The following is a 461373-nucleotide window of genomic DNA, read 5'->3' as shown; positions in this document are numbered from 1 at the left end:
TCCAGGTTTTATAGACTACAACTATTTGGTGAAAGAAAGTGGCGTATCTTTAGCTGATCCTGATTGGTCGAATCCGGCAGAAGTAGAACAGAATATTTATCAGAAAAAAGATTTAAATAGCGAAGACACACTTACAACTAAAATGGCATTACGCTGGATGCCCAATGAAAACCTTGATGCCACCTTGTCTTATTTTTACCAGAAACAAGAGTTTGGTGCTCGTTCGATCGTGCATAATGATGCGTTAGCTGTTAATAACCCATTGTCTGAGCTAGTTGGGGAATATGAATCAGCTTATCGTTATGAAGAACCTAGAGAGGTAGAAGATTCTCTATTAAGTCTTGAAATAAAAGCCGATCTTGGCTTTGCAGATTTGGTGTCTGCCACCGGAAAATCTGAACATGAAGGAGACGGTAGCAGAGATCAATCCGACTTACTGATAGGCTTAGGTTTTGGATATGAAGAATTCCCTGCTTTTTCATCTTATTCTCGCGATACAGAACAAGCGGATATATTCACCCAAGAAGTACGCTTAGTATCAACAAATGATTCTGCCCTGTCTTGGATTGCAGGTGCTTATTATTACAAAGTGGATTCATCAGAAATTAGTGAAGAATTTACCCCCGGATTTGATGAATTTGCCTTGAATGATTGGCAAACTGGTGGAAACTTAAGACCTGATTCCCTTGAGTATTATTCAGTGACTTATATTCAATCTACTGAAAAAGCGTTATTTGGTGAATTGAGTTACCAATTTTCTGCTAAATTTGATGTGACATTAGGTGTCCGCTTTTATCAGTATGATGTGGCGGTGCAATCAGCTGTTGATTTTCCATTATTGTATACCTCTATTGATATAGAAGATGGCGCGGATGATTTTCGTAGTGGTGATGAGATCCTGTTTGATCTGGTCGATGTGGCTGATGAAGATGAGGGTAGCTTATTAAAATTAAATGCTAGTTATCAGTTTTCAGATGATGTATTAGCCTATGCCACCATAAGTGAAGGCTTTAGAATAGGTGGAGCCAATAGTGTCGGAGCATGTGATCCCAATGCAGCTAATGATGCTCAACAAGTCTGTGCTTTACCCTTTGAACAAACCTATGCCGCTGATACAACCGTTAACTACGAGCTAGGTTTTAAAAGTGCTTGGTTGAGAAATAAATTTCATTTTAATGGGGCTTTATTTAACGTCGATTGGAAAGATGCCCAAGTGGCGGGTTCAACCCAAAACGGTTTACAACCTATTACCAGAAATGCTGGAACAGCAAATGCCAAAGGAATTGAAATATCAACTCGGGCAATCATGACTGATGCGTTAACGGCTTATGCAACCTATGCTTTTACACAAGCTGAATTAACTAAAGACGTATTAGGTTTGTTTGGTAATGGTGATGGCGACGGTGCAGCTGATAATGATGGCGATATTGATGCTTTAAGTGGCGACCGTTTACCTGGTTCAGCAGAACATCAACTATCTTTTGGTATAAAATACAGCACAGAAGTGTGGGATGGAAAATCACTTGATATAGTGTACGGTTTAACTTCGCAAAGTGATGTGATTACCCAAATTGGTAATCGTGAAAGTGGTGAATCATTAGGTGGATATAGCTTGAGTAACATCAGTGCTTCTATTGCCGAAAATAGCTGGACAGCCACTTTTTATGTGAGTAATTTATTCGACAAATATGCCTACACATCGGCAAGGACTAACAAGGGTAATATAGGTTTAGCTACTGCTCCTGATGTGAATACAAATGGCTTTGAGATATCGCGAAGTTACGGGCATTACTTAGCAACCCCTCGTAAAGTGGGTGTTAAATTTAGTTATGATTTTGAATTATAAATCTACACTAGGGGCACATTGAGTGCCCTTTTTAATTTGCAGAATATGAATCAAATTGCACAACTACATAGACTGGCTCAGCAGGCGGTCAATAACAGGGATTTTGTTAAAGGTCACAGCTATTGTGTAGAGATCATCAAGCAAAACCCGCAACACGCTGATAGTTACTTTTTATTAGCTATGATCAATGTTGCAGTTGGGCAAATAACAAAAGCTATTAAACTGATACATAAAGCTTTAGAAATTGATACTACTGCTGAATATATGGCCCACCTTTGTAAATGTTATGCCTTGCAAGGTAAGATTGCTGAAGTATGTAAATATGCTGAGTTGGCACCAGTGAAAAACATCGAAAATCCGCTGACTTTAGATACCTTGGGTGTGGCCTTAAGCCATATCGGTTTGCATCAAAAAGCTTTGTTGTATTTTGCCAAAGCATTAACTCTTAACACTAAACGCCCTGAGTTTTATTACAACTTTGCTGTATCGAGTAAATTTGTAGGGCATTTTGCACAGGCTCGTGAGGCTTTTGAAGCCGCCATTCGTCTCAAAGCTGAATATTTTCAAGCGCACTTTGCTTTAGCTGATTTAGGAGGCATAGATAAAGATAACAATCATATTAAAAGGTTAGAGTCGCTTTTTAATCAGTCAATACACCCTAATAATTTATTGCATATCGGCCATGCTTTAGCCAAAGAATATGAGGCTTTAGGTGAGTATGACAAGTCTTTCGAGGCATTACACCAAGCTAAACAAGCAAAATTGGCTATTAGCCATTATCAATTTAGTCATGATAAAGAGCTTTTTGAACACCTGCAAAAAACGCAAGATTTAACTCGCTCAAATAATCAAGGTTATGACTCAGAACGGCCCATTTTTGTCTTGGGCATGCCTCGCTCTGGCACTACCTTAGTTGAGCGAATTCTGAGTAATCATACCGATGTGACATCTTGTGGTGAATTACAAGATTTTGCTTTGGCGGTGAAACAGGTGACGGCTACTGCTAGCCAAACTGTATTAGATCTTGAAACCTTAGAAGCCGCACAAAATGTTGACTATGCAGAGATTGGACGTCGTTATATACAAAGTACAGCTGAGGTATCAGGTAGCAGCAAATATTTTATCGATAAATTACCTTTTAACTTTTTTTACATAGACTTAATTAGAAAAGCCTTGCCTAAAGCCAAAATCATTTGTTTATTACGCAACCCAATGGATACCTGTATAGGCAATTTTAGGCAGCTATTTTCGAATACCAGTCCTTATTATCAGTACACTTATGATTTATCAACAATCGGTCATTTTTATGCAGAATTTTATCAACTAGCGCATCGCTGGGCTAAGTTAAAACCAGATAATTTTATGCTGCTCAAATACGAAGACTTAGTTATGCAGCCACAAACACATATCCAACAACTACTAGCATTTTGCCAACTGCCTTGGCAAGAAAAGTGTTTACATGTAGAGCAGAACCAAGCGCCAGTAGCCACGGCTAGTAAAGTTCAAGTACGTCAGCCTATTAACACTCATTCTATAGGTAGTTGGAAAAAATTCAGTCGGCATACACAAGATTTAGAGAATATTTTACGAGATGCCAATATTCCAGTTGAATAGCTCTTATCTTGAGTTGCAAGGCTAATCATTAACATGCACAATTAACTGGTCTAACCAGGAGTGTCTATGTCTCAATCAAGTCAGCAAAATAAGTATAAATCCAATCCTTTTCGTACTTTTGTCGATTTTGCCAATCGCAGGCCAGTTTGGTTCAGCTCTTGGTTAATTACCAAAGTGTTTCGATTTAAGGTTAAATTGGCTGGTACTACTGGCATCGAGATGTTGCATACAGATGGCAAAACAGTCACCTATAGGCAAAAAAACTATCGTAAAGCGCAAAACCACATTGGCAGCGTACATGCTGCTGCAACAGCTTTGTTGGCAGAATCATGCACAGGTTTTATTGTTGGGATTAATTTACCGGGAGATAAGCTACCCTTGATCAAACGCATGGACCTGCAATATATCAAAAGAGCAACGGGAGATATGACAGCGGTTGCTACTTTAACTGATGAACAAATTGACTTGATGCAAACTCTGGAAAAGGGCGAAATAAAGGTGGCAGTTAAAGTGACTGACGCAATGGGTATCGAACCTGTGATCTGTGAAATGATCTGGGCTTGGGTCCCCCAAAACAGATAACATAATAAAAAATTCATACAAATAATATTGACAGTTCTCAGTTATAAATTATAAAGCAAGGTAGAACTCAGCCCTGTGCAGAGTCAAGCTACCTTATGTTGTAAATTTTATTTTATGAGAATTGTTATGGCAAAAATTAAAAGAGACTCGTTAGTTGGCCGCTTGTTTGCAGATCCAAAAAATTATCCTTATGGTTTTTCTCGTTCAGGGGATTTTTCGATTAACGAAAGTAAAGCATTGGCTGAATATGGTTGTCTTATTGCTGCCTTAGTTGATGGTCATATTGCTCCCGAGACAGACGAAGACCAAGAATTGTTGGCCGCAGCATTTGCTAAAAAAGCCCCGCAAAGTTTTGCAGAGAAAGCTTGGGTGAAATATCAAAAGCGGATTAATCGTCCTAAACTTGCTGGAATATATGGTAGTCATCGTATATCTAACGACGATGAAGAAGCAAGTATAGGACAGGAAGACGAAATTCAAATTGAAATTGATGATGAATAAATAACGACTAGGTATTTCATTTAAAAATCTCTGTTTGTGCAGACGATGCAAAACATCCTAATTATACTAGTTGATACTGTAATTGTTAGGATGTTCATCCTATTATTTCCCGTTACAAGGATAAAAATCTCACTTATTGCCACTTAACTGTTTATTCTTCCTAATCCGTCAAGTATAGTGCCGTCATTAAACTAAACTCAGCAATTTTCTGGAGAATATCTAATGGAAATGATGTCAGGCGCCGCAATGGTTGTAAGGGCGCTAAAAGATGCAGGCGTAAAACATGTATTTGGATACCCTGGTGGTTCAGTACTGGATATTTACGATGCGCTATATGTCCAGGATGATGTTGAACACATACTTGTAAGACATGAACAAGCCGCAGCTCATATGGCAGATGGTTATGCTCGCTCAACAGGTAAAACAGGGACAGTGTTAGTGACTTCTGGTCCTGGTGCAACAAATACTATTACGGGTATTGCTACCGCATATATGGATTCAATTCCTATGGTAGTTTTATCTGGACAAGTCCCAACTATGCATATTGGCGAAGACGCTTTCCAAGAAACAGATATGATCGGTTGTTCACGTCCTATCGTGAAACACAGCTTTTTAGTTAAACGTGCAGTGGATATTCCTGGCGCTATCGCTAAGGCTTATCATATTGCGAATACAGGTCGTCCAGGCCCAGTAGTTATTGATTTACCTAAAGATATCGTTAACCCGTTAGAAGAACATCCTTATGTTTTTCCGGAAACAGTAGAAATGCGTTCGTATAACCCAACGCTGAAAGGTCACAATAAACAAATTAAGAAAGCCATTGATACAATTAAAGCAGCTAAACAGCCTGTTCTTTATATCGGTGGTGGTGTGATTATGAGTGAATCTAGCGCCAAAGTGACTGAATTTGCTGAATTATTAGGATGCCCTGTTACTTCAACCCTTATGGGATTAGGTGCAGTATCGGGTACTCATGAACAATTTGTTGGTATGTTAGGTATGCATGGCACATTTGAAGCGAATAAAACGATGCATAATGCTGATTGTATTATTGCTTTAGGTGCTCGTTTTGATGATCGTGTGACAAATAATGTGGCCAAGTTTTGTCCTAATGCAACCATAGTACATGTTGATATTGATCCTACTTCTATTTCTAAAACTGTTGCCGCACACATACCTGTAGTGGGATCTATCGAAACCGTTTTAGAGCAGTTTTTTGAAAAATTAGATGGTTTTGATGTTGCTGCACATAAAGAAAGTTTGTCTGCTTGGTGGGAACAAATTAACCAATGGCGTGGGCAAAAATGTTTAGAGTTTAAATTTGATAACGAGCAAATTAAGCCACAGCAAGTTGTACAATCTTTGTATAAACATACACAAGGTGATGCGTTTATTACCTCTGATGTAGGTCAACACCAAATGTTTGCTGCTCTTTATTACCCATTTGCCAAACCAAGACGTTGGATTAATTCTGGTGGCGCAGGAACCATGGGCTTTGGTTTTCCTGCCGCTATGGGTGTTCAAGTGGCACATCCTGATGCAGTTGTTGCTTGTGTTACAGGTGACGGTAGTATTCAAATGAATATCCAAGAATTGGCGACATGTTTGCAATACAACATTCCAGTTAAGATTATCTCTATTAATAACCGTGCGTTAGGCATGGTACGCCAATGGCAGGATATGATTTATAAAGGGCGTCATTCACATTCGTATATGGATTCTTTACCTGACTTTGTTAAATTAGCAGAGGCTTATGGCCATATTGGAATTAGAGTGGATAAACCTGAAGAGTTAGATGATGCTATGGCTCGCTGCTTTGCAGAAAAAGACCGCCTAGTATTTATGGATATTCGAGTAGATCAAAACGAACACGTATACCCAATGCAGATTAAATATGGTGCGATGGACGATATGCGATTGAGTAAGACGGAGCGTACCTAATGAGAAGAATCTTATCTGTTTTAATGGAAAATGAACCAGGCTCATTATCGCGTTTGGTAGGGGTTTTCTCACAACGTGGTTATAACGTTGATTCTTTGAGCGTGGCACCTACTGATGACAAAAGCCTTTCTAGATTAACCATAGTTACTGAGGCTGATGACAAAGTGATTGAACAAATCACTAAGCAAGTTAATAAATTGATTGACGTGCTTAAGGTGTCAGATTTATCAGACGGTGTACACGTTGAACGTGAACTTATGCTGATAAAAGTGGCGACTCGTTCTGAATCAGTTCGCGCTGAAGTGAAACGTAATGTGGATATTTTCAGAGCGCAAATTGTTGATGTCGATACGGCTAACTACACTATTCAAGTAACAGGTACTAGCGATAAACTAGACGCATTTGCCCATGCAATTGGTCAGAGTACTGAAATTATTGAAGTATCAAGATCGGGGGTTTGTGGTTTAGCCAGAGGTGAAAAAGCACTGCGTTTGTAAATAATCCTAACTAAAAAAAGCCCTACGGGGCTTTTTTTATGCCTAATATTTGCAGTGATTTTAATTTAGCTTGCTGTTTGGCAATGTAAAATTTTACTGTTTTGTGACATCTAGCTTACTGCAATTGCATGTTTTATGATGTTTTTCCAAAGATATAGTCGTTTTGTAATTTAATTACATTATTTTTGATATCGTTATTCAATATAGATATTTCTAAATGATATAGTTGTTGTTTTTTAATCCTTTAAAAACAACAGTTTGCTGGTTTGTTGGTTATTGAATATTATAATTTACAATTGGTCGATTTATTGCAACAGAAATAAAACAACATAATTCTGTAATTTAATTACACTGTTTTCATCGAGTTGAGAAATTAGCTCTACAAATTATTATTTTAATCTATCGAGGTGTTGTTATGAAAACGTTGTTAATATCAGTTGTTGTTGCTTGTACGGCTTCTATATCTCTTACTGCAAATGCAGCCATGAAGTTTGTTGGTGAAACTCAATATGCTTCTTTATGTGAAGCTGCTGCTACCAATAATACCCAAATGATGAAGCAGAGTGTTAAGCAACACGCTTCTGAATTTGGTTTTACAGATAAGCAAATGCTAAGAGTTATTGCCCAAGCAAATAACTTTAAATGCTCTGGGAAAGGGTTGGTTGAATTTTCAGAAATGAAAGGCTCTGTTGAAGTTGCTAATTACTTAACCTCTAATGGTCGTCAATCTACACCAGAAGTTGAACAGGCTTCTAGTAAGTATAAATTTGTAGGCGATCAAAACTTTGCTAGTTTCTGTAAGTCAGCAATCAACAATGACCTTAGTCAATTTAAGCGTGCTATAAGTCGCCAAGTGGGTAACATTGCTTCTTCTAGACAAAGAGTATTAGATATCGCACTTGAAGGAAATAATATTTCTTGCGGTGGTGTTAGCTTAAGTGAATTTGTTGAGCAAAATAACGCAACAAATGTTTTAGAGTATATTACTCAGTAAGACTTTGCTTATCTTTTACAAAAATAACATTTACAAACAGCCTCAGGGCTGTTTGTTTTGTCTACCAAACTAAGTCTTTAAAGTGTTTTCTGCACATAGATTCGTACCTATCATTGCCACCTACTTCTACTTGTTCACCTTCTTTTACGGCATGGCCATTTTCATCAATTCTTACCACAAAAGTGGCTTTTCTTCCGCAATGACAAATAGTTTTGAGCTCAATTAATTTATCAGCCCAAGCTAATAAATAACGGCTACCTTCAAAGGTTTCTGCTAAAAAATCAGTACGTAGACCATAAGCGAGCACAGGGATATCAAGATCATCTACTACATCGACAAGCTGTTGTACTTGCTGTTTAGTTAAAAATTGTGCCTCGTCAATAAACAAACAATCTAAGTTTTTTTCTTCTGCCATTGTTTTAATAGTTGTTAATAGATCCGTTTGCGGGTTGAACAAGTGTGCGTTCGCTTCGAGACCAATACGTGAGGCGACTTTGCCTTGGCCATATCGATTGTCTAAAGCAGCAGTAAATATTTCTGCGCGCATACCACGCTCAGCATAGTTGTAGGCGGATTGTAATAATGCAGTGGATTTTCCAGCATTCATCGCTGAATAATAAAAATAAAGCTGAGCCATTAAATATACTCGTTAGGAAATTTTGTCGATGAAGTGCTCTTTGGTGCAGATTTTTGCCAGAGAATTAAATCTTCAGTTTTCATAGGTTTTGCAAAATTATACCCTTGCAGGTAATCAATTCCCATAGCAAATAACAAATCTGCTTGTTTGTCGGTTTCTACTCCTTCTGCGATGGTTTTATAATTAAGTGCTTGGGCAATATATTGGGTGGCTCTGATAATAGCTTCCCCTTTACCTTCGATATTATCTACAAAGGTTTTATCAATTTTTACGTAATTAACTGGCAGTGTTTGTAATTGTGATAGGGATGAATATCCGGTACCAAAATCATCAATTGACAGATTAATTTGTCGCTCTTGTATATGCTTAAGTTGCTGAAGCACTTTGTTTTGGTTTTCAACAAATGTTGATTCGGTTATTTCTAGGTGCAGACGATGAGGCGGTAAACCAGTACTTTTTAGACAATTGTCTAATAAGCGCATAAAGCCATCATCCATAAGTTGTATAACCGATACATTGACTGATACAGCCGTATCCGTGCAATATTGCCAATGCTTGGCATCCATACAAGCTCGGTTTAATACCCAAGCGCCAATTTCTTTGATTAATCCTGATTTTTCTGCAAGGGGAATAAATTGATCAGGACCAATAAAGGTGCCGTTAAAATCCCATCTTAGTAAGGCCTCAAAAGCCCGAGGTGATTTATCATTGGCAGATACAATAGGTTGATAACACAGGTATAATTGTTTCCGTTGAATAGCGTGTTGTAGCCCATCTAAAATTCGTTGTGATGCCTCTATTTTTTCCTTTAAATCGACCGAAAATAATCTAGCCGCAGCTACCGAGGTTTTTTTCTGTTGGCACATAGTTAAATCAGCTAACTGGATAAGCTCAGTGGCCGATGATGTATGAGTAGGGGAGGTAGCAATACCAATTGAAGCTGTTAGATGTAGTTCATTACCATCCACAAAAATAATTTGCTCGATACTAGTAATTATTGCTTTGGCTATGGATTTGGCTGCTTCTTCATCGCTATAGGATAAGGCTACTAAAAACTGATCTCCACCCCATCGCCCCACAGGATTTGATTCAGAAAATGCACTAATGCGTTGAGCGACTTGAATTAACACACTATCCCCAACTTTATGTCCCATAGTATCGTTAATTTTTTTAAAGCCATTGAGATCAATAAACAATAATGCCAAATGAGCGTTATTACTTTTTGCTTTTTCGATTAAGCTTGTTAAATTTGTCGTAAATGCCTTACGATTCACCAGTTTTGTCAAAGGGTCAAGATTATTCAAATTGACTATTTGTGCCGTCCTTGTTTTAACTTCATCTTCAAGATGAATATTGATTTCAGCTATTTTTTGTGACGCCTGTTTTAATTCATTATTCGCCATTTTTACTCTATTTCTTTCTTGTTTCATTTCTAGAGATAGCTTTTCATTTTCATATTTTTGTTGAATTGCGTTGGCCGTAGACCTTGATGTTTTAATACCCAAAGTTATGAGTAATATGCTTAATGGAATGGCAATATAACCGAGAGCTTGTTGATACTGATGTTCTGAAAATAGTGTAATAATAGCTAAAGGAAATACGAGAATTAAACCGTAAGAAAATGAAATATAGCGACTTGCAGATAATACTGGGACTGCTCCGCCAGCAAATGCAGTCAAAATAATGAAGTTAAAACAAAACCCGTCAAAATCCATAGCAGGTAAAAAGATCAGGGTATGCATAGACCAAAGTGCGGCGGTTAATAATACACCAAATGCAAATCTATTTATCGCGCTAGTTCCTTCGGATACTATAAACTGGCTACGCCATTTCCATTCTGCTAAATCGACGATTCTGAATAATAATAGACAACTCATAATTAACCACCAGATAAATTTTTCTTTATCTATGGACCCTTGAGCATATAAAAATACTGAGATTGTACTGGCTATGAAACTAAACATTATTCCTATAAAAGCAGCATCGTAGAGTAATGAAGCCTTATGGTGATTGCTTAGCTGTTTGTGTGAGGTATTAGCAGTAATAAAGATACACCTTAGTGAATTGTTTTACTCTAACTTACATCTATCTATATAAAGGGATTGATAATAGTAAGATGAATTATTTATCAGTAAAACAAGTGTTATCATTTTGTTCGCGCAAGATGCTTAGATTAACCAAAAAATATTAGTATAACTAGTGAAAATGTTGTTTGATGACGTTATTACCCTGCTTAGTTATGAATATTATTAGCCTATCTACTCAGTAAATTGATATTTATTTATATCAAAGATACTGATTGGTTTAGCTTCAATGAAATCTAGCTTACAATACCTAAAATATTATAGAGAGGGTTTGCTTTGCAACAAAAAAAGGTTGAGGCGCCAAGGTTTGAATTGGCGTTTTTGTTACCCAAATATTGGTTAACTTGGATCAGTATTGTTATCTTGTACAGTATTTCTTGGTTACCTTATAAGGTGCAACTTTCTTTGGGTAAACTTTTAGGAAAATTACTCAAAGTTGTGGCTAAAAAAAGATGTTTAGTAGCGAAACGAAATTTAGAATTATGTTTTCCTGATTATACTGAACAGCAGCGTCAAGCTATTTTAGATGCCAATATTGAAAATGCAGGTATGGCAATTCTAGAGACTGGCATGGGCTGGTGGTGGCCGAATTGGCGGGTTAATAGAAAAGCTGAATTTGAGGGTTATGAACATATTGAAGCCATATTAGCCAAAGGAAAAGGGGTACTTGGTTACGCTATTCATAATTTAAATTTAGAATTCTCTTGTCGTGTACTAGGTGCAACTCAACCTTCAGTTGTTTTTTATCGCAAACACAATAATCCACTGATGGAATACATGCAGTATTTTGGTCGAAGTCGTGCCAATAAATACATGGTGCATAAAAGGAATGTAAAAGGTTTGATAAAAGCATTAGATGACGGCGAACTTTGTATGTATTTACCTGACCAAGATTATGGTCGAAATAAGTGTGAATTTACCCCCTTTTTTGCGGTGCCAGAAACCGCCTCTACTACTGGTTCTTTGTTGTTTGCCAAGAGTGCAAATTGTGAAACTGTGTTTCTTGCTTCAATACGAACAAAAACTGGCTATAAAGTTATAGTGCTTCCAGGACTGGAGAATTTCCCTTCAGGTGACGATAACTATGATGTAGCACGAATAAATCAGACTATTGAAAAGTTGATAGCTTTGGCTCCTGAGCAGTATTTGTGGATGCACAAACGTTTTAAAACTAGGCCTTCAGCGGATGAACCTTCTTTGTATGAATAACACAGTTTACGTTAGGTAAATCTATTTATGGTTAATAAAAAAAAATCGGCAGATTCAATCTTTTGGTTAAAACATACTTTACTTGGCATCTTAATTTTATTGATAGCTGGCATTGTTTTGTATTTACACGATAGCAGTACCGCTAATCAACGTCCAGATGGTGAAGGCCCAAGAACCATAGAAGAGAATATGAGCAATTTTTACTCTGACTATAAACTGACGTCTCGCAACCCCAGAGAAGAAGGGTTAGGGGATTTTGTGTTGCCAGTTAAAAAGTCTGAAGAGCCGTTAAATGAGCGTCTTAAAAAAATGGAAAGTTTACAAAAACCTGAGTCTGGTCGTTGGGAAGGTGAACATAAACATAGATCATTTAAGTCGGGAAGTACTTTGCGAAGTGCTATCACTGATTATGCGGAATCTGAAGGCATGCAGGTTATTTGGGAATTAGACCAGGACTTTATTATTAAACATACCTTTCAGTTAGATGATTCTATTTTGGGCAGTCTTAGTATGATCGCTAAGGCCATTGATGCCAATTTTGATGGTGAAGTGAAAGCTTATATGTGCCCACGACAACGGTCATTAGTGATAACCGTAAAAGAAACCGATTATCTTAATAAGCATTGTACGCGGGCCCGGAATTGATATTTTAGTACAGGTATTTCCCCCAGACTGCAGTGACATTTTTTTGATGGCTTAATAATTGTTCGTTGGATCTAGCTAATTGACCATTTTGTAGTGCTAACCTGTGAGAATGATTACGATAGGTTAAGTAAGCTTGAGTTAATAGCTGAGCTTCTACTTCTGTGATACAACCGAATTTAGCTAACGAGCCTAAAATACGTACATTATCAGTCCATTTAGCCAATAATTCATGGTCTTTGGTGTAAGCTAAAAGCATAAATTGCACAATAAACTCAATGTCAGCAATACCGCCTTTGTCTTGTTTTAAATCAATATATTCGTCATTTCCTTTGGCTAAGTGACTGCGCATTTTTTCGCGCATATCCACTACTTCCTGTTTGAGTTCAGCCAGTGCTCTGGGCATCGACAATACACTTAAGCGCAAGGCCATAAATGTTTGCTCCAACCTAGGGCAGCCAGAGATAAATCTTGCGCGTGATAAAGCTTGATGTTCCCAGGTCCAAGCATTGTTAGTTTGATACTCAGTAAAACCATTAATATGACAGACCAATAAACCTGCATTACCCGAAGGTCTGAGGCGCATGTCTACTTCGTATAAGATACCTAAGCCTGTTTTTATGGTGAAAATATGTAAAATTCGTTGTGCTAATTTTAAATAAAAACTTTTAGATTCAATGGCTTTTTTGCCATCAGTGTTTTCATTCCCATGACAGTCGTGTAAAAAAACTAAATCTAAGTCTGAGCCATAACCTAATTCCCAGCCCCCCATTTTGCCATAACCTAATATGGCAAACCCTTTGTCTGAAATACTTTTGGCTCCGGTATTTTGACAAACTGGTGCGCCATAGCGAACCACCATTTGTTGCCAAGCAATATCCACTACTTGATTGATAATGGCTTCAGCCAAATAGGTTAAATTATCACTCACTTGCATCACAGGTAACACATTAGAGATATCAGCTGCGGCAATTTTTAATTGTTGGCTCAATTTAAAAGAACGTAGTGTTTCTATTTGTAGTTCTAGGTCATCGGGTTCAATGCGTAAAAATGTTTGACGTAGCTCATCACTAAATTGGCGTTTGTCTACCGGTTGATAAAGAGCAACAGGATTTAACAACTCATCTAATAATAACGGGAAGCGGGCAATTTGTTCTGTCACCCAAGGGCTGGCATCACAAAGGGTGATTAATTGCACTAACGCCCCCTGATTTTCCCATAACAGTTGCAAGTAGGCGGTGCGACCTAAAATAGACTGCAGTACATTTAAAATTCTATTCTGTAATTTAATTGGGTTGTGTGATTCTGAAGACCAAATTAGCTTTAACACCAGTGGCATTAAGAGATTTAAAATACTCAAGCCTCTTTGCCCAATCCCTCGCTTCTGTAGGTTATCTTTAAAGGTGATAAAGTTTTGATAGAAATCAGCAAGGTCTTCGGCAGAAAACAGTAATAGAGGTTCTTTACCAAGTTGAATAAACAAAGCTTCTATTTCGTCGGCTTCCAGTTCTAAGTGCCATAGATCATAAGCCACTTGATCGTGCAAAGAGTTTGGTTTTGAGTCGTGTTCTGAATCATCCCTGACCAATAATAAAAATTGCTGGTGAATAGTGTCATGCTGGCTTTGTAATGCAGCCATGAAATCATCGGTATGAGTAAAACCTAACACATGGTTAAGGCGTGTTTGATCGATTGGATCTTGAGGTAATACTTGGGTTTGTTTATCAGCAAACTGTTGTAAACAATGTTCCACTTTTCGTAACCACATATAGCTTTCTAATATGTGTACCGCACTTGCTTCAGGCAATATATCTAAATGTTGTAATTCAATTAACGCTGCCTGCAAACTTTGAATTTGTAAACTGGGCTCTCTGCCGCCGTTGATTAACTGTAAACTTTGCACCACAAACTCTGCTTCACGAATACCACCTTGGCCTAACTTTATATTGTTCACTAAGCCTCTGCGCCTAACTTCTTGTTGGATCATGGTTTTCATGGTGCGCAGTGACTCAATGGCACTAAAATCTAGATAACGTCGATAGATAAAAGGTCGTAATATCTTTGTCAGTTCTTGAGTATATGCACTCGGCTTATTGAGGATGCGAGCTTTCAGCATGGCATAGCGCTCCCAATCTCTGCCTTGCTCTTGATAATAATCTTCCATGGCATCGAAATGCATGACTAAGGGGCCGCTATCACCAAATGGACGTAAACGCATATCTACTCGGTAAACTTGGCCATCAGCTGTGATTTGGTTTAAAGCACTAATCAGTTTTTGCGCCAATTTAATGAAAAACTGTTGATGTTCGATAGATTTTTTACCGCCTTGAGTGTCACCTTGAGCAGAATAGGTAAAGATTAAATCTATGTCGGAAGAGAAGTTAAGTTCATTCCCGCCCAATTTACCCATGCCCAAAATAAGCATAGTTTGTGGACCATGCTGGCCTTCGGGTGTACCAAACCTGGTTCGTAAAGACTCATATAACCAGTCGTTTGTTTGATTAATCAACTGTATTGCGAGTTTCGATACTTGAGCTAAAGAGCTTTCAATTGACTGCAAATTTAATAAATCGCGCCAAGCTATTCTTAACATATGAAAATTACGAAATTGGCGTAAAACCTGTTGCAAATCTAACTCGTCTTTAACTTTTGATAGGTTTACTGCTAATTGCTCGGAATAATCAATTTCTGTGGTAAAAAGTTGCTTTTCATTAATCAGTGGGTGTAACCATTCAGGTCTGTTGTTGATATGTTCAAATATAAAGTCGCTTAAAGCAAAAGCCTGTTTTATTGCTTCTTGGTGAGCATTCCATGCAAAGTCAAAATGAGTATGTGCAGATAATTGTAGCCATCGTGTTTGCCCTAGAGTTGCTAATTCTGCAGGTAATTGTGGCAATGATAATTCCATTATAATGACTCCTGAATAGCTTGCATGTTCTGGATTGGTGAATCGTTTAATTGGTTCTGTACTAATTTAATTTTGTTGCTTTTAGTTAGTTTTTTTATCCAGATCTCGGTTTTTAATGCGCATGAATGATCTGACACCATACAACTAAATATTAAGCTTAGCGGACCTTTGCCTTTTAATGCTTTTGCGCACTTAGGCCCACTCGTTTGATGTTCTTTAAAGCGCCTATCTAGGTCGGTACAAATGCCAGTGTAATAATGGCCTAATCGATTTTCAATCATATATACGTACCAGTTTATTGTGACTGGTTCGTCAGATTTTGGCGTATCTTTGACTAACTTGATAAATGTTCTCTTGGTAGGTTTGCTGCTTATAAATAGAAGCTTAAAGTTTACTTGTGATAAGTCAATTACCTTGAATTAAGTACTGGGATATAAATAAGTTTTATCATCTAGAACAAATAAACAAGATGCAGTCCTAGCCAGGTTTGATGCCTTTTTTCGGTTTCTTGTTTTACATGTTCAGCAGATATGTTGTGCTCAAATGTCAGGTTAAATGATACATCCCGAGAGGCCAAAAATGCCGTGACTATTCCTACTGCTGTATGGTTGTAACCCTCTTTTATGTCACTGGCATAACCATAATCTAGTCCTGCTTTAGCATAGGGAGCTAAGGAGATATAAGTATTTATTTGGGCCAAATAAGATACGCTAAATTCAATAAATCCACCTTCAGCTTCGCGACTGTAAACCGAGTCTAAAGCTATTGTTATAGGCTCAGTTACAGCATAAGAAGCGCCAAAGCCTAGTTCAGTGTCATTAAGATTATCCCGCATAAACTCTAAATGGGTCAGGCTGAAATAATAGTTCATCTCAGCATAGGAATTTGAATAGAGCACGCTAAGGTTTAGTTCGTTGTAATCACTCGCTTCGCCGTATAAGCCAATTACAGAAATAGATTGGGATAATTGGTGGCTCAATTGCAGCCAGCCAATACCTCCTTTTTGAAGATTGTGTCTACCTTCTGAAATATATTTACTGTCAAAACCAAAGTCGAGCTCTTGGGCGTGAACAACAAATGTTAGTTGTGCATTAACAAAAAAAAGATATAAACATACAATTATCGATTTGTGAGACAAATTTATTTCTTATATTTGTCACGGAATTAATCCGTGAGTGACCCATTTCGTAACATTAGATGGGTTGTTGAAATAATGCAATTACTCTAAAACGACTAGGTAATAATTGATTAATCATTCATAGTAGAGTGATAAATTATCATTGAGTTATCCGTTATGAACATTCAGCCGATCTCAGGCTTACTGACAGACTTATTACAAAGTATTGATCAGGCTATGAGGGATCCCAGCACCTATATACAATTATGTGTACTTGCCGCAATTTATGGCCTGTCATTTGTTATCGCATATAAAATTAGACATAGCATAGGCATCACCCATAACGAGCCAGAAGATAGCGCTCATCCAGTACGAAAACTGGTTTTTAGGATAGGGGGCATATTGTTTCCATTACTAGCAATTATGTTTTTACAAGTTTCTACTAAAGCAGGGCAGAGTTTAGAATATACCCCTTGGTTAATTGAGACTGCGTTAGCTATTGCTGTGTTGTTATTTTTTAATTCTTTAATCCGCGCTTTTGTACAGCACCATTTTGCTGCTTCTTTATTTAGATGGGTAGGTTTACCTATCTTGTTATTACATTTATTGAACCTTTTACCCACAGTCATCAGTGCCCTTGAAGAGATTTCACTAACTGTAGGGAATGTTAGTGTGTCTGCCTATGGCGTATTTAGAGTGCTCATTTTTGGTAGTTTTTTATTTTGGTTAGGCCGTGTATCTAATAATTTTGGTAAGGCAGTGATCAGAAAACAAGCATCATTAGATGTGCCTACCAAAGAAGTATTTTCTAAACTGTTTGAAGTTGGGCTTTTCTGTATTGTTATCTTGCTATTACTTAATGTAATGGGAGTCAATCTAACTACACTCGCTGTATTTGGCGGCGCAGTGGGGGTTGGACTTGGTTTAGGTTTGCAGTCCATTGCTTCAAATTTTATCTCTGGAATTATTATTTTACTTGATCGTTCTCTTACCGTTGGCGACTTTGTTGAATTAGACGATGGGCAAAAGGGCTTTGTTCGAGAGTTTAGAATGCGTTATGCGGTATTAGAAACTTACGATGGCAAAGACATTTTAGTACCGAATGAAAAATTCATTTCTTCTTTAATGATTAACTGGACACATAAAGATCCTAAACAACGTTACCGGATTGATTTTTCTGTGCCTTATGCCACCGATATCCGCACTATGGTTGAATTTATTAAAGAAGCGGTAGCAGAACATCCAATGGTTATTAGTGGTTTAGATGTACCTTTTGAAGAGCGTCCAGATTGTGAAATAGATAGTTTTGGTGACTCTGGGGTGAATATGTTTGTGGAGTTTTGGATGATAGGTATAGATGACGGTAAAAACAGAGTGGGTGGTGATCTGTTATTAATTGTTTTTGAAACATTAAGAGCTCATGGTATTGAAATACCCTTTCCTCAACGTGAAGTTAGAATACTTAACCCTGAGGAACAAGAGGTTAATACCAAGCCGAATAAGTAAGATCAATAAGGCCAAATTTGCATTAAGTAAGTTTGGCCTGAATCAATTCGTTACAGCAAATGCCGGCTGGCAGAGTTATCAACCTTTGCCTTGAGTGCGAGTGTGATTAGGCTTCGCATTTTTTTCAATAAACTGATAAATCAAACCTGCTACGTCTTTTTCGGTGGCTCTTTCTATACCTTCCAAACCTGGAGAAGAGTTCACTTCCATTACCACAGGCCCACGTTCAGCCCTTAATAAATCAACACCACAGACGTTCAGGCCCATAACATTTGCTGCTGCGACAGCCGTCGCTCGTTCTTCTTTGGTTAGTTTAATTAATACAGCTGAACCACCTCTATGTAAGTTAGATCTAAACTCACCTTCTGCCCCTTGTCTTTTCATTGCTGCGACTACTCGATCGCCAACCACAAAACAGCGGATATCAGCCCCACCTGCTTCTTTGATAAATTCTTGGATCAAAATATTAGCTTCTAAACCCATAAAGGCTTCAACTATGGCTTCTGCCGTTTTTGATGTTTCGGCTAGTACAACGCCTATGCCTTGTGTTCCTTCAAGTAATTTAATAACACAGGGAGCACCACCAACATTTTTAATTAGATCTTTAATATTATCGGGGCGGTTAGCAAAGCCTGTTCTAGGTAAGCCAATTCCTTTACGTGACAGTAGTTGCATCGAACGTAATTTATCCCGTGAGCGACTAATGGCTACTGATTCATTCACACAAAAGCTACCTGTCATTTCAAACTGTCTTACGACGGCTGTGCCGTAGAATGAAATTGACGCGCCTATACGTGGAATAATGGCATCATACTGAGGTAATTCATTCCCTTTATATCGTACTAAAGGTTTACTGCTCGTTATGTCCATATAACAATGCAAGGTATCTATGATATCAACGTCGTGGCCTCTCGCGATACCAACCTCTTTTAGTCGACGGGTGGAATATAAATTTTTATTACGTGACAGAATACCAATTTTCATCTTTATCTCACTTAGTAGTTTTAGCAAAGCTATTGTTAGCCAGATACTAGGTATATACCATTAAAGATTGAAACAAAACTTAAAATAGAGATATAAATAGCAATGAATTGTGTAGCTATAAATGGCTTAATCTGTGCTAGCCTCTGCAAATACGTTCAGCAAAGATTAGCAACCCTATAGTCTTTCATTCAATAATGAATGTTGTGGTTACAAAAAAAATGCCTATACAGCTTAAATTAGCTTGTTGTTGGCGACATTAAACTTTTTAAATTATGTGTGGCTTCAATGACTTATGACATCTTTATATGGATTGGTATTGCTTTTTGTGTGACTCAATCTGCTATTTTTTCTGGGCTAAACCTAGCTTTTTTTAGCCTCAGCCGTTTACAGCTTGAAGTTGAAGCAAAACAAGGTCGAACAAGTGCCAAGACTATTCTGGCGATGCGTGAAGATTCGAACTTTTTGTTGTCGACTATTCTTTGGGGAAATGTATCGATAAACGTTTTGCTAACCTTGTTATCAGATTCAGTTTTAGCGGGTATGTATTCGTTTATGTTTTCTACCATAGTGATCACCTTTTTAGGTGAGATCTTTCCTCAAGCTTATTTTTCTCGTAATGCTCTGACGGTAGCTTCTAAGCTAACGCCTATTATTAAGTTTTATCAAATATTGCTCTTTCCAGTGGCAAAATTAACCGCCTTGATATTAGACGGCTGGTTAGGCCGAGAAGGTATTACTTACTTTCGTGAAAAAGAACTAACAGCCATTATCAATGCTCATATTGAATCAGAAGAAACAGATATGGAGCAGGTGCAAGGTCTTGGGGCTCTTAATTTTCTGCAAGTAGACAAAATTACTGTTAGTCAAGAAGGTGAACCTCTTGACCCGAATAGTGTAATAAAGCTACCAAGTAAACTCGATTTACCTATATTGCCTGAAGTGGGGAGCGATGATTATGCTGCTTTTACGCAAGAAGTGAATCGTTCTGGTCATAAGTGGGTTCTACTCACAGACGAGCAAAATACCCCTTTATTAATGTTAGACGCAGACGGCTTTATTCGTGCGACTATCACTGAAGATGGTAATAAAGACCCCTATGCATATTGCCACCGACCATTAATTATCGAAGATGATCAGTGCTCTTTAGGCGAGGCAATGAAAAATCTTAAGTTGGCTCATGATTTAGCCCCCCAATCAGATGAAGTATTACACGCCGATGTCATCTTGATTTGGTCAGAGAAACAACCAAGAGTGATAACAGGCGCAGATATATTAGGTCGTTTACTGAAAGGTATTGGCAGTGTTGAGAGCAAAGAAACTAAAGAAAACAAACAAACTAAAACCGATTAATCTGTTTTAGTTTGTTGTATATGCTCAAAGTGCACATTTTTGAGGTGGTCGCCATTCACCTCAATGATGTATCATCTAGCTACTTTTTATGTTCCAAGTTGTAGAAAATTGTCTTCAATAGCACAACCTTATTCGAATACAGAAGAGTGGCTAAACGCCACGAGTCATGCTTTAGGCTTTATTGCTGCATTTATTGGTTTAGTATTTTTATTATTGCGGGTTGATGGTTGGTATCCTCAACTGGTTTGCAGCGTATTTGGCGTATCTATGATGGCGATGTTTTTATCTTCTGCTGCATACCACGGCGTGAGCCAACCTCGACTCAAAGCCAAGTTGAAAATAATAGATCACAGCGCTATATATATTTTAATTGCCGGTACCTACACTCCACTTTTGTTGTTATCAATGGGGGATCCATTATCGATAGCGGCTACGGTATTAATCTGGTTGATTGCTGCTTTAGGTGTGGGGTTTAAATGTTTTTTTCATAATAGGTTTCCTAAGTTGTCCCTCGCCACTTATTTATTAATGGGGTGGTTGGCGATCGCTTTTATTTATCCTCTATATAACGCATTAACCTTACAGGGATTTTGGTTACTGCTAGCGGGAGGCGTTTGTTATACAGTGGGAGTGCTATTTTATGTGGCTAAAAAAGTCCCCTTTACTCACGCTATCTGGCACCTTTTTGTAGGCGCAGGCTGTGCTTGCCATTACTTTGCTATCTATCAAAATGTTTAGGCGTATAGATTTACACAGCTAAGATTGTAGCAGCATAACTATTAATGTTTGCTATGCCAGTCCCATATCGCTTAAGCTTACACATTCAATAAATGTTATTTTTATCTTCGGATCGGGCGATTCACTACTATGTACGAAACTTATTACGGACTTAATTCAAAGCCTTTCCAATTAACTCCAGACCCAAGCTTTTTCTATGGCAGTAAATGGCATAAACGTGCCATGTCATATTTACAATATGGTCTATCTCAAGCTGAGGGCTTTATTGTCATTACAGGTGATATTGGTACAGGTAAAACCACCATAGCCAATAGTTTGCTAGATCAAATGCAACAAGACATAGTTGCCGCACAAATAGTGTCGCCAAAACTAACACCTGACGAATTAGTTAAAATGGTTGCAAATAAGTTTAATGTACCGGCAAAAGGTAGCACTAAAGCCGATATTTTAAATGATTTAGAAGCTTATTTAATGAGTTTACATAATCAAGGAAAGCGAGCCTTATTAATAGTAGATGAAGCACAAAACCTCCCTTTAGAGACAATTGAAGAGTTACGTATGTTGTCTAACTTCCAAGCTGGTGGCAAACCCTTATTACAAAGCTTTTTATTGGGCCAAGAAGAGTTACAACCCATACTTAGGGCGCCTAATATGGAACAGTTTAGACAAAGAATTGTTGCTAGTTGTCACTTAGCTCCGCTGACAGAAATTGAATGTAAAGCTTATATAGAATATCGCATGACCCACGCAGGATGGGATGGTAAAGAATTATTTTCTCAGCAAGCGTTTGATAAAATCTACCAATTTACCCATGGGGTACCTAGAAGGATCAACACCCTAATGGATAGGATCTTATTATACGGATTCCTAGAAGAGTTAACTGCCTTAGATGGCGAAGCAATCGACAATGTGATTAAAGAAGTATCTGAAGAGATGTTTCGCCCAGAAACAGCCGCTCAAACTGAAACGCCTGCTCACACTCAAACTGAAACACAAAGCTCAGCTTCTTTAGATCCACCCAAACAGGTAACAGGCATTTTGGACTTACCTGTTGCTGAAGGGCAAATAAAAGATGTGGAATATTACAAAACCATGTTAACTGAGCTAGTAGACGCTTTAGATAATGCTTTGAGTCAAAAAATTAAATTAACCCGATACATTGATAAGTTATTGCAGAAAAAATATAAAACCTATGTTCGCTTAAAATCAGACGATTAAAATATAAGCGATTAAAACAAGATTACCCCTAAAAACGACTTAAAATGGAAAATAGTTAATTATTTGTTAAAAAAACATGTTTTTATTTGAACTTTTTGGATATTATTCTATCCCAAGGTCATAGGATATTTAAAAATACTTATAATTGATCACAAAGTCTGTTTTTTGAGGGGGTGTTATGAAACACAATTCAGATGAGAACGGGTATAGTTCAGGAACTTTTCCTGAAAGCCTGTTTTTCAAGGAACGACGCAAAGCCTACTATCATGGAAAGTATCATAAAAGAATGTGTTCACTGTTACTGTTAGTAACAGGTGTTGCTGTAGTTATTGCAAGACAAGGTGTGTAGCTTCACCTCTGTATTCTTTAAAAAACGCCAGTTGTTTACAACTGGCGTTTTTTTATGGCTAGGATTTTTATGCTTGTAATTTAGAGCGAATAAATTCAGCTAGTTTGGCACAGGCTTGAGGATGAGGTGTGTTACCTGTGAATAAACAAATTTTGATGGTGCCTAAAGACGGTAAATGTTTGTGTTTAATAATATCTAGTTGTTCGGGCACACTACTTTTTGCTAATGCGCTTATACCTAAACCTTGTTTGATAGCTGCTGTAATACCGGTCAGATCGGCATTGGTGTAACTGATCCTCCATTGCTGTGTTTGTTGTTTTAAAGTATTAATCACTCGGGTTCGATACATACAGCCTTCTGGGGCCAAGACCAAGGCGATTTGCTCTAGATTAGCAGGCACTGAGTTATCACCCACCCAGACCAAATCATCATGTAACAACAATTGCCCTTCGACTTCGGCCTGTGGATCAATCAAAGCCATAACCAAATCAAACTGATTGTTATTTTCTGCCGACAACAGGTTTTTACTTAAAGCCGAAGTCACTTCTAGTGATACTTCAGGATATAACTTACCAAATTGACCTACTATGCTAGGTAAAAGGGTAGTGGCAAATTCGCTGGGTATGCCTAATCGAATCCGACCTTTTAAGCCTGATGGCTGAAATTGGGCGAATATCCCGTCATTTAGCGCCAACATTTCCCTAGCTGTTTTATACAATTTAAGGCCGTCGTTATTCACTACATGCCTTTGACCTTGTTTGCTAAACAGAGGAGCGGCCAGTTGTTGTTCAATCCGTTTTATTTGTAAACTAATGGCAGGTTGAGAGCGACCTAATATATCGCCGGCTTTGGCATAACCTCCTAAATCGACCACAGTGACAAAGGTACGTAAGTTATCTAACGAGAGCTGTTTCAATGGGAATCCTGATAGTTTAAAGAAAGGGTTGTGATAAAAAATAAATAATATATTTAAATGATTATTGTGATATTCATAAGAAAAGTAAATGTATAGATTAAATATTTCAATTTGTTGTTCAGTTATTGGCTATTTATACTGCTGCCATTCATTTGCTAAGAGTCTCGATTTAGATGCCAAATAAAACAGTTTTACATGCTAAACACCTAGAAGCGGGTGCCAAAATGGTAGATTTTCATGGTTGGGAAATGCCCATTAATTACGGCTCGCAAATAGAAGAACATCACGCTGTACGCAAAGATGCTGGTATGTTTGATGTATCCCACATGACGATTGTTGATGTAACCGGAAGCGAAGCACAAAACTACTTACGATTTTTATTGGCCAATGACGTAGCAAAATTAAAAGACAAAGGTAAAGCCCTATACAGTGGCATGTTGAATCAAGCGGGTGGGGTGGTAGACGACCTTATCGTTTATTATTTTGACCTGACTAACTATCGTTTGGTGGTGAATTCAGCCACCCGTGAAAAAGATATGGCTTGGTTACAGCAACATGCTGAAGGTTTTGATGTGCTGATCACCGAACGTCCAGAATTTGCCATGATTGCGGTACAAGGGCCAAATGCTAAAAGTAAAACGGCTGAGTTATTTTCTGCTGCACAAAAAGAAGCGGTTGCCGGCATGAAGCCATTTTATGGGGTACAAGCCGAAGACTTATTTATTGCCACCACAGGTTATACCGGTGAAGCGGGTTACGAAATTATGGTGCCTAGCGAAGACGCTGCTGATTATTGGCAAAAATTATTAGATGTGGGTGTTAAGCCTTGTGGATTAGGTGCACGAGATACATTGCGCCTCGAGGCCGGAATGAACTTATACGGCCTAGACATGGACGAGACTATTTCGCCTCTAGCCGCTAACATGGCTTGGACTATAACTTGGCAACCAGAAGACCGTGACTTTGTTGGACGTAAAGCCCTTGAACAACAAAAATCTCAAGGCACCGACATACTAGTTGGTTTAGTGATGACCGACAAAGGGGTATTACGTGCTGGACAAAAAGTGAAAGTAGCTGGTGGTGAAGGGGTGATAACTTCAGGTACCTTTTCTCCGACTTTAGGACATAGTATTGCCATGGCACGTATTCCAGCTTGTGAAGATCAAAGTGCAGAGGTGGAAATACGTAAAAAGTGGGTTACAGTAAAGCTAGTTAAACCTAGTTTTGTCCGAAATGGCAAAAGTGTCTTATAACCGTCATAGCAATTTGGTATTAAACAATTTAGTTGATATTTATTAGGAGCAACAATGAGCAATATTCCAACCGATTTACGATACGCCTCTACTCATGAATGGGTTCGTCCTGATGGTGATGGCATCTTTACTGTAGGCATCAGCGAACACGCCCAAGAACTATTAGGTGACATGGTATTTGTTGAATTACCTGAAGAGGGCAGTGAAGTGGCCACAGGTGACGATGTTGCCGTAGTTGAGTCAGTTAAAGCGGCATCGGACGTTTATGCACCTATCACAGGTGAAGTCTTAGCTATTAACCAAGAATTAGAAGATGCCCCTGAATTGGTTAACTCAGACCCATACGGTGATGGTTGGTTATTCAAAATAAAAGCTGAAGATCCCGCGGAAGTAGAAGCTTTATTAGACGCCGAAGGTTACGAAGCCAGCATCGCAGACGAATAATCGTCTATCAAACATTAAATTATTCGTTCGTTGTAATAGTAAAAGGTTTGCCCTTGTGGGTGAGCCTTTTATTTTCCCTCATTTTTAGTTTGGAAATCATATTTAGTTATGTCATTAACTCATTTTTCATTATCAGAGCTTGAACAAAAGCAAGATTTTATCCGTCGCCATATTGGTCCTAGTGAAGCCGAAATGGCAGACATGTTATCGACTATTGGTGCCAGCTCGTTAGATGATTTAATGCAGCAAACTGTGCCAGAAAATATTCGCTTAGCACAACCTATTAAAGTAGGCGAAGCCCAAACTGAAACTCAAGCGCTAGTGTATTTAAAAAATGTAGCGGCCAAGAACAAAATTAATCGCTCGTTTATTGGTATGGGTTACCACGGCACGTTTACGCCCAATGTTATCTTGCGTAACGTCCTAGAAAATCCAGGTTGGTATACCGCTTATACACCTTACCAACCGGAAATTGCCCAAGGTCGTTTAGAAGCCCTACTGAATTTCCAACAAGCGACTATTGACCTAACAGGTATGGAATTAGCGTCGGCGTCTTTACTCGACGAAGCCACCGCCGCCGCTGAAGCTATGGGCTTAGCTAAACGGGTATCGAAAAATCGCAAAGCGAATAGCTTTTTTGTTGCTGATGATGTGCATCCTCAAACCTTAGATGTAGTGCAAAACCGAGCAGAAATGTTCGGTTTTGAGCTAGTGGTAGGTAAAGCTGAAGAGGCCAGCCAGCACGACTTATTTGGTGCCTTGTTACAATACCCGGGTACCACAGGTGCTGTGAATGATATTGAAGATATTATTCAAGGCTTACAAGCCAATAAAGCAGTGGTAGCCGTGGCTGCCGACTTACTCAGTTTAGTGTTGTTAAAATCACCGGGCGAATTAGGTGCCGATGTAGTACTGGGCAGTGCCCAACGTTTTGGTGTACCTATGGGCTACGGTGGCCCCCATGCCGCATTTTTTGCCACTCGTGACAGCTACAAACGTTCGTTACCTGGGCGTATTATTGGTGTGTCGAAAGACACCCGTGGTAAACCTGCATTACGTATGGCATTACAAACTCGCGAACAACATATTCGCCGTGAAAAAGCCAACTCAAACATTTGTACCGCTCAAGTATTGTTAGCCAATATGGCCTCGTTTTATGCGGTCTATCATGGCCCTGACGGCCTTAAAACTATCGCTTCACGCATTCACAGGTTTACCGATATATTAGCCGCTGGTTTAAAACAAGCAGGATTCGAACTAGTGAATAATACTTGGTTTGATACACTTAGCGTGAAAGTAAGTGCTAACAAAGATAGGATAGTCGCAGCAGCATTAGGCAATAACCTCAACCTACGTACCGACCTAGATGGCGTATTAGGCATCAGCTTAGACGAGACTACCAGTCGTGAAGATCTACAGGCACTTTACCAAGCCTTTGTGGGGGCTAATGTCGAGCTAGATATCAGCGCCTTCGACCAAAATATTGTCGACAACGGCAGCCAATCTATCCCTGCACAACTACAACGTACTAGTGAGTTTTTAACCCATAAAGTATTTAACAGCTATCACAGTGAAACCGAAATGTTGCGTTACATTAAATCACTGGAAGATAAAGACTTAGCGCTGAATCACTCAATGATTTCTCTTGGTTCTTGCACCATGAAGCTTAACGCCACAGCCGAAATGCTGCCCGTTACTTGGCCTGAATTTGGCCAACTTCACCCCTTTGCACCACTTGAGCAAGCTCAAGGTTATAAACAAATGATCGACGAGTTGAGCGAGTGGCTAATTGAAATCACCGGTTACGATGCTTTGTCTATGCAACCCAACTCGGGTGCCCAAGGCGAATATGCCGGTTTGATCACCATTCAAAAATATCATGAGAGCAAAGGAGAAGGGCACAGAAATATCTGTCTGATCCCAAGCTCTGCTCACGGTACTAACCCAGCATCGGCACAAATGGTCAGCCTAAAAGTGGTGGTAGTAAGCTGCGACAAACACGGCAACGTGGATTTAGCCGACTTACGCAAGAAAGCCGAAGAAGCAGGGGATAACCTATCTTGTGCCATGATCACTTACCCTTCTACCCATGGTGTATACGAAGAAACTATCAAAGAAATGTGCGATATAGTCCATGAGTTTGGTGGTCAGGTGTATATGGATGGCGCCAACATGAATGCCCAAGTAGGAGTCACTTCACCGGGTTCAATTGGTTCAGATGTATCGCACTTAAACTTACACAAAACCTTTTGTATTCCCCACGGTGGTGGTGGCCCTGGTATGGGACCAATAGGCGTAAAAGCCCATCTAGCGCCATTTTTACCTAATCACCAAGTGGTAGGGGTAGAAAATGCAGGAGATAGCCAAGTACGTCAGCATGGAGCGGTTTCGGCTGCACCATGGGGCAGTGCCTCTATATTGCCAATCAGCTATATGTACATCAAAATGATGGGTGGGGCAGGGCTTAAAAAAGCCACAGAAGTAGCCATACTAAACGCCAACTACGTGGCCAATAAACTCAGTAACCACTATCCAGTTTTATATCGAGGCCGCAACGACCGTGTAGCTCACGAATGTATTATTGACCTTCGCCCGCTTAAAGAAGCCAGTGGTATTTCTGAAATGGATATCGCTAAACGCCTTAACGACTACGGTTTTCACGCGCCGACTATGAGTTTTCCAGTTGCCGGAACACTGATGATTGAACCCACAGAGTCAGAAGCTAAAGCCGAACTCGACAGGTTTATCGAAGCTATGGTGTCAATTCATGGTGAAATAGCCAAAGTCACATCTGGTGAATGGGACGCCATCGACAACCCATTACACAATGCCCCACATACGTTGGAAGATATTTGCGACAGTGAATGGAATCGCAGTTACGACCGTAAGTTGGCTGCTTACCCAGTCGTAGCAGTGGCACGTAATAAGTTTTGGCCATCGGTGAATAGGATTGATGATGTCTGGGGGGATAGGAACCTACAATGTTCATGTGCTCCGATAGATTCGTATATTGACGAGAAAAATTAGATTTTTTGCAAGGTATTGCAGACTTTCTAGATAAAAAAGGGTGAAGCATGGGCTTCGCCCTTTTTTATGCGCTTCGCTTACAAGGCATTCACTTCGTTCACCTGCATCCATGCAGTTTTTAACTCGAATCCCTTCGAGCCAGAGACTCTTTCTTCAACAGCCAAGAAAGAGTAACCAGACAAAATGGTCGGGAACCATTTTGAACATCTGCAAGATTGCCCGTAGGGCAAAGTACAGGACGTACTTTGTAAAATGCCGCGCTCCAGCCAAGTTCTAAAACCTGCGCGACTTGCCTAATAGAGGTCGCAAAGAAGTGTTCCCGATACACTTTGCTAAAATGACATCCCTGTCATTTCCCCTCTATTAGTCTGCGTTGCTCGGCGAACTTGTAGTCGCGGGTAAATCAAAAGCATGGCTTCGCCACTTGGTATGTTCTTAGCGCATAAATACACCCTTATGATGGCTGTCCAGATAAGGTTGGTCATGGCTGTCCAGATAAGGTTGGTCCAGATAAGGTTGCTGTCCAGATAAGGTTATTATGATGGCTGTCCAGATAAGGTTATGTGCTCAAGTACACCCTTATGATGGCTGTCCAGATAAGGTTATGTGCTCAAGAGACAGGGTTCTCTAAACGTCATTCCTGCGTGCTTTTTAGCCGGGATCGGTTTTTAAATGATTCATGATGGCGGCAAAATGTAAGACCTGGCCCGTGCTCAAAGTGGGTTTCGAAGAATGTGTAGGTTATCCTTTAGGCTATAGATTTCTGGAGCTATTTTTAGATAGCTCAGTGGTAACTTTTACTTGATATCTTTACATTTTATTAAAAGTAAAGACGTGTTATTCTTTACTTAAGCCGATAAAGTAAAGGAATTCTATATGAAAGTTAGTTCGAAAAGACAGATTACACTACCAATAGATCAGTGTGTTGTTGCTCATATTAACCAAGGTGATGAAGTTGAGAGCTTTGTCGATAGACAGGGTATTATTTCTATCGTTAAAAAATCAATGGGAGCAGCTAGTGGTATTTTAAGTGGTATAGCAGTGAATGTTGATATCACAGAAGAAGAGTCATTGCAGAGTTCTGTTCGTTGATGATTGCTATAGATACTAATGTATTGCTTCGTTATTTAATAAATGATGACCAAGAGCAAGCAGAAAAATCACAAAAGCTTATTAATGGTAACCAAAAAGTATTAATTACCGATGTAGTGATCACCGAAACAATATGGGTCTTAACGGGCAAGCGTTACCAGTTACCTAAAGATAAAATTGTTGATGTTATTCATGCCTTGTTCGCAGAGAAAAACATTCAGTTTGAAGATCCTCAAGCGGTTTGGTGTGCATTAAAAGATTTTGTTAATGCACCACCCATAAAAGTCAAAGGTAAAACCAAGCAAGCCGATTTTCCAGATGCATTAATTATCAACAAAGCAAAGCGTTATGGCCAAATAAACAAAATAAAGGTGGAACCTATTTATACCTTTGATAAAGCAGCACAAGAAATAGAGGGGACTAAAGAACCGTAGACCTTAACTCGCTTTTGATGGCTTCGCCATTTATGTGCTACGCGCACTAAGATTGTTCACTGCGTTCACTTCGCTTATTTTATTCGCTGCGCTCACCTGCATCTCGATAACTGCGTCCTGCGTTATTCAACCTTCCGCCATCCATGGCGGTCGCATGCAGTTTTTAACTCGAATCCCTTCGAGCTAGAGACTCTTTCTTCAACAGCCAAGAAAGAGTAACCAGACAAAATGGTCGGGAACCATTTTGAACATCTGCAAGATTGCCCGTAGGGCAAAGTACAGGACGTACTTTGTAAAATGCCGCGCTCCAAACAAATTCTTTTTCCATAAAATAGTTGGCTTTTTTGTCGAAACGGCAATCTAAGAAAAATTTGACTTGATAAATCACACATCCTTGATGATCGGCACCCAATCTCAACATTCCTGTTGAGCTGCTCAAGCTGGCGGAGCTTCGCTCCTAAATAATCAGCTTTCACCCGAACGTCCTTGTTCGGACATTCGACAAGCCAAGTATCTGATGGGGAATTTGTAGTCGCGGGTAAATCAAAAGCATGGCTGCGCCACTTAAAGCTGAATAAAGCAAGAGTGGGCAGACTAAGCAGCGTAAAGCAGTGGCTAGTTGCTAGATTGTAGTGAGAGCAAAAAAACAGCATTGAAGTTTGCCACTACTGTTGCAAATGCTTATTTCGGACGTATTTCCCAAACGTCATTCCGGTGTGCTTTTTAGCCGGAATCCATATCTTTTTTTCTAATGACTGCTTACCAATCTTTGGAGCCACTACTTTTGCAAAATTATGCCTGTTCTTTTAATACGCCGACTAAGAAAATTAGATTGTATCGTTATTTTGCTAAGTGATAATCAGAAATAAGGCTTTCTAAGGGTATTTTCAGCTGGTGGTGTAAGTTGCGGATCATTGAAATGCTGAGTTTTCTTTTTTTGTTTAATACTTCAGATACTCGGCTTCTTTGCCCTAATAGCGGGACCAAATCTGCGTCACTTAGGCCTTGTTGCTCCATCCTAAACTTTATGGCTGCCACAGGGTCGGGGGCTTCAATTTTAAATTGTTGTTTTTCGTATGACTCAACTAATGTCGCTAATATGTCTAGTTCATCTGCCTCCGCTGAACCGGGTGGTGCATCCCAAAGCTTTTCAATAGTTACCATAGCAAGTTCATAGTCTTGCTGGTTTTTAATCGGTTTTATGTTCATAAAGTGACTCCTAAATACTAGACGCGTCTATGTCGTCATATTGCTTGTGTGTGCCGATAAATTTGATAAACACGATGCTGATGTCATACCTAACCGCAACTATCAGTCGATATTTATTGCCATGAATATTGAATACCACCCTGTTATTGGCGATAAAGCTAGCGTTACGATATTTATTTTTAATATCTTGCGTAGACTTCCACACCTCATTTTTTACCTCGTCGAACCAAGCTTTTAAAGGTTGCTCAGCATCAGAGTATTTTGGATTCAACCAGAAATTTCGTAATCTTGCCCTTGCAATTATTCTCATACCCTTAACCCCATTTCCCATTATGGGAACGCAAGTCCATATTGTCAATAAATTTCCCTATATGGGAAATCAGAATGTGTTGGTTAACAATATTTATAGTAAATAAACGAGAGAAAAAGAAAACTGAAACGGTTAGATACTGAGATGAGTAAATAGAGGTAAATAACGAAAGTGAATAAAACTAACTGATTTCATTAGTCTGGAGTTGCTTTGCAATGAATTAACATGGATGTTTTGATAATTGCTGTTAATTCGGGGGATTGATATACGATGCATATCAGTCGTGAATCAGATAGAATATATGTGTTATAAGATAGATAAATAACATGTTTTAGTTAGTGTCATTTATGGAAAAGTGACTAGGGGTGAATTATGGCTAGTGGAAAATTATTAAGATTACTTGTTCAATCCGGCGCTTCCGGTGACCCTACTGCGTTTAGAAGTGCTACAGAGCAATTAATAAAAGAAGAAAGGCAAAAGCAGCATAATTTATTAGCCAATGATCTAGAGCGTATCCTATACGGTGATCGCTCCAGTCCAAGTGCTACAGCACACAATATTTTGCCTGAAGCTCCCTGTGATAAAGAAAGCGGTGTTGCATTAATAGATATTAAGCAAGCAAATCGCTCTATTGATGAACTTGTTTTGGCGCAAAATACTTTAGAAGTAATCGAAAACGTACTCGAAGAGTACCGACGTGAAGATATTTTAAGAAGCTATGGCATGATGCCCGCTGAAAAAGTTCTTTTTTTTGGCCCTCCTGGTTGTGGTAAAACACTTTCTGCAGAAGCTATTGCTTATGAATTAAATCGCCCACTTGCTATTGTTAGGTTGGATTCCTTAGTGTCATCATTCCTAGGAGAAACAGCCGCGAACCTCAGAAAGATATTTGATTTTATTACAAAACACAGGCTAGTTGTGCTTTTTGATGAATTCGATGCATTAGGAAAAGAGCGAGATGATGGCTCTGAACACGGTGAACTTAGACGAGTTGTAAATGCTGTTCTTCAAATGATGGATTCATATGATGGTAAAAGCATAATTATTGCTGCGACTAACCACGAACAGATTCTTGATAGTGCCATTTGGCGTCGTTTTGATGAATTAGTGGAATTTCCTTTACTCAATAAAGATCAGCTCCAAAACTTACTACAACTTAAGCTACGCGGTGTAAGAAGAGAATTTGATTTGGATAGCCCTGAGCTTCATTCAATATTTGATGACAAATCACCGGCAATAATTGAACGTATAATCAGACGTGCTGTTAAGCGGATGATTCTAAAACAAAAAGAGTTTTTAACTGTGAAAATGTTAAAGCATGCTTTTGAATTGGAAAACAGAGTTAGCTAATTTTAATAAACAAAGGAATGTAATATGGCGGGAGTATATCCTCATCTTTCTTTTTCAAAGGAAGTACCATTAACCCCTAGAAGATCTCGTAACGGATTCGGTTCAAAAATCAAATGTGATAACCCAAAAGAACACGGTCGAAACTTACAAAAACAAGTAGTGTCTTTTCAGGAAAGCATTTCATCGCAAGTTGGTGGGAATGCATCTCGCAACATTATTCAAATCAAACTGTCTGAAAAAATGAGCTTCGAAGATATCACTAAACATGGTATTTCGATCATTGGTCAGCAAGATGAAACCGTATATCTTGCATTTGCTGATGAACAACAGCTAAATGAGTTTAATAGTCGACTATCCAGATTGGTTGACGGCGAACATGTAACTTATGCAAACTTACTATTTGCAATTGATAAAATAGATGCTTGGGGTGCTGAAGAAAGAAAGAGCTGGGGATTACAACAATTTGGCTACCCAAAAGAAGAAATTTTTAGATTAGATGTTGAACTATGGCCAATTGGTGATGCTGGCAGCGTAGAAAGAAATAACTTAATTGTAGATTTTGAAGCGTGGTTAAATTCTTCAGCAATACAAAAACTTGATAAAGTTAATCGCGATAGCCTTGTGATGTTTCGTGTAACTGTCAATATAGAGAAAGCTGAAAGCCTTCTAAATCATAAAGATATTAGGCAGGTAGACCTACCTCCAAGAACTGGTGTTGAGTTCTCTCAGTTAAATATCGATGTTAATGTATTGCCTCCTAAATTAAATGAATTAACTGACGCCGCAAGCAAAATTTGTATATTAGATAGTGGTATAAACGCCAATCATATATTATTACAAGGCGCTGTAGGTGATGCGCAAAGCTTTATTGATGGTGAAGATGCTACGGACACAGTAGGTCACGGCACAGCAGTAGCTGGGGTGGCATTATTTGGTGATTTAGAAGAAAGGATAGAGGCGAACGAATGGACTCGTGAATTATGGCTGTTGAGTGGAAAAGTATTAACTCAAGATGAGCATGGCGAGCCAGTATTTGATGAAAAAACGATAGAAACAACTCTGGTTAATGCTATCACCTATTTCCATGATGAATATGACTGTCGCATTTATAATTTGTCTTTAGGAAACTTAAATGCGCCTTATAAGCATAACCATATATCAGGTATTGCTGTTACTTTAGATGAGCTTGCTAGAAAATTAGATATTTTAATCGTTGTATCATCTGGTAACTATAATGGTTCAGACATAATTAACAATTGGCGGGATGATTACCCATCTTATCTGCTATCTGAGGATGCAGCTTTAATTGATCCTGCTCCAGCGGCAAACGTTTTAACTGTTGGCTCTATTGCAAAGCATACAATGACCTATGCAGAGCGTAGATATCAGCTACAGGGTGAAATTAATGATCTGCACGTAGCGAATGAAGGACAAATATCTCCATTTTCAAGAAGTAGTCAAAGTAATAAGTCTGCATTAAAACCTGATTTGCTAGCTCATGGTGGAAACTTTGCTATACCTGCAAGAAGAGAGGGACAAAGTTGGAATCAAATATCCAAACACCTTGGCGTTGTAACACTGAATCATAACCCGCAAGGTAATACCTTGCTTAGCGAGTTCAGTGGAACTAGCTTTTCTGCTCCATACATAGCTCATTTAGCTGGTAGGCTACTGAATAATTATCCTCAAGCTTCTGCGAATCTACTTCGAGCATTATTAGCTAATCAAGCTTATGTAACACAAGAGATAGCGTCAACTTTTGAAAATAAAGAGCATACTCGACGAGTAGCAGGTTATGGCGTTGTAGATGAAGATAGTTTATTCAAATCTTCTGAAGAGCATGTTGTTTTAATAACTGAAGAAAAAATTGAAAATGATAAACATCAATTTTTTGAAATTCCTATACCCGATGATTACTTTCGTAAAGGTAAAGCGATTAGAACAATTACCGCCAGCCTCGCATACAGTCCATCTGTTCGTACTACTAGGTTAGAGTACCTTGCGACTAAGATGAAATTTCATTTAGTAAACGGAGATTCATTAGATTCGGTCGCCAAAGCTTTTAATAATGAAAATAAAACACAAATAAATTCTATTAGTGAAAGTGACGGATCTAAACGAGATATAACACAAGACGATAGAAGCAGAGGAACACTTCAATCGAGTACATGGACGTATAATCAATTTGGAAAACCAAGAAAGCTTTTTTTAGTTATTACTCGACAAGATCAGCCTTGGGCTCAGAATCAAGTAAACGATGAAGAAAGTTATGCTTTAGCGATATCAATCACGGATCGAGAAAATGAAGAGGCCAGATTGTACCAACAAATATCTGAAAAACTTCAAGCTCGTGAGCAAGTGAAACAAAGAGCTAAAATTAGCTAACAGTTATCAGCAGGAACTTATCTGGACAGCCATCATAGGACGCGTTTGTATAATATCGAATTTCCTTAATACATATCTTTTGTGGCGAAGCCATGCTTTTGATTTTATCGCGACTCAAAGCTCGCTATTTTTTGTTAAAAACTCAATAGGACAATTGGCATGGATAGCCAATTGAGTGGTGTTTTGTCGGGAACAAATCAGCACGGCCTTTTGAGTTTATAAAAAATAGGATAAGAGCTTTGTTGGAGGCCGGCTTCTTTTGCTTACTTTTCTTAGCTGTTGAAGAAAAGTCAGTCGTCCAGCAGGGATGTTGGGTGAAAAACGTCATGGATGACGGTGAACGAAGTGAATGCTTTTGTAAGCGAAGCGAATAATCTTGGTGCGCGCAGCCTCTGTGCCCTCTGTGGTAAATAGCTTTTAGTCTTTTAAGGCTTTCCTGTCGATTTGTTGATGCTGGCTATAATCTATAATCTTAACTGCAGCAGCGCTACTGCTCACGACACTATTGAGTGCATGACCAAAAACGATCATCATTCTTGGCCATTTTTTAAGAAGTATAATTCAGTAAACCCCATTTTTATAAATTCGGCATCTCTAAAATTTCTTACGGTAGCTTTGTCTTTACTGATTGAGGCTACTTGCTGCTCAGTTTGCAAAAACTGGGTTAGGTCTAGTCCTTCAGCATCGGCCACTGCCTCATGCATATTTTGATAGCGGCTGTAAGAAAAGCTTATTTCTTTTGCCACACCATTAAACTTATAACGTACTTTATGGGCCATTTTTTACTCACCTGGGTCGCTCAATTGCGCAAACTATTTGACCGCCATTATAAACTCAAATAGCGGTGCTTATTCAATAATCTTAACAATCAGAGCTAACAAGCCAGCCATTTTAAATGTCGGGTGAATTGTATTTTTTGCTTTCTGCTGCTCTAAAGCCCTTAAAAGCCTTGGATTCCGGCTTAAAAGCACACCGGAATGACGATAGTGGCAGCAACCGGAATGACGATAGTGGCAGCAACCGGAATGACGATAGTGGAAGCAACCGTAATGACGATAGTTAGACTGTCGGAATGACGATAGTAGCGATTACCAGAATGAAGTGATGTGGGGGTTGCCTTAACACCCATTCCTCTGTGCCCTCTGTGGTTCAAATTCTTCTCTTCTTTTGTAGGTCGTCCATTTATGGCGTCTATTTTTTACATTGACGGGCTAAAGCCACGACCTACATCGCTCTTATCTTTACCTGCTTCACCCTGCTTTTATGGATTCCGGCTCATACGTCATTCCCCTATGTTGTTAACAGGAACTAACGGAATACGTCTTTGGAGCTGGAAATATCGCAGGCATTTCGACTCCGATATTTTTCAGTAGGTTATATTTCAACGGCCTATACTGTCTTGAATTTTACGGTATTTTACGACTTATATTGTCTATAAATACATGTGTTCTACACAATTAAATAGCCATGAATAAAATACAATTATATCTTCGTTCCATAGCGTTAATATGCATGATGAGTGCGTGTAGTTCAAATGAAGTATCCAAGAGTAGAGAGTTGAAGCCAACGGTTGCCAAACCAATAAATTTTTCCTATCAAAAAACTACTGGCATTGGCTTCGACCCTGCCTTCAACAGGCGAGATAATAGTGATGTTGTTAAAGTAGGCAATAAATACTACATCTGGTATACCAGAATGAATAGTCCGGTAACGTCTGGTTATTGGGGGACTATTTGGTATGCAACATCAGAAGATGAGGGCTTTACCTGGCAGGAGCAGGGTATGGCACTTGGGCTCGGAGATGAGGGGAAGTTTGATAGCCATTCAGTTTTCACTCCCAATATTTTAGCCCATAATGGAAAGTACTATATGTACTACACGGGGGTGCAGCCCACTCCAGGTAACGTGAAAAAGAAATTTGAAAACAATACGGTAAATGATATTACCGGAATAGGTCTTGCTGTCGCAGATAGTCCTGATGGTCCTTTTGTGAGAGTGGAGAACAATCCCGTTTTAGAAATATCGACCGTCGCCGAAGATTTTGATAGTTATCGAATAGATGATGCCAGCTTATTGGTCGTAGATGACAAAATTTGGCTCTACTATAAAGGAAGATCTTTTAGTCATGGTAAAAGAGGGCCAAGTTTAACGCAAATGGGAGTTGCTTATGCTAATAGTCCTATAGGACCATTTATCAAACATCCTGAGCCTCTTTTAAAGAAGAGTCATGAGGTTCTTATTTGGAAACGGGACGGCGGCATTGCATCACTAGCTTCTATTAGTAAAACGGTGAATTTCGCCAAGGATGGAATTCATTTTTCGACATTGCAACAAAACCTGACTGATATTCCTAAAGCGCCTGGGCTATATCGTCCCCATTTAGAAGATGGGAATGCTGCCAATGAAGTACCTGGGTGGGGGATTGCTATGGTTGTAAAGCGCGGTGTTTCCTATTTGGTCCGGTTTGAAATGTAGCATCTGACTATCGATATTTTTTGATAGAGGAAGTGGCAAAATTAGAAATTTTGGAACAAAGGGCATTTAATATGCCCGCGAAATAGCAGGGTCAGAATAAGCTTAAATAAACCATAGACGATACTCAAAATTTGCTTAACTCACAGATAAGGAAATCTTTTGAGTCGTTTAGCTCGTATCTGCCTCATAGGCATTGCACAGCATGTAAAACATTCCAAAGATAAGTATCTAGTTTATCTATTTTTAAATTTTGATTGTATAAGTTTACTATTTGCGTTGCTTACGCCATATCTTTTCGCAAGTTCAGTCCAATCATCTAAGCTAGATTGAATTTTCTTTAATATAACTTCAGCTTTTTGTCTTTTGCTATTCCCTAAAATCTACTTCCTAGTGACTGCTTTAGGTCTAACCCTGAAATTGATTGTTACTTTTCTATTCGATTCGATTCACCTGAAGGACTGAGCTGGCTACTCTGCCGCCATCGTCTGGGTAAACTAGGCTAACTTTACTGTTTTTACTTAGTTGTTCCATAGGTACTTCTACTTCGACCATACCGTAAAACATGGGGCGACCTTTTTGGTCATCACCTGCCCAGTTGCTTGGTATTTCTAATGGCTTACCATTAATGCTAATAGATGAGGGTAGGGCTTGCTGACCCTGTTCGCGAGCTGGAGACAGGCGAAGGGTTGCCGTGCCTTTTCCCTCTGGTACATTGTTGAAGGTAAAGTTCATTTCTTTATTACCTTGGATTTCTTGAAGGTAATCTGTGGCATAGATGCGATGCTCCTTTACCGTTTTTTGAGTTTTAGGGGGCGTCTTTAGATTCATTTGAATCATCACCACATCACCAGCAAACATGTTTAACCACAAAGGGGCTTTTTCTGCTGGGTGCTCTCCAAGAATTGGGCGAACACCGTTGGTTGTGAGCGTGCGTATTGATACCGATTCTGTTTCTAGATCTTGTAACCCATCTAATGACACTTTTTTGGCGGCATCATCTAAATTCATAAGAATGACGTTTAATTTATTGCCGTCAGCAAGCAAATGCACACGGACATCGGGATTGTTACTCTTGCTGAGTCGCCATTCGCCTGCTACCCCTTTCCAAAAGTAGTAAAATTTCATAAGGTCGGTTTCAACATAGGTTTCACCGTCAGCCAAGCGACGCCAAAGCAGATAAGGATTTGCCTCACCGGGAACATAGTTGTTATTCATGCCATAGGTCCACGCTGCCTTGCCAAGGAAAAAAGGCACGGTACGCAATAGGCGATCGGGATGATCCATGTAGGTGATAAGTTGCCCCATCGCCGAATATAACATCCCAGCAGAGCGTTCTTCACTGTACTGCAAGGTATTCATGCTGCCTTGTGGGATTTTTCCGTATTCGGTAATCATGATGGGTTTGGCTACACCAAATTTAATGTGGCTATAAGTATCTACTATATCCATTATTGCTTCGGAGTTACTGCCAGTGCGTGACCGTGGAGTGCCCATCACATTTACCCCGTCATAGATATGATAAGACCAGAAATCCATATTCTTGCCAGCAATATCCATGAATTTTTTCTGCCAATTTGTCCAATTATTAAAATCAGAATGTTCAAATTCAACCCATGCTGCAGAGTAACCACCGACCATTACGTCAGGGTTGAGTTCTTTCACACGTTTTGCTACTACGTTATGTTGTTCACTCATGGCTTCTATTGAGGTAGGAATTTTTTTCGATTTCACAAAAGGCTCATTATAAACCTCAAGAAACCTAGGGCGCTCTTCGTCGGTGAATCCATGTTTTAACAAATGTGCGGTATATTCAGCTGTTGCCTCTGCACTCTTTGGGCCCCATGGGGTCGATGTGTTATTTGCATGCCCGTGCATGATTTCAGGGTGAGTACATAAAATCACATTCCTCATGTTGCTAGGATTTATTCGACGACCTTCATAATTGTCGCTAAATTTGTCATTGAATAAGGCGCTGATCTTCGATACATCGGGCATGTCTGGATTGCTGGGATCTGCTGGCAGACTTTTTGCCATCCACGAAATAAATCCACCATCACGGCCATACTCAGCTTCAAGTACCTCTTCTAAATAGCGAAGGTTATCGTCGTTTAAATCTGTCGAACCAAAGCTCTCGTGAACCGTAATAAATTGGTTGCGATTGAATTGTGTGACGCCACCAATATTACGAATGGTGCTTGGATCTAGCTGAACACTGACTTCTTCTAGTTTTGCATGGGAAATAAAAGGGATAAACAATGATGCGGTGATAGCCATCGAGAGGATGTTTAGCTTTATATATTTTAGGTTGGTCATGCAAATCTTCCAAATGTGATGTTATATGAGGTAAAGTTGCCTCGATAATTGCGGTTAAGTACCTACCTCAAGCTAGCAGGAAAGTAATTGACGTACTTTATCTTTAGCAAAACCACTGATTTCATTGTTAACAATCTTAATCTAATTATTTAACATTTAACATTAGTGGAACTGATATTTATTTGTGTAAAATTGATATTGATTAGGGCTGAAATAAAAAATTAGAGTTGACTTTGTTTTGTAAGCTACTGTTTTAAGTGTAAATTTTTTTTAGGTTTTAACGAGCAGAAATTAACGGGCCAACCTTAATAATTTAATTTTGGATAAAATAATAAAAGGCTCAGTGTTAAATTAAGTATACTTGTCGTTTTATTAACCGCAATAACACCTGTGCTGGTTAATGATTTGATCTTAGCCTCTCGCTATTCACTAAAACCTATCTCCTAGCTACAGCTTTGCCTACTTTAATTTGCTGTTAATTTAGATTGGATATTTTGCAGTTCTTTAACCAGGGTGTTGTATTGATCAATCCAATCATTATTTTGTGCCTCCATGCGTTCAATTTTATCGACTTCTTCTCTTTGCTCTTCTTTACAAGAGGCTTCTTGTTCATAAAACCAATTTTGTTTTTCAACTTCGGCATTTGTACATTTGGATAAACAACTATAATTAGGCTCATATTTATATCTATTAAATATGACATCCCATTTACGCACATCTGGACATCGCTGGTTACAGGAGTAGTCTACATCGGTGATTGAGCAAGGTTCTATGTTATTCGCTCGTCTTTTTATCTGCTTAATTATATTTTCGATCTTGGGTTTGAGATCATCCAACTTTGTGGTTATTGCCTGATACCTTTGAGTCAGCATCTCTTGTTGATTTTGTTGTCGGATCAATAAAGGTTCCATTTTCAGCTTGAACTGGTTACCTAACTTAATACTCGTTTGAATTTTTTTATTGGCTAATTGCCATTCTCTTTGACTCACTAAATCATTGGCCTGATCCAGTGCCGTCAGAAATTCCTCTTCGTCAACTAAGACATTTTGTTTATCTTGGTCGGAAATTTTTGAGATGTTAGATCTAAGTCGGTAGGTCAAATCAGATAATTCTTCCATATCAATGCAAACCTGAATCGCGTCTTTTGTAGACTCCTCAAATGAAGCGTAGTAACGACGTTCAAATGCTAGAAAGTCGGCACCTGAAAAGGTTTTACTATTAATCATACTAAAATAAGATTCATCAACTGCCACTACTTGCGCTGGTATTTCTGGGCGTAGTCGAAGACGATATTGGCATGCTTCAAAACGAGAACTAATAAGATCTGTTTCGGATTTTACCGTACTTGCCATATCAAAGTCGGCAATGTTCTGGCGAATGTCTTTTATAAAAGCTAATAACTTCTCTTCTGATGGTGGCTGAGTATTTTTAAGGGAGTGGTACTGGTTACTGATTCGCTCCGGGATAGGTAGAGGATTTCTGTCCTCGGTGACTAACAACGCGTATTTGTTTTCAAGTGTTGCCATCTCTTTCGCAAGAGAATCAAGTAAATTCTCAGTGGCAAAAGAGCGACTAGATATCAACGTGATTATAGTAAAAAAGCAAAAGGTTAGGGTTCCTTTCATTGTTACTCCTAAGTGAAAATAAGACTCTCAAATTTTGATGCTACTAATATGAAAAATTTTTAAATTAACCTTACTGCAAATTTATATGCACTGAATTTTCACTATAAAACATTTTAGATTATAGTGGAAGTAATTGAAATATATAGGGTTAAAGTCCACTGATGAACTCTCGAACGGTTTATGATGAATTTACTTCATCTAGGATGGATCCCTCAGGGGGAGGGGCCAATTAAATTTCGAGATTGGTTTATTAACCACTGCAATGCCAGTGTAGGCTAATGATTTGTCCTAGATTTAACCTTCTCTAGATAATTTTTTTTGATCTAGGTAAGTTGTTTTTGGCTATTCCATAGTCCCAGTTACTAACTACCTCATTTTGCCGTATTCAGCTTAGTCTGCTCCATTCTGCAATATACTGCTCTTCTATGCCTTTATAATCTATGCCTTTATAATCTCTGCCTGTAGCCATTCTTGTAAACTTGCATAACGGGATGAGGCTAATGAAAAATCGTGATTTTGGGAATGCGGGGTAGGTATGGCAACACAGGGTATGCCTGCAGAAATCGCCGCTTGCATACCGTGTTGCGTGTCTTCAATTGCTACACATTGCTGTGGGGTTTTGCCAAGGTGTTGCGCTGCTTTTAAGTAACAATCTGGTGCGGGTTTGCTATTTTGCACATCTTCTACCGCAACAATACACGAAATATAAGGTGTTAATTGGTAGGTTTCTAAGGTTTTATATACCGAGGTTTTGCTGCCTGCCGTGACTATCCCTAAGGTAAATCCAGCGTTGAACGCCGCTATTATCGCTTCTTTTGCATAGGGCATTAATGGAAAAGCTTGCTGTTGTAAGTAGTTGATAACAGAATCGAGCTTTTGTTTTTCTAGCACGCTAGGCGATACCGATAAATTAAAATGAGACACCACATCTAGAGCATTTTGTTTGGTGGGAACCCCCGCCATCACATCGCTATAAAACTCTTCATCGATCGTGACTCCATAAAAGTTTGCCACCTTTTGCCACAATTCATAATGCACACGTTCAGAATTAACCAGTGTGCCATCGTGGTCAAATAATAAGGTGTTGGTGTCTTGATTTACCGCAACTTGATGCATCAATAGGTCTCCCGATTACACTGCCATGATAAGCCTAACATTTGCTCTCCTCCTAAGCTAAATGAGAATAATTAGTTAATATTACTAAATATTTTAGGTTTGATGAAACAGTCTGGCTTTTGATGACGATAATAAGTGTTGATGTTAATAAATTGTAATTGAATAACTTGATGAGTACTTATCTAAATATAACTGAGGCAGTTGCTAATAATATGAAACGAATACTGAATTGTGTATGTTCTATTCTGGTTTTGAGCGTAACGGGGAACCTTTACGCAAATGAGCAAATGGCGCAGCCTTTGGCGAGTCTTACTAAACCGAATATCGTCTTTGTGATTACCGATGATCAAGGCTACGGAGATATGGCGAATCGAGGAAATCCAATCATCAAAACACCGCAGTTAGATCGTATTCATGATGAATCTGTGCGTTTTACCAATTACCATGTTTCTACTACCTGCGCTCCGAGTCGTGCTTCTTTGATGACAGGCCGACACAGTAATCGTGTCAATGCTTTTCATACAATTAGCGGTCGCTCTATACTGTGGGAAGATGAACGCTTGCTGCCTCAAGTGTTAGCTGAGAATGGCTACACCAATGGTCTTTTCGGTAAATGGCATCTAGGTGATAATTACCCTTTTCGCCCTGAAGATCGTGGTTTTCACGAGGTGGTACGGCATGCTGCTGGTGGTATAACTCAAGGCCCAGATTATTGGCGTAATGATTACTTCGACGATACCTATTGGCATAACGGAGAATTGCAAAGCTACAAAGGTTATGCCACTGATGTTTTTTTCGATGAGGCTATAGCGTTTATCGAACACAATAAAGACAACCCCTTCTTTGCCTACATTTCTACTAATGCCCCACACGCGCCTTACAATGTTCCAGAAGAATATTACAACCTCTACAAAGATGTACCTAATCTAGCAGATCGTTTCAAACGTTTTTACGGAATGATCACCAATATCGACGACAATGTGAAACGCTTAGAGGATAAATTAAAAAGCTTAGGTTTGCGCGACAATACCATTTTCATTTTCACCACCGACAATGGTACAGCGGGTGGTAACAAAGTCTTCGACGGCGGACTGCGTGGCAGTAAAGGTAGTCAATACGAAGGTGGCCACCGCGTACCATTTTTTGTGCGCTGGCCTGCAGGCGCTATCAATGGAGGTGTAGATGTCGATCGTTTAGTGTCACATTATGATATTTTGCCAACCTTTGTTGATCTTTTGGGCTTAAAGTTTACCCCCACTAAGCCTCTGGACGGTATTAGCTTTGCACCGCTACTTAACGACAAGGATGGCAAATGGCCAAATCGTATTCTGTTTATGGATACGCAACGGGGTCAAAACTTAGTTAAGTACCAAAAGTATGCCGTTATGGATCAAGATTGGCGTCTAGTCGATGGTGTTGAGTTATATAATGTCACTAAAGATTTAGCGCAGACAGAAAATGTGATTTCTGAGCATCCCGAAGTGGCTGCACGTTTAGCCGAAGGTTATGAACGCTGGTGGCAGTCTATTAAAAATGACCACCCGAATGAGCGTTATGCTTATATCAAGGTGGGTTCTGCTTATGAGAATCCCAGCCGTATTTCTTCTCATGATATGCTGACTGGTAAACATTTGCATGTTTGGCACCAGTATGGAGCCGCCAATGCGTCTCAGGGCACGGGCCGCTGGAAAATTGAGTTTCTTGAGGATGCTCAATACAAAATCAGTCTCCGACGATTTCCGCCCGAAAGCGGTTTGGCAATTAATGCTACGTTTCCTCAGCAAGAAAGGCGAATCGAGTTAGACAGAGTGTTCCCGGCGAGTGTAAAGGACGATTTTACTTCTGCTTACCTTTACGTTGCTGGGATCAATGGCAGTCAAAGGATAGCCGCTGGACAAGAGCAGGTAGACTTCACCAGTTTCGTTCCTGCAGGGCGTTACGATATGGAAGCTCAGTTGATCGACAAAGATGGACGAGTGTATCCAGCGTATTACGTCTATATTGAAAAACTGTAACATAACTGAAAAGAGGCAAGTTAGTTGGAATGAGACTGGTACTGGAACTGTTAAATTTAGTCCCAACTTCACGCTACTAATACCTGCCTCATTCTGTTTTGTAGTCTTTACTCGTAGCTAGAATCTCGAAACTAGCAGCTATTTACTGCACCTATCTCCTAGCTACTTTTTTAGTTTGCTTTTATTGAAAAGTGATTGGGATTGTAAAACTTATCTGTTCTCCCGCCTCATCTCCACTACCAGGGCCTGGATCGTTATGGATGATCAGCATTCCATTTACACTATCTTTCGCATTAAATATTAATTCGGTAGAAAATAGCACGGGTTTACTTGTCATCCAATCTGCTTGAGTCGTTAAAAAACCGCGTGCTAATTCAGTGCCCTTTTCATCAATAAGCTTTACAAAACCTAGTGAACCTTCACTGGCAAACCATATGCCTTGAGAGTTTACTTCAACTTTTGTTGGAGAAACCAATTTGTCATTTTTTTGAATATTCACAGTAGGTAGTTTGGCACCATGCATTGAGCTAATTGAATTGTAATTACAGGCTAGGCATATGAATATCAGAGAAAAAATAATTGTCATTACTTTTGAATTGGGCATGTTAAAGGTCATGATTTTAATTTTTTACCGTCTCTTTTGTTTGCGATGGTCAATTTTATTATTCTTTGCATTTTTAGCCAATGGATTCCTGCTAACAATATACAGGAATGAGGGGCTTTGAAGTCGGCCGATAATTTCGGTTATCGGCCAAGTTGAGGATCTAACAGATTCACATCTCAGCTTTTAACTGTTTTTTCTAACAACTATCTCCTATCTATTACTTAGCCTTTTCCTATGTGGTGAATTGCTTTTAGCGCTTTGCTGTCATCTTTATTCTCGTAGCTAGAATCTCGTATCTGCTTTTATGGCTGTTATCGCTGCCCAGCAACTAAAGCTGTTGGCCAATGATTACTTTGTGCCATCACATTTTGTTTTATGGTGGTTGATGATGTACGAGGGTTATACAGTACTTTTTCTATTTGTTTTCCTGCTAATTTTAGATATGACTCTACTGCTAAATTATGTGGTTGGTTACCCCAGTCTTCGCCAATAACGAAAATATCAGCATTGAGTTCTATACAGCCAGATACATACTCAAGCTCATCGTAAGGACGAACAATATCCACACAACTTAAGGCTTTTAGCATTTCCATTCTTTGCTCTAAAGGAATGACTGGCACATTGGGTTTGTAAGAATTCACTACACGATCAGAAGCTACGCCTACAGCGAGAGAGTTGCCAAGTGATCTACAGTACTCCAGTAAAGCAAGATGCCCTACATGAAGTAAATCAAAAGTACCTACAGTATATACAAGCATGTGTTATTGAACCCCTTTGAAATAATTATTAATGTCATGTGTTACAGCTTTTAGTTATGCAAGTTTCCATGCGTAAATTGCTGTAATTCCTAGGGTATAAAACGCTAGTAAATAAACGTTTCGTGGATTGCCAGAAAGTTTGGGTGTCTTGATCTGTGACACATTTAGAGCGGCCAGAGTCAATGCACTGACACAAAGAATGATTGAAAATGTTTCAATTGGAATGAAAGCTTCTAACAGGAAGATAAAGACTAATATCAGGCTGTTATTATCCAGTGCTAAGCCTGTGTATTTCGATGAGTCAGATAAACCGAATGTACTAAAATAACTTAAACGTATTGCACTGGCTGCGATCATTACGAAAGCTACAGGTAGTAATAATGGGTTAAATTCGGCAAAACTTAACAATAGAATAGCGGGAGCTACACCATAACTAACAATGTCTATTAATAAATCGAGTTGGCCACCAAAAATTCGGTCACTGCCTGTTCGTCCTTTCATTTTTCTTGCCACTAAACCATCGGCCCAATCAAAGGCAACAGCCCAGACCATGCCTATCATTGCGGCATAATAAACGCCGGTAATACTAAAATAGATGGCTAGAATAGTGCAGAATAATCCACTAAGAGAGCAAATATTAGGAAGATCTTTAACGTAAGATATAATCGATGGGGGTAACGCTTGAACTGTTTCATTGCTGGTGGTCATGTAGCTCCTAAAAGGAATAAGTAAAAATTAAAGACACACCTAAACTACGCAAAAAAATATCGCGTGCTTTTCATCGCTTCACTCAAAAGAGTAAAGTTAGGTTAAAAGTCAGATTGTTCTCAAAAAGAGTGAGGAACGCAAATAGTAGGTGCTGTAAATCTATCTTATTTACGCTAAGCAAATAAGAACGCAATAAGGAGGATAGAGGCGTGTGGCCAGTAGGCTCAATACATGGAAAGACCGGCGCACTATACGCTTTATTTAGTCTAGGGCACAGACCTTTAATTTTTATTTCTAGAGCAATGGGTATAACTACAGTGAACTGCAGCCTTGCAGTTGCGATTTGCAGCACTGTAACAAGCTGTGATTTTTGTCTTTAATCTCGCAGCTATTTACTGCTTCACACTTTTTATTCAGAACTCAGGTTATTTATGTTTACGGAGCTGGTTTAATAAAAAAGCTCTAGATGCACCCTTACCATTTTGAAAGGTATTAAGTGTTAAATAACTTGTATTCTTAGGTAAAACGAGTGTAATGGTTACCTGTGAAGCAATGTCTGGTTTAAGTTTCCATTGTGCACGTTGCTCTGCATGTAAAAATTTTGCCCCATCAATAGGCTTAAAGCTTACTCTAGCATCTTTAGTTTTAGCCCCTTCAAAACGTAAAGTCATGATGACTTGATCAGGTGAGTTGCCTGCCTTTAATTGATAATAAGTATCAATCATTGATACGCGCTTATTAAGAGCTGGTGCACCACCAAGCCATAAACCTTTTCGTTCACTAGACACTGTGGGGGCAAAATCAATGGCTTTACTTTTCACTTGTTTAGTCAGTGTCTCGCCTGATGACGAAGACTCCGATTTAACAGCTATTTGCAGAGCATCTTTGTCTGGATTTTCACATCCAAACAAAAATGCTGTTGAAAATATAGTCAAAAGAGCAATAGCACCACGACAATAGGTGTAAGCACACCTATTTTTATTGGTCTTTAAATGTGCTGACTGAGTCTGCATTTGCTAGTCTGCAGCCTTTGCCAATTGAACTTTATAGCCACACTGACTGCCATTAAGTACCATTTCAGGGTTACTAACATTTAGATTCAATGAATACTTAGTACCTGATTTAACATCAGCACCACCAAAGTATTCATCAGAATTTTCTCCGTTATATCCCCAAATTCTTACCTTGCTACCCGTTTCGTCTCGCATTTCAAAACCGATATTTTGGTCACTTATGGTTTCGCCGTACTTATCAATGCTTTGCAACAAAAGATTACCCGTATAGTTTGACGTAAAAGTAAATCGCTTACTCATACCCAGCCCATTTGAGCCATTTGCGCCTTGTAGATTTCTATTTAAACAAAAAGTAGGCGCGCTAGTCGTCAACAGTGGTGGTGTTTCATCGAATGTTGGCGTATCAATCGACTCAAGCTCCAGCTCAATATATAAGCGTTCTAAATCATCAGCACCAACAGCAGCGGTTTTCTTATTGTTTGCTGCGCTAATTGCTGGGTCTGCGGCTGTTCCTTCAGGCAACACACCATAGGGATCGCTTGATTTAATGTTAGCATCAGCCATCAAAGCTTGTACTTCACTAGTCACATCTGGGTTTGCTTTTAAATAATGGTGTAAGAAAGAAAATATAGTCGCTGAATGTATACTTGTTTTCATTTCGGTAAATGCATTAAAGAACTCGGTTAACCCTTTTCCGGGTAGCTTACCAATTCCATACATAAGGGTGATTATACTGGCTTCTGAATAGAATCCATTAACATACCCAGCTTCGTTTTTATCGGTTAAGTCGGTACAAAAGCCATCTAATTGGTTTTCACCTGATACGTCGCAATAGTATTGACTACCAGATAAAAGGCCACCAATTGCAGTACCATAACCTTCACCGTAAGCCAAACTTGCATCTTTATATTCGAGGTCGCCATGAGAATCCCCAGGGCTATCAGAATACGATAGCTGGTCTTGCAAATAATGACCAAATTCATGCCCTATAACACCTTGGTCGAATTCATCTGTATCTGAATCGGCTTTACCCAAAATGTATAAACCTGGCGCTAAACCTTGGCCAGAATAATGAGAAGTTCCAATTTGACCCGAAGCTTTATCTCCATCTGTACCAATATTTTTAGGTGACCAATAAATAACTAATGGTGGCATGTTGATATTAGGATTGATTTGCTCTAAGGCATCAGCCCCTGATTTCATCGCTCTTAAAATAGCAAAAGGTGCCGATTCTCTTTGCTCATCACTCAATGCTTGGCCGTTACTATCAAAGCCAATTTTAGCCACTAAATTATGCTCGTTATCTGAACCAGCTTCAGCATATGTTGTAAAGTAAGGCGTCGCTATTTGGTACATGGCTCTAGGCGAGCTAGTGCTAGTATTATCACGCACACTAAAATTATAATCAGGGCCAGTGTCATCCGTTTTTACTTTCTTTATTTCTGCCTTTGCTACCACTTTTAAACTCGTTGATTCGGGTACATTACCAAACTCATAGTAGCCATCAGGATAAGTGGTCGTAGATGCTATGACAGAATCAGACTCGTCAACCAGCTCTACGGTTACACCAGATATATTAAATATAGCTAAACTATCGCTGTAATAGTCATGGGCTGGGCTTGTACTTGGATCTATGGCAGGCGCTTCGCCTTTAATGGTTCCAAACACCCAACTTGAACCTGTTACTGCTTTTTGTTCGACACTGTAAGTACTCATTTTAGCGTCGGGAAATTTTTTGTATTGCTCTAATGCATAGTCCCAAGTACCAGGGTCAACTACCGTCATGGTGACTGTATTCTCTACCCTGTCATTGTCCATAACGACCAAATCAGATTCACCAATGGCTTGTTCAGGACATTCTGCATACATCAGTGTGTATTTAGAATCAGTATTAGTATCACTTAAGGTCTGTAGGTCGTAGGTTTTACATGCCTCTCCACCTAAGGTGACGCCGAGTTTTAAAGACATGTGAGTACCAACAAGCTCAAAAACAGAGGGAGAAAATGCGTCGATTGTGCTTAATGCCTGAAGATTATTACTGTCAGGATGGCTGGCATCGATATACTCTACCTGAGAGACTAAAGGTGCTTGTACAACATCATGAAAGAACTTATCTAAATCTTCATCACTGCCTAAATATGGGTCAATTCTTGGGTTGAAAAACATATTTTCTAGAGCATAAAAATACACGTCACGTATTTCATCATTGGTAAATAAACCGTTATTTGCCATGCCAACGAACAACTCTTGTATCACCTCTTCAGCGCTGTCAGCTTCAACATCAAGTTGGTACTGAGATAGCGCCGCTAGTACCAATCCATAGTTACCATTTTCAGAACCATCCATATAGTAAACATTTAAGTCTAGAGGCACCACTGTGGCCAAATCAACATCTTTTAGGCCAAAAGAAAAAGCAACATTTTCTAGTACATCAAAGTAAGTCTCTGGCGCTAATTGGTAATATTCAACTAATCGTGCGGCAAGTTCAGTCAATGGAGATACAGTGACGGTAAATTCAGAAGAGGTAATATCGACATACGAGCGCAAGAAATCAGCCGTTAATTCTTCACCCGTTGCTTCGTCAATGTAAGTACCGCCAGAACATTCAACTACTACCAATCCTGTATCGGCCGGCACGTCTTCAAAAATACCAACGCCTTCAGATGTAATGGCCGTATCAGCCACTTGAGTAAAATTGCTATTTGGGTCGAATAGCGCACATGAGCCTCCATCCACGGAAGCAAGTACATAGTTTACAGTTGCTTCTGTAGGATTTGAGCTATTATCACAAGCACTTAGAATTCCGGTTAAAATCAAAGTTGCTAAACACTTATATTTAAAAGTGCCTATCTTTGATCGATTAATATTTAGTTTATTGCGCATAACCAACTCCTTTGGTGAAAAATATTTAATGTAACTAGAAGTAAAAGATTATTACCCAATAAACATCTTTTTCACAAGTTAATTTTATTTTGGATTTATAATACAAAAGTCTAATAGCCAGTTTACAAGTGCAATAGAAAAAAACGGATAAAAATAACAAGGTCGACTGAATACTTTGTGAGGCATCTTGATGAAAAATTTCGTAACTGTTTTCTATGTATTCGCCTTTATGTTGTTCTTAGGATATCGGTTGGTGCAAATTGAGATTTAGACTAACATAATGAAAATTTATAATACTTATCGATTTGGCTCGATATTGTTGGTAAATGCTATTTTAGAGTTGGGGATATTAGTTGAAAATTCTTGTTGTAGACGATCACACCCTATTTCGCGAAGGCTTAGTTTACGTGTTTGATAAGCTTGAAGATGACACAACTGTTTTAGAGGCTAGTAGCTATGAAAATGCGGTGTCTTTGCTAAATGAAGATCCTGATATAGATTTAGTTTTATTAGATTTATGTATGCCTGATAAAGATGGTTTTAGTCTTTTAAGTTATTGTAGAAAACACTTTCCTCTTGTTACGGCTGTGGTGTTATCTGCATCGAAGCAACAAAGTGATTTAAATCGAGCGCTCGAAGGTGGCGCTTCAGGTTTTATTCCAAAAGATAGCTCTAGTAAAGAGATGTTAAATGCGCTGCGTTTAATTATGTTAGGTGAAATATACGTCCCTGCATCGATAGTTAAAGATTCAGTTCAGGATCAAGATACATCTGAGTCACTCACGCCAAGACAATATGAAGTGGTTGAAATGATGATGAAAGGATTATCGAACAAAAAAATAGCACTAGAAATGGGCATTGCCGAAGCCACCATTAAAATGCATATCACTGCTATTTTTAAGCGACTGGGTGTCAGTAATCGAACTGAAGCGGCAATTGCTGCACAAAAACTAGGGGCTTTTAAATAAGCAGTTATCGATTATTCGATACTTCTTAAAAATGATCTGAGTTTCATTGGCGGTACCGGTTTAAAAAGCACTTGGAAGTTGCTCTTTTTTATATCGATTAAGCGATCTTGCATCATGTCGCCGGTAATCAAAAGGGCAGGGATCTCTGCCTTAAAGTGTTGATGCAAGGCTTTAATCGCGTCCACCCCAGTCTTATTTTCTTTTAATCGATAGTCTGAAATGATCACATCTGGTTTTTGCCCCTGCGCTTCAAGCTGTTTCATTGCATCGTCAAGATCGAGTGCTGTGATTACCTGATATTTCCAAAGTGTTAGAATAGAGCTTAGTCCTTCGCGGATACTTTCTTCATCATCAATAATCAGTACAAGTTTATTTGTGGCTTGAATTTGTGGCTTTGTATTCTTTAATTTAATGACATCGTCATGTTTATTCAGCATCATTTCAGCTTGTGTGACAGCAATTGAAAATGTTGAGCCTTTGCCTACTGTGGAAGTGACCAAAATTTGATGCTCAAGTAAATCGGCGGTTCTTTTTACGATAGACAAACCCAGACCTAAACCTTTTTGTCGATCTCGTTCTGGATTATTGACTTGATAAAATTCTTCATAAATTTTTTCAAGAGTTTCTTGGTTCATGCCAATACCAGAGTCTTTTACTTGAATATACACGAGTCCTTCTTGCGCTTCGCAAGAAACCTCAACACGGCCATTTGAGGTGTATTTAAGGGCATTGGATAAATAGTTTCTGAGTATGCGTTCTAATAAATCGGGCTCACTATAAACCGCTGGATAAAATGTTGGCCAACTTAGTTTGATATCTTTTTCTTGTGCTTCTCTGGAGTATTCTTTAGACAATTTGTCAAAAATATCACTTAACACAAAGTTTCGTTTTTTCACTGTCACCACACCAGCATCAAGCTGAGAGATATCCAGTAATTTGTCAAAAAGGTTGGTCAGTGCGTCTACTGATGCGTTAATTTGTTCAACTACACGTTTCACCTTAGGGTACTTAATGGTTTCATCTAATACCGAAGTAAATAAGCCTAAGGCATACAGGGGTTGACGAAGATCGTGGCTAGCTGCCGCTAAAAACATAGATTTTGCTTTATTCGCCCGTTCGGCTTCTTCTTTTTGGGCTTTAAGCTGCTCTATCAAATTTAAGTTTTGAAAACGTAATGCCAAGCTTTCCTTAAAATTCTTATTAATTTTAAGGTTGAATAAGGTCAACACAAGTAAATACACCAGTGATACAAAGCCTAAAGTATTATGATATTTATCGCCAATTAAAAAATATTGCAGGGTGATCGACAGCATTATGGTGGGTACATAAGCAAAATATCCTGGCATGTAAATGCTAAAAGTAAATGCCGAGCCACCAGTCATAGCCATTAAAGCCATTAGTAGAAAAAGTTGATAATTTTGATCATCTACTGGGAAATATAAAAAACTGATAGTACCCCAAGTAATACCGGCAAATGCGCTACCTAATATTAGTGATAGTTGATAAGGCCGCAAATTATTCGGCTCAAAATTGTTTCTATACTTCAGATAAAATGCGCTTCGAATTGTCACCATCACCAGCAATAAAGACAAACAGGTATAAATCGAAGCGGCAGGTATCACATCCGAAAAGCCATATGAAAGCGCGCAACCCACCATTAAATTGATAAATAAAAGCACCGGAATAGAACCATGCATGATTTTAATTTGTTCAATGTGAATTTTGTCTTTGATGGATTGATCTTGAGTGAGAGGCAATTGAGTGACTTAAACAAGGAAGGATTAACCAAGCATATAAAAATAAATCTAATAGCACCACAGATAAAAAATACTTCATGGCGTAAATTTTTATTAGCGCTATGAATAACAAACGAGTACAGACTTATATCCTTGTTAGCATAAGCACATAAAATCAATGTGCTTATAAATTCTATATCAGCCCTCACTTTAGCACTCAGAAACACAAATATGACTAGTGTTATAGCATTCTAGTTAAATGGCTGGTCTTCAGCTGAACAGCAATGGGACAAAATTTTTGGTCGCTCAACTCGTGCACTACTAGGTGTTGGGGCGATAATTGACGAATGTGTATTAGGCATTTGTGTAAAAGCAGGGCTAGAGTTTGAATGCCCTATTTAAAAGCCGACCCTAATTGGATCGGCTAAACAGTATTAAATTTTTGTCAGGGCAACTGAGGTCACCCTTAATTTTGTGATTCTCCTTTTTTACGTAAACGCACTACAGCTAATAAACCTAGAGCAAGTAAGCCAAAAGTGGGTGGTACAGGTACGTCTTTGACAGCATCAATGACATTGACGTCGAATGAAATGTTAATGTCATCTACAGCTAAGAGGCTAAATAAACCACCGAAATTGGTATCATTCCCAAGTAAAGAAATGGTATCAGTGCCTACTGCATCAGCTGAAAAGGTCAAACTCGCCAGTTGTAGATTCCCTGTCACCACATCAAAAATGTCAAATAAACTGCCGTCTACATCGTTTATATTGTCAGGCACAAATGCAGGGTGAACGGTAGAGCTCAAAAATGAGACATTATTGGTTAGGCTTGTCAGGTCAAAACCAAAAGAAAATAGCTCATCTCCAGTTAAGTCTGCAAAGACATTGACTGTGAAGTTATCACCAACTGTCACTGTATTAGTGTAATCAAAGGTAATAACTGCAGCTGAAGCCGAAGAAAGCTGCAATAACAAGCCTAAGCTAGCAACGGCAATAGATAGTTTTTTGTAGAATTTTTTCATTTTGTATTTCTCATATTTTATGTAACAGATTTAGGCGCTGAATCAACAGCGCCTAGTAGTGTTGATTATTGATTTCGGTATGCGATTGCTAATAATCTGTAATCGTTTCGAGTCACCACACCGTCGTTATCCATATCAGCGGCAGGATTAAAGTTGGCGTCACCTTGTGAACTGCCTAAGGCTGCTCTAAAGAGTGATATATCACCTTGATTTAATATGCCATCTCCATCTAAGTCGCCTGGTATAACTTCTACAGCTTGTCCTGTGTTTGCGTCAGTCACTAGTAGATTAATCAGTGAAAGCTCGCCATTTACACTGACTGAACTTTTAAGGATGATTTCTAATGAGTTACCTGAAACATCTGGGATAGATATTGAGGCAGGAGCAAATGGCCAAGTATTACGTTCTAGTAAAACAGTGGCACCATCAACTTTAAAGTAAATATCGAACCGTACACCATCAGCTAATGATGCATCACCTTGAGCTGCAGCTGTGATATTCACTTTATCTGCACATGAAATATCAATAGCGCCTGTTGTCCAACGTCCGCCAATTAAGGTGATTAACGGGTTGTTGTATAATACGCCGCAGTTAGTTTCACCACCGCCAGTTTCCCCACCGCCAGTTGCGCCACCAGTATCTTCAGTGACAACTATGGTTGCTTGGTCTTTGAAAAAACCTTCAGCAGAAACCGCTTCAATAGTGGCTGTTCCCGCACCTACCGCAGTCACTACACCACTGCTATTTACCGTAGCAACAGAAGCGTCACTAGTGGTAAACCAAAGGCTTTTATTTTCGGCTGTGGCTGGTATAACTGCACCAGATACATATTTCACTTCACCGACTTTAGCGGTCATGCTTTTTGGTGTGATAGTGATACCTGTGACAGCAGTATCATCGCCGCCACCTGTTTCGCCACCGCCCGTTTCCCCTTGACTGCTGTCGCTAATCACGACGTCAGTGAAGGCCATTAAGCCAGCAATGTTTCTTGCTTTAATAATCACTTTCAGGCTGTCACCGACTACGTTGTCAAACTTAATCGCTTGAGGCGTAATTGGCGTTTTAAGGACTTTAGAGCCAATGCGGACGCCATCGACATCAAAATAGATCTCTAGAGACTCGTCAGCAGGTAGTGAAGCATCAGCGAAAGGTGTGTAGCTAATGTTTACCGATTCAGCACACGTTAGATCGTGAACTTGTTCGGTACGTGCAGTGGTTAAGGTTAACTTAGTATTTTCATACAAGATCCCACAACCTGATGTACCACCACCTGTATCTGCAGTAACAACTATTGTCGCTTGGTCTTTGAATAATCCTTCAGCAGACACTGCTTCAATAGTCGCAGTACCCGCACCGACTGTAGTGATAACTCCACCGCTAGTGACAGTTGCCACCGAAGTATCGCTACTGGTAAACCAAAGGCCTTTATTTTCGGCTGTGGCTGGTACTACTGCACCAGAAACATATTTTGTTTCACCGACTTTAGCTGTCATGCTTTTTGGTGTGATAGTAATGCCTGTTACAGCAGTATCATCGCCGCCACCTGTGCCACCACCGGTTTCACCATCTTTTGCTTGATAGTAACGAACGTAGTCAATTTTCATGCTTTTTCCGTCAAGCTCGTCGGTAACTGCACCAGCGATTCCCCATTTCAAAATGGCTTGGCTCAACAATATATTAGTTTCAGCATGGTTAAGGCTATGCTCTTCAACCCTGATTAATTGACCGTCTAAATAGAACTCATGTTTGTCTTCAGTCCATAAAAGTCCAAACGTGTGGTATTCAGTTGAAAAGTCATATTCTGGGAATTGACGTGGTTGCGGATTATTTGGATGTGTTACCTTGCCGTTAGCATCAGTATAGATATCAGTCCAATTATGAATGTTGGTATTGATTTCATTTGGATAATGACCTTCGTTAATGTCTAACTCAAAGCCTTTTTCACCCGCCGCTACGCCATTTTTTGGCCATAACCAGAATGAGTTATTACTACCAGTCGCACCTGTATATTTATATTTAGCTTCGAAGTAACCATATTTAAAGGTTTCTTTAGTCCAAACATTACCACAGGTCCAATCTTGGCCGCCTTTCGTTTCTTTACGAGCTGTTAGTTCCAAAATACCATCGTGAACGACAGCATTGTCACGCCAGCGACTACACAGAACAAAACCGTCAGCAGCTGTAGCACCGTTTTCTGAAACCCATTTTTCTTCTAATTGGCTATCTGGATAATCAAACTCGTCATTCCATACTAGGTCAAAGTCACTTAAATTAATTTCTTTGTCATAGACAGGGAAATTAGTATCTTCAACTACTATGGTTGCTTCGTCTGTGAAAAATCCTTCAGCAGATACCGCTTTAATAGTTGCGGTACCAGCGCCAACAGCAGAGATAATGCCACCACTAGTAACAGTGGCAACTGAGGCATCACTAGTGGTAAACCAAAGACCTTTATTAGCAGCAGTTGATGGTACGACTGCACCCGTCACATACTTGTCTTCACCTACTTTCGCGGTAATGTTTTTTGGTGTAATAGTAATGCCAGTAACCGCATCATCATTGGCGCCACCTGTGCCGCCAGTTCCTGCACCTGCGTCAGCAATAGACACATCGGTGAAGGCCATTAAGCCAGCAATGTTTTCAGCTTTAATGATAACTTTAAGGCTATCACCTACCACATTGTCAAACTTAATCGCGTTAGGAGCAATGGGGGTAGTCAGTTGTTCATAACCAATACGTTCGCCATCGACATCAAAATAGATCTCTAGGAAGGTACCATCTGGTAATCCGCTATCAGCAAACGGGGTGTAACTAATATTCACTGAATTTGCGCAAGTCAGGTCGTGAACTTGTTCAGTACGAGCATCGGTTAATCTAAGATCTGCATTTTCATACAGGATACCGCAATCAGTTCCGCCGCCAGTCTCGCCGCCTGTTCCTGTACCAGAGCCTGTAATAGACACATCGGTAAAGGCCATCATGCCAGCAGTGTTTTCAGCTTTAATGATCACTTTAAGGCTATCACCTGCTACATTGTCAAACTTAATTGCGTTAGGTGCAATGGGGGTAGTCAGTTGTTCATAACCAATACGTTCGCCATCGACATCAAAATAGATCTCTAGGAAGGTACCATCTGGTAATCCGCTATCAGCAAAAGGTGTGTAGCTAATGTTGACTGAATCAGCACAAGTTAGGTCGTGTATTTGTTCAGTACGAGCATCGGTTAATCTAAGATCTGCATTTTGGTAAACAATATCACAGCTAGCTCCGCCGCCTGTTTCACCGCCTGTTCCTGTACCAGAGCCTGTAATAGACACATCGGTAAAGGCCATCATGCCAGCAGTGTTTTCAGCTTTAATGATCACTTTAAGGCTATCACCTACCACATTGTTAAACTTAATCGCGTTAGGAGCAATGGGGGTAGTCAGTTGTTCATAACCAATACGTTCGCCATCGACATCAAAATAGATCTCTAGGAAGGTACCATCTGGTAATCCGCTATCAGCAAAAGGTGTGTAGCTAATGTTGACTGAATCAGCACAAGTTAGGTCATGAACCTGTTCAGTACGAGCATCGGTTAATCTAAGATCTGCATTTTCATACAAAATACCACAGCTAGTTCCGCCGCCTGTTTCACCGCCGCCAGTCTCGCCGCCACCAGTTTCGCCGCCACCAGTTTCGCCGCCACCAGTTTCGCCGCCACCAGTTTCGCCGCCACCAGTTTCGCCGCCGCCAGTTTCGCCACCGCCAGTTTCGCCGCCGCCAGTTTCACCGCCGCCGGTTTCACCACCACCAGTTTCGCCGCCTGTTTCACCATCTTTTGCTTGATAGTAACGAACGTAGTCAATTTTCATGCTTTTTCCGTCAAGCTCGTCGGTAACTGCACCAGCGATTCCCCATTTTAAAATGGCTTGGCTCAACAATATATTAGTTTCAGCATGGTTAAGGCTATGCTCTTCAACCCTGATTAATTGACCGTCTAAATAGAACTCATGTTTGTCTTCAGTCCATAAAAGTCCAAACGTGTGGTATTCAGTTGAAAAGTCATATTCTGGGAATTGACGAGGTTGTGGATTATTTGGATGTGTTACCTTGCCGTTAGCATCAGTATAGGTATCAGTCCAATTATGAATATTGGTATTGATTTCATTTGGATAATGACCTTCGTTAATGTCTAACTCAAAGCCTTTTTCACCCGCCGCTACGCCATTTTTTGGCCATAACCAGAATGAGTTATTACTACCAGTCGCACCTGTATATTTATATTTAGCTTCAAAGTAACCATATTTAAAGGTTTCTTTAGTCCAAACATTACCACAGGTCCAGTCTTGGCCATCACGTGTTTCTTTTATTGCAGTTAATTCTAAAATACCATTATGAACGAAAGCATTGTCTCTCCAGCGACTACATAAAACAAACTCATTGCCCGTAGCACCATTTTGTGACACCCATTTCTCTTCTAATTGGCTATCTGGATAGTCAAACTCATCTTGCCAAACCAAATTATAGTTTTCTAAGTCTATGGTTTTATCGTATACAGGAAAGTCTGCTGCAGTTACGATTAAAGTAGCTTCATCTTTGAATTGTCCTTCAGCTGTTACAACAGAAATGATTACTGTACCTGGTGCTATTGTTGTAATAACACCACCACTGGTTACTGTTGCAACAGATGTATCACTTGAAGTAAACCAAACACCTTTGTTTGCAGAGTTTAACGGCAACACGCCACCGGTAACGTATTTGTCTTCACCTACTTTTGCAGAAATGTTTTTAGGTGTAATCGTAGCGCCTGTAACGTTAGCATCTTGAGGGCCACCAGTACCAACTACTAAAGAGGCATCATCAGTAAAAAAGCCTTCTGCAGTCACTACTGAAATAGTAACCGTACCATCAGAAACACCAGTAACTTCGCCATTAGATTTAACGGTTGCAATATTAGTATCGCTTGATGTAAACCAAACACCTTTGTTCATTGCATTACTGGGTAATGCCTTGCCAGTTACATTGGTTATTGCACCTACCGCTAAGTTTATATCTTTAGGCGTGATTGACGCGCCTGTTACTGCAGCGTCTTGGGGACCGCCAGTGCCAACAGTCAAGGTTGCATCATCAGTAAAAAAGCCTTCTGCAGTCACTACTGAAATAGTAACCGTACCATCATAAACACCAGTAACTTCGCCATTAGATTTAACGGTTGCAATATTAGTATCGCTTGATGTAAACCATAACCCTTTATTGTCAGCATTACTTGGTAATACACTACCAGTAACAAAGATTTTCCCGCCAACGGCCACATTTATATTTTTGGGTGTAATAGCAGCCCCTGTTACAGCACCTAGTTCAGGTGTATTATCGGGCTCATTTTCACCTGCAATAATATTGATTGGCGTTACACCAGCAATTTTATGTATGATGCTATCTGTAGATTCAAACGTTGCATACAAGAAGTAAAAATTACCCTCTGGTAAATCCTCTGTGGGTGTAACCCCTGCCAAAGAAATACTGCCTGTTGCAGTACCAAATTGACTGCCAATAACACTAGAGTCTTCAGTAACAGTATCTTTAGCTACCGCAGCCCAGCCAGCTGTCATTTCACGTAAATAAAAACGAACACCACCATATGTATTGGTAACTGTTTGACCGGTGCCAGCGTCGTAATCAGCTGTTATATCGATAGAGCCATCAGTAGTATAAATTTGAGAATAAATACTGACATCATCAAGTGTTAATGATGCGTCAGCGGTTTGTGCGTATAGGCTGGTTGCTGGTATTAGCAATAACCAAACAATAGCTGTCGCTATATTTCTATGATTTATTATTTTCATTACATTTTGAACCTCAAAGTAAAATAAAAGATTTCGATATTTGAATTGCCATTATTAATTTTTTGAAAAGCAATCCTTGTAAACTCCGTGTGGATATTTTGTAAACAATTAACATCTTCCGGCTAAACTACAGTAAATAAAAATTGAAGTGAATCTGATAAATAGATAAAGATAATATTGAAAACTTAGCTGATATGTATATTCGAAATATAAGAATTAACATAACGTTAACTTTTTAAAGTCATTTAAAAACAATGGGTTATTTTTTTTGTGTTCATGAAATTATAATTATAAATTCATTTTTAATGATTTACTGTTCATGCTTTTTTATCTTTTTGTTCATGAATTTCGAAGTGAATTTTGCTGTTTTTCTGATAATTAAATATGTATCTGCAAAGTGTGTTTTTAATGTTTTTTAGAATGAAGTGGGAGGTTATGACAATTGCATGTCATTCTTATTTTTAGAAATTTAAATGATCTGAGTTGATGAAACGATAAAACTTAACCTGTAGACTTAACTTGTTTACATTTTCAATTTACAAAATAAGTGGTTGTATACATGATTTCAATCCCATTAGACACGATTCTGTATCATATAGTGCCTATGATAACTGGGCAGTTGTTATTACTGATATTGTTATATTTCACAGTGGTCAGACGGAAAATGATCGCTGAGTTCCCGTTACACGCCTGTTTTATTTTAAGTTTTGTTATTTATTTGTTAGCGGGCCCTCTGCAGTATTATAGTTATCACGATACAGCGTCTATTATTATCTATTTTCGATTTGCCATCTTATTTTCTATTGGTATTCCGTCCATGCTGATTGCTAATTTACTTCGTTGTCGCATTGCTATGAGTCGATTGAGTTATGTTTTGCCCTATTTGATTGGTTTTTTGGGGGCTGTGCTTTATGTGGTGGTTCGCGATGGTGCTACAGATCAAATATTGTTTAGTAAAAAGTATGGTGAAATCTTACCCACCATAATAAGTGATGCATCCTTCAGAGACGTGTTGATCTTAGTAACAGCAGTATTATTGGTACTACCCAGTATTTACCTGATTGCTAGACAACTTAAAAATAAAGTCAGATCTAAAACCACTTTATTATTTTTGTTTAGTTCATTGGCCTTAGGTTTGGCATTTATTGTGGGTGAGATCACCAATCAGTTTTGGCTACTGAATGCCGGTTCTTTTATTACTGCATTGTGCTGGTGTTGGGCTGTCTATCAAGATATCAAAGCCATGCAAGTGCAGGCCGGTAGTTTAAAGGAAGAGTTACAGCAGCTGATTGATAGTGATGAGCAGAATCTTCAGCCCGATGTGATGAAACTCATAGATAAGCTAGAAGTGAATGCAGAGTGTGATATTGACGACTATAAAGGCAAAATTAAAGACATTTTAATTTTATTAACCCACTCGACTATTGAGCATGGAGGCGACAGCGAGCAGTTGTTGCGTAATAGTTCTGACAAGTTAAATGTCATTCAATTGAGTGATAATAGCCAAGATATTAAACAACTTGCTAAAGATGAAGCGATAGAGTTGTCGAAACTTTTAGCCAATCGGCCAACAAAAGGTAATAAAGAGCTGGTGGCTAATGCCATTGATTATATTACTCGACATTATAGTAGTGATATAGAACTGACAGATATTGCTCATAGCTGTAATGTCAGTGAGTCATATTTAAGTCGTACTTTCAAAAAAGTAAAAAATGAAACCCCCAACCACTTCATTACTAATTACCGTATTCAGCAGGCTAAACTTATATTAAAGCAGTATTCAGTGAATGAAACATCTACTGCTGTTGGTTTTAAAAATCCGAGTTATTTTAGTACGGTATTTAAGAAAGTAACGGGCTTAAGTCCACTGCAATATCAAAAACAGTTTATGAAAATTAAAGCCGAGAATGGGTGTTAATTAATTACATGTTAATTTATATATGTGGGCAAAAGAGTGCTAGCTAGTATCTGTTTTCTCAGAACCGTTCTTGTCAACGCTTTAGCTTTGTAGTCTTTTCTGTTGCATTCCATACTGCTTCACTCAGTCTCTGGTTAGAGTATTCTGCCTTTTAACGATGTGAAACTTTTCCATTCTAGCAGTAAGTTTTGTAAGTCGATTAAGCCGCAGCCTGTGATTTGTTGATCTGATATTTGTTCGCTAAATTCGCTGCTACTGACATCACTGTTATTGAGGATTAATTCGACTTCGTCGCTTTCGAAAACTAGATGATAAATTTTGCCTATGAATGTGTACTGGATAAGTTTTTTATTTAGCAACTGGTCTATTTTTTCTAATAATTCGTCTATTTGACCTTGGTCGACACTTAAATCATGACTTAACCAATCGCCAAAAGCCTCACATTCTATATCGCATTTAGCTATGGGTAGGCCGGTAATATCGGTTTGAAATTGAAAATCCATTATCGTTTGCCCTCATCATTCGGAGTTAAAAAGACGTAACCTTTGTTATCTAGCTCAGTTAAGTATACGCGCACATCAAACTCTATTTGGTGGTAATCAGGCTGCATATGTTGGCATAACTGGTAAAAAGCTTTGTTGTGTTGCTTTTCTTTTAAGTGGGCCAATTCGTGCACCACTATCATATTCAAGAAAGCTTCAGGTGTATTTTTAAATAAAGTACTGACTCGTAATTCATTTTTACTTTTAAGTTTGCCACCTTGCACTCTTGATACATATGAATGTAGACCTAAAGCATGATTAACGATATGTATTTTATTGTCGTAGATCACTTTACTTAGAGGTTGAGTTTTTTTCATGTATTGATTTTTCAATGACATAGCGTAATCACGCAAATCATTGTCGTTACTGACTTTATGTATATTTGGGTAACGTGAACGTAACCAATCACCTAAAGTGTTGGTATCTTGTAATTGCTGGATTTGTTGCTGTAAATGCTCTGGGTAGTGAGCCAAATAAGTTAATTGTTTGGGCATTGATCTATTTGAGTCAACAAAATTGGTTTTACATTATACGCGATTTAACAGGAAAGCAGAATACGGCATGCTAAGTAGAGTGGGGCAGACTAAGTAGAGTGGGGCAGACTAAGTAGAAAAAACAGTAGATAGGAAAAGATAAAAGCAGTGACGAGCTACTAGATTCGAGATGCGCGGGATAGTTATCAATATGAAGACAAGCCTCACCTGTCGTCATTCCGGTAGTTCCTGTTAATAACATGCAGAAATGACGGGCTTTAACGTTGGGCGATAATTTTGAGTTTACCATACAGTGTGGTGTTGCTGCTTATTTACGAAATAACGACAACTTAAAACTTCGTCATTCCGGTGAGCTTTTAGGCCGGAATCCATAAAAGCAGACTGAGCAGGGTGAAGCAGGTAAAGATAAGAGCGATGTAGGTCGTGGCTTTAGCCCGTCAATGTAAAAAATAGACGCCATAAATGGACGACCTACAAAAGAAGAGAAAAATTTGAACCACAGAGGGAATGGGTGTTAAGGCAAACCCCACATCACTTCATTCTGGTAATCGCTACTATCGTTATTCCGGTGTGCTTTTAAGCCGGAATCCAGGGCTTTTAAGAGCTTTAGAGCAGTAGATAGGAAATAGTGAATAGTAGATGGTTAAGATCAAAAGCAAAACCAAAGCCAAAGCCAAAGAATGGATTCCTGCTAACTACATGCAGGAATAAAGTATGGACCCACCCACTTTATAACGGCTTCGCAATGAGCCATGACGTATAAGCCGGAATCCATAAAACAGACTGAGCAGGGTGAAGCAGGTAAAGATAAGAGCGATGTAGGTCGTGGCTTTAGCCCGTCAATGTAAAAAATAGACGCCATAAATGGACGACCTACAAAAGAAGAGAAGAATTTGAATCACAGAGGGCACAGAGGGAATGGGTGTCCTCCTATATCCCCTAGAATCTACTTTTTTGGCCTAAGCTGTTTCTGCTTCTTTTTCTTTCCAGTTTAAAATCGCATCGTCCTCTACGCGATGCAGTGGGGAGTATACGGCTTCGTTATCTTTAAACGGTTTGTTGCTTTCAGCGTTGAAGGCCATGATGATGGTCCAACGTGGATCGGCTGAACGGTTTTGGTTCGACTTATGTAATAAATTACAGTGGAAGAACAAAGTATCACCAGGCTCAAGCTCAACGTTTACTAACTCTAGGTGTTTTAAAGCTTCTTCGACCATTATTGGATCGGCACCTTTTTGATCGCCAGTTTTATTATGATTCAAACGACCCAAATGGTGTGAACCTTTTAACACTTGTAAACAGCCATTTTCGATAGTGGCTTTATTGATGGCAATCATGCAGCTTACTAGTTTAGGGTAAAGCATGACGTTGTCATTGTGCCAATAGCCATAATCCTGATGCCATTCCCATGCACCACCAACAAAGGGTTCTTTCATCATTATTTTGGTGCTGGTGTGATAAACCGGCTCACCTAAAATTAAATCTACAGAATCAGATAAACGACGTCCACGAGAGAACATGCTATACAAGCCATCGTCTAGCTCTTGCCATAAACATACTTTACTGACAGTTCCAGAGGCGTCTTTTTTGTCCCAAGCACGTTCATATAAGGAATCATCATTAAAGGCTTTGTCTTGCAAGCGTTTGATTTCGGCATCGTTATAAAAACCACGGGCGATGACATAACCGTCACGATGAAAGTCACTAATTTGTGCAGGTGTAAGAATATTTTTAGTCATAAAACAGCTCCTCAATAATAATTTGTTATACGTATTTGAATGTTGTATTTGTATATGAATCGATAATAGTGTCTTTTTATAAATTGTCAACAATATTATTTATTTGCTATCAATTAGCTTGCTGGTAACCTAAGCGCAGCAAATTAAGTATGGAATAATGAGTTAATGACAGACGTGGTAAAAAATAAATATGCGGTGCCAGCATTAGATAAGGCATTGGATGTATTGGAATATTTAGTCGAGCAAGAAATTGCAAAATCGCAAACTGAAATTGCTCAAGCTTTAGGTCGTGGTACCAATGAAATATATCGAGTTTTAGTCAATCTAGAAGGGCGTGGGTATTTAGTCCGTGATCCACTTTCAGGTCATTATCGTGCTTCTTTGAAAATGTATAATTTATCTAGGCGTATTTCTCCAATTGATCAATTACGTCAATGTGCGCTACCGCATATGGAAGATTTAGCGGTAAAAATTGGCCACTCCTGTTATTTAACTATGTTGTATCAAAGCCAAACTATGGTTGTGGTACAGGCAAGAAGTCAGGTACCAATATCAGTGAATATTACTGAAGGGTCGTTATTTTCTACTTTATCTACTACTTCTGGCAAAGTGTTGTTAGCCAATAGTAATGATGAAGTAAGGGAGATGATTTTACAGCGCAGCGATCGTTATCAGACATTTGATGACGAAAAGAAGAGATTACTGAATGAAGAATTAGCCGTTACCAGAGAGAAGGGCAGTTTAATTTCGAAGAACTTCTTTATTGAAGGGGTTTCGGATTACGCCGTATTGGTTGGGCAAACTGATGGCAAAGTGATTGCATGTTTAGTGGTATCAACCTTAAGTATGCATACGGTCGATGAGGGAGAAACTGACAAACCTAGGATTGATATCATTCAAGAAGTTGCAAAAACTGCAGAAAAAATCACTCAACAATTGGGCTGTTAAATCGACTCTGAAGCATCCGCTTTGTCGCAAGACATAGGTATTTGGAAGTATTTAAATACCTATGCCTTATAAAAAACGTTGCAGTTTATTATCTCCTCGCTATTTAAAACCTATTACTTAATTGCCAAACCAGTTTTAGGGTGGCAAAGAACCCCGTCACTTGAATTGAATCTTTCAGTTTAGTCTTTAATAATTGTTTAGCGTGTACCGCTAACTTTTGGCCCACTGTCGCTTGATAATCTTGTTGGCATTTTCTGAGTAAAGGTGTGATGACATCTAATTTACTTTCGAAACTATCTTGCCCCAATGCCAAAGCTACTTGTAAGGTCGAGTAGACATATTTTTCGTTTTCAATTAACTCTTCATAATCAATTACGTCAAGGTCTGCATAATCTAAAGTTTGTCCCGTGCGATATAAATCGTAGGCATACCACAACCGCATATTATGTAAGGTGTTATCTGGTTTAAGTGTTAATCCTTGCTGTATAACTGGCGAAGCTTGATCCCATTTATCAGCCATTTGTAAGGCAGTACGATAATGATAAAAACAAAATGCAGCTAAGCGCTGTGGATCTTTTATCTTTGCAAACAAATCAATGACCTGCTGAAAAAGACCTTTATTCACATAGGCATTACATAACTGTTCAACCAGAGCTGGGGTCTCAACAATATAATCTAAATGTTTGGCAATTAATTTCTCTGGCGGAACTATTTCTTTGTCACACCAATATTCAAGTAATGAAATCAACATGCCCACCCACGCCGGACTGTGGGCGATTTTTTCTAAACGTTGCATTACTTTTTTCGCCCCATCCTTAGGGAATTGTTGCATATACACTTCAGACCAAAAGTAGGCTTGTAAACGCGTTAATGATTCAAAGTTTTGCTCAAATATTGCAATCAATTTTTCGAAACTGAATGACTTTGATAAGGCGTTGTAAGCCTTATTCAAACACCAATAATTTTCTATTTTATCGGCAATCATTTGGCTAAATAGACTTAATGCTGGATCTATTTCACCCAGCTTAGTTAATACCTCAACTCGTCTTGCGTTAACGTATTCATCTTCATAATATTCGGTGTACAAATTAAGGACGTTTAAGGCAGCTTGTGGTTGCTCGATTGCCACTAATCTATCCGCATAAGTGAGAACTATATATTGATCATTTGGTGATAGCTCATAAGCTCGTTTTAGGTATTCATCGGCTTTCTCTTGGTCTATTGCAGTACCATGCTGCAATAAGTTTTCACCCACAAAACACAAGGCCTCTGCCTCATGGGGGTTAGTACTGACTTGCTGATAACAACAAGCTATGTATCTGTCTTTATCGCCTATTTTTTCTAGCCACTTATATAACTTAGTCCAAAGATAAGCATAACCTTCACGGCTAAATAATATTTTTTCCATTCTGCTAGCTGCATCTTGGTATTGTCCTATTTCGGCAAACAATTCAGCTTTTAATATGCCTAGTTCAAAAGGCAAATCATCTAGCCAAGGAGTATTCGATAATACTGCTATGGCCGTTTTATAATCGCCTTGATCGATGTACATTTGTGCTAGATCTTTAAAGGCAGGAACAAAATGCCGGTCACAACTTAATGCTTTGTCGAGTAAGCTTTTCTTTTTTAGGTGCTCTTCTGTGAGGTAAGCTACATCACGCCATACGTGAGCTTTATAGGGTTTTAGCTGGGCAAGTTTAAGCGCCTGCTGTTGCGGAAATTCGGCTTTGTCTAATTGCTCGCAAACCGTGACTAAGTTATTCCAAGCCCAGCGATAATCTTGGCTATGTTCTACCGATTTAATCAGGCTCTGCAAAGCTTTTTCTGGCTGCTCTTGCTTTATCTCAATGTTGGCTAGATAACCATACAACACACCATCATCCACAACATGTTTAACAATTTTTCTCAGCACATTAGCTGCAGCAACCAGATCATTTTCTCTTTCGTATAAATCAGCTAAACGCTTAGCCACCTCTGTCCAAGCAGGGTTGATCTCTAAAGCGCTATTAAATGCCAGAATGGCCTGTTGTGTATCACCCTGCAATTCGTATAACTGTGCCAAATCGAAATGCACTCTAGGGGTTAATGGGAACTTATCACGCCCTTTTATCAATTCGTTTTGGGCGGCATCAAGATCTCCAAAATGTTGATGATAACTACCGGCTAAACTATAGGCATACCATAAATGGCTATAGTGCTTGAGCATATACTCAATAAAGGCTTTAAGGGACGCTTGACCTAAGCTGACTTTGGCTGCAAACCAATAGTTCCAAGCTGAGTCACCAAAGATTGTTTGTGTTTGTATTTGTTCAAAGATAAAGTTTAGCGCCTGTTGTTTTTCTTCATCAGAAACGCAGGCTTTTAATAACACATCAAAAGCTAAATTATTGTCGACGTCGATTGAAAGTACTTTTCTGGCTTGTTCTTTAGCTTTGATAAAGTCGCCATTTTTCAGGTAACTCTTGGCTAAATAACTCATGTTAGTCATGTCGCCTTTGACCAAAGCACATGTCTGTTGAGTTAATTCAACAGCTTGTTGAAACAAACCTAGACCGATTTTTACATCTATTAGTTGGCGCCTTGCATAACTGTAGCTGGGCCGCCCCTCTATCCATTCGCTTATAATTTTGTCTTTAAACAGTAAATCATTATGCCAATCAGCAATGTATTCAAAAATTAAAGAGTTATTCGGATGAGTTTGATACAGCTCAGAAAGTACATCGTTTAAACCTTCTACATCGCCAGTTTGGAATAACAGTTGAAAATAACTGTGGGCTATATTGGACACAAATGGGGTTTCGGCAAAACTATTTTTATAAAAATCGATGGCGCGATCAATATCACCTACTTTTATCGCCTTTTTAGCCAGCAACTCCTGATAATCAGTGCTATTTAGACTGCTTTCTATATCACCAACTATAGAATCAAATTTTTCAAATAAGCCGTTATCAATTAACTTCTCGGCCACGTATCGAAATAAATTACCGTCAGTATTATGAATACTTAATGCTTCAAATAAATAATCGACGCCTAGATGTTCAAGGTTCAAAAACTCATAGGCATTGAACAATGACATAACAGGCACTGCCGAACGATATTTGTATTTTTCAAACCTGTTGAGCAAAAACTGTAACGCCAGATCTTGCTGTTTTAAAAAACGCGCAGCTTTGAAATAACTTTCAATATAAAAATTGTTAGTTTCGTCTAAACAATGCGCCAGCAAATAATGCTCCGTGGCTTTGGTATAGTCTTTATGTGACCAAAGATAACTGGCTATCGACCAATGTGAGGGCGAATGATAGCTGCCATATAATTTCAGTTTGAATAGCAATTCTTTGGCTAATGCTTGATGTTCATTTGACTTGCCTATCTCGTCAAACAAAGTGCCTAACAAATCAAGATTGTTGTTATCTTTTAGATAATCAATCAGCAGATTTAAGGCGTCTTCTTTTTGGCCTAAATCGCGCAGACAAAAATATTTTGAATTGAGTAAAACTGTCTCATCGGGGAAACGGGCTAATAACTTATTGTTCAACTCTAGTATGGCGAATAGATCATTATTCCAGGCTGCGTAACGTCTTTGCATAATCAAAGTTAATCGATGTTCTGGTGCGACAGTAATCAAGCTGTTTAATGCTAACTTCGCAGTTTTAATATCATTATTTTCAATGGCTAAACTGATTTCATCACAGATGGGATAAAGTTCGCTGGCCGCAAAGGAAAAAGCGTCTAACAGGGCTGATTTGGCCTTGGGCACAAATGCCAAACATCGTGCACCACTAAAAGCTTCGGAGATAATGGTTTCTTTAATCAACATCTCTTGCATCACAGAACTTGATGGATCCATGATATAAATAGTGCCTACTTGTTTGTTATAACCAATCACTGCTTGAATATGGGAGGTAAAACCGTTTGTTGTGACCAAGGCAAAAGGAATGTCATGGTCAATCAATGAATAAGCCAGATCGGCTTCTAGCTCAAACTCAGCAAAAGCAAAGTCATTATCTCGCAACCACTGCCTTTCTTTGGTGTCAGGTGTACCGTCAAAACAAATCTGATCTGCAATTTTTTTGGAGTCGAAATCTATGCCCCAAAATTTTGCAATCGCCGCCAAAGTCGTTGGCGCACAAGTCATATGTTGTTGTCGTAAAAACGGCACATCCAAGCGTTTTTGTTGTAACTGCCCGTTAGACTTAGCTAGGTTCTCTACTACGATTTTCCAATAGCCACTTTTTAAGCCAGACAATAATTCTTTGGCTAAGGGTAAATCTTGATAATGAATCGCAATTTGGCCTTGCAGAGCACGAATTAAGGTTTCGTCATCTTTATCCTTGGCTATACGTAGCTTTTGTTGTTGCTCAATGGCTTTTTCACACTCAGGCCATTGATAAGCATTGCCCAGCAAGCGAGCATATTCTAACCAAACAAAGGCGGACTGAAACTTAGTGGCATGTTCAGCATATAATTTGATGGATGCATCGAGCCCTGAGGATTTAGTGACAATATTTGACAGCACCCGTAAATGATAAGGCGAGCCTAATGTATTGAACAGCAATTCAGCTTGGGTTTGCGCTTCATTTACTAAATCTTGGGCAAACAAAAGTTGAATTTTTTGCGATTTGATAAAACCATCTTCTGGATCAATCTCAATGGCTTGATTTAGACATTTTTCAGCATCATAATAATTTTTGTAATTACGGTGAATAATCGCTTTAAAGGTTAATAAGTCCCCTTGAAAGGGATTATCGGCAGCAAAATATTTTTCATGCTCTGCGACAAACTCTGCGGCCAAAATGGGCCCGAATTTATTGATTTTGTAAAACATCATTTTGCTGATCAGTTCCGGATCAGTTTTATTTTGGCGCCAAAGCTTTAGCATGATGGCATCTGATTTTCTATCTGCCCCTAAATTCATATATAGGCGGATAGCCAGCAATAACTGCTGCTTCTCTGACCAAGACACAATGGGTCCCCATTCACTCTCTGCCACATTTAATGCGTCAATATAAAGCCCTTTACTACATAACTTTTTAGCCGCTTTAATTAAAACTTGGTCTTTTGTAAGTGTTACGTTTGAGGATGTCACTGGCGGTTAATTCCTTTTATTGAACAATATTCTGCATATAGTCTTGCCGCAGTATCAAAAAAATTGGTCGGTTAGAGTCCACAATTTTCAAACTAATTACAAGACGGAAAATATATTTTTATTAGGTTCTTACCACTCGATTATTAGAACTTGATAAGCTAAGACCTGATTTGAGATTACCAACTGAGAACCTATGCGCCAAAGCCTAATATATTGTTTACTGAGTTTACCCATTTTCGTAATGCTGGCTTGGTTTTACCTAGATAAGCGCAAAATAAAAAAGCGAGAATTAAAACGTAAACAATTAAGGGCCGAGCCGTTATCTGCCGAGTATTTACATATTTTACAAACAGGCTTTCCCTTGTACTCCCGCTTACCGCAGGAACTGCAAAATAAACTCGGAGGACACATCCAAGTGTTTTTAGATGAGAAAGATATTATTGGTTGCAATGGCTTAGAAATAACCGATCAAATCAGAGTGTTAATTGCCGCTCAAGCTTGTTTGTTGATAATCAACAGGCCTGGTAATTATTATCCCGGTTTTCGTAGTATTTTGGTTTATCCCGAAACCTATATTGCCAGTAGCTCACATTTAGATGGCATGTTACAGGTTAACGCAACGAGCAGAAGAGCTGGAGAGTCATGGCATCGAGGCCCTGTTATATTGGCTTGGGATCACGTATTACAGGGAGCAAGAGATAGTCGCGATGGACACAATGTAGTGATGCACGAATTTGCGCACAAATTAGATGAAGAAAATGCCGCTATGGATGGGTTGCCTTTATTACCCACAGTAGAGCAATATCAACAGTGGTCACAAGTATTAAATGCCGAGTTCAAGGTACAACAAAAAAAATGGGCTGATGGCGTTGATGATGTAATTGATAGCTATGGTGCCACTTCTCCTGCTGAGTTTTTTGCGGTAGTCACTGAGACTTTCTTTGAGAAACCTCATCCACTAGAAAATCACCATCCTCATTTATACCAGCAGTTTAAACAATGTTATTTGCTTGACCCTAAGCAGTGGTCTAAAGACAAGGAGTGATTTAATACTAATTCCATTAAATTCTCGCTAAGCGACCAATTATTAAACTAGATTGGTATTATTTATTGGAGTTGGTATAAGTTCTTGCTAGTTTAATTTTTGTCTATTGTGGCTGTTTTTTAAGAATTTTAACAGCAGCGTAAATTCTTACTAAAGATCGACAGCCCTTTAAATAGCAGTTATCCTCCTTGCTATCATACATCTCAAACCATGTAGTTCCTGTGTATCAACTTATATATGTTAGTGACAAAACCCATACATTTGTCCCCAGTGATGTGGATTCTATTCTGTTCAGTGCCCGTAAAAACAATGAAAAATTTGGCATAACAGGTTTGTTAGTTGAACTGCCTGAGCACTTCATTCAGATTATTGAAGGTGAAAAAGAAAAAGTTGAACATGTTTTTCAGCTTATTGCTAAAGACGAAAGACATGAGAATTTACGAGTACTTTTAGCGATGAAAACGCTAAGTAGAGAAATGGCAGCTTGGGCAATGGGATTTTCTGAAAAGTTAAGCGAATCGCAGCTAAGAGATGCGTTACATATACTTAACAGTTTTAGCAAAAAACAAAATTTTAGTGACATTCACGGTAAAAGTATAAAGCTATTATTGAAAAGTCTTAGTCCAGAATAATGCTTAGATTTTTTCAAGCTGGCGGTTGTTTGTCATTTTACTCAAAACCACTTACTGCAGCGTGACTTGATATTTATTGAGTAGGGCTTTTTCTTGTTCGAGCGGCATTGATAAGCGGCCTTGATCCCAGATATTTATCAATTTTTGTCTTTTAGCTCTGGGGATTTTTCTGGAGAAAATAGGAATTTCTACTAAAGGCTTTTCTAGACCAGGGCGAATAATGCTTAACTCATCATTTAGCTTGAGGCGATTTAATACATATTGTAAAACCAGTTCGTTGTCTGCGTATAGGTCTACTCGATTTTCTTTGAGCATACGTAATATACGTTCAATTACGTCATCGTAACCTGCGATAACTTCAATGAAGTCGGTATTTTGGGGATCATCCAAATACTTTTGATAAGGGTCACTCATTGAGCTGTAATCCCAGCCTGGCCCTGTGGCAATGCGTTTACCTTTTATTGATTGAATGCCTTGGTAACGCCATGGATCATTCTTTCGAACCACAAAAGCGGATGGATAAACAAAGCTGGCTTGCTTAGCAAATTCGAAGTCTTGTTCTGCGCTTTCTGAATGTAAATATTCAGGCAACATATCGCAAAGTCCTTCTGCTACCATGTTTAGCCCTCTGGCTAATGGCACTTCATAATATTCTAACTGGTATCCCTTAGCTGAGTATATTTGCTCTAACATGTCGATAACCACACCTCGATCAGTCGCAGTGTCACTGGGAAAAATAGTCATAGGTGGCCATTGGTCGTAGCAAACTTTTAAAGTGTTTGCTTGGCTTAGGTTGCTGACGCTCGCGCCTGTGATTAATATTACAATAGATACTAGGCGCTGCAGCTGAATACCCAAACGTTTATTTTTCAACACGGTCACGGCCCTTACCTTTGGCGCCATATAGTTTTATATCGGCACGCTTATATAATTCGTCTATGGATTGATCTTTTGGAACAGATGATTCGACACCTAGGCTTACTGTATAAGAAATAGTTTTTCTATCAACTTCAATAGATGTGTTCGCTATGGTTTTACGTAGTTTATCCGCCAGTTGAAAAGCGTCATTCAAATTAGTATCGCTAAGAAAAATAGCAAATTCTTCGCCGCCAAGTCTACCAACCAGATCGGACTTTCTTAATAAGGATTGTATGGTTTGACTGAAATGGATTAGAACTTGGTCGCCGCTAAAATGGCCGTAGGTATCGTTGATATTTTTAAATAAATCTAGGTCCATCAAAATTAATGAGGCTGATGATTTTTGTCTTTGACTGAGGATTAATAAATGTTGCGCGGATTCAAAAAAACTTCCGCGATTTAACACCCCAGTTAAGGAATCAATAGTGGCGAGTTTTTTTAATTTTTCATTTAAAATTTGTAATTCTGCTGTGCGTTTATTTACTGCGTCTTCTAACCAGTTTCGCTTGTTTTCTTCGTCTTCTATTAAGCGTTGTCGGTCGTTTTGCATAGCAGAAAGCATATTGTTCATATGATTTTGTAATTGTTTAAGTTCATTATTTTCAATAATCGAAAGATTGATGCGCTGATTGATATCTGAGCTTAGCTGTATAGTGTCGACTTGTGACATTAATTCTTTTAAGGGGCGGGCTAAATAACGATCGAAGGCCCAAATAAATAACCAAAATAGCAGAGATAACTTTATGATGGCGGTTATGGCAATTAACGAAAAACCGAACAAAACCCTGTCTAACACAACTTCTGATGAGGAATATAATACTAGGGTGCCAAGAAAAACATTTTCTTGATTAAGTTGCCAATTCAATTCTGAGCGTGTTTCGAAAATTGACATAGGCACTGAGGTGGGAGAGTAAAACTGTTTAGAAATTAAGGTTTGGCCATTTTTATCAAACACATCGACACCTGCGATAATAGGCATTTTTATCAGACCAGTGATCAGCGAATTTAATTGAGTCTGGTTGTATTGCCATAAACTGGTAGCTATAGAATCACTTACCGTTTCTTCTAATAACTTTAATTCATTTGAGATTGAATCCTGAGTTTTTAAATATTCGCTGGCAAATTGTATGCAGGTGATTAAGCAAGTGACGAGTAAATACAGTGAGAAAATCACACGTAGCATTTTTTGCGAAAGGTTATTAGGACGAAGAAAACTGACAAACATTAACAACTAGACATCCTAATATACTTTTATATGAGTGGTCAACTTAATTGACTGTCGCTAGTAATGGAATTTATTTCGTTATAAGGAAATGATTAGTGTAGTTATTTAAATATATAAATATCAATAACATAGAGGTCTTATTTTTTACCGCTTATAAACAGCTGCTAGGCAGACTTTTAATCGCCCCCCTAATGTGATGTGACTGGCTGCATTAATGCAAAAAAGACGATTGATAGGATTATCAATCGTCTTTTTAACGTTTAGATTGCAGTTAACCTCAACTTGTTTTTCTGCTTCTTACTAACATAAGCAACATAGACATAGCCAATATTCCTACTGTGGCGGGTGCTGACACGGCTACTTGCTCTGTTACTGATATTTGTGAACGGGCAGTGGTATCCACGGTTAATTCAGACTGAAATAAAGAATCTGCAAATACGCTGTCAGCCAACGAAAAACCAATGTCACCTATATCTGTAGCGGTTAGAGAAAAGCTGGCTAATAAGAAGTCTCCTCCCGCAAAAGCCATAGGCTCAAAAAAGCTGAAGGCCATGCCATTAGCAGCATCGTTCACTTCAAAAATTAAAGGCAGTGTGTCAGCCACATCACTTACCAAGGTTGTGGGGTCGTAACTAAAAGTCGATGTATCGAATTCTAAATCAAAATCAAATGTATCAAACATTTCAAAACCCGTGGCAAGCAGGCTCACTTGTACTGTTTCACCAAGGTTGATATCAGTGTCACTGAGTTGAATTGAAATAGTGTTGGCATTGGCACTTAAACCAATAAGCAAAGTTAAAGCTGCGATAAATTTTTTCATTTTGTTATTCCTATTATTCTGCTGCGCAACGAGTGCGAGTACAAATTGCCGACATACCACGCGCATCTAAAATGCTTACTGTGCCGTCGTTATTAAAGTCAAAGCTCATATCAATCTCTTCACTTTGTTGTATGGCTCTGACCATAGCGCGCATATCATTTACATCAACGTCACCATCATTATCCCAATCTCCCGTTACTTGGCCGTTAAGGCCTAATAACTGAATGTCATCGAGTACGATATTTGACTCAGCTGAGGTATTGATTTGCACTGTGTCTAATAGTTGGCCACCAGTGCTGCTGGTATCTAAAAACTCTGTTCCTTCTAACCACAACATTCTATTGCGGTAGATGTTGTAGGCTATGTTGGTTTGATTATCAGCTACTTTGTTTAAGGTCACTGTTACATCATAGGGAAGACCAACTAATTGTTCGCCAGCAGGCACCAGATCAATAGCACGTGTACCGTCAAGTCCTGTAATCACTAACTGTAAACTTGCTTGGCTAACATCGCTATTCAGTACTAATTGAAATCCGCTGGTGTTATCAGCACTTTGTAAACCAATACTAGTATTGGTGTTGCCATCTGTTGACTCTGACAGTGCGGAAAAAATAGCTTTTAGTTTGAAGGTGACAGAAGGTGTCAGATCCATGTCTATTGGCTGATTTAACGTGCTACTGATTTCAGCTTTGTCTAGTTGATCAGCATGACTCGCTGCCGTCAATACTTGCTGCTCAAAATAGCTGCTGGCTGGATTGACGGTTACTTTGCTTTGCGAACTGTCTACAGCAAATTGCCATTCATTGTCTGCCACTAGTGTGTTAGTGCCATTTAAAGTAGTGCTGGCAGCAGTGTTCCAAGATTCATTGAATAGATTATCTTGAGGGGTAATATCAAAGGTAAGCATAGTCATAGACTGACTAGATAAATCTACTGAAAAACCATTATCAGCTAAGCTGGTGGCTATACCGCTAATGCTGGTTTCATTACCATCGGCCCATTGTTCGAAGCTTACTTCTGAACTGATTTCACCTGTGTTTAACTTAAAGCTGTAGTCATCATGGCTATTCCCATTAATATTTAACACGAAGACCACCATTTTATTACCTTTGCGATAAGCTCGCGTATGCAAATTGCCGTCTTTGAAAATATCGATGCCGTCATGATCTGTCATTACTATCGGCGTATAACCTAATAAGTGAGTGGTAAGTGCTCCCATGGTTGCACCACGGAATCCATTTAAACCATAACCCCACCACATTAGACCGTTAAAGCCGCGGTCAGTCATATCTAGTAAACTACCAAAACCATCTTCAATTTCTAATATGTCGTCAATATCAGATTTAGCGTTCCAGTGCAGTTCACTATGCCAACGGGGTAAATCACTAGCATAAGAAATATCAGATTCAAGGCGCCCTACCATAGTGGCATTACGGTTTTCTGGATAATAATGGGTACCATAAATATCTAAACGGTTGGTCCAATTATTGTCTGCTAGATTTTTCATCCAATTATTGCGGCCCGGTACGTAGTCTTCATGACCAATAATTGTTGGCATAGGGAAACCACGTTCTAGGGCTAGAATTTCTAATAAGTCGACTACTTGTTTGAACTTTTCAGGGGTGACATTGCCTTCGTTAAATACTCGTTCGTTATCTAGTCCTAGGATATCTATAGGTATACCTTCAGAGGCCATATATTCGATATAGTCAGCCAATAAAATAACGTATAACTCAGGGATCACGCCGTCATCATCTAAGACCCAATCAGGAAAACTATATTTGCCGTTTAGTTTTTTGCTGGCAAAAACAATTAGCTCAGGATTACGGGCCATAGCTTGCTTAATGATGGTGACATCTTTGGCATACAAACTTTCGACTACCACACCAGGCTCTGGATGTGCGTATCGTCCATTCGCTGTATCTGGTTTATCTCGGGTGCCCCAAATATTGGTTCTGACACCATTAAAACCGTCTTCGATAAATAATTTATCTGCGGTCGTCTCGGGCATTTTTGCGTTGAAAAAGCTTTTTATGTCATAAAAAACATATTCAACAGTTTGATTGCCTGTGTCTGGATAAATCACCGCGTCTGTAGTTAACAGGTCCGTTTTTGTGGCCTGTACCACAGAAATAGCTAAATCGTTGACCATCACATTGGCGCTTCTAGCTAGGTTTGTGGCATTTTCTGCCACGGTTAGCACTAGGCTAGCATTACCGGCACCAGAGGTGATATTGGCCGTTAACCAATTAGGTAAATTAGATAAGGTCCATGGGGTATTGGTCACAATATCTATGGTTAATTCGGTATTTTGAGGTTGTAGCGAAAACCTATCTTGGGACAACTCAAGAATATCTTCACCGTTAACTAAACTTTCTACGCCCACCGCAATTTGCTCAGTCGTAAGCGCTGCATCCCAAATGCGAATATTATCAAATACTGCTTCGACTGAGCCTAAATGATTATTCGAACCACCAGTGCCTAAATAGCCATCTTCACCGTCTATATTCTGGATTGAATTATCCTGAAATCTTGCGCCTATGGTGATGTCTGAATTGGCCAAACTCCAATCAGCAAAAGAAGTGTTAAAGTCTTGATAATAAGCATACACACCATCCACATACCAAGTTAGACGATTGTTGTCGAACACCAATACATATTCGTGCCATGTTTGACTGTTAAAGTCGGGGATCTGTTCAGGAACACCCTTTATTTGTGCGCCATTTTTACTAAACCCAGTGATGGCGCTAGTCCAATAATCATTGCCTAAATTTCGAAAGCCATGTGACCAACCATAACCATTACTTAGGTCACGTACCGCAAAACTATGAGCGTGCCAAGCGGTGCCGCCTCCCGGGTTAGAACTAATATGGTTGTAATCATATTTGACAGTGAATTTACCATTGCTGGCGGCTACAACATCTAATGGGATACGTAGATAACGTAAAAAGTCTACTTTAAAACCATTGCCGTCTTTGGCTATTTCACTGGAAAACTCTATATTCCCACTGGTATCTAGCCCTGTATCGTAATCGTTTTTATTGGTAATTAAATCAACCACCTGTGCTTGATTAAAATCGATAGAGGTGACCAGTTCTTGGGCTGAAACAGATTGACTAGCAACTAGTAAACTACAGCATAAGGCTATAGTTTTATGGGGGATTAAACTAGCCAAGCTGACTATTTTATTGCCAGCTAAACTAGCATGAATTGCATGATTGATAGGGTGTGTTTTCATATTGTTATCGTGTTTGTTAACGGTAGAATTAATAACAAACTATGAACAGTTTACCGTAAATATAATGTAAATTTAATGTTTAATGTTTGGTGTCTTTAATCTTGGAATGTTATTGCAGCCATTAATAGCGCTGAAGTTGATGAGCATAAATATTATTTTGTGTTGTTACTTTTTTACGAGTTTTGCTAGAAGCTTTGTTTCATTAAAAGTTGTTGATTTTTCTTCTTTAAGTGACAGCCTTAGCTGAATGAAAACCTAAGGTTTAATTATGGGGGGAACATCCGTCGTTTAACATTATCTAGCTTATTATAGAGACTTATTGTGTATTCTAATTTAAAAACAAAATTACAAGCCATCGCGATTGTGACTGCGGTTGGATTAATTTCAGGCTGTAGCCATCAAGCAACTAAATCAGCGATCACCGACAGCTCTAAGTTACCCAATATAGTGTTTATTATTGCTGACGATCAGGGGTATGCAGATTTAGGATATAAACAATTAGTTGCCGATGTAGACACCCCTAATATCGATAAAATCGCCCAGAAAGGTATTGATTTTACACAAGCTTATGTGTCCTCTCCAATTTGTAGTACTTCACGTACATCTCTTATTACTGGCTCTTATGCACAAAGAATGGGGATGTTTTGGTATGGTGGTAAAGGATTAGAAAATCCCACTTTTACCACCTTGCCGGAAATGCTTAAAACGGCCAATTACACCACAGGTTACGTAGGTAAATTCCATTATGGCAATAGTAAATTAGTCCCCAATAGAAACTTTCCTTTAAATCATGGGGTTGACTACTTTTATGGTTTTGAGGGAGGTCGAAAACATTACCTGATTCATGATAATGAACAAAAAAAATCATTTGTCGATAAACAGAAAAAAAGTAAACAGGGTGGAGAATCCTTAGAAATGGGATCGGTTTGGATCAATGATAAAAAGGTCAAACAAACTGGTTTTTCTACCGAGCTAATTGAACAACACGCGACACAATTTATCGATAATAATAAAAATAAGCCTTTTTATTTACAGGTCGCTTTTAATGCCTTGCATAACTTTACCCACCAGTTGCCAGAGGAATATTTAAAACAACATAATTTACCTAAAATGGCCGACTGGGATCCCACTACTGAGAGTTTTAGAGATTGGTATGTGGCCGGGCGAGTACCGAACAATGATTATGGACGAGACTATTATTTAGGGCAACTGCATTATTTGGATAAAGCGGTAGGGAGTATTTTAACTAGCTTAGAAACAAACAATTTAGCGGACAACACTATCGTTATCTATATCAGTGATAATGGTGGTTCAACACCTATTTATGCTAATAACGGTATTTATCGTGGTAGTAAATACACTTTATACGAAGGTGGTATTCGAGTGCCTATGGTCATTTATATGCCCGATGCTTTGCGTAAAGGCCTTAAAAATGGTCAATCAATTGATAACGTAGTGAGCATCATGGATATTTACCCCACGATCCTTCAAGCCGCAGGCATAGATATACCTGCACACATAGATGGCATGCCATTAAATAATATGTTGCTTGAAAATAAACCTCTGGTTCGTGATGCTTTAGTTTGGGACACAGGCCATGAAATTGCGGTAAGAAAAGGTAAATGGAAATACCATGCTGTGTACGATGACTTTTATGCAGTAAAACAAATGGTTGAACTGACAAAAGGGGAGTTTTTATACGATATAGATGCTGATCCTACTGAATCAAAAAATCTCATAGATCAGTATCCAGAGATAGTGGAGTCATTAAGACAAGTTCATTTACAGTGGGCTAGCCATAATGACCAGCAACCCAAGCGTATTATAAAACGAAAGTAAGGTGCAAAATACTGTCCTATCTAAGCCTGCATATGCCGCGAGAATGTCTTGATTTTACGGGTTTGGCTAGACAATCTTGTTATTATCCATTGATGATATTTTTCCGTGTAAACGGTTTTATGAGTAGAGATTAAAGAGATACATACAATGAAAACAAAAAAGTACAATTTAAAAGGCTTCCTTGCCGGTATGGTGGCTTTGCCATCTATTTGTTTTGCACAACCAGAGCCCGCTGATTTTGATTATGAATATGTGGGGGTAGCAGTTCAGCGCGAAGGCATGCATGTTTGGGGATCTTCGCCTGTCATTGGGCCAAAAGGTAAAGTTCATCTGTATGTAGCTCAGTGGCCAATGGGTACTCGATCTAATTTTAGTGGCTGGTTTAAAGACTGTGAAATTGCTCACTATGTTGGCGACACGCCAGAAGGACCGTTTGAATTTGTCCGAGTAGCGGTTCCTGATCAAGACGGAATGTTCAATTCGCCCCACAACCCGACCATCAAAGAAATTGATGGTCGTTATGTACTAAGTTTTATCGTTAACGAAAATAACAATTTAAAAACTCAGCGAATTGTGATGTATGTGGCTGATGACTTAAATGATACATGGCGTCCAGTAAGTGGTGGTGAGGCCGATGGCACAATCTTACGTAAGTCTGAAAAATCAACTGACTGGAGCTACACAGCACAGTTGGGAGTATCCAATCCAACTTTGATCAAGAAAGATGATAAATACTATTTGTATAATAAATCTGTGATCAAGAAAAATCCAAAAGCTAAACGTGGCAACTATACCTATGGTGTAGCTATAGCAGATAAACTGGAAGGCCCATACATTCATCAACCCACTCAAGTTACCGAAATTGGTATGGGCATAGAAGATTCTTATGCCTTTAGTTTGAATGATACTGTTTATATGCTGAGTCGTGATTTTGGTAGTAAAAAAGGTTCACATGGTGGTGGTTTATTATGGAAATCTAAAGACGGTTTGCATTTTCCAACGAAAGACATCACTCGCTCTTTTGAACATCTAACTCATTACATAGGTGATGAGGCGTTGAGCAAAGCTAAGGTGCACAGAGGCGATAAAACCGGACGCTTAGAACGTCCACAGATATTATTTGTTGATGACAAACCTGCTTACCTTTATATGGCTACTGGTACTAATGCGACGCCTGGTTATGGAAGTTTGTCTCATGTTTTTCGAATGAAACCAAACAAATAAAAAGTCAGAAGTAGTTTAGGTGTGAACAATATCATTTTTCGATATTTTTACTCTGGACTCCTTTGTTTACTCTGTATTCAAGCTGCATGGGCTTTTGAACAAGGTGTCGGTGTGCAGGAATGGTTGTTCCCTTTCAAATACCGAGAACGTAGGGCAAAAGCTGCTGAGGCATTCCTTTTAGGCGAGTTTTAAATGAACTTACTCTGCGTTGTTTGAACTCAAAAGAGCACTGGCTCTTTTTTAATAAAAAGATTCATTCAAGCGCCTTGATTAAGTTCATTTAAACTCTCACTGAGTGCACACTTATCAATGCGGATTGGTATTATTTATTGGAGTTGGCATTACAATAGTAAGCACTTAATAGCAGAACTATTAAGTGCTTACTATTGACTCAAAAACTAGTTTGCAGGCGCTTGTGATGGGCTTAAGGTTAATTGACTAAAAGTCACTTGAGTATAATCACCATTCTTTTTATCTGTAGGCCAATCCCCGGTACCTAAACAGCCTGCGTACCATAAGCCGCCTGCCTCGTCTTTAGTACTACATTGATTATATGCCCCAGCTTTAAAGTAATGGAAGTCAGCCAGATAACCCATACGATGATCTTTATCATCCACTTTGCCATATGCATCCACATTGTTAGCTAAGTTAATCGAATAGTTAACCTCTTTTTTGCCTGCTGCACTAAAAGTAAGGTGCATGATATTTTCATGTACATTGATGGTGTAACTAAACTCTTCACCTAAACTTATGCCTGCATCTCCTGGTTCATTTCGGTTTTCCCATGTATTGCCCCATACTGGATAAGCAATATCGGTACGGTTAGGATCTGTTTTAGGTAGATTACGTTCGTAGTTCCAAAAAACCGAACCTTTCTCGTGATTTGGCCATTTTTTGTAATATATTTTAATGGGTTCGTTACCCCAACCAAAACCTAAGTTTTTGGCAATCAATGCTTCGTCTTTAAGTGCATGTATTTGCCCTACAACCACTGAAAATGCTGCCGGAGTATTAGGGTTTTTGGCACGTAAAGCGACATGATCTACTTTTAGGGTGGCGTCTAGTTTACCACCAATCGCCCCAAATCTTTCTGCTAAAGGGTGAGCTGCTAAGGCAAAGTTATTACCTGCGTATTTAGTTTTTATTTTGGTGTTAGAACCACGGATCATTTGGCGTAATTCGCTACGTGTATTGGAAGACGATGCCGTAGTAATTGCTTTATTAGGAGCAGCAAACACCATACCACCATTGTTATCAAGATAGAAAAAATCAGGGTGAGCATAATTTTGTATGTCTTTGACACTTATTTCATCAATTTTGCCATTATTATCTAAATCGACGGGGACGGTAATTTTCCAATGAGATAGATCAAATTTTGTCGCGGGTACGTTAGCTTGGTTGGTCATTACACTGGGTTGGCTATTTGCTGAGTCAGTCCCTGAGCAAGCCATGATGAGTGAGCCGGTTAACGGCAGTAAAGCACTGTATAGTACTATTTTTTTTATATGGGCAATTTTCATTCTTATCTCTTTATCGAATTAATACCTTTTCGCCAATATATCATACCAATTAAAGATATAAAACATACCAATTTCAGGGGTGTGGTATACCAATTAGTGTGGAGGGATTTATAGAAATAAGTTTAGTAAGCTTTGTTGGGGTGATCTCATTAGGCAATACTGTGATTGCCTAATGAGGGTGTTATTCAAAGCCAAGCTAATGGTTTAGTCGTTACCTCTAATTTGTTTAAGCTCAGTCATTAATTGATTAACTACAACTGGGTACTTGTTTACTAGATTAGTCGTTTCTGCAGGATCATCTTTTAGGTTGTATAACTGCATTGAGTTACCGTCAGGTTTAATACGTGTGAAACCACCACTACCGGCACCATCAATGAGTTTCCAATCGCCTTTACGGATAGCAAACATGCCTTGAAATGAATGATGGATAACCGCACCTCTGTCATGCTCGCTGTTTGCTTGAGACAATAACTGGGTAGAAAAATCAACACTGTCTAAGCCACTAACTTGTTGGATACTGGTATTGGTAATAGCGGCTAGCGTTGCCATTAAATCATTCAGTACCAAGAGTGATGAATTCATTTTGCCTTTTGCGACTTTACCAGGCCAGTTGATGATGAGTGGCACTCTGTGACCGCCTTCATGAATATCTGCTTTTTGGCCACGAAGTTTGCCATTTGCTAGGTGCCCATATTTCTTTTTATCCGACTCACCCCAATGAGCACCATTATCTGACGAGTAAATAACAATAGTGTTATCAGCTATATTCAATTCTTTAAGCTTGTTATTAACTTGGCCTACTAAATTATCTACATCAACCACAAAATCGCCATAATAACCTGCGCCTGTTTGACCTTTAGACGCTTTGCTAGGTAACCAAGGAGTATGAGGAGCTGGCAGAGCATAATATAAAAAGAAGGGTTTTTTCTCAGGATCTTGAGTGGCTAATTCGATTTGATCCATGGCTTTGTTGGTTAAAGTGGATAAAACATCCTGATGTTCAAAACCTTCACCCACTAACCCTTTACGCCAAAACCCTTCACCATCTTGTCTTCTATGCCGACTGGCTTCTATTATTTTGCCCGTCAAGGGGGTAGCCAGAGATTCATTTTCAATATACACATAGGGCTCCATATCAAGCGACGCTGGGATCCCAAAAAAATAGTCAAAACCCACCGAATTAGGCCCTTGTTTTATTTTACCCCAGTAGTCTGTTTCAGCTTGACCAATACCTATATGCCATTTTCCTACGGCTATAGTGTTGTAACCTTGCGACTGCAACATTGACGCTATGGTGGTTCTGCTAGGTTCGATAAGTGCGGGGGAATGACCTCTGAGCACGCCACGTTTTAAATGAGTACGCCAAGCATAGCGGCCTGTTAAAATCGAATACCTAGAAGGGGTACATACAGCAGAAGAAGTATGAGCATCAGTAAAAGCCATACCGTCGGCAGCCATTTTATTAAGATTTGGAGTTGGAATTTTACTGTCTGGATTGTAAGCCTCTATATCTCCGTAGCCCATATCATCAGCAAAAAGAATGACAATGTTCGGTTGGACATTTGGGCTTGATTCTTTTGCTGACACTAGGCTACTCGCTGCGCCAAACAATAATAAGGCGGTGAGTGAGAGCGATTGAATTTTTGTTCTTTTTGAATACATAACTTTGTTACTCGCTAATGTTTTGTTTTATCTACTGTGTTATTGACGCCTGTTAGCTTTTGGCTTAAGGCTGAGTATCGATAAATCCAATACTGTTTAAAAACTGATGGCTTTTAATTAGGGTATCGCTGAAATATTTAGCTGACTTATTTCTGTTAAAAAAGTCATGTTTTTGTTCAGGGTATAAATGTAAGTCAGCTCGACTGCCTTGGTCTTTTATAGCCTGTTGGTATAGTTGGCCGGTTGCGACTGGAATTAATCTGTCATTAGTGCCCAAAAAAATAATGGTGGCAGGATGGCCTTTTTTAATATTATGCAGCGGTGAAAATGCCTGCCAGTAAGGTTTAACACGTTTGTAACCATAACCTTTAGGGCCATTATCAATAACCGGATTAAACAGTAAAAGAGCGGCGGGAACAGTACTAATACTGACATCATCTCTATGGTCATTAAAACCATCAACAGAGGCTAATGCAGCAGCCAGATGGCCACCTGCAGAGCGGCCACCAGCGGCAATTCGGTTGCTATCTATGTTTAACCGCTGAGCATTTTTACGCACCCAGCGAAACGCCGACTTAGCATCACTAACTGCCACCAAAGGCGGTGTGGCGTGTTTGTTTTGTATTCTGTATTCCACTGAAATAACCAACACACCTTGCTGCGAAAAGTAGTCAGCTTGGTCGTACATAACAGCAGGCGTACCAGCTACCCAACCACCACCATGAAAGAATACAATGGCGGGGGTCTTATCATTATTTTGCAGATTTTTGGCTTTAAAAATATGTAAGGTAAGTTCACTATCCGCCACTTTTTTATAGCTAATAATTTCGTCTGGCTGCACTTCTGGATCGATCCAAGTAGAGCCCACTAAAAATGGCTCTGTTGAATGCTTTTTCTGCTCCATTTTTACAGCAGACAGGGCCATAAATGAGCTGAAGAAAAAACTCATGGTGATTAGGGCTAAGGTAAATCGACCACAAAGTACCATATTAGTTACCTGTTAATTGGTTATAGATTAAGGTTGAACAGCAGCCGTATGAAACTATCGTACTGCTGCGTCTTTTGGTTTGATGCTAATCGCCTGTCCGCCACCAGCAGCCAAACGCATGTCTAACACAGTTTTTTGATTAACTTCTTGACTAAAAATTTCATAACTTTCCCGTTGGTTTTTAAAGTGACTATCTTTGGCATCAGCGTATATAGTGGCGATATAAGTTTGTTCACTTTGCAGAAAATCTAACGGTAATTTGAGCTCACGTTGCTGTTCATTATTAGCTGCACCTAAGTACCAATTATCCCCATTCCTGCGAGCCATAACGATATATTGCGCTAATTTATCTTCCAGTACTTTAGAGTCATCCCAAGTAGAAGGTAGCTGTTTAATGAATTCGAATAATGGCGCTTTGGCTGAATAAGCTTCTGGCGAGTCAGGTAGAATAGTTAATCCCGAAAAAGTAATTAGAGTTCGAGCAGTTTCCCCTGCTACTGTTGTAAATATTTCTTCTCTGACATATTTTCTACTTTCTACGAGTTTGTCCAGTTTATAAAATCCGTTACTCATGTCTAAAGGGCCTGCAAGCATGTTTAAATTCATCATGGCAAGATAACCGCTAGGAGTAAAAGCATGGCCGCCATCGGTTTGTCCGTGCACGTATTCTCGGGTTAACCAGTTAGGGTAAGTTCTTCTTAAACCGGTAGGCGCAATGGGACTATCATGAAAATTAATTAATAATTGATGTTTGGCAGCTAACTCGACAATTTTAATTGTTTTACGGACTTTTTCTTGGCCTGACGACTTCATAAAACCATATTTTATACCTGCTGCGCCCCAAGCTGAATAAGTCGCAAATAAGTGATCTAAATCGTGATGATAGCTAGCTTTATCATTCACATAGAGAATAAAGCCTACACCTTTTTGTTGGGCATAGTTCAGTAGTTCTCTCATGTGTAGGCCAGGTTTTTCAGTGTAGGGGTTACTTTTTTCGTTATGTTCTTCACCGTACCAATTGGCATCGATCATTACATACTCAATACCTTTTTCAGCAGCCGCTTCAATAAAATGTTTGAGTGAATCAAAATCTATGTCATAAATTTTGCCATTGCCGTATTTATCACCGCGGACACGCCAATCCCAAAAAGATTTGCCGGTTTTGATCCAACTTGTGTCTTTTATTTTTGAGTCAGGAGACAGGTTCACTAGCAAAGTATTAGTTAAAAACTCACCTGGTTTATCAGCAAGGAACAACACACGCCATGCGGTTTTATGTTGTTCAATAAAGTATTCCGCATGATTTTTTATGACTTCAAGACCATTAGTATGGTGTTGGCTACCTTGAATAGACATAGGAGATCCGTCTAGCAATGCAGCTTCGTGTAAAGCAATATGCGGTCCATTGTTTGGAGTTAAACGCACCGGCATTTTTAACTTTTTACCTGCAATAATATGTTTGCTCGTTATAGGGGCTTTCTCTCCACCATAACTATTCACAGCATAAGAATGAAGTAAGTTGAATTGGGTTTTTTCTGCGCTTAAGACATCTGCTTGTTTGCTGTTTAGGTCAATTTCATACTGAATGGCTAAGCCTTGATCATATAAACGAAAATGAATAGCTAATTGTTTATTTGTACGGCTTTTATCTACAAGGTTTAGCGTCAAAGCATTATAAATATCATCTATGTTTGAGAACTGGCCCCACAATGGTTGCCAACTCTGACTGCTTGAAAATCTCTTAACATCAATGAAGTTAGTCGCTGCGAATAAACCAGACTCTAAGGTGATCCCCAGAGCTGAATCAGCAACTAGGGGCAGAGAGTCATAACTAACTTGATATCGAATTGGCTGTTGATTTGTCCAGACCTTAATCTGAATGCGTTTGTTAGGTGATTCAAGAGTTAACGGCTGTTCAGTCTTTTGTGGATTAACAGCGAATGCCGATTGCAGACATACGCTGAAATAGGTAATAACAACCAGTACCCATTTAATTTTATTGATCATTATTACCTTTCCTAAAATTGAGTTGAACATAGGGGCCTATAGTTAATAAGCTAGTTTGCTAACTTGGGTAACCAAGGTGTTTTGCCGTCTTTTTCTAGTAAAAAGGTAGCATCTACATCTGTGTACCATTTGTGTAACATGGCGGTTAACTGCTTAACTTTTTCTGGGTTAGTTGCGGCTAAGTCATTCAACTCACCAGGATCATTGGCTAGGTTGTATAAATTTTGAACGCCATCTTCAAACCGTTCAATTAATTTCCAGTCACCTAAACGAACCGCACTGCCAGGAAAACCACCTTGGTTAGAATAATGAGGATAATGGAAAAATAATGGTCTAGTTAAGTTCGCGGCTTTGTCATTACCCGCCAGTAAAGAGGTTAAAGAAATACCATCGATAGCTGATGCACTGCCTTGTTTAATGCCAGCAAGTTCGGTCAAAGTTGGGTAGAAATCAGTAGAAAATACTGGGGTATTGACTTCAATGCCTGTGCTCTTTGTATTAGGCACCTTGATTATATAAGGCACTTTAATTCCGCCTTCATATAGCCAGCCTTTACCGCCGCGTAAAGGTAAATTAGAAGTAGGAGAACCTTCTGAAGTGGATAAGCCGCCATTGTCTGAGGTAAATACGATTATGGTGTCTTTGTCTAAACCTGTTTGTTTTAGTTTTTGTAATAAACGGCCAACATTGCTGTCCATTTCTTCAACCATAGCCGCATACTTAGTATGATTTTGTACACTTCTCACTTTACGTGGTTTAGTCACAGGCCAAACTTGTTCTTCTAGTTTGAAATCATCTGCTTTGCTGGTGAGTCCAAGCTGTTTAGCTTTGTTTTTATATTTATTGATAGTTTTTTCAGGGGCACCTAGAGGCGTATGTACTGTGTAATAAGCTAAGTACATAAAAAAGGGATTATCTTTTTTAGCATAACCATCTAACAAATTAATCGCTTCGTTAGTGAGGCGTTCTGTTAAGTATTCGCCTTCTTCACCATCACTTAAACGTGGGTTTTTATGCGGGGAAAAATAGCCACTAGGGCTGCCTTTAGAATGGCCACCAATATTGACATCAAAACCATTATTTTCTGGCCAGTATTTTTCTTCGCCCCCTAAATGCCATTTACCTAAAAATGCAGTTGAATAACCATTTTCTTTGAAGGTTTCTGCCATTGTTTGCTCTTCTAATGCTAAATGGTTTTTCACTGGAGCGGGCACAAAGTAGCCAGAACGACGTTCACGCTTATCATGCCTGAAAAAGTCAGTGCTATTGACTCTTGATGGATGGCGTCCTGTTAATAAGGCATAGCGTGACGGACTGCAGACTGGATTAGCAGCATAACCATTATTAAATTTTGTGCCCGTTAAGGCTAACTGATCAATGTTAGGGGTTTCGTAAAAAGAATTTTGATTGTAAGCCTTAATATCTGAATAGCCAAGATCATCAACTAATATAAATACTACATTGTTGCGTTTTTTTTCTACAAGCAGTTTGCTGGGGTTATCATTATTTTGCGAAGTTACGCTAGGCTTTTCTGTTTGAACACAGCCCATAAGTAAATAGCTGGCAAAGATCGAGACGATTATTTTTTTCATGTGGAATCCTTATACTTGGCAAATATGCTGCACTGTTGATATCGATTATTTTGACTATATTTATCCTTAATTTTTAATTAAGACATTTTCTAACTAAATGTTCATCGATACAGGCATTTCTTGGTTATTATAAACAAACCAAGCTAAGCAAACCGTAAAAGTATATATAAAAAGCAGAGTGCAAACACAAATAAAATAATTTGAAGGTTAGTTTTTGCATAGAATTTTTATTTTACTCAGCTAAATTATGCTTACTTGCAAATATTGTTAGATTAGTGCCGTTAATATTGCGGGTTTTTTGATTATTTTTGTCTCCTTTTTAATATGATTAAATAAACGAGTTTTTGAGTTTAAAATGCAAAATAAAATAAAACATTGTGTGACACTACTTTTGTTTATCATCAGCAGTGTAATTCACCTTGCACCTGCCAATGCTGAGCGTTTAAATATTAATTTTAATCAGGATTGGAAGTTTAAATTAGACGAGCAGCATAATGCTTACTTGCCTAGTTTTGACGATTCTGATTGGCGTACACTGAATGTGCCTCATGATTGGTCGTTCGAAAATGGTATCTCAGAAGATGGCAGTCAAGCCGCTAACGGTGGCTATTTTGATAGTGGCTTAGCTTGGTATCGTAAGTCTTTTCAGATGCCAAAAGACTGGCTGGGTAAACGTATTAACATCGAGTTTGATGGTGTTTATATGAATAGCGAAGTCTGGGTTAATGGTCAGTATTTGGGGAAAACGGCTTATGGTTATATTTCTTTTCGCCACGATTTAAGCAAGCTGTTAAAACCAGGTGATAATGTTATCGCTCTTCGAGTGGACAATATAAAAGATCCCTCAGCTCGCTGGTATCACCCTAGTGGGATTTATGCTCCTGTTGCATTAGAAGTGACTCATCCTACTCATATTCAGCCGAATGGTGTTTATGTTACAACCCCTAAGATTACAGATGATATAGCAGAAGTAAGCATTCGCACCGATATGATTAATACTGCAGGTCTAAGCGGTGATTTATATCTGCAATCTTCAGTATTTGATGCCAAGGGTAAACTGGTAGCTGAGACTACACAGCCTATCTCTAACTGTGATAAAAGTGCTAAAGAATGTGTCATAAACAGCCAACTTCAGTTAGATAATCCTAAACTATGGAGTCCAGCTTCTGCCCACTTATATAAGTTAGTGAGCCGAATTAACCATCAAGGTAAAACTATCGATCAACTAGAAACAAAATTTGGTGTGCGTACTATTGAGTGGCATGCAGAAACGGGCTTTTGGTTAAATGGTGAAGTCACTAAATTATTAGGCGTCAGTGAACACTATGAAGGTGGCCCAGTTGGCGGCGCTTGGACCAAACCACTATTAAAATGGAAGTTATCTTTATTAAAAGAAATGGGCGTCAATGCAATACGTACTGCCCATAACCCATACCCACCTATGTTCTACGAGTTATGTGATGAACTGGGCATTATGGTAATGGATGAAATTTTTGATGGTTGGATGAAAAAAGCAGAATTCGACTATGGTTTTCAGGCTTTTGATGAGTCTTGGCAGCAAGATTTAACTGAATGGGTGAAACGTAATCGTAACCATCCTTCTATTATTATTTATAGTATGGGTAATGAAACTCGGGGGGATGCTATTGCCAAAGAGTTAGTGCAATTAACTCATCAATTAGATCCCACACGCCCTGTCACCTCAGGTCATAGTGCTTCAGAACAAATGGATGTTTTTGGGGTAAATGGTGGGAGTGAGAAATATCAATTCTTTGAAAAACCACGTCCTAATAAACCTTTCGTAGCAACTGAAGCACCACATACATGGCAAACCCGAGGTTATTACCGTTCAAAAACTTGGTTTAGAGACGGTAACCGCAATGCAAAACAAGGTATTTTTCCCTTACCTGACTTAACCGAAAAAGAAATATTTAACTATGAATGGGCTGCCCCCAGCGAATGGAAAAACAAAAAACAGCATTTTAACTCATCTTACGATAATGCCACTGTACGTATTTCAGCCCGTAAAAACTGGGAGTTAATGCGTGATTTACCTTGGTTCAGTGGGCATTTTCGCTGGACAGGTTTTGACTATTACGGTGAAGCTGGTTATGTACATGGTGGCTGGCCTTTTAGACTGTTTATGGGAGGCGCATTAGATGTAGCCGGTTTTGAAAAAGACTTGTTTTATTTTTATAAAAGTCAATGGACAGACGAACCTATGGTTCACTTATTACCGCATTGGACCCACCCTAATATGCCAATCGGCACTAAAGTACCAGTTTGGGCTTATTCAAACTGTCAGCAGGTTGAGTTATTCCATAATGGTAAGTCTTTAGGTAAAGATATTCCAGGCAGCAAATGGGATGAGATGCAGGCCGAATGGTTAGTACCATGGCAGCCTGGCAGCATAAAAGCAGATTGTTATATTGATGGCAAAGTGGTGACTTCAACAGAGCAAACAACTTCTGGCGCACCTGCCGCTCTAAGTCTTAAAGCTGAGAATGAATTTGTCTCTGCAGCTAGAGATAATAACGCAGTGATCACTGCTGAACTGAAAGATGACAACGGTGTATTTTATCCTTATGGTGAAAATAAGGTGTATTTTCATTTAGCGGGTCCTGCACGCATCATCTCTTTAGAAAGTGGTGATCCGGTTGATACCAATAAAAACTATGGTGTCGATCATCGTAAAGCCTTTATGGGCGCAACCCGTGCTTTTATTCAGATTGAAGACAATAAAGCTGACATTAGCTTAACCAGTGCCGCTATTATTGGTGATAAACAACTGACTTTGTCTAATAACATCTCTATTGATGTACAGCAGTTGAATATTCTAGGAAGCGTTAAACAGCAGAAATTTAAGGTGTATTACACCTTAGATGGTAGTCAACCGACTCAACAAAGCAAAATGTACACAACACCATTTTCTGTAAGCGCAGGAACACAAGTCAAAGCCATAGTGGTACAAGGCAAGCAGGTTATTTTTAACATGCAAGAATCCTTTGCCGATGGTTCTGGTTTGTATTGGGGCGACGCACAAACAGAGACTACAAGCTCTGCTGCAAACCAATCAGGTATGTTAGCCATAGATGCAAAATATACTGGCGCGGTGAAAAGTGCAGATCATATCGACTTTAACGGTCGAGAAGGTTCAATTAAGTGGTATCAAGAAAATGATGGGGAAGCCGGTCTTTTTACTCTGAAATTACGTTATGCTTCCAAAGACAAAAAGTCTCTACGTTCAATGGATTTATACGTAAACAATAAAAAGATTGGCCAAGTTAAATTTAGTCATACTGGTGGTTGGAAAGCTTGGCAAGCAGTCGAAATTTCTGCGCCACTATTTGCCGGTGCCAATAATATTGAGTTTAGAACAACAGGCCAAAGTGGTCCTAATCTGCAATCATTGACTGTTGAATATGGCACTGACTAAAGGCTTAATAAATATAAAATACTAGAATCTAGTGAATGGACATAGATTTAAGCAGTTAGTAGATGCTTAAATCTTTGTCGAAATTACCAGCTAGAATCTATTTTCTTTTGCTGTACTCTATTTCATCTGCCCTCTGTTTTATTATTTATAAAAACACAAAAATCGTCATTTAATTTACGGCTTTTAAAAGCTGTATTGTTTGATATCTAAATGAGACCAACTTTTGTTATGTTTTTGTGGAATGTCACTAAATATTACCCATTGGTTGAGTCGAGAAAAAGTACATAAGAACATAGGAAATCACACTCATGATCCACAAAAAAAACTTTACGCCAACCCTTCTGGCACTATCCATGGCAACAGCTTTAAGTTCTGTCTCAGCACAAGAGATTGAAGTAGCACCTGTTGCCAACTCTACTGCTGCAGCTGCAACACAGGCAGCCCCAAATACTGAAATGGAAGTCATTGAAGTTTCAGGCTTAAGAGGCAGTATTGTAAGATCAACATTACTTAAGCAGATGTCTAACAATTTAATTGATGTTATATCGGCAGAAGATGTGGGTAATTTCCCTGATACTAACGTTATCGAGTCAATGCAGCGGATCACCGGAGTACAAATTAGTCGCTCTGAGTCAGGTGATGCAACAGGTTTTACTATTCGTGGGATTAGTCAAAACCGAGTTGAACTTAACGGCCGTTCGGTGGCAGCTGGTGAAGGTGAAGGCAGAAACACCAACTTAGGTGATATTCCATCATCACTTATCGATAGTTTAGAAGTTATCAAATCACCAACTGCAGATTTAAAAGAAGGTTCTTTAGGTGCAACGGTTAACCTAAAAACTAAACGACCACTTGCTATGAAAGATGGTTTGATCAACGTTAATGCAAAAGCACTTTATGGCGATAACATTAAGAAAGTTTATCCTAATTTAAGCGCTATCTACGCTACAAAATTAACCGACACTAAATATGGTGATTTTGGTCTATTGTTTAATGGTTCATATAACAATAATGAAGTCAGTGGCGATATTCTTAAAGTTAATAACTGGGGCAATACATGTGATGCCTTTGTAAAAGGAGGCGATGGTTTAATTGATAGAGCCAGTTTCGCTACATGTGGTGACAATCTTTATCATGTACCCGCTAGTTTTACACAGCTGCAATATGAGAACGAGCAACTTCGTGAGTCTTTAGTAACGACGCTGCAGTGGCGACCAAATGACGATAGTGAATATTTGTTTGAAGCAACTTATAATCACAAGCGCAATCAACAAACTCGTGACACCTTAACCATAGCAAATCGTGTTAATAATAATTATTTTGATGTTGATACTTTTGATGAGCTTGCTGGCGAAGATGGTATTTACTATGCTTTTGATAATGTAGTGTATACGGGTACAGAACGAATTCTTTATGATGCCTTAGGTGAGGTAACTAACACTGTTTATCCGGTTGCCAGTTTTGATACCAATGCCGCATATTTAAATAGCTCTAACGGTCAAGGTAATCAGGCAGAAACCACAGTATTTAGCCTGGCATTACAGGGAAAATGGTTATTTGACAATATGCAAATTGAATCTGAAGCGACTTATTCATCATCAGAATATCAGCATCACTATATTAATCATGCTCTTAATTTTTTTAGTGGCAACCCACTTACTCAGCAAAATCAAACTCTACGAGTAGATGAAGGTGAAGGTGCACTTGCAATTGGCGAGCTTCTTCGTATAGATCTAACTGACGGTAACGAGGTTGCGTTAGATTGGCAAGGTAAGTCAACTCTTGACCCGACTAACTTTAAACTTAATGCCGCGCAAGATGACGGCTACACGCACAGCCCTACCACAGCTTCTTTCAAGGTTGATGTAGATTACGACCTAGATTACGGAGACCTTAGTACCATAGAATTTGGTATGAGATTTGATCGTAATACTATGGAACGCACACACAGGTTTGTGCATAAATGTAACCGAAATAACGCCTACGGTGCTAATGGTCCAAATGGAAACTCTTTTGAAGAAGGCGATCCTTCTTGTACTGACCCTTCAGTTTCATTAACTGATTTAATGGCTGCATACCCAGACGCAGTTAAAACAGTTGATGGTTTTTACACCGACCCAGGTGTATCAAGTATTGACTCTTGGATACAAATTTCTCAAGATTTTTGGTTTAATAATCAAGAAGATTGGCGTGAAGTTTTTGGCTACAATGATTTTGGTGGTTACATAGACAGACCTGAAGAAGATTATAAGCTAACTGAAGATCATGCCGCAGCATACGTCAAAATAAATGCCCGAGGCGAATTAGGAAATGGTTTTGAATACCGAGGCAACATGGGTATTCGTGGTGTTTACACAAGTATAGATTCAGTTACTACGCCTGGGAACATCGATGCCAATGGTAACTTAGTAGAAACCACTGATAATAAAGACTATACCGAATGGTTACCAAGTTTAAACTTAGCAGTCGTTCACGATTTAGGCATAATTCGCCTTGCCGCAGCTAAAGTAATGGTAAGACCAACCTTTGGGCAATTAAAACCAACGGGTACATTCAATACATTCAATGGTTGTAACGTTTATGATTCAAGTGACCCATTTAACAACTTCGGTTATGAAGTGCCTAATCCTAACCTGACGGCAGCAGAACAAGAACGCCAACAAGCACAGGAACACCTTCTTAGTAGTGGTGGATACGACGGCACAAGTCCTTGTCCGGGTATCCGTGGTGCAGGAACTGTTGTAGGGAGTATTCAACTTGACCCTTACACGTCTAATAACTACGATTTAAGCTTTGAAAAATACTGGGGTAAAGGCAACTCAGCCAGTGTTGCATTGTTCTACCGCCAAGTTAATGCAGATATAGAAAGAGAGCGTTTTATCGCAGTAGTTGGAGTTGACCCTGATGCGCAATATGTAGGTGAAGAAGGTAGTGGTTTCTTAGAAGGCCAAAATATTTCATCGGTAGAAGGTGCTGAACTTTGGCGTGCTAAAAGATGGATTAATGGCACACAAACAACCAGACAAGGCATAGAGCTATCTTATACACAGTTCTTTGATTTCTTACCAAATGGCTGGGATGGATTTGGTTTTACTGCCAACTATACTTTGTCTAAAGGCACACGACCTGATGCTAAATTTGCTAATGATGACGGTGAAGAGCTTGACTTTGGATTATTTGGTTACGCAGGTTTAGAGACATTTGAAGAAAAATTAGTCGCAGCTAAAGAACTTAAAGAACAAGGTTCAATAGCAAATGTAGAATTGGTAGACCCTAATGCCTTCTTGCCAGTACAAGGTTTAGCCCGTCATTCTGGTAACTTCTCGTTGTTCTATGACAAAGCGGGAATTAATACTCGAGTTTCTTACAATTATAAAAGTAAATTCTTGAGTGGTGAAAGCGCGGTATCTCCAATCTATACAGCAGCTAGAGGGCAAATAGATTTTGCAGCTAACTATAAGATAAACTCAAGATATACGGTTAGGTTTAATATCACTAACTTAACTAAAACAATATCAAAACGTTACACACGATACGAAGAAATTCTTGAACGTTCTTTCTATAACGATCGAGTCTTTAGTGTTGGTGTTAACGCAAAATTTTAAGATATTGATTAATACTTTTTAGTATTCATTAAAAGCAAAAGTGAGGTGCCAAGCACCTCACTTTTTTTTGCCTGTAATTTAAGGTTCACTTCATACTGTTTTAGTCTTTTTCTCTGTGTCGTACCATTACACCTTCAGTCATGCGCCCTACCTAAGCCTGTTAAATTCTCACTGAGCGACCAATTATTTAACTAACCTGAGTTCTTGATAAGAAGTATCGTCTAATCTGAATTTATCATTACAGTTCAATAGCTTAATAATATTCACCCAAATCACCTCACCTGGATGCTTACTCGGTGATGAAATTTTTGTGTATAGCAAGGCGGATTGTCGTACGTAATAACGTGTTATTGCTAGACAATCCAACGCCGCTAGGCACAAAAAGAGCGTTATCGAGGGGGGCGGCTTATCCAGTATTCAGGTTAACTAGATTGGTATAGCTTTGTGACACGCTTTGGCGTTCCTGCTTTTACTATTCAGTTAGCCCCATTCTGCTATTTCTGCAGTATTCTACTTTTTTCCTCATGGAATAAAAAAACCTCCAATATCAATGGATATTGGAGGTTTTATAACAAGCTTAAGTTTGCTAGCTAGAATAAAGTCCTTAATTAAAAGCTGGCTGAAATAGACAGCTTATAACTTTTACCAAACACGGCATTAGTACGCAGTGCTTCTGGAACCGCATTATAGGTACGTAATTGACTGTTAAGTAAATTAGATGCTTCAAAACCGAGAGTCACTTCTTCGCTAATATTGTATCTAGCGGTAAACGATAAATCTTTGTAGTCGTCATTGAATACACCTGTATTACCGGCACCAATAGAATTCAAATATTCATCACGCCAGTTGTAAGCCATACGCATATTAAAGTCCTCATTTTCATAATACACAACAGCGTTAATATTGTTTTCAGATAGCCCAGGGAAACTTAAGGTTCTACCAGAATCGTCTTTGATAGGGGTTTCGCCGTCGATAAATGAATAGGTCAAAATGGTACCTACGCCAGGTAAAAAGGAGAGGGATTGTTGATAAGAAATTTCTAAGCCTTTTACTTTAGCGCCTTCACCATTGGTATCTCTTAAAACGCGATATTGATTGCCCCCTATGGTTTCTAATTGCGTTTCTGCAACAATAAATGTGTCGATATCTTTGTAAAATAATGCCCCAGAAAGTAGGGAGTCTGCATTAAAGTACCATTCTAAAGACATATCTAATTGTGTGGCTTTAAATGGATCTAAGTTTGGTGAACCACCTGTTCCTGTGCCAATATCTGAATCATTATCTACAAATAAACGAACCCCATTGTTTAGCGATGTAGTGTCGGGAAATGAGATCACTTGAGCAGCCCCAAATCTGGCAATCAGCCCATCATCTAATTCCATTCTGAGCGCTAAAGACGGTAACACTTCAGTATCTGAACGAGGGAAGGTAACAGCTTCAATATTATCGCCGACTTGTTGATTACCTATAGATGCTAAATCTCTATTAAGCATGCGTAAGCCAAAGTTTCCTGAAACAGGAAGGTTAGCCCAATCGGTGGCGAAATTTGCCTTTATGTATGCTGCGGTAAACTGCTCTTCAATTCTAAATGAGTTGAGTGCTGCAGAACCACTTGTTCCGTCAGCACAACTTTGGCTTTCTTCTGCAGAGTAGAATTGAGCCAGGGTTTCACAGCCGGCTATGCCACCACCATTCATCGCACTCTCTTTAAAGGTTAAATAAGAGCGTGGTACCCCAACAAATTCCCCAGGCAGAAAATCATCGTTTGTGAATACTTCTAATAAACCGGCATCTAATAAGTCTGAAGCGGTATTGACTCCAGATATATTACGAATATCAACGTTTAAGTGAGATTTAGTGGTGGTTAAATCTTGGTGACGCATACCAAATTCTAAGGTATGAAATGCGCCAAAATCTATATTCCAATCAAAATCTACACGTCCAGTGGTATCTTTTGTTTCATCCACAAATTCTTGGAAAAAAGTAATCGGGAAATTTAATGTTGAAGCGTCGGTAAAGTCATTTTGGAATTGGAATTGACCAAAATCACCATTAGTCAGATCAAAATTGACGTTATCATTGGCTAAAGTTTGTAAACGCATATATTGCTGATCATAAGTGCCTTCACCTTTAGTGTAAGAAAGTTCAGCAAAAACTTGTAGGTCATCAGTGGCGTCCCACTCAGCTTGCAAGGCGGTTGATTGCACTTTTGATTTAATATCTGCAAATTCGACATTGGTATGAGTTGGACGAGTAACCGTTCCCGCAACTATTACTTCGTTTTCTGAAAATACTACATTATTGTAGTCACCAAAACCTGCATAAAGTCCCAGCCATCGTCTATCTCGGTCAGATTCTAATTGAGTAAAATAGTGATCTAAAGTGAACTCTAAATTATTAGTGGGTAAATACTGCATCACCACATTCACCCCTGTTCTTTCACGATCTTCTTCTATTTGCCAAGGGCGAGGGTCGACATGGATAAGAGCGGAAACACCGTCACCATTTGGATCGGTTGAAACTAGGTTACCATTGTTGTCATAAGTCCGATCGGCTAAACCTTCATTGTCGGCTAAGCTATACCCAGAAAATGTACCTAAAGCATGTTCATTATTGGTACTGTCAGAACGTACAAAACTGACTAAGAATCCTAATCTATCATCAGCATAAGTGTTTGAATACATACCGAAAAATTCGTTGCTACCACCGCCTAGTTCGGCATCAGAATAACTAAATGAACCTGCAATATGTTCGCCATTTTCATCAAAAGGTTTACGAGATACGATATTAACTACGCCGCCTAAGGCACCATCTATTTGATCAGAGGCTGATAGTTTTTCAACTTGTAATTGTGAAATTAATGCAGCAGGTACAGTGCCTAATAAGCCGTAGGTAGAGGTGCCTAGTTGATCTGGACCATTTGAACCACGGCCTGCAGAATCCCAGATTTGTCGACCATTATATAAAATCACATTTTGACGTAAGCCACGTATAGAAATATCACTACCTTGACCTATACCCCTGTCTATTTGTACTCCTGAAATACGGCCTAAAGATTCTGCTACCGTGGTGTCTGGCATTTTACCGATGTCATCGGACACTATGGCATCAACAAACTGGGCATTGTCTTGTTTTAAGTCTCGAGCCATATTAAGGCTCTTTTTAATCCCTCTGACTACTATGGTTTCTACTTCTTGCTCACTATCAGCGACAGTTTTATCTTGCGCTGAAGAAATAGCACTATGTCCAGCAGCCATGCTACCGGCTAAAACTAAACCTGCTAAACGCATGCTGTTGTATATTTGATTGTGATTGGTTTTAAGAGTGCGAACTAGACTGAACATGTTTGAAATCCTCTTCAAGTGTTGCTTGTTATAATGTATCTATTATTGATACATTTTTTAACTCTACAACCAAACTATGTCAACATAAAATTAACACTTGTTTATCACTAATGGACTTTTATTTACATGGTGTTCTATTTTTTATATTAAAAACAGGTGTTTAATATATATTGTTGAAATGTAAAAAAGTATGTGAAAAAAATTTATGATAGAGACCAATTCGGATGTGTTGCAGAAAAAGCAGCAAAAAACAGATTGAGCAGAGAAGGGTAGTTAAAGGTAAAAACGTCTCACAAAGGTAAAGATAAGTAGCCAATAGCTACGAGGTTCGAGCTTTTTTTTTCTGCTTCACGCTGCAGTATTCTGCTTTTCAATAATGGATTCCTGCTAACGACATGCAGGAATGACCGGCTTTGGGGGGCGGCTGATAATCTGAGCCTGTTACTAATTTTGTGTAACTATTTACTACCTCCTATTTACTAGGATCTGCTGTTGTCTTTTCTCTGTGTAGCGCAGCCGCTGTGATCGGCTTTTGTTTTTAATAATGTTATGGCTTTTCTCGGTGTAACTCTGTGAAATGCTTTGGCTTTTAGCTCTTTGCTGTTATCTTTTTCTCGAATCTGCTAACTCGCGACTACTTTAATAGACTAGACAATGCACTAAGGGAATATACTGTGTTACCTTGTATATGCTATTAAACAATAGTTTTATTATTTTATGCTTTTTATTGATATAGGATTTGCTATGAAAATCGAAGTCAAATTGCTGGAAGGTCAAAAGTTACAGGCAAGTTTTGGGAAACATCAGATTATCAGTGATCAAAGTGTCAGCGTGGGTGGTAATGAGTCGCAGCCCGAACCTTTTGATTATTTTTTGGCAAGTATGCCATTATGTGCCGCGTTTTATATTCGTAAGTTTTGTGAGCAACGAGATATCAGTACCGAAGGTATTTCACTTACTCAAGACAACAATAATATAGGTGAAGACAAGTATCACAAACGTTTTAATATAGTGGTAACTTTGCCAGATAGCTTCCCACAAAAATATAGAAAAGCGTTATTGGCTGCAGCTAATACCTGCACAGTGAAAAAAGTGATTCAAGCCATGCCAGAGTTTGAGATTGCCATAGCTGAATAAGTTGCTTTGTTCGTGACCAAAGGTGGCTGCTGTTGCGCAGCACTCACCTACTTTCAAGCTTTTAACTATTTTTTGTTTAAAGTAACTTTGTTATTATCTAACTTGGCTTTTAACCTTGTTCTAAGCCAGCAAATTCAATACTTGAATAAACCGATGAGTGCAACTCATACACTCATGGATACAGCCCTAACAAGAGACATACCTAGCCATGCTCATCTTTTTTATCTGCCTCACTATTTTGATTATTGGTTATAAGTTTTATAGCCCTTTTGTTGAAAAACAAGCTGGCATAGATTCGACCATAGCGACACCCCAATCTCGTTTTAGTGAAGGGGTTGATTATGTGCCCATTCACCCTGTTCGTGCTTTTTTAATTCAATTTTTAAATATTGCTGGAGTAGGACCTATTTTTGGGCCTATTCTTGGCGCACTTTACGGGCCAGTTGCCTTGGTTTGGATTGTGATCGGTAATGTCTTAGGTGGTGCGGTTCACGATTATTTTTCTGGTGTGATGAGCATTAAAGAAGATGGTAAAAGTTTACCTGAAATAGCGGGACATTATTACAACATAGTGTTTAAAGGTTTTATGTTGCTGTTTACCGCTATGTTGTTGTTCTTTGTGGGTGTAGTTTTTATCATGAGCCCAGCTGGATTATTAAGTAACCTCGAGGCTTTCGAAGATACGTTCTTGGCAAATAATACCTTTTGGGTGTTAGTTATTTTGGCTTACTACTTTTTGGCTACCTTGTTGCCTATCGATAAAATCATCACTAAGTTTTACCCTGTGTTTGGTTTATTAATGATAGTAATGACATCCATGATCGCTATTGCATTATTAATCGATGCGCCACATTTACCTATTGCTGGTGATTTTTTTGCGTATTTTGAAACGGATCATGCTCACGATTTTTTAGCACCTAACCCTGATGGTTTACCCACTTGGCCGCTATTGTTTATTACGATTACCTGTGGTGCTATTAGTGGTTTTCATTCGACCCAAGCGCCGATCATTGCTCGCTGTTTAACCAATGAAAAATACGTTCGTCCTGTTTATTACGGGGCTATGGTTTGTGAAGGTGTAGTCGCGTGTGTTTGGGCATTAGCTGGTATTGCTGCTTTTCCAGAAGGGTATGCAGGTCTTAAAGCTATGTTAGATACTGGTGGCCCTGGTTTGGTGGTTAACCATATCGCCAATAGTTATTTGGGGGTATTTGGCGGCATTATGGCCATTGTTGCTGTAGCGGTTTTTCCTATTACCTCTGGTGATACCGCTTTTCGCTCGTTACGCCTGACATTGGTTGACGCCTTTAATATTCCGCAAAGTATTCGTAATCGCTTGTTGCTGGCTGTGCCTATTTTAACCATAGCGTATTTTATGACTAAATTAGACTTCACTGTGATTTGGCGTTATTTTGCTTTTTCTAATATGTTGCTGTCGACCAGCGTATTGTGGCTTGCCACTAAGTATTTATTTGATCGAGGTACTTTCCACTGGATTGCTAGTATCCCAGCGGTCATCACAACAGGCATTACCGTTTCCTACATTATGACAGCGGCCATTGGTTTTAATTTGGCTGCTGATCTAGGTAAGCCTATTGGTGTGGTTGTGGTAGTAATAGGTTTGTCGCTCTTGGTGGTTGTGCATAAAAAACGGCAAAAAGCATACTAAGCAGAATGAAACAGACCTGTCAGTGTAAAGCAGTGAAAAGCTAAAGAATTTGAACCACAGAGAACACAGAGGTAAAGATGTTTAAGATTTGCCTCAACGGTAGGTCGTGGCTTTAGCCCGTCAATGTTGAAAAATAGTCGCCATAAATGGATGACTTACAAAAGAAGAAAAGAATTTGAACCACAGAGAACACAGAGGTAAAGATGGTTAAGATTTGCCTCAACTTTAGGTCGAGGCTTTAGCCCGTCAATGTAAAAATAGACGCCATAAATGGACGACCTACAAAAGAAGAAAAGAATTGGAGCCACAGAGAACACAGAGGTAAAGGTGGTTAAGATTTGCCTTAACGGGTAGGTCGTGGCTTTAGCCCGTCAATGTTGAAATAGTCGCCATAAATGGATGACTTACAAAAGAAGAGAAGAATTTGAACCACAGAGGTAAAGACAACAATAATTCAGTTTTTTTCTTTTCTCTGTGTAGCGCAGCTTCTGTGATCGGCTTTTGTTTTTAGTAATGTTATGGCTTTTCTCGGTGTAACTCTTTGAAATTATTTGGCTTTTAGCACTTTGCTGTTATCTTTTTCTTGAATCTCGCCACTGCTTAGCCTGCTTCAAGCTGCCGTACTCTGCATTATTCAGCATTAGTGTCATTTTTCATTTGACTTTAATCTGCGCTATACGTATCTTCAGCGCCGCTATTCTAGGTGCCTATCGGTAACAAATTTGTTATCTGGATAGGGTAAACGGGAAGTGTGGTCAATCAGGTTGTTTTTATATTTGATTCAATTCCACCGCTGCCCCCGCAACGGTAAATACTTATTTATAAGTATCTAGCCCGACACCGGCCTAAAAATAGTTTCTGTACGTATGGAGCGGCGGGCTTCATTAGAATGTTGACACATTGCCGTTTTAATTGGCAATGGCAAAATACCTTTGGGTATTTTGAGCTGATTAACTTTAATTAGCGCAAGCATCCTCTGTTATCCCCCTCTCAATCGTTTACTTTTTTAGATTGAGGATTTTATGAAACACACATCTTTAGCTACTGCTATTACTCTGGCATTAACTGCCACATCCGCCTTTGCTGAACCTGCTCAAAGTGACGAAAAATCCATTGAAAAAATTGTTGTGGTATCAAGTCGTGTAGCCATGCCTTTACGAGAAGTGGCGACATCTGTTTCTCTAGTCACCCAAGCTGATATTGAAGCTAGAGGTTATGCTAACCTAGCTGAAGTACTTAAAACTCAACCTGCTATCAGTATGACAAGTAGTGGTGGCGCAGGTTCTAGTACGTCACTTCGAGTGCGTGGTGAAGAAGGATATCGCACTTTAGTACGAATCGATGGCGTTGATATTTCTGATCCGACAGGTACCCAAGTAGAACCCAAATTAGGTCATATGCAAGCATCCAATATTTCTCGGGTTGAAATATTGCGGGGCTCTCAAGGCCTTGCTTATGGCGCCGACGCAGGTGGTGTCATCAATGTACATAGCGCAGAATATACTGAACAGTTAGCTGGTAGAGTGTCTGCTGAAGCGGGACGTTATGACAGCACTAATTTGGTCGGTGACATAGGTGGCAGAACAGATAAATTTTCTTATTACATTGCAGGCTCAAGTTTTCAAACTGATGGCTTTGATGCACGTACAGATGACGCCTCAGGTGACTTGGATGGGTATGAAAACAACACCATTCACACTCGTTTAGGTTATCAGGTTTCCGAACAACTAAGCTTGAAACTGGTGGCCAGAAATACTCAAGGTGAAGGCGAGTTTGATCATTGTGGTTTTGGTGCGACAGCCAGTGATGACTGTCAGAGTGAGTTTGCACAAACTAATTTACGCACTAGCGTAAACTATGTGACTGGCTCTTCAGAACATGAATTTTCATACGCCAAAACATTAATTGAACGTGAAAATTTCAATCAAAATGTTTCTAGCTATCTAGCTAAAGGTGCGACTGAAAAAGTTGAATATTTAGCTCATAGTGAGCTAAACGATACTCACACTCTGGTATATGGTGCCGATTGGGAAAAAGAAGCCATTACCTCTGCCCAGCAATATCGTCACAACCGCGGTGCTTTTGTTGAATACCAAAGTGAATTAGTCAGTAATTTGTTTGTCACTGCTGGTTTACGTTATGACGATAACGATGATTTTGGTGAACATACTACATATCGTGTAAGTAGTGCTTATATTTGGGCTATCGATAGTAATGAGCTTAAATTACGTGGGGCCTACGGTACTGGATTTAGAGCGCCAAGTTTGTTTGAAGTAAACTACAATCGTCGCCCTGAAGCATTACCTAGTGCGGCTAATACGCCATTAAAAGAAGAGCAAACTCAAGGCTATGAAATCGGCATTGAGTTTCTAACTGAAACGGATTCGCGCTTTGAAGTAGTCTATTTTGACCAAGAAATTGAAGACAGCATTACTTATACCTTCGATTCAGTGACTTATGCAGACGGTTACATTCAAGACATAGGACAGTCTGAATCTAAAGGTGTAGAACTGATTGCTGAAATTAAGCTTGGCAAAGGTTGGAGTGTTGATGCTAATTATACTTACAACGAAGCAGAAGATACCGCAGGGAATCAACGTCGCCGTCGTCCGCGTAATATTGCTAATCTTGGGGCTAATTATCAATTAGATAAGTTAACCTTTACTGCCAATATACGTGTTATTAAAGATGCAGTGGATGCTGGAGTACCACTTGAGAATTACGAAATACTTGATATAAGTGCTAAGTATCAAGTTAATCCACAGCTATCTGTTTATGCTCGAGTTGAAAACTTGTTTGATGCACATTACCAAGACATATCCGACTACAATACATCAGGCGAATCGCCGTATCTAGGTTTAAGGTATCAATTTTAGAGTTTGAATCGATCAAGTCGAAAAGTGAAATATAAATAGAGGTTAATAAATTTAAAATTTATTAACCCCTTTCTTCATTCTGGTTCGTTACTGATAGGAAACCAATGGAGAAATACATAATGCAAACAACACTAGACTTGCCACAAACATCTATACCGTTCAAAAGCCTAATCACTATTTCTATTTTTGCTGGACTAATTACTTTTGCTTTATTTGTCGGCATGAACAAACTCATTTCAAACAAACAAATCGCCCGCCAAGAAGTTAAAGTAGGGCCCATTATCGATTTACATTATAACTTCGAAGATTCTGCCATTATTGAGAAAAAAACGTTAAAGCCCAAACCCAAACCGATTCCTCAACCTAAATCAGTGCCTAAAATTGCAAAAACGAAACAAAGTAAAACTTGGGATAATAATATATTAAGCAATACTTTCGCCGGTCCGGTAATAGAAAAAGCCTCCACTGCTAGTTTTGTTTTAGCGGGGGGAGAAGCCAGGCCGATTGTCAGAATTGAGCCTAAGTATCCGGTATCCGCAGCACGAGATGGCGTGGAGGGCTGGGTAAGACTGATGTTTTCAGTTTCTGCTACGGGAGAAGTAGAAAATATTCAGGTAATTGATGCTCAGCCAAAACGTATTTTTAACCAATCGGCCAAACGAGCATTAGCAAGATGGAAATATAAACCCAACATTGTGGCTGGTAAACCACAATCACAAGATGGCATGATGGTAATGTTAGATTTTAAATTAGCTAGTTAATCATTAGCAGATTAATGAGAGTGAGCCAGTTGCCAGAGTGTTTTAAATTAAATCGCTAACTGGCTCACATGGATCCAAATTAGGGAGCGTCTATGAGTATTGCGTTAACCTTAAAATCTTATATTTTTGATAAACATAGCAACGAAAATATCATGCGGCGCTATGTTATTACGGGTGACCAAACATTACTTAGCAAATTGTATGATGCTAATGGTAATGATCTCTATCATTTTATTATGACCTTATCAGATGCAACTTTGGCTAAAGACATTTGTCAGAAAACTTGGTTAAAGGTCATAGAAAAGAAACACTTGTATCAAAATACAGGGCAATTTAAAGCTTGGTTATTTACTATCGCAAGAAATCAATTGATGGATGATTTCCGAGCTTTTCAGAACACCATTAATGACACTGAATGTTTAGTCGAATCACTAGGTAAGACTCACAACAAAGAAGATAGGCAACATTTAAACGACTGTTTTGATCAAGCATTATTAGCAATAGCATTTGAACAAAGAGAAGCATTTTGTTTACAGCAAGAGGGCTTTAGTTTAGAAGACATTGCTAAGATTACTCACACAGGTCAAGAAACGGTAAAAAGTAGACTTAGATACGCTAGAGATGGTTTACGCAAACGGCTAGAAAAGTTCCATGAGGACCAGTTCCCAGAGGATAATTATGACTGATCACAATAAACAATCTGAGCAATCATTGGAGCAGCTTTACGCTAAACGTAAATCACAAAATTTAGCACCACTTTCCATCAAAAAAAATCTATTGCTTAAACAATTAGAAAGTAAAAAGACTAAGCCTATTTTACAAAGATTGGTTTATGTGGCTGTGGCGGCTTCTACACTTTTGTTATTTGGAATTTTTTCTATCCAAAAAATGCATTTTGCAACACCCGTGAGTCACAGCAATATTTTGCATATACATTCGTTAACGCCGGAGCCCAAGCATATTAATAGCATGCGAGATGATATTAATAATCGTTATGCTAAACGCTATCAAGAATATTTGAGTCAACAACAAACATTTGCCTTTCACCATAAAATATTAGCCAAGTTAGAGCTAGTAGCTAGTGGATGGCAACTTAAAACCTGCGACAACCAAGTCATGTTGATTTCAAATGAATTGATTGCCGCGCTTGGACAAATTAATCAATTGGACCTCAACTTAGTCTCGGGTGACATAGTCAATATTGCCTTCGATAGCACGGGTATTATATTGGCAATTGAACAGAGTAAAGATCAATTAATATGCACCTGAGTTAAAATTATAACTTTGATATATTTATCAATAGCCTAATTTGCTGTTATTTACCTATACGGCCAAATTTAGATTTATTGCAGCCTGCAAAAAAGTTACACTTTGGCTTCTTCATTGGCAATTACTGTAGGGGCAATCATGGACAAAAAACTCGAGTCAAAAAATAACGTTAGTCATCGTAATACCAGTCAAAAAGCTCTACGTATGAATTTAGATGAGAAAAAATATGGCACTATCGTTGAGATAGGCGCAGGCCAAGAAGTGGCTCGTCAGTTTTTTCTTGCGGGCGCAGCTGCTGGCACCATAGCTAAAACCATGTCGGCTTATGATATGAAATTTTCAGATGCTATTTATGGTGTACAAGAAGATAGACGTTATGTGAGTAAAAATCGTGTACGTGCCATGATGGAACAAGAGTTTGATTTGGTGGTTGATCGTGTAGGTGAAACACGCTCTAAATCTTCACGCTATTTTGCTTATGCTGCCACGGTAGCCGCGAAAAGTTTTAATCGCGACAATGAATGCCATGCTTGGTGTGGTATTCGAGTGCAAATGTATCCAGGCGCCGAACCTTCGAACATAGTGGTTCATGTGCGTATGTTAGACGACAACGCTGAGGCACAGCAACAAGCCTTAGGCGTGTTAGGTGTTAACCTGATTTATGCCGCTTATTACTATTACGAAAATCCTAAACAAATTATCGATTCTTTAACCGATAATATGAAAAATAACCGCTTAGAAATTGATTCTATCGATTTCCAAGGACCTTATTTCGAAGATATCGACAACCGCGCCATTAACTTACATTTAATTCGTGGTTGGAAAACTCGTGCGGTTATGTTTAGACCTGACGGCAGTGTGGCTGTACCTGCTGAAATACTTTACAAGAAAAATGTTTTGACCATCCGTGGTTCGTTTAGGCCGGTTACTAATTTAAATATCGACATGATAGAACAGGGCAAAAAATCTTTTTATGCAATGAATCATATCGACGACTCAAATACGGTAGCGATTGCTGAAATTTCTCTAAATGATGCGAAAGGTCAAGATAATAACGTGCCCGAAGCTGATATAGTACAGCGCATTCAAATATTGAATTCTCTAGGCTATAACGTGATGATTTCGGATTATACTCGTTACTTCTCATTGAGAGCTTATTTCCGCCAATATACTAAATTACAAATTGGTATTGTTGTGGGAATGATTAACGTTAAGCAAATATTTGACGAAGATTCCTATCGTGGTGTTGAAGGTGGAATATTGGAAGGTTTTGGTAAGTTATTCCCAGATAACACGCGTTTATTTGTTTATCCTGAGTTAGATGAGAATGGTGAAATTAGCGAGTTTACTGATGTTAAAGTACAAGATCATTTACGCTTTTTGTATCGTCACTTGTTAGAAAATGGTTTTATTTCGGGAATTGAGTGTAGTGATAAAGCTTTATTCAAAATATATTCTCGAGAAGTATTAAAACAACTTTCAAAAGGCAGAGGTGATTGGGAGTCCTCTGTACCAGAACAAGTAGCCGAAACCATAATTGAACATAAATTATTCGGTTTTAGAGGATAAGCAGACTGAGCAGCACAAGTAGTAGATAGTAAATCGATACTGGTAAAAGATAAAAATAAAAACAGTGGTGAGATACTAGATTCGAGTCTAGAGGAAAAGACAAAAGAATTTGAACCCCAGAGGGCACAGAGATCACAGAGAAAAGCAGGTACTAGAATCTAGTATTTATCATCTAGGATCTAATGTTGTTTTCTCTGTGAGCGAAGCGCTCTGTGGCCTCTGTGGTGAATTGTTTTTAACCCTTTGCTGTTATCCTTTCCTCGTAGCTAGAATCTGCTGTTACTGCCTTATTCAGCTTAGTCGGCACTATGCTGCTTCACTCTGCAGTGAGCTGCTGTAAAATAATGGATTAACAAATTAAATGTTTGATAAGTTAAGATTTGAATATGGTTTAAAAGTCTTTAACGAACATAAGTTTACCTTTATTTATGTTGTGTTTTTGATGCTATGTGAAACGGCAGTGAGTTTAAGTGTGCCTTTTTTTGCAGGCAAATATTCTGAATATTTTATTGCTAATCAAGCTGATATCGATTTAAACCATGGTTATATTTTGGCCTTATGGTGTTTGTTATTTGCTGTACATGGCTTACTGCGCTTTTTATCTACCTACAATGTATCCCTTATTGGTGCGCGTTTAATGGCCGAATTTAGCTGCCGGCTATACGATCATATTCAAGTTTTACCGGTACAGTTTTTTAAAGAAACTAAACGGGGTGACGTACTTTCTATGTTAAGTACTGATCTAGCTGTGATTAGCTTTTTTGCTTCTAGTGTTTTAACCAATTTAGTACCAAATGTATTAGTCTTAATTGGCGCGTCTGTGTTGATGTTCATGATAGAACCGAGCATTGCCATACTGATTATTGTCATTATTCCCCTTATATTTATCGTTTTAAAAATTGTAGGCAAAGGTGTACAGCCTATTTCTCGAGCATTAATGCAAAGACAAGCTGACTCTTTGTCATTAGCCAGTGAAAATATCGGCGCTATTTCTTTGATCAAAGCTTTTAATCAAGAAAATTCAGAGTCCAATAAGTTTAAACACCGTACAGCCGAAATTTTAGAACTAAGAAGAAAACAATTAAAACTCCAAGCTATCATGTCACCTTTAGTACAATTTTTGGCTTCAATCGGTGTTTTAACTATTGTTGTTTTTTGTTTCATGCGTTTTCAAGACGGTACTATGCATATTCCTGATTTAATCAGTTTAATGTTATACGGACTTATCTTCACCAGACCACTCTCTTCACTGGCCAGCTTATATGGTCAAGTGCAACATGTGATGGGGTCTTCAGAGCGGGTACTTAAATTTTACCATTTAGAATCGGAAGCCAATTCTGGCAGTAATAAAACGTTTAATATTAAATCGGCCGATATTCGATTTGAAGATGTTAGTTTTGCTTACAAAAATAAACCCGCTGTATTTAAAAACTTATCGTTTGCCTTGCCAGCTAAAAAAACAATGTTGTTATATGGTGAAAATGGTGGCGGTAAAACGACTTTAATTCACTTACTCATGAAGTTTAACGAGCCCAGTACAGGTAAAATTTTTATTGGTGGTATTGATATTGCGCAGGTTAATAATTCTTCGGTTAGAGGAAAAATTGGCCTAGTGTCGCAAGATGTGCTTTTGTGTAATGGGAGCATTATGCAAAACATCACTTATGGTGTAGTGAACCCGAGTAGTCAAAAACTAGTAGAGGCATGTAAAGTGTCTGGGGCAGATAGATTTATTCAAAAGCTATCCCAAGGTTACCAAACTCAAGTCGGAGAAGGTGGCGTTTTATTGTCGGGTGGGCAGAAGCAGCGAATATCTTTGGCTAGAGCATTATTACTCGAACCTGAAATTTTATTGTTAGACGAACCCACTTCTATGTTAGATGAGTTGTCTAGGCACTCTTTTAAACAGGAGTTTGAGGGTATTTTTAGCCAGTTCACTGTGATATTAATATCCCATGATCCATCCCTTAGTGATGTGGCTGACGTGACTTACAAACTCGATCAGAAACAATTAAAAGTAGTAAAGCAGTAAAGTAGTAGATAGGAAATAGTAGCTAGCAGATAGTTAAGAGCAAAAGATAAAAGCAGTGGCGAGATACTTGATTCGAGTCGCGAGCAATAGAAAAGCTGGATTCCTGCTAACGACATGCAGGAATGCCGAGCTTTGGAATGGGGCGATAATGTTACAGTTTAATCTCAATTTTATTGGGTGCAAAAACTATCTCCTATTTACTAAGATCTGCTGTTACTTTTCTCTGTGACAGGCTTTAGCTTTTAGGTTTTAAGAGGTAAGACAGAAACTAGAAAAAGCCAAAGAAATTGAACCACAGTGGTAAAGACTAAAGAGCAGTTATTAGATACTAGTGAAGAGTAAAAAAACAAAGCTAAAAATAACTTTTAACAATTTAGAGGTAAAAAATTATGCATATTAAATTAAATCAAGGTTTACTTATTCAAAAGGTAGTCGATGAAATTGTTATCCTTGAGCCAGAGTCGGGAGATTATTATACTCTGAATGAAACTGGCGCAATGATGCTTGAAGGCCTGCAAGAAGGAAAAGCAATGAGTGAAATCACAGGTATGATTAGTGCCAAATTTAATATTGCCACCAAAGATGTTGAAAATGATCTAATTCAATTGTTAATTGACTTAGAAAGAAATGGTTTAGCTCAGACAGTTGATGCTTAAATTTCTGCAACAATTTTGGCAGATGCCGGCTAAACATAAACTGATTGTTTTTAAAGCTTGGTATTTGTTTATATTTTGGGATCTGTTGATTTCTTATTTGCCTTATAAATGGTGGAAAACTTCATTATTTAAAAGCCAGCATACCTTTTCTGATGTTGCTTTAGCAGAAATAACCCTGATCACTCGACTTATCGAAAAGGTGGCTAGAAAGCACTTTGTTAGAATAAATTGTTTACGCCGCTGTGCGGTACAAAAGCATATTTTATATAAGTTGGGTTATCAAACCGAGTTAGTATTTGGCGTAAAAAAACAACAAGAAAACCTCGAAGCACATTGTTGGTTGACGTTTAAAGGGCAAATTATTAACGACTCAATAGAAGAAACAAGCACATATGTAGCACTGGTCGATCAACATTCAAATCAAAAAAATGTGTTAAAAAATCTAAAATAAATTAGCTTACTATAACTACCATTTTATATTCAAAGTCTGCTCACTATTATAAAACTCACTGTATCACCCCTATAATTCGTGATAGTTTTTTACCTCCCATTTAATTGGTAATACCAATTTCAGGGTGTAACGACTAAGTTATCACTTTTTAACAACTCACTCGCTATTTCATATCATGCATATTTCATGTGGTTTTTTCATCTTATTGTTATATAAGGTTTTTTAAGTTCTCATTAAAATTGGTAATACCAATTTGTGAGTTATTTGTGTGTTTTATGTTAATATAATGTGTTTATTGGTAATAAACTTTGTTATTGTGCTTGTCTCCCAGATTTAGCTTCTAGCACTTAGGCCTAAATCTCTATGTTGATTTATCAATACCACAGACAAGGAATAGATATTATGAATAAAAACTTATTGGCTTTATCTGTTATTGCCGCGCTAACCGGTTGTGGCAGTAGCGATGATGATCCTGTGGAAAATACAGCTGCTGTATTTTCTGGTTCTAGTTCAGGTTCAATCTCAGCTGGTGGCACCGATATGTCAGGTACCTTGACGGTTACAGATCCGGATGACGGTGAGAATGCTGTTATCGCACAATCCGCTTATGCTACTACTTATGGAAATTTTAGTCTGAATGCTAGTGGTTTGTGGACCTATACAGTTGATTCTGCCAATAGTGCGATTATTGCTTTGGGCAGTGGTGACAGTGTGCTCGATACCACAACAGTGAAATCTGTGGATGGCACAAGTCATAATATTAGTATCACAATTAATGGCGTAAATGAGGCTGCAGAATTTGGTTCTGGTGAAGGGATTGATAGTGCTTCAATTAATAATGCACTTACTGCTGCTATCAATGGCACCTTAAGTATTAGTGATCTTGATTCAGGTGAAGAGGTTTTTGTTGTGCAAAATGCAGTGGCCACCACTTACGGTGATTTTTCTATCGCTGAAAATGGTACTTGGAGCTATACACTCGATCCTAATAATTCATCTGTGTCTGGACTCGTTGGCGAAGCAGATACATTAGTTGATGAAGTGCAGGTAAGCTCCGCCGATGGAAGTACTACAAGTATTATGATTACCATTGCAGGCGTTGCCAATACAGTTGAGGCGTTAACCAAAGGTTCTATTGGCGATAATGATACTGTGCCAGAAATTAATTGTACTACCACGGTTAACACAACTAGTGAGTTAGAGGATGCAGTCAGTTTTGATATGACACCAGGTGAGACTGTTTGTTTAGCAGGCGGTACATTCAGCGAATTTGAATTGAAATTTGGTGGTATGGGGACTGCAGAATTACCTATTACTGTGGCCGCGGCCGTACCTGGAGAAGTCATTATTAATGGTGATTCTTCTATCGGTATGACAGGTGAATATGTTGTATTCCAAGGTTTTATTTTCAAAGATGGCAATATGGATAGTAGTTTGTTGCAAACTCGCGCCAACAGTAACACTGCCTGTAACAATTGCCGTATAACCGATAATGCCTTTATCAATATGGATCAAGGTCAAGACAACAGCACTAAATGGTTCCAAATTTATGGTAGTGGTAACCGTTTTGATCATAACTGGGTATCGGGTAAAACAACGCGCGGAGCCTTGTTTATTGTAGAACGAGGAGAGCCAGGCATTGAAGATCGTACTCAAATTGATCATAACTATTTTGGCGACCGTCCACCCATAGGTGGGGGAGCCTACGCAGATAATAGCGACAATGAATATGAAGGCATTCGTATAGGCACAAGTTCTAGTCACACTAGTGACTCCTTTGCAGTGGTAGAACATAACTATTTCGAAAGAATAGATGGCGAAGCTGAAGTTATTTCAATTAAAGCGGGTGGGGTAACGGTTGCTCATAATACTATTCGTAATAGTCGAGGCTCTATAGTCAACCGTCATGGCGAAGGCTCTACTATTGATAACAATTTTATTATGGGTGACGGCAATCCATTTTCTGGTGGGATAAGAATAGTCGACGCGAATCACGTGGTAACCAATAATTACATTCAAGGTGCTCGTAACCAAAGTTCTAATTTCTACGGTGGTATTTTGATCAGCGCATCTGACGGCTCAACCTCTAACGGTTACCAATATGTAGAAAATGTTTTAGTGGCAAATAACACCATAGTTGACAGTGTGAACAGTATTAATTTATTTGCCGGTAACGAGGATGATGAACCAGATAGTCTCTATTTTGTGAATAATATTGTGGCCGATGCTATTGGTCCAGTAATGAAAAATGCAGATAACTTACCCAGCAACTCTGTGTATGCAGGCAACTATGTTTATGGCCAGTCTCTTAGTGATGACGAAAATGTGACGAGCATTAACGGCATGAACTTTGTTGATCCTAAATTGACTGCCGACAGTGCAGGGTTATATCGACCTACAACTGATAGTGCTGGCTTAGCCGCTGACTTAAGTGCCAATCTTGGTAGCTATACATTACCGAGTAAAGATATGGATGGACAAACACGCTCAGCCAGTACCTTGGCCGGTGCCGATGAAATGTTGACGGATACGTTAGCTGCAACAGAAATGCGTGGCCTTTTGAATCCAGCCTTGGTTGGGCCCTTAAGTTTTACCCCTCCTGCTGCTACACCTTACATTGCTCAAGTTAATATTGCTAATGATGACTTTGATAGTCAGAGCCTTGCGGATTGGACGAGTGTTGATGTTGAAGTGACCACTGCTCCTAGTGAAGTATTTTCTCGTGGTAGTAGTGTGAAAATCGATAATTCTGCTGACAGGTTAAGCCAAACGGTCACGGTGACGGCAAACACTAACTACACCTTATCTGCTTACGTAAAAGGTAGCGGAAAATTAACTGCCACTGTGGACGGCCAGACTTATTCAGTAGACGAAAACGCCTCTGATTATCGATTTACCTCTATTAGTTTTAATTCTGGTGATGGCACTAGCTTAGAAATATCTGCCACTTTGGATGATTTTGTTTTAGGTTTTGTAGATATTGAAAATCCTAACTTTGATGATGGCCAAGACGGCTGGGTGGTGAATGAAGGAAGTGGTATCGGCCAAGTGCAAGATTCAGATAATTCAGCATCTGGAGCCAATGGCTCAATCAAATTTAAACATAACGATGATGATAGTGGTACGCCTTATCAACCTTATATTGCACAAACTGTGACTGTGCAAGCTAACACAGAATATACTTTACGCATGTATAACCTGCTGAAAAGCAGCGATGAGCAAGATGCCACTGTATTATTTGGTGTGCATAATGGCGCAGCTGTTGAAGGCGGCGTTTTTGACAGCGCGAATGTGATTGCATCCAAAGATTCTGTTTTTGCTAACTTATCTGAAGATGAAGAAGGGGATGATAGTTTTAGACCTGATAGTTTAGTGTTTAATTCTGGTGATAACACTAGTTTGACTATCTTTGCTCAATATCAATCAACCTTAGGTGATGATATACGTATAGATGATTTCAGCCTATCTGCTGAAGGAGCACCTGCAAGTGATGCTAAAGTTTACTTTGATAGTTTCCGTTTAGTTTCTCACCCATCTTTGTAAAGCAGACTAAGCAGAACAAGCGGGGATTGCTCTCCTGTTTGTTCTGTTTTTTGCTTTTCCTAGAAGACTTTTAATTAAAGTAATCTGATTCTCTGAATAACGCTCTGTTTGTGCCTGACTGCGTTGGGTTTTCTAACAATAGCCAGCTTATTGCGCAAGAAAATCCGTCTTGCTGTCCATGACAAGTTTCGGCACAGAGTAAGCGTTGATGTAAACCATAATGAATGTATATTTGTAACCTGCTGAAAATTAAATTAAGGCGACACTTCTTAACCCTAATTCGGGTTAAGTAAAGTTTAATAAAGTCCTGTTATTAATTACTATAGGTTTCTATCGCAATACTCCATATCAGGCGTTATGGTTGTTGTGGAGAATATTGTTGTCGTTAAAATGGGAAGGCTTGTGGGATCTGAATTTTCAAGTAGTGAAGATGAAAAGTTAGCGCTGGAGCATCAAGCTGCAAAACTATTTATGCATTGGTATGAGCGAGAAACAGGCAAACCGATACGACACATTTGGCATAACAGGCCAGCAAAACCAGATGTATCCTGTCGACTTGAAGGTGAAAGATTAGACTTAGAAGTGGCTCATTTATATGGCAGCGAACAAGAAGCTATGCAAATATTGCATCGAGAGTTAAGCGACAACACCCGCCAAGAACTAAAGGACTTAGAAAAAAACACTGAGCCTGATGCGCGCTTGTTAACCGCACTAAATCGTATTCTGTTTAATAAATCATTTAAGACTTATAAAACTAAACGTGCTTGGTTGATAATCCGTAATGCCCATCCTGCTTGGAGTAAACAACAAATCCAAGATTTACAAGATTGTATAAAAGTCCCATCGACTCATCCCTTTGAACAAATTTGGATTGTTGGAGATTGGCAGGGAAAAAGCGGTATTGTCAGACTTTTTCCTAAGACAAAATAACAGTAGCCAAGTTTGAATCCAGAGATACGAGCCGCGAGGAAAAGGCAAAGCAGGAGATAGGAAATAGTAGCTAGTAGATAGTTAAGTGCAAAAGATAAAAACAGTGGCGAGATACTAGATTCGAGCCACGAGCAAAAGATAAAGATGAAAGATTAAAAGCTGTTCACAGAGTGGCACAGAGTAAAAACGTGTTAAGACAAGCCCCACATCACGTCATTCCGGTGTGCTTCCACTTTCGTCATTCCGGTGTGCTTTTAAGCCGGAATCCAGGGCTTTTAAATGCAGAATAAAACAGACTAAGCAGAGTGGGGCAGACTTAGCAGAATGAAGCAGTGAAAAGCCAAGAACAAAAGATAAAAGTTTGTCACAGAGGTACACAGAGTTTTGAAATGCATTGGCTTTTGGCTCTTTGCTGTTATCTTTTGCTCGAATCTCGTCAATCGCGCCTGTTTTTATCCCATTATTTAAGCATAATGACTGCCCGTGTTTGATCTATTTTAAAATCAAATTCTCGTAAGAAATTCATACCTAATAAACCGTTGGCATTTTGTAAATTGCTCATCGGTAATACCATTACAGATATATTTTCTACTGAAACATGATTAATGGTCAGTTCTCTAAATTTATACATAGGTGCTCGAACTGAGCCGTTAGCCGTATTCACACTAAATCGACCAATACGATTTGTTTTATATCTATTACTCAAATTATCGAAATAGTGTTTCGATATAACTGTGATAGATGCGCCGGTATCAATCAATAAATCGATCTCGTTGTCGGATAGTTTTGCCTTAACTACATATTGATCGCCATATTGTTTTAAGGAAATTGAACGACCTAGTTCAGTAAAAGGTGAGGGGGAATTATCATCCTCTATGGCGCTAAGTTCTGCATCCTCGATAGCGACTATTTTTCTAATAGCTTGGGCTGATGGGTCTTCAAAAGGTAGGCTAGCTAGGATGTTTTCCATTAGCAGTTCTTGATATTGCTCTGCGTATGCTCTGGCTAGAGATAATATATAGAGTCTGTTTTCTGGATCAATTTGTATTAATGGTTCGACAAATTTAGCTAATACATCCCAAGAGTAAGTATTTTTTAATTGGTTGATAGTATTGTTACTGAGTTGCAGAATTATCTCTTCAACCTCTGATTGTTGAACTGTGGTCATAGGATGACGTAATAACGAATAATAATGAGCTATAGCGTCACTAAGTAAACTGGTTTCTATTTTCAATTTGGCTTCAATTAATAACATTTCCATATCTTGAGGATGTTGCTTTAAGTAGCTCTGTAAAAAGTTTGTCAAATCGGCATAGTTTTCTTGTTTTAACCATTGATAAGCTTGTTTTAATGCTTGTTCTCTAGTCATGGGAGGTTGATCTTCATTTTCTACCAAGTATGAATTATTAGCCGTTTTTAAGGTTTGATATGTCTCGGGTGAGTTCGTCTCTGTTGTTGTAACTTGGTTATCAACCTTTATTTTTGCAGGCGAGCTAACAGCAGACTGATTAGTATATTTTGCTACTGTGAGTTTATTATTTTCATTTAGTAATTGCAGGTTTAGAGCAACAGATGTAGCCAACAATAATAATAAAATAGCGAGCCATTTATTCATTATTGTTTATCTCAATACAGGCTTGGCCATAGACGTCTGCAAACAAGCTTGGCATACGTTTAGGTTTTCCGCTTGATAAGGCTATACAAACAAATTCGGTGCGGGCAGTCAGTACCGTTTTTGTATCTGCATGACGAATGAACTGAAATTGTCTAGTTAATTTTAGTTTTTTGTCGCAGTCCACTATCCAAGTGGCGCAATCAATTAAGTCTCCTGCATGGGCTGCAGATAAATAATTGATTTCGTGGCGACTAATTGCCATGCCTCTATCAATGTTTTGATATTGTTCAATGGTAAGCCCTAATTGGTTAGAATGAGCCCAAGACGTGGTTTCTAATTGTTTAACATAGGCAACATTATTGACGTGTTGGTAATGGTCTATGTGTTCAGAACCGATACGCCAAGTTTTTATGAAGGGGTTAGGGCGGAGCCATTGCATCGATTGATAACCTACACTTTTAATTTGCTAGCCGCAGGATCTAAATATTCAGGCATCAGTTCTGATTCTTTAGCTACAATAGCATGAAAAAATTCTTCGCAACTAGAGACTTGGTTAAAGGCATGAAAGATTAATTCGATAAATTCATGTAAGGGAGTTAAAGCAAAGTATTTAGCGGGATACCGATATAAGTTCAGTAAACTAGCTATGCCCCAATATAAATTCAAGTTAGCTAAATTATCACCTAACTGTTTAAGGCTAGATAATTGTTTTTGCCTTAAAGGTATGTTGTAGGAGGCTAGGTAAGCATGAGTGTATATATCTTGATTAATAGAGGTTGTTTTGGTTATTTGTGCCAATTCAAAATCTAGTTCTAAGCAAACCAGATTAAGCTGCAGAGCCGATGCCAGAGTGCTTAAAAGTTCTTTGGGTAAAAATTTACAAGCTTTGGCGATAAGTTCGGAATTGTCTATGTCCTTTGCTATAAGTTCTTGTCGAGAAAATATTTTATAAACTAATACTTCTAAGGCTTTTTTTGAGTTTATATCTTGATGCAAAGTTTTGTGGCTGATTAAAAACCTTTGATTTTGCCAGCCTTGTAATGCATCAATAGATTCTGTTACTCCAGCATTTTTAGCAATTTCTTGAATGGTTTGTATGCCATATAAGTGTCTATTTATTTGCTTTATGTTGTAACTTTCCAATTTAGATATTTTCCATCTTTATTATACAATCGCTCTATTATTAATTTTTGCTTATGCTAAATGACTTTATAGGCAGGTTAAACATAATCTGTTGCCCAGATTAGCTGATGTAATGGTATTATTCTATAAAAGACATAATTTGATCTAGTTCGTATTAAATCTATTTTGTCATGAGTACCTTTATTTTTGAGTAGTAAGATGACACAAGCCCACAAGTATCAAGACTTGATTTTTTTATTTAACCAAACCTTCGCCTCCACCGAAAACACCATACTTGTAAAAGGCGCAGATGAACCTATTTATATTCCGGCTAAAACACCTCAAGATAAACACCAGATTATTTTTGCTCATGGCTATTTTGCTAGTGCATTACATGAAATTTCTCATTGGTGTATTGCTGGCCAAGCAAGGCGTTTGTTAGAAGATTATGGTTACTGGTATTGCCCTGATGGACGCAATAAAGTGGAACAAGCAGAGTTTGAAAAAGTCGAAGTTAAACCCCAAGCAATTGAATGGGCATTCTGTGTTGCGGCGAAAAAATCATTTCGTGTCAGTACTGATAATTTAAATGGAGCACCTGTTGATCAAAACGCTTTTCAAGGCAAGGTGCAGCAACAAGCGTTAAAATATTTGCAAAATGGCTTTCCACCACGGGTTGATATTTTTATTCAGGTTTTAAGCCAATTTTATCAGAGTCAAAGCTTAACTCAGGCGCACTTCGCATTGGACGAAGAGGTAAAAGAGTTGGCTGATGTTTAAACTTGGTTTAATTATTAACCCTTATGCAGGCATCGGTGGGGCTTTGGCTCTTAAAGGCAGTGATGGTAATGCTATTCGCCAACAAGCCTTAGCTCTAGGGGCTGAAAAAAAAGCCAATGACAAAACTCGTTTGGCATTAGAACTGATATTAGCCATTAAACATAAAGTACATTTTTATCTAGCATCCGGTGAAATGGGTGAAGACTTAATTAAAGAAATGGGTTTTGCTTATTCACTGGTTTATCAAATTGAAGAAACACAAACTGAAAGTATTGACACCGAAGCAACAGCTCAAGCTTTGTTACAACAGCAAGTTGATCTGATTTTGTTTGTTGGTGGTGACGGAACTGCCAGAAATGTATGTAATTTGATTGCTGAATCGATCCCTGTTTTAGGTATCCCCGCAGGCTGTAAGATCCACTCCGGTGTTTTTGCTGTCACACCTCAAGCTGCAGGACGTGTATTAGACAAAGTTATTAAGGGTGAAATAGTCAGTGTTAGTCAGGCTGAGGTAATGGATATAGATGAAGACTTGTTCCGCCAAGGAAAAGTCAATGCAAAACATTTTGGTGAAATGCAGGTGCCCACTGAGCTGGAATATATTCAAGCGGTGAAAATGGGCGGTAAAGAGTCGGACGAAATGGTACTTGCTGATATCTCTGCTCATGTTATCGAGTTGATGGAAGAGTATCCGCGACACATATTTGTCATGGGCTCAGGCTCAACAGTCGACTACATAATGCAAGACTTGCAACTTACCAACACCTTATTGGGAGTTGACCTTTTACAAGGCCAAAAATTGATTGCTAGTGATGTGACCAGCAGACAATTATTACAAGCGATACAAGGGAAAAATTGTAAATTGGTAATCACTTTAATCGGTGGCCAAGGACATATTATCGGACGGGGTAATCAGCAGTTAAGTCCAGAATTCTTAACTTTATTGGGTAAAGAAAATATTTTGTTGGTGGCCACAAAAACTAAGTTATTAGGTTTGCAAGGCCGGCCACTGATTGTGGACTCTGGTGATCGTTTAGTGAACCATAATTTGGCGGGGTTGATTACAGTGACCACAGGTTACCGCGATCAAGTGTTATACCCAGTAACAGATTTTAATTAAATGTAAGGTTTTATACCTAGTTAGGAGATATTTTGACGGTAGATACAAATCAGTCTGAGTTGGCGTTGTTTATTGCCAAAGTAGAAAAAAAATTAGATGGCGTAGTGGAACATGGGACTGATCAAGAACTGTTTATTTCTAGTTATTTACAAGGTCACTTTGCGGTTATGGCAGGCCAAAGCCAAGTACAAGGTATGATTCAAATCAGTCAACTGGATGAACTTATGAAATCCAGTTTGTCACAAGCATTTAGCAATAATGAATTAGCTGTTGATGATCAAAAACAAGTACTGGATTTATGGGATAGCTATATAAAGCAGTAGATAGCAGGTAGAGGCTAGTGAATAGCAAAACAGCCTAGTTTATTATTTATGTCCATGGACAGTACCGTTATCACGGTAGAATGCATTGACGAAATCGGTGCGTTATCGAGAGGTTGGGCTTATCCAGCATTCAGGTTAACTTAGTTAGCGTGTTGAAAAAAGCCGACTGGAAGTTAGCCATTGCCTCTGGTGGTTTTACTTATTTTGCTGATTATTTAGCCGAACAGTTAGATGTCACGGTGGCTAATCAATTAGAAATAGTCGACGGGACTCTCACAGGGCAAGTGAAAGGGCGCGAGCGGCGTCTTTTTGATATGTCTCTGGATTGGTATTAATCAATTCAATGCTACTTTGAATTACATTTTTGCTGTCCCAAAAAATGTGACGAATAAGGTAGAAATTATATTGTTATTAGCTATATTAGGCCTATGACGCTTCAGCTTAATTTATTCATTTTCTGTTTAATCTTTATGATCTCTCATTTTTGCCGGGCGAATGATAAGGTCGTGTCAATTGGTATTTCTCACTTCCCACCCTATAGCTCTCTGATTAATGGTGTTGCATCTGGTGCTGAAGTTGAAATTGTCGAACAAAGCTTTTCGATGATGAATTACCAAGTTAAATTTGTTAACTATCCTTTTGGTCGGCTGCCAAGCGTATTAAGTAGTGAAAAAGTCGATGGTATAATTGTCACACTAAAAACTATTCCGCAGAAAATCATCTTTTACTCAGAGATTGTTTTACCCGAGTATCAAACGGTAGCAATTCACTTAAAAAAAAATAACTTATCAATATCAGCCATGAAAGACTTAGCGGGTAAATCGATATTGGCTCATCAACAAGCAAGTCAGTTTTATGGTGATGAATATAGAGGTATTGCTGACGCTGGTAGCGAGAACTTAGAATATTCTGAAACAGTAAGGCAGGGCTCACAAGTGTTAATGTTACTGAAAGATCGGGTTGATGTAATCGTTTTGGCACTAGAGATTTATCACTACTATCAGTCTGGTTTAGAATCCAAATATACAGAAAATGAAGTGGTTGTATCTAAAATATTTGGTGGTAAATTTGGTTTTCATAACGCTTTTTTGGATAAAAAAGTTCGAGATGATTTTGAGCAAGGATTAGCCAGAATTAAGGAAAATGGTCAATACTCAAAAATTTTAGAAAAGTACCTTAAATATTATCAACCTATTGCCAATTAATCTTTTTTTACAATAAGTTATCTAGAGTTTTCAAGCAGAGCAATTTTTACTTTTATCAATATATTTTAGCGACGTAGCCATGCTGTTGTTTATTTACTTTCACTGTGTTTTTATTAATTCAACAATTCAACAATTCAACAATTCAACAATTCAACAATTCAACAATTCAACAATTTTACTCTCCATTGCCTGTGCCCATACTTGATATTGCTTTGGCGCTAAGTGTAAAAAATCAGGCATGACTGTGTCTAATACTATACCGTCACTGGTTAAGAATTCTTGACCTATGTCTAACCAAAATATGTGTTTGTTATCGGCAAAATGTTGCACTAACGCATTGGTTGCGTTTACTCTTTTGCGCATAGGGGCGTTTAAGCTTTTACTGCGAGGGAAGGTCGCCAGTACTAAAATTTTGCTGTTAGGCAAGCGATGACGCAGCTCTTGGATAATTACTTTCACTCCAGCCGCTGTGTCTTCATGCGCTTCGACTCTATGGCCTGCGTTGTTGGTGCCAATAAGTAACACTATCAACTTGGGCGACAAATCGTCTATCTCGCCATTTTGTACACGCCACAATAAGTGTTCGGTACGATCACCAGAATAACCTAAGTTGAGCGCTTTTAAATGGGCATAGTGTTTTTGCCAAGTGGCTAGGCCAGTGTCTTCCCAAGAATGGGTGATAGAGTCGCCTAAAAATACCAAATCAATATCATTGTTTAAGGCTCGTTTCTCAGCTAGTTTTTGCTGGTGGCGTTGTTGCCACCAGTCTTCGTTACGTTCAGTTGCTGTTACTGATAGTGGTGTTTTACTGTTTGTCATTTTTTCTCAAATTATAGTTATTAATGCTGCTATCGTTATTTTTGTTGGGTAATTCAATCGTTCATGATGTCTTTTAAGGCCGCCATCGGTAACGACCCTTAGCCAATAACTGTGTCGTGAAAGCTAGGTATAGAAAATTTATTTCCTAGCTCTTTTTCTGCTTTATGACGTAATTGACGAATTTTAATTTCGCCCATTTTGTACGATAAAGCTTGGCCGGGCCATGAAATATAGGGGGGTATTTAACATTCAACTTACTTAGCAGTGCGCGCAGCTAGGAAGTCAATGGCCTGTTGACTACTCCAGCCAAGGCGTGAATGCCTGTACCAACCACTAAGCGAACTGCGTGCCACATGTCATAACCTAATCGACCAAATCAGAATAAAGGTCTTGGTAAACTTTTAGCTGTTTTCTAGTACCTATCTCCCATCTACTGCTTTTATCTGCTGTTAAATTTCTCTGCGGATCAGGCCCCTTATCAAGAATCTGTTTGGGTTAAGTGCGTTTAACAAGTTATTTGCTAACGGTAGGGCTTGGCCGCTGATTTGACTGGCTAATATTTCGGCGCATAAAGGTGCTGTGCTTAATCCTCTAGAGCCTAAGCCGACCAACATAAATAAATTTTGATGGTCAGTCGGTTGTGGGTAACGTTTTGCTGGTAAGGCCTTGTAGAGATCTTGATATTCGATTTTTTGTTGTTGTATGTTGGGTACCGCACCTACCATAGGTAAGTGATCTGGTGTGCTGGCTCTAATGGCCGCACGACCTGAGTTATTGGTTTGGATATCTTGTACCCATTCGCAGTTAGCTAAAGCTTTTTGGTGCATAGCTAAATTAGTGCTTCGTTCTTCCTGACGATAATCGCAATTTCTATCGCCTTTAATATAGGTCGATCCTAAAGCGTGTGTTTGTTGCCAAGCTGGAGTTAAGTAACCTTTATGACAAAGAACAGTCTTTAATTGACTTAGCGGCGCATTACTGGGAATTGCTTCTACTTGTCCACGCACTAATCTATGTGGCAAGTCAGCTAAATAAGCATTATCTACACTGTCGCTACCTGTGGCTAATATAACAATATCAGTTTCTGTTTGACTGCCATCAGACCAAGATAATTGCCATACCTTGTCTTGTCTATTTAGGCTTAGTAGTGATTTGTTCACATAGACATCAGCCTCAGCCGCATTCACCAGAGCTTGGATAACGCCAGCGGGATTGAGCCAGCCAGCACTTGGCACAAATAACCCAGCATAAGGTAAAGGAATATTGGCGATTTGTGATGCTTGTTTTTCATCAACCCAATGTATCAGATCTTCTGGCCATGTTTTGTTATCAACTAACTTTTGATAGCGGCTGCTTACTTTTTCGTTAAACGCTACCAGTAAAGTGCCGCACCACTGATGAGGGTATGGATGCCCGTCATTTAATATTTTTTTGTACACTCGAGCTGCATAGTTAAACCCAGCGACTTGAATCTGACTGGATACCCCAGCTTCTGCATTGAGTTGCGGATAAAAGCCGCCTTGCGGGTTACCTGATGCCCCTTGCGCTAAGGCATTTTCTTTACAATAGATGCTGGCTGTTAAGCCTTTATTGGCTAATGCATAAGCACAGTTTGCTCCGGCTAAGCCGCCGCCAATTATGGCTATGCGAGGTGTTTTATTTGGCCTGGTGGTTTCCGACGTGTCCACATAACTAGAGCGAATATAATAAGGGTAGGGTGCCGAGTTATTTTCTGTTTTATTAATTTGTCCTGCCAACATTTCACGTTTACGGCCATGTCCTGGTCGTTTCTTCGCGTCAAATCCGGCTTCAATTAAGCCTCTGCGTACATGCCCTGCTGCGGTAAAAGTGGCAAAGGTGCAATTGTCTTTGGCTAATCTGGCCATCTGATTAAATAAACTTTGAGTCCACATGTCGGGATTTTTACTTGGCGCAAAACCATCGAGAAACCAAGCGTCTATTAAGCCTTGAGGTTTGTTTTCTATTTGTGGTAAAACTTGATGTACGTCACCTAGCCATAAATCTAAAGTTACTCGACCCTGTAAAAAAAACAGTCGATGACAGCCTGCTATCGGAAGAGGATACTGAGCAAGTAGTTCGTCAGAGTAATTTTTTAAGGCGGGGTAAACAGTTAATGCTTGTTGTAAGTCAGCTAGACTAATTGGGTATTTTTCAATTGAGATAAAGTGTAAGGCTAACCGACTACTAGGTTGTTGCTCGAAAAACTGCTCAAGACATTTGAGGGTAATCAAAAAATTAAGTCCAGTACCAAATCCTGTTTCGGCAATAGTGAAATACTTGCCTTGGAATGTTTGCCAACGATCGGGTAATCCATTGTTTAATAAAAATACGTGTTGGGTTTCTTCAAAGGCTCCTGCATCAGAAAAATAAATATCGCCAAATTCAGTGGCTAAAGGTGCTCCATTTTCATTAAATTCAATATTTGCGTTAGTGATGCTCAATGCTTACCCTTAAATATGGTAGAAATTACCTATCTTATCAAAATTGGTATAGTTTAAGATACGAAATGATGTATAAGAGGCATACTTGTTACTGGCTTTTTTTTAATTTTCATTTAAGCTAACACTTGTACGCTCAAAGCAGACCACTTGTCTGTTGAAAATCATTAAAATGTGCGCAAATTTTTCCTGAAGGGTTAATCATGAGAAGAGCAGTAATTACTGGATTAGGTATAGTATCTAGCATTGGTAACAATAAAAATGAAGTGACAGAATCCTTAAGGGAAGGTCGCTCGGGGATCACTTTTTCTGAAGAATTCGAGCAAGCTGGCATGCGTAGCCAAGTTTGGGGAAAAGTTGATTTAGATATTAAAGATCACATAGATCGTAAAATTTTACGTTTTATGGGTGAAGCAGCAGGTTATGCATATATTGCTATGCAGCAAGCCATTGAAGATTCAGGTTTGACAGAAGATATGGTGTCTAACGTCAGAACTGGCATTATTGCTGGTTCAGGCGGAGCATCTTCAAAGAACCAAGTTGAGGCTATCGATATTTTACGTGAAAAAGGCGTAAAACGTATTGGGCCATATATGGTGACACGTTGTATGGGTAGCACAGTGTCTGCCTGTTTAGCCACACCATTTAAAATTAAAGGTGTGAACTATTCAATCAGTTCTGCATGTTCAACCAGTGCTCACTGTATTGGTAATGCCTTAGAGCAAATTCAATTAGGCAAGCAAGATATTATTTTTGCTGGTGGTGGTGAAGAGCTACATTACACCTTGTCTGCTGAATTTGATGCTATGGGTGCAATGTCTACTAAGTATAACGATGATCCAACTAAAGCCTCTCGTACTTATGATGCTAATCGAGATGGATTTGTTGGTGCTGGTGGTGGTGGTATGGTGGTAGTTGAAGAACTAGAACATGCCCTTGCTCGTGGCGCTAAAATTTATGGTGAGATTGTTGGTTATGGCGCTACATCTGATGGTGCTGACATGGTGGCTCCTTCTGGTGAAGGTGCTGTTCGTTGTATGCAACAAGCGATGCAAGGTGTAGATAAACCAATCGATTATATTAATACTCATGGAACGTCTACCCCTGTTGGTGATGTGAAAGAACTATGGGCTATCAGACAAGTATTTGGTGAAAAGACTCCTGCTTTCAGTGCGACTAAGTCAATGACTGGTCATGCTCTTGGTGCTGCTGGAGTAAATGAAGCTATCTACTCTATCTTGATGATGGAAAATGACTTTATTGCCCCTTCTATTAATATCGAAACTTTAGATGAAGAAGCAAAAGGTATGGATGTTGTAACTGAAACTCGCCAAGCTGAATTGACAACTGTTATGTCAAATAGTTTTGGTTTTGGTGGTACTAACTGTACGCTTGTTATGCAGAAGTATCAGGCATAACCTTTATCCAAGTTTAAAAAAGCCGACGAAAGTCGGCTTTTTTGTATCTGAAAATGGTCAACGATAAAATGACTTAGTCTAATCTTGCATCCCATACACGGCCGGATGCGGTACCATCTGCTGGTGGATTAAATACCTCCACCGCCATGACTTGATATGTTGGGTCATCACTGGCATTGAAGTTATTCATGTTGGGGAGTGCCCAACCGCTGTCTGCCCAGGCTTTAACATGGTCAGCAAAAATTATTTGTCGCTCTTTGCCAAGTGGGAGAGGTTGTTTAGGTTTACTCCAATATTGGTAAAATGTTGAAGTACTATTAATTGATGGTTTTTCTTCACGTAAGGTTCGGTAGGTAGAATATTCAATACCGTTACTGATAAAGGTTTTGCCAAAAGTACCATTTTGGCTTGGCTCGTAGGCGTCAGTCCATCTTTGTAAGATATAATATTCAACTAAGTGTGCCGGATCATCAGCAGGCATAGTGTTGTCATAACCCCATCCGTAAACAGTAATAAAATTAGCCCCACTATCAGTATCAAATCGGTAGCCAATCACTCTATTTTTGTCACCATAATGCCAGCCTGGGCCGCCTACATAATTGTAGCCACCACCTTGCCAGCTGACATTAAACTCGCCGTTGGTTTTCATGGTTAAGGATGTGGAGCCGCCATCTTTCCAATGAGTAAAGAAAAAGTCACCAATATGACCCGTGGCATGATTTTGTTTAAGGGTAGTGGTGTCATTGAATTTTTGGGTGTAAGCCACAAATTTCTCTATCTTTATGATTGGGCTTGACGATATAGATTTGTCGCTAGAAAGTGATGTTTTCTGTTCTGAAGAACAACTTACTAGCGTCCCACACGCAACAAGTAGGGCTACCATATTTTTTGTTAAATAACGTTTCACTCAGCTCTCCTTCGAAATGACTTTTTATTAAAGATTTCCGTTAGCACTAAAAGACAGAAAATTCCTAAAAGTAAATGATTTTAATTGTGTGTCAGAAGACTACATGGGTAAGTTATAAGGCTTCAATTACCTTTGGACGTTTCGCTGTTACAGATATTTATTTCAATATACAAATGGCAGCTTTAAGTTCTGGGTATATTTTAAACGAATATAGCGATATGATGACTTTATGTCTTTATAACGAGTAAACTTTATGCAAAGCTCCCCAAAAAAAGCGTCATGGTGGCAAGTATTTAAAAGTGTTGCGGCAAGTGTCCTAGGTGTGCAAAGTAGCGAAAATTATAAAAATGATTTTGAGCAACCGACTATAGTACCTTTTGCAATTGTTGGAGTGTTATTTGTTTTAGGTTTGATTGGTATATTATTATTGTTGGTTAATCTAAGTGTGTAGTTTTTAACCTTCTCTTTTTTTAATCACATATTATTTGTGTCTACTTTCTTTTCAAGCCAATTATTAAATAATCCGTAGTCTTCCCATATACAGCTGCTGTGGCATAATGCCGCCCATAATTTTTCTACTTTTCCAATCAATATGAAAATATATTACGAAGACAGTATGCCTTATGCGGCTGAGTTTTTCTCTGATTTGGGTGAAAGCATTGTCTTTTCACACAAAACTATTAATCCCGAAATGATTGCCGATGCTGATGTTTTGTTAGTGCGTTCAACGACTAAAGTGAATCATGAATTATTACATTCTACTGATAAGCTCAAATTTGTAGGTACGGCTACTGCTGGCACAGATCATGTGGACCAAGCTTATCTGCAAACACGTAATATTCCTTTTGTATCTGCCGGTGGCTGTAATGCCGTGGCTGTAGCTGAGTATGTGTTGAGTACTTTGTTTGTTATGGCTAACAAGCTAGATTGGCAAGTGGCTGAAAAAACTATCGGTATTATTGGTGCTGGCCATGTAGGTACCGCTTTAGCTAAACATTTGTCGGCCTTGGGCATTCAGTACAAACTATGTGATCCACCTTTACAAGATACTGGTGATCCAAGAGATTTTGTTGCTATGCAAGATATTATGCAATGTGACGTGATCAGCGTACATGTGCCTTGGATTAAAGAAGGGCGGTACAGAACTGAAAATATGTTCGATAAAAACCGTTTATCTCAACTAACAGAAAACCAAGTGTTGATTAATGCCTGTCGCGGCGAAGTGTTAGATAATCAAGGGGCGGTGGAGTTATTTGCAGCCGGTCATAAATTAAATTTGGTTTTAGATGTGTGGGAAAGTGAACCCAATATTAATTTACAACTTATCGACCATGTGGCCTTAGCCACTGCACATATAGCGGGTCATACTATTGAAGGTAAAGCCAGAGGCACAGAAATGCTTTACCTAGCCTTATGCCAACAATTGAATATTCAGCCTAATAAAAAGTTAAGTGACTATTTACCTGTGGCTGAACCTAGTGAAATAGCAATAAACAATAAAGATGAATATTGGCATGTTATTCGAGATTTAGTACTCAATGTCTATAATATTGAACAAGATGATAGCCAATTTCGGCAGTTAGTGGATAGTGGAGAACAATTTAGATATATCCGAAAACACTATCCTATAAGAAGAGAGTTTTCAGCAATTAAGGTTAATGCTGGAAATTTTCCTCATTCGAAGGCAATCTACGGCCTAGGATTCTTGGGGTAAACCCTAGAGAATAAAAATAGTAGTAAAAAACCATATAATTTAATTTTTTAGGAGTAATGTAAACATGTCTCGGGCCTTTGATGTCGCTGTGTTGGGTGCTACTGGATTAGTAGGACAACATATGATCGAAATTCTTGAAGAGAGAGGATTTCCGGTCAATAAACTTTATCCATTAGCGAGTGCACGTTCTGCCGGTGGTAAGGTGACCTTCAAGGGAAAGGAAATTACAGTTTTGAATGCTGATGAGTTTGATTGGAGTCAGGTTCAAATTGGTTTCTTTTCTGCCGGTGGTGATGTTTCTGCTAAATTTGCCCCTATGGCGGCAGAAGCGGGTTGTGTGGTTATTGATAATACCTCACATTATCGCTACGAACCTGATATCCCTTTAGTTGTGCCAGAAGTTAATCCTGAAGCATTAGCCGATTTCCGTAATCGTAATATTATTGCTAATCCTAATTGCTCAACTATTCAGATGATGGTTGCCTTGAAACCCATTCAAGATGCTGTTGGTATTGATCGTATTAACGTATCAACTTACCAAGGTGTATCTGGAGCAGGTAAAACTGCAATGGATGAATTAGCCAATCAAACAGCAGCGTTATTAAGTGGCAAAGAAGTGAAAGTCGACGCTTTTAGTCGCCAAATCGCTTTTAATGTTATCCCACAAATTGATGTATTTACTGACAATGACTACACCAAAGAAGAAATGAAAATGGTGTGGGAAACTAAGAAAATACTAGGTGATGAAAGCATTTTAGTTAATGCTACCGCTGTGCGTGTTCCAGTATTTTTTGGTCACGGTGAAGCGATTCATTTGGAAACGCGTTCACCTATCGATGCTGAAGCGGTTAAAGCCCTGTTAGCTGATGCCCCTGGTATCGAGCTTAGAGCAAATAGAGAAGAATTCCCCACCCAAGTGGGTGATGCTAGCGGTAAAGACGCTGTATTTGTGGGTCGTGTTAGAAATGATATTTCTCACCCAAATGGTATTAATATGTGGGTTGTTTCTGACAACGTACGTAAAGGTGCAGCACTAAATAGTGTACAGATAGCTGAAGTACTTATACGCGATTATATGTAACGATTAGTTGTTCTTAAAACATTAGTATCTTAAACCGGAAATCTTTGATTTCCGGTTTTTTTATGTGCCTATTAATAATACCAATCCGCATTGATAAGTGTGCACTCAGCGAGAATTTAAATGAGCTTAATTAAGGCGCTTGAATGAAGGAATAGTGGTGCTCTTTTGAGTTCGAGCAACACAGAGTAAGCTCATTTAAAACTCGCCTGAAAGGAATGCCCCAGCGGCTTTTGCCCTGCGTTCTCGGTATTTGAAAGGGAACAACCATTCCTGCAAACCGACGCCTTGTTCAAAAACCGCTGGATGCATTCTGAGAGATCACTTATCAATATGGATTGGTATAATATTCTAGCTGAGCGATTAATTATTTGTTGGAGTTGGTATTATATCTGAAATGAAAAATAGCTAGAGAATTTGTGACAAATTGTTAATGAATTTAGGGTGTATGTTTATTGGTACACTTTATGGTGCGCTGCTCTATAATGGGGCGTTGGGAGGTGTTTTTGAAGCTGAGATAGCTTTTTAGTCGTGTTTTAGCTAATTAATTTGTAAAAAAGTGTATCTTTTTAATAACAGCTGATAATCTCTAAATCTTGCCTTGATGAATGTATGTACATTATCAAAAAATGCAAATGGATTAAGGGATTAGAATGTTGAATAGTTTCAAATTAGTATTTTTATTTGTCTGTGTTATCAATATTAGTTTCTCAGTTGCTGCTCGTGATATTGAGGTTAAAGGTCTTGGCGCCATCATAGATAATAATGTTGCTGATGCCCGTAAAAATGCTATAGAAGACGCTAAACGGATCGCTGTAGAACAACTATTGGGTAGTTATATTAGTGCCAGAACAGAAACTAATAACTTCATGCTTGCCTCAGAGAAAATATACTCCACAGCCAAAGGTCAGCTCGATCGCTATACAATTATTAACGAAAAAAAAATAGATGAAGATACTTATCAAGTTAATATTAAAGCGTTTATTGATGAGCAAAAAGCGACAACTAGCGTTAATCAACAACTTAAAAAATATAAATGGTATAAACAACCTTCTATTGCAATTGCTCTGGCCAGTAATCAGGGGGAGCATGCTCTAACAAGTTACTCTTTTTTTGTCACTGAGTTAACAAAAAACCTGCAAAAAATTGGTTTTACTGTTATCGATACTGCTATTAACTCTTCTGTTTCACCTACATTTATTATTCGTTCTAACATTTCTGCTATCGTTGCAAAAAGCCAATTTCAAGGAATGGAACTGAGTTCTAATCAGCTTTCTATTTCTAGTCAATTACTCAATGCACAAACGGGAATTGCTCTTTCTAGTTCGGCTGAGTCTGCTAAATCAGCGGGTTCTAATAGTTTGAGCGCATTTCGAAAAATGGCTGTCGATCTATCCTATAGAGTGGCCCAACGAATCAATCTAGATACTAAAGTGGTGTGGTTAAATGACACTTCACAAACAGTCATGATTCATTTGTTAGCAAATAATACTGATCAATTGCAAGCTATGGAATCATCACTAAAAAACTTAGTAGTAGGACTTAATGGCTTAAAAATTCAAAATAAAGAAGCGTCTAAAACTAGTTTTTTTGCGCAATATCAAGGGTGGCCAGAACAACTATATGAGCAATTAAAACAGCTCAGTGGTGATGGCAATGTACCCTTCGAAGTTAGTGTTTTTAAAGGTTCAGAAATTTCAATTAGTGCAAAGAATTAGGAAAACCCAATGAAAAAAGCTCTTATCACTTCAGCTATCTTAATTGCTCTTAGTGGCTGTGGTTCTACAACGTCAGGAACGAAGGAGTTTGATACAGCAATTCAATTAGCGAGTGTCAATCAATTCGATGAGGCGATTGCTTATCTGAAACAAGCTGTTGGCCAAGATCCAGATAATGAAAAATATGTGGCCAAATTAGCCGATGTAAAAGCACGATATATACAAGTGAACCTAAAAAAAGTTAACCAATTACTAACAGGAGACGCGACTAAAGCTAAGCTGGACGAGGCTGAATCTTTAATTAAAGATCTTGAAAAAGTGGGCATTAAAAATAATAGTATGGTCCAAGCTACGGACTTAATAAATACTAAAAGAAGTGATTTATATAGCCAGTTAAGTGAAGTGTATGAAAAGGCCAAAATGGCAATGGACACTAAAAACTGGGGCCAAGCTCATAGCTTGCTAAGTGATATTGCTAGCCGTTTTGAAAATTATGAAGATGTACAAAGCCGTCTAAAAACCAGTGTTACCGAGGCAAATAAATATTATTTGGGACAGGCTAATACGGCAATAAAAAATGATCAATTTGCTTTGGCCAGACAACACCTGTCTGATTTATTAAATGTCATCCCGAATAATCCAATTGCACTTAGTCTGTTAAAGAAAGTTGAGCGCAATGACAATCAAGAATATTTTTTAGCTAAGGTTAAAATCGCCCAACAAACTAGTGATTGGAGTGAGGTGATTAAAAACTGCGAGATGGCTCTCAGTTACAGAACGGGTAACAACCAATGTCGAGATTTATTAGTAACTGCAAAACAAAAACAAGCACAGTTTATTGCGAATTCAATTCTTGAATCAATGACTGAAGGTCGTTTGATTGAAGCAAAATCTTTGTATTTAGAGTTGAAAAATTTAAATGCATTAGATACTAGCAAACTTGAAAACCTACGTGACTCTTTATCTCAACAAGCAGAGTACACAGCTGATACATATAAGCAAAATGGCCGATATGCTATCGCGTTAGTATTGTTAAAAACTATCAATGAGATTAACCCCGCATATCCTGATTTGTTCACTAAAATACGCACAGTTGAAGATAATATTTACGGTCGAGCCCGTCGCTCTATTGCTGTTTTTGATTTTAATAGCCCTTCAAGTAGTGATGATGCCGGGGTTATAGTGGCAAATAACTTAATTTCACGACTTTTCAATAACGCCAGTAGTGATATTAAAATATTAGAAAGAGAAAATTTAAAATCTATTCTTGAAGAGATGAAGCTTGGACAAATTGGCGTGGTCTCCGAAACAACTGCCAAGGAAATGGGGCGAATATATGGTATCGATTACGCGATTATGGGGTCGGTATTGCTATATAAAGTTGATGAAAATACAGCTTCAAGCACTAAAACAATTCGTTACGAAATAGGTAAAAAAATTGAAGACAATATTGAATACTTAAACTGGAAAGCGGTGAATCCTGACCCCTCGAAAAAGGAGCTAAGAGCCGCTCCCTTAGCTAAAATCATGGTTCCAGAGTATGGTGAAAAAGAATACGATGTTACTCAAACTAAAAAAGTAGGTTTTTTACAACTGTCATTTCGTATTGTCAATGTTCTGACTGGCGAGAATACGCGGGTCGATACCATTGAACGAAAAATTCAAATTGAAGATACATCGAATGCAGGAGTACAGGATGCAGGCATTAAGTTTGACCCTATGGAAGTACCTACAGACACTGAAATAATGCAGCAATTAACCGAACAAATTGTAGAGCATATGGCCGGTGAAGTATTACGACCTTTGCAACAACTTGAAACTTATTATTTCAACGAAGGACAAGATCGTGAACGTAGAGCTGAATTAGATATTGCTGTTGAATATTATACTTACGCAATTTATAACGAAAAATTGAAGTCTGTATCGGCTTCTCCAACCACTATTGAAGCTAAAAACAGGATAAATAATATTTTAGCTCGCTATCGTTTTAATACTAATTAATTTGATTGATTAATTGTGAAACTTGCGTTAATCAAAAATAAAATTCTGAGTGTTTCCTCACTCATATATTTTATATTGCTTACCTTAGGGGCGATGAATGTCGCCACTGCAAAGCAGCAAAATATAGCGATATTTCAATTCACTGCCACCAGTATGGATGTGGTAGGGATCGAAAATGATGTTGTATATGCTGTGCGTAATGAATTACGTAAAAAGGCTAATTTAAGTTTGTTGAATCAACGTGAAATGGAAGCCACTTTGATGCGTAATAGAATTGTTCAAAGCTTTGAGCTTGAACAGGCTATCAATGCTGGCGTTGCGCTTGATGTTAACTTTGTAGTGATAGGCACAGTATCTCGGCAGAAGGGCTCTATCGTCAGTGATATTGCTTTAGTGGCGACAGATTCACAGCAACAAATAGCTAACTGGTCTTTTAGTTTTATTAATCAACAAGATGTGTTAAATCGCGGTACTGAAATTGGTGTCGCGATTGATACCGCTATTCAGTCTTACCTGACTATTTCATCACAAGGCAGTGAAAATCAAGATGAAGCTAATTGGTTAGCAAATATGACAGCATCTGTGATAAATGGGCAGGTGAAGTTAAGTTGGCAACTTGAGACTTTTGCGCCTGAAAGTCTAGGTTTTAATGTGTTTCGAGCAAGCGAAAAGCAGGGGCCTTTTAGCTATCTGACTAGTGTTATAGATACTGAATACTATGATCCAATACAAGATCTTAATGGTAATGTTTACTACCAAATATCATTGCTCAATGAAGCAGGTGAAGAGTTTAGAAGTAAAACAATTACTCAGGTTGCAGTGGCAGTTGAGGAAGTGTCAGACTTAGCTCCCCCCGCAGTATTGTCTGTTACGCAGTTGATTAAAGGGATTGAAATAGAGTTTTTACCATCAGCTCAAAATGCAGAAAAGAATATCACTCATTATCAATTGATTAGACGTGAAAAAGGCCAAGCTTGGATTGTGGTGAATACAATCGAAGGGCCAATACCTGATGCCAAATCAGCTGATATGCAAAGTAGCAGTATTAAACAGTACAAAATTGTCGATTTACAATCAGAGGCAATAAACGGTCCGGTTGAATATGCTGTTAGAGCCGTTAATCTGGATGGTCTTGGTAATGTTTCAAGTATTTATGATCATAGCCCTGTCATCCCAACTGAATTAATTAATACTGGGTATTTTGGCGTCCGTCAGGTATTACTCAAATGGAAAGCGGCATCATCAGGAGCAGGGTATCATCTGTATCGGCGCGACCATCAAGGTGCCACTGAATGGCGACGTATAAAAACAATTCAAGGTATAACTCAGACTGAATATATTGATTCTGAATTTACAGCAGACGGCCAACGTTTTCAGTACGCCTTAAGTGTTTTTGATCGCTACTCTTCCTCTTCAATGAGTACTGCCATTACCTTGAGTAGCAGAGGCCCTTTACCGGCTCCTTTGCAGGTTAAAGTTAAAAGTGGATTAGCCAGAAAAGTACAAATTAGTTGGCAGCCATATGACGATGCGGCATTAAAAGGTTATGCAATTTTTCGCGCTGATTATACCGATCAAGCCGATATACGTTTATATAAGTTAGATGAAGTGATTGATACAAAAGCAAATAGCTATGTTGATACTTCATTAGATGCAGACAATAAAGATTATTATTATGCGGTTGCCGCTATCAATTTGCAGGGTAGCTCTGGAGAGTTAAGTCCTGTTTTGAGAGCAAGTACCAAACCTGCGCCCAAAGCAGTATTAGCAGTAAATACTCAAATCGGTTCCGAGCAGGTGAGAGTGAGCTGGACTGCAAATGCTCAGCAGCGCGCCTCTAGTTATTTTCTGGAAAGGCGTTGGCAGCATTTTCAATGGCAAGCTTTGGCCACTATTGACGGACAATCACTTTATTATCTTGATAGCCAATTATTACCTAAAGGGACAGTCGAATATAGAGTGACGGTTATCGACCAAGACAATTTGCAAAGTGTTGCCGTTCAGTCAGAGCCAGTGATGACCCAAAACTCAGTGGACTTTATTCCTCAACCAGATGGTATTCTTAGACAAGTTAATCTAGCTTGGCCAGCTATTTCTGTGGCTGATAGCTTACAGTTATGGAGGCGAGAAAAAGGGCAGCCTTGGTCTTTAATTACTGAATTTGAGGGCCAAACTACATCCTATACTGATAAGTTAGGTTTACTTGACGACTTGGTATACGAATATAAATTATCAATTATATATCAAGGCCAAGTTGTTTCTGAATCCAATTTAATATCTATGAAAACAAAGGATATACCTGCTCCAGAATCGCTTATTGCTAAAAGTGGTGAGGCAGGAAAATTGACTTTAACATGGGCTGCTACAAATGACCCCGATTTGAAAAGTTATTTGCTGTATAGAGCAAGCCAGCTTGATAATTTTACTTCTTATAACCTAATTGCAGAAATCCCAGTAGTAGAAGCCAGCACTTATATCGACTCGGTGGATACCGGGGGCATTAGCCATGGCCAGATATACCGATATGCTATTGCAAGTCGAAATATTTACGATGAAGTTGGACCTATCGGCCCATCAATTGAAGCTCATTCAAAAGCATTGCCCAATAGAGCTACTGATTTAACGGTACAAACTAAAGAACACCAAGTTTTATTGAATTGGAAAACGGGGGCAGAAACAGACCTAAAAAATGCGCTTATCTATAGGCGTTGGAAGCATGAAGTTGATTGGTCTTTAATTGCTGAAATTGATGCCAAGTTGACCCAATATGTTGATCTGGAATTATTGCCTTTTGCTTCATTTGAATACAAAGTTAATTTATTAGACAAGGATTTATTAAGTAGCGAAGATTCAGATGTAGAAACAGGTTTTAGTCCTTTGGATATAAAGCTTACCGTCAGTAAACAAGATTTGTTACGACAAAATTCAATCAACTGGACAAACAACAAACAAGTAGAATCTTATCTGATCCAAAGATCTGAGAACAATATTACTTGGCAAAATATAGAAACCACGAATCAGAGTCATTATTTAGATAATAAAAATTTATTGGATGAAAAGCGCTATTTCTATCAGGTGACTGCGTTTCATAAACAACAAAAACTCGGCACATCAAATATAATTGAAGTGCGAACTAAAGCACTGCCACGGGCACCGCAACACTTTTTAGCAGTTAGTCAACAAGTGAAAAAAGTCAGTTTAAGTTGGACTCCTCTTAATGACCCCGATGTTGCAGGTTATAAGGTATACCGGTTAGAAAAAGATGGAGAGCTCGAAGAATTGAGTACGCTCAAAGTTAACGAAAACAGTTATGTTGATGAAGGTGGATTTTTTTCTAAGTTAGAGCATGGCTCCTTATATCAGTATCGTATTTCGGCCTTCAACAGCTTTAAAGTTGAAGGTCCTAAAAGCTCTATCATTGCAGCGACTACTAAAGCTATCCCGAGCAAGGTCGGCGGGGTTTCTGTTGTTCAAGAAAATGCCATTGCCGCGTTAAATTGGCAAGCTAACTTAGAGCCTGACATCAAACATTATGATATTTATCGCGGTAAAACATGTGGTAGAGAGCGTAAACTGGCAACAGTAAATAGCCCAGTATTAAGTTACATTGACAAAAATATAGAAGCTGACAAAAGTTACTGTTATTACATCATTGCGGTGGATACGGACTTACTTGAAAGCTCGCCTTCCGACCAAGTCAATATCTTGGTAGAAGATAAATAGGAATACTTCATGAAATTAAATTGTTTGATTATTATGCTTTTTTACTCAGCATCTACATGGGCTGAAAATCAAAGTCAGACATCACAGCCTTTAAATAGCCAAGAGTTGCAGCAAATTAAAAAGAAGTATGAAACTTGTGTTTTTGAAAATGGCAGAGTGATTTTAGCCAACACTAGCTTTAGAGATGCTATGGAATACGCCCCATTAGCTTGCAGAAAAGAATTATTACAAGCCAAAAAATACTTATTAGCCAGTGCATTTAAAGTAGATGTTATTGATCAATTAGTGAGTTCAATTGAGGAAGGCGTGCGTATTGATTTAGCCGGTCAATTAGTGACTCAGTTGAAAGCAGCAAAAAAAGGAAATTAATATGCGAATCTTTTTAATTATGCTGTTATTGAGTTCTCCTTTTGCTTATGCAGAAAAAGGATTAATTACTGCCAGTGGTTTTGGTACAGTGGATTTGAGTGTCTTTAAAATTAAGGCTCAGGCCAAAATGATGGCTAAACGGGCGGCAACAGTCGACGCACAAAGAAATTTAGCTGAACAACTGAAAGGGGTACGTTTAACCGGCGGTACCACTATGGAAGAGTATGAAATAAGTAGTGATATAGTTGCCACTAGAGTTAAGTCGCTTTTGAATGGTGCATTTGAAAAAAATCACACTGTGACAGCTGATGAGCAGAGCATATCAGTTGAAGTAGTGATGGCAATTTGTGTAACGAAAGAAGCAGAGCCTTGTTTACAACGCTCTACAGTAGCTGAATTGGAGTCTTTTATACAGCAACAAAAAACGGCTAATAAATGAATAGATATCAACAATTCGGCAAATTTGTTGGATTGGTTGCCTTGCTCAGTCAAGGTTGCATTAATTTCACCCAAGCTCAAAGTATTGATGATTTAGATAATGAATTTGATGCCTTGGATGCCCAATTAGAGCAACATTTTGAGCAACAAGATAAAGTTCTTGAAACACGTTTTATACAAGTCAAAAATGCAGTAGATAGAGCTTATAAAGGCCTGACTCAGAAGATATCTGTTAATTGGCACGAAGATATTATTTTACCTGCAGCACAAAGTTGGACAACTTATGATGAGTCGTTTTCTACTCGAGCCACTTTTGATTTCAAAGGTGGCGTGTATCAAGTTGAAACTATTGTCGACGGTGATATTGCAAAAAGTTTACTTCAATTACAGTCTTTTGCAGCGAAGATAGCAAAAAGTGACAAATCGCAATTACAACAAGTTGATGTTTTTCAACAAAGCTTACAACAAGAGTTAAAACAGACCGATTTGGCTCAACTCAGCCTTATTCAACCGCAAATAAAAAGTGAACCCTATGTTGACGTTGAACAAATATTAGCGGCTGATACAGCTAAAATAATTGAAAACCTATCTGTAGATAATATTTCTCAGTCTGCGGAGGATGCTGAACTAGCGCAATCATCTTTTCGCAATCATAATTCTAAACCAGCAGCAGTTAATTTAGACATTCAAAACAGCAAATTTTTAAAAGCAAAAAATATAATCGAACCCAGTCTTATTCTTCAGTCTACAGACTTAGCTGCCAAAGAAATATTAGATAATCCAGCCGTGAATATAACTGAGAATATCAAAACGGATATTACTAAATCTATTAATGTTTCTGCACAAAATGCCTTGGTTATAAATGCTCCAACATTAGTGTTACAAACTAAGCAATCTGTTAAGCGTTTAGTATTAACTATTCCCTATTTAAACAATTATCAGAAAAACCTTATTGAAGGTAAATTAGATACAGTCAGTTCATTAGCCAACAAGTATCAATTGGATGTATCACTGATTTTGGCCTTAATTGAAACTGAATCGAGTTTTAATCCAATGGCGATGTCACCAGTGCCGGCTTTTGGCTTAATGCAGTTGGTGCCCAATACTGCTGGAGTAGACGCTTACGAGTTTTTGTATGGTAAAAAACAAATCGTTAGCCCTGCCTATTTGTTTGATCAAAATAATAATTTATTACTTGGCACAACTTATTTACATCTTTTATCTAAACGTTATCTGCGTGGGATCAAAAATCAACAAAGCAAATTGTATTGTATGTTGGCAAGTTACAACACAGGTGTAGGCAATTTGGCTAAAACATTTACTGGTAAAAAAAGTATCAATTTAGCCGTACAAAAAATCAATAACTTGCAAGCTCAACAAACATACGAGCAGTTAATGGCAAACTTACCTGCCGAAGAAACTAAAAATTATTTACGCAAAATTCTTGCTAGAAAACAGCAATATACCCATTTTGATTAGAGTTTGAATTGAGAAATTATGCCTATATCTAGAAATCTGTTAAATCTAAGTTTCATTGTTTTATGTACCGTGTTTATCGTCAGTTGCGGCAGTGTGAATCAAGTTGAGCCTTTAGCTGTTAGTAATAAAACGAATGAAATAAATTCAGTTCTAGAGGATAAAGAGCTACCAGAAATTGAAGAAGTCACTGTTGTCGCTGAAGTACTTGAAGCCGAAATTAAACCTTCATTACCTCAATCGATTGCCATCTTACCTTTTAAAAATAGTACAAGTGAACAAGAAGCATCACAAACTTTGCGTAGCACCCTATATGGACATTTAGCTAGTTCAAATTATAGATTTTCACATATCAAAGATATCGATAATCGATTAGCGATACTTTCGAATGAGCAAGAATTGACACCTAAAAATGCAGAGTTATTGACCAATTTATTGGATGTGGATGGCTTATTATTTGTTGAGGTGCTGGATTACGATAAATTATATGTCGGAATTTATGCGCAGATCACTTTTGCTGTAAAAATTACCTTAGTTAATGTTAAGGGAGAGGCAATCTGGTCGAAGGAATTTGAAGAGATTTCCAGAGAGGGGGGAGTATCAGTCAATGCTCTCGGCTTGTTATACAATATTGCGGTTACCGCTTGGCATCTTAATGATGAAAATTTATTAGCTGTGGCAGATAAGTTGGGTCGAAAAATAGCTAATGAATTTCCACAACCCACCAAGTTTCAAGAAGTTAACTATTCCTACATCGAGACTGTGTTACATGATGGTATTGAGCAAGTATTAAAATATGGTGATGTGCTTCGAGTGGGAATTAAAGGTGAAGCTAACAAACTTGCAAGTGTAACGATTGAAGGTATTAATCAAGTTTTTCCTTTAATAGAGCAACAACCTGGGATCTATACCACAAGTATTTCTGTTGATCACAGTTGGAATGCTTCTGAGCGAATGTTAACTGGAATATTGCGTGATAGTTCTGGCATGACTAGCAAGTATATTAGCTCAGTTGGTTTACTAAGTTTTGATAATGAAGCACCTAAACCAGTGACTTTACTACAGGACAAAGTTAGCCCAGATAGAGTGACGTTAACTTGGCAAAATAGTGAGCCGAATTTACTTTATCAAGTCATTTTGATTGAAGGGCAAATTCGTAGACAGTTATTTGAAACTTATCAGACTGAGTTTGTTTGGGAGCATACTTTAAAAGCGTTTGCCCCGATAAAACTAAGTATTGTCGCCATAGACAAGGCTGGAAATCAAAGTGAAGAAACACTCATAAATAAAGTTGTTTATCCTTTAGCAAGTATGTACAGCGCCACAGTTATAAAAAAATCTAGATTACCTAGCACTATAGACGGCCAGTTTATTTTACTAAAAAGTGAAGGTCCATATATTGTCGATAAAAAAGTCACCCAAGTAGCAGGCAGTGGCTTGTATATAGAGCCGGGTACTGAATTTCAATTTACCAATGCGGGAAACTTGCACATTCAAGGTAGTTTATTCACTTTTGCCGGTTTACCTATTCAACTTCAGCCTTTATCGAAAATTATCACTGCCCCTACTTTTATAAGCCTAGATAGCAACGAGCATGTTGAATTAAATAGCGTTAATATTGAAAACGCTGGTATAGGTATTGAAGTCATAAAAGGAAGCCCTGCAATTGTTGATTGTTCTATTACTAATAGCCAGTATTCAGCAATAACTGTGGCTAATATGGCTCAAGTACATATTAGAAATTGTTTTTTAAGTGGCAGTAACACTAGTGGATTGATAATAACCGATCAAGCTAGAGTGAATATAGAAGGTAGCCAATTTACAGAAAACTTTCCGTTTCATATTCAGAGTTCGTCAATTTATCAAGTGGAAGCCAGCGATAATAATTGGCTGCCCGCAGCTTCTCCAATGAGTGTTTTAGGTAAGGTAAGGTATTAAAAATGAAAGGATATATTTTAATTTTAGCGTTGTTTTTTAGCTCATCCATATTTGCTCAACAAGCTGGTATTTATACTGAATGGCTGACGACAACTAGCAATATGAATTGGAGTTCGGGTATGGTCACCGCCGAGGGATTTGGTGTGGCTCCTGAAGGGAAGCGCATAGAGGTAGGGCGTTTATTGGCCTGTCGAGCTGCGGTAACTGATGCTCAGCGTAATTTAATTGAAGCCACAAATGGAGTTAGAGTAACGGTTTCTACCAGTGTTTCTCACCATGCTGCAGAATATGATATTGTCAAAAGTGCTGTTGAAGGCGTCATAAAAGGGGCTCGTATTCTCAGCCGAGATATGGGGGAAGATAATACCTGCAAGGTCACTATGGGGGTCTTTGTTTCAGGTCAGTTATCAAATAGTATCTATCAAAATGAAGTACAGACTGAACATTCAGTGTCTTTGTTTATTAATAGGTTTTTCAATAGCATCATTTCCACTGCCTATGCGGAACAAAATGAGCTAACAACTAGTTTACCTTGGAGCCCAGATTTACAGCGTTTAGATCAGCGAGTGAGTAAATTGGAGGAGAGCGTATTATTAGAAAATTCAGCCTTAACCAATGCTCGAACAGAACCTCAACCCACCGGGTTAATTATTGATGTAAGAGGGCATCGATTTTTGCCATCCTTAGCGCCAAATATTCAGCATCCTGACGGCGCAACTATTTATCCTGCAAGTAAAGACAAAAATAGCATAGTGAAATCTGGAAAGTTACTTTCACTTTTTTCCCGTAGTTTAGAGTTTGCTCTAAATCACCCAATTGTGGGTGACAACCCGCTTTTAATTAAAGGTGCGAGCCAAGTTGATAATGCCACTGCTATTATTCTCAATAAACAAAACGGAGACCGTTTATTAGATCTGGCTTCTCATCATTTTTTTGCTAAACCCGCAGTTATAATAGTACTCGACTGATAAATGCTTGATGTTGATTTAAAGAGCTCATTTTAGCGCCTTGATTATGCGCTTTTAAATTCTCGCTGAGTGTACATTTATTTAATGGAGTTAGTATAAGTATTCTAGATCAAATAGCCCATCTAGTTTATAGTTTCAAAAGAATTTACTCCAGCAGTCAATTTGGAATACGAATTGCTACGTTATGGCAAATAGTCAATTTTCTGACAATTTATTGTTTATGATAATGAGAACTTAGCTGAGAATTATTAGTGGCGCCTCCCAAGTACTGCTACTCATGAATTAATAGCCAAAACAGCAATTTAAATATTTTGAATACAAGGAACTCTATGAATTTGCGAAAAATAGCGGTGAGGCTGGTTGCGATATTAACCTTCTTCGCTTTTACCGTTTATGCCGCTGATTTTCAAAATGTTAGGATTAAAGGTCCGAAAGGTACTGGTACTCAATTTTCTGGGATGACCTATGGTCCAATTGAGTCCTCGGATACTTTATGGCAGATATCCCAACGTTATCGAGAAAACCAATCCTTATCAATCTATCAGGTTATGCAAGCCATTTTTGAGCTTAACCCGGATGCATTTGAAGAGAATAATCTTAATCTGCTAAAAGACGGAGCTATTCTGAGATTACCCTCTGAGAGTTATATACAAAGGGTTAATAAACAACAAGCTTTTAAACGAGCGGACTCTGACGCTCAAAATTGGCAATCAAATCAATCAGGTAAACCAGCCGACAAAACAGCTGCAGCTATCGAAGTTGCTGCGGCTAGTCAAACAGAACTGACTGAAACTAAGGAATTACTCGAACAGAAATTAGGTGATATTAATGAGGCACAAAATCGCCAATTTATGGCCATCAGGAAACAATTTGCCGAATCGATTAGTAGCGTTCAGTCAATCCTTGATGAGAATAAAAAGTTATTTGAACGTTTAGCGAAGGTAGATGCAGATCTTACCAATATGCGTACTCAGGGGGAAAAAAGTAGTGAGAAAGTTGAACAAATTGACAAAAGTGTTGAAGAATTATTAGCTCAGGCACGATTACAACAATCTGAAAAAGAAACGCAAATTAAACAACAAGAAACCTCTTGGTTAGATGATCCCCTTAATCTAATTCTGCTATCTATGTTACCCGTTATATTTTTACTCGCAGGTTTTGCATATTGGTTAGTGAAAAGAAAGTCAGCCAATATTGATGTGGAATCTGAAGAAGATTTTGAGCATGACATCACATTAGATAAACATACAGCAGAAATGGATGATCTATCAGATGCATTGAGTGCCGAATTATCTGATGAGCTTGAAGAAGACGAACTAGATGATGATAATTTATTTGGTGAAGATGATGTTTTGGATGATGTACTAGCTGATGAACTAGAAGAGGCATTAGATGAAGACCAAATCGATGAGTTGCTGAGTGAAGATGCAGAAGTATTTGATGAATTAGACGATGCTTTATTGGATGAAGATAATGCCGGTGTTATAGAACAAGACGTGTTGGATGACTTGTTTGGTGAAGATGAAGACGATGATCTGTTAACAGAATTGACCGATGATAATGCTGTTGACGAACAAATAACTGCTGAAGAAGATGTTGTCACCGAAGAAAGTGTAGACATGCTGATTCATGATGTGGATGAAATGGATCCTACAGAAGGTGATTCGTTGGCATCAGGCGATGATAGTAATGATTTAGCAATTAAGCAGGTTGAAGATGAAAACGAACAACCTGAAATTAGCATTGATGAATTACTTGAGGGTTCTAAAGAAATTGACTTACCTGAAAATCCTTTAGTGGATGACTCAGAAGAAATCAATGAAGACGCACTACAAAAATTAGATGAAGAAATTTCTGCGACAAATGAAGAGTTAGACAAAGTTACTGGTAACTTAATTGATGAGTTAGAACAAGTTGAACAAATGCGCTCTATGCTGCCGGACGATGATGAAGACGAAGATGTCGCGCCCGAAGATGTACAACACGGAATTCAGCAGTTAGATGATTTGGCTGATGAAGTGGATGATGATTTATTAAATGAAGTATTGGACGAGCTTTCTGAGCCATTCGTCGAAGAAGAGCCTTCAGCCCAAGAAGAATCTGAGATCGAAGAAGAGCCTTCAGCCCAAGAAGAGTCAGCAGTTGAAGCTGAGCCAGCAGTTGAAGCTGAGCCAACAGTTGAAGTTGAGCCAGCAGTCGAAGCAGAGCCTTCAGCTGATCAAGAGCCAGTAGTTGAAGATGAACCGGTAGTCGAGAATGAGCCTTCAGCGGAACAAGACCCAGAGGTCGAAGAAGAGCCTTCAGCCCAAAAAGAACCAGAAGTCGAAGAAGAGCCTTCAGCCCAAGAAGAGTCAGCAGTTGAAGCTGAGCCTTCAGCCCAAGAAGAGCCTTCAGCCCAAGAAGAACCAGAGGTCGAAGAAGAGCCTTCAGCCCAAGAAGAGTCAACAGTTGAAGCTGAGCCTTCAGCTCAAGAAGAACCAGAGGTCAAAGAAGAGCCTTCAGCCCAAGAAGAACCAGAAGTCGAAGAAGAGCCTTCAGCCCAAGAAGAGCCAGAGGTCGAAGAAGAGCCTTCAGCCCAAGAAGAACCAGAAGTCGAAGAAGAGCCTTCAGCCCAAGAAGAGTCAGAGGTCGAAGAAGAGCCTTCAGCCCAAGAAGAACCAGAAGTCGAAGAAGAGCCTTCAGCCCAAGAAGAGCCAGAGGTCGAAGAAGAGCCTTCAGCCCAAGAAGAGCCAGAAGTCGAAGAAGAGCCTTCAGCTCAAGAAGAGTCAGAGGTCGAAGAGGAGCCTTCAGCCCAAGAAGAACCAGAAGTCGAAGAAGAGCCTTCAGCCCAAGAAGAGTCTTCAGCTCAAGAGGAACCAGGTGTTGAAGATCAGCCAACAGTTGAAGCTGAGCCAGCAGTTGAAGAGGAATCAGAAGGCAGGGCAGAAGCCGATGACCTTGATCCCGATGACTTTGAGCTTGATCCCGCTGAGCTTAATGAACTTGAATCAGTTGAAAGCGCTTTAGATGAAGATCAGCTCGAAAAAGCCTTAGAAGACTTTGAAAAAGAAGAATTAGATGAGGTATTAGAAGATCTAACGTCAAATGAGAGTCATTCTATAGGTTCGTTAGATGATTTAGAGTTTGGTGCTGCCGCAAGTGACTTTTTCTCAGAAGAAAAAAGTGAAGCTAAAAAACAGCCTGAAAAAGCCAATGATATTGCTGATATATCCAATTTTGATGACCTTGCCCTTGATGAAGCTTTAGGGCAATTTGATAAAGAGCCTTCAGAAAATAATATATATCCCGTTGATGAGTTGGATGATTTGCCAGGTCTAGGAGACTGGTTAGACGACAGTAAAGCAGAAACTGAAGACGATAATGATTCAGAATTATTACATGAATTAGAAGAGTCTAGCTTTGATGAAATGTTGGAATCTATCGATAATACGGTTGACCGAGACGAGGATGAGTTCGATACGGGTATCGATATTACTTCTTTGTTGGATGATTCCCCTCAAGAAGTACCAGAAATAAGTGAGCTTGAGTCTAATGACTTCCTTGATGTTGAGGCGTTATTGAACGAAAGTATGTCTGGTGAGCAAGATGAAGAACAAGCACTTGATTTAGATATGCCATTAGAACCCTTTGTGAGTGTAGATGATGACTTACAAATGATAGACGTCGATGCTGATGAAGGTCTTGGCGCTAAATTAGATTTAGCTCATGCTTATATCGAAATAGGTGAAGAAAGTTCTGCTAAAGAACTACTCGATGAAATTATCCAAAAAGGGACTCAAGAACAAAAAGATGCAGCAAATAAAGTGCTTAACCAACTGAAAGAGTAAAAGCTGTTTTGTTTAAACGGCATTGGCATTTAAAATGCTGAATATTGTTTTTAATTGAATGATTAATCTTAGATCGACTGTCTATTAAACGGAGTATCGCTGATTCTGAGTGAATGCTTTATATTGTTCATAATAAAATATGAATAGACGTATATATTTTTCAAATTGGAACATTATGCTTAAAGTCTTATTGGGTCTGTTTTTGGTACTTTTTAGTGTTAATAATTACGCTAAAGAAATTATTGTTAATGTGATTAATCAACTTGGTAAAGGTGTTCCTAATGTAGTTGTATATATGGAGCCAAGTATAAAAAAGCAGGTTGTGCCACCCTCCGATATTGCAATAATGGATCAAATTGACACACAATTTTCCCCCCACATATTAGCGATACAAAAAGATACACAAGTAAAATTTCCTAATTCTGATTCTATCAAACATCACGTTTATTCTTTTTCTGCAGCTAAAACTTTTGAATTACAACTTTACAAGGACCTACAAGCTGATCCTTTGTTATTTTCGAAAAGCGGTGTAGTAGAGTTGGGTTGTAATGTACATGATTGGATGCTTGGCTACATTTTTATAGTCGATACTGAATATTTTTCGAAATCAGATAGAAACGGTAAGGTGAAGTTTGATCTGCCACTTGGGGAATATACTATAAAGATATGGAGTCCATTAATCCAAGAAGATATCGAGGCTTTAGCGACTAAAGTGTTAGTTGATGATAAAAAATCAAAACATAACATTATTTTAAATAAAGCTTTATTACCCAACTTGCTGGAGTATGAAAATTTAGACGAGTTTGGGGACTATAAATAAATTGAAGCAATCAACTACTTCATTGCAAAAACGTATAGCGCTATTTTTTTTATTAGTGTTAAGCATAATAGTAGTTGTGACCTTAACCATTGTCTGGCAAACCACATATAATCACCTTACTGCACAATTAGACTCTCAATTTAGCACCGCCAGAGAAGTAGTCGTCGAACGTATTCAAAACAGAGCTAAGGCATTAGAAGCTGATTTAGAACCTGTGGCTAAGGATTTTACCACCAAAAAATTGATAGCTTCGGCAGTTCAAGATCCTTCTTCATTACGCTCTGCTATGGATAATTTTCAGAAAAATAGATGGAAAACAGATATTTATTGGGTGCTCAATCCTAATTCCGAAATTTTAGCTAGTTCTAATCAATCAGGCCAACTTGCTGCTGATGTCGCCAAAATGTTGTCTACCGACGGAATACATTGGTATAGGCATGATGGAATATTTTATTTAATGAAAGCTATGCCTGTTAGATTTGTTGAATTATCGGGCAAAATCAATGGTTGGATAGTGACAGGAGTAAAAGCTGAAACCTTATTTGGCGACCGGCTAGTTGAACTCACTAACATGCACGTCGCTGTGTTTGATTTTGCCGATAAATTAAATATTGCGACTACCTTTTTGGGCGAAGCTTTGGAACCCTTAAGTGAACAGGAAAACATAGGTAAACAAACCTTAGCGAGTGAAACTTATCTTTACACTACGTCGGAATTGGGAGAATGGTTAAAAACACCTGTATATTTGATTTTGGCTAAAAATGAAGCTGATGCTTATTTGTCTAATCAAACATTAAGAAATGAGCTGTTTTTAGTTTTGATTTTAGCCGCACTTCTCGCATGGTTAGCTGCTGTTCTTGTCTCTCGTGGTATTACTCGTCCTTTAGAAGAGCTAAGTCGTGTGGCTACAAATATAAGTAAGGGACAATATAGCGATACGTTTCCTACTTCTAATGCCCGCGAAGTGGAGTCTCTTTCAAAAGCCATTAGTGATATGCAAGATGGTATTTTTGACAGGGAAAAAGAAATTAATGCATTAGCATTTTTTGACGAATTAACAGGTTTGCCAAATAGGTTACAGTTCAATCAACATCTAGCTAATCTGATTAATAAACAAGTTGATAATCATTTTATTGTATTAACTTTAGATGTGGATAGATTTAAAGAAATTAATGATACAGTTGGCCATGAAACAGGGGATACCTTGTTACAACTAATCTCTCAGCGTTTAGCTTTATATACAGCGCATAATCCTTTTTTTGCCAGATTAAGTGGTGATGAGTTTGCAGTGGTACTAGATAATCAAAGTGCAAAATATGCTGAAAAAGCGGCCATTGATTTAGTTGCGCTTTTTGAACAATCTTTTAGGCTCGGTGAATTGGTTTTAGATATTGATTGCAGTATTGGTGCAGCCGTTTACCCAGACGATGCCACTACGTATCAAGGTATATTGCAATGTGCTGATATTGCTATGTACAGCTGCAAAGAGCAGCATTATCGATATGCAGTCTATACAGATTCCTTAAACAAATATTCTGTAATGCGTCTTAACTTAATGTCTGAACTGAAAGGAGCATTAAAAGAGGGACAATTGCAATTATATTATCAACCTAAGTTATCATTTGATGGTAATGCAATTAACACTGTTGAATGTTTGATCCGTTGGATACATCCTGAGCATGGATTTGTTTCACCCGATGAATTTATTCCTTTGGCAGAGCAAACAGGTGCGATTAGAAATGTGACTAATTGGGCGCTAGATGTGGCGTGTCGAGAGGTAAGTATTTGGCAATCACAGGGGATGAATTTAGGTGTGGCCGTGAATATTTCTGCTATGGATTTAGTGGATATGTGTTTGCCAACATACATTGCAGAACTATTGACCCGTTATAATTTAACTGCTGATTTGTTAACACTTGAAGTGACAGAAAGTGCTGTAATGAGTAACCCCGAGAATGCATTTAAAGCGTTGAATGTATTAAAAACTATGGGGATTACTTTGTCTATCGATGACTTTGGTACAGGCTATTCATCTATGGCACAACTGAAAAAAATGCCGGTTCATGAATTAAAAATCGATAAAGCATTTGTCTTAGATCTGGCAGCAAATAAAGACGATCAGGTTATGGTAAAAACAATTATTTCTCTAGCAAAAAATTTAGGTTTAAAAACAGTGGCTGAAGGTGTTGAAGATCTTGATACACTGAATTTATTAGAAATATTTGGTTGTACTAAAGCTCAAGGGTTTTATTTGAGTAAAGCCTTACCAGTTGCCCAGTTTAATCAGTGGTATGTAAACTTTGTACAAAATAGAGTTTCAGGTTAATCGTATTATGAGATTGTGTCACACTAGCATTTATTTATGTTTGGCTTGCCTTGGTTTTAAAAGTTATGCCGTGGAAATAACGGGTTTAGTCCAAGTCAATTATGTTTTAGCTGATGAACAAAAATCTTGGTTAGAAGAAGACACTGGGATTTTAGCTTATTCTGAAAATGGTCTGAATGTACAACAAGCTTTAATTAAATTTTCTGATACATACTCCAATGGACTGAGTTACAACTTAGTCGCAAATTATTATCAATTAGGTGAGCAAAATTTTGGGATTTCCCAAGCTGAAGTAATCTATAAACCTTTGAGTCGGAGTGAAATTCGTTGGCGAGCTCGTGGCGGATATTTTTATCCAAAAATGTCTCTAGAAAATGTTGATACAGGTTGGTTATCTCCTTTTACCTATACTCAGTCAGCGATTAATAGTTGGATAGGAGAGGAGTTACGTACTCCCGGCCTAGAATTTACTTTGTATAGCCCTGGACGCGCTAGAAAAAGCGCTTTTTCATGGGAGTTACATAGTGCGGCTTATCAAGGGAATGATCCTTTAGGAACTGTCATTAGTTGGCGAGGTTTTGCTTTGCATGACAGGCAAAGCTTAAATAATGATAAGGTCCCATTTGCTGCATATCCAAGTGTTGTCGATGAAGATCAAGTCTTTCATCCAAATTATGTTGAACCTTCACACGAGTTAGATGGTCATGTAGGTTTTTATATTGGTGCTCATCTAGATTATTATAATCAAACGAGCTTACGTTATTATTACTATGATAATCAGGCCGATCCATTAGCGGTGAGTGATGAACGACTGTACGGTTGGAGGACTAAATTCCACTCTTTAGCGCTGCAACATAAGCTGTCTAGGGACACTCGTTTAATTGCTCAGTGGTTGTCAGGGTCTACATCTATGGGGCCTAGGGTAGTGTATGTTAATTTTGATTCCAGTTATCTAATGCTAAGCCATAAAATTGCTCAACATCGGCTAAGTCTACGAGCTGAATATTTTAAAGTGCGAGAGGATGATTCGACCCCTTGGGATCCTAATAATAGTGATGGCAAAGCTGTGACTTTGGCTTGGCGATATAATGTAGATAAAAACTGGCAAATTGGTTTAGAGCAGCATATTAATCAGAATAGTGCTGAAAATCGTAGATCACTCAATCAACAACTAGAAATAAATCAACAACAAAGTTTAGCGGTTGTGCAATTTCGTTGGTAATTTTTTAGCCTGAATAGGCTGATACAAGGGTAAAGTTGGTGAGAAAAATTGGCAGTGAAAATCACTGCCAATAAGATACAAATTAGTGCTTAGAAAAAAGTGTAAACAAGTGTCACAGCTGTTTGTGTATCAAGATTCTTTTTAGTATCAGCAACATCTGAGTTGTGATCTAATACCAAAGATACTTTAAGTGAAAAACCATCACTTATTTTAGCTGATATCGAAGATTCAGACTTCGATTTAGTATTATCACTACCTACTTCTGTACTGATTAATTGTTTAAAGTTAGCTGTTTTAGATAACTTTAATTCATAGTTCACTACGCCCCTAACAATAACACCGTTCTCACTAGTGCCATCTTGACGTTTTGCAAAAGAATAACCAGGACCGATACTGTAATCGAATTTACTGCTGTCATCTTGCCATAATTTTTGTGACCAACCGCCAGCAATGGTTGATTGGTAATCGAAGCTGCTGAATCTATCATCTTCATACGATGCGAAGCCAAATACTCGATGGTCAGGGTTAGTTAATTTATAGTTGCCTTGAGCTGATAAAAAGTACTTTTGCGCAGTCGTTTGTGAAACATCATTCACTTCATCTTTTTTATATAGGCTTTCAAACTTATAATCATTACTCCACATTTCAAGTTCTTGGTGAGCTGATAGTTTACCTTTCATAGATGTGGTTTCTGTATTACCGGAGGTGGCAATAAATCCAAACTCCCCGTCCATAGAGAAAGGCTTTTCTTCAGCCGCTAGAGCCTGACCTGAAGCTACTAAGCCGATTAATAATAACGATGCTTTCATTTATATTTCCTTATTAAACATGTGTGTTTAAATTTTATGATTGAATTCAATTTGCCGCATTTTACCTAAGTATAAAAATTATTTCTTCTACTCTTTAGTCTTATACTAACTATTAGTAATAAGTGTGCGTCGGGGGTATTCCTAATGATTTTTTAAAAGAATTGATACATCAAGGTGACGGCTGTTTGCGTATCTAAGTCTTTACGACTGCCGCTAGCGCCTGTGTCATGGTTCATCACTAAGCTAAGTTTCATTGCTAAAGCGCCATTAATTTTTGTAGATAAAGACGTTTCAGATTTGGTTTTGGTGAAGTTATTTGCTATTTCAGTACTAATGAACTGTAAAAAGGTCGCTTGATGGGTAAACTTTCGTTTATATTCCATTGCAGCCCTAGCTATGATGCCTTCTTGTAAATCTTGGCTACTATTTTCTTTTAATTTAGATGTCGCATATCCAGGCCCTACACTATATTTAAGTTCGCTAGTTTTTGTATGCCACAACCTAGATGACCAGCCTGCAGCTATAGCTGTTTGATAGCGAAAACCACTAAAACGCTTTTTTTCATACTCTGCATACATGAAAATACGGTTATCGGGATCGAGTAATTTGTAATCTGCTTGAGTAGAGATGAACAGGTTGTGTGCTGAAGTCGCGGTAACTTTTTCTCCATTCACTGTTTTTTGGCTTTGTTTATATAATGTATCCGCAATAACTTGGTAACTCCAGGCTTCTAGTTCTTGGCTGGCATTGATTTTAGCTTTTAATGTAGACGCATTAGTATTACCGCTTGCGACAATAATGCCTAGTTCGCCTACCATAGATAATTCATCATCTGCTTTATAATTGCGTTTATCCGCCATGTACAAAGAGCGCATAAAGTTAGGTTTTGCGCTAGCACATAAAGGCAGACATAAGCAGATTAGGAAAAATATTGTTTTCATATCAAGAAGCAAGACTGAACTGTCAAAAAAAATTAATTATACAGCGTTTAAAGCTGAATGTTGATAGTAAATTATAATCTATGGCTTATGAAAAGTTGGTTTCATCACAGCGAGTACACTTTTCGCTTCCATCAGAGCGTATTTTATCGCATCTTCCAAGCCTTCTTGGTCCAGTTGTAGTTGATTTGTCACAGTAGGGGGGATTAGCTCATTGATTGAATAGAGATGGTCATTAGACATGGCAATGCCGGCTCTTACTGCGATAAATACAATCGCGGCTTCTCTACTTTCTATGGCTTTATTTTCATTATGTGCATATTCAACAGGTAAATATACCTGGGTCGGAAGATTCCAATATTTTAGTAAGTTTGAGCTACAGTTCGTATAGTTAAACCCTAAGACTTGATGTTGTAATTTCCATGGGGTGATTTGTTTATTGTATTGATTGCACTGGATGGCTAAATCAGGTGAATTTATTGCGACTAATAATTCTCCTAAATTGTGTAATAGTCCTAATAAGAAAAAACGTTCACTGCCTCTAATCTTAACGATTTTAGCTAAATGTTTGGCTACTAATGCGGCATAAATACTTTGTAACCAAAAACGCTTTAGATCGATAACATCAGAACTGAAATGTTTAAAAGCTGAACTGGCCGTTTCAATCATTAATAAGTTATATAGAGCTTCACCGCCGATAATATTAATCGCTTTACTTAGTGAATCTATTTGTGATTCAAATCTAAATAAAGGGCTATTGGCTAATTTTAGTAACTTTGATGATAGCGAGGGGTCTAATGCAATTAAGTTGCTGATGTCATCAAGATCTGATTTCTTGTCGTCTAACATGGCACGTATACGAGTGCATATATCAGGTAATGCAAAAGAATGACTGGCAACTTTGGCAATATTTTTGGGATCTATTGAAGGCATGGCAACCAATGTTAGTGATGATAAGGATTTAGTATAAACATCTGTTACATAAATAGAGAGCCTTTTATTAAAAACGCTCAGGCTTTATTACTTTTAAGTCAATTTAATCAAATATATCAAACTGTTGTGTATTATCTGGCGTTTTCTTTTTATTAGTTTTTTGTTGTTTCGCTCGTTTTTTCCTTAATCCACAAGCTTTAATTATTTTACTTTGCACATCTTGTTCTAATGAATTCCAGTGTAATCGTTCCTCCCTTGAACGGAAACAGCCCAAACAGAACCCTTTGGGACCTGACTGACAAACACCTATGCAGGGGCTGTTGATTTCAAAGATTTCAATTTGCTTCAAAGGGTAATCTCAATGCAAAAATGTGATTGACCATGAAAGTATAATACAAAAAAGGCCACTTTTAGCGGCCTTCAGAGTAAAATATCAGTATTATCCAATCTCACCAAAATTTTTGATACTCCCTATATGTTTCCCCATCATTCGGTTACTTGTAATGATGAGGCTTTCAATATTGAGCCGTTGATATCTGACCAATTTGCCAATGTATTATTCTGGGCATTGACGAATATAGGCTTGGCTGCCCTCATCACTGGTTAATAATATGGCGCTTTCATCTTTAATAATACATCTACCATCTGCTGCTTTAGCTGTAATGTGAGTGCCGTTATACTCAAATGCTTTTAATTGGCATTGCTCAAAACTTAATGGCTCTGTAACAGTTTGGGTGCTATGACTCCAATTGGAAAACAAAGTATTCCCTTCGTTCCAAAAAGTATTTTGTTGTTGTGGTGTAATGCTACAAGCTCGGTATTTCAAAGCATATATCGAACCAGTGCCACCGGCACCACCTCCCATATTAATTGTTATAGACCCGTCATCGCTATAGTCTCGCACAATTGACATTGAGCGGCTAAAACGTTCATCTGTGTCTAAAGGTAATATAAAACCTCCTTCTGTTTCATTTAGGCGGGTAAATGTTTTAATGGTTTTATCTGCATTTAAATAAAGAATATAGCCTACGCCATTATTATGTTGGTTAGCACCTGTTACTAAATCAGGTATACCATCACCGTTTAAATCTCCAGCGGCTACCATTGCATGGCCAAAATGCCCTCCAGTCGTTCCATTCGGATTTGAATTAATGGCTATAGTTTCGTTAAAACCTGCCAGCCCTGGTGCTATTTTTAGTTTGTCTACAACATGGTGGGTTTCATTATCTAAAGATAAAATCCAAATTGCTCCAAGGCCGTTATCAGATTGAAATGCCCCAACAGCTAATTCTTGGGTGCCATCATTATCTAAGTCCCCTAATAAGGCAGACTCTCTGCCGCCAAAAGTATCATTGTTATTTAAGCCATTGTTAAAACCAGCCATGTTTTCACCTATAGTCACAATATCATCAACTATGAGCTTAGAGTCTTGATTGAAAAATAATAAGTGGATGACACCACCATTTTTGGCATTCGGCTCCGCAGCAACCAAATCAATTCGACCATCTTGATTTAGGTCGCCCACGGCACTTAGGCCTTGGGCAATAATATCGGTGTTTTTCACCATAGATTTAACGTGGCCACTGCGCTCAAGGTGGAGAATATAAATAGCAGGCACCACACCTGAAGGTGCTGAAACCGCAATATCGGGAATATCATCACCGTTATAGTCTCCAATTCCAGCAACGCCATAACCAAAAAAGCTTCCTGCTACTAATATTTCTGAAAAGCTTCCCTCTAGCATAGAGATTTTTTGATTTGAATGAACACTGCCATCCTCATTCATAAACAAAATGTAAACAGCGCCGGCATCAGTTGCACCATCGTCATCAGAACGTGCGCCCACAACTAAATCAGGTATACCATCACCATTTATGTCTCCAGCTCGGTCGTGATCTCTACCAAATCGATCGCCGCTATCTAAATCAGCATTGAGGCCGCTTTCGCCGCTAACAATATGAACATACTCAATAGGTTCAAATGCCTGAAATTGGTCTTCGGATAGTTCAGGTGTTATTGGTTCTGGGGGGCTAACAACAGGTGGTATTGATGGTGCTGAAGATTCGGGGAGTACAGGGGTATCTGAACCACCACAAGCTTGTAATCCTATCCCTATAGCAAGAATGGGTAAAAAAAGTATTTTAGTAAGCATAATTTTCTTATTTTTGGTTAAGTTTTAAAGTTGAGTCGCAGCAAATATTTTTAAAAATAAACTTTTCATAATATGTTCAATGGATATTTTGATAATACTTAATAAAAACAGACGCAACGTAAACATAAGGTAAAGGAGTGTAAAGTTCAGGAAAGACGTTGCCTTAGTTCGCGATTTTATATGAATCTTTTTTGCTGCTGAAAAATAGCGAGATAGGAAGATATGGGTATATTCGAAAAAAGTGATGGATGGCTAAGTGTGAACCCTATTCAGTGAAAAATAATTTAATAAAAAAAGGGCCTTTCGGCCCTTTTAGATTTATTTTTCCAGAAAAAGAGTGATTACTTTTTCTTTTTGACAGCTTTTGCATTCGGTAAATCAGTGATTGAACCTTCGAATATTTCAGCGGCTAAACCAATTGATTCGTTAAGCGTTGGGTGAGCATGGATAGTTAAACCCACATCTTCAGCATCAGCGCCCATTTCAACGGCCAAACAAACTTCACCTAACATTTCACCCGCGTTGATACCAACAATGGCACCACCCAGTACACGGCCAGTTTCTTTGTCGAAGATCATTTTGGTTTTACCTTCAGTACGGGCAGAAGCAATGGCACGACCAGAAGCAGCCCAAGGGAAGTTAGACACTTCAATTTTTAAACCTTGCTCTTTTGCTTCACGTTCAGTTATACCTACCCAAGCCATTTCTGGATCGGTATAAGCAATTGAAGGAATACAACGTGGGTCGAATACGTGTTTTTTACCAGAAATTACTTCAGCCGCACAATGTGCTTCGTGAACTGCTTTGTGAGCAAGCATAGGTTGACCAACTACATCACCGATAGCAAATATGTGGTTAACATTAGTACGTAATTCGTTGGTTACGTTAATAAAACCACGCTCATCAACCGCAACGCCTGCTTTTTCAGCGTCGATTAGTTTACCGTTTGGTTTACGACCGACAGCCACCAAGATCTTGTCATAACGTACTTGACCTTCTGGGGCGTTTTTACCTTCAAAAGTAACGTATAAACCATCATCTTTAGCTTCTACTGCAACAACTTTAGTAGACAACATAATGTTGAATTTTTTCTTGTTGTAGTTAGTGTAAATTTTAACGATATCAGCATCTGCTGCTGGCACTAGTTGGTCAGCAAATTCAACTACAGAAACGTTAGAACCTAAGGCTTTATAGACGGTGCCCATTTCTAGGCCGATAATACCGCCACCTAGTACTAACATTTCTTCTGGTACATCTTTAAGTTCTAAAGCGCCAGTAGAGTCGATAACACGAGGGTCGTCATTTGGGATGAAAGGTAAATCAACAACAGAAGAACCCGCAGCGATAATAGCGTTATCAAAAGTAATAATAGAAGTGCTACCGTCATTACCTTTTACTTCAACCGTTTTGTCTGAAGTGAATTTTCCGTAGCCAAAAACAGTTGTTACTTTACGTGCTTTAGACATGCCACCTAAACCACCGGTTAACTGGCTAATTACGCTTTCTTTCCAACCACGAATTTTATCTAAATCGATTTGTGGCTTACCAAACGTTACACCATGAGAAGCCATGGCTTCTGCATCGTCAATCACTTTAGCTACGTGTAATAATGCTTTAGAAGGAATACATCCTACATTTAAACACACACCACCAAGCGTTTCGCGGCTTTCGACCAATACTACATCTAAACCTAAATCTGCTGCACGGAACGCTGCTGAGTAACCACCAGGGCCGCCGCCTAATACTACTACTTGAGTTTTAATATCGCTCATGTGAACCTCAATTCTGTTATTTGAACCAGTAAGTTAATGAAATAAGTTACTGTGTAAATTCTGTTTATTCTAAAAATGAGAGGTAATAACTGTGTTATTACCTCTCAACAATTAAAGTACTAATCTACGTAAATCAGTTAAGTTATTAGCAACCTCAGTTGAGAAAGCTGCACCTTCAGCGCCATCAATCACTCTATGGTCGTAAGATAAACTTAACGGTACCATTAAGCGTGGTTCGAATTCAGTACCGTTCCACTTAGGTTTCATATCTGATTTAGAAACACCTAAAATTCCCACTTCTGGCGCATTTACGATTGGCGTAAATGCTGTACCACCAATACCACCTAAGCTAGAAATAGTAAATGTACCGCCTTGCATGTCGGTCGCTTTAAGCTTGCCGTCACGGGCTTTACCAGAAATAACAATTAACTCTTGAGAAAGTTCTTCAATGCCTTTTTTGTTAACGTCTTTGATAACTGGAACAACCAAGCCACCAGGTGTCGCTACCGCGATACCAATATTGATGTATTTCTTAAGGATCAAGCTAGCGCCATCTTCAGACAATGAAGAGTTCATGCTAGGGAATTTCTCTAACGCACGAGCTACCGCTTTCATTACAAATACAAGCGGCGTAATTTTTAAGCCAGTCTTTTTCTTTGCATGATAAGCATTTTGCTCTTTACGGAAGTCCTCAATATCTGTGATATCCGCTTCATCAAACTGGGTAACATGTGGAATCGTTGCCCAGTTGCGATGTAAGAATGGTCCAGAAATCTTTTGAATTCGACCTAATGGTTTTTCTTCAATTTCACCAAATTTACTAAAATCAATTGGTTTAACAGTGGCAATTTGTAAAACATTGTCGCCAACCACGGCATTACCGCTAGCGGCTGCTTTTGGTGCGGCTAACGCAGCTTTAACATATGCTTGTACATCTTCTTTTAAGATACGGCCTTTACGCCCCGTACCTTTTACTAAGCTAAGATCTACTCCAAACTCACGGCCTAAACGACGAATAGCAGGAGAAGTGTAAACTTTACCAGATGCTTTAAAGTCACTTGCTAATGGTGCCACTGGTGCTGCTTTCGCTGTTGGCGTCGGAGCGGGGGCTGCTGCCGGAGCAGGTGCTTCAGTTTGAGCAACAGGTGCTGCAATTGCTTCACCAGCTTTGGTCTGAAGTTTAATAACAAGTGTCCCTTGTTTAACTTTATCACCAGTGGAGATAAATACCTCTTTCACTGTACCAGCATGAGTAGACGGAACGTCCATAGTCGCTTTATCAGTTTCTAAAGTAATTAACCCGTCTTCGGCTTCAATTTCATCACCTACCGCAACCAATACGTCGATTACGTCAACTTCACCATCTTCACCAATATCAGGAACCGCTACTTCAATTAACTCGCTTGGCGTTGCTACTGAAGCAGGCGCTGCAGTTTGAGCGACAGGAGCAGCTTCTGCAGTTGGAGCCGGAGCTTCAGCAACAGGTGCCGCAGATGCACTTGGTGCACTGCCAGCCACTTCAAGTTTAATAACAAGTGTCCCTTGTTTAACTTTGTCCCCGTTTTTGATAAAGACTTCTTTCACAGTACCTGCGTGAGTTGAAGGCACGTCCATAGTGGCTTTGTCAGTTTCTAATGTAATCAGACCATCTTCTTGTTCGATCACATCACCAACTGCAACTAGGACATCGATTACATCAACTTCGCCGTCTTCACCAATATCTGGCACGGCTACCTCTATTACTTCGCTGCCACCAGTTGCTGCTGGAGCCGCCACTGTTGGAGCTTCTGCAACTGGAGCCGGGGCTGCAGTTACTGCAGGTTCTTCTGCTGGTTCTTCAGCCGTAGGCGCTGCTGAGCCTGCAGCCATGATCTCACCAATCACGTCACCTTCTTTTATTTTGTCACCAACGGCAACAGAAAGGCTGGTTAATTCGCCGGCAAATGGTGCAGGTATATCCATTGATGCTTTATCAGTTTCAACAGTGATAATACCTTCATCCGCTTCTAATGTGTCGCCTACGGCAACACAAATTTCAATGATCTCAACTTCTTCGCCACCTACATCAGGGACTAGAATTTTTTGAATATCAGACATGTATAAGATTCCTTATCTAGCCACTATTATGCGTAAAGTGGATTAAGTTTCTCAGTATTGATGTCAAAGCGTTTAATCGCTTCAGCTACAACACTCTTCTCAATTTCGCCACGCTTAGCTAGCTCATATAATGAGGCAACTACCACATATTCAGCATTAACTTCAAAGTGAGTACGAAGATTGGCACGGCTATCACTACGACCAAAACCGTCAGTACCTAAACAACGATATTCAGTATCGATGAAAGCACGAACTTGGTCAGAGTAACCTTTAACATAATCAGTTGCCGCAATAGCTGGACCTGCGTCTTTAGTAATAACTTGGCTAATGTATGCAGTTTGTTCTTTGGCTTCTGGGTTTAACATGTTCCAACGAACAACGTCTTGGCCTTCACGGGCTAATTCATTGAATGAAGTCACAGAGTAAACATCGGAAGATACATTGTAATCAGCACTCAATATTTGAGCTGCTTTACGTACTTCATTTAAGATAGTACCTGAGCCCATTAATTGAACGTTAGATTTAGATTTTTTCGCTTCTACACGTTCTAACTTGTAGATACCTTTAATGATTTGCTCAGCAATATCATCACCTTCTGGCATTGCAGGGTGTTGATAGTTTTCGTTCATCAATGTTAAGTAGTAAAAAACATTTTCGTTTTCGCCGTACATACGACGTAAACCGTCTTGCACGATAACCGCTACTTCGTATCCGTAAGTTGGGTCATAAGTGACACAGTTAGGGATTAAGTTAGCTTGCACATGTGAGTGACCATCTTGGTGTTGTAAGCCTTCACCATTTAGGGTGGTACGGCCGGCAGTTGCACCTAATAAGAAACCACGTGCTTGGCTGTCGCCTGCTGCCCATGCTAAATCGCCTACACGTTGGAAACCAAACATTGAGTAGTAGATATAGAAAGGAATAGTGGTCGCGTTACACGTTGAGTAAGACGTACCAGAAGCAACCCAAGAAGCCATTGCACCTAGTTCATTAATACCTTCTTGTAATACTTGTCCTTTTTTATCTTCACGATAATAAGCCACTTGGTCAGCATCTTGAGGAACGTATTTTTGTCCTTCACTGGCGTATATACCGACTTGGCGGAATAAACCTTCCATACCAAATGTACGTGCTTCATCTGGAATGATTGGCACGATACGTTTACCGATTTTCTTATCTTTTAATAAGCTATTAAGTACACGAACAAAAGTCATAGTAGAAGAAACTTGACGATCGCCTGAGCCTTTTAAAATAGCATCAAAAATTGATAACTCAGGCATTTCAAGTTGTTCTTCAGCTTGCATGCGTCTTTGTGGTAATGAACCACCTAAGGCTTCACGACGCTCTTTCATGTATTTGTATTCAACTGAATCTTCAGCAAACTTAAAGTAAGGTAAGTTTGGAATATCAGCATCAGCAACAGGAATACTGAAACGGTCACGGAATTGTTTAATTGAATCAACGTCCATTTTCTTAACGTTGTGTGCAATGTTTAATGCTTCACCAGAAGCGCCTAAACCAAATCCTTTAACAGTTTTTGCTAAGATAACAGTTGGACGACCTTTAGTGTCCATGGCTTTTTGATAAGCAGCAAAGACTTTAATCGGATCATGACCACCACGATTTAAGCGGTAGATGTCTGCATCAGACATATTTGCTACTAGTGCAGCAGTTTCTGGATATTTGTTAAAGAAGTTTTCGCGGGTATATTTTCCGCCTTTAGCTTTACAGTTTTGGTATTCACCATCGACTGTTTCGCTCATCAACTGTAAAAGTTTACCTGATGTATCACGGGCGATTAATGCATCCCAGTAACTACCCCAAATAACTTTACATACTTCCCAGCCAGCGCCGCGGAATGTACCTTCAAGCTCTTGAATGATTTTGCCGTTACCACGTACCGGACCATCTAAGCGCTGTAAGTTACAGTTAATAACAAAACATAAATTATCTAAACCTTCACGTGAAGCTAAACCAATAGCGCCTAATGATTCTGGCTCATCTGTTTCACCATCACCTAAGTAACAATAAACACGTTGGCCTGAACAATCTTTAATACCACGGTCGGTCAAATATTTTAAGAAACGAGCAGTGTAAATAGCCTGTAATGGACCCAAGCCCATAGATACAGTTGGGAACTGCCAATAGTCTTTCATCAAATGAGGATGCGGGTAAGAAGGTAAACCTTCGCCATCACATTCTTGACGGAAGTTATTAAGTTGATCTTCAGATAAATTACCTTCAACAAAAGAACGGGCATAAATACCAGGCGATATATGACCTTGTGAGAAAATAAAGTCACCGCTATTTTCTGCATTAGGCGCTTTAAAGAAATGGTTAAAACCTACATCGTACAACATAGCTGATGAGGCAAAACTACCAATATGACCACCAAGATCTAAATCTTTCTTAGAGGCACGTAATACTATCATCAGTGCATTCCAACGAATGGCACCACGAATACGTGATTCCACTGCTCTGTCACCGGGCATTTTCGGCTCTTGTGACGTTGGGATAGTATTTACATAAGCTGTTTTTGCGTCGAAGGGTAGGTGAGTACCACTTCTTCTAGCTTGATCAATTAACTTCTCTAAAAGGAAATGGGCACGTTCTGGACCTTCATTTTCCAAAACCGCTTCCAATGATTCCAACCACTCTTGGGTTTCTGACGAATCAATATCAATGTTAGGGAGCTCAGACATAATATTTATTTAGTCTCCAATGTTGTTATTTATAAATAGTTAAATGACCAAAAAGTTAACACTAGTCATCGTGTTTTTTACTGTTAAATAAGTGATAAAACTTATTGATGTCGCTGCATTCGACCAATCAAACGCTGCATAGAATTTTGTTCCTGTGTCAGTAACAATAATTCTTCTTCAATTAATGTGAGGTAATTATGGCTTTCGCTCCACGCTTTTTGTGGTTTTCCAGCTAAAATTGCCTGTAATAATTTTTTTCGATAATCGCGCATCTTATGGAACATATCGGGGCGTTTAGCCAATATTGTTATATTCTGCTCTACATTACTTGTAAATATACTTGCCATACTTCTGACTATATGCAATATAACTGAGTTGTGGCAGGCATGACAGATAGACATTAAAAAATCATAAATAGCTTCAGCTTCGAGACTGAAATTATTTTCTATTTGTGCCAAACCCACAGCATCGAATTTAGTTTGTACTTCTTTTAATTCGCTGGGAGTTCCGCGCATCGCTGCGTAATAAGCAGCCATACCCTCTATGCCTAAACGAAACTCTAATAGATCAAATTGGCTATCTAGATTTTTTGACATCAAATCAAATAAAGGATCTGATAATCCAGCCAGAATACTGTCACAAACAAATGTGCCGCCACCTTGTTTACGATTAACTAAACCTTTGGCTTCAAGTTTTTGGATTGCTTCTCTTACAGAGGGTCTGGAGACTGCAAATTGTTCGGCTAATGAGCGTTCAGGAGGGAGTTTTTGCCCAGATGCTAATCTACCGTCTAACATCATGGATTCTAATTGCTCCATAATGTCGTCAGATAGTTTTCTAGATTGCACTTGGCGCATTTAATATTCCCGTCATATCAAGCATGTATAATTGTCACTTGGTAAATTGGTAAGACCATTTAGCCCGATAGCTTAGTAGACATTTTCTCTCGGGTAAATATTAAAATTGTAAAAGTCCTATTTTATTTTTAATCGGTTTTTATCAGGCCCTGGTTATAAAGGCCTTCAGAGAAAATTCCTTGAGGTCATACCACTTAGTTAATCCAGCCTGAAAGTGTCAAAATAGCAATGGCAACTAACAAAAACATCACATTTCGTTTAGCCAAACGAACTAAAGTGCAAGGTTCTTCGGTGCAGTCATTTTCATCTGGTTCTATTTCTTCGGCCTTTTTTGATACTTCTAATAACAGCGTTTTTGCAGGTACTGCAGGGTCGGGTAAATAGCCTAACCAAGTAGAAAATGCATTGGAAAAATGACCAATAACTAAAAAGCCAAAAGCGGTGATCCTAACGGGTAACCAATCTAAAATGTTCAACATCAGTTGCGCTTGAGGCGCAGCGGCAGTGTTTTGTTTGCTAAAGTGGGATTCTAGATCGCGAACCAGTACATAAAGAATCGCACCCGCAGCACCGAATACTGCAAACCATAAAATCACAGCAGTATAATGACGATAATTTTGCCAAACGAGGTTCTGTCCAAAAGAGGTTTGGTCTTGTGCACCATTTTTGATTTGTTCTTCATACATGCTACAAGCTTGTAAGTCACCACGGTTTGCAGCCTCTAAAAAACATTTGTACGTGGCTCTAACATTTGGGCAACCCACGCATATCATAAGCACGGCAGTACTCAGGACTAACTCGACTAAGCCTCCTGTAAATTCTTGGATCACAAAATAACTAATTAAAACAGGCAGCAAAATAAATATAATAAGTGCCCAAGATTTAGATGAGGAATTTAGCCATTTACTCGATTCTATGGTGGTCGCGTATTTAGTAGAATAAAACTCGGCTTGCCAATATCTAGATTTAGTGGTGACTCGCTCCACTAGCAGAACTAGTAATAAGCTGATCAAAGTCATGGTGGTTTCTCTTGTTAAATTAATAGTTAATTTTAGGGGCGTTGTAGATTATATCATTAGCTGTGATTAAGTTAATAGTACTCTATATCTTGGCCAGTCAAAGGCCACACCAGGATCGGTTTTACGTCCGGGGGCGATATCGTTATGGCCGACAATTCTAGCAATATTAATAGCAGGATAAGTTTGCATTAATGCCAAGGTCACTTGTTGTAAACTATGGTATTGGTCATCGGTGTAAGGAATATGATCAGTACCTTCCATTTCAATTCCGATAGAAAAATCATTACATCTATTCACGCCTTGAAAACTGGAAAAGCCAGCATGCCAAGCCCTTTTGTCAAAAGGCACAAATTGAATCACTGTACCATCACGCTTGATTAAACAATGAGCTGAAACACGTAATTGATAAATTTCTTGGAAATAAGGATGTAATTGGGGATCTAATTTTCCAGTGAAAAAGTACTTGATATAGTCTCCGCCAAATTCATTTGGTGGTAAAGATATATTATGGATCACTAAGAGAGATATAACTGAATCAATAGGTCGTTCATCCCAATGAGAAGTTGGGTAATATTCAGCATGTGTTAAAATAAATTTTTTTATCACAAGTTCAATAAGTTAGTAGGTAATCGCTGTATCATAACAAAGTGGTCTAAATTTCACAGAGTAAACTTACTTGGCGTTAACTTTGTTGTCTTGAATAATAAAAGCAGCCATCAATAATATAGAAGAGATAATTGTGTATAAATTGACAATCATTGTTTTGGTCTTTCTTCTTGGGCAATTTCCGGCTAGTGGAAATGCCGGCGATGCGGAAACGTTAAGACAATTGTTTAAACACTTTTTTAGCCCTATCCAATTGTTAAATAATGATAATCCGCAAAATCAAGCTCAAGTCTTATTGGGAAAAACATTATTTTACGACCCTCGCTTATCTCAAAGTAAAGAATATTCCTGTAATGGCTGTCATGACTTAAATAAGTACGGCACTAATGGCGACTATTTTTTACAATTAAAAGCAGAAAATAAAGCCAGTAGAGATGTGCCGAGTATATATAATAGAGCGGGATTAGAGATTTTTGGTTGGACTGGGCAATACCAGTCACTTGCTGCGTATATTAATCATGCTTTGCTCAATTCCAAAGAAATGGCTAACAGTAACCTGACACAGATTGTTGACCGAATTAACAATATCAAAGGCTATCAGCCTTTAATTAAAAATGCATTTGATACTTCATTACTGACAGAGCCTCAAATTAGTCAGGCCTTAGAAGCATTCTTGATCGGACTGGTTACCCCAGCGCCGATAGATAAATTTATGCAGGGTGACGATAGTGCTTTAACCAGTGAGCAATTAACAGGAGGTTTATTGTTTGATAGGCAATATTGTCATTCTTGCCATACTGGTACTAACTTTGGTGGTAGGATGATCCAGAAAATGGGGGTCAAAGAAAGATGGCCAAATCAGCAAGATTTAGGTTTATATCACGACACTAAACAAAGCAGTCATAAAATGTTTTTTCGTGTTTCTACCCTGCGTAATGTTGAAAAAACAGCTCCCTATTTTCATGATGGTTCATCAAAACGAATGTGGGATGCAGCGAAAAAGATGTCACGGTATGAGTTAGGTATAGATATGCCAATCAATGACGCTTTAGCTATCCATACTTTTTTTCAAGCGCTTACTGGCGACATACCAGTCACTTATATTGAAAAACCCTCTATGCCTAATTAATCGGAAAATAATGAATGCAGCAAAATAAAATGGGTAAAGGCATGTTGATCATGGCTTGGTTGATAGGTTTGGCCTTATTAACTTTTATATTCGATGAGCAATTAGCTAAACAGTTTAACCCTAATTCAGAGCCGCTTAGTTCTAGCGTTTCGGGTGTGACAGAAGTACGGCTAGAACAAAATCGTGCTGGGCATTATGTCAGTGGTGGAGCTATAAATGGCCAGCCAGTGGTGTTTTTATTGGACACAGGTGCAACACAAGTATCTGTGCCTATGCATTTAGCTGAACAATTAGCCTTAGAACAAGGCCGCGCATCTTGGGTGCAAACGGCTAATGGCCGAGTGCAAGTCGCGCAGACCAATATTCAACGTTTATCTATAGGTGATATTCAGCTTAATAATGTTGCCGCTCACTTAAACCCAGGTATGCAAAGTGATCAAATATTGTTAGGTATGAGTGCCCTTAAACAATTAGAATTTAGCCAAAAGGGTGATTGGTTAGTATTACGTAACCTATAAACCTAATGTCTGCAGCTACTTTTAACTTACAACCAATTATTCAAGAGTCAACATGTTAGAAAATCATATTAAACAAGCGGTACAAATAGCCCTGTCTGAAGATTTAGCCGGTAAACACCCTGATGAGGGGGATATTACCGCTAACTTGATCGACAAAGAGCATAAGATCACGGCAGAAATAATTACTCGAGAAGATTGTGTGCTGGCGGGATCTGCTTGGGTCACAGAAACGTTTGCCCAATTAAACCCAAATATTCAATTACAATGGTTAGTTAAAGATGGGCAACAGTTAAAAGCCAATCAAAGTATAGTGACTATAAGTGGTAATGCCCGACAAATCTTGACGGGCGAGCGTACTGCTCTTAATTTTTTACAGACCTTGTCTGGTACAGCTACTGTTGTGGCAGATTGTGTAAAAGAATTAGTCGGCACTAAAACAAAATTATTAGACACCCGAAAAACTATTCCTGGTATGCGCTTAGCACAGAAGTATGCTGTGACTTGTGGTGGTGGACAAAATCATAGAGTTGGACTGTTTGACGCCTACTTAATTAAAGAGAATCACATTATGGCTTGTGGTTCGATTCAGGCGGCAGTAGATAAAGCTCGGACAAATCACAGTGAATTACCCGTAGAGGTAGAAGTGGAATCACTGACTGAATTACAACAAGCTATTCAAGCAAAAGCCGATATTGTGATGTTAGATAACTTTAGTTTAGCTATGGTTGAGGAAGCGGTTGCCATCAATAACGGTCAATGTAAATTGGAAGTGTCAGGCAATATTACCAAAGAAAGACTGCAAGAGTTGTCCGCTTTAGGTGTTGACTTTATTTCATCAGGCGCCTTAACCAAACATGTGCAAGCTATTGATTTATCATTACTATTAATAAAATAAAGTTAAAACCTCGCAAATAAAACAGTGATATCTAAAGGCATTATAAAAATGATGTCTTTAGCGCCTTAGACTTAGGTATACCCCCGCATACTTGTCAGATGCTCATCTCCTTCTATACTGATTAGGAATTCAAAAACAACGTCTTAATTGTTAGACAAATAGTAACAAACTAATTTACACAAACGTGTTGGAGATATACCCATGAACATGACTCAAATGAAACAAGTAAAAAAACAAGGTGGCTTCACTTTAATCGAATTAATGATTGTTGTGGCTATTATCGGTATTTTGGCAATGATTGCTTTACCTGCTTATCAATCTTATACAGAAAAAGCGCGTTTTACTGAAGTGACGAATGCCACTTCTGCTGCAAAAACAGCGGTAGAGATTTGTGTACAAATGGGCAATGATTTAGCTGATTGTGATGCGGAAGCTAATGGTGTTCCAAAAGATATTACCGCTGCTGCTGGTATAGTGGGTCTTGCTACTGAAAATGGCATAATTAAAGCTACAGCACCAACAGATTCAGCAATCGATGGTCCTGATGCCACGACTCCTGCTAGTTTCACTTTAACTCCTACAGTATCTGGTAGTGGTAACCTAACTTGGGGTGCGACTTGTGACCCAACTACCCTATGTTAATAGGTTAACTAGTTAATAAATATAAGGCTCGGTATATCCGGGCCTTTTTGATTCTAACTTACGATAGTGTGACATATTATGGCTGCGACTACTCCCACAACCTATACCTACCAAGGCTCCAATAAACGGGGGCAGGCGGTAAAAGGTGAAATTTCTGCTATGTCAGTGCTGGAAGCTAAAAACCAGCTTAGACGGCAGGGGATTTCTGCTAAAAGAGTGAAAAAGTTAGCTAAACCTTTGTTTGGTAAAGGTGGTGAAAAAATTAAACCAGCAGATATTGCTGTGTTATCTCGGCAAATGGCCACTATGTTAAGCGCTGGTGTTACTTTAATTCAAACCATAGATATGATTGCCGGTGGCCATTCTAATGTGAATATGCGTAAGCTATTAGGCGAGATTGGTTCTGAAGTCAAAGCAGGTAATCCACTTTCTACTACTCTTCGTAAACACTCAGATTATTTCGATGATTTATATTGTGACTTAGTCGAAACGGGGGAGCAATCAGGTGCCCTCGAAACTATATATGATCGTATTGCCTTATATAAAGAAAAAGCCGAAGCCCTTAAATCAAAAATTAAAAAAGCCATGTTTTACCCCATAGCGGTCATCGTTGTGGCGTTTATTGTGACCACTATTCTGTTAATTTTTGTGGTTCCTCAATTTGAAGAAATTTTTGCCAGTTTTGGCGCAGAGTTACCAGCCTTTACCCAATTTGTTTTATCTATCTCTCGATTTATGCAGGATTACGGTTTGTTTGTTGGGGCAGGGTTGTTTATCGGAGGCACTTTATTTGCACGAGCCCATAAAAAGTCTATTAAGTTACGGGATTCGGTAGATAAAAAAATATTAAAAATACCGGTTATTGGGGAAATATTAAAAAAAGCATCAGTGGCACGTTTTACTCGTACTTTATCAACAACTTTTGCTGCAGGTGTACCCTTAATTGGCGCGCTAGACTCAGCTGCGGGAGCAGCAGGTAATGCAGTATTTAGAGATGCTATTTTATTTGTGAAAAAAGAAGTAGCAGGTGGAGTGCAAATGAATGTCGCGATGCGCTCTACTGGGACTTTTCCCGAGATGGTGGTGCAAATGATCGCCATAGGAGAAGAAGCTGGAGCAGTAGATGAGATGTTAAGTAAAATTGCCACCATATACGAAGCTGAAGTGGATGACATGGTTGATGGTTTAACCAGTTTGTTAGAACCCATGATTATGGCTGTATTAGGTGTAGTGATTGGTGGTTTGATTGTGGCTATGTATTTACCCATATTTGAAATGGGTAATGTTATTTAAATACGAGATACTCGTGACTTTGTTGTAATTTGCTCGGAGCTAGAGACTCGCAGCTTGCCGTTTAGTGACTCTTCTGGTCTTTTCTGGCAAGCTACACTTCTTTCATTATTGTTTTTTTAATAAGTTGAACTATGTCCGAAATGTTGCAATTAATGGCTGATTCTCCCACCTTTTTTATCGGTTTTGTGTTTGTCTTAAGTCTACTTGTGGGGAGTTTCCTTAACGTCGTGATTTATCGCTTACCTGTGATGATGGAACGAGCATGGCAAAGTGAGTGTGATCAATATTTAGCACAAAAAAATTCAACTCAGCTTGCTGAGCCTACTAGCAATGATCAAGTCTTCAATTTAGTTAAACCTGATTCAACATGTCCTAAGTGCCAACACAAAATTAGAGCATGGGAAAATATTCCTGTGATTAGCTGGTTGTTTTTAAAAGGTAAGTGCAGCCAATGTAAAAATCCAATCTCTATTCGTTATCCTATGGTGGAGTTAGCAACGGGATTATTATCCGCTCTAGCTGCTTGGCATTTTGGTTTTGGTTTAGCTGGATTTGCCGCTGTCTTGGCCACTTGGTTGCTAATAGCGATGACTTTTATTGACTTAGATACTATGTTGTTACCGGATCAATTAACCTTGTCTTTATTATGGATAGGTCTATTAATTAGTATCGAAAGCCCCTTTGTTTCTACTCAAGATGCAATTATTGGTGCCGCTTTGGGTTATCTCTGTTTGTGGAGTATATATTGGGCCTTTAAATTAATAACCGGTAAAGAAGGCATGGGCTACGGGGACTTTAAGTTATTAGCTGCTTTAGGTGCTTGGGTGGGCTGGCAGCATTTAGCTGTGGTGATTTTATTATCTTCTTTTGTGGGGGCTATTATCGGTATAAGTTTATTGTCGTTGCAAGGCAAAGACAAAAGCCAACCGATTCCTTTTGGTCCCTATTTGGCTATAGCGGGTTGGTTAACTTTATTATATGGCGACTGGTTTGTTGATCTCTATTGGCAATGGTTATTACTTTAGGTCATTTAGTATGAGTCGTTTTATTGTTGGAGTAAGTGGTGGTATTGGTAGTGGTAAAACTACTGTTACTGATTTATTCGCCGCAAAAGGAATACAAGTCATAGATGCTGATCTGGTGGCGAGGCAAGTGGTTGAGCCTGGTTCAAAGGCATTGCAACAGATTGTTGATAAATTTGGTGTAACAATTTTAGATGCCGAAAATACTCTAGATCGCGCGAAACTTAGAAATATTATATTTGCAGCTCCTGAGTTGAAAACTTGGTTAAATAATTTGTTACATCCTATTATTCGCCAAACCATGAAAGCTCAAACTGAACAAGCCACATCCATTTATTGTTTATTAAGTGCGCCTCTTTTGGTAGAAAATAATTTGCATACACAAGTTGACCGCGTGTTAATTGTTGATGTGGATGAAGCCCTGCAATTGTCTAGAGCGGTGTTGCGTGACAAAAGTAACGAACAACAAATCAAAGCCATTATGGCAGCACAAGTCAGTCGCAAAAAACGCCTTTCTGTGGCCGATGATGTGATTGATAATAACCTAGGATTAGACGCATTAAGCCCCCAAGTTGAGCGATTGCATCAACAATATTTATTGCTTGCTGAAAAAGCTTAAGTCATTGCCCCTATGATTTAACTAAAAATTCTTTACAATACCTGTATTGATAATCCAAACCGCAGTTTGTGGTTGACCCGTAACACAGAGTAATTGTTTTTATGTCTCAAGCTATTTACGAATTTCCACTCAATGAAAAGGTGCGTACCTACCTTAGACTTGAGCAGTTATTTATGCAGCTAGAGCAAGCCAAACAGGCGACTGAAGACTGGCAGTACATTAATTTTCTAGATTGTTTATTCACCTTGCTCGATCTGTTAGAGCGCATAGACTTGCGCAATGATGTGCTGAAAGATATTGAGTTACATGAAAAAAACTTAGTGATTTGGTCACAACATCCAAATATTGATAACGATGCCCTACAGGCGGCGTTGCAAAAGATATTACGCTTGAGAGAAGCTCTTAAAGGTAATAAAAAAATTGGCTCCGAACTTAAAGAAGACAAATTTTTATCTTCAATTCGTCAACGATTTTCCATACCAGGTGGTACTTGTAGTTTTGATTTACCTAATTTGTATTATTGGCTCAAGCAACCTTTAAATTTTAAACAGCAAACAGTATGTACTTGGTTACAAGAATTGGTACCTGTGCAACAAGCGATGGAAATGACTTTATCTTTTTTACGGGAAAGAGGGCGCTTTACTTCTATTACTGCTGAGAAAGGTTTTCATCAAGGTATCGCTGAAGATAAAAATGAGTTAATCCGCGTGTTAAGTGATACCGATGGTGGTTATTACCCTATGTTGTCGGGTAATAAATATCGTTATGCCATAAGATTTACTCTATTTACCCCCACTGTTGAAGGCAGTACAGGTGTCGAATCAACAGTACAATTTAAATTAGCCAGTTGTTAGAGAGTTTGTATGTTAGTTAACTGCCCAAATTGTAAAAAAGAGGTGGAATGGTGTGAAACTAGCGAACATCGTCCATTTTGTAGTAAAACTTGTCAGCTAATTGATCTTGGTGAATGGGCTGATGAACAAAAATCAATTCCAAGTGGCGCCAATAAAGATCAAGAAATGACTGATTTACCAGACATAGAAGATATTGAAGCTATGCTCAGTGCTCAATCAGAAGACTTTTTCAAAGAATAAAATCTTAATCGTAAAAATCGATTTAAAGAATCTGTTTTAATCGTTTTTGTTTCTGCGAATTTAAGCCTATTCTTTCCTCACTGAAAACAAACAACCAACTAATTGGAGAAAAGAAAATATGTCTAATCCTAATTTTACAGACAAGTCAGGCCAAGCAGTACCACAAGTTACTTTTGCTACTCGTGCCAACGATGAATGGGTAAGTCGTACTACAGATGAATTATTTAAAGGTAAAACTGTTGTAGTATTCTCTTTACCAGGTGCATTTACCCCAACTTGTTCATCTACTCATTTACCAAGATATAACGAACTGGCTAAAACATTTAAAGCAAACGGTGTTGACGACATTATTTGTATGTCTGTAAACGATACCTTTGTTATGAACGCTTGGGCTGAAGATCAAGAATCTGATAACGTGACACTTATTCCTGATGGTAATGGTGAATTCACCGAAGGTATGGGTTTATTAGTTGATAAGTCTGAAATCGGTTTTGGAAAACGTAGCTGGCGTTATTCTATGTTGGTAAAAGATGGTGTGGTAGACAAAATGTTTATCGAACCTGATTTACCAGGCGACCCCTTTGAAGTGTCTGACGCTGATACTATGTTGGCTTATGTTGCACCGGAAGCAAAACCTAGTGAAGCAACCGTTATTTTAACTAAACCAGGTTGCCCATTCTGTGCCAAAGCCAAAGCATTGTTAGCTGATAAAGGTTTTGAGTATGAAGAATTAGTGATGGGTAAAGAAGTATCATTTACTACACTAAAAGCTTTATCTGGTAATGAGTCTTGGCCTCAAGTATTTATCGGTGGCAAGTTGATTGGTGGGTCTGACGACTTAGCCGCTTACTTTGCTTAATTAATTGTTTTTTTAAAGATGGCGCTTCGGCGCCATTTTTTATATCTGTGAATCGGGATGATTTATATTTATAATTATCAAAATAGTTTAGGCTTGGTATTCATAGCCTTTGTTTTACTTTATTTCAATAAGTGTTGAATATGAAAGCCTTACGGATAACTTTTTTTGTTTTAGTTATATTTTCTAATTTTGTTGTCGCGCAATCCATTGAGCCTCAACTAGATAAATTCGATAAAATATATCAACAAGAGTTAGGTTCAACTCAGGGCTGTCAACAACCAGAATTAAACGTTTTTAGAGTTTGTTCGGCTGTGTTACGTAATGACGGTAATGCACCTTTTATTATGCATCACAATAAAGTGACACCTAAAGTGGTGGTGTTATTTCATGGCTTAAGTGACTCTCCTTTTTATCTGAAATCTATTGCCAAAGGCTTGTATAAACAAGGTTACAATGTCGTGGTAGCCTTATTGCCTGGGCATGGTAAAAAAGATGCTAATTTAGATATGCAAGACTATGAATTAGCTAATCGTTGGCGACAACATGTGTCAGATATCATGCAAATGTCTAAACCTCTTGGCCAACAAGTCGTTATAGGCGGCTTTTCCACAGGGGGCGCCTTGGCCACTGAGTATGCATTACAAAACCCAGATTCATTAGGGGCACTATTGTTGTTTTCAGGTGCCTTAGCATTAACTGAAGAGGTAGAATTTCTAACTAAAATTTGGGGTATTCAGTGGTGGTTGAAATTTTATGACGGTAACTATATAAGTAACGGACCGAATCAATTTAAATATCCTCGTGTGGCCAGGTTTGCCGTGGTTGAGTTGATGGAAGTCATTTTATCGACCAGAAAGTTAATAGAAAAAAAGCCATTTAATCTCGCTATTTTTGCTGCTCATTCTACCTATGATTTCACTACTCCAATAAAGGGAATAAAAAATATTTTAGCTAAAAATCAAGGTGTCAGCATTTTATATGGCATAGACAAAAAATTTAATGTCTGCCATGGAAACTTGGTTTTGGATCAGGCTCAGTATCAAGAAGTTAACTATAACTATGGCTCCAACGGCAACAAATTATCTTGTCATGAACCCGCTGCGAACCCTCAACATGCTGATATGTTAAAAAAATTAATAACATTTTTGGCTAACAACGAATGAATACTTGGCTAGTATTGTTCAGAGCCATAAATGTTGGAGGTAATAATATTATCCCAATGCAAGCATTAAAAGAAAGCTTGATTAAAATAGGCTGTAGTCAAATTCAAAGCTACATTCAAAGTGGTAATCTGTTAGTACAACATGCTGAGAATAATCTGCAGGTTTTGTCACAACAAATGGTCGAACAAGTAAAACAGGACTTTAATTGTTCACCAAAAATATTATTGTTAGATCAGCAAACATTTAAACAAGCGGTGCAGAATAACCCTTTTCCAGAAGCTGAATTAAAAACCATTCATTGGTTTTTTTTAAGTGAGCCAACAAAAAATGCTGATTTATCAATTTTACAGGCAGTAAAAAAGGATAGTGAATCTTACCTGTTAACCGATAATGTTTTTTATTTACATGCCCCAGAAGGAATTGGACGTTCTAAACTGGTGACAAAAGTGGAAAAAAGTTTAGGCGTGACCTGTACCGCACGTAATGGCAATACAGTACATAAGCTGTTGTCATGGTTTGAATAAATCGACATTGAGTGGCACTTTGGTCATATTAAAAATATAACAAAATAGATTTCCTCGTAAAATGAATATAAAAAAATTTGTCAAAGGCCTAACAGAATATTGTGTGGTAGCCATAGTGGTTGCCCTATGTTTAATGGCAGGTCGTTTGATACATCAGCCTTTACCTTTATTACCCCCTTCTTTGTATGGCATGTTGTTATTTGCCATTGTATTAACAGTTGGCAATAACACCGGGCTGTTGCCGGAAAAAGTCTTTCACCAGCCTATGGCTGTTATTTTACGCTTTATGTCTTTTGTGTTTATACCTGTATCAGTAGGAGTAATGCAATATGGGGATTTGATCTTGAGCAGCGGTGGAAAAATTTTGCTAGTGGGACTGAGCTGTACTTTTTTTATGATTGCTCTTGTTGGATTTTTGAGTAAAAAATTACTAGCTAGTCGTCACTATGATTGAAATTATTGCTACTTGTGGTGTTTCTTTGCTGATATTTTTAGGCTGTTTTTTTCTGCAGCGCAGGTATCAAAGCCCTTTACTTAACCCTTTATTGTTATCTGTTATTGTGATTATTAGCTTGTTAATGTCCTTAGGGCTAAGTTATCAAGATTATATGCAAGGTGCAGAGTATATAAACTACCTGCTTGAACCAGCAGTAGTACTTTTGGGTTATCCTTTGTATAAGCAACGGTATTTGTTGCAAGCACAATGGCCGAAGATTTTATGCATTTGTTTTTGTGCGTCATTTAGTGTGCTTACTCTTATCCCTTTATTTGCTCAACTTTTAGGTTTAGAACAGTGGTTGATCGGCTCTATGATCGCGATGAATATAACCACTGCAGTTGCTATGTCTACTAGTATTGAACTAGGTGGTACTGCTTCTATATCCGCAGTCATGGTGTTAGTCGCGGGTGTGTCGGGTAGTATATTTGGGGTCTATTGGTTACGTTTATTGGGATTCATAGATTTAAAAATCAATCATCAAGAAATGGACATAAACCATGATGAGCAACAAAAAATCATTGGCATGGCAATTGGTAGTGCATCACATGCGTTAGGGACTGCCAGCTTAGCTAAACCATTCCCTATTGCCGCGGCTTATGCTTCAACTGCTTTGATTTTATGCGCAATTATCACTGCGGTAATTGCGCCTATTTATGTGCCTTTTTTATTGGGGTATTAAATTACTCTTACTACAAAACACTTAATACATCATAACAAGCACCCATAGTGTGGTAATCAGTTTTACCTATTGGGCTTTTGGAATCTTCAAGTTTTTGGTTGTCTCTAGACAGAATTCTAAACCAAGCACCATATTCATGATCAACCATGTGTTGCCAAGCATATTGCCAAGTTTTGTTGTACCACTGCCAATACTTTTCATCACCGGTGGCATCCGCTAACAATGCTGCGCAGGCAAAGGTTTCTGCTTGTACCCAAAAATATTTATCATCATCACAAATAGTTAAATCTGGGGCAAAACCATAATAGAAACCACCATGGGTTTCATCCCAAGCGACAGCTGTGGCGGTATCAAATAAAAATATTGCCTGTTCCACTAGCCATGACGTCGGCCGGTATTGATTGATCATCAGCAATAGCTTAGCCCACTCTGTATGATGACCGGGTTGAAATCCCCAAGGTCTAAATAGGTTTTTCGGATCGTCTAAGTTGTAATCCCAATCTATTTGCCATTCTAGAGTGTAATGTTCCCAAATTTTTCCATCAGCTAATTTGGCCTGACGATTTATCATATTGTCGGCCAACAAGTATGCGCGATCGAGAAACTTACTATCTTGGGTGGCTTTGTAAGCTGCAATAAGTGCTTCGCAGCTATGCATGTTGGCATTCTGGCCACGATATGTGGAAACCACAGAGAAATCGCCGTTAGCTTCGTCTTTGTATAATCCAGCTTCAGCATCCCAAAAATGTTGTTCCATCAATTGCCATGTATCTTGTATATATTCAGCAGCTTCTGAAACACCTGCACGATAAGCCCAGCTGTAAGCCAACAAAACAAAAGCTAAGCCATAACAATGGTTATGGTCGTCTAATACTGTTGACTGTTTGTGTTGCACGTTCAACAACCAATAATAACCGCCAGTCTTGGGATTTAAGTGTTTGCTGCGGATAAAGTCGATTCCCGACTTTACTCGTTCAAGATCTTTTTGTTGATCAAATTGTAAATAGGCTCGTGCATAATTAAACACAAAACGACTTGAGCTGACTAAGTGCCGGGTCTCTTTATCGTATACTTGACCATCGTCTTTGAAGTTTTGATAAAAACCGCCATTGGGATCATCCACATTGGGGGCGTAAAACGCTAAAGTATCTTGAATATGTTTGACTAAAAACTGTTTGCTTTTAAAGTTAGGTGTGTTCATTATTTTTCCTCTTTAAAATAATTTTGTATCGATTGTTTGTCTGGCAAAGAAGGAAATGCACCAGCATGGGCGGCGGCATAGGCTCCACAACGACTGGCAAACTGTAATGCTAAATTTACTTTGTTTGCATCAGCTACCCATTGCTTAAAACTTTGTCGATTATTCAGTACTTCACTGAGTTGATAAATAATGCCACCCACAAAGGCATCGCCAGCAGCGGTAGAATCAACCGGTGTAACTTTGACTGGGGTTAAGTTTTGCTGAGTAAAATGACTATACCAAGTTAAGGTTTTTGGACCGTCTGTGACTATCACCAGTTGGCAGCCGGTAGCCAATATATTGTCGATAGTTGTTTTATGATCTTCACCATTGGCAATAAAGTCCAATTCTTCAATCGCGACTTTTATCACATCAGCCTGGGGAATAAACTGTTTGATCCTTTGTCTTGGATCGACGTTTTCGGCCCATAAATTGGTCCGTAAATTTACATCAAAACTAATCAGCCAGTTATTTTCTCGCGCCATTGAAATACCAGTTTGAGTGGTTTTCGCGATATTGTCTTCCGTTAAGCTGTTTGAGCAAAAATGGAATATACCAAAATCGCTAAACCAATCAGCTGAGAAATGCTCTGGGGTGAAACATAAATCAGCTGCAGGTGGACGATAAAACTCAAAGCTTCGGTCTCCTAAATCATCCAAAGAAACAAAGGCTAAACCTGTTTTCGCTTGTTTGGTGAAGAAGGTATAGTCGGTTTTCACACCTTCTTTTTTTAAGGTGTTTAAGATAAACCGACCAAACATATCTTCGCCTAACATGCCGGCAAAGTAGGCATGACCACCCAATTTGGCTAATGCCACACTAACATTTGCCGGCGCGCCGCCAGCGTATTTGGTAAAACTTTCATGCTCGTCAGTTTGACCTTTTATTTTGTTAGATAAAAGGTCAATCAGGGCTTCACCAAAACAGATAACTTTTTGCATATTATTTCCTAAAATATATGACGTATAAAATATTTATCGCCGAATCCGTTACTTTGTTACTGCTGGGTTATCCAGTAACCAGTAAAGTGCAATGGCAGCTGTCCAAGAAAATGCACCACCACCACATCCTGCACCAGAGTCAGCATGAAAGTATTCGTAATAGCCTGTTTTTTCGATTAGATGTTTTGCATCATTTTTTAACATGTCGGCTAATTCAATGTCATCATAATCAGCAAAACCTTCGGCTATCATCCAGTTGATGTGTAACCAAATTGGTCCGCGCCAATATCTTTGAGGTTCGTATTTATCACTCTTCGGATGAGTGGAGGCCATGCTATAGGTAGATGCTGTTGCCCACGATTTAGCCAAAGGTTTAAGTACTGCAGCTTGAGAGGGCGAGACTAACCCTGCATACAAGGTTAATAACCCAGCATTAGTTTTTACTTTACAAAGCGTGTCGGTTAACGCATTACGACTATAAAAATACTGTTCTTCTGCATACCACAAAGTATTAATTGAAGATTCAGTCAATTTTACATTATCGACTAATGTTTGTAGTTCTGGATGTGCATAATTAGCTAGCTTACAGAGCTCAATTAAGTCTTTAGTCGCTTTATGTAAAATCGCGATGATACCTATATCATTCACTTTATAAGGGCAATGCTGATAAATGTAGTTACTATCAAAATTATGATTTTTGAAAAACTCCACTAAATATAAAAACCTATCGTATTCTTCTTTATGTGGGCGCTCTGATGCGTTGATGTGAGTGGTATCACATCTTGTATATTGCCAAGTAACGGGGGGAACTGCGGCTAATGCATCGTCCCAAGCTGGACTGTTATCCATACCTGATTCCCATGGGTGATAACTTACTACTAGGCCAGTTTGTTCAGGATCTCGCTCTCTATACCACCAAAGGTGATACTCAACTAACTTAGGCATAAACTCAGCCATTTTTTGATCAACTAAGGCTCTGTCTTGACAGCTGTCAAACATGATTTTCATCACACTAGCTAAGACAGGTGGTTGAGATATAGATGTGCTTTTTACTTTTTTGTCAGAACCCCATACATCAGGACCAGGGAAGTAGGTATCTGATTCTTTGTGAAAAAGCACGTGAGGGATCATGCCATTGTCCCATTGGCCGCTGAACAGGAGTTCAAGTTCTTGCCATGCTCGAGCTTCATCAAACTTCATCCAACCTAGTGCAGTGATGGCCGAATCCCAATTCCATTGAAAAGGATATAGGCCATGAGTTGGCACGGTATAACCACCTAGATCATTCTTAATAAGTGTTTGTTTTGCTATTTCAATTAAATCTGTTTGATTATTCATATTTCCACCAGTTGTTAAATAATTATTAAAGCCATTTTGGGTGTTGTTGATCTATAAATCAAGTTAAAAGTTAAAATTAAAACCCAAAATGGGTTGATTGGTTTGAATTCATGTGCTTAACTAATAATCAAACTGATGTACACAATCTTTTAACAACTGATTGTTGATTTGTTTTTAATAAACACATACACGTACTGGAGAGATATTATGAAAAAGACCCCAATTGCATGCATTTTGTCATTGGTTTTTACTGCTTCCGCTTATGCTCAAGAAGAAAAGTCTACTGACGAATATATAGAACAGATTGTTGTGACTGGTTCGAGTGTTGCTCGTACAGAAGCAAATACTCCTGCTAAAACAACTTTGATCAGTAAAGAAGAGATAGCAAATACTGGCTTCTCTAGCCAAGCCGATATCTTAATGTCTGTGCCAGGCATTAAAGTAGAAGGTGGCGGCGGTGAAGTGGCAACCAATGCTTTTGTTCGTGGTTTGCCTTCTGGTGGTCAATTTCAATTTACCCCATTAAATTATGACGGCATGCCTGCATTTCAATCAGGTATGACATCTTCAGCCCAAGATGTTTATTTTCGCCCTGATATCGGTATTGAAAGAGTGGAATATGTGGGTGGTGGTGTATCTAACCTATTTGGTCCTGGCTCAGTAGCAGGTATTATTAACTACATTTCACGTACCGGCAGTGATGATCCTGAAAGTACTGTGCAATTAGAAATTGCTGAAGATGGTCGTGTCAGAACTGACTTCTTTAATAGTGGAGCATTATCTAGCGCTGATAACTTATATTACGCAATATCAGGTTTTTATCGTTATGACGATGGCCCTCTAGATACTGGTTTACCTACCAAAGGTTATCAATTAAGAGGTAATATCCGTAAAGAGTTCGATGATGGATTTATCTCTTTCCACGGACAATTAATTAACGATAAAGTACAGTTTTTTCTTCCTTTACCTTTAGATGGCGCCAGTCGTGACAGATTAACAGGGAACGATGGCGAGACAGTTTATGTTGCGCAAACGGTAGCTGCAGCTGAGTTAAGTTACCCCACAGCTAACGGTACATACGAATCACCCATTCGAAATGGTGTGGCTACAGAAGGTGGGTCGTTTGGTATTAATTTTGAGAAAGAATTATCAGATACTTGGATGTTAAGCGGTAAAGCTAAAGCCGCCGATTATGATCACCAGTTTAATTTATTCTTGGACGGCGATGGTTTAAGTTCTGGCAACATTCCTGAAACCCAAGATGAGTACATTACCAATATAGGTAGAATGGAAAACGGTGGTTTGTTAAGTGATTTAGGTACAGCTAATTTTACTTGGTCAGAAACCGGTAATGCGGTACCAAGTGATTATTTGTTGTTTGGTAACCGTGTATTAGACCGTCAACGAGATGGTGACTTTTTTAGTACTGAATTTAACCTTACTGGTTCGTTATCTTCTGGTGATTTTGATCATACAGTGAACATAGGTACTTTCTTTATTCACGCTCAGCAAATGGATTACAACATCATTTCTAGTTATTTAGCTGACTTCAGTGATGGCAAAAATGCGCGTTTAGTTGACCTTTCATTTACCGCTCAAGATGGCAGTATGGTTTATTATTCTAAAAATGGTATTACTGGGCCGGGTACAAGTTACACCAATAAAAACTTAACCAGCAAAAGAACCGCTTTCTATATTACAGACCAAATTGAAAATGATAAGTGGGCTTTCGATTTAGGTATGCGTGTTGAACGTGCTGAAGGTACTTCAAAAGCCGAAGGAAGTGAAACTGTGATGGTTTCTGATGATTCAACGTTAGCTTCTAATCTACAGGTTAATGTTGCTGGGAATGGACGTTTTACATATGGTGAAGTGGCTACCACAGAAACTGCTTTTTCTGCAGCTATGTTGTACAAAATGGACAACGAAGATTTAAACTTTTATGCGAATGCGTCAAAAGGGTATTTCTTCCCACAAATAAGAAGCATAAGATTTAACGACAATGGCGAGCCACAAAGTTACGAAGGTGAAGACATTACACTTGCTGCTTTAGGTTTGAAATTTTTCCCGAAAGATTTGTATGTTGATGCTTCATTATTTATGGCTAACTTAGACAATAGACGTCAAGTCGATTTTACCAACGATGGTACAGGCGGTTTGATTGAAACAATCACAGAACAATCAACCGAAACTGTAGGTGCAGAAATTATTACTCGTTGGAATGTATCTGATGAAGTGGTATTAGAAGGTAATGTTACCTATCAAGATGCAGAGTTTAGTGATGGCCCCAACACAGGCAATGAACCTGCTAGACAACCAGAATTTACTGGAAATGTAGCGGTTTCGTACAATGATGGGTATGTCGATGCTCGTTTAGCTGTGAATTATTATGGTGAAGCTTTTGCTAACGATAGCAACAGCGCGACGTTAGATAGTCATACAGTGGCTGTGTTAAGTTCTGGTTATACATGGGCATTTCAAAATGACCAATCATTAAGATTAGGTCTAAGTGTGTGGAACTTGTTTGATAGTGAAGGGATCACAGAAGGTTCACCTCGTCTAGGTAATAGTCAGGTGTCTGAAGGTGCCTTTTTCACTGGACGCCCGGTTTTACCTAGACGTATCAGCTTAACAGCTAGATATGATTTCTAAACTTAACCAATAGAAGTTAACTACGGGTCACAGGATGTGACTCGTTTTTAAATAAGCATTAAATGATAGATGAGCAATTTAGTGCTTATTTAAGAACCATTCAATATTAATAAAATAACATTAAGTGATTACACGCCATGAATATTTTTGATTACAGCATAGTCGTTATATATCTAGTTTTGTTAGTGGGTATGGGGTTTAGTTTTAGACAACAAAACACTAAAGATGATTATTTTCTTGGGGGGCGTAACTTAGGTTGGAAGGCATTAACCCTTTCCGTTATGGCGACTCAACTTTCAGCTATTAGTTTTGTCTCGGCCCCAGCCTTTGTCGGTTTACGAGAAGGTGGTGGCTTACATTGGTTGTCTTACGAACTGGGTGTGCCTTTGGCCATGCTATTGTTGTTAAGTACAATTTTACCTGTGTTATATCGCTCGGGTTTTGTCAGTATTTATGATTATTTAGAACAAAGATTCGGTCGTTCTACTCGTATATTAATTAGTTTGGTTTTTCAGTTTAGCCGCGCTTTTGCAACAGGCATAATGATTTTTGCTGTGTCACTCATTTTGCAAGGCACTATGGGCATTGAAGCTTGGCAAGCCATAGCGGTAACAGGTGTGATCACTGTGCTGTATTCACTGCAAGGTGGCATGAAAGCAGTGGTTTACGGCGATGCTATTCAAATGATTATTATCGTATTGGGAACGATTGCTTGTATTGGCTTTGGTTTATATCACTTGGGTGGTGTCGACGAATTTATCAGTAAAGTTGATCCCAGTCGATTACAGGCTATTAAACCAGATTCTTTAGGATTTGATGGTGATGGATTTGGTTTGTTACCTATGATATTTGGTGGTTTTGTACTGTATGCTTCTTATTATGGTTGTGATCAAACTCAAGCTCAGCGTGCGTTAGCAGCAAAAAACACTAAAGACCTAAAATATATGATGTTGGCCAATGCCACTGTGCGTTTTCCCATTACATTATTATATTGTTTCTCTGGATTAATAGTGGGTACTTTGGCTATGACAGAGACTAGTTTCATGCAACAAATACCCACAGAAAATCCAGATTGGATGATGCCAATATTCATTTTGAATTATTTACCTCATGGCGTAATTGGTATTTTGGTTGTGGCCATTTTAGCCGCTGCTATGTCATCACTTAGTTCAGCTATCAACTCATTAGCAGCGGTTACCGTTGAAGATTATTGCCGTCTTACTGGCAAGCAGTATTCTCCTGAAGATTATCTTAAAAAGGCTAAATACGTGGGCCTTACTTGGGGGGCAATCACATTAGTCTTGTCTTTCTACGCAGGGGATATCGCGCCAACCGTTATCGAAGCTATTAATAAAGTCGGCTCAGTCTTTTATGGTCCTATTTTAGCTGTGTTTTTGTTAGGGGTTATCAATAAAGGTGTTCAAGCGAAACATATTAATATTGGCCTGATTGCTGGTGTGAGTTTCAATATATTTATCTGGTTAACACAACCTAACATCTTCTGGTTCTGGTGGAACTTTATCGGTTTTGTTAGCACAGCTGCTGTGGCTTACGCTTTAAGTACGTTTTCTAAAGGAGAGGTTAAAATGCAGCCTAAACAATCAATTGAAAAGAATGAATCAATATTAACCAAAAAAGATATCATCATTCTTTTGAGTGCATTCTGCATTATGCTAGTTATTTGTATCTTACTTCCATTACTATTTTTATAAACAGGTGTTAACAGTGAATTCAGAAAAAGCATTTTTATTAGACCTGTATAAACAGGGAGTAACTAGTTGTTTACCTAGTGTCTGTTTACCTGACTATTTTGATGAGGTAGATGTGAGCCAAGGTGTTTGTATTATAGGTGCGGGTAAAGCGGCTGCAGACATGGCTGCTGCGGCCTATAAAAAATATGGCGATGCTTGTTTTGGTAAAGTTGTCACTCGATATGGTTATGGTACTGAATTACCTACAGGTAATATTGAAGTCTTATATGCGGCTCACCCAGTACCCGATGAAAAAAGTTTAGAGGCCGGCCAGGCGTTGTTAGAACTAGCTAAAAATAACCCAGCCAACATTCCGATTATATTTTTGATTTCTGGTGGTGGTTCGGCACTTATGTGTCTGCCTGTAGAAGGTATTTCATTTGCGGATAAATTATCAGTGCATAAATTCTTGTTACGCAGTGGTGCCTCAATTGATGAAATGAATGTGGTACGTAAACAATTATCTCAAGTTAAAGGCGGAGGCTTAGCCTTAGTCGCAAAAAGTGAAGTGTATACCTATGTGATTTCTGATGTGGTAGGGGATGATCCTAGTATTATTGCCTCAGGGCCTACGGTGATCGACCATAGTACTGCTAAACAGGCTTTAGATATTTTAAACAAATATAATTGGCCTTTTAATGCCGCCATCGACAAGGTCTTAAAGTCTGCTGTTGACTTGCCAATTAAACAAAATTTAACAAGTGAATATGCTGTGGTAGCTAATGCTAATACCGCTATTGATAGCGCTATTCAATTAGCACAGCAGCAGGGCTGGCAAACCCAAGTGTTAAATTATGAACAGCAAGGAGAAGCTGCTGATGTAGCGAAGCAACATGCCAAAATTGCTAAATCATTATTAGCTGAAGGAAAACAATTATTATTATTTTCTGGTGGTGAGCTCACAGTTACGGTAAAAGATGCTTGTGGAGAGGGCGGACCTAATCAAGAGTATGCTTTGGCTATGGCGATTGCACTGGAAGGACAAGCAGGCATTAGTGTATTGTCTTGTGATACCGATGGTGTGGATGGCAGTAAAGATGTGGCTGGCGCATTTGTACATGAGGCTAGTTTGAGTAATGCGAAAAAATTAGGTCTAGCTCCTCAAGAATATTTAGATAATCACGACAGTTACCACTTTTTTGAAGCATTGGAAGATTTAATCATCACTGGGCCCACACAAACTAATGTCAATGATTTCAGGGTTATCATGATTCATGGCAATTAAATTTGTCACAATCATAACAATAAATTTAGGAAGTTAAATTAGTATGCTGTCTTCAAACAATAATCGGATTATGCTCTCGTCAGACAGTGATAGTTTATTACGAGCTGGATTTGAATTAGGCAAAGGACAAAAACTGTTTCAAGACGCCGAACGAGAAATTCTTCGGCTAGTCTTTTGGACTGACAATGTTACTCAAAGTCGAATTGTTGACGTAACTGGGATCCCTCAACAAACAGTGTCGCGCAGTGTTAAGTCTCTAATTGAACGTGGCGTGTTACAACAATCAGAACGGACATCTGCAAACGCCAGAGGTAAGCCAGGTTTTGAATTAGAACCTAATCCAAGCTTTGCCTTCACATTAGGCGTGTCAATTTTATTTGACGCTTTGTCTTTAGTTCTGATGGATTTTAAAGGGCAGGTTATTACTTCGCTGTTACAACCTATGTCTAACATGAAAATTCCTCATGTATTAGATAAGTTAGATGAATTAGTAAAACAAGTGACTGACCAACATGATATCTCACAAGATAAAATATTAGGTATGGGAGTGGGAATTTCAGGTTTTTTCAGTTCATCAGATGGAAAAATGAATACCCACCATATGTTAGAAGAATGGGCTGAAGTCGATATTGCGCAAATTATTTCATCTCGCGTTTCTTTGCCTACTTGGGTAGTAAACGATGCTTCTGCTGCCGCCGCAGGTGAGGGCATTGCCGGAGTTGGGCGCACCTATAAAAACTTTGTTTATCTGTTTATTTCTACTGGTTTTGGCGGCGGTTTAATCTCAAACAATGAAATGTTGGTGGGAACCTTTGGTAACGCTGGTGAGTTGGGAGATATGTTGCCACAAAAGCATTATGTGCATCCAAATTTAGAATTACTTAAACGTATTTTGATTAATAATGGCGTAGAAATTGAGTCTATTTATCAGCTGCGCACTAAGTTTGATATGAACTGGCCGGGTATCGATGAATGGATATTTAAAGTGCAAGACTCGTTAGATTTAGTGGCCACTTCATGTTCTGCTTTGTTAGATACTCAAGCCATTGTTATAGGGGGCCATATTCCCACCGCTTTGGCAGAAAAAATCATTCCTAGAATCGAAGTACACGCACAATTTAGACGAGGAGCGCACAGGCCATTACCTGAAATAGTTGCAGCGCAAGTTGATAAAAACCCTGTTGCTGTAGGCGCGGCAAGTTTACCCATTCGAGAGCTCTGCTTATAAGCGAACAATTGCTTTTTTGATTGCGTCGAACTTACTATCTTAAAAGTAATTAGTTTATTATCTATCTTCTAGTTTAATACCTTCCTGTAAAACAACTGTAGGGATTTTTATGTTTATTGCGCAGTTAGCCAGTCGATGGTTTACCTTTATTATATTCGCCATTTTCACAGGTAAAGCTTTTACTGCTGAAAATAAAACGTTGATCGACAGTGATTTAATTGCCATACATAACTCAGGTATAAATTTAGCCAATAAGCAGACACCTAAAGCTGCTGTGTTAATGATCCATGGTTGGGCCAGCCAAATGAACGAAGTAGGAGATATGTACTTACGTTTGGCGCAACAATTGGCCGAACAAGGATATGCTTCTTTACGTATTAATATCCGAGGTGAAAGCGAAAGAGAAAAAACGAATTTTCGTATGGATAGTACGTTTCAATCCCGTGTGGCTGATGCTCAAGTCGGGCTGAATTTCTTACGTCAGCATTACCCCAATATACCCATTGCGGTTGTGGGGTTTAGTTTAGGTGGTGCTACCGCTCTGGCTTTGGCTGGTAACAATCCAGATAAAATTAATAGTTTGGTCTTGTGGTCAAGTGCCGGTGACCCAGCTGAAATTATTCGTTCAATACCCGCTGAGGTAGTACAAGATGTGTTAAATAAAGGTGAGGCTAAATTACAACAATGGGTCGAATTAACTATTACCCGACAGCATTTGTTAGGAATGTTGGGCCATGATGTTTTTAGTCCGCTAGAAAAGTATCATGGTGCTTTATTATCTATTCGCGGTTCAGACGATTATGTTAGCCCCCAAGAGGCGAAAATATTTGCCAGCGCAAATGCTTCACCTGAAGAGTCGTATGTAATTAGCGGAGCGGACCATATTTACCATTCATTAGCGACCGACAGTCCTTATGTGGAAAGAGTTGTTAGGCATACTGTCAGGTGGTTTAACGACACATTAGTACCTATAAAAACCATTGAATGACAATTTATACATAACTCTATGTTTGCTATTTATGGATCTAATTTTTTTATTTTTTATATATAACATGAGCTCGGCTTATCCCGATCTCAGATTAGTTAGTTGATGTTGTGGTTGTTTTTGTTCTCAACAAATCTGAAGCTAATTTTAAAATACTCAAAGGGAATGAAGTGAAAATTAGGATTAGAAAACTACTGAGTGTTTTACTGTTAGCTTTTTTGCTGGTCATAGGTTCACTGTTCGCCTATTTGTTTATTGATCTTGATAAGCCACATTATGCCCCTGATATTCAATCAAATATTATAAATGATATTACTCAGTTAAACCCGATTGAGGTAACCCGCGTTATTGCCCCCACTAAGTTAGCGACCATAGTAAAGGGCATTAAAGATAGCTCTGGGCGTATTTCAATAGGCGGAGGTCGATTTAGCCAAGGTGGGCAAGTAGCAATAGAAAATAGTATTCATTTTGATATGCGGACTTTTAATCGAGTACTTGAGCTGGATATCACAAATAAACAAGTAACAGTGCAAAGTGGTATCACATGGAGAGATCTATTAGCTGTCATTGACCCTCATAACTTGTCGGTAAAAATCATGCAGACCTATGCAAACTTCACTGTTGGTGGTTCATTAAGCGTCAATGTACATGGTCGATATATAGGCGAAGGGCCGATCATTCGCTCAGTTGATTCCATTAAACTAGTACTTGCTGATGGTCGTGTTGTTTTAGCATCTGCCTCACAGAATGCTGCATTATTTTATGCCGCTATTGGTGGTTATGGTGGTATTGGGGTGATTGCTGAAGTCACCTTAAATTTGGCTGACAATATAAAAGTAAAACGTTTTACAGAAACCATGGATGTGAATGCGTATGGGCGTTTTTTCAAAGAGAGCATTAGCAGCGATGAATCTATTATTTTTCACAATGCTGATATCTATCCTCCGAAATTTTCAGAGCTTAGAAGTGTTAGCTGGAAAATGTCAGAGGATGAGTTAACACAAAAGCAAAAATTAATTGCTAAAAATAAGTCCTATAAATGGCAGCCTAAAGTTGCTGAATTTGTCGCAGATTCAGATTTCGGCAAATGGACCAGACAACACATTCTAGAACCCATCCTATATAGTTTTTCTGCGGTACAGTGGCGAAACTATGAAGCAAGTTACGATGTGTACGAATTAGAACCTAAAAGTAGGGTGAAACAGACTTATGCGTTAAGAGAATATTTTGTGCCTATCGATAAGTTTGATAATTTTCTGCTACAAATGACAGATATTTTTAAAAAACATCAAGTAAATGTGATTAATGTATCAGTGCGTCATGCCTTACCGGATAGTGGTTCTTTGTTAGCCTGGGCCAAAACAGAGGTGTTTGCCTTTGTTATATATTACAGGCAAGAAAATAGTACTGAAGCACAAGATAAAGTTGAATTGTGGAGCAGAGAAATAGTGGATGCTGTTATTGAACAAGGTGGTACGTATTATTTACCCTATCAATTACATGCTACAACCGCACAATTTCTAAAAGCTTATCCCAATGCGGATGAGTTTTTTCAAGTGAAAAAGTCAGTTGATCCCGATAATCGTTTTATGAATAAACTTTGGGCACAACATTTTCACTAAATCTTGAGTTGGGCTGTAAAATAATACAAAGTTCGCAGATAAAAAAATTAGTTTTATCGTCAATCGAATTTGGCGTTTATATTTATTCGAATCGTTTATTTCTGGAGTAATCAAAATCTTATGAATCTGTTAATTGCGCTGGCTATAGTGGCAGCCACTTTTATTGCCACTCGTTTGTCTACTTCGGCGATTCATCGTTTTGGCGCGGCTCGTGATGTCAGCCAATTTAGAATGCAGTACATCATCAAAACGGTCAATATGGCATTGGGGGCTTTTTGTTTTATCTTGTTAATCCCATTTATGGGAGTTGAATATTCCCAAGTATCAATCTTTTTATCTTCGGTGTTTGCGGTATTAGGTGTCGCATTATTTGCCCAGTGGTCGATTTTAAGCAATATTACCGCTAGTTTAGTCATCTTTTTTGGTTTCCCCTACCGAGTGGGCGATCATATAAGGATTATGGATAAAGACGATGATATTACTGGCATAATTGTAGATATCGCCTTATTTTATGTATTAATAAGGCGAGGAGATGAACTGATTACGTATCCTAATTCTTTGATATTACAGAAAGGGGTTGTGAAAAATCCAAAACCTAAAATATCAGTGAGTGAAGAAACTAAAATTAATATCCCACCTGAAACTGTCTCTACAAACAAAGAGATATAAGGAAATTTTTAATGCTTAAAATTGGATTGAAATTATTAGTATCTGTTGTTGCTGTTGTAAATTTTACCGCATAAGCTGAATCACAGACACAGAGGAAACGTTATTTAATTAGCTATACCGACAAAATTCCTTTTACTAAGGTCGCGTAATATTGTGCTGCTCAAGGGGCAAAACCTCATTAGGTTCACAACCCAACAATGTGATGAAAAACGGGGAAGATGAAGAGCGCAATAGCGTAGATAGTTGAGACGGCCTTTGGTTTGACATAGGCTGTACCAAACGTATTGCTTTCCCAATTTGTGAAAAGTGAAGTGGGCTAAGTCTTGATTTTCAGTACGAAGGGTTCATGTATATGCACTTTTAGAGCATCTTGAAGGCCTTACTATCCTTCAGTTATATGTTTACTTTAATGGATATCAAAAGTGGGGGTGAAATATATTTCTCCCATTTTTTAAAAAATAGAATTTACAGCGGTAAAAAAGTAGACCCGTATTTAAAAAATATTTAAGCATCTGATTTTATTAGTTATTTCCTGTCAAAAAACTGTCAAAAAAAAGTAATTTCATAGTCATATTTGCTCTTTAGGATACGCGCTTCTTTGCAACCTACCTAATTAGTGGATCATCATGAAAATTCGTAATTTGGCAAGTATTTCTATTCTTGCGTTAGCTGTTAATACTGCATTAGCTCAAGAAATCCCAGTGTCTAACGATATCGAAAGCATCACAGTTAAAGGGCAAAAGTTGTCCCGTATTAAATCTTTAGACATGAAACGTGAGTCGCCTATGCTGATGGATGCGTTATCAGCGGATAACTTGGGGCGTTTACCTGATAAAAATGCTGCTGAATCTTTAAATAGATTGCCTGGTGTGTCTATTTTGATTGAAAAAGGCGAAGGTCGATTTGCTTCTATTCGTGGTATTCGTCCAGATTGGAACCGAGTCACTATAAATGGTTTTGAGACCGCGTCTCCAGAAAAAGATGGCAGTGGTCGCGCCATGCCACTTGATGTTCTTGGAGGAGAACTATTACAAACTGTAGAGGTTTACAAAGCTAAAACTGCAGATATGGACGGGGAAGGCATTGGTGGAACCGTTAACATCACTACTAAAAGACCACTAAATAACGAGGAATTGGCAGTTACGGCTAATCTTAGATACGGGTTTGAAAGTGCTGATCAGGCTAACCCCTATTACGAAGAAGAGAGTCCTTATAATGCAGATATTTCGGCTTCTGGTAAATTAAGTGAAAATATAGGTTGGAACATTGGCTTGTCGACCTCTAGTCGTCAGTATTTAGCGCAAGGTATTTATCAAGATGATTGGGCTGAAGTCAATGGCATCGCATTCCCTGAGCAAAGCAAAAATAATTATTATGTGGTTGGCCGTGAACGTAATACTGCTATAGCTGGTTTAGAGTTTAAAGCGACAGATACAACCAATATTTTAGTCCAAGGTTTTTATAGCAAATTTGAAGAATTCCAACATAGAAACCGTTTTCGTCAAGGTGTTGAGCAAGATGCAGATTTAATCGATAGTGTTGTTGGCGATACGGTTAATGTACTGCAAGGTGGCACTTTTATCCGCGCTGATTTACGCCGCGAAGATATTGATAAAGAAGTCTTAAATTTAAATTTAAGTGCCGAGACAACATTAGATAATTGGCTATTTAGCTATGGTATGAATATTAGCCAAAGTGAACTTGACGAGCCAAACTCTGTTTGGGATTTCCGTCAAGATACCGCGCAAGATCTAGGGCCAGACAGTTTTACGCTTAACAACAATGGTGTAATTGAATTTACAGAAGGGGGCTTACAACATAACTTGCCTGCAAATTTGCGCTTTAATGAAGTGTCTTACCAAAATGATCACGCGGAGCAGGATATATTCTCGGCCAAATTTGATGGAAGCTATTTTTATCAGTTAGCGGGTTACTCAGCGTCACTAAAATTTGGTTTGAAATATTCAAATAATGAAAAAACCTTTGATTTCACCAATAATGAATATGACGTAGTACGTAATAACCTGTCAGGTTTTAATGTTACTGACGGTGGCTTTTCTAACGATGTGAATGGTCAACCAAGAGCCAATGTGTGGTTTGATTTAACGGCTTTAAACTCTCTGTTTAATACATCTCCTGAATTATTCTCAGCTAATGAAAATAACGCTTTGTTTGCTGCTCAATCTGACAGAAAAGTTGAAGAAACCAACACAGCTGTTTATGTAATGAACACTATCGAATTGGATGATTTACAGATTATTGCAGGTCTTCGTTTTGAACAAACAGATGTGACTTCTGTTGCTAATCAGCTTACAGATGCCGGCTTTAATCAAGTTAGTATTTCGGGTGATAACAATGTGTTATTACCTTCACTTATTGCTAATTATCATTTTGCTGACAACTTGATTGGTCGTGCTTCTTACACAACTAATTTAGGTCGTCCAAATTACAGTGATATTAGTGCATCGTCGTCATTTGGTATGGATGCAGAAGGTGATGCCATCCTGAATATTGGTAACCCAGATTTAGAGCCCTATACTGCTGATAATTATGATTTAGCCATTGAATGGTACCCCTTTGAAGACAGTATTGTTTCTGCTGCATGGTTCAATAAAAAGATTGATAACATCATTATTAATGATGAACAAACAGTGGCGGGGGGAGTTTATCAAGGTATCGATTATGATGTGGATGAGCTAATTGTTCGTACCAAACGTAACGCTGATACGGCAGATGTAACTGGCCTTGAATTTAATGTACAACATCAATTTTCTAGTTTACCTAAACCATTTGACGGCTTGGGGGCAACCTATTCTTATACCAGCATCGATGCCGAGTTTTTTGATAGCGAAATAGGCGATTCACGTAAGTTAGAAGATCAGCCAGAAGAAATTCAAAGTTTTACACTTTTCTTTGAAAATACAGCTTTATATCTTGGTTTAACTTACAACTATAATGCTTCGTTCTTGACTGATACTAATGACTTAAGTGATTTGAGTGATGACGCAGACCAAGGTGAATTTGGCCGTTGGGATTTCCGCGCATCGTATAATGTAAATGACAATTTCACAGTCTATTTTGATGCCAATAACATTAATGATGAACCCACTACTGAATTCCAAGGTGGTAACCAAGCTTGGAACACAGAATACGAATACGTAGGTAAAACTTATTACATAGGTTGTTACCTATCAAATGTAATATTTAGTTTTATATTGCTGGAGCCCTTGTTTTACGCAAGGGCTTTTTATTTTTAATAAGGAGAACTGCATGATAATTAGGTTTGTTTCACTCATTTTTATTTCTAGTATTTATTCTGCAAATGCAGCTAATGCTCAAAATACATTGCTCGCAGAAACTCTACAAAGCATACAAACGTTCGATGCTAGGCAAGGTGTCGCTGTTGATGAAATCACTTCTACGCTGTGAATAGTTTTAGGATCACAAAACATCAAAAATCCGATGGTAAGGCTATATTGCAGTGGGATGGGGGGTCTGATGAGACGGGGCCGCTTATACATTTAGACAGTGGCATGGTTTGGCAGGGAAAATTGTATGCTTCGCATTCAAATTATCCTAATTGGCCAATGACAAGTTCAGTGGAAGTATGGGATACCCAAACCCTAGAACATATTGATTCTCACAGTTTTGGTAGCGAATTGGGCTCATTTACTTGGTTAGACAGATACGATGGTTATTGGTGGGGTGGTTTTGCCAATTACGATAAGGTTCAAAAAGGTCAGGCACAAGCTTATGGTTTAACTATGAATACTCAAGTGGTGAAAATGGATGATAATTTTCAAATTTTGAGTAAGTGGACCATTCCTACTGCTGTGCTTAAGCGTTTTTCACCTATGAGTAACTCAGGTGGAAGCTTGGGCCCAGATGGATACTTTTATTTAACGGGTCATGATTTACCAGAAATTTATGTGATGGCCTTACCTGAATTTGGCAGTGAATTAACTTGGATTGATACTATTGAAGCTCCTGAAATTCATGGCCAAGGCATTGCCTGGGATCGTTCAGAGCAAGGGCGGATTTTATGGGGGATCCGTAAGAAAGACCGCATAGTTTTTAAAATGGGGGTACCAAATATCTCAACTGTAGATACACGCCAAGAGCAAGGCTTGCTTAGAATCTCTGATTTTAATAAACAGTAATAAAATTTGATTAGCTATAAGCGTTGAAATAAAAATTAAACATATATTAAAATAGTGCTGTTATAGGTCAAATGGAATAATTGGCAATAACATTCAAAGGGAATAAATGCATATTCATTTGGGGTTAAATCGTCATCTTACTAGATGACGAAATTTTTATGGATAGAAAGGCTGATTTTCGTACGTAATAGCTGGCTATTGTTAGACTTTCTAACGCAGTTAGGCGCAAAAAGAGCGTTATTGAGAGGTTCGGTTTATCCTAGGCTCAGGTTCAATAGTTACGAAAACATTGCTAAACTTCAGCAATTCGTTAATACAGAGTCAATTACGGGTTTGGTATTTTGAGCCACAGACTGGCGATAGCGTAAATAACATTGTTGAACGTTTCCTGCATCTTCATTAATACTGCCATGCCAATAAACCCATGCGCCTGAATAAGTGCTTTCGCGACTGTGCCATTCTTTGTCACGCACTCCGTTAGCCCAATCACCTTCGTCAAAGTTTATCGCAGCACTAATGCCATTCTGATTCGCGGCGGGGTAACCATAAACCACTTCAATTTTTTCTCCACTGATTGTGATTTCAGCAGATGCTAGTTTTTCCACCCCTTCTATTACTGACTTGCTGTATATCAGACTAGAAGTCGTCTCGATTACACCTTTCAAACTTGTAGAAGAAGCAATGATTGCTTCGGAACGAAAATCTATAAATTTGGGAGCTGCAACCACAGCTAAAATACCTAGAATGACAATCACAATGATCAGTTCTATCAGGGTAAAACCATTTTTATTATTCTGAAACATTGATAAAAATCCTTAATTTCTTTAACTACAGGTGTTATTTTAATTATTGTTATTAACCTGCACAAATAGCCAAGATAAAAAAGGCAAAAGGTGCACTTAAATATACGATTGCATTTTTAACATATTTTTTAACTTATTGTAAAATATAATATATTTTGGCAATTAATTGAATTATTTGATAAACATCAAATTAGGGAGGTATTTATACCGATGAAGTTGTTAAGGGGATTAGATTGATAATTAGCCGTTTAGGCAAAACTCTTCCGCTCATTACTATTTATGGACCTAGAGAGCTTGATTTTAATCTACTAATTTCTTGTTGAGCTTGTTTTAGTTCATTTTCCATCTCTTGTCGGGCGTCTATCATTTCGTTGGCTATCATGGCTAAATATTTAAACTCGGCAAAACCTTGTTTTCTTTCATCTATGTGCCTGTATTCACGTTTACATCGATAGAAAAACATCACAAAAGTAGCGAAGGCTTTTTGTAAAGTAATAAAACTTTTGACCAACAATATGATTAAAGCGGTGAGAGTGGCGGCCATAATGACAAAGCTAGTTCGTTCAATTTTATGTTCTTCCTCGGCGATCATATTGGTAATGTTTGTATCTATTAGGTTGATCTTCGTTTCGATAGAATGAGCTTGATGACGAAATTCACCTTGTAAGCCTGAGTTGTGGTCTAAACCTATGGTTTGTTGGATTTTTACCAGTTGTAGGAATTTTTGTTGATAATTATCTAAAAGTTTTTGTTGTGTTTGAGTGCTTTTATTAGCATTTTTTAATGCTGCGCTTATTGCCTGATAAACGTCTATTTCTTGTTGCACGTAACGCATATCTTTCCGTAACAAAAAGTCTTTTTCGTGACGCCTGAGTTGCAGTAATAATAAATGTAGATAGGTTTGATTATCGACTCTTAAGTATTCTTCTAATTGATGTGTACTTTGTCGAAACTCACCTTGATAACCACTGTTTTCATCTAGTCCTATATCTTTGTGTAAATAGACTAACTCTTTGAATAAACGTGTGTAGTTGGAAAATTTTTGTTGTGCATCAATAAACATTGCAGTGTTTTTCTGCGAGTAGTCAAAAAAAGTTTGTAGTTGGCTGGCTGCTTGTTTGAACTGCTCAGCTGTTTGACTAAATTTATCGAGATATTGACTATCTTTACGCAATAAAAAATCTTTTTCGTGACGTCTAAGTTGTAATAGATGATTGTTTAATTGTAAAAGTAAGCGGCTATGGTTATTTAATTGTATTAAGCGATGGGTGTTATATATCTGATTCGCAGCCAAGATTGACATGCCAAAAATACACACCAGCATAATCACAATCAGCCGAGTTTTAATAGAACCTTTATTTTTCATGCAAATAGCCTAGAAATATACATCACACTTTAGCTTGCCATACTTATATGAATATTTTGTGACCATAGGGCTTGGAATACTTGCAATGTATTAGTATCTAGGCAGAATCAGTGCTGGTTATGTTTTTGGAATATTATTGATGTCTTACAGGCTACTTTTATGCTGTTTTTTTATGCCCAGTTTAGTGTTGGCTCAACAAGATGCAGCTCCAACTGAATCAGAAAAAAGTAATATTGATGCCTGTTTATTGGTAGCAGTGATGAATGCTCGTCCCGATCAAACTGTGGGAGAGTTAAAAGAAAAGTGTGCAGGTAAGAAAACCAATAGGGTGAAAAAACGTCATGTGTTAGAACAAGAGGCTGCACAAAACCCTTTTGCTATCTTGCCCCATAGGCCGAATTATTTATTGCCTTTGACATTGTCAAGCATTAGGCGAGAACCTTATGCGGGGGTTTCTGTTGGCCCTGAGTTAGATAATTTAGAAGCGAAATTTCAGGTTTCACTAAAATACTTGGCTTGGGAAAATTTTATTTTTAACGATTTGGATATGTCATTTGCCTTTACTGCTACCAGTTGGTGGCAATCTTATAATAATGATATTTCGGCTCCCTTTCGTGAAACTAATTACGAACCAGAGTTACTCTTTACTTACAATCATTCTTGGTCTTTGTTGAGCTTACCTGTTGAGCAAACCTCTTTGTCTTTTAATCATCAATCGAATGGCCAAACAGGTTTGTTATCTAGGAGTTGGAATCGAATTATCGCTAGTGTGATTTTTGCCCATACCAATAATGTGACATGGGGAATAAGGGGCTGGTATCGAATACCTGAAGAGGAAAAACTCGACCCTATGGCACCAGAAGGTGACGATAATCCCTTTATCGAAAGGTATTTAGGTTACGGTGAATTGGGTGGGTTGTGGAGCATTTCAGATAAACATTCTTTAGAGTTTATGTTTCGCAATAATCTACGCAATGATAACAGAGGGGCCGTGCAACTTGGCTGGTCTTTCCCAATCAACGGCAAGTTACAAGGTTACGTAGAATATTTTAATGGTTATGGTGAAAGTTTGATTTACTTTGATCAACATACCCAAAGTATTGGTTTAGGCTTTAAATTAACTAACTGGTTATAACCATTTTTTCCATACCATGATGACAGTCGCGATTAATGCGACTGCTATCATGCCTCCCACTAAATTGATAAATGAACTGGGCTCTTCTGTGCCAGGAAGTCCAGCGACATTCATTCCAAATACCCCGGTTAAAAATGACAGGGGTAAAAATATTGCGGTCACTAAAGACAGCACGTACATTCGCATGCCTTGTAATTCAGCAATTCTATTTCGCAGTTCGTCTTGTAGAACCATAGCCCGTTCTCTTGCTAAGTCGAGCTCTTCAACATAGCGACTCATTCTGTCGGTTTGGTCTCGTAAATCAAAGGCTTGCTCTTGACTAAGAGATTTATGAAAACGATAAATCGCGTCTAGTGCATCTCTTTGCGGGGCTAGGTAACGTCGTAGCGAGGCTGATTTTCTGCGTACTAATGATAGTTTCATCCTGTCTTGTTGCTCAATGCCTTCGTCAGACTCAAAACTGGTTAACTCTTCATCTAATTCGTCGACGGTTTCACTGATCCTGTTAGCAATTTTGGTGATGATATCTACCACCAGATCCATAGGACTTTGCGGAATAATATTTTGTGCTATTTCATCTTTTACATCTTGTACAGAAAGTAATCTACGGTCTTTTCTTCGGGCTGAAATGAGCCTATTTTTGGTCACCCACAATCGTAATGACACCATATCTTCTGGATCAGTATTGGGGTTGCGATTAATGCCCCTAAGGTAAATCAACATACCTTCGCCAAACTGTAAGGCTTTAGGACGAGTTTCAGTGGTACACAGGGCATCAATGATTTCATTTTGTACGCCTAGCTGCGATAAACAATCTTCGGCATCGTGGGCGTCCGCTTGGACATGCACCCAACTAAAATTTTCTTCCTTGCTTATGTTGAGTAAACTTTGCATATCTAGCTGTTTGGCGGGGTCATTAGAGCTAAGGTTTAATGCCCATAACAAGGCTTCATGCTGGGGATTATTCATATTTATTCAGCCTCTTTAATTTGATTTTGAGGTGTCTTGATGAGTTGTAATTTGCCGTCAATATGTATATCTCTTTGTGGGTAGGCAATGACAATATTATGTTGGTTAAATAACTCATCAATTCTAAAACGAATATTACTTTTGACTAAACGTATGTCGCCTTCAACATGTGCGTTCAGCCAAAAATAACTGACAAACATCAAGGAATTGTCGCCAAAATCGTCAAAAATGACTTTAGGTGACGGAGTAGACATGACTTCAGGTTGTTCATTAATACTTTGTGCGATTAATTTTTCAACTAATCGAACCGGTGATCCATAAGCTACGCCAACGGATAATGTAGAACGTGTTTTAGTGTCAATCAAGGTCCAGTTAATCACAGTGTTTTCTAATAATTTGCTGTTTGGAATTAACATATGTACACCGTCGGTACGCCTGACACGGGTAGAACGAGTGTTGATTTCTTCTACTATACCTTTAGCACTTTCTACTTCTAAAAAGTCGCCAATTTTAATGGGTCGCTCCCATATCAAAATCCAACCACTAATAAAGTTATTAATGATGTTTTGTGCGCCGAAACCAAAACCAATAGCAATCGCCCCAGACAAAAAGGCAAATGCTGTGATCGGCACATTAAGAAAATCTAAAATGGTAATAGACATCAATATAATGACTAATACAGACGCGACTCGTTTGACTAAATGCACTAGGTCAGGGTTGGCGCCATTTTTGATTAATTTTTTAACTATGATGCGAGTGATTTTTTTGGTCAGCCAGATGCCCAAAAAAATCAAAATAGGTGAAATTAATAATTCACCTAAAGTGAAATCATGCTCTAAAAGAGTAAATAGCTTAAAGTTGAGTAAATCGGTAATTTGTTGCATTTAGTAATAGTAACCATACAGCTAATCGAATTTTCTCATCATGCCTTCTAATAGAGCCTTTGCCAATTTTATTTAATTGGCTGTAGATACTGCTTAGATAGACTCAAGGTATCCAGGGCTCGCTGTCTGGTTGTTTTTAAGTCAGCTATAGGTCGAGGATAGGTTGTGCCTAAACTGACATTGGCTTGGCGTAATATATCTACACTGGCGTCCCAAGGATTATGGATATACTTATTCGGTAGTTGGGACAGTTCAGGACAAAACTGGCGCACATATTCTCCCTCGGTATCGAATTTCTGCCCTTGGGTGACAGGGTTGAAAATTCGGAAGTAGGGCGCAGCATCTGCACCTGTGCCTGCGACCCACTGCCAACTGGCACTGTTAGCGGCTAAATCTGCATCTAATAAACAATCCCAAAACCATTTGGCACCTTGACGCCAATCTACTAATAAATTTTTAACCAAAAACGACGCCACCAACATACGCACTCGATTATGCATAGTGCCGGTTTGCCATAACTCGCGCATACCTGCATCTATGATAGGAATACCAGTTTGTCCTTGTTGCCAAGCTTTTAATGCTGGTGGATCGGTGCGCCATTGAAAATATTCAAACTTTTTGCTGAAGTTTTGTTCTGGTAGTGTGGGGAAGTGATAAAGCAAATAATAAGAAAATTCACGCCAGCCTAGTTCGCTTAAATAACAATCTAAGCCAATATTCTCAGTATTGCCATTTAACGCATGAATACCTGCATACCAAATCTGGTTGGGGGATATCTCACCAAAATGTAAGTGCGCAGATAATTGAGAAGTCCCTGTCACACTGGGCATATCTCTTTTGGCCTTATAATGATGAGCTCCATCAGGCAAAAAGGTTTTCAATTTTTCTGACGCGCCTTGTTCCCCAGGTTGCCACATTTTTTGAATTTGCAGATCCCAAGGTATATCAGGTAATAAATTTAATGTCTCTATGCCAATATCATCTGCTTTATTATATTTAATGTTTAAACTGGCAGGGGCAGCAATAGGCATTCTTGGGTTCGGCTGTGATAAACAACCATTACGGTAGTAAGGGGTAAATACCTTGTAAGGTGTTTGGTCTTTTTTGAGAACTTGCCAAGGTTCCCAAAGCAAAGATGCATTAAAACTTTTTACTGCAACGCCTAAGTCTACTAAGGCTTGCTTAATCGCTGTGTCGCGTTTTATTTGCCAAGGTTCGTAACAACGATTCCATACCACAGAGGTAATATTGTGCTTTTTCACCCAAGCTAAAATAATCTGCTGAGCATCACCAGACTGGCAGTGCAGTTGATTATCAAGTGAATGATTTAGTGAAGTTAATGAATGATGTAACCACCATTTCGACGCGCCACCTAACTGATATGCTGCAGGGCAAGTTTTATCATCAATATATAAAGGCAGCACACTGCCTTGTTCGGCCGCGTAATTGAGGGCTGGATTGTCTCGTAAACGTAAATCTTGTCTAAACCAAACCAATGTCGTGTAGCTGATAATGAGAGTCCTTATGCTAAATTCAGGTTAATTAGTGACATAAACATGAGCTCAAAACATAATGAATCATCACTAAAGAAACTAATACGTAACACATAGGGTAAACGATCAGTTTTTGACAGCTTTAACTAAGTGATAAAACTCATTTAAGTTAGTTAGCTTATTTTATTGTAATTTCCACTCGATTACGGCCTGTATTTTTTGCTTTATATAGCGCTCGGTCTGCTACATTTAACTCAAATTCTAAATTGCTATTTGCATTTGCTTTAGACACACTTGCGCCAATACTTACGGTGATTTGAAAACTAGCTTCGGGTGCTACATCAAATACTAAATCAGCGATGCTAGTTCTTAAACGTTGGCAAATATCCATAGCTTGTTTGTTGTCTTGCAGTAAAATACAGAACGTAAATTCTTCTCCACCATAGCGACTGTAACAGTCTTCTTGTCTGAAAAAAACAGAGAAACACTCCGCTACTTTTATCAGAACCTTATCGCCTGTTTCATGTCCATAAGTATCATTAATTTGTTTAAAATTATCTATGTCCAATAAACCTGTCAATATCGTTTGTTGTGCGCGAACTGCTCGACTAATTTGTTGTTCGGCCTGTTCTAAAAAGCTTCTTCTATTAGGAAGTTTGGTTAATACGTCTTGATAGGCAAAACGATAAAGTTGCTTGTTGGCGTCATGTAATTCTTGGGTTCTGACTCGTACTAATTCTTCTAAATTAGACTTCAGCTCCTTTAGGTTTTGGTTATGTGTCTCGAGTTGTTGTGCGCTGTATATTTCATTAGTTACATCACGTTCGATAGCGGCAAAGTGCGTGACTTCACCGTACTTGTTTTTAAGGGGGAAGATATTTAAACTAAGCCAATAAGGATGCCCCGTTTTTGTATAATTGCGTAAGGTAGACGAGATACTTTGTCGGTTTTGTAGTGCTAAACTAATACGTTTTAATTCATCCTTGTCGGTCTCTTTTCCCTGTAAAATTCTTGGGGTTTCACCAATTGCTTCTTCTCGGCTAAAGCCTGTTAGTTTTTCAAAAGCATCATTAACATAAATAATACGTGGGCCTAGAGGTGTTGTTATATCATCCGCCTCGGTGACAATAATAATATCTTCGGCATTGTCGGCAATTGATTGAAAAGAAAAGGAGCTCTTTTTGTCAGTAATATCGTTAAAGGTCACCACAATAAAATTATTTTTGTCGTCTTCAGCTAATTCAGGGTAGGCATTAACCATAAGCCAAGAGGGTTTTTCTTGCTTACCGTCTATAACCCCTAAAACCACATTGTGTATTGGGTTTTTAAAACGTTTAACTTGAGATACTGGAAATTGTTCATTTATTAATGGACGATTGGCTTCGTCAAGAAACCGCCATTGTGGATCATAAGCGTCGCGGCCGATAATTTGTTCATAGGTAAGTCTTAAGAGCTGTAGTGCCGTTGGATTGGCATATACTACAGTCGTATCCCATTTATGAATAACCACACCAATATTGGCGTTTTCGAGCAAGTTTTTTAAGGTTAGCTTGTTAAAGTTACCCATAACCAATATACCTTTTATTAAAGTCTCAACTTAAGATTACATCATAAATTGCCATATTGGGACTTTATCAAAATTTATGTCACTTACAGATAACTTAATTTATTTTGAATGTTAGGTGATACTATGCAAATAATTAAGTGGATCAATTGGTTAACTATATATATGAGTATAAATATTGCTATTGCTGGAGCCGGAATTGGTGGTTTGTGCAGCGCTCTTGCTTTTGCTAAACAAGGTTATACAGTTGCAGTTTATGAACGAAATAGTAATTTAGGTGAAGTAGGTGCTGGTTTGCAGCTTAGTCCAAATGCCATGCATGTTTTGTCGGCTTTAGGTGTAGTAGACAAAATCAAAGCAATAGCATTTGCTCCACAATCGGCTGTGATGCGGCACTTCAAAAGCGGTGCTGAATATTTTTCTGTACCTTTGGCTGATACCTGTGAGGATCAATACGCAGCTGAATATCTGCATATTCACCGCGCCGATTTACATTTTATTTTACATCAGGCTTGTTTGGAGTTTGGTGTGAATGCACATCTTGGACAGGGCGTCAAAGGTTACCAGCAGACAGTTCAAGGCGTTTCCATAGAATTTAACGACGGTACAAGTCAACAAGCTGATATATTGATTGGTGCTGACGGTATTCGTTCTAACGTGCAAGCCTGTATGTTAGGTGAGAAAAAACCATATTTCACTGGCCAAGTGGCTTGGCGTGGCACAGTGGCAACTAGCGATTTACCTAAAGGTTTAATTAAGCCTAATGCTAATTTGTGGGTCGGGCCAGATAAACATTTTGTTAGTTACTATTTACGTGGTGGTGATTTAGTGAATTTTGTTGCGGTGCAAGAACGCGACGATTGGCGTAATGAGTCTTGGAATGAGCCTGGAGATATCAGTCAGTTACGGCAAACGTTTAGTGGTTGGCATCCTGAGGTGACAGAGTTATTAGCGGCCACTCAGAGTTGTTTTTTATGGGCCTTATTTGATCGTAAACCTTTAACTCAATGGGTAGACAAAAATGTGGCTTTGTTGGGAGATGCATGTCATCCGATGTTGCCATTTTTAGCCCAAGGTGCGGCTATGGCTATCGAAGATGCATACACTTTAGCGGCTTGTTTAAGTATAAATGCCGACAGTCAAGCAGCGTTGCTGCAATATCAAAATTTAAGAATTAAACGTACCAGTGACATTCAAATTGCTGCTCGTGCCAATGCCAATTTGTATCATATGTCGACCCCAGTTGAACGAGCTAAATTGGCAGTGTTAAAAGGCTTATCTAAAGTGGGCTTGAGTGAAAGCCTAGCCAGTAAAAAACTTGAATCTATCTATGGGCATAATGTAGTGAAACAGCTAAGTTAAGCCCTTTAGTTTACCGGCAAACAATTCAATTATTGCGGATCAGCTGCGAGTTTTTTAGGATCTAATAAGGTAATTAACTCTGCTTCATCTATATTGGTTAGCTGTTTGGCCACATCTAATACAGTTCTGTTTTCTTGGTAGGCTTGTATCGCTATCTGTGCACTTTTTTCGTAACCAATTAAAGGCGCGAGAGCGGTTGCCAAAATGGGGTTTCGTGCCACACTTTGCTTGATATGCGCATGATTAACTTGCATGTCTTTAATCACTTTATCGGCCAGTGCGGTACTCGATGTGGTTAATAGTTGAATACTTTGAATTAACGAATGGCCAATGAGCGGCAACATAGTGTTTAGTTGAAAATTACCTGATTGACCGGCCAGGGTAATAGTTGTGTCATTGCCCATTACCTGAGTACAGGCCATGAGTATGGCTTCAGGGATCACTGGATTGACTTTGCCGGGCATAATACTGCTGCCTTTTTGCCGTTCTGGTAATTGGATTTCATTAAGACCATTGAGCGGGCCGCTACTGAGCCAACGAATATCATTACTAATTTTGCTCAAACTCACCGCGGCAGTTTTCAGAATACCACTGATATTCACTGCTGTGTCTTGGCTGCTAATTGCTCGAAAATAATTGCCTGCTGGCGTAAAAGCTAAGGTGGTTTTTTCTGCAATATTTTTGCAAACCATTTCGCCAAATTCAACATGTGTATTTACTCCAGTACCTATAGCAGTGCCACCAATGGCAAGGTGACACAAATTGGTTAAACTAAGGTTGAGTTGTTCATGCACATAATCAATTTGTGCAGACCAGCCGCTAATCTCTTGGGCAAAACTAAGAGGCATGGCATCCATTAAATGGGTTCTGCCGGTTTTGATGGTATTGTGATGTGCCTGTGCTTTTTCATTTATGGTACGGGTTAAATGTTGTAATGCCGGTAATAACTCATGATTGATTAGCATGGCGGCACTTAAATGAATACAGGATGGAATAATGTCGTTTGAGCTTTGCCCCAAATTGACATGATCGTTGGGGTGAACGCTTAGCTTGTTGTTACTGCGTAAACTGACCAGCGTACTAATCACTTCATTAGCATTCATATTGGTACTAGTGCCAGATCCCGTTTGAAATACATCTACCGGAAATTGTTTATCATGAAAACCGTTGGCCACTTCTTCTGCAGCTAGGATTATCGCCTGAGCCTTTTCTTTATCCAGTAATTTCAGGGTTAAATTCGCTTCGGCACAGGCCCCTTTTAACGTGCCTAACGCCCATAAAAATGCTCTAGGCATGGTTAATTGACTGATTGTGAAATTACTTAATGCTTTTGCGGTTTCATTGCCATAAAGCACATCAGATGTGGAGTGTTCATATGCTGAACTGTCTGAGTTATCTGTTTGCATGGGTCGACCTTTAACTTTCCTCGAAAACTAATTTTATGGCCCCCATACTAAAAAAAGAATAGGGGGCCGTTATCATTTAAGCATTAACTTGGAGCTTATTTCGCACTTGTTGTAAGTACTCAGGATCATTTAATTTTTCTGCTTGGTATTCTGGACAAGCTTTGATTTGTGCCAAATTAATATTGCAGCTGACAGTTTTGCTGCCCCAATTAACCTTTTCAAATTGATCTGGCGAAATCAGTACTTTTTTACCGCCAGGTAACCAGTCTCGGGTGTCGACCACTAGATAGCGTAATGACCAAGTATGGGTGTCCCAAATAAAATCTTTTACATAGCCTTTTTTGCCATCTAAGGCGGCAATACTGTAATGGTTCACTTCATTGGCCGAGCGTAAATGATTACTGCTTTCGATGTGCTGTTGTTGAATATTTTCTATCGGTAATACTGCTGAATCATATAATGCAGTAGGGTAGGCATATTGGCCCCATGCGCCGTCTCCATACCAGTAATAACCATAACCAAAATAATCAAAATAGGTTTTTTCGAACTCCCGAGACACGGTTTCATGTTCTTCGATTTTAGGGCTATCTTTTACTGCATCCCTAGTCATCGACACTTTTAGGCTATGATCTTTTGAGGTAAAATTATCTATTGCAATAGGGCTGATTAAAACCTTGTCACTGAATGGCATCCATGGATGGGTATCCATCACCAAGAAGCGTATAGTCCAAAATCTATCATCAAAGTAGATGTCTTCTACTTCGCCCACATCTCCATCTTCAGCACTAACAGTAATTCCGCTTAATTCTTTTAAACTAACTAACATAATGTCCTCCTCAATGGCGAATTTCATGTAATTGTTGCCTTAATCAAAGCAACAATAATACTTATCACTGTGTCAACATATCTACAAACAATTGAGCTACCAAAATGTATTGTTGCTCTTGTTTAGTGTAGACCAAATATCCACTATTTACTTAGTGTTCAAATTATATATATGGTTCATTTTTTTGTATTTAAGTGTTTATTCGCGTTTTTATTGGTTTTTGCAAACATATCACATAATAATGATTAGAGTACTAATTGAATTTGATGTGTTACATTAATTTACTAAAGAAAGATAAAGTGTAAAGTTGGGCTATGGAAAAAATGCCTTCAAAGGAAACAATGAAAAAAAAACTGGCAGAAACGAGTCGAATACATGCTCCATTGGAACGGAGCTTTTTAAAGCTATCTTCTCCTATCGAATCATTTATCAATAGCCAAGCTCTGACAGGCATGGCTTTGCTTATTGCGGCTCTAATAGCAATTCTCATGGTCAATCTGGGTTGGCAACAAAACTATCAAGCAATCAATTCTCTAATGTTAACGATTTCCCTAGGTGAATGGCAGTTTGGTCACACAGTGCATTATTGGATTAATGACGGGTTAATGGTGTTGTTTTTCTTTATTTTAGGCTTAGAAATTAAATATGAGTGCTTAGTTGGCGCTTTGAGTAACATCAAAGATGCATCTTTAGTGGTACTTATGGCAATAGGTGGAATGTTACTGCCAGCACTATTTTATTTAGTCACTGTTTGGTTTGGCGATGTTGATTCGTTTCAAGGTTGGGGGATCCCCATGGCGACAGATACAGCATTTGCTATTGCTATTTTAACTTTGTTAGGCAGCAGAGTTCCCCGTTCGGCTGCGGTTGTACTGACAGGTTTAGCCATAGTTGATGATATGGGAGCCGTAGCGGTAATTGGTCTTTTTTATACGGAACAGATCGATAGTCTCTCTCTTGTTTGGGCAGGCCTGACTTTGTTAGGGTTGTTGTTAATCAATATGTTGGGCATGCGAAGACCGGTCTTCTATTTAGCGGGTGGTGTGCTCTTGTGGTGGTTTATTTTACAATCGGGTGTACACGCCACAACTGCAGGGATCTTGGCTGCTATGATGGTGCCTACTCGCCCATATGCCAAAAAAACGTGGTTTCGGCACAAAATGCTTAAATTAGTCAAAACGTACCAAGAAATGGATAACCCCAACACCCCAATTATTGAAGATAAAAAGCGACACGCATTGGCGATCCAAGCTGAAGATATTGCTAAGCGCACTACCACCCCGATAATTCGCTGGGGTAATTCTCTCGATAAACCTGTCAGTCTGATTATTTTACCTTTATTCGCATTTTTAAATGCTGGGGTCTTGCTACCCTCTGTAATGCCAGAAGCTAAAGACCTGGTCATTACACTAGGGATTGTCTTAGGTTTAGTGTTTGGTAAAGGACTTGGTATTAGTTTGTTTGCTTGGTTAGCAGTGAAAAGCGGTATAGCTAGGTTGCCTGCTAATTTACGTTTTTATCACGTGATTGGTATAAGTTTTTTAGCTGGTATAGGTTTTACTATGTCGTTATTTATCTCAGCATTAGCCTTTGAAGGTCAGCCTCTTTTGATTGAACAAGCTAAATTAGGTATTTTATTTGGTTCGCTGATAGCAGGAATATTGGGGACATGTATATTAATTCTGGTCCCTAAAAAACAGACTGAAATTTAGATTATAGACTCCATAATTTATCGGAGAACAAGCGTTTGCTAATATCAAATATTGGGCATATTCTAGCAATACTCCCTCATTTTGTCGTTTTGTGGAGATAAACGATAGATTTCCGTTGGCTTGATATTTTCAACAATAGTTCACCATGTTGAAGCGCTGTATTTACCCAGTCTACGTATTTTTTATCATTAAGGACCTCGCTCTATATGAGCGGCTTTCTAATGTTTTGGTACTTTATCTAAGTACAAGTTTCATTGTTACTGAGTAAAGGCCATAGCTTGATTGAGTACAACAAGGAACGCAGACATGCAAAACTACAAAACAACTTTCAGTATAAAACGTTTATGGATAATACTGATTGTTGGCATGGTATTTATGTTCAGCATTTTACTGTTATTGGGTGCGCAAATTTATCAGCAAGCCCCGCCAATGCCAAATTTGGTCAAATCTGAATCTGGTGAAGTCTTGTTTACCGGCGATGAGATCGAAACCGGCCAGAATGTTTGGCAATCTATCGGCGGTATGGAGCAAGGTTCAATCTGGGGACATGGGAGTTATCTTGCGCCCGATTGGAGTGCCGATTGGTTGCATCGTGAAGCAGAAAGTTTACTGGCTTTGTTGATGAAAACCGCACATAGCGGTTTATCGAAAGCACAAAATAATGCATTAAGTCGAGCCAGTTTACAGACCGAAATGCGTAAAAACACCTATCAAGCTGATACTGATACCATCACTGTTAGTGACGATCGGGCTTTAGCCATTCAACAAGTGCAAACTCATTACATCAGCCTGTATACAGGTGATACCCCTGAATCTCTTGCCTTGCGTCGTGATTATGCGTTTCCTGTGCATGGTTTATTAACGGATGAAGAGGCTAAACAACTTTCGGCTTTTTATTTTTGGACTGCCTGGGGGGCAACGACAAATCGCCCAGGGCAAGAGATTACTTACACCAGTAATTGGCCTCATGAACCATTAGTCGGCAATAAACCCACAACTGAAGTACTGATGTGGAGCATCGCCTCTATTGTTTTATTATTGGCTGCGGCAGGGGCCTTGGTTGCCTATTACGCTAAACAATTTGATAGTTGGCAAGACGAAGTTGAACCCGAAGAAGGTATCGCCAAAACAGATATTTTTGAGCAGGTTGTTGTGACTCCATCCATGCGCGCAACGGCAAAATATTTCTGGGTAGTGTGTGCTATGTTTTTGGCCCAAGTGTTATTGGGTATAGTAACCGCTCACTATGCAGTAGAAGGACAAGGTTTGTATGGCTTACCTTTTGCTGAATATTTTCCTTACTCTGTGACTCGCACTTGGCATACCCAACTTGCAGTGCTTTGGATTGCTACCGCCTGGTTGGCAACAGGTTTATACGTTGCGCCTATGTTGAGTGGCAAAGATCCCAAATTTCAGTTATTTGGCGTTAATTTTTTGTTTATCAGTTTACTGATCATTGTCATCGGTTCTTTTGCTGGCCAATGGGCGGCAGTGCACCGTTTCTTTGATGATTTGACGATGAATTTCTGGTTTGGCCATCAAGGATATGAATATGTGGATCTAGGCCGTTTTTGGCAGATATACCTGACCATAGGTTTGTTTCTTTGGGTGGGATTAGTGGTTCGAGGTTTATGGCCTGTATTACAACAAAAAGGCGGCAAGTCACTGATCTATTTAGTTTTGGTGTCTGCTGTGGCGATTGGTTTACTGTATGCCGCAGGTTTAATGTGGGGCCAACACACACATATTTCGGTAATGGAATATTGGCGTTGGTGGGTGGTGCATTTATGGGTAGAAGGAATATTTGAAGTATTCGCTACCGCTATTATTTCATTGTTGTTTGTTCGTATGGGTATTTTGCGCACATCAACCGCCACTGTGATGGTGTTATTGGCGACAATTATTTTCTTATTTGGTGGCGTGTTAGGCACATTCCATCACCTTTACTTTAGTGGTACACCCACTTCAGTGATTGCGGTAGGGGCGATGATCTCAGCTCTTGAAGTAGTACCTTTGCTGGTGGTGGGCTTTGAAGCTTATACCCGACATAAGGTAGAAACCAGAACCCAGTGGCAACTTAATTATCACTGGCCTTTTATGTTTTTTGCTGCGGTATTGTTCTGGAACTTAGTAGGGGCAGGGGTGTTTGGTTTTATGATTAATCCACCCATTGCCCTTTATTATATGCAAGGGTTAAACACCACAGCCAATCACGGTCATGCTGCACTCTTTGGGGTGTATGGCATGCTTGGCTTAGGCTTAACACTGTACTGTATGCGTGGCCTAACTAATATTAAATTGTGGAATGAAAAACTACTAAAAATATCCTTTTGGACGCTGAATATAGGCTTGGCCATGATGACTTTTTTGTCTTTGTTACCGCAAGGTGTATTACAGACCTATATGAGCATTGAATATGGTTATTCCTTTGCTCGTTCAGCCGAGTTTATCCAAAGCCCTATCATGCAAGCGTTAGTCTGGCTCAGAGTGCCGGGCGATATAGTCTTTAGTGTAGGCGTAGTATGTTTTGTTTGGTTTGTGTTCAGAGCATTTGTGCCTAAAAAACAGCTAACTTAAACTTGTCACAACAGAAAACCTAATCAGTTTTTTAACATGCCTCTCAAAAAGGGGCATGTTATCCGCCACTTTATTACTTAACTAAGATCTAGTTAGCCATTTATTTCGTAAGTAATATTAATTAAACAACAAGTGAGTATTAATTAATGAAACCCATCCTAGTGTTAATAGTTCTAGCCTTAGGTTTAACCGGCTGCGCGAGTTATGAATATCCAGCTGAGGTTAACTTAGGCGACAAAATGATTAGTGTCTCAGGTGAATCACTTGAGGGTAAAACGATAAATATTCCCGCAGACTTTAACGGCAATAAAACCCTATTGTTGTTAGGTTATGTACAAGACTCTCAATTTGATATTGACCGTTGGTTAATTGGCCTAGATATGACACAGACCAAAGTTGATGTGTATGAGATCCCAACCATTCAAGGCATGTTACCTAGAATGTTTAGTACCTTTATCGACAATGGTATGCGTAAAGGTATCCCCAAAGAAATGTGGCAAGGTGTGGTCACTGTTTATGCTGACGGCGATGCAGTACAAAGGTTTACTGGTAATCAAAACCCTAACAACGCTCGGGTCATGTTATTAGACGAAAGTGGTGGCGTGATTTATTTTTACGACCGAGGATTTTCGGTCGAGGCATTAAACGCTGTACGCGCAGCTCTTTAGTATGTTGCTAACTAACCTTGGGGTAAAGGATGGATCGGCGGAATGATGGAAGAATTTATCAATAACCGACCATAAACTACGCCACGTAAAGTGATCATCTTGTTAGCTATCATGTTGAGTTTGTCGGCTGGCCCCTGTACTAAAATAATAGACAATGTATTGGTGTGGGTAAGATTTACGTTCAGGCTCGAAATTACCTCGTCGATAAACTCAAACTGTAAATCGTGTAGTTTCTTTTGTAAGCCAGTGGTGGAATGTTTGTACACTAGATTGACAGTACCAGTCATGATCTCATGACCTTGTTGCGCTTTATGCTCATTGAGTTGTAAGTTGATCATGTCGCAGATCGCTTGAGAACGGCTTTCAAATCCTCGCTCTTTGACCATTTTATCTAAGCCATTTAGTAAATCTTCTGGGATCGACATGCTAATACGGCTGAGTTTTTCTTTGCTTATCTTGTCTTCGCTCATCACAAATTCTTTTGTTTATACTTATCTGAATAATCGCCTGAATATATCATATTACTGGGTATTGGTGCCTAGCTCTGTAGGCACCTTTATTCCTTAAGTTTTTGCTACTTTAGCGTTTTCTAAAATAAATTAGTGTAACGCTCAATCTCCCATTTGCTCACATCAAGATGGTATTCGTTCCATTCTTGTTGCTTGTATGTCATAAACTCAGCTTTTAGCTCTTTACCCAAGACTTGCTCTACAAAGGGGTCTGCATCAAACGCTTGTAAGGCTTCTTGTAAAGTACGAGGTAAAAAGTCTATGCCTTTTTCTTGTAGTTCAGCTTCGGTAAATTCATATAAATTACGCTCTTGTGGTTTACCTGGTTCAAGACCTTCACGAATCCCCTCTAAACCTGCAGCTAAGGCTAAAGCCGCAGCTAAATATGGATTCACAGCACCATCGGCGTTACGTGACTCACATCGTCCACCGCCCATAGGCACGCGAACCGAGTTAGTGCGGTTATTCGAGCCAAAAGAGTTAAATACAGGCGCCCATGTAAAGTAAGGCATATCACCTTGGCGAACTAAACGTTTATACGAGTTTACCGTTGGGGCAAAGGCCGCACATAGAGCAGGACCATGTTTTAAAATACCCGCAATAAATTGGTAACCTAATTTAGTTAAACCTAAGCCATTTGGATCTTCTTCTTTGGTACATTGAAACAAGTTATTACCCGTTTCTTTGTCGAATAATGACATATTAAAATGTGCACCATTACCGGTTTTATTGGCGAAAGGTTTAGGCATAAAGGTAGCCATCAACCCCTCTTGTTGTGCGTATTCTTTGGCCATTAATTTAAGAAAGGTAAAACGGTCGCAGGTAGTTAATGCATCGGCATAATCAAAATCAAATTCAAACTGACCATTTGCATCTTCATGATCTAATGAATATAAACCCCAGCCTAAATCGTTAATACTGGTGGCCATCTTATCGACCCATTTATAGTTACTAAGAAAAGCACGAGTGTCGTAGCAAGACTTTTTCAGTTTATCTTCTGGATCAGGCACAGTTAAACTGCCGTCTTCATTTTTCTTCAGTAAGAAAATTTCTGGTTCAATACCCAAGTTCATGCCGTAGCCCATTTCTTCAGCTTGCTTTAATACTTTTTTCAGTAGTACTCGGGTGTTTAATTCATAAGGTTTGCCGTACAAAGTATTGTCGGCCGGCATCCATGCAATTTCTGGCTGCCAAGGTAATTGGATAATGTGGTTAAGATCTGGAACCGATGCAATTTCGTCATCGTTTGGCGCTTGGCCAAGGCCATCTACCGCATAACCGGTATAAAGCTCAGAGCCATTTGCCATTTGACGTAAATGATCTAACGGCACAATTTTACCTTTAGGTATGCCGTGAATATCAACAAATGTGCCCATACAATATTTTACGCCCTTGGCTTGAAGGTCGGCTTGAATGGCTGCGATTTCTGAGTCTGTTTTGGTCTCAATCATGTTGTTTTCCTATTTTTCAATGATATTGACCCGGCTGAGCCGTTAGGGCGGCTAGCCGAAAAATCATCAAGCAAAATTTGTTTTTTAATCAATTTAAAAATCAATTTCTGCTCATATTTTCGCCGGGAGCTAATGACGTGCTGAAATATAATCAATCCCTAAGGATTGGTATCACCAAACAGCACACTTTGGTGATAACTTTGGTTAATAGGTGCTTCTTCTATCGCTGCTTTGTGCAGCAATTCAGTTAAGTCCGCTAACATCCAGCTATACAGTTGCTGGCCTTTGTTTTTGTTAGCTTCTGAAGGTTTGCCTGTAACGCCATTGGTACTGGTTCGATTTACCGGATGGCTAAATACGCATGTCTCTGTTCTATCTGGGTCATCGGCTTCAGTTAGTTTGTCTTCTCTGACCATTTCTGGATGTAAAGCCATCATCAGCGCAGTTTCTGCATCATTTGCATGCCAATCATCAGCGTCATCAAAGTGGGCTTTTTTCACCCGTACAGATAATTGTGCTGTGTTTGCCACGGCAACCATAAAGCCATCATGCTTGGCTCGCAGCATTTCAAGTCCACAACGCAAGGGGGCTTCGTTTGTCACGTGTCCATTGACTAAAACTAAACGACGAATACCTGCAGACTGCACCCAGTCACCAATGTCGCAAATTACATCAATTAGTGTTTTAGGGCTTAAAGCCATAGTGCCAGGCCAGCGTTTTGAATGCCCAATTGAGCATCCATAAGGTAGGGTAGGTAGCAAAATAACCGGTGATTGTGCGGCGGCATCATGGCAAAGAGTATGGGCAATCGATGTATCCATACCACAACCAAGATGAGGTCCATGTTGCTCGGTTGCACCTACTGGCAAAACCGCTGTTTGAATACCCGACTCCACGGCTTTAGCGACTTCTTGCCAAGTCATATGGTGTAAGTCATACATTAAAAAACACTCCCTACATCAGATTTTACGTTGACCATAGGAACTAAATTCATCGGCGCGTTTTCATCGTCTTCTGAAGGCGGATGAATAAGTTGTTCGATATGTTGCTTAGTGGCTAAAAATTCAGGGGACAAAAGCTGATCAACATGACGGGGTTGTGGTACCGGTACTTCAATCAATTCTTCTATTTCACCTGGATTGGCTTTAAGTACTAAAATACGATCAGCTAAAAATACCGCTTCATCTAAGTCATGGGTGATGAAAAATACGGTTATGTCGATGTTCTTCCAAATTTCCATTAAGTAAGCTTGCATTTTGGCCCGAGTTTGCGCATCAAGTGCACCAAAGGGTTCGTCCATTAATAATATTTTAGGTTGGTTGGCCAGAGCCCGAGCAATCGCCACGCGCTGTTTCATGCCGCCAGATAACTGATTTGGGTAATGGTTTTCAAACTTAGATAAGCCTATTAAGTCTGCCCATTGTCGAGCTTCAGATTCAGCGGTATTTTTATTGTTGCCACTCTCAATCAAGCCAAACATAATATTTTCTTTGACAGTTAACCAAGGGAACAAGGTATAACCCTGAAAAACCATGCCTCGCTCAGGACCAGGCTTAGTAACTTTTTTGCCATCTAATAAGACCTCGCCTGAGGTGGCCGTTTCAAGCCCGGCCAAAATACGAATAAGAGTTGATTTACCACAACCCGATGGGCCTATTACACAAACAAATTCACGTTTATGTATGCTTAAGTTGATATCTTTAAGGGCAGTGACCTTGCCATTAGCAGTATTAAATTCTTTGCTTAAGCCTTTTACTTCCATGGTAATTGGGCGTTGTTTTAAACGCTCAAAACGATCTTTTACACTGTCGCTCTGTTGCTGGTAATTAGGTAAATTTAAATCAGACATGTTCTACTCCTATTGATTTTTCTGCCAACGAAACAAGCCTTTACCTAACCATGCTAATAGCAGGTCTAGAGCCAAGCCTAAAATTCCGATCATGATGATGGCGGCGAATACGTTATCAAAGTTTTTGTAGCGAGCTTGTTGTGTAATAAACCAAGTAATACCTGAACTGGTGCCAATTAATTCAGCCACAATCAGGTAGGTCCAAGCCCATCCGAGTAGTATTCGAGTGTCTCTGTAAAGGTCAGGTAAAATACCTGGGATGACAATTCTGAACAGCATAGAGCGATTGGTTGCGCCTAATGTTTGGCCTGCCTCTAATAAAGCAGGATCGAGTTTTCGTGTGGTGTTAGCCACCACCAATACTTGTTGAAAAAAGGTGCCGATAAATATAATCGCAATTTTAGGCTCTTGGTAAATCCCCAGAATAGCGACTGCCAACGCACCAAAAGCTGGGGCTGGTAGGTAACGAAAAAAGCCAATAAAAGGTTCGACTAAACGAGAGAAAAAGTCATAGGTACCGGCTAATATTCCCAATGGAATACCAAATAAGGATGAAATAATAAAGCCCCAAAATATCACCTGCAGACTACTCCACAGACTTTCATGTAGCCACTCTTCGCTACGACGTTGGGGTTCGGTGGTAAAAGCGGTATAAAATGCTTTAGCTACTTCATGGGGGGCAGGCAGATATACTGGGTTAGCAGGGATCCCTTGTGGTAACTCTTTACCCGCTTCTAATGCTTTTATTGCTTCACTTTCGAAAATATCATTGTCGACAAGGGTACCCACTCTTAAATAACTAACCGAACCTGAATCGGTGATCTCGGTTTGTGGATGCCACAAAAATGGTAAATAACTGACTGCACACCAAAGGGCTATAGGCAACAAAAAGCTCAGTATTGCCATGGAAGAGCGAGGACCTGGTGGCAATTTTTTATTAATCGTAAAAAGCGACATAATCTATTTCCTGAGCATCTATTGACTATATTTGTGGTACTGATTTTTATATTTATTGCTCCCTTGATAATCTAAAGTCTGGAAAATCAAGGGAGTACAGCCGGATAAAAACTATCCAACACAAGGTTTTTCTAACTGTTTATTTAACTTCTTCCATCAATGTCACATCAATGTAAGCTTCAATAGGTTGAGCTTTTTTGTAGACTTTGTTGTCAACATTAAAGTCATCAGCAATTTGGGTTGAACCATAGATTGATTTAAAGCCTTCAGCTTTTTTAGCAAACTCCATAGACTCAGCCACGCTCATTATTTTGGTGCCAGCGATAAAACCTTTATATTCAGTGGGTGATAAACCCACACGAGCAGCCATAATTGAGATAGCTTCGTCACGTGTTTTTTCATCTTTTAAGTAAGCAACAACTCTATTCCATACTTTCAACACTTTAAGCCATTCATCCCGACGTTGAGCTAGGCTTGATGGTGAAACCGCTAATACATCGTAAATAAGACCTGGTTCATCAGCAGATGAATAAATGCGACTTGATCCTGCAACCATGCTTAGCGCTTGTCCTGAATTAGGTTGCCAAGCAACAATGGCATCCACTTGCCCTGAAGCTAGTACTTGTGGCGTTTCATTGGTGGGTACATTAACTAACTCAACATCTTCTTCACTCATACCATGTTTTTCTAAGGCATTAAGCAGCAATAAGTGACCGACAAAACCAATTTCAACTCCTACTTTTTTACCTTTTAATGCTTTAATTGAAGTAATACCCGGCGCGCCCACAATCATGTCATTACCGTTGGAGTAATCACTGAGCAAAATCATCACATTTTGTGCTCCTGTGGCACCTGTTACTAATGCATCACCATTGGTCATAGTAACCGCATCAAGTTGACCCGCTGCAAAGGCGTCCATACTGGCAACGTAATCGAACCATTCAAATTTTACTTCGACCCCTTCTTCTTTAAACATGTCTTTTTCGATGGCAATTTCCCAAGCGACCCATCCAGGCCAGTCGCTATAACCAATTTTAAGAGGTTCAGCTACAGCAGATGAAGCCAAAAGAAGACTAGTAAAAACAGTCGTTATCAGTCGTTTAATCATTAGATACTCCGTTGTTATATTGACGTTAAGTTAAATGTGTTAAGTATTACGATTTTTTAATTTAGTAATAATTGCGAAGCAGGTAATGTGCCAGTTGAATAAATAAGCAGTGACAACAGAAACATTTGGTTAGCGGGCTTGAGTAAAAATATTATCTCAACCAAGATTGTATTTAAATATGCTAATAATCTGGCAAAGGTAGTTGCGACAAGGCCTTAGTTGGTTAAAATGAAGCCAAATTTATTGAAAAATAAATTGTATTTAATGAACAGGATATTTTAGTAGATTTAGTCATGTAGAGATAAGTGGGTATCAAAAGGATATATATATTTTCGGCTGACTGCTCTATGGCTGTGCAAAGTGCAAAGATAAAAGTATCGCCTTGGGGCAGTGATAAATTTAACTAAACAGTATTTAGTAAATAAGCTGATAACCTCGGCATCGCTTAAGAAGCGATAAAAACTAACTATTTTTTGGTTTCTGTTACTTTCTATTTAATTCTACCTAAACGGTAGGAACCTATAATTATGAGAATTTACTTGATAAAGACCGCCAGATTTAAAAATCTAACAGACTAGCCAATCAATACCTGGCTAGTCTCATTCTGGTAGTTGTTTTGTTTGTTATCACAATTCAGATCTCGAAATATTTATAGACCCTGTGACACAAACTCACGCAACTTGGGTAGCGATATTGCACCCACCGAAGACGCAACAACTTTACCTTGATTGAATAGTAATAAAGTAGGAATGCTACGCACACCAAACTTAACCATAATATCTTGCGCCTCATCGGCATCCACTTTGACAACCTTTACCGCTTCATATTCAGTGGCTATTTCTTCGATAAGCGGCGATATCACTTTACAAGGTGCACACCAGTGGGCAAAAAAGTCTACTAGCACTGGGCCCTGTTGAGCTTCCACTTCTGTGGCAAAATCATTGCCGACTATCTCTGTTACATTTTTCATTTGTTTTCCTTATGGGTTATTTGAGTGGGGAGTATAGCGAGCTTGATCTTTGTTGATTAGATGGGTTAAATAGAAAACATTGTTGCAAAAATGGAATAGTCTTGATGAAAACACGTTTAGATGACTTATCAATGTTCGTGTCACTGGTTGAAGCAGGGTCGTTTACCCTGGCGGCTGAACAGCTGAATATCCCCAAATCAAAATTAAGTCGTCATTTAGTGCAGCTCGAACAAACCATTGGCAGCCAATTATTAATTCGCACTACCAGAAAACAACAATTAACCGAAAGTGGACATTTATTATATCAAGCCAGCAAGAGCCATATTGAAGCACTACGAGAGGTTGAAGAGGAGATAGGTTCGTTTATTAATGAGCCGAAAGGGCAATTAAACATTCTTTTACCCCTTGAGTTTTTCAACATTATTATTAGCGAATTATTAACCAAGTTTGCTAAACGTTATCCGCAAATAAAACTTAACTGCAATCACTATTCAGGCTTGCTGCCAGAAAATAATTATCGTTATGATTTAACCTTTGTGCTTCATGAAACGGATTTACCCTCATCAAATTGGATCGCTAAAACCCTATTAAGTTTTCCTCAATCACTGTTTGTGGGTAGCGAATTTGAGAATAATAAAGAGCTGCAGCCAAGTGCATTAAATGACTTGCCTTGTATCCTGAGCGAGCAACAAGAACAATGGTTATTTCGTGATGGTGCTAACTTGCGGTCCGTGTCTTTGCAAGGGCGAGCGAGTTTTTCTAGCCCCAGTATGCGTTTAGAAGCAGCCATGCAAAACTTAGGCGTGGTTAAACTCCCCGATTATACCTGTCAGAAAGAGTCTAATTTGCAGCGGCTAAAGTTAGTTTATCCACCTGTGGCATTACAGCTTAGTGTGCTTTACCAAAGCAGAGATATACCGATTAAAACCCGGGTTTTCTTAGACTTTTTTCAAGACCACCTCGGACGGTTAAGTTAAGTAGAGCTTAAAAGTACAAGCAGTGCCGATTACCCATATCTTTTTACTAAAGGTGTCACTCATATCTGTGGTTAAATGGCCCTTATTATTTGCAATCTAACGGAACCCCAATGCACACAATTGAATTAACCAAAGCCCCAGCCGAACTGGCTAAAGTTCTTAAATTTGAAGGAATAGTAGAAAGCGGCGGCCAAGCCAAATTAGCCATAACGGCGGGCCAAGTATTAGTGAATGGAGAGGTAGAAACCCGCAAAGGCCGTAAAATCAATAATGGCGACACTATCACATTCGGCGCAGAAACCTGGCTGGTGGAGTGTGTAGGGGAGGTGGAATAGAGCAGAAAAACAGTGGCGAGATACGAGCAAAATAAAGCAGACTAAGCAGAATAAGCAGAATAAAGCAGATAAAGGCAAAGCCAAAGCTGATCACAGAGGCTGCGCTACACAGAGAAAAGACTAAAAGCCAGAATGAATCAGAGAAAAAACAGTAGCTAGGAGATAGGAGGTAGGGAATAGTTTAACGGATCAAACAAAGCCAAAGCTTGTCACAGAGAATACAATGTCCTGCTCTAGCATAAGTTGACGGTTTTTAAGCCAGCATTTTTGCTGGCTTTTTATGGTTTTATTAATAAAAAATTAAATGCCTTCAATCATATATTCAATGGCGGCTTTTAATTCATCGTCAGAGCAATCTACACAGGCTCCTTTCAGAGGCATTGCTCCTAAACCATCGATCGCATTTTGCCACACTGCATCAAAACCTTTTTCAAGGCGCGGCGACCAATCAGCGGCATTTTGAAGCTTCGGTGCATTCAATACACCTATAGAGTGACATGCTACACAGTTATTGTTGTAAATATACACGCCCGTTTGAGCGACACCCGAAGCGGTAATAGTCACACTATCTAAGATACTATTTTCTATGCCATTATTTACCACTAAATTTATTACATAATTCCCTGGTATATCTGCAGTAAAATTAGGGGTTTTTATTGTCCCGTCATCCAATAAAGCATAACTACTTGCTGGTTTAGAGACAATCGACCATGTATACAATAACTTGTCACCATTGGTATCGGTACTGCCACTACCATCAAGAAATACTGTATTACTAACGATTACATTTTGATCACTACCGGCGTTGGCAATAGGTTTTGGATCCAACTTAAACTCCAAAACTACCGTTAAGCCAAAGACTTTTAATGGAGCGCCGTCTACAATTTTAGGCTTATACTTCCATTTTCCTAGGGCGCTACGGGCTTCTCGGTCAAACACCCGTTTAGGGGTTGCACTAATAACATCGACATCTTCGACACCGCCGACTTCATTAATCGTAAAACTAAGTTCAACCCATCCCTCTGTTCCATCCATAAATGCTTGGGTTGGATATTTTGGCTCAATACGTACAATGGGTGTGAATATATCCGATGCACTCAGTTCAAACTCAGCAGAAAATGTATCGCCTGTCTCAAGAATATCGAAACTAAAACTAAAACTAAGCTTAAGGCTGGTGTTAGTAATTAATGGGGTAACTAGGCTAAAAATTAACTCGTCATTTTGGTTGATTTCATCGTTCTCTGCCAAGTTTGTAAAATATGGAATGACCAAGCCATTTAATTCGCTTGCCTGTAAGTTTGTGATAGTCAGATCTGAACTTGGTGCCACAAGTTTATAAGTGGCTAAGGTATACAGATTATTAGAGGCTGAGGCGACTGCTACAGTATTGTTTGAGCTAAAAGCGACTTCATTAAATGTGCCGCCATTGTTTTCTAAAAACAATTGAGCCAATCCTTCTGCGACGTTAATAGTCACATTGTCGGCCTGACTGTCTAACAAGCCATCATTAACCGTTAAAGACAAAATATAACTGCCATCAACATCAGCAGTAAAAGTGGGATTGACTGAGCTTGTACTGTCTAAAGTCGCAGTACTTGCCGCTGGCTTTGAAACAAATGCCCAAGTGTAAAAAAGAGCATCGCCATTGGCGTCAGAGCTTGCACTTGCATCGAGTTGGACCAATGAATTTGACTTAACATTTTGATAACTACCTGCATTAGCAACGGGTGCGGCATTAGTATAAGTGACTGTAATCATTACAGAGTCAGCCACACTCTCTTCGGTTCCATCTGTCACAATTAATTGCGCAACATAGGTGCCTTCAGTATCAGCGGTAAAGCTGGGAGAAACTGTTTTATCATCATCAAATACCGCACTACTACCTGAAGGTAATGAACTAAATGACCATCTATAACTTAACGTATCGCCGTCAAAATCACTGCTTGCTGCGCCATTGAGATTAACCAGCGAGTTTAAGGTAACATTTTGGTCACTACCGGCGTTGGCTATGGGTTTGGCATTGGCATTGGATGCAGTTGCATTAATCAATACTAAATCTGTATTGCTGTCGGTAGTGCCATCATTAACAATTAAATTGATTGCATACTGACCCGTTCCGCTAGCGGTAAAGGTTGGCGAAACGGATGTTGGGTTATTAATTATTAGCTTGTTACCGGTTTTACCCCCTTTTTTACCCACAACAAGCGACCAGCTATAAGTTAAACTGTCACCATCAGCATCTGAACTCATAGAGCCGTCTAATCTTACCAGAGAGCCAGTAATAACATTTTGATCGTTGCCGGCATTAGCAACTGGTGCAGAATTTCCTTGATTAATTGTCACCGTCATTGAATCAGCGGCGCTGTCAGCTAAACCGTCATTGACTACTAGTTGTAATACATAATTACCCGTCACATCTGCCACAAAAGAGGGAGACACCAAAGTGTTATCATTGAGAACGGCATTACTGCCACTTGGTAAGCTAGTAAATGCCCACTGATAACTTAAGGTATCGCCATCATCATCTGAACTTACCGTACCATTTAAGTTTACCGTTGAGCCGGTGGTGACATTTTGATCGTTACCTGAATTGGCAATAGGTACAGTATTTACTGACGACGCGGTAATGGTTATTGAAGCTGTATTGCTGCTTATTGTGCCGTCATTCACAACCAGTTGCAGTACATAAGTACCGCTTATATCTGCAGTGAAACTAGGGGCAACTGAGTTTGTATTATCTAAAGCGGCATTGCTATTTGTGGGTAAAGATGAAAATGACCATTGATAACTTAAGGTATCGCCATCAGCATCTGAACTTGCCGCACCATTTAAATTAACCGTTGAGCCAGTCGTGACATTCTGGTCGTTACCTGAATTTGCCTCGGGGGCTGTGTTTTGTGACGAAGCGACAATGGTTATTGAAGTTGTGTTACTGTTTATCGTGCCGTCATTCACAACCAGTTGCAGTACATAAGCACCGCTTATATCTGCAGTGAAACTAGGGGCAACCGAGTTTGTATTATCTAAAGCGGCATTGCTATTTGTAGGTAAAGATGAAAATGACCACTGATAACTTAATGTATCACCATCAGCATCTGAACTTGTGTTGCCATTTAAACTAACCACTGAATTGGTATTGACAGTTTGATCTGTGCCTGGACGACTTATTGGCTTGCTATTTTGAGGGGAAATTTCACCACCACTGCCATCATCTTCTCCACCGCCACCACAACTTGTTAATAGGGTTATTAGAGAAATAAGGAAGAGTGAAAATAATGATTTTGTTAATTTCGTCTTTAAAACATTATGGCTTAGTTTTTTATGTCGGTACATGCAAAGTCCCTTTCATTATTTAAAAATCCTTGAGCTGTTGTATTCAGCACTGTAAGTTGAATTTTACCTTATTTTGAATGTAATTTATACAGCATGAATATTTCAATTTGTTGACGTGTATATATTTTAACTTTTCAATATTGACAGGCTAAAGCCACGAGCTACAGGTGATGCAAATGTTTATCTTCAACACGTGTTAATTCTCGGTGTACCTCTGTGACAATTTCTTTTAATCTTTTGTAGGTCGTCCATTTATGGCGTCTATTTTTCAACATTGACGGGCTAAAGCCCCGACCTACAGGTGGTGTAAATGTTTATCTTCAACACGTGCTAACTCTCTGTGTACCTCTGTGACTAGCGTTTAATCTTTTGTAGGTCGTTCATTTATGGCGTCTATTTTTAAACCTTGACGGGCTAAAGCCGCGACCTACAGGTGGTAATGGAGGAAGCATCTTCTCAATGATTTTCTTTTTTGAGAAGAGGTGATGAGCTGCGCTCACTGTGATTAAAAACGCCCCCTTTTATTCTTTTTTAACTGCTTCAACACCTTTTTCGTTTGTATTGAAGTTAAAAATTAACCATAGTGAATTCACTTTATAATAGATAGAATATTATTATATTCACTTGTCCCAATTACACTTTTAAGCCTCCTAAGGTCTTTATTATGACGACTAATATCATGCCCTCTATGACGATTTCAGAAATTATCGCTGCTTTATCTGATTATCAAGAAGGGGAATTACCCAGAGACGCCTTACATAATGCACATCAGCAATGGGCTAATTGTTGGCCAGAACTAAAAGCCGTCATGCAAGAGTTTATTAACAATCCTTCATTGCTTAGCGAAGCACAAAGTAACCTCCTTTTTATGGGCGTTTTCTTAGCTGTGCAGCAGCAAGAATACCAGGCCTACCCTTTACTAGTGGCGATATGTGATCGCAACGATGAATACGATAGTAAGTTAGAGTATATATTTGGCGATGCGTTAACTGAGTTGTTTCCTAGCTTTTTATATATTCTGAGTCAGGATGATATCGAATTACTGAATCAACTTATTATCAGTCAAAATTCAGGTGGTAATATTAAGTCTGCTACCATGTATGCGATATTTGCCAAATATGAAAGTAATCAAATAACGCGCAATAAACTGGCTCAATTAGTACGAGCCTGGCTTGATTTATTTAGAACGGATGAAAGTGAGGCCAGTGCGCTCTTTTTAGCGTCTTTAGCTGAAAGCTGTATTGATCATGATTTACAAGAATTTAAGCTGGAATTAGTCCGTTTGGCGACGGACTTTAGAATAGACCCAGACTATATTAGCCCAATGGAAATCGACGATTGGTTACCAATGGGACATAGTACAATTGAATACGGTTTTATTAAAACGCAGTTCAATGTTATTGAAGAGTTAAGTAATTGGGCTGCCTATTGCACGCCTGAAGAAAATAAAATTAGAGAAGCAGAACTACTCGAAAAACTGACCGAATTACGGCAAAACTCCTCTGAACTTTTCAATAATATGGACAATTTACAAGATGATTGGGACTACGATATCCCGTCACTGCCTTATGTAGCTCCTGCCAAGATTGGCCGAAATGATCCCTGCCCTTGCGGTAGTGGTAAGAAATATAAAAAGTGCTGTATGGAATAAACTATTTTATCGGATATTTTTTTAGGAGCTGTTCCTTATTTATCCTCCTTTATACATTTGAATGATCATTGGCGCAAAATTTATTATGGAAGTAATTGGTCTATGAATAATGAGTCCATAACCTAAGCACTTTTATTGATTGTTGTTGCTCTAATACTTGGTAGACAAGTCTGTGTTGAATGTTGATCCTACGTGAGTACGCGCCCGTTAAGTCACCAACAAGTTTTTCGAACGGTGGGGGATTTTGATAAGGATTATTTTTAATAATATTCAACACTTCTTGGGCTTTAGCTTTCAAACCAGACAAAGCTAACTTTTTGGCGTCTTTTTGCGCTTGCTTGGTGTAATAAAGCGTCCAGCTCACCAATCAAGTTCCTTTTCGCAATCCGTTAATTCTTCTTCCAAACCTTCTTGAATAGACTCACGCATGCCGGGTATGGAGACAAGATGCAAAGTTTCATTAATAGCATTCCAATCGTCTTCAGACAAAAGTACCGCATTGCCTCTTTTCCCCGTAATGACTATGGGTTGGTGACTTGCCGATGTTTCATCAATAAGGGCATAAAGTTTAGAACGAGCTTCTGTAGCATTAAGTGTTGTCATAGAATTTCTCCTCACAAATAAGCGTACGACTAAACGTACGCAATGTCAATTCTATGGAAAAACAGACTCATCACCCAAACAACTCCCGCGGTTGTTGGTCATGCCACTATTATGGCTGTCCCGATAAAAACTAAAGCCAAAGCCAAAGCGTGTCACAGAGTTACACAGAGAAAAGCAATAGAATGTTAAAATCAAAAGCTGATCACAGAGGCTTCGCCCACAGAGAAGAAATATTTATTGTTAAGAAAAACGACTTGTTCTTATCTTTTAACTATTCCCTATCCACTGCTCTGTGTACTTTTGTGACTAGCTTTTAATCTTTTGTAGGTCGTCCATTTATGGCGTCAACTTTTCAACGAAACTGCACCCACAGTTTTTTTGAATGTGTAACTAATCAAATATGAATATTCTTGCATCAATGGTATTTTAGGTGTAATTTTAATGTAAGTATAAAACTTACATGAGGTTTTTATGGCGCGTACTATTACATTTCAGCCCAGCAGTGAGCTAGGCACTTTTATCGAGGACTTGATCGCGGCGGGTGAATATAACAACCAAAGTGAAGTTGTGCGTGAAGCTTTGCGCTTGCTTCAAGAGCAGAAAGCACAATCTAGCCTAGCGGTTTTGCGTGGGTTGTTAGATGAGGGTTTTAACAGCGGTATAAGCCCCCGAAGTGCTGAGGATATTATGCAAGACGTATTGAGCAAGAAAAGCATACAGTGATGTACGTTTTTACAGAGAAAGCAGATGAAGATCTTAGTGTAATATTAAGTACAGGAATTGAAGAATATGGCGTTAACGCGGCCATAATTTACTATGAATCTATTATTGAAAAATGCCAAAAGGCGGCTGAAAATCCTTTTCAGTATGCCGCCATTGATGGCATTTATCCCAATTGCCGCCGTGTAATTTCTGGCGCTCACTCCATTTATTATCGAATCGAATCATCCAACATCATTATAGGCCGCGTGCTTCGTACTGAAATGGATTTCACTCGACATATCTAATTTAATGTTTAATGGTTGTCTTGTTAATTGTCAAAAGCAAGCGCTTTGGCCCAAAGCATACTCAGTAAATACTTGAATAAAAAATGCCCTAAAAATAACTGCTTTGCTTTTTATGGTAAAAATAGAAATCTCGATTGTTCAATAAAAACAACTGTTTACGTTCGATGGATATGAATATTTATGGCAAGTGATTTGGAATATTTACAGTTAATACACCTTGCGTTTAATAGGGTGAGGGTATTGTTCCGGCTAAAAAGCACGCCGGAATGACGAGCTTAAATGCGCACCGCAATGTTGGAGTGAATACTTTGTGTGTCAGAGCCGTTTTATTCAACTAAATTGACTACCTCCTTTTATCTTCGAGTTCTTTTATTTTATGAAATACATCCATGTATTTCATAAAAAGAAGCCGTAGGTTTCATTGGAAACCATCCCTAAAATAGTGTATTAATAAATAATACACTTCTTTTTATAAAGGATATTGCCATGCCTAGAAATACTAGCGTCACGCTCGGCAAACATTTTGATGGCTTCATAGAAAGCAAAGTTCAAGAAGGCCGCTACGGCTCCACAAGCGAAGCGATACGCGCTGGGTTGCGCCTACTTGAAGAGCAAGAAACAAAGCTGGATAGATTAAAAGCTGTTTTGGCCGTAGGAGAAGCGGAACTCGACCAAGGACAAGGTATTGATGGCGATGCATTTATGAAAGAATTAATTGATGGCTAAATTTGTTCTTTCACCACAAGCACAAAAAAGCCTTAAACAAATCCAGCGCTATACCTTCGAAAACTACGGTAAACAGCCAACAAGTTTATATTTAAATGGGTTGCGCAAAAGAATGCAGCAATTAGCTAAGTTCCCCTTAGATGGTAAGCCCAGAAGCGAAATTAAGACGGGCTATTACAGCTACTACGAAGGCAGGCACACAATCTATTACCGCATCAGAGATATGCATATTGATATCATCGATATCTTGCATCAAAGCATGGAGCCAGATAGGTATTTATAACAATTACTTAGGTATCTAAGGCTGACTTTGTTGATTTTCATGAGGTGTAAAATATTTGCCACTACACGTCGGAATTTATTCTTTTTTAGTCACACTTTTTTATTCAAAAATGGCAATTCAGTGAAAAACTTATTTTATTGTTAGTGGAGGTGAAAATATGTCTAAAGCTTTGAAGTCTGTGCTCGAAAATATAGAACATATGACATCCAGTGAAAAAGCATTAGCCGCACATTGCTTATTGTCTTCACTTGAAGAAAAACCAAATGATGATGTTGATTCAGCTTGGTTAGCCCTATCGCAGGCGCGAAGCAAAGAGCTGGTTGCAGGTGAAGTGAAAGCGGTAAGTTGGGAGCAGATAAAAAGTCAGATTGTAAAATAATATGTTCACGCTGTCCTTTCATCCCGACATTAAACATGATACGCAATCATCATACGATTGGTACCCACTTCAAGCACAAGGGTTGGGTAATGATTTTATCGCAGAGTTAGAATCTGCGTTCGAGACGATAGCATCGCTCCCTCAAACTTAGCCTAAGTTTGGGGCAAACCACCACCGATTTTTGCTTTCACGATTTCCTTTCTCTGTTATTTATCAAATCCAATCAAAACATATTTAACCTGAACTCGGGATAATGTGTGTCGTTATGAATTGAATTTTAAAAACAATTCAAACACTTACAAATATGTTCCAGTTCTGTTTGGGCTAAGGTTTACTCGATGACGAAATTTTTCGTGTATAGCAAGGCGGTTTTTCGTATGTAATAGCTGGCTATTTCTAGAAAATCCAACGCAGCTAGGCGCAAAAAGAGCGTTAACGAGAGGCTCGGCTTATCCTGAGCTCAGGTTATTTATATTGTCGCGATTATGCACAATAGCAAACGACCAGGATATTGGCTGAAGCGAAAGTAGCAAACTTCACCTTATCGCACTGAAAGCCTTAATTTTGAGAGGTTATGATGAGGTCTGCTCCTAGTATCAAAAACGCCCTAAAAATAACTACTTTGCTTTTCTTGGTAAAAATAGTAATCTCGGTTGTATAAAATAAAGACTAAAAACAACTGTTTACGTTCGATGGATATGAAGTTTTATGGCAAGTGATTTGGAGTTAGTACACCTTGCGTTTAATCGGGTGAGGGAATTGACTAATGTGTCAGAGCCGTTTTATTCAACTAAATTGACTACCCCCCTTTGATTGTAGACCAAAACAGTCACGACCATGCCGCCAACAGGCGCAATTCTTTTCTTAAGTTCTTTAACTCATTTTCGAAATTTAAATAAACCAAGTTTATGTGGAAATTGTATGTCTTTATTTACTGAATGGAATTCAATATTACTCGAAGAGTACTTTTCACCGGCCAACGCTGGTCAAGATGTTTGGATTTCTACAAATAGGCTTGAACTTGAAGGTATTGGAGTTCATTTAGGTGGAGTAAGTGGTTTAATTGAAGCCGTTAAACAAGGACCAGCTTGGATATATGGCAACGATAATATAGCTATTAAAGCTAATATGTTAGTCAGCCAACGAGCATGGCCTAGCAAACGCCCTACCGGATATAATGATCCAGGCAATAAATTAGAGATATACAAAGATAAAAAATCCCCAACCTATCTACCATATATTGCATTATGGGTGCTAGCCCGATCTGAAGTTGAAAAAGGTTTCTATGCAAGAGTTAGTGAATTGATTTCAGAACCATTTCCTAACAATCTAGGGAATAAAATGGGAGAAGTATGGACTGATTTAGCACGTTGGTCTACTCGTCAAGAAGGAGAGTTTGGATACTTTAGAGTTAATGTACTTGGACAAAATAGATTTGTCGGAATGGCTTATGCTCAAATTATGGTCACTCATAAAGATATGGATGGTATAAGTCGATTATTCGGCAGTTGCAGATTACATTCCGGACAAATTTTGGATGACAATCACTTTGACCAATTACTCGAGCACGGTCAAAATTCACACTACTTAAGCACGGGTCTCAAGGATGCAATGGGATCGAAGGATTATAGGCTTCATCTAAAGCAATTATTAAGTACTCATCTTGAATTTTGGGATGGGCGTGTGCCAAAACATACGACCCCTAGTAGTGACGTTCAAGATGAACTACTTGATGTTCAACAAGAAGATAGGGGCGAACTTTCTATTATTCTAAAGTTGAATAATAATGATGACACTCCTTGTTGGGATATAGGCTGGCGCCTTCCTGTCACTGTTACTGGTCATAATTATGCAATTAAAGTAAATAATGATGAGGAAGTTAAGGCAAGATTAGAGTTGGTAGGAACCCACTTACATTGTATCCCTTCTACTAGTCAAGAAAATGCAAGAAGCGCATTAAATCAATCAGCTTTAGAAGAAGTTACGTCAATGCTTTCATATACGGAAAGTGATGGCGAGAGAAAAGAAAGAAATATTTACCTAAGACGAGACAAAATTAGAGTCTTAATATGGGATAGCCCAGATGCTTCATTGAATGACTCACTTCTTGAGCGTGAATTTCCAATAAGAGGAACAGCATTCCTGCTCTACTCATCTATCAAATATTCGAATTTAGAATCACTACTAAAAAATGAAAATATAAGTTATACGAAAGTAGTTGAAGTAGGTGGATTACCGGAACAATGGGGCCTTATTTGTATTGAAAATACAGAAAATCTAACTCCTGAACAGCGAGCAGTAATTGTGGATGAAGAAATATCTGCACCTACAAAGGCACGTATTAGACTTGTTGGAGGCAAGCCTATCCTTGGTTCTGGCAGTAAAAAATATGCATACTACGACTTGCCTATTATTGAATTGGAAGCACCAACTGGTGTTGAACTAATTGCCTCAGGATTGACTTTTGAAGAGCTAGACAAAAATCAGAATCTTTCGATTAAACGTTTTAAGTTTACCCAAAATCAGGGGAGTGGTTACGTTTTTAAGATTAAAGCAACATTGGGCGGTGAAGTACTGTGTACTGCCGGCTTGCAGGTTTTAGCTGCTGGTGGTTTAGCAACGACACAGAGGTCTCATTTTTCTGTTGATAAATACGGGAGAATATTAGCCGACGGAAGTGGTCTTCTAGGAGCTATTATTGGTGAAGTACCTACAAGTGATCTAGATATTAGTTCCTTTCAAGTTGATGCGGTAACTCTGGCTAATGAGGCTGTAATAAATGTTTTTGAATGCATGGAGTCTAATGTTTCGTCTCTATTTATGGACTCAGTTGCAACGGCTGATAAAGGTTCAATGAGCTATGGAGTGGCTCGTGACCAAATTAGACGTCTTGCAAGTAATATTGGTATGGATGATATAGAACCAGCTTTTTTGATACGTGAACTTAGGCGCAGAGGGCATGTTGAAGTTGAAACAAATGTAACAGGGCACATGGTTCGTGTTTGTTCTGTGCCGCCATCCCTTTATAGCCTTCCCATTACCAATAGTGAGCAACGTCAGTTGTATGGAGTTTGCGGAAGTCTAAGACTGCAGCAATGGAAAGAACTCGAAGAGGTTTCCGATTGCCGAGTCTTTATTGATAAAACTACATCAAACAAATTACCTGCTATTCGTATTTCTTCTGATGGATTCTTAGGGATCACTGAGATCGCACAGTTGTGTAATTTTCAGGTGGTTGATTTACCCGCTCAAAAATTATCTCAATGGTTGGGTTCTATTCAGGAAACAATAGAAAACCTAGCGTGGTATCCAGAACATGGTTTCTGTCCTAATTACTTAGAGAGATTGAATCCAGGTCGAGGTGTATTTAATGAAACAGAAAATATATTGGTTGATAAAAGTCGTAAATTTGAGCTGTTTAAGTATGAAGATCCGAAAATACAAGGCATGCGTGTATATAAACTAGGTGAAAATCTTGGAGATGGTGTTTCAAAATATAGTTTTATTCATGATTCAAGGTGGGGAGTTTGGATAGCTATTAGGGCATTTGCCGAATTTATTAAAAATCCTCCTTACAGCATACTTGACGCTAGCCCTTGGCCAATCCCTTATGACAAGGTAACGGGATGTTTATGGCTGCCGGCAAGAATGGAACCCCCTTTTGTTATAGAGCGTGCTTTAACATTGTCTGCTGGAGACGGACCTATTGTAATGCAAATTACAAGTAAGATGGATGGTGAATCTATCTTGCTTTTTGACACAAATCAGCGAGTGATTGGCAAAGTAAGCTGTGTGTTCAGTGAAATGGCTAATGGTAAATGGCTCTGTTATCGCTGGGTACCAGAAGTAGTCGCGAGAAATATAGCAAGTTTACTTGGTGGTGAACTTAGGGAAATGCGATGCAATACAATATCGAGAAGGATAGAGGATAAAAAATGTCAGTTCGTATAGATAACGACCCAATTGGCGCTTGGGAAAATATTCAAGATCATTTAAAAAAATATGTTAAGTCCGCATTTGGTACAAACTCCAAGTCATTTGAGGAAGATCGTCAGAGTTTGTTAGATTCTCCGGGTGTTTTTTTCCAAGAACCTTATGTTGAAGTGTTACCTGTTTATAAATCCGGAAAAAAATTAGAAGAGTTAAATACAAAAGATTTACCAGCTTTATCACTAGAGACTATTAGTTCTTTTGTTCAGGTCGCAAGTGCATCTCTTATACCGAAAAATATAAATTTATATCAACATCAACAAGTAATGTTACAAAAAGCATTGGCTCAAGAACGAAAACATTGCGTGGTTGTTACTGGAACGGGCTCTGGTAAGACTGAAGCTTTCCTGCTGCCAGTATTGGCATCCATTATTAAAGAAGCTAAAGGAAGCTGGAAACCTCCACAAGATCCAAATAAAACCTGGGGAAATAGCATTAAATGGGATAGTAGTAGGAAGTTGCTACGAAAAGAGACACGAACCCCAGCAGTTCGTGCGTTATTGCTCTATCCAATGAATGCTTTAGTTGAAGATCAAATTTCAAGGTTGAGATCAGCTTTGGATGCTAAAGAGTCACTCAATGCTATGGATGATGCTTTAGAGGGGAACCGAATTCGATTTGGTCGATACAACGGCTCAACTCCAGTATCAGGGCATCCTTGCAAAGAGGATGGGAAAGCCAATACAGCTAAAAGATCAGAACTTACTAAAAAAATTACGCAGGCACATAGTGAATATGAAGAATACAAAGAGCAGTTAAAGAATGCTAATAATGAACTAGAAAAGGCTAAGCAAGAAGGCAATAAGGAAAAAATAAAAACAAAAGAAAAAGAGCTAGTTACCTTACAAGATCAGCAAGATTTTATTCCGAGAATGGAAGTGGACTCCTGCGAAATGTTCCATCGTTGGGAAATGCAAGACACACCACCTGATTTACTCATTACCAATGTAAGTATGTTATCTATTATGCTAATGCGTCATGAAGATAAAACTATAGCTAATGATCGAGCCGATTCTCAAATTTTTGAAGCGACTAAGAAGTGGTTGGAAGAGGATAGAGAAAATCATGTCTTCCAACTAGTTGTAGATGAATTGCATCTATATCGTGGTTCGTCGGGCACAGAAGTAGGTTATCTACTCAGATTATTGATGGATAGGCTTGGCTTGTCTGCAGATAGCAAGCAACTCCAGATTTTAGCGTCTAGTGCTTCCTTAGGAGAAGATGAAGAGTCATATAATTTCCTAGGTGGAATGTTTGGTTTGACGCCAATCGAGGCAAAACAACGCTTTCATATTGAAAGTGGTGAGTCTATGTATCCAGCAGATGGACAAGCACATGACTTTTCAGAAAATGTCGATATGGCTTCAATAAATTTAGGAGAGACAGTTGAAAGTGGAAATGAAGTTGAAAGTGAACGTGTAAAAGAGCTTATAAATGAACTTATCACTACTAAAAATATGGAAGCTATTGCTTATAGTTTTTTTAGTAAAAAGAGTAATAGGTTCACCTCTATAACTCTGAAGAAGCTAAAGTCTATTTGCTTCCGTAACATCTCGTATAAAGAGCAAAGCGTTGCAATAAGGGGACTGTTTTATGCTTTAGGACAGGCCACAACCCTTCAAAATAAAGGACAGGGTTTTACAAACTTTATTTTACCTAGACTGCGTTTTCATTGGATGACTAAGAACATTGATGGACTTTGGGCTACTGCTGATATTAAAGACCAAAAAGATAGCAAACGTAGAGTTGGTAAGCTATTACCCGAATCAAGATTAGTTTTTGAAGGTAAACGAGTATTAGAAGTTCTTTATTGCGAATGTTGCGGCACTCAATTATTAGCTGGTTATAAAATGCATGCTGGCGGGGTGAAGGGGACTAAATATGAACTTGCAACTCTACCTTCAACCATTGAAGGCATACCAGAAGCTGCACCGCAAGGTCGCACTGATGCACAAAGTTATAAGAATTTAGGTGTTGTTTATTTAGTACCAGATGAATATCCAAATGTGGATGGCTTGACTTGGGATCAGGGTTCTGTCGAGCGAACAGGTCTAGAGGGACGTGTTGGTAAGCCAGTTAAAGCTGCACCCGCTGCATGGGAAAAAGCTTCAATTGACCCGTATACAGGAATTGTCGAGGTGGGAGTTGATAACCCGAAACAAACTAAATGCCTATGGTTTAGTGTTGATGATCATGATCCTCATTGGGAAAATGAATTTCAATTACCTGCAATGCCACAGATGTGCCCGTCTTGCTATACAAGCTATTCTGAAAGGAAGGGGGGGAAGCCATCTCCTATTAGGGCATTTGCAACAGGTTTAGATCAAATGTCTTTATTACTTGCAAAGCATTTGATGTCTGTACTCCCTAATGATTTTAGAAAGCTCGTTGCCTTTTCTGATAGCCGACAAGCCGCCGCTAAATTAGCTCATGGAGTTGAATCTGGTCAATGGGATAGCTTGTTACAGTATTTCATTCTTGATGAAATACGTCATCGCTCTGTTGGCTTTGTAGAAGAAATCAAGAAAGAAATTTTAGAGTGCGTTATAGAAGGTAAAGACGAGGAAATTGACCGACTTCTTGAAAATAACATTGATATTGAAGATGAGTTGCTCTCCTTTTTAAGTGATGCTGAATTAGTCATCAAAAAACCTAATCGCGCTACATTAGATGCTAAATCTAATGTAGAAATAATCCTTAACTATAAATCTGGTTATGTTCGGTTAGATTCATTCTTGCACCCTGTAAGTCAGGATAAACTGGATGTTCCTATAATTTGGCAAAGAATGCTCGAACTTGGTGTTAATCCTGCTGGTTCGGGTGTTGATGTAAAGTACTTCCAATCAAGGCATGGACAGTCTTTTGGTTGGGTAGATCTTATTGATTTTGATAAGGCTTTACTAGCTAATAATCTGACCGAGGAAAAAAAGAATTTCTTGATTAATAAAATGGATTCCACACTAAGGAAAAAGGCTTGGAAGGCGATCTCTGGTCGCCTGCTTTATAACTTAGAGTCTAAAGGTTTCGGTCACCTTGCTCTTTCATCCAAGTTCAATAAAGCTGGCCCCGCAGGTATACCATCAGATGTTTTCAGAAATATTGCTGAGAGTGTTTTACGTATTCTCACGGAAGAGTACTTTACGGTTCCATATGAGTATGACCAAAATGGACCTAGAACTGAATGGAAAATAGATCAGCCGAATGATAAGTCACGACAGATTGTCCAAAAGCGAGTCAAAAGGTACTTAGAGATATGTGCACAGCATAATGGTACAAACTATGAATCGCTAAGAGTTGCTGTGTGTGATGCTCACATCAGCGAAGGCCATCATTGGGGAATTGTTAGACTCGACCAGTTATGGGTGCGAAATGTTAAGCCAAATAATAAACCGTGGATTTGTGATAACTGTACTCAAATTCATTGGCACTCATCCGGTGGTGTTTGTGCCAGATGTTCATCAATTCTACCCAATGAACCAAATGGTATTAAAACTGCTGAACAAATAGAAATAGGGCATTATCATGCAAATTTATCTGTAAATTCTTCATCTGCATTTCGCATTCATTCGGAGGAATTAACAGGTCAAACTGATAATCAAGCGCAAAGGCAGCGACATTTCAGAGATATCTTTTTTAAAGATGAGCAGCTAGATGATGTCGTGTCCCGTAATATAAACCGCAAAGTCGACAGTATTGATTTACTATCGGTAACTACTACGATGGAAGTCGGTGTTGATATAGGATCTTTACTATCTGTTTTTCAGGCTAATATGCCACCTGAACGTTTTAATTATCAGCAACGAGCGGGTCGCGCAGGCCGAAAGAAGCAAGCATTCTCTGCGGCGTTGACCTATTGTCGAGGTCAAACTCATGATCGTATCCACTTTGAACATCCAGAAGAAATGACCAGTGGTATTCCCCCTCAACCTAGTGTTTCGGTCAGTGAAGATCAAAATATTTTAGCGGAAAGACTCTTTAATAAAGAAGTTTTACGTCGTGTATTTCAAGCCGTGGGCTTAACTTGGACTGCTTTTAATTCTCAACCGGATACCCATGGTGAAATGGGGATTGTACAAGACTATATCGATAATGTAGGTGATAGACGAAGTAATGTAGCAGTATGGTTAGAGAATAATAAGAAAACCATCTTACAGATTGCTGAGGTTGTCACTCGAGGAACATCTATAAAAGCAGAGTCGCTAATTGATAATATTGCAATGATTAAGCGTTTAGATACTGTTGTTAAAAGTGAACAAGATAAATCACGTGGTTTAGCTAATGCATTAGCTGATGCTGGTGTACTGCCCATGTATGGTATGCCTACGATGGTTAGAAATCTGCACTTTGGGTTACCAAGCGGAGAAGGACGGTCTAAAGAAGCGAAAACATTGGATCGCTCTATTGAGCAGGCCATTACAGACTATGCTCCTGGCTCAGAGAGAGTATGGGATAAGCGTCTCTTAACACCTATAGGGATTGTTGGGCCAATTAAGCATCGAAAAACAAATCAATGGACATCGTATGCCGATCCTGTTGGTGAAACTACTTGGCAAGTTTTTTGCCGTGAATGTAGAAACCTGAGTGTTGTTCCAGTTAACCTTGAAGATGTTCAAGGTAGAGAGCCTTTCCAACAATGTTCGACATGTGGTTCAGATAATGCGAGTGCTTATTTGGCCGTTGTTCCTAATGGCTTCATGACAGACTTTAATCTCAGTAAACCTGCAGGTTCAGGCCAATCAAATGGTGGCTCAGGATCTGTATCTTTTGTTGCTTCAGAAGCGATAAAAGATATAAATAAAGATCCTAATAGAGGTGCTTTTTTAAATTTCGCTCATCAGCAAAAGGTATACAGAATTACTCAAAGCGCAAATTTATCCCCTTTTTCTTTTGAAAAGTTGGATACATTTCAAACACCCAATGGCCAGTGGCTTAATGCTCCAATGTGGGTTGAAAACCCTAAAAGTAATGATATACATGCGTCACTTGCTGCATCTAAGACTACTGACCTTTTGAGTATAAGGTTACTTGATCGTCCTGGGCTATGCTTCTTTGATAAACCTAAAGAGGTTGCTTGCCGAAAAGCTGCATGGTTTTCTACTGCCACTATTCTACAAAGAGCGATTGCTCTGGAACTTGATGTTGATTCACTAGATATAGAAATCGCATCTGTTCATAAATATAAGCATGATATCAATGAAGGTGCCGAGCTCTACCTATCAGATGAACACCCCAATGGCTCGGGCTTAGTAAATTGGGCAAATAAGAACTGGTCTGAATTAATCGCGGGTTGTATTGATCCAATTAATCACGATAAATTTTCTAAATTGGGGCGATTTTTACGTGATGAATGCAAACGTGCTCAAACTCTTGGGCAAGAATGGAGAAGTCCTAATTTACTCCTGAAGGGCTTCCGTAATCGCCATTTACATCCATTAATAGATTGGCGGCTTGGCTTAGAGTTACTATCGGTAATACGTGACTCTGCCTATATACCCGGTGTAACGCCATATTTTGAAGATTGGGGGCTTGGTCTGGAAAGCTCGCAGGAAGAATTTGCTGAAATCGCTAAAAATTATTGTTCGGCATTTGGTGATGGAAACATTATTCCAATAACCGATGGTTCTTATCTACACGGCTGGATTTCTGAAGATGGGGAAATTTTGAATATAGTTGCCCACCCACTCTGGCAACTTGATCATCAGATGAGAGATGAAGTTTCGAAATCTATTATTACCTTCGCTAGAAAGCAAGCTTATGTCAAAAATGTAAGACTTTTGGATTCATTTAATCTTACTCGAAGAATGTCATGGGTTAGGAACCACCCATCTTTATTTCCAGAATATGAGATCAGTTTTTTTAGTGAGGGTATCTGTGGTAATCAGAATCAATCAATACCTGAAATAGAGATAGGAAGCCTTTTTGATTATGAAGGAGAGACTTGGAAAAGAATGCTAGAGCAAGATGTCTGGTCTATTCAGAAAGGAACTTACATAGTTGCAAAAGATGGTATAGACCCTTTTATTGTTAAGGTGCAGGTTCTTCCTGGCAATACACGAGTGAAACCAAGAGGTAAAGATCCATTGATTAAAAATCAATGGTCGAGTTTAAAAGTGCTGGCTGTGGCCAATTAAAAAATATAGGAGTAGTTGTTTATGCCACGATTAATTGGGCCTGTTCCATCAGATAAGTGGGAAAGGGAAGTCCGTAGGCAATTGTCTAAGCAGTTACCTGATAGTTGGATTGTGATCTGTAGTGTTGCTTGGGCATTGAAAGATGGATTTGGTCCTGTTAAAGATGGAGAAGCTGATTTTGTGATTTTAGCACCAAATTTAGGCTTAGCTGTTGTTGAGGTTAAGGGTTCAAAGTCAGTATATGTTGGCGAAGATGGATCATGGTACAGGCGAGACTTTAGTGGTCGTGAAATAAAGTTGAAAGAATCTCCTCCTGAACAAGCAAATCGAAATTTACATACGCTTACTAAGGTAGTAAAAGATGAGCTATCTATAGGTGAAAGTTATGCATTTCCTGGTTTACATGCATGGATAGTGGTTTACCCAAATGGAGAAGTTGAAGGTAAAATAGACCTATATGATGATTCCACTCTTATAACTAAAAATCGAATGCATCAATTAGGTGGAGCAATTAGGGAAGCATTATTATCAAAAGGAAGCGAGAATGCAGGTAAAAAATTCAGCCGAGAATTAGCTAGTGATACGGCTAAAATTCTAACTAATCAACGTTTTCGTGTGGTTAAAGTTGATACGGAGTTAGATGCTAATGAAGATGAAGATGATATTGAAGAGCTTACTCGTCAACAGTTTGCCGCATTGCGCGGGGCATTTGAATTACCACGAGTTGCAATTATTGGACCTGCAGGCTCAGGTAAGACATTACTTGCGTTTTGGAAGTTGTCAGCTTTGCTAGAAGAAGAAAAAAAAGCAATCTTCGTATGTTTTAATAAGAAGTTGGCAGAGAGCTTAAGACTTAAACACCCCGATATGGCGAGTGCTATTTTTAGCATCGATTCATTATTTTGGAACCTCGTTGATGATCATTCTGGTAGTGGTGCATCAGATTTCTATTCTACTGTATTACCTGAAAGAGTAATGGATTCTTTTCATAGTGAAGATGCTAAATATGATGCCATCATTATTGATGAGGGGCAGGATTTTGGTGATGAAAGGATTTTTGCTTTATATGAATTACTTAATGATAATTCCCAATGGCTTTACTTTGGAGATAATAAGCAGGACTTATACGGGCAAGGTACCAACGAGACATTAGGTGCTGAAGTGACGTTCCGTCTTTACCACAACTGTAGGAACACAGAACGAATTAACGCAGCTACTAATAAAGTTTGCAGTGGTGCGGTTAAACCTATGCCTGGTGTACCTAACGGTGAAGTACCCCATGTTAGTATTTGCAAAATTGATTCTATGGCACAAAAGGCTTGGTATCTAGTAAATGAATTGAGTGCAGATGGTGGTGCGGTGATTCTTTCCCCATACAAGTTAGAAAACTCATGCATGGATACTTCTAGAAAGGCTTACGGCCTCAACTTAACAGAAGATATTAGCAAGCTTGGTGAACCGGGTTTTGTTTTATATTCGACGATCAAATCATTCAAGGGCTTAGAGGCTCGACATGTAGTCTTTATTCACGCTGACGAGCCCGGGAAGAATCAAGCTCTAACAAAAGAAGACTTGTACGTTGCCTTCACGCGAGCAACAGCCAGACTTGACATAATTACTCCTAACGAAGAGGCTGAACTTTGGCTATCTGGCCTGCTGAGTACTCTGGAATGAATCATGTCATGTTGTGATACTTATTTGCTCAATTATTCACACTATGTTGACACCGTGCTTCATTAGCTAAATATTTACTTTACAACATTTATGTAACTGCTCTTAGCTTGAGTTAGCAGTTACGGCTTAGCCAGCTAATACCTATATCGATAAATTTAACAGCAGCATGAGAAAAATTTATTTTTGGTATGCCGAGAATATCTGGATTTTGATATCATAGTTGCCATTATCGACTTAAGATTTAGGTAATTTATATTTTGAATGCAGTCCAAAATATGAATAATCACCATCTAAAAGGGCAACTTGCTGATCAAGCCAGCCTATTAGATCTGACCCTTGGACATAATCACTTAAATTCCGGCCAATGAATTCATTTAGCGAGTCTGCTACACCGTTTTTGGTAGGTAATCCCCAATAGTTACCTCCACTTATGTTCCTGACTCTGTTAACTGCTGTGCTTGTCACTTTATAGTTTTTATCGACGTCTTTTTGCGATGGTACTGTGACAAATGAGTATGTGAAACTTGCAAATGATTCTATTGACCGTCCCTTCGATCCGACACTGACATTCCTACCAAATCCTTTCGCCGAGTAAACCATATCCCAAAGCATTGGAATCTGTGCATTATCATTCCAATTGGTCTTGGTTTGGATAATACCAATTGATATATCTTTCATAGCAAACGCCGTTGACAAAACACGGTCGAAATATTGTGAAAATAGCTCCCTTTCGTTCTTTTCTGGCCAATCCAATACATTTGGAAAAGCAATATAGATTAAGTCGGCTTCGGTATTGGACTTAAAGTTATTATATTTGACGGCTATTGCATCAGTTACAAAACGGGGTAAAAGATCCTTTTTACTTTTTATGACAACAACATTACTGCCTATTAAACAAAGGTTTAAATACCAACATACTAAACTTTCCCATGCCGCTCCTCCCGCAGAAACGCTTGAATTAGTATTTTCACCTACTCGAGTATTCCCTTGTGATGAAGTGCCAAAAATTTCCCTCAGGTGATCACCCAAATTAAAAATAATTTCACCGGAGAGCCTGTCATTAGTAATCTTCGATATTGACTCAGACCAATGTGGAAATGAATTCCGTGCACTGTTAGTAGACATTGCAGACTCAACTGCTGCTTTACGATAAGACTCAATCACTTAATTCCCTTAATCTATGATATATCCAACAAACAGTGATACTAATATGACTTATCTTAAAATACAATTTTCCTAAAAAATTCAAGATGTTATGATTACAAAATATAACACAAACAACTGTACATATAAACAGTCTTGTTTTAATATTGCGAATGGAAATTTATATAATCGCTAGTTACTTGCAAACTAGTGACCTGGACTTTTAGTAATACGTAATTTATAATCCGCACTTTAGAAATGAGTTAGCAAAATATGAACCACATCGAGTTATTTGCCGGTTGCGGCGGTCTATCCCTAGGATTAGAATCCGAGGGTTTTGACTTATTACTGGCAAACGAATTGTCTCCTATGGCAGGCGAGACTTTTGCCTATAACCACCTTGGGTTAAATATTGAAGAGAATGGGATTAGAGATAATGACCCTGTTTATTGGATCAGTAGCGAGCATAGCCGTGATAAATCAGAGGCTCGCCTAAAGGAGAATCCCTATGTTGCAGCTGGCCTAAAGAATAGAGAATCCGATTTAGCAGGACTTGAAAGTAATCTAGAAAAATTACGTGGAAGTTTACTTATTGGCAGCATTATAGATCTCAATACATTACTGAAAAAACCTAAATTCAAAAAAGCTTTAAGAGAAGGTTTAGGTGATGGTGAGGTCGACCTTGTTTCTGGAGGCCCACCTTGCCAGAGCTTTAGCATGGCTGGTATGCGACAGCACTCAAACCAGAGAAACTCTCTCCCTTGGGCTTTTGCCGAATTTGTACGGCAAGTTAAACCTAAAATGGCGTTACTTGAAAATGTAACTGGGATTCTTCGAGCATTCAATATTGATGGCGAGAAATACTACGCCTGGTACGAAATAGCAAAAGCCTTTGCCTTAGAAGGGTATGTGCCATTATGCCTGCATGTAAACGCAAAGTATGCTGGAGCGGCACAGAATCGCCCACGTTTTATTATGCTGGCGTTCCGAAAAAATGTATTTTCCCAAATACTTAAAAATAATACTGATAACGCACTAAGCGAAGCTCTAGAAAACTCTCACCAATTTTTTAAATTGGTAAATACAGAAGGTGGCGAACTCGAATATGGCCACCTTAAGTATCATGATGTAGAAAATGGCTCAGCACTCTATAACTCCACATTATTTGAATCTATTGTAGCTCTGAGATCGGCTACTAATAAACTGATAACCGCAAAAGATGCCATTGACGATTTAAATAAAGAAGTAGGTAAGCCCAGCAGCTATGTCAACACCATCAACGGTCAGGCCTACAAATCAACTGAAGCTAAAGCGAACAGACATAAAGAATGGAAAAAACTATTAACAACAAATGGTAAACCATCAAATCAAGAACATCGTGGTAATAATAATCGAGTTCGCGCTCGCTTCAGGCTCTATCAAATTCTCAATAAATTGGAATCTAACATCGTTAGAAGGGAGGTTAAGTCATTTCTTAAAACTGGCGACGATAGTCTGATCAGTAATGAATCTTTAGTTATATTAGCAAATCAAGACTGGCTACTAACTGAATCTGGTGAACGGGTTGAACACCCTAAGCCAAAAGCTTTACTCAAACTGTTAACGACATTGCAAACTAAGAAACAAACTCAGAAAGCCTTAGTTGCAGATAAACCTGCACCTGCCGCATTATCGATACCTGATGACGCTTGTCATTATGATGATGAATCCCAGAGAACTTTAACGGTCAGGGAAATGGCAAGGTTTCAATCATTTCCAGATTGGTTTGTTTTTCGCTCTAAGGTTACAACTGGCGGACACATGCGAAGGTACCAAGTGCCGCAATATACACAAGTTGGAAATGCCGTTCCCCCTTTACTGGGAAAAGCGTTGGGGAAAGTATGCAGCCAGTTATTAAAACTATCTGACAAGTAATTAACAAGACAGTCACCATAGTTCGAAGAACTAAAAGTAATGACAGAGCCACTAAATCAAAGATCGGCAAAGTATGAATTATCAGGACAGCCATCATAGTGATCGTTTATAAAGAATGGTTCCGGCTTAAAAGCATACCGGAATTACGGGCTAAAAAGACTACCGGAATGACGGAGTGTGGTGGTGTTGGAATTCGGTAGAAATGCACTAACAGGACAAGCATGATAATTCTTAGCTGGCCATGATGATTTCTCTTCCAAAAAAAAGCTGTTCTAACTCTTTAGTTCAAATCTTTGGTGGCGTCGCCACTGCCTTTCCCCAGTGCACTAACAGGACAGGCATGATAATTCTGAGCTGTTTGATTCTTTAATCCCTATCTCTGGTGGCTTTGGCCACTGCTTTTGTCTTTTGCTCTACCCTCGCATCTATGTTCGCCGATTATCTGGTGAATTTCGTAGGGCAATTTACAGGACGTAAATTGAGTCACAGAAATCGATAGGGTCAGTGACGTTGATTTCTCTAATAGTTCCTTTTTAGATCGCGCCATTATCTCGGACAGGGCACTTGATGTACTGATTAAATAGAAAATCAACAGGACAGCCACGATAACAATTCTGAAAACGAAAATATAGGTTCAGTGACCCATTAAACGTTAAACGCCGATTGTTTCATGGCTTGCTCTGCTCGGCTGATCCCTAGCCGCTTAGCAACGGTTTGCCATTGCTTCACCGCTATTAATACTTCATCGTAAATTTGCGTGGCTTGGGTTTGAGAAAGTCGGAAGAAGTCTTTTACGTCAAAGGCTAACTGGTAGTCTAAAGCGTTGTCTGCATCCGTAATATTCAGATGCAGGCCATGCTTACCCACTATCGGGTTTAAATCATAAGCTGGTGATAACTTCCAACCATTCTTTGCTAATAAAAAGCCATGGTTACGCAGGTGATCATCCGTGTTGGATACCGCAATATTAAACACGATACGACGCCATAACTGCGCTAAATCAGCTTCAGTTTGTGCACCAAAATTGGAAATAAATTCAGCAATCTCTAAGTAGCTGGCACCTTGAGATTGTTCACCATCATACTTTTCGTTTACAAAATAGCGAAGTTGTGTCATGGCCGATGAAAAATGCAGCCGTTGATCGCCGTCGCGGTCAAATCGTTTTGTTAAAAAGGTATGATGCCCAGAGGAAAACTGCCTAATCTCACTTGGAAACATGTCAACACCTGCCGCCAAAGCCAATTCATAACAGACCATCTCCCACGCCCCGACATCAAAGGTATCGTTTAAATTGGGAAACTTAGCAATCCACAAGTGGCCTTGTTCATCTGTCACAGAAGCCTTGGGCCTTGTACCACCTAGTGATGAGCCTGGAGAAATTAGTATCTTTAACCAGCGATAATACTCGTCACTGTCGATGTTATCGCCTTTTTCAATCTGCATTGCAGCGTGCTCTAACTCTCGCAGCGACGCCATTGGCGGCGCTGCAAATTCGGCATTATTGTCTAAAAAAGGAGAATCTAAGAAAGCCCCCGAGCCTGCTCGCTTAAATCGAATACCACCCATCCGGTAAGAGTCATGTACGCCCAGCAGGTAATCCAACTCGTTTAATCGACTTGTTGCTCGTATGCCTTTGCGAGCTTCAATGGCTGCACGTCGTTGCATTAGAATACGTCCCCATCTATCAGGCGATGAATCAAGAAATGCACGGAAGTTTTTATCGGCTTCATCGTTGTAGAGTTCACCGGAGTGAAGCGTCAGGATTGGATCAATTTGCAAGCGATAGGCTGAGGTTAAAAACGCTTTATCGTAGGCAAAACTAAACACGCCACCTCGACTTGAGTCGCTGTAAGTAAGCTGCCCTATTAGCAAAGGCGCTGCAATTGGTTTCCAGTCGGCATAGACTTCGACGATTTCACGGCTCATCTTGAACCTTCCAGCAATTTTATATTTTGCAGCTTGATACCAACTTCATCATGGGCGGCCATTTCTGAAAAATTACTCTCCATGCCAAGGACGGCCATAACCTTTAAGTAAGTACCTATGGCAACGCCCGGATCACCTGCGAAGACTTTGTTCACGGTTTTATGATCAAAGCCAGTGCGCTCACACAGCAGCTTTTTTGTAAAACCTCGTCGTTTCATCGCCAACAGCAAGTCCTCACCGAAATGAGTCAGGATTTTGCGCTGCTTTGGAAACAATACATTGTGTAAATCACGCTTAGCCATACCACCAACCAAAGGGACTATATTCCCATTATTTGAACATTAATAGGAATATAGTCCAACTCTGAAATTCAATCAACATTAATAGGCGAAATAAGGGACTATATTCCCATTTTACTGAATATAATTGGATTAATATCCTACTTTTAAACTATCGGGGTCAGAACAAAGTTAAATCAATAAACAGAGCTTCCATAATAGTTCGCTTTGGTAGGCTAAAGATAATTCTCAGTGCACTAACAGGACTGTCATCGTAGCACCAGTCAAAAAAACGTCATGTACGATGGCGCGAAGTGTGCTTTACGCTTCTGTAATGATGTTTAAAAATATAATTTGGCTGTGCTCCTTGCAGAATTAATCGCGTCATCAAATTCAAACTCCAAATCAGAATAGATTTCCTCTTCATCTTTGCATACCGTCCAAATGTAGCCTCCTTGCCATTTATCAGGGTTTGGTTCGACAAATATTTCAAATCCCATAAATTCTTCTTCATAGGTTGAATTCATCGTAAATGAGTTGCCAGTTGTATCCATTTTTAAATGCCTGTTTTAAGTCGATACAAACAGTATTAATTAGTTTGAAACACCGAGCCACGGACTATAAGTCACATGAATAAATAAAGGGGAGGGGGGAATTAACAGGACAGGCATGATAATTAGTTGTTTATAAAAGAAATGGTTCCGGCTAAAAAGCATATCGGAATGACGTGTTGAGAAATACGACAGGAATAAGTATTTGCATTGTTGATGAAGCTAAAACTAAAGTGACACGAATTAGCGTTAATTCAGGCTGATATAAAAAAGAACAGGTAATAGCCTACATTAGCTACTACCTGTTTTATTAATTACTGTATAGAGAGCAGTAACAGGACAGGCATGATAATTAGTTGCTTATAAAAGAATGGTTCCGGCTAAAAAGCGCACCGGAATGACGGGCTAAAAAGCGCACCGGAATGGCGTGTTGAGAAATATGACGGGAATAAGTATTTGTATTGTTGATGAAGCTAAAACTAAAGTGACACGAATTAGCGTTAATTCAGGCTGATATAAAAAAGAGCAGGTAATAGCCTGCATTGGCTACTACCTGTTTTATTAATTACTGTATAGAAAATTCATCAAATAATTGGACTTCAGAATTTAGATCAGATGGGTCAAATACATAACTTTGTACTGTTCCAGTACCCGTATCTAGTATAGAGAACACTGATAAGGTATTACTGGTCACGAAAGGTAGGTTTGGATAATCGTCATTTTCTAGGCTCATAGGGCTGAAAACGGTAGGAAAGCTCATAACGCGGTCTTGCGGATCTCCATTTGGTGGATAATCGATAATTGACCAGCGAGGTTTTTCTGAATTGACGTCAGCCCAAAAATCAGCATAACTAGAACGTACATCTCTGGTATACACACCGCTGCTGTCTACATAGTATGCACCATAAGAATTCCCTACGTTTGAACTCTCTAAATAATGAAGGCTCTCAACTTGCGCACGATTCCATAAGTGAGAATGCCCTATGTGAACTAAATTTACGTCATTTTGCAATAATAGTGGTTCAATGTCGTTTAACCATACATCTTGATCTAGTGGGTATTGGTAAAGTACTTCGCTAACGTTGGCAAGCATAGGTTCAATCGTATTGGCCCAAGCTTCAGCTGTTAAAGGGAAGGTAAATTCGGTAATTGTTTCAATACCTTGAGTGTCGGTTTCTACGAGCTGCATAACCGGTTGAGATAATACTGGTACCGTATTGTCACCTAAACCGAATACACCTTGGTGAGCCATGACTACTTTATATTTTGCGTTTTTAAAGGCATCTGTTTCCATTACTGATTCTAACCAAGCATATTGTTCTGAATCTTTGTCAAAACGTTCAAATAAAAACTCACCAAATCCCCATTGAGAAGGATCTTCTAAGGTGCTTAACCCTTCTACGAATTTAGATTTGCTTGCACCAGAAACACTCCACGAGCGCCATATTCTTGATACATTCATAGATATGATAAATACGTCACCAAATTCAGTTGCGTAGTATTCCTCACCACCTGGACCATCTTCAGGGAAAGAGAAAATGTCTAAGAAACTGGTTTGATTATGTGATTGATCAGCAATCCATTGAGCTTTAATGTCTGAGTCATCAGTTGGGTTAACATCAGCTTTAACTTGCTCGTAAGCTGCTTCTGCATACCATGGGGGCTGCGGATCATTAAAGCTACCATTGAGAGAGTACCCATCATCAGTTGGGTTATAACGCCCCATAACTTCATGGTTACCTATGGTGCCAAATAGTGGCGAATGTTGCAGAATTTCACCACCATTGTATGGGAAGCCAGGTAGGTATTTTTGATAGTGGCCTTGTAACGCAGGAAAAAAACCAGGTGCGTTATCTTTAGCTTGGTCAAACCATTCTGAGGCGCGGTCTGGTACGTTTACAAAATCTCCAGCGAATAAAACAGCATCAGGTGTGCCAACTGTTTCAACCACTTTTTGGTAGTTAGCCACAACGTTCTTTTTTGACTGCAAATCAGAGGTTAATAATATTTTCAACGGCGCATTTTTCGCTGGCGCTGGGGCTAAAGTAAATGTATTACTTGTGAATTCGAACCCGTCTTCATCTTTACTTGATACTGAATAGTCTAGTCGTACACCTTGGGTTAATCCTTCAGCTGTCGCTTCATGACGATAAACCTCACGATAACTTACCGCGTCATAGGTTTTACTAAATTGCTGTGAAGAAGCATCTTCCATCATTCGGCTTAACTGTGTGGTGGTTACATCAGTAGTTGAAGTGTCTCCAAAGGTTAAACTATGTTCTGTACCTTCAAAATTAGTGAACCACACAACATTAATTGAGCTATCGGTTGGGACTTGTAAAAATGGGTCTGTTAATAATGCATGTTCGGCATTAACCTCTACCGGCACTTCAACTTCGACGATTTTATCGTCGTCACAGCCAAAAAGCATCGTTGCCAAACAAATAACCCCAAAGGATCGGGAATTAATAAATCTAGTTTTCATTGTGTTTTTTCCATCAAATATGCGTTAAATTTTTTAATGTGGCCAAAGTAAACCGATTCCTTTTGGTACTAAACTCACTCCGAGCAAACCAATTCTTAACATCGTTAACCTCTTTTGAAACGCAACGAATATTGCTTTCAGATTGAACATTTTAAGAATAGATAACGATGTTAGAAGAACGGTAGCAGAGAGAAGATACAGCTGTGTTACATATTAAAAGTGTTATAAAAAATTCATAAAGCCATAGTTTTCTAATAGATTGGCGACACCTATAAACATATGAAATTACGGCTAAAAAGCACACCAATGAATTAACAGGACAGGCATGATATTTGTTAGTTACCAACATTGCTTATCTATTGAGTGATTTTTCATCTATTGATTTTTACTGTAAACTTCTAAAATAGAAGTATTACTTTTAAGGTATTTCCTATGAGTGCACTAATACAACCTATTGATATATTTATTGATGAATAAGTCAAAACGGGTAAAGTTTCATCTGTTATAGAAGCGGAAGAAATGATCTTGTCTGCTGTATCTGAACGAGCTTTAGAGAGAAAATTAGCTCGTGCTCAAGAGCAAGTTAAAAATGGGCAATTTTATGAAGCAAATGATGTTTTCATAAATAATCTTTTATTCGATGCAAGAAGCCGTATAACACCAGCTAGTTAATGAGAAATTACCAACTCATTTTTTCTCCTGAATCGAGAGAAGACTTAATCAATATTAAAAATTACATTTTTGAAGATAGCCTAAATTTTGCCATTGCCGATCAATTTGTAATTGATCTTTACTAAAAACTTATTAATGCGATTGGTATAAGATAACAGATCGTAATATTTTATAGTGGAACTACTAATGAAGTACAAACAATGCTATTTAGCTAAAATTATTATTTTTACACTAACACTTGCGTGTATGTGTTTTGGTACCTTTGCTCAAGTACCTAATCCAACGAGATTTGAAAAGTCTATTCAGAAGTTTGAAAAGCAAGACGCCGTCACTATGCCCGCCAAAGGTGCCATTGTAATAACAGGTAGTTCAAGTATTGCCAAGTGGAGCAAAAAAGCTCATACAGCTTTAGCCCCTTTAACTGTTATACCTCGTGGTTTTGGCGGCAGCAATATGAATGACTTACTATATTATATCGACCGTGTAGCGATTAAATATCAACCTAGAGCCATTTTAATTTATGAAGGAGATAACGACACATCTTTAACGCCGCCTATCCCTAAAACTCAAATATTAAGTCAACTTAAACAAATCATCAGTCAAGTTCACAGTACCTTACCTGATACTCGTTTTTACCTTCTATCGATAAAACCAAGTATTGGCAATAAATCTGTCTGGCCTTTAGCTCAGGAGGTGAACAAGGAGTTCAAAGCCTTTGCAGATGAAGAACCTTTAGTTTATTACATTGATATTGCTAGCCCGCTACTTAATCTCAACGGCACAATACGAGACGATATTTTCATACATGATATGCAGCATTTAAACGACAAAGGTTATCAGATTTGGGGGCAAACTATCAAAGCCGCTTTGATGCCCATAGAAGCACAATACGAATAAAGCCAACCCTAATAAATGCTCACTCAGCGATAATTTATAGGCATATAATTAATACGCTAAAATGAGCGCTTTGTATTAATAACTAGTTATTAATACAAAGCCAGTTCAGTTAGGAATTATCAGGACAGCCATCATAGTGTTCGGCCAGAATACAGACGCTGTGTGGTAGGTTGCGATAGCATATTTTTTCGAGTAAACAATAAACAGTTAGATATTATGGCTATTATTGGAGGTCAAGACACTGACATTTAGCTTTAGAAAAAACTAAGCTAGTACAACTAAACCTTTGTCGACAAAGCCGTTTCAATTATTTTTTGGCATACTGCCACTTTTACTTAACCTGCATTTCATCAATCGTTTTTTGCAGAGCTTTTCCTACATCATCTGCCATAAACTGATACTTCTTATTCAATACATGATAAAGAGCAGAGTCGAATAATTTAACAAACTGATAATCAGCCGTATTAAGACGCCACAGGTCTTTTTCGCTGGTGGGGTAAATTGCGTACTTAAAGCGTTTTAAACTAATAAATTCTGGAATGATAGATATATTATTCACTGGATAAAATTGTGCCTTTAACTTCCCTTTATAACCTTTCTCTAAGCCTTTTTGTGTAGCTGATGTCGACACTAATGTGACAGTTTCATCTGCTAATACCTCTATATTACAGGGGATTTGGGGTTGACATAGTAAAGTGAAAATTCCCAATACTATGGGCGGCTCAACAGTGATTAAGTTGTTATAGCCTCCTAACACGATACGCATATATCCCACGTCACCATCTATTTTATTGTTTTCTACTAAACGCAAATTACGATTAGAGGGCTGGGGGATAAAATGTGTGTGTATGCCAAGTTTTTGGTAGCTAGATTTAATTAAAGGGATCAGATAATTAATCATAGTAGGGTGTTCTACATATGAAAATATCATATCTGTGGGCCGTTCTTGCTTTTGCGCCATAGCCGTACAAGCCACAAAAAAAAGTAAAAAATATAAAGCGCTAAATTGACGCATGAATGAACCTCAAAGGTGAAATAAGCCAAATAGTAGTTATAGCAACAACAGTTTACTTACTGGGCTATAGGTTTATACCAAGGAAGCAAACTGTGAAAGGCTACTTTAGTCTATAGCCACATTAGACTAAACAACTTTCAGGTGTATTTCATGCAAGTTAACTAACCTGAGTTCTGGATAAAAAGAGCGTTATCGAGAGGTTCGGCTTATCCAGTATTCAGGTTAACTAGAGTATTAACATCACTTGAAATCAACCTATTTTGTATGCAAAGCCTTATAAAGCGGGCAAGCCTTAACATCGACATCGACATCAGCGCCACTGCGGTACTTTGCTAGAATTCGTTCCGATTGACGGGCTATTTTTCGCCTTAATTCGCGTCTTGCGCCCTTAACACGGGGGACAGGTGTTGAATCATAAGTACTGGTTTTATGGCGCATCCAGGCCATGACTGCCAAGGCCGCCTTATCTTCTAAGGTGACTGATGAGCTACGGGCTACTGTACCGCTACCAACAGGCACCGCGTGTTCTTTTACCAACTTTGATAACTGCTCAACCAAAAGCTGATATCTGGGGTCGAAGTTGAGAAATTGCATGATCGCTTGTTGGAAGTCTTCGCCAAAGACCGTTTCTTTTGCTTGGCGGATAACTTTGGCCTGGGCTAATTTCTTTTGATGTTTGGGATCGGCTCGTTGCGCTTTGACCAGTGTTATTGCTTGTTCAATTTGTTCTTTTGCAGCCCAAACCCCGTGCGAAAAAGCCTTGCGGCCTTTTTTTTCCTGAACTGTCCAAGTCGGCCCTAGGGATTTTAATTTGCGTGTCACCGAGGCATCTCCGGCAGGTAAATTTTGCCAACCAGAGGGTACTGAATAAACCTTGCCTGTTTTATCTTTAAGGCGATTATCGGAATCAGTGATTAAAAAGCTGCGTGTTTCTGTAGGCATTTATTACTTCCATTTATTTCTTGGATTCAATTCTTCTATTCAGTTCTCGATTCAATAGTCTCATTGATTAATTGCCACCAAAATAGCAACATCAGGCTCTTGTTTCAGAGATTTAAATATGACTGTTCTTTACTGAGTAACCGGTGAAATACTGTGTTGCGAATTGTACTGGGTATTTCATTACCAGCTTTCAGCTTCAAAGCGAGCAACTCTTGCTTCTGCCTCGGTGCAATGGGTAAGTAATACCAATTTTGATAACGTAATACTTGGGGTTTGCGTGATCAATCGAATCAACTTTGCTTCTAATGTTTCTAATTTATCAGCATGTCCCAATAAAGCAGTTTCAATCTTCTTGATAAGGTAATGAAACTCACCATTACCTTGTTTATTTAACTTATGTGAAATCATTTGATGTGCTTTTAGCTGTATGGCGTAAGTTTGAACCTTTATCGCATCACCCGTTACACTCCAGTTTCTTGAACGACGTACTCGTTTTAATTCGCATTCATACTGCAATGCTATTGCTTTTGCTTGTTTAGCGGTCTCGCTGCCAATTCGGTGAATGAGAGAAGGCAGCACAATGATAATATCTTCATTCATGACTGTGAGTGCGCAAGTTTAATAAGGCTTTATGACTACCTATTAAATCATTAAGTCGGATATTTCCCTACTTATTTGTTCTTTTTACCACTGCCACACGGATAAGGTTCATTTCGACCTAGTTTCATATTGGGTTACCCATATATTTAAATTAACTCAGCAATACTGCGTTTTCTTGTCTTCGTTGAACCAGTGTTTTCTGTATCGCTAATATGGTTGTTTTGCTGATATTTTGTTGCTGAGCTAGTCGAGTAAATTGGTTAATTGCCTCAACCACTTCTTTGATGCACTTTTGCGCATCACTCCAAGTTGCAAATCCTGCACTGGCAGCCAGCTTTTGCATCACTTTAAGCGGTGGCGTTTTTCCGTAACCACCATAGGCAGTAGCATGTTGATTAAATGGGTGAGGGCTAAAGGTTACATCATAGAAAGGTGCCAGTTGCCAGTTACCGTTATCCTCTTGTAAAAAGCCCCAGTTTTTACTGTGGTCATCTTGATTAGCGGCAAATAGATTAAACATAGCGCGACGAAATTGAAGTTGCCCAGCAGCAGGTGACTTACATAATTGGCGACTGGCTTTAATGAGGTCGCTATAATCTAAACTGGGGCTACGAAAATCGGCATCTAATAGCCCGCAAGCACTGTGCATATGTAAGCGTCCAGCGCTTCCATTTAAACGTCCAGCGCTTCCATGTAAACGTCCAGCACCTGGTAAGTTTGGCTCCTTAGATTTAGATGGGAGTTTTTGTACATTAGGTAAGTAATCAAAACGCTTTAGTGCCAGCCACGCTTTTGCACCGCTGCTTGAGGGGGCTTCGATTAACTGCCAAATAGGCGGCTGACATTTTGCCTGCTCGGCCATTTGTAAATAAACGGCTTCGCACAAGCCTTCTTCATGACCTAATGCTAAGTTCTCTGAGGTAAACTTAATTAACCAAGCTTCATCTCCTTGCTCAGCATAAATGCGGCAATGCTGAGCATCTCCATTGGGCATATAGATTTGTGCTTTTGGCCGAGCTCCTCCAGAACTTCCTGCGGCAACCAAAGTTGCCAGTACCTGTTGAGTGTTGCCGTCTAAGTCATCTGCTTGGTTATAGTCAAGCACAGATTGATCAAATAAAGTTTGCGCTTCTAGCCCTAGTGTTGCTAAGTCAATATCAGAGTTATTATCAAGACAGAAATCCGATGTTGGGGTGAAAGTTAATGCTCCCATCCCTTGGAGCCCGATGAACGCTAACCTATCCATAGCCGTCACTTGTGCAGGTAGAATTCCTTGCTGACGGAACACGCGATCTTGCAATAGCAAGCCCCAACCATCGGGAAGGCTATCGCCAAAAACGCCGTGAATACCTTGATGTGGTTGTTTGGGGGCAGGCTGTAGTCGTGCATCGGTTTGCAAAGTAAAAGGCGACAAATTGCCAAACTTAGCAATATAGTCTTCATTGTACTGGAAGAAAACTCCCTGACTGTTTTGCGCTAACACACCTACCGAGACAACTTCTCCCGTTGCGAGAGTACGCTGTACATCTAGCCGCTGAATTGATTTAAAGCTCATCTTTGAGCACCTCTTCTATACTGGTTGGTATAGTTAAACGAGTAGAACTTGCTTGGGTCAATTGATAGAGCCGATCAAGTGAATCTAATGATTGCCACAATAGCAGCAGCTGGCGAAATGAAATTTGTCCTGTGAGCTCAAACTTTTTAAGTGTAGAAGCAGGCACACAGCTGCGCTCGGCAAGGGCCTGTCGTGATAACTTGGCTTTTTTACGTAAATCACGCAAATGGATAGCAAAAGCTTGACTAACATCGGTATCGTCTAAAAGTGAAAAACTCATATACGCCACAAAAAAGATATAATAGTGTCCATTATAGCCTTTAATTGTTTGTTATGGATACAATAGTGTTTATTTTTTGTTGATGGAAGGCGTAATTAAAGCCTGAAAATCTATGAGCCACAAAGAACACAGAGGCTGCGCTACACAGAGAAAGTAACAGCAGATTTTAGGGGATAGGAGGTAGGACATAGTTTAAAAATTGGGATTAGGTATAAGATTATCAGCCAACCTCAAGGCCAGTAATTCCTGTAAGTAGTTAGCAGGAATGACTGGAATGACGTCCGGAGAAAGATATTTATTAGGGGCTGTCATCATAGCGACGATTGTTTTTTACTTCCCGGTTCAATGTCAAAGTGCACTACTTTTTTATATTCATTTTAAGTTTATAAAATCACGATGAGCAACTAAGATGCGACAAGCCGCCTACCTCAAAAAATTCAGCTGGTTTCAAGCGATAGTATTTGTCTTCAATTAATTTCGATTGCTCTGCATAGGGTTGAGTCATCACAGCTTGCAGTTCTTGTATTAGCGTATAATCTCCCGAACTTGCTTGTTGATAAGCTGGCACCACAAACCACTCGCGCAAAATGTATTTTGGGTTAACTAGCTTCATTTGTTTAGAAATTTCGTCACTCGAACGGGGTGAAGTGGCATTGGTGTTACTGGCGCTAAACAGCAGTGTTTTCCAGTTTTCTAGCCACTGTGTCCAGCGTTTGTCCAGCTCAGCGCTTTTTGTATCATTGTCTGTAGCATTGGTAGTGTTTTTGGAGGCGTTATTAGGCACGTTTTCGTAGAAGCTTTTCTTTAACGGGCTAATATCGTTGGGTATTGAAGACAGCTCTCGGAAGAAAATAGTGTAATCCACAGGCGTGTGTTGCATCAGTGTGTGTAATTCGCTGAGCATTGCGTTGAAAGCGGCTTGATCTGAGTCGGTATTGTTGTGACCAGTAGCAGTCAACGCGCTAAGACCTAGCTTGGCGGCCCACATGGTTTTCATTTGCGCTTGCATGACCTGCGAAAATTCATCTTCAACCTGTTCGAGGGCGAGCAAATAGTCGGGCTTCTCTGCCAGTAAAGGCCGTAAGGCTGAACAAAACATCTCGAAGTTTTTTTGTGCTGCATTGGGTTGGTTGATGAACGAGAAGTGATGGCCACCGCCAGTCCAGGGTTGATAATAGGGTTGAAACATATCGCAAAAACCGAAAGGACCATAATCAAGGGTAAAGCCCCCAACTGCGCAGTTATCGCTGTTGAAGTTACCTTGGCAAAAACCGACACGGATCCAATTCGCTACCAGTGATGCCAGTCGGCTTTGAAATTTGCGGGCCAGTAACACTATTTTTTCAGGGGTAGACAATTGGCTGTCGATAACGCCTGGGTACTCACGTTCAATTACATGTAGCACGATTTTTTCGAGCTCTTGCATGGCTGTGGGGTGTTGGTTGAAGCGAACACGACGTGCAAAAAGTTCAAGTTGGCCAACCCGCAAGAACGACGGCGCAACACGTGTTGATATGGCTGTCGATTCATAAATATATCTATCGGGATCTTGCGATAGCGAACCCGGCGAATACCACGGACGCTGCACTGTATCGGTTTTTGAAACGTACAAACTTAATGATCGTGATGTGGGTACGCCTAGGGCGTACATATGTTCTTGGGCCAAGAACTCGCGAATGCTTGAGCGCAACACTGCGCGACCGTCTGCACCGCGGCAATATGGCGTTTGACCGCCTCCTTTGAGCTGCATTTCCCAGCGTTGACCGTTAATCACTGCTTCAAGTACAGAAATTGCGCGACCGTCACCATAGCCGTTGCCTGTTCGAAACGGGCACTGCTGGATGTATTCGGTACCATAAATTGACAGTGCATACCCCGTTGCCCAACCCGTCTTGCGCATTGGTGCTGGCACTCTTGATGTGTCGCCTGAGAACATACGCATGAAGTCATCTGACTGGGCCATAGTGTCGGCGAAGCCAAGTTCACTGAACAAGGTTTTGCTGTGGGCTACATACTCTGGATCATTTATAGGCGTGGGGTTAACTGGCACGTAATGGCCCGAGAAAACTTGTCGAGGCGCATGGTCAACGCCGTTTTGGGTGGCATCAGGATCACAGTTGAGTGTGTCCATTAGGGAATAGTTGGCCAAGGCTGCTAGCTCGTTAAGTGTTGATATAGATGCTGCGTTTTTTTGAGGTTGTTTGTTTGTCATGCTTATATGTACCAAAGGGTGTCCAGATAAATCTTTATACTGGTTATCTTACCTTATTAAGTCAGACTAAGCAGAGTGAATCAGACTTAGCAGAATGAAGCTGAGCGAAGCAGATAAAGATGAAAGCGATGTAGGTCGTGGCTTTAGCCCGTCAATGTTGAAAGTTAGACGCCATAAATGGACGAACTACAAAAGAAGAAAAGAATTTGAACCATAGCGGGCACAGAGAAAAAGACGAAAAGCAGCGTGGGGCAGAATGAAGTTGAGCGAAGCAGATAAAGGTGAAAGCGATGTAGGTCGTGGCTTTAGCCCGTCAATGTTGAACAATAGACGCCATAAATGGACGACCTACAAAAGAAGAAAGGATTTGTCACAGCGGGCACAGAGAAAAAGACGAAAAGCAGCGTGAAGCAGAATGAAGCTGAGCGAATCAGATAAAGGTGAAAGCGATGTAGGTCGTGGCTTTAGCCCGTCAATGTTGAAAAATAGACGCCATAAATGGACGACCTACAGAAGAAGAAAAGAATTTGAACCACAGAGGGCACAGAGAAAAGAGCAAAAGCAGCGTGAAGCAGAATGAAGCTGAGCGAATCAGATAAAGGTGAAAGCGATGTAGGTCGTGGCTTTAGCCCGTCAATGTTGAACAATAGACGCCATAAATGGACGACCTACAAAAGAAGAAAGGATTTGTCACAGCGGGCACAGAGAAAAAGACGAAAAGCAGCGTGAAGCAGAATGAATCAGACTTAGCAGAATGAAGCTGAGCGAATCAGGTAAAGATGAAAGCGATGTAGGTCGTGGCTTTAGCCCGTCAATGTTGCACAATAGACGCCATAAATGGACGACCTACAAAAGAAGAATGGATTTGTCACAGCGGGCACAGAGAAAAGGCTAAAAGCAGTTTTAAACTGCTTTATCTTGTTTGTCTTTTAAGTCATTCACAAGGTAAGCCAAAAACTGGCGAATAGTATTTAAACTTATTTCAGCGCCAATCATGTGTTCTTCTAGATGTTCAAGTTCATTTGCTTGTTGCATAAATTCGCGTCTTTCTAGTTCTACCGTTAGTTGTTTTAATGTGGCTTCTGTGTCTTCAATTAAAGCGCGCAAACGTTCGGTGCTGAGTACATTGATATTCGTCATACATTTAACTCCTTACTGAAATTGATTAGAAACAAGTATGCATAAGGCTGGCACTATAAAAAACACACATAGAATGTAGGCTAGCGCTATCATTTTATTTTCTGAGGCTTTGCGTCCCATCCATTGGGCACAATTTACTGGAATATAACGGAAAAAGGGCACGCCATAGATTAATACTACACCTAAAATATTGTATGTTAGGTGAATAAAGGCAATTTGGAGGGCTGCTTCACTATTGCCCGTTACCGCAGTGGCGGCGAGTACAGCTGTGACACAAGTACCTATATTAGCGCCAAGTGTGAATGGATATATTTGTTTTAAACTAAATGCTCCAGACCCAGCAAGCGGTACCATAAGTGAGGTGGTAGTAGAGGATGATTGCACTAACACAGTGACCATAGTGCCTGAAAATATCCCCGAAAGCGGACTGCGGCCAATGGCTGAATGCATAATTTCTTTAGCCTTACCCACCATCAGTTTCTTTAATAGTTTGCCCATTATAGTGATAGAGACAAAAATTAGTACAATGCCGAATATTATTAAGATAATACCACCAGTCTGATCGCCAAATGATTGCAATGCATATTTTACATTGTTGACTACAGGGGACGTGGCTGCCTTAACAAAATTAAAGCCATCAATTGACACTTGATTACCGCCATAAACTAACTGAGCTAGCATAGAGCCTAACTTTTCGAGTAATCCAAATGCAATTTCTAGTGGTAAAAATATCAACACAGAAAATAAATTAAAAAAGTCGTGAACAGTGGCTGCAGAGAATGCTCTAGCAAATTCTTGTTTAGCTTTAACATGACCTAAAGACACTATGGTATTAGTGATAGAGGTACCAATATTGGCACCCATTACCATAGGAACAGCTACAGAAACCGGTAATCCACCAGCTACTAATCCGACTATAATAGCGGTTACCGTTGACGATGATTGAATCAGTGCCGTGGCGACTGTACCTATGACTAAGCCAGCGAAAGGGTTACTGGCAAATTCAAATAACTCTTTAGCATGCCCTCCTGTGGCCATTTTAAAACCGCCACCAATTATGCTGACCGCACATATAAGTAAGTAAACCAAAACAGCAACAGTTAACCACTGTGAAATATTATTCGAGGTGCGAACTGAATTACCCGCTGTAATTGTGCTCGTTAATTCACTCATTTGTATCTTCCAATTTTATTTATCAGGCGGATAATACGAATGAAATGCGTCAGGAGGATGACAGTTTGATGATAAGACAATGAATAATCTGAGTTATCGCTAAAAGTACACTCAGCGAGAATTTAAAAGCACATCATCAAGACGATAAAAAGAGCGGTTCAATGCAGAGTATGTGATTGCCGCCGTAATGTTACGAAGCATAAACAAAAAGCAGAATGCAACTTGATTTAATGAGTGTTAAATATAGCTGCAAACTGCCGTTTTTAGGGGGACTTACGATTTTTGTTGAATATTATTCATTTACTGTAGAAGCTTATAATTCACCATTTTTTGCCATTTCGACAAATTTAGAGTTAAAACGTAATTTAATATTGCTTGTGTCACCTAATACTTTACCGTCGGTCAGTTCAATACCTACTATATCTGGTGTGGATGCATCAGCGCCAAATAAACCTTTATCGAATGAAAACTTACGAATTTTATCCATAGTGTTATATAAGGTTTTATTGGTAGTAAATGCCAATGCCGCTGCTGGGGTGTAAAACATTTCAGTTAGTTTTAATTGTGCGTCATAGCCAGCTAAATCTGTTCCTGAATTTTGCGCCATAGATGTGCGTGCAGCTTTGGCGGCATCGGTATTTGCTGACATTAACTGCATTGTTTCAAACCATGCTCCTACTAGTGCCTTAGCAAAGTCTGGATTAGCTTTTAATACCTCGGTATTGACCGCCATCATATCGATAATTTCACCTGGAATTTCTGCTGAGGTAAAAACGGCTGTGGCATCTGGATATTGATCTAGGATCATACTTAATTGTGGGTTCCAAACTGCAGCAGCGGTCACATCTGGCGTGGCATAAGAAGACACAATATCAGCATCTGAAGTGTTCACCACTCTTATGTCTCGTTCTGACATGCCATAGGTATCTAAACCTCGCGCTAATAAGTAGTGTGACACGGATAGTTCAACTAAATTAACGTGCTGCCCTTTAATATCAGTAAAGGTTTTACCTTCTTTTAATAGGACCGCGTCATTACCATTTGAGTAATCACCTAGAATAAGTCCGGTAGTGTCTACTCCACTTACACTTGGTATGGTTAAAGCGTCCATGTTGGTCATGCCACAGGCATCAAATTCTCCAGCTGTGTACTGAATAATTGATTCAATGTAGTCATTCAATTTTACGACTTCTATTTTAATGTCATATTTTTTAGCCCATTTATCGATGATGCCATTATCAGTGGCATAACCCCAAGGCATCCAACCTGAGTAAATCGACCAAGCGACCTTAAAAGAATCTTTTTTCTGGCTTGCACTTACTGTGCTACTTAAACTGAATACTGATACTAAAATAATCACTATTTTACAAAATTGTGCTTGGTAATTTTTCATATTTATTTCTCGTTTATATTTTTAATATGGCTTTTGCTAACAATTAAAATATGGGTTTTGAGTAGCGGGTAAGGGTTTTCTCTTCGCGCTGGTACCATGTTTTAGCTTCGGGAGTGAATGAAGTTACTTGCTCGTATCCCACGTTTTGCTCGATCGTATCGACCTCAAATATGCGTTCACAAAGTTCACCCTGAAAGGTTAATGTTTGACGAATTAATTGTGCTTCTGAACTACTAATATCAACAAACTCAAACCCGTCGAGTGGGCATATGTATTCGCCTACACGTTCTGGTTTGGTTGACATTGATATGCGATAACCTTGGCTAATTGAACCTTGGGCAACAGAGGTTTCAAAATTAAATAAAGCGGCTAATTTGTCAGGCTGTCCGTGAGCTTCTACAACTTGAGCTCTTAATGAATTATATGCTTGTGTGGCTGTTACGGTTTGTGAACGGCCTAAAACAAGCCCTGCATAATCACCACAGAATATTAATCCACCGCCACTATGTCGTACTTCGCCTGTTTCAATTACTCGCTCTTCTAGTAAACGTAAGCCAACTAAATGACCTGGGCTAGAAGGTTGTAATCGCCAGTCTTCCACGTAAGCCCCACTTGGTGATAATTCAATCATACAATTACCAATACGTTTCAGCACTCCTGGCTCTACCCAACGATTGTGAAGTTGCAATGAAGTGTCTGTGTTTCGCCAACTTAATATGTCATCTTTCCAGTCGCATAATGCTTCCCATCCTTCATAATCAGCCATTACGAGTAACTCATCTTTTGTGTAATCTTGCCAAGCTTTAGCGGTGACTTGTTGGGTGGCAATAGGTAAGCGTAAATCGAGGGTGAAATTCCGACTTTGTAACCAACACACATTGGTTTCTAAATCGGTTCGTCCATCAGCAAAACTAATGGCATAACGTTTAAAGTACCCAAGCATCCAGTCGGGCACACCTTGGGTTGCAGGTTTAATCTCAGTGGCTAATAATTCTTGTAAATGCATTATGTATTGCTCTCCTTTGCCTTATAGCCAAATGACGATAAACTTTTTGATCCTTCTGGCAGTTGGATCTCACCTGCGGCAAGTTGTTTTTTTAGATATGCAAAAGATTGAATGGTTTGTGCATAAAGGTGGTCACCACAAGCCAGAGGGCTATAACTATTTGGCTTATCAGGATCGATTAGCTCAGGTAGGGGGGAGATAACAGTGTCGTAATCACAAGCACAAAATAGCGGGAATGAATAACGCTCTTCTGCTACTTTTCTTACGCGATGAGCGGTGGCTACAAAGTTACCATTACTTAGTATTTCTAACATATCGCCAATATTAATGACAAAGGCACCGTCAACTAAAGGCACATCAATCCAATCACCGGCTCCATTTAATACTTCAAGGCCTGGGGCGGTGGGCAATAAAATGGTAAAACACTCATAATCTGTATGTGCCCCTATACCAGGCCTATTTTCGGGGCTGATTTCATTGTATGGGTAATGAATTAAACGTAATTGACTTGGCGGCGATGTCACAATTGATTCAAAGGTGTCTTCGGCTAAACCTAGTGCCAAAGCGAATCCTTTAAATAATCGATGACTAAGAGCAATAGCTTCATCATAGTAAGCTTTTATATCTTCTTTAAAGCCTGCTAATTCCGACCATTGATTTGGTCCTAACATAGGTCGGCGGCCTGTTTCTGCTAAAAAATCACAATTCACATCATAGGCTTCTTTGTTATCAACCATAGTTGATTCTGCGTCAGGTTGTTCTTCACCTTCGGGCACGTAACCACTATGGTTAATAGAGTTGCCGATATAATCGGTCATCTTTGTGTCTAAAGGCTGTAAAAAATATTCACGGGTTTTATCTTTTAGTCGGTTAATTATATCTGCTGAAATGCCATGTCCAGTAATATATAAAAAGCCCACCTCACTTGCCGCTTTGCCTAGCTGTTCAGCTACTTTTTTACGTTCTGAAAGATCGGCTGATGATAATAAACTGATATCCACAATGGGAAGTTGTTGGAATGCAGTATGTTTATCTTTTGAGGGATGTGGCGTCATAACAATCTCCTGATATAAAATCAAAATGTTATCTGGCCGTCCAGAGAAGTTAGTAGGTTATGCCTACCCCGAGTCGTCCCGGGTTTTAATCTATTTTAATCACACAGTCACAGAATTCTGTGACTGTGTGATTAAAAAAAGCAATATATGCGCCATAAACAAATGGAAAATAATAATCTTAATTAACAATAGGTTAAAAGTTTTTGTCGTAATTAGATGTATGCGAAAATGCGCACATAATGTGCGAATGCACAAAATTAGAACAAGTGAACTAATCAAAAAACACTGTTGATACGTATATAAGTCAATTAAGTCGTTAGCACTAGCACAAGAGTTGATTTTAACGATTATTCCACGGAAACAATATGCCCAATCGAGAACACAAGCATAAGGGGAAAGCGGCTCTACCCCAAAAGCTATGCGCTAACTGCCACAGGCCATTTTACTGGCGTAAAAAATGGCAACGTGATTGGCAGAACGTTATCTATTGTTCAAAACGCTGTTTCAACGAGAAAAGAACGCATGCATCATAAGCAAAATACATTACGCCTTATTTTAGGCGACCAATTGAACGCTTCTCACTCTTGGTTTAAAGAGGTGGATGAAAATTGTACTTATGTCATTGCCGAGTTGCATCAAGAAACCTCTTATGTGACACATCATGTGCAAAAAATTCAGGCTTTTTTTGCCGCTATGACGGCTTTTGCTGACGCTTTAAAAAGCGCAGGGCATCGAGTGTTGCATTTAACCTTAGATGAGACCAAAAAATACACTGATCTTCCCGAACTATTAACAGATTTATTAAAAAATGATGTGCAGCTGTTCGAATATCAGCAACCTGATGAATATCGATTATCTCAGCAACTGACTAAATTTTGCCAACAATTGGCAGGCATAAATATTTTATTCGCTTGTGTTGAATCTGAACATTTTTACTTACCGCATAAAGAATTACCTGAGCATTTTAAAGCTGAAACGAGTCACAGAATGGAGTTTTTTTATCGCTATATGCGCAAGCGTTTTAAGCTACTTGTCGACCAAAACAATAACCCAGATGGCGGTAAGTGGAATTTTGACCAACAAAACCGTAATAAGCTGAAAAAAAAGGATATGTCATTGATTCCTGCTCCATTGGTTTTTAGTCATGATGTGAGCCAGATCAATGAGCGTATTGAACGCCATAAAATCAATACAATGGGGGATGGTGATTCACAATTATTATGGCCAATTAATCGTCAGCAAAGTTTACAATTACTTGATTTCTTTTGCCGTTATTTACTTCCATCATTTGGTACTTTTCAAGACGCAATGACAGGCAATGCCGATGACGCTATTACCCAGAAGCAATGGAGTCTTTATCATTCTAGGCTGTCTTTTTCTTTAAACAGTAAAATGATATCGCCTAAACTTGTGGTTGATACTGTAATTAAACATTATCAAGCCGATGATGCAATTAACCTTGCTCAGGTTGAAGGTTTTATCAGACAAATTGTAGGTTGGCGTGAATTTATTCGTGGCATGTATTGGATTAACATGCCGCAATATCATGCAAAGAATGCGTTACAAGCAAATAACGACTTACCTTCATGGTTTTGGAACGGTGACACAAAAATGAATTGTTTACATCATGCCATCAAACAATCATTACAATATAGTTATGCCCATCACATTCAACGTTTGATGATCACAGGTAACTTTTGTTTACTCACGGGTATTGACCCTGTACAAGTTGATCGCTGGTATTTGGGTATCTATGTCGACGCCATTGAATGGGTTGAATTACCCAACACTCGGGGCATGAGTCAATTTGCCGATGGTGGACTGATTGCGTCCAAAGCGTATGCCGCCAGCGGTAATTATGTGAATAAAATGAGTGATTATTGTCAAAGTTGTCATTATGACGTCAAACAAAAAACCACAGACAATGCTTGCCCCTTAAATAGCCTTTATTGGCACTTTATGGAAAAACACAGCCTGCTATTTGAATCGAATCCTCGACAAGCTATGGTCTATAAAAATTGGCGAAAGCAACCCATAGAGCAACAACAAGCTACGTTAGATAAAGCTAACTATTATTTGCAAAACTTAGAGAAAATTTAACAAATTAAATTAACCTGAGTTCTGGATAAGAAGTATCGTATAATCTGAATTTATCATTACAATTCAATAGCTTAATAATATTCACCCAAATCACCTTACCTGGATGCTTACTCGGTGACGAAATTTTTCGTGTATAGCAATGCGGATTGTCGTACGTAATAACGTGTTATTGCTAGACTCTCCTCCAACGCGGCTAGGCACAAAAAGAGTGTTATCGAGAGGTTCGGCTTATCCAGTATTTAGGTTAAATTAGTAGTCGTTCTAGAAAGAGGTTGCTAATACCTGTTGAAAATACACAGACGAACATTTATTTGCAGGTTCATTTTTTTATTAAATCTTCAAAAAAAGTGAAGCGCTAAACGTTACTTAATAAATTCAGCTTGAGGTATGTGTTGTTTGAGAAAATCCTTTAAGGATTTAAGATGCTTTGCGTCAAACCATAATTCTGGGATTTGTCCTTTTTGTTGGTTAAAAGGCAATTGCACTAAACCTTGTTCTGTATTGCCATCTAAGGCTTTGACTTTATCGAGCACTATTTTTTTGATTTTAACTAAAGGGATTTTATGCTTATTTATGTATAAATCGTGATCTTGAATTTTCAGATGATTAAAGGGGTCTGCTACGCTTTTTCGATTTTGCGGGGTGGGTTTTTCAATCCAGCCAAACTTCAACATCAGGGCGTAGACGAAAAATAACAGACCATAAAAAATCGGTAAACCAGTCTGAAAATCTACCGCTAAATCAAAGCCAACTAAAAGCAAATAGGTGCCGAAAAACAGCGCTGCAAATATTAAAACATTTATAATTCGTTTGTTTCCGTTCATTTTAATCCCGCTCCCTGTCAATATGCTTATTGTTTTGATTTTTGAGATTTTTTTCACCATCACAAAATAAGATAATAGCAGCAAATATGTACATCTTCACTTTTGCTCAAAGCTAATATTTAGTAAATTTCAGCAAATAGTTTTTGTGACTTCAATCTATCTAAGGTTCTTCAGTTTGATACATCAGCTAGCTAGTTAAACTTAAGGCTTGTTGCTTTTCTTAGTAAACTTAGCACTTTTGCCACTGCGGCCTTGGCCTTTACGTTTTTTGGCAAAGCTTTGTGTACCTAAACCAGCTAAGCCTTGGGGTAACACTTGGCGGCTTTGTATGACTAAGTCTTTCAGTTGTTGTTCTAACGGGAGCATTAACTTTTGATATTGGCTAGTGCCTTCACTAATCGCTGTTAATTCGGCTTCCCAACGAGCTGTCATGTCTGGGGAGGTGGCGACGTCGGGTAGGGCGTTAATCAAACTTTTTCCGGTGATGGTTGAGCTAATTGTTTTACCATTACGGATTAAAAATCCTCTCGAAAATAATAGTTCGATAATGCCCGCTCTAGTGGCTTCTGTGCCTAGTCCGTCTGTGTCGCGGAGTATTTTTCGTAATTGTGGGTCGCTAACATGGGCACTAATGCCTGTCATGGCAGCTAATAAAGTGGCGTCTGTGTATGCCTTGGGTGGCGAGGTGTGTTTTTCTAACACTTCTGCCTGTAATGATTTAAGGTTTTGACCAAGGCTTAATTTAGGTAATAGTTGTTGCTCGTCGTTATTATTGCTGTTGGCCTTTGAGCTTTGTTCGTTAGCTTTACTTCGGCCTTGTACGAATATGGATTTCCAGCCTTGATTAATTAGCTCTTTAGCCACAGCCACAAAGAGACCTGCGGCTATCTCTACTTCAACCCGTACTGCGTAAAACTCATGGTGGGGTAAAAACTGGGCTAAGTAGTTTCTGCATATTAAGCTATATACTTTGGCATCATTACCAGACAAGTTATTACTGATTTTTTGGGTGGGTATAATAGCGTGGTGAGCATCGACCTTTTTGTCATTCCAAGCTTTAGACTTTTGGTTTAAATCAAATTGGGTTTGGCTAAACAGATTACCTTGCTGAGCCAAATGTTGGCTATTGGCCATTATGGCGGCATGTACCTCTTTAGCCTGTTTAAAATGGCTTAAGGGTAAATAGCGGCAATCTGAACGAGGGTAAGTAATTAATTTATGTCGTTCGTATAAGCCCTGACACACATCTAATACTTGCTGGGCACTTAAACCAAAGGCTTTGCTGGCATCAATTTGTAATGAAGATAAATTATAGGGCAGGGGAGGCGCCTGTTTTTTGTGCTCTCGCTTAAGGTTTTTAACTTTTGCTGCTTGTTGACTCACTCGGCCTGCCACATTTTGCGCCAGGGCTTGTGACAAATTACGCCCTTGTTCGTCGAGATATTTAGCACAATGTTCACTGGGTTGCCATTTGGCTTTAAAGTGCTCACCTGTCTCGGTTTCGCCTTTTTGGGTTTCGAGCTGGGCCCAAACTTCATAAAAAGGTTTACTAACAAAATCGTCTATGGCTTGGTCTCGGCGCACCACTAAGCCTAATAAAGGGGTTTGTACTCGCCCTACAGACAACACACCTTTGTAGCCGACTTTTTGTCCTTGTAAGGTATAAGCGCGAGTTAAATTGATGCCATATAACCAGTCAGCACGAGATCGGGCTAAAGCTGAGGTAGACAAGGGGATGAAATCTCGGTTGTCACGTAGTTTATTTAGTGATTGTTTGATTGCCGAGGGATTTAAGTCGTTGATCAGTATACGTTGGATGGTATTTTTTTTAGCTCCCTTTACGCCTAAAAAATTGATTACTTCGTCAACTAATAGTTGCCCTTCACGATCAGGATCGCCAGCATGTACTAGCTGATCAGCTTGTTTAACTAAAGTGCGTAATACCCCTAGTTGTTTGGCAGTTTGTTTTTTTATTGCCAGTTGCCAGTGCTGGGGAATAATGGGCAGGTGTTCGTGGCTCCATTTTTTAAACAGAGGGTTGTAAGCTTCGGGTTGTTGTTGTTCGAGTAAATGCCCGACGCACCAGCTGACGGTATCGCCATTGGCAGCACTAATGTAGCCATCACCTTTTTTGTGGGGTTTGGGTAATACATCGGCAATGGCACGGCCTAAGCTGGGTTTTTCAGCAATAAAAAGTCGCATAAAAATATTTTTAGTGTTTTTTTATACAGTAGTCTGTTTTAGACTTTTGAACAAGTAAAATAGACGGCCCCTTAATCCAGTATTTGAAAGTCAGATAACCAATGCTCTAATATCAGCTGCAGTTTAGGTGTTTCTACAGGTTTTGAGATAAAGTCATTCATACCTGCTGCTAGGCACTTGTCTTTGTCACCCCGCATAGTGTTGGCAGTCATGGCAACTATAGGGATATTTTTGTCACGCACTTTGGACTGAGAGGCACGAATACAGCGACTGGCTTCAAAGCCATCCATTATTGGCATCTGGCAATCCATGAACACTAAGTCATAAGGTAAATTCTCTAGTGCCGCTAGCGCTTCTTCGCCATTGGCAGCTAAATCAGAATGTATGCCAAATTGTGCTAGTAAAGATTGGGCGACGATCTGGTTGATCATATTGTCATCTACTACTAACACTCTGGCTTTAAATTGGAGTTTTTTACGGGCTGTGTATGCCGTGACTAATGGACCTTCATCAGAAGTGAGCCCTGCAACCTGCATTAGTGAGTTACGAAGAATGGATTGATCTATGGGTTTGTTGAGGTACGCGCTAAATCCCGCTGTTTTTAATTTTTTGCCATCACCGCGCTGACCTTGAGATGTAAGCATCATTAAATGAGTTTTGGCTAAATCAGGGGTACTTTTGATCATCGCACCTAGTTGTGCTCCATCCATGTCAGGCATTTGCATATCGATTATCGCGATATTAAAAGGGGCGTTGTTATCAATCGCAGCGGTAAGACTTGTGAGTGCGTCTCTGGCATTTTCAACTAGCTCATGTTCCACTTGCCAGTGAGTCAGTAAATGTCCAAGTAATTTACGGTTGGTAAGATTGTCATCTACCACTAATATTTTTTGCCCGTGTAGTTCAGCTTCAGGATGTTCGGATGCTGAAGCGTCAGCGTTTTCAAGATCAAGAGTAAACCAGAAAGTAGAACCTATGCCTTCTATACTGCTAATACCTATGTTTCCGCCCATTAGTTCAACTAATTGTTTACTGATAGCTAGCCCTAGTCCAGTCCCCCCGTGCTTACGGGTGGTACTCCCGTCAGCCTGACTGAAACGTTCAAAAAGCCCACTTTGTTGTTCAGCGCTCAGTCCTATTCCTGTGTCGGTCACTTCAATGATCATTTGAGTACGCGATTCAGTTTGCTGCTGTATGGTGAAATACACTGCTACTTCGCCCTTTTCAGTAAACTTAATGGCGTTACCTACCAAATTGTTGAGTATTTGACGGATACGCCCAGGATCAGCGTTGTACCACTGATTTATCACCGGGTTAGCTGGGCAAATCAATTCCAGCCCTTTTTCGTGGGCACGAACCGCAATGCTGTTGCCGAACTCATTCATCAGCGACCCCATGTCGAAGTCGATGGCTTCCATTTCCAGCATACCGGCTTCTACTTTAGAAAAATCGAGGATATCATTGATGATGACCATCAATGATTTGGCACTGTTTTTCACTACTTTGGCGAAGTTGTACTGTTCTGGGGTGAGTTCTGTGTCTAGCAATAGATTGGTCATACCTATCACCCCATTCATTGGCGTGCGGATTTCGTGACTCATGTTAGCGAGGAATTCACTCTTGGCCAAGCTGGCTTGTTCGGCATTGAGTTTGGCCTTGTTTAGCGCTATTTCGGTTTGGTTACGTTCGGTGATATCACGGGCAATACCCACAAAATGTTTGATATTATCGATTTCAAGTTCACTCACCCCTAACTCCATAGGAAAGGTAGAGCCATTTTTACGTAGGCCGATAAATTCACGACCAATGCCGATAACCTTTTTTTCTCCCGTTGTTACATGGTTACGCAGATAATTATCATGTTCGCTCTGATAAGGTTCAGGCATTAGGATTTTGATATTCTGACCAATCACTTCTTCGTCTGTATAACCAAAAATTTTTCTGGCTGCGGGGTTAAATGATTCGATTATGCCGTGCTCACTGATAGTAATTATGCCATCCACAATATTATCGATGACCGCAGAAAGACGCTTGGTTTTAGCAATAACTTCATTATTCAATAGGGCGGTTGCCTGTTGTTGCTTTTCAACAAAGGTATTGATGCCTTGATATAGGGTAAGAATTTCATCGCTAACGGAGCCAGTGTCAAGACGCACTGTCAAATCACCGCCCTTAAAACGATCACATGCTTGCGCCATTGTTACAACTGGAGTGAGGATTTTTCGTGAAATAAACCAAATGACAAATACAATCGACAATATGCCCATAAGTAAACTGAATATCAATATTTTTTGTAAAGAGGTGGTGATCTCTGAAAATACTAAGTTTTCTGGAATATGAAAGATCAACACCCAATATCGACTTTTATCTAAGGGGGAGAAAAATATTTTCTCAAATCCTTCCAGCTCCTTTTCGTTTTTATCATAGCGTATAAATGAATCCTGATTGAGTATGGTTTTAGCCATAAAAGGTTCATCGGTGCTTAATTTGTAGTCGATGCCCAAGTCAAATCCGAAGGTTTTAGAGGCATCAAGGTGTTTGATATAAAATCCATTTTCATCAACAATTGTTCGTTGTGTGCCATTTATATCAGAAGTTATCCCCGCAAATAATTGTTCGGTCGATAAATTTAATACCATAACCCCAGATACTGTTTCATCGGCCGCAAAAACGGGGGTCGCTATCCTTAATACTGGAGTATGGGGTAATTGAATAGCACCATATTCTCTGTTTAGGTTGACACTAGAGTAATAGGTTTCTCGGTTTTTTAATTTTAGTGTTTCAATTACATAAGCTGTATCGGCTTTATTTTGCAGGTCATTCAGTGTCACTTCATTTATCTGACCATTACCATTGCGCTGAACTCTAACTATTTCTTTACCTGCGGCATCGATGAATCTTAACTGCTGGTATTCAGTATGGTTGGTGATAAAGGCCTTTAAAATGATTGTTAGGCGTTGACGCCATGCTTCTAAGGTATCGCCATTTAGCGGATCTATGCCATTATTAGCACGAGCTCTTATTATGGCTTGGATAGGTGGTGTATCGCTCAAGGATTGTAAGGTTTGATGATGATGTTCTAAGGCGACTTCAATCGTATGCTTAAGTACTGAAGACTTACTTTGCTCTAGCTCCAGAACCTTAGTCTCGGCGATATTTCTTGATTGCAAGTTGCTGGTGTAGCTGATAATTAAGAGCGATACTGCAATTAGACCGCCTAATATCACAGTTGTCTTAGCACGAAGTCCAAAGGTAAAACTGTTCATCATAGTGAAGCCTAAGTTATATCTAAATTCGAGGTAAATCAGAACTATAGTATTACCTACAGCATGAAGAAGACCAATATAGGTGGATAGCTAGATATTGTCAAAATACAAGCTGTGATAAATTAGCTCGGATAATAGGCGTCACCAAGGTGAGGATGGTCAGCGTTGTCTTATAATCAAAAATAGAACAAAAATACTGTTATAAATTAATTCAATTTTATTATACATATTGTTAACAATATACTATTAACATAGGGTTGACCTGTGTTATATTATCATGTTTTAGTGAATATTTATTATTGTGCGCGGTTGTTTACAAACAGGATTATTATGATTATTAAACCAAACAAAAGACTCGGAACAAGTGTGTTACTTGCTTCGTTTTTATCTCCTATTCTGCTTGGCTGTAACGCCACAGATACCAACAATCATATGGCAGTTGTGACTGTCACTGATGATGTGGTTTTGTATGACTTTGAAAATGGTCAAGTCCCTGCTGAAATTAAAGTTAATAATGGTAACTCAAGCTTAACCTCAGATAAGCAAGCCATTGAGGGTAAACATTCATTATTAGTTAATTTTACAAGCGATCAGGCTGGTTTAGTACTTAGGCCAACCACGCCATTTGATTGGAGTGAGTATAGTGATTTTAACTTAGCATTTGATTTAACCAATCATGGTACTGAATCAGTGCAGATTGACTTAACCATTAGCGATATCGATGGTAGCTTTTACACTCGCGGGTTAGTGGTGCCAGTGGGTAAAAGCCAAACTCATTATGCAAAAATGGATGGCCATGATCAAAAAGATCCAGAATGGGGTTCTGACACAGAGTTCAATTTTGAATCGGGTTTTCGTTCCAATCCTGTTACTTGGCAATCAGACGATAAACAAGCTTATTCTTTTTGGGGTAAAAAACGTCTGAATATTGCAGGTATTACTGCTATTGCCTTTAACAGCAAAGGTTTATTAAGTAACAGACAATTCACTATCGACAACATCCGTTTACGTCAAAACCCTGAAATGGATCAAAAATTCTTAGTGGGACTAATCGATGAATTTGGTCAAAATGCCAAAGTAGATTATCCAGGAAAAATTCACTCTGAAGAAGAGTTAAAACAAGTTACCGCTGCAGAGTTAGCCACCCTCAAAGGTGAGTCAATGGCTGACCGTTCTAAATTCCACGGTTGGAAAGACGGGCCTAAGCTGGAAGCGACCGGGTTTTTCCGTACTGAAAAAGTAGAGGGTAAATGGGCATTGGTTGATCCTGAAGGTTATTTGTACTTCTCGACAGGTATCGACATTATGCGTTTATCTAACTCGTCAACTATGACGGGTTATGGCTTTGATGAAAAGTTTATTGCTAAACGTACTGCTGACATGACTGTTGCAGAAGACGATCAACCTCTTAACCGAGTCAACGACGAAGCGGTGCCAAGTCGCCATGTGACTAACGAAACTCGTGCTAGCGTATTTAACTGGTTACCTGATTATAACGATGATTTAGGTAATCACTTCGGTTACCGTCGTGAAACACAAAGCGGCCCATTAAAACAAGGCGAAACTTTTAGTTTTTATAGTGCCAACCTAGAGCGTCGTTATGGCGAAACCTATAAAGAATCTTACTTAGATACTTGGCGTAGTGTGAACGTAAGACGTATGCAAGATTGGGGTTTTACTTCTTTAGGTAACTGGTCTCAAGAAGAATATTATGGCAATAATCAAATTCCATTTGTGGCTTTTGCCGACATTATTGGTGAGTTTGGTACTTTAAGTAGTGGTTTTGATTTTTGGCATGGTGTGCCTGATGCTTATGATCCTAGATTCTATGCACGTGCAGTAATTGCTGCTGAACATGTTGCAGCACAAATCAATAACACGCCTTGGTGTATGGGGGTATTTATGGATAACGAACAAAGTTTCGGTCGTAGCACTAGCCCAGAAACTCGTTATGGCATTATATTAAATACTTTAACTCGTGATGCCGCAGAAGTGCATGCTAAAGCTGCATTTACCAAAACCTTGAAAAACAAATACCAGACTATTGCTGCTTTAAATAAAGCCTGGAATAAAAACATCGCTTCTTGGGATGAATTTGCCAAGGGTATCGATGCTAGTTTTAACACAGAAACTCAGCAACAGGATTATGCTGATTTACTTTATGATTATGGTACCCAATACTTCTCTACAGTAAATAAAGCCATGAAGTCTAAAATGCCTAATCACCTGTATTTAGGTTCACGCTTACCACTTTGGGGCATGCCTATGGAAATACTTAGAGCTGCTGCAGAAAACAGTGACGTGATCACTTACAATGTATATCAAGAAGGGATAATTCCTAACAAATGGGAGTTTTTGAAAGAATTAGATAAGCCAAGTTTAGTGGGGGAATTTAGTTTTGGTGCAGACGATGCGGGCCATGTACATCCTGGTATTGTGATAGCAGCAGATCAAAAAGATCGTGGTTATAAACTGAAGAAATATTTAGAATCGGTCATCGACAATCCATATTTTGTTGGGGCACATATGTTCCAGTTTTCTGATGGGCTAATAGCTGGTCGTGCATATGACGGAGAAAACTATAATACTGGAATGGTGCGAGTCACCGATGTGCCATACGAACATATGGTTGAAGCTGCCAAAGAAGTGCATCAAAACCTTTACCCAAGACGTTATGGTTATTTGCAAAAGTAGCTTTGAATGCTTAACTCTGGGCTGCTTATTGTTACTTGATCAGTCTTAAAAATATTTTATTAGGGAAATGTTTAGACATTTCCCTTTTTTATATATTGCAGGCTATCACTTAATTGTTTTAAGTTTTTTTCCATAAGTTTTGTAGCTTCATATAGGAAAAATAGTCGTATGCTTGCCAGTATTTGGGGATTAACTCCAGATCTTTTCTTTCTTCAAAGTTGGAACATAGCTGTTTTAGTATTTCCTTTAAACGCTCTGGCGGTACGGTAGACAACTTTTTTCTGGCTATGGAAAAGTACAGGTTACTTTCTTTAGAAACTGAAAATAAAAGACCTGTTGAATTGAATGTTAAATTACGAGTGGCGCCGCGACAAATCGGTAATTGTGGTTGTTTAGGGTTAAGATGAGTCACAATGGCATATTCATATCTGTCTAACCACTTGCCATTTTTATCTAACGGTATATAGGTAATACCAAATCCTTGGGGGAAGTGCCCAACAATTTGAATGAAGTGATCAGCTATTATTTGGTTAACAGAGCCGTTTTCTGCCGCCTTAGCTATTACCATTCCAGCTTTTGGGGTGTCACCGTAGTCAGTATTAGTTTTGGTCGAAAAGATAATCGAACTATAAATATGGGGAATTTTAATGATATTACCTAAATCAAGCTTAGGTTTTATTGCATCAACTATTAAAGTGCGAATAAACTTTAATTTAGCTTGTTCATTTTGCTCAAAAAGATCCCTTTCTATTTTCGAATTACCCACATACTGGTCAACGCCAATACCTAGTTTAAGATAATCTAATGTGTGTTTGTGGTTGAGTTTAAGTAAACGTATACGAGTATCTTTTTCTAATAACCTAAACTCATCTTGTTTTCCGTCCTCTCCTCTTAATAATAGCTGTGCATCAGGATGTTGTAAGCCGATATCTTGAAAAATAGCGGCTATAACTATGGGTAAACATACTTCCTGCTGAAATTGGCTAAGGTCCTTTGATTTTTTACTATATCGACTTTCAGCTTGGTAATGGGAGATTATGTAAGGATAAGTTATTTTTTCATCTAATAATAATTTGTCTAACAAGCGCAATGCCAACACTGCTTTATAAGCAGGTTTAAGTCTTTGATGTAAATTTCCCAGTTTTTTACCCTGTCGTGGCGATTGCAAAAACAAGGTACCTAATACTTTGGCACTATTACTTTGGGTTTCGTCCCAATCTTCGCCTTCTGCTGTTTTGATAAGTAAACTAGATATATGGATGACTTTTTCTCGTCTTTCAGCCTGTAAGGCTTGCTGCCGTGAAAACTCTAATTTATGTTTACGTTGAACAAGTTTTAGTTCTTCTTTTAAACTGGATTTTGCAGACGCGGGGGCTTGTGTGTAATCTTTTATTGCTGCTTGAATGTCAGCTTCTAAGTGGGCAATCTTTTGTTTTTCTTGTTCTGCGGTTGCAAAATAGATGGCTGCTTCTTCAAATAGGGAGTCTTTAACATATGTCTGGCTACTGATATGTTTTACTAAGCTGTTAATCACTTTTGTCGAATTAGATTCACCAGTTGTTCCGTGCATATATTTGCCTGAGTTAACCTATTATGTTTTAAAGTGCTTAGAAGCTAAATATACCCTATATAAGTGTTGTTGATAAAAATATTTTCCGCAGAAAAAGTGCAGAGTGTTGGAAACTCAGTTTTAAATTTAATAAATAGTGGTATTAGCTAGCGGTTATTCAAAAAGAAAAGGGGCAGTGAGCCCCTTCTATATTATTTAGCTTTTTTAAGTTGTTTCTTAAGTTTAGCTAGTTTATTTTTTTGCTTAGCAATTTTAGCTTTGCTTGATTTGATTTTTTGTTTAAGTGTTTTTTTAGCTTTAGCCATGAATATTTCTCCATAATAATGCAATTAGATGCTGCAACATATCTGCTATTCAGCTTGTTTATGTTCAGCGACAAAGCTGCGAATAAAACGACGTACTTCGCGAGCTGCACTTGTATCTAGTTCTTCACAAAGTTCAACAAATTCAACTCTTTCTATATCGTTGATGCGAATAATGAGTTGGCTATTCTTTTTCTTTGATTTTTTATTTTCCACAATCATCTCCAAAAAATGCTGTTTAACCCATTACTGTATTCACAGTTGCACTAGACTAACATATATTCAAAAGATAGCAAATGTATATACATTTGATATCTTATCTTGTGGCGGTTTACGCGACTCGATTGACCTGTTTTCCTTGTTTAAAAGCGGATATGTTATCGGCCACCAAATTTAATAGTCTTTGTTGTGCTTCTATACTGCCCCAAGCAATGTGAGCAGTGATCTTAAGGTTCGTGGCTGGATGAGCTGATTGCTTCTGTGAGATAGCTTGTAGCAGTACGTGATCAGCAGGTGGTGGCTCTTGTTCTAATACATCTAATACAGCGTAAGCGATTTGTTGCTTGTTTAAAGCGCTGAGTAAGTCATTGCTATTTACCAGTGGCCCACGAGCGGTGTTAATTAGCATGGCCGATGGTTTCATTTTGCTCAGAGTTTCACTGTTGATTAAATTTTCAGTGTCTGGGGTTTGTGGACAATGTAAGGTCAACACATCTGCTTGTTCTAACGCTTGGTCAAAACTGACTCTGCCGGCACGAATGTTGGTTGCCTGTGGTCTTTCTGCAATTAACACCTGCATACCAAATGTTTGGCCAATATTGGCAACGGCTTGGCCTAAATTACCGTAGCCTATTATGCTTAATGTTTTACCGCTCAGTTCACTAAAGCCATTACCATGAACACAAAAAGTGGCACTGTTCTGCCACATATCTTGGGTGCTATTGAGATTGTGGTGACTGGTTTGGCTAAAATATTCGAGAATTTGCGCGAATACATATTGGCTGACTGAAGGGGTTGAATAACCACTGACATTACACACAGCTATTCCTAGCTCTTTTGCTGCCACTAGGTCAACATTGTTAGTGCCAGTTGCTGTGATACAAATTAGCTTAAGTTTAGGCAATTGTTTAAGAATATCGGCAGTTAACATTACTTTGTTAGTGATAATGAGCTCGGCATTTTCACTGCGTGAGACAACTTGTTCACTGGAAGTGATAGGAAAGCTAGTTAACGAGTCTAGTTGTTGTTCAATTTCCTGTAATGAAATATTAGAACGAAAAGTTTGTTGATCTAAAAATACCCCGTGCATAATGCTACTTATTATCTGCTTTAAAATACAGCTAGCTTACGAGTATTGGTTTCTAAGCTCAAGATAAAGCATGGTTATTCTTCTAATGTTATGGACTCGACTACATATTATTTGGTTGATCTCCATACACTTCACATACTTCACGGTATACGGATCGACATTCAAAAGAGTATCCGAAGCCCGTGAAGTAATCTTCTAGACTCATGTCAGTGCCAATGAAAAAAATAGAAATTTCGTAACTATCGTTCGGCTTCAAAACTATTGCTCTATCTAGAGCCTTAAACTCTTTGTTCCAAGAACTAAAAACTTTTTCGGTTTCACCGTTAATTTCGATTGAGGTGTAATCTAAAACTTTTGCCGTCAGCAGGTTTATATAGCTAATTCTCGCTGCACCAAATCCTGTGTTGTCCAGAGATAAGGTAAATTTGTTGGGTTTTTGCACAGTATCTATTGATATTTTGGCTGTAATTATTGGTAACACCGCGGCTCTTTTATCTAAGTACTCTGAATAACCTAAAAAAGTTGCAGTAAAAAATGCGCAAAAAGCAACAACAATAGATGACACTTCAATTGTAAACTTTGTTCTGCTATTCAAGAGGTTAATCCTTTTAAATTGTTTTTTCTTTATCCTGACTATTAACAAATTTAGACAATGACATTGAAATTGCAAATAGCTTGAATTCAAGAGTCAGTAGACTAACAAAAACACGTCCTTCCGGTTTGTAAACAAAGATGTTTGTAATTGCCTTTTAATTTCAGGGGAAGTATGGATTATTTATAGTAATAAACCTGAATACTGGATAAGCCGAACCTCTCGATAACGCTCTTTTTGTGCCTAGCCGCGTTGGAGGAGAGTCTAGCAATAACACGTTATTACGTACGACAATCCGCCTTGCTATCCACGAAAAATTTCGTCACCGAGTAAGCATTCAGATGAAGTGATTTGGGGGAATGTTATTAAGCTATTGAATTGTAATAATAAATTAAGATACTTCTTATCCAGAACTCAGGTTAATAAATAAACAAATAAATAAATAAATTTATTTGATTATTTTATATCCTGGTCGTACCCTTTGTTCTAGTGGGTCATGGGGTTGATTAGTTTCTAGAGGTAAAATGAAAATATCTGTAAACATCGAACATACCACGCCTTTATTTACTCAATTAACTGAGCAGATAAAAGAGGCTGTATTAGCTGGTGAATTAGTCGCGGGAGACGCTTTGCCGTCTATTCGTCAATTAGCCAATGATTTAGATATTAACCACAAGACCGTAGCCAAGGCGTATCGATTATTGGAGCGTGATGGTGTCATTCAGACTAAAGGTTATCGTGGCACCTTTATTCATCTAAATGCTAAAGAGAATAGTGTTATTGATTTAAATGAGTGGGTTTTGGAAGAGCTAGATAAGGTCTTATCAAGCTTTAGAAGTGCTGGCGTGACTGAGTCAGAGATGCGAATTGCTTTTAACAGTTTACTTAATAATCGTCATAAATAGGGACAAAATCATGTGGCAAAATTATTTACTTTATGGGGTGTTTTTAGGGCAGATTTTTGTACTTTCTGTTTATTTTCCTAGAAAAATTTTAGGCTTGATAGATACAACAATAATGCAGCGCCCAAGTGCTGATTACCCCAAACTTTATCCCATCGATGTCACCGTAATACAAGGCAAGCTTAAACTATTTGCCTTGTTCAATTGCTTAGTGGTGGCATTAGGATTGGGTATTCTTGCTTATAGTATTTTCAATACTACCGATGACTTGGCTGGATGGGATGATCAAGGTGTACTGGTTAGCTACTTAATGTTGCAGTATATACCTATGATATTTTTGGCAGTACAAGGTTTTATTTATCTAAATTTGATGCGCGATAAAAATAAGAGTATCTACCGTAGCGCTGATTCAACACCAAGAAAGTTAACCGATTATGTACCTAAAACGCTGCTTATTTGTGCCCTTGTATCTTATGTTTTGTGTGTCGCCACTATTATTTATTTTAACCAATATCCTTTCGATGGTTTTGCCGGTTTAGTCAACATATTAGGTGTCAGCGTGATCTATGTAGGTTTGGGGTTTGGCATTTACCAAAAACTGTATGGTAAAAAATACAATCCGTTAAAAGCCACAAATGATAGAAAATTTGAAACTACTGTGGTGCTTAAACTTCTGGTTTTGTCGGCAATTTTTTCATCACTCTACCTGACTATTTCCTTGATACTTGCGTCCTTGGATATGCGCGATTTAGGTAACGTCATTTATAGTGTGTACCTACAAATATTTGTTTTTTATATCTATCAAGTGATGAAGTTTGATCAAGTCGATTACAGTGTTTACAAAGCTTAAGTTTTTACCTAACAAGAGAGTGTGAAATGAAATGGATATTACTAACAACAGTTGTATTGTCACTAAGCTTTACAGTATGGGCTGGTGAGTCAGAAGCGTGGTTGACTAACTATTACAAATCGCCAGCCCAACAAGAGTTTGTCTCGCAAGTTAAAAAGCTGAGTCAATCAGGAATGTTAAGTGATGGGAAACACCAGCAAAGCCTAGCAGTATTTCTAAGCCGTATACTGGTTGCCAACCCTAAACAAACCCACCAGTGGTTATCAACTCTATCTGTACTTAATCAAAAAGATAGGCAAACTCTTCACTATGCCGCTTGGTTGGCTGACACTGATGAGTCTAAAGCCTATTTACAGTTGGTTGATGCGCAGTATTTATTAGATAGCAAAGCCATTAACTATTTAGAAATTGATATCAAAAGCCCTAAAACGTTAGATAACTTATGGTATTACTTTTTTGCAACGGGCGAAGCTGCACCCATCAAGCGGATTGTTTCTGCGTTAAATTACGCCGAGTATTCTGGCGCATTAAAGGCATATAAAACCTCTGAAAAAACAAACGAAGATGAACGTAAAGCAAAGTTAGATGTTATTTTTCAGGCTGCTCGTTGGTCGATTGGCAGTAATGTCAAACAACACCCTAAAGTAGCTGAAATTTGTACTGAGATAATGAAAGATGCACAGTTAAGCCAAAACGAAGCATTGTGGTTAAGTATCATTTTAAGTGAAGCTTTACCCAATAAATATAAGATGAAAAAAACAGCTAGAGGTGACTTAGAACAAACAGTTTTAAAATGAATTGAATACAAGTCTATTTTGCTATAATTAACCTAGAGACTTAAATATTAGTAAGGATAAAATATGAAATTTGTAATAGGTAAATTCAGTAATGAAGTTTTTCACGCCTTAACAAAAAAAGAGGTGACATTGTTATTTAAGTTGGTACCCAAAGAGTGGACTCAATCTATTACTGGTGTGGTGTTAAGTGCCAAGGTCTTTAAAAATACCAAAGTTAAACAGCCCGTTATGTACTCTGAACAGACTCAGCAATTGACTATTTTGTCTCGTGGTTTAGATCGTGAAGATATAGCGAAACAAGTATTGGTTGAACTCGCGGTGATTGGTGGCGAAATTGAGGCAATTAATCCCAATAAAGCAACAACGGAGCAAGCCGCAAGTTTGGATATGTTAGTTAAACCTTATATGACTAAATTTTTACGTAGCAAACTATAGTCTAGGTTCTTCGGAGATAATATGCAGTGTTTATATCAAGATATAAAGCGCTCATGTTTCTATTCGCAAAGGGGATATTTCATCAAGTGCACTGAATTAGAGCATACGCACTAAGTTGGCTTGATGGCAGCTCGCTCTTGTGCTGTCATCGCAATATCCCAGCATGTGTTTTTTCAAATAAAAATAACTTCTATATCCTTTAACTTTAAAGGGAAAACGTTAATGTTAGTCATTTAAAAATTGTGTGTTTTTATTAACAATGATATGTATGGTATAAAGGTTGCTGACCAACTGGTCAACTTGTGATTGACTGACTAGGATGAATCTATAAATGTCATTTTTAAATAGAGCCAAAATGGCTTTTTTTGTTTTATTAGCTGCTTGCTCTATAAATAGTTTTGCTGCCCCACAAATCAAAACCATTAAAGCTGTGGTGGTGACTATGTATGAAGTGGGTGACGCAATGGGCGATGAGGCAGGAGAACTCCAACTTTGGTTAGAGCGAGGTACCTTCAAACATAAATTTGATTTTCCTTTAGGCATGTATGATTTATATCTAAATGATGATGGGGTGTTAATTATTTGTGTGGGTGGTGGGATTCCTAATGCAACCGCTTCGATTATGGCTCTTGGACTGGATTCTCGATTTGATCTTAGTAAAGCCTATTGGTTAATTGCCGGTATTGCTGGTGGTGATCCTGAAGATTTGTCATTGGGCAGTGCAGCTTGGGCTAAACACATAGTGGATGGTGATCTTATTTATCAAATTGATGCCCGAGAAATTCCAAAATCTTGGCCCTATGGCATTATTCCTTTAGGTGCGACTGAGCCAGCTGAAGAGCCAGAAGATATTTCAACGGGCTGGTCTTTAGATACGGTGTCATTTGACTTAAATAGTGAATTGGCTGACTGGGCGTATACACAAACCAAAGATGTAAAACTGAGTGATTCTAAGGGTATTAAAGAATTTCGAGCTTTATATAAAACTTATCCTAATGGGCAAAAGCCACCTTTTGTTACTATTGGTGATACCTTGAGTGCTAGCAAATATTGGCATGGTAAATATCTCAACCAATGGGCTAACGATTGGTTGAAATTGTACGGTGGACCTTCAGCTAACTTTATGACCAGTAATATGGAAGATTCAGGTACGTTAACCTCTCTGATGCGTTTGGCTAAGGTCAAAAAAGTGGATCCTAATCGTGTTATGGTTTTAAGAACTGTGAGTAACTACACTATGGCTCCGGCCGATAAAAAGACCAGTTGGAGTATTACTGCTCCTTATCCTGATGGAGGTTATCCCGCTAAGGATGCTGCTTATGTGGTGGGCAACACAGTGATCGAAAAAATTATTGCGAATTGGGGTGAATATGAAAATGTTTTGCCGTACCAAATTAAATAACCATTTTTATTTTTTTAATTGAATATGTCCTTTGGAGCCAAAGTAATGAAAGTGGTTTATTTACTAACTATCTTGTGTGTGAATTTAGTTACTGCTGTTTACGCCAATACATTTGATGATGAGTTTGAAAAATTCAAACAAACAGCTTCAGCGCAACAGATGTATACCTTTTTATATGCTTTGCCCAAAGGGGGGGATTTGCATAACCATTCAACAGGCTCTAATTTGTCTGAATGGTGGTATGAAGAAATTCTTGAGCAAGAAAAAAAGGGTTATATCTACTACAGCAAAGTCAAAATAAATAACTGTAAGGGTTATGGCACCAACGAATTTGGTTATGCTCCGTATTTAATGTTGTTTGTTAATATTCAAGAGTTTGAGTATAAAAAACTGAATAGTTGTGAGCAGTCTGAATATAAACGAATTCAAGATCTCAACCCTGAACAAAAACAAGCATGGCTAAATAGTATTCGTCTTGATAAAAGTAGTGAAGGGCGAGATGAGTTTTTTCAGACTCATTGGGCACGGATTAATTCTTTGATGGCTAACCCTTATATGCAGGCCAATTTAATTGTAAAAAATATGCAAGCATTTGGGGCGGAAGGATTAACTTATTTAGAAACCGATGCAGGGGTGAGAGGTTATGTACATTCAGATGGCAGCCCCTTCGAAAGCGAAGAGGTTTACCAATTATATCTAGATCGTTTTGCCCAAAAAGATGCGTTAGCAACAGGTGTAACAGTACGCTTGCAATATGCATTAGTGCGCTTTCTTCCTAATGCAGAAGAGGGCTTGAAATGGATGTACGAGTTTGTAGCCACACACCCCAAATTATATGTAGGGCTAGATATGGTGGGCCGTGAAGATAACGAAAAAGGCCATCCTTTGCGCTTTTTACCGACACTGAGACAACTAAGACATCAATACCATGGGGTCAATTTGTCTATTCATGCGGGAGAGTCAGATGAGCCTAATCAACATATACGAGATACCTTGTTGTTAGGTGCCAGTCGTATTGGTCATGGCATTAATTTACAAGGTGATCCTGATACGCTTCTGCTTATGCGCTACAACCAATATTTGATTGAAATAAACCTGATCAGTAACTTGCTGTTGGAATATGTGGATGATTACGCTCAACACCCTTTTGCTGAGTATTTACGTTTAGGTATACCTGTAGCTCTGTCTACTGATGATAGAGGTATGTGGGATTCGAATATGACAGATGAATACTATACAGCGGTGACAAATTTTAATTTGTCTTGGTCTGAATTGGTCAAACTAGGGGCTAATTCGCTAAGTTATTCTTTCCTTGATGAGCAAACCAAAAAAGTACTTTTAGAGCAATACTTTCAGCGCATTGCGACATTTGAAAAGTCGTTTATGAATAACAAAATGGCGGCATTTAATCGAGTTAAACCGATAAGTTATTCCTTTGCATGTAAACAGTTTAAGGTGTGTCATTAAGCGCTTTTTATATAAATTAAAAAGCCCATGAGATTAATCTTCATGGGCTTTTTATTTTCGAGTTAACTATGGAGCTTAAGGAATTAACCTAACAGTACTAACGTGTTCAACATTGCTTATCGCGTTAATCACATCGTCATTTTCCATTTTTTCTACGTCCAGTATATTGTAAGCCAAGTCGCCTCGGCTTTTGTTCATCATGTCGAGCACATTTACGTTGTGATCAGCTAACACTGATAATACGCTGCCCAGCACTTTGGGCACATTTTCGTTAGTGAAAATAATACGTTGCCCATCGACTCTTGGCATACTTGCCGCAGGAAAGTTCACTGAGTTTTTAATGTTGCCATTTTCAAGAAAATCCATAATTTGATCGGCAGCCATAATCGCGCAGTTTTCTTCGGCTTCTGCCGTCGATGCGCCAATATGCGGCATCGCAATCACATCGTCACGACCATAAAAGATTGGTTCAGGGAAGTCACAAACGTAGGTTTTTAATTTACCTTGATCTAACGCTTTGGCGATCGCTGCTGGATCAACAATAGATTCACGGGCAAAGTTGACTAACACTAAACCTGGTTTGGCTTGGGCTAAGGCATCTTCGTTGATCATGTGTAGCGTCGGTTTGATTGCAGGAACATGTAAACTTACATAATCACAATGGGCTAATAAGGCATGCATATTTTCTGCTCGTTGTACGTCACTAGATAAACGCCAAGCCGCTTCGATAGAAAGAGCGGGATCAAACCCCACTACATTCATGCCTAAAGCTAGCGCCATATCTGCTACTAACGAACCAATCGCACCTAAACCAATAATGCCTAAGGTTTTGCCTTTTAGTTCGCTACCAGCAAACTGTTTCTTTTGAGCTTCAAGAGTTTTGTGAAGCTCGGCTGCGTCGTTTATATCATGCAATGTTTTTACATGATCTATGCCTGGTTTTATGCCTCTTGAACTCAACAACATACCGGCTAATACTAATTCTTTTACCGCATTCGCATTCGCACCTGGTGTGTTAAACACTACTATGCCTTTTTTGCTATAGCCTTCTACCGGAACATTGTTTACCCCAGCGCCGGCACGGGCCACAGCTAAAACCGAGTCTGCCAATTTTTCATCATGGAGTTTATGACTACGTAATAAAATAGCGTCTGGTTGACCAATATCAGAACTCACTTCGTATTTTTCACGGCTGAAGCGATCCAGCCCTTTGACCGAAATTTGGTTAAACGTTTTAATTTTAAACATGTCTATCCTTTATTATTTTTCTTCTTTAAAGTAGATAATTAATTTGCGGTTTTAATTTGTGTATAAGCCCATTCTAACCAAGGTAGTAAAGCTTGGATGTTGCTATTTTCGATAGTTGCGCCACACCAGATACGTAATCCAGCTGGGGCATCCCGATAAGCGCCTATGTCGTAAGCCACTTCTTGTTCGTCTAACAATTTCACCACAGCTTTTACTTGCTCAGGACTTAAATCCAAGCTTAAACAGACACTGGAGTTAGAGCGGATTGTAGGATCTTGAGCTAAGAAATCAATCCAATCATGGCTGGCTACAAATTCAGCTATTGTGGCTAGGTTTTGTTCACAACGCGCCACTGTGCCATCTACGCCACCTACTGACTCTACCCAGCTGAGTGCATCTAAATAATCCACCACACATAACATTGACGGTGTATTGATAGTCGCGCCAGTAAATAGATCTTCGATTAATTTTCCGCCTTTGGTCATACGGAAAATTTTCGGTAATGGCCGAGGAGGAGTATAACTTTCTAGTCTTGCTACTGCTCTAGGGCTAAGGATCAACATGCCGTGACCACCTTCGCCACCCAGCACTTTTTGCCAGCTGTAGGTAGTGACGTCGAGTTTTTCCCAATCCATTTTTTGCGCGAACACGGCAGAAGTTGCATCACAGAAAGTTAAGCCTTTGCGGTCGCTGCTTATCCAATCGGCATTAGGGACACGGGCACCTGATGTGGTTCCGTTCCAAGTAAAAACGACATCATGGTCACAATTAACTGCTGATAAGTCAGGGATCTGACCATAATCTGCGCTTAATACACGGGTGTTTTCAAGTTTAAGTTGTTTGGTTATGTCAGTTGCCCAACCTTGACCAAATGATTCCCAATACAACACATCAACAGGGCGTTCACCTAACATAGACCACATAGCCATTTCCATCGCTCCAGTATCAGAAGCGGGTACCACGGCAACACGATAACCCTCAGGTAAACCGAGTATTTTAGCTGTGTCTAAACAAGCACTCTTGAGCGCTTTTTTACCGATGGCTGCGCGGTGTGAACGACCTAAAACGGATAAGTCTAATTTACTGACGTCATAACCTGGACGTTTAGCGCAAGGTCCAGAAGAAAAGTTGGGATTAGCAGGTTTTAAGCTTGGTTGCATGGAAAGTCTCTAGGTAAGGATAATGTAAATGATTTGTTTCGTTAGAATACAAGTATTGGGATTGTTAACCAATATTCAAGTTGAATTATTTAATATAAAAAATAGGAACCTTGATATTCATAAGTTCTCTGTTAAAACAGCTTCGGAATTTATAGAAGGTGGACTGAAGAGAATTTAGCTGTATTTAGTTTTAGATAAGAGAAATATGCCAGCAAAATATTTTGTTGGCATATTTATTCGGCAAACTTAAAGTCTAATTGATAACTAATATGGATATTTTATCTAATTCTATTTTTTAGATTTTCCACATCAGTGATACATGCACCAGAGTCACCATAGAGCACAGCATTTGGATTGTTTTTGGCATATTTTGAATTGGCTGTTGTCCAAATCCCTAAGGTTTTTTTACATGAATTAGCTGATTTATCATCAGGCCAACGACATACATTATGTTTTTTTCTGCTGCTATTTTGAATGACATCACAGCTAGCTGAGAAGTTTTTACAAATATTTATATCCGTATTATTGCAGGTGATATTTTTTACTTCTGTAATACAAGCAGCATCTTGTCCCTTAATGATTACGCCGAAGTGATTTTTGGCATATTTGGAGGGTTTTGTAGTCCAAATTCCGCCAGCCTTTTCACATTGCTGCATATTTCTGTCTGCTGGCCAACGACAAACAGCATTCTGTTTACCATCTGTTGCGACTAAAACCTCACAACTTGCCCCTTTGTTGTCACAGATTTGTTGGTTATTGCTGTTACAGTTTTTAGCTACTTCTTGCATAAAGTCATCAGTAACTATTGTACATTGCGAAAGTTTGTCGTTTTTGAAATTTAACCAAATAGGGTTAGCGAAGGCTGTTCGTGGTAAATCGCCATTCATTTTACCTGTCAGTTTAGCTCGGATGTACATTCGATCAGGTGTTTGCAATTCACTTACGGTTTTCACAATACATGCCGGATCTACTGGTAGAATATTTGGTGGTTGAAATACCTCTAAATCACCAAAAGAACTTCTTGGGTCATTGTTGTTATCAATTATTTTTGCTCTATTTGTTTTTCCTTTTTCTGCAGAATTTATGTCAGTACTGGGATATGGTTGAGTCACTTTTTTTGATAACAAAACATGTTTTTGGTTAGAGACCTTGCATAGATTAGTGTTTTTTAATTTACCGATTGCGAAATCCTTAGGGATAATATTAATTTGTCTAATACCATGAAATTCTTCGCCAGCTATTATATTGATGACCATTTTAAAACCTTTAGTTGGATCGTAAATATATTGCCTACTTTTACCTCGCCAACCAAAAGGAGAAGTGGGATGGGCCGATGTCAAAGTTTTCCCTGTTTTTTCATCTTTGAAAGTACTGTAGTCCATGGCTTCACTAGGATTTACTACGTTTTTATTGCCTCGCCAAGGCTGAAAAATCCAACCGTCTTGATGGACATCAGAGAAGCTACCAATACTTAGTTCTATGGTTCTAACAGGGCCAAATTCTTTTGTGGATTTCCACTCAATTAACAGCGGAAAACCACATTTATTAGCATTTACCACTGCTCCCATATGTTTATCTGAGCTGTCAATCTTTCCATTCTTATTGGTATCGTAGGCAAGCCGTATAATAGGCCCATCAGTTACAATGAAATTACCTTGTTTAAATGCATTTACTATTTGTATCTGACTGACTGGCGTGCCTGTCATTTCGCCATTTTTGATTATTTTACCTTCAGGGGGGCCGGCAAAAATAAGGTTTCGGGGTGATCCTAGGGTTGTGTCAGTGACTTGCTGCATGCCAACAAAATAACCTTCCCTTCGATAATTGTAATCTCCATGTGCGTCTGACCCGCCAGCCAGAAATACTCGCCTAGGTTGGCCATCGGCAAGCCAATCAATGTTGCTTGTATATGCAGGGTCAAGACCCCACATCAGCATTGCATCCCACATTGATAGTCCTTTAAAAGATTTTGTGGTTGCCTTTTCGTGCTGCCAATTTCCTAGGTTGCTAACAGGTATGAATTCACCTTTTTGTTTTAATTTCTTTATGGGGCGAATGGATATTGCCTCATTTAGTGTTGCTGTTCCTGATAGAACATCTGCTATGGGGGGCTCCTGTCGAGCACTATTATTTTGCATAGTTGTCTTGTGGTGACTGTTTTCATTCCACAGCTGTAAACCTAGAACTTGTTCAGCTGCAAAGGCGTCTCGTAGGGATGCTTCGCTATAAGGTGTAATGTCGGGTCCTAAGCGATCAACATCGCTACCCGAAGCGCCAGATTCTGGATGCGCCAAAAATAAAATTCCATTTGGCTGACTAAATTCAGTGTTGAGTATGTCTTTTAATCTCCTTGTCGCACCGCCGTATTTACTGGTGTTACTGGCAATAAAAGCATCACTGCGTAGTGGATCTTGTGGAAAGTGTAATAAATGTTGGCGAGCATAGAACCTTTTAGTGACATAGTCGCCTTGATGAGGTCCTTGAATATCTCGCACTAACAAACGGCCGTCTGAGGTTAGATCGAGTAGATTGTCAGAGCCACATACTCCCTTTTTTTTATCAAATGTTGGAAATAATATGTCTTTACCTGCGTCGACCACAGAATTAATGATCCCATTTTGTAATACAACCATTATGTTTGGGAGGTTATTGCAGGATTGAAAAATGTCATGGATGTAGGGCATGTCATCTCTTTTAAGAACTTCAGGAATAACATCTACTTCAGCCCCTAAAAATATTTGGGGCACAGTTAACGTTTTTAAATTGTTGGATGAAAGGTTGTTAATGCTTGATTGTGGAGAAGAAAAGTTAATCCGTGGGTATGCCGCAACTTCTTGATTGGCACCACCTATACCATTTACTATTTCAATATTAGCGGCAAAACGATCCGGACTTAAATCACGTAATAAAGTTGTAGGAACAGGCCCTAATGGAGCTAATGACAAGGAAATGATTTGTTTACTATTTGAAGCATGATCTGACGCCAGCGCAAAATCTAGTCCCATAGCGCTCATGGCTTGTAATGCACTGCGATATGAATAACCGGATTCCCCGTCATTGTCAGTGCCTTGTGAATGATAATGTAAGTCTCCGTAGTACCAATGTTGACTAAATTTAGGCAATGGGGCCTCGCCTAAATGTACTTTTACATACTGGTCGAAATTAATTTCACTGGTTCTGCCATCTACGGTTGCTTCAAGTGTCAGTACCAATTTGAGTTTTATGTCTTGCCCAGGGGTTTTGTTGCTAGGCTGATACATGGCAATCGCATGCCATTCACTGGTATTAGATAGTTGTGTGCTTAATGAACAATTATCACCATTCCAACGGCGACATAAAATACGACTGGGTCTGGCTGCAGGAGCAAGGTTTGGCTCTGCCCATTGCCAATAACCTGAAGTAAGTTCCACTTCGTGAAAATCATTGATCGAATAAGTTGCGCGCTTTTGATAGCTACCATTTATTTCTTCAAATACAGAAAAGGAAGAAAAATTCTGTAAGTTAGTTTTTTCGTAATCGCTTAGAAGACCTATGTCCTGCGGAGTTAATAGTCGGCCAGGATTGGCACCGAGTTTTGCATATTCTTTTATTGTTTTATAAATAAGCTTAGAAAGCGTGTAGTCATTTCTCTCATATCCTTGCAAAACTTTGTGTATAAGAACTGAGTTTTCGATGTTGGTATCAGGTAAAAATGCATCTAGGATAGCGATGTTTATCGGTATTGCACCATATTTATAAGGCTGTTGATTTTGACAATTTTGTTGGCAAAGTTCTAGTAGATTACCGTTGGGTTCCATTCGCCATGGTGCATCTATCGCTATTTCAAAATCGCCTATTCTTTGTTCTGTTGCATGTGTAGGACTTAACAAATGAAACAGGATGAAAATAATAAAGTAGTAGCACTTTTGGTGATTCATAATTGTTACTCTCCGTAGTAAAAATTAATCCGAGGTCAATTGTTGGGTATAAATATTATGCGCTTAATCATTTAGTACATGATCAAGCGTAGCAGAGGGTTAACAATTTATTTTGTTTATTGATATGTATTTGGGTGGGCTAATTATTGGATAAATGAATAATAACGGATAATAAAAGTAATTAGTTTTTACTTAAAATTAAATACCAAGGTTAATATAAAGTTGGTGATAGTATTTTTTTGAACAATACAAAAAGTGTTTTGTAAAAATATTAAGGTATTTTATCTGCTTGTAAACCTTAAATTACGGCTTAATTTAGGCTGGGGAGAGTTAATGTATTTAACTTGTTATTTACCTTAATACGTGAACTTATTTACAACTTAGATTGAATACTGCAACATCTCTAATTATAAAAATAATCTGATAGTAGGTACCTGTTTTGACTCAAAATACTGACAATATGTTATTCATCGTTTTAGTGAGCTGTGTGGCCACTATAGGTGGTTTTTTATTTGGTTTTGACAGTGGGGTTATTAACGGCACGGTTGATGGCTTAAGTGCAGCGTTTAATTCAGATAGTATGGGGACAGGATTTAACGTAGCGAGTATGTTGTTAGGTTGTGCTGTAGGAGCGTTCACTGCCGGTCGGCTAGCCGATAAATACGGCCGTAAATCATTACTCATAGTTGCTTCTGTTTTGTTTATTGTTAGCGCTTGGGGCTCAGGTATTGCTACTTCTTCACTAGAATTTATTGTGTATCGAATTTTAGGTGGTTTAGCGGTAGGGGCTGCATCGGTCATGACCCCAGCTTACATTAGCGAAATTGCCCCCGCACGTTTACGGGGCAGGCTATCGTCAATTCAACAAGTTGCCATTATCACAGGTCTATTTTGTGCCTTTGTCAGTAATTACTTTTTAGCGGATATTGCCGGTGCATCTACGGCTAAATTTTGGTTGGATTTTGAAGCGTGGCGCTGGATGTTCTGGATAGAACTGGTTCCGGCAGTTTTATTCTTTGTATTATTAATGTTGATCCCTGAAAGCCCAAGATATTTAGTGTTGAATAAAAAAGATCAACAAGCTGGGCAAGTACTAACTCGTTTATATGGTATCAGTGGTGAACAAAAATTAGCTGAGATCCAATCTTCGTTGGCTGGCGACAGACATGAACCTAAATTGTCTGATTTGGTCGATAAAGCGACAGGCAAAGTACGTAAAATTATGTGGATTGGTATTGGCTTAGCGACATTACAGCAGTTAGTAGGTATCAATGTTGTATTTTATTATGGTGCCGTCTTATGGCAAGCTGTGGGATTCTCTGAAGGGGATGCATTATTAATTAATGTTATCAGTGGTGCCGTGAGTATTGCTGCTTGTGTGATCACTATGTATTTAATCGACAAAGTGGGCCGTAAACCTTTTTTAATGATTGGCTCTATTGGTATGGCTGTAACCTTGAGTACTATGGTGTTTGCATTTCTAAATGCTGGAGTGGATGCTTCTGGTGATTTAGATATGGGCAAGTTTGGTACTTTGGCGTTAATTGCGGCCAACGCTTATGTGTTTTTCTTTAACTTATCATGGGGCCCGATTATGTGGGTGATGTTGGGGGAAATGTTCCCTAACCAAATCCGTGGTTCTGGTTTAGCTGTGGCAGGTTTAGCCCAGTGGGTCACTAACTTTATTATTACTATGACTTTCCCAATTTTACTTGCAGGTGTCGGCTTAGCTGGGGCATATGGTTTGTATTCTGTTTGTGCCATTATTTCTATCTTCTTTGTTGCTAAGTTTGTATATGAAACAAAAGGCAAAGAACTCGAAGAGATGCAGGGCTAAAATTTAAAGGACATAAAACAAACCGGCTAGCGCCGGTTTGTTAATTTTTGATAATTACATAGCTCGTAGCTTAAGACTTAGGTGTGCGACCTGCTTGTTTACGTAAATTTTCAGTTAATAACTTTTTACGTATACGTATGCTTACAGGTGTGACCTCTACTAATTCATCGTTATCGATAAATTCTAACGCTTGCTCTAGTGACATCACAATAGGTGGTACTAAGCTTTGTGCTTCGTCAGTACCAGATGCACGTACGTTAGTTAGTTGCTTACCTTTTAGAGCATTAACGGTTAAGTCATTTTCACGAGCGTGAATACCGATCACCATACCTTCGTATACTTCAACTCCGTGACCGATAAATAAACGTCCACGACTTTGTAAGTTAAACAAGGCGTTAGTAAGGGCTTTACCTGTTGCGTTAGCTATCAATACACCACTCTTACGCTGACCGATTTCACCGCCTTTGTGTGGACCGTAATGATCAAAGGTGTGGTACATCAAACCAGAACCTGAAGTCATAGTCATAAACTCAGTTTGGAAACCAATTAAGCCACGGCTAGGGATCATAAAATCTAAGCGTACACGGCCTTTACCATCGGGAGTCATGTTGGTTAATTCACCTTTACGTGTTCCGATTTGTTCCATAATAGAACCCTGATGTTGTTCTTCAACATCTATGGTCACTGTTTCGAAAGGTTCGTGGATATCGCCATCAATCGTTTTTAAAATAACTTCTGGACGAGATACCGCTAATTCGTAACCTTCACGACGCATGTTCTCAATTAATATACCTAAGTGAAGCTCACCACGGCCTGATACGCGGAATTTATCCGGATCGGGCATTTCTTCAACTTTAAGTGCTACGTTGTGGATCAATTCGGTTTGTAAGCGATCAAGGATATTACGTGATGTGACATATTTACCTTCTTTACCACAAAATGGTGAATTATTAACTTGGAAAGTCATGGTCACCGTTGGCTCATCAACAGAAAGAGGAGGTAGAGCAACAACCGTATTTGGATCACATATAGTATCGGAGATTTTAAGTTCTCCCACACCTGTGACAGCAACAATGTCACCGGCGTCACCTGAATCGACTTCAAGACGTTGTAGTCCTAAATAACCTTGTACTTGACCCACTTTAGCGTTGCGAGTTTTGCCATCAGCACCAATGATAGTCACTTGTTGATTAGGTCTAACTGAACCGCTGGTAATACGGCCGATACCAATTACCCCTACATAAGAGTTGTAATCAAGTTGCGAAATTTGCATTTGTAATGGGCCGTGCATGTCTGCAACCGGCGGTTTAACATGTTTGATAATCGTTTCAAACAAAGGTGTCATGTTGTCGCTAGGTACATCTAAATCGTTGGTGGCCCAGCCATTTATGGCGGAAGCGTAAACCACTTCAAAGTCTAGTTGATCATCAGTTGCGCCTAGGTTGTCGAACAAATCAAATACTTGATCCATTACCCAACTTGGACGAGCACCTGGCTTATCGATTTTGTTGATCACTACGATTGGCTTTAAACCTTGTGCAAAGGCTTTTTGCGTGACAAAGCGTGTTTGTGGCATTGGGCCTTCTTGGGCATCCACTAGCAATAATACTGAGTCGGCCATAGACATTACACGTTCTACTTCTCCACCAAAATCGGCGTGCCCAGGAGTATCCACTATATTGATACGGTATTCGTTCCATTTAATTGCGGTATTTTTTGCAAGTATGGTAATACCACGTTCTTTCTCAATATCGTTTGAGTCCATCACACGTTCTTCGGCTACGCCGCGGCTCTCTAGAGTGCCTGACTGTTGTAATAACTTATCAACTAGGGTGGTTTTGCCATGGTCGACGTGGGCGATAATAGCTATATTCCTCAAATTTTCGATTGAGGTATTGGGTGAACTCATTGTTTTTACTCTGTTAGGGCCACATATGTGTCACTGAAGACGAATTACTCTTTAAGGTAATATGTAGCTAAATTGCAGAAATTTTGCGCGCGGATTATACATTTTAAAAGAGTAAAGCGGTCAAATTATTTAAACATTAAACGATATAAAAAATTTTTATCGAAAGATACAAAATACTTTATCGTTCCGGACATAGTCATTTCACGGTAAATTATCTTATTTTAACTTTAGTGTAGGCAATAAAAAACCGGCTGACGCCGGTTTCAATTTAATCTTTTAAAAGCTAGAAAGCTTAGCCTTTAGCTGGGCGTCCTGCCTGCTTACGTAGATTCTCAGTCAACAACTTCTTACGTATACGAATACTGACAGGAGTGACTTCAACTAATTCATCATTATCGATGAATTCAAGGGCTTGCTCTAAGGTCATAACAATTGGTGGAACTAAGCTTTGTGCTTCGTCAGTACCAGATGAACGTACGTTAGTTAATTGCTTGCCTTTAAGGGCGTTAACCGTTAAGTCATTTTCACGAGCATGAATACCAATAATCATGCCTTCGTATACTTCAAGACCGTGACCGATAAATAAACGTCCACGACTTTGTAAGTTAAATAATGCGTTAGTTAGTGCTTTACCTGTTGCGTTAGCGATCAATACACCATTTTTACGCTGACCAATTACGCCGCCTTTATGTGGGCCGTAATGATCAAATGTGTGGTACATCAAACCAGAACCTGATGTCATCGTCATAAAGTCAGTTTGGAAACCAATCAAACCACGGCTAGGTATCATAAAGTCCATACGTATACGGCCTTTACCATCTGGTGCCATATTAGTTAATTCACCTTTACGAGTACCAAGTTGTTCCATAACAGAACCTTGATGTTCTTCTTCAACATCAATCGTTACAGATTCGTATGGTTCGTGGGTCGTACCATCAACTTCTTTCAAAATTACTTCTGGACGAGAAACGGCTAATTCGTAACCTTCACGACGCATGTTTTCAATTAATATACCTAAGTGAAGTTCACCACGACCTGAAACACGGAATTTATCTGGGTCAGTAGGAATTTCTTCAACTTTAAGTGCCACGTTGTGGATCAACTCATGTTGTAAACGCTCAAGGATATTTCGAGAGGTAACAAATTTACCTTCTTTACCAGCAAAAGGAGAGTTGTTGACTTGAAAAGTCATGGTCACCGTTGGTTCATCAACAGAAAGTGGCGGTAAGGCTACTACTGCATTTGGATCACAAATAGTATCGGATATTTTAAGTTCGCCGACACCTGTTATAGCAATAATGTCACCGGCATCAGCAGATTCTACTTCATGACGTTGTAGTCCTAAGTAACCTTGAACCTGTCCGACTTTACCATTGCGAGTTTTGCCATCAGCACCAATGATAGTCACTTGTTGGTTAGGCTTAACCGAACCACTGGTAATACGACCGATACCAATTACACCTACATAAGAGTTGTAATCAAGTTGTGAAATTTGCATTTGTAATGGGCCGTTCATATCGGCAGCAGGCGGCTTAACATGTTTGATAATCGTTTCAAACAAAGGAGTCATGCTATCGCTTTCAACATCTAGATCATTGGTTGCCCAGCCATTTATAGCTGATGCGTAAACCACTTCAAAATCTAGTTGATCGTCAGTTGCGCCTAGATTGTCGAACAAATCAAATACTTGATCCATTACCCAATCAGGACGAGCGCCAGGCTTATCGATTTTATTGATAACAACAATAGGTTTCAAACCTTGAGCAAATGCTTTTTGTGTGACAAAACGCGTTTGTGGCATTGGGCCTTCTTGCGCATCTACTAACAATAACACTGAATCTGCCATTGACATTACACGTTCAACTTCACCACCGAAATCGGCGTGTCCAGGAGTGTCCACTATATTGATGCGGAAGTCGTTCCATTTAATTGCAGTGTTTTTTGCAAGAATGGTAATACCACGTTCTTTTTCAATGTCGTTAGAGTCCATCACACGTTCTTCGGCTTCACCTCGACTTGCTTCTAATGTGCCAGACTGTTGTAATAACTTGTCAACTAGGGTGGTTTTTCCGTGATCGACGTGGGCTATTATCGCTATATTCCTCAAATTTTCGATTGAGGTGTTTGGTACACTCATTGGCTTTACTCTATGATGGCGGACTACTAATTTAAACAGACCGCAAAATTAACTGAAATTTTATGGGCGCGAATTGTACAGTCTTATGCCCAATTAAGCGAATCCCAAATGCAGATAACTGTGAAATAAAGCAAACAAATGAAATTTAGTAACCTGAAGATAACAATTCTCTGACGTCTTGCTACTATCAAGTGCAGTTGCACTGCTATGGTGGTGCGGTGGATCTTTTTGGTGCATTGTTTTTGTGTTTTATTTTCTAATCAGGGCAAAAATAACCAAATAAAGACATTCCAAGAGGCGATCTTTGTGGCATGATAATCGCTTTCTTTAAGCAACTTTTTTATTGAGTAGGGTTATTAAGCTCTAAGCAATACTTTTATTTATTAATCTGGAGGACATTATGTCAGCACAAAAGGCCTTAGACCTTATCAAAGAAACCGAAGCTAAGTTTGTTGATTTACGCTTTACTGATACTAAAGGTAAAGAACAGCACATTTCTATCCCTACTCATCAAGTTGACGAAGACTTCTTTGAAGAAGGCAAAATGTTTGATGGTTCTTCAATTTCTGGTTGGAAAGGGATCAACGAATCAGACATGATCCTTATGCCTGACCCAGAAACTGCGGTATTAGACCCATTTGCTGAAGAAACTCAAATAAATATCCGTTGTGATATTTTAGAGCCGACTACTAACCAAGGTTATGATCGTGACCCACGTTCTGTTGCAAACCGTGCAGAACAATATTTGGTAGCAACGGGCATTGGTGACACTGCTTTATTTGGTCCAGAGCCAGAATTTTTCTTGTTTGACGATGTTAAATTTCATACCGACATGGCAGGTTCTTTCTACAAATTAGATTCAGCTGAAGCAAAATGGAACTCTGGGGCTGATTTTGAAGACGGCAACATGGCTCACCGTCCAGGTGTTAAAGGCGGATACTTCCCTGTTCCTCCAGTCGATTCTGCTCACGATATTCGTGCTGCTATGTGTCTAGTAATGGAAGAAATGGGCTTAACCGTTGAAGCTCATCACCACGAAGTAGCAACTGCTGGTCAAAACGAAATTGCATGTTTGTTTAATACCCTTGTTAAGAAAGCGGATGAAGTACAAATATATAAGTATGTTGTACATAATGTTGCTCATGCATATGGTCAAACAGCTACTTTCATGCCTAAACCTATTGTTGGCGATAATGGTTCTGGTATGCACGTTCACCAATCAATATCTAAAGATGGCAAAAACATTTTTGCAGGTGATAAGTATGCAGGTATGTCTGAAGAAGCTTTGTTCTACATTGGCGGTATCATCAAACATGCTAAAGCGATTAATGCTTTCACTAATGCTTCTACGAACTCTTACAAACGTTTAGTACCTGGATTCGAAGCACCAGTAATGCTTGCTTACTCTGCTCGTAACCGTTCTGCTTCTATCCGTATTCCATATGTAACAACGGATAGAGCTCGCCGTATCGAAGTTCGTTTCCCTGACCCAACAGGTAACCCATACCTAGCATTCTCTGCAATGCTTATGGCTGGCCTTGACGGGATCAAAAACAAAATTCACCCTGGCGATTCTATGGATAAAGATCTATACGACTTGCCTGCTGAAGAAGCAGCAGCTATCCCTCAGGTAGCTAGCTCTTTAGAAGAAGCGTTAGAAGCACTTAACAGTGATCGTGATTTCTTAACGGCTGGTGGTGTAATGACTGATGAAATGATTGATGCTTACATCGAGCTTAAGCAACAAGAAGTTCAATTGCTTAATATGACAACTCACCCAGTTGAGTTTGATATGTATTACAGCTTGTAATAGATATAAAATTTAATAACAAAGCCCGCAGATGCGGGCTTTTTTTTGCGTTGAATAAAGCTACACTGTTTTGACGATTGTGAAAAGCAGACTAAGCAGAGTGGGGCTGAGTGAAGCAGGTAAAGATAAAAGCACTGTAGGTCGTGGCTTTAGCCCGTCAAGGCTGAGCAATAGACGCCATAAATGGACCTACAAAAGATGAAAAGCAGAAGTAATAGTTAAAAGTAAAAGAATGGCTTGCTGCTAACGACATGTAGGAACAATGACGATATAAGCGGTATTCCATAAAGACGGATTAGAGATAATTATTAGTTTATTGAGGGGGCAAGAGTGAAATTAATCTACATGCTAGCTTTACTGGTTTGTGTTGAAGTGTCCGCTAAAGTACTTTACAAGACGACTCAAGCTGATGGCACAGTAATATATAGTGATTCACCCATTCAAGGTTCGGTTCCAGTTAACCTGTCGGCTGTGAATAATGTGGTAATGCCTGCGTTGAATAATGCGGCATCTCAAAAGCCTTTAAGTAGTCAAAATGTTATTAAGCAAGCGTCTCAGATTCAGTACCAAGTTACCATTATTTCTCCTTTAAATGAGGAAACGTTAAGAAACAATGCTGGTGATGTGACGATTAAAGTTAATGTGACCCCAAAAGGTGCAGGTAAGCTTCAATTAATTATAGATAATCAAGCAGTTAAAACTCAAACATCGCCGGTCTTTGAATTAAAAGAAATCAATCGTGGCATGCATTTAATAGAAATTAAGCTTCTTAACAATTCAGGCAAGATCCTTGCATCATCACAATCGCAGGTGTTTTATCTGCACAAGGCTACTGCTCTGTTTAATGCTAATTAAGTATATTTTATACAAATAGTGTTATTTTATCGGTGGTAAATGCTTATACTGCACTTTAATGGTGCGACTAATTTGTTGAATATATGACCGACTCTGTAATCTCTGAAACTTTATTGGATAACCTCTCAACGGCCGTCCTACAACTAAATGAAAAAATGCATATTCGATATGCTAATCATGCCGCACAGGCATTATTTGAACGTAGTCTAGGTTTGTTAATGGATTATCCCATTTACCAATTTATTTCTACTTCTAGTCTAGATATTGAACGGCTTAAACATTCAATGGAGCAAGGTGAGTCATTTTCAGACAGTGAGGTAGAACTTACCTTTTTAGATGGCAGGCATACTCAAGCTGATGTTTCGGTAACCAGTATGCGTGAGCTGAATAGAAGTTATTTATTAATTGAAATTCGATTGGTTGAACAACAGAAAAAAATTAGCCAAGACAATCATCAATGGGCGCAACAACAAGCTGCGAAAGAATTAGTGCGAGGATTAGCCCATGAAATTAAAAATCCTCTTGGAGGCATTCGTGGAGCCGCTCAGTTATTAGAAAAAGAATTGCATTCAGAAGAGCTTAAAGAGTTTACTGGAGTGATTATTGAACAATCAGATAGGTTGAGAAACTTAGTCGATCGTTTGCTAGGGCCCAATATTAGGCCTAAGTTTAACTGGTATAACGTACATGAAGTGTTAGAAAAAGTATGTACTTTAGTGAACCTAGATCCGAGTCACTCTATTTCTATTATTCGAGATTACGATCCGAGTATTCCGGATTTATACCTAGATCAAGATATGTTCCAACAAGCAACCTTAAATATTGTACGTAATAGTGTGCAAGCTTTGATGCAATACCCAGAAATAAAAGGGGAAATTAGAATCGTTACACGTATAGACAGGAGAGTGATTATCCACGGTGTTTGTTTCCCTCTATGCGTAAAAATAAGCATTATTGATAATGGGCCAGGCATCCCTGCTGAACTAAAAGACACATTGTTTTATCCCATGGTGACGACTAAAGCCGAAGGTAGTGGATTAGGACTGTCAATTTCGCAGACCTTAATTGGTCACCATCGAGGTAAAATCGACGTTGAAAGTTGGCAGGGGAAAACCGAATTTACTTTATATATACCGATAGAAAGAAAGGATCCAGAGAAATGAGTGCAGAACCTGTATGGATAGTTGATGACGATAGTTCAATTCGCTGGGTGTTACAAAAAGCCTTGCAAACGGCTAATATCCCCTGTTTTAGTTTTGAAAATCCTGAAGATTTACTATTACAATTGCAGACCGGACAGCCGCCTGAAGTAATAGTGTCAGATATCCGCATGCCACAAATGGATGGTATGACGTTATTAAAACAAGTGCATAAAAACTTTCCAGATATTCCGATTATTATCATGACGGCACATTCGGATTTAGACAGTGCCGTCAACGCATATCAAAGTGGTGCCTTTGAATATTTGCCTAAACCATTTGATATAGATGAAGCGGTTAGTTTGGTACAGCGTGCCTTGACTCATGCTCGTGAACGATCTAAGCAACATCAGGTACCTCAACTTTCTGCTGCGACTGAAATTATTGGTGAAGCGCCAGCTATGCAGGAAGTTTTTAGAGCTGTGGGTCGTTTGTCTCGTTCTAGTATAAGTGTCTTGATTAACGGTCAATCGGGAACAGGTAAAGAATTGGTTGCAGCGGCTTTGCATCGTCACAGCCCAAGATCAGACAAAACTTTTATTGCCTTAAACATGGCGGCTATTCCGGCTGACTTGATCGAGTCAGAATTATTCGGGCATGAAAAGGGCGCATTTACTGGAGCACAAGCTTCACGACAAGGGCGTTTTGAGCAAGCCGATGGTGGAACTCTGTTTTTAGATGAAATTGGCGATATGCCATTAGATGTGCAAACTCGGTTATTGCGGGTTTTGGCTGATGGTCAATTCTATCGAGTCGGTGGACACAATCCAGTATCTGTGGATGTGAGAATTATTGCCGCGACCCATCAAAACTTAGAACAACGTGTGGCTGATGGTAAATTTCGAGAAGATTTGTACCACAGATTAAATGTGATACGTATTCATATCCCACAGTTAAATGAAAGGCGTGAAGATATCCCTTTGTTAGCTGCCCATTTTTTACAAAAAGCCGCAGCAGAACTAGAAGTAGAACCTAAAATATTAGGTAAAGAAACACGTAAAGTATTACAGCAATTACCTTGGCCAGGCAACGTACGACAATTAGAAAATATGTGTCGTTGGTTAACTGTAATGGCCAGTGGCAAAGAAGTCTTAGTGACTGATTTACCACCAGAAATTCACCAGCAGCCCGCTGCGTCAGAACAAGGTGCGGTTGATGGTGATTGGCAGGCTTTGCTAGCTAGCTGGGCTGATAATCAGCTACAATCTGGTCATAATAATATTTTGGACGATGCAATTATGAGTTTTGAGCGTATATTGCTAGAACGTGCTTTACATTATACTCATGGGCATAAACAAGATGCGGCAAAACGTTTGGGTTGGGGCAGAAATACCCTAACTCGTAAACTGAAAGAATTAAATATGTAGCATGTAAGCATAGAGTTTGATTTGCATAATAACCATAAGAGGTGAATATTTTATTTTAAAAGAAGGGTATTCGAATGCTAAAGTGAATACCTAATTTTACTTAACCCGAACTGGGGTTAAGGCGTGTCGTGTCAATTTAATTTATATTAAAATTCAACGGGTTACAAATACACATTCATTTTAGTATCATCAACACTTACTCGATGACGAATTTTTTGTGGATAGCAAGGCGGATTTTCGCACGCAATAGCGTACTATTGTTAAAAAATCTAACACAACTAGGCACAAGAAGAGGGTTATTCAGAGGCTCGGATCATCCCGAGTTCAGGTTACTCATACAATCATACTTGCAGGTGAATAAATGCTAGATAAAATTGTTCAAGATTTTTTGGTGATTTGGGCGACTATTGATCCCATTGGAAGCATGGCATTATTTGCTGCCCTGACGGCAAAACTATCTCCATTGGCGCGCAGAAAAACGGCATATAAAGCAATTGCATATGCTGCGGCTGTGTTGCTAGGTTCCATTATACTTGGGCAATTTTTATTAACTGCTATGGGCATTAGTTTATTATCCTTTCAGCTAGCAGGTGGGATCATTCTTTTCTTGTTTGGTTTACAGATGATTTTCTCATCTAATGAAGATGGCGGTGATACTGATAGCGGGCATGATATGGCGGTCTTTCCTCTAGCTATTCCTGCTACTGCTACACCAGGCGCGATTTTAGCAGTCATTTTGCTGACAGATAATCATATACATCCAGTGACAGAGCAAATAACCACTGCTTTGGTGATGCTTTCAGTGTTACTTTTTACGCTAGTATTGTTTCTTTTATCAGGAAAAATTATTCAACTTATAGGCACCAGTGGGGCCTCAATCCTGACTCGGATTATGGGAATTATATTGGCTGCGTTATCAGTCGAATTTATTATGAAAGCTTTAGGGGCTGAAAATTGGATGACAGTAGTGGCATAACCTGACCTCCAGCTTGCTAGCTGTCACTTCTATATGCCTAGGCTTTATTGCTGACACGCTAATAGAAAGGGATTAGAGTGAGCTCCCCTTAGTTAACAATGTTCCCATACCCCTGTTAAAAGCACGCATCCATTTAGGGCAAAATTGCCCTTTGGCAATATGGTTAATTTCTATTACTGCTTTTTTCTTTGGTCTCTGTTTGTGATTATCTTGTGCTCGTGCATGTGTGATGGCATTGAAGGTATCTAATATGGCTAATAGCTTTGCTCCTTCACAAATATCTTCGCCTTTTAAACCTAAGGGATATCCAGAACCGTCGAGACGCTCGTGGTGTTGCATGACTATTTTTCTTGCTTCATTCCACTGGGTTAAGTTTTCTAATAATCTGGCACTTTTATACACATGGGAACGCATTAAGTTAAATTCAGCATCATTTAACTTACTTGATTTATGTAATATTTCTATAGGCATAAAAGCCATACCAAAGTCGTGCATATAACAGGCAACCGCTAGCTGTTCCTCATCGATGAGATTGCCTGCTATTTTATTAATATAACCCGCTAATTGAGCTATTCTATCGCCTCTACCGTCCCAGTATTTTGAGCGTTTTTCGATGGGTTTCATTAATTCTCTAAAGAAAACTAAATCGTTACGGTTGTCACCACTAATGGATTTGGGTATGCCTGTGGTGGCAATACTTACCGCAGGTTCACTGTTGTTTTGTTGCTTACGCTCATCGCTGTCAAGACCAAAATCTAAACTGGGATCTAATAATAATACGGCTTCTGCTAATAGGCGTTCATGCTGCGGAGTATTGTCAGGGGTAATTCGTTTTATATGAGTGACCAATTGAGAAAATAAATTTTCATCGTATTCTGTATAACCTGCTTGAATACAACTTTGGACAAATATTTTAACCCTATCCATAGTTAATAATACTAGGTCACTCATGTTGCTGGTGTATTGGATTTGCCCTTTGCGTAAATAATCTAGGAGGTCTTCTGAGTGTTGTAATAATGGGATCAGAGGAGAAAAACTAACTAGGCCTAAGTCGCCTTTTATGGTGTGAATTGCGCGAAATAAAGAGCGTTGTAATTCATTGTCTTCTGGTTTTAGTTCTAATTCAATTAGGATTTGTTCACTTGCTTCATATAGTTCATTAATTTCTTCTAATAAATCGGTAAGAATATCTTCGTCAAGATCTTCTGGTTTAAAGGTTTGCATCAAGTGAATTGCCTTATTAAAAGTATTAATAACCTAGTATCGGCCAATTATTATTATTATTCATTGATTTCACAATAAAAATTAGTAGAAGTTAAACAACTTGTTTTACTCTTCAGAGCTTTGGCTTTAGATAAAATACGTTATACTCTGCGGCTTTCCGATTTCTTATAGGTGTTCGAGTGTTAGCATTACTTAGGTGTGTGATCATTTTTTTCTATTTTATATCTATCAATTTAGTGTTGATCTTAGTCTGCTTAGTTAGGCCATTTCATCGTGATAATGTATTTATCGCCAGCAGACTTTATAGCTCAATAGCATATATTTTAGGACTTAAAATAGAACTTAGGGTACCAGCTAGTGTTAAATCGGGTGGGCCTTTTGTATTTTTAGCTAACCATCAGAATAGTTATGATTTAATTACAGTCTGTGCGGGAGTGGTTAAAGGTACTGTTTCTGTCGGTAAAAAAAGTTTGGTGTGGATACCGCTATTTGGTCAGGTGTACTGGTTATCTGGCAATATATTGATTGACCGCAAGAATACAGGCAGCTCTCGGAGTACTTTAGAAAAAACGGCACAAAAAATAATAAAACGTCGTTTGTCTGTTTGGTTTTTCCCTGAAGGTACTCGCAGTTATGGACGAGGGTTATTACCTTTTAAAACGGGCGCATTTCGTATTGCTGCTGCCTCTAAGGTACCGATTGTACTAGTCTCTGCTAGTGAGTTAGACAAAAAAATAAAACTCAACCGCTGGTCTAATGGCACTCTTTTAATCGAGTTAAGTGAGCCAGAATTGATGGATGAAACTAAAAAGATGAAACAAAATGTCGAATACTTTCATCAAAAAATGGGTGATACTATTAAAAAATTAAACACAGAGTTAGCAAATACTTCAAAGACTAATTCTACACCAGCAGGGTAAAATATGAGTGCACTTACAGATCCAGAATTAATTGAATGGTATGAATTTAATCAAGAAACAGTAGAAGCTTTGATTGAAGATGGAAGTGATGCGAGTCAAGCTCATACCATCGAATACCACTTTGCCAGTGCAGATTTTGAAGCCTTAGAAAAAGCAGCTGTAGATGCCTTTAAAGCTGGTTTTGAAGTAGGTGACGCAGAAGAATTAGAATTAGATGATGGTGGTGAAGTCTTTTGTTTTGATGCAGTCGTTGAGCGTATGTTAGATCCATTACTGATTAATCAAGATACAGATAAATTATATGCCATTGCGACTAAACACAAAGTTCATTACGACGGTTGGGGAACTTATTTCATCGAACAAGAATAACTAACCTGAATCCTGGATAAGCCGAACCTCTCGATAACGCTCTTTTTGTGCCTAGCGGCGTTGGATTGTCTAGCAATAACTCGTTATTACGTACAACAATCCGCCTTGCTATACACGAGAAATTTCGTCACCGAGTGAGCATTCAGGTGGGGTAATTTGTACGAACGTTATTAAGCTATTGAATTATATTGTTAAATTTAGCTTAAACGATACTTCTTATCGATAACTCAGGTTAAATAGTTTATCTCTAAGATACAAAAAAGGGCCGATTAGGCCCTTTTTTGTGCATTAGCAATATTGCTATAGATTATTATTTTGCTTTAAATGATTGATTCTGTTGCTAAACCAGTAGTTTAAGTTTTTTTGTTGCTTTTTGTTTAGCTTACCTTGGTAATCTTGTTGCCAAGCTGTTTTCATTAAAAAGTTAAATAAGGTACCTTTAGTATCATGCAGTAATGTGGCTATATTCATTATTTCTAAAGCTTCGACGTTATTTTTACTTTTTTCGACTAAGTTTTCTAATATGCCTTTGCCACTTATTTGATCTGTGATTGCTAGATATTCTGCAGCACGGGCTCTGTTGAGTAGATTACTGTCAGATGTCATGATGTGTTTGACTATCGATGAAAACCCTATCGCGTCTTGATTAAAGCGACTTAAACTGATTAAAGCCCAATAGCGTTGCCATTGATTGGTTGATTGTAAGGATGTCTTAAGTTGATTTTTTACCGTAGCAAAGTCTTGTAACTGTAAGTCCGCAATGTCGATTAGTTTAGCTATTTCTGCTTGGTTGTTTTTAGCGAATTTGGTTGAATTTGCTAAAGCATTTTCTACCTGCCAAGATTCAGGAAAAAAACCAAGATCAGGCATAGATTTCAATCGAGAGCTTAATTCTTCTCTGAGGCTTAATAATGTTGGTTTATGTGTATTGTCAGCTGCTAAGTTTTTAGTTTCAAATGGGTCTTTTTCTACATCATATAAAGCTTCTACAGGCTTACTTTCAAAGAAAGCTGCTTGCACTGGATTTAATTCACCTGCTTTATACAGGTCATACCATTCTTTTAAAGCTTGGTTTTTAAAGCGGTAGGCATTGTATAAAACATCTGGATTGAATGGTTGATAATGACGAATATATTTGTATTTTCCTTTACGTAAACTACGTACAACATCATATTTTTCGTCAAAACGATCTGCGTAACCTAGTGTGGTATCCCTCTTTTTAAGTTCTTTTAGGCTGATATCTTCACCTAAAAATGATTGTCCATCTTGTTTGTCTGAAGCTGGAAGTCCAGCTAATTTCATTAACGTTGGGGCAAAATCAATAAAGCTAACAAAGCCATCAATATAAGCCCGTTTTAGCTGGCGCATATCTTTATGGAGTAAATGTCTAAAGTTTTTCGGTACATAGACTACTAGAGGAACATGTAAACCTCGCTCAAATAAATAACCTTTACTGGCTGGCAGTACGCCACCGTGGTCACCAAAATAGAAGATAAAAGTGTCGTCCATCAAGTCATCTTCTTTTAGTTTTTTAAGCACTTCACCAATTTGTTTATCGGCAGTCAGATGGTTATCTAGGGTACGAGCATAAGTGTATTTGAATAAATCTGTATTTGGGTAAATAGGCGGAAGTTCTATGCTGTGCGGATTGTGTTGGGTCGGCACATTTTGTACATCTTCTTTGGGGAAATGTAGCTGTCCCTCGTGAGTAATACCAAAGGTCTGCATGTGGAAAAAAGGTTGGTCTGTTTGGCGCTCTCTCCAAGATGCTCTTGGGGCACTTTTATCCCAAATTTTTTCAGGAGTTAAAAAGTTATAATCAGTTTTAGCATCATTGCTGGTGTAATAACCGGCATCTTTCAAAAACAAACTAATAGGTTTAAGTCCCTCTGGTAATTTAGCTTGTAGATAAGGTCTATGATTGTCCATCGCTAATCTTGGAGTATAAGAACCTGTGGCTAAAGTTGAGCGAGCTGTTGAACATACAGCAGCATTAGAAAATGCATGGTTAAATATCATGCCTTCATTGGCTAAAGACTCAACATTAGGCATTGTCGCCCCTTGTGGATCATATAGTTTTAAGTAATGTTTAGAATTATCCTCGCTTAGTAACCAAACAAAATTAGGACGTTTTGCCGTGTCTGCATGAACAAACTTAGAAAAAAGTATGCAGCTAAAAAATGATAGTCCTATTAGAGCACTATATTGTTTAAAAAATGAAAACATGTCTTAAATTCCATATTTAAATTATGTTGTTTGAATGTAAAATATTATACATAGCAAACGAATAAAAAACATGCGGATCCACGTGTTGCTTTGTAAAAATAAGGTAAAGCTAGGTTTAAGGCGTTTTAGTTTCTTTGTTAGCTAAAGGGGGAAATTTATTTTTTTAACTTTTTTTCGTTTAAATTTGCCTAAAGAAAATTTTAATTCGCGATTTCACTCTGTGCCCGGAAATACTAAATTGTGTGGAGCTGCCCTGTTGGTTCTTGGTAATCATGATAAATTCACCAGGTTAAATTATTTAAAATAATGGTATAAACTGTCTTAACTATGAATTTTACTCATGTATTGTCAGGATATAATGTTAGAACGCTCGCACTTAATGATAATTCGCTCAGTTGATCAACTTGGAACCTTAACCCAAGCGGCAGAACAACTTTGTTTATCTCAATCGGCTTTGAGTCATTCTATAAAAAAGTTAGAACTCTATTTTGGTACACCTTTGTGGGAAAAAGAGGGCAGGCGATTACGCTTGAATCAAGCGGGCAGTGCCTTACTTAATTTAGCTGAAAGGTTATTACCGCAATTTGAACATAGTGAACAGCTGATTAAAAAAATAGCTGATGGACGGCAAGGCAACTTAAGAATTGGTATGGAATGCCATCCCTGTTATCAGTGGCTGCTTAATTTAGTTGGACCATTTTTACAGCAATATCCAGAAGTGGACTTAGACGTTCGCCAACGCTTTCAATTTGGCGGGATGGGGGCTTTACTAGGATATGATATTGATATGTTAGTGACTCCCGATCCTTTATATAGTAATGCTTTAGAATATATACCTGTATTTGATTATGAACATGTTTTGGTTGTGCCTAAAGAACATGTTCTGGCGCAAAAAGAGTATATATCCCCAGCGGATTTAACGAATAAAATTATAATCACTTACCCTGTCGAACCCTCTCGTTTAGATATATTTAGTCAATTTTGTCATCCTGCGGGAGTGGCAATTAAGAAACATATTCAAATAGAAACAACAGAAATTTTATTGCAAATGGTGGCTGCGGGTAGAGGATTTACCGCGTTACCAAGGTGGTTAGTTGAAAGCCAACAAAATAATTTAGCTATTTCTGCAGTAAGTCTTGGTAAACAAGGTATGTATAAAACTATTCATCTTGGGTTTCGGAAAAATGAAAAAAGACCTGAATATTTGCAGAGGTTTATACAAATGGCTAGGGATTGTTGAGGTTTTAATCAAGTTGAGATAAAAATCCGTTGTAATTAGCCCATACGTTTCTTACACTATAATTTAGTATCAATAACTATACCTATAAGTGGTGCTACCAAATGTTAAACCGCCTACAAGAATCAGACATCAAGTTGCTACGCGTATTTTATGCTGTGGCTTCATGTAATGGATTTACTGCCGCTGAACCTGTGTTACGTATGCAGCGTCCAAATATTAGTGCTGCAATTAAAAAACTCGAAGAACGTTTAGACTTAGTCTTATGTCATAGGGGCCGAGGTGGCTTTCAAATGACCAAAGAAGGCGAGGTGGTTTTTCAAGAAACCAAACGTATTTTTAACTCTTTTGATAACTTTGTGTTTAACCTAAAAAGTTTGCACGATGACTATTCAGGGCATATTACTTTAGTGATGATGGCTGGTTTACCGCTTTCTTATCACTTGGCTGTGAGTAAAGCTGTTAAAAGTACCATGAAGAAATTTAACGATATTCATGTGAATATTCAAACTCGTTTGTATAACGAAGTTGAACACGTTGCATTGTCTGGTGAGTGTCATCTAGTTTTGTCTACTTACGATATGGTAAAACCTGAATCTGTTACTTTTCATCCAGTGGAAGTGACCTGTAAAGGTCGTCTTTATTGTGCCCCTTCACATGTGTTAGCAAAATATCGTGAAGGGTTACCTAGCAGCGTTAAAATTGAAGAATATCCAGCGATAGGTATATCAGGCTTGTCTTCTGCGAATTATATTTCTGACGATATACGTATGGCCATCCAAACATTTTCTGATTCTTATGATGCTTGTTTATCGGCTATTATGACTGGCGAATATGTGGGGTTATTACCTGATTATGTCTTAAAAAATCAAGCTGCTGGCTTAGGTTTAGTTCCTGTAGGCGGAAGTATGTTTGAATTTGGCCATGATTTATTTGTGATGAATGGTAAAAATACTCGATTAAATCCTGTTTTAAGACATCTTATTAAAGAAATTTGTTACTTTATTCAGCAAGTAGAAAAATAATCATTCGAAATTAAGTCTGATTATTAATGTCCCACATTTAATCAGACTGTCCCTTATATAATACCAATCCCATTACTTAATCATGTTGATAAAGGTGATATTACCTTTATCAATCTGATACCAATCACGATAATTAATTTCCCACCTGTGCCCAATTTCTGGCGCACAATTTGATAACCTTTTCTTTATCGCTGATAAAGTTATTCCATGCCCGACTGCATTGTATGACAATATCCTCATAGCTATCAAAGCATTGATTGGCCAACTCATTTTGCCTAAGCCATTGCCATACCTGCTCGATTGGGTTTAGCTCTGGAGAATAGGGCGGAAGCTTGATGATACTCACGTTATCTAGGTCATGCGCAATATCGTCTGTATGCCAACCCGCACCATCCATAATCACTACTGCATAGCGATCCAGTTGTGTGCGATTTGATATTAATTGTAAATGTTGTCTCATAATGTCTTTGTTCACCACAGGGGTTATCAAGGCTTCTGTTTCACCTGTCGCTGGGCATACAGCCCCAAATAAATGCGCATACTCAAACTGTTGTTGCTTGACCGCTCTAGGGCGACTACCTTTGTTCGCCCATAAACGTGTAGTGGTGTTCTGTTGACCTATTCTAGCCTCATCTTGAAACCAAATATCGACTTTATCCAGTGTGACATGGCCTGGGATCAATTTGATCGTTTCAATCTGCAGTTTTTTTAAACTCGTCTTGAGCTTCTTGGGACTGCTTAGGGTGCTTAGAGCGACTGGTTATCCAAGAAAACCCTAGCTGATGCAGTAGACGATATATGTTAGTCAGGCCATAGGTAATATCAAATTCTTGCTTCACATAGTCAATGATGAGTGTGCCTTTGAGCCTTCCACCATCAGGTTTTATGGCATGAGACTCAATGTAAATTTTCAACGTCTGCAGTTGCTCAGCTGATAAAGCACAAGGCCGACCAGAGCGCGGCTTTTCCTTTAATCCGTCCAAACCATCTTGGTTGAAGCGCTTCACCCACTCATTCACCATTCTACGGCTGACGTGCAGATACCGAGCCGCTTGCGTGCGATTAACGCCTTGTTGAATATGTGAAAGGGCCATTAATCTGACTCGCATCCGAGCATTTTTTTCCTTCGCTATGAGTGTCGAAAAATCGATATTTTTTAAGCTATGCATGAGAAGAATTAAGATAAGAATACATAACTCAATTAGATCACAAACTTAGTGAAAATGGTATGAGAGAATACTTCACTCGATTAAGGTTATCTTCAGTTTTTGTTCATGCTTGTTCGGTCACACTGGGTTTCAGATTGAAGGAGAGTGATATGAAAAAGTTAGTCTTATTGATAGCAGTTTGTATATTTACAAGCAGTCAAGTGTCGGCTAAACAGGCAGGTGATTGGAGTGTTCAATCGATAGAAAAACAGCAAGAAAAAACTATTGCAGTGATGACTAAAAGTGCAGTTATTAACTTGGCCTCACAGTCAAAACAAGATTCTCTAACTGCCGAGTCTGATGTTTTAGCTATAGATCCTGTCAAGGTTAGGCAAAAAGAGAATGCTAAAACGCTTATTATCCGTCCATATGTGAATACTTTAGATCAGCGATTTTGGCTATATGATGCATGGATTAGTTTTCATACTGATGATGACAGAGATGGTTTTTATAACCATTTTACTCTTGAGTTTGATGCGGATACTGAATTTGATCATGCCCAAGTTTACGCTCGATTATACTTGGCTAAAGGCGAAGTCTTTAAGGAATACCATACTACGTCAAACTTTAATATTTACGCTGACAACAATAATGATAGTTTTGTAGTGGAAAGTGAACTGCTAACGGGTTTCCCCGCAGCAGATTATGAAGTATTAATTGAGCTTTATGACGCCAATAGCAATCAACTAGTAGCAACACTAGATGGGTTTAATGATGCCGATTTATATTTGTTACCTCTTGAAAGTGAAGATTACGAAGAGGTGTATGTAGACCAAGTGGTAGTGATCCATGAAAGTGGTGGCAGTTTAGCTTGGTTAATCTTATTTTTTATACCAGTCGCCATAGTAAGAATATGGATTAAATAGTGGTTAACTTGTAATAGGTAACCTGAGAAAAGTGGCCGGTTATCTCTCTGGCCACTTTTTTGCCGCTATTGAACGATAAAGGTGAGTTTTGCACTTTTTTAAGACTTACTCTCTAATTTCAGGCCTTCAGCCATATGAATAGTATTTTTGTAATTATCTAGTTTGCTTGATTTTTTAATCTGAATTCTCGTGTTATTCCTAAAATAAAACTTTTTCTAAATAATGAAGCTAGCTGTGAAGTTTACAGTTCAAGTTTTTTTGATGTTATGTATTGAACTGTAATATGTTGATCATAATAGCTTTTCTTCGAAGTTTCTTTTCAAACTAATGTGCTGTTGCTTATTTCCAATTGAATAATCACTTTTTACTCATTATTTAAATTTAATTTTTCATATCTTTTGAGTTTTTAACTAATTGTTTTTAATAAACAAAGAGGAATAGTTATTGCTTTAATCTAGACCAGATGGTCAATAAGTTGCTCGATTTACCGAGCAAGCTGGCGAGTTGTCATGAAATTGACACAGAAGTCTACGAACATTGTGTCCAAATTAAAGATAGTTAATGGTCATTTTTGACTAACATCACAAAGGAAAACATATGAAATATAAAATTTCAGCGCTGACGGCGTTGATGGTGGCTTCTTCTGTTCAGGCCACTGGAGTATTTATCAATGAAATTCACTACGATAATAGTGGTGGTGATGTTGGTGAGTTTATTGAAGTTGTGGCACCAGAAAGTCAAGATTTGACCGGTTACTCAGTTGAACTTTATAACGGAAACAATGGCAGCACTTACGCAACGCTTAGCATAAGTCAGCAAACGATAACTGACGGGTATCGATTTGCAGCTTTACCTCATTCTGGTATTCAGAACGGTGCACCAGATGGTATGGCCCTGATTGATGCAGAAGGGGCGGTTGTTCAATTTTTAAGTTATGAAGGAAGTATGACCGCAACTGGCGGTAGTGCTGCAGGTATGACAAGTGAAGATATCGGCGTGTCAGAGACGGGTTCTACTCCTGTTGGTTATTCTCTGCAATTAGCGGGGACGGAGGGTAGCCAGTATACAGATTTTAGTTGGCAATCAGCGGCAGTCGCAACGTCAGGGGCTGCAAACAATAGTCAAACTTTTGATGGAAGCAACACTGATGGTGGAACAGATGGCGGCACTGACGGTGGAACAGATGGCGGTACTGATGGTGGTTCAGACGGCGGAAACTCAGATGTAATTAGTGGTGCGGTTTGTACTAATTGCCCAGACTTGCCAAAAATTAAAGACGCCTCTGTATTTGACGCAACTGCTTATTACGCTAATGTTCAAGCTGAAGTCGATGCAAGCTCACCGGCAGAAACTATCAAATTAGTATTAAGTGACACCATTACAAGTGAGCATAAAAATTTATCTTATGCAGATGTTTGGACCGCTTTAACCTATACAGATGAAGATCCAACTAACACTAATAATGTCATCTTATGGTACAGCGCTCGTTCTCAAGCCAAGTCTACTAATGGTAGTGGCTCAGCTAGTTCGAATGGTGATAACTGGAACCGTGAACATTCTTGGGCTAAAAGCCATGGCTTTCCAAGTGATTCTTTTGAAGCATATACTGATATTCATCATTTAAGACCCACAGATATTAGTATCAATAGTTCACGTGGTAATTTAGATTTTGACAATAGTGATAGCCCGCTTGCTGAAAGTAATATCAACCGCGTAGATAGCGATTCGTTTGAACCTAGAGATGAAGTGAAAGGCGATGTAGCCCGTATGATGTTTTATATGGACACTCGTTATGAAGGAGCAGGATCTGATACCACTCCCGATTTACAATTAGTTAATCGAATTACCAGTACTAGCGAAGCTAAGTTAGGTACTTTGTGTACCCTAATTGCTTGGAGCTCAGCTGACTCAGTAGATGAGTCAGAACAAAGACGTAATGATCGAATTTATGAGTTACAAGGTAACCGTAACCCATTTGTTGATCATCCTGAGTGGATTAATACTCTTTACCCTGCTGATTCATGTGGTAACACAGATGGCGGTACTGACGGCGGCTCAGAGGGTGGTACTGACGGCGGTACAGATGGTGGCACTGATAACGGTGATACCTCTACTAACTTAATTTTTATTAATGAAATCCATTATGACAATGTAAGTACTGACCAAGGCGAAGGCGTTGAAATTGCAGGATTGGCAGGTGCTGACTTAAGTGGTTTGAGCATTGTGTTTTACAATGGCAGCAGTAGCCAACTAAAAGCATATAAAACCGTCGCTTTAGATGGTGTTATACCCAATCAAAGTAGTGGCTTTGGAACTGTATCATTTGCAATATCGGGCATTCAAAATGGCGGCCCTGATGGCTTAGCATTAGTGGATAGTGAAGGTACTGTAATACAGTTTTTAAGTTACGAAGGTAGCTTTGAAGCAGTAGACGGCCCAGCTGCAGGCATGACAAGCACAGATATTGGTGTTGCAGAAACCAGCAGTACGCCTGTTGGCGAATCTTTGCAGCTTACTGGTAGTGGATTTAGATATGAAGATTTTGTTTGGCAGGAGCCTACTTTAGATAGTTTTGGTCAGGTTAACTCTGGTCAAACTTTTGCTGCCCCTGCACCATTTATTAATGAACTTCATTATGACAATACTGGCGGTGACTCAGATGAGGGTGTTGAAATTGCTGGGTTAGCCGGTACAGATGTATCTGGTATGAGTATCGTGCTCTACAACGGCAGTAGTTCTCAACGTAAAAGTTATGGGACTGAGAATTTAAGTGGTGTCATACCTAATCAAGATGGTGGTTTTGGTACCTTATCTTTTGCTATTTCAGGTATTCAAAATGGAGGTCCTGATGGCTTAGCCTTAGTTGATAGCGAAGGCGTTGTGCTGCAATTTTTAAGTTATGAAGGTAGCTTTGAAGCTGTAGATGGCCCAGCTATTGGCATGACAAGTACTGATATTGGCGTGAGTGAAGCGGGTAGTTCGGCTGTTGGTGATTCATTACAGTTAAGTGGTTCTGGTGTTCAATATTCAGACTTTACTTGGCAGGGCTCTGAGGCCAATACATTTGGTGATGTCAATAATGGCCAAAATTTTGGTGGTGGTTCTGACGGTGGCACCGATGGCGGGTCTGATGGTGGGTCTGATGGTGGTACTGACGGCGGCACTGCGGATTTAGGACAATGTTCAGACTCTGCGACCTTAATCAGCGCTATTCAAGGTTCTGGTTTTGTATCGCCGCTTGTGGGACAAACCAATACAGTTGAAGCTGTGGTAAGTGCGTCATTACCTAACCTTAGTGGTTTCTTCATACAAGAAGAGCAAGCTGATATGGATACTGACCCTACTACCTCTGAAGGCCTATTCGTTTATTACGAAGGGGCACTACCAGCTGAAGGTGATGTAGTACGTGTAGTAGGTGAAGTAACTGAGTACTACGAAAAAACCCAAATGCTTGCTCAGCAAGTATCGACGGCTTGTAGCACTGCCACAGTAGCTGCAACTGAATTTAGCCTACCTTTTGCTAATGCTACTGATGTTGAAGCCCTTGAAGGTATGCTAGTTACTGCGTCACAGGAATTGACCGTCAGCGATAACTACAATTTAAAAGCTTTTGGAGAGGCAACTTTATCTTATGGTCGCTTGTTCACGCCAACAAACCAATTTGCCCCAGGTTCTGCTGAGGCAATCGCTCTAGCTGCTGAAAACGCATTAAACAAAGTAATACTAGACGATGGTGTGAATGGTTCTAACCCTGAGGTTATTCCATACCCTGCTGGTGGTTTATCTGCCCTTAACTCGCTGCGTACAGGCGACACAGTTACTGGGTTGGTTGGGCCAATGGACTATAGCTTTAGCGCTTATCGTGTTATTCCGTTAATGAGTCCTACAATTTTTGCGAATAATGCGCGCCAAGCTGCACCAGAGATTACTGAAGGTAACTTGAAAGTAGCAAGCTTAAATGTACTGAACTATTTCTCTACTTTGGATGAAAATGGCAACAAGTGTGGTCCAAGTAACTTAGATTGTAGAGGGGCAAATAATTCAGAAGAGTTTGCTCGTCAAAAAGCTAAGACTGTGGCGGCCATTGTCGCGATGGACGCAGATATTGTAGGTCTAATGGAAATTGAAAATAGCGGCTTTAGCGCAGGTTCAGCGATTGACGATCTAGTTTCTGAAATTAACAATCAAATGGGTGCTAGCACTTACTCCATTGTTGATGCTGGTGGACCGGTAGGTACTGACGCAATTACAGTTGCGCTTATTTATAAATCTGCAAAAGTTTCACCTGTTGGCGCCTTAGGTATTTTAGATAGTAGTAATTCTATTAGCGATGCGGATGGGCCGTTATTTGTTGATACCAAAAACCGTCCAGCACTAGTGCAAACTTTTGCTTTGACTGAAAATGGCGAAGAATTAGTGGTGAGTGTTAATCACCTTAAATCGAAAGGTTCAAGCTGTGGTGCTGGCGACGACTCGACTACTGGTCAAGGTAATTGTAACTTAACGCGTACTCGAGCAGCACAAGCACTTACGGCCTTTATTGCCTCTGGGTTTGCTGATAAGCCTACAGTTATTTTAGGGGATTTAAATGCTTACGCTAAAGAAGATCCTATTGCCCAAATTGAATCTGCTGGTTATACCAACTTAGTGAACTATTTTGCTGGAGCTGACGCTTATTCTTATACATTTGGTGGCGAGTTTGGTTATTTAGACCATGCCCTAGCAAATAATAAAGCCTTGGCTAAGACAGTTGATGTCACTGAATGGCATATCAATGCAGACGAGCCAAGAGCCTTAGATTACAACACCGAAGATAAAAGTCCGCAGCAGTTAGTTGACTTGTATGAAGCAGACGCTTATCGCATGTCTGACCATGATCCCGTTGTGATCGCTATGCAATTTGATGCTGAGGTGGCGGGTGCTGAAACATCTGCTGACGTGAATGGGGATAGCAGTGTTAATTTCACTGATTACTTTGCCATTCTAGGCATGTTAGGCAGTGCCTCTGGAGATGCAAACTTTAATGCAATTGCAGATTATGACGCCGATGGTGTGATTTCAACTGCAGACTTACAAGCTTGGTATACTTTGTACCTAAGCCAATAACAAAACTCGGCCAGTTGGTAATCACCACTGGCCAATTTAAAATTTAAGATTGAGATGTAAAAAATGAAAAATGTAATACTAAATAAAAAACTTGTTCGTTCTGTTGTATTGGCTTCTAGTTTACTAATGAGTGCGTTTAGTGCTCAATCTGCTGTCATCCTTTCGTTTAGTGAAAGCGATGTCAATGTAGACTTAAATGACTCATTTTCTTTATCTTTGTATGCTGATACACAAGTCCCTGTTGATGGGTTTCTAGGGTTTATGATGGATGCGGGTTTTGATAGCAGTGTATTGAGTTTTGATGGATTTAACTTAAGCAGCAATTTTATTGCTGGCGCGCCAACCGCTCCAATTTCTGCTGTTTATTTTGATCCAATGATGATGAGTCCAACAATCTTCGGCAGCGACATATTGTTAGGTACACTAGAATTCACAGCAATTGGCTCTGGTTCAACAACGATTGAAACAATTTCTGAGTCATTTCAGTCAATATTACAGTTTGTTGTGATTTCCACTGTAGGCACTTCTACAAATGTAACTGTGAATACCCCAGTGGTTGACGTCAGTACACCGGCAACTATTACTATATTTGGTTTAGCACTAGCTATGTTAGTACGTCGCCGCGTCTAATTGGCGCTTGTATATAAAAAGACGCTCGTTGAGCGTTTTTTTATTGGGTTTTACAAATATTTTTAGACAGTGATAAGCAACTAGTAGGACTCTATCTGAGTAAAAGCTTCCCTCAATTTGATGACATCTAACCGTGGCTCCCAATCTTCGTCTCTTGTGGCAAAAGGATCTAATAAGCCTATTTTTTCAATTTTATGATTAGCCCATGGTGGTACAGGGAAATCTTGCTGAGTACTAGAAAATTGGCTACTAGCAAGACATGTAAAATAGTGGGTGTTACCTTCATCAACCCAAAGAAGTTGACCTATCTCAACGTTGAGCCCTGTGGCTTTCCAAGCGGCTTGATGAGCGGTACATTGAGCACTGAGATTACCCTGTTGTTTATCTTTAGGTAAATCCCATTTCTCCATATTATTATTTTTAACAGCAATGAGTTTGCCATTTAATTTTATCAAACATACAGCTTCGGCTGGAGCTAAACTTTGTTGTTCATCGACACGGCATGCAGGATCTGAAGGGACCTCTTTGCTGCAAGCCAAAGTCATTGATAAGACGGTAAATATAAGTGATTTTCTAAGCAAGATTTTTAAATAAAGTCAGGGAAAGTATTTTTATTATTACATGGACTGATTAATTAACAAAGTAGGGGGTAATGAGCAGAACTAAGGGGGGAAGTCAGATACAAAAATGCCAGGCAGTGAGAGCTGTCTGGCATTTGAATATTCTAGATTTATGATAAAAGACTATTCGTCTAAGAAACTTTTCAATTGCTCAGAGCGACTAGGGTGACGGAGTTTACGCAAAGCTTTGGCTTCGATTTGACGAATACGTTCACGTGTTACATCAAATTGTTTACCAACTTCTTCAAGCGTATGGTCAGTGTTCATATCAATACCAAAACGCATTCTGAGGACTTTTGCTTCACGAGCTGTCAAACCAGCAAGCACTTCTTGCGTGGCATCTTTTAAACTACCGCCAGTGGCAGAGTCTAAAGGCTGCACTATGGTGCTGTCTTCGATAAAATCACCTAAATGTGAATCTTCGTCATCACCGATAGGAGTTTCCATTGAAATCGGCTCTTTGGCAATTTTTAATACCTTACGGACTTTGTCTTCTGGCATTAACATACGTTCTGACAATTCTTCAGGTGTTGGCTCGCGGCCCATTTCTTGTAACATTTGACGAGAAATACGATTCAGTTTATTGATTGTTTCAATCATGTGCACTGGGATACGTATTGTACGTGCTTGGTCAGCAATTGAACGAGTGATTGCTTGACGTATCCACCATGTTGCATAAGTTGAGAACTTATAACCACGACGATATTCAAATTTATCAACCGCTTTCATCAAACCAATGTTACCTTCTTGGATAAGATCCAAAAATTGTAATCCACGGTTTGTGTATTTTTTCGCAATAGAGATAACCAAACGTAAGTTGGCTTCAACCATTTCTTTTTTCGCTCGTCTTGCTTTGGCTTCGCCAATAGACATGCGACGATTAATATCTTTGATATCGGCTATGATTAAGCCTGTTTCGTCTTCTACTGTATTCATCTTGCTGATTGCACGCTCAAGTTCTTCTTGATGTACTTTCATTTCTTCAGCATAGGGAAGGGTAGAATTCAGAATTTCAAACAACCAATCGGTAGTCGTTTCATTACCAGCAAATGCTTTTATGAAATCTTTCTTAGGCATTTTAGCTGTAGCAACGCAGTGTTTCATCACAATACGTTCTTGAACACGAATTCGGTCCATCATGCTACGCATATTTTTAACCATGCGATCAAATTGTTTAGGAGTTAATCTAAATTCTTTGAATACTTCACTTAATTCATGAATTTGAGTTCTTGCGTCAGGGTGTGAACGCCCCTTGGCATCTATCACATCACGGGCTTTTTCATATTGTACACGTAATGCGCCAAATTTTTCGCGAGCAAGTTCTGGATCTGGTCCAGTATCTTCTTCTTCCTCGTCTTCATCATCTTCGTCACTGTCGCCATCTTCGTCTTTTAATTCTTCTTCAGAAAGTTCAGAACCGATATGAGTGGCTGTAGGTGCAACATCTTGTTCATTTGGATCAACAAATCCAATGATGATGTCACTTAGACGAATTTCTTCTGCTTCAAAAAGATCCCATTGATCAAGTAAATGGGTGATAGCTTCTGGATACTCAGCAACAGAGCATTGAACCTGATTGATGCCTTCTTCGATACGTTTAGCGATAACAATTTCGCCTTCACGAGTCAGCAGTTCTACTGTCCCCATTTCACGCATATACATACGTACAGGGTCAGTTGTGCGGCCAATTTCACTTTCTACAGTGGCAAGAGCCTGTGCTGCCGCTTCTGCGACTTCTTCATCAGTGTCACTTTCTTGCATCAAAAGTTCATCTGAATCAGGGGCTGTTTCAAAGACCTTGATGCCCATGTCGTTAATCATGCGGATGATATCTTCGATCTGATCAGAGTCGACAATATCTTGTGGAAGGTGGTCGTTAACTTCCGCGAAAGTCAAATAGCCCTGTTCTTTACCTTTAGCAATGAGGAGTTTTATCTGCGACTGCTTGCTTTGCACCATATAACCTTACACTTCTTGAATTAATTTAAAATTCGTACAACTCTTCTTTTTAGAGAAAAATTTTACATCGTAATTGTTTAACTGCTTAGCCTATCTATGATATATAAACCGACCTGAGCGAATTAGCCAGTATAGCAGACTTAGCTACCCTACGGCTAGAGTCTGTTGCGCTTTGGTGTATGAATTTCGTTCGATTCAATGTTTTATGATTGGTCGTTGGCTTAAGTATCTAGTGAACTAAGCTGAAATTAGCATCAAATGACAACAGTGTATTTATATTGGGTTATTTTTGTTCTTTTACAAGTAGGTTGAGCTCTTGTTTTTCTCCATCAGTTAAAAAACTTGTTCTAGACTTAGCAAATAATTCATCCATTCGCCCTTGTAAGTGCCAATCAAGTAATTTAGTAAAGCTATCTTCAAATACTAATTGTTGATTTTGCTCTGCATACTCCCAAGCTAATAGCTTCGCTAAATGCGGGCTGGCGGGGTGCCCTCTGAAGTGTTCAAGTACTTGAGCTGTATTGGCCGAGGGCTTACTTTTACAAAATTGAAATAATTCATTTAACATGGCCATGCCCTGGATAGGGGCATTGATTAAGGGGGCTGGATCGGCAGAGGCACACTTAATCGCCAAGCTCGGATCATCAAGTAATAAGCGGATCATCATGCGAACCGGAGAAATAGTACTTTTGTTTGGCGTTTTAAAATCTAATTTTGCTAAACCTTTGTGTTGGTTGGCCTTAGCAATATCGGTTTCTAACTTATATTTATTATGGTCTCCCATATGACTACTTAAATCAGCCATCAAACTGGCGCGAATATTGTCGCCAATAATTTGCTCTATCAATGGCATGGCTTCAGTTTTTAATGCGGCCTTTCCTTCGTTACTGCTTACATGATGGCGTTGCAGTAAATTGTTGAAGAAAAATTTAGATAAAGGTACTGAGTCTGATTGCAGTCTTTGTTCGAAGGTTTCTTTACCAATTTTGCGTACTAAAGTATCAGGATCTTCACCGTCAGGTAAAAACATAAACTTCATTTGCACGCCATCTTTTAGGTAGGGGAGTGCGTTCTCTAATGCACGCCAAGCAGCCTCTCGTCCAGCACGGTCACCATCATAACAACAAATAATTTCGCTGGTAGTGCGAAACAACATTTGAATGTGTTCTGGCGTAGTCGCTGTACCAAGGGAGGCAACAGCGTAATCTATACCAAATTGGCCTAATGCAACCACATCCATGTAACCTTCGACTATTATGACTTTGGCTAAATTTCTATGTGCTTGTTTAGCTTGATAAAAACCATATAACTCATGGCCTTTGTGGAAGATTCTGGTTTCAGGGGAGTTTAAATATTTGGGGCCGCCATCATCTAGTACTCGTCCACCAAACCCTATAACACGACCACGTTTGTCACGAATAGGAAACATAATGCGATCACGGAAAAAGTCGTAGCGTCGTCTATTATCATTTTCAGTGATAAGTTTTAGATCGAGTAGTTGCTGCTGAAATGTTGGATTGATACCAAATGTTTTCAGTACACTATCCCAATCTGGTGGTGCAAAGCCCATATCAAACGCTTTAACTATTTCGCCGTTTAATCCACGTTTTTTTAAATAATCTACTGCTTTATTTTTTTCTGGATGGGATTTGAGTTGTTGTGAAAAGTATTTTGCCACCTTTTCCATTAACTCGTAATCATTGCCTTTTTGCTGTTTTTGTTCTGCGCTTAGAGCTGGAGCTCCACCTTTTTCTCGGGGAACTTCTATACTGTGGTATTGAGCTAATTCTTCTATGGCTTCAGGAAATTCTAATCGGTCGAATTCCATTAAAAACGAAATAACATTACCGTGCGCGCCACAACCAAAACAATGATAAAACTGCTTGTCTTGGCTGACAGTAAAAGAAGGACTTTTTTCATTATGAAATGGACAACAAGCTTGGTGATTACGGCCTGCTTTTTTTAAAGAAACACGACTGTCTATTAACTCTACTATGTCAGTTCGAGCGATGATGTCATCTATAAATTCACGAGGGATACGGCCAGACATGTAATTTTCTCAAGCAATACAATAAAATCGGGGAGTATGATGCCATATTGTCAGTATAAACTTCGACACTAATTTAAATATTAGCGCCCTAAATAAACAAACCGCAACTGAGTGCGGTTTGTAGAATGCTATATAGTGTACTGATATAACTTAAGCGTTAAGCTTAGCTTTTATTTTACTACTAAGTTGGCCTATATCAGCTTTGCCTTGAACTTTTGGTTTTAACCAGCCCATGACTTTACCCATATCCTGCATTCCAGTAGCACTAGTTTCTTCCATTGCCTGAACAATTAAAGAATCTATTTCTGCCTCAGTAAGGGCTTTAGGCATAAAACCTTGCAAAATAACAATTTCTGCTAGTTCGATGTCAAGTAAGTCTTGTCGACCTGCAGTTTCGTATTGACTGGCTGCATCTTTTCGCTGTTTTATCATCTTGATTAAAATAGCAAGAATACCATCATCGTCTAAAGCAATATAACCGGGATTAGTACGTCCATCGATTTCATGTTGCTTTACGGCAGACAAAGCCATGCGAATAGTACCAAGACGAACTTTATCTTTGGCGCGCATAGCATCTTTTTGTGCATTTTTTAAATCATCTAATAAAGACATGTATGACTCATCGAAAACGTAAAAAGGATGTGTGATAAAACGACTTAAAGCGCGTGTTTCATAATTAAATACAAATAACGCGCTTCAGAAGAGATTTAGTACAATCTGATGCGACGAGCGTTTTCGCGAGATAACTTCTTCAAAAGACGTTTCTTAGCGGCAGCTTTCTTACGCTTACGTTCCCAAGTAGGTTTTTCAAAAAATTCGCGACGACGAACTTCAGAAAGTACACCTGCTTTTTCACATGAACGTTTAAAACGACGCAATGCAACATCAAAAGGTTCGTTCTCTCTAACTTTAACGATTGGCATTAAACTCTTACCTCAAAAATATATTAATTATATCGACCGGTACATAAAAGTAACCAGCTCGGTTAAAAATGGTGCGGAATTCTAATCATATCCACAGCAGAAGTAAAGCCTTGTTAGGTTAAAAAGTGAATATCTTCAAACAAATTTAATTTTAAATTGGCGCTTTCACTTCAGAACAGTAAAATGCCAGCAGTTTAATCTGTAAATTATTAAAAATATTATGCGAGTATTAGGAATCGAGACCTCATGTGATGAAACTGGTGTTGCTGTTTATGATGAGCATCAAGGGTTATTGTCACATCAATTATATAGCCAAGTAAAGTTACATGCTGATTATGGTGGGGTAGTTCCCGAATTAGCATCAAGAGATCATGTGCGAAAAATCATTCCTTTAATAAAGCAGACATTATTGGAAGCTAACTGCACCGAAAAAGATTTAGATGGCATTGCTTTTACGAAAGGGCCTGGTTTGGTAGGGGCTTTACTAGTGGGGTCGTCGGTTGCCCGTAGTTTGGCTTATGCGTGGAATTTGCCTGCTGTGGGTGTACATCATATGGAAGGCCATTTGCTTGCACCTATGCTAGATGAACCAGTACCATCTTTTCCTTTTATTGCGCTATTAGTTTCAGGTGGCCACTCTATGATGGTTAGAGTGGATGGTATCGGTCAATATCAAGTTCTAGGAGAATCTGTAGATGATGCTGCAGGTGAAGCCTTTGATAAAACTGCAAAGTTGTTGGGTTTAGATTACCCAGGAGGGCCGTTATTAGCTAAATTGGCCGAACAAGGAGAAGCAGGGCATTATCAATTTCCACGGCCTATGACCACGAAACCTGGATTAGATTTTAGTTTTAGTGGTTTAAAAACGTTTGCTGCTAATACTATTCGAGCCAGTGATGGTAGCGCACAAACTCATGCTAATATTGCTTATGCGTTTCAAGAAGCTGTGGTGGATACGTTAGCGATAAAATGTAAAAGGGCGTTGAAACAAACCAAACTTAAACGTTTAGTGATTGCTGGTGGAGTAAGTGCTAACAAGCAATTGCGCACTCAACTGGCTGATATGATGAGAAGTATCAATGGTGAAGTGTTTTATCCTAGATTAGAATTTTGTACTGACAACGGTGCGATGATCGCTTATGCGGGATTACAAAGGTTAAAAGCCGGCGAAACTGAATCGTTAAGTACAAAAGCTCAACCTAGATGGTCTTTAGAGGATTTACCCGCCATTTAGTTGGTTCACTTTCGCTTATTCTGTCGTACTTTGCTTTCTTGCTTATAGAACAAACGGATTATATTTTCTTTGTGGCGAAGAATAATTAAGCCGCTTAAAATGGCTACTGCCATGGCATACTCAGGTTGGATTAACCAAGTTAAAAGTGGCGCTAAACTAACGGTAATAATTGCGGCTAACGAAGAATATCCTGATATATATAATACTATTACCCAACAAAAAATAAGCAGGGATGCTAAATCTAAGCCTAAAGGTAAGATAGTGCCAAAAGCTGTTGCAACGGCCTTGCCACCTCTAAAGCCAAAAAATATTGGAAACATATGGCCTAAACATGCGGTGACAGCAACAAAAGCTAGATATACAGGGTCTAAGCCCAAATAATAACTAGCCCATACTGGTACTGTACCTTTTAAAATATCAAATATTAATACTAAGGCAGCAGGTAATTTTCCGCCAATTCTTAATACATTTGTGGCGCCTGGGTTACCTGAACCTTGCTCTCTAGGATCGCCTAAGGCAAATAATCTACACACCAAAATAGCACTTGATACAGAACCAAGCAGATAGGCAAATGCAAACATGAATATTGTGAGTGCTGTCATGTACTTGTGCTAAAAGAATGAGTTACAATTCAGCCAGAATATAACAATCTAAGATAAAATGCAGCGCGGATCACAAATGGATAAAATTCATATCGAAAGACTAGAGGTCTTATCGCTGATTGGCGTGTATGACTGGGAAAGAAAAAACAAGCAGCGACTGATACTCGATATTGAGTTACAAGCAGATTTATCTATTGCTGCTCATTCAGATAATGTTGACGACACGCTTAATTATGCTCTGGTGGCACAAACATTAGCGGATGAGGCTAAATGCTGTGATTTTAAACTAATTGAGGCACTAGCCAGTCATTTAATTGATTGTATCTTAAAGTCATTTCCAGCAGTGAAGATTGCTCGATTAAAGTTAAGCAAACCTGACATTTTGGCCAATGCAAAGAATGTTGCAGTAGAGTTTACGCGGGAGCGAGCAGTGTGAGTGTGCTTAATAGCGATACACATGAGATTTATATTAGTGTGGGAAGTAACCTTGATAAAGAAAAACATACTAGGGCTGGGTTACAAGGCATGTATCAAGCTTTTGGACCGCTCCAATTATCCTCTGTATACGAAAGTGAATCTGTAGGTTTTACCGGTAATAATTTTTATAATTTGGTTGTTAAAGCTCATACATCTTTACCTGTAGAGCAAGTATGTAAAATACTTAAGCAGATAGAACAAGACAATAAACGTCAACGAAATGAACAAAAGTTTGCTCCTCGTACTTTAGATTTAGATCTCTTGTTATATGACGAACTTGTTATGCAATCACCAGTAGAATTACCTCGCCCAGAAATATTATATAACGCTTTTGTTTTAAAACCGTTGGCAGAAATTGCGGGTGATCTTATCCACCCTATAGTAAAAAAATCTTATGCCAGTCTTTGGCAGGAATATGACAAAACCCGACAACACCTTTGGGTGATTACATTTGAATGGAGCTCTACTGAATCATGACATTATTTGAAATTATTATTTTGGCAATTATCCAAGGTTTGACTGAGTTTTTGCCTATTTCTAGTTCTGCACACCTAATTCTACCTTCTGAAGTTTTTGGGTGGCATAACCAAGGATTAGCATATGATGTGGCAGTACATGTAGGAAGCTTGTTAGCTGTGATGATTTATTTCCGTGCAGATATAGCTCGACTAACTGTTGCATGGTTAAGTAAAGGGTTTACGGCTAATCAATCTGCAGACAGTAAGTTAGCTTGGTGGGTCATTTTAGCCACCATTCCAGCAGTGATATTTGGATTTTTATTAAAAGATTATATCGAAGTGTATGGTCGTTCTGCCTTGGTTATTGCAACGACGACTATTGTGTTTGGTTTATTACTTTGGTACGCCGATAAAAAAGCAACGCTAGCTAAGAATATTACTCATATAACGTGGAAAAACGCCTTGATTATTGGTATTGCCCAAGCCATCGCTATTATTCCCGGGACGTCTCGTTCTGGTATCACTATGACCGCTGGGCTGATGTTAGGGCTTAATCGAGACAGTGCCGCAAGGTTTTCATTCTTATTATCTATTCCGGTCATTTTAGGGGCCGGATTATTAGCCACTGTTGATTTAATACAAGAGCCGAATGGAGTCGATTGGCAAGCACTATTATTTGGGGCGGTATTTTCATTTGTTAGCGCTTATGCTTGTATTTATCTATTTTTAGCTTGGATCTCAAAAATTGGTATGTTGCCTTTCGTGATTTATCGTTTGATCTTAGGCGTAGCTTTATTACTGTTTGTGTTGTTATAAAAGGAATTCTTATGTCTGATACCATATTTACTAAAATTATTAATAAAGAAATACCGGCTGAAATCTTATATGAAGATGAATTAGCGTTAGCCTTTAGTGATATTAACCCTCAAGCTCCAATACATTTTTTGGTTATTCCTAAAAAGCCGATAGCTACCATCAACGATATTGCGCCTGAAGATAAGGCAACGGTAGGGCATTTATATTGGGTAGCTGCACAAATTGCTGAGGAAAAGGGCTTTGCAGAAGATGGCTATCGTGCCGTGATGAACTGTAACGAGCATGGCGGACAAACTGTCTACCATATTCATTTACATGTGTTGGCGGGGAAAACGTTAGGCTGGCCACCGTATCAAGAGCGTTTGAAAGTTAGTGAAAATTAAATAATAACTATCCTGAACTCGGGTTAAGAAGTGTCAATTTAATTCACACTTAAAATTCAACTGGGTACAAATACACATTCATTTTAGTTTATATCAACGCATCCCTGAAGACGAAATTTTTGTGGATAGCAAGGCGCATTTTCGTATGAAATAGCGGACTATTGTTAGAAGAGCCAATGCCGCTAGGCGCCAAAAGAGGGGTGTTGAGAGGCTCGGCTTATCTCGAACTCAGGTTTACTAAGGACTGCATGAGCAGTCCTTGTCATCTTAAGCTCTTTAAATCTACTATTTTATTTTTATAATCCTAGAACTTCTAGCCTTTGTTTAAAGTCTATATCAAGGTGAATTGAAATTTGGGTTAATTTATTTAAGTCTGGTTGTAATTCAGATTTAATAAACCCAAATTAGGGCACTAATTTATCTACCTATTTATAATCTCCATCTGCTTGAAATGTTAAAATCTTATTGAATAAAGTATCAATAGAAGATTACTTTTATTACATGAAAAAATAAGCTGAAGATTGCGCAAAATATTATTGTAGAAAGAATTTCTATAAGGTTTCCGATTTATATCCTTATTCTGAAGGAATATATTGGATAGTATGCAATATATAGCAAATATTTAGCGTTTTATGGGGTTATGAGGGCTAGTTAGTATCAAAAAATATGCTAGCATTTAAACTCTTCCAGATTTATCCATTCGTTCAAATCTGTTTGTATTTTTCAGATTAATTAAGTGAACTAAAATTGGATACGGGAAGCTCGCGTAATCTCAGTTTATATCCAGTAGGACATAAACTTAAATAGTACAAAATAAATATGACTAGCTGATTTATATTCGGCTGTTCACAGGATACGGATAATTACATGGCTACAGAAAATGCATTATTAACCATCTTGGTTGAAAAAATAAATAACGATACTTTGGTATTGCCGACTCTCCCTGCTATTGCACTTAAAGTTAGGCGAGCTGCCGATGATCCTAATATAAATTTAAATGCTATGGCCGATGTCCTCGGACAAGATCCTTCACTCTGTGCTCGCATGATCAAAATATCAAATAGTGCTTATTTGGGGCGTGCTGTTAAAGTGACGTCAACAGCACAAGCGGTCACTCGTATTGGTCTTCGCCAAATTAAAAATATCTCTACTGCATTAGCGATGGAACAATTATTTGTTTCTAAAAATGATGTGGTAAAAGCTTATATGGAAAAAGCGTGGGCTGACACTATTGAAGTAGTGGCTAGTTCGTTGGCCGTTTTACAAACTCATATTAAACATACTAAAAATCGTTCGCTTTCATTGGAATCAATGATGTTAGCTGCGTTAATTAATAATATCGGTATTTTACCCATTTTAACTGAGGCTGAGCGGCATTCTGAGGTATTTGCAAATCCTACTTTTTTAGAAGTTGCCATTCAAAAATTATCTGGAAAGATAGGTTCTAGTATTATGAAAGAGTGGGGGTTTGAGCCTGAGTTTATAGAAGTCGCTGCACACTTTAATGATATGTCAGTACAAACTGAAGCTGTCTCTTATCTCGATCTTGTTCGTATTGGCGCCGCGGTTTGTGGACGTCTTGATAAGCATAAAGATGAAGTGCTTGAAGCAGCGGTTAAAAAAGGTATTGTTGCAGACGTTACAGATTTATTGTCAGATGATTTTATTGAATTACGTGAAAATGCGAAACAGATATTTGCCTAAGGTTAAATTGAATCTATAGCTGGTATTTATATACTAGCTATAGATTCACTATTTTTTATTCTTGTTCGTTATCCAACTGAAATATTACTTTTAATCGTTCAGCAAACCTGACAATTTCACCTGACATTAAAGCAAAATTTGCATCTAGTCTAGCTAGTTGATCATCCTTTGGAATATCATCATTTTGTTCAACTATTACATCTGTAAACTTAAGCCGCTTAATACTTAAATCTTCTTGAATGATTGCTTGTAAAGTTTCATTCCATTCAATAGCAATTTTTTGTACTGATTTTCCGGCAGCTAAATGATTGGAAATTTCATCGCTGTATAAATCTTGATTTTTGCAGCGAATAATAGCGCCATCTTCTTCTAGGGCTTTTAATTCTGCTTCTTCTAATATAACTATATCAGAAGGGACTGAATCATCTTTTAGCCAAGCCGTTAATTCACCTTGTATTGATTGTCTAGCCATAGGTATGACTGGTAACGAACCAATTGCTTTACGTAACATGGCCAAAAATGCTTCGGCTTTGCCATCTGCTGAGGCATCAACTACGACTAATTTATCTTTCCAAGAAATAAAACCATGGGTAAAACTATTTTTGGTGAATGCTTGTGGTAATAATCGCTGAATGATTTCTTGTTTAATATCTTGTTGAGCTTTTTTGCCCACTGGAGAGCCTGTTTCGGCTTCTATTAACGCGACTTTATCTGCTAGTTCAGCATTCACTACTGCGGCAGGTAATATACGCTCCTGTTTTTTCAGGGTTAACCAAATTCGTCCTGCGGTTACGTGGATAAGCGTCTTACCTTGATTGAAAGGAGAACCCCATCCCATGGTGGCTATTTCTTGACTACCGCAAGGACGAAATTTAAATTCAGCTAATTTGGTTTCTAAATCCTCTTCAGTAATATCTAGATCTTGGGTGAGTGTGTAAAGCTTCAGGTTTTTAAACCACATATATTGGATCCACTATAATTAGTTTTAGGAGTAAAACAAAAGACTGGAAAGAGTAGCAGGAATCCTTCGTCCTCGCTATACAGGTAGGCTTATTTTGTATTGTAAACCTTGGTTTGGTTCACTATGTACTTTGATGTCACCTTTTAATGTCTGAGTCACTAGGTTGTACATTATATGGGTGCCTAAGCCACTTCCACCTTTGCCTCTTTTAGTAGTAAAAAAAGCATCAAAATGTTTGTCTAATGTGTCTGATATTAAACCTTTACCATTATCAGAATAATTAATTATTAAATTCCCTTCATCCTGGCTGATTTCAATATCGATACAGCCTTTCTCGATATTTTCAAAACCGTGAATGAGAGAGTTCATTATCATGTTAGTGAAAATTTGTGCTAAGGCACCAGGTGCACAAGTGAAGGTCAGATCTTCTGGACAACTGACATTAATCGTATGTTTAGTCTTTTTGAAATTAGGCGCTAGAGATTGTATTACTTCTGTTAAATATTGACTGACATTAATTTCACGTTCTGCTTCGCTAGTTTGGTCAACGGCCACTTGTTTAAAGCTAGAAATAAGGTCAGAGGCCCTGTTCAAATTATTTGTCAGAAGGGTTGCTGTTTGTTGGGCGTCAGAGATGAATGTTGACATTGTGCTACCAGTTAAACTCTTTTCTTCGTAAGCAGTTTGTAATTTACTGATTCGCTCTTGTAAAAAACTAGTAGCAGTAATGCTGACTCCTAATGGAGTATTAACATCGTGTGCAATACCCGCAACCAAACCGCCCAGAGAAGCCATTCTTTCTGATTCTATTAATTGATCTTTGGCTAATTTAACTGTTTCCATAGACTTAGCCAGCTCAGAGTTTCGATTACGTAATTCGTCTTCTATAAATTTACGATTTTCATTTTCTTGACGTAATTCTCTTTGATTGATTAATAACTCATCTTTCTGTTGTTCTAAGTCCAACATTATTTTGCTCAAGGTTGCGGTTTTCTTAGCAACTTCTTCTTCCAATGATATATTTTGCTCGTCTAATAATTTATTGGCTTCCTTTAATGCATTTTGTGCACCGGATAACTTTGCCTGATAAATAATCATTTCGTCGATCAGTTTGTTATATGAGGTTTCTAGAAGTTTTAATTCATTATTGTCTGAAATGCCTAAGTCTAATTTTGAAGATTCTGGATCTTCTAGATGGAAATCAGAAATCTGTTGAGAAAGTTCATTCAGCGGATTGGTTAACATGGTACGAAAGGCACTCATAAACAGAAATACCAAAAAGCCAGTTTTAACAATGGCATTACCAATTAAAAAGAAAATACCCACTTCGATACGACTAAAAATGATATCAATACTTGAATACAAGGTAACGTCACCAACCAAAGATGTACGCCCAGAAAATTCAAAAATAAGCGGGAAGCTGTAACCAAAAGTACTGCCCGAATGGTCTCTTACCACACCTTTGGTAATGGGTTCATCGATAAGTTTAGAGGTACGGCCTAAGTCTGCGATATATTTACTATTTTCATCGCGTATCTGTACACCTTCAATAATAGGCAGTTCCATTAAACCAACAGCAATTGATTTGGCTTGAGGGGTATTCAGTTCCCATATTGCCCGAGTTAAACTTGTGCTGAAGGTGTTTTTTAAGGTTTGTAGTTCACCTTCGATATGACTTTTAGTATTTAAGTACTCAGTGAAAACTTGGCCTGTGGTAACAATAAGTGTAAGAATAAAATAAACAGATAATACTCTAGCGAGAAGTTTTTTTGATAATCCTTTGTTTACGCTAGACATATCTAATGGGCATCCTTTAGCTAAGAAGTTTAATCTGATACCGTACAGAATATGCGTATTAAAAAAAATAAACAAGAACAGACATTAAATGAATCAGTAACATAGTAATTTTATTTTTGTTGGCTCCCTCTTTCGTGAAAGAGATTTTGTAATTAAGTGAAAAATTAGCGGTTGTTGCTGCTAATTTGGGAATATATGCATGTTTATTACACTTAAATGATAAGTTTAATAAAAGTGTCATAAAAAGTATGAATAATCGGTGCCCTGAAGTATTAAGGAATTTAAGCATGGCCAAACGTATATTATTAGTAGAAGACGAAGCACCGATCAGGGATATGTTGAAATTTGTTCTTGAGCAATCGGGCTATGAAACAATTGAAGCTGAAGATTTCCAAGTTGCTTTGGATAAAATAGTTGAACCTTATCCTGATTTAATTTTACTCGATTGGATGTTACCCGGTGGAACAGGTATTCAATTGGCTAAAAAATTGAAACAGCATGAATACGCTAGAGATATCCCTATCATAATGTTGACAGCTAAGGGTGAGGAAGAAGACAAAATTCGAGGCTTAGAGTCGGGTGCTGATGATTATGTTACTAAACCCTTTTCGCCTAAAGAATTAGTGGCTCGAGTGAAAGCTGTTATTAGACGTGTTACACCCACCTCCAGTGAAGATGCAATTGAATTTAAAGGCTTAAGATTGGATCCTGTTTCCCATAGAGTGACATCAAATGAAGCACCTATAGAAATGGGACCAACTGAGTTCAAGTTATTACACTTTTTTATGACTCATGCAGAACGTGTTTATAGCCGAGAGCAGCTATTAGATAATGTTTGGGGAACCAATGTGTATGTAGAAGATAGAACAGTTGATGTGCATATTCGCCGGTTACGTAAAGCATTGTCAGTCTTTTCTCACGAAAATATGATTCAAACTGTAAGAGGTGCGGGCTACCGGTATTCCACGAAAATATAAGACATGTTTAATTAACTAACTAGAAAAAGAAGGTCTGAGTTTCAGGCGTGATGATCAAATGTTCATACAAGATAATACAGACTTTTGATAATAAGGAACATTTGATATATGTATCATCGTTTTATGTGGTTTAAGAGTGTGCTTAGGGTGATTACTTTTATTTCTCTAACCTCTTATCTTGGTTATTATTTTGATCAATTCGCCGTAGGTGTAATCTGTGGCGGAATTGTCATTCTTGCATGGCAATATTGGCGTTTACATCGATTAAACTATTGGCTTTGGCATAGTAAAAAAATCACTCCTCCCAATACGCGAGGGGTATGGGCTAATATTTATGAAGGTATTTATGCCGTTAAGCTAAACAACCGTAATAAACGTAAAGCCTTAGGTGAAATTATTCGCAGATTTCGCGAAGGCGCTGAAGCTCTGCCTGATGCAGCACTAGTGGTTGATGAGAAAGGAAATATAACTTGGTGTAATCGACTTGCTCGCATTGAGTTAGGTATTCGCTGGCCGGAAGATACTGGACAGAATATTAATGATTGCATCCGTTCTGCACATTTTAAGAAATTTTTTAAAGCACAACATTTTGATCATCCAATTGAAATCACCTCACCTATTAATCCATCTAAAGTATTAGAAATTAGGATTGTTCCTTATGCTGAACAGGATTTAATGTTATTAATCAGGGATGTAACAAGGGTAATTCAAATTGAAAATATGCGAAAAGATTTTGTGGCCAATGTTTCTCATGAATTGAAAACACCTCTAACTGTTATCAACGGTTATTTAGAAATGATCCCTGAAGATGGAAGTATGCCAGCGCCTATGATGCATAAAGCTATCACTGAAATGCGCTCTCAATCGATTAGGATGCAAAGTTTAATTGAAGAACTATTGGTGTTATCTCGTATCGAAGCTAGCACTGAAAGAGCGTTTGAAAAGCTGGTTAATGTGCCGCAAGTTTTGTGGCAAATACAAGCTGAAGCCGAAGCATTAAATCGTGATAAACAACATAGGATATTTTTTGATATATCTCCCATTTTGTACGTTTACGGAATTGAAACAGAATTACGCAGCGCGTTTTCTAACTTGATATTCAACGCCATTCATTACACCCAACCTAGAGGTGTAATCCAAGTGACATGGGGATTTGAAGGTCAACAAGCAAAGTTTAGTGTCAAAGATAATGGGGATGGTATTGCAGCAGAACACATTGAACGGTTAACTGAACGTTTCTATCGCGTGGATAAAGCTCGTTCGCGCACTACAGGTGGCTCAGGTTTAGGTTTATCTATAGTCAAACATGTATTGTCTCATCATAATTCTAAATTAGTCATAGACAGTGTTGTTGGACGTGGAACTGAATTTAGTTGTCGTTTTTCTCCTGAATTAATTTCTCTTATTGAAAGCGATAAAGGGAATTAATCATAGATTATTAAGCGAAATTTCAGCACAAGTCCAACGATCTCTTAACGTATATTATTAAATGATTGATCCACTTAACGAATAAATATCAAAGCTTCATAGCAAATTGTAATCAAGCCTAGTACAGTTATCTGCAATTTTTCGTGACCTCCATAAAACTTAAAAATAAAGGACAAGATATGAAACTTGAATCTCTTGCATTACATCACGGTTATACCTCTGAAGACACCACTAAAGCGGCGGCTGTGCCTATTTATCAAACGACTTCGTTTACTTTTGATAATACTCAGCATGGTGCAGATTTATTCGATTTAAAAGTACCGGGTAATATTTACACTCGCATCATGAACCCAACAACAGACGTGCTTGAACAAAGAGTGGCGGCGATGGAAGGGGGCATAGGTGCTTTGGCTGTTGCCTCTGGCATGGCTGCCATTACGTATGCTTTGCAGTGTATTTGTGATGTAGGCTCTAATATTGTTAGCACCAGCCAACTTTATGGAGGCTCATATAACTTATTGGCACACACTTTACCTAAGCAAGGTATTGAAGCTCGTATGGTGTCTGCTGACGATTTAGCTGGGTTTGAAAATGCAATCGATGATAACACTCGAGCTATTTTTTGTGAGTCTATAGGTAACCCTGCAGGTAATGTGGTAGATATTGCAGCATTGGCTGACATTGCTAACAAACATGGCGTACCTTTAATTGTTGATAATACAGTGGCCACGCCATTTTTGTGTCGTCCTTTCGAACTTGGTGCCCATATAGTGGTGCATTCATTGACTAAATACATAGGTGGTCATGGAACCAGTATTGGCGGCGTGATTGTAGATTCAGGTAAATTTGATTGGGTCGCCAATAAAAAGCGTTTCCCGATGATGAATGAACCGGATCCCTCATATCATGGTGTGGTGTATACAGAAGCGTTAGGGGCTGCAGCCTATATCGGTCGTTGTCGTGTTGTTCCTTTACGTAATACCGGTGCTGCATTATCGCCGCACAGTGCATTTCTAATTTTGCAAGGCCTTGAAACTTTAGGTTTACGTATGGAACGTCATTGTAGTAATGCTGAAAAATTGGCCGCATTTTTACAAGATCATCCTAAAGTAAATTGGGTTAATTATGCCGCTTTACCTGACAGCCCTTATCATACAGTTTGTCAAAAAATCACAAATGGTAAAGCATCTGGTATCTTAAGTTTTGGTGTTAAAGGAGGGATTGAAGGAGGCGGCCAGTTTATTGATGCTTTACAAATGGTGTTGCGTTTAGTCAACATAGGTGATGCTAAATCACTAGCATGTCATCCCGCCTCAACGACTCACAGACAATTAAACGAAGAAGAACTTGCCAAAGCTGGCGTGAGTATTGATTTGGTCAGAATTTCGGTGGGAATTGAAAATATCGACGATATTATTGCTGATGTAAGACAAGCGTTAGATACAGTTTCTTAATTTTGCATTTTTGACGTTAAACATTAATACAGAACCCTTCATTACATGGAGGGTTTAAGATCTAACATTCTTTAATCTTTCTTTAGCTGAATAGCCAACTCTAAAAATCTCTATTTCAAAGTGGCGAGTCTATTCCAAAATAGTAGAAGTTAGTTACAATATTACTTTTAAATTATTCAAAAAAACTGCTATTTTACCGCCTAATTTTTGTAGTTGATTATGAGTGATAAAAACTGTGAGCAATATAGAACTAAATAGCCTTAATGTGGCTAAGTTTGGTGGTACAAGTGTCGCTAATTTTGCTGCTATGCAAAACTGCGCGAATATTATTAAAAACAATCCTAATACTCGAGTTGTGGTAGTCAGTGCCTCAGCAGGAGTCACCAATTTGTTGGTTGATATTGCTCATACGGCTATGTCTAAAGATCAAATAAAGCAAAAATTAGTAGAAATCAAAACTATTCAGTATGCCATTTTAAATGAGTTAGCTAACTCTGAAGAAGTAGCTGAAAAACTTGAGTCTTTATTGGCGTCTTTGACTGATTTGGCTTTACATGAAGAAATTATTCACAGTGCCGATTTAAAAGATAGCTTGTTATCCCATGGCGAAAGAATGTCATCTTTATTGTTTAGTGCAGTGCTGAAACAAATCGATGTTAACGCTGAAAACTTTGATGTACGCAATGTGCTTAAAACAGACAGTGAATTCGGCAAGGCCACACCACAACTAGAAGCGATTAAAGCTGCAGCTGAACAGATCATGCTGCCTAGTTTAGTGAATACTGTTTTTGTTACTCAAGGTTTTATTGGCTCCGATGAACAAGGTAACACAACAACCTTAGGTCGCGGTGGTTCAGACTTTACTGCCGCGTTATTAGCTGAAGCATTGGGTGCCATTTCTTGTGAAATTTGGACTGATGTTATTGGTGTTTATACCACAGATCCGCGGATTACCGATGCAGCTAGACCATTACCTGAATTAAGCTTTGAAGAGGCGGCCGAAATGGCAACCTTTGGCGCCAAAGTTTTACACCCAGCCACTATGGAACCAGCATTAAGACAAGATATTAAAGTATTTGTCGGTTCAAGTCGTGAGCCTGAAAAAGGCGGTACCTGGATTGTCAGAGACTGTGAAACAGAGCCTGCTTATCGCGCTATAACTCGTCGTAAAGAACAAGTTATGGTGACAGTAAAAACGCCAAAAATGATGTATGCACAAGGCTTCTTGCAAAAAGTGTTTACTATTATAGCTAAACATAAATTGAGTGTTGACCTAGTGACCACTTCAGAAATCTCTGTCGCTTTCACCTTAGATAATCCAGCAAATTCTGTTGTTGAACAATTGAATCGGGCCACTCTAGAAGAATTAAGTCAGTTTTGTGATGTGCTAGTGGAAGATAACTATGATTTAGTCACAGTTGTGGGTAATAATATGCATAGTGAGGCAGGGGTTTCTAATCGTATTTTTGATGCCGTTGCTGAATATAACTTGCGCATGATTTGTTATGGAGCTAATCCACATAACTTATCTTTGTTGGTTAACGCCAGTGCAAGTAATGATGTGGTGACGTCGCTTCATAAAGCGTTATTTGAATAAAGAAATAAGGTGATGGTAAATAAAGCTCAAAACAAAAGTGGCATTTATCAATCTCCTTTACAAAAATTATTTACCCGGCAACAGCCTAAAGTAAAAGCAAAAAAAGGTATGGCTAGGTTATTAATGACCTATGCCGAAGGTGACAGTGAAAGAGTGGCACGGGTTATCCAAGCTTGGTTAGAGGCCAACCGTTAGGTCTCTAATCGCCACTTTGTCTATCAACAGGTGCGTTACTTTTGTTGATTTATCGAAATAATATTAGGCGAAACTTTTAGATGATCCCTCGTAAACATCACAAGTTGGTTTTTTCATTTTTTATGTCATTTTTGATGTCATGTATTATGTCTTTGGTGATCAGTATTTTTAATGTAGGTTTGGTGCCAAATATAGTCGCAATTTGGCTTAAAGCTTGGAGTTTTGCTTTTGCAGTGGCGTTTCCCACCATCTTTATGATCTCTCCTATAGTGCATAAATTGGTGTCACTGGTTTTACATGAAGAAGACAGCTAACTTGATGGATCCTACTTTAGGTGAATATATCGTCAAATTAGCTGCTATTTCCTGTCAATATTAATCTAAATTTTCACTTAAGCGTTTTTTCAATTCAACCTGTTCAGATTGGCTCAGTGGTTCGTCATTCTGATTACTAATAATAAACAAATCTTCTGCTCTTTCACCTATGGTAGATATTTTTGCCATATGTAATTTAAAGTTTAATTCGACAAATTGTTCACTGATTTTAGCTAATAACCCAGGTGCATCTAGTGCTTCTAATTCAACTATTGTTCCCTTAGTTTGACTGGGATAAAAACGTACTTTAGTTTGCACATCTAGCTGTTTCATCTGCCGCGACATTTTCCGTTTATTATTGTGTTTTTCACCCGGTTTATTTAATTGGGTTTCAACCGCTTCTTTTAAACTGTCTAAGCGAGAGGTAGAACTGATCCTGTCGCCATTTTGCTCAAGAATAATAAAGCTATCAAAGATATAACCATCATGAGTATGCATGATTTGCGCATCATGTATGGTGCAATTCCGGCTATCTAACACAGAGGCAATTTGAGAAAACATTTTAGGTCTGTCTTTGCCATACACGATCAACTCCGCCCCTGCTTTTGAGGTGGTTGCACTGGTGCCAACTAATAAAAAATCATCTGTCATGGGATACGAGGCTAAAATGACGCTGGCATGCCAAGCAATTTGTTCAGGTTTAAAGCGAGCAAAATAATCGTCATTTAAACGTTGCCAAAATTGCGAAATTTGCGAATCGTTCATACCACTTTTAAATAGCATTTTTCGTGCATGCTCTTGATGTTCTTGAACTCTATCTTGCAGGGCAACTTTACATTCTAAACCATTTTCTAAAGCCTTTTGTGTGAGCAGGTATAACTCTCTTAATAATGATGCTTTCCAATCATTCCAAAGATTGTCATTGGTAGCACGAATATCAGCTAGGGTTAACACATATAAATGATTAAGGTTATTGTGTGTGCGAACTAAATGCGCAAATTCATTAATCACTTCTGGATCATAAATATCTCTTCGTTGGGCGATGACCGACATTAATAAATGGCTGTCTACTAACCAACGGATAAGTTCTGCATCTTTTTCATTTATGTCATGGGTTGCACAAAATGCTGCTGCGTCGATAGCCCCTAGTTTAGAATGATCGCCATTTCGACCTTTGCCAATATCATGAAAAATTGCTGCGATAAAAAGTAGTTCAGGTTTATCGAGGCTTTTCACTATACGACCACAGCGAGGAAACTCTGTGTTATCTGGCAAGCCATAATGATAAATGTTTTTTACTAACCTGTAAGTATGCTCGTCTACTGTGTAAGCATGGAATAAGTCAAATTGCATCATGCCGACTATATGATCCCATTGGGGGATGTAGGCTTGTAATATGCCGTGTTTATGCATGATGTTCCAAGCGAGGGCAAAAAAGTTAGGATGGCGCATTAAGTCCATAAATAACTCTCGACATTCGGCTCTTTCGGCAAAATATTGGTTTCTAAACTGTCGTCTGGCTTGACGTAATAAACCTAAACAATTGGAATGTAAGCCTTCGGTTGCTGGAGTGTCGGAAATCACATGAAGAAAACGTAAAATATCTTCAGGTGTGGCAAATACATTGCCATGTTTAGGTGAAATTAACCCATCCAATAGTTCAAAGTTTTGGTCTATATTGGCATCATGTTTGACTTTGATTGCTAGAATATCTTGACGAAATCTTTGTAACAACATTTCGTTTAGCTCGCTAATACGACGAACTGTTCTGAAAAAGGCTTTCATCATCTGTTCAACACAGTCTTTGCTATCTTCGCCATAACCTAATTTGCTGGCCACATCTTGTTGGTAGTCAAATAATAAACGGTTTTCACTGCGCCCTGCTACAAGGTGTAATGCAAAGCGAATTTTCCAAAGGGCATTTCTACATTCTATTAGTTCTTCAAATTCTTGTTCTGTAAAATAGTTAGCTTCTACTAATTCGCTGCCATCCATTGCTTGAAAGTGTTTTTTAGCCACCCAGCCAATAGTTTGAATATCTCGTAAACAACCTGGGTTTTCTTTAACGTTAGGCTCTAAGTTGTAAGAGGTGCCTTTACATTTAGCATGACGCACGACTTGCTCATCGTATTTAGCGATAAAAAAATCTTTGCTACTCCAGTAATTTCTACCCTGCAATTTATTGTTAAGATCAATAAAGGTCGATTCACTACCAATCAATAACCTAGCCTCAACTAAATTAGTGGCTATGGTGACATCTTGTTTGGCATGTTGAACGGTTTCTTTTATGGTACGTACTGATTGGCCTATATCCAGTCCAATGTCCCACAATAAAGTGATAAATTGACCTATAGTGTCTTGTTGTGTTTTTGCTAGGGACTTATTACTGAGTATTAACAAGTCAATATCTGAATAAGGTTGAAGTTGTCCTCTACCGTATCCTCCAACAGCTACCAGAGCTAATTTCTTTTGGTTGTGAAGGCCCATTAATTGCCAAATGTGTTGCAGCAAGCTATCAATGAATAAGGCTCTTCCTTCTACTAATCCTTCTATTTCACTATGGCCAAACTCGGTGTCTAGCCACTCATAACTATTGGCTACGATAGCCTTATAAGCCGCAATATTATCGGTGTTATTAATTAATTTTATTTGGCTAAGCAGACTTTGAAGAGACAATGTAAATTCCTTACGCTAAAGCGTAGTAACGATGATAAAGCTAAATTGGAAAATGTATCTTGATGTTCTTTAGTATCAAGATACATATAGGGAGAATGTGTACATCAGTCTTTAATGATTGATGATGCGCTCAATCGTTTCATCATCACGTAGAGTTAAAATTTCTACTCCAGTTTCAGTGACTAATAAAGTATGTTCCCATTGTGCACTTAGGCTGCGGTCTTTAGTCACAACTGTCCATTGGTCAGGTAATACTTTCGAATAACGTTTTCCAGCGTTAATCATAGGTTCTATGGTAAAACACATACCGGCTTGCAAGGTTTCACCTGTATTAGGTTTACCGTAATGCACTACTTGAGGTTCTTCATGGAAGTTTGCACCAATGCCGTGACCACAATATTCTCGAACAACTGAATAGTTATTATTCTCAGCGTACTGTTGTATTGCATGGCCAATGTCGCCTAATCTAGCGCCCGGTTTAACCATTTTTATACCTAAATACAAACACTCTTGAGTTATTTTGATTAAACGCTCAGATAAAATAGAAGGTTTTCCCACCACAAACATTTTAGAGGTATCGCCGTGATATCCGTCTGCAATGACAGTGACATCTATATTGACCGAGTCACCATCTTTAAGTTTTTTGTCAGCTGGAATGCCATGACAAATAACATGATTGACTGAAGTACAGATTGATTTTGGAAAAGGTGGATTACCGTAATTTAATGGAGCAGGGATACATTTTTGCACGTTTACAATGTAATCGTGGCATATTTTATCAAGCTCATTAGTAGTGATCCCTTTTTTGACGTGTTCACCTATCATTTGTAAAACATCGGCGGCAAGACGTCCAGCAATACGCATTTTTTCAATTTCAGCTGGGGTTTTAATAGTGGCAGACAATATTTTATCCTATTTAACGAGAACTTTATTAGTGCATTATATTAACTTTTCGTCGGTTCCTTGTATAGGTCTTTGATGTTAAATGTGGCTGTAGGCTTGTATAAATTAGCTTTGCATGCTATAAAGCGCACCGCTGAATTTAATGGTGGTAATGCATTATTAAATATCGCGAACGTAGCTAAGATTAATTAGCATAAATAACACACATACATCGACACATTTTTCGGGGTGTCTGCACAGAAATTCTTTTATAACTATCAAGAGCTTCTGGGTGGATCGAAAACTGGGATGTATGGAGGCCTAACCCCATATTGAGGAATCTATATAATGGCAAATGTATCTATGCGCGACATGCTTCAGGCAGGCGTACACTTCGGACACCAAACTCGTTACTGGAATCCAAAAATGAAACCTTTCATTTTTGGCTCACGTAATAAAGTTCATATCATCAATCTTGAAAAAACAGTTCCTATGTTCAACGAAGCTTTGAACTTTGTTGGTGGCGTTGCTGCTAAGAAAGGTAAAGTACTTTTTGTTGGAACAAAAAGAGCTGCAAGTGATGCAGTTAAAGAAGCTGCTGATAAATGTGACCAGTTCTATGTTAACAAACGCTGGTTAGGCGGAATGTTGACTAACTGGAAAACAGTTCGTCAGTCAATCAAACGTTTAAAAGATCTTGAGCAACAAAGTCAAGACGGTACGTTTGAAAAATTAACTAAGAAAGAAGTGTTAATGCTTCAGCGCGAAATGACTAAACTTGAGACTAGCTTAGGCGGGATCAAAAACATGGGCGGTTTGCCTGATGTGTTGTTTGTTGTTGATGCTGACCACGAACATATCGCAATTACTGAAGCCGGCAACCTTGGTATTCCAGTAGTTTCTATTGTTGATACTAACTCAAATCCAGATGGTGTTGATTACATCGTACCTGGTAACGATGATGCAATCCGCGCCATTCAACTTTATTTGAATGCTGCAGCTGATGCTGTTACTGAAGGTCGTAATCAGTCTAACGAAGTACCAGCTGAAAAAGGCGAGTTCGTAGAAGCTGCTGAATAAGCAACCAGCTTTTAGCCAAGTCTAAATTTTAATTTTTAGACTTCGGTTTATTGTCGAAAAATAAAACAGGGGCGGTCGTCCCTGTTTTTAAATGTTAAAATGAATAATTTGCTGAGGAAACGAAAATGGCAGTGACTGCAGCCCTAGTTAAAGAATTACGCGAGCGTACAGCCGCAGGCATGCTTGATTGTAAAAAAGCATTGGTAGAAACCGATGGTGATATCGAGCTTGCAATCGAGAATATGCGTAAAAATGGTCAAGCTAAAGCAGCCAAAAAAGCGGGCCGTATTGCCGCTGAAGGTGTGATTTTGACTAAAGTTGCTAACGGTGTAGCAACTATGATCGAATTAAACAGTGAAACAGATTTTGTAGCACGTGACGAAGGTTTTGTTAAGTTTGGTTCTCAATTGATTGAAGTTGCTTCAGCAAACAAAATCAATGACATAGAAGCCTTAAACGCTAGCGAAATCGATGGCGTTGTAGTAAGTGATTTACGTGACACTCTTGTGGCTAAAATCGGTGAAAACATCAGCCCACGTCGTGTAGTGAGTGTTGAAGGTGATAACCTAGGCGCATATGTACACGGTGCTCGTATTGGTGTTATTGCAATCCTTCAAGGTGGTGATGAAGAGTTGGCTAAAGATATCGCTATGCATATAGCGGCAGCAAGCCCTCAGTTCGTTAAACCTGAAGATGTGCCAGCTGAAGTTGTAGCAAAAGAAAAAGAAATTCAACTTGATATTGCTGTTCAATCTGGCAAGCCTGCAGAAATTGCAGAAAAAATGGTTGTTGGCCGTATGAAGAAATTCACCGGCGAAATCAGCTTGACTGGTCAACCATTCATTAAAGATCCTTCTATGTTAGTGGCAGACTTACTTAAGTCTAAAGGTGCTGATGTAATTAACTTTGTACGTTTTGAAGTTGGTGAAGGTATCGAGAAGAAAGAAGAAGACTTCGCTGCTGAAGTTGCTGCACAAATGGCTGCGGCTAAAAAATAAGCGGTTTTACGCTTAAATTATTTAAGCGCTAACTGTGATTACCTAAATTCTTTTAATTCTTGCATGAAACATGCATTTTCAAGTTGTTTGGGTATAATACTGGCACCTCAATTAGAGGTGCTTTTTTATATGTGTAAAGTAGGTCATTGCGTCCTACAATTTCGTCGCCTTTTTCATTGTAAGGAAATGCTAATCTATGAGTACAGTACCTAAGTCTACTTATCGAAGAATCTTATTAAAATTAAGTGGTGAAGCACTAATGGGAGAGGAAGGCTTCGGCATTGACCCCAAAGTGTTAGACCGTATGGCCCAAGAGATTAAAGAATTAGTCGAAATGGGAGTTGAAGTGGGCTTGGTTATAGGTGGTGGCAACTTATTCCGCGGTGAAGGGTTAGCCAAAGCCGGTATGAATCGAGTTGTTGGCGACCATATGGGTATGTTAGCCACAGTTATGAACGGTTTAGCTATGAGAGATGCATTGCATAGAGCTTTTGTCAATGCGCGTATGATGTCTGCTATTCCTTTAAACGGTGTTTGCGATGCTTATAACTGGGCTGAAGCAATTAGCTTGTTGAAATCAGGTCGGGTCGTTATCTTTTCTGCTGGTACAGGTAATCCATTCTTTACCACTGATTCAGCTGCGTGCTTAAGAGGTATTGAAATAGAAGCGGATGCCGTTCTAAAAGGCACTAAAGTTGATGGTGTGTATGATGATGACCCTGCTAAGAACCCTGAAGCAAAATTATATAAAACGCTTTCTTATAACGAAGTGTTAGATAAAGAATTAAAAGTAATGGATTTGGCGGCATTTACCTTAGCTAGAGACCATAGTTTACCCATTCGTGTATTCAATATGAATAAACCTGGCTGTTTAAAAGCTGTAGTGATGGGCGAAGATGATGGCACGCTAATCAGCCATTCAGAATAAATAGTTTAGACAGTAGGAATAACTAATGATTGATGAAATTAATGATGACGCGCGTCAGCGTATGGAAAAAAGTGTAATTGCATTAAAAGGACAACTTTCAAAAATCCGTACAGGTCGTGCACACCCTAGTTTATTAGATAGTATTATGGTGCCTTATTATGGAACCGATACTCCTTTAAAACAGCTAGCTAATATTATTGCTGAAGATTCTCGTACTTTGGCATTAACAGTGTTTGATAAAAGCGCAGCTCAGGCAGTAGAAAAAGCCATTATGCAGTCTGATTTGGGCTTAAACCCTATGAGTGCGGGTTCTGTGATGCGTATTCCTATGCCTGCTTTAACAGAAGAACGTCGTAAAGATCTTATTCGTGTAGTTAGAGCTGAGGCTGAACAAGGTAAAGTCGCAATACGTAATATCCGCCGTGACGCAAATGGTGATATTAAAGAACTACTGAAAGAAAAAGAAATCAGTGAAGACGATAGTCGTCGTGGCGAAGAGTCAATTCAAAAGCTTACCGATACATTTGTTAAGCAAGTAGACGATATACTTGTTATCAAAGAAAAAGATTTAATGGAAGTTTAACTAGGTCTACCGACAAGAATGAAGTCACTGAATAATATACACAGTCAAGTGCCTGAACATGTCGCTATTATTATGGACGGCAATGGCAGATGGGCAAAGGAAAAAGGCAAAATCCGTACATTTGGCCATAAAGCTGGTGTTAAAGCGGTTCGTGCGGCTGTGTCTTATGCCTTAAAAAGTAAGGTTAAAGCCTTAACTTTATTTGCTTTTAGTAGCGAAAACTGGAATCGTCCTGTGGATGAAGTCGGTGTATTAATGGAGCTGTTTAAATTGGTTTTAGGCAGCGAAGTTAAGAAACTACATAAAAATAATGTCAAGTTACGGGTGATTGGCGATACCAGTCGGTTCGATAGCAAATTAATAAAAAAAGTACATGATGCTGAAGAATTAACAAAAAATAATACGGGTTTAACTTTAAACATAGCCGCTAATTATGGTGGTCGCTGGGACATAGTAAATGCGGCGAAAACACTTGCAGATAAAGTCAAGTCTGGTGAATTAACAACAGCCGAAATAACTGAAGAACTGTTTACTGAGCAAACTTGTGCCGCTGATCTACCTGTTGTTGATTTGTTAATAAGAACCGGTGGTGAGCAACGTATCAGTAATTTTTTGTTGTGGCAGCTTGCGTATGCAGAGTTGTATTTTTCTGATATTTATTGGCCTGATTTTAATGAACAAACATTCCAAGATGCTGTGAATGATTTTAATCACCGTCAACGAAGATTTGGTAAAACAGGTGAGCAGGTAAGTTGATATTCATCTATCTTACCATTCATTTTAAAAGGACGAGCTTTTGTTAAAACAACGTATAATAACCGCCCTTATCCTGGCCCCTCTAGCCCTTTGTGCTATTTTATTTTTGCCGCTTTGGAGTTTTGAGATATTAATCGCTTTTGTGATTGGTTTAGGTGCATGGGAGTGGTCTAGTATGTCCGGTATCACTCGGACTTTTACTAAAGTGTCATATGCAGCCCTAGTTACTTCAATATGTCTAGCATTTTCATTTTTGTTACCTGTCGATATGATTTGGTACCAAGGTCAATTAAATAGTTTATACACTTATACGCTCTCAATCGCCTCCATTTGGTGGATGATTTCCTTAGCTATGATTATCGCTTATCCCAATTACAGTTCTACTTGGTTTGAGAGTAAATCTTTGCGCGGCATATTTGGCTTACTCACGCTTATTCCTACTTGGGTAGCGGTAGTTTCATTACGGACAAGTTTATATGATGTTGATCCTTTCTATGGTGCATCACTCATTTTCTATGTGCTAGGCATAGTATGGGCGGCTGACATTGGTGCCTTTTTTGTTGGTGTTAAGTTTGGCAAGCATAAGCTCAGACCTAGAGTCTCGCCTGGTAAAACTCTGGAAGGGTTAATGGGCGGAATTTTTGCGTCTTCCGCTATTATCGCTTTTGCGGCTCTGCATTATCATGTTGATCCTTCTCGTATTTGGCTACATGTGGTGATAGGAGCCCTTACCGTAGGTGTATCCGCACTGGGTGACTTAAATGAAAGCATGTTTAAACGATGTGCCGGGATTAAAGATAGTGGCACTTTGTTACCAGGCCATGGTGGTATTATGGATCGTATAGACAGTTTAACGGCTGCCTTTCCTGTTTTTGCATTTTGTTATGTTACTTGGATGGCTTAATGCAGCATAAATCACAAACAATTAGTATTTTGGGGGCGACTGGCTCAATTGGCCAAAGTACAATTGATGTTGTATTACGACATCCGGAGTTATTCAGTGTATTCGCACTTACAGCAAACCGAAATATCGAATTGCTAGTGTCTCAAGCTAAAATTTGCCAACCTAAATATGTGGTGGTTGCAGATGAAAATAGTTATTTGCAAGCCAAACAGATGTTCAATGCTGCTAATTTACTATGTGAAGTTTTATGCGGTGCCGAAGGTTTACAACACGTTGCCAGTGCCAATGAAGTTGACGTGGTTATGGCGGCGATTGTAGGCGCTGCTGGGTTATTACCTACTTTAGCTGCGGTGAATTCAGGTAAAAAAGTGCTGTTAGCTAACAAAGAGTCTTTGGTTATGTCCGGGGATTTATTTGTACAAGCTGCCAATCAGCATAAAGCTATATTATTGCCTATAGATAGCGAACATAATGCTATTTTCCAATGTCTACCAGAAAATTTTTGTTATGGTGACTTAGCAGCATCTGGGATCAGTAAAGTGTTATTAACTGGCTCTGGCGGCCCTTTTTTAAATACAAATTTAGCTGATTTCGAAAAAGTCACACCAGACCAAGCTTGTGCTCACCCTAATTGGGATATGGGTCGCAAGATTTCTGTTGATTCGGCCACTATGATGAATAAAGGCCTAGAATTTATTGAAGCAAGATGGCTATTTGGTTTAGATGCTGATGATATTCAAGTAGTATTACACCCGCAAAGTATTATCCATTCTATGGTGCAATATGTGGACGGTTCGGTAATTGCGCAAATGGGCAATCCTGACATGCGTACACCCATTGCTCATGCATTGGCTTACCCTCAGCGGATTGAGTCAGGTGTGGCTCCGTTAGATTTTAATCAAGTGGCTAACTTTAGTTTTACTGAACCAGATCCGTTGCGCTATCCGAATTTACATTTAGCCATTGAAGCCAGCAAAGAGGGGCAGTATGCGACTACAGTGTTAAATGCATCAAATGAAGTATCTGTAGAAGCTTTTTTGCAAGGAAAAATTGGTTTTAATCAGATAGCTCAGGTAAACAATGAATGTTTACAACAAAGTCAATCCCACAGACTTGATACCATTGAAGCTGTTATTGATAGTGATCAAGCTGCCCGTAGGGTGACTCTTAATATTATCGAAAACTTAATGTCATCCAAAGTACACGGGGTTAGCTAGATGTTTGAAGTGATTTGGAGTGTATTGTCATTTATTGTTGCTTTAAGCATTTTAGTGGCTGTGCATGAGTGGGGACACTTTTGGGTTGCCCGCAGATGTGGAGTAAAAGTTGAAAAGTTTTCGATTGGATTTGGTAAAGCCTTTTGGAGTAGAACAGACAAACATGGAACTGAATTTGTATTAGCCGCTATTCCGTTGGGCGGCTATGTAAAAATGTTAGACGAACGGGTCGATGAAGTATCTGACGCTGATTTGCCTTTTGCCTTTAATCGTCAACATGTATTAAAACGTATTGCAATCATTGCCGCAGGCCCATTAGTGAACTTTATATTCGCTATTTTTGCTCTGTTTTTGATGTACTTAATTGGCTTACAAACCATTAAACCTGTTATCGGTAAAGTTGAAGAAGCGAGTATATTTAGTACCAGTGCAATCCCTGCAAATGCAACATTGACTGAAGTCGGTGGACGCAAAGTGTCAGATTGGGAAGATGTCAATTTAGAGTTGATGTCACATATAGGCAAAGAAAAATTATCAGTTAAATGGGCGGCTAATAATCATCCCGTTGAACATGTTGCCAATATAGATATTAGTGCTTGGAATTTTGATCCTGATGTCGATTCAGCCCTTGGTAGTCTTGGGATTTCTCCTTTTAGACCTAATGTGTCAAATACCTTGGGACATGTCATGCCAGCATCGGCTGCACAGAGTATTGGCTTATTGGTAGATGATAAAATTTTACGTCTAGATGGAACTAGTATGGAAAATTGGGAACAAATAGTCAGTCATGTTGTGGCAAAACCAGAACAAGCTATTCAAATTGACGTGTTAAGAAATGGTCAAATAGTTCGTTTGAATGGAGTAGTGGGTAGTACTGAACGTGATAATAAAACCATAGGTTATATGGGGTTTACGCCTAAATTTGAAGCTTGGCCTGAAGGAATGGTGTTTATTCATCAATACGGTATAGCAAAAGCGTTTAGTAAGGCTGTAGATAAAACTTGGCGACTGATGACATTAAGTGTCGAAATGCTTGGAAAGTTGTTTACTGGTGATGTTTCAGTGAAGAACCTAAGTGGTCCCATAGCGATTGCCCAAGGTGCGGGCATGAGTGCTAGTTCTGGTTTGGTGTACTTTTTAAGCTTTTTAGCGCTAATTAGTGTTAATTTAGGCATAATTAACCTTTTACCTTTGCCGGTACTTGATGGTGGGCACTTACTCTATTACGTTATAGAATTTTTAAGTGGCCGACCTGTTCCAGATTCAGTACAAGAAGTAGGTTTTAAAATTGGTGGCTTTTTGCTACTCCTGTTAATGAGCATTGCAATAGTAAATGATATTGCACGTTTATAGTTTTTATCGGTCGATTTGGCCATGTACGCATGTAGAAATGCGTTTAGGAAGAATACTAATCAATGAAGTTTAAACAGTTAGTTGTTGCCGGATTATTGTTATCCATTGCTAGCTTCGCAAAAGCGGCGCCAAATAGTGAGTTTGTTGTAAAAGACATTAAGGTTGAAGGTCTACAAAGAGTAGCCTTAGGGGCCGCTTTAACATACTTACCGGTGACGGTAGGTGATGAAATGAATAGTTTCAGGATCGCTCAACTGATCCGCACTATGTATTCTTCTACTCACTTCGAAAGCATCCAAGTATTACGTGATGGTAATACCCTAGTTGTGCGTGTTCAAGAACGTCCTACTATCAGTAGTATCGAATTTGAAGATAACGATGATATTAAGGATGAACAATTACAAGAAAGTTTAGACGGCAATAATATTGTTGTGGGTGAGCCCTTAGATAAAACAATGTTGACTCAAGTCGAAAACGGCCTAAAAGACTTCTTTTACAGTATTGGTAAATATAATGCAGATGTCACTGCAATCGTCACTCCTTTACCTAGAAATCGAGTGGATTTAAAGTTGTTGTTTGAAGAAGGTGACGCAGCTAATATTGAACAAATTAATATTGTGGGTAACTCCATCTATTCAGATGAAGAGTTATTGCAACAAGTAGAATTACAATTTGATACACCTTGGTGGGATTTTCTATCTCAAACCAGGTATCAAAAACAAACCTTAACTGGCGATATGGAAACTATTACTAGTTATTACAAAGATTCGGGTTATTTACGTTTTAATATTGATTCAACTCAAGTATCAATGACTCCAGATAAAGAAGGTATTTATATTACTCTTAATGTACAAGAGGGTGAAAAATATGAAATATCTGATGTTGAATTAATTGGTGATTTATTAGGTTTTGAAGAATATTTAAAATTAGTTTTACCTATCAGAAAAGGGCAACTTTACAACCAAGCTCAAGTGACTTACACCGAAGAATATATCAGTAAGTATCTTGGTCGTTTTGGTTATGCTTATCCAACCGTGACAACTATTCCAGATATCAACGATGAAGATAAAACGGTGAAGTTAGTTTTATCTGTCGATCCAGGTAAACGTATATATGTGCGTCGTATTAATTTTGAAGGAAATGTCAGTACCTCTGATGAAGTATTAAGACAATCAGTCAACCAAATGGAAGGAACTTGGTTATCAAATGATACCTTAGAAGTGTCTAAAAATAGTTTGTCTCGTTTGACTTATATGGAAAAAGTAGACTTTGAAACTGTTCGTTTACCAGGTGAAGATGATAAAGTTGATGTGAATTTCACTGTAAAAGAACAACCTTCAGGATCATTTAATGCAGGTATTGGTTACGGTGATAGAACAAAACTAAGCTTACAAGCTGGTATTCAACAAGATAATTTCTTAGGAACAGGTAAGCGTGTAGCATTTAACGTTAGCACTGTGTCATATCAAAAGAGTGTTCAGCTTTCTTATACAGACCCCTATTTTACTATTGACGGTATTAGTTTGGGAGGAAGTGTGTCTTATAGTGAGTTCGATGGTAGCTCAGCTAACCTTATTCAATACAACAGCAAACAGTTTTCTGTAGGCAGTAATATTGGTTATCCAATTGACCAATATAATAGAATTAATTTTGGATTAACTTATTCAAATGTTGAATTATTCCAAAACCAACCTTATGTACAAACAATTCGTTTTAATGAACAATTTGTCGACCCAAATGATCCTGATGCAGCTATAAATTATTCTAGTTTCTTGGCATCTGTGGCATGGTCACGTTCAACTCTTAACCGAGGGGTTTTCCCAACGGCAGGTTCATCGCAGAGGGCTTCATTCGGTATTACTACTCCTAATTCAGACGTGAACTATTTCAAAACTGAATTGGATGGTAAATGGTATTTTCCACTATCACGTAATCAACGTTGGTCTTTCTTAGCCAGACTGAAAATGGGTTATGGTAATGGTTACGGTGATGTGAATGGGGTTGATCAAATATTACCTTTTACTCAACATTTCACCGCGGGTGGTGCTGATACATTACGTGGTTTCGAAAATAATACCGTTGGTCCTAGAGGGCTATTATTGAGCCCCAACTCAGTGGCAGTTGATCCAAGTGGACGCCCTATACTGGGTGACCCTACTACAGATAGTATTTCTCTTTCGAGTCGTTCTTTAGGTGGTAACGCTATGATTTTAGGTGGGATTGAATTAATTGTGCCAACCCCATTTGTTGAAGTAGACTTCGATAACTCAGTACGTACCAGTATGTTTATTGATGTTGGTAATGTTTGGGATACAGAATTTGATTATAATCTTTATAAAGATCTGAATGTCATTCAGCAATATAGCGATGATAATTTGATAGATTATAGTGATCCATCACTCTATAGAGCTTCGGGTGGTATTTCGGTACAATGGTTATCACCAATGGGACCTATGGTATTTAGTTTTTCTAAAGTGATTCAAGAACGTGAAGGTGATGATACTAAGTTCTTCACTTTTAATATTGGTCAAACATTTTAATTTTTCGGTTGGAATACCAGCCTATAACAATAAGAAACAGGAGTTTCCTTTGAAAATTTTTACTAAAAGTTTAATTGCCGGCGCTTTAATGACAAGTGCACTAGTCAGTGCCACTGCACAAGCTGAACAAAAAATAGGCGCAGTGAATGTCCAAGGTATTTTTCAATCTTTACCTCAAGCTGCGACGATTCAACAATCTATTGCTGCTGAGTTTAAAGATAAAACTGAAGAAGTTAGCCGTCTAGAAAAAGACATTAAGTATTACCTTGAGAAAAATCAACGTGATGCGGCTACTATGAGTGAAAAAGAAAAGAAAGAGCTACAAGATAAAATTATTCAACTTAGGAATGATTACACAGCTAAAGCACAACCACTTCAGCAAGAGATCCAACAGCGTGCTCAAGAAGAGCAAAATAAATTGTTGGGCTTAATCAAGCAAGGCATCGATGCCGTTGCAGCAAAAGAAAAGTATGATGTTATTTTAAATGCTAATGCTGTTGCATTTATTAATCCAGCAAATGACATTTCAAAACAAGTGATCGAGCAGGTTAATAAAATTCAATAATTTTTATTAACGAGGGCTTTTATTTTACAATAAAAGCCAAAGCCCAGAAGGAAATATTTTGAGTCATTCACTTAGTCTAGCTGCATTAGCACAAGCGATAGAAGCTGAATTACATTTAGCTAATGGAGATAGCCCAGATACCCTTATCACCGGGATATCTACTTTAGCTAAAGCTGGCAATGGTCAGCTGTCATTTTTGTCTAATAGTAAGTATCGTAGCCAGCTTCTGGATTCTAAAGCGCAAGCCATTATTTTACATCCAGATGAATTACCTCATTGTTCCCAAACTGCGTTAGTAATGCCAAACCCATATGTGGGTTTTGCAAAAGCAGCGCAAATTTTGGATACCACTCCAGCAGCAGCTTATGATATTTCGTCACATGCAGTTATTGGTAAAAATGTTACACTAGGTGCCGACGTTAAAATTGGTGCACATACGGTTATTGAGGATAATGTTATCCTTGGTGATAAGGTGGAAATAGGCCCAGGATGTTTTATCGGTAAAGGTGCTAGAATTGGCGCTAATACTAAGTTGTGGGCAAATGTTACTATTTACCATGAAGTAGTATTGGGAACAAACTGCCTAGTTCAAGCTAGTACTGTACTCGGTAGTGATGGTTTTGGTTATGCGAATGATAAAGGGCAGTGGATTAAAATTCCGCAGTTAGGTAGTGTCATAATTGGCAATAGAGTTGAAATTGGTGCAAGTACAACCATTGATCGTGGTGCCTTAGACAATACTATTTTAGCTGATGGAGTTATTATTGATAATCAATGTCAAATTGCTCACAATGTTGAAATAGGTGAAAACACTGCAATGGCGGCTTGCTCTGTTGTGGCAGGAAGCACTACTATTGGTAAAAACTGTAGTATTGCTGGGTTAGTTGGGATCAATGGCCATATTTCAATCTGTGACGGTGTGATCATGACTGGAATGAGTATGATCACTAAGAATATTTCTCAACCCGGTGTTTATTCTTCAGGTATGCCTGCAGAGCCTAATAAGCAATGGCGAAAAAATATGGTTGCCATGAGAAATATTACTAGCCTGAATCAGCGTGTTAAAACATTAGAAAAATTTCAAGCAGAGTAGCTAGCCCTACTATCTTGAGCGTTTAGGAGTTACCCCTTGGCTAATAGCTTACAACCTCTAGAAATAGAAGAAATTATGGAGCTTTTGCCCCATAGATACCCATTTTTATTAGTGGATCGCGTTACTGACTACAAACTTAACGAATCTATTGTGGCATATAAAAATATTACGTTTAATGAACCGTGTTTTACTGGACATTTTCCAGGTAAACCCATTTTCCCAGGCGTTCTGATCTTAGAAGCTTTAGCTCAAGTTGCTGGTGTTTTAGGATTTAAAACTGCTGGTAATTCTGACGATCTTTATTTGTATGCAGGTATCGACAAAGCCAGATTTAAAATGCCAGTAGTGCCAGGCGATCGCTTGGACATGGAAGTGAATTTGATCAAAGAACGTCGAGGAATTTGGAAGTTTCATGGTGTGGCCAGAGTTGACGGAAAAGACGCCTGTGAGGCTGAGTTCATGTGTGCTATGAGGAAAATATAAAAGGTGATCCATTCCACTGCAATTATTCATGATTCAGCACTAATTGGTAAAAATGTATCAATAGGCCCTTATTCAGTTATTGGGGCCGATGTGTCTATTGGTGATAACTCGGTTATCGAACCTCATGTGGTGATTAAAGGTAAAACCACTATAGGACAAGGTAATCACTTTTATCAATTTTGTTCGATTGGTGAGGATTGCCAAGACAAAAAGTATGCTGGTGAACCTACCGAATTGATTATTGGTGACAATAATGTGATCCGTGAAGGGGCTACTATCCACCGTGGTACAGTACAAGATAAAGGTATTACCCGTATTGGTTCGAATAACTTAATCATGACTTATGTACATGTTGCTCATGATTGTGTGATTGGTAACAATTCAATTCTGGCGTCTAATGCTACCTTAGCTGGTCATGTAACCGTTGGTGATTGGGTTATCATGGGTGGTATGACTGCTGTTCATCAGTTTTGTAATATAGGCAATCATAGTTTTGTAGCCGGTGGAGTGGTTGTATTACGTGATGTTCCTCCCTATGTGATGTTAGGCGAGGGGAGTACACCAAAAGGTATTAACTCTGAAGGTTTACGTCGTCGAGGTTATAGTGCTGAAGCAATTTTACAAATAAAACGAGCTTATAAAGTTATATACCGTAATGGAAATCGTGCCGAAGAAGCAGTGGCAGAACTGTTAGATATGGCAAAAAATACTAGTGAAATTCAAATTATGGCAGACTTTATCGCCAACTCTTCTCGAGGGATTGTACGCTAAATCATGAGCGACAGAGCACTTAGAATAGGTATTGTTGCCGGTGAAGCATCGGGCGATATCTTGGCCGCTGGGCTAATTAAACAACTTAAAACTCATTTCCCTAACGCCACTTTTGAAGGTATTGCTGGACCCAAGATGCAGAATCAGGGTTGCCATTCATTATTTGATATGGAAGAACTATCAGTGATGGGCTTGGTTGAAGTGTTATCTCGAATACGTCGATTAATCTTTGTACGTAAAACATTGACTCAACATTTTTTGACCAATCCCCCAGATGTCTTTATTGGCGTTGATGCTCCTGATTTTAATTTAACCCTTGAACTTAAATTGAAAAAACAAGGCATTAAAACCGTTCAATATGTAAGTCCAACTGTTTGGGCATGGCGCGAAAAAAGAATTTTCAGAATAGCCAAGGCCACTAATCTAGTTTTAAGTATCTTTCCATTTGAAAAACAAGTGTATGACAATCATCAAATTCCTTGTGCATTTGTGGGTCATACAATGGCTGACGATATTGAGATAAAACCTGATTTCGAAGTTGCACGTCAGTCTTTGCAAATAAGAGACAGTGATCGTGTATTAGCTCTATTGCCAGGCAGCCGTAAGCGAGAAGTGGATAGCTTGTTAGATATATTTATACAAGCAAGTTTATTGCTTAAAAAAGATATTCCAAATTTAAAAGTATTGATCCCTGTGATAAATCGCCAACGGAAAGAACAAGTAGATGAGTATTTTCATACCCATTTACCTGAATTAGATTATCGGGTGGTGATAGGTCATGCCAGAGAAGTGATGATTGCTTCTGATGCAGTACTACTTGCTTCTGGTACTGCGACGCTTGAAGCGATGTTATGTAAGAAAAATATGGTGGCAGCATACAAGTTAAGCGGTTTAACTTACCAAATGATGAGATGGCTTTACAAGGCAAAATATTTTGCTTTGCCAAATGTGCTCGCAGATGAAAAGCTGATCCCTGAATTACTGCAAGATGACGTTAACCCAAAACGTATCGCTGAGCTGTTATTACCCATGTTAGCGGATAAAAATAGTGAATCCCAGCAACAACTTGTTAGTAAGTTTGAAACATTACACCAATCATTACGCCAAAATGCTGATGTGCAGGCAGCCAAAGCTGTTGCTAATTTGATTGGTCAGAATTAATGATAAAAATTGTAGCTGGAGTAGATGAAGTCGGTCGTGGACCTTTAGTCGGTGACGTGGTTACCGCTGCTGTCATTTTAGATCCTAAATATGTTATTCCTGGTTTGGCGGATTCTAAAAAATTATCTGAAAAAAAGCGTAACGCTTTAGCCGTTGAAATCAAAAACCATGCATTAGCTTGGTCTATCGGTCGAGCAAGTCCTGCTGAAATTGACCAATTAAATATTTTACATGCCACTATGTTAGCCATGACAAGAGCTGTTGAAGGTTTGTCTATACAACCACAACATGTAATGGTGGATGGTAATCGTTGTCCAGCTTGGTCTTATTCTAGTGAAGCAATAGTCAAAGGTGATGGTTTAATTGCTGAAATATCTGCAGCTTCTATCATTGCCAAGGTCACTAGAGATGAAGAAATGTTGCAGTTAGATAAACTATATCCTGAATATGGTTTCGCTCAACATAAAGGTTATCCCACTAAAGCCCATTTAGCTAAGCTTGCCGAATTAGGCCCATTGGCTGAATATCGTATGAGTTTTAAGCCTGTCCAGCAATCACTTGTGTTGCGTAACGGTCAATTGGCGGGCTCATAATGACAGAGCAGGTTTCTCAGTCTCAAGGAAAAACGCCAGTTAATTTTGTCCACCTTAGAGTACACAGTGATTACTCTATGTTAGACGGATTAAATAAAGTTAAACCCATAATCAGTAAAGTAAAAGAGCTGAATATGCCGGCTGTGGCGATAACTGATCAGATGAATATGTGTGGCTTGGTGAAGTTTTATAGTCAAGCACACAGCAACGGCATTAAGCCCATAATTGGCACTGATTTTTGGGTTCAAAGTGATGATGTTCCGGGGAATATTTTCCGTTTGACTCTGTTGGCGATGAATAATCAAGGTTATAAAAATATTACCTTGTTAATTTCAAAAGCCTATTTACGTGGTTCGGTTAAAGATAGAGCGGTAATTGATCGTGATTGGTTAATTGAACATAACGAAGGTGTGATTGTACTTTCTGGCGGTAAAACTGGTGACTTAGGTCAGATGTTAACCAAAGGAAATATTGAATTGGCACAAAGTATTAGCCAATTTTATCAAACTACTTTTGGCGATAGATTTTATCTTGAATTAACCCGTACAGGCCGTTTAGGCGAAGAAGATTATATACATCGCGCCATTGATTGGGCAAATCAGTATGACTTGGCTGTGGTGGCAACCAACGAAGTCTGTTTTATTGATCAGGAGGGGTTTGACGCCCATGAAATCAGAGTGGCGATCCATGATGGTTTTACCTTAATTGATCCGAGGCGCCCTAAAGAATATAGCGACCAACAATATTTACGTACTGCCGAGGAAATGTTGGAATTATTCCAAGATATTCCTGAAGCTATTCAAAATACGGTAGAAATAGCTAAACGTTGTAATACTACTGTTCAATTAGGCACATACTTCTTACCTGATTTTCCTACCGAAGGGATGGATATTAAAGACTTTTTAGTCAAGGTATCGAGAGAAGGTCTTGAACGCCGCTTGGCTTTTTTATTTCCTGATGAAGTTGAACGTAAAGAAAAACGTCCCGAATATGATGATCGTCTAGAAATTGAATTAGGCGTAATTAACCAAATGGGATTCCCCGGTTATTTCTTGATCGTGATGGAATTTATCCAATGGAGTAAAGATAATAATATTCCAGTCGGCCCTGGTCGAGGGTCTGGTGCAGGTTCGTTAGTGGCTTATGCCTTAGATATTACAGATCTTGATCCCCTAGAATATGACCTGCTTTTCGAACGGTTTCTTAACCCTGAACGTGTTTCTATGCCTGATTTCGATGTGGATTTCTGCATGGATAGACGAGATGAAGTTATCGATCATGTTGCCGAAATGTATGGCCGTGATGCGGTTTCGCAAATCATAACTTTTGGTACCATGGCGGCCAAAGCTGTAGTGAGAGATGTAGGTCGAGTGTTAGGTCATCCCTATGGTTTTGTGGACGGTATTTCTAAACTGATCCCGCCAACACCGGGCATGACCCTAGAAAAAGCCTTTGTTGAAGAGCCTCGTTTACCTGAGCTTTATAATCAAGACGAAGACGTAAAAGATCTCATTGATATGTGTCGCATCTTAGAAGGTGTGACACGTAATGCTGGTAAACACGCAGGGGGGGTGGTTATCGCCCCAACTGTAATCACCGATTTTGCCCCTTTATATTGTGATGACGAGGGAAAAAACCCGGTTACCCAGTTTGATAAAAATGATGTGGAAACTGCCGGTTTAGTAAAATTTGATTTCTTAGGCTTACGTACCTTAACGATCATTCAATGGGCCATTGATATGGTCAAAAAGGGCAAAGGTAAAGAGATAGACATTGCGTCGATTTCACTCACCGATCCTAAATGTTTTAAAATTCTATTAAATTCAGAAACCACTGCGGTATTCCAATTGGAATCTCGTGGTATGAAAGAACTGATTAGTCGACTTAAACCCGACTGCTTCGAAGATATCATTGCATTAGTGGCTTTGTTTAGACCAGGGCCATTGCAATCGGGTATGGTAGATAATTTTATCGATCGTAAACATGGCCGTGAAGCCATTTCTTATCCTGATGCCGAATACCAACATGAATGTTTAAAAGAAATTCTTGAGCCTACATATGGCATTATTCTGTATCAAGAACAGGTTATGCAAATAGCACAAGAAATGTCTGGCTACAGCTTAGGTGGCGCGGATATGTTACGCCGCGCTATGGGTAAGAAAAAACCTGAAGAAATGGAAAAGCAACGAGGCTCATTCCAAGAAGGTGCTAAAAATAATGGTATTGAGCCAGATTTAGCGATCAAGATTTTCGACCTAGTAGAAAAATTCGCGGGTTATGGTTTTAACAAATCTCACTCTGCAGCTTACGCTTTGGTTTCTTACCAAACCTTATGGCTGAAAACCCATTATCCAGCTGAATTTATGGCGGCTGTAATGTCGGCTGATATGGATAATACCGACAAGATTGTGACTTTGGTGGACGAATGTAGTCGCATGAACTTGACCATATTACCGCCTGATGTAAACGCGGGTAGCCATAAATTTACCGTAGATGAAGAAGAACGAATAGTTTACGGCATTGGCGCGATTAAAGGCGTCGGCGAAGGTCCTATTGAAGCAATTATTAAGGCCAGGGAAGAAAAAGGTAAATTCACCGATTTATTCGACTTTTGTGCCAAAGTTGATATTAAAAAAATTAACAAACGTGTGTTAGAAAAATTAGTACTGGCGGGCGCTTTAGATAATTTAGGGCCACATCGTGCAGCGATTATGGCTTCATTACCTGATGCTATTGCCGCAGCAGGTCAGCACGCCAAAGCTGAGTCTTTTGGCCAATCAGATATGTTTGGCTTATTAAATACAGAGCCAGAGCAAGTGCAACAAGCTTTTGCCGTTGTTAATCCTTGGCCTGAAAAAGTTTGGCTTGACGGGGAAAAAACCACCTTAGGTTTGTATCTAACTGGTCACCCAATCAATCAGTACCTGACTGAAATTAAACAATATGCACCATGCCGTTTAGTGGATTTAAAACCCACGAATAGAGATCAAACTGCTTTTGCGGTTGGCTTAGTGATTGGTGTACGTATTATTGTCAATAAACGAGGTAGACGTTGGGCGCTTGTTACTTTAGATGACAAAAGTGCCAGAATTGATGTGCGTTTTTTCCCAGATATGCTTGAGCAATACGAAGAGTTGTTGAAGGAAGATAAAATACTACTAATAACTGGACAGGTCAGCTTTGATGATTTCTCTGGTGGCAATACAATGTCGGCCCGCGATGCTATGGATATTGTGCAAGCCCGTGAGAAAAATGCTAAATGGCTACAAATTCATCTAGAATCGAGCTGGTGCAATACGTCAACTATCGATAAACTACAGGTTATTTTACAGCCTTTTCAAGGCGGAAGCTGTCCGGTTCAGGTACACTATGTACATCCGGATGCAAAAGTGGACTTGACCTTAGGTGCGCAGTGGTATGTTACTCCCGAAGATGAGCTAATATATGAATTGCAGCAATTATTAGGCAAGCCACAAATTAAATTAGAGTTTCACTAGTCTTTTATTTTACTAGTGTAAGCGTCAACAAATATTATTGGGTGTTAAATGAGCGGAAATTTCTTGGAATTCGAAAAACCTATCGCTGACTTAGAAGCGAAGATTGAAGAGTTGAGACTGGTCAATCAAGGTGGGGAATTCGACGTAAGTATCGAAGAAGAAATCACTAAACTTCGAGAAAAAAGTGCAGAACTTAGCAGAAAAATTTTTGCTGATTTAGGCGCATGGCAAGTCTCTCAATTAGCTCGTCATCCAATGCGTCCTTATACATATGATTATATCGAACGTATGTGTACTGAGTTCGATGAGCTTGCAGGCGATCGAGCCTATGCTGACGATAAAGCAATCGTTGGTGGCTTAGCTAAAATTGACGGTCAAGCTGTGATGATTATTGGTCATCAAAAAGGCCGTGATACAAAAGAAAAAATTAAACGTAATTTTGGTATGCCAAAACCTGAAGGTTATCGTAAGGCTCTGCGTTTAATGGAAATGGCTGAACGTTTCAATTTACCTATTATTACTTTCATTGATACTCCTGGAGCATACCCAGGTGTGGGTGCCGAAGAGCGTGGCCAAAGTGAAGCCATAGCCCGCAACTTAAAAGTGATGTCTGGTCTTAAAGTACCTATCATTTGTACCGTTATTGGGGAAGGTGGTTCTGGTGGTGCATTGGCTATAGGTGTGGGCGATCGAGTTAATATGCTGCAATACAGTACATATTCGGTTATTTCACCCGAGGGTTGTGCCTCTATTTTATGGAAGAGTGCAGAAAAAGCGCCATTAGCTGCTGAAGCTATGGGTGTGAGTGCCCCGAAAATTAAAGAGTTAGGTTTGATCAACAGTATTGTTGAAGAGCCTTTAGGCGGTGCTCATAGAGATCACGATAGTATGGCTGCTAATTTAAAGGCCACCATTAAACAACAACTAGCCCAATTATCGTCTTTATCTAAAGAAGAATTATTAGAGCAAAGATATGACCGATTAATGTCCTTTGGATATTGCTAATAAGCTAATTTAAGCTTTTGGTTTAAATTATGTATTTTAATAAAGCCATCTGTTGCGTAAACAGGTGGCTTTTTGTTTATATAGAAATATGAAAATACTCAACACTTTGAAAAAACATCTGGCTACACCGCCACTGAATAACGCTTCTGTCATAGTGGTGGCATACAGTGGTGGTGTCGATTCTCATGTGTTATTACATGCTTTGAGTGTATTGCAAAAAGAGTTTAAGTTTAACTTGCAGGCGATTCATATTCATCATGGTTTGAGTGCTTTTGCAGATGATTGGCTACAACATTGTCAGCAGGTGTGTGACAGCTTAAATGTACCCTTGCAAAGTGCTAAAGTGGTTTTACATAACGCCTCTCGTACCAGTCTTGAGGCTATAGCGCGAGACGAAAGGTACAAAAAAATAGTTGAACTTGCGCCTGAAAACGCCCAAGTGTTAGTTGCTCAACATCAGGATGACCAATTAGAAACATTTATGTTGCAACTTAAAAGAGGAGCAGGTCCCAAAGGCTTGTCGTCCATGAATCAAGCATGGACGATACAAGGCTTAGAGCAGAAAGCTGTTTCATTTTATCGGCCTTTATTGGACACCACTCAGCAAGACGTTTTAGCTTATGCTGAGCAACATCAACTGCATTGGTGCGAAGATGAATCCAATAAAAATACCGATTTTGATCGTAATTTTTTACGCCATGATGTATTACCAGTATTGCAAAAACGTTGGCCAGAACTCGCCAAGTCTGTCAGTCGTAGTGCATTTTTGTGTGGGCAGCAACAAGATTTGTTAGATGAAATTTGTGCTGAGAAGTTAGCGGCAGTACAAAACGCTGATAATAGTTTAGTTTTACAAGCTTTACTTGAGTTATCAAATAATTGGCTACACCAAGTGGTACGTTATTGGTTGTCGGTACAAGGTATTCAAAGCCCTCCCTTAGCTGTCATCAATCAATTAAAACCTGAAGTATTACAGGCTACAGACGATGCTCAGCCAATTCTACAGTGGCAAAACTGGCAGTTCAGACGTTTTAACCAACAGCTATTCGTGATCCCTGTACAAGTTGAACTTGCGCCTGTCAGTATTCAATGGGCAGGAGAAGCCCAAGTTCCACTGCCAGCAGAATTAGGAATATTAGAATTCAATGTTGATGATGCAGAAATACCTGAACAATCAGTGCTGGTTGACCAAGATCAAGGGCCTATATTTATTGAGTTAGCTAGTTATAATAAACGTTTCAAACCAGCAAAGGCAGCTCATAGCAAACCCTTAAAACAGTGGTTTAAATTATGGCGAATTGCACCTTGGCAAAGATCACAAGTTATCCAGTTGGTACAAAATAACAAGATTTTAGCTCTGTACCTAAATGGACAGTGGAGAGTTGCTGACTGCTTAACGGGCGATGTTAAACAGTCTATTGTTATTTATTTGAATAATAACTAACCTGAGTTTTGGATAAGAAGTATCGTTCAAGCTCAAATATTATCAGGCCCGACCCGGACTACTAGCTTGCCGAAGTTTTCGCCTTTTAATAATCCCATAAAAGCACTGGGTGCGTTGTCTAGTCCTTCAACCAAATGTTCTTTATATTTGATTTCACCAGCCATTAACCATTTGGCCATTTGTTGGCTAAATTCAGCGTATCTATGACCATAATCATCAAAAACAATGAAGACCTGCATTTTTATGCGTTTATTCAATAAATTCCCCATTAATAGTGAAAGCCTATCTGGGGCATTAGGTAATTCAGTCGCATTGTATTGCGAAATCAAGACACATAAAAGTATACGAGCACAGCTATTGAGTAATGGTAATACCGCATCAAATACTTTACCGCCTACATTTTCAAAATAGACATAAATCTTTAGGTGTAGGTTTGTCGCTGCGTACCAGATTAGAGTTTTCAGCTAATGGTGCGCCAACAGGCCAAGAAGCGAGAAGTATTTGACGGTTGATATCGATAGTTTGAGTGATGTTTATTCCTGAATAATAAGAAACCTAAGAGGGGAATTAGCAGCGTATTTATTTTGTATTTCAGAGAAATACGCCACTAAAGTATGTCAAATTATAAAGCTTTAGTTAAAATTTCTCGGCTTATATCTAAGGTTATATCACCTTTTTCGCCTAGTGCATTCATCCCGTGTTTTTCTAAACGAGCCACTAACAAATCGATATCTTTGTCAGTAATACCCACATCAGATAAACAGGTCGGTACTTGCATCTGTTTGAAAAATTCCACTGTTAATTTAATCGCTTGATCAATGCGAACATTGTCATCGCCTTCATTTATATGCCAAACACGTTCAGCGTATTGCAGTAACTTTTCACGCTTTTGTTCGCGGCGTACCTGCATAAGTGAGGGTAATACAATTGACAAGCTGCGGGCATGATCAACTCCAAATGCCCCAGTTAACTCGTGTCCTATCATGTGAGTTGCCCAATCTTGTGGTACACCCGCACCAATCAAACCGTTCAATGCCATAGTGGCTGACCACATGATATTGGCTCGTACTTCCAAGTCATCTTTAGTGGCAGGTGCTAAGGCTTTTGGCCCTTCTTCGATTAAGGTTTGTAATAAGCCTTCACTGAAGCGATCTTGTACCTTACCATTCACGCTATAGGTTAGGTATTGCTCTATGATATGAACAAAAGCATCGACTACGCCATTACTGATTTGACGATCTGACAAAGACAAAGTTACGCTTGGATCTAATACTGCAAATAGTGGGCGAACTAGTGGACTAGAAAAAGGAATTTTAGTGCCATCTCTAGTGACCACTGAATTACCATTACTTTCTGAACCTGTTGCAGGTAAAGTTAACACTGCACCAATAGGTAATGCCTTATTTACAGGCTGTTGTTTAACTATGATATCCCAAGGATCTTCACCTTCATATTCAGCCGCAGCAGCAATAAACTTTGCACCATCAACCACTGAGCCGCCGCCTACAGCCAACAAATAGTCAATGTTTTCGGCTTTAATAATATCTTGGGCTTTCATTAAAGTATTATAAGTTGGGTTGGGCTCGATACCTGAAAATTCAAACCAAGTATGTTTTGCTAACGCATCAGATACTTGTTGAAAAACGCCGTTTGTTTTTATTGAGCCGCCGCCGTACACCACTAAAACTCTCGCGTTTAGTGGAATTTCTTTGGTAATGACTGATATCTGCCCTTCACCAAAGTGGATATGGGTTGGGTTTTGAAAATTGAAATTTAACATTTTTGTCCTTAACTAAAAAATTAGGCTAACTAAGCTGAAATATGTGCTAATAGTTTTTCTGCCGCGAGTGCTGAACTGGCTGGATTTTGACCACTAATAATTAAGCCATCTTGTACCGCAAAAGCTTGCCAGTCTTGGGCTTTTTGATAATCAGCACCACGTTTAATGAGTTCATCTTCTAATAAAAAAGGTACCACTTCAGTTAACTGCACTGCCTCTTCTTCGCTGTTAGTAAAGCCAGTAACTGCTTTGTTTTTTACGACAAAATCACCTGATACTTGTTTGACATTCAATAAAGCCGCACTGGCATGACAAACTGTAGCGACCGCTTTATCAGCTTGCAGAAAACTTTCAATTAAACTAATTGAGTCGCTATTATCGGTTAAATCCCATAGTGGCCCATGACCACCTGGGTAAAACACCCCGTCAAAATCAGCTTGATTCACCGATGACAACAGTACTGTATTAGCTATTTTTTCTTTAGCCACATCATCGCTATTAAAACGTTCTGTGGCAGCAGTTTGAAAATCTTCTAAGGTACTGGTTGGATCAATCGGTGCTTGTCCACCTTTGGGGGTGGCTAATGTGACTTCGACACCGGCATCGATAAATACATAATAAGGGGCGGCAAACTCTTCCACCCAAAAACCTGTTTTTTGACCTGTATCACCAAGCTGATCATGTGAAGTCAGTACCATCAATATTTTTCTAGACATAATTATTCAACCTTTTAATTTTAAAGTATTCAAAAGTGAATACATGTTATTTGCTATGTACCTAGTATATGGATGAAGGTAACTGTGAACAATGCAGTATAAACTGACAACATTGTCTTAATTATTGATACAATGGCGTAGAGCATTGATTGGATTAAGTGAGCAATGCTTTTGGTTAATCATTAGGATAAGTAGGCATAGTGATGAATGTTTCATTTGAACAACTTAAAAGTATGGTGGTTTTTGCCCAAGTAATTGAGCAAGGAAGTCTTAGTGCGGCAGCTAAACAGTTAGGTTTGTCTAGAGCTGTGGTCAGTTATCATTTAAAAAAACTTGAAACTCAACTGGATGTAAAATTATTAAACCGCTCGACTCGTTCTATTAACCTTACCGAAGCAGGTCAAGCTTATTATGAGCGTTGCCGAGTAATAGCTGAGCAAGCAAATGCAGCTAACTTACAAATTGAAAACTATAAACATGAACCAGAAGGCTTACTTAAAATTACTTGCCCAGTTAATGTGGGCTTGCAAACCGTGGTACCCGCTCTAAATGAGTTTAAGAAAATTTATCCTAAAATTGAGCTAGATGTGATGTTAACCGATGAAGTGGTCAATATCATGAAAGAGGGCATAGACTTGGCCATTCGTGGTGCACCTTTAGCCGACTCAGGTTTACAAGCGAGTAAATTGGCCACTCTGACTACTTGCCTTTGTGGGGCAGCAGAATATTTTCAACAATACGGTCGGCCGACTAAACCTGCTGATTTGAGAGAACATCAATGGGTGATCTATAAACTCACCTCAGGTGTATTAAACTTAACTAAAGGTAGCCGTTCATTCAGTATTGCTATTAAGGGCAGTATTAGTACTAATAACGCTGCTGCTCGTACCTTATTTGTTGAAGCTGGACATGGTCTAGCGCGTATTCCTACTTATGATGCATGGCCAAAAATACAAGCAGGTACGTTAGAAACTATACTCGATGATTACACGCTGAACGACATTAATGTTTATGGGGTATTTCCACCAGGGACAGCCAATGCAAAAAAATTAAGATTATTGCTTAACTATTTAAAAGAATATTTTAATAGCCAGATTAGTAATAAAAACAGCTGATAGCTGGTATAAATAAAATAATTGTTATCAAGGAAAATATAAAATGTATAAATTTACTCAGCTTGCTTTTGCAAGTTTAATTTTATTAAGCGGCTGCACATCTGTTCCCCCTAATTTAGGTGTTCAAAATGGACAATTAACCCCTTGCCCTAAAAAACCGAATTGTGTTAACAGTCTTGCGGAAGATAAAAGCCAATATATCGAACCTATTCTGCATGACGGTAAGCCAATACATATCAAAAATGATATATTGAATGTACTGGCTGAATTAGACAATAACCAAACGACAGTCGCCAAAGACAATTATATTCGTGCTGAATTTACCTCTGCAGTCTTTCGCTTTGTGGATGATGTAGAATTTTATTTTCCAGAAACTAAATCAGGCACTACTAAAATCCACCTGCGTTCGGCCTCTAGAGTGGGCTATTCAGATTTTGGTGTGAATCGAAAACGTATTGAGCAGATCCGCAGTAAATTTGAAGCCCTCAAAAGTAATCTGGAATAGATACTCAACCCCTGCATCTTTGCCGAGTGCATAAAGGTTTGGGGGGATCGGCTATTTTGTCATACCTATCGACAACCGCCGATACATAAATGAATCAATCGAAGTTAAAAGTTAAAAATGGTGCACGATAAAGAATGACTATTGAAGTAGTGAATTTGCCTAGTGAAGATGTGACATGCTCAACTTGTAAGGCAAATTGTTGTCGTCTAGAAGTATTGCTGATTACAGATACAGGTGTGCCAGAAAAATTTATCGCCGAAGACCAGTGGGGCGGTATGACTATGGCCCGCTTAGACGACGGATGGTGTGCGGCACTCGATCGTGCAACTATGCTTTGTAGCATTTATGAAAAACGCCCATGGATCTGCCGTGAATTCGAAATGGGCGGTTATGAATGTTTAGAAGAAAGAGACTAGATAGGGCAGAGAAAAGCAGAATAATTCAGTGTGAAGCTGAATGAAATAGCAAAATATGTATTCACCGCCCGTCATTCCGGTAGTGTTTTGAGCCGAAATCCATTTTTTAAAAACCAAAAACTAAAGCTTTTCACATAGTGGCACAGAGAAAAGCAACAAAACAGCCTGTAGCAGACTAAATCAGAATGGCGCTGAGTGGAGCAGTAAAAACTAAAAAACAAACACCCCGAAACAACATGCAGGAATGGCTATAATATGAAGCCTTTTATTTGCAATGTGATGGTTGGATTGCACTTCACTATTCTAAGTGAAACGCCCTAGAAACATGCATATTCGTAGTCGTGAACGGATCTCCATGCTAACTGATTAGAACTACCTTTACTCGTTTAAAAATTCCGTTATAAGGCTTCGATAATTAACCGACAGCTGTAGCGCCCTATATTTTTCGATAAAAAATGAAAATATTTCAATCAAGTCTTTCGAAAATTGTTTCAGGTTATCTGGATCTCTAAGCTTATAGTCTTTGTATACGGCAAGTTTTTCAGCCCATTCATGTGCAAGATAGTTCCTAGTATTTATTAAATCACTGATCTTACTTTTTTGCTCATTACCGAACATCCCTAAATACAAACAATAGTCCAGCCTATTTCTGAATTTAATTTTTTGAATTTCACTTAATAAATGTGACGATTTAATGGGAGTACTACTTTTAAATTTTTCTATAATTTTTGTCTTTACCTTACTGATATTTTCGAAATATTTAATATTTACATTATATTCGTCAGGTTTAGAGAAGAGGTCTTGTAGGATACAGTTGTTAATCAAAAATTCTAATTTAGCAAAAATAGTGAGAATAATACCTCTATCCAACTTTTTTACTGTTGCGAAGGATAAGTCTTGAGTGTAACTACTTTTATTCCATTGAGAGTTTATTAGACGAAAAGTATCGCCCTTTTCGGCAATAAATATATTGTAATTCTGAGTGCCGTTCTGTGAGTGAATAAGTTTTTGAGTTAAATTTTCAATCAAATCTTGCATATACCCTCCATGCTTAATAGCAGTCTTAACAAGTTAACGACAATTTTAGTAACATAGCTTTTTTTTGTGTGCGAAGCACATGCTTTTGATTTTGTCGCGACTCAAAGCTCGCTATTTTTTATTAAAAACTCAATAGGACAATTGGCATGGATAGCCAATTGAGTGGTGTTTTGTTGGGAACAAATTAGCACGGCCTGTTGAGTTTATAAAAAATAGAAATAGAGCTTTGCCGGAGTGCGGCGTTATCTGGTTACTCTTTTTTGCTGTTGAAAAAGAGTAACTGGTGCGGCAGGGATGCCGTATCAAAAACGCAATGGATTGCTGTGAACGAAGTGAATAAAGTGTGCGCAGCACATAAGTGACGAAGTCATGCTTTGTGAACGTAGTGAATGCTTGTAGTGACGAAGTCATAGTAAGCGACCAAGTCGTGCTGTTAAAAAACAAAAAAGGCGCTACCAGCGCCTTTTTTAATGCTCTTATAAAATAAGAAACCTAGTCGTTACTGTGCAGGCTAGCGTTTAAACCACCCCATTTAGATGCGTCAGCTACGATAGCTTCAATTGCACCTGTTTGGCTGTTACGACGGAACAATAAGCCGTTCATGCCAGATAACTCTCTAGCTGCGACAACTTTACCGTCTGGTGTCGTCACTTTAGAACCAGCTGTTACGTATAAGCCAGCTTCAACTATGCAGTCATCGCCAAGTGAAATACCGACTCCGGCGTTAGCACCTAACATGCTGTTTTGACCGATTGAATTAATGGTTTTACCGCCGCCAGATAAAGTGCCCATAGTTGAAGAACCGCCACCTATATCTGAACCGTTACCGACGATTACACCTTGTGAAATTCGACCTTCAACCATAGAACTGCCAAGTGTCCCTGCATTGAAGTTAACAAAACCTTCATGCATGACTGTGGTACCAGAGGCTAAATGGGCACCCATACGCACGCGATCAGCATCCCCAATACGTACACCTTCAGGAATAACGTAATCAGTCATACGTGGGAATTTGTCGATTGACGAAACCGTTAAATGATGGTTTTCAGAGGCGATTAATTCTCTTAATTCTTCAACCTTGTTAGGTAATACAGGCCCAGCAGAAGTCCAAGCGACATTGGTTAATAAACCAAACACACCTTCAAGGTTGATTGCATTAGGTTGCACGGCACATTCTGATAATAAATGTAAGCGTAGGTAAGCATCTTCAGCAGACTTAGGCGCTTCGTTAATTTCGAGTTCTACTTCGATTAATTCGCCTTCAATTAGTCCTACTTTACTGGCTAAGCAGCTACGGGTGATTTCTTTATTACTGCGAGGAAACCATACATCTAAAGTTTTGCCAGTTTCCACATCTATATATCTGTGACCATTACGTTTTATTGTCATTTTAGTATCCTTTATTTTTCAATTACCTAATTATCGCTCGTCTGAGTTGAGTTAACAGCCACAATTTTTTTATAGGTTATAGCTAAATGATGAGAATCCCTATGGAATGTTTCTTTCTTAGGGGGATTGTTAATAAAGTTGCTTGAAATTACAGCTGACAAATAACTTGAAACCCATAGTTTTAGCATGTTTTTGTCAGAGGCGTTTCCAAAGTCGCTGTTAGATTTAAACTATTTAGCGACAAGAGCTAATTGAATCATCGATATTTAGTCGAACTAGGCATGTAAGTTATCGTATATTAAATCGAACTCGCAGCTTTTGGGACGAGAGATTCACTCCTATGTAAAACATATTTATTACTCAGGATAGAGATTACTAGTGTTTTTTTATATATAATGTTTTTAAGTTCAAGCAGTCGCCTCTCAAAATAAATAGTCAGTCAGTTAATTCAGCTTATCTTAACTGCAATACTTTAATATTTGAAATAAGTAGCAAAAAGCACGGTTTTCTGCTATTTTGCACCTCAAATAGACGTCCAGATGTCTGTCTTGGATTTGTAACCTTAACCTGTTGTGTGGAAGATCTCATGAGCAAAGTGTCGTTGCCGAAAGAAAAAATTAAAATTTTATTACTTGAAGGGTTGCATCAAAGTACTTTAGATACCCTACATGCAAACGGATATGAGAATATTGAGTACATAAAAACATCTCTTCCTGAAGATGAATTAATTGAAAAAATTAAAGATGTGCATTTTATCGGTATCCGTTCTAGAACCCAATTAAACGAAACAGTTATTGCAGCGGCTAATAAATTAGTGGCTGTTGGTTGTTTTTGTATTGGTACCAATCAGGTTGATTTATCTGCCACGCAAAAACGTGGTATTCCTGTTTTTAACGCGCCTTTTTCTAATACTCGCTCGGTTGCTGAACTAGTACTTGGACAACTTATATTGTTGTTACGTGGTGTTCCAGAGAGAAATGCTAAAGCCCACAAAGGAATTTGGGACAAAAGCGCTAATGGTTCTTTTGAAGCTAGAGGTAAAACCTTAGGTATTATAGGTTACGGACATATAGGTACTCAGTTGAGTATTTTGGCTGAACACTTAGGTATGCGAGTGCAATTCTTTGATGTCGAAAGTAAGTTAGTCTTGGGTAACTCTACTCAAGTTAAAACGTTAAAGCAGCTATTAAGTACTTCAGATGTGGTCAGTTTGCACGTACCTGAAACCTCTGGTACCAAAAATATGATTGGCGCTAAAGAGTTAGACATAATGAAAGATGGCGCTATTTTGATTAATGCTGCTCGCGGTACTGTTATAGATATTGATGCCTTAACATCAGCCTTGAAAGCAGGTAAATTATCAGGTGCTGCTATCGATGTATTCCCTGTAGAGCCTAAATCAAATAATGAAGTGTTCGAGTCACCGTTAACTGAATTTGATAATGTTATTTTGACTCCTCATGTGGGTGGTAGTACCCAAGAAGCACAGCAAAATATTGGTATTGAAGTAGCCGGTAAGTTAGCAAAATATAGTGATAATGGTTCTACCTTGTCTGCCGTTAACTTTCCAGAAGTGTCTTTACCTGAACCTACAGGTAGCCGTTCACGTTTATTACATATTCATAAAAACGTACCAGGTGTGTTAACTCAAATTAACCAAGCCTTTACTGAAAAAGGTATCAATATTGCTGCGCAGTATTTACAGACCAATGAAAATATAGGTTATGTAGTAATGGATGTTGAAACTGATCGCGCTGAAGAAGCTTTTGATCAGTTGCAAAAAATTGATGGCACTATCAAAACCAGAATTTTACATTAATAAAATTGATTTAGATAAACAGTTTGTTGTCTAAATAATAAAAGGGACTCAGGTCCCTTTTTTATTGCCTGTATAAATAAATTATATAATGTATTCACCCTCTACTTTTTTCAATAGTGAGTCATTGGCAAAATCTAATCTTACTTTTCGCTCCAATATGATACGCCCTTTAACGTTTGATGAAGCGTCAATTTTTAGTGTGGGTAGAGAACTGTCGTTGTTTTTCCACCATGACTCTTTATTTTTTGAACCATATACAATATTACCATCCACCACAGATCCTTTACTTAGCGTAATGTCGCCATTTTTAGTCTTAACGTCATCACCAACTATAGTTCCGCGAAGGTGAATGCCGCCATTTATGGTAGAAACATTACCGCCCACTTTAGATCCTGATTTCAGCTTTATGCCACCGTTAACTGTGCTCAAGTCACTTTCAACGGTTAATTGTGAATCTGCTTCTATACCCCCATTGACAGTCGATGCATGTTTAATTTTCACCTTTTTACCTATTTCAATCCCACCATTAACCGTTTCAATTTTTTTGGCCGTCACTCCATCTTCTATTTCGATTCCGCCATTAACCGAAGTTAAGTTATCCACATGACGGTTACTTTCAATTTCAATTCCACCGAATACCGTGTTGTGATTGTTGTTATGTTTTTGAGAATGGTGCTTGTTTTTGTTGTTATCTTCATGAGCATTGACATGAATAATGCAACCTGTGGTGGTGAGTAAGCTGGTGATTAATACTGCGCTAAATGTTAATTGTGAGTGTTTCATATAAATCCTTGTCTAATTTAAGTGTGTTGTTATTATTTTTTCGCTATTTCGTAATAGAAATAGCAGACAACATGCCAATAATTAAGTGATTGAAATTAATAGGGATTATTTTATTGAATAATAGTTGTTTGTAGATAGAACTATAAAGATTGGTTAAATACACAAATAAATAGTCAATTTAAAAGCCGAATACTGATTGATTAGTTATTTGTTCTTCATCAAAGGGAAAATTTCCCCAATTTGCTACTGGATAAGTTATTAGTTTAAGTGTTGCTGGTCTTTATTCCGAAAGTTTACCTTTTTTAATGGAAAAATCAGCAAAGGCAACTTGTTCTTCTGTAGCTCTCAAACTATCAGTTCTGATATTGAGCAGTAAATACCCCATTTAGGTCTTACAAAATCTGCTGCTGAAATATAATTAAGGCGTGTTTAATGGGTTAAATCAATAATAATAAAATGGAATTATTTAATTGTTTATATTACTGATAACAATCAGGTAATATTTTGTTATCTAAATAGGAGCTTGAAAAATAATGTTAACGCCACAGCAATTAATTGAATATAAAAATAAAGGATATGTGCTGTTACCTGAACTGTTTTCAGGTGAAGAAATGTATTGTTTGCAATCGGCGGCCAATAATATTGTGCAGCAGTTTGATCCTGAATCGACTCGATCAGTGTTTTCTACCGAAGATCATAGTAAGACCCGCGACGACTACTTTTTGTCATCAGGGGATAAAGTGCGCTGCTTTTTTGAAGAAGATGCGTTTGATGGTATGGGTAACCTAGCCCAAGAAAAATCGTTAAGTATCAATAAAATTGGCCATGCTTTACATGTGTTAGTACCTGAATTTAAAAACTTTAGCCAAGATAGTAGAATCAAACAAGTCGCCTTGCAGCTAGGGTTAGTTAAACCACAAATACACCAATCTATGTATATATTTAAGCAACCTAGAATCGGTGGAGTAATTAGATGGCATCAAGATGGGACGTATTTTTTTACAGATCCTATTTCAGTGATCACTTTTTGGCTCGCGATAGAAGATGCGACAATTGAAAATGGCTGTTTACAAGTTCAAGCTGGTGGTGAAAAGTTACCACTTAAAGAACAATTTAAACGTTACCCTGATGATACTACTGAGTTAGTTACTTTGTCGGATATCCCTTGGCCAAAGGATGAAAATGCTCAGCCTTTAGAAGTAAAAAAAGGTACTTTAGTGGTGTTTAATGGTTTATTACCCCACTTTAGCGCACCTAATTTATCTAACAAATCTAGGCACGCTTTCACGCTTCATATCACTTGTGCTAATACTGAATACTCAGAGTACAACTGGTTACAAGCTGCTCCATTACTACTTTAGTAATTCTGTTGTGTTGTTAGCCGCATGTTTTAAACAAACGTCTGTTAATCGGGTTTATTCAGCATAATGTAAAATATATACAGTTCACTTTTCTCCGTAAAGGTTGAGAAAGTAACTGCACAAGTTTTCGCTATAGACTTAACTATTAATAAATCTTCATTAATATCTGGTAGCTAAAATTTATGTGATAACTATTTGTAATAACTAGCTTATGTTTTGTATCGGCTATTAACACCAAATAAGGTAGTATTCGAGGTATTAAATAGTGCGAAAAGGAGTGGGTTAAACGTGTACGAATTAGATAATTTTAGTTTAAAAGGTCAAGTTTCAGATCTCGAGTGGCAAGCACGTATAGATTTAGCCGCCTGTTACCGTTTAGTGGCTGACTTTCGTTGGGGAGATTTGATTTATACTCATCTTTCTGTTCGTGTGCCTAATACTGAACATTATCTAGTGAATGCTTTTGGTTTAGCCTTTGATGAAGTCACTGCTTCTAATTTAGTAAAAGTCGATCTACAAGGCAATGTCCTAGATGGTTCTCCATATCAAATAAATCCTGCTGGGTTTACCATTCATAGTGCCATTCATGAAGTACGTCATGATGCGCAATGTGTTATTCATCTTCATACTAAAGCGACAATAGGTGTGGCCAGTATTGAAGGTGGTTTAAAACCTTGGAGTCAGTACGCTATGTTTTCTTTGTCTTCGTTAAGTTATCACGGTTATGAAGGTCTTGCTGTTAACGCAGATGAAAAAATAAGATTGCAAAATGACTTGGGTAGCACAAATCATATGTTACTGCATAATCATGGAGGGCTGACTCTGGGACCTACAGTGGGTGATGCCTTTATGCGTTTTTATGATTTACAAAGAGCGTGCGAAATTCAAATGGATTTATTACAGGCTGGGCAACCTATTATTGAAATCCCGCAAAAAATTGTTGATGGTATATATGCGCAAGCGAATGTTGTGCATAGCGGTGAAACCGGTGGCCAAAAAGCTTGGCCTGCTATGTTAAGACGAGCTTATAAACTTGATCCCAGCTTTTGCGAATAGCCTGCAACTAAATCCCCGTCTTTATTAATAACTAAATTCTTAAAATTTTAATCAGGAAAATAAAATGAAAATTACTCGTGTTGAAATCTTCGACATTCATTGTCCCGAACGCCCACCCTGGAATCCAGTTTTTATTCGCATTCACACTGATGAAGGTATCACTGGTGTAGGAGAAGCAGGCCTTGCTTATGATCTAGGCCACAGCGCTGCGGCTCATATGATCAAAGAAATAGCAGAAGCTATGTTAATTGGATTTAACCCATTCAATACAGAATTGTTATGGTCACGTATGTTGCGGGAGAGTTTTTGGGGATTAGGCGGCGGGCCTGTCCTTTATGCGGCAATGAGTGCCATAGATACGGCTTTATGGGATATCAAAGGTAAAGCGTTTGGTGTACCTGTATATCAATTACTAGGCGGTAAGACTAACGGCAAACTTAGAACTTACGCCAGTCAATTACAATTTGATTGGGATAAAGAATGTACTAAGCTCACGCAACCTGAACAATATGCAGAGGCTGCATTAAAAGCCGTAGCTGAAGGTTACGATGCAGTAAAAGTGGATCCTATTGTCTATGATCAAGACGGTAATTCATCATTTGATCGCACCAGACTATTTACTAAACCCCAAATGCGCTTATTTGGAGACCGATTACGAGCTATTCGCACTGCGGTTGGTCCTGATGTAGATATAATTTTTGAATCTCATTCATTAATGGGAGCAGCATCAGCTATTCAAATGGGTGAGATAGTAGAAGAAGTCGGCTGCATGATGTACGAAGAGCCTGTCAATTATTTGAATTCAGCAGTACATAAGAAAGTAGCTGAAAATGTAAGGGTACCAATCGCTGGTGGTGAACGACTTTATCATCGTTGGGATGTGCGTCCATACTTTGAAGACCAAAGTATTGACGTATTGCAACCTGATGTGGGTTTATGTGGCGGTTTTACCGAAACTAAAAAAGTATGTGATTATGCTGATGTATACGATATTCGTATTCAAGCTCATGTATGTGGCGGACCTGTAGCTACTGCGGCTAGCTTACATTTAGAAACGGCCATCCCAAACTTTTTAATTCATGAGCATCATACATATGCAATTAAGTCTTGGAATAGAGAGTTATGTATCCAAGATCCACAACCAGTAAATGGATTCTTTGAGGTATCAGAAGAGCCAGGTATAGGTATCGAATTAAATGATGACTTGGTATATCGCTCACCTCATATGGAAGTTAAATAAATAATACGTATTTTATATTTTAAAGTTCAGTGAATTTAGCGCTTTTGAATTGCACCGATAAATAAGTTTTTGTAGCTGCATACCATAACATTCTGTATATAGAGTTTGGGGATGCAGCTACATTAAATCAGTTAAAAACAACCTAAGTGTTTATAAACTAGGGATTTAGGAAGGCTGTAAATGTCATTGTTTTAAAAACAATAACTTTTTAATCGGCTCAAGGAATTGTTGTTTTATTGTTTTATTTTTCTGCCTAGGTGAATATGCAAATAGGGTTTCTGCTGGAGAACTACTTTCAGCCCAATCGTCAGACATTAACTTATTGATAATTGCTTGTACTTCTTGATTATCAGTTTTATATGGAGGTATATAGGCAACAGGGAAATATGGAATATCTCTAAATAATTTACTTGCAGCGCAACGATAAATCTCAAGATTTGGATTCAGTATTTTAGAAAAGCCGGAAAGAGCAGAAGAGTTCTTTAATACAGCACCACATCTTGAGAGGAGTAAGCAGTCAAGAAGTGCCCGTTCCGCTTTTTCATGGTGTTTTACTTCCATATCTTTATGAAAATGAACATTTCCCAGATTAATTATTTCTAATGAAACATGTTTACGTAAAAACGGTAGGAACTGGTTATCATCTGTAGCAAGAAAAATACGGGTTAACTCAGGCCTTTTTGAATGAAAATCACGAATAATAGCAAGGTAGTCTGAATAACTAACTGCATTTGTATCCCAAGCCGCGGTTAATTTATCTGTTCCACGATAATGAATGCCTAATACATTTTTAAAAGAACCTAGTTTATCTGCTTGTTCTTTTATTCTAGCGGGAATTACAAAATAACTATTCCATATTTGATTTAATTTATACCAATCATTTCCCAAAGCATAGCAATGCTTCTTACGTAACTTAGATAATGGAGTGTTTTTATTACTTGGTTGAGGTTTATATGCTAAATCTAACACCCCTGGAATGACAAGGTTATCTTGTTTGGTTCCGTAATGTTTGGCTTTAATATTCCAATTAGGTTTTAGGTTAGCTTCGTATAAATAAGGTAAAATTTCGAAAATGAAAAGAAACACTTGACCGAACAGCCCCTCATTTAGCTCGTCTGAATCAGTAACTATGCAAAAATTACTTTGGTTTAATTTATTCCCCATGTATTAAATTTCCGTGTTTGACTTTTGATTAATCGAATGTAATTGAAATTTATCAAGTTATATATAGAAATGCGAACTTTATGTGCTTAGTTTGTTTTATAACCATAAAACCGACAGGTTGAACGAAAATCGTGCAGCAAACGAATTAATTAAGATTATTGCAAAAAAGGGGTTGCAAGGTGGGAGGTTATCTCTATAATGCGCCTCTCGCTTCGGGGAGGTCAGTTAAAACGACTTACCGAGACAGGATTTATCAAGTATAAATGTTGTGGTTGTGATGCTCTAAGAGTGTTGTGGTTAGCGGGATGCAACAGGATGGTTAGTTTAAAATAAATTAAATTATTATGTTGACATTGAAATAAGAGAGCGTATTATACGCCTCCCGCTTAAGAGGGTCTTCGGACAGTATCTAAAGCGAGACTTCTTCGGAAGTGGCTACTGAGGTAGCAATGTTCTTTAACAATTAATAACAAGACAATCTGTGTGGACACTCACGAAGTGAGCGTTCACCAAAAAAAATTCATATTTTCAAAAATATTTAATTGAAGAGTTTGATCATGGCTCAGATTGAACGCTGGCGGCAGGCCTAACACATGCAAGTCGAACGGAAACATGTCTAGCTTGCTAGATGATGTCGAGTGGCGGACGGGTGAGTAATACTTAGGAATATGCCTTTGTGTGGGGGATAACTATTGGAAACGATAGCTAATACCGCATAATGTCTACGGACCAAAGGGGGCTTCGGCTCCCGCGCAAAGAGTAGCCTAAGCGAGATTAGCTAGTTGGTGTGGTAAAGGCTCACCAAGGCGACGATCTCTAGCTGTTCTGAGAGGAAGATCAGCCACACTGGAACTGAGACACGGTCCAGACTCCTACGGGAGGCAGCAGTGGGGAATATTGCACAATGGGGGAAACCCTGATGCAGCCATGCCGCGTGTGTGAAGAAGGCCTTCGGGTTGTAAAGCACTTTCAGTTGTGAGGAAAGGTTTGCGGTTAATACCCGTAAGCTGTGACGTTAGCAACAGAAGAAGGACCGGCTAACTCCGTGCCAGCAGCCGCGGTAATACGGAGGGTCCGAGCGTTAATCGGAATTACTGGGCGTAAAGCGCACGCAGGCGGTTTGTTAAGCTAGATGTGAAAGCCCCGGGCTCAACCTGGGAATAGCATTTAGAACTGGCAGACTAGAGTCTTGGAGAGGGGAGTGGAATTCCAGGTGTAGCGGTGAAATGCGTAGATATCTGGAGGAACATCAGTGGCGAAGGCGACTCCCTGGCCAAAGACTGACGCTCATGTGCGAAAGTGTGGGTAGCGAACAGGATTAGATACCCTGGTAGTCCACACCGTAAACGCTGTCTACTAGCTGTTTGTGGATTTAATCCGTGAGTAGCGTAGCTAACGCGATAAGTAGACCGCCTGGGGAGTACGGCCGCAAGGTTAAAACTCAAATGAATTGACGGGGGCCCGCACAAGCGGTGGAGCATGTGGTTTAATTCGATGCAACGCGAAGAACCTTACCTACTCTTGACATACAGAGAATTTAGCAGAGATGCTTTAGTGCCTTCGGGAACTCTGATACAGGTGCTGCATGGCTGTCGTCAGCTCGTGTCGTGAGATGTTGGGTTAAGTCCCGCAACGAGCGCAACCCTTGTCCTTAGTTGCCAGCCTTAAGTTGGGCACTCTAAGGAGACTGCCGGTGACAAACCGGAGGAAGGTGGGGACGACGTCAAGTCATCATGGCCCTTACGAGTAGGGCTACACACGTGCTACAATGGCGAGTACAGAGGGAAGCGAACCTGCGAGGGTAAGCGGATCCCTTAAAGCTCGTCGTAGTCCGGATTGGAGTCTGCAACTCGACTCCATGAAGTCGGAATCGCTAGTAATCGCAAATCAGAATGTTGCGGTGAATACGTTCCCGGGCCTTGTACACACCGCCCGTCACACCATGGGAGTGGGTTGCAAAAGAAGTAGCTAGTCTAACCTTCGGGAGGACGGTTACCACTTTGTGATTCATGACTGGGGTGAAGTCGTAACAAGGTAACCCTAGGGGAACCTGGGGTTGGATCACCTCCTTACTATTACGGCGAACCTTGCTTCGTTGAGTGTTCACACAGATTGTTTTGTTGTTGATAAGAAAGAGCAAAAAGAAGTGCTTGGGATATTCAAGCAATTTCTAGCGCTGTAAAGTCATCGTTTATTGCGATGATTTTTGTTCTAGGCAAGGCGGCTTTGGAGCGAGCGAGGGCGTGTACAAGTAGTACATAACCGAGTGAGTGACAAACAAAGGCGCAGCATAGGGCAAAAAGCAGAAGCAAGAAAGGCTTGTAGCTCAGCTGGTTAGAGCGCACCCCTGATAAGGGTGAGGTCGGCAGTTCAAGTCTGCCCAAGCCTACCAAATCTTTCCTACTCTGCGTTGAATGACGCGTTGTGTGCGGTGCACACGGCCTAATCATTCGCCTTGATTAGAAAAGATTAGTAAATACCTGCTTTACGCGGGGCCATAGCTCAGCTGGGAGAGCGCCTGCCTTGCACGCAGGAGGTCAGCAGTTCGATCCTGCTTGGCTCCACCACTTTATGTGGTAAATGATTTGCTCAAGAGATTAAGTAACCTTAATCAATGAATGTTTTTAGTAATGTTTATTGATTAGGGTTTTTTAAACCTTAAATGTTCTTTAACAATATGGAAAGCTGATAAAAAAGTAATCGAAAACTAAAAGAGAAAGCTCGAAAGAACTTACTCTATCTGATTTTTATGATTAGTACTTGTCACGCATACAACAGTGAGACGTCTGTTAAAAGAGTCTTACACCTAACTTTGGATAAAAGGCCAAAGGGTGGAGCAAGTTATTTCTAAATGACGAACAGTTACTCGTTAATAGTTTGGAAATAGCGAAGAATTTTGTTCTAGGCAAGCTGAAGGAGGAACGAGCGAAGGCATGTAACGTGTTACATAACCGAGCGAGAGACGACGAAGGCGAAGCATAGGGCAACAGACTGAAGCTATTTGGGGTTGTATGGTTAAGTGACTAAGCGTATACGGTGGATGCCTAGGCAGTTAGAGGCGATGAAGGACGTGTAAGTCTGCGATAAGCTGTGGGGAGCCGACAAAATGCTTTGATCCACAGATTTCCGAATGGGGGAACCCAGTCCTTAGGGACTATCTGCAACTGAATACATAGGTTGTAGAAGCGAACGAGGGGAACTGAAACATCTAAGTACCCTTAGGAAAAGAAATCAACAGAGATTCCCCTAGTAGCGGCGAGCGAACGGGGAGTAGCCGAGTAGTAATGAAGTAGCAGAATGTGTTGGAAAGCACAACGATACAGGGTGATAGTCCCGTATGTGAAGCGTCATTATTGCCATATTAAGTAGGTCGGGACACGTGTTATCTTGACTGAAGATGGGGGGACCATCCTCCAAGGCTAAATACTCCTAACTGACCGATAGTGAACCAGTACCGTGAGGGAAAGGCGAAAAGAACCCCTGTGAGGGGAGTGAAATAGAACCTGAAACCGTATACGTACAAGCAGTAGGAGCAGGAGTTTACTCTTGTGACTGCGTACCTTTTGTATAATGGGTCAGCGACTTATATTTAGTAGCAAGGTTAACCGAATAGGGGAGCCGTAGCGAAAGCGAGTGTTAACTGCGCGTTTAGTTGCTAGGTATAGACCCGAAACCCGGTGATCTAGCCATGGGCAGGTTGAAGGTTGAGTAACATCAACTGGAGGACCGAACCGACTAACGTTGAAAAGTTAGCGGATGACTTGTGGCTGGGGGTGAAAGGCCAATCAAACCGGGAGATAGCTGGTTCTCCCCGAAAGCTATTTAGGTAGCGCCTCGGACGAATACCACAGGGGGTAGAGCACTGTTAAGGCTAGGGGGTCATCCCGACTTACCAACCCTTTGCAAACTCCGAATACCTGTGAGTACTATCCGGGAGACACACGGCGGGTGCTAACGTCCGTCGTGAAGAGGGAAACAACCCAGACCGCCAGCTAAGGTCCCTAAATATTACTAAGTGGGAAACGAAGTGGGAAGGCTAAGACAGCTAGGAGGTTGGCTTAGAAGCAGCCACCCTTTAAAGAAAGCGTAATAGCTCACTAGTCGAGTCGGCCTGCGCGGAAGATGTAACGGGGCTAAGTAATATACCGAAGCTGCGGACGCAAACTTATGTTTGCGTGGTAGGGGAGCGTTGTGTAAGTGGCTGAAGGTGAACTGAGAGGTTTGCTGGACATATCACAAGTGCGAATGCTGACATGAGTAACGATAATGGGGGTGAAAAACCCCCACGCCGGAAGACCAAGGTTTCCTGTCCCATGCTAATCAGGGCAGGGTAAGTCGGCCCCTAAGGCGAGGCAGAAATGCGTAGTCGATGGGAAACGGATTAATATTTCCGTACTTGGTATATCAGTGAAGGGGGGACGGAGAAAGTTATGCAAGCCTAGCGTTGGTTGTCTAGGTGAAAGTGCGTAGGGTTGAATTTTAGGTAAATCCGGAATTCTACATGCCTGAGACACGAGACGAGACACTACGGTGTTGAAGTTGCAAATACTCTGCTTCCAGGAAAAGCCTCTAAACTTATGATATATCGAACCGTACCCCAAACCGACACAGGTGGTCAGGTAGAGAATACTAAGGCGCTTGAGAGAACTCGGGTGAAGGAACTCGGCAAAATCGTACCGTAACTTCGGGAGAAGGTACGCCGCTGATTGTGATTGGACTTGCTTCATGAGCGATTGGCGGCCGCAGTGAAATGGTGGCTGGAACTGTTTATTAAAAACACAGCACTGTGCTAAATCGAAAGATGACGTATACGGTGTGACGCCTGCCCGGTGCCGGAAGGTTAATTGATGGGGTTAGCTTCGGCGAAGCTCTTGATCGAAGCCCCGGTAAACGGCGGCCGTAACTATAACGGTCCTAAGGTAGCGAAATTCCTTGTCGGGTAAGTTCCGACCTGCACGAATGGCGTAATCATGGCCACGCTGTCTCCACCCGAGACTCAGTGAAATTGAAATCGCAGTGAAGATGCTGTGTACCCGCACCTAGACGGAAAGACCCCGTGAACCTTTACTATAGCTTGGCACTGAACATTGACCCTACATGTGTAGGATAGGTGGGAGACTTTGAAGCGTTGTCGCCAGATGACGTGGAGTCTACCTTGAAATACCACCCTTGTAGGTTTGATGTTCTAACATTGTTCCCTTATCGGGAATGTGGACAGTGTCTGGTGGGTAGTTTGACTGGGGCGGTCTCCTCCCAAAGCGTAACGGAGGAGCACGAAGGTTGGCTAATCCTGGTCGGACATCAGGAGGTTAGTGCAATGGCATAAGCCAGCTTAACTGCGAGACAGACACGTCGAGCAGGTACGAAAGTAGGTCATAGTGATCCGGTGGTTCTGAATGGAAGGGCCATCGCTCAACGGATAAAAGGTACTCCGGGGATAACAGGCTGATACCGCCCAAGAGTTCATATCGACGGCGGTGTTTGGCACCTCGATGTCGGCTCATCACATCCTGGGGCTGAAGTCGGTCCCAAGGGTATGGCTGTTCGCCATTTAAAGTGGTACGCGAGCTGGGTTTAGAACGTCGTGAGACAGTTCGGTCCCTATCTGGTGTGGGCGTTGGATGATTGAGGGGAGCTGCTCCTAGTACGAGAGGACCGGAGTGGACGAACCGCTGGTGTTCGGGTTGTTTTGCCAAAGGCATTGCCCGGTAGCTACGTTCGGAATCGATAAGCGCTGAAAGCATCTAAGCGCGAAGCGAGCCCCAAGATGAGTCATCCCTGTACGTTTAACGTACCTAAAGGGTTGTTGAAGACTACGACGTTGATAGGCAGGGTGTGGAAGCGTAGCAATGCGTTGAGCTAACCTGTACTAATTGCCCGTGAGGCTTAACCATACAACGCCCAAGTGGCTTTTTGTAAACGCGCTAATCGCGCTATCGTGATATTATGCTGCTCTTGATATAAAGAGTGGGCAAGGGGACCTTGCTGACATAATATCTACTCGCTAAAGGAAAAGCGAAGATAAGCGAAGCAGTTTATAAGAATCATAAAGCGTAATATGAGTGACAAGACAACATCATAGAAAGAAGAGTAAGACTAAAGAGCTTTTTAGCCTCGATTATTTGGTCAATAAGACCTCAGCTTTTACATATTGATAAGAACATACCAGTTTTTGTCTGGCGGCCATAGCGATGCGGTCCCACCTGATCCCATTCCGAACTCAGAAGTGAAACGCATTAGCGGCGATGGTAGTTTGGGGTTTCCCCATGCGAGAGTAGCACACTGCCAGACTCCTATTCAGAAGAAAGGCCACCTTAATAGGTGGCCTTTTTTTTTGTGCGAAAATCAGTGACAGTAAAATATCAATTGGATTGGGAGAAGGTGACCGTTCATCTGAAAAGGTGCGGCATGCTACCCCGCGGTCATCCTTCACGAAGTGGATTCCCGGACAGTCGCAGAGCTCCTGTCGTTCAGGCGGTTACGCTGCTACGCAGCTAAAAGCAAACCACCTTCACCCCCATGCGAGAGTAGCACTCGGTTCTGGCTTCCTGCTTCACTCTACCTCCTACATCCATGTAGTCGACAGCCAGACTCCTATTCAGAAGAAAGGCCACCTTAATAGGTGGCCTTTTTTTTTGCTTTGATAACTTTTTAGGTCGGAGTGGGCACATCCCTGATGATACTCACCCAAATATGACATCCTTGTCATATTGAAAATACCTAGCCGAGCAGTGCTCGTCTCCTGACGGTATTTTCCCCTGATGATATACACCCAATCCCAACATCTCGATAACTGCGTCCTGCGTTATTCTACCTTCTACCATCCATGGTAGTCGCATGTTGGGCTGTTAAGCTGGCTGGAGCAGTGCTCCAGAAAGCCCCAACTTAATACCAATTAGTTTAAATTTATGATCTAATTACATTAATATTTACTCACCCTTTATACGATTTTGAAACTTGATACTTCATAACATTTACTCTCACTGTCTAGAGCTGAATCCAATGCCCGTTAATGACTTCGATTATTGGCGGTTTCTCACTTTGTTGATGGTAAAAACCGAACAGAAATAGCAGGTATACTTAACGCGTGTAGCGCAGCTTGGAACAATTTTTTTTAAAAAAATAAACGGATGGTAAAATTATGTAGTCGCGATTGGGCAAATGTGGCTAAACTTTAATGCGGATTGGTATAAAAGGTGTTTTGATGTATCTAGTTTCAATTGAATGAAAATAGTGAATAATAGATTGTTACAGCCTGTTTTTTGGCTGATTTTTTTGCCGTTACTGGCTAGATCAATGCTCTGTATCCTCAAACAGGCGGAACTGGAACATTATGTCGGTTGAAAATAGCTTAAGAAATTAAGTTGTTGGTAACCTAAAGCTTTATACAGTTTCTGTGCTTTACATTCTTTTCAGCTGTGAGCAATGTAATACCTTTTGTTTGTGTTTGTTTGGCATGTGTTTTTGCAGCGGTTAAAAGTTTTGTTGCTATACCTTGGCCACGCAAGGCTTCTGTGACAAATAAATCATTCAGAATCCAAGTCTTTTGAGCAGATACCGAAGAAAAACTTGGGTATAGCTGACAAAATCCTAGGCATTCTAGTTGCGTATTCTGAGCAATAAAAATAACCGAATCTTGATTTTTTATCCGTGCTGAGATGAAGTCTTCCGCTAAGGTTAAATCACTCTCTTGTTGGTAAAACATCCGGTAATCATTAAATAATGATGTGACCCCTTGAAGATTTTCTAATTCAGCAATTTTGATGCCTGCCGTTAACTGGTGTTTTTTCATTTATCTCTATCCTTAAGGTGCTGTTATTTGCCAGAATAACAGTGTTCATTCATTTGTTAAAACAACAGATTATTGGAAATTGGGATAAAGTTAGAACATTCAATAGATTAACGTATTTAAATGCACTTTTTGCTATACTGCGTTTTTCCTATAACCTTTTGAAATTAAGGAACAAGCGTGCGGATCCAAGTGCCAGACAACCTTTTGTCTTTAGACAATATATTACCCGATGAACCTTTGTTAATGATGGGGGCCGGTCCTGTACCTATTCCAGCCAAGGTTGCAGCGGCAAATGGCATTGTTATCAATCACTTGGGCGATACTATGGCGCAGATTATCGAACAAGTTAAGTTGATGTCTAGTTACGTATTTCAAACTACAACAGGGCATATCTTAGGGGTGGCAGGTCCTGGTTCCGCAGCTATGGAAATGGCCGTGGCCAATTTGGTTGTGCCTGGCAGTAAAGTATTAAGTATCTGTAATGGATTTTTCAGTAGTCGTTTGGCTGAGATGTCGCAACGTGTTGGTGCTGATGTTGTACGCTTAATTGTTGCCGAAGGGCTCAGTGCAGATCCGCAAATTGTCGAAGAATATATTGTTAAACATCAACCTAGGGTTTTAACCATAGTGCAAGGTGAAACCTCGAATACAGTTTGTAATAACCAGTTACCAGAAATAGCTTCTATTGCTAAAAAACATGATTGTTTAGTCATAGTAGATGCCGTTTGTACCTTAAGTACTATGCCGTTTAACATGGACGAGTGGGGCATAGATGCAGTGATTACAGGGGGGCAAAAAGGTTTATCATGCATTCCGGGCGTGTCGTTAATTGGCTTTTCGAATAAAGCTTGGAAGTTTATTGAATCTCGCACTGATCAGCTCAAACATTGGTGTTTAGATGCTAAGTTAGCCGACCAATTTTGGTACAAAAAATCTTATCATTACACTGCGCCTGTTTCGGGAATTTTAGCTATTCATGAAGCTTTGCGTTTAGTTTGTACAGAAACTTTAGAAGTGCGATTTGCTCGTCATTTACGTAGTTCACAAGCATTACAGGCTGGTATTGAAGGCATGGGTTTAGATTTGTACGTTAAATCGCAAGATAGGTTAAATTCTGTGGTCGGTATTAGTGTGCCAAAAGGCATAGACGGCAAACAATTGTTGAGCACTATGTCGAAACGTTACAAAGTAGAAATTTCTGGTTCATTTGGTGCAAATATTGTACGAATAGGTCAAATGGGTGAGCAGTGTCGTACCCATAACTTATTTAGAACCTTACATGCCTTTGGCGCTAGCTTAAACTTGTTAGGGCAAAAGCTCGATCTACCAGAAGGTATGGCTGCTCTTGAAAGTACCTTAGATCTAAATGGTTATGCTGATGAAATCTAAATAATCAGCTAATCTGTTTTTAGCTACCCCCGCTTGGTTATTTTTAAGTGGGGTTAGCCAAGTAATTTACTAATAGCTTCCCTGCTTTTGCTATATGTTGTTCGAGAATGTCTTGAGCTTTTTCCACTTGTTTCTCTTTGATCGCATCTATTAAAGCATAATGTTCAGTCTGGCATGTCGCTACATAATTCAATTGAATTGCATGAAAGCCAATGTAGCGAGAGCTTAATTGCTGCAAATTATTGATTGTATTAAGTAAAGTGCGGCGATTAGCTGCTTGATACAAACAAGTATGAAATTGCCAATTTAGCTCGCCATGTTGTTGACCACTTTGCTGTTTTGAGTCTAGTTGTTCTAATATATCAGTCGCTTCACCTAAAATTTTATTGCTGATATTGGGGATAGCATAACCTAATATTAATGGCTCGAGTTGCATTCGCATAAAGTATAAATCTTCGGCTTCTTCAGCTGTAAGTGGGTTGACCATCACCCCACATTTTCCCGACTGAATTAACCATCCTTCGCTTTTTAGTCTTTGAAAAACATCTCTTATAGGAATTCTGCTCACGCCATATCGATGAGATAATTCTTCTTGTTTAAGTACGGAGCCAAGTATAAGTTTCTGATCTAGAATATCTAACTTGATTTGCTGGTATAAACTGTCAGCGTTATGGTTAGGCATGTTGCGTACTCTTTCCTAAATTACTTGCTGCTAAGGCGATTAATCCTACTACAATGCCCCAAAATGCTGAAGCAATACCAAAAAATGACACGCCAGAAGCGGTCACCAAAAATGTTAGAAATGCGGCTTCACGATAGTTTGGTTCGTGAAAAGCAGCAACAATACTGTTGCTAATTGTTCCTAATAAAGCTAATCCTGCCAAAGCTGCGATCATCGCTACAGGGAAGGCTGCAAACAGTCCCACTACTGTCGCTCCACAGAGCCCAGCTATTATATTAAATACACCAGTAAACACCCCAGATATATAACGTCTATTGATATCTGGATGGGACTCTTCACTTGCACATAAGGCCGCAGTGATAGACGCATACCCTAAAGCAAAGGCACCAAACGGAGCAAATAAAACGTTTAACCCCCCGCACCAGCTAATCAAAGTCGATACTGCCAATTTTTCAGGACTGGTTGAACGTAAAATGGCAATGCCAGGTAGAGTTTGTGAAGTAATAGTTACTATAAATAAAGGTAAGCCTACCCCTATCAGTAAGCTTATATCGAATTCGGGCCATACCCAAACTGGAGTGGCGAGTGACCAAGCGACTTGATCTAACTTAATTAAGTTTAAACTGGAGGAGCTAATAAAACCGGCAATCAATACTGCAACTACTGCGTATCTGGGTACTACACGTTTAGCAACTAGATAGGTAGCAAACATTATGCCTACCATTAAAGGTTCGGCTTGCATTGATCCAAAAATATTAAAGCCAAATTGGATTAATATACCTGCCAACATAGCAGAAGCCAGAGGTAAGGGGATACGTCTGGTAAGCTTATCGAACCAACCAGATATGCCTGTAAGTACAGTCAGAATGCCGACAAATACAAATATACCTATGGCTTGCCGAATACTATTACCACTTAGCCCAGTAATTAATAAAGCTGCGCCAGGGGTTGACCAAGCAAGAATTATGGGACGTTTATAATATAAAGATAAGCCGATACAGCCAATACCCATACCTACACCTAAGGCCCAGACCCAGGATTCTAACATATCAATACTTGCTCCAGAGGCGGTAGCTGCTTGTAATACTAAAACCAAGGTACTGGAATATCCTACCAATACCGAAATAAAACCGGCACTGGCTGCTGAAAAACTGAGATCTGAGAAAAAGGATTGTTTTTTCATTTTGTATACAAATTTTATAATGTATACAAAATATATCAGATTTATATACTAATAATTAGTTATTTGTTAGTTTTTCTAAAATTGATTGCCTAGAAAAATTAGAGGTCTGCTAGTATTTGGCTTCATATTAATTGAATTCCCATATAGGAAATATTTATGTTTAGTCACATTATGATTGGCGCGAATGATATCCAAGCTTCTAAAAAGTTTTATGATGAAATACTGGGTGTATTAGGTCATAAACCTGGTGTATTAGATGATATCGGCCGTTGTTTTTATTTCACTGATACTGGAGTGTTTGCACTTACTAAGCCTATTAATGGCGAACCTGCCAGTCATGGAAATGGCACCACAATTGGCTTTAGTGCAAAAAATGAATCTAATGCTGATGAATGGCATAAAGTTGGACTAGAAAACGGTGGGGTAACTTGTGAAGATCCGCCTGGCTTAAGAGTGAAAGGCGATATGAAATTATACTTAGCCTATTTACTTGATCCTGCTGGTAATAAAGTTTGTGCTTTATATCGACCAGCCTAGAGTTGTAAATTCCAGTTTGTACTATTCATCATTTGGAACTTCAGAGAAATACACATCACGTTTATCGCTTAATGTATCACTTTGTTTGGATACTCAAATATCGACATAAAGTGTTTTTATAGCCTTATCGCGAAGCGAAGAAAGTGATTATTTGCAAGATAGGTTATGACTACGATTTTGATATTCAAGATCTAGAAATTCCAGATGCTCACATTTTTATAGTGATATAAGGGGAGGCGAAGTTGGCTCCTAGCCAAATAATACAAGTGGTTAAAAGTATTTTAGCTAGAGAGTTTTTCAAATTGTACCCAGAGATAAAAAGGAAGTATTTTTGGGCTGGGAAACTTTGGATACAAACTTATTTGGTTGAAACGATTGGTAATACTAATGAAGAGACAATTAGAAAGTATGTGCAGAACCAACTAGTCGAGCTTGATCTTAAAGAACAATACGCCAAACAGTTGGGTCTGTTTTAAATTCGGTCGCTTGCGGCCGATTACTTTTATAACCATCTTTTATTCAGACAGTTCAATGCCTTCTTTGGCAAATCTAGCTTGAATCCTCTGTTGGATTTTACCAGTTAAAGACATGCCATGTTGTTGACTAGCTTGCATACTTTCTTGAGTGATTTTTGGTAAAACTGCAGCCACTTTTTTACCTGTTTCTGTTTTATAAAACGCAACCATTTCTTTTAACTCTGATAGGCTGAAGTATTTATGGTATATGTCGTAGGACATGTTGTTTACAAAACCATTATGTATAAATTCTTCATTCATTAGTTTACCGATTTCATCTTGAATAATGGTAATTGTTTTTGTATCAACTTCTTTATTCTGTCGTTGTAATGCACTGATTAACTGACCAGATGCCCAGCTTCCCATCATATCGCCCAATTTTGCTGCGCCACTGACTTGTAACATTTCATCTATCAGTTTTTTCTTTTCATCGTTAAGTTCTTCTGCTGATAAAGAAAGTGAAAATATCAGTAAAGATATCGCTGTTATTATTTTTAGCATATGTATTCCTGTTGTAATTAATTGATAGGGCTGCATTGAATATATCAGCAACTGATAGGTGGAAGATAGTAGGGGAGATAAAAGCTATTGAAGATACAAAAAAGCGAGCCGAAGCTCGCTTGTTAGATAAAGACATAAATATGTTTAGTTCAGTTCCATACCTTGGATAATATCGACTGCTATTTCTGGGGCATCTGTTTCAGGTATTTTATGCAAATCGCCTTTAACTTGTCCTTTTCTATGGGAAAGAGCAGCATCTAGTTTTTTAGCCGCCTTAGCTATCGCTGGGTACATAACTTTGTCGTTGCCTGACGTGGCGATACGAGTGTTTTCGTAGTTTGTGACTAATTCAACCTGATATTCACCATGTTCTTTGCTGATGATACTATCTATAGAGATAAGAGAGGGGAAATGGCTAGCTAGTTTCGCTAACTTTTGCTCTACATGTTCTTTAACGCCGTTGCTGATTTCTACATGGTGACCTGAAATATTGACTTTCATAGGTATTCCTTCTTTCAATTAACGTTCTTTCTTTTGTTTCAATATAGACTTTGGGGCATTTCAATAAGTTTAAACCCTAAAGCTACTTTAAATTCAAAACTATTTTCCTTCTATATTTTGTCCTGTCTGAAGCTAACTTACCTCTGTGAATTGCTAATATCAACAAAATTCATTCAAGACTTGACTAAATTTAAAAATTGCACAAACTGCTGTTTTTTCATTACCTGTCTTATAATAAACGTCATTATGCTCACAGAAATTTGTTATCGTTTTACAACCGCCCAAGTGGCTAATCGTTTTTTGAATGAGTTAAAACATTGGCCAGTTGCTGATGTAAAAGCAAAGCTATTCAATGGTTCTGAATCTGTCAAAATTACTTACCAGTTTGATGGTAAAGGGTTTGATTATACTTGTTCGGAGTTAGATGATTTAGCAAGGAAATATCAAGGGCAAGAAGTTTGATTTGTTCTTATGCGAAGTATTTAGATATTATTTCTATTCTAATGATAGGGCTAACAAGCCGCTTATAATTTTTACTAATATTTTTAATGGCAAATTATTATGTTTTTTTTGTCTGATGTTATGTTTTATATCGGGCGTTTAGATAAATAAAGGCCTTCAAGCTTAAAGCTCGTTATACCCCCACTTTTGTATATTGTATTATTTATTTCCTTATGTAACATACATTTCGTTCACATTTAATTCACATTATAACTCGCTGTTTATACTTTTATCTCTGCTCTATATATGATTTTTTTGTACGTAAAATATAAGAAAGTTAATAGGTGAAATCGTTTACCCCTTGTTTTTTGTGACCTTGTGGGCATTTGTGCATAAGTATCTCTCCATAATTAAAGTATTGTAGGGGGGAGCAATAATGCTAGTTATTTTACATATAGCATTGATTAGAACACTTTAAGGAATTGTATTATGAATAGTATAAAAAAAACATCTAAAACAAAATGTAGTACATTATTACAAATCGCATCGTTATTTCCACTCACAGTGATGAGCGCAGCATTTGCTCAAGAAAAAGCAGTTGATGATAAAGATGGGCTTGAAATAATTGAAGTCACTGGCGTATATAAAGCGTTATCTGAGGCCGCCGGCATAAAACGTCATGCGGGACAAATAGTAGATGCCATTTCTGCGAGTGACATAGGAAAGTTACCTGATACCAATATTGCTGAAGCATTGCAGCGAGTCACTGGGGTAACCATTGGCCGTGATGAAGCAGGTGATGGGTCTTCTTTCCAAATTCGTGGCTTTAGTGAGAACTCTTTAACCATAAATGGTAAAGGTGTAGTGACCGACGGTTTCGATTCACGTGAAAATAATTTAAATGCTATGTCGTCTTCAACAGTAAAATCAATCACAGTGAGTAAAACACCCACTGCAGATCAAATTGAAGGGGGCAGTGGTGGTTCGGTGGAATTGACGACTTTTTCTCCTTTAGATTTCGATGGTTTTGAAGCCCGTGCAGTTGTTGAATTAAACGATAATTCTCTAAAAAGCGATCCTGGCGCTAAGTTTTCTGGATTATTCTCAAACCAATGGGAACTGAAAAAATTGGGTACTGTTGGTATTCTGTTTAATGTTGATAAAGAGAATAAAAATGCCTATTCAGAAGGTGCTGATATTAGGTATGGCGGAGTAGATGCGAACCGAAATTGGGATTACGAACCGTCTGGTATTGGTCGCCCTATTACATTGCTAAATAATTTAGGTCAAGCGCCTGATCACCCGGCTTTTGTACCTCGATGGGCAGATATAAACCAAAAAGAAATAGAAATAGATAACACCACTTTTAATACTTCAATTCAGTGGGCACCGACTGACAACGTTAATGTTGAATTTAAAGGTGCATATAGTGATTATTCTAGTCAAAAAGCACAATCTCGTTTCTCGCTTGGTACGGAAGGTTTAGGTGGTAATAGAGATGATCGGGGGGAATTAGGTATTACCTTAGAGCCTGGCGCAACTTGGGATACTCTAACGCGAGATGTAAATGCCGGTGAATACGATGCCACCACTATTACTGGTGATTTTGTGTTGCCTAACGGTGATATATCTAACCAGTACTTTACTTCAGCACAACCTGCAACCGGTCAAGTGAGTCGCTCAATGTTGACCTCTGGTATTTGGTTAGCTGACTCTGAAAATAACAATCAGTACTCCCCTCTTAACTCTAATGGTTTTCTTGAAGTATTAGATAAAAAATCACTTAATCTTGGTTTAGATATTGATTGGTATATTACCGATACTTTTTCAGTGTCAGCTAAGTTTGGTAAGTCTGAGTCAGAATCAGACGACTTAGACAGAAATATGAATTTACAGGTTGAAACAGTACACCCAGTAACGGGTAGAAGGTTATACCCTAGCCTTGGTTATGACATTACTGGTGGTAATGAAATGCCGAGTTATGAGGTTTTGTGGCGTGAACCCGTGCTTGCAGACGACGGTGTGACACGTATAGGTGGACAAGATATTGCGGGCTTTAATCCTGATTACACCGATCCTGCTCAGCGTAACGACATGCATCGTTTACAAAACCTTCAAAAAATTAAACATCGTACTCGTGGTTTTATTGAAGAAGCTCGCTTTGATTTTGATTGGGAAGTCGATTTTGCAGGCATCACTAAAGTGGAATTTGGTACACGTTACGACAGTTTCGAAAACTGGAAAGATCGTTCAGACTTTAAAACCCCATTTAAACCAGGGTTCGAAGATAACGATGCTGATGGGATACCCGATGATTTAGATGGTGATGGTATACCTGACGGTTTAGATAGACGAGACGGTAATCCAAACAGAACCTTAACCTCCTTGGTGGAAGACCCACTAGTGGATGGCGGTGATGATGGATCGACGTTTTCTACTGTTACCTATGATCAGCTTGATGACTTTTTGCAGCTTCGAGATGGTATGAAAGGCGTATCAGGTAGCTTCCCTAGTCAATATTGGGCGGCAAGCGGAAGTCCGGAGAAATGGGATGATTTCATTAACTCAGTTTATGGTGGTCATGACGTAGTACTCAATAATCTGCAAACCGAAAAAGTATTTGAAGATACCACCGCTTTTTATTTGAAGTTGAACTTTGAATATGAATTGGCGGGTATGCCATTAACAGGTAATGTTGGTATTCGTCATGGTAAAACAGAGGGACAATCTGAGGCTTATATTTCTCACTGTAATATGCCTTGGGCAGTTGACCTAGAAAAATCAGCTGTAGTTAGAGGTGAACAAGACATTTATCGGGCGAGCTTGTTAGCCTGGGAAAATGGTGGTCAAGTGGGAGATAAACCTACATTAAGTCCATCGTATTGGGATGAACCATTGTCGACTCATAATGCAAGTTATCAAGATAAATCAGTTGACGGTTATGAGCCTCCTCGTAGTTTTTGTAATACGCGAGATGAACCAGGCGGTGTTGAACTAGCGTTAATCTTCAAAAGCCCATTTGTGATTGATTCTTCAACACCTGCGACAGGCTTTATTGCGACAGGTACGCCTAATGCAGATGGCAGTTCGTTGAATAAAGATTATTTAGGCTCTGAATATGACTATAGCTTTACGCTTCCAAGCTTAAACTTATCGCTAGGTATTCAAGATGATATGTTTGTGCGTTTTGCTGCCTATAAAACAATGGCTCGTCCAGGTCCAAATGATTTGAGCTTAGACCCTTCAGGTTGGCCAATATATTCTCAAGGTAATCCCAATTTAAAACCATATGAAACAGAATCGTTTGATATATCTTGGGAATGGTATCAATCGGAAACTGATAGCTTATCAGTCACGTATTTTACTAAAGACTTAAAAAACCAAAAGACTTATACCACCGACTTTAACGTAGCGTTAAATCGGTTAGTACGCACCCCTACTAATGGCGGTGGCGGTAAAATAGATGGTTGGGAGTTAAGCGCAGTTCATACTTTTGATTATTTAGGCGCCGCTTTCGAGGGGTTTGGTATTCAAGCTAACTATACTGCACTAGACAGCAAACAAGATACTGAATTTGACGAATATACGGGGTTGAAATTACCCGTAGCTGATCGCTCAGATTCAAGTTATAACCTTCAGTTTTTCTATGAGCAGAATGGTTGGAGTGCTCGTATTGCGTATAACTGGCGAGATATGAGTTTAAAAAGTGATGGGCAAAACGGTTATGTTGATTATACTTTAGGCTCTGTTGATGAAAACAGAACCGCTTATACGGGGACGAATATATACGAAAATCGTATAGATGTTAACCCAAGAAGTTGGAATGAAGCATATGCTCAAATAGACTTATCATTAGGTTACGATTTCTCTGACAATTTAGGTGTAATGTTTAAAGCAACTAATATTGGCGAAGAAGTTAATCGTTCTTATACGGTCATTCCAAGTGCTACTTATAGTCATAATTTAGCGGCGTCTTTCTACCGCATTAACGTGAATTGGAAATTCTAATTCTTTGTTAATGTAGAAAGTTAATATGGTAAAGCCCGCATAGTTGTTTAGATATGCGGGCTTTTTATTCTCTACAGAATTCTTTTTTCACACATAATTATTGTTTACTCATAATAAATCAAGTATTTCATAATTAACTGCCAATCTAAAAATACTTAACAAAGGTGATTTTATGACTGCCATTTTTTTCAAAGTGCAGTGAGGTTTTAGTTATTTGTATATTAATAATTGTTATATTAAATTGTCCTACAAAAAAACAAGGAAAGTAAGTATAAAAATCATTTTATTTAGCTTCTTTTATGTTTCTTAAATCTGAGTGAAATTCCCAGCGTATCTTTCATCTAATTGTTTTTATTATGTTTATTCATTGTGAATCTTATTTCTTATAAATTTTTTGATTTTTTTTGGGTTGTATAATTCCTGTTTTTTGGCATGAAATGTTAAATATCATAAATCAAATGTGCATATTGTATTATTTAATAATGAGGGTATGATACATCTACTTTACATTTTGTTTACATGTCTCTGTATTGATTATGTGTGATATTTAAATAACTAAGTATTTTATATATGCAGTTTGATAGAAAAATTAAAGTTTTGTTTTCTATTATTTTTAAAATGAGAGTTATTTTGAATGGAAAATGCAAAGTTGACCCATTAAAAGCTGGGATATATATGATAACGCTAATTTTATTCAACTAGTGTTATCCATAAAAAATACAACACACAAACGTAAGGAGTTACATTATGGATAGTGTAAAAAAACGACCTAAAACAAAATATACTACATTATTACAAATAGCATCATTATTTCCACTGACCGTTATGAGTGCGGCCTTCGCTCAAGAAAAGGCAAAAGATGCTCAAGACGGATTAGAAATAATTGAAGTCACAGGTACCTACAAAGCATTATCAGATGCGGCCACTATAAAACGTCATGCAGCACAAATCGTCGATGCCATCTCTGCCGGCGATATTGGTAAATTGCCTGACACCAATATTGCAGAAGCCCTACAGCGTGTAACAGGGGTAACTATTGGCCGTGATGAAGCGGGTGATGGCTCATCTTTCCAAATTCGTGGTTTTAGTGAAAATTCCTTAACTATTAACGGTAAAGGTGTGGTAACTGACGGTTTTGATAATCGTGAAAATAACCTTAACGCCATGTCATCATCCATTGTTAAATCTATCACAGTAAGTAAAACACCCACCGCAGATCAAATTGAAGGGGGTAGTGGTGGCTCGGTTGAATTAACCACTTTTTCTCCGTTAGATTTTGAAGATTTTGAGGCGCGTGCAACAGTCGAAGCAAATGACAACTCATTAAAAAGCGATCCTGGCACTAAATTTTCTGGTCTAATTTCTAACCGATGGGAATTAGAAAGTGCAGGTACACTTGGTATATTATTTAATCTCGATAAAGAAAATAAAAATGCTTATTCTGAAGGGGCTGACGTCAGGTACGGTGGTGTGGACAACAACCGAAACTGGAGTCATGATCCCGAAGGCATTGGTCGTTCAATAGCACTACTAAATGGTCTTGGCCAAGCCCCAGATCACGCAGCTTTTGTTCCTCGTTGGGCTGATATCAACCAAAAAGAATTAGAGATTGAAAACACCTCTGTCAATACAGCTATTCAATGGGCACCAACTGATAATTTAAATATTGAGTTTAAAGGTGCCTATAGCGAGTATACGAATCAAAAGTCTCAATCTCGTTTCTCATTGTGCACGCAATGTTTAGGAGGCAATAGAGATGATCGCGGTGAACTAGGTATTACTTTAGAGCCTGGCGCGACTTGGGATACCTTGACACGTGATGTAAACTCAAGTGAATACGATAGTTCAACCATTATGGGTGATTTTGTTTTACCAAATGGCGATATATCGAACCAATATTTCACTTCTGGTCAACTAGCTAGCGGGCAAGTCAGTCGTTCAATGTTAACCTCGGGTATTTGGTTAGCTGATTCTGAAAATAATAACCAAGGTTCGCCACTTAATTCTAATGGTTTTCTTAACATTGAAGAAAAAAGCTCTCTTAATGTCGGTTTAGATATTGATTGGAATATTACAGATACATTTGCGATGTCGGCTAAGTTTGGTAAATCCGAATCTGAGACTGACAATACAAACAGACAAATGAATTTACAAGTAGAAACCTTTCACCCTACAACAGGTAGAAGATTATACCCTAGCCTTGGTTATGACATAAGAGGCGGCGACGACCTTCCTAGTTACGAAGTGTTATGGCGTGAGCCAGTATTAGCTGAAGATGGTGTGACGCGTATTGGTGGGCAAAATATTGCTGGGTTCAATCCTGATTATACCGATCCAGCACAACGCAATGATTTACATAGGTTACAAAATTTACAAAAAGGCATCAGTCGTACTCGTGGTTTTATTGAAGAAGCTCGTTTAGATTTTGATTGGGATGTGGATTTTGCTGGAATTACCAGAGTTGAGTTTGGTGGCCGTTATGACAGTTTAGAAAACTGGAAAAATCGTTCTGATTTCAAAACCCCTTTCAAACCAGGTTTTACGGATAACAATGCTGATGGTATTCCAGATGATATAGATGGTGATGGTTTACCAGATGGCCTAGATAGACGTGATGGTAATCCCCAAAGAACCTTGACTTCATTAGTCGAAGAGCCGTTAGTAGATGGTGGAGACGATGGTTCAACATTTTCTAGTGTCACTTACGACCAACTTGATGAATTTTTTCAGCTACGTGAGGGCATGCAAGGCGTATCAGGTAATTTCCCTGCCAAGTATTGGGCAGCAAGCGGGAGTCCTGTCGCTTGGGATAATTTGATTAACGCTGTTTATGGTGGCCATGATGTTATTTTAAATAACCTACAAACAGAAAAGGTCTTCGAAGATTCAACTGTATTTTATTTGAAATTTAATTTTGAATATGAAGTCGCGGGTATGCCTTTAACCGGTAATATTGGGGTACGGCATGGTAAAACAGAAGGGCAATCAGAAGCCTATATTTCTCACTGTAATATGCCTTGGGAAGTGGACCAAGAAAAAACAGCTATCGTAAGAGCCGAACGTGTCGCTTATGACGAGGGCCCTTTAGCTGATTGGGAAGCGGGTGGAAAAGTCGGTGACCAACCTAAATTTGAACCATCTTTTTGGGATCAACCTCTGTCAGATCACCAAGGGCGAAATCAGCTTGATCCTAATTTGAAGCCAAAAAGTTTTTGTGGAACACGGGAAGAGCCTGGCGGTGATCAACTTGCATTAATATTTAAAGACCCGTTTGTGATTGACGCTAATGCGCCTGCTACAGGTTATATTGCGACAGGTACACCTAACGAAGATGGAGGTTCACTAAATAAAGATTATTTAGCCTCTAGATACGATTATAACTTTACCTTACCTAGCTTAAACTTATCATTAGGTATCCAAGACGACATGTTTGTTCGCTTTGCAGCCTATAAAACCATGGCACGCCCAGGACCTAATGATTTGAGTTTAGATCCTTCTAGTTGGCCAATATATTCTCAAGGTAATCCAGATTTAAAACCATATTTAACAGAATCATTTGATGTTTCTTGGGAATGGTATCAATCAGAAACAGATAGCTTATCTGTTACCTATTTCACTAAAAATTTAATCGATCAAAAAACCCATACTACCGACTTTAACGTTGCATTAAACCGATTAGTACGCCGACCTATTAACGGTGGTGGTGGTAAAATTAATGGTTGGGAGTTGAGTGCTGTTCATACCTTTGATTATTTGCCCGAAGCCTTCCGCGGGTTTGGTATCTCTGCTAACTATACTGCGTTAGATAGTGAACAAGAAACCGAATATGATGAGTATACAGGTAGTAAACTACCGGTGCCTAATCGTTCTGACTCAAGCTACAATCTGCAGTTTTTCTATGAAAACCATGGTTGGAGCGCACGTATCGCTTATAACTGGCGTGATATGAGCTTAAGGTCAGACGGGCAGAATGGTTATCAGGATTTTTCGTTAGGACAAATTGATGAAAACAGAACCGCTTTCACAGGTTCAAACGTTTACACCAATCGTATCGACGTTAGCCCTAGAAGTTGGAATGAAGAATATGCACAAATTGATTTCACCCTAGGTTACGATTTCTCGGATAATTTAGGCGTGATGTTTAAAGCTACAAATATCGACGAAGAAGTTAATCGTTCTTATACGGTTATTCCTGAAGCGACATTTAATCATAATTTGGCGGCTTCCTTCTATCGGTTATCGGTTAATTGGAAGTTCTAATCTTTTCAAGTTAGTTGAATTAAAATGAAGCCCGCTTAGCGGGCTTTTTTTTCGTTACTCTTTGTCCATACCATCTACTATGATTGCACCAAGTGAAGCCGGCATAGCTACAATGATAAGCCGTTTAAGCGCTAAAATTGGCTCACTAATAATTGGAAACTTATTTAAAGCTAACAAAACTAAAGCAACGACAAACAAGGTAATGGAATAGGCTAATGCGATACGGACTAAATACCCCAAAACTCGGTACTTAATGTTTGCTTGGAATAAACTAAAGTAGGTATATTGAGTTAAAAATATTAAGGATAAAACGCTCAATAGCCACAAATTTAAGGAGGGTAGAGTTTCAGCCATGTTCCATGCTTCTTGAGTAAAAGCGATAGGCATAGCCAAAGCAAATGCACCAATCGAAATCTGACTAATATCTTCAAGATTAAAATATAGTTTTTGCATGGGGTAATAAACACCAGTCAATATAAGTCAGAAAATAATAACATTTATGCCCAATAAATGGTCTTGCATAATGATTATTGTGATTTCATTTTAGTCGGCAGGCTATAAATGATTGTTACAGCTGCTTACATCCTAATTAGCAACTATTTAGAATCTTTTTAGTCTCAAAGTTATGTTTAGAAAGGTAGGTCTAGAAAGTGATGAATACTAAATTAAATATTAAGGAATAAAAATGAATCAGAAACTACACAAGTTACTAAAAGAAAACTGGGGGTTTTTGTTATTTGTTTTTATGTTGTTTGCCTCCCGCAGTAGTTTTGCCGATTGGTATATCGTGCCTACAGGTTCAATGCAACCGACCATTGTTGAAGGGGACCGGATATATGTAGACAAAATGGCTTATCGCTTAGAACTGCCATTCACCAATATAGAATTGATGCGAACTGGTGAACCCAAACGTGGCGATATAGTCACCTTTGATTCGATAAAAGCGGATACTCGTTTAGTGAAACGATTGATTGGAGAGCCAGGTGATCGCATTGCTATGCGTGACAATAAGTTAATTATCAATGGTGTTGAAAGCCAATATCAATTTGCAGAAACTAGTTATCAAGCAACCGAGTCTCTAGACAATATTCAGCATCTTGTGCAGTTTGTTCCTGTGGCCAATGCGATAGATAATTTCACTGAAGTCACTGTACCAGCAGGGCATTATTTAGTGTTAGGCGATAATCGCAATAATAGCTCGGATTCACGTTATATAGGTTTTGTACCGGCCAAAGAAATTCAGGGAAAAGCGAAAAAAGTATTAGTGTCTTTAGATCGTGATAATTATTATTTACCAAGAACTGAGCGTACTTTTAAACCCCTAATATAGGGATTACTTGTTATCAGCTGTAAAGTTAATCACCCATTAAGCCACTAGTAATTGGCTTATTTGTTGGTTTAGGCGGGCCATAGCGCCACGATTTTCATTCAAAAATGTCAGGGCATTATTACCAAGCTGTTGGCAAAAATTCTGTTCATTTAATAGTTTTAATATAGTTGTTGTTAGTTGCTCTGAGTTATCGACTATTAATACGCCTTGTTTTTCGACTAGTGATTGATAAATCTGTTTAAAAGTTACGCACATTTGGCCCACTGACAACGGGTATATTAAAAATACAAGGCTCTAAAGGGTTGTGCCCGCCATGATTGACTAACGAGCCCCCAACAAATGCCATGTCGGCAATTGACCAAAATAACAATAATTCTCCCATGGTATCGCCTAGGACTATTTGGGTTTCAGCATTCACTGCAGATTTATCAGTACGACGAACAAAACTAAATTGATGTTTTTTGATTAACTGGGCGACATGTTCAAATCTTGCTTGATGTCGTGGTACTAATATCAGTAATAAATTGGGCTGTGTGGCTAATAATTGCTTGTATACCTGCAAAATTAACTCTTCTTCACCTGGGTGTGTACTACCTGCCACCCAAATAGGTCTTTGTTGGTCGTGGTTTATTGTTGCCCACAAGGATTTTAATTCTCGACTTTGTTTCAATAAATCTTCACTTATGGATAAATCAAATTTAATGCTACCGGTGACCGAGAGTTTTTCTTGCAGTAAACCTAAATCAATAAATCGATTACCATCTTGCTGATTATGGGCGGCGATATGAGTGATATTATCCATCATTTTACCGGTCAGAGGTTTTAACCTTTGGTAACCTGCCGCTGATTTGGCTGATAATCTAGCATTGGCTAGCAGTATTTTGACACTATATTCATGGGCGAAATGTAATAAATTTGGCCATAACTCAGTTTCAATTAATATGAGTAATCGGGGCTGAATTTGTCGTAAAAATCGTTTCACTGCTCTGGGGGCATCAAAGGGCAGGTAAGTATGAAATACACTGTCACCAAAGATGTTTTTAACTTGTTCTGAACCTGTGGGAGTGGTGGTAGTGATAGTCACAGAAAAATGTGGATATTGCTGTTGAATTTGTTTGATCAATGGTGCTGCCGCAATAGCTTCTCCCACAGATACGCAATGAAAACATATACCGTTACGACTATTACTTGGTGCGTTAATATAGCCTAATCGTTCAGCCCAGCGACATCGATAGCCAGGATCGCTTATTCCTTTGTACCATAAGCGGATAAATAATAAAGGCAGTAATAGGCGGATCAGGCAATTGTAGACATATTTTCTCATTATTTCTGCCTCGGCTTATTGCCAATGATCTGCTACCCAAGGGGTGGGTAAAACTTTGCGATACCACTTGCCACTTTTACCAAAAATGGCGTCGGGTGGGTTGGGGTTACCGTGAAACACTACTATTTTGCAGTCTTGTGGTTTTTTAGGCACTTTAAACCATGCATTTAAGCCCTTGTGAATACAGTTATATTTAAAGCTTTTGCACCATGTTTCTGGCCAGTAACTAAGATGTCCAGTATTGGCAACAAACTGTGATAAATACTCTTGTTCGTTACGTACTTGTTGACGAATAGTCTGATGATTAGAGCGAAAGTTTTCTAAAATTTCTGGGTGTTTGCCTATGGTAAAGCGGTAAACAGAGGAGTTACCTGTCACATCTTTTTTGACCCAATCTTTGATAATTGGAAACTCGGCATCGTGTTCAAAGAAACAATCTATGTTGTCTATTATCACCACATCTAGATCAAGAAATAATGCTTGGCCATGTAAGTCATATAAAGGCGCGCTAAAGGTCACGAGTTTGTCCCAACCTCTTTCGGGACCATTAGGAATGTCTAATTTGGGAATAGGGAAATGTTCAATTTCAGGTCGTAAATGACGACTGTCGTCGGTTAAACAAATAAAACGGAAAGGCAGTGTTAAGTGACGTTTCACCATAGAAAACAGGGTGTTGACATAGTTGGCGTGGTATTTAGTCCCCCACTTCATACAAATAATATTAACGGTTTGCATAGTTATTCTCATGGTCAATTCTAGTTCTTAAGCTAGCAACTCGGTGTGAAAAACGTATGAAGTCTATATGACAGCTAGATGAATATTTTTGCCTTACTGCATCTTACTATGGCGGGTTATTAATCTTATTCTCGCCAAAGTTTTTCTACCCAAGTGGTAGGTAAAATATAATGTCTAAGATGTGCAGTGACTGAACGTTTACGCTCTGCTTTGAAAATTAATTGAATATGTTCGGCAGCAGTACGTATAGGTTCATCTGAATGATAACGACCTTGAATTGCATCAACTGGATTTAAATCACCTGGGAAAATCACCACTTTGCTACTTGCTGGACACTTAGCTGGGATAAAATAATTAAAGGGGAAGGTAGGACGGCAGTGATGACGAAAATGTAACACCCAAGGTTTAGGCCAAAATTTAATACCATTTGGGGCATTACGGGTGACGTACCTTTGTTCATATTTGTAGCTTTTTGCTATTTCGGCTGGCGATTTGGAAAATTGTTCTAATAAAGGTAATAGTTTACCAACGGGAAAACGGTAAATAGACGTTTGCCCAAGTCTTTCTAAAGGGTTACTGGGGTTTCTGGCGAGTATTACATCGTCAGGGTTACCAAAGCTAAAAAAGTCGTCTAAATTTCCAGTAATCACTAAATCTAGATCAAGAAACAGCACGGGCCCAGATAAATGTCCCAGTTTTTCATTCCATAAACGACATTTAGGCCAAATGCCTTTTTCGGTGACTGGAAGTTCAAAGTCTAATTCAGGTAAAGGTTCGAGTTTTACTTCCCCGCGGATCCCTCTGCAGTTGTCAGTAAAACAGGTGAAACTAAATGGTGGAGTAATATTGCGGGCAACCATAGCGTACAGGCGGTTAATATACTCAGCACCATATTTGCTGCCCCAGTTTATACAAATAAGCTGTTTTTTTACCTGACTCAAAATGAACCCTAATATTTATGAATGTCTTGACATTATAAACATTAGGATTTGGTCAATTTCATGACAACTCAAATAATTTTTAGTGAATCGTAGATAAAGACGACTAAACAGTGACGGTTAATTCGTAACCTGCATATTTACGCATATTGATTACACGGTCACCGTCTAACATCAGGTATTGGCCTTTTATGCCAAGTAGTGTGCCACTAAATTGGCCTTCTTTGTCTAGGTTAATAGATTTTACTTTTTCTGGATATTGTTGTACTGGATATTGAATATCTATAGCGGGTGAGTCTGTGATATCTATAGCTTGAAAGCCATACTCTTCGATTATTTCATCTAAATCATCTTCTACTTGTTCTAGTAAAGATTCTTTTAAAGCCTGTAAATCAGTTTGTTCAGGAGCGCTTTTTAACATAGTGCGCCAATTGGTTTTATCGGCGATAAAAGATTTAAATGCAGTTTCTACTAAACCACTGGTGAGACGGTTTTGTACGCGCATGATAGCAATAGCCTGTGTTGCCCCTTGATCTATCCAGCGGCTAGAAACGCCATCGGTAACATGGCGAGTGATCCCTACCTTGATAGTGCCGGTATTGGCTAAGTAGACAAAATGATCAGACAAACAGTTCGCTTCGCCCCATTCAGGCTCGCGGCAGGTGCCTGCATCGTAGTGGCAAAGTTCTGGTTTAATGATACAAGTATCACATTGGGCAAGTTTAGTTAAACAACGATAACAATACCCTTGATTAAAACTTTTCTTGGTTAAAGTGGCACAATGTACACAGTGAATTTGACCTGTGTGCTGCATAGTAATGCTTTGGCCTATTAGCTCATTCATTTGAATTTTTTCATCACCTACAGGCAACACATATTGGGCAAGATTGTCTGAATTGGTGCTCACATGCATTTTTCGAATGTTGCCTTGAAATATTGTCATCTCGTTTGCCTTATTTTTTATGTCAGTGATAAACGGCCAGCATGCTACTGATTGCGGGCAATATGTTCAATCTTAATTTGGTAAATAGGCTAACTAATAGGTAAACTCTGGTCCGTTTCGAATCCGCTGCTTTACTTCCAAATTTGGTGTTTACCTTGTTAGACTATATTCAAAATTTATTAAACGACCCAGAAGTTAAAAAACTGCAGGCAGTACAATCTTTATGGAGTGGTTATGGCGAAATTGGCCGTTATTTTAGCCCCAAATTAAATACTAGTGTGATAGTTAAATCTATCCAACCGCCTGCTGAAATAAACCATCCTCGTGGGTGGCACAGTCAAGCTAGTCATCAAAGAAAATTAAAATCTTATCAAGTTGAAGCTAATTTTTATCAACACTATGCCATACATTGTGATGATTTTTGTACAGTGCCTAAACTTATCGCCAGCTCTTTTAATGACGAGTCGACTAAGCAAGTTAAGTTGATGATTCTAGAGGATTTAGATCAAATTGGATTTGCCGGTCGCAAAACCCAAGCTTCACTACAAGATATTAAAGCTGCGATTAAATGGTTGGCCTATTTTCATGCAAAATTTTTAAATACAGATGCAGATGATTTATGGCCAATCGGTACATACTGGCATTTAGCTACTAGAAAAGATGAGTTGGTTGTAATGACAAACTGTGATTTAAAAGAAGCTGCAAGCAAAATTGATCTGCTCCTAAATCAGGCAATATATCAAACTTTAGTGCACGGTGACGCTAAATTGGCTAACTTATGTTTTGCTGAGCCAGCTAAAAGTAATGCCATCGCCGCCGTTGATTTTCAATATGTAGGCAAAGGTGCAGGGGTGAAAGATCTAGTATATTTTTTAGGTAGTTGTTTGCCTGAGCAAAATCTGTTTACATACGCGCCGGGTTTGTTAGATGAATACTTTTCGCAACTCAAACAGGCCATTTCAGAATATAAAATTGACGTAGCTTTTGCCAAACTTGAAACTGAGTGGCGTTATTTATATGCCTTTGCTTGGGCCGATTTTCATCGTTTTATGTTGGGTTGGAACCCGACTCATTTTAAAATTAATAGTTATATGCAAACTCAAACAGATTTTGCATTAACCCAAGATTAAACTTTTACTAGGCCATAAATGACAAACTCAGTATCCCAACAATTAACCACCAATATTAAACGTGCATTAAAAGCGAACTTTATACCGGCTATTTGTCTGCAATGTTTCGCCTTATTTATTGGCTTTAGCTATTTTTATTGGCCGGCGTCGCAAGGTGTATTTCAATTTTTTGCTGATTTAAAAGCTGAAAATGGCGTACCTTATGCTGTGATATCAACCGCACTTTTTGGCGGTGTAGTGCCATTCATGTATTTGTGGATAAAAGGCCGTATTCATTTTTTGCCAATACAACAACTTGTGTTTTATACCGTTATCTGGGGCGGCTTAGGCTGGTTGGTTAATGAGTTTTATCTTTTGCAGTCGCACTTATTTGGTGATGGTTCTGATTGGCAGACAATTGCTCAAAAAACCGTATTTGATCAGTTTGTCTTTAGCATGATGTTTACTTGTCCCTTGCTGACATTGGCACATTTATGGAAAGACCAAAAGTTTAGCTGGTCAAAGACCCATCCTTTACTTGGTCAATTAGTTAAAGTGCAATTACCCACTACTGTATTAACTAACTGGTTAATATGGATACCGGCTGTGTGTTTGATTTATACTATGCCACCTAATTTACAGATCCCTTTATTCAACCTAGTTCTGTGTTTCTTTGTTTTGATCCTCGCTATTTTGAATACAGAACCAGAATAAAAGCCAGCAGCATGATTAACTACAATATGAACTTGATTGCCACAATGATAACAACCCTTTTATGAATAATAGCAATTCGATTGGCGTGTTTGATTCGGGATTAGGCGGCTTATCTATTGCTCGCCGCATTCGCGAAATACTACCAAATGAAAATTTACTGTATGTTGCTGATTCTGCTCATGGGCCATACGGGGATAAATCTGCGGCCTTTATCACACAAAGATCCTCTGCCATAATTGATTTTTTACTCGAACAGAAAGCCAAAACAATTGTGGTGGCCTGTAATACTGCAACAGTGTCATCGATACAAGAATTACGTGCTAAATATAGGGTACCTATTATTGGTGTCGAGCCCGGAATAAAACCAGCGGTTTTTAAAACGAATACCCGTATTATTGGGGTTTTAGCCACAACACAAACACTAAAAAGTACTTCGTTTAATGAGCTGTCTAGCAATTTTTCGGATAAGGTTAAAATTGAAGTGCAAGCTTGCCCAGGTTTGATGGAGCAGGTAGAAGCACTTGATCTTGCTGGACATAAAACAGAGGCTTTAGTTAAAAAATATGTGGGGTCTTTGCTCGAGAGAGGGGTAGATAATATTGTGCTGGGTTGTACGCACTATATTTTTTTAGCGCCCTTAATCAGAAAAATCGCAGGCCCAGCAATAGAAATAATTAATACAGATTTTGCTGTGGCTAAAGAGACTGCGCGGCGTCTGACAGTCGCCAATTTACTTTCAAGTAATTATGCACTAGGTCAAGAGCAGTTTTACAGTAGTGGAGACCAACCTACAGCCACAAAACAATTTAGTTTATTGTGGGGAGAGCCTGTTAGCGTGTCACAATTCTAATTAAAGGCAGCCTTAAGCTGATTAAATCGCGGATTAAGCATACTGTTTTTTGTAACTGTAAATTTGACTAGTTTGTTCTGTGTCATATTTTGATACCTATTAATCGTTTATATAAGTCGTTATTCTATTTTTAACCCCCATTTAAGATGGGCTTGAATTTAATTAGTGAGAATGACTTTGCAATCTGTAAAAACCAGTACTTTGATGAAGTGGCTGTTTGGCCAACTAAAACCCTATAAAAGTAAAGTGGCCTTCGCCATGGCTGCCCTGGTGGTAAGCGCTGGCGCTTGGTTGTTTTTAGGCCAAGGGATTAAATCTGCGGTAGACGACGGCTTTATTGCCAACAATAGTGACAAGTTAGACCAAATGGTTTTAGTGGTGATGGCGATTGCACTGATTGGCAGCATCGCCACTTATTTCCGATTTTATTGGATGATCTGGTTAGGTGAACGAGTCAGTGCCGACATTCGGCAAAAAGTGTATGCCCATTTATTAACCTTATCTCCTGCTTTTTTTGCTAAAACCCGTACAGGTGAAGTGATCTCTCGCTTTACTGCCGATACCACTTTATTACAGTCAGTAGTGGGCATGGGCTTGTCTATGGCTTTGCGTTCATTTGTGACATTTATTGGTGCGTTAATCTTAATGTTGTTCTCTAGCACTATGTTGACCTTGTATGTGTTGATAGCTGTGCCGATCGTTTTATTGCCTATTCGGTTTTTTGGCGCGAGGGTGCGTATTTTTGCTAAAAATAGTCAAGATCGAGTGGCCGATGTCGGCGCTTATGTGGATGAAACTCTACATGAGATACATACGGTACAAGCGTATTCTCACGAAAATATTGATATGCAGAGTTTCTCGGCTCGGATTGAGAATGTGATGTCGGCCGCTCATCAGCGCATCAAATATCGCGCTTTGCTGGTGGCTTGTATTATTGCTATTAGTGTAATTGCCGTCACATTAGTGGCTTGGTTAGGTGCACAATTGGTGTTAACTAACGAACTCAGTGCCGGCGAACTGACTGCTTTTATGTTTTATGCGGTTATGGCCGGTGGTGCGGTAGCCACTATTAGTGAGGTAATAGGTGAAGTGCAAAAAGCAGCAGGCGCCAGTGAACGTTTAATGGAGTTGCTGAATACCCAAACCAGTATTCAATCACCTGCTAGCCCAGAGGCTTTACCTAACGAAGTGAAAGGTAATATTAGTTTACAACAAGTGAATTTTTGTTATCCAGAATCACCTGAAATATCTGTGATTAAAGATGTAAACCTTGCCATTAAAAGTGGCGAACGTATTGCTCTAGTTGGGCCAAGCGGTGCCGGTAAGTCTACTTTGTTTCAATTATTATTACGTTTCTATGATGTGACCAGCGGTAAGGTGTGTTTAGAAAACCAAGATATTCGTAACTTAGCTGTGGAAAATTTACGTGACCAATTTGCTTTGGTGCCCCAAGAGTCGGTGATTTTTGCGGCTACTGTGCGAGACAATATTAGTTATGGCCGGCCAGATGCTAGCCAAGCGGATATAGACAGAGCAGCTAAAGCCGCCAGAGCCTATGATTTTATTATGGAATTACCTGAAGGCTACGATACTAATTTAGGCGAAAGAGGAGTCCGTTTATCTGGTGGACAAAAACAGCGAGTGGCGATTGCTAGAGCTATTTTAGCTGACAGACCTATTTTATTATTAGACGAAGCCACTAGTTCATTGGATGCAGCAAACGAACAACATGTTAAGTTAGCTTTAGATGAATTAATGAAAGGCAAAACCACATTAATTATTGCTCACAGGTTAGCGACGGTTGTGAATGCAGACAGAATTGTAGTGATGGACAAAGGGCAAATTATCGCCACTGGTAGTCACCAAGAATTATTGGCAAGTAATGATTTATACCGTGAATTTGCGCAATTACAACTAGTTAGTTAAGGCCATATCGCGCTGCTAGTTAAAACCTTAGAGTGATAAGATAAAGAGAGCAAAAATAATGAAAATTGCGCAAGTAGGTGAGGAAGTTCTTAGTATTCCTGCAAAAAAAGTTGATCAGGCTGAGTTTGGGCAAGCACCTCTAGTGACGTTTATTGACGAATTGTTAGAGACCATGTTGGCTGCCAATGGCATTGGTATAGCAGCGCCGCAAGTGTTCGACCCTAGAGCCATTATGATTATTGCCTCTCGTCCCAACCCAAGATACCCAGACGCACCTGACATGCAGCCAGAAGTGTTAGTTAATCCTGAAATCTTAGCATTAAGTGAACATACTGTATGGCAGTGGGAAGGCTGTTTGTCGGTACCAGGTTTACGAGGGCGCATTGAACGACCAGATTGGGTTGAGGTGAGTTATTTGTCTCAACATGGTGAAGCTAAACAAGTACGTTATGAAGGATTTTTAGCCCGTATATTTTTACATGAATATGATCACTTAATAGGTAAAACTTGGTTAAACCATATTACTGATACAAAAAATATTATGGCTAATGATGTGTGGATAGAAAAATTTGTCATATGAGTTTACATTGTGAATACCATGAGGGCTGTTTTCTATGGCTCTACTGTAGTTGGCCACTAGCTTTTAGTTTAGTCTTTTCCAATCCTTAACTTTTGGGTTGATAAAGCCCATTTGTTCATATAATTGTCGAATACGACCTTTTTCTTTTAATTTAGCCATGCCAGATGATAATAATTGAAAATACTGTTTTCCGTTTTGAGTGGATTTTGAGGCGACGAAATGGCGAGTATCCTCGATGACCACTTTAAGTCCTTGAAGAGCAGTAATACAAATAGTCTGTTGGCATATTTGAAAGGTTTCTTGATTAGAGAATTCGGATAAAACAAAATCACCTCTTTGAGTATCGAGTAATTTAAATGTAGCTAAATGATGTTCTATTTCTACTACCTTAGGCGTCAGTGTTTTCATTAGTTCTACATCGTGTCGCCACTTACTTATAGTTATCCCTGTTAATTTTTTTATATCAGACTTATTCAATGACTGATTTAATAACTTAGTATTTTTGTTGCTAACGTAAAGTCCTTTTTCAAATTCACCCTTTAGTACAGCTGCCTCAGTGACATTCACGTCTGAATTTTTAAATTCAAATGGCCAAAGGCTAGAGGATAAAGCATCTAAAAGTCCCTTTTCTAATAATAATAAACCACGGAAGTTATTGGGTAATGAATGGAAGTGAGGTTTTAGTTGGTAACCTGTTGCCGATATCGCCTCACATAAAATAATAATCTCACCTAGAGTGCGATCGGTTTGTTGATATTTAAAATCAGGTGGAGATAGGCAAACATCTTGATGCATAAATTGCGGGTATTTATTGTAAGCGCCCACATACACTCCTATTTCAACATGTATTACTTTCTCTGTTTGAGCAAAAGCTATATGCGAAAAAAACCATAACAAAATCAATTGCCAGTTTTTAGCCAATTGTTGATAGAAAAGAAGGATTAGCAATGAAAGGCCATTATGTTTTTCTCTTCTCTAGGGGAGATACAGCATACTGATATCGATATCACTGGTCAATGCACAGGTAGTTTGATTCGTTTACTGTAAAAATACACTACCAATTTTTTCCTAGTCAGTTAGCATTAGCAATGTTGTTAATTTTTAGGTAAATATCTTGTCTTCATTTTCTGTTACTAAAAAACTCGTTGCCTTATTAGGCTTAAGTGTTTGTTCGGCTATTTCTATTGCCGAAGAGACCGAAGTACCAACCTTTTCTCAGTGTATTGCTAGATTGCAAGTACAAGCCTTAGCTGCTGGTGTGTCTGAAGCCACCTCAAATAATATTCTCGCTAAGGTGCAACCCTTAGAACGAATTTTAAAGTATGACCGTAATCAACCAGAGTTTGTGCAAACCTTTACCGATTACTTTTCGAAAAGAGTGACTTCTTGGCGAGTAAATAAAGGCCGTGAAAAGTTAGCGCAACATAAAGAGTTTTTAGCTGAGTTAACTCAAGAATATGGGGTGCCTGCTCATTATTTAATTGCTTTTTGGGGATTAGAAACCAATTTTGGTGGTATCAAAGGTAAAATTCCCACTATTCGAGCGTTAACTACTTTAGCCTGTGATCAAAGGCGTAGCACTTATTTCTCTGCAGAGTTAGTGCAAGCTTTATTGTTATTAGAACGAGAAGGCTTAAACGAAAGTGACATGATCGGATCTTGGGCTGGGGCTATGGGGCATACACAATTTATGCCTACCGCTTATATGAAATATGCCAAAGACGGTGATGGCGATGGTAAAATTGACTTGTGGAACAACGAAAAAGACGCCTTAGCTTCAGCCGCCCATTTTTTGAAAAATTTAGGTTGGCAGTCAGGATTTAGATGGGGTAGAGAAGTGTTATTGCCTGCAGGTTTTGATTATCAACATGCTGGTAAGTCTCATGCTAAACCCTTGTCATTTTGGAATGAGCAAGGTGTAAAAAAAGTGAATGCTAGCCCTGTTGGTGAAGGGGATTTATCCGCAGCTTTACTTATTCCGGCCGGGCATACTGGTTCTGCATTTTTGATTTATGCTAATTTTGATGTGATTTTACGTTGGAATAATTCTGAATATTACGGCATTGCAGTCGGGCATTTAGCGGATAGGATCAGCGGGCAAAAAGCCTTGTCTAAACCTCTACCTGATTTACCTAAATACACAGTGGATGAAATGAAAAACTTTCAAGACAAACTGAATCAATTAGGTTTTGATGTGGGTGTAGCCGATGGCATTTTAGGCCCTGCGACTCGTAAAGGGGTCAGAGGTTTTCAAACTTCCGTGGGGTTAATTGCTGATGGGTATCCATCACTAGAAACAGTCGAAGCAGTAAAAAGTCTGCCTTTACCGCCAGTGTCTAATATATAGGCTAGATCAGGGGGAACAGTTATCGCTGTGCGATATATGCGCGGTGCATCTTTTATTTGCTTCGCTCACCGTCATCCATGACGACTTTAAAGCCGCATCTCGATAACTGCGTCCTGCATTATACTACCTTCCGTCATCATTGGCGGTCGCATGGCAAGTGCAACACTAAATTGAAGCTTGTATAACGTCATAATAAAGGCGCCATTTCTTTTGCAAGAAATGGCGTGTTATGTAATTTGTATATTTTCTTGAAAACTACAAGGGAAAAAATGAATTTACAAAAGTTAGATGGTTATTTTTAGTTAACATTACATAACGCCCCAAATAAATTCTCGTTTTTTGCAAATGAATAAACCTTTGTTAGTGCTTAAATTAACTGGTAACTTACTTTACTAATGTCGTTAAATGAACCTATCGTTTTTTTTTATTTCTTGCATAATTACCAAAGAAGTTAACAGGAGCTTAGGCCAATACACTCTATGTACTAAAAAGGAACTTTAAACATTGAAAATTTTATTGCTTAGTTTATCTGCCGTCTTTTGTTGCTCTTGCGCCACAGTTAAAACTATTTCCCCTGAAAAAAATCATGTTGTTATTAAGCATCAAGGTAAAAAAAGTTATTGCGAGGAGATTCCGCGTATCTACAGCGGGGTTTCATATAACTTTTGTCTTTTATATGGTGAACCTAGCAAAATTGCAAATTTAGGCGGTGGTCTTAATGGTGTGCCTTGGTTTGTTTTTGATTCCATTTTCTCAGTTGTTGCTGATACTGTTGTAATCCCTTACACGATTGTAACCCAATCAAATAAAGGCAATATTAAGGTGAATTAATGTTGTTTTGAAACGTCTTACAGAGACAGCTTTGAAGATTTGGTGCCAACAAAAAACTCAATGGTTTTAACTTGAAAAGTTACTATCAGGACAGGCATGTTTGTGGCTCTTTGCTGATGTATTAGATTATGTAAAGATAGAAAATCAATAAGTGGCAATGAGATCGCGCAGGTGGTCGTATCGATTAATGTTTGAAGGTGTTTATGCAAGATATTTTTTTACAGGCGATTGGGTTTATCGAACAGAATAAGTGGGATGCGGCCCATGAGCTTGTGCAAGATGATCCTAGTATGTTTGGTTCATTATTACATGGTTATTTACACCGTATAGAAGGGGATCTTGCCAATGCGAGTTATTGGTATAGGCGAGCGAATCAACCTATGTTGGAAAATAGTTTAGAGCAAGAGTTAGCAAGAATTAAGCAATTGTTAGCTGAACGCTAAACGTGTTTTTCTGTTTCATTCTGTTCTTCTAGTAAGGCCCCCATGTTGCTTTTCTACAGTAATAGGTATTTAAGTATATGATCGAATATGTCACTGATATGTGGGCACTTTCTTTTGCAGGGGATAAGCAAGGAATACTGTTTTTTGTCGTTATATATGTGTTACTTGTGTGTTTGTATTCTTTTTTTCGGCAAGTGTTGATACGTCAATGGCCGACAACAAAAGGTGTTTTGCGTAGTGCTTCTGTAGACACTTGGGCCGTTACTGAATTTGTTTTATCTGAGCAAAAGTATAAAGCTGATTCATTATATGAATATCAGGTGTCTAATAAAAAGTACCAAGGTAAACGAATATCGCCTTGGGTGATAGTTGCATCTCATAACGCTAGATTCATTCTTAACCAGCAGCTAAATAATATTCAGCAAAATGCCGATGGTACTGTTAATGTACTTTACAACCCTAAAGCCCCAGAGAAGAGTTATTTGCTTCAACCAGGTCTTTTTGGCATGGCCATTACTTTAGCCATTGCTCTTATCCCTTTATTTCTTTATTTGTATGAATATTCGGCAATCTAATAATAAACATCTCTGTGGCAAATAGTATTTATCTATGAAACTGCTTTAGTCTGTTCTTCAATAATGGCTCCCTGCTAACAACATGCAGGAATGACAAACATTAAAGCCAGCAAAAACTATCTCCTATCTACTTCTTTATTCTTTTGCTCGAATCTCGTTTCGAGTTTATCCCGCTCGGCCATCTGGTCTGGGGCTCGTTAATATTTTCCAATAAAAAATAACATAAAGTAAATAAGCTAAGATCCAACATCCAGCGGCGATTAAATAGATATTAATGCTGCTATAAGCTTGTATATGCTGGACGCATACTCGGCTCAGCCCTGCAAATATAATCAGCATAAAGGCAAATTTCATCGCCCAGTGGGGAGTCAGTGTTCTACCAGTATGGCCTAAAGTGATCCTAGCAATCATGGCTAATACTATTGAACTAATTGCCCCTGCCGTTAAGCCGTGTAAAGCGTTGGATGCAGATATTTCTAAACCTACATAGTGCATGACAAACAAACAAAAACTAACAGGTATAAACCAATAAGCCAAGTGTAATGACCAAACTAAAGGTGTACCAAAGGTCACTTGCGGACGCCAACGTATTGCGCGAATACTGTGGCATATAGCGGCAAAGGCGAATACTAGGGCTGTGACAATTTTAGGTAAATACGCTGGTAAATTAGAAATATATATTAGGGTTAAAGTTAATGTAGAGCCCATAACTGCGGTTTCTAACCAAGCTAGATTAGGCACTTTTTCTGTTTTTGTGCCATTGGCGGTAAACATAGGTAATACACGGCCAGCAATAATAGTGATGATCAAGGTGATAGTCATCACTGTGCTGTACAGACCCCAAGTGTAAAGCTGAGGATTTTGCTTTAATACAGACAAATGAGTGAGTAGGTTGCCTATGATTAACAGTGAGAGTACAGGGACAAATATCAGGTTTCGATATTGTTTCACCTTGATTACTAATTGGCCCATGAATAAGGCTGCAAGCACTAAAAAGCTGATATCTACTAAAGCGGTTAACCATAAATAGGGCGAAATATTAGTTAAAATCAATATACGGCCAGCCAACCACACAGTAACAAGTGCGGCTAAAGGTATGCCGTGAGTGGCACGTAAGCCAGTCCAGTTTTGCACCGCGGTTAATAAAAAACCGACTATTATGGCAGCAACAAAGCCAAACAACATTTCATGGGCATGCCAAAAAAACATGCCGCCATACGGTGATAATGAAATATTTCCATTTAGAAATAATGCCCAAGTAGCCATGCTAAAAATGGCAAAAATACTGCCCATTAAAAACAAAGGTCTAAATGCTTGTCGCCAAATAGCTGGGATTTTTTGTTCCACCGTCAAGTCAGAAATATTCATACTCTCAGTCCAATCGATTTAAGATACATTTAATATGTATCTTTTATAAGGTGCATATTAAATGTATCATATGGCTGTGTCAATCATAGGCCAGCTAGATCATTTTTTAGGTAACTCAAATGCAACTCACTCGATATACAGACTATGGCTTACGTACCCTTATATATTTAGCTTTGTTGCCTGCTGGGCGTAAGGCAAGTATTGATGAAATTAGTCAAACTTACGGGATTTCTCGAAATAACCTGAACAAAATTGTCCATCAGCTGGGTAAGGCAAACATTATACAAACTCAAAGAGGAAAGGGCGGTGGCATATTTTTGGAGCAAGCCCCAGACAAAATCAATATTGGTGATATGGTGATGTTATTAGAAAATACCTTACAAGTGGTTGAGTGTGAGAAACCCGCTTGCTGTATTTCACCTGCATGTAAATTAAAAGGTATATTTGCTGACGCCACTCAAGCCTTTATCAGTAGTTTAGAAAGGTATTATTTATCTGACTTGTTATTAGAAGAACAAAAACCTTTATTACACATTTTGCTTTAACATACCTGAATATACAGTTGTTAACTTTGTGGATGATAGGCAAAATCTATAACGCCACAAACAAATCAATATTGAAAGTTATAAGGAATAATAGATGATAAAGGAACATGGCCAGTTGTCTGCAGCCCAAACTATATCTCTTTCACTAGACGACGCTCAAATACCTAGATTATATATCGCTATTATTGCCTTGTTACAGGGCCTTACCCTGACCTATTTATATAAAAGTGTGGAGTATGAGTTGTGGCCTGGTACTGATTTAACTTGGCTTGTTGCTTTGGTCACCTTTGTGATTAGTTTTCCTAGTTTGTTTTTATTAATTGCTAGTAAACATGACTATCAAAGCATCATTAAATATTTGTTGCCATTTTCATTATTTATTTCACTGTTGGGCGCATACACAGGGCAACAAAATACTGCATTTCCTGACATAAGCAGTAGCTTATTTGTTTTTACGTTCGCGACTTTAATTGCTTGTTTTAAAGCCATTATGTACATAAAACTATTGGTCAATAAAGAAGGCATAGATTATCAATCTTTGTTTGCTGCGTCGTGGCGAAATGCCATTATTTTTGCCCTTACTCTATTATTTATGGCTGTGTTTTTTGGCATTTTGCATTTGGGGGCTGCGTTATTTGACCTCTTGGGTATAAAGTTCTTTACCAGATTGTTGCGCGAAGAATGGTTTTGGGTTCCGGCACTGACATTAGCTTCGGCATTTGCTATCCATATCTTTCGTAAAATAGCCTACCTTGCCGACAATATATCTACCATTTTACAAACCTTAATGACCTTTTTATTGCCGTTACTTATTTTTGTTTCTTTAGGTTTTTTGCTGACTCTACCTTTTACTGGACTTGATAACTTGTGGCAGACCAAGTCAGGCAGCTTTTTACTGTTATGGCTGATTGCCCTTACTTTATTTTTTGTCAACGCCATTTATCTTAAAGGTAATAACAACAAGCCTTATCATTTTATTGTGCATCGTTTTATTTTGGTAGGGGTGGCGATATTACCGGTCTATTCCGCTATTTCTGTGTATGGAATACTAACTAGAGTTGGCCAATACGGTTTTACTCCCGATCGTTTATGGGCTTTGAGTATTTGGTTTCTCCTCAGCTGTTTTGTGCTTGGGTATTTTATTGGCATTGTTAGATTGCGCGACAACTGGTTGATTATCCAAAGTAAAGTCAACGTAATCATGGGCTTAGTAGTAATGGCTTTTGTGTTATTGGTGAACTCGCCGGTATTAAATTTTAAGGCTATATCCAGTCACAGCCAAATGGCCAGATATTATGATGGTGATATTTTATTGAAAGACTTAGAAATTTATTTCTTTAGTCGCAAATTAGGCAAACCTGGCTACCTTGCTATGCAGCAATTAAAAACTGAAATTGCACATTCCAACCCAGAAATAGCCGTGGTGATAGATAAAAAATATAGTTACATTGAAGAGCAAATGAAACGTAAAAAAGTCAAATATGACGATGCTCCAGAGCCAACAGTCGAGATCATTTATTGGCCAAATAAGGATAGTTTTGATGCAGAGCTAATGGCTTATCTTAGTGATAGCAAAAACCACAGTAACAGATGGACCAATATTGAATATCGGTTATCTATCGATTTGGATCAAGATGGTCAGCCAGAGATGCTTACCATAGGCGATCAAGGTGGCTACTTTCGGGGTAAAATTTGGTCTAATGATAAGGCCCGTTGGGATAGTCAGAGTATTCGAATTGATGTCCCTAAATATAAAGATTTAGCATACAGCTTGCAAAATCTAGAGGTGAAATTGTCCGCACCTAAATATAAAATTATTGACTTAGACGGTATTAAAATTGATGCTAATTGATTGGATAATTTAAGATAGTCGCTAGCTACAAAGATCGGCTGCCAGCAGCAGAAAAATATAAAGAGCAATAGCTGATCCTAGTAAATAGCTCAGCACAAAAGCCAAATAATTTGCCAAATATTTCCAGCCTTTGATGCTTGTTATTTAACTAATGGAAAGCGTGATTAAACTGACGTTTTGGCTTTTTAACTCTGTGGCAAATTTTAGGTTTTTAATCTTATCTATGAAACCTTCGGGAAAGTTCGTTAAAACTAGCGATTGAATCTGTTATGTTATTTTTCGGCGACTTACGCTGATCTATTCTGTCTCTGCCACCTTTTATGTTTTGTCATTAAACATAGTTTTCATTTGATTGGCAAAAGCGACAAATTTTTCTTTAATCGTGCGTTTTATTTTAATGTCTAGTCCGCCTAATATCACTATGCCTTCTATGGTTATGGTGGGCGCTTGCCTTGAAGCTATTGAAGGCGCTGTGTTGTCCATACCAGCCAGTATACAAAACGCTTTTGATACAACATTGACGTTTTCTGGGATATAAATGTTGTCACCACCTAACAGGCAAAAAATCTTCACCGTGACATTTGGAGTGGTAAATATGGCATCGGTAAAATCAATCTCTGAACCACCTAAAATACTAAAAATTCGGATTTCACTGGGCACTGTCCATTGACCGCTACGAGTCGTTCCTCCTAGTATATTGACTATAGTATCAGGTGAATTTGAGTGACTAGTAGCGTAATTGATATTGAATTGACGTTCTTTTTCTGCCGCATATTGATTATCTTTTGGCGTTTCTAAATCTTGGGCTAGCTCGACTATGTCTTGATGATTTGAACTAGCCATAGCTTGGTCTAGTCTACGCTCAAAGGCTTGGTCTGAAATTACCCCATGACTGTAGTTATAAATAAGTGTATCTATTACTTCTTCACGTACTTTTTCAATTGGACGATCTTCGAGAATAACAGCCATAACTTTTCCTATTGGGTAATTAATGTTTTAACTATTGATATTAGTAGGCAGTAACTATGCCATTATATATATGTAATAAATTCAATGGTTTATATTTTTATCAAAAATATATATTGTTAAAAACACTAATTTTTAGCTATTTTGCTTACCCTTAGGTATAAAACTAACAGTGACTTTTGCTCCGCCTAATTCACTCTCGCTAATTTCCAGTTTACCTTGATAAGCTGATACTAAATCTGACACTACGGCCATACCTATACCTTGTCCTTCTTTGTAACTATCAAGGCGAGTGCCTCTTTCTAATAAATCTAATTGTTTATCTTTTGGAATACCGGCGCCATCATCTTCTATAATAATGGCTATCTTGTTAGTTTCTTCAATCGTACTGACTAATACTTGATGTTTCGCAGCTTTACAGGCGTTATCCACTAAGTTGCCTAAAATTTCCATCAGATCAGTGCTGTCGGCTTGAAGTTGAATGCTGGTATTTATTTCTTTGAAATCTAAAGTTAGCTGTTTATCGGCATAGACTTTACTCATGGCGTTGAGTAGCTTTTTGATTAACGGAGATATTTCTACTGCTCTTTCAAATGCGCTTGAAGCGCCAGCTGCGGCTCTTTTAAGTTGTCTTTGTATCTGTTTGTCGATTTGTTGAATGGGCTCTTTAGCATCACTTGGTAAAGCTGCATTACCCGCTAATACTGCTAAGGGGGTTTTTAAACTGTGAGCCAGATCACTTAAGCTATTTTTGTAGCGGCTTCTTTGTTGCTCTTCAGATTCTAATAGATGGTTAATGCTCGTTTTTAATGTCTCAAGTTCCGGAGGATAGTTTTGGTCTATACGTTTTAACTGGCCTTTTTCAGCCCGCAGTATTTGTTGATTGAGTCGACTAATTGGCCGTAACGCGGCATTCAGACTAATTAATAATAATACCAACAGCAATAAGGCAATCAGGCCTAGCCAATTCCATAAGGTATTGGCAAACTTTTGCTTTTCTGAGTTGAAAATCGTTTTATCTTGTAACACATAAAAACTCACCGCACGGTAGCCATTGGTACTTTCAAATTCCGCGGTATAAGCATATAAAAAGAACGAATTATCAGCTGGTAACTCCTCAAGGAATAATTCATCGCCTATTTGGGGGAAGGGGATATCAGGCATTTTTTGCCAGTGTAAGGTAGAAAACGATTTCCACAGTATGTCTTGCCCTGATTGAATAAAAGCATATAAACCCGAATCAGGAATATTAAATTGATCGTTGTATAGCTGCTCGGGCATAGCAACTTTATTTTTTTCGAATTCAAACTCTGAGACTAAACTCAAACTTTGCACCCTAAGTTGCTGCAACATAGATTGGGTTAAACTGCTATTAAAGGCCTTTTCTAAAGTCAAAACAGTGAGCGGAATAAAAATCAGTAAGGTTAATAGTGTTGCGGCAAATATCCTTAATCTTAAGGATATATGTTGAATGAACTTAGAGTTCACGATTGATTCTATAACCTCGGCCGCGCAGGGTTTCTATTGGGTTTATGCTGCCTTGAGGGTCGATCTTTTTACGTAATCTACCGACAAACACTTCGATTACATTGCTGTCTAAGTCAAAGTCTTGATCATAAATATGTTCGGTTAGTTCGGTTTTTGAAATAATTTTTTGTGGATTTAATAATAAGTATTCGAGCACTTTATATTCATAGGCTGTGAGTTCTATGTATTGGCCATTGATACTCACTTCTTCACTTAGAGTATCTAGGCTGATAGGCCCTTTTTCGATGACGGGATGTGCTTTACCTGCCGCCCGACGAATGAGTGCTTTGACCCGGGCTAATAACTCTTCATTATGAAAAGGTTTGGTTAAATAGTCGTCAGCACCAGCATCTAGGCCCTCTACTTTTTCTTGCCATCTGTCTCTTGCCGTTAAAATTAATATTGGACAAGTGACATCATTCTTACGGGCTTTTTGGATAACTTCAAAACCATCTACCACAGGTAAACCTATATCGATTATGGCTAAATCGTATGGGTGTTCGGCCAATAAAAATAGGGCTTTAGCTCCGTCGTCAGCTAAATCGACGCTATAGCCGTTTTGCTGTAACAGTGTATCGAGTTGAGTCAGTAATCGACTGTCGTCTTCTACAATTAATACACGCATAATTAGTCCTTAGTTCCTTGTCTGCTGACTTTTCCTGATTTTTTGTCTACATCAACTGACACTACGCGGCCTGATTTTTGTAAAACTTTAACCCGATATTTACTTTTAATTTGATCCACTTTTAATACTCGACCTGTGACTTTTTGTTGAGCTTTGAGTGCCGCTTGAGTTTTGTTCAAAGTATCTGAATTAGGTTGATCAGCAGCTACACTAGTTGAGCTAACAACTATGTTTAATAAACAAATAACTATGAGTCTGCTTAAAGTAGATAATTTCAATGTTCTGCTCTAATTCAATTGTGGATTTACATTCAGTTTACCCCATTCAATAACTGACTTAAATGTACTTAAGATCAATGAATGAGGAAACTTTCATTTTTATTAGTGATAAATACGAATATGTTTGTTTGGTTTGTTTTTACTAAATGTTTGGTAGGTTCTACCTTTTTTTACATAGCTCACTTCATAACCTTTTAACACTCTTTGTTTACTGGTTGTTTGTCTGTGTACTTTGGTATCACAATAACTTTGCGCCGTTTGCTTTGAATGATGATCGATTTTATGTCCAATCGCTCCACCAATTATCGCGCCGGCAATAGTATTGATCACCTTGTGACGTTTATTGCTAGTTGCATGGGCTATACTGCCTCCAATCACTGAACCTATGACTGTGGCATTGTGTTGCTTTGAATAACTGATAGTAGGACACGACTCAATGTTCCGAGTAACAGCGACATATTCGTACACTGGCGAAACATTGACTACACGAGCTTTATGGTAGCTTTTATGGTTATTTGCTTGGGCTAAAGGTGAAGCTAACAATAAGATGATGGTACTGGCTATTAGTCGTTTCATAAGATCACTCCTGTATTAAGTGATGCCTATGCTAATAGCCTCAGGCTGAACTTTAACTGAATTAAACCTTTACCATACAAATTAAAAAAAACTATAGCTTTTTATATAAAGCGCGGGCTTGTTCGTTTTCAGCAATATTTATGTTTGTGGCAAACAGTGTCTCTAATTCTAATTTTGCTTCTTGCTTCAGGCCTAATTTATCCAAACTTACGGCAATATAATAATGAATGGCTGGATTTTTTTGGCCAATTGCGACGGCTTTTCTTAGTAACTCTAAACCTTTATTTGCCTGTTTTTGTTGGGTTAATAGCCAACCATAAGTGGTTAAAACTTGTGCGTTATTTGCGTCCAGTTCAAAGGCTTCTTTGGCATACACAAAACTGGTTTGTTTGTCACTTGGCATATATACATTGGCTAACCTAGTTAACATAGCTGGACGGTTAGGTAACTCTTGGTGTTTTAGTAATATTTCATAGTGGTAAGCTGCCTGCTGCATATCACCTTTATAATAATAATATTGCGCTAACAAGTTTCTAGGAAAGTAACGTTGCGGGTAGGTTTCTACAATTTCATCTATTTTGTTTTTGAATAAAGTATCAGCTAAGCCGCTTGTCGTCAGGGCATACATTTTCGCCAGAGCCAACTCATATTGATCGCTAATATTTAAGGTTTGTAAATAAAGCTCATTGGCTTTATTCATATTGCCCATTTGTTCCGCTAATCTGGCTTGTAAAAACGTCACATCTGCTGATCCTGGAAACTTTTTGCTGATAAGGGCAACTTGTTGAATCGCTGTGTCGGTTTGTTTGTGATTTAACAATAATTCAGTGAATTGGATAGCTAAGGGTAAACTATTTGGTTGAATTTGTTGGGCTGCACTGAGTGAATTGATAGCGGCGGGTAAATCATCAGCCATCAGTTGTAATTTACTTAAGGCGATTAATAAAGCTGCATTTCCTTCGGCTATTCTAGCTAAGGCTTGGATTTCATTCTGACTATTCACCTCGTCTTTTAGGGTCAAATAAATTTGTGCTTTTTGGATCACATATTTAGGATGGTTTCTTTGAATTTTACTTAACTTACTGAGTTGGGTTAGGGCATTTTGTAAATCACCTTGGCTAAGGTGAATAGAGGTGACACCTTCTAAAGCTTCTATATTCTCTCTGTCTACTATCAACACTTTTTTGAAATTAGCCATGGCTAGATCTAATTCATTTTGGGTGACTTGAATTTTTGCTAATAACAATAGGGCAGGGGCATACCTAGGATTTAGGTTTAAAATCTTTGCTAAAATGGATCTGCTTTGTGCATAGTCTGACTGTAAAAAGTAAGTACTGGCTAAATTTATTTGTGCCGAGACTAAGTTTGGTTTAATCGCCAAAGCTTGTTTTATATAGCTTTGTGCTTGTTTTAATTGGTTTAACTTAAGTAAAACCGCACCTTTTATATTTAATTTAAGTGGGTCATCAGGCTGTAGCGCTAATAATTTACTGATGCTTTCATCGGCTTTTATAAATTGTTGAGTTTGTAAACTTAATACACAATGTACAAATAATACCGCTTGGTTATCAGGAAATTGAATAGTGAGTTCTTCAATTTTGTCTAGGCCTTCTTGTATTTTACCTCTAGAAATCATTAACTTAGATTCTAATAATTGTATTTGTAAATTATCAGGATATTGAGGTTTAAGAGTTTGCAATAGAGACAATGCTTTGAAGTTTTTACCACTATTTATATATAAATCACCTAACATGGCCATGACATCGGGTAATGCTTGGAGCTCTTGTTCTTTACTTTCTAAGGTTTCTACTGCGTCTTTTTCTTTGCCTAAGGCAATGTAGCTTTTGGCTAGTAAGATAGAAGGGGATAAGTCATCGTCATCTAATTTTCTTAAATTCGTAAAATCACGCACTGCATTTTCAAAGTTCTGCTCTCTGAAGGCCACTAAGGCTCTTAAAAACAATAAGGATTGCTCTTGATTGACATATTCGTCTGGCAAGTTATTAATTTTAGCGGCCATTTCTTTAAATTTTTCTTCAGCTTCAGCTTCAAGTTCAGTATTTTGCTGTAACCAACTATTTACCAATATTGCGAATGGATCATCTGGTGAAGCTATCAATATGTTTTGTACGGTTCTTTTCGCATCATCACTTTGATTGGAAGCTAAATAAACATCGGCTAAATGACGTAAAATTAAAGGGTCGTCAGGCGCTAGATCAAATGCTGTCTGTAGATATGATAAAGCAAGTTCTAGCTTATTTTGGCTTCTGGCTGTTAATCCTTTTAGTTGCCAGGTGGTGGCATTTTCGGGACTAATTTCTAAGGCTTGGGCTAAAAAGCTTTCTGCTTTGGCATAGTTTTTCAGAATTAATTCTATTTGTGCTAAACCATTTAGTTGTTCAGTTTGATTAGCTGCTAATGATCCTATTGAGGTAAAACTTTGCTTAGCACATTCATAGTTTTTAGCCTGCAAACAGGCTGATGCTCTAAGCCTTTGCCAATCAATTTTTTGTTGAGTGGAAAAATTACTAAATTGACCAAAATCAATTATCTCTTCATATTCTTTACTTTTTAATAAGGTTATCGCCCAATAACTTGCAAATGAACTAATATCTGCCCCCTGCATGATTGCTTCATCAAATTCTACTTTAGCCATAGCAAAATGGCCTAGTTGAGCGAGTAATTTACCCATTAATATTTTTGATGGCAGATTTTCTGGATCGGCCAGTAAGGCGTTTTTTAAGTGGATCATCGACTCGTCAAACTGCTCCTGATTAAAGGCTGACAAGGCTTTTTCGTAATGGATTTGGCTATTGGCAAATGCAGAAGATGAAAAGTATAGACTCAATGTAAAACATGCTACTGCAAGGATGCTTTTTACAGAAAGGCTAAAACATAAGACGCGCATTTATTTCCCTTAAATTAAAATAAAAAAAGACGGATAAATCCGTCTTTTAAATCATAACAGTATTGTCAGATTAACTGCAATATAAGCTTATTTTTTGAATTTACGATAACCCATAAAAATTAAACCTAAGGTTATAATTAATGCCCCTGTTGGAGCTGGCACTTCACTTGTGGGTGGGGTTGTTGTCGGCGGTGTATAGGTAAATAATTCGTTGTGTAGCTGCTTGTCGGAGGTCAATGACTTAGCTACTAAACCACCATCTAATGAACCGGTTGTTAGATTGATTGATGCAAGCGGCGCAAGAACAGAGCCGTTCCACCCGTCACCGGCAATATTAATTTCTCCTTTTGCATCATAAAAGTTCCATAAAACTAAAGGGGCAGCTTCTGTTTTAGTGAAATTACCGGAAGCTTTAGCATTAATATTAATAGTTCCTGAACCAGCTACATTAATTATTATGGGGGTTGTGGGGTTAACGTCGAAGGTTAAGCTTAGATTTTGGTCAGCTAGTATTGAAGCGTCAATATTAAAAACATTTAAGTCCAGTGAGTTATTATTTTCAAACTTACCAGCACTATTTAATGTGCCTGTTGAAGAAAGGGTCTCAAAATGAGCACTATCATTAACTGCTTGATCCCATATAGCATCAAATTCATTTTGAGCATCGGTCATATTAGTAATTGCCGAACTAGTGCCACCGTCATTATTGTAGGTAGTACCGGTTTTAGTTCCATATAAAATATTGTTGCCTTTTAAGGTCCTAACCGTACCACTGATATCTCCTAAAACAACAACAGCATCAACGCCTCCGCCCTCAATGCGTGCTCCGACTTCAGTAGTACCACCTTTTATATCTCCCCCAACTAATATTTTTTCGTATATATGGCTATTATAATCTAAATCCTCAGACAAGATTAAATTATACGATCCCACATGTGCATTAGTGTTTACCACATAATCAGCATCGCCTGGAGCTGGCACACTTGCTTGGGCTTGGCTCGATAATAGGCCTAAAGTAATAAGGGCGGCAGACAAAAATTTAATATTCACGTGTTATACCTTTTTAGATAGTGACGATATATATAGTTACCTAAGCAATAATTGAACCAAAATTATAAGTTGATGTTCCTTAGGGGGATTAACATGTTATTAACAAATTGTAAAAAGATACTTGTAAATTTATCTGACACATTAGTCTGTTATTAGAAACGGCGTATTATCCGGTGTGGCGGGGGTTGATACAATCCACATAAAGACTGTGTTTTTGTCTGTGTGTATAGATATGAATACTTAAAGGGGTCGTACCTATTTCATCCCACATTTTGCTGTGGGCTGCAGATGGACAAATTGCCGTGCGCAGATAAGATTTTTGTACTTCTTTGCTCATATCTAAAGGTGCAGGTATCTGTATATAGGCGTTGATTTTTCCACCACGACTGCGAGAGCCTTTATATCGCCAATCTCCCATAAAAAACGTTTGGTAAAATGCGGCGTTAACAATTTTTAAGGTATTAACCGTAATAAGGGGGGGAGGTTGGTCAGAACTCGATAGGTCTGTACCTGCCGTTTTACTTTGGATACAACTGCTTAAAGCCATACACATTATAAACATGGGCAGACTAGATTTAATTTTATTAATGGTACTTATTTTCAACTGATTGCTCATACAACACCTAAACATCTTGGCTAACCTCAGTTTAGTTATCGGCGATAGTATGAATAACTCAATGATTAATTGTGCAGGGGGCGCTAACCCTTGTTAATAATCTACTTTTTTACGTAACGCTTTTGTCCTGCCAGATTTTACTTTGCTATCCACTCGTTTGATTTGTGAACCTCTAGTTGGACGGGTGGCGCGTCGTGCTTTTTGTAATTTACCAGCTTCGATCAATATAGTCGTCAGCCTGTCTAGGGCATCCTGCTTATTCATTTCTTGAGTACGGTGACTTTGCGCTTTAATAATTAAAATCCCCTCTTGGGTGACACGTTTGTCTGAGCCTGATAATAACTTTTGTTTGACGTACTCTGGAATGGCCGCGATCCGAATATCAAATCTAAGATGTATTGCACTAGACACTTTATTGACATTTTGTCCGCCCGCACCTTGAGCACGCATGGCGTTTAATTCAATGGCAGGCATCAGGTTTTCGATATTGGGTTGATACAATTTTAAGCTCCTGGAAAGGCTAAAATTTTGCCTAGCCCTAAGGTAAATAACCAAACTCCATAGGCACTATGTTCTAAACTGACTAGCACTAAAGATTGGCTTTTTTTAAAGGTTAAGGTAAACAAAACTCCGCCTACAAAGGTCAAAATAAACACTAAATTATTCGCTAAAAATGTGTGAGCCAGACTAAATATGAAGGCATTTAAAAGCAAAAATAAATAACGGCTAGACAGCAAATGTTGGTATCGGCGGATAAAAAACAAACGATATAAAAACTCTTGGGGATAAACAGAAAACAAGGCGTAAAATAAACTGACAGCCAGCCATAACCAAGGGGTGGTAAGTACCACAGAAAATAAAGTTTCAGGGAAAATGTACCAAACTAAAGCCGTCGAAATAATGACAAAAGTAATAAAGCGTAAAGTCATGGCAGTTGTAAAGTTAAAAGGTTTTTTGCCGACTAATTCAGTTTTTACAAACCAATTTTGTCGACGAGAAATTGTTATACAGCAAACCAATGCCGCTAACACATAGCTTAACTTGATAACAAAATGGACAGGTGTGGCCAATAAAATAGGGGTAATAACAAAAAGAGCAAACATCTCAATCCATAGATAAGAATTGGATGGGTTGCTCTTTTTTGTGTCAGCCAGTATTGTCGACATATGTGACTAAGGGAACACTTTTTTGTAAGGTTTAACCGTTACGGTTTTATATACGCCAGCTGCCATGTAAGGGTCGGCAGCGGCCCATTCTTTAGCTTGCTCTAAACTATCAAAGTCTAAAATAACCACAGAGCCAGTAAAACCAGCTTCACCGGGATCATCACTATCAATAGCAGGACAAGGTCCAGCAACTAAAAGGCGACCTTGGTCAGTCAATTCTTGTAACCTAGCTAAGTGAGCTGGTCGAGCTTCTTTGCGCATTGGTAAACTGTTTTCCACGTCTTCGCTATAAATCACATACCACATGGTAGATTTCCTATTGTTTATTGAGATTGAAAAATATTGTCAGTTTCGCTGACCTTGATGCCAACTAACTGTTTGGCTATTAGATCAAGTAGATGAACTTGACCAACAAAATGGAACACTTGTTGAGTATGACTAACTGATTCATTGGTTTTGAGTGCTCGCATTGGAGCCGAGCTTTCTAATTCAAAAAAAGCCGAGTTGGCTAATAGACTGCCATCCATATTGCCATGGTTGTAGGCATTGGTTACATCGCCTTTTATGCCATTAGTATTTTCTTGTTCTAAGGATATAGGGTAGGCAGCTTGCTTATTCAGAGTAAACTTAATCACAGTTAAACGCTTTAGTGAAGGAGAGTACGACAAAATTAAGTTGCCACTAATAGCCACAGGAATGCCTATTTTACTACGGTATTTACCGTCGGTTTTGTAAAAGATTAAATGCTCTTTACTAATTAATCTATCGCCATATAAGTCATATAAATAACTCTGTGCAGGGGCTTGTTCAGGGGTAATGGTAAACATAGAAATATTATCATCAGAGCCTTGTAACATGGCCATAGACCAAAGTGTGATCAACCCTTTATCCACATGCCAATTATCACCTAGATTAGTCAGCTCTGTATCCGAGCTGTAGGCCACTTGGTTGACTGCTTTGGGTAGTTGTATATTTAAATGTTGTTCAATTTCTGGCTTATTTAACAGGGTGATTTTTCTATCTAACTGGACTGAAAATTGACTGTTTTGATGATTAATTAACTGTAAATTTTTTTGAAAATGAACTGTTTTATTATTGGCTAAAACAACTGAGTAGTTTTTCTCATTAAGGGCTGTAGGCACTTGCCAGTTTTCTGATTTTATCTCTTTACCTGCAGGATAAAATAATGAAAATTTTGAGCCTATGGGTGCAATCCAAGTCCTGTCTTCGCCGCCCACATTGCCTGTTTTGTTTTGTAGCGCTTTTTTATCTAACCAAGCATTACTTAGCCCTTTAACACCAGTGGCGGTACTGGTTAATACTCTGCCTTGGTGTTGCGCCGACAATACAAGTTGGCTTTGCTGATCTTTTGATTTAAGTATGATGGGTGAATCAAACTGCTGAATATAATCTAAGTCTTCGGCAAAGTTATTGTTTGCCAACACCTTAGCTGATAAACAGCTAAGGCCTGTGAGCAAAAGTACTAAGTAAAGTTTCATTGTCAGGCCTATTTGGTAGCTTGTTTCATTTCGCTAACAAATGTTCTTAGTTTATCGAACATGACTTCAGGCTGTGCAAGGTTTTCTGCCACTATGTTAACTGTTGCTGAGCCTGATATTGCACCAGCCGCGCCAGATTTTATCGCATCTGAAACTTGTTGTGGAGTGGAAATACCAAACCCTAACAGAGGCGGTGCTACTTTGTATTGCACTAATTTTTCAATTAATTCACTGGCAGGAATGGTCACAGCAGTTTCAGCACCTGTTACGCCAGCCCGGCCTAAGAGGTATGTATAACCCTGGGATTTTTTACCGATCTCAGACAAGGTTTCATCGCTAGCATTAGGTGGTGCTATCAATATTTGTTTAACTCCGGTTTGTTCCGCCATGGCAATAAAACGATCTGCTTCACGTAATGGTACGTCAGCAATCAATATTGAATCGACCCCTGCATCAGCTGCATCGGTGTAGAATTTCTCAATACCACGCTTAATCACTAAGTTGCTATACAACAATAAACCAATAGGAATATCGGCGTTAATTTCACGTACTCTTTTAATTACCGAAAAACATTCTGTGGTTTTAATTTTGTGACTTAAAGCACGTATTGCTGCTTGTTGAATAGTAGGCCCATCAGCAATAGGATCTGAATAAGGAAAGCCTAATTCTAATGCATCAGCACCGCCTTCGATTAAGGCCTTAATTATATTAACCGAAGTATCTACATCCGGATCACCAACCATCACAAAAGGAACAAAAGCCCCTTCGTTTTTACCATTAAGTTGGCTGAACATGTTTGCGTAACGATCAGTTTCTATCAGAGCGTTAGTCATTATTTTGCGTCTCCTAAAATACTATGGACGTGGGCTAAATCTTTATCACCGCGGCCTGATAAGTTCACCACAATAATAGTGCCGTCTTCTGCTTCATCAGCCATGTCTAAGGCGTGGGCTAGGGCATGAGATGATTCAAGGGCCGGGATAATACCTTCTTTACGAGACAGCAATTGGAAGGCATTTAATGCTTCTTCATCGGTTACCGATACATATTCAGCACGGCCAATATCTGATAAATAAGCATGTTGCGGACCCACAGCAGGGTAATCTAAACCTGCAGAAACAGAATAAGATTCTTCTATTTGGCCATCGTCATCTTGCATGATATAGCTATAAGCACCATGTAAAATACCGGTTGTGCCTTGGCCAATAGCAGCACCATGATCTTTGGTATGTACACCTTTACCTGCAGGTTCTACACCCACTAAGCGCACACTAGATTCTTCTATAAAGTCAGCGAACATACCAATTGCGTTTGACCCACCACCAACACAAGCAACAACTGCATCGGGCAAACGACCTTCTTTTTCTAATATTTGCGCTTTGGTTTCTTCACCTATCATGCGGTGGAATTCACGTACAATTGTTGGGAAAGGGTGGGGACCTGCGGCCGTACCTAATAAATAGTGGGCTTTGTCATAACTGCCAGACCAATCACGCATGGCTTCATTTACTGCATCTTTTAAGGTACCAGAGCCGGAATTAACTGGGATCACTTCAGCACCCATTAAGCGCATTCTAAATACGTTAGGAGCTTGACGTTCTACGTCTTTTGCGCCCATATAGATACGAGCTTTAAGACCCATCAATGCACAAGCAAGAGCGGTGGCGACACCATGTTGTCCAGCGCCGGTTTCCGCGATAACTTCGGTTTTACCCATGCGTTTAGTTAATAACGCTTGGCCTAACACTTGGTTAGTTTTATGTGCGCCGCCGTGAAGCAAGTCTTCACGTTTTAAATATAACTTAACTTTAGGGTTGCTGACTAAATTACGGGTTAACGTCATAGCTGTTGGACGGCCAGCATAGTCTTTTAATAAACCCATGAACTCGGCTTGGAATTCAGGATCTTGTTGTGCATCAATAAAAGCTTGTTCAAGTTGGTCGAGCGCAGGAATAAGTAATTCTGGTACATACATACCACCGTACTCACCAAATTTACTGTTTAATTTATTCATCATATTTAACCTATTCTTTTAAATGTATATTTTTTAGCTGCGAGGGTTATCACTTTCGCTTTTCGAGACTCGTACCTAGCTATTTAAACCTAGTTTAATACTCTCTAAGTTGGCTAAAAGCTTGATTCAGTTTTTCTTGGTTTTTGATCCCAGGTGATGTTTCTACACCTGAGTTTAGATCTAGCATAGCTAGACCTTGTTGCGCGGCGAGCTTTACATTTTCAGGAGTAACACCGCCAGCTAAAATAAGCTTAGATTTGTCTGTTATTGTATTTAACAGTTGCCAACTAAAGGTTTGGCCTGTACCACCAGATTGTTCACCTACTTGGCAGTCGAGTAAAAAATAATCCACTTGTTTTTCGTCTAGGGCGGGTAGGCTGTCTTTCACCCCTTTGGCTAACCAAATTTGACAGTTTTGATTGAGTTCAACCCCAAGCTGATCGATATATCTTTGATCTTCTTGTCCGTGCAGTTGTACTGCTGCTAAGCCTAATTCTTTCGAATAACGTACAACTTGTTCAATGGGCGCATTAACAAATACCCCTACATAGTTAAAGGGTACGGCATAAGTAATTTGTTTAGCTTGTTCGAAAGTGACAAAACGTTTGGATTTTTCAGCAAAAATTAACCCAGCGTAACTGGCTGGACTATCTTTGACTAATTTAGCACCACTTAAGCTGGTGGTACCACACACTTTGACTGTTCCATACAACAACTGCTTAGCGGCCTGAGTAATGTCATCTTCAGACATTAACGAACTACCGACTAAAAATCCGTCTACCAAAGGAGCCAATCGGCGTACATCTTGGTGAGTGTAAATACCCGATTCAGAAATAATCACATATTCGTGTTTAGCCTGTTGTTTGATGATAGGTACTAGTTGTTCTGTGGTAGCTAAGTCTGTACTTAAATCACGTAAATTACGATTATTAATACCAATAATTTTTGCTTCTAGGGCAATGGCTCTGTGGGCTTCTTCTTCGTTGCTCACTTCAGTCAATACGTCTAATTGATAATGTTGAGCTAAGGTGGCCAATTCTATGTACTGGGCATCATCTAATACCGATAACATTAACAAAATAGCATCTGCATTATGATAGCGAGCTAAATGTACTTGATACGCTTCGATAAAGAAGTCTTTATTGATCACAGGTTGAGTGACGTTTTTACGTACGTATTCTAAGTACTCAAATTTGCCTTGAAAATATTTTTCGTCTGTTAGCACCGATATACATGCTGCAAAAGGTAGATAAGCTTGAATGATTTCATCTAAGTTAAAGTCTTCGCGAATTAATCCTTTTGAAGGCGATGCTTTTTTACACTCTAAAATAAAACCAGCATTGGGCTGGGCCAAAGCTGCATAAAAACTTCTATCAGAAGGAGTCAGTTGCTCTACAAAACTTTGCAAAGGCAAGTCAATTTTACGCTGGGCAATTTCTTGACGTTTGTCTAAAACGATTTTTTCTAATACGTTAGCCATTTAACTTGTTGATCCCTTATTTTGAATTAATTGCTTTGTTGACTGATGTCAGCTGACATTGTCATAGTTGCCAAAGGTAATTTTTGTTGCATGGCGTCAATTGCCATGGCTGCACCTTGCTGATAAGTATCAGTTTTACCACACAGTTTTAATAGTGCCCCTGAATTCATTGCCACTGCAGCTTGGTGGGCCGCTTGACCTTTACCTTGCAATACATCTTCGATTAAGTCTTTGTTTTCTTCAGGCTCACCACCTTTAATGGCTGCTAAAGGATAAGATTCAAGGCCAAAGTCTGCTGGTGACAAAGTAAATTCAGTCAGTTTTTGACCTTGGATCTCAACAACTTGAGTGTCACCATGTAAAGCAAACTCATCTAAACCACTACCATGTATTACTAAGGCTTTTTGATAACCTAATAGTTGTAATGTTTTAGCAAAAGGCATTAATAATTCAGGGGCATACACACCAATAATGATATGGCTAGGACGAGCTGGGTTTACCAAAGGACCGAGTAAATTAAATAAAGTTCGAGTTTTTAAGGTGGTACGCACTGGCATCGCATGGCGAATACCTGAGTGATAATTAGGCGCAAACAAAAAACATAAATTTGACTGGTCTAGACATTCGCGAGCACGTTCCGGAGACATGGTTAATTCTAAGCCAAATGCTTTAAATAAATCAGCTGAACCAGATTTACTAGAGACGCTACGATTACCATGTTTGGCGACTTTTAAGCCGCAGCTTGCAGCCACTATTGCTGAAGCCGAAGAAATATTAATCGTATTGTGCCCATCACCACCTGTGCCGACAATATCGGCAAATTCATAGTCAGGTCGAGGGAAAGGTTCTGCGTTATTAATTAAAGCGGTGGCGGCGCCTGCTATTTCAGCTGGGCATTCGCCTTTTATTTTTAGCGCTGTTAACAATGACGATAAAACGATGTCGTCAACTTGTCCTGTGACCACCTGGGAAAACACTTCAGTTACTTCGGCTTGTTGTAAATCTTTGCCCTGGTATAACTGTTCTAGAATGTTATGGATCATAATAGTGTGCCTTATCCTTGGTGATTTTGAGTTAAATATTGAATGCTCTGCATTAACAACTGACTACCTTGAGAAGTTAAAATTGACTCAGGGTGAAATTGAAATCCAAGCATTTTATCTTTTAGATGTGCCACCGACATAGGAATATCATTATAACTGGCTAGTATCTCTAATTCTTGGGGAATATTCGCCGCCATAAGTGAATGATAACGAGCTACTGGTAAAGGTTGTGGCATATTGTTAAACATTTTGTCGGCGCAGTGCTTAATTAATGAAGATTTACCATGCATCACTTCGTTAGAACGGATAATGTCGCCGCCATAAGATTCAACAATAGCTTGATGACCTAAACAAATTCCTAGTACCGGAAACAGCCCTTTGACTAAAGCCAGTAATGTTAACATACTGCCTGCTTGCGCTGGTGTACCTGGACCGGGAGACAACATCAACATCACTTGTTTGTCTTTTTCTTGCGCTTTTTGCTGCATTTTTTCTAAGATCAATTCAGCAGAAACAGAGTTACGATAAATGATTAACTCTAGACCTAGACTACGTAATTCATCGACTAGGTTGTAGGTAAATGAGTCAAAATTATCTAATAAAAACACACAGGTATTATGGTTCGCTGCTTGGATTGAATCTTTGTGTTGAGAAGTCATTACACGGCTCCTTTATCTGTTTGTGAGCTGCTAATAACCGCACTGATAACGGCTTGAGCCTTGCCTCTTGTTTCATCTGCCTCTGACTGAGGAACAGAATCAAACACCACGCCAGCACCCGCTTGAATATAGGCAATGTTATTTTTTACAAAGGCTGAACGGATGACTATGCAGGTGTCCATGTCGCCGTTATTATTAATATAACCGACCGCTCCACCATAACTACCACGTCTTTGTTTTTCTACATTACGAATAAGAGTCGCTGCACTGACTTTAGGTGCGCCCACTAAGGTGCCCATATTCATACAAGCTTGGTAGGCGTTGAGTGCATCTAAATCGTCACGTAATTGGCCTACAACCCGCGAAACTAAATGCATTACGTGTGAATAGCGGTCGACTTTTAATAAGTCAGTGACATAACGACTACCCGGTTTAGATACTTTTGCCACATCATTACGAGCTAAGTCCACTAGCATGATGTGCTCTGAGCGTTCTTTTAAATCTTCTTGTAGATTTAATTCTAAGCGAGAGTCTAAATCGAGATCGATACTGCCATCTGCCCGCTTGCCTCGAGGTCGAGTTCCGGCTATTGGGTATATCTCTACTTGATTACTTTGTTTGGTGTATTTTAATGCTGACTCTGGCGAGGCACCAAACATATAAAAATTATCATCCTGTAAAAAAAACATGTAAGGGCTGGGGTTTTGTTTTTTAAGTTCACGGTATGCATCATGTGGGTGAGGACAAGGCAAACTAAAGGTTCGAGAAGGTACCACTTGGAAAATATCACCGGCCAATATGTGTTCTTTTAGATCGATCACATCTTGTTTAAATGCCTCATCAGATTTGTTGACCTGTAAACTACTGGCATCAATGGGTTTTTTTTCGTGTTTAACTAAAGGTTTAATGGTGCTGAGTTTATGTTTAACTTGTTCTAGACGTTGGCTGACTTCAAAATAATTGTCTCGTACATCTTTACCACTAAAGACACTGCCAATGATCTCGGTTTTTTGAGTTTGATGGTCAATGACTACTAATGTTTCAGCTAGGTAAAATACAAAGTCGGGACAGGTGTTTTCGCTGTCTGGCACATCTGGTAGTTTTTCAAAACTGGCTAATAAATCATAAGCTAAGGCACCACCTAAAAATACTGCGTTAGGATGTTGGCGTATAGTGGTGATTTTTTGTGTGACTAAACGCAAGGCATCAAATACCGCAGGAGCTTTTAATCTGCTGTCTTCGTCTAATGCAGGATCGGGTTCGGGGAAAGATAAAGTGATAAGGCCTTGTGCCTGATCAAACTTGTACTCAACACCATCAGGGCAATGCTCTACAAATAAAGGTAACACCGCACGGCCATTGTTAGACAAAGCTCGGCAAGTGACCTGATGACCGATACATTCTAATTTGACTGCGGCATCCACTAATAACAAACTTTTTAAATTGTCTTTACTCTCAATTTCTGCGGATTCAAGTAACAAGTTATTGCTACTTTGTTGGCAAAGATATTGATAAGCGTGCAAAGGATCGGCTACGTAATCAGCTGATACAATTAGGGTTTCAACTTTACCTACTTGTTCTGTTAATTGGGCTAAACTCATTTTTTTTCTCATTAACTATTTTTGGGTTGAGTACTTTGCGGACCTAATTTATTTTTGGCTACACGTAAAAAAGCCCGCATTATACGGGCTTTTTAGAAAATTTATTTGTAAAAATACAAACACTCACAGCCCGTTAGTTCAGGTTGTGCCACCACCAAGTAATGTGTGTTTGAGTATTTTTCATCTTATTGCTCTTTAATTTTGACTTTATTTATGAAATAAGGCTGCGACAGCGTATAATGCGCTTACTCGCAATCTTTATTGTGTGTATAGAAGAAAACAAAAATGCTTCTATGTCAATACACAAATTGTTTTTTACTATAAATAAAAGTTACGCCATACATGAAAATAGACTTACATAGCCATACATATTACTCAGACGGACAACTGTCTCCAAAGGAGTTAATTGACCGCGCGCACAATATGCAAGTGAATGTATTGGCTATTACAGATCATGATACTGTGCATGGCATTGATGAGGCACTGCAATATCAAAGTAGCCAAAAAAGGGATATGCAAATATTACCCGGTGTGGAGATTTCTACCTCTTGGCATAATTTTGATATTCATATTTTAGGTTTACATGTTGATCACCATGATCCGGTTTTTTTGCAGCGCCTAGAGCAGCAAAGCCAAGAGCGTGACAGACGAGCCCAACAAATTTCTGACAAATTAGCCAAGGTTGGCATTGAAAATGTGTTAGCCGATGCTAAAGAAATTGCCGGTGTCGGCCAGCTGACCCGAGCGCATTTTGCTCGCGTATTAGTACAAAGAAATGTGGTTAAAGATTTTGATACAGTGTTTAAAAAATATTTAGGTAAAGGCAAAAAGGCCCATGTAAAACCTAAGTGGATCTCTATTGAAGAAGCGGTGAACTGGATCCACGACGCTGGCGGAAAAGCTGTGTTAGCCCATCCAGGTCATTACGATATGACTACCAAATGGTTAAGACGTTTAGTAGGCGAATTTAGTCAAGCGGGTGGTGATGGTATGGAAGTGATCCATTCTCATTTAACCCCTGAACGCAAAAAATTGCTAGCCGACATGGCTAGTGAACATAATTTACAAGGCTCCAGTGGTTCAGATTTTCATTTTCCGAATCGTTGGACTGAATTAGGCAAAAACCTTTCGCTTCCCAAGCAGCTTGTGCCAATATGGCATGACTGGCAATTGGCAGGCGTAGACGTGGGTATTGCTGAATAACCATCCCCACTCAAAGTACTGCTGGGATAGTAGAATAGGAGTTAAATAATGAGTCAGTTTTTTTATATACATCCAGATAATCCGCAAGCTCGTTTGATCAAGCAAGCCTGCGAATTAATACACCAAGGCGAAGTGATCGTTTACCCAACGGATTCCGGTTATTCTATCGGCTGTCACATGAATGACAAAAAAGCCTTAGATCAATTATGTCGAATTCGTCATATCACGAAAGAGCATAATTTTACTCTCATGTGTAAAGATATGTCCGAGTTGTCTGAATACGCAAGGGTCGATAATACTGCTTTTCGTACCATTAAAAACAACACTCCTGGTCCTTATACTTTTATCTTAAAAGCCACCAAAGAAGTGCCTAAACGTCTACAAAACCCGAAACGTAGAACCATAGGTATTCGAGTGCCAGATAATAAAATTGCTTTAGCCTTGTTAGAAGAATTAGGCGAGCCGTTAATGTCCACTACCTTAATTTTACCTGATGCAATTATCGCTGAATCGGATCCTGATGAAATTCGCGATAAATTAGAAAAACAAGTGGGCTTGATTATTCATGGTGGATTTTTAGGTGAACAACCGACTACTGTAATTGATATGTCGGAAGGCGAAAACACTATTATCCGTGAAGGTAGTGGTGATATTAGTCCATTTGTATAGGTATTCTTGCTAACTATGTCTACTGACAATTCTTCATTTTCTGGCCCGAATGTTAACGAACCCGTGCAGCAACCTTTGCCGCTGGCGTTTGTTAATGGTGAGGCTTTAATTGAAAAACCAGAAGACTTATACATTCCTCCCGACGCCTTAGAGTTAATTCTCGAAGCATTTGAAGGTCCTCTCGATTTACTCTTGTACCTTATTCGGCGGCAAAAATTCGATATTGTCAATTTACCTGTATATCAAGTAACTCAACAATATATGCAATACGTTGAATTGATGAAAGATTTAAAATTAGAGTTGGCTGCCGAATACTTGTTAATGGCGGCAATTTTAGCTGAAGTTAAATCTCGCTTATTATTGCCTAAACGTCCCGACGCTGAAGAAGATGAGGACGATCCGAGGGCCGAATTAATTCGTCGCTTAAAAGAATATGAATTAATCAAACAGGCGGCTCATGAGTTAGACAATATTCCTAGGCAAGAGCGAGATACTTTTATTGCAACAGCCGAGCCTGCGTCCAGTGTAGAACCTATTAAAATATTACCTAATGTCAGCATGCAAGAATTAGTGTTAAGTTTTCAAGGGGTGATGAAAAGGGCTGATGCCTTTAGTCATCATCACATTGAAAAAGAAACCTTATCTACCCGTGAACGTATGAGTATGATTTTAGAAAAATTAAATTCTGAACACTTCACTGGTTTTGATGAGTTATTTCAAGCACATGAAGGCAAAGCTGGGGTGGTAGTAACCTTTTTGGCGATTTTAGAATTGGCTAAAGAACAATTAATTGAACTGGTGCAAGGTCAAGTTTTTGGCAATATGCATGTGCGATTAAATAGTTCTGAGTCAGTACTGCTAGCAGATGATACCCAGTTCGGAGTTCAAGCTAATGGCTAAAATTGTTCGGGGTCAATTAAAACAATTAGTAGAGGCCGCTATTTTTGTGGCTGACCAAGCTATTACCTTTGAGCAATTACAGCTAACGGTACTAGATGGCTTGCAAGTCAGTAAAAAAATGCTCAAAGAAGTATTGGATGAATTAACCTTAGACTACCAAGCAAGGGGTATTCAGCTGGTGGAAGTCGCTTCGGGTTATCGTTTTCAATCTATGGACAGTCTTAGTCCTTGGTTAAGCAAATTGTGGCAAGAACAAGCCCCTCGTTATTCACGGGCCATGTTAGAAACTTTGTCTTTAATTGCTTACAGGCAGCCTATTACTCGAGGTGAAATCGAGGATGTGCGCGGCGTGTCAGTGAGTAGCCATATAATAAAAACACTAAGCGAACGAGCTTGGATAAAAGTGATTGGTCATAAAGAAGTGCCAGGTAGGCCTTCTTTATATGCCACCACTAAAGAATTTCTCGATTACTTTTCGTTAAAAAGCTTGGCAGATTTGCCAAGCACAGAGGCCTTTTTACAAGCAGCTGAATCTGAACAAAATAATGATCAATTACATATACTTTCTGAAGACTCTGCAACGCAGACCTCTAAAGAACTTCAAACTAATCAAACTGTGGAAAATAACAGGACTTTGCCGACACTAACGTCGACTATGGTAGATGATCCTGAACTTCCAGATGAACCAGAGCAAATACATTAATGAGTGATAAATTACAAAAAGTCCTAGCCAATGCTGGCGTAGGCTCTCGTCGTGAAATGGAAAGATGGATCGAAGCCGGCCGTATTTCTGTTAACGGTAAAATTGCCACTTTAGGTGACAGAGTTGAACCTAGCGATAAAGTCAGAGTAGACGGCAATCCTATTAGTACCCCAGAAGAAGCGCCTATGTGTCGCGTTTTGATGTATAACAAACCTGAAGGTGAATTATGCAGCCGTAAAGATCCCGAAGGCCGTGCCACTGTATTTGATCGCCTACCAGTGATTAAAAATGGGCGCTGGATAGCCGTGGGTCGTCTTGATATTAATACCAGTGGGTTATTATTGTTTACCAATGATGGTGAGTTGGCCAATCGCTTAATGCATCCTAAACATGAAGTTGAACGTGAGTACTCTGTTCGTGTATTTGGTGAAGTGGAAGACAAGATGTTAAAACGCCTGACCGACGGCGTACAACTTGAAGATGGCTTAGCTAAATTTACAGAAATAGTGAAAAAACCAAGTGATGAAGAAAGCACTAACTCTTGGTATAACGTTAGTTTGTCTGAAGGACGTAACCGAGAAGTAAGGCGTTTATGGGAATCGCAAGGCGTACAAGTGAGCCGCTTAATACGTGTACGTTATGGCGCACTTGAGTTACAAAAACGTTTACCACAAGGTGGTTGGGTAGAATTAACTTTACCTGATTTAAATGCTTTACGTAACAGTGTAAAACTACCAGATGAAACCAATACCCTAATTAAGATAGATCCAGGTAAATTGGATCACGTTAAGTTGAGTCGTATGCGTAGGTCGGTGAAGAAGCATAGAGTACGTCAGGCGAATAATAAAGGCAGTAACAGCAGTAGATAGATCCTAGTAAATAGAAGCGAGTAAAAGTATTCGCTTCGCTTATTTGTTTCATCTATGCTGAGCCTAGGCTGTTTGCTAGGCCCTGCTTTAACTGCTTTTATCTTTGGTTCTTTCTATCTGTTTGTTACTGCTATTACTGTGTGGTGGAACGCTTTGCTTTAGAGTGGTTTTATAGTCAATTAGCAACCTGATGTAACAAATTGATAAGTGGGTTGACTATTTGCTGAGGCTGGGGGGGTGTATGTAAAATAACAATTTGGACCTCGAAGTGGAATATTGTTGTTAGTAATCCCATTGAATCCAACTATTCTAGCTGGTGAAATGAATAGTTGTCCGCCACCAAATGTATCACCATATGCCCAGTCTTCGCCTAATTCAATGGCATTGGCAAGACCTGTTGTTCGGTTTGCACTTGGGTAGCCATAAATTGTGGCAACATCGTCTACACCATCACCATCTATGTCAACATTACCAGTAGGATCGTTAACTACTCCTTGAATAATCGCCTTTACGTGGACTAAATTGGCCGCACCGCTTGCCGCCCCAGACATCCCTTGTAACGCAGCGATATTTGCATCTTTATTCAGGTCAATAAATTTAGGAGCAGCCACAACTGCCAAAATTCCGAGAATGACAATTACAATGATTAATTCAATTAAGGTAAAACCGTTAGTGTTTTGTATTTTCAATTTCTTTTAAACGTTAAAATATTATCTAAAATATATAATATTGATGAATGAGGGATTAGTCAAATTATCAATTAAAACAAAGATTTAATATTTTATTAAACAGGCACGGGTTTCTGGAAGTTTGAGTCCAAAATAAAAAATAAAAAAAAGTCAGTGTTAAATTTCAGTTGGCCAACCGGTGAGGTGAATTAAATTTGGGGTGGTTTTGTTGGGTTAATCTTCTAGTCGATGATTTTTGTTTGATCTATGGTGAGTCTTGACTGTTCGCTAGCCCCAGCTGGTAACTGCTTTATTCTGTTTCATTCTGATAAAGTCTTCCCCATGCTGTTTTTCATGTTTTATTCTGTGTAGCGAAGCCTCTGTGGTTCAAATTCTTTTAATCTTTTGCTTTTAACAATTATTCGCTGTTCTTTGTGCCACCCTGTGACAAGACTTTTAGTCTTTGTCTTTTTCTTGCTATCCACTAAATCCTATCTCGTACCTACTGCTAGTAGCTTTGGCTTTTGATTTTACTGCTTCATTCTGTAGCATTCTGGTATTCTCTGTTTTATTCTGCATTTACTTTAAATCGAACAATTAGAGAAAATATAATGCATATAGTTTGTTCACATTGCCAAGCAATAAATCGGATCCCAGAAAATAAAAGTCATACACAGGCTAAATGCGGGAAGTGTCAGCAAGCTGTATACTCGGCCGTTCCTGTCGAGTTAGCTGATAATACATTTTATCGCTATATAGAAAAAAATGATTTGCCAGTGATTGTCGATTTTTGGGCGAGTTGGTGTGGCCCTTGCCAAGCAATGGCGCCCATTTTTGAGAGTGTGGCTAAACAATCTAAAGATCTGTTATTTGCCAAAGTGAATACCGAACAAGCGCAAAATGTATCAGCAAACGCTAGCATTCGCAGCATTCCTACTTTGATTTTCTTTCATCATGGCAAAGAAGTTGATAGGTTGTCGGGTGGCTTAAGTGAGTCACAATTAAAAAGCTGGATAGTGCAGTGTGTACAAAAATTGGGCTGATTTCATTTAACTCCGGTAAAGCTCTCTGTATATATTGGGATAATTGCTAACAAACTCTGTTAATAGAGTTTGTTAGAGGTAGCATATAAATCATTGGGGTAGGTGTGTAATTGGATTCTTCGGCATGGTAATTCTCAACAGAAAATTTGTCAGTAAAATTGCCGCGTCATTTTTGTTTTTAGCGGCAGTCGGTGTCATTATTAATTATTGGAAAGAGCAGGCTCAAATCCAAGAAAATAAAGTCGCAGCAACACAAGTTTTATCCCAATATCGTGCCCAATTAGAACGGGAATTATTACAGAACCTAGCGCTAACAGCAGGTATAAAAAGCTATATCTCGGTACACCCAGAGATGACGCAACAACAATTCTCCGCTTTCGCGCAAGATATGCTCACTCATCATAGTCAAATTCGTAATATTGGTGCTGCTAAAGATCTGGTGATTACGCATATATATCCTTTACAGAATAATGTGAAAGCTTTGGGATTGGATTACAAATCAATCCCTGTGCAATATGCTGCAGTATTACGAGCATTGGAAAGCGATAAAGTTTTATTAGATGGTCCTGTGGATTTGGTACAAGGTGGCAAAGGGCTGATTGCCCGTCAAAAAATAGTGAATAGCCAAAATGGTGAGTTTTGGGGAGTGTTATCTGTAGTTATCGATTACGACCTACTCTTTACAACAGTCAATCATTTATTTCCTCAAGTAAAGGTGGCAATCAAACAAGCCGAAGCACCGAATAAAGCGGTTTATGGCGAACAATCTATATTTGAACGCGCTCAAGCGACTTCAGTGATTGGGTTACCAATTGGGTCTTGGTTGATTGCGATAGACTGGCACAACCTTAATCAACACAAGGGTAGTGCGGTAGTAATAATTGTGCCGTTGATCCTACTTTGGATGCTGATATTGTTGGTCTTTCAGCGCGAGGAACGTTATCAACAACAGTTAAAAATACAAACCGCGGCCGCCAATCAAGCGAATCAGACTAAATCCCTGTTCTTGGCTAATATGTCTCATGAAATTCGTACCCCATTAAATGGTGTTATTGGCACCTTACAAATACTTAAACAAAGCCCCCTGGAGACGAAACAAAAAAAACTCACCGATAGCGCATTATTCTCAGCCCGTAAACTATTAACCATCATCAGCGATATTCTGGATTTCTCTAAAATAGAAGCCAATAAAATTGAAGTGGAAAATATTCCATTTGAATTGGATGACATTATTACTTTTGTTGAGTTTTCATTTAATCAAATGGCAAAAGAAAAAGGCGTCGCTTTTACTGTCGAAGTACAAGATGCTATTCCTCCATATTGGGCGGGAGATCCCACTCGTATTGGGCAAATATTATTAAATTTGGTGAGTAATGGGATTAAGTTTACCGAGCAGGGGCGAGTCATTCTGCGTATTAGTCATGAGCATTCTGCTGAGACCGATTACTTAATACTGCGAGTGGAAGATACTGGCACTGGAATGGATGCGCAAGAACTGTCTCGTGCATTTGAGCCCTTTACTCAAACTGACTCTTCAATTACCCGGCGATTCGGCGGAACGGGTTTGGGGTTAGTCATATGCAAGAATTTAGTGACGGCACTAAAAGGAAATATGCAAGTTAAGAGTGCTAAAGGTGAAGGGACGAAATTTGAAGTTAAATTGCCGCTAACTATTGAGAAACCACCAGTAGATAGATTGACGGAAGAGTCTGACAGTGTCCCCAATTTACATGGCAAAGTATTGCTAGTTGCTGAAGATAATGAAATTAATCAAATGGTTATGCTACATGCATTAGAGCCTACTGGCGCGACTATTTATATGGCAAATAACGGTATTGAAGCTTGTGAAAAAGTGCAGCAATATTCGCCTAATTTAATCTTAATGGACATTCAAATGCCAAAAATGGATGGAGTGGCTGCCACCTTGTCTATTCGTAAAAAAGATCATACCACACCTATCATTGCCTTTACCGCCAATGTCATGGCAGAAGAAATAGCTCAATATAGCCAACAGGGCTTTAACGCCTATTTATCCAAACCCTTTGATCTAGATAAATTATACTCTCTATTAACCAAATACCTGCTATCGCCAAAGTAGAAATATAATTAATGGGGCAACCCATAAGATAGCCTATATCAATGGTGCCATAAATGTCGAATCGCTTTTTAGCACACATTAAATTTGCATTTCCTTACAGCGTGTTTCGGTTTTTATTCGCAGTTGTTACTCATCAGGCTCTAGTTCTTTGCCTATAAATGTTAATTTTCCACGGAATAAAAAGGGGGTAGACGTTGATTTTGCCATTGGTAGGTTTAAATGATTTTTTTTCTGTGTCGTTAAGCCATGTGGTGAATTGTTTTTTACAACTTACCAGGAGCTTACTAGGACAGCCATAATAGTGGGTATTGCTACAGTCTGTTTTTGAGCTCGTAACTAGCGGCTGCTTTTAATAGATTGCTGCTAATGAAATGCAGGTATGACGGGCTCTGGGGCAGTGATGATCTTGTAGCTAATCTTTAAACTGTTTTTCTAGCATCTATCTACTAGCTACTTTTTAGTCTTCTCGGTGCTACTCTGTGACTAATTGTTTTGCTTTAGTCTTGGCTTGTTTTATCCTTTTGCTCGAAGCTCGAATCTGCTCCATTCCTATTCACTCTGCTGTATTCCGCTTTTCCTAGCCTCTCGGATCGAGTATCTTCTTTTTCACTAGTCTCTAGGGCTGCTTTAAAAAATAAGAATAGGAAATAAACATGGAACGTCCCACTAAAGAGCAAGTACAAAGGTTGCCTTTGTATGTAGGCCTTGGCATTGGTGATATTAATATTATAGAAACTGAGCTAGATGCGCTTAATGCAGTAAAAGTATTAGAAAGGGAAAAATGTCTGGGGTTTGATACTGAAAGTAAGCCTATCTTTCGTAAGGGCCAAACCAGTCCCGGGCCGACCTTGATCCAACTGGCTACAGAGTCTAAGGCCTTCTTATTTCCAACTCGATTTCCTTTTGCCGTATCAGCTGCTAATGCTATTTTAAATAACCCTGATATTCAAAAGGTGGGGTTTGGCATTAAAGGGGATAACAAAGAATTACGTAATAAACTCAATATCAATATTGTAAACACCCAAGACTTATCTGTTGTATTAAAGAACCTTGTACAGGACGAAAATCTAATTGGTGCAAAGGCGGCTGTGGCAATGGTGCTTAAATTTCGATTAGGTAAGGGCGCGCAGCGATCAAATTGGGCTCAATATCCACTGCAACAACATCAGATTTTATACGCAGCAAATGATGCGCATGCGGCTATTAGTGTTAAAAAATCCTTAGCGGATAGACTAGGTTAATTGTTTTAGCAGTCAGAGGTGTCTTTTGGGAGGTTATAAAATATTTTCCCCCTGATCAGGGTCATTTGCTGATGCAGCTTGTTGTCGTATTTCATGATTATCACTTGATGTATCATCGGCACTATTTAAACGCTGCTTATGGGGCAGCGGTGTGGGTTGGGTATTATTCATCATGTTATTTGTCTGTTGCTCAGATTTGATAATAATCCTTTCTCTAGCATCATCTGGCATTGAGATATTATTTATTAAGAAAGCTTCTACCACTTGTTTCATAATCACTGATGCTACTTTTAATTTACTGTTCTGTTCGTTGTTCACCCAGAAATATAGTTTTAGGTTCACTGTTGATGAACCCAGAGATTCAACTAACACCTGGGGTTCAGGTTGGGGCAGCACTGCATCAATATTTTGTAAAATATCTAAAGCCATAGTTTGAGATTGATGTATATCAGCATCATAGCCTACACCAATATCTACAGCCCCTCTCATGTTTGGATTTGCGGTCAGATTGCGAATCGGACTTTTATATATAGTGGCATTAGGGAGTTGAATATGATCGCCATTAAAGTCGACTAATGTGGTGGCCCGTGACGTCATTTTTTTTACTACCCCCAAATATCCACTTACTTCGACAATATCACCAAGTTTGAAGGGTTTTTGTACGCTAAGTAATAAACTTGAAAGGAAGTTTTCTGCTATATCTTTGAAAGCAAAGCCAACAATTAGGCCTAAAACACCTGTGCCACTAATCAAAGCAACGGCAAATTGAGTTAAGCCTGCGAAGCGTAATAAAATGTAAAAACCAATGAGTATCACCATTAGAGTGAATGTGCGGCGCACTACTAGCTGCACTAATTTACTGGCATTGGTGCGTTCTAAAGGACGAACCAGTATATTGGCTACAGGATTCGCCAAGCAAAATAGTAAAATAAATAGGCTTAAACCTAAGATAAGTGATGGTAATTTAGTGATGATTTGCTCATAAAGTAATATTAGGTCGGCAAATATTTGTGCTGATGTCATTCAAATGGCTCCAATAAATAATTTAACTCACAGTGCTTATTCAACTCAGTTAATACTATCCGTTACTTGATTCGAGAAAGGCAGACACAATTCACTGCTTTAACAAATCAAATCGACATCCGCTGTCATTCTAATGGCTACAATTAATTTAGCCGTCATCTAAAGTAGTCTTACTCCAACCATAACTAACATCACGGCATTGGCTGCAACAGCGATCAAAAAGAAATAACTTCGAGGACTAGGATTTTTCTCAGTGGCAATTGCGTAATAAAGCGCCATGTGAATAACCCGTGCTACCAAGTAAGTCCATACTGCGATAGCAAACACTATGCTTTGATAGTTGATTGAAAATGCGAAAAGTACTGTGCCTATAAACAGAGCACTGTTCTCTAAAGTGTTGTGAAAGGTGCGATGGGCTCTAAATACAAAACTATCATGAGATAAATCCTCATTCATTTTCCCCGGTATCGCATTTGGCTGGCTAGTTTTACTAAATGTCGCCACCATCCATTGAATTAATAACATAATTAAATACAGGTAAAATGCCATATAAGCTGAATTGGCCAGTGAAAGCATATCTATCGTCCTTTTTGCAGTGAGTTGGATTGTATCAATATGATATTTATTAATATTAGCTGCAAAAAGCCTGCCTGCTGTAACTGATTGATATATATTGATTAATATTCGTATGAAACTGCCAATATGTAAAAAATACAGACTGCTTTATAAAATTTACTAGGATCAACCGCGCATCCACATTCAATTCTTTGACGGCTCCTAGACTTTTCCTGTTTGATGCTTTTGCTCGAAGCTCGTTCGGCTGTTTCTGTTTCCTATTTTTGTCCTTCTTATTTTTGGTAATTATTGATTAGAGTTTTGCTAATAAATAAATGCTTAGTTACATTAGAGATAACTTTGTCTTACAGGGAATAAAAATTCTCATGAAAAATGATACTAATCTACCGAAGAGTACTGATACTTTTTCTAGAAGGGCCTTTGTTAAAAGTGTCGCAGCGAGCGCCACTGGGCTTTTAACGACTAGTTTTGTCACTCATGCTCAGGACGCAAATCGATATTTACCTGGTGCTGCACCAATTCGCTATCCAGAGCCTGACATTATTGCCCTAGATAAACGTTTTACTTACAAAGTTGGTAATGCGGCTATCGAACGAATTTATACCGGTATGCGTTGGGCCGAGGGACCTGCTTGGAATGCGGTAGGTCGCTATTTGATTTGGAGTGATATACCTGCCAATGAACAACTACGTTACCTCGAAGAAGATAACCATGTTTCTCGTAATTTTCGTCAACCTTCAGGTCATAGCAACGGTAATACCTTCGACTTTCAGGGCAGACAAATTGCTTGCGAACATCTAAGCCGCCGTTTAGTGAGATATGAACATAATGGCAGTGTCACTGTATTAACTGATTCTTTTGCTGGCAAATCATATAACGCTCCTAACGATGTAGTGGTCAATCCGAATGATGACAGTATCTGGTTTACCGATCCTGGTTATGGTTCCTTGGGGTGGTACGAAGGCACCAAAGCGGACACTGGATCTTCGCAGCCTTATCAAAAAGAAGCGGTATTCCGAATCGATGGACAAAATGGCAAAGTGACTAAAGTAAGCGATGATTTGGTGAAACCTAATGGATTATGTTTTTCCCCTGATTATAAAAAATTATATGTGTCTGATACGGGAGCGAGTCCTAGTCTGATAAGAGTTTGGGATATAAATGGCGCTAAATTAAGCAACGGAAAAACTTTTTGTACCATGCAGTATGATGGGCGAAAAGGAGGCTCTGACGGGATCCGTGCAGATATTCATGGCAATATTTGGTCCAGTGCTGGTTGGGCTGGTGAAGGATTTGATGGCGTACATATTTTTGCGCCTAATGGCGACCGTATTGGTTTGATAAAGTTGCCAGAGATATGTTCAAACTTATGTTTTGGCGGTAAACATCGAAACCGTTTATTTATGACGGCCAGTCAATCTATCTATTCGGTTTATGTTGGTACTCAAGGTGCTCATTTTGCTTAGTATTGTTTGATGTTAATAAACTGCAGTGAGTTCACAGCAAAATGAACTCACTTTAATAAATTGATAACGATAGGGGGAAAGTAGCTACTAATTCGAAACTCTTGCCTCCCTTATTTAGGTGCCACGATTATTTTATCTTATTGTTAAGTTAGCGTTTATAGATTGCTTTTTACTTATTACCTCAGTGATTTAAATTCTTTGCCTCTATGCTTTGCTCGTATCTCGTATTTGCTTTTAACTGTTTTTCAGCTCCAATCTTCCAATCACTGCTGCTTTAGTTTTTTACTTATGTTAATTTAAATATAAACTTGTAGATTTAATTGTAAACTTATTGGCTTTATGTCGTTAATAAAGCTAAATGGAATGCCATCTGTCTAATCCTAGACTGAGTATCGACAGAGTGTTATGAAAATAAATCTTTCGACGACAACCTAACCTAGATTAATTATCTTTTTTACTAAAGAATTATAAAAATGAATGTATCAAAATATATTTTACTTAGTGCTTTTATTGCTGTTTTTTCTATCGCTGCTCAAGCTAAAAAGCCTGACAAGGTGCCGACTTGGACAGATTACGATGTCGCGATGAAAGAACAACCTCACTTTCAATATCAAGGTGAATACATAAAAGGCAAAGACGCCTTACAAGTATTGTCTACGGTGGGAAAATTTTATACTTCACTTTATCAAGGTGGATTGCCGGGGGCAGGCTGGGATGGTTCTGCTGTTAGCCATCAGTGGTATGATGAAAAACGCATCAAACAATTATTAGCCAGCTACAGAAAAATAGATCGTAGTATTAAAGCCGGTGCTAACCCAGCTCCAGCAGAGGCAATAGTTTTATTTGATGGAACATCTACCGATAAAATAAAAGGCGCAAAAAAAGTTGGCGACGCGGTTTTGGCCGGTTTTCGTAGCACCGACATTTATCAAGATCTCACTTTGCATGTTGAATTCCTTACCCCATACAAACCCACATTAGCTATTAGTCATCCTGATAGAGGCAATAGTGGCATCTATTTAAATAATGCTTACGAAGTACAAATAAGTGACAGTTTTGCTCACGATAGTGATAAATCTGCGTGGAAAACCGAGACGTTAATTAAAAAGCCTTATACCTGGAACGCAACTATTTATGAAGTAAGAGAGCCGGATCTTAATTTGAGCTTGCCTGCCTTACATTGGCAAAGTTTTGACATTGATTTTACCGCTCCGCGTTTTGTTGATGGCAAAAAAGTGACGAATGCAAAGATGACTGTCTTTCATAACGGTATTAAAATTCATGACAGTGTAGAAGTATCTAAACCCACTCGTGGTCGTGAAAACAATGCCGAACAAGCGAATGGCTTTATCTATTTCCAAAATCACCACAATCCAGTGAAGTTTCGAAATATATGGCTGATTAAAAAATAAATGCTTTTATTTACCTCTGATTTGGACGACGACTTAAACTGTCGTCTTAATCTAGCTCTCGTCAATTCAACTCTCGTCAATCCAACTGGTTCATATTCTGCTGTGCATAGTATATATGCAGTGCAGACCATCAAATCAGCTTATGATATTAGCGGTAAATTAACATGTAAAACCTATTCTCTTTGGTCAATTTAGTTTACTTTTTTAGCTCTCTGGAACCTCTAATTTAACGGCTGCGATAGACGTTAATACTCAGGAACGTAAAAATGAATCGAGTTGCGAGTATATGTTTTTTTCTGTTAATTAGTTTTATTTCAAACGCCAAACAGCCACCCAACATTATAGTCATCATGGTTGATGATATGGGCTACGGCGGAGTCAGCAGTTTTGCCAATCAATATTACCAAACCCCTGAAATAGACAGATTGGCTGCAGAAGGGTTACAACTGATGGATTATCACTCGAATGGAGTGGTGTGTACGCCCACTCGAGCTTCATTGATGACTGGATTGTACCCACAACGCACCGGTAGCCATTTGGTTTTTAATGCTTCACCAGAACATGAGGACTACCAAAGAGGGTTACCTAAGCAGGTATTGACCTTTCCTGAAGCTTTAAAGCAAAGCGGCTACGTGAGTGCTATCTTTGGTAAATGGCATTTGGGATACAAAGCAGAATTTAATCCCTTGAATCATGGATTTGATCAATTTAATGGTTTTATTAGCGGCAATATCGATGCACATTTTCAATATGACCGAGTGGGGACTTTTGACTGGTGGCAGAATGATAAACTGAATGAACAGCTGGGTTATCATTCTGATCTTATTACTGATAACACCCTTGAATTTATTGAAAACAATAAAGATAAACCATTTTTTATCTATGTATCACACGGTGCTCCTCATGATCCATTACAAGCTCGCGGCTCTAAAATTAAACGCGGACCTAATAAAGGAAAAGTACCTAAATGGGGAATCGGTCAGCCAACCTACAGCGAAAAGCCAGGTGATAATGACTGGTTAATGCAACACATAGTTTTGGCTGCTGATGAAGGTGTAGGAAAAATTCGTCAACAGGTAGAAAGGCTGGGTTTGGCAGACAACACTATTATTTGGTTTGTTTCAGATAATGGAGGGACAACCGCGAATCATACTGTGAGCGAGCTTACTAGAGGCAAAAAAGCGGATCTATATGAAGGGGGTCATAGAGTACCGGGCATTGTTTGGGCGCCTAAAATGGTGAAACCTGGCATTTCAAATGCGCTTGTTACCAGTATGGATATTATGCCTACCAATTTAGTTCAAGCTAATGTCATCTTACCTAAGGAGCTTCATTTGGATGGTATTGATCTTGGCCCGGTATTGTTTGAGCACAAAGCGCAGGCTGAGCGCACTATTTTTTGGGGAAACCTAGATAAAAAGAAAGGTGTTGTTGTACGTAATGGCCTAGCGTTAAGACAAGGCTCTTGGAAGTTGGTTAACGATGAATTATACGATTTATCGTCAGATCCACAAGAAAAGCACAATATTGCCCAACAATATCCGCAAAAATTACAAGCCATGCAAAAAGAAGTGAAAGCCATGTTTAACAATGCGTTACGTGATTCACCTTACGATAATTAAGCGCGTACTTCAGTTAAATCTAAACATGACAGTCAGCATATACCAATGAGTACTGTCAGTTTGTATATGGGCTATTAGAGCGTACAGCACATTTTATTCAATCGCTTTTATTCAGTGTTTTTACCGCCGCTAAATAACATGCTTGAATTGAGATCTGTGTGATTAAAACTGTCCACTTCGAAGAGTATTTCGAAGTGATTATCTGCGTCAAAGTCTTGATTAGTATGTTTGGCAGTTAAATCAGCTAAGAATGATGTTTGGGTTAACGTTTTGGCCATCAGCATGATAGATGAATCAGTAAAACCTGAAATCAGGTATATAACGTTGTCAGCTGGGCCGCTGAATTTTGAGAACAGTCCATAATCCGTATATTCTCTTAAAAATTCACCACTGACATTATATTGTTCACCGCTGGTTTTATTGAACAGAGTTTTACCATTGTGATTAAAATTCGAATGTTGGGTGTAACTTTTTAATATTCCCATAGAGCGATTTAGGCCAATATAAATTAGGTTACTTTGAGCAATATCTTGGGAGCTGATTTCAGAAGCCAGCTTGACCTCAAACTGACTTTTACTATCAAACAAAGGTAATAACTCTCTTAATACAAAAAAGCTGCTTTTAGGCAAAATTTTGCGCCCAGCCTTAGCGATTAATTGGCTTTTTTCAGGCGAGCTTTGTACATACCGAATTAAGTCTTCTTTATTATTAATATAAAAACTCCGTACTAGGCGATCATTTTTATTGTTGGCATCTTTCTCTCGGTAAACAAATAAATCCCCCAGTACGATTAAGGTGGGTTTGCCGTTATTTTGTAAATCTTGCCATAAAGGGTGAGCTTGCACAGTTCGATTAATATGTTTTGGCTGCTCTTGCAGTTGAGTAAACAAATAAACATTCAGCACGATAGAGATTAGTACTAAAACTAATGCCACTAATTGCATCAACTTATTCGGTTTAATTTTTGATGCTTTTACCGCAGATGTCGGTTGCTCGGTGGTGGTTTCTTCAGAGGTAAGTTTATTGTCTTTTTCATCAATTACAGGGGTAAAGGTTAAACCATAACTACCGGGGGGAATTGAAATATGAAAGGTTTCATCTTTGCCTTCAAGGGCATAATAGGTTGCCAATTTTTTGCGAAGATTAGAAATATATACACGCACAGATGAGTCATTTAGCGGGTTGTAATCTTCGCCTTTGTTAAATACCTCAATGGCTATTTCTATTTCTTTGGGCGGAGTAGGGTGTTGTTCACCTTGTTCTATGCCAGCCACTGCTTGGCTCACTAAAAAATGCACCAGCCGCTTATAGTTTTCTGAACGCCCTAGCGCGTTGCTTTTATTAATGCGCTCTAGTTGCGCTAATAACTCAGTTTTTGAAGGCGAAAAAATATTCTTGAACCACGTAATAAATCTTTATCAATTTTAATAGGTTAAGTTCTTATCATATACGATTCGAAAGGAATTAGTTGCCATAATATGTAAAGGAAATGTATAGATCAGCAGCAAATAAATTGTCTTTACTTAATCTTATTATTTAATACATTGAAAAATATGGTTAATTTTTTTATTTAGCGGTAAATTTACATGTAAAACATATGTTGTAAGTTTAATTTGGTTTAGTTTGGAGTGAATAAATTAAAGTCAATTGTATGTTGATGTATCCAAGGAAAGCTGAAGTGAAAAAATTAATTTTGTTATGGCTGTGTATTTTAACTGCTAGCGTTAGCAATATCGCCAGTGCTAAAACACCTAATATTCTGTTTATTTTGTCTGATGATCAAAGAGCAGATGCGATCGCTGCCTTTGGTAATCAACACATCATTACCCCTAACCTTGACGCTCTAGTTAAATCAGGGGTGTCGTTTCGTAATAACTATAATATGGGGTCTACCTCAGCTGCAGTTTGTTCGCCAAGTCGAGCTATGATCTTAACTGGCAGGCCCTTGTTCAATATACCCAGTAGTTATTTAGTACCTTGGGAAGCACCAGAAGGGGAACAGGGCAAAGTGGACACTATCACTATGCCTGAATATTTTCGTCAGAATGGCTATCACACCTTTATGACTGGGAAGTGGCATCAAGATGCGCCTACTTTTAAAACGGGTTTTGATTCTGGTGACAATTTATTTATGACCGGTATGGGCAGCCATACTGACGTTAAAATTTGGCCATTTGATAAAACCTCAGAAAAATACGGTAAAAATGATTATCAAACGGTTAAGGGATTTTCGAGCACTCTTTTTGCCGATGCGGCGGTTAATTTTGTAAACCATCGAGAACAAGATAAACCCTTTTTTATGTTTGTGTCTTTTACTGCCCCTCACGACCCTCGTACTCCACCTGAAAAATATTTACGCATGTATGATAACAAAGACATTCCGCTACCTATGAATTTCATGGCTTATCATCCTTTTGACCAAGGTGAATTAAAAGTTAGGGCTGAGAAGTTAGTAAAATTTCCAAGAGAAGCGTCACAAATAAAAGATGAAATTAAAAAGTATTATGCATTAATTAGCCAAATGGATGAGCAAATTGGGCGAGTCATCAAAGCGTTAAAAGCCAGTGGTGAATATGATAATACTTATATTGTATTTGCTTCTGATCATGGTTTATCAATGGGAAGTCATGGATTGATGGCCAAACAAAGTTTATATGAAGATGCAATTAAAGCTCCTTTAGTGATATCAGGACCTAATATTAAAGGAAACTCCAACTCACAGGCCTTAACTTACCTGTACGATATTTTTCCGACCTTAGTTGACCTTGTTGATCTAGCTGTACCAAAAAGTGTGCAAGGACAAAGCTTAAAACCGCTTATTCAGGGAGAGAAAACAGAAGTTAGAGATTATATGTTTAATGCGTTTAAAGATAAGTTTCGTTCTATTTCTGATGGTAAATGGAAGTTAATTCGTTACACAGAGCTCGATAAAAATCAGCTTTTTGATTTAGAAAATGATCCAAATGAATTACATGATCTAGTGGGCTCAGCACAGTATCAAGGAAAATTAGCTGAGTTAGTGACGCAGATGAAACTAACTCAACAACAATTTAATGATCATGCCCCATTCACTGCCACGACTGTACGCTCAGGCATATACGATTATAAAAACGCAAATATTAGCTTTAAAAAGAAAAAATAATGAACTTAAAAAAAACAATTCTAAATATGTTCCAATCGACACAATGTGTGCGAGTCGTTGCATTTTTAATGCTAATTCTAAGCACTTTAGGTTTATTGTCTTGTGGCCAAACGGTCACTCAAGCACCTGCCAAAAGTGGAGTGCTGACTAACAAAAAACCGAATATTGTTTTTATTTTGGTGGATGACATGGGGGCTGGAGAACCAAGTTATGTTGGTGGTTTAATCCCCACTCCTGCGATTGATAGCTTAGCAGAGCAAGGTATGCAATTTACCGATGCTCATACCAGTTCTTCGGTATGTACACCTACACGATACAGTATTTTAACTGGTCGATACAATTGGCGCAGCCGTTTAAAAAGTGCCGCTTTGGTGAAGGCTACGTCTCCAGCGTTAATGGATGCAAATCGTTTAACCTTAGCCAAGATGCTAAAACAATCAGGCTACCAAACGGGGCTGGTGGGAAAATGGCATTTGGGGGTTGATTGGCAACTGTTAGATAAAAGCAATGATCCTGAATTGCATATTGAACAAAAGTACAAACAACCTAGTTCTTGGTTAATTGATTACAGCCAACCTTTCAAAAACGGCCCTGTTGATCAAGGGTTCGACCAGGCATTTTTCATTTTGTCGTCTTTAGATATGCCTCCTTATGTTTATTTAAAGGATAACCAAGCGACATCAATCCCCACGGTTAATAAAGGCTTTGCCCATAACGAATATAATGATTACAAGCGTATTGGTGCCGCTGATAAAGACTTCAATGCCAATACTGTCCTAGCAAAATGGGCAACTGAGTCCCGTCGCTACATTAAAGATAAAGCCACAAATAATAAAGATCAGCCATTCTTTTTATACGTAGCGCTAACTTCGCCGCATACCCCAGTTACACCGGGAGAAAAGTTTAAAGGTCGTTATCCTCAATACAGCACCTATGCTGATTTTATGGCTGAAACTGATTGGGTGGTTGAGCAAATATTGGCTGAGTTAAAAGCCTCAGGCCTAGAAGACGATACTATGGTGGTGTTCACGGCTGACAATGGTTTTGCGCCCTATGTAGAAATTCCAAAAATGATCAAAGCGGGTTATCGCCCCTCAGGCCCATATCGTGGTGCCAAAGCGAATATTTATGAAGGTGGTCATAGAGTCCCTTTTATTGTGAAGTGGCCTAATAAAATAGCAGCGGGGAAAACCAGTGAACAAACTATTAATAGCACTGATATTTTTGCCACATTTGCCGACATGTTAGGCAAAAAGCAGCAGATCCCTGATAACGCTGCGGAAGATTCATTTTCGTTTTATGCCAATTTAATGGGCAATGATAAAGCCGTTAGACCTTTTACTATTCACCATTCTATAAAAGGTCAATTTGCGATTAGGCAAGGGGATTGGAAGCTTCTTATGACAACAGGCGATGGCGGCGGCTGGGCGTTACCTTGGCAAAATCAAGTTACACCAGCAAAGTTAGTGCAGTTGTATAATTTAAAAAATGATCCCAGTGAAAGCACAAACCTTGAATTACAGTATCCAGAAAAAGTGCAACAATTGGTGACTTTATTAGCTACCGCCATAAAAGATGGCAGAACCACAGCAGGCAGTAAACAAAGTAACGAAGGTTGGCCTTATCGCGACAAAGCCACTGCTGCTGTTTTTACTGAATTACAAAAACAAGAATAATGAATAAAAGGGACAATATGAAATCAATGAAAAAACATCTCGCTTTTACAGTGGCGCTATCATTTGCTGCAATTGCGCCTTCTTGGGCTGAAATTGTTGAAAGAGAATTACCCAAAGAATGGGACGGTTTAGTGCAAGGCAGTCGTTTTATTGATCGATTTTTGCCTTTGCCCGATGTAGGGGAGTTATCTTCTGATGTGTGGGGACTAGAGGGAGTTAAACCTCGTCATCTGAATAATGGTTTAGAAGATCCAGAATGGTCTTATTGGGGCGGTAATATTCATATCGATGAGCAAGGTCAACATCATTTATTTGTTTGCCGCTGGCGTGAAGATGATCCAAAAGGTCACATGGCATGGCCTCGTTCAGAAGTGGTACATGCTGTATCAGACAATTCAATTGGCCCGTATAAAGTCGCGCAAGTAGTTGGGCCTGGGCATAACCCTGAAATGCAGCAATTAAAAGATGGTCGCTATTTTTTATACGTGCATAAATTTTCTGATTTTTATTATTATTTAGCAGAAGATTTGAGTGGCCCGTGGCAAAAGAAACCTTTTACTTACGATACTCGCCAGCGTGAGTTAGTTGATCATATGTCAAATAATACCTTTACCCAACGGGAAGATGGCTCGATGTTAATGGTGGGCCGAGGTGGTGGGGTCTGGATCAGTGAATCAGGTTTGCCGCCGTATAATTTGGTATCAACCCAAACCGTGTATCCACCCTATGACGGTCGTTATGAAGATCCAGTTGTGTGGAAGTCAGATGTACAATATCACCTGATTGTAAACGATTGGTTAGGTCGAGTGGCTTATTACATGCGCTCTAAAGATGGCTTTAACTGGAAACTTGACCCCGGCGCCGCTTACTTACCCGGCATTGCTAAACATCAAGATGGCCGAGTAGAAGACTGGTATAAGTTCGAGCGAATTAAAGTATTACAAGATCAATATGGCCGAGCTTATCAAGCTAATTTTGCCGTTAATGATACGGTTAAAAAACAAGATATGGGCAGTGATAATCACAGCTCTAAAAATATTAGTATCCCCTTAAGAGTAGGGCGTTTACTTGAGTTTTTGAGTCCACAACAAATATCGACAGATACTGCAGAAATATCTTTGTTAGTCAAAGCTGAGCCCGGTTTTGATCCGCAAGAAGATATCGACTTAAGTTCATTACGCTTTGGTGCATCTGAGGAAGTCAATTTTGGCCGTGGCAGTAAAGTGCTAAAAACTACTGAGCAAGGTGAAGATTTAGTGATTACATTTGCTGGCGAGGGCCATGGTTTTACTAGCGACAATTTTGCGGCTAAATTGTTGGGTAAAACTAACCAAGGAGAACCTTTGTTTGGCTTCGCCCGCCTACCTTGGGTGGAATATCAATTACCGCACTTATCAAGCAAGTTTCCTGAATTTTCACTCAATGCTAAATCTTTAAAGGCTGAGATAGAAATTGAAAACTTTGGCCAAGCACCAGCCAAAGCGACCACTGTGAATATTGAATATCAAAAAGATGGCCAATGGCAGTTGTTTGCTAAAGGTAAAGTGCCTGAGTTAAAACCTTATGAAAAAACTACTCTGACTTTGTGGGGACAAAAAATACAAGAACGACTGAATAAGGTTAATGTCCGTATTACCTTACCCCAAGTAGATCAACCGTCTGCAGTGTTAGAAGGACCAGTGATGGTTTATTAGTTGTGTAAAAATCAAACAGCAGAAAAATTAAAGCCTATAACTTTAGGGGCTGTTGATTAGAGCAAGGGAATAAAACAATAGTGATATTGTTTTATTCTTTAAAAATATTGAATTAAGCTTTATCTGATAATTGTTACAATAGACTAATGTCTAATGGTTAACCTAGTCGTATGAGTTGATAGTAAGGCACTGTCGATAAAAATAATTAGGTGATTAAAGTTTTAGGCGTAAGATTTAATATATTCAAGGTACTTTTATTTGTTGTGCTACTAGGCATATGCGAAATAGCACAAGCGAATAAAAAAATTGAACTATGTATTGAAAATAACGATTATAAACCCTATCTGCAAGCAGGACCCAATGGGCAAGATAATGTTGAAGGGATATTAATCGATATTGTTGTGAAATCAGCACAGCAGGCAGATTTACAAGTAAAATTTGTTCGATTTCCTTGGTTAAGGTGTCAATCCTTAGTGAAAAGTGGTGAGTTACAAGGATTACTGCTTATGATTAAAACCCCCGAACGACAGACTGAGTTTGCTTTTCCAGATGATCCACAATATATGTATCAAAACGAATATCCCATTATAGTTAAGAAAAATGGCCCTTTTGATACAGTCGAAACAAATACACCTTCAATTTTTTATCAAGATAACTCACTTAATATTAATACTTATCGAACAAGAGTTGTAAGCGGACTCAGTGCTCCATTTGGTTATGTGGCTTATCAATTTTTACAACAACAAAATCTGTTAAGCCCTGTAAATGCAGATTTAAAAACGGCTGCTAAATTAATTGAAAATGGTCGTTTAGACGGTTATGTGATTGCTAGATCGTTTGCCGATGCATTTGTGAAACAACCAGATGTGTCAGAGAAACTAAGTGTCACTTCAGGTTTTGTACTGAAAAGTAACGTATATGCTCCATTCAACTTAGATTACTATCAAAAAAATAAAACTATAGTTTCAGCTTTTTGGCAGGCTTTACATGAAAACCGTCCACATAAAGAATTAAGTTATCTCGTTAAAAATCAGAATGATAAATAACCAACGCAAGCCGAAGCTTGCGTTGGTTAGCAATATTCAGATTACTTACTAATCTTTTTGTATTTCAATCTATGAGGTTCAACAACATCTGTTCCATATGTCGCTTTAAGCCAAGCAGAGTATTCAGTGTAATTACCATCAAAAAAGTTAATTTTACCTTCGTCACGATAATCCATGATATGGGTGGCAATTCTATCTAAGAACCACCTGTCATGGGAAATAACCATGGCACAACCAGGAAACTCTAATAGGGCATTTTCTAATGCTCGTAAGGTTTCAACATCCAAGTCATTGGTTGGCTCATCCAGTAACAATACATTGCCGCCAGCTTTTAACAGTTTGGCTAAATGCACTCGGTTACGTTCACCACCAGACAAGTCTTTAATAAACTTCTGTTGGTCTGAGCCTTTAAAGTTAAAACGTCCACAATAAGCTCGGCTGTTTAATTCAAAATTACCAATTCGGATAATGTCTGAGTCATCAGAAATTTCTTTATAAACGGTATTTTTTCCGTCCATATGGTCACGGAATTGATCTACACTGGCTAATTGCACTGTGTCGCCTATATCAATTGTACCTGCATCCGCTTGTTCTTGACCGGTTAACATTCTGAATAGGGTTGATTTACCCGCACCGTTCGGGCCGATAATACCGACTATGGCACCTTTAGGCATTTTGAAATTTAGGTCGTCGATCAATAACCGATCACCATAAGATTTTTGTAAACCTGTGACTTCAAATACTTTGTCACCTAAACGCTCGCCAGGTGGAATAAATAATTCACTGGTTTCGTTACGTTTTTGGTAATCGCCAGTATTTAGCTCTTCGAAGCGAGCCATACGTGCTTTGCTTTTCGATTGTCGACCTTTAGCATTTGAGCGAACCCATTCTAATTCTGTTTTAATCGATTTCTGTCGTGCACTTTCGGTTTTTTCTTCTTGTTCAAGACGGGCATCTTTTTGTTCTAACCATGAAGAGTAGTTACCTTCCCAAGGTATACCTTGGCCACGGTCTAGCTCTAAGATCCAGCCGGCTACGTTATCTAAGAAATACCTATCATGGGTAATGGCTACGACAGTACCTTCATAGTCATGTAAGAAACGTTCTAACCATGCCACAGACTCAGCATCCAAGTGGTTGGTTGGTTCGTCGAGTAATAACATTTCTGGTTTTTCGAGTAATAATTTGCATAGTGCGACGCGGCGACGTTCACCCCCAGACAATTTGCTAACATCCGCATCCCATGGTGGCAGGCGTAATGCATCGGCTGCACGTTCTAAAGCGTTGTCTAAGTTATGGCCGTCTTTCGACTGAATAATCGCTTCAAGTTCACCTTGTTCTTTGGCTAAAGCATCAAAGTCAGCGCCTTCTTCGGCATATTCAGCATAAACTTCATCAATGCGTTTAAGTGCATGGACTACGTCTTGTACTGCTTCTTCAATGTTGCCACGCACGTCTTTAGTTTCGTCTAGTTGTGGTTCTTGAGGAAGATAACCAATTTTTAATCCAGTTTGCGGGATAGCTTCACCTTCAATATCCGTGTCTATGCCAGCCATTATTTTAAGTAAGGTTGATTTACCTGAGCCATTCAAACCTAATACGCCGATTTTTGCGCCAGGGAAAAAGCTTAAAGAGATATTTTTTAAGATATGTTTACCAGGTGGAACGACTTTTCCGACCCGTAACATGCTGTATACGTATTGTGCCATTTATTGTTTCTCTAGATAAATTTTAGATAGTTTAATTCACCCTGCCTGCTGGGTAAAAGGTATTGTGTAGTTTTGTTTTAAGTTTATTTCTAGTGTTTAGGTTTATTTAATACCAATTCGCCAATACTTGTGCATAGAAAAACAATGGAAAAACATTTAAAAACAATTGTCGATATCAATTCCAATTAGTAATTTAAGTTAAATAATTGATTAATATCGATTCATATAAGTAAACTATCTTCTTTAAAAATTATGTCTAATTATTAGATGCCAATAATTAGACATTAAATTGGTACTTAGCCATAAGGAAACATCAATAATATGAAAACAATGAATTGGGGAGTGTTAGGCCCAGGTAGTATTGCACAAACATTTGCTGAAGCAATCAGTCAGTCAGAGCATGGTAAGCTAACTGCTGTAGCGAGTCGTTCGGTTGAACGGGGTCAGGCGTTCGCTAAAACCTATAATGTTCCTACTGTTTATACTAGTTATGAAGACTTGGTGAATGATCCAAATATCGATATTATTTATATTGCCACGCCCCATAGTTTTCATTATCCCCAAGCTAAGTTATGTCTAGAAGCAGGTAAACATGTATTGTTGGAAAAACCATCCACCATCAATACCCAACAAATTCAGATTTTGACAAAACTCGCTCAGCAAAAAAATTTATTTTTACAAGAAGCTATTTGGACTCGGTTTATGCCTTGTTTAGCCAAGGTTAAAGAAAAAATTGAGCAAGGTGTAATAGGCGATATTCAGTATATCACTTCAACCATTGGTTTTGCTTTTCAACATAGAAAAGAAACGCGCTTGTACGATCCTAAACTAGGTGGCGGAGCTTTGTTAGATTTGGGATTATATCCCATAGCGGTTAGTCAAGCTTTGCTTGGTGAACAGCCTAATGTGATCCAAGCTATGGGGCGCGTAGGTGAAAGACAAATAGACGAAAGTACTTTGGTCAACATGCATTATCCGTCAGGACGTTATTCTCAGTTTACTTGTTCAGCTACAGGCCATTGTCCAAATACCATGACTATTGTTGGCTCAGACGGCAATATCGTGTTGCCGGCTATGTTTTGGGATACCGACCAAGCACATATCTATGATTTAAATGGTTTAGTTGAAACCATTGATATGCCACATCAAGTAAACGGATTTGAATATCAAATAGAAGAATCAATGCGTTGTATCCAAGCCGGTAAGCATTTTAGTGACTTGATGACCCACGATGAAAGTATCGGCATTATCCAAATTATGGATGAAGTTCGTCAACAAATTGGTCTGCAATTTTGTGCAGAAATCGAAGCACTTTAAGGTCTACAAATACTGTCGGGTTTGCGTTACAACTTTTGGTTGTTTCTCATGCCCGATTGCAAGTATACAAATGTGTAAAAATCACTAAAATGACCGCTGTTTTATTTCCCTTTTTATATATCCCTGATTTTGAGGAAACCTAATGCTTACACGTGATATGAATATTGCTGATTTCGATCCAGAATTGTACCAAGCAATTCAACATGAAAACCTACGCCAAGAGCAACATATTGAACTCATTGCTTCTGAAAACTATTGCAGCCCACGTGTGCTTGAAGCCCAAGGCTCTCAGCTAACTAACAAATATGCCGAAGGGTATCCTCACAAACGTTATTACGGTGGTTGTGAATACGTAGATATTGCTGAAGATCTAGCCATTGAACGTGCTAAACAATTGTTCGGTTGTGATTATGCTAACGTTCAGCCACATGCTGGTTCACAAGCTAACTCAGCTGTATTTATGGCGTTATTGAATGCTGGTGATACTGTTTTAGGCATGAGCTTAGCTCACGGTGGTCACTTGACTCACGGCGCATCTGTTAGTTTTTCAGGTAAAACTTACAATGCGGTTCAATATGGATTAAACCCAGATACGGGTGAAATCGATATGGCGCAAGTTGAAGCTTTGGCCATTGAACATAAACCTAAAATGATCATCGGCGGTTTCTCTGCTTATTCAGGTATTGTTGATTGGCAGAAATTCCGTGAAATCGCTGACAAAGTAGGTGCATATCTATTAGTTGATATGGCGCACGTTGCAGGTTTAGTAGCAGCGGGTGTTTATCCAAGCCCTATGGCTCATGCACACGTTGTCACTACTACTACTCACAAAACCTTAGCGGGTCCTCGTGGTGGTTTGATTCTATCTGCTTGTGGCGATGAAGCTATTTATAAAAAGCTAAATAGTGCGGTTTTCCCTGGTGGACAAGGTGGTCCTTTGTGTCACGTGATTGCTGCTAAAGCCGTGGCATTTAAAGAAGCGTTACAACCAGAATTTAAAGTGTACCAACAGCAAGTGGTGAAAAACGCCAAAGCTATGGTGGCTGTTATTCAAGAACGTGGACACAAAGTTGTGTCTGGCGGAACCGACAATCACTTGTTCTTATTAGATTTGATTGGCAAAGAATACACTGGTAAAGATGCTGACGCGGCACTAGGAGCGGCTAACATTACAGTGAATAAAAACTCTGTACCTAATGATCCACGTTCACCGTTTGTGACCAGTGGTTTACGTATTGGTTCTCCGGCTATCACACGTCGCGGTTTTAAAGAAGAGCAAGCAAAACAAGTGGCTAACTGGATCTGTGATGTGTTGGATAACATTAACGATCAAGCTGTGATTGCTCGTGTTAAAGGTGAAGTTGTCGCTTTGTGTGAAGCTTTCCCTGTTTATGGCTAGATAATTAAATATCAGCTAAAACATATATACATATTATTAAAGCCGACCTAGTGTCGGCTTTTTTTGTATATCTTGTATGCCTAGAGGCTGATTTTTGTTAATTTAGGCGAATTAATCCGTTTTAATTAGAAATCACTATGTATTGCCCATTTTGTTCTGTGCAAGAAACTAAAGTTATTGATTCTCGTTTGGTGGCTGATGGCAGTCAGGTTAGACGCAGACGTGAATGTACAATTTGTAAAGAACGTTTTACTACTTTTGAAATGGCTGAGTTGGTAATGCCTAGAGTGGTTAAACGGGATGGTTCCAGAGAACCTTTCAACGAAGATAAGTTACGTGCAGGTTTGCAACGGGCATTAGAAAAACGCCCTGTGAGCACCGAGCAGGTTGAACAATGTATTAGTCGTTTAAAGTCTTCTTTACGGGCCACTGGTGAGCGCGAAATCAGCAGTGAATTTTTAGGCAACCTAATTATGAATGCTTTAAAAGAGTTAGATAAAGTGGCTTATGTGCGTTTTGCTTCTGTATATCGTTCTTTTGAAGATATCCGTGAGTTTGGCGAAGAGATTGCCCGCTTAGGCGACTAAGCCTTATCTTATTATTCAATTTATTGGTTTTAAATGTCAGAGACAAAATTTTCAAAGTTAGACCACCAGTTCATGGCCCGCGCTATTCAGTTGGCTAAACGTGGTCAGTTTACGACCTCGCCTAATCCTAATGTGGGCTGTGTAATAGCAGATATTACTGGCAACATTGTCGGTGAAGGCTGGCATCACAAAGCCGGTACAGCTCATGCAGAAGTACATGCTTTAAGGCAAGCAGGTGAGCTTGCAAAAGGTGCAACCGCTTATGTCACCCTAGAGCCTTGTAGTCATCAAGGGCGAACACCTCCATGTGCTGATGCTTTGATCCATAGTCAAGTTGGCCGAGTGGTGATTGCCATGGAAGATCCTAACCCTTTGGTTTCAGGTGAGGGAGTACAGAAATTAAAAAATGCCGGTATTGTC

General features: G+C 38.9%; 362 protein-coding genes, 2 tRNA genes, 3 rRNA genes, 5 pseudogenes and 1 riboswitch (2 of these 373 cut by a window edge). Of the genes and pseudogenes, 210 read left to right on the top strand and 162 right to left on the bottom strand.

The genetic code is table 11. From position 1 onward, the window contains the following. From GQR87_RS16615 to GQR87_RS16585, 7 genes are all read left to right on the top strand, one after another. Window positions 1-1846, top strand: partial view of a TonB-dependent receptor gene (locus tag GQR87_RS16615; protein ID WP_158971253.1) — the 3' portion only. It extends 641 nt beyond the left edge of the window; only the last 1846 of its 2487 coding nucleotides appear in the window; its start codon lies off the left edge, out of view; the stop codon is at window positions 1844-1846. A gap of 18 nt (window positions 1847-1864) precedes the next feature. After that, window positions 1865-3460 carry a tetratricopeptide repeat-containing sulfotransferase family protein gene (locus GQR87_RS16610; RefSeq protein WP_233267299.1) on the top strand — a complete coding sequence of 532 codons (1596 nt, stop codon included), beginning with the start codon at window positions 1865-1867 and terminating at the stop codon, window positions 3458-3460. Window positions 3461-3526: 66 nt separating this feature from the next. After that, window positions 3527-4042, top strand: a complete 516-nt coding sequence (locus GQR87_RS16605; protein ID WP_158971251.1) for a DUF4442 domain-containing protein — start codon at window positions 3527-3529, stop codon at window positions 4040-4042. 126 nt (window positions 4043-4168) lie between these two features. Further along, on the top strand, window positions 4169-4543 hold the full coding sequence (gene maoP, locus GQR87_RS16600; protein ID WP_158971249.1) for a DUF413 domain-containing protein: 375 nt from the start codon (window positions 4169-4171) through the stop codon (window positions 4541-4543). A gap of 222 nt (window positions 4544-4765) precedes the next feature. After that, entirely contained in the window at window positions 4766-6484 is a 1719-nt protein-coding gene (locus GQR87_RS16595; RefSeq protein ID WP_158971247.1) for an acetolactate synthase 3 large subunit, read from the top strand. Next, window positions 6484-6981 (top strand): acetolactate synthase small subunit, encoded by a 498-nt coding sequence (ilvN, locus tag GQR87_RS16590; protein ID WP_158971245.1) that lies wholly within the window; start codon window positions 6484-6486, stop codon window positions 6979-6981. The genes GQR87_RS16595 and ilvN overlap by 1 nt, the downstream gene beginning before the upstream one ends. Window positions 6982-7396: 415 nt before the next feature. Then, the gene (locus GQR87_RS16585; protein ID WP_158971242.1) at window positions 7397-7975 is read left to right on the top strand and encodes a hypothetical protein; all 579 of its coding nucleotides are present in this window, start codon (window positions 7397-7399) and stop codon (window positions 7973-7975) included. Between the two features lie 61 nt (window positions 7976-8036). On the opposite strand, the gene GQR87_RS16580 is transcribed toward GQR87_RS16585, so the two are convergent. Both GQR87_RS16580 and GQR87_RS16575 read right to left on the bottom strand, forming a co-directional pair. Then, window positions 8037-8612: a thymidine kinase gene (locus GQR87_RS16580; protein WP_158971240.1), complete on the bottom strand. Its 576-nt coding sequence runs from the start codon at window positions 8610-8612 to the stop codon at window positions 8037-8039. Beyond that, window positions 8612-10489, bottom strand: a complete 1878-nt coding sequence (locus tag GQR87_RS16575; RefSeq protein WP_233267298.1) for a bifunctional diguanylate cyclase/phosphodiesterase — start codon at window positions 10487-10489, stop codon at window positions 8612-8614. The genes GQR87_RS16580 and GQR87_RS16575 overlap by 1 nt, the downstream gene beginning before the upstream one ends. Window positions 10490-10972: 483 nt before the next feature. Here GQR87_RS16575 and lpxL point away from each other — a divergent pair, with 483 nt between their 5' ends. Both lpxL and GQR87_RS16565 read left to right on the top strand, forming a co-directional pair. Next, the gene (lpxL, locus tag GQR87_RS16570; RefSeq protein WP_158971236.1) at window positions 10973-11905 is read left to right on the top strand and encodes an LpxL/LpxP family Kdo(2)-lipid IV(A) lauroyl/palmitoleoyl acyltransferase; all 933 of its coding nucleotides are present in this window, start codon (window positions 10973-10975) and stop codon (window positions 11903-11905) included. Window positions 11906-11932: 27 nt separating this feature from the next. After that, window positions 11933-12550 carry a toxin co-regulated pilus biosynthesis Q family protein gene (locus tag GQR87_RS16565; RefSeq protein ID WP_158971234.1) on the top strand — a complete coding sequence of 206 codons (618 nt, stop codon included), beginning with the start codon at window positions 11933-11935 and terminating at the stop codon, window positions 12548-12550. Window positions 12551-12554: 4 nt separating this feature from the next. Here GQR87_RS16565 and glnE read toward each other — a convergent pair whose 3' ends face one another. The 3 genes from glnE to GQR87_RS16550 form a co-directional block, all read right to left on the bottom strand. Beyond that, window positions 12555-15455: a bifunctional [glutamate--ammonia ligase]-adenylyl-L-tyrosine phosphorylase/[glutamate--ammonia-ligase] adenylyltransferase gene (glnE, locus tag GQR87_RS16560; RefSeq protein ID WP_158971232.1), complete on the bottom strand. Its 2901-nt coding sequence runs from the start codon at window positions 15453-15455 to the stop codon at window positions 12555-12557. Continuing rightward, entirely contained in the window at window positions 15455-15754 is a 300-nt protein-coding gene (locus tag GQR87_RS16555; RefSeq protein ID WP_255456476.1) for a GIY-YIG nuclease family protein, read from the bottom strand. The genes glnE and GQR87_RS16555 overlap by 1 nt, the downstream gene beginning before the upstream one ends. 152 nt (window positions 15755-15906) lie before the next feature. Further along, a complete protein-coding gene (locus tag GQR87_RS16550) occupies window positions 15907-16593 on the bottom strand; it encodes a hypothetical protein (protein WP_158971228.1) in 687 nt (228 codons plus the stop codon). 156 nt (window positions 16594-16749) lie between these two features. Here GQR87_RS16550 and GQR87_RS16545 point away from each other — a divergent pair, with 156 nt between their 5' ends. Next, window positions 16750-18078, top strand: coding sequence for a mechanosensitive ion channel family protein (locus GQR87_RS16545; RefSeq protein WP_158971225.1), 1329 nt, complete (start codon window positions 16750-16752; stop codon window positions 18076-18078). Between the two features lie 78 nt (window positions 18079-18156). Here the strand turns inward: GQR87_RS16545 and rimK are convergent, their stop codons facing one another. Next, window positions 18157-19062 carry a 30S ribosomal protein S6--L-glutamate ligase gene (rimK, locus tag GQR87_RS16540; RefSeq protein ID WP_158971223.1) on the bottom strand — a complete coding sequence of 302 codons (906 nt, stop codon included), beginning with the start codon at window positions 19060-19062 and terminating at the stop codon, window positions 18157-18159. Window positions 19063-19347: 285 nt separating this feature from the next. Here rimK and GQR87_RS16535 point away from each other — a divergent pair, with 285 nt between their 5' ends. The 4 genes from GQR87_RS16535 (at window position 19348) to GQR87_RS22215 (ending at window position 22717) form a co-directional block, all read left to right on the top strand. Further along, window positions 19348-20412, top strand: coding sequence for a DUF21 domain-containing protein (locus GQR87_RS16535; protein WP_158971221.1), 1065 nt, complete (start codon window positions 19348-19350; stop codon window positions 20410-20412). Between the two features lie 66 nt (window positions 20413-20478). After that, on the top strand, window positions 20479-21150 hold the full coding sequence (locus GQR87_RS16530; RefSeq protein ID WP_158973063.1) for a hemolysin III family protein: 672 nt from the start codon (window positions 20479-20481) through the stop codon (window positions 21148-21150). Between the two features lie 129 nt (window positions 21151-21279). After that, window positions 21280-22368, top strand: coding sequence for an XrtA/PEP-CTERM system-associated ATPase (locus GQR87_RS16525; RefSeq protein ID WP_158971219.1), 1089 nt, complete (start codon window positions 21280-21282; stop codon window positions 22366-22368). 178 nt (window positions 22369-22546) lie between these two features. Continuing rightward, window positions 22547-22717, top strand: coding sequence for a hypothetical protein (locus GQR87_RS22215; protein WP_199271633.1), 171 nt, complete (start codon window positions 22547-22549; stop codon window positions 22715-22717). A 67-nt stretch (window positions 22718-22784) separates the two neighbouring features. On the opposite strand, the gene GQR87_RS16520 is transcribed toward GQR87_RS22215, so the two are convergent. Next, window positions 22785-23633 (bottom strand): LysR substrate-binding domain-containing protein, encoded by an 849-nt coding sequence (locus GQR87_RS16520; RefSeq protein ID WP_158971217.1) that lies wholly within the window; start codon window positions 23631-23633, stop codon window positions 22785-22787. Window positions 23634-23806: 173 nt separating this feature from the next. On the opposite strand from GQR87_RS16520, the gene gcvT reads away from it, so the two are divergent. The 5 genes from gcvT to GQR87_RS16495 all read left to right on the top strand — a co-directional run bounded on the left by gcvT (window position 23807) and on the right by GQR87_RS16495 (window position 29883). After that, window positions 23807-24886 carry a glycine cleavage system aminomethyltransferase GcvT gene (gene gcvT, locus GQR87_RS16515; protein WP_158971215.1) on the top strand — a complete coding sequence of 360 codons (1080 nt, stop codon included), beginning with the start codon at window positions 23807-23809 and terminating at the stop codon, window positions 24884-24886. A 54-nt stretch (window positions 24887-24940) separates the two neighbouring features. Then, window positions 24941-25330, top strand: coding sequence for a glycine cleavage system protein GcvH (gcvH, locus tag GQR87_RS16510; RefSeq protein WP_158971213.1), 390 nt, complete (start codon window positions 24941-24943; stop codon window positions 25328-25330). Window positions 25331-25438: 108 nt separating this feature from the next. Beyond that, window positions 25439-28357, top strand: coding sequence for an aminomethyl-transferring glycine dehydrogenase (gene gcvP, locus GQR87_RS16505; protein WP_158971211.1), 2919 nt, complete (start codon window positions 25439-25441; stop codon window positions 28355-28357). An 876-nt stretch (window positions 28358-29233) separates the two neighbouring features. Next, window positions 29234-29449, top strand: coding sequence for an AbrB/MazE/SpoVT family DNA-binding domain-containing protein (locus GQR87_RS16500; protein WP_158971209.1), 216 nt, complete (start codon window positions 29234-29236; stop codon window positions 29447-29449). Beyond that, complete coding sequence (locus tag GQR87_RS16495) at window positions 29449-29883, top strand: PIN domain-containing protein (protein ID WP_158971207.1); 435 nt, start codon at window positions 29449-29451, stop codon at window positions 29881-29883. The genes GQR87_RS16500 and GQR87_RS16495 overlap by 1 nt, the downstream gene beginning before the upstream one ends. A 163-nt stretch (window positions 29884-30046) precedes the next feature. Here the strand turns inward: GQR87_RS16495 and GQR87_RS16490 are convergent, their stop codons facing one another. The 3 genes from GQR87_RS16490 to GQR87_RS16480 form a co-directional block, all read right to left on the bottom strand. Next, the gene (locus GQR87_RS16490) at window positions 30047-30295 is read right to left on the bottom strand and encodes a hypothetical protein (RefSeq protein ID WP_158971205.1); all 249 of its coding nucleotides are present in this window, start codon (window positions 30293-30295) and stop codon (window positions 30047-30049) included. A gap of 428 nt (window positions 30296-30723) precedes the next feature. After that, window positions 30724-31092: a type II toxin-antitoxin system HigA family antitoxin gene (locus GQR87_RS16485; protein WP_158971203.1), complete on the bottom strand. Its 369-nt coding sequence runs from the start codon at window positions 31090-31092 to the stop codon at window positions 30724-30726. 10 nt (window positions 31093-31102) lie between these two features. Then, window positions 31103-31402, bottom strand: coding sequence for a type II toxin-antitoxin system HigB family toxin (locus GQR87_RS16480; protein WP_158971201.1), 300 nt, complete (start codon window positions 31400-31402; stop codon window positions 31103-31105). A gap of 372 nt (window positions 31403-31774) precedes the next feature. Here GQR87_RS16480 and GQR87_RS16475 point away from each other — a divergent pair, with 372 nt between their 5' ends. After that, window positions 31775-32752 (top strand): AAA family ATPase, encoded by a 978-nt coding sequence (locus GQR87_RS16475; RefSeq protein WP_158971199.1) that lies wholly within the window; start codon window positions 31775-31777, stop codon window positions 32750-32752. Window positions 32753-32776: 24 nt separating this feature from the next. Next, complete coding sequence (locus GQR87_RS16470; RefSeq protein WP_158971197.1) at window positions 32777-35137, top strand: S8 family peptidase; 2361 nt, start codon at window positions 32777-32779, stop codon at window positions 35135-35137. A 530-nt stretch (window positions 35138-35667) separates the two neighbouring features. On the opposite strand, the gene GQR87_RS16465 is transcribed toward GQR87_RS16470, so the two are convergent. Together GQR87_RS16465 and GQR87_RS16460 are read right to left on the bottom strand one after the other, a co-directional pair. Then, window positions 35668-35916, bottom strand: a complete 249-nt coding sequence (locus GQR87_RS16465; RefSeq protein WP_158971195.1) for a DUF2960 family protein — start codon at window positions 35914-35916, stop codon at window positions 35668-35670. A gap of 182 nt (window positions 35917-36098) precedes the next feature. Further along, window positions 36099-36266, bottom strand: a complete 168-nt coding sequence (locus tag GQR87_RS16460; RefSeq protein WP_158971193.1) for a hypothetical protein — start codon at window positions 36264-36266, stop codon at window positions 36099-36101. A gap of 428 nt (window positions 36267-36694) precedes the next feature. Between GQR87_RS16460 and GQR87_RS16455 the strand changes: the two genes are divergently transcribed. After that, window positions 36695-37612 (top strand): family 43 glycosylhydrolase, encoded by a 918-nt coding sequence (locus tag GQR87_RS16455; RefSeq protein ID WP_158971191.1) that lies wholly within the window; start codon window positions 36695-36697, stop codon window positions 37610-37612. Window positions 37613-38044: 432 nt separating this feature from the next. Here GQR87_RS16455 and GQR87_RS16450 read toward each other — a convergent pair whose 3' ends face one another. From GQR87_RS16450 to GQR87_RS16440, 3 genes are all read right to left on the bottom strand, one after another. Further along, window positions 38045-39925: a hypothetical protein gene (locus GQR87_RS16450; protein ID WP_199271632.1), complete on the bottom strand. Its 1881-nt coding sequence runs from the start codon at window positions 39923-39925 to the stop codon at window positions 38045-38047. Between the two features lie 464 nt (window positions 39926-40389). Then, complete coding sequence (locus GQR87_RS16445; protein WP_158971190.1) at window positions 40390-41550, bottom strand: hypothetical protein; 1161 nt, start codon at window positions 41548-41550, stop codon at window positions 40390-40392. A gap of 438 nt (window positions 41551-41988) precedes the next feature. After that, on the bottom strand, window positions 41989-42666 hold the full coding sequence (locus GQR87_RS16440) for an HAD family phosphatase (RefSeq protein WP_158973061.1): 678 nt from the start codon (window positions 42664-42666) through the stop codon (window positions 41989-41991). Between the two features lie 212 nt (window positions 42667-42878). Between GQR87_RS16440 and GQR87_RS16435 the strand changes: the two genes are divergently transcribed. Next, window positions 42879-44681 (top strand): arylsulfatase, encoded by a 1803-nt coding sequence (locus GQR87_RS16435; protein WP_158971187.1) that lies wholly within the window; start codon window positions 42879-42881, stop codon window positions 44679-44681. 181 nt (window positions 44682-44862) lie between these two features. Here GQR87_RS16435 and GQR87_RS16430 read toward each other — a convergent pair whose 3' ends face one another. From GQR87_RS16430 to GQR87_RS16410, 5 genes are all read right to left on the bottom strand, one after another. Then, window positions 44863-45285 (bottom strand): hypothetical protein, encoded by a 423-nt coding sequence (locus GQR87_RS16430; protein ID WP_158971185.1) that lies wholly within the window; start codon window positions 45283-45285, stop codon window positions 44863-44865. A 311-nt stretch (window positions 45286-45596) separates the two neighbouring features. Continuing rightward, the gene (locus tag GQR87_RS16425) at window positions 45597-46043 is read right to left on the bottom strand and encodes an adenylyltransferase/cytidyltransferase family protein (RefSeq protein WP_158971183.1); all 447 of its coding nucleotides are present in this window, start codon (window positions 46041-46043) and stop codon (window positions 45597-45599) included. A gap of 54 nt (window positions 46044-46097) precedes the next feature. Further along, window positions 46098-46751, bottom strand: a complete 654-nt coding sequence (locus GQR87_RS16420; protein ID WP_158971181.1) for a phosphatidylcholine/phosphatidylserine synthase — start codon at window positions 46749-46751, stop codon at window positions 46098-46100. A 425-nt stretch (window positions 46752-47176) separates the two neighbouring features. Continuing rightward, window positions 47177-47764, bottom strand: a complete 588-nt coding sequence (locus GQR87_RS16415; RefSeq protein WP_158971179.1) for a hypothetical protein — start codon at window positions 47762-47764, stop codon at window positions 47177-47179. 3 nt (window positions 47765-47767) lie between these two features. Further along, complete coding sequence (locus GQR87_RS16410; RefSeq protein WP_158971177.1) at window positions 47768-50647, bottom strand: hypothetical protein; 2880 nt, start codon at window positions 50645-50647, stop codon at window positions 47768-47770. A gap of 353 nt (window positions 50648-51000) precedes the next feature. On the opposite strand from GQR87_RS16410, the gene GQR87_RS16405 reads away from it, so the two are divergent. After that, complete coding sequence (locus GQR87_RS16405; protein WP_158971175.1) at window positions 51001-51615, top strand: response regulator transcription factor; 615 nt, start codon at window positions 51001-51003, stop codon at window positions 51613-51615. Window positions 51616-51626: 11 nt separating this feature from the next. Here the strand turns inward: GQR87_RS16405 and GQR87_RS16400 are convergent, their stop codons facing one another. The 3 genes from GQR87_RS16400 to GQR87_RS22420 form a co-directional block, all read right to left on the bottom strand. Continuing rightward, window positions 51627-53372, bottom strand: coding sequence for a hybrid sensor histidine kinase/response regulator (locus tag GQR87_RS16400; protein ID WP_158971173.1), 1746 nt, complete (start codon window positions 53370-53372; stop codon window positions 51627-51629). 445 nt (window positions 53373-53817) lie between these two features. Next, the gene (locus GQR87_RS16395; RefSeq protein WP_158971171.1) at window positions 53818-54372 is read right to left on the bottom strand and encodes a hypothetical protein; all 555 of its coding nucleotides are present in this window, start codon (window positions 54370-54372) and stop codon (window positions 53818-53820) included. Between the two features lie 65 nt (window positions 54373-54437). After that, window positions 54438-60197, bottom strand: coding sequence for an Ig-like domain-containing protein (locus tag GQR87_RS22420; protein WP_233267297.1), 5760 nt, complete (start codon window positions 60195-60197; stop codon window positions 54438-54440). A 559-nt stretch (window positions 60198-60756) separates the two neighbouring features. On the opposite strand from GQR87_RS22420, the gene GQR87_RS16365 reads away from it, so the two are divergent. Then, complete coding sequence (locus tag GQR87_RS16365; protein ID WP_158971169.1) at window positions 60757-62115, top strand: AraC family transcriptional regulator; 1359 nt, start codon at window positions 60757-60759, stop codon at window positions 62113-62115. Between the two features lie 134 nt (window positions 62116-62249). Here the strand turns inward: GQR87_RS16365 and GQR87_RS16360 are convergent, their stop codons facing one another. The 3 genes from GQR87_RS16360 to GQR87_RS16350 form a co-directional block, all read right to left on the bottom strand. After that, window positions 62250-62618, bottom strand: coding sequence for a YacL family protein (locus GQR87_RS16360; protein ID WP_158971167.1), 369 nt, complete (start codon window positions 62616-62618; stop codon window positions 62250-62252). After that, on the bottom strand, window positions 62618-63151 hold the full coding sequence (locus GQR87_RS16355; RefSeq protein ID WP_158971165.1) for a YgjP-like metallopeptidase domain-containing protein: 534 nt from the start codon (window positions 63149-63151) through the stop codon (window positions 62618-62620). Before GQR87_RS16355 ends, GQR87_RS16360 begins: the two co-directional genes overlap by 1 nt. 959 nt (window positions 63152-64110) lie before the next feature. Next, complete coding sequence (locus GQR87_RS16350) at window positions 64111-64890, bottom strand: phytanoyl-CoA dioxygenase family protein (RefSeq protein WP_158971163.1); 780 nt, start codon at window positions 64888-64890, stop codon at window positions 64111-64113. Between the two features lie 165 nt (window positions 64891-65055). Between GQR87_RS16350 and GQR87_RS16345 the strand changes: the two genes are divergently transcribed. Continuing rightward, on the top strand, window positions 65056-65838 hold the full coding sequence (locus GQR87_RS16345) for an IclR family transcriptional regulator (protein ID WP_158971161.1): 783 nt from the start codon (window positions 65056-65058) through the stop codon (window positions 65836-65838). A gap of 103 nt (window positions 65839-65941) precedes the next feature. Here the strand turns inward: GQR87_RS16345 and GQR87_RS16340 are convergent, their stop codons facing one another. Beyond that, a complete protein-coding gene (locus GQR87_RS16340) occupies window positions 65942-70924 on the bottom strand; it encodes a tetratricopeptide repeat protein (protein ID WP_158971159.1) in 4983 nt (1660 codons plus the stop codon). Between the two features lie 193 nt (window positions 70925-71117). On the opposite strand from GQR87_RS16340, the gene GQR87_RS16335 reads away from it, so the two are divergent. Next, window positions 71118-71969, top strand: a complete 852-nt coding sequence (locus GQR87_RS16335) for a zinc-dependent peptidase (protein WP_158971157.1) — start codon at window positions 71118-71120, stop codon at window positions 71967-71969. 221 nt (window positions 71970-72190) lie between these two features. Then, a complete protein-coding gene (locus GQR87_RS16330; protein WP_158971155.1) occupies window positions 72191-72601 on the top strand; it encodes a BLUF domain-containing protein in 411 nt (136 codons plus the stop codon). A 51-nt stretch (window positions 72602-72652) separates the two neighbouring features. Here the strand turns inward: GQR87_RS16330 and GQR87_RS16325 are convergent, their stop codons facing one another. The 4 genes from GQR87_RS16325 to GQR87_RS16310 form a co-directional block, all read right to left on the bottom strand. Further along, window positions 72653-73483: an ABC transporter substrate-binding protein gene (locus GQR87_RS16325; protein WP_233267296.1), complete on the bottom strand. Its 831-nt coding sequence runs from the start codon at window positions 73481-73483 to the stop codon at window positions 72653-72655. Beyond that, on the bottom strand, window positions 73464-74744 hold the full coding sequence (locus GQR87_RS16320; protein ID WP_158973059.1) for a diguanylate cyclase: 1281 nt from the start codon (window positions 74742-74744) through the stop codon (window positions 73464-73466). The genes GQR87_RS16325 and GQR87_RS16320 overlap by 20 nt, the downstream gene beginning before the upstream one ends. 277 nt (window positions 74745-75021) lie before the next feature. Continuing rightward, the gene (locus tag GQR87_RS16315) at window positions 75022-75564 is read right to left on the bottom strand and encodes a hypothetical protein (protein ID WP_158971151.1); all 543 of its coding nucleotides are present in this window, start codon (window positions 75562-75564) and stop codon (window positions 75022-75024) included. A gap of 13 nt (window positions 75565-75577) precedes the next feature. Further along, complete coding sequence (locus GQR87_RS16310) at window positions 75578-78802, bottom strand: BACON domain-containing protein (RefSeq protein ID WP_158971149.1); 3225 nt, start codon at window positions 78800-78802, stop codon at window positions 75578-75580. A 321-nt stretch (window positions 78803-79123) separates the two neighbouring features. Between GQR87_RS16310 and GQR87_RS16305 the strand changes: the two genes are divergently transcribed. Then, a complete protein-coding gene (locus GQR87_RS16305) occupies window positions 79124-80641 on the top strand; it encodes a sulfatase (protein WP_158971147.1) in 1518 nt (505 codons plus the stop codon). A gap of 147 nt (window positions 80642-80788) precedes the next feature. Continuing rightward, a complete protein-coding gene (locus GQR87_RS16300; RefSeq protein ID WP_158971145.1) occupies window positions 80789-81865 on the top strand; it encodes a glycoside hydrolase family protein in 1077 nt (358 codons plus the stop codon). Between the two features lie 398 nt (window positions 81866-82263). Here GQR87_RS16300 and GQR87_RS16295 read toward each other — a convergent pair whose 3' ends face one another. The 5 genes from GQR87_RS16295 to GQR87_RS16275 all read right to left on the bottom strand — a co-directional run bounded on the left by GQR87_RS16295 (window position 82264) and on the right by GQR87_RS16275 (window position 89634). Then, the gene (locus GQR87_RS16295; protein WP_158971143.1) at window positions 82264-83385 is read right to left on the bottom strand and encodes a polysaccharide lyase family 7 protein; all 1122 of its coding nucleotides are present in this window, start codon (window positions 83383-83385) and stop codon (window positions 82264-82266) included. Between the two features lie 204 nt (window positions 83386-83589). Further along, window positions 83590-85047: an arylsulfatase gene (locus tag GQR87_RS16290; RefSeq protein ID WP_158971141.1), complete on the bottom strand. Its 1458-nt coding sequence runs from the start codon at window positions 85045-85047 to the stop codon at window positions 83590-83592. A gap of 64 nt (window positions 85048-85111) precedes the next feature. Further along, window positions 85112-86035, bottom strand: a complete 924-nt coding sequence (locus GQR87_RS16285) for an alpha/beta hydrolase (RefSeq protein WP_158971139.1) — start codon at window positions 86033-86035, stop codon at window positions 85112-85114. Between the two features lie 54 nt (window positions 86036-86089). After that, the gene (locus GQR87_RS16280; RefSeq protein WP_158971137.1) at window positions 86090-88042 is read right to left on the bottom strand and encodes a glycoside hydrolase family 97 protein; all 1953 of its coding nucleotides are present in this window, start codon (window positions 88040-88042) and stop codon (window positions 86090-86092) included. Between the two features lie 50 nt (window positions 88043-88092). Beyond that, a complete protein-coding gene (locus GQR87_RS16275; protein ID WP_233267295.1) occupies window positions 88093-89634 on the bottom strand; it encodes a sulfatase in 1542 nt (513 codons plus the stop codon). Window positions 89635-89989: 355 nt separating this feature from the next. On the opposite strand from GQR87_RS16275, the gene GQR87_RS16270 reads away from it, so the two are divergent. Further along, on the top strand, window positions 89990-93070 hold the full coding sequence (locus GQR87_RS16270) for a glycoside hydrolase family 2 TIM barrel-domain containing protein (RefSeq protein ID WP_158971135.1): 3081 nt from the start codon (window positions 89990-89992) through the stop codon (window positions 93068-93070). A gap of 308 nt (window positions 93071-93378) precedes the next feature. Then, window positions 93379-96675, top strand: a complete 3297-nt coding sequence (locus GQR87_RS16265; protein ID WP_158971133.1) for a TonB-dependent receptor — start codon at window positions 93379-93381, stop codon at window positions 96673-96675. Window positions 96676-97283: 608 nt separating this feature from the next. Here GQR87_RS16265 and GQR87_RS16260 read toward each other — a convergent pair. Continuing rightward, the gene (locus tag GQR87_RS16260; RefSeq protein WP_158971131.1) at window positions 97284-100019 is read right to left on the bottom strand and encodes a TonB-dependent receptor; all 2736 of its coding nucleotides are present in this window, start codon (window positions 100017-100019) and stop codon (window positions 97284-97286) included. Between the two features lie 744 nt (window positions 100020-100763). Here GQR87_RS16260 and GQR87_RS16255 point away from each other — a divergent pair. From GQR87_RS16255 to GQR87_RS16200, 12 genes are all read left to right on the top strand, one after another. Further along, window positions 100764-101156, top strand: coding sequence for an OsmC family protein (locus GQR87_RS16255; RefSeq protein WP_158971129.1), 393 nt, complete (start codon window positions 100764-100766; stop codon window positions 101154-101156). 208 nt (window positions 101157-101364) lie between these two features. After that, window positions 101365-102825 (top strand): carbon starvation protein A, encoded by a 1461-nt coding sequence (locus GQR87_RS16250; protein WP_158971127.1) that lies wholly within the window; start codon window positions 101365-101367, stop codon window positions 102823-102825. Window positions 102826-103509: 684 nt separating this feature from the next. Beyond that, a riboswitch (cobalamin riboswitch) is annotated at window positions 103510-103689 on the top strand. A gap of 158 nt (window positions 103690-103847) precedes the next feature. Beyond that, on the top strand, window positions 103848-105701 hold the full coding sequence (locus GQR87_RS16245) for a TonB-dependent siderophore receptor (protein ID WP_158971125.1): 1854 nt from the start codon (window positions 103848-103850) through the stop codon (window positions 105699-105701). Window positions 105702-105820: 119 nt separating this feature from the next. Further along, complete coding sequence (locus GQR87_RS16240) at window positions 105821-106462, top strand: energy transducer TonB (protein WP_233267294.1); 642 nt, start codon at window positions 105821-105823, stop codon at window positions 106460-106462. A gap of 92 nt (window positions 106463-106554) precedes the next feature. Beyond that, window positions 106555-107148 (top strand): sigma-70 family RNA polymerase sigma factor, encoded by a 594-nt coding sequence (locus GQR87_RS16235; protein WP_233267293.1) that lies wholly within the window; start codon window positions 106555-106557, stop codon window positions 107146-107148. Continuing rightward, on the top strand, window positions 107141-107731 hold the full coding sequence (locus GQR87_RS16230) for a hypothetical protein (protein WP_158971121.1): 591 nt from the start codon (window positions 107141-107143) through the stop codon (window positions 107729-107731). Before GQR87_RS16235 ends, GQR87_RS16230 begins: the two co-directional genes overlap by 8 nt. A gap of 138 nt (window positions 107732-107869) precedes the next feature. After that, window positions 107870-109300, top strand: a complete 1431-nt coding sequence (locus GQR87_RS16225) for a TonB-dependent receptor (RefSeq protein ID WP_158971119.1) — start codon at window positions 107870-107872, stop codon at window positions 109298-109300. A gap of 361 nt (window positions 109301-109661) precedes the next feature. Continuing rightward, window positions 109662-111332, top strand: coding sequence for an ABC transporter ATP-binding protein (locus tag GQR87_RS16220; protein ID WP_158971117.1), 1671 nt, complete (start codon window positions 109662-109664; stop codon window positions 111330-111332). Window positions 111333-111721: 389 nt separating this feature from the next. Beyond that, on the top strand, window positions 111722-111988 hold the full coding sequence (locus GQR87_RS16215; protein WP_158971115.1) for a PqqD family protein: 267 nt from the start codon (window positions 111722-111724) through the stop codon (window positions 111986-111988). After that, entirely contained in the window at window positions 111981-112439 is a 459-nt protein-coding gene (locus GQR87_RS16210) for a lasso peptide biosynthesis B2 protein (RefSeq protein ID WP_158971112.1), read from the top strand. The genes GQR87_RS16215 and GQR87_RS16210 overlap by 8 nt, the downstream gene beginning before the upstream one ends. A 402-nt stretch (window positions 112440-112841) precedes the next feature. Continuing rightward, on the top strand, window positions 112842-115982 hold the full coding sequence (locus tag GQR87_RS16205; RefSeq protein ID WP_158971110.1) for a chondroitinase-B domain-containing protein: 3141 nt from the start codon (window positions 112842-112844) through the stop codon (window positions 115980-115982). A 402-nt stretch (window positions 115983-116384) separates the two neighbouring features. Beyond that, complete coding sequence (locus GQR87_RS16200) at window positions 116385-116912, top strand: hypothetical protein (RefSeq protein WP_233267292.1); 528 nt, start codon at window positions 116385-116387, stop codon at window positions 116910-116912. 460 nt (window positions 116913-117372) lie between these two features. Here GQR87_RS16200 and GQR87_RS16195 read toward each other — a convergent pair whose 3' ends face one another. Genes GQR87_RS16195 through GQR87_RS16185 form a run of 3 tightly spaced genes read right to left on the bottom strand, consistent with a single transcriptional unit; the run spans window position 117373 to window position 119670 of the window. Next, window positions 117373-118527 carry a TIGR02281 family clan AA aspartic protease gene (locus GQR87_RS16195; RefSeq protein ID WP_158971108.1) on the bottom strand — a complete coding sequence of 385 codons (1155 nt, stop codon included), beginning with the start codon at window positions 118525-118527 and terminating at the stop codon, window positions 117373-117375. After that, window positions 118520-118966, bottom strand: coding sequence for a thioesterase family protein (locus GQR87_RS16190; protein WP_158971107.1), 447 nt, complete (start codon window positions 118964-118966; stop codon window positions 118520-118522). The genes GQR87_RS16195 and GQR87_RS16190 overlap by 8 nt, the downstream gene beginning before the upstream one ends. A gap of 11 nt (window positions 118967-118977) precedes the next feature. Further along, on the bottom strand, window positions 118978-119670 hold the full coding sequence (locus GQR87_RS16185; protein ID WP_158971105.1) for a hypothetical protein: 693 nt from the start codon (window positions 119668-119670) through the stop codon (window positions 118978-118980). 198 nt (window positions 119671-119868) lie between these two features. Here GQR87_RS16185 and GQR87_RS16180 point away from each other — a divergent pair, with 198 nt between their 5' ends. From GQR87_RS16180 to GQR87_RS16160, 5 genes and pseudogenes are all read left to right on the top strand, one after another. Continuing rightward, window positions 119869-120429, top strand: a complete 561-nt coding sequence (locus GQR87_RS16180) for an elongation factor P hydroxylase (protein ID WP_158971103.1) — start codon at window positions 119869-119871, stop codon at window positions 120427-120429. Next, window positions 120422-121549 (top strand): ATP-NAD kinase family protein, encoded by a 1128-nt coding sequence (locus GQR87_RS16175; RefSeq protein WP_158971101.1) that lies wholly within the window; start codon window positions 120422-120424, stop codon window positions 121547-121549. Before GQR87_RS16180 ends, GQR87_RS16175 begins: the two co-directional genes overlap by 8 nt. 32 nt (window positions 121550-121581) lie before the next feature. Next, the gene (locus GQR87_RS16170) at window positions 121582-121872 is read left to right on the top strand and encodes a YfcL family protein (protein WP_199271631.1); all 291 of its coding nucleotides are present in this window, start codon (window positions 121582-121584) and stop codon (window positions 121870-121872) included. A gap of 30 nt (window positions 121873-121902) precedes the next feature. After that, window positions 121903-122165, top strand: a pseudogene (locus GQR87_RS22415) (phosphoserine phosphatase SerB); the annotation flags it as partial. Between the two features lie 213 nt (window positions 122166-122378). After that, on the top strand, window positions 122379-123077 hold the full coding sequence (locus GQR87_RS16160; protein WP_158971097.1) for an ABC transporter substrate-binding protein: 699 nt from the start codon (window positions 122379-122381) through the stop codon (window positions 123075-123077). A 150-nt stretch (window positions 123078-123227) separates the two neighbouring features. Here GQR87_RS16160 and GQR87_RS16155 read toward each other — a convergent pair whose 3' ends face one another. The 3 genes and pseudogenes from GQR87_RS16155 to mnmC form a co-directional block, all read right to left on the bottom strand. Beyond that, entirely contained in the window at window positions 123228-123896 is a 669-nt protein-coding gene (locus GQR87_RS16155; RefSeq protein ID WP_158971095.1) for a platelet-activating factor acetylhydrolase IB subunit, read from the bottom strand. Between the two features lie 98 nt (window positions 123897-123994). After that, window positions 123995-124307 (bottom strand): annotated as a pseudogene (locus tag GQR87_RS16150) (DUF885 family protein); the annotation flags it as partial. Window positions 124308-124345: 38 nt separating this feature from the next. Next, window positions 124346-126358 carry a bifunctional tRNA (5-methylaminomethyl-2-thiouridine)(34)-methyltransferase MnmD/FAD-dependent 5-carboxymethylaminomethyl-2-thiouridine(34) oxidoreductase MnmC gene (gene mnmC / locus GQR87_RS16145; protein WP_158971093.1) on the bottom strand — a complete coding sequence of 671 codons (2013 nt, stop codon included), beginning with the start codon at window positions 126356-126358 and terminating at the stop codon, window positions 124346-124348. Window positions 126359-126558: 200 nt separating this feature from the next. On the opposite strand from mnmC, the gene fabB reads away from it, so the two are divergent. Next, the gene (fabB, locus tag GQR87_RS16140) at window positions 126559-127773 is read left to right on the top strand and encodes a beta-ketoacyl-ACP synthase I (protein WP_158971091.1); all 1215 of its coding nucleotides are present in this window, start codon (window positions 126559-126561) and stop codon (window positions 127771-127773) included. A 73-nt stretch (window positions 127774-127846) separates the two neighbouring features. Here fabB and GQR87_RS16135 read toward each other — a convergent pair whose 3' ends face one another. Next, window positions 127847-128680: a glycoside hydrolase family 11 protein gene (locus tag GQR87_RS16135; RefSeq protein ID WP_233267291.1), complete on the bottom strand. Its 834-nt coding sequence runs from the start codon at window positions 128678-128680 to the stop codon at window positions 127847-127849. 253 nt (window positions 128681-128933) lie between these two features. Between GQR87_RS16135 and GQR87_RS16130 the strand changes: the two genes are divergently transcribed. From GQR87_RS16130 to GQR87_RS16060, 15 genes are all read left to right on the top strand, one after another. Continuing rightward, the gene (locus GQR87_RS16130) at window positions 128934-129131 is read left to right on the top strand and encodes a DUF2970 domain-containing protein (RefSeq protein WP_158971089.1); all 198 of its coding nucleotides are present in this window, start codon (window positions 128934-128936) and stop codon (window positions 129129-129131) included. 141 nt (window positions 129132-129272) lie between these two features. Then, a complete protein-coding gene (locus GQR87_RS16125) occupies window positions 129273-130394 on the top strand; it encodes a 4-phosphoerythronate dehydrogenase (protein WP_158971087.1) in 1122 nt (373 codons plus the stop codon). A 64-nt stretch (window positions 130395-130458) separates the two neighbouring features. Further along, on the top strand, window positions 130459-131475 hold the full coding sequence (locus GQR87_RS16120) for an aspartate-semialdehyde dehydrogenase (protein ID WP_158971084.1): 1017 nt from the start codon (window positions 130459-130461) through the stop codon (window positions 131473-131475). 650 nt (window positions 131476-132125) lie between these two features. Continuing rightward, window positions 132126-133190: a flagellar assembly protein T N-terminal domain-containing protein gene (locus GQR87_RS16115; protein WP_158971082.1), complete on the top strand. Its 1065-nt coding sequence runs from the start codon at window positions 132126-132128 to the stop codon at window positions 133188-133190. Window positions 133191-133199: 9 nt separating this feature from the next. Then, the gene (locus GQR87_RS16110; protein WP_158971080.1) at window positions 133200-135191 is read left to right on the top strand and encodes a CsgG/HfaB family protein; all 1992 of its coding nucleotides are present in this window, start codon (window positions 133200-133202) and stop codon (window positions 135189-135191) included. Between the two features lie 15 nt (window positions 135192-135206). After that, on the top strand, window positions 135207-138914 hold the full coding sequence (locus GQR87_RS16105) for a hypothetical protein (RefSeq protein ID WP_158971078.1): 3708 nt from the start codon (window positions 135207-135209) through the stop codon (window positions 138912-138914). Window positions 138915-138923: 9 nt separating this feature from the next. After that, window positions 138924-139283 carry a hypothetical protein gene (locus GQR87_RS16100; protein ID WP_158971076.1) on the top strand — a complete coding sequence of 120 codons (360 nt, stop codon included), beginning with the start codon at window positions 138924-138926 and terminating at the stop codon, window positions 139281-139283. Window position 139284: 1 nt separating this feature from the next. Further along, on the top strand, window positions 139285-139722 hold the full coding sequence (locus GQR87_RS16095) for a hypothetical protein (protein WP_158971074.1): 438 nt from the start codon (window positions 139285-139287) through the stop codon (window positions 139720-139722). Further along, window positions 139719-141200 (top strand): murein transglycosylase domain-containing protein, encoded by a 1482-nt coding sequence (locus GQR87_RS16090; protein WP_158971072.1) that lies wholly within the window; start codon window positions 139719-139721, stop codon window positions 141198-141200. The genes GQR87_RS16095 and GQR87_RS16090 overlap by 4 nt, the downstream gene beginning before the upstream one ends. Window positions 141201-141218: 18 nt before the next feature. After that, a complete protein-coding gene (locus GQR87_RS16085) occupies window positions 141219-143135 on the top strand; it encodes a right-handed parallel beta-helix repeat-containing protein (RefSeq protein ID WP_158971070.1) in 1917 nt (638 codons plus the stop codon). Between the two features lie 2 nt (window positions 143136-143137). Continuing rightward, the gene (locus tag GQR87_RS16080; RefSeq protein WP_158971068.1) at window positions 143138-144103 is read left to right on the top strand and encodes a hypothetical protein; all 966 of its coding nucleotides are present in this window, start codon (window positions 143138-143140) and stop codon (window positions 144101-144103) included. A 329-nt stretch (window positions 144104-144432) separates the two neighbouring features. After that, complete coding sequence (locus tag GQR87_RS16075; RefSeq protein WP_158971066.1) at window positions 144433-147930, top strand: FimV/HubP family polar landmark protein; 3498 nt, start codon at window positions 144433-144435, stop codon at window positions 147928-147930. 175 nt (window positions 147931-148105) lie between these two features. Beyond that, window positions 148106-148750, top strand: a complete 645-nt coding sequence (locus tag GQR87_RS16070) for a methylamine utilization protein (protein ID WP_158971064.1) — start codon at window positions 148106-148108, stop codon at window positions 148748-148750. 1 nt (window position 148751) lies between these two features. Beyond that, window positions 148752-151076: an EAL domain-containing protein gene (locus tag GQR87_RS16065; RefSeq protein WP_233267290.1), complete on the top strand. Its 2325-nt coding sequence runs from the start codon at window positions 148752-148754 to the stop codon at window positions 151074-151076. 70 nt (window positions 151077-151146) lie between these two features. Beyond that, window positions 151147-152298, top strand: coding sequence for a hypothetical protein (locus tag GQR87_RS16060; protein ID WP_233267289.1), 1152 nt, complete (start codon window positions 151147-151149; stop codon window positions 152296-152298). 89 nt (window positions 152299-152387) lie between these two features. Here GQR87_RS16060 and GQR87_RS16055 read toward each other — a convergent pair whose 3' ends face one another. The 11 genes from GQR87_RS16055 to ampD all read right to left on the bottom strand — a co-directional run bounded on the left by GQR87_RS16055 (window position 152388) and on the right by ampD (window position 166183). Then, window positions 152388-153107: a YdiY family protein gene (locus tag GQR87_RS16055; protein ID WP_158971060.1), complete on the bottom strand. Its 720-nt coding sequence runs from the start codon at window positions 153105-153107 to the stop codon at window positions 152388-152390. A 152-nt stretch (window positions 153108-153259) separates the two neighbouring features. Beyond that, on the bottom strand, window positions 153260-153967 hold the full coding sequence (locus GQR87_RS16050; protein ID WP_233267288.1) for a YdiY family protein: 708 nt from the start codon (window positions 153965-153967) through the stop codon (window positions 153260-153262). Window positions 153968-154126: 159 nt separating this feature from the next. After that, window positions 154127-154978 (bottom strand): HDOD domain-containing protein, encoded by an 852-nt coding sequence (locus GQR87_RS16045; RefSeq protein WP_158971058.1) that lies wholly within the window; start codon window positions 154976-154978, stop codon window positions 154127-154129. A gap of 103 nt (window positions 154979-155081) precedes the next feature. Further along, window positions 155082-155327, bottom strand: a complete 246-nt coding sequence (locus tag GQR87_RS16040) for a DUF1289 domain-containing protein (RefSeq protein WP_158971056.1) — start codon at window positions 155325-155327, stop codon at window positions 155082-155084. Window positions 155328-155534: 207 nt separating this feature from the next. Continuing rightward, on the bottom strand, window positions 155535-157130 hold the full coding sequence (locus GQR87_RS16035; RefSeq protein WP_158971054.1) for an FG-GAP-like repeat-containing protein: 1596 nt from the start codon (window positions 157128-157130) through the stop codon (window positions 155535-155537). 341 nt (window positions 157131-157471) lie between these two features. Further along, entirely contained in the window at window positions 157472-158902 is a 1431-nt protein-coding gene (gene lpdA / locus GQR87_RS16030; protein ID WP_158971052.1) for a dihydrolipoyl dehydrogenase, read from the bottom strand. Window positions 158903-159013: 111 nt separating this feature from the next. Further along, window positions 159014-160999, bottom strand: a complete 1986-nt coding sequence (aceF, locus tag GQR87_RS16025) for a pyruvate dehydrogenase complex dihydrolipoyllysine-residue acetyltransferase (RefSeq protein WP_158971050.1) — start codon at window positions 160997-160999, stop codon at window positions 159014-159016. A gap of 26 nt (window positions 161000-161025) precedes the next feature. Continuing rightward, window positions 161026-163701 (bottom strand): pyruvate dehydrogenase (acetyl-transferring), homodimeric type, encoded by a 2676-nt coding sequence (aceE, locus tag GQR87_RS16020; RefSeq protein ID WP_158971048.1) that lies wholly within the window; start codon window positions 163699-163701, stop codon window positions 161026-161028. A gap of 101 nt (window positions 163702-163802) precedes the next feature. Further along, window positions 163803-164558 (bottom strand): GntR family transcriptional regulator, encoded by a 756-nt coding sequence (locus GQR87_RS16015; RefSeq protein WP_158971046.1) that lies wholly within the window; start codon window positions 164556-164558, stop codon window positions 163803-163805. Between the two features lie 194 nt (window positions 164559-164752). After that, window positions 164753-165577, bottom strand: coding sequence for a beta-lactamase regulator AmpE (gene ampE / locus GQR87_RS16010; RefSeq protein WP_158971044.1), 825 nt, complete (start codon window positions 165575-165577; stop codon window positions 164753-164755). 66 nt (window positions 165578-165643) lie between these two features. Beyond that, on the bottom strand, window positions 165644-166183 hold the full coding sequence (ampD, locus tag GQR87_RS16005; RefSeq protein ID WP_158971042.1) for a 1,6-anhydro-N-acetylmuramyl-L-alanine amidase AmpD: 540 nt from the start codon (window positions 166181-166183) through the stop codon (window positions 165644-165646). 133 nt (window positions 166184-166316) lie between these two features. Here ampD and GQR87_RS16000 point away from each other — a divergent pair, with 133 nt between their 5' ends. The 14 genes from GQR87_RS16000 to GQR87_RS15935 all read left to right on the top strand — a co-directional run bounded on the left by GQR87_RS16000 (window position 166317) and on the right by GQR87_RS15935 (window position 177119). Beyond that, window positions 166317-167312, top strand: coding sequence for a cytochrome-c peroxidase (locus tag GQR87_RS16000; RefSeq protein WP_158971040.1), 996 nt, complete (start codon window positions 166317-166319; stop codon window positions 167310-167312). Window positions 167313-167326: 14 nt separating this feature from the next. Further along, on the top strand, window positions 167327-167830 hold the full coding sequence (locus tag GQR87_RS15995) for a TIGR02281 family clan AA aspartic protease (RefSeq protein WP_158971038.1): 504 nt from the start codon (window positions 167327-167329) through the stop codon (window positions 167828-167830). A 52-nt stretch (window positions 167831-167882) separates the two neighbouring features. After that, window positions 167883-168725, top strand: coding sequence for a carboxylating nicotinate-nucleotide diphosphorylase (gene nadC / locus GQR87_RS15990; RefSeq protein WP_158971036.1), 843 nt, complete (start codon window positions 167883-167885; stop codon window positions 168723-168725). A 201-nt stretch (window positions 168726-168926) separates the two neighbouring features. Continuing rightward, the gene (locus tag GQR87_RS15985; RefSeq protein WP_158971034.1) at window positions 168927-169367 is read left to right on the top strand and encodes a prepilin-type N-terminal cleavage/methylation domain-containing protein; all 441 of its coding nucleotides are present in this window, start codon (window positions 168927-168929) and stop codon (window positions 169365-169367) included. A gap of 78 nt (window positions 169368-169445) precedes the next feature. Next, on the top strand, window positions 169446-170660 hold the full coding sequence (locus tag GQR87_RS15980) for a type II secretion system F family protein (protein ID WP_158971032.1): 1215 nt from the start codon (window positions 169446-169448) through the stop codon (window positions 170658-170660). Between the two features lie 131 nt (window positions 170661-170791). Further along, a complete protein-coding gene (locus GQR87_RS15975; protein WP_158971030.1) occupies window positions 170792-171685 on the top strand; it encodes an A24 family peptidase in 894 nt (297 codons plus the stop codon). 10 nt (window positions 171686-171695) lie between these two features. Then, complete coding sequence (gene coaE / locus GQR87_RS15970) at window positions 171696-172301, top strand: dephospho-CoA kinase (protein ID WP_158971028.1); 606 nt, start codon at window positions 171696-171698, stop codon at window positions 172299-172301. Window positions 172302-172402: 101 nt separating this feature from the next. Further along, a complete protein-coding gene (gene zapD, locus GQR87_RS15965; protein WP_158971026.1) occupies window positions 172403-173155 on the top strand; it encodes a cell division protein ZapD in 753 nt (250 codons plus the stop codon). Window positions 173156-173164: 9 nt separating this feature from the next. Beyond that, entirely contained in the window at window positions 173165-173395 is a 231-nt protein-coding gene (yacG, locus tag GQR87_RS15960) for a DNA gyrase inhibitor YacG (RefSeq protein WP_158971024.1), read from the top strand. A 118-nt stretch (window positions 173396-173513) separates the two neighbouring features. Next, entirely contained in the window at window positions 173514-174254 is a 741-nt protein-coding gene (locus GQR87_RS15955) for a glutathione peroxidase (protein WP_158971022.1), read from the top strand. Window positions 174255-174394: 140 nt separating this feature from the next. Then, the gene (locus GQR87_RS15950; RefSeq protein ID WP_158971020.1) at window positions 174395-175417 is read left to right on the top strand and encodes a carboxylesterase; all 1023 of its coding nucleotides are present in this window, start codon (window positions 174395-174397) and stop codon (window positions 175415-175417) included. Next, on the top strand, window positions 175414-175941 hold the full coding sequence (locus tag GQR87_RS15945; RefSeq protein ID WP_158971018.1) for a DUF1697 domain-containing protein: 528 nt from the start codon (window positions 175414-175416) through the stop codon (window positions 175939-175941). Before GQR87_RS15950 ends, GQR87_RS15945 begins: the two co-directional genes overlap by 4 nt. Before the next feature lie 61 nt (window positions 175942-176002). Continuing rightward, window positions 176003-176395 (top strand): CidA/LrgA family protein, encoded by a 393-nt coding sequence (locus GQR87_RS15940; protein WP_158971016.1) that lies wholly within the window; start codon window positions 176003-176005, stop codon window positions 176393-176395. Next, window positions 176388-177119, top strand: coding sequence for an LrgB family protein (locus GQR87_RS15935; protein ID WP_158971014.1), 732 nt, complete (start codon window positions 176388-176390; stop codon window positions 177117-177119). Before GQR87_RS15940 ends, GQR87_RS15935 begins: the two co-directional genes overlap by 8 nt. A 10-nt stretch (window positions 177120-177129) precedes the next feature. Here the strand turns inward: GQR87_RS15935 and GQR87_RS15930 are convergent, their stop codons facing one another. The 3 genes from GQR87_RS15930 to GQR87_RS15920 are packed head-to-tail and all read right to left on the bottom strand — an operon-like array spanning window position 177130 to window position 180638. Beyond that, window positions 177130-178323 (bottom strand): AGE family epimerase/isomerase, encoded by a 1194-nt coding sequence (locus tag GQR87_RS15930; RefSeq protein WP_370459641.1) that lies wholly within the window; start codon window positions 178321-178323, stop codon window positions 177130-177132. After that, window positions 178320-179300, bottom strand: a complete 981-nt coding sequence (locus GQR87_RS15925; RefSeq protein WP_158971010.1) for a carbohydrate kinase — start codon at window positions 179298-179300, stop codon at window positions 178320-178322. Before GQR87_RS15925 ends, GQR87_RS15930 begins: the two co-directional genes overlap by 4 nt. Window positions 179301-179348: 48 nt before the next feature. Further along, window positions 179349-180638, bottom strand: coding sequence for a trehalase family glycosidase (locus GQR87_RS15920; RefSeq protein WP_158971008.1), 1290 nt, complete (start codon window positions 180636-180638; stop codon window positions 179349-179351). A gap of 207 nt (window positions 180639-180845) precedes the next feature. On the opposite strand from GQR87_RS15920, the gene GQR87_RS15915 reads away from it, so the two are divergent. The 10 genes from GQR87_RS15915 to GQR87_RS15870 all read left to right on the top strand — a co-directional run bounded on the left by GQR87_RS15915 (window position 180846) and on the right by GQR87_RS15870 (window position 194930). After that, complete coding sequence (locus tag GQR87_RS15915) at window positions 180846-183290, top strand: TonB-dependent receptor domain-containing protein (protein WP_158971006.1); 2445 nt, start codon at window positions 180846-180848, stop codon at window positions 183288-183290. A gap of 137 nt (window positions 183291-183427) precedes the next feature. After that, window positions 183428-185002 carry a sodium:solute symporter gene (locus tag GQR87_RS15910; RefSeq protein ID WP_158971004.1) on the top strand — a complete coding sequence of 525 codons (1575 nt, stop codon included), beginning with the start codon at window positions 183428-183430 and terminating at the stop codon, window positions 185000-185002. 13 nt (window positions 185003-185015) lie between these two features. Next, on the top strand, window positions 185016-186266 hold the full coding sequence (locus GQR87_RS15905) for a glycerate kinase (RefSeq protein ID WP_158971002.1): 1251 nt from the start codon (window positions 185016-185018) through the stop codon (window positions 186264-186266). Window positions 186267-186336: 70 nt separating this feature from the next. Further along, window positions 186337-187494, top strand: coding sequence for an ROK family transcriptional regulator (locus tag GQR87_RS15900; RefSeq protein ID WP_158973051.1), 1158 nt, complete (start codon window positions 186337-186339; stop codon window positions 187492-187494). Window positions 187495-187603: 109 nt separating this feature from the next. Next, on the top strand, window positions 187604-188482 hold the full coding sequence (locus GQR87_RS15895) for an alpha/beta hydrolase (RefSeq protein WP_158971000.1): 879 nt from the start codon (window positions 187604-187606) through the stop codon (window positions 188480-188482). A 167-nt stretch (window positions 188483-188649) separates the two neighbouring features. Continuing rightward, window positions 188650-190101, top strand: coding sequence for an FAD-binding protein (locus GQR87_RS15890; protein ID WP_233267286.1), 1452 nt, complete (start codon window positions 188650-188652; stop codon window positions 190099-190101). A gap of 120 nt (window positions 190102-190221) precedes the next feature. Beyond that, a complete protein-coding gene (locus tag GQR87_RS15885) occupies window positions 190222-190770 on the top strand; it encodes a mechanosensitive ion channel domain-containing protein (RefSeq protein WP_158970998.1) in 549 nt (182 codons plus the stop codon). Window positions 190771-191396: 626 nt separating this feature from the next. Next, entirely contained in the window at window positions 191397-194027 is a 2631-nt protein-coding gene (locus GQR87_RS15880; protein ID WP_233267285.1) for a TonB-dependent receptor, read from the top strand. Between the two features lie 13 nt (window positions 194028-194040). Beyond that, window positions 194041-194199, top strand: coding sequence for a hypothetical protein (locus GQR87_RS15875; RefSeq protein WP_158970996.1), 159 nt, complete (start codon window positions 194041-194043; stop codon window positions 194197-194199). After that, window positions 194196-194930 carry a hypothetical protein gene (locus GQR87_RS15870; protein ID WP_158970994.1) on the top strand — a complete coding sequence of 245 codons (735 nt, stop codon included), beginning with the start codon at window positions 194196-194198 and terminating at the stop codon, window positions 194928-194930. Before GQR87_RS15875 ends, GQR87_RS15870 begins: the two co-directional genes overlap by 4 nt. 299 nt (window positions 194931-195229) lie before the next feature. Here the strand turns inward: GQR87_RS15870 and GQR87_RS22590 are convergent, their stop codons facing one another. Beyond that, window positions 195230-195733, bottom strand: a complete 504-nt coding sequence (locus GQR87_RS22590; RefSeq protein ID WP_158970992.1) for a prepilin-type N-terminal cleavage/methylation domain-containing protein — start codon at window positions 195731-195733, stop codon at window positions 195230-195232. Between the two features lie 277 nt (window positions 195734-196010). Then, the gene (locus GQR87_RS15860) at window positions 196011-197099 is read right to left on the bottom strand and encodes a hypothetical protein (protein WP_158970990.1); all 1089 of its coding nucleotides are present in this window, start codon (window positions 197097-197099) and stop codon (window positions 196011-196013) included. A gap of 172 nt (window positions 197100-197271) precedes the next feature. On the opposite strand from GQR87_RS15860, the gene GQR87_RS15855 reads away from it, so the two are divergent. Beyond that, a complete protein-coding gene (locus GQR87_RS15855) occupies window positions 197272-198234 on the top strand; it encodes a phospholipase A (protein WP_199271630.1) in 963 nt (320 codons plus the stop codon). Here the strand turns inward: GQR87_RS15855 and GQR87_RS15850 are convergent. The 4 genes from GQR87_RS15850 to GQR87_RS15835 all read right to left on the bottom strand — a co-directional run bounded on the left by GQR87_RS15850 (window position 198229) and on the right by GQR87_RS15835 (window position 203147). Next, a complete protein-coding gene (locus tag GQR87_RS15850) occupies window positions 198229-199203 on the bottom strand; it encodes a zinc transporter ZntB (RefSeq protein WP_199271629.1) in 975 nt (324 codons plus the stop codon). The genes GQR87_RS15855 and GQR87_RS15850 overlap by 6 nt on opposite strands. A gap of 2 nt (window positions 199204-199205) precedes the next feature. Further along, window positions 199206-200087, bottom strand: a complete 882-nt coding sequence (locus tag GQR87_RS15845; protein ID WP_158970988.1) for a mechanosensitive ion channel family protein — start codon at window positions 200085-200087, stop codon at window positions 199206-199208. A 68-nt stretch (window positions 200088-200155) separates the two neighbouring features. Continuing rightward, window positions 200156-201583: a deoxyribodipyrimidine photo-lyase gene (locus GQR87_RS15840; protein ID WP_233267284.1), complete on the bottom strand. Its 1428-nt coding sequence runs from the start codon at window positions 201581-201583 to the stop codon at window positions 200156-200158. Window positions 201584-201758: 175 nt separating this feature from the next. Next, on the bottom strand, window positions 201759-203147 hold the full coding sequence (locus GQR87_RS15835) for a diguanylate cyclase (protein ID WP_158970986.1): 1389 nt from the start codon (window positions 203145-203147) through the stop codon (window positions 201759-201761). Between the two features lie 162 nt (window positions 203148-203309). Here GQR87_RS15835 and GQR87_RS15830 point away from each other — a divergent pair, with 162 nt between their 5' ends. Continuing rightward, a complete protein-coding gene (locus GQR87_RS15830; RefSeq protein WP_158973045.1) occupies window positions 203310-204506 on the top strand; it encodes an FAD-dependent monooxygenase in 1197 nt (398 codons plus the stop codon). Between the two features lie 29 nt (window positions 204507-204535). Here the strand turns inward: GQR87_RS15830 and GQR87_RS15825 are convergent, their stop codons facing one another. Both GQR87_RS15825 and GQR87_RS15820 read right to left on the bottom strand, forming a co-directional pair. Then, window positions 204536-205912 (bottom strand): lyase family protein, encoded by a 1377-nt coding sequence (locus tag GQR87_RS15825; protein WP_158970984.1) that lies wholly within the window; start codon window positions 205910-205912, stop codon window positions 204536-204538. A gap of 76 nt (window positions 205913-205988) precedes the next feature. Further along, a complete protein-coding gene (locus tag GQR87_RS15820) occupies window positions 205989-206738 on the bottom strand; it encodes a PRC-barrel domain containing protein (protein WP_158970982.1) in 750 nt (249 codons plus the stop codon). 341 nt (window positions 206739-207079) lie between these two features. Here GQR87_RS15820 and nhaA point away from each other — a divergent pair, with 341 nt between their 5' ends. From nhaA to GQR87_RS15805, 3 genes are all read left to right on the top strand, one after another. Continuing rightward, the gene (gene nhaA / locus GQR87_RS15815; protein WP_158970980.1) at window positions 207080-208450 is read left to right on the top strand and encodes a Na+/H+ antiporter NhaA; all 1371 of its coding nucleotides are present in this window, start codon (window positions 207080-207082) and stop codon (window positions 208448-208450) included. Window positions 208451-208756: 306 nt separating this feature from the next. Continuing rightward, window positions 208757-211027 (top strand): nitric-oxide reductase large subunit, encoded by a 2271-nt coding sequence (locus GQR87_RS15810; RefSeq protein ID WP_158970978.1) that lies wholly within the window; start codon window positions 208757-208759, stop codon window positions 211025-211027. 146 nt (window positions 211028-211173) lie between these two features. Next, complete coding sequence (locus tag GQR87_RS15805; protein ID WP_158970976.1) at window positions 211174-211695, top strand: hypothetical protein; 522 nt, start codon at window positions 211174-211176, stop codon at window positions 211693-211695. An 11-nt stretch (window positions 211696-211706) separates the two neighbouring features. On the opposite strand, the gene nikR is transcribed toward GQR87_RS15805, so the two are convergent. The 7 genes from nikR to trxA form a co-directional block, all read right to left on the bottom strand. Continuing rightward, complete coding sequence (gene nikR / locus GQR87_RS15800; protein WP_158970974.1) at window positions 211707-212165, bottom strand: nickel-responsive transcriptional regulator NikR; 459 nt, start codon at window positions 212163-212165, stop codon at window positions 211707-211709. Window positions 212166-212284: 119 nt separating this feature from the next. Continuing rightward, on the bottom strand, window positions 212285-213655 hold the full coding sequence (gene glnT, locus GQR87_RS15795) for a type III glutamate--ammonia ligase (RefSeq protein ID WP_158970972.1): 1371 nt from the start codon (window positions 213653-213655) through the stop codon (window positions 212285-212287). Between the two features lie 158 nt (window positions 213656-213813). Further along, window positions 213814-214596: a creatininase family protein gene (locus tag GQR87_RS15790; protein WP_158970969.1), complete on the bottom strand. Its 783-nt coding sequence runs from the start codon at window positions 214594-214596 to the stop codon at window positions 213814-213816. Beyond that, entirely contained in the window at window positions 214596-215504 is a 909-nt protein-coding gene (locus tag GQR87_RS15785; RefSeq protein ID WP_158970967.1) for an ABC transporter ATP-binding protein, read from the bottom strand. The genes GQR87_RS15790 and GQR87_RS15785 overlap by 1 nt, the downstream gene beginning before the upstream one ends. Before the next feature lie 9 nt (window positions 215505-215513). Next, window positions 215514-216461: an ABC transporter permease gene (locus tag GQR87_RS15780; protein ID WP_158970965.1), complete on the bottom strand. Its 948-nt coding sequence runs from the start codon at window positions 216459-216461 to the stop codon at window positions 215514-215516. A gap of 139 nt (window positions 216462-216600) precedes the next feature. Next, window positions 216601-217569 carry an ABC transporter substrate-binding protein gene (locus GQR87_RS15775; protein ID WP_158970963.1) on the bottom strand — a complete coding sequence of 323 codons (969 nt, stop codon included), beginning with the start codon at window positions 217567-217569 and terminating at the stop codon, window positions 216601-216603. Window positions 217570-218218: 649 nt separating this feature from the next. Then, the gene (gene trxA, locus GQR87_RS15770) at window positions 218219-218539 is read right to left on the bottom strand and encodes a thioredoxin (protein WP_158970961.1); all 321 of its coding nucleotides are present in this window, start codon (window positions 218537-218539) and stop codon (window positions 218219-218221) included. A 104-nt stretch (window positions 218540-218643) separates the two neighbouring features. Between trxA and GQR87_RS15765 the strand changes: the two genes are divergently transcribed. After that, window positions 218644-219516 (top strand): LysR family transcriptional regulator, encoded by an 873-nt coding sequence (locus GQR87_RS15765; protein ID WP_233267283.1) that lies wholly within the window; start codon window positions 218644-218646, stop codon window positions 219514-219516. 110 nt (window positions 219517-219626) lie between these two features. Further along, a complete protein-coding gene (locus tag GQR87_RS15760; RefSeq protein WP_158970957.1) occupies window positions 219627-219851 on the top strand; it encodes an RNA-binding S4 domain-containing protein in 225 nt (74 codons plus the stop codon). Between the two features lie 300 nt (window positions 219852-220151). Here the strand turns inward: GQR87_RS15760 and GQR87_RS22405 are convergent, their stop codons facing one another. The 3 genes and pseudogenes from GQR87_RS22405 to GQR87_RS15740 all read right to left on the bottom strand — a co-directional run. Beyond that, complete coding sequence (locus GQR87_RS22405; protein ID WP_233267495.1) at window positions 220152-220379, bottom strand: cytochrome c5 family protein; 228 nt, start codon at window positions 220377-220379, stop codon at window positions 220152-220154. A 294-nt stretch (window positions 220380-220673) separates the two neighbouring features. After that, a pseudogene (locus tag GQR87_RS15750) lies at window positions 220674-220931 on the bottom strand (energy transducer TonB); the annotation flags it as partial. A gap of 432 nt (window positions 220932-221363) precedes the next feature. Continuing rightward, window positions 221364-223184 (bottom strand): annotated as a pseudogene (locus GQR87_RS15740) (PKD domain-containing protein); the annotation flags it as partial. A 664-nt stretch (window positions 223185-223848) separates the two neighbouring features. Here GQR87_RS15740 and GQR87_RS15735 point away from each other — a divergent pair. Continuing rightward, the gene (locus GQR87_RS15735; protein WP_158973044.1) at window positions 223849-224835 is read left to right on the top strand and encodes a DUF1186 domain-containing protein; all 987 of its coding nucleotides are present in this window, start codon (window positions 223849-223851) and stop codon (window positions 224833-224835) included. Window positions 224836-224935: 100 nt separating this feature from the next. On the opposite strand, the gene GQR87_RS15730 is transcribed toward GQR87_RS15735, so the two are convergent. Together GQR87_RS15730 and GQR87_RS15725 are read right to left on the bottom strand one after the other, a co-directional pair. Continuing rightward, on the bottom strand, window positions 224936-225199 hold the full coding sequence (locus tag GQR87_RS15730; RefSeq protein ID WP_158970955.1) for a Txe/YoeB family addiction module toxin: 264 nt from the start codon (window positions 225197-225199) through the stop codon (window positions 224936-224938). Next, on the bottom strand, window positions 225196-225438 hold the full coding sequence (locus tag GQR87_RS15725; RefSeq protein ID WP_158970953.1) for a type II toxin-antitoxin system Phd/YefM family antitoxin: 243 nt from the start codon (window positions 225436-225438) through the stop codon (window positions 225196-225198). Before GQR87_RS15725 ends, GQR87_RS15730 begins: the two co-directional genes overlap by 4 nt. A 471-nt stretch (window positions 225439-225909) precedes the next feature. Between GQR87_RS15725 and GQR87_RS15720 the strand changes: the two genes are divergently transcribed. The 8 genes from GQR87_RS15720 to GQR87_RS15685 all read left to right on the top strand — a co-directional run bounded on the left by GQR87_RS15720 (window position 225910) and on the right by GQR87_RS15685 (window position 239628). Further along, window positions 225910-226161: a type II toxin-antitoxin system ParD family antitoxin gene (locus GQR87_RS15720; RefSeq protein WP_158970951.1), complete on the top strand. Its 252-nt coding sequence runs from the start codon at window positions 225910-225912 to the stop codon at window positions 226159-226161. After that, window positions 226161-226445, top strand: a complete 285-nt coding sequence (locus tag GQR87_RS15715) for a type II toxin-antitoxin system RelE/ParE family toxin (protein WP_233267494.1) — start codon at window positions 226161-226163, stop codon at window positions 226443-226445. The genes GQR87_RS15720 and GQR87_RS15715 overlap by 1 nt, the downstream gene beginning before the upstream one ends. 486 nt (window positions 226446-226931) lie before the next feature. Further along, window positions 226932-227171 carry a type II toxin-antitoxin system ParD family antitoxin gene (locus GQR87_RS15710; protein WP_158970947.1) on the top strand — a complete coding sequence of 80 codons (240 nt, stop codon included), beginning with the start codon at window positions 226932-226934 and terminating at the stop codon, window positions 227169-227171. Further along, a complete protein-coding gene (locus GQR87_RS15705; protein ID WP_158970945.1) occupies window positions 227164-227454 on the top strand; it encodes a type II toxin-antitoxin system RelE/ParE family toxin in 291 nt (96 codons plus the stop codon). Before GQR87_RS15710 ends, GQR87_RS15705 begins: the two co-directional genes overlap by 8 nt. A 157-nt stretch (window positions 227455-227611) precedes the next feature. Next, window positions 227612-227833: an addiction module protein gene (locus tag GQR87_RS15700; RefSeq protein ID WP_158970943.1), complete on the top strand. Its 222-nt coding sequence runs from the start codon at window positions 227612-227614 to the stop codon at window positions 227831-227833. 921 nt (window positions 227834-228754) lie between these two features. After that, window positions 228755-231784 carry a hypothetical protein gene (locus GQR87_RS15695; protein WP_158970941.1) on the top strand — a complete coding sequence of 1010 codons (3030 nt, stop codon included), beginning with the start codon at window positions 228755-228757 and terminating at the stop codon, window positions 231782-231784. Next, a complete protein-coding gene (locus GQR87_RS15690) occupies window positions 231769-237954 on the top strand; it encodes a DEAD/DEAH box helicase (protein WP_158970939.1) in 6186 nt (2061 codons plus the stop codon). Before GQR87_RS15695 ends, GQR87_RS15690 begins: the two co-directional genes overlap by 16 nt. 21 nt (window positions 237955-237975) lie before the next feature. Further along, window positions 237976-239628 (top strand): nuclease-related domain-containing DEAD/DEAH box helicase, encoded by a 1653-nt coding sequence (locus GQR87_RS15685; RefSeq protein WP_158970937.1) that lies wholly within the window; start codon window positions 237976-237978, stop codon window positions 239626-239628. A 234-nt stretch (window positions 239629-239862) separates the two neighbouring features. Here the strand turns inward: GQR87_RS15685 and GQR87_RS15680 are convergent, their stop codons facing one another. Continuing rightward, entirely contained in the window at window positions 239863-240792 is a 930-nt protein-coding gene (locus tag GQR87_RS15680; protein WP_158970935.1) for a hypothetical protein, read from the bottom strand. Window positions 240793-241044: 252 nt separating this feature from the next. Here GQR87_RS15680 and GQR87_RS15675 point away from each other — a divergent pair, with 252 nt between their 5' ends. Further along, on the top strand, window positions 241045-242685 hold the full coding sequence (locus tag GQR87_RS15675) for a DNA cytosine methyltransferase (protein ID WP_158970933.1): 1641 nt from the start codon (window positions 241045-241047) through the stop codon (window positions 242683-242685). 645 nt (window positions 242686-243330) lie between these two features. On the opposite strand, the gene GQR87_RS15670 is transcribed toward GQR87_RS15675, so the two are convergent. The 4 genes from GQR87_RS15670 to GQR87_RS15655 all read right to left on the bottom strand — a co-directional run bounded on the left by GQR87_RS15670 (window position 243331) and on the right by GQR87_RS15655 (window position 247925). Continuing rightward, the gene (locus GQR87_RS15670; RefSeq protein WP_158970931.1) at window positions 243331-244611 is read right to left on the bottom strand and encodes a type II toxin-antitoxin system HipA family toxin; all 1281 of its coding nucleotides are present in this window, start codon (window positions 244609-244611) and stop codon (window positions 243331-243333) included. Beyond that, the gene (locus GQR87_RS15665; protein ID WP_158970929.1) at window positions 244608-244913 is read right to left on the bottom strand and encodes a helix-turn-helix domain-containing protein; all 306 of its coding nucleotides are present in this window, start codon (window positions 244911-244913) and stop codon (window positions 244608-244610) included. Before GQR87_RS15665 ends, GQR87_RS15670 begins: the two co-directional genes overlap by 4 nt. Before the next feature lie 317 nt (window positions 244914-245230). Continuing rightward, window positions 245231-245416: a hypothetical protein gene (locus tag GQR87_RS15660; protein ID WP_233267282.1), complete on the bottom strand. Its 186-nt coding sequence runs from the start codon at window positions 245414-245416 to the stop codon at window positions 245231-245233. 589 nt (window positions 245417-246005) lie between these two features. Next, on the bottom strand, window positions 246006-247925 hold the full coding sequence (locus GQR87_RS15655) for a metallophosphoesterase (RefSeq protein ID WP_158970925.1): 1920 nt from the start codon (window positions 247923-247925) through the stop codon (window positions 246006-246008). Between the two features lie 525 nt (window positions 247926-248450). On the opposite strand from GQR87_RS15655, the gene GQR87_RS22200 reads away from it, so the two are divergent. Both GQR87_RS22200 and GQR87_RS15650 read left to right on the top strand, forming a co-directional pair. Continuing rightward, window positions 248451-248597 carry a hypothetical protein gene (locus GQR87_RS22200; RefSeq protein WP_199271773.1) on the top strand — a complete coding sequence of 49 codons (147 nt, stop codon included), beginning with the start codon at window positions 248451-248453 and terminating at the stop codon, window positions 248595-248597. Between the two features lie 186 nt (window positions 248598-248783). Beyond that, a complete protein-coding gene (locus GQR87_RS15650; protein ID WP_158970923.1) occupies window positions 248784-249494 on the top strand; it encodes a GDSL-type esterase/lipase family protein in 711 nt (236 codons plus the stop codon). Window positions 249495-249825: 331 nt separating this feature from the next. Here GQR87_RS15650 and GQR87_RS15645 read toward each other — a convergent pair whose 3' ends face one another. From GQR87_RS15645 to GQR87_RS15620, 6 genes are all read right to left on the bottom strand, one after another. After that, complete coding sequence (locus GQR87_RS15645) at window positions 249826-250509, bottom strand: hypothetical protein (RefSeq protein ID WP_158970921.1); 684 nt, start codon at window positions 250507-250509, stop codon at window positions 249826-249828. A gap of 255 nt (window positions 250510-250764) precedes the next feature. Next, complete coding sequence (locus GQR87_RS15640; protein WP_158970920.1) at window positions 250765-251451, bottom strand: DUF2293 domain-containing protein; 687 nt, start codon at window positions 251449-251451, stop codon at window positions 250765-250767. Between the two features lie 180 nt (window positions 251452-251631). Further along, window positions 251632-252051, bottom strand: a complete 420-nt coding sequence (locus GQR87_RS15635; protein WP_158970917.1) for a ribosome recycling factor family protein — start codon at window positions 252049-252051, stop codon at window positions 251632-251634. A 151-nt stretch (window positions 252052-252202) separates the two neighbouring features. Beyond that, window positions 252203-253606 (bottom strand): type II toxin-antitoxin system HipA family toxin, encoded by a 1404-nt coding sequence (locus tag GQR87_RS15630; protein ID WP_158970915.1) that lies wholly within the window; start codon window positions 253604-253606, stop codon window positions 252203-252205. Continuing rightward, entirely contained in the window at window positions 253596-253886 is a 291-nt protein-coding gene (locus GQR87_RS15625; protein WP_158970913.1) for a helix-turn-helix transcriptional regulator, read from the bottom strand. The genes GQR87_RS15630 and GQR87_RS15625 overlap by 11 nt, the downstream gene beginning before the upstream one ends. 391 nt (window positions 253887-254277) lie before the next feature. Continuing rightward, a complete protein-coding gene (locus GQR87_RS15620) occupies window positions 254278-256098 on the bottom strand; it encodes a YdiU family protein (protein WP_158973043.1) in 1821 nt (606 codons plus the stop codon). A gap of 415 nt (window positions 256099-256513) precedes the next feature. On the opposite strand from GQR87_RS15620, the gene GQR87_RS15615 reads away from it, so the two are divergent. Next, complete coding sequence (locus tag GQR87_RS15615) at window positions 256514-256678, top strand: hypothetical protein (RefSeq protein ID WP_158970911.1); 165 nt, start codon at window positions 256514-256516, stop codon at window positions 256676-256678. Window positions 256679-257001: 323 nt separating this feature from the next. Here the strand turns inward: GQR87_RS15615 and GQR87_RS15610 are convergent, their stop codons facing one another. From GQR87_RS15610 to GQR87_RS15590, 5 genes are all read right to left on the bottom strand, one after another. Next, window positions 257002-257238, bottom strand: coding sequence for a hypothetical protein (locus tag GQR87_RS15610; RefSeq protein ID WP_158970909.1), 237 nt, complete (start codon window positions 257236-257238; stop codon window positions 257002-257004). 12 nt (window positions 257239-257250) lie between these two features. Continuing rightward, on the bottom strand, window positions 257251-258411 hold the full coding sequence (locus GQR87_RS15605; protein WP_158970907.1) for a Na/Pi symporter: 1161 nt from the start codon (window positions 258409-258411) through the stop codon (window positions 257251-257253). Window positions 258412-258724: 313 nt separating this feature from the next. Then, the gene (locus tag GQR87_RS15600) at window positions 258725-259804 is read right to left on the bottom strand and encodes a putative urea ABC transporter substrate-binding protein (RefSeq protein ID WP_158970905.1); all 1080 of its coding nucleotides are present in this window, start codon (window positions 259802-259804) and stop codon (window positions 258725-258727) included. A 43-nt stretch (window positions 259805-259847) separates the two neighbouring features. After that, window positions 259848-260810 carry a hypothetical protein gene (locus tag GQR87_RS15595; protein ID WP_158970903.1) on the bottom strand — a complete coding sequence of 321 codons (963 nt, stop codon included), beginning with the start codon at window positions 260808-260810 and terminating at the stop codon, window positions 259848-259850. Beyond that, entirely contained in the window at window positions 260810-261865 is a 1056-nt protein-coding gene (locus tag GQR87_RS15590; RefSeq protein WP_158970901.1) for an isopenicillin N synthase family oxygenase, read from the bottom strand. The genes GQR87_RS15595 and GQR87_RS15590 overlap by 1 nt, the downstream gene beginning before the upstream one ends. Window positions 261866-262230: 365 nt before the next feature. Here GQR87_RS15590 and GQR87_RS15585 point away from each other — a divergent pair, with 365 nt between their 5' ends. Both GQR87_RS15585 and GQR87_RS15580 read left to right on the top strand, forming a co-directional pair. Further along, entirely contained in the window at window positions 262231-262398 is a 168-nt protein-coding gene (locus GQR87_RS15585; protein ID WP_158970899.1) for a DUF2256 domain-containing protein, read from the top strand. Beyond that, window positions 262388-263965, top strand: coding sequence for a cryptochrome/photolyase family protein (locus GQR87_RS15580; protein WP_158970897.1), 1578 nt, complete (start codon window positions 262388-262390; stop codon window positions 263963-263965). The genes GQR87_RS15585 and GQR87_RS15580 overlap by 11 nt, the downstream gene beginning before the upstream one ends. Before the next feature lie 362 nt (window positions 263966-264327). On the opposite strand, the gene GQR87_RS15575 is transcribed toward GQR87_RS15580, so the two are convergent. The 3 genes from GQR87_RS15575 to GQR87_RS15565 form a co-directional block, all read right to left on the bottom strand. Further along, window positions 264328-264852, bottom strand: coding sequence for a hypothetical protein (locus GQR87_RS15575; RefSeq protein WP_158970895.1), 525 nt, complete (start codon window positions 264850-264852; stop codon window positions 264328-264330). Window positions 264853-264990: 138 nt separating this feature from the next. Continuing rightward, window positions 264991-266991 (bottom strand): DNA topoisomerase III, encoded by a 2001-nt coding sequence (locus tag GQR87_RS15570; protein ID WP_158970893.1) that lies wholly within the window; start codon window positions 266989-266991, stop codon window positions 264991-264993. A gap of 71 nt (window positions 266992-267062) precedes the next feature. Further along, the gene (locus GQR87_RS15565) at window positions 267063-270260 is read right to left on the bottom strand and encodes a response regulator (protein WP_158970891.1); all 3198 of its coding nucleotides are present in this window, start codon (window positions 270258-270260) and stop codon (window positions 267063-267065) included. A gap of 327 nt (window positions 270261-270587) precedes the next feature. Between GQR87_RS15565 and GQR87_RS15560 the strand changes: the two genes are divergently transcribed. Beyond that, a complete protein-coding gene (locus GQR87_RS15560; protein ID WP_158970889.1) occupies window positions 270588-272951 on the top strand; it encodes a beta-galactosidase in 2364 nt (787 codons plus the stop codon). 118 nt (window positions 272952-273069) lie between these two features. Here the strand turns inward: GQR87_RS15560 and GQR87_RS15555 are convergent, their stop codons facing one another. The 4 genes from GQR87_RS15555 to GQR87_RS15545 all read right to left on the bottom strand — a co-directional run bounded on the left by GQR87_RS15555 (window position 273070) and on the right by GQR87_RS15545 (window position 276727). Next, on the bottom strand, window positions 273070-274521 hold the full coding sequence (locus GQR87_RS15555; RefSeq protein ID WP_158970887.1) for a hypothetical protein: 1452 nt from the start codon (window positions 274519-274521) through the stop codon (window positions 273070-273072). 350 nt (window positions 274522-274871) lie between these two features. Beyond that, window positions 274872-275039, bottom strand: a complete 168-nt coding sequence (locus GQR87_RS22195; protein ID WP_199271772.1) for a hypothetical protein — start codon at window positions 275037-275039, stop codon at window positions 274872-274874. A gap of 115 nt (window positions 275040-275154) precedes the next feature. After that, complete coding sequence (locus GQR87_RS15550; protein ID WP_158970886.1) at window positions 275155-276132, bottom strand: D-2-hydroxyacid dehydrogenase; 978 nt, start codon at window positions 276130-276132, stop codon at window positions 275155-275157. A 100-nt stretch (window positions 276133-276232) separates the two neighbouring features. Next, window positions 276233-276727 carry a hypothetical protein gene (locus GQR87_RS15545; RefSeq protein ID WP_158970884.1) on the bottom strand — a complete coding sequence of 165 codons (495 nt, stop codon included), beginning with the start codon at window positions 276725-276727 and terminating at the stop codon, window positions 276233-276235. A gap of 521 nt (window positions 276728-277248) precedes the next feature. Between GQR87_RS15545 and GQR87_RS15540 the strand changes: the two genes are divergently transcribed. The 6 genes from GQR87_RS15540 to GQR87_RS15515 all read left to right on the top strand — a co-directional run bounded on the left by GQR87_RS15540 (window position 277249) and on the right by GQR87_RS15515 (window position 282577). Next, complete coding sequence (locus GQR87_RS15540; RefSeq protein WP_158970882.1) at window positions 277249-277629, top strand: GntR family transcriptional regulator; 381 nt, start codon at window positions 277249-277251, stop codon at window positions 277627-277629. Between the two features lie 10 nt (window positions 277630-277639). Then, window positions 277640-278476, top strand: a complete 837-nt coding sequence (locus GQR87_RS15535; protein ID WP_158970880.1) for a hypothetical protein — start codon at window positions 277640-277642, stop codon at window positions 278474-278476. A 26-nt stretch (window positions 278477-278502) separates the two neighbouring features. Beyond that, window positions 278503-279273, top strand: coding sequence for a hypothetical protein (locus GQR87_RS15530; protein ID WP_158970878.1), 771 nt, complete (start codon window positions 278503-278505; stop codon window positions 279271-279273). Between the two features lie 63 nt (window positions 279274-279336). Beyond that, the gene (locus GQR87_RS15525) at window positions 279337-279708 is read left to right on the top strand and encodes a hypothetical protein (RefSeq protein ID WP_158970876.1); all 372 of its coding nucleotides are present in this window, start codon (window positions 279337-279339) and stop codon (window positions 279706-279708) included. A gap of 331 nt (window positions 279709-280039) precedes the next feature. Further along, window positions 280040-281110, top strand: coding sequence for a purine nucleoside permease (locus GQR87_RS15520; protein ID WP_158970874.1), 1071 nt, complete (start codon window positions 280040-280042; stop codon window positions 281108-281110). Between the two features lie 45 nt (window positions 281111-281155). Continuing rightward, the gene (locus GQR87_RS15515; RefSeq protein ID WP_158970872.1) at window positions 281156-282577 is read left to right on the top strand and encodes an adenosine deaminase; all 1422 of its coding nucleotides are present in this window, start codon (window positions 281156-281158) and stop codon (window positions 282575-282577) included. A gap of 75 nt (window positions 282578-282652) precedes the next feature. On the opposite strand, the gene GQR87_RS15510 is transcribed toward GQR87_RS15515, so the two are convergent. The 3 genes from GQR87_RS15510 to GQR87_RS15500 form a co-directional block, all read right to left on the bottom strand. Then, complete coding sequence (locus tag GQR87_RS15510; protein WP_158970870.1) at window positions 282653-283825, bottom strand: phosphoglycerate dehydrogenase; 1173 nt, start codon at window positions 283823-283825, stop codon at window positions 282653-282655. Between the two features lie 38 nt (window positions 283826-283863). After that, window positions 283864-284985, bottom strand: a complete 1122-nt coding sequence (locus GQR87_RS15505) for a phosphoserine transaminase (RefSeq protein ID WP_158970868.1) — start codon at window positions 284983-284985, stop codon at window positions 283864-283866. 278 nt (window positions 284986-285263) lie between these two features. Continuing rightward, entirely contained in the window at window positions 285264-288902 is a 3639-nt protein-coding gene (locus tag GQR87_RS15500) for a hypothetical protein (protein ID WP_158970866.1), read from the bottom strand. Window positions 288903-289341: 439 nt separating this feature from the next. On the opposite strand from GQR87_RS15500, the gene GQR87_RS15495 reads away from it, so the two are divergent. Next, a complete protein-coding gene (locus tag GQR87_RS15495) occupies window positions 289342-290739 on the top strand; it encodes a sugar porter family MFS transporter (RefSeq protein WP_158970864.1) in 1398 nt (465 codons plus the stop codon). 70 nt (window positions 290740-290809) lie between these two features. Here the strand turns inward: GQR87_RS15495 and typA (GQR87_RS15490) are convergent, their stop codons facing one another. Both typA (GQR87_RS15490) and typA (GQR87_RS15485) read right to left on the bottom strand, forming a co-directional pair. Further along, window positions 290810-292648: a translational GTPase TypA gene (gene typA / locus GQR87_RS15490; RefSeq protein WP_158970862.1), complete on the bottom strand. Its 1839-nt coding sequence runs from the start codon at window positions 292646-292648 to the stop codon at window positions 290810-290812. Between the two features lie 292 nt (window positions 292649-292940). After that, entirely contained in the window at window positions 292941-294785 is a 1845-nt protein-coding gene (typA, locus tag GQR87_RS15485) for a translational GTPase TypA (protein WP_158970860.1), read from the bottom strand. A 400-nt stretch (window positions 294786-295185) separates the two neighbouring features. Between typA (GQR87_RS15485) and glnA the strand changes: the two genes are divergently transcribed. From glnA to GQR87_RS15460, 5 genes are all read left to right on the top strand, one after another. Further along, on the top strand, window positions 295186-296595 hold the full coding sequence (gene glnA, locus GQR87_RS15480) for a glutamate--ammonia ligase (RefSeq protein ID WP_158970858.1): 1410 nt from the start codon (window positions 295186-295188) through the stop codon (window positions 296593-296595). A gap of 330 nt (window positions 296596-296925) precedes the next feature. After that, entirely contained in the window at window positions 296926-297450 is a 525-nt protein-coding gene (locus GQR87_RS15475) for a DUF4124 domain-containing protein (protein WP_233267281.1), read from the top strand. Window positions 297451-297533: 83 nt separating this feature from the next. After that, window positions 297534-298613: a nitrogen regulation protein NR(II) gene (gene glnL / locus GQR87_RS15470; protein ID WP_158970856.1), complete on the top strand. Its 1080-nt coding sequence runs from the start codon at window positions 297534-297536 to the stop codon at window positions 298611-298613. Then, on the top strand, window positions 298610-300016 hold the full coding sequence (gene glnG, locus GQR87_RS15465; protein ID WP_158970854.1) for a nitrogen regulation protein NR(I): 1407 nt from the start codon (window positions 298610-298612) through the stop codon (window positions 300014-300016). Before glnL ends, glnG begins: the two co-directional genes overlap by 4 nt. Before the next feature lie 361 nt (window positions 300017-300377). Beyond that, window positions 300378-300992 (top strand): MarC family protein, encoded by a 615-nt coding sequence (locus GQR87_RS15460; protein ID WP_158970852.1) that lies wholly within the window; start codon window positions 300378-300380, stop codon window positions 300990-300992. 72 nt (window positions 300993-301064) lie between these two features. On the opposite strand, the gene GQR87_RS15455 is transcribed toward GQR87_RS15460, so the two are convergent. Continuing rightward, on the bottom strand, window positions 301065-302216 hold the full coding sequence (locus GQR87_RS15455; RefSeq protein ID WP_158970850.1) for an HD-GYP domain-containing protein: 1152 nt from the start codon (window positions 302214-302216) through the stop codon (window positions 301065-301067). A 179-nt stretch (window positions 302217-302395) separates the two neighbouring features. Between GQR87_RS15455 and GQR87_RS15450 the strand changes: the two genes are divergently transcribed. Together GQR87_RS15450 and rraB are read left to right on the top strand one after the other, a co-directional pair. Continuing rightward, window positions 302396-303136 carry a 1-acylglycerol-3-phosphate O-acyltransferase gene (locus tag GQR87_RS15450; protein ID WP_158970848.1) on the top strand — a complete coding sequence of 247 codons (741 nt, stop codon included), beginning with the start codon at window positions 302396-302398 and terminating at the stop codon, window positions 303134-303136. Window positions 303137-303139: 3 nt separating this feature from the next. Beyond that, a complete protein-coding gene (gene rraB / locus GQR87_RS15445) occupies window positions 303140-303505 on the top strand; it encodes a ribonuclease E inhibitor RraB (protein WP_158970846.1) in 366 nt (121 codons plus the stop codon). A gap of 300 nt (window positions 303506-303805) precedes the next feature. On the opposite strand, the gene GQR87_RS15440 is transcribed toward rraB, so the two are convergent. After that, on the bottom strand, window positions 303806-305731 hold the full coding sequence (locus GQR87_RS15440) for a sulfatase (protein ID WP_158970844.1): 1926 nt from the start codon (window positions 305729-305731) through the stop codon (window positions 303806-303808). A gap of 358 nt (window positions 305732-306089) precedes the next feature. Between GQR87_RS15440 and GQR87_RS15435 the strand changes: the two genes are divergently transcribed. Continuing rightward, a complete protein-coding gene (locus GQR87_RS15435; RefSeq protein WP_158970842.1) occupies window positions 306090-306971 on the top strand; it encodes a LysR family transcriptional regulator in 882 nt (293 codons plus the stop codon). Window positions 306972-307072: 101 nt separating this feature from the next. Continuing rightward, the gene (locus GQR87_RS15430; RefSeq protein WP_158970840.1) at window positions 307073-307993 is read left to right on the top strand and encodes a LysR family transcriptional regulator; all 921 of its coding nucleotides are present in this window, start codon (window positions 307073-307075) and stop codon (window positions 307991-307993) included. Window positions 307994-308126: 133 nt separating this feature from the next. On the opposite strand, the gene GQR87_RS15425 is transcribed toward GQR87_RS15430, so the two are convergent. Next, a protein-coding gene (locus GQR87_RS15425) for an IS630 family transposase (protein ID WP_158970245.1) occupies window positions 308127-309162 on the bottom strand; the annotation gives its coding sequence in 2 pieces (ribosomal slippage) (window positions 308127-308702 and window positions 308704-309162; 1035 coding nt in all). Between the two features lie 149 nt (window positions 309163-309311). Here GQR87_RS15425 and GQR87_RS15420 point away from each other — a divergent pair. The 3 genes from GQR87_RS15420 (at window position 309312) to GQR87_RS15410 (ending at window position 315803) form a co-directional block, all read left to right on the top strand. Next, entirely contained in the window at window positions 309312-310067 is a 756-nt protein-coding gene (locus tag GQR87_RS15420; protein WP_158970838.1) for a choice-of-anchor H family protein, read from the top strand. Between the two features lie 597 nt (window positions 310068-310664). Continuing rightward, window positions 310665-315173, top strand: coding sequence for an ExeM/NucH family extracellular endonuclease (locus tag GQR87_RS15415; protein WP_158970836.1), 4509 nt, complete (start codon window positions 310665-310667; stop codon window positions 315171-315173). Between the two features lie 63 nt (window positions 315174-315236). Beyond that, window positions 315237-315803: a hypothetical protein gene (locus GQR87_RS15410; RefSeq protein ID WP_158970834.1), complete on the top strand. Its 567-nt coding sequence runs from the start codon at window positions 315237-315239 to the stop codon at window positions 315801-315803. Window positions 315804-315883: 80 nt separating this feature from the next. Here GQR87_RS15410 and GQR87_RS15405 read toward each other — a convergent pair whose 3' ends face one another. The 5 genes from GQR87_RS15405 to rpsU form a co-directional block, all read right to left on the bottom strand. Further along, window positions 315884-316348 carry a hypothetical protein gene (locus tag GQR87_RS15405; protein ID WP_233267280.1) on the bottom strand — a complete coding sequence of 155 codons (465 nt, stop codon included), beginning with the start codon at window positions 316346-316348 and terminating at the stop codon, window positions 315884-315886. 198 nt (window positions 316349-316546) lie between these two features. Continuing rightward, window positions 316547-318382 (bottom strand): RNA polymerase sigma factor RpoD, encoded by a 1836-nt coding sequence (rpoD, locus tag GQR87_RS15400; protein ID WP_199271628.1) that lies wholly within the window; start codon window positions 318380-318382, stop codon window positions 316547-316549. Between the two features lie 283 nt (window positions 318383-318665). Then, window positions 318666-320432: a DNA primase gene (gene dnaG, locus GQR87_RS15395; RefSeq protein ID WP_158970832.1), complete on the bottom strand. Its 1767-nt coding sequence runs from the start codon at window positions 320430-320432 to the stop codon at window positions 318666-318668. Window positions 320433-320582: 150 nt separating this feature from the next. Continuing rightward, on the bottom strand, window positions 320583-321044 hold the full coding sequence (locus tag GQR87_RS15390; RefSeq protein ID WP_158970830.1) for a GatB/YqeY domain-containing protein: 462 nt from the start codon (window positions 321042-321044) through the stop codon (window positions 320583-320585). Between the two features lie 95 nt (window positions 321045-321139). Next, complete coding sequence (gene rpsU / locus GQR87_RS15385; RefSeq protein ID WP_006991319.1) at window positions 321140-321355, bottom strand: 30S ribosomal protein S21; 216 nt, start codon at window positions 321353-321355, stop codon at window positions 321140-321142. A gap of 220 nt (window positions 321356-321575) precedes the next feature. Here rpsU and tsaD point away from each other — a divergent pair, with 220 nt between their 5' ends. Next, window positions 321576-322589 (top strand): tRNA (adenosine(37)-N6)-threonylcarbamoyltransferase complex transferase subunit TsaD, encoded by a 1014-nt coding sequence (gene tsaD / locus GQR87_RS15380; RefSeq protein ID WP_158970828.1) that lies wholly within the window; start codon window positions 321576-321578, stop codon window positions 322587-322589. Window positions 322590-322594: 5 nt separating this feature from the next. On the opposite strand, the gene plsY is transcribed toward tsaD, so the two are convergent. Continuing rightward, window positions 322595-323191, bottom strand: coding sequence for a glycerol-3-phosphate 1-O-acyltransferase PlsY (gene plsY, locus GQR87_RS15375; protein WP_158970826.1), 597 nt, complete (start codon window positions 323189-323191; stop codon window positions 322595-322597). 76 nt (window positions 323192-323267) lie between these two features. On the opposite strand from plsY, the gene folB reads away from it, so the two are divergent. The 5 genes from folB (at window position 323268) to GQR87_RS15350 (ending at window position 327029) form a co-directional block, all read left to right on the top strand. Then, complete coding sequence (gene folB / locus GQR87_RS15370) at window positions 323268-323627, top strand: dihydroneopterin aldolase (RefSeq protein ID WP_158970824.1); 360 nt, start codon at window positions 323268-323270, stop codon at window positions 323625-323627. Continuing rightward, window positions 323624-324145, top strand: coding sequence for a 2-amino-4-hydroxy-6-hydroxymethyldihydropteridine diphosphokinase (gene folK, locus GQR87_RS15365; RefSeq protein ID WP_233267279.1), 522 nt, complete (start codon window positions 323624-323626; stop codon window positions 324143-324145). The genes folB and folK overlap by 4 nt, the downstream gene beginning before the upstream one ends. Then, a complete protein-coding gene (locus tag GQR87_RS15360) occupies window positions 324142-324942 on the top strand; it encodes an undecaprenyl-diphosphate phosphatase (protein WP_158970822.1) in 801 nt (266 codons plus the stop codon). Before folK ends, GQR87_RS15360 begins: the two co-directional genes overlap by 4 nt. 11 nt (window positions 324943-324953) lie before the next feature. Further along, the gene (locus GQR87_RS15355; protein ID WP_158970820.1) at window positions 324954-325325 is read left to right on the top strand and encodes a histidine triad nucleotide-binding protein; all 372 of its coding nucleotides are present in this window, start codon (window positions 324954-324956) and stop codon (window positions 325323-325325) included. A gap of 867 nt (window positions 325326-326192) precedes the next feature. After that, complete coding sequence (locus GQR87_RS15350) at window positions 326193-327029, top strand: HDOD domain-containing protein (protein ID WP_158970818.1); 837 nt, start codon at window positions 326193-326195, stop codon at window positions 327027-327029. A gap of 55 nt (window positions 327030-327084) precedes the next feature. Here the strand turns inward: GQR87_RS15350 and rdgC are convergent, their stop codons facing one another. Both rdgC and GQR87_RS15340 read right to left on the bottom strand, forming a co-directional pair. Continuing rightward, on the bottom strand, window positions 327085-327990 hold the full coding sequence (gene rdgC, locus GQR87_RS15345; protein ID WP_158970816.1) for a recombination-associated protein RdgC: 906 nt from the start codon (window positions 327988-327990) through the stop codon (window positions 327085-327087). Window positions 327991-328065: 75 nt separating this feature from the next. Beyond that, window positions 328066-329787, bottom strand: coding sequence for an ATP-binding protein (locus GQR87_RS15340; RefSeq protein WP_158970814.1), 1722 nt, complete (start codon window positions 329785-329787; stop codon window positions 328066-328068). A 287-nt stretch (window positions 329788-330074) separates the two neighbouring features. Between GQR87_RS15340 and phoB the strand changes: the two genes are divergently transcribed. The 6 genes from phoB (at window position 330075) to GQR87_RS15310 (ending at window position 335752) form a co-directional block, all read left to right on the top strand. Beyond that, window positions 330075-330764, top strand: a complete 690-nt coding sequence (phoB, locus tag GQR87_RS15335; RefSeq protein ID WP_158970812.1) for a phosphate regulon transcriptional regulator PhoB — start codon at window positions 330075-330077, stop codon at window positions 330762-330764. A 108-nt stretch (window positions 330765-330872) separates the two neighbouring features. Further along, complete coding sequence (phoR, locus tag GQR87_RS15330; protein ID WP_158970810.1) at window positions 330873-332192, top strand: phosphate regulon sensor histidine kinase PhoR; 1320 nt, start codon at window positions 330873-330875, stop codon at window positions 332190-332192. Window positions 332193-332371: 179 nt separating this feature from the next. Then, window positions 332372-333646, top strand: coding sequence for an O-acetylhomoserine aminocarboxypropyltransferase/cysteine synthase family protein (locus GQR87_RS15325; RefSeq protein WP_158970808.1), 1275 nt, complete (start codon window positions 332372-332374; stop codon window positions 333644-333646). A gap of 235 nt (window positions 333647-333881) precedes the next feature. Beyond that, entirely contained in the window at window positions 333882-335243 is a 1362-nt protein-coding gene (gene lysC / locus GQR87_RS15320) for a lysine-sensitive aspartokinase 3 (protein WP_158970806.1), read from the top strand. Between the two features lie 12 nt (window positions 335244-335255). Continuing rightward, a complete protein-coding gene (locus GQR87_RS15315; RefSeq protein WP_158970804.1) occupies window positions 335256-335438 on the top strand; it encodes a hypothetical protein in 183 nt (60 codons plus the stop codon). A gap of 80 nt (window positions 335439-335518) precedes the next feature. After that, complete coding sequence (locus GQR87_RS15310) at window positions 335519-335752, top strand: DUF2798 domain-containing protein (protein WP_158970802.1); 234 nt, start codon at window positions 335519-335521, stop codon at window positions 335750-335752. A gap of 60 nt (window positions 335753-335812) precedes the next feature. On the opposite strand, the gene glnD is transcribed toward GQR87_RS15310, so the two are convergent. Next, complete coding sequence (glnD, locus tag GQR87_RS15305) at window positions 335813-338428, bottom strand: [protein-PII] uridylyltransferase (protein ID WP_158970800.1); 2616 nt, start codon at window positions 338426-338428, stop codon at window positions 335813-335815. 111 nt (window positions 338429-338539) lie between these two features. Next, window positions 338540-339331 (bottom strand): type I methionyl aminopeptidase, encoded by a 792-nt coding sequence (map, locus tag GQR87_RS15300; protein ID WP_158970798.1) that lies wholly within the window; start codon window positions 339329-339331, stop codon window positions 338540-338542. Between the two features lie 327 nt (window positions 339332-339658). Here map and rpsB point away from each other — a divergent pair, with 327 nt between their 5' ends. The 18 genes from rpsB to tilS all read left to right on the top strand — a co-directional run bounded on the left by rpsB (window position 339659) and on the right by tilS (window position 360281). Further along, the gene (gene rpsB / locus GQR87_RS15295) at window positions 339659-340390 is read left to right on the top strand and encodes a 30S ribosomal protein S2 (protein ID WP_158970796.1); all 732 of its coding nucleotides are present in this window, start codon (window positions 339659-339661) and stop codon (window positions 340388-340390) included. A 125-nt stretch (window positions 340391-340515) separates the two neighbouring features. Continuing rightward, the gene (gene tsf / locus GQR87_RS15290; RefSeq protein WP_158970794.1) at window positions 340516-341388 is read left to right on the top strand and encodes a translation elongation factor Ts; all 873 of its coding nucleotides are present in this window, start codon (window positions 340516-340518) and stop codon (window positions 341386-341388) included. A gap of 196 nt (window positions 341389-341584) precedes the next feature. Beyond that, window positions 341585-342316, top strand: coding sequence for a UMP kinase (pyrH, locus tag GQR87_RS15285; protein ID WP_158970792.1), 732 nt, complete (start codon window positions 341585-341587; stop codon window positions 342314-342316). Between the two features lie 25 nt (window positions 342317-342341). Continuing rightward, window positions 342342-342899: a ribosome recycling factor gene (frr, locus tag GQR87_RS15280; protein ID WP_158970790.1), complete on the top strand. Its 558-nt coding sequence runs from the start codon at window positions 342342-342344 to the stop codon at window positions 342897-342899. Window positions 342900-342917: 18 nt separating this feature from the next. Beyond that, complete coding sequence (gene uppS, locus GQR87_RS15275; RefSeq protein ID WP_158970788.1) at window positions 342918-343655, top strand: polyprenyl diphosphate synthase; 738 nt, start codon at window positions 342918-342920, stop codon at window positions 343653-343655. Window positions 343656-343695: 40 nt separating this feature from the next. Continuing rightward, window positions 343696-344559, top strand: coding sequence for a phosphatidate cytidylyltransferase (locus GQR87_RS15270; RefSeq protein WP_158970786.1), 864 nt, complete (start codon window positions 343696-343698; stop codon window positions 344557-344559). After that, entirely contained in the window at window positions 344559-345776 is a 1218-nt protein-coding gene (ispC, locus tag GQR87_RS15265) for a 1-deoxy-D-xylulose-5-phosphate reductoisomerase (protein WP_158970784.1), read from the top strand. The genes GQR87_RS15270 and ispC overlap by 1 nt, the downstream gene beginning before the upstream one ends. Further along, entirely contained in the window at window positions 345777-347129 is a 1353-nt protein-coding gene (gene rseP, locus GQR87_RS15260; RefSeq protein WP_158970782.1) for a sigma E protease regulator RseP, read from the top strand. 62 nt (window positions 347130-347191) lie between these two features. After that, window positions 347192-349669 (top strand): outer membrane protein assembly factor BamA, encoded by a 2478-nt coding sequence (gene bamA, locus GQR87_RS15255; RefSeq protein ID WP_158970780.1) that lies wholly within the window; start codon window positions 347192-347194, stop codon window positions 349667-349669. 49 nt (window positions 349670-349718) lie between these two features. Continuing rightward, window positions 349719-350234 (top strand): OmpH family outer membrane protein, encoded by a 516-nt coding sequence (locus tag GQR87_RS15250; RefSeq protein WP_158970778.1) that lies wholly within the window; start codon window positions 349719-349721, stop codon window positions 350232-350234. Between the two features lie 58 nt (window positions 350235-350292). Next, complete coding sequence (gene lpxD, locus GQR87_RS15245; RefSeq protein ID WP_158970776.1) at window positions 350293-351327, top strand: UDP-3-O-(3-hydroxymyristoyl)glucosamine N-acyltransferase; 1035 nt, start codon at window positions 350293-350295, stop codon at window positions 351325-351327. Window positions 351328-351363: 36 nt separating this feature from the next. Then, complete coding sequence (fabZ, locus tag GQR87_RS15240) at window positions 351364-351810, top strand: 3-hydroxyacyl-ACP dehydratase FabZ (RefSeq protein WP_158970774.1); 447 nt, start codon at window positions 351364-351366, stop codon at window positions 351808-351810. A 3-nt stretch (window positions 351811-351813) separates the two neighbouring features. After that, window positions 351814-352581, top strand: coding sequence for an acyl-ACP--UDP-N-acetylglucosamine O-acyltransferase (lpxA, locus tag GQR87_RS15235; protein ID WP_158970772.1), 768 nt, complete (start codon window positions 351814-351816; stop codon window positions 352579-352581). 3 nt (window positions 352582-352584) lie between these two features. Then, entirely contained in the window at window positions 352585-353742 is a 1158-nt protein-coding gene (gene lpxB / locus GQR87_RS15230) for a lipid-A-disaccharide synthase (protein ID WP_158970770.1), read from the top strand. Further along, complete coding sequence (rnhB, locus tag GQR87_RS15225; RefSeq protein WP_158970768.1) at window positions 353742-354335, top strand: ribonuclease HII; 594 nt, start codon at window positions 353742-353744, stop codon at window positions 354333-354335. The genes lpxB and rnhB overlap by 1 nt, the downstream gene beginning before the upstream one ends. Next, complete coding sequence (gene dnaE / locus GQR87_RS15220) at window positions 354335-357832, top strand: DNA polymerase III subunit alpha (protein ID WP_158970766.1); 3498 nt, start codon at window positions 354335-354337, stop codon at window positions 357830-357832. The genes rnhB and dnaE overlap by 1 nt, the downstream gene beginning before the upstream one ends. A gap of 48 nt (window positions 357833-357880) precedes the next feature. Further along, window positions 357881-358837, top strand: a complete 957-nt coding sequence (gene accA / locus GQR87_RS15215) for an acetyl-CoA carboxylase carboxyl transferase subunit alpha (protein ID WP_158970764.1) — start codon at window positions 357881-357883, stop codon at window positions 358835-358837. A gap of 88 nt (window positions 358838-358925) precedes the next feature. Next, window positions 358926-360281 carry a tRNA lysidine(34) synthetase TilS gene (gene tilS / locus GQR87_RS15210; RefSeq protein WP_158970762.1) on the top strand — a complete coding sequence of 452 codons (1356 nt, stop codon included), beginning with the start codon at window positions 358926-358928 and terminating at the stop codon, window positions 360279-360281. A 32-nt stretch (window positions 360282-360313) separates the two neighbouring features. Here the strand turns inward: tilS and GQR87_RS15205 are convergent. The 3 genes and pseudogenes from GQR87_RS15205 to GQR87_RS15195 form a co-directional block, all read right to left on the bottom strand. Further along, window positions 360314-360700, bottom strand: a pseudogene (locus GQR87_RS15205) (zinc-binding dehydrogenase); the annotation flags it as partial. Window positions 360701-360903: 203 nt separating this feature from the next. Next, window positions 360904-362061 carry an iron-containing alcohol dehydrogenase gene (locus tag GQR87_RS15200; RefSeq protein WP_158970760.1) on the bottom strand — a complete coding sequence of 386 codons (1158 nt, stop codon included), beginning with the start codon at window positions 362059-362061 and terminating at the stop codon, window positions 360904-360906. Window positions 362062-362090: 29 nt separating this feature from the next. Beyond that, window positions 362091-362777 (bottom strand): type 1 glutamine amidotransferase domain-containing protein, encoded by a 687-nt coding sequence (locus GQR87_RS15195; protein ID WP_158970758.1) that lies wholly within the window; start codon window positions 362775-362777, stop codon window positions 362091-362093. A gap of 203 nt (window positions 362778-362980) precedes the next feature. Between GQR87_RS15195 and GQR87_RS15190 the strand changes: the two genes are divergently transcribed. The 3 genes from GQR87_RS15190 (at window position 362981) to GQR87_RS15180 (ending at window position 364813) form a co-directional block, all read left to right on the top strand. After that, window positions 362981-363892, top strand: a complete 912-nt coding sequence (locus GQR87_RS15190) for a LysR family transcriptional regulator (protein ID WP_158970756.1) — start codon at window positions 362981-362983, stop codon at window positions 363890-363892. A gap of 43 nt (window positions 363893-363935) precedes the next feature. After that, window positions 363936-364397, top strand: coding sequence for a DUF1499 domain-containing protein (locus GQR87_RS15185; RefSeq protein WP_158970754.1), 462 nt, complete (start codon window positions 363936-363938; stop codon window positions 364395-364397). 134 nt (window positions 364398-364531) lie between these two features. Then, window positions 364532-364813 (top strand): YkgJ family cysteine cluster protein, encoded by a 282-nt coding sequence (locus GQR87_RS15180; protein ID WP_158970752.1) that lies wholly within the window; start codon window positions 364532-364534, stop codon window positions 364811-364813. Between the two features lie 378 nt (window positions 364814-365191). Here GQR87_RS15180 and GQR87_RS15175 read toward each other — a convergent pair whose 3' ends face one another. Both GQR87_RS15175 and GQR87_RS15170 read right to left on the bottom strand, forming a co-directional pair. After that, window positions 365192-365851: a hypothetical protein gene (locus tag GQR87_RS15175; RefSeq protein WP_158970750.1), complete on the bottom strand. Its 660-nt coding sequence runs from the start codon at window positions 365849-365851 to the stop codon at window positions 365192-365194. A gap of 492 nt (window positions 365852-366343) precedes the next feature. Then, window positions 366344-367240, bottom strand: a complete 897-nt coding sequence (locus tag GQR87_RS15170; protein ID WP_158970748.1) for a DapH/DapD/GlmU-related protein — start codon at window positions 367238-367240, stop codon at window positions 366344-366346. Between the two features lie 586 nt (window positions 367241-367826). Between GQR87_RS15170 and serA the strand changes: the two genes are divergently transcribed. Next, entirely contained in the window at window positions 367827-369059 is a 1233-nt protein-coding gene (gene serA, locus GQR87_RS15165; protein ID WP_158970746.1) for a phosphoglycerate dehydrogenase, read from the top strand. A gap of 81 nt (window positions 369060-369140) precedes the next feature. On the opposite strand, the gene GQR87_RS15160 is transcribed toward serA, so the two are convergent. Continuing rightward, window positions 369141-369842, bottom strand: a complete 702-nt coding sequence (locus GQR87_RS15160) for a hypothetical protein (protein WP_158970744.1) — start codon at window positions 369840-369842, stop codon at window positions 369141-369143. Between the two features lie 533 nt (window positions 369843-370375). Here GQR87_RS15160 and GQR87_RS15155 point away from each other — a divergent pair. From GQR87_RS15155 to GQR87_RS15145, 3 genes are all read left to right on the top strand, one after another. Then, window positions 370376-371203: a phytanoyl-CoA dioxygenase family protein gene (locus tag GQR87_RS15155; RefSeq protein WP_158970741.1), complete on the top strand. Its 828-nt coding sequence runs from the start codon at window positions 370376-370378 to the stop codon at window positions 371201-371203. Between the two features lie 288 nt (window positions 371204-371491). Further along, the gene (locus tag GQR87_RS15150; RefSeq protein WP_158970739.1) at window positions 371492-372259 is read left to right on the top strand and encodes a class II aldolase/adducin family protein; all 768 of its coding nucleotides are present in this window, start codon (window positions 371492-371494) and stop codon (window positions 372257-372259) included. A gap of 64 nt (window positions 372260-372323) precedes the next feature. Then, window positions 372324-373499, top strand: a complete 1176-nt coding sequence (locus GQR87_RS15145; protein WP_158970737.1) for a mandelate racemase/muconate lactonizing enzyme family protein — start codon at window positions 372324-372326, stop codon at window positions 373497-373499. Window positions 373500-373682: 183 nt separating this feature from the next. Here GQR87_RS15145 and GQR87_RS15140 read toward each other — a convergent pair whose 3' ends face one another. Beyond that, window positions 373683-374663, bottom strand: a complete 981-nt coding sequence (locus GQR87_RS15140) for a hypothetical protein (RefSeq protein ID WP_158970735.1) — start codon at window positions 374661-374663, stop codon at window positions 373683-373685. 539 nt (window positions 374664-375202) lie between these two features. On the opposite strand from GQR87_RS15140, the gene GQR87_RS15135 reads away from it, so the two are divergent. The 5 genes from GQR87_RS15135 (at window position 375203) to rrf (ending at window position 380954) form a co-directional block, all read left to right on the top strand. Next, window positions 375203-376735 (top strand): 16S ribosomal RNA (locus GQR87_RS15135). Window positions 376736-376978: 243 nt separating this feature from the next. Further along, window positions 376979-377055: transfer RNA gene (locus GQR87_RS15130), tRNA-Ile, on the top strand. Window positions 377056-377154: 99 nt separating this feature from the next. Next, a tRNA-Ala gene (locus tag GQR87_RS15125) sits at window positions 377155-377230 on the top strand. Window positions 377231-377676: 446 nt separating this feature from the next. Beyond that, window positions 377677-380557: ribosomal RNA gene (locus GQR87_RS15120) — 23S ribosomal RNA — on the top strand. Window positions 380558-380838: 281 nt separating this feature from the next. Continuing rightward, window positions 380839-380954: ribosomal RNA gene (gene rrf / locus GQR87_RS15115) — 5S ribosomal RNA — on the top strand. The 16S, 23S and 5S rRNA genes sit together here with 2 tRNA genes alongside, the layout of an rRNA operon. Window positions 380955-382038: 1084 nt before the next feature. Here the strand turns inward: rrf and GQR87_RS15110 are convergent. After that, window positions 382039-382455, bottom strand: a complete 417-nt coding sequence (locus tag GQR87_RS15110; protein ID WP_199271627.1) for an N-acetyltransferase — start codon at window positions 382453-382455, stop codon at window positions 382039-382041. Between the two features lie 177 nt (window positions 382456-382632). Here GQR87_RS15110 and GQR87_RS15105 point away from each other — a divergent pair, with 177 nt between their 5' ends. After that, entirely contained in the window at window positions 382633-383844 is a 1212-nt protein-coding gene (locus tag GQR87_RS15105) for an alanine--glyoxylate aminotransferase family protein (protein WP_158970733.1), read from the top strand. Window positions 383845-383887: 43 nt separating this feature from the next. Here the strand turns inward: GQR87_RS15105 and GQR87_RS15100 are convergent, their stop codons facing one another. Both GQR87_RS15100 and GQR87_RS15095 read right to left on the bottom strand, forming a co-directional pair. Beyond that, the gene (locus tag GQR87_RS15100; protein ID WP_158970731.1) at window positions 383888-384526 is read right to left on the bottom strand and encodes a GntR family transcriptional regulator; all 639 of its coding nucleotides are present in this window, start codon (window positions 384524-384526) and stop codon (window positions 383888-383890) included. Then, entirely contained in the window at window positions 384519-385709 is a 1191-nt protein-coding gene (locus tag GQR87_RS15095; protein ID WP_158970729.1) for a benzoate/H(+) symporter BenE family transporter, read from the bottom strand. Before GQR87_RS15095 ends, GQR87_RS15100 begins: the two co-directional genes overlap by 8 nt. Before the next feature lie 156 nt (window positions 385710-385865). On the opposite strand from GQR87_RS15095, the gene GQR87_RS15090 reads away from it, so the two are divergent. Both GQR87_RS15090 and GQR87_RS22190 read left to right on the top strand, forming a co-directional pair. Beyond that, window positions 385866-386246, top strand: coding sequence for a VOC family protein (locus GQR87_RS15090; protein WP_158970727.1), 381 nt, complete (start codon window positions 385866-385868; stop codon window positions 386244-386246). 242 nt (window positions 386247-386488) lie between these two features. Further along, entirely contained in the window at window positions 386489-386722 is a 234-nt protein-coding gene (locus GQR87_RS22190) for a transposase (protein WP_199271626.1), read from the top strand. Window positions 386723-386761: 39 nt separating this feature from the next. Here the strand turns inward: GQR87_RS22190 and GQR87_RS15080 are convergent, their stop codons facing one another. Both GQR87_RS15080 and hpf read right to left on the bottom strand, forming a co-directional pair. Beyond that, entirely contained in the window at window positions 386762-387262 is a 501-nt protein-coding gene (locus tag GQR87_RS15080) for a DUF2059 domain-containing protein (RefSeq protein WP_158970725.1), read from the bottom strand. 144 nt (window positions 387263-387406) lie between these two features. Continuing rightward, window positions 387407-387763 (bottom strand): ribosome hibernation-promoting factor, HPF/YfiA family, encoded by a 357-nt coding sequence (gene hpf / locus GQR87_RS15075; protein WP_158970723.1) that lies wholly within the window; start codon window positions 387761-387763, stop codon window positions 387407-387409. 246 nt (window positions 387764-388009) lie between these two features. Here hpf and GQR87_RS15070 point away from each other — a divergent pair, with 246 nt between their 5' ends. The 3 genes from GQR87_RS15070 (at window position 388010) to GQR87_RS15060 (ending at window position 396472) form a co-directional block, all read left to right on the top strand. Then, window positions 388010-388225 (top strand): hypothetical protein, encoded by a 216-nt coding sequence (locus tag GQR87_RS15070; RefSeq protein WP_158970721.1) that lies wholly within the window; start codon window positions 388010-388012, stop codon window positions 388223-388225. Window positions 388226-388693: 468 nt separating this feature from the next. Beyond that, the gene (locus tag GQR87_RS15065) at window positions 388694-392212 is read left to right on the top strand and encodes a TonB-dependent receptor (RefSeq protein ID WP_158970719.1); all 3519 of its coding nucleotides are present in this window, start codon (window positions 388694-388696) and stop codon (window positions 392210-392212) included. Between the two features lie 747 nt (window positions 392213-392959). Then, window positions 392960-396472, top strand: coding sequence for a TonB-dependent receptor (locus tag GQR87_RS15060; protein ID WP_158970717.1), 3513 nt, complete (start codon window positions 392960-392962; stop codon window positions 396470-396472). 54 nt (window positions 396473-396526) lie between these two features. Here the strand turns inward: GQR87_RS15060 and GQR87_RS15055 are convergent, their stop codons facing one another. Next, window positions 396527-396925, bottom strand: coding sequence for a DUF2391 family protein (locus tag GQR87_RS15055; protein WP_158970715.1), 399 nt, complete (start codon window positions 396923-396925; stop codon window positions 396527-396529). A 232-nt stretch (window positions 396926-397157) separates the two neighbouring features. On the opposite strand from GQR87_RS15055, the gene lepB reads away from it, so the two are divergent. After that, a complete protein-coding gene (gene lepB, locus GQR87_RS15050; RefSeq protein WP_158970713.1) occupies window positions 397158-397802 on the top strand; it encodes a signal peptidase I in 645 nt (214 codons plus the stop codon). A gap of 36 nt (window positions 397803-397838) precedes the next feature. Here the strand turns inward: lepB and GQR87_RS15045 are convergent, their stop codons facing one another. From GQR87_RS15045 to GQR87_RS15025, 5 genes are all read right to left on the bottom strand, one after another. Then, a complete protein-coding gene (locus GQR87_RS15045; RefSeq protein WP_158970711.1) occupies window positions 397839-398057 on the bottom strand; it encodes a hypothetical protein in 219 nt (72 codons plus the stop codon). Further along, complete coding sequence (gene waaA / locus GQR87_RS15040) at window positions 398041-399126, bottom strand: lipid IV(A) 3-deoxy-D-manno-octulosonic acid transferase (RefSeq protein WP_158970709.1); 1086 nt, start codon at window positions 399124-399126, stop codon at window positions 398041-398043. The genes GQR87_RS15045 and waaA overlap by 17 nt, the downstream gene beginning before the upstream one ends. A gap of 15 nt (window positions 399127-399141) precedes the next feature. After that, window positions 399142-399861, bottom strand: a complete 720-nt coding sequence (locus GQR87_RS15035) for a glycosyltransferase (RefSeq protein ID WP_199271625.1) — start codon at window positions 399859-399861, stop codon at window positions 399142-399144. 125 nt (window positions 399862-399986) lie between these two features. Then, window positions 399987-400802, bottom strand: coding sequence for a glycosyl transferase (locus tag GQR87_RS15030; RefSeq protein ID WP_199271624.1), 816 nt, complete (start codon window positions 400800-400802; stop codon window positions 399987-399989). Between the two features lie 103 nt (window positions 400803-400905). After that, window positions 400906-401742, bottom strand: a complete 837-nt coding sequence (locus GQR87_RS15025; protein ID WP_158970705.1) for a DUF2797 domain-containing protein — start codon at window positions 401740-401742, stop codon at window positions 400906-400908. Between the two features lie 146 nt (window positions 401743-401888). Between GQR87_RS15025 and GQR87_RS15020 the strand changes: the two genes are divergently transcribed. The 5 genes from GQR87_RS15020 to def all read left to right on the top strand — a co-directional run bounded on the left by GQR87_RS15020 (window position 401889) and on the right by def (window position 406921). Next, window positions 401889-402872, top strand: a complete 984-nt coding sequence (locus tag GQR87_RS15020; protein ID WP_370459611.1) for an oxidoreductase family protein — start codon at window positions 401889-401891, stop codon at window positions 402870-402872. A gap of 18 nt (window positions 402873-402890) precedes the next feature. Continuing rightward, window positions 402891-403565, top strand: coding sequence for a hypothetical protein (locus GQR87_RS15015; protein WP_158970701.1), 675 nt, complete (start codon window positions 402891-402893; stop codon window positions 403563-403565). 61 nt (window positions 403566-403626) lie between these two features. Continuing rightward, window positions 403627-404415: a glutamate racemase gene (gene murI / locus GQR87_RS15010; RefSeq protein ID WP_158970699.1), complete on the top strand. Its 789-nt coding sequence runs from the start codon at window positions 403627-403629 to the stop codon at window positions 404413-404415. Between the two features lie 177 nt (window positions 404416-404592). Next, the gene (locus GQR87_RS15005) at window positions 404593-406341 is read left to right on the top strand and encodes an ABC transporter transmembrane domain-containing protein (protein ID WP_158970697.1); all 1749 of its coding nucleotides are present in this window, start codon (window positions 404593-404595) and stop codon (window positions 406339-406341) included. A gap of 58 nt (window positions 406342-406399) precedes the next feature. Further along, complete coding sequence (def, locus tag GQR87_RS15000) at window positions 406400-406921, top strand: peptide deformylase (protein WP_158970695.1); 522 nt, start codon at window positions 406400-406402, stop codon at window positions 406919-406921. A 63-nt stretch (window positions 406922-406984) separates the two neighbouring features. On the opposite strand, the gene GQR87_RS14995 is transcribed toward def, so the two are convergent. Then, window positions 406985-407869: a hypothetical protein gene (locus GQR87_RS14995; protein ID WP_158970693.1), complete on the bottom strand. Its 885-nt coding sequence runs from the start codon at window positions 407867-407869 to the stop codon at window positions 406985-406987. Between the two features lie 163 nt (window positions 407870-408032). Between GQR87_RS14995 and GQR87_RS14990 the strand changes: the two genes are divergently transcribed. The 4 genes from GQR87_RS14990 (at window position 408033) to GQR87_RS14975 (ending at window position 411117) form a co-directional block, all read left to right on the top strand. Then, a complete protein-coding gene (locus GQR87_RS14990; protein ID WP_370459640.1) occupies window positions 408033-409268 on the top strand; it encodes a lytic murein transglycosylase in 1236 nt (411 codons plus the stop codon). Window positions 409269-409772: 504 nt separating this feature from the next. Next, window positions 409773-410099, top strand: coding sequence for a YceK/YidQ family lipoprotein (locus GQR87_RS14985; protein WP_158970689.1), 327 nt, complete (start codon window positions 409773-409775; stop codon window positions 410097-410099). Between the two features lie 203 nt (window positions 410100-410302). Then, a complete protein-coding gene (locus GQR87_RS14980) occupies window positions 410303-410542 on the top strand; it encodes a hypothetical protein (protein WP_158970687.1) in 240 nt (79 codons plus the stop codon). Between the two features lie 77 nt (window positions 410543-410619). Beyond that, a complete protein-coding gene (locus GQR87_RS14975; protein ID WP_158970685.1) occupies window positions 410620-411117 on the top strand; it encodes a DUF3592 domain-containing protein in 498 nt (165 codons plus the stop codon). 165 nt (window positions 411118-411282) lie between these two features. Here GQR87_RS14975 and GQR87_RS14970 read toward each other — a convergent pair whose 3' ends face one another. Next, window positions 411283-412485, bottom strand: a complete 1203-nt coding sequence (locus GQR87_RS14970; RefSeq protein ID WP_158970683.1) for an NnrS family protein — start codon at window positions 412483-412485, stop codon at window positions 411283-411285. A gap of 119 nt (window positions 412486-412604) precedes the next feature. Between GQR87_RS14970 and GQR87_RS14965 the strand changes: the two genes are divergently transcribed. Next, entirely contained in the window at window positions 412605-413030 is a 426-nt protein-coding gene (locus GQR87_RS14965; protein WP_158970681.1) for an Rrf2 family transcriptional regulator, read from the top strand. A 94-nt stretch (window positions 413031-413124) separates the two neighbouring features. Beyond that, window positions 413125-414882 carry a DUF4153 domain-containing protein gene (locus tag GQR87_RS14960; protein WP_158970679.1) on the top strand — a complete coding sequence of 586 codons (1758 nt, stop codon included), beginning with the start codon at window positions 413125-413127 and terminating at the stop codon, window positions 414880-414882. Window positions 414883-415200: 318 nt separating this feature from the next. Here GQR87_RS14960 and GQR87_RS14955 read toward each other — a convergent pair whose 3' ends face one another. From GQR87_RS14955 to GQR87_RS14870, 18 genes are all read right to left on the bottom strand, one after another. Beyond that, window positions 415201-415851 (bottom strand): DUF1707 and DUF2154 domain-containing protein, encoded by a 651-nt coding sequence (locus tag GQR87_RS14955; RefSeq protein WP_158970677.1) that lies wholly within the window; start codon window positions 415849-415851, stop codon window positions 415201-415203. Window positions 415852-415983: 132 nt separating this feature from the next. Next, window positions 415984-417321: an ATP-binding protein gene (locus GQR87_RS14950; protein WP_158973037.1), complete on the bottom strand. Its 1338-nt coding sequence runs from the start codon at window positions 417319-417321 to the stop codon at window positions 415984-415986. 4 nt (window positions 417322-417325) lie between these two features. Beyond that, the gene (locus tag GQR87_RS14945) at window positions 417326-418000 is read right to left on the bottom strand and encodes a response regulator transcription factor (protein WP_158970675.1); all 675 of its coding nucleotides are present in this window, start codon (window positions 417998-418000) and stop codon (window positions 417326-417328) included. Window positions 418001-418002: 2 nt separating this feature from the next. Beyond that, entirely contained in the window at window positions 418003-418278 is a 276-nt protein-coding gene (locus GQR87_RS14940) for a PepSY domain-containing protein (protein WP_158970673.1), read from the bottom strand. A gap of 102 nt (window positions 418279-418380) precedes the next feature. Beyond that, window positions 418381-418854: a glycine zipper 2TM domain-containing protein gene (locus tag GQR87_RS14935; protein WP_158970671.1), complete on the bottom strand. Its 474-nt coding sequence runs from the start codon at window positions 418852-418854 to the stop codon at window positions 418381-418383. Between the two features lie 91 nt (window positions 418855-418945). Beyond that, window positions 418946-421762 carry an XrtA/PEP-CTERM system TPR-repeat protein PrsT gene (gene prsT / locus GQR87_RS14930; protein WP_158970669.1) on the bottom strand — a complete coding sequence of 939 codons (2817 nt, stop codon included), beginning with the start codon at window positions 421760-421762 and terminating at the stop codon, window positions 418946-418948. Window positions 421763-421849: 87 nt separating this feature from the next. Beyond that, window positions 421850-422812 carry a choice-of-anchor A family protein gene (locus GQR87_RS14925; protein WP_158970666.1) on the bottom strand — a complete coding sequence of 321 codons (963 nt, stop codon included), beginning with the start codon at window positions 422810-422812 and terminating at the stop codon, window positions 421850-421852. Window positions 422813-422978: 166 nt separating this feature from the next. Next, a complete protein-coding gene (locus tag GQR87_RS14920) occupies window positions 422979-423428 on the bottom strand; it encodes a hypothetical protein (RefSeq protein WP_158970664.1) in 450 nt (149 codons plus the stop codon). Window positions 423429-423521: 93 nt separating this feature from the next. Beyond that, a complete protein-coding gene (arfB, locus tag GQR87_RS14915) occupies window positions 423522-423902 on the bottom strand; it encodes an alternative ribosome rescue aminoacyl-tRNA hydrolase ArfB (protein WP_158973036.1) in 381 nt (126 codons plus the stop codon). A 29-nt stretch (window positions 423903-423931) separates the two neighbouring features. Next, complete coding sequence (locus GQR87_RS14910; RefSeq protein ID WP_158970662.1) at window positions 423932-424531, bottom strand: CPBP family intramembrane glutamic endopeptidase; 600 nt, start codon at window positions 424529-424531, stop codon at window positions 423932-423934. A gap of 69 nt (window positions 424532-424600) precedes the next feature. After that, complete coding sequence (locus tag GQR87_RS14905) at window positions 424601-424900, bottom strand: YciI family protein (RefSeq protein ID WP_158970660.1); 300 nt, start codon at window positions 424898-424900, stop codon at window positions 424601-424603. 17 nt (window positions 424901-424917) lie between these two features. Next, window positions 424918-426093, bottom strand: a complete 1176-nt coding sequence (locus tag GQR87_RS14900) for a DUF6786 family protein (protein WP_158970658.1) — start codon at window positions 426091-426093, stop codon at window positions 424918-424920. A gap of 8 nt (window positions 426094-426101) precedes the next feature. Continuing rightward, window positions 426102-426926, bottom strand: coding sequence for a tryptophan synthase subunit alpha (gene trpA / locus GQR87_RS14895; RefSeq protein WP_158970656.1), 825 nt, complete (start codon window positions 426924-426926; stop codon window positions 426102-426104). Continuing rightward, the gene (gene trpB, locus GQR87_RS14890; protein WP_158973035.1) at window positions 426926-428107 is read right to left on the bottom strand and encodes a tryptophan synthase subunit beta; all 1182 of its coding nucleotides are present in this window, start codon (window positions 428105-428107) and stop codon (window positions 426926-426928) included. Before trpB ends, trpA begins: the two co-directional genes overlap by 1 nt. A gap of 94 nt (window positions 428108-428201) precedes the next feature. Then, window positions 428202-429587, bottom strand: coding sequence for a bifunctional indole-3-glycerol-phosphate synthase TrpC/phosphoribosylanthranilate isomerase TrpF (trpCF, locus tag GQR87_RS14885; RefSeq protein ID WP_158970654.1), 1386 nt, complete (start codon window positions 429585-429587; stop codon window positions 428202-428204). A 26-nt stretch (window positions 429588-429613) separates the two neighbouring features. After that, on the bottom strand, window positions 429614-430630 hold the full coding sequence (gene trpD, locus GQR87_RS14880) for an anthranilate phosphoribosyltransferase (RefSeq protein ID WP_158970652.1): 1017 nt from the start codon (window positions 430628-430630) through the stop codon (window positions 429614-429616). A gap of 11 nt (window positions 430631-430641) precedes the next feature. Next, window positions 430642-431289, bottom strand: coding sequence for an aminodeoxychorismate/anthranilate synthase component II (locus GQR87_RS14875; protein ID WP_158970650.1), 648 nt, complete (start codon window positions 431287-431289; stop codon window positions 430642-430644). Then, window positions 431289-432890, bottom strand: a complete 1602-nt coding sequence (locus tag GQR87_RS14870; protein ID WP_158970648.1) for an anthranilate synthase component 1 — start codon at window positions 432888-432890, stop codon at window positions 431289-431291. Before GQR87_RS14870 ends, GQR87_RS14875 begins: the two co-directional genes overlap by 1 nt. 342 nt (window positions 432891-433232) lie before the next feature. On the opposite strand from GQR87_RS14870, the gene GQR87_RS14865 reads away from it, so the two are divergent. Genes GQR87_RS14865 through rluB form a run of 5 tightly spaced genes read left to right on the top strand, consistent with a single transcriptional unit; the run spans window position 433233 to window position 437234 of the window. After that, complete coding sequence (locus GQR87_RS14865) at window positions 433233-434093, top strand: PHP domain-containing protein (RefSeq protein ID WP_158970646.1); 861 nt, start codon at window positions 433233-433235, stop codon at window positions 434091-434093. 48 nt (window positions 434094-434141) lie between these two features. Next, on the top strand, window positions 434142-434762 hold the full coding sequence (locus GQR87_RS14860) for an L-threonylcarbamoyladenylate synthase (RefSeq protein WP_158970644.1): 621 nt from the start codon (window positions 434142-434144) through the stop codon (window positions 434760-434762). A gap of 15 nt (window positions 434763-434777) precedes the next feature. Beyond that, window positions 434778-435662 carry a ScpA family protein gene (locus GQR87_RS14855; protein WP_158970642.1) on the top strand — a complete coding sequence of 295 codons (885 nt, stop codon included), beginning with the start codon at window positions 434778-434780 and terminating at the stop codon, window positions 435660-435662. After that, window positions 435655-436365, top strand: a complete 711-nt coding sequence (gene scpB, locus GQR87_RS14850) for an SMC-Scp complex subunit ScpB (RefSeq protein ID WP_158970640.1) — start codon at window positions 435655-435657, stop codon at window positions 436363-436365. The genes GQR87_RS14855 and scpB overlap by 8 nt, the downstream gene beginning before the upstream one ends. Next, window positions 436365-437234, top strand: coding sequence for a 23S rRNA pseudouridine(2605) synthase RluB (rluB, locus tag GQR87_RS14845; protein ID WP_158970638.1), 870 nt, complete (start codon window positions 436365-436367; stop codon window positions 437232-437234). Before scpB ends, rluB begins: the two co-directional genes overlap by 1 nt. 179 nt (window positions 437235-437413) lie before the next feature. Here rluB and GQR87_RS14840 read toward each other — a convergent pair whose 3' ends face one another. Then, window positions 437414-437923, bottom strand: coding sequence for a prepilin-type N-terminal cleavage/methylation domain-containing protein (locus tag GQR87_RS14840; protein WP_158970636.1), 510 nt, complete (start codon window positions 437921-437923; stop codon window positions 437414-437416). Between the two features lie 590 nt (window positions 437924-438513). Between GQR87_RS14840 and trxC the strand changes: the two genes are divergently transcribed. The 3 genes from trxC to GQR87_RS14825 all read left to right on the top strand — a co-directional run bounded on the left by trxC (window position 438514) and on the right by GQR87_RS14825 (window position 442284). Next, complete coding sequence (gene trxC / locus GQR87_RS14835; RefSeq protein ID WP_158970634.1) at window positions 438514-438945, top strand: thioredoxin TrxC; 432 nt, start codon at window positions 438514-438516, stop codon at window positions 438943-438945. A 124-nt stretch (window positions 438946-439069) separates the two neighbouring features. Further along, window positions 439070-441043 carry an ATP-binding protein gene (locus tag GQR87_RS14830; protein ID WP_158970632.1) on the top strand — a complete coding sequence of 658 codons (1974 nt, stop codon included), beginning with the start codon at window positions 439070-439072 and terminating at the stop codon, window positions 441041-441043. 653 nt (window positions 441044-441696) lie between these two features. Further along, window positions 441697-442284, top strand: a complete 588-nt coding sequence (locus GQR87_RS14825; RefSeq protein WP_158970630.1) for a 3'-5' exonuclease — start codon at window positions 441697-441699, stop codon at window positions 442282-442284. Window positions 442285-442317: 33 nt separating this feature from the next. On the opposite strand, the gene GQR87_RS14820 is transcribed toward GQR87_RS14825, so the two are convergent. Further along, complete coding sequence (locus GQR87_RS14820) at window positions 442318-443307, bottom strand: mechanosensitive ion channel family protein (protein ID WP_158970628.1); 990 nt, start codon at window positions 443305-443307, stop codon at window positions 442318-442320. Window positions 443308-443466: 159 nt separating this feature from the next. Next, window positions 443467-443883, bottom strand: a complete 417-nt coding sequence (locus GQR87_RS14815; RefSeq protein ID WP_158970626.1) for an MAPEG family protein — start codon at window positions 443881-443883, stop codon at window positions 443467-443469. A gap of 365 nt (window positions 443884-444248) precedes the next feature. On the opposite strand from GQR87_RS14815, the gene GQR87_RS14810 reads away from it, so the two are divergent. The 3 genes from GQR87_RS14810 (at window position 444249) to GQR87_RS14800 (ending at window position 448383) form a co-directional block, all read left to right on the top strand. Further along, window positions 444249-445349, top strand: coding sequence for an SMP-30/gluconolactonase/LRE family protein (locus GQR87_RS14810; protein WP_158970625.1), 1101 nt, complete (start codon window positions 444249-444251; stop codon window positions 445347-445349). A gap of 473 nt (window positions 445350-445822) precedes the next feature. Further along, window positions 445823-446761: a DUF1080 domain-containing protein gene (locus GQR87_RS14805; protein ID WP_158970623.1), complete on the top strand. Its 939-nt coding sequence runs from the start codon at window positions 445823-445825 to the stop codon at window positions 446759-446761. Between the two features lie 266 nt (window positions 446762-447027). Beyond that, window positions 447028-448383, top strand: coding sequence for a sulfatase-like hydrolase/transferase (locus GQR87_RS14800; protein ID WP_158970621.1), 1356 nt, complete (start codon window positions 447028-447030; stop codon window positions 448381-448383). A 107-nt stretch (window positions 448384-448490) separates the two neighbouring features. Here the strand turns inward: GQR87_RS14800 and GQR87_RS14795 are convergent, their stop codons facing one another. Continuing rightward, window positions 448491-449669: a hypothetical protein gene (locus tag GQR87_RS14795; protein ID WP_158970619.1), complete on the bottom strand. Its 1179-nt coding sequence runs from the start codon at window positions 449667-449669 to the stop codon at window positions 448491-448493. Between the two features lie 392 nt (window positions 449670-450061). On the opposite strand from GQR87_RS14795, the gene GQR87_RS14790 reads away from it, so the two are divergent. From GQR87_RS14790 to GQR87_RS14775, 4 genes are all read left to right on the top strand, one after another. Beyond that, window positions 450062-451525, top strand: a complete 1464-nt coding sequence (locus GQR87_RS14790; RefSeq protein WP_158970617.1) for a sulfatase-like hydrolase/transferase — start codon at window positions 450062-450064, stop codon at window positions 451523-451525. After that, a complete protein-coding gene (locus GQR87_RS14785; RefSeq protein ID WP_158970614.1) occupies window positions 451525-453201 on the top strand; it encodes an arylsulfatase in 1677 nt (558 codons plus the stop codon). The genes GQR87_RS14790 and GQR87_RS14785 overlap by 1 nt, the downstream gene beginning before the upstream one ends. Before the next feature lie 17 nt (window positions 453202-453218). Further along, complete coding sequence (locus GQR87_RS14780) at window positions 453219-454895, top strand: glycoside hydrolase family protein (RefSeq protein ID WP_199271623.1); 1677 nt, start codon at window positions 453219-453221, stop codon at window positions 454893-454895. Between the two features lie 209 nt (window positions 454896-455104). Beyond that, on the top strand, window positions 455105-455941 hold the full coding sequence (locus GQR87_RS14775) for an ABC transporter substrate-binding protein (protein ID WP_158970612.1): 837 nt from the start codon (window positions 455105-455107) through the stop codon (window positions 455939-455941). 41 nt (window positions 455942-455982) lie between these two features. Here the strand turns inward: GQR87_RS14775 and ettA are convergent, their stop codons facing one another. Continuing rightward, the gene (ettA, locus tag GQR87_RS14770) at window positions 455983-457650 is read right to left on the bottom strand and encodes an energy-dependent translational throttle protein EttA (RefSeq protein ID WP_158970610.1); all 1668 of its coding nucleotides are present in this window, start codon (window positions 457648-457650) and stop codon (window positions 455983-455985) included. Between the two features lie 321 nt (window positions 457651-457971). Between ettA and GQR87_RS14765 the strand changes: the two genes are divergently transcribed. The 4 genes from GQR87_RS14765 to ribD form a co-directional block, all read left to right on the top strand. Continuing rightward, entirely contained in the window at window positions 457972-458967 is a 996-nt protein-coding gene (locus GQR87_RS14765) for a Gfo/Idh/MocA family protein (RefSeq protein WP_158970608.1), read from the top strand. Window positions 458968-459109: 142 nt separating this feature from the next. After that, on the top strand, window positions 459110-460366 hold the full coding sequence (glyA, locus tag GQR87_RS14760; RefSeq protein WP_158970606.1) for a serine hydroxymethyltransferase: 1257 nt from the start codon (window positions 459110-459112) through the stop codon (window positions 460364-460366). Between the two features lie 137 nt (window positions 460367-460503). After that, window positions 460504-460953, top strand: coding sequence for a transcriptional regulator NrdR (gene nrdR / locus GQR87_RS14755; protein WP_158970604.1), 450 nt, complete (start codon window positions 460504-460506; stop codon window positions 460951-460953). A 33-nt stretch (window positions 460954-460986) separates the two neighbouring features. Continuing rightward, window positions 460987-461373 carry the 5' end (the start) of a bifunctional diaminohydroxyphosphoribosylaminopyrimidine deaminase/5-amino-6-(5-phosphoribosylamino)uracil reductase RibD gene (ribD, locus tag GQR87_RS14750; protein ID WP_158970602.1) on the top strand. 768 nt of this gene lie beyond the right edge of the window, so only the first 387 of its 1155 coding nucleotides appear in the window; its start codon is at window positions 460987-460989; its stop codon lies off the right edge, out of view.

This window comes from Paraglaciecola sp. L3A3 (assembly GCF_009796765.1).
Taxonomy (GTDB): Bacteria; Pseudomonadota; Gammaproteobacteria; order Enterobacterales; family Alteromonadaceae; genus Paraglaciecola.
This window is presented reverse-complemented; position numbering and strand designations above follow the sequence as displayed.

What these genes read in the sequence shown, in the direction of transcription:
- GQR87_RS16605 (WP_158971251.1), top strand. Translation starts at nt 3,527, where the DNA reads ATGTCTCAATCAAGTCAGCAAAATAAGTATAAATCCAATCCTTTTCGT.
- maoP (WP_158971249.1), top strand. Translation starts at nt 4,169, where the DNA reads ATGGCAAAAATTAAAAGAGACTCGTTAGTTGGCCGCTTGTTTGCAGAT.
- GQR87_RS16595 (WP_158971247.1), top strand. Translation starts at nt 4,766, where the DNA reads ATGGAAATGATGTCAGGCGCCGCAATGGTTGTAAGGGCGCTAAAAGAT.
- ilvN (WP_158971245.1), top strand. Translation starts at nt 6,484, where the DNA reads ATGAGAAGAATCTTATCTGTTTTAATGGAAAATGAACCAGGCTCATTA.
- GQR87_RS16585 (WP_158971242.1), top strand. Translation starts at nt 7,397, where the DNA reads ATGAAAACGTTGTTAATATCAGTTGTTGTTGCTTGTACGGCTTCTATA.
- GQR87_RS16580 (WP_158971240.1), bottom strand. Translation starts at nt 8,612, where the DNA reads ATGGCTCAGCTTTATTTTTATTATTCAGCGATGAATGCTGGAAAATCC.
- GQR87_RS16575 (WP_233267298.1), bottom strand. Translation starts at nt 10,489, where the DNA reads ATGAGTTGTCTATTATTATTCAGAATCGTCGATTTAGCAGAATGGAAA.
- GQR87_RS16565 (WP_158971234.1), top strand. Translation starts at nt 11,933, where the DNA reads ATGGTTAATAAAAAAAAATCGGCAGATTCAATCTTTTGGTTAAAACAT.
- glnE (WP_158971232.1), bottom strand. Translation starts at nt 15,455, where the DNA reads ATGGAATTATCATTGCCACAATTACCTGCAGAATTAGCAACTCTAGGG.
- GQR87_RS16545 (WP_158971225.1), top strand. Translation starts at nt 16,750, where the DNA reads ATGAACATTCAGCCGATCTCAGGCTTACTGACAGACTTATTACAAAGT.
- rimK (WP_158971223.1), bottom strand. Translation starts at nt 19,062, where the DNA reads ATGAAAATTGGTATTCTGTCACGTAATAAAAATTTATATTCCACCCGT.
- GQR87_RS16535 (WP_158971221.1), top strand. Translation starts at nt 19,348, where the DNA reads ATGACTTATGACATCTTTATATGGATTGGTATTGCTTTTTGTGTGACT.
- GQR87_RS16530 (WP_158973063.1), top strand. Translation starts at nt 20,479, where the DNA reads ATGTATCATCTAGCTACTTTTTATGTTCCAAGTTGTAGAAAATTGTCT.
- GQR87_RS16525 (WP_158971219.1), top strand. Translation starts at nt 21,280, where the DNA reads ATGTACGAAACTTATTACGGACTTAATTCAAAGCCTTTCCAATTAACT.
- GQR87_RS22215 (WP_199271633.1), top strand. Translation starts at nt 22,547, where the DNA reads ATGAAACACAATTCAGATGAGAACGGGTATAGTTCAGGAACTTTTCCT.
- gcvT (WP_158971215.1), top strand. Translation starts at nt 23,807, where the DNA reads ATGCCAAATAAAACAGTTTTACATGCTAAACACCTAGAAGCGGGTGCC.
- gcvH (WP_158971213.1), top strand. Translation starts at nt 24,941, where the DNA reads ATGAGCAATATTCCAACCGATTTACGATACGCCTCTACTCATGAATGG.
- gcvP (WP_158971211.1), top strand. Translation starts at nt 25,439, where the DNA reads ATGTCATTAACTCATTTTTCATTATCAGAGCTTGAACAAAAGCAAGAT.
- GQR87_RS16500 (WP_158971209.1), top strand. Translation starts at nt 29,234, where the DNA reads ATGAAAGTTAGTTCGAAAAGACAGATTACACTACCAATAGATCAGTGT.
- GQR87_RS16495 (WP_158971207.1), top strand. Translation starts at nt 29,449, where the DNA reads ATGATTGCTATAGATACTAATGTATTGCTTCGTTATTTAATAAATGAT.
- GQR87_RS16485 (WP_158971203.1), bottom strand. Translation starts at nt 31,092, where the DNA reads ATGAACATAAAACCGATTAAAAACCAGCAAGACTATGAACTTGCTATG.
- GQR87_RS16480 (WP_158971201.1), bottom strand. Translation starts at nt 31,402, where the DNA reads ATGAGAATAATTGCAAGGGCAAGATTACGAAATTTCTGGTTGAATCCA.
- GQR87_RS16475 (WP_158971199.1), top strand. Translation starts at nt 31,775, where the DNA reads ATGGCTAGTGGAAAATTATTAAGATTACTTGTTCAATCCGGCGCTTCC.
- GQR87_RS16470 (WP_158971197.1), top strand. Translation starts at nt 32,777, where the DNA reads ATGGCGGGAGTATATCCTCATCTTTCTTTTTCAAAGGAAGTACCATTA.
- GQR87_RS16465 (WP_158971195.1), bottom strand. Translation starts at nt 35,916, where the DNA reads ATGGCCCATAAAGTACGTTATAAGTTTAATGGTGTGGCAAAAGAAATA.
- GQR87_RS16460 (WP_158971193.1), bottom strand. Translation starts at nt 36,266, where the DNA reads ATGGGTGTTAAGGCAACCCCCACATCACTTCATTCTGGTAATCGCTAC.
- GQR87_RS16450 (WP_199271632.1), bottom strand. Translation starts at nt 39,925, where the DNA reads ATGACCAACCTAAAATATATAAAGCTAAACATCCTCTCGATGGCTATC.
- GQR87_RS16445 (WP_158971190.1), bottom strand. Translation starts at nt 41,550, where the DNA reads ATGAAAGGAACCCTAACCTTTTGCTTTTTTACTATAATCACGTTGATA.
- GQR87_RS16440 (WP_158973061.1), bottom strand. Translation starts at nt 42,666, where the DNA reads ATGCATCAAGTTGCGGTAAATCAAGACACCAACACCTTATTATTTGAC.
- GQR87_RS16435 (WP_158971187.1), top strand. Translation starts at nt 42,879, where the DNA reads ATGAAACGAATACTGAATTGTGTATGTTCTATTCTGGTTTTGAGCGTA.
- GQR87_RS16430 (WP_158971185.1), bottom strand. Translation starts at nt 45,285, where the DNA reads ATGCCCAATTCAAAAGTAATGACAATTATTTTTTCTCTGATATTCATA.
- GQR87_RS16425 (WP_158971183.1), bottom strand. Translation starts at nt 46,043, where the DNA reads ATGCTTGTATATACTGTAGGTACTTTTGATTTACTTCATGTAGGGCAT.
- GQR87_RS16420 (WP_158971181.1), bottom strand. Translation starts at nt 46,751, where the DNA reads ATGACCACCAGCAATGAAACAGTTCAAGCGTTACCCCCATCGATTATA.
- GQR87_RS16415 (WP_158971179.1), bottom strand. Translation starts at nt 47,764, where the DNA reads ATGCAGACTCAGTCAGCACATTTAAAGACCAATAAAAATAGGTGTGCT.
- GQR87_RS16410 (WP_158971177.1), bottom strand. Translation starts at nt 50,647, where the DNA reads ATGCGCAATAAACTAAATATTAATCGATCAAAGATAGGCACTTTTAAA.
- GQR87_RS16395 (WP_158971171.1), bottom strand. Translation starts at nt 54,372, where the DNA reads ATGAAAAAATTCTACAAAAAACTATCTATTGCCGTTGCTAGCTTAGGC.
- GQR87_RS22420 (WP_233267297.1), bottom strand. Translation starts at nt 60,197, where the DNA reads ATGAAAATAATAAATCATAGAAATATAGCGACAGCTATTGTTTGGTTA.
- GQR87_RS16365 (WP_158971169.1), top strand. Translation starts at nt 60,757, where the DNA reads ATGATTTCAATCCCATTAGACACGATTCTGTATCATATAGTGCCTATG.
- GQR87_RS16360 (WP_158971167.1), bottom strand. Translation starts at nt 62,618, where the DNA reads ATGGATTTTCAATTTCAAACCGATATTACCGGCCTACCCATAGCTAAA.
- GQR87_RS16355 (WP_158971165.1), bottom strand. Translation starts at nt 63,151, where the DNA reads ATGCCCAAACAATTAACTTATTTGGCTCACTACCCAGAGCATTTACAG.
- GQR87_RS16350 (WP_158971163.1), bottom strand. Translation starts at nt 64,890, where the DNA reads ATGACTAAAAATATTCTTACACCTGCACAAATTAGTGACTTTCATCGT.
- GQR87_RS16345 (WP_158971161.1), top strand. Translation starts at nt 65,056, where the DNA reads ATGACAGACGTGGTAAAAAATAAATATGCGGTGCCAGCATTAGATAAG.
- GQR87_RS16335 (WP_158971157.1), top strand. Translation starts at nt 71,118, where the DNA reads ATGCGCCAAAGCCTAATATATTGTTTACTGAGTTTACCCATTTTCGTA.
- GQR87_RS16320 (WP_158973059.1), bottom strand. Translation starts at nt 74,744, where the DNA reads ATGTTTGTCAGTTTTCTTCGTCCTAATAACCTTTCGCAAAAAATGCTA.
- GQR87_RS16315 (WP_158971151.1), bottom strand. Translation starts at nt 75,564, where the DNA reads ATGAAAAAATTTATCGCAGCTTTAACTTTGCTTATTGGTTTAAGTGCC.
- GQR87_RS16310 (WP_158971149.1), bottom strand. Translation starts at nt 78,802, where the DNA reads ATGAAAACACACCCTATCAATCATGCAATTCATGCTAGTTTAGCTGGC.
- GQR87_RS16300 (WP_158971145.1), top strand. Translation starts at nt 80,789, where the DNA reads ATGAAAACAAAAAAGTACAATTTAAAAGGCTTCCTTGCCGGTATGGTG.
- GQR87_RS16295 (WP_158971143.1), bottom strand. Translation starts at nt 83,385, where the DNA reads ATGAAAATTGCCCATATAAAAAAAATAGTACTATACAGTGCTTTACTG.
- GQR87_RS16290 (WP_158971141.1), bottom strand. Translation starts at nt 85,047, where the DNA reads ATGTATTCAAAAAGAACAAAAATTCAATCGCTCTCACTCACCGCCTTA.
- GQR87_RS16285 (WP_158971139.1), bottom strand. Translation starts at nt 86,035, where the DNA reads ATGGTACTTTGTGGTCGATTTACCTTAGCCCTAATCACCATGAGTTTT.
- GQR87_RS16280 (WP_158971137.1), bottom strand. Translation starts at nt 88,042, where the DNA reads ATGATCAATAAAATTAAATGGGTACTGGTTGTTATTACCTATTTCAGC.
- GQR87_RS16275 (WP_233267295.1), bottom strand. Translation starts at nt 89,634, where the DNA reads ATGAAAAAAATAATCGTCTCGATCTTTGCCAGCTATTTACTTATGGGC.
- GQR87_RS16270 (WP_158971135.1), top strand. Translation starts at nt 89,990, where the DNA reads ATGCAAAATAAAATAAAACATTGTGTGACACTACTTTTGTTTATCATC.
- GQR87_RS16265 (WP_158971133.1), top strand. Translation starts at nt 93,379, where the DNA reads ATGATCCACAAAAAAAACTTTACGCCAACCCTTCTGGCACTATCCATG.
- GQR87_RS16260 (WP_158971131.1), bottom strand. Translation starts at nt 100,019, where the DNA reads ATGTTCAGTCTAGTTCGCACTCTTAAAACCAATCACAATCAAATATAC.
- GQR87_RS16255 (WP_158971129.1), top strand. Translation starts at nt 100,764, where the DNA reads ATGAAAATCGAAGTCAAATTGCTGGAAGGTCAAAAGTTACAGGCAAGT.
- GQR87_RS16250 (WP_158971127.1), top strand. Translation starts at nt 101,365, where the DNA reads ATGCTCATCTTTTTTATCTGCCTCACTATTTTGATTATTGGTTATAAG.
- GQR87_RS16245 (WP_158971125.1), top strand. Translation starts at nt 103,848, where the DNA reads ATGAAACACACATCTTTAGCTACTGCTATTACTCTGGCATTAACTGCC.
- GQR87_RS16240 (WP_233267294.1), top strand. Translation starts at nt 105,821, where the DNA reads ATGCAAACAACACTAGACTTGCCACAAACATCTATACCGTTCAAAAGC.
- GQR87_RS16235 (WP_233267293.1), top strand. Translation starts at nt 106,555, where the DNA reads ATGAGTATTGCGTTAACCTTAAAATCTTATATTTTTGATAAACATAGC.
- GQR87_RS16230 (WP_158971121.1), top strand. Translation starts at nt 107,141, where the DNA reads ATGACTGATCACAATAAACAATCTGAGCAATCATTGGAGCAGCTTTAC.
- GQR87_RS16225 (WP_158971119.1), top strand. Translation starts at nt 107,870, where the DNA reads ATGGACAAAAAACTCGAGTCAAAAAATAACGTTAGTCATCGTAATACC.
- GQR87_RS16220 (WP_158971117.1), top strand. Translation starts at nt 109,662, where the DNA reads ATGTTTGATAAGTTAAGATTTGAATATGGTTTAAAAGTCTTTAACGAA.
- GQR87_RS16215 (WP_158971115.1), top strand. Translation starts at nt 111,722, where the DNA reads ATGCATATTAAATTAAATCAAGGTTTACTTATTCAAAAGGTAGTCGAT.
- GQR87_RS16210 (WP_158971112.1), top strand. Translation starts at nt 111,981, where the DNA reads ATGCTTAAATTTCTGCAACAATTTTGGCAGATGCCGGCTAAACATAAA.
- GQR87_RS16205 (WP_158971110.1), top strand. Translation starts at nt 112,842, where the DNA reads ATGAATAAAAACTTATTGGCTTTATCTGTTATTGCCGCGCTAACCGGT.
- GQR87_RS16195 (WP_158971108.1), bottom strand. Translation starts at nt 118,527, where the DNA reads ATGAATAAATGGCTCGCTATTTTATTATTATTGTTGGCTACATCTGTT.
- GQR87_RS16190 (WP_158971107.1), bottom strand. Translation starts at nt 118,966, where the DNA reads ATGCAATGGCTCCGCCCTAACCCCTTCATAAAAACTTGGCGTATCGGT.
- GQR87_RS16180 (WP_158971103.1), top strand. Translation starts at nt 119,869, where the DNA reads ATGACACAAGCCCACAAGTATCAAGACTTGATTTTTTTATTTAACCAA.
- GQR87_RS16175 (WP_158971101.1), top strand. Translation starts at nt 120,422, where the DNA reads ATGTTTAAACTTGGTTTAATTATTAACCCTTATGCAGGCATCGGTGGG.
- GQR87_RS16155 (WP_158971095.1), bottom strand. Translation starts at nt 123,896, where the DNA reads ATGACAAACAGTAAAACACCACTATCAGTAACAGCAACTGAACGTAAC.
- fabB (WP_158971091.1), top strand. Translation starts at nt 126,559, where the DNA reads ATGAGAAGAGCAGTAATTACTGGATTAGGTATAGTATCTAGCATTGGT.
- GQR87_RS16130 (WP_158971089.1), top strand. Translation starts at nt 128,934, where the DNA reads ATGCAAAGCTCCCCAAAAAAAGCGTCATGGTGGCAAGTATTTAAAAGT.
- GQR87_RS16125 (WP_158971087.1), top strand. Translation starts at nt 129,273, where the DNA reads ATGAAAATATATTACGAAGACAGTATGCCTTATGCGGCTGAGTTTTTC.
- GQR87_RS16120 (WP_158971084.1), top strand. Translation starts at nt 130,459, where the DNA reads ATGTCTCGGGCCTTTGATGTCGCTGTGTTGGGTGCTACTGGATTAGTA.
- GQR87_RS16115 (WP_158971082.1), top strand. Translation starts at nt 132,126, where the DNA reads ATGTTGAATAGTTTCAAATTAGTATTTTTATTTGTCTGTGTTATCAAT.
- GQR87_RS16110 (WP_158971080.1), top strand. Translation starts at nt 133,200, where the DNA reads ATGAAAAAAGCTCTTATCACTTCAGCTATCTTAATTGCTCTTAGTGGC.
- GQR87_RS16100 (WP_158971076.1), top strand. Translation starts at nt 138,924, where the DNA reads ATGAAATTAAATTGTTTGATTATTATGCTTTTTTACTCAGCATCTACA.
- GQR87_RS16095 (WP_158971074.1), top strand. Translation starts at nt 139,285, where the DNA reads ATGCGAATCTTTTTAATTATGCTGTTATTGAGTTCTCCTTTTGCTTAT.
- GQR87_RS16090 (WP_158971072.1), top strand. Translation starts at nt 139,719, where the DNA reads ATGAATAGATATCAACAATTCGGCAAATTTGTTGGATTGGTTGCCTTG.
- GQR87_RS16085 (WP_158971070.1), top strand. Translation starts at nt 141,219, where the DNA reads ATGCCTATATCTAGAAATCTGTTAAATCTAAGTTTCATTGTTTTATGT.
- GQR87_RS16080 (WP_158971068.1), top strand. Translation starts at nt 143,138, where the DNA reads ATGAAAGGATATATTTTAATTTTAGCGTTGTTTTTTAGCTCATCCATA.
- GQR87_RS16075 (WP_158971066.1), top strand. Translation starts at nt 144,433, where the DNA reads ATGAATTTGCGAAAAATAGCGGTGAGGCTGGTTGCGATATTAACCTTC.
- GQR87_RS16070 (WP_158971064.1), top strand. Translation starts at nt 148,106, where the DNA reads ATGCTTAAAGTCTTATTGGGTCTGTTTTTGGTACTTTTTAGTGTTAAT.
- GQR87_RS16055 (WP_158971060.1), bottom strand. Translation starts at nt 153,107, where the DNA reads ATGAAAGCATCGTTATTATTAATCGGCTTAGTAGCTTCAGGTCAGGCT.
- GQR87_RS16050 (WP_233267288.1), bottom strand. Translation starts at nt 153,967, where the DNA reads ATGGCGGATAAACGCAATTATAAAGCAGATGATGAATTATCTATGGTA.
- GQR87_RS16045 (WP_158971058.1), bottom strand. Translation starts at nt 154,978, where the DNA reads ATGCCTTCAATAGATCCCAAAAATATTGCCAAAGTTGCCAGTCATTCT.
- GQR87_RS16035 (WP_158971054.1), bottom strand. Translation starts at nt 157,130, where the DNA reads ATGCTTACTAAAATACTTTTTTTACCCATTCTTGCTATAGGGATAGGA.
- lpdA (WP_158971052.1), bottom strand. Translation starts at nt 158,902, where the DNA reads ATGAGCGATATTAAAACTCAAGTAGTAGTATTAGGCGGCGGCCCTGGT.
- aceF (WP_158971050.1), bottom strand. Translation starts at nt 160,999, where the DNA reads ATGTCTGATATTCAAAAAATTCTAGTCCCTGATGTAGGTGGCGAAGAA.
- aceE (WP_158971048.1), bottom strand. Translation starts at nt 163,701, where the DNA reads ATGTCTGAGCTCCCTAACATTGATATTGATTCGTCAGAAACCCAAGAG.
- GQR87_RS16015 (WP_158971046.1), bottom strand. Translation starts at nt 164,558, where the DNA reads ATGCGCCAAGTGCAATCTAGAAAACTATCTGACGACATTATGGAGCAA.
- ampE (WP_158971044.1), bottom strand. Translation starts at nt 165,577, where the DNA reads ATGACTTTGATCAGCTTATTACTAGTTCTGCTAGTGGAGCGAGTCACC.
- GQR87_RS15995 (WP_158971038.1), top strand. Translation starts at nt 167,327, where the DNA reads ATGCAGCAAAATAAAATGGGTAAAGGCATGTTGATCATGGCTTGGTTG.
- nadC (WP_158971036.1), top strand. Translation starts at nt 167,883, where the DNA reads ATGTTAGAAAATCATATTAAACAAGCGGTACAAATAGCCCTGTCTGAA.
- GQR87_RS15985 (WP_158971034.1), top strand. Translation starts at nt 168,927, where the DNA reads ATGAACATGACTCAAATGAAACAAGTAAAAAAACAAGGTGGCTTCACT.
- GQR87_RS15980 (WP_158971032.1), top strand. Translation starts at nt 169,446, where the DNA reads ATGGCTGCGACTACTCCCACAACCTATACCTACCAAGGCTCCAATAAA.
- GQR87_RS15975 (WP_158971030.1), top strand. Translation starts at nt 170,792, where the DNA reads ATGTCCGAAATGTTGCAATTAATGGCTGATTCTCCCACCTTTTTTATC.
- coaE (WP_158971028.1), top strand. Translation starts at nt 171,696, where the DNA reads ATGAGTCGTTTTATTGTTGGAGTAAGTGGTGGTATTGGTAGTGGTAAA.
- zapD (WP_158971026.1), top strand. Translation starts at nt 172,403, where the DNA reads ATGTCTCAAGCTATTTACGAATTTCCACTCAATGAAAAGGTGCGTACC.
- yacG (WP_158971024.1), top strand. Translation starts at nt 173,165, where the DNA reads ATGTTAGTTAACTGCCCAAATTGTAAAAAAGAGGTGGAATGGTGTGAA.
- GQR87_RS15955 (WP_158971022.1), top strand. Translation starts at nt 173,514, where the DNA reads ATGTCTAATCCTAATTTTACAGACAAGTCAGGCCAAGCAGTACCACAA.
- GQR87_RS15950 (WP_158971020.1), top strand. Translation starts at nt 174,395, where the DNA reads ATGAAAGCCTTACGGATAACTTTTTTTGTTTTAGTTATATTTTCTAAT.
- GQR87_RS15945 (WP_158971018.1), top strand. Translation starts at nt 175,414, where the DNA reads ATGAATACTTGGCTAGTATTGTTCAGAGCCATAAATGTTGGAGGTAAT.
- GQR87_RS15940 (WP_158971016.1), top strand. Translation starts at nt 176,003, where the DNA reads ATGAATATAAAAAAATTTGTCAAAGGCCTAACAGAATATTGTGTGGTA.
- GQR87_RS15935 (WP_158971014.1), top strand. Translation starts at nt 176,388, where the DNA reads ATGATTGAAATTATTGCTACTTGTGGTGTTTCTTTGCTGATATTTTTA.
- GQR87_RS15925 (WP_158971010.1), bottom strand. Translation starts at nt 179,300, where the DNA reads ATGCAAAAAGTTATCTGTTTTGGTGAAGCCCTGATTGACCTTTTATCT.
- GQR87_RS15920 (WP_158971008.1), bottom strand. Translation starts at nt 180,638, where the DNA reads ATGAATAATCAAACAGATTTAATTGAAATAGCAAAACAAACACTTATT.
- GQR87_RS15915 (WP_158971006.1), top strand. Translation starts at nt 180,846, where the DNA reads ATGAAAAAGACCCCAATTGCATGCATTTTGTCATTGGTTTTTACTGCT.
- GQR87_RS15910 (WP_158971004.1), top strand. Translation starts at nt 183,428, where the DNA reads ATGAATATTTTTGATTACAGCATAGTCGTTATATATCTAGTTTTGTTA.
- GQR87_RS15900 (WP_158973051.1), top strand. Translation starts at nt 186,337, where the DNA reads ATGCTCTCGTCAGACAGTGATAGTTTATTACGAGCTGGATTTGAATTA.
- GQR87_RS15895 (WP_158971000.1), top strand. Translation starts at nt 187,604, where the DNA reads ATGTTTATTGCGCAGTTAGCCAGTCGATGGTTTACCTTTATTATATTC.
- GQR87_RS15885 (WP_158970998.1), top strand. Translation starts at nt 190,222, where the DNA reads ATGAATCTGTTAATTGCGCTGGCTATAGTGGCAGCCACTTTTATTGCC.
- GQR87_RS15880 (WP_233267285.1), top strand. Translation starts at nt 191,397, where the DNA reads ATGAAAATTCGTAATTTGGCAAGTATTTCTATTCTTGCGTTAGCTGTT.
- GQR87_RS15875 (WP_158970996.1), top strand. Translation starts at nt 194,041, where the DNA reads ATGATAATTAGGTTTGTTTCACTCATTTTTATTTCTAGTATTTATTCT.
- GQR87_RS22590 (WP_158970992.1), bottom strand. Translation starts at nt 195,733, where the DNA reads ATGTTTCAGAATAATAAAAATGGTTTTACCCTGATAGAACTGATCATT.
- GQR87_RS15860 (WP_158970990.1), bottom strand. Translation starts at nt 197,099, where the DNA reads ATGAAAAATAAAGGTTCTATTAAAACTCGGCTGATTGTGATTATGCTG.
- GQR87_RS15855 (WP_199271630.1), top strand. Translation starts at nt 197,272, where the DNA reads ATGCCCAGTTTAGTGTTGGCTCAACAAGATGCAGCTCCAACTGAATCA.
- GQR87_RS15850 (WP_199271629.1), bottom strand. Translation starts at nt 199,203, where the DNA reads ATGAATAATCCCCAGCATGAAGCCTTGTTATGGGCATTAAACCTTAGC.
- GQR87_RS15845 (WP_158970988.1), bottom strand. Translation starts at nt 200,087, where the DNA reads ATGCAACAAATTACCGATTTACTCAACTTTAAGCTATTTACTCTTTTA.
- GQR87_RS15835 (WP_158970986.1), bottom strand. Translation starts at nt 203,147, where the DNA reads ATGGGTAACTTTAACAAGCTAACCTTAAAAAACTTGCTCGAAAACGCC.
- GQR87_RS15830 (WP_158973045.1), top strand. Translation starts at nt 203,310, where the DNA reads ATGAGTATAAATATTGCTATTGCTGGAGCCGGAATTGGTGGTTTGTGC.
- GQR87_RS15825 (WP_158970984.1), bottom strand. Translation starts at nt 205,912, where the DNA reads ATGCAAACAGATAACTCAGACAGTTCAGCATATGAACACTCCACATCT.
- GQR87_RS15820 (WP_158970982.1), bottom strand. Translation starts at nt 206,738, where the DNA reads ATGTTAGTTAGTTTAAAAGAATTAAGCGGAATTACTGTTAGTGCTGAA.
- nhaA (WP_158970980.1), top strand. Translation starts at nt 207,080, where the DNA reads ATGAAAAAAAAACTGGCAGAAACGAGTCGAATACATGCTCCATTGGAA.
- GQR87_RS15810 (WP_158970978.1), top strand. Translation starts at nt 208,757, where the DNA reads ATGCAAAACTACAAAACAACTTTCAGTATAAAACGTTTATGGATAATA.
- GQR87_RS15805 (WP_158970976.1), top strand. Translation starts at nt 211,174, where the DNA reads ATGAAACCCATCCTAGTGTTAATAGTTCTAGCCTTAGGTTTAACCGGC.
- nikR (WP_158970974.1), bottom strand. Translation starts at nt 212,165, where the DNA reads ATGAGCGAAGACAAGATAAGCAAAGAAAAACTCAGCCGTATTAGCATG.
- glnT (WP_158970972.1), bottom strand. Translation starts at nt 213,655, where the DNA reads ATGATTGAGACCAAAACAGACTCAGAAATCGCAGCCATTCAAGCCGAC.
- GQR87_RS15790 (WP_158970969.1), bottom strand. Translation starts at nt 214,596, where the DNA reads ATGTATGACTTACACCATATGACTTGGCAAGAAGTCGCTAAAGCCGTG.
- GQR87_RS15785 (WP_158970967.1), bottom strand. Translation starts at nt 215,504, where the DNA reads ATGTCTGATTTAAATTTACCTAATTACCAGCAACAGAGCGACAGTGTA.
- GQR87_RS15780 (WP_158970965.1), bottom strand. Translation starts at nt 216,461, where the DNA reads ATGTCGCTTTTTACGATTAATAAAAAATTGCCACCAGGTCCTCGCTCT.
- GQR87_RS15775 (WP_158970963.1), bottom strand. Translation starts at nt 217,569, where the DNA reads ATGATTAAACGACTGATAACGACTGTTTTTACTAGTCTTCTTTTGGCT.
- trxA (WP_158970961.1), bottom strand. Translation starts at nt 218,539, where the DNA reads ATGAAAAATGTAACAGAGATAGTCGGCAATGATTTTGCCACAGAAGTG.
- GQR87_RS15765 (WP_233267283.1), top strand. Translation starts at nt 218,644, where the DNA reads ATGAAAACACGTTTAGATGACTTATCAATGTTCGTGTCACTGGTTGAA.
- GQR87_RS15760 (WP_158970957.1), top strand. Translation starts at nt 219,627, where the DNA reads ATGCACACAATTGAATTAACCAAAGCCCCAGCCGAACTGGCTAAAGTT.
- GQR87_RS15735 (WP_158973044.1), top strand. Translation starts at nt 223,849, where the DNA reads ATGACGACTAATATCATGCCCTCTATGACGATTTCAGAAATTATCGCT.
- GQR87_RS15725 (WP_158970953.1), bottom strand. Translation starts at nt 225,438, where the DNA reads ATGACAACACTTAATGCTACAGAAGCTCGTTCTAAACTTTATGCCCTT.
- GQR87_RS15720 (WP_158970951.1), top strand. Translation starts at nt 225,910, where the DNA reads ATGGCGCGTACTATTACATTTCAGCCCAGCAGTGAGCTAGGCACTTTT.
- GQR87_RS15715 (WP_233267494.1), top strand. Translation starts at nt 226,161, where the DNA reads ATGTACGTTTTTACAGAGAAAGCAGATGAAGATCTTAGTGTAATATTA.
- GQR87_RS15710 (WP_158970947.1), top strand. Translation starts at nt 226,932, where the DNA reads ATGCCTAGAAATACTAGCGTCACGCTCGGCAAACATTTTGATGGCTTC.
- GQR87_RS15705 (WP_158970945.1), top strand. Translation starts at nt 227,164, where the DNA reads ATGGCTAAATTTGTTCTTTCACCACAAGCACAAAAAAGCCTTAAACAA.
- GQR87_RS15700 (WP_158970943.1), top strand. Translation starts at nt 227,612, where the DNA reads ATGTCTAAAGCTTTGAAGTCTGTGCTCGAAAATATAGAACATATGACA.
- GQR87_RS15695 (WP_158970941.1), top strand. Translation starts at nt 228,755, where the DNA reads ATGTCTTTATTTACTGAATGGAATTCAATATTACTCGAAGAGTACTTT.
- GQR87_RS15690 (WP_158970939.1), top strand. Translation starts at nt 231,769, where the DNA reads ATGTCAGTTCGTATAGATAACGACCCAATTGGCGCTTGGGAAAATATT.
- GQR87_RS15685 (WP_158970937.1), top strand. Translation starts at nt 237,976, where the DNA reads ATGCCACGATTAATTGGGCCTGTTCCATCAGATAAGTGGGAAAGGGAA.
- GQR87_RS15675 (WP_158970933.1), top strand. Translation starts at nt 241,045, where the DNA reads ATGAACCACATCGAGTTATTTGCCGGTTGCGGCGGTCTATCCCTAGGA.
- GQR87_RS15670 (WP_158970931.1), bottom strand. Translation starts at nt 244,611, where the DNA reads ATGAGCCGTGAAATCGTCGAAGTCTATGCCGACTGGAAACCAATTGCA.
- GQR87_RS15665 (WP_158970929.1), bottom strand. Translation starts at nt 244,913, where the DNA reads ATGGCTAAGCGTGATTTACACAATGTATTGTTTCCAAAGCAGCGCAAA.
- GQR87_RS15660 (WP_233267282.1), bottom strand. Translation starts at nt 245,416, where the DNA reads ATGAATTCAACCTATGAAGAAGAATTTATGGGATTTGAAATATTTGTC.
- GQR87_RS15655 (WP_158970925.1), bottom strand. Translation starts at nt 247,925, where the DNA reads ATGAAAACTAGATTTATTAATTCCCGATCCTTTGGGGTTATTTGTTTG.
- GQR87_RS15650 (WP_158970923.1), top strand. Translation starts at nt 248,784, where the DNA reads ATGAAGTACAAACAATGCTATTTAGCTAAAATTATTATTTTTACACTA.
- GQR87_RS15645 (WP_158970921.1), bottom strand. Translation starts at nt 250,509, where the DNA reads ATGCGTCAATTTAGCGCTTTATATTTTTTACTTTTTTTTGTGGCTTGT.
- GQR87_RS15640 (WP_158970920.1), bottom strand. Translation starts at nt 251,451, where the DNA reads ATGCCTACAGAAACACGCAGCTTTTTAATCACTGATTCCGATAATCGC.
- GQR87_RS15635 (WP_158970917.1), bottom strand. Translation starts at nt 252,051, where the DNA reads ATGAATGAAGATATTATCATTGTGCTGCCTTCTCTCATTCACCGAATT.
- GQR87_RS15630 (WP_158970915.1), bottom strand. Translation starts at nt 253,606, where the DNA reads ATGAGCTTTAAATCAATTCAGCGGCTAGATGTACAGCGTACTCTCGCA.
- GQR87_RS15625 (WP_158970913.1), bottom strand. Translation starts at nt 253,886, where the DNA reads ATGAGTTTTTCACTTTTAGACGATACCGATGTTAGTCAAGCTTTTGCT.
- GQR87_RS15620 (WP_158973043.1), bottom strand. Translation starts at nt 256,098, where the DNA reads ATGACAAACAAACAACCTCAAAAAAACGCAGCATCTATATCAACACTT.
- GQR87_RS15615 (WP_158970911.1), top strand. Translation starts at nt 256,514, where the DNA reads ATGAAGCTGAGCGAATCAGATAAAGGTGAAAGCGATGTAGGTCGTGGC.
- GQR87_RS15610 (WP_158970909.1), bottom strand. Translation starts at nt 257,238, where the DNA reads ATGACGAATATCAATGTACTCAGCACCGAACGTTTGCGCGCTTTAATT.
- GQR87_RS15605 (WP_158970907.1), bottom strand. Translation starts at nt 258,411, where the DNA reads ATGAGTGAATTAACGAGCACAATTACAGCGGGTAATTCAGTTCGCACC.
- GQR87_RS15600 (WP_158970905.1), bottom strand. Translation starts at nt 259,804, where the DNA reads ATGAAAAATTACCAAGCACAATTTTGTAAAATAGTGATTATTTTAGTA.
- GQR87_RS15595 (WP_158970903.1), bottom strand. Translation starts at nt 260,810, where the DNA reads ATGCATTTACAAGAATTATTAGCCACTGAGATTAAACCTGCAACCCAA.
- GQR87_RS15590 (WP_158970901.1), bottom strand. Translation starts at nt 261,865, where the DNA reads ATGACGCCACATCCCTCAAAAGATAAACATACTGCATTCCAACAACTT.
- GQR87_RS15585 (WP_158970899.1), top strand. Translation starts at nt 262,231, where the DNA reads ATGCCCAATCGAGAACACAAGCATAAGGGGAAAGCGGCTCTACCCCAA.
- GQR87_RS15580 (WP_158970897.1), top strand. Translation starts at nt 262,388, where the DNA reads ATGCATCATAAGCAAAATACATTACGCCTTATTTTAGGCGACCAATTG.
- GQR87_RS15570 (WP_158970893.1), bottom strand. Translation starts at nt 266,991, where the DNA reads ATGCGACTTTTTATTGCTGAAAAACCCAGCTTAGGCCGTGCCATTGCC.
- GQR87_RS15565 (WP_158970891.1), bottom strand. Translation starts at nt 270,260, where the DNA reads ATGATGAACAGTTTTACCTTTGGACTTCGTGCTAAGACAACTGTGATA.
- GQR87_RS15560 (WP_158970889.1), top strand. Translation starts at nt 270,588, where the DNA reads ATGATTATTAAACCAAACAAAAGACTCGGAACAAGTGTGTTACTTGCT.
- GQR87_RS15555 (WP_158970887.1), bottom strand. Translation starts at nt 274,521, where the DNA reads ATGCACGGAACAACTGGTGAATCTAATTCGACAAAAGTGATTAACAGC.
- GQR87_RS15550 (WP_158970886.1), bottom strand. Translation starts at nt 276,132, where the DNA reads ATGCACGGGGTATTTTTAGATCAACAAACTTTTCGTTCTAATATTTCA.
- GQR87_RS15540 (WP_158970882.1), top strand. Translation starts at nt 277,249, where the DNA reads ATGAAAATATCTGTAAACATCGAACATACCACGCCTTTATTTACTCAA.
- GQR87_RS15535 (WP_158970880.1), top strand. Translation starts at nt 277,640, where the DNA reads ATGTGGCAAAATTATTTACTTTATGGGGTGTTTTTAGGGCAGATTTTT.
- GQR87_RS15530 (WP_158970878.1), top strand. Translation starts at nt 278,503, where the DNA reads ATGAAATGGATATTACTAACAACAGTTGTATTGTCACTAAGCTTTACA.
- GQR87_RS15525 (WP_158970876.1), top strand. Translation starts at nt 279,337, where the DNA reads ATGAAATTTGTAATAGGTAAATTCAGTAATGAAGTTTTTCACGCCTTA.
- GQR87_RS15520 (WP_158970874.1), top strand. Translation starts at nt 280,040, where the DNA reads ATGTCATTTTTAAATAGAGCCAAAATGGCTTTTTTTGTTTTATTAGCT.
- GQR87_RS15515 (WP_158970872.1), top strand. Translation starts at nt 281,156, where the DNA reads ATGAAAGTGGTTTATTTACTAACTATCTTGTGTGTGAATTTAGTTACT.
- GQR87_RS15510 (WP_158970870.1), bottom strand. Translation starts at nt 283,825, where the DNA reads ATGTTTAAAATTAAAACGTTTAACCAAATTTCGGTCAAAGGGCTGGAT.
- GQR87_RS15505 (WP_158970868.1), bottom strand. Translation starts at nt 284,985, where the DNA reads ATGCAACCAAGCTTAAAACCTGCTAATCCCAACTTTTCTTCTGGACCT.
- GQR87_RS15500 (WP_158970866.1), bottom strand. Translation starts at nt 288,902, where the DNA reads ATGAATCACCAAAAGTGCTACTACTTTATTATTTTCATCCTGTTTCAT.
- typA (WP_158970862.1), bottom strand. Translation starts at nt 292,648, where the DNA reads ATGAGTTCACCCAATACCTCAATCGAAAATTTGAGGAATATAGCTATT.
- typA (WP_158970860.1), bottom strand. Translation starts at nt 294,785, where the DNA reads ATGAGTGTACCAAACACCTCAATCGAAAATTTGAGGAATATAGCGATA.
- glnA (WP_158970858.1), top strand. Translation starts at nt 295,186, where the DNA reads ATGTCAGCACAAAAGGCCTTAGACCTTATCAAAGAAACCGAAGCTAAG.
- glnL (WP_158970856.1), top strand. Translation starts at nt 297,534, where the DNA reads ATGACCGACTCTGTAATCTCTGAAACTTTATTGGATAACCTCTCAACG.
- glnG (WP_158970854.1), top strand. Translation starts at nt 298,610, where the DNA reads ATGAGTGCAGAACCTGTATGGATAGTTGATGACGATAGTTCAATTCGC.
- GQR87_RS15460 (WP_158970852.1), top strand. Translation starts at nt 300,378, where the DNA reads ATGCTAGATAAAATTGTTCAAGATTTTTTGGTGATTTGGGCGACTATT.
- GQR87_RS15455 (WP_158970850.1), bottom strand. Translation starts at nt 302,216, where the DNA reads ATGCAAACCTTTAAACCAGAAGATCTTGACGAAGATATTCTTACCGAT.
- rraB (WP_158970846.1), top strand. Translation starts at nt 303,140, where the DNA reads ATGAGTGCACTTACAGATCCAGAATTAATTGAATGGTATGAATTTAAT.
- GQR87_RS15440 (WP_158970844.1), bottom strand. Translation starts at nt 305,731, where the DNA reads ATGTTTTCATTTTTTAAACAATATAGTGCTCTAATAGGACTATCATTT.
- GQR87_RS15435 (WP_158970842.1), top strand. Translation starts at nt 306,090, where the DNA reads ATGTTAGAACGCTCGCACTTAATGATAATTCGCTCAGTTGATCAACTT.
- GQR87_RS15430 (WP_158970840.1), top strand. Translation starts at nt 307,073, where the DNA reads ATGTTAAACCGCCTACAAGAATCAGACATCAAGTTGCTACGCGTATTT.
- GQR87_RS15420 (WP_158970838.1), top strand. Translation starts at nt 309,312, where the DNA reads ATGAAAAAGTTAGTCTTATTGATAGCAGTTTGTATATTTACAAGCAGT.
- GQR87_RS15415 (WP_158970836.1), top strand. Translation starts at nt 310,665, where the DNA reads ATGAAATATAAAATTTCAGCGCTGACGGCGTTGATGGTGGCTTCTTCT.
- GQR87_RS15410 (WP_158970834.1), top strand. Translation starts at nt 315,237, where the DNA reads ATGAAAAATGTAATACTAAATAAAAAACTTGTTCGTTCTGTTGTATTG.
- GQR87_RS15405 (WP_233267280.1), bottom strand. Translation starts at nt 316,348, where the DNA reads ATGACTTTGGCTTGCAGCAAAGAGGTCCCTTCAGATCCTGCATGCCGT.
- rpoD (WP_199271628.1), bottom strand. Translation starts at nt 318,382, where the DNA reads ATGGTGCAAAGCAAGCAGTCGCAGATAAAACTCCTCATTGCTAAAGGT.
- dnaG (WP_158970832.1), bottom strand. Translation starts at nt 320,432, where the DNA reads ATGTCTGGCCGTATCCCTCGTGAATTTATAGATGACATCATCGCTCGA.
- GQR87_RS15390 (WP_158970830.1), bottom strand. Translation starts at nt 321,044, where the DNA reads ATGTCTTTATTAGATGATTTAAAAAATGCACAAAAAGATGCTATGCGC.
- rpsU (WP_006991319.1), bottom strand. Translation starts at nt 321,355, where the DNA reads ATGCCAATCGTTAAAGTTAGAGAGAACGAACCTTTTGATGTTGCATTG.
- tsaD (WP_158970828.1), top strand. Translation starts at nt 321,576, where the DNA reads ATGCGAGTATTAGGAATCGAGACCTCATGTGATGAAACTGGTGTTGCT.
- plsY (WP_158970826.1), bottom strand. Translation starts at nt 323,191, where the DNA reads ATGACAGCACTCACAATATTCATGTTTGCATTTGCCTATCTGCTTGGT.
- folB (WP_158970824.1), top strand. Translation starts at nt 323,268, where the DNA reads ATGGATAAAATTCATATCGAAAGACTAGAGGTCTTATCGCTGATTGGC.
- GQR87_RS15360 (WP_158970822.1), top strand. Translation starts at nt 324,142, where the DNA reads ATGACATTATTTGAAATTATTATTTTGGCAATTATCCAAGGTTTGACT.
- GQR87_RS15355 (WP_158970820.1), top strand. Translation starts at nt 324,954, where the DNA reads ATGTCTGATACCATATTTACTAAAATTATTAATAAAGAAATACCGGCT.
- GQR87_RS15350 (WP_158970818.1), top strand. Translation starts at nt 326,193, where the DNA reads ATGGCTACAGAAAATGCATTATTAACCATCTTGGTTGAAAAAATAAAT.
- rdgC (WP_158970816.1), bottom strand. Translation starts at nt 327,990, where the DNA reads ATGTGGTTTAAAAACCTGAAGCTTTACACACTCACCCAAGATCTAGAT.
- GQR87_RS15340 (WP_158970814.1), bottom strand. Translation starts at nt 329,787, where the DNA reads ATGTCTAGCGTAAACAAAGGATTATCAAAAAAACTTCTCGCTAGAGTA.
- phoB (WP_158970812.1), top strand. Translation starts at nt 330,075, where the DNA reads ATGGCCAAACGTATATTATTAGTAGAAGACGAAGCACCGATCAGGGAT.
- phoR (WP_158970810.1), top strand. Translation starts at nt 330,873, where the DNA reads ATGTATCATCGTTTTATGTGGTTTAAGAGTGTGCTTAGGGTGATTACT.
- GQR87_RS15325 (WP_158970808.1), top strand. Translation starts at nt 332,372, where the DNA reads ATGAAACTTGAATCTCTTGCATTACATCACGGTTATACCTCTGAAGAC.
- GQR87_RS15315 (WP_158970804.1), top strand. Translation starts at nt 335,256, where the DNA reads ATGGTAAATAAAGCTCAAAACAAAAGTGGCATTTATCAATCTCCTTTA.
- GQR87_RS15310 (WP_158970802.1), top strand. Translation starts at nt 335,519, where the DNA reads ATGATCCCTCGTAAACATCACAAGTTGGTTTTTTCATTTTTTATGTCA.
- rpsB (WP_158970796.1), top strand. Translation starts at nt 339,659, where the DNA reads ATGGCAAATGTATCTATGCGCGACATGCTTCAGGCAGGCGTACACTTC.
- tsf (WP_158970794.1), top strand. Translation starts at nt 340,516, where the DNA reads ATGGCAGTGACTGCAGCCCTAGTTAAAGAATTACGCGAGCGTACAGCC.
- pyrH (WP_158970792.1), top strand. Translation starts at nt 341,585, where the DNA reads ATGAGTACAGTACCTAAGTCTACTTATCGAAGAATCTTATTAAAATTA.
- frr (WP_158970790.1), top strand. Translation starts at nt 342,342, where the DNA reads ATGATTGATGAAATTAATGATGACGCGCGTCAGCGTATGGAAAAAAGT.
- uppS (WP_158970788.1), top strand. Translation starts at nt 342,918, where the DNA reads ATGAAGTCACTGAATAATATACACAGTCAAGTGCCTGAACATGTCGCT.
- ispC (WP_158970784.1), top strand. Translation starts at nt 344,559, where the DNA reads ATGCAGCATAAATCACAAACAATTAGTATTTTGGGGGCGACTGGCTCA.
- rseP (WP_158970782.1), top strand. Translation starts at nt 345,777, where the DNA reads ATGTTTGAAGTGATTTGGAGTGTATTGTCATTTATTGTTGCTTTAAGC.
- bamA (WP_158970780.1), top strand. Translation starts at nt 347,192, where the DNA reads ATGAAGTTTAAACAGTTAGTTGTTGCCGGATTATTGTTATCCATTGCT.
- lpxB (WP_158970770.1), top strand. Translation starts at nt 352,585, where the DNA reads ATGAGCGACAGAGCACTTAGAATAGGTATTGTTGCCGGTGAAGCATCG.
- rnhB (WP_158970768.1), top strand. Translation starts at nt 353,742, where the DNA reads ATGATAAAAATTGTAGCTGGAGTAGATGAAGTCGGTCGTGGACCTTTA.
- dnaE (WP_158970766.1), top strand. Translation starts at nt 354,335, where the DNA reads ATGACAGAGCAGGTTTCTCAGTCTCAAGGAAAAACGCCAGTTAATTTT.
- accA (WP_158970764.1), top strand. Translation starts at nt 357,881, where the DNA reads ATGAGCGGAAATTTCTTGGAATTCGAAAAACCTATCGCTGACTTAGAA.
- tilS (WP_158970762.1), top strand. Translation starts at nt 358,926, where the DNA reads ATGAAAATACTCAACACTTTGAAAAAACATCTGGCTACACCGCCACTG.
- GQR87_RS15200 (WP_158970760.1), bottom strand. Translation starts at nt 362,061, where the DNA reads ATGTTAAATTTCAATTTTCAAAACCCAACCCATATCCACTTTGGTGAA.
- GQR87_RS15195 (WP_158970758.1), bottom strand. Translation starts at nt 362,777, where the DNA reads ATGTCTAGAAAAATATTGATGGTACTGACTTCACATGATCAGCTTGGT.
- GQR87_RS15190 (WP_158970756.1), top strand. Translation starts at nt 362,981, where the DNA reads ATGAATGTTTCATTTGAACAACTTAAAAGTATGGTGGTTTTTGCCCAA.
- GQR87_RS15185 (WP_158970754.1), top strand. Translation starts at nt 363,936, where the DNA reads ATGTATAAATTTACTCAGCTTGCTTTTGCAAGTTTAATTTTATTAAGC.
- GQR87_RS15180 (WP_158970752.1), top strand. Translation starts at nt 364,532, where the DNA reads ATGACTATTGAAGTAGTGAATTTGCCTAGTGAAGATGTGACATGCTCA.
- GQR87_RS15175 (WP_158970750.1), bottom strand. Translation starts at nt 365,851, where the DNA reads ATGCAAGATTTGATTGAAAATTTAACTCAAAAACTTATTCACTCACAG.
- GQR87_RS15170 (WP_158970748.1), bottom strand. Translation starts at nt 367,240, where the DNA reads ATGACAATAAAACGTAATGGTCACAGATATATAGATGTGGAAACTGGC.
- serA (WP_158970746.1), top strand. Translation starts at nt 367,827, where the DNA reads ATGAGCAAAGTGTCGTTGCCGAAAGAAAAAATTAAAATTTTATTACTT.
- GQR87_RS15160 (WP_158970744.1), bottom strand. Translation starts at nt 369,842, where the DNA reads ATGAAACACTCACAATTAACATTTAGCGCAGTATTAATCACCAGCTTA.
- GQR87_RS15155 (WP_158970741.1), top strand. Translation starts at nt 370,376, where the DNA reads ATGTTAACGCCACAGCAATTAATTGAATATAAAAATAAAGGATATGTG.
- GQR87_RS15145 (WP_158970737.1), top strand. Translation starts at nt 372,324, where the DNA reads ATGAAAATTACTCGTGTTGAAATCTTCGACATTCATTGTCCCGAACGC.
- GQR87_RS15140 (WP_158970735.1), bottom strand. Translation starts at nt 374,663, where the DNA reads ATGGGGAATAAATTAAACCAAAGTAATTTTTGCATAGTTACTGATTCA.
- GQR87_RS15110 (WP_199271627.1), bottom strand. Translation starts at nt 382,455, where the DNA reads ATGAAAAAACACCAGTTAACGGCAGGCATCAAAATTGCTGAATTAGAA.
- GQR87_RS15100 (WP_158970731.1), bottom strand. Translation starts at nt 384,526, where the DNA reads ATGCCTAACCATAACGCTGACAGTTTATACCAGCAAATCAAGTTAGAT.
- GQR87_RS15095 (WP_158970729.1), bottom strand. Translation starts at nt 385,709, where the DNA reads ATGAAAAAACAATCCTTTTTCTCAGATCTCAGTTTTTCAGCAGCCAGT.
- GQR87_RS15090 (WP_158970727.1), top strand. Translation starts at nt 385,866, where the DNA reads ATGTTTAGTCACATTATGATTGGCGCGAATGATATCCAAGCTTCTAAA.
- GQR87_RS15080 (WP_158970725.1), bottom strand. Translation starts at nt 387,262, where the DNA reads ATGCTAAAAATAATAACAGCGATATCTTTACTGATATTTTCACTTTCT.
- hpf (WP_158970723.1), bottom strand. Translation starts at nt 387,763, where the DNA reads ATGAAAGTCAATATTTCAGGTCACCATGTAGAAATCAGCAACGGCGTT.
- GQR87_RS15070 (WP_158970721.1), top strand. Translation starts at nt 388,010, where the DNA reads ATGCTCACAGAAATTTGTTATCGTTTTACAACCGCCCAAGTGGCTAAT.
- GQR87_RS15065 (WP_158970719.1), top strand. Translation starts at nt 388,694, where the DNA reads ATGAATAGTATAAAAAAAACATCTAAAACAAAATGTAGTACATTATTA.
- GQR87_RS15060 (WP_158970717.1), top strand. Translation starts at nt 392,960, where the DNA reads ATGGATAGTGTAAAAAAACGACCTAAAACAAAATATACTACATTATTA.
- GQR87_RS15055 (WP_158970715.1), bottom strand. Translation starts at nt 396,925, where the DNA reads ATGCAAAAACTATATTTTAATCTTGAAGATATTAGTCAGATTTCGATT.
- lepB (WP_158970713.1), top strand. Translation starts at nt 397,158, where the DNA reads ATGAATCAGAAACTACACAAGTTACTAAAAGAAAACTGGGGGTTTTTG.
- GQR87_RS15045 (WP_158970711.1), bottom strand. Translation starts at nt 398,057, where the DNA reads ATGTGCGTAACTTTTAAACAGATTTATCAATCACTAGTCGAAAAACAA.
- waaA (WP_158970709.1), bottom strand. Translation starts at nt 399,126, where the DNA reads ATGAGAAAATATGTCTACAATTGCCTGATCCGCCTATTACTGCCTTTA.
- GQR87_RS15035 (WP_199271625.1), bottom strand. Translation starts at nt 399,861, where the DNA reads ATGCAAACCGTTAATATTATTTGTATGAAGTGGGGGACTAAATACCAC.
- GQR87_RS15025 (WP_158970705.1), bottom strand. Translation starts at nt 401,742, where the DNA reads ATGACAATATTTCAAGGCAACATTCGAAAAATGCATGTGAGCACCAAT.
- GQR87_RS15015 (WP_158970701.1), top strand. Translation starts at nt 402,891, where the DNA reads ATGACAAACTCAGTATCCCAACAATTAACCACCAATATTAAACGTGCA.
- murI (WP_158970699.1), top strand. Translation starts at nt 403,627, where the DNA reads ATGAATAATAGCAATTCGATTGGCGTGTTTGATTCGGGATTAGGCGGC.
- def (WP_158970695.1), top strand. Translation starts at nt 406,400, where the DNA reads ATGAAAATTGCGCAAGTAGGTGAGGAAGTTCTTAGTATTCCTGCAAAA.
- GQR87_RS14980 (WP_158970687.1), top strand. Translation starts at nt 410,303, where the DNA reads ATGCAAGATATTTTTTTACAGGCGATTGGGTTTATCGAACAGAATAAG.
- GQR87_RS14975 (WP_158970685.1), top strand. Translation starts at nt 410,620, where the DNA reads ATGATCGAATATGTCACTGATATGTGGGCACTTTCTTTTGCAGGGGAT.
- GQR87_RS14970 (WP_158970683.1), bottom strand. Translation starts at nt 412,485, where the DNA reads ATGAATATTTCTGACTTGACGGTGGAACAAAAAATCCCAGCTATTTGG.
- GQR87_RS14965 (WP_158970681.1), top strand. Translation starts at nt 412,605, where the DNA reads ATGCAACTCACTCGATATACAGACTATGGCTTACGTACCCTTATATAT.
- GQR87_RS14960 (WP_158970679.1), top strand. Translation starts at nt 413,125, where the DNA reads ATGATAAAGGAACATGGCCAGTTGTCTGCAGCCCAAACTATATCTCTT.
- GQR87_RS14955 (WP_158970677.1), bottom strand. Translation starts at nt 415,851, where the DNA reads ATGGCTGTTATTCTCGAAGATCGTCCAATTGAAAAAGTACGTGAAGAA.
- GQR87_RS14945 (WP_158970675.1), bottom strand. Translation starts at nt 418,000, where the DNA reads ATGCGTGTATTAATTGTAGAAGACGACAGTCGATTACTGACTCAACTC.
- GQR87_RS14935 (WP_158970671.1), bottom strand. Translation starts at nt 418,854, where the DNA reads ATGAAACGACTAATAGCCAGTACCATCATCTTATTGTTAGCTTCACCT.
- prsT (WP_158970669.1), bottom strand. Translation starts at nt 421,762, where the DNA reads ATGCGCGTCTTATGTTTTAGCCTTTCTGTAAAAAGCATCCTTGCAGTA.
- GQR87_RS14920 (WP_158970664.1), bottom strand. Translation starts at nt 423,428, where the DNA reads ATGAGCAATCAGTTGAAAATAAGTACCATTAATAAAATTAAATCTAGT.
- arfB (WP_158973036.1), bottom strand. Translation starts at nt 423,902, where the DNA reads ATGCCTGCCATTGAATTAAACGCCATGCGTGCTCAAGGTGCGGGCGGA.
- GQR87_RS14910 (WP_158970662.1), bottom strand. Translation starts at nt 424,531, where the DNA reads ATGTTTGCTCTTTTTGTTATTACCCCTATTTTATTGGCCACACCTGTC.
- GQR87_RS14905 (WP_158970660.1), bottom strand. Translation starts at nt 424,900, where the DNA reads ATGTGGTATGTGATTTATAGCGAAGACGTGGAAAACAGTTTACCAATG.
- GQR87_RS14900 (WP_158970658.1), bottom strand. Translation starts at nt 426,093, where the DNA reads ATGAAACTTTACTTAGTACTTTTGCTCACAGGCCTTAGCTGTTTATCA.
- trpA (WP_158970656.1), bottom strand. Translation starts at nt 426,926, where the DNA reads ATGACTAACGCTCTGATAGAAACTGATCGTTACGCAAACATGTTCAGC.
- trpB (WP_158973035.1), bottom strand. Translation starts at nt 428,107, where the DNA reads ATGAATAAATTAAACAGTAAATTTGGTGAGTACGGTGGTATGTATGTA.
- trpCF (WP_158970654.1), bottom strand. Translation starts at nt 429,587, where the DNA reads ATGGCTAACGTATTAGAAAAAATCGTTTTAGACAAACGTCAAGAAATT.
- trpD (WP_158970652.1), bottom strand. Translation starts at nt 430,630, where the DNA reads ATGATCCATAACATTCTAGAACAGTTATACCAGGGCAAAGATTTACAA.
- GQR87_RS14875 (WP_158970650.1), bottom strand. Translation starts at nt 431,289, where the DNA reads ATGACTTCTCAACACAAAGATTCAATCCAAGCAGCGAACCATAATACC.
- GQR87_RS14870 (WP_158970648.1), bottom strand. Translation starts at nt 432,890, where the DNA reads ATGAGTTTAGCCCAATTAACAGAACAAGTAGGTAAAGTTGAAACCCTA.
- GQR87_RS14865 (WP_158970646.1), top strand. Translation starts at nt 433,233, where the DNA reads ATGAAAATAGACTTACATAGCCATACATATTACTCAGACGGACAACTG.
- GQR87_RS14860 (WP_158970644.1), top strand. Translation starts at nt 434,142, where the DNA reads ATGAGTCAGTTTTTTTATATACATCCAGATAATCCGCAAGCTCGTTTG.
- GQR87_RS14855 (WP_158970642.1), top strand. Translation starts at nt 434,778, where the DNA reads ATGTCTACTGACAATTCTTCATTTTCTGGCCCGAATGTTAACGAACCC.
- scpB (WP_158970640.1), top strand. Translation starts at nt 435,655, where the DNA reads ATGGCTAAAATTGTTCGGGGTCAATTAAAACAATTAGTAGAGGCCGCT.
- rluB (WP_158970638.1), top strand. Translation starts at nt 436,365, where the DNA reads ATGAGTGATAAATTACAAAAAGTCCTAGCCAATGCTGGCGTAGGCTCT.
- trxC (WP_158970634.1), top strand. Translation starts at nt 438,514, where the DNA reads ATGCATATAGTTTGTTCACATTGCCAAGCAATAAATCGGATCCCAGAA.
- GQR87_RS14830 (WP_158970632.1), top strand. Translation starts at nt 439,070, where the DNA reads ATGGTAATTCTCAACAGAAAATTTGTCAGTAAAATTGCCGCGTCATTT.
- GQR87_RS14825 (WP_158970630.1), top strand. Translation starts at nt 441,697, where the DNA reads ATGGAACGTCCCACTAAAGAGCAAGTACAAAGGTTGCCTTTGTATGTA.
- GQR87_RS14820 (WP_158970628.1), bottom strand. Translation starts at nt 443,307, where the DNA reads ATGACATCAGCACAAATATTTGCCGACCTAATATTACTTTATGAGCAA.
- GQR87_RS14815 (WP_158970626.1), bottom strand. Translation starts at nt 443,883, where the DNA reads ATGCTTTCACTGGCCAATTCAGCTTATATGGCATTTTACCTGTATTTA.
- GQR87_RS14810 (WP_158970625.1), top strand. Translation starts at nt 444,249, where the DNA reads ATGAAAAATGATACTAATCTACCGAAGAGTACTGATACTTTTTCTAGA.
- GQR87_RS14805 (WP_158970623.1), top strand. Translation starts at nt 445,823, where the DNA reads ATGAATGTATCAAAATATATTTTACTTAGTGCTTTTATTGCTGTTTTT.
- GQR87_RS14800 (WP_158970621.1), top strand. Translation starts at nt 447,028, where the DNA reads ATGAATCGAGTTGCGAGTATATGTTTTTTTCTGTTAATTAGTTTTATT.
- GQR87_RS14785 (WP_158970614.1), top strand. Translation starts at nt 451,525, where the DNA reads ATGAACTTAAAAAAAACAATTCTAAATATGTTCCAATCGACACAATGT.
- GQR87_RS14780 (WP_199271623.1), top strand. Translation starts at nt 453,219, where the DNA reads ATGAAATCAATGAAAAAACATCTCGCTTTTACAGTGGCGCTATCATTT.
- ettA (WP_158970610.1), bottom strand. Translation starts at nt 457,650, where the DNA reads ATGGCACAATACGTATACAGCATGTTACGGGTCGGAAAAGTCGTTCCA.
- GQR87_RS14765 (WP_158970608.1), top strand. Translation starts at nt 457,972, where the DNA reads ATGAAAACAATGAATTGGGGAGTGTTAGGCCCAGGTAGTATTGCACAA.
- glyA (WP_158970606.1), top strand. Translation starts at nt 459,110, where the DNA reads ATGCTTACACGTGATATGAATATTGCTGATTTCGATCCAGAATTGTAC.
- nrdR (WP_158970604.1), top strand. Translation starts at nt 460,504, where the DNA reads ATGTATTGCCCATTTTGTTCTGTGCAAGAAACTAAAGTTATTGATTCT.